A 461,373-nucleotide genomic window follows, 5' to 3' on the forward strand; every position below is an offset into this window, starting at 1 on the left:
AAAATACTATCGCACGAGTGTCGGACGATGGCACAGAGATCGCTCTCTCTATTTTAGGGAGCGGAGAGGCTGTTCTTACGATTTCGGTTGATACTGATGGTGAGTATCATTTTCAACAATTCAAACCTATAGAACAGAACAGTTCGGACACGATTGAATTTTCTCTTCCTGTAACCATTACGGACTTCGATCAAGACTCTGTGGTGAGCACACTGAATATCGCCATCTTGGATGGTGACCGTCCAACAATCAATTCTGTTGATCCAATTTCAGTGCAAGAGAGTGGTCTTGTAGGTGGATCTGAAGAGGGCATCGGTATCATAACGGGAACGGGTTCCGTTGATTCAGATACCTTTTCGAGCGACATTATTGACCACCATGAATTAGAGCCATTGCAGTTCAATACCGATAATAGCCTGTTGTCGAATGGTCAACCTGTTTCGCTGGAGTTAGTGGGTGAAGTAAATGGGGTAAGAACCTATGAAGGCTTCATTACTATTGAGGGTGTGAGAAACGTTGTTTTTGAAGTTATTGTCGATAGTCCAGCGTTAGGTTCTTATGAATTCACGCTATTTGATTCTTTAACTCACCAAGGTTCTCAAGATGCCGAGCTCAGTTTTGAGCTGCCTATTTATGCCGTCGATGCAGATGGCGACCGTTCCTCTTTAGCTGGTGGCAGCGGACAGGAGCAACCAGCATTGATCGTTGTCACTGTGGCCGATGATGTTGTCGAGTTGAAAGATAATACTGTGGCACTTGATGAACCAACGAAAGACGGAGACTCAGCGGTTTCTTACAACCTTTTCAACTTCACAGGTGGTGATGGAGCGACGGTACAATCGTTTGTTTATGACGGTACGGCATACAATTTAGATCCAGACCAGGATGAGGCCGTTCAACAGGCGTTTGTGTTTGATGAGGGCACACTCAATGTTGCATTAAACGGGGACGTGACTTTTGTTGTTGCCAGAGATATCGATCATTCTGTAAGTGAGACTATCACTCAAGATATTACATTTAATGCCGTTGATGGTGATGGCGATACAGACTCAGCTTTGTTGCAAATCTCAATTACCGACGGTCAAATTCCTACCATTAATGACATTCCGAGTGTTTCGCTTTCAGAGCCTGAATTGGCATCGGGCTCTTCACCAACAGGTTCTGATGTTAGTTCAACGCAAACTATTGATTTCACGCAGGGTAGTGATGACGTCGTTCGTTTTAGGCTTGAGAACGCTGAGTTTAATACCGACGGTGCGTTAACATCGAACGGCTTAGTCGTGAGCTTGAAAGAAGATCCAACGGACTCGGGAACTTACATTGGTTTCGTGACAGACAGTTCGAATACAGATATCCCAGTGTTTGCTCTTGCATTTTCAGATTCCAAATTGGGTGAATACACTTTTACGCTACTGGGTTCTCTAGATCATGCTGATGGTTTACAAAATAACGATCTATCATTTGAACTGCCCGTTTATGCGGTGGATTCAGATGGCGATGATTCGTTGGGAGCTCCGCTGACTGTAACCATAGGTGATGACCTACAAACCATGCAAAATGGTGCGTTGAGCATTAAAGAGCCAAGTCTAGAGGTATTGACTCAAAGTACTGTTACTACGGAGACGATTAATGTACTCCCAATTCAAGGAGCAGATGGTGCATCGATCACTCAGTTTACCTACGATGGGGCGATTCGCACTTTAGATCAGAATGTGATTGGAGAGCAGGAGTTTCAATTCTTAGAAGGCTCTCTGTTTGTTACGCTTGATGGTGATGTACGTTTTGAGCCAAATCGTAATCTTGATAACACTAGCGGGGATATTGTCAAAACTGTTGTGCTAACCTCCATCGATGGCGATGTAGACTTGGATACGGCAACCGTAGTCTTAACGATCACCGATGGTGATGATCCGACCATTGATAACGTACCAAGTATTACTCTTAATGAGTCGGAATTAATGGATGGTTCGGCGCCAAGCGGTGTGTCTGTCGACTCAAATAATACTATTTCATTTACTGAAGCGAGTGATGACGTCGCACGTATCGAAGTAGTCGTTGGCCAATTTAACCAAGATGACTCGCTAACTTCTAACGGGCTTATTGTTGAAATTCGTGAAGAGCCAACAGGATCGGGCAATTACTTAGGCTACACAACCGATGTATCAAACGCGGAAACGCCTGTTTTCACACTAACTTTTGATCAAACCAATATAGGTGAATTTACCTTCGTATTACTTGAAGCGTTCGATCATCGACCACTACAAGGTAATAACTCACTCTCATTCGATATCCCTATTTTGGCTGTTGATATGGATGGTGACAAAACCGCTGTCAGTCAGTTGGTAGTGAACATCAATGATGATGTTCAGGTAATGCAGGATGTTGATTTAACTGCTATTGAACCGAATCTAGCTGATGTAGGTACAGTGACGACTGCTGTAGTGGATGTTCTTACCGCTCCAAGTGCGGACGGCGCCAGTGTCACTCAGTTTACTTACGACGGCACGGTTTACACGCTCGACCAAACAGTCAGTGCTGAGCAAGTGTTTACCTTTACAGAAGGTTCACTGTATATCACCACTCAAGGCGATGTGCGCTTCGAACCAAATCGAGATTTAGACCATTCGGCTGGCGATATTGTGAAAAATATCGTGGTGACATCGAGTGATGGTGATGATGACGTCCTTACTTCGACAGTCACGTTAACCATTACTGATGGTGATATCCCGACCATAGATGTGGTTCCACCTGTCTCGCTTTCAGAGTCCAGTCTGGCTGATGGCTCTGCACCAAGCGGCGTGGCCGTGAGTCAAACGGAAACCATCTCTTTCACGAACCAGAGTGATGATGTTGAACGCTTTAGAATCGCGACCGATGAATTTAATCCATCAGGCACACTGACTTCGAATGGTTTAGCTGTTGAGCTTAGAGAGTTCCCGGCAGACTCTGGTCAATACACAGGTTTTACAACTAACGCACTAAATCAAGAAGTTGAAGTATTTACCATCAATTTTGATGATGTCGTGTTAGGTCGTTACACCTTCACGTTGCTAGAAGCGCTTGACCATGACGATGGCTTAGACAACAACACCTTAAGCTTTGATTTACCTGTTTACGCGGTTGATAGTGATGGCGATGATTCGGTAATTTCGCCACTCACCGTGACGATTGAAGATGATGTTCAAGGCATGAGTAACGGCATCTTGACCATCGAAGAGCCGACAGTCGCAGATCTGGCAGGTGGGGTGGTGACCACAACTACGATTGATGTGATGCCAGAGCAGAGTGCCGATGGCGCAACCATTACTCAGTTCACCTACGACAACACTGTTTATGCGCTTGACCAAACGGATACCGGCGAGCAAGAGTTTATCTTCACCGAAGGCTCGCTGTTTATCACTCTTGAGGGTGAGGTGCGTTTTGAACCAAATCGCAACCTCGACCATGAATCGGGCCCAATCGTCAAATCGATTGTGGTGACATCCAGCGATGGCGATGTGGACGTCGAAACCGCAACGGTTGTTCTGACCATCACCGATGGCGATATTCCAACCATTGAATCGGTGCCAAGCGTGTCGCTATCGGAAACACAGCTTGCCGATGGTTCAACGCCGAGTGGCAGTGCGGTCAGTCAAACCGAAACCATCTCATTCACTAACCAAAGTGATGATGTCGAGAAGTTCCGCCTTGAACCAACAGAGTTCAATACTGGTGGTGCATTAACTTCAAACAACATTGTGGTCGAGCTTAAAGAGGCCCCAGCAGACTCTGGCATTTACGTCGGCTTTATCAATGACGGCGGCACGGAAGTCCCGGTATTTACCTTGAGCTTCTCAGGCACAACCTTGGGTGAATACACCTTTACATTGCTTGAAGCACTAGACCACGCTGACGGCCTGAACAATAACGAACTCACCTTTGACTTGCCTGTCTACGCGGTCGATTCAGACGGTGATAATTCATTGATGTCACCACTGACGGTAACCATTGGTGATGACGTGCAAATCATGGCGAACGGCACGCTTGATATCACCGAGCCAACCGTCGCAGATTTAGCCGCTGGTACTGTTACCACCAACATTATTGATGTGATGACAGCACAAAGTGCTGATGGGGCGGTGATTACTCAGTTCACCTACGATGGTGGCAGTCCTCAAACTCTAGATCCTAGCCTTACAGGTGAGCAGAAGTTCACGTTCCCTGAAGGGGATTTGTACGTCACCATTGAAGGTAATGTGCGTTTCGAGCCAAACCGAGACCTCGACCATGAATCTGGCGATATCGTCAAATCACTGGTCTTCACCTCAAGCGATGGTGACGTTGATGTCGACACCGCGACGGTAACGCTAACGATTACCGATGGTGACATCCCAACCATTGAATCGGTGCCAAGTGTCACGCTTGCAGAGGCAGGGCTTGCGGATGGCTCTTCTCCAATCACAGGGTCGGTCAGCCAAACGGAAACCATCTCGTTTACTCACCAAAGTGATAATGTCGAGAAGTTCCGATTAGAGCCGGCGGAGTTTAATAGTGATGATTCACTGAAATCAGATGGGCTTCCAATTGATTTGAAAGAAGATCCTGTCGGCTCCGGTAATTACGTAGGCTTTACGACCAGCGCAACCAATGTTGAAACACCAATCTTTACGTTAAGCTTTAGTGCTGCGACTTTGGGTCAATATACGTTTACGTTGTTGGAGAATATCGACCACGAAGATGGTCGAGGTAATAACGATCTAACGTTTGAGCTACCTGTCTATGCCGTTGATAGCGACGGTGATGACTCATTGATGTCACCATTATCAGTGACGATTACGGATGATGTTCAAGCGATGGCTGGGGTTTCTATTAGTATCGAAGAGCCGACGGTCGCTGACCTTGTGGCGGGCACGCCAACGACGTCTGTTTTTGATGTGCTGACCAGCGGCAGTGCGGACGGTGCCAGTGTCACTCAATTTACTTACGACGGCACGGTTTACACGCTCGATCAAACAGACAGTGCTGAGCAAGTGTTTACCTTTACAGAAGGCTCACTGTATATCACCACTCAAGGTGATGTGCGCTTCGAACCAAACCGAGATCTCGACCATTCGGCTGGCGATATTGTGAAAAATATCGTGGTGACATCGAGTGATGGTGATGATGACGTCCTTACTTCGACAGTCACGTTAACCATTACTGATGGTGATATCCCGACCATAGATGTGGTTCCACCTGTCTCGCTTTCAGAGTCCAGTCTGGCTGATGGCTCTGCACCGAGCGGTGTGGCCGTGAGTCAAACGGAGACCATCTCTTTCACGAACCAAAGTGATGATGTTGATCACTTCAGAATTGCGACCGATGAATTTAATCCATCAGGCACACTGACTTCGAATGGTTTAGCTGTTGAGCTTAGAGAGTTCCCTGCAGATTCGGGTCAATACACAGGTTTTACAACTAACGCACTAAATCAAGAAGTTGAAGTATTTACCATCAATTTTGATGATGTCGTGTTAGGCCGTTACACCTTTACACTACTTGAAGCGCTTGACCATGCAGATGGCTTGGACAACAACACTCTAAGTTTTGATTTACCTGTTTATGCGGTTGATAGTGATGGCGATGATTCGGCAATGTCGCCACTGACGGTGACGATTGAAGATGATGTTCAAGGCATGAGTAACGGCATCTTGACTATCGAAGAGCCAACGGTCGCGGATCTGGCCGGTGGGGTGGTGACCACAACCACCATTGATGTGATGCCAGAGCAGAGTGCCGATGGTGCAACCATTACTCAATTCACCTATGACAACACTGTTTACACGCTTGACCAGACGGCCACTGGCGAGCAAGAGTTTATCTTCACCGAGGGCTCGCTGTTTATCACTATCGAGGGTGAGGTGCGTTTTGAGCCAAATCGCAACCTCGACCATCAATCGGGCCCAATCGTGAAATCGATTGTGGTGACATCCAGCGATGGCGATGTGGACGTTGAAACTGCTACGGTCACTCTGACGATTACCGATGGTGATATTCCAACCATTGAATCGGTGCCAAGCGTGTCGCTATCGGAAACACAGCTTGCCGATGGCTCAACGCCGAGTGGCAGTGCGGTGAGTCAAACCGAAACCATCTCGTTCACGAATCAAAGTGATGATGTCGAGAAGTTCCGCCTTGAACCAACAGAGTTCAATACTGGCGGCACATTAACTTCGAATAATATTGCGGTTGAGCTGAAAGAAGATCCAGTAAACTCAGGCAACTACACTGGCTTTATCAATGATGGCGGCACGGAAGTTCCTGTATTTACTCTGAATTTTTCTGGAACAACCCTTGGCGAATACACCTTCACGCTCCTGGAAGCGTTAGACCATGAGGATGGATTAGATAACAATGAGCTAACCTTCGATTTACCCGTGTACGCGGTCGACTCAGACGGTGATAATTCATTGATGTCGCCACTGACGGTCACCATTGGTGATGACGTGCAAATCATGGCGAACGGCACGCTTGATATCACTGAACCGAATCTAGCCGATGGGACGGTGACCACTAACACCATTGATGTGATGACGGCGCAAAGTGCTGATGGGGCAGTAATTACCCAGTTCACCTATGATGGTGGGGCTGCGCAAACTCTAGATCCAACGATCACTGGTGAGCAAGAGTTTACCTTCACGGAAGGTTCCGTGTTCGTGACCATTGAAGGTAATGTGCGTTTTGAGCCGAACCGAGATCTTGACCATGAGAATGGCGATATCGTCAAATCACTGGTCTTCACCTCAAGCGATGGTGACGTCGATGTCGAGACCGCGACGGTGACGTTAACGATTACCGATGGTGACATCCCAACCATTGAATCGGTGCCAAGCGTTACGCTTGCAGAGGCGGGGCTTGCGGATGGCTCTTCTCCAATCACAGGGTCGGTCAGTCAAACGGAGACCATCTCATTCACTCACCAAAGTGATAATGTCGAGAAGTTCCGACTAGAGCCGACCGAGTTCAATATAGATAACTCGTTGAAGTCGGATGGTTTGATCATTGAACTTCGCGAGGAGCCAACGGGCTCGGGTAACTATATTGGTTTCACCACTGATATTTTGAATGTGGAAACGACGGTCTTTACGTTGGATTTCAGCTCAACTACGTTAGGCGAATACACTTTCACGCTGCTTGAAGCCATTGATCATGCACCGATTCAAGGTAACAACGATCTCACGTTTGAACTACCTGTCTATGCCGTTGATAGCGACGGTGATGACTCGTTGATGTCGCCGTTATCAGTGACGATCACGGATGACGTTCAAGTGATGGAGAGCGGTGCGCTTAGTATCGAAGAGCCTACGGTCGCTGACCTAGTGGCGGGCACGCCAACGACGTCTGTTTTTGATGTGCTGACCAGCGGCAGTGCGGACGGCGCCAGTGTCACTCAGTTTACTTACGACGGTACGACTTACACGCTCGATCAAACAGACAGTGCTGAGCAAGTGTTTACCTTTACAGAAGGTTCACTGTATATCACCACTCAAGGCGATGTGCGCTTCGAACCAAACCGAGATTTAGACCATTCGGCTGGCGATATTGTGAAAAATATCGTGGTGACATCGAGTGATGGTGATGATGACGTTCTTACTTCGACCGTCACGTTAACCATTACTGATGGTGAGGTTCCAACCATAGATGTAGTTCCACCGGTCTCATTATCTGAGTCGAACCTAGTAAACGGATCAGATCCGACAGCCTCCGCGGTTAGTGACACCAAGGTTATTCAATTTACTGACCAAAGTGATGATGTGGTTTCTTTCCGTATCGAACCAACGCAGTTCAATACGCTTGGCGCTTTGACGTCAAATAACTTGGCGGTTCAGCTGAAAGAAGATCCGACGAGTCCTGGCGACTACATCGGTTTTGTTAAAGGTGCGTCGAATGTTGAAACCAACGTCTTTACTATCAGCTTCTCTGACACAAATCTAGGTCAATACACCTTCACACTACTTGAAGCGCTTGACCATGACGATGGCTTAGACAACAACACCTTAAGCTTTGATTTACCTGTTTACGCGGTTGATAGTGATGGCGATGATTCGGTAATTTCGCCACTCACCGTGACGATTGAAGATGATGTTCAAGGCATGAGTAACGGCATCTTGACCATCGAAGAGCCGACAGTCGCAGATCTGGCAGGTGGGGTGGTGACCACAACTACCATTGATGTGATGCCAGAGCAGAGTGCTGATGGTGCGACCATTACTCAGTTCACCTATGACAACACTGTTTATGCGCTTGACCAGACGGCCACTGGCGAGCAAGAGTTTATCTTCACCGAGGGCTCGCTGTTTATCACTCTCGAGGGTGACGTTCGTTTTGAACCAAACCGCAACCTCGACCATGAATCGGGCCCAATCGTCAAATCGATTGTGGTGACATCCAGCGATGGTGATGTGGACGTCGAAACCGCAACGGTTGTTCTGACCATCACCGATGGCGATATTCCAACCATTGAATCGGTACCAAGCGTATCACTGTCTGAAACGCAGCTTGCTGATGGCTCTGCGCCAAGTCTTAGTGCGGTGAGCCAAACTGAGACCATCTCATTCACTAACCAAAGTGATGATGTCGAGAAGTTCCGACTTGAGCCAACAGAGTTCAATACGGGTGGTGCATTAACTTCAAACAACATTGTGGTCGAGCTTAAAGAGGCCCCAGCAGACTCTGGCATTTACGTCGGCTTTATCAATGACGGCGGCACGGAAGTCCCTGTATTTACTCTGAATTTTTCTGGAACAACCCTTGGCGAATACACCTTCACGCTCCTGGAAGCGTTAGACCATGAGGATGGATTAGATAACAACGAGCTAACCTTCGATTTACCCGTGTACGCGGTTGACTCAGACGGTGATAATTCATTGATGTCACCACTGACGGTCACCATTGGTGATGATGTGCAAATCATGGCGAACGGCACGCTTGATATCACTGAACCGAATTTAGCCGATGGTACAGTGACCACCAACACCATTGATGTTATGACAGCGCAAAGTGCTGATGGGGCGGTAATTACCCAGTTCACCTATGATGGTGGGGCTGCGCAAACTCTAGATCCAACGATCACTGGTGAGCAAGAGTTTACCTTCACTGAAGGTTCCGTGTTCGTCACCATTGAAGGTAATGTGCGCTTCGAGCCGAACCGCGATCTTGATCATGAGAATGGCGATATTGTTAAATCACTTGTGTTTACTTCAAGTGACGGCGATGTCGATGTCGAAACCGCGACGGTGACGCTAACGATTACCGATGGCGACATTCCAACCATTGAATCGGTGCCAAGTGTGACGCTTGCAGAGGCAGGGCTTGCGGATGGCTCTTCTCCAATCACAGGGGCAGTCAGCCAAACTGAAACCATCTCGTTTACTCACCAAAGTGACAATGTCGAGAAGTTCCGACTAGAGCCGAGCGAGTTCAATACAGATAACTCGTTGAAGTCGGATGGTTTGAGTATTGAACTTCGCGAGGAGCCAACGGGCTCGGGTAACTATATTGGTTTCACCACTGATATTTCGAATGTGGAAACGACGGTCTTTACGTTGAATTTCAGCTCAACCACGTTAGGCGAATACACTTTCACGTTGCTCGAAGCCATTGATCATGCACCGATTCAAGGTAACAACGACCTGACATTCAACTTACCCGTTTATGCTGTCGATACTGACGGTGATGACTCGTTGATGTCACCGCTGTCAGTCACCATTACCGATGATGTTCAAGTCATAGCGAGCGGTGCACTCAGTATCGAAGAGCCTACGGTCGCTGACCTAACGGCGGGCACGCCAACGACGTCTGTTTTTGATGTGCTGACCAGCGGCAGTGCGGACGGTGCCAGTGTCACTCAATTTACTTACGACGGCACGGTTTACACGCTCGATCAAACAGACAGTGCTGAGCAAGTGTTTACCTTTACAGAAGGCTCACTGTATATCACCACTCAAGGTGATGTGCGCTTCGAACCAAACCGAGATTTAGACCATTCGGCTGGCGATATTGTGAAAAATATCGTGGTGACATCGAGTGATGGTGATGATGACGTTCTTACTTCGACAGTCACACTGACCATTACTGATGGTGATATCCCGACCATAGATGTAGTTCCACCTGTCTCGCTTTCAGAGTCCAGTCTGGCTGATGGCTCTGCACCAAGCGGTATGGCCGTGAGTCAAACGGAGACCATCTCTTTCACGAACCAAAGTGATGATGTTGATCATTTCAGAATCGCGACCGATGAATTTAATCCATCAGGCACACTGACTTCGAATGGTTTAGCTGTTGAGCTTAGAGAGTTCCCTGCAGATTCGGGTCAATACACAGGTTTTACAACTAACGCGCTAAATCAAGAAGTTGAAGTATTTACCATCAATTTTGATGATGTCGTGTTAGGTCGTTACACCTTCACGTTGCTAGAAGCGCTTGACCATGCAGATGGCTTAGACAACAACACTCTAAGTTTTGATTTACCTGTTTATGCCGTTGATAGTGACGGTGATGATTCGGTAATGTCGCCACTGACGGTGACGATAGAAGATGATGTGCAAGGCATGAGTAACGGCATCTTGACCATCGAAGAGCCAACGGTCGCGGATCTGGCCGGTGGAGTGGTGACCACAACCACCATTGATGTGATGCAGGAGCAGAGTGCTGATGGTGCGACCATTACTCAGTTCACCTATGAGAACACTGTTTATGCGCTTGACCAGACGGATAGCGGTGAGCAAGAGTTTGTCTTCACCGAAGGCTCGCTGTTTATCACTCTTGAAGGTGAGGTGCGTTTTGAACCAAACCGCAACCTCGACCATGAATCAGGCCCAATCGTGAAATCGATTGTAGTGACATCCAGCGATGGCGATGTGGACGTTGAAACTGCTACGGTCACTCTAACGATTACCGATGGTGATATCCCAACCATTGAATCGGTGCCAAGTGTGTCGCTATCGGAAACGCAACTTTCCGATGGTTCAACGCCGAGTGGTAGTGCAGTCAGTCAAACCGAAACCATCTCGTTCACAAATCAAAGTGATGATGTCGAGAAGTTCCGCCTTGAACCAACAGAGTTCAATACGGGTGGTGCATTAACTTCAAACAACATTGTGGTCGAGCTTAAAGAGGACCCAGCAGACTCAGGCTTTTACGTCGGGTTTATCAATGACGGTGGCACGGAAGTTCCGGTATTTACCTTGAGCTTCTCAGGCACAACCTTGGGTGAATACACCTTTACATTGCTTGAAGCACTAGACCACGCTGACGGCCTGAACAATAACGAACTCACCTTTGAACTGCCTGTCTACGCGGTCGACTCAGACGGTGATAATTCATTGATGTCACCACTGACGGTCACCATTGGTGATGACGTGCAAATCATGGCGAACGGCACGCTTGATATCACCGAGCCGAATCTAGCCGATGGGACGGTGACCACCAACACCGTTGATGTTATGACAGCGCAAAGTGCCGATGGGGCGGTGATTACCCAGTTCACCTACGATGGTGGTAGCCCTCAAACTCTAGATCCTAGCATTACCGGTGAGCAGAAGTTCACGTTCACTGAAGGGGATGTGTACGTCACCATTGAAGGTAATGTGCGTTTCGAGCCAAACCGAGACCTCGACCATGAATCTGGCGATATTGTTAAATCACTTGTGTTTACTTCAAGTGACGGTGATGTCGATATTGAGACGGCAACGGTAACTCTGACTATTACCGATGGTGATATCCCAACCATTGAATCGGTGCCAAGCCTCACGCTTGCAGAGGCAGGGCTTGCGGATGGCTCTTCTCCAATCACAGGGGCAGTCAGCCAAACTGAAACCATCTCGTTTACTCACCAAAGTGACAATGTCGAGAAGTTCCGACTAGAGCCGGCGGAGTTTAATAGTGATGATTCACTCAAATCAGATGGACTTCCAATCGATATTAAAGAAGATCCTGTCGGCTCCGGTAATTACGTAGGCTTTACGACCAGCGCAACCAATGTTGAAACACCAATCTTTACGTTAAGCTTTAGTGCTGCGACTTTGGGTCAATATACGTTTACGTTGTTGGAGAATATCGACCACGAAGATGGTCGAGGTAATAACGATCTAACGTTTGAGCTACCTGTCTATGCCGTTGATAGCGACGGTGATGATTCGTTAATGTCACCGTTATCAGTGACGATCACCGATGATGTTCAAGTGATGGCGAGCGGTGCACTTAGTATCGAAGAGCCTACGGTCGCTGACCTAGTGGCGGGCACGCCAACGACGTCTGTTTTCGATGTGCTGACCAGCGCCAGTGCGGACGGTGCCAGTGTCACTCAGTTTACTTACGACGGTGCGGTTTACACACTCGATCAAACAGACAGTGCTGAGCAAGAGTTCACCTTCACAGAGGGTTCCCTCTATATCACCACTCAAGGCGATGTGCGCTTCGAACCAAACCGAGATTTAGACCATTCGGCTGGCGATATTGTGAAAAATATCGTGGTGACATCGAGTGATGGTGATGATGACGTTCTTACTTCGACAGTCACACTGACCATTACTGATGGTGATATCCCGACCATAGATGTGGTTCCACCTATCTCGCTTTCAGAGTCGAATCTCGTAGACGGATCAGATCCGACAGCCTCTGCGGTTAGTGACACCAAGGTTATTCAATTTACTGACCAAAGTGATGATGTGGTGTCGTTCCGTATTGAGCCAACTGAGTTCAATACACTCGGCGCTTTGACGTCAAATAACTTGGCGGTTCAGCTGAAAGAAGATCCGACGAGTCCTGGCGACTACATCGGTTTTGTTAAAGGTGCGTCGAATGTTGAAACCAACGTCTTCACTATCAGCTTCTCTGACACAAATCTAGGTCAATACACCTTCACGTTGCTAGAACCGCTTGACCATGCAGATGGCTTAGACAACAACACCTTAAGCTTTGATTTACCTGTTTACGCGGTTGATAGTGATGGCGATGATTCGGTAATGTCGCCACTGACGGTGACGATTGAAGATGATGTTCAAGGCATGAGTAACGGCATCTTGACCATCGAAGAGCCAACGGTCGCGGATCTGGCCGGTGGGGTGGTGACCACAACTACGATTGATGTGATGCCAGAGCAGAGTGCCGATGGTGCAACCATTACTCAATTCACCTATGACAACACTGTTTACACGCTTGACCAGACGGCCACTGGCGAGCAAGAGTTTATCTTCACCGAGGGCTCACTGTTTATCACTATCGAGGGTGAGGTGCGTTTTGAGCCAAATCGCAACCTCGACCATCAATCGGGCCCAATCGTCAAATCGATTGTAGTGACATCCAGCGATGGCGATGTGGACGTTGAAACCGCTACGGTTGTGTTGACGATTAACGATGGTGATATCCCAACCATTGAATCGGTGCCAAGCGTGTCGCTATCGGAAACACAGCTTGCCGATGGTTCAACGCCGAGTGGCAGTGCGGTGAGTCAAACCGAAACCATTTCGTTCACGAATCAAAGTGATGATGTCGAGAAGTTCCGTCTTGAACCAACAGAGTTCAATACGGGTGGCACATTAACTTCGAATAACATCGTAGTTGAGCTAAAAGAAGATCCAGTCGATTCCGGTAATTATGTCGGCTTTATCAATGACGGCGGCACGGAAGTCCCGGTATTTACCTTGAGCTTCTCAGGTACAACTTTGGGTGAGTACACCTTTACGCTGCTTGAAGCTCTAGACCATGCTGACGGCCTGAATAATAACGAACTGACCTTTGACTTGCCTGTCTACGCGGTCGACTCAGACGGTGATAGCTCATTGATGTCACCACTGACGGTCACCATTGGTGATGATGTGCAAATCATGGCGAATGGCACGCTTGATATCACTGAACCGAATTTAGCCGATGGTACAGTGACCACCAACACCATTGATGTTATGACCGCGCAAAGTGCTGATGGGGCGGTGATTACCCAGTTCACCTATGATGGTGGGGCTGCGCAAACTCTAGATCCAACGATCACCGGTGAGCAAGAGTTTACCTTCACCGAAGGTTCCGTGTTCGTGACCATTGAAGGTAATGTGCGTTTTGAGCCGAACCGCGATCTCGACCATGAGAGTGGCGATATTGTTAAATCACTGGTCTTCACCTCAAGCGATGGTGACGTTGATGTCGACACCGCGACGGTAACGCTAACGATTACCGATGGCGACATTCCAACCATTGAATCGGTGCCAAGTGTGATGCTCGCAGAGGCAGGGCTTGCGGATGGCTCGTCACCAATTGTTGGTGCAGTAAGCCAAACCGAAACCATCTCATTTACAAACCAAAGTGACAATGTCGAGAAGTTCCGACTAGAGCCGACCGAGTTCAATACGGATAATTCGTTGAAGTCGGATGGACTTCCAATCGATCTTAAAGAAGATCCTGCAGGCTCTGGCATTTACGTAGGCTTCACGACCAGCGCTACCAATGTTGAAACACCCATTTTCACCTTAAGCTTCAGTGCGGGTACGTTGGGTCAATACACCTTTACGTTGTTGGAGAATATCGACCACGAAGATGGTCGAGGTAATAACGATCTAACGTTTGAGCTACCTGTCTATGCCATAGATAGCGACGGTGATGACTCATTGATGTCACCATTATCAGTGACGATCACGGATGATGTGCAAGTGATGGCGAGCGGTGCGCTTAGTATCGAAGAGCCGACGGTCGCTGACCTTGTGGCGGGCACGCCAACGACGTCTGTTTTCGATGTGCTGACCAGCGCCAGTGCGGACGGTGCCAGTGTCACTCAGTTTACTTACGACGGCACGGTTTACACACTTGACCAAACGAGCAGCTCAGAGCAAGAGTTTAATTTCACGGAGGGCTCACTGTTTATCACCACTCAAGGTGATGTGCGCTTCGAACCAAATCGAGATCTCGACCATTCGGCTGGCGATATTGTGAAAAATATCGTGGTGACATCGAGTGATGGCGATAGTGACGTTCTTACTTCGACAGTCACACTGACCATTACTGATGGTGATATTCCGACCATAGATGTGATTCCACCGGTCTCGCTTTCAGAGTCCAGTCTGGCTGATGGCTCTGCACCAAGCGGTATGGCCGTAAGTCAAACGGAGACCATCTCTTTCACGAACCAAAGTGATGATGTTGATCACTTCAGAATCGCGACCGATGAATTTAATCCATCAGGCACACTGACTTCGAATGGTTTAGCTGTTGAACTTAGAGAGTTCCCGGCAGATTCGGGTCAATACACAGGTTTTACAACTAACGCACTAAATCAAGAAGTTGAAGTATTTACCATCAATTTTGATGATGTCGTGTTAGGTCGTTACACCTTCACACTACTTGAAGCGCTTGACCATGCAGATGGCTTAGACAACAACTCCTTAAGCTTTGATTTACCAGTTTACGCGGTTGATAGTGATGGTGATGATTCGGCAATGTCGCCACTGACGGTGACAATAGAAGATGATGTTCAAGGCATGAGTAACGGCATCTTGACCATCGAAGAGCCGACGGTCGCGGATCTGGCCGGTGGGGTGGTGACCACAACCACTGTTGATGTGATGCCAGAGCAGAGTGCTGATGGCGCAACCATTACTCAGTTCACCTATGACAACACTGTTTATGCGCTTGACCAGACGGCCACTGGCGAGCAAGAGTTTATCTTCACCGAAGGCTCGCTGTTTATCACTATCGAGGGTGAGGTGCGTTTTGAGCCAAATCGCAACCTCGACCATCAATCGGGCCCAATCGTGAAATCGATTGTAGTGGCATCCAGCGATGGCGATGTGGACGTTGAAACTGCAACGGTCACTCTGACGATTACCGATGGTGATATTCCAACCATTGAGTCTGTGCCAAGCGTGTCGCTATCGGAAACACAGCTTACTGATGGTTCAACCCCAAGTGGCAGTGCAGTCAGTCAGACCGAAACCATCTCATTCACTAACCAAAGTGATGATGTCGAGAAGTTCCGACTTGAGCCTACCCAGTTCAATACTAGCGGCACATTAACTTCGAATAATATTGCGGTTGAGCTGAAAGAAGATCCAGTAAACTCTGGCAACTACACTGGCTTTATCAATGATGGCGGCACGGAAGTTCCTGTATTTACTCTGAATTTTTCTGGAACAACCCTTGGCGAATACACCTTCACGCTCCTGGAGGCGTTAGACCATGAGGATGGATTAGATAACAACGAGCTAACCTTCGATTTACCCGTGTACGCGGTCGACTCAGACGGTGATAGTTCATTGATGTCACCACTGACGGTCACCATTGGTGATGATGTGCAAATCATGGCGAACGGCACGCTTGATATCACTGAACCGAATTTAGCCGATGGTACAGTGACCACCAACACCATTGATGTTATGACAGCGCAAAGTGCTGATGGGGCGGTAATTACCCAGTTCACCTATGATGGTGGGGCTGCGCAAACTCTAGATCCAACGATCACTAGTGAGCAAGAGTTTACCTTCACTGAAGGTTCCGTGTTCGTGACCATTGAAGGTAATGTGCGTTTTGAGCCGAACCGAGATCTTGACCATGAGAATGGCGATATCGTCAAATCACTGGTCTTCACCTCAAGCGATGGTGACATCGATGTCGCCACCGCGACGGTGACGCTAACGATTACCGATGGTGATATCCCTACCATTGAATCGGTGCCAAGCGTCACGCTTGCAGAGGCAGGGCTTGCGGATGGCTCCTCTCCAACCACAGGGGCAGTCAGCCAAACGGAGACCATCTCATTTACCAACCAAAGTGACAATGTCGAGAAGTTCCGACTAGAGCCGAGCGAGTTCAATACAGATAACTCGTTGAAGTCGGATGGTTTGATCATTGAACTTCGCGAGGAGCCAACGGGCTCGGGTAACTATATTGGTTTCACCACTGATATTTCGAATGTGGAAGCGACGGTCTTTACGTTGGATTTCAGCTCAACCACGTTAGGCGAATACACTTTCACACTGCTTGAAGCCATTGATCATGCACCGATTCAAGGTAACAACGACCTGACATTCAATTTGCCTGTCTATGCCGTTGATAGCGACGGTGATGACTCATTGATGTCACCATTATCAGTGACGATTACCGATGACATCCAGTCATTGGTCGCAGGGTCTATGACCGTGAAAGAGCCAACTACAGGCGTAGAAACGTCGAATACTATAAATCTAATGCCTGACAGTAGTGCGGATGGAGGAACCCTGACGAGCTTTAGATACGACGGAGAACCACTACAAACACTCAATCAAAATGTGTCGGGTGAACAGTCGTTTACTTATAACGAGGGTACACTGTTTGTTTCTATTGACGGAAGTATGCGATTTGAGCCAGTGTCCGATTTGGATCATTCAAGTGGCGACATTGTAAAAACTATTACTGTCAATTCAGTGGATGGGGATGGAGATATTGTTAGCACTTCCGTATCGGTAACGATTGAAGATGGTGATGCTCCAGTTATCGACTTGATCCCTGATATTGACCTAAATGAAGCGAACTTGAGTGACGGATCTGCTTCAACAGGGGCGTCGGTGAGTGAAACCAAAGTTATCACTTTCACTGAGGGTAGTGATGATGTCACACACTTCAGAGTTGACACCGCAAACTTCAATCCATCAGGTACATTGAAATCAAACGGCCTCACGGTCGAAATTAAAGAGCAACCTACTGACTCAGGCAACTATGTTGGCTTTGTCACTGACGCTTCGAATGTGGAAACGAATGTATTCACACTTGAGTTTTCTGACAGCAACATAGGTCAATATACATTCACACTTTTGGAAGCACTGGATCATGCTGATGCCAGCCTTGCCAATACCCTAGACTTTGATATTCCAGTGATAGCGGTTGATGCTGACAACACGGACTCAGCTTCATCATCTTTGAACGTCACGATTACTGATGACTTGCAGCAGACTCAAGACCACACCCTAAGCATTGTTGAACCAGTCACAACGTCAGGTGCTGGCGGGCCTCCATCAACGGGTGTTGTCGACGTGATGCCAACACAAAGTGCTGATGGTGCTACTGTTACTCAGTTTATGTATGGCACTGACGGACCGTTTACCTTAGATCAAACGAACTTCACTGAGCAAGAGTTCGCGGTTGCAGACGGAAAGCTGTTTGTTAAGTCAGATGGTTCTCTACGTTTTGAGCCTGACAGAGACCTCGACCACTCTGCTGGTGACATTGTTCGCAGTATTGTTGTGACCACTAGCGATTTTGATAAAGACGTTCAAACCGCAACAGTGACTCTAACTATTGCTGACGGTGTTGACCCTGTTATCAATATTGTGCCAGATGTGTACTTGTCAGAAGTTAACTTGTCTGATGGTTCAATGCCAACAGCGGGAGCAGTGAGCTCTACTCACACCATTACTTATACCGAGGGGAGTGATGATCTTAGCCACTTCCGTATTGCAACCAATGAATTTAATTTTGGTGGTTTGCTGAAGTCGAATGGTCTCGTTGTCGCGCTGAAAGAAGAACCTGCGGACTCAGGGAATTACATTGGATTTACGACAGATGGTTTAGGTAATGAAACGAATGTCTTCACGATAAGCTTCGATAGCGTTAACAAAGGTCAATTTACGATTACCTTGCTGGAAGCTCTCGATCATCTCAATGGCCTGAATTACAACGACCTTAACTTCCGTCTGCCGATCTACGCTGTCGATACGGATAATTCTGAGTCAACTCGACGTGATATTGTGGTAACGATTGAAGATGACATTCAGCAAATGCAGGATGGCATTTTAACCATTACGGAGCCAAGCACGGGTACTCCGACAACAGCGACGGTTGATATCATGCCATTGCCAAGTGCCGATGGTGCAACCATTACTGAATTTACTTACGGTGGTGGACTTGCTATTTCACTCGATCAAACGGTTACAGGTGAACAAGAGTTTATCTTTACGGAAGGTTCACTGTTTGTCACGTTAGACGGTGATGTTCGATTTGAGCCCAATCGAAACCTTGATCACTCGGGTGGAAACATTGTTAAAGATATCGTGTTCACCTCATCAGATTTTGACAATGATGTCTTTATGTCGAGCGTACGATTGACCATCATTGATGGTGAAGGCCCTGAATTGAACGTAGTTCCTGGTGTTAACTTATCAGAAAGTAACTTAGCGGACGGTTCGACACCAGACTCCAGCTTAATCAGCGAAACCAATCTCATCACATCATTCGCCAGCAGCGATGACATCGCGAAGATTGTCGTCGATACCTCTCTGTTCAACACGGGCGGTTCGATTACATCGAATGGACTGGCAGTTGACCTAAGAGAAGACCCTGTCGGCTCTGGTGATTATCTGGCGTTCACAACGGTGTCACCGGGCGTTGAAGTGCCGATATTCACCTTAACGTTTGATAGCTCAAATCCTAGTCTTTACACGTTTACTCTATTGGAGCGCTTAGATCATGCCCCTGGTGATGGCAATAATGACATTACCTTTGATTTATCGGTTTATGCACAAGATACCGATGGTGATTTATCTGCTCCGAAGCCTCTACAAGTTGTGATAGGCGATGATGTTCAGGTTATGCAATCTGGGGATTTACTTGTCACAGAGCCTACTTCGGGAGTCGTGAGTAGTAATGTGTTTGAAACAATGCCAGGCCCGAGTGCAGACGGATCAACAATCACTGGGTTTATTTACGATGGAGGGCCCGAGCAGCCACTGAATCAAAACGATACAGATGAGCAAGCATTTGTGTATCCAGAAGGAACACTGTTTGTCAAAATCAATGGCGACATTCGCTTTGAGCCAAACAGAAACTTGGATCATGAAAACGGCGATATTGTTAAGAACATTGTTGTGAAATCTCAAGACCAAGATATCGATCTAGAACAAGCAACCGTTAGGTTAGTCATTAGTGATGGTGCTCCACCTACGATTGATATTATTCCGCCAGTGAGTTTGAGTGAAGTTAACTTAGCCGATGGTTCTTCACCAAGTCTGCCTGTAAGTCAAACTGAGCAGATCACCTTTACTGCTGGTAGTGATGATGTTAGCTACTTCCGAATTGAGCCGACCGAGTTTAATGTCGGTGGTGCTCTTAAATCGAACGGTTTAGCCATTCAGATAAAAGAAGATCCTGCTGACTCAGGGAATTATATCGGTTTTACCAAAGATGCCCTCGATGTAGAGGTTGATATCTTTACGATTAAATTCTCTACTACTGTATTAGGAGAGTACACCTTTACACTACTACAAGAGATCGATCATGACTCTGTACAGGGCAACAATGATCAGCTCTTTACTCTACCGGTTTATGCCGTTGATACTGATGAAACTGATTCGGCGAGCACACCACTCAATGTGACGATTACCGATGACGTACCAGAAATAACAGACACAGGCGTGGGAAGTACCTTTATCGTTGATGAAGAAGATATTGGTAACCCAACACAGGCAGCAGGATCTTTCGTTACTACAGAAGGTGCAGACCAAGTCGAAGCTTACGAACTGCGTAATATAGCGACAGTGGAAGCGATGCTTTCGTCTGGAAGTGAAGGTATTAAGATCACAGAAATTACAGGCGCTGCTAATACCACGACTTATCAAGGAGCCACAGATTCATCGGGTACTCCAATCTTTACTTTAGTACTGACCAATGACGGCGACTATACCTTTACTCTGTTAGGGCCTCTTAATCACGCGACCACTCCTGCCAATCTAGATACGCTGACCATACCTTTCGATGTGGTAGCGGTAGATGGTGATGGTGATGATTCAAATCAATACCGACTACCAATAGAAGTGTCGGATGATGGACCAACGATGACCGCACCAACAGGAGAAACCGTCGTCGATGAAGATGATTTGACCGGTATAGGCTCGGATCAATCGGAAGATACGGTTATTAACGGTTTGTTTACGATTGATGAGGGTGCCGACGGAGTCGTGCTTTATGAGTTGGTAAATCCAGATGCTGTATTAACTGGGCTAACCTCGGAAGGAGAAGGCTTAGAGTGGCTGCCGGTCGTTGAAAGTGGCACAACATTTACCTATACCGCACAAACGGAGACCAGCAACGAAGCTGTGTTCGAGATTGTGTTTGATACCAACGACAATAGCTACCAGTTTGAATTGTTTAAACCGCTTAAGCATCCAGATGCGGATACAGAAAACAGTATTCCTCTGAACTTCTCCGTGGTAGCAGAAGATTTTGATGGGGATCAGTCAAACGCAATAGCGCTTAACTTATCGGTGACGGATGATGTTCCTCTTGTGACGACTCAATCTATTACCCGCCTCGAGGGTCAGAACTATAACGGCTCTAAAGTAAACATGTTTGCCAATGCAACAGATACGGGTGCTGATGGGGCTGTACTTACCCAAATCGAAGGAGTATCTGATACCGATACGGGGATTGTATTCAGAAGAAACCCAAGCGACACAGAAAGTAATACCTATGATATTACTTCTGGTGTTCAACAGGTGCGTGTTTATGAACAGGAGTTTGATGCTGGCGGTAATGTTATCGACGAGAGAGAGTTAGGTCGCTTGCGCATCAACTCTAATGGTGAAATTGAATTCAGAGCCAATGGTTATCTCGATCATGATGGGGATGAGATTAACTTCTCAATCAACGTAGTAGCAACCGATGCGGATTTGGATACTTCTGAAACGCCGTTGAATATCACCATCGTCGACCAAGACTCAACTGCCGTTTCATTGAAAGTCACAACCACAGAAGATATTGGCCGCGATCCATCTATTAGCTACGCTGCGGGTAGCGAACCTGCAGAGCTAGAAAATACTTTTGATAATCAAGATGGTCTACCGGATGCTCCGGCACAAGTTGCGTTGCAGGTTAACTTGTACGACCAAGATAACGCTGAAGCGATCGGGCAACTGAAGATATTTGATAATACCGACCACAGAGGCACGTTTTACTACTTTAATGGTTCAGAATACGTGAAGTTGTCGACAGATAGTGACGGTAATTTCATTCTGGATGGTGCAGATATTGTTCAGAGCTTTATGCCAGACCCAGATGACACCACAGATCCTAAAGATGTCATTGCAACTATCGACAATCTCTACTTTGTACCTGACCGCAACTTTAGCACAAATGGAAATGGTGTAAGGATCAACTACGAATTGGAGATCGACAATAACGGTGCTCCTGACCATACCGTAAGTTCAAACTTTAGAATTGAAATCGAAGCGGTGGCTGATGAAGCTGAGTGGAACGATGCCAATAGCACATATACCTACCTACCAGATACCGACGGCATGGGGGCAAATATACCGGTAACGGAAGACGGAAATACCATCACGCTTAATCTTGAAGCGGACACTCAGGACGCTTCTCGACCAGAAACAATCACGTATCAACTGACAGTCGAAGCGGGGGCTGGGAAGTTCACTCTATTGGATAGCTCAGGAAGCCCGATAGGGCCGGATGGTGGTCCATATATTATTGATGCGGCGGACATCAATAGCACAGTTGTCGATCCGATTGATAATTTCTCGGGCACTATTAGCTTCAAAGTGGTGGCTTTGACGGAAGAAACCCGTAATCCATTCCTAGATTCTGACAATAGCGGAGCCAACAGTAAAAGGTTTGCGACTTCTGAAGAAAGAACGATAGTGATTGATGTACTTCCAGATGCGGACTTAGGAACCCTAAGTGTGAGTCGTAAAACCATCAATGAAGACAATATCTTAGACCCAGATGTTGTTGGTGATCCAAATAATAGAGTTGCGTTCACCCTTGATGACGTGATCACAATGAAGCCATCGGTTGATGCAGACGGCTCCGAATTGTTATACGTAAGAATCTACAATATCACTCAAGGTGCCGAACTTTACGAATTAGGAACCAACACCGTTATCCCGACTGTGACGATTAATGGCGTCGATTACCAAGAAATACTTTACTCCGAACTCGCCAATGTCGAAGTGATCCCGAAAGAGAACAGCAACGAAGATTTCAGCTTTGATGTTTTGGGTGTCGTAAAAGACACAGCCTCGCTCTCGACTGGGCCAGAAACTGATGAAGTAACGTTTGGGCCTAAGAGGGTCAATGTTGAAGTGATTGGTGTCGCGGATGTGCCATTTGGTGGAACCAACGGCACTGATTGGGAGACGTTTACCGATAGTAGTGGTGTGAGTGGGGTACAAACAACAATCCAAGAGAGCCAGAACGGAGACAGCTTCGCATTTCTTGACTTCACTGTATTGTCAGGTGAGCGAAGACCTGACGATCCTAATAGCGCACCGCTTGTAGGTGATGGCTCAGAAGCGATAACCGTTATTCTATCCGGTATCCCAGAGGGTGTGGTGATCGAAGATGGAGATGGCACGGTCATAGACCTTAACTTTGTTGGTTATGAAGAAGACAGCAGTGGTAATCCTGATCTTGATAAGCCTATCTATGAAGCGAACATCACAGAGGCTGGGAAAGCGTCGGGTATCATCATTCGTCCTGTCGACTCCTCTACTGAGAATATTCACATTCAAGGGCGTATCGTTGTTACAGAAAATGACGGTCATACCTTAACGTTCGACCAAGAAGTTCGAGTGCTTATCAAGCCAAGGATCGATACTTCTGCAACTTACAGTAACACTACTATTGGAGACGAAGACACCGCCATTAATATTGATTGGCACCCACAAGGAGCGAATTACATTGATGACGATGAGCACTTTACTTCCATCACGATCAATGGAATACCAACAGGTGTGACCGCGGTCGTTAATGGTGATGTTACTGTTGATGACAGCGTGGCTGGTACATTGGTTATTACCCCGAAAGATGCATCTCAAACTCCAGAGCAGTTTACTCAGATTGCGTTGGCCAATGATTTTATCCAACTAACACCTCCGGAACATTCCAGTGAAGATTTTACGATCACTACAATTCTGGAAGTTGAAGAGCGAGATTTTGAATACACACCAAGTGGCTTGCTGGGAGAAGATGGTGGCTTTATTGAAGCCAACCCACCGATTACAGGTACTATCACAGTGCAAGTGGTCCCAGTGGTCGAGCCAACAGATCCTGATAACTTGATTGTTTTCTCTAATGAAGACGGTACTGGGCAATTGACAACCATTGCCTCAAATGCCGCAGGGCAGATTAATTTCACAACGAATAGCAATAACCCTGCAACCAGTGGTGAGTACGTTATTCGTTACAAACAAGAAGATGTCTCACCGGAGTTTCCTGTCAATGAAGTCGTTAATGAGGCCATCATTGAATTGACGACCACGTCTGGCGGCGCTCTACCATACGAAGTGTTGAGTCAACTACTTGTGACTGGTGCGGTTTATGAAGCTAATGGTCGTTGGGTGATAATTGATGAAGATGCATTTACGATTAGTGCACCTCAAGGATTGGATCTAACTGCACCATATGATGATGGTGTATCGACTAACATCAGCAGTATAAAAATGACAGTCTTTACGCTAGTTGAAGACTTAGGCGATGAGCCGGGTGACCAACAATCTGCGATTGTTCAGAGACAGGGAGACGTGATATTAACCTTCCCTGAAGAGATAACTGGCAACGGAGAAATCGCTGCTGATATCGTTGTGACTCCGGACCAAACAATTGATGCCACTGAGGATACCCAACTCATGTTGGGTGATGCTCTTGAAAGCGTCATTAGTTTCACTGGTGGTGATGCATCTGATGACCAAATTACCATCGTGATTGATGAGACCGTCGTTATTAATCCAGGAAGCCCTGACGAAACAACCATTAATATCAGCGTTGGTGGCAGTGGTGCAATTGACTTTGTGAACGGGGAATACGTTTACCAGTCCACTTTGGTACAAGGTGTAGCGCCAGATTTCTCAGATTTGGTATTAAATCTCCCCGCGGATTACTCCGGAGACTTTGAGTTGCCATTTACGGTTATCACCAAAGATCTGACATCGGGTGATGAGAAAATGCTTGAAACCAGCGCCATCATCAAAGTTTCTGCGGTAACCGACGTAGCACCAAGTATTTCGGTCAATATCGCAGGCTCTTTGGACGATGCTTTGAATCCAGTCGATATCGATGGCAAGCCGGGAGCCGAAGCTGTTGGTTATGAAGATACTTATATTGTGCTCGACTTCTCTGGTTCTGTAGCGGACCAATTCAATGGTATTGAAGGTGGTAACGAACGCTTTACTGATGTGACCTTAACATTGGATGACACAACTAATGGTCAGTTTTACAGTGATACAGGAACCCCACTGGGCACATCTATATCGTTCACCGAAAGTGAAATTGAAAGTGGTGCTTTATCTGGAGTGCTGTTTAGACCGAAAGAAAACTTCCCAACTTACGATGATGTAAACGGTGTGGATGTCAGTACCGTTAGCGTTACCGTGAGCGGCAACGTTTTAGATACGGCGACGTTTAATGGAGGGGGCTCGAGCACAACGGAAGATGCAACAAGCGAGTCCTTCTCAACGTCGGTCAGTTTTGATGTTGTTCCTGTCGTTGATGATGTTCAAATTACAGGGCCGGGAAGTGATCCTGATGTCGTAGAAATCACAGGCAACGAAGATCAACAGATTTCACTTGCGGGTTCAAGTCCGATTTCTATCGCCTTGACTGATCTCGATGGTTCGGAAGAGTTTGTTTCTATCAAATTCACGGGTGTCCCTGATGGTTTCCAATTTAGAGTAGATAGCGGCTCTGATTTTACGGTTAAGAACAATGGTGGAGGTGTATGGAGTGTCCAACTGCCGTCCAGCGTCTCAAATTCATTTGATTTAAGTGAAATATCGGTGCTGCCACCGAAAAACTTCAGCGGTACATTTGATTTTGGTGTTGAGGTGTTCACGCAAGAGTCGCTATTAGGTATCCCAACTAACGCAGGCACTCTGCCAAAATTCCAAGTACATGTACTGCCAGTAGGGGATGATATTGATACGGATCCGACGGATTCTGTTTCAGGATTGGAAGGCCAAAATATTGATATCGAAATCAATGCAAGCATTCTCGATAAAGATGCTTCCGCGCCTGCGCTGACTACCGAGAATGAACCAGAGACTATCCGAGTGGTCGTTAGCAATGTTCCTTCTGATGCTTCAATTTTGTATCCAGATGGCACAACATTAGGTACCTATGATGCGAGCTCCGATACGTGGACGCTAGATGTCGATGCAACCGTACTCGATAAAATCGTCTTTAACTCTGGTGAACATAACTCCGATACTGGTAACGCTCTGGGTATTGATTCACCGTTGTCTATTTCTGTGCGCTCAGTCGATACGGATGCAGACAACACTGAGTATTTAGGTCCAGAAACAACCTTCAACGTGGACTTGATGATTGACCCAATTAATGACCAACCAACCTTTGTTAATATTGAAAACTTAGAGACACCGGAAGATACCTCGATTGCCTTGAGCGATGTGTCTGGTTTCAAAATAGAGGACCCAGATGCGGTTTATGATGATCCAAGTGCGATATACACGCTCAAGTTGTCGGTGGATAAAGGTGAGTTGACCTTTACCTCTTCTACAGGGGTAAGCGTAGATCCTGTATCCGGCAATGGCATTGAATTGACGCTTACGGGGACCTTGGCGGATATCAACAATGCGCTAGATTCAGGCAGCGTTAGGTTTGAATTAGGTGCTGATGAAAACTACTTGAATCAGGGTGGGGTCGCTACCGTGACCGCGGAGGTCAATGACGGTGGTAACAATGGTTCACCGGGCCCACTGACTAACCAAACGACCTTTGAGATTAAAGTTACTGAGGTTAATGATGCACCAAATGCCGCCGACGTTATCGATTTAGGAACGATTTCTGAAGATGATCAAATCGTGATTAAAGCTGAAGATTTGATTGCGGCATCGAGTGATCCTGAAGGAGATAACTTGACCGTTATCGATGTCAGCCTCACTACAGGGCAAGGTCAGTTGCAGTACTTTGAAAATAGTGGCGGAGCTGACGACCCATCGGTCACTGGACCTTATTGGGTATTTGATGCTAACGATGAATACGATGCGACCAGTGGAGATATCAGCTTCTCATACACCATTCAAGATAATGGGCAAACCAATGGGGTTGATGACTTCTTAACAGATAGCGGCATATTAACCTTAACCGTAAAAGGTGTTAACGATTCACCCGTGATTAACGGTGACAATGTCACGTCAGTTATTGATGAAGACGTCGACCAATTGATTAGTGGTATTACCGTTGCTGACCCAGATTACGTCGGTGCCCACGCTGGTGACTTTATGACGGTCACCTTGAGTGTCGACTTTGGTACCTTGTCAGTAATTCCGCCGGCAACTACCACTGTGACGGTTAGTGGGCAGGGCACTAACTCAATTATCCTAGAAGGGACACCGGCTGACATCAACGATATCATCAATACACCAGCCAATCCTGTCGGGTTGTTTGTGAACACTCAATACATTCCAACAAACAGTATTAATCTACAGGTGGTTGCGGAAGACAGTGGCAACCCGTCGGGTATTGTTATCACTACACCACCGGAGAACTACCCAATTCAGGTAACGCCGGTCGCTAATACGCCGAGCTTGTCGATTGATCCTGCTATGAACTATGTTCGCAACATTACTGCCAGTCAAACCGCAAGTGCGAGTGGTATTCCTTTGGTCGGTATTGTGGCGGCGTTGGCTGATATTAATGAGATCTTGACTCTGAATATCAAAGATGTGCCAGCGGGTGCCTCCGTGATAAGCAGTGCGGGTACGGTCGCTCTTAATAGTGGTGTTTGGGTCGCATCCGCTGATGCGATTGATAGCTTAAAGATTGTTGACCTTCCGCAAGATGCCACACCACATACGATTAAGTTGGAAGCGGTATCTTCGGAGTTAGACGATATGAATATGGTGATATCTCCAGGAGCAACCTCTTCAGAGATAGACCTCAACCTAACGATTGTGGCTGATGCAACAGACATTGATCTAAGTGCTACGGCGGATGATGTTCAGTTGTTTGGCGACGGAGGTAATACACAACTAGAGTCTGGCTCTGGTGATGACCGACTTGAAGGTGGTAGTGGAGATGATGAGCTAATTGGAGGTGACGGTAATGATACCTTAATCGGTGGCGATGGCGCTGACATCCTCACCGGCGGTGATGGGATGGACTCTTTCGTTTGGCTCAACATCCAACATGGTGTTGAAGATAAGATTACCGACTTTGATTTGTCAGAAGGGGATACTATCGATCTCAGGGAAGTGTTACCTGAACTACAAAACACGACGCTTGATATGGCAGTACTGTTACAACAGATAGATGCAAAAGTCGTGGACGGTAATGACATCGAGCTAACGATAAACCCAGATGGTATGGGAACCACCCAACAGGTGATAGTGGTAGAAGATCTTGCTCCGCAATTGACACTCGCTAGCAACATGTCTGATGACATCTTAGATGCGTTGGTGCAGCAGAATGTGATTATTCATGGCTAATGACTAACGTTTAATAAAGAGAGACGCCGACTCAATTGAGTCGGCGTTTTATTCGCTGCTTAGAAGTACTACGACACCAGAAAAGGAGCCTTCTGTCGCTGCTGGTTTTCAACAATCTTGATTTTCACTTCTTCATAAAGACGTTTATCGCTACTTGATAATAGCTTGTACTCTTACAAAGCGTGCTTGTTACGTTGCTTATCTGAAAACCTTTCTTTGGTTTCCAGAATCATGCTGAACCGAATTTTATTGCCAAAAGTAGATAATAGTCTGACTATTTACTGGCATATTGTCTGATTTATACCCCATTACAAGCCTAATACGTCTAGCTGATCACAGATTCTAACTCAAGGTCATTGCACAATAGGTTTTGCACCAATATAATATAATCATACAATAACACATTACTTGAGTTTAGGAGTTAGTTATGACAAAACCTGTCATTGGTTTCATTGGCCTTGGTCTTATGGGCGGCAACATGGTTGAGAACCTACAAAAACGTGGTTATGAGCTAAACGTTATGGATCTTAACAAAGACGCAGTTGCAGCTTGTGTAGCTCGTGGTGCAAAAGAAGCAACTTCTGGCAAAGAACTTGCGGAAAACAGCGACATCGTAATGCTTTGTCTTACAACGTCTGCTGTTGTAGAAAAAGTGGTATACGGTGATGACGGTATCCTAGCGGGTATCAAAGAAGGTGCAACACTGATTGACTTCGGTACTTCTATCCCAGCTTCAACTCGTAAGATTGGTGAAGACCTTGCAGCGAAAGGCGCTGGTATGATTGACGCACCTCTAGGTCGTACACCAGCTCACGCGAAAGATGGTCTACTAAACATCATGGCTGCAGGCGACATCGAAACATTCAACAAAGTTAAGCCAGTTCTTGACGATCAAGGTGAGAACGTATTCCACCTAGGCGCACTAGGTTCTGGTCACGTAACTAAGCTTGTTAATAACTTCATGGGCATGACGACAGTAGCAACAATGTCTCAAGCATTCGCAGTTGCAAAACTGGCTGGCGTTGATGGTCAACAGCTGTTCGACATCATGTCTGCAGGCCCATCTAACTCTCCGTTCATGCAGTTCTGTAAGTTCTACGCAGTAGACGGTGAAGAGAAGCTAGGTTTCTCTGTAGCAAACGCGAACAAAGACCTTGGTTACTTCCTAGAGATGGTTTCAGACCTAGGTACTGAGTCTCTAATCGCTGAAGGTACGTCTAAGAGCCTACAAGCTGCAGTGGATGCAGGTCTAGGTCAAAACGACGTACCAGTACTGTTTGATTACTTCACTAAGCTAGAGAAGTAATACAAATAAGCCCTGCTCATGAGAATTTTTCTTCCTTTTCTCTCATGAGTAGGGTTGCTTATTTGTCTGATTTATTTATCAGTAAGCACTCTCTTAAAGCACGCATATGCGTGCTTTTTTATGTTCTGCCTTCAATTGCTTCACCTCTTAGCACCAATTCGAGTGCTAACGTAATCTCATCACTCTTAAAAATCTTAAAAACCATCAATTTATCTGTGTCTGATCTACGGAGACGGAAACTCCATGTTACTCTTAAGCCATAATTGAGTTGGAAACAGTGAATTTTCACTTGTGAATATCGGTATTAAGAGAGGTAGGCATGAAAGTGTCTAAGAAGGAGCGCAGAATCATTGGCAGTGCGCTCGATGAGTGGCAATCTCAAGGTGTTTTGACACAAGAAGAGCATGACAAACTAGAGAGTACCTTCGAGGTATCGGCTTTTGATTGGACCCAGATTGCTCGTTACTCGTTCACCATTGCGGTGACATGTGTGGTTTTGGCAACCTTGTCCTTTGTGTTTGATGAATGGTTGATAGAGCTGTTCAAGAGCATCTTCACTGCACCAGAACTAGCAAAGAGTCTGTTCTTCTTCGCGGGAGCTATTGGCTTTTACGTGTTCGGTATTCGTAGAAGGAAACTTTACCCAAGTAAAGTCTTGGCTAATGAGGCGCTGTTCGTTCTCGGGATGATCAGTACTGCGCTGTCGATCTTTTTCCTTGGAAAGGTTATAGAGACAGAGAACCTAGCGCCGCTGATTCTACTAGCTTCAGCGATTTATGGTTTGATTGGGCTCTGGCTGCCTTCGCAAACAGTCTGGATATTCGCTCTGATAACGTTAGGCGCATGGTTTGGTTTTCATTCCTATCAAGTTCAGAGTGATGGTTACTATCTAGGCATGAATTACCCGTTACGGTTTGCATTGTTTGGTGGAGTATTGCTGCTGGCGAGTCTCTACGGTTTGCCAAGAATCAGAGCGGCGATGGAATTTGAGAGTGTGACTAAGTTTGTTGGCTTGCTCTATTTCTTCTTTTCTCTTTGGTTGCTTTCGATATTCGGCAACCATGCTGATTTCAGTATTTGGTTAGATATAGAGCAGATCTCGATTCTGTATTGGTCTGTGCTGCTTCTGGTGGCTTCGTTTGTGGCACTCTATCTTGGATTGAAACACCATGATGATATGACCAAAGGAGTCGCTTTGGTGTTCATCTTCTTGAATCTTTATAGCCGTTTCTTTGAGTACCTTTGGGAAGGTATGCACAAAGCCCTGTTCTTCGCGATTCTCGCGGTGAGTTTCTGGTTGCTAGGGACGAAAGCAGAGAAGATCTATCAGTTAAAGTTACCCAAGGCTTGATGTGTTAGGAAAACATGTCAGACAATATTAACAATTGATATTAATTATCATTAAACTTATCATCTGGGAGATTCTTGATTAAGGTGAATATTCACCCCTTTCGACTCTGTTCCCTTGATCAATGTGACTCTCTACGAGAGAAAGCAAGAGCCTCGAATCTACGGAGGCTCTTTTTTTGACTTCAATTCACCACTGTTCCGAGTTAAACCCTAATGAATCTGACTCATAAAGATTACTTTAAGATTGCTTTTCCCTTCATTGTCTCGACTGTTACGCAACCTTTGCTTGGAGCGGTAGATACTGCCGTTATTGGCAAACTCGGTGTCGCTGAGCTGATTGGTGGTGTTGCAATCGGCACCGTCATCATGAACACATTGTACTGGTTGTTTGGCTTTTTCCGTGTCAGTACAACGGGTCAGAGTGCTATTGCACTTGGCAGAAACAGTCACTCAGAGCAGGCGAGCAGTCTATTTCGTCCATTTGTATTGGCTTCGTGCGTTGGATTAATGTTCATAGCGCTGCAATCACTGATTTGGATGGGCGCAGAATGGATCATATCCCCAGATGCCGCTGTGGGTGCAAATGCCAAGATCTATTTTGACATCATGATTTATGGCGCTCCATTTGTACTCTTGAACTACACCATTATCGGCTGGTTAATGGGGCAGGCCAAAGCCAAAGAAACTTTGTTCACGCAAGTGTTTGGTAACGTACTTAACATCGTATTGGATATCGTGTTTGTTCTCTATTTTGATATGGGGATTGCAGGCGTTGCAGTTGCAACACTGATTGCACAAATTACAACGTTTGTTATTGGAGCTGGCTTTGTCCTTAAGACATGTCAATTCTCGCTGTTCGATCACTTAGGCACAGCAAAGATGTCCAATAAAGACTTGAAAGTGATCATGTCATCGAACATGGATCTGTTACTTCGTACCATTTGTATTTTGGTTTTCTTTAATATGATGGCGCGCGTAGGCTCTCAGCTTGGCTCTGACGTGTTGGCAACGAATGCGATATTGATGCAAGTAACTTTCATTGTTAGCTACATGTTCGATGGTGTTGCTAATGCTTCGAGTGTGTTTGCTGGTAAAGCGGTAGGGCAGAAAAATCCGAAGTTGCTTGACAGTGTGATTAAGTTAAACATTCAGTGGACGTCGGCATTTATTGCAGTACTGACTCTTCTGACTCTGGTGTTTAAAGAGCAAATCGTCACGCTATTCACCACGCTACCGGCACTGAACACTCTATATCTTGAAATGAGCCCTTGGTTACTTGTATTCCCACTGGTGGCGGGATTCGGGTTGACTTTCTATGGTATTTTCACCGGTACAGGAACAACGAAACCAGTCAGAAATTCAAGCTTTATCACGTTAGTCGTGTTCTTAGTAGTGCTGCTTATAACTGTGCCACAGTGGGGAAACCATGGCTTATGGCTAGCCTTTACGCTCTTTTATGTTGGACGTTTTGTTTTCTTATATCCATCTATCCATCAAGTGCGAGAAAAGTGTTTATAGTTGTATTTTGTAAACCATACGTATTTATCTCATAGTATTGAACCCCAGACCAATCAAGGGCAAGTGAGCTTGCCCTTTGTTCTTGAGCCCCAAAAAACAGGCAGATTTAACTCTTACGGGATGTTTTCTTAGCCAAGTAGTCATGATAATATTGTTACGTTATATTATTACAGACTAAGCTGTCGTGAATACACAACCAATACTCGCCGTAAACCAACTTCAAATCTCAGATTCTCATCAATCTTTTTTTCGCAACATCTCTTTTACTCTAGCTGAGGGTGAAGTGCTTGCGGTTATGGGACCATCAGGGATAGGTAAGTCTATGCTGTCTAAAGCCGTAGCTGGTTTTTTGCCAAAAGATGTCTTCGCCAATGGGGATATCTTGATTAATGGTAGGGAAGTCAGCACGCAAGCGATGCTGCAAAGAGAAGCAGCTCAGAGACCAGCGGTGATTTTTCAAGACGCGTTACAAGCTCTCAACCCATTGGCTTCAGTCGAGCAACAGCTTAGTTTAGCCTTAACGGGCAACAAAACGCGTCTCAACTCGAATCACAGATCAACCGTATCCACACTGCTTGACCAACTCGGTTTCACTGACGCTGACATGGCTTTAAAGCAGTATCCAAGTCAGTTATCTGGTGGTCAAAGACAACGTATATGTATTGCCATTGCTCTGCTTGGTCGAGCGAATCTACTTATTGCTGATGAACCAACCAGTGCGCTTGACCCAATTACCGAGTCAGAGATCCTTACTCTATTTAGAAACAGCATTCAGCAAAGAAATATTGGCGGAATGTTGATTACTCACGACTTATCTGCAGCGCTCGCTTGCGACAAGCTGCTGGTGATTGCTGAAGGTACTATGGTGGCTTACGGTACTCCCAAAGAGGCGATTACATCAAGCAACCACGAGTTCTGCCAACAACTGGCTCAACTGTTTCCGTAGTTCAGAGTCGGAGTCCCTTTATGCATAGTCATACTCAACCCATGTCCGCACAAGTTCGTTTTGAAAATGTGAATGTACATTATTACTCGAAGCCTACATGGCTTGGAGGTAAACCATTCAAAGCGCTCGATCAACTTGACCTGAGTATCGAAACTCAGAACTTGGCGATTGTCGGGCCATCAGGCGCCGGTAAGTCTACTTTGATTGAACTGCTTTTCAGTTTACGCCGACCTACGTCGGGTGAGGTGTATATCTGTGGGCAACCGCTCTCATCAAGTTCAGAAAAGCAGCGCAGAGCGTTGTGCCAACACATCCAGCTTATTCCACAAGAGCCGCAATCGAGCTTGAACCCTTACTACACGGTGGAGCAGTTGTTATTAGAGCCTCTTATCAGCATGGGGCTTACTGACAATAAAGAGCAAAAAATTGAAAAGGCACTCAGAGATGTTGGACTTAACGAATCACTGTTAACTCGCCCGTCAAGACAACTCTCCGTTGGACAAGCACAGAGAGTCGCCATTGCTCGCGCTCTGATTGTAGAGCCGTGTGTGCTGGTGGCCGACGAGCCAACCAGTAGCTTAGATCCAGTAAGCCGACAGCAGGTCCTAGACTTGTTTGTATCCATCCAGCAAAGACGCCAAATGCGACTGATCTTGGTGACTCACGACTTGAATGCAGCCGAAGCGTTGTGTGATGAGATCTTAGTGCTCGACAAAGGCAAAGTCGCTGAACACGGCGATGCTAAGCAAGTGATGAAACAACCCAAACATATGACCACTCGAGCTTTATTGAGTGCGCAAAAAACGAATCATGAATACACAAAAACCATTGGAGAGGTCTCGTATGCACCTTAATACGCCAAAGTTAGCAGTAGCGCTAGCTCTAAGCACATTACTAACAGGTTGTTTTGATTCCGAAGAGAAGAAACAAGACGCTGAACAGGCGGCGGCACCAGTTGCTGAATCATCAGAAATCCGTGTTGCGATGATGCAACCGCCAAGAACCGGCCTTTCACCTCTATCTGACGACGCATTCAAGCTGTCTCGTTGGAGCACGGCTGAAACATTGGTAAACCTAAGTGACCAATCGGTGGCGGAGCCTATGCTAGCGACCAAATGGGAACAAGTTGACCCAATGACTTGGACTTTCAATGTGCGTAAAGGCGTTAAGTTCCATGACGGCTCAGATCTCAACGCTGCGGTTGTCGTAAACTCACTTCAAAAAGCGTTAGATGCAGCGCCGAAACCACGTATCCTCGATGGTATTGAGTGGCAAGTTGAGGCGATTGGTGACTTTAAAGTTCAGATAAAAACAACGTTTAATGATCCACTGCTGCCAAGCCGTCTATCAAGCCCGCAGCTTTCTATTCTTTCTACAGCGGCTTACCAAGAAGATGGTCGCGTGAACTCAATTAAAGCGGGTACTGGTCCATTTATCCTAACCGAAATCAACGGCACAACGAGCGCGAGACTGACACGCTTTGATGGCTACTGGGGCGAGAAAGCGAAAGTTAAAAACATCTTGGCAGAATACGTGCCTAACGGCTTCGCGCGTGCAGCAGCTCTGCGTACTGGTGAAGCGGACGTAGTAGAAGCGGTTCCAGTCTCTCAAATTGCAATGATGGATAAATCTCAACTACATGAAGTTGCGATGCCACGTACAAACACACTATACCTAAATAATCAGTCTGAAGTGTTTAGCCAATTTGCTCTGCGTAAAGCGGCAGGTCAAGCGGTGAATCGCGAGCAAATCATTGAAACGGTTTACGAAAACCATGCAGATCTTGCTAAAGGTCTTTTAGGGCCAGCACTGGCTTGGGTACAACCAGTACGTGATAAGAATCCACGTATGGAAACCATGGAAATTCGTCAAGCTAACGGTGAGAAGATCACTATTGGTACCTTTACCGACCGCGCTGAACTGCCGGAAGTCGCAGTACTTCTAAAGCAGCAACTAGAAGCGGCAGGTTTTGTGGTTGAGCTAGACATTCGTGAATATGCTCAAATTGAAAACGACGCACTTGCAGGTAAGTTTGATGCCTTCATTCTATCGCGTGCGACGGTACTAGATTCGGGTGACCCAGTTGCTTACATGCAGAGTGACTTCAGCTGTGACGGTTCATTTAACTTAGGTCAGTTCTGTTCTGAAGAAGTGGATGCGGCACTAGACCATGCTGACCGTCAACCACTAGGTGAATTGCGTCAGCAAGCGATCATTGAAGCTGAGAACTTGATTCTGGGTCAATACGCAGCGATTCCTTTATTGCACGAACGTGTGATTCAAGGCGAAAGCGACAAAGTGAAAAACGCACAGCGTGATCCACGTGAACGTCGTCTTATCGACCAGTTTACTGAGGTGAACTAACGCAATGTCACTTGTTGCCAACATGCGCCTCAATTGGGGCGCTTGTATGCCATGGCTTTCACGCTTAGCTTCTCTGAGCGTGGTGGTGGTTTTAGTGGGGCTAATGCCCGATATAGCTGGGATTGACCCAAGTCAGGCGATCTTGCGTGCGCGAGCAGGTGCTCAGCAGTTAATGACGGCTGAAGCACTGCAAGCGATTCGTGCTGACTTGCAACTAGATCGTTCTGCCACAGAACGATTGTGGGACTGGCTGGTGTTGGCTGCGCAAGGTGATTTGGGTGTCTCTTGGGTAGATGGTGCACCTGTTATACAGAGTGTTCAATCTACGGCGAAAACGTCACTGTTCTTGATGGCTTGTGCGCTGTCTATGACGTTAGTGTTCTGCCTTATCAGTGTCTTGTTCACCATTCATCGTTGGCAACAAAACAAGCTTGATAATCAACACAACAGCTTAAGCTCTGTGTTGGTGTCGCTCCCTGAGTATGTAATTGCGTCACTCCTTATTTTGGTATTCGCAATTTGGCTAGGTTGGTTTCCACCTTACGGTTGGACCAGCACCCAAAACCTCTGGTTACCGACCCTAGCGCTCGCTTTACCTGCAAGCGGTCTATTTAGCCGACTATTGAATGACAGCTTGATTCGAGTTCTTGATGAACCTTGGGTTATCACTTGGCTTTCGGCTAACATCAGCAAATTCCAGATCTTGAGGTTTGCCTTGTGGCGAGCACTTAGCAACCTTATTCCACAACTGGCCATGATTGTGATTGGTTTGACTGGTGGTGCGGTGGCAGTTGAGCAGATCTTTTCGATTCCTGGTATTGGTCGCTTAATTCTGGGCGCGGCTAAGTCGCAAGACCTTCCATTGCTTCAAGGTGGTCTATTGGTATTGCTCGCATTCTCGATTCTGATCAGCAGCGTTAGCATCATGATCCAGCGTGCTTTGCTCGGACACAGCGCGACCAGCGGTAAGTTGATCAGCAGTCACAGCACGTTTCGTTTCACTCAGAGCCGCACAAAAAGAAATGCCAGCTTAACCATCTTCGTTCTGCTTATTGGTTGTGCCGGTTGGGCGCTGATCCGCGATCCTTACCTCATCCAATTTCCTCGATTAGCCTCCCCGAGTCTTGAAGCACCATTTGGCGCTGATGCGGTAGGTCGAGATTTACTTGCGAGAGTCGGAGGAGGGATGTTCTCGACCATGAAAATGGGAATACTCGCAACCTTCTTGAGCTTGGTTATTGGACTGTTGCTTGGATTTGTGACTCGTTACAGCCAAGGTCTTATTGAGATCACTAAGGCAGTACCTTATATCGTGGCAGGTCTCTTGGTGGCTGGTTTAACGGGGATGAACCCGAACAGTGCCCTGATTGCTATCGTGTTAGTGTCTTGGGCACCGTTAGCGGCGCACTGTTCAAGCTTGGTTTTAGAAGCAAAGGCTCAGCCGTATACGCATTTGGCTCCTGTTTGGGGAACCAGTCGTCTACGTGTTTTGCGCTATTACTTGCTCCCTTATGTTCTGCCGCCACTGATAAGGCATGCATTGTTAAGACTGCCCGTTATTACGTTGAGTTTAACGTCTTTGAGCTTTATCGGCTTGGGAGCGAAGCCACCAGAACCAGAATGGGGCTTACTGATTGCAGAGAACCTACCTTACATCGAGCGTTCTGCGATTGGTGTTATCGCGCCGATTGCTGGCCTTGTCATGCTCTCTGTTGCGATCAACTTGTTATTTGATGATTAGTTTTTGATAGCGACTTATTCGATGACGATCTGCCAACGGTAAACGCGACACAATGACGAAAGAAAAGCCTCTTGATTCTGTATGACAAGAGGCTTTTCTATTTGTGACGTATTTTAGAATGAGAAACTTGGTACTCGCTGTTTATTCTGCATTGACCAGTATTAGACCTTGGTATCCTCCAATTTGAACTTGGGTGACCGGATCTCCGAGTCTTCCTCTAGCATCTACAGGTCTCATCGGCTTACCCAACTGAATCGTAATCAAAGGTTCTGAAAAATAACTCATATTTCTTCCATGAAAGTTGGTTCGATACAGCACTAAACCTTTTTCAAACTGACGTGCGAGAACCATCTCTTCTGGTCCGCCATTGACGACTTGATTCTCCGATTGGTAAGCGAAGTAAGTATGGGTAGGCATGACATGGGTCATACCATTGGGTAAATCTTGATGAACTAACTCGGTCATCGCACTATCACCAACAATCGTGTAATCGGCAGCATAAGGCGTCGATGTTGATAGCATGAGTGGGATTGCATTGTGATTACTCGGGATCGCCCCTGAAGGCGCACCTATGTCCACCTTCAATAAAGAAGTAGGTTGGTAGGCAATGTTTTGAGCAATGCCACTGGTGTAGTAATTACCACTGGTGGTGTTATGACTCCCATACAGATAGCTGCTATTCCACTGATTAAAGTAGCTGCGATCCGTGTGATGATTGAGGTAGTAGATGGCAAGGGCAGAATACTGGTCTTGTTGCCAATTTTCTTGCGTATTCCCAAAATATTGAACTCGACCATATCGTGTCGTAGCTTGGAAAATGACGCTACTACCAGACTGAGCTAACGCTGAGTTATCCCAGAATTTAGATATTCCCGCATAACCACTGAAGCCAGTAGTAGGGAAGAGATAATGCTCGCGTAGATACAGAGAGCCTGAATCGGCGAGATGAGATTGCCCGTTTCGACCATAAAGATTTGCCGTCCCGATATTCAAACCAACAAGTGTTTCGGGTTGATCGGCTGCAAGTCTGTTTAGGAACGACGAGAAATGGGTCTTGTATAGAGAGTCTGCTTCGTCAGAGCCCGCTATCGCTTGTAACTCGGTAATGTTACCTCCGGAATATACGAAGAATTGATTACTGCCCAATAGTTTATTAGTGTCATCGTTGTAAGCCCCATTTAAGCCTTGTTCTACCCAATTTGTCGCGTAGTAAGTCGACATAGCCTCTTGATAGTCGTTGTTAGCCAAATTTGTTAATGCCCAAGATGAGGATTGGTTCCACATGCGGCCGAAAGGGATAACCCGAGATTCCCAGCGAAAACGCGCAGTTGCATTTTTGTTTGTACGAGCTTTGTATTCAGAGTTTGATAAATAGTTGTCGTTGTTGATGTCTGCTGATTGATCAAAGCCTCTGATCTTTCTCCATCTCTCGATTGTTCGACCATCTGGCGTCGTTTCAGTTGCGTTGGTGAGTTTCACCGTTGGGAAAGAGTTTTTGAGTTTTATTTCTTTTAGACGCGGTCTGTGCTCTGGTTCGTTCCATCGAATGCGCACCACATACAGTCGGCCACCATCACGAAGATATTCAGAACCAAAATATTGCCCTCCGCCATAACTGGCACCGCTGCCATCGTGCGTCGTTGCGCGCTTCCAATCATCCGGCATGTTCCAAATCACAGCTTGGTTTTTGGTCATGTTCAGGGTCTTATCTTTCTTGATCGAAATGGTTTGCCATTGGCTAGCTTGACCGTGCTGGTCGATAGCATTTGGATACTCAATGGAGAAGCTTCCGCCGGTCGCAAATTGAGAAAATTTCAGCGTTAAGCGATCAAATGGCTCGGAGTGATAAATGTAAAGAGCACCGTTGTTTGCAGTGTGCTCAAAGACATCGGCATCCCAAGGCGGTTGTTGGTATAACCAAAACCCTGCGTGTGATTGATCGACAGTGTATCCAACAATCATAGGCTTTCGGTTGAGGATGGTGTTTTCACCGTGCGTAGAATCTACCTCCGCAATCACGGTGTCTTCAGAAAAGTGTAGGAAGAAGTCCTCATAGTTTAGGTCGTTGGCTTCAGCGTAGTGTCTAAGTTCGTTTTCTACCCAACTTGAGTTGATCTCTAGTTTCTGGTTGTACATGTAACCCAACGTATTGCTGCGAGCGTTGTCAGAGGGCTCACCATAAGAGCCGAAAACAATATCACTATTGCTCAGCTCCCAATCAATGAGCTCTTGGGCTGTCAGATCAACACCATTGTGATTGGTTGTAGATTCGTGTTGGCCTGGAAGGATAAAAGCGGTGCCAGCAGAGGGAAATTCAGTTGAAACCGCACTGAGTGAAATCGCCATCAAAGTGGCTGCCAAAATAGTTTTAGTCATTCCCACACTTCCAAATCCAAAAATTACAGCAAAAAGCGATACGTCAAATTGACAATCAAATTAGGAAAAGTATTGGTGATTGAATCTGTGGGATCAAGGTAAAGCCAAGTACGAAAAGGTATGCAATCAGTTTAAATTTAAGTAAATCAGGTATCTAGAGTGGTGATTTTTTGGTGTTTTCTGTAGTTCTTATCGTCAATATTGGAGGGTAGTATCGGTTATGGATTCTCAATTTGAGAATTTTGTCGAGGTTGAAATCGCCCTAAAAATGAATGTCACTGTCGTAAGTGGTCATAACAAGGTGCGTTAACCTAACTGACGTTATGACCACGAAGATAAAAAATGCAGTGTTATTTCGCTTTGTATTTATGCAGTAGATCCCAAGGGATATGACACAAGTGGTGATTCTCTGGATGAAGTGACAAATGGTGCTGGTGGATATCGTCACTTGGAACAAAGTTTGTCAAAGGCAAAACCTCTAGAGCAATTCGATCGGCATCGTCTCGAGCTGTAATGATTTGCTTGGCTTGCTCAACATGGTTCGGCTGTTCACTATAAATACCAGTTCGATACTTCTCGCCAATGTCATTTCCCTGCTTGTTCACACTGTATGGATCGATAATCTCGAAAAGGTGATGTATTAGCGTTTCTAAAGCGACCTTTGTCGGATCGAAAGTCACTTCTACACATTCGGCGTAACCATCGTAATCGCCTTGAGTTGTCGTATTTGTACCATTAGCACGCCCAGCCTTGGTATCAATAACTCCGGGTACGTATTTAATAAACTCTTGGACTCCCCATAGGCAGCCACCAGCCAGGTAGATTTTTTCCATTACACTTTGCTCATATAACTAAACCAGGACCATGTTAATGGGTCATAGTTGTTGAATCCAGTCAGCAGGTGAGGGAGACCTCACTTGGTAGCATGAATTAACTATTGCCACATCACCAAAATAGCGGCAATCGCGATAAAGAATAGGGCAAGCATATCTTTGTGCTTAACCGGCTCTTTAAGCCAGAATATCGAAATCAACATGGTGAAAAACACTTCTATTTGCCCGAGTGTTTTTACATAAGGCACTGCCTGCAGCGACATTGCGCTAAACCAGCCAAGTGAACCCACAAAGCTCGCAATACTGGTCATGATCACCAATTTCGGCTTGGTGAACATGAGTCTTAATGTGTCGTGGTCTTTTAAAAGCAAATACGTTAATAGCAGTAGGGTTTGCGTCAGAATGACAATGAATAAAACCCACGCTGCACTGTGTGGAAATGGCAAGTTAAGGCTCAAGCTCGCCTCACGGACCCATAGCGATGTCAGAGCAAAAGCGGTACTACAAGCTAGACCGATTGAAGCGGTTTTTAGAGAGACACTGCGAACACCATTGGCACAACTAAGCAGAAATACCGCGACCATACCAAAAGCGACGCCAATCCAACCGAGTAGTGTTAATGAAGTGCCAAAAAATAGTATCCCCAATATTGCTGAAACGGGGGCTTCGCTCTTCGCCAGTCCAGCACCAATCGCAAAGTTACGTTGCTTAAACAACACCACCATTAAACCTGTGGCGACGATCTGCATAATAGAAGCGCCAGCCAAAAAGAAGTAAGAGTGCCCAGTAAACGTTGGCATTGGAGCATCTTGGTATTGGTACAGGCAGACCAAATAGAGTAGGGCGAGTGGGCTTGCCCAAAGAAAACGCGCAAGTGTTACGCCTGAAACGTTCAAGGTTTGACTTAAGCGGCTTTGAAAAGCATTTCTCCATGCTTGGCTCGAAGCCGCAAGCACAGTGAACAGGATCCATTCCATGGTTATCGTTCCTTGGGAAAGGGAAAAGGAGCAGCGTGGGATTCACGCTGCTTGGTACTGTTTTGAATACAGTCTTATAGGTAGCGAGCTTTCAAGTGCTCTTGGAAGAACTTGGCGTTCAGCGTTTCACCTGTCGCGCCTTTCACTAACTCATCCGTTGTGAGTAGGCTTCCTTTGCTCCAGATGTTGTTCTCCAACCAGCTAAAGATCGGCGTAAGATCACCAGATTGAATTACTTGGTCAACATCGACCGTTTGCTTCATCGCTGTAATAAACTGCGCTGCATACATTGCACCTAATGTGTAACTTGGGAAATAGCCAAATGCGCCGTCAGTCCAGTGAATGTCTTGCATACAACCGTTAGTGAAATTCCCTCGAGTGCTAAGCCCTAGGTAATCTTGCATCTTTTGATTCCATAGCTCAGGTACGTCGGTATGCTTGATGTTGCCGTTGATCAGGTCGCGTTCAATCTCATAGCGCAGGATAACGTGCGCTGGGTAGGTGAGTTCGTCGGCATCAACACGGATAAAGTCTTTCTTAACGCGGGTGTAGATCTTCTTGAAGTTCTCTTGTTCGAATTCTGGACCGTTGAAGTGGTTACCTGCCATATGAGCCAAATGTGCAATGAAAGCGTCGCTGCGGCCAATTTGCATTTCGAAGAACAGAGATTGAGACTCATGAATACCCATTGAGCGAGCTTCGCCTGCTGGTGTGCCCGCTAGTGCTTTTGGTAAACCTTGTTCGTAGCGTGCGTGGCCAGTTTCATGAACAATGCCCATTAGCGATTGTACAAACTCTGACTCATCGTAACGTGTGGTAATACGGACATCTGAAGGTACACCACCACAGAATGGGTGAACACTTTCATCCAGTCGGCCATGTTCAAAGTCGAACTTGAGTAGTTTCATGACTTCAAGGCCAAGTGCTTTTTGCTTGTCTGTTGGGTAGTGACCTGCAGGAGCAATCAGCTGTTCGGTCGATTGCTTTTCGATAACTTGATCGATCAAACTAGGAAGCCAAGTTTTTACATCGCTGAAAAGAGCATCAAGTGAGGCTGAACTCGTTCCTGGTTCGTAGATATCCAGCATTGCATCATAAGGTGTTAAGCCTGCAGCATCGGCTCTGATTTGTGCTTCTTCACGAGAAAGCTCGACAACTTCACGCCAGTTCTTTTCGAAACCAACCCAGTCGTTTTCACCACGTTGTGTTCGCCAAGCATGTTCACACTTCGAACCAGCTAAAGACTTTGCTTGCACTAGCTTTTCAGGAAGAAGGTTTGCTTGTTGCCATTGTCTTTTAATCTCACGCAGCGACGATTTTTGTTCTGTATTTAAGTTTTCATTCTCAGCATCCGCGATCCAATCAGCCAGTTGAGGTTGCGTCATAAGACCGTGAATATGAACGGACAACTCTGCCATTGCTTCACTACGAGCTTGATTACCACCTGCAGGCATCATAGATGCGGCGTCCCAGCCACAAATTGCAGATAAATGTTGGAAGCGTGAACATTTTTGAGAATGTTCAACCAGTTTTTTGAATGCGCTCATCATAATTCCCTGAGAATAAAAGAATGAGTTTAGCAACCAATGGCATAGCGACCAATAGGTTTGTTCTACAAAGCGACCTCGGTTGTAAATAATTTGTAAACCATAGAATAAGAATCAAGCTTAGTGGTCTATAAAAGAAGTCGGTGGGAGTAATACAAAGCTTAACAAACGAGGATGAATTGAGTTAATCTGCAGCATATTAATTGTGCTTGCCTCTGTGTTGTTCATTTTAGATATCAGTAGGCAAACTAAGCGTTTATTTTGCAAGGATGCGGTTATGATACTGAACTTTGAAGCCTTTGTTGTGGCGATCACCATTTTGACTTTGACCCCTGGGCTGGACACAGCTGTGGTGATTCGCAACACCACCCGTTCTGGAGTGAGAGATGGTGCGGTAACAAGTTTTGGCGTTTGTTTAGGTTTGTTTGTACATGCGACTTTCTCTGCGATCGGTATTTCCGCGATTCTTCTGCAATCAGCGGAACTATTCCAAACGGTAAAGCTAATTGGTGCTGCGTACCTAATTTGGTTGGGAGCTTCTAGTCTTTATGGTGTAGTCAAAGGTAATGCAGGTTTTGAGGTGTCGGATGCGAAACACGATCAATTGAGTGTATCGCGCTCTCTTAGAGAAGGTTTTCTTTCTAATGTGTTGAACCCAAAAACAGCGGTCTTTTATCTAGCATTCTTACCGCAGTTTATAGATCCTCAAGGTTCACCATTTATGCAATCTATGCTGATGGCTGGAATCCACTTTATGATCGCTATGGTGTGGCAGTGTGGCATCGCTGGTGCAGTAGGCTCAGCCAAACAACTCTTCAAGAGTCCTAAAGTGATCGGTTGGATGGAAGGCGTCACAGGGGCAGTACTGATCTCATTAGGCATCAAATTGATTCTGGAAGAGCCGCCAACGCCAACAGCTTAATTACTGAATTCTAAAGACAAAATGAAGCCGAAGTGTTCTACTTCGGCTTTTTTTGTATGTTTGAGATTATCAATCTGATCGCTTAAACCATCGATGGTTTATCTGTTCTGCTTGGGTCGCTTTTCATCGTCATTTGGTTAAAGAACTGTTTGGTTTCTTCAATCACGACTTGGCGTAACAATATCAAACCGATTAAGTTCGGTATCGCCATCAAACCATTGACGATGTCTGCCAGTAGCCAAATCACGTCAAGCTTTAAGAAGGCTCCTGAGGCAACTAATGCAATGAAGATAACCTTGTACGGTAGAACTGCTTTAGTGCCAAACAGGAAAACAACGCAGCGCTCGCCGTAATAGTTCCAACCTAAAATGGTCGTGAAAGCAAAGAAGATAAGACCAACAGACACCAGCATTGGACCAATTGTGTCGGCGTTAAGACCAATAGCAAAAGCGTGCGTCGTCATCGCTGCACCTGAAAGATCCGTTTGCCATGCACCGGTTAAGATAAGTGCCAAACCTGTCATAGTACAGATGATGATGGTGTCGAAGAAGGTACCCGTCATAGAGATAAGACCTTGCTTAACACATGAATCAGTCTTAGCTGCTGCAGCTGCCATAGGTGCACTACCTAGGCCAGATTCGTTCGAGAATACACCACGAGCAATACCCGATTGAATGGCTAGCATGATACTTGCCCCTAGGAAACCACCGGTTGCTGCCGTATTAGTAAACGCCGAAGTGATCACCAAACTAATAGCATCTAATAGTTGGCCTGCGTTCGATATCAGGACACTCAAACAGGCGACAATGTACATAACAGCCATCGTTGGAACGACTTTACCGGCTACTTTCGCGATTGACTGGATACCGCCTAGTGTTACAACAGCAACAAGTAGGGTTAATACGATCGCAGAGAGCTCACGAGAAGCCCCAAAAGAGATTTCAGTTGCGTCTAGAATCGCGTTCACTTGCGGGAAAGTACCGATACCAAAACAGGCTACGCCAAGTGCAAATACAGCGAATAGAACCGCTAAGATACGAGAACCAACACCGTATTGCAGGTAGTACATTGGTCCGCCGACCATCTCACCTTTACTATCGACTTTGCGATATTTAACGGCAAGAAGGCACTCTGCATACTTAGTCGCCATACCGAACAGAGCAGCGAGCCACATCCAAAAAAGCGCACCCGGTCCACCAAGTTTAATCGCAGTAGCAACACCAACGATGTTACCAGTACCGATAGTTGCGGAAAGGGCAGTACATAAAGCAGCAAAGCTAGAAACATCACCATGACCAGATTTGTCTTTGGTGAACACCATTTTCAGAGCGGTTGGTAGGTGTCTAAACTGGAGTAAGCCCAAGCGAAAAGTAAAGTAGATACCTGTACCAACGAGCAAAGCAAGCAGCGGTGGTCCCCAAACAAGTTGGTTGATGGTTTGTAATGTTTCTTGTAGATAGTTCATAGGTTCCCCTTAATAAATAAAAATTTAAGGAGAAGAGTGAAAGGGCAGTGCTGATCAATGAGATCGCACCACTTAATACATTATTACTGTAGTTAGTGTTCTGAATTAAGGTTGTTGCTTTCCACTCCTCTGTCCTTTTGCCTGAGAGTTTCACTTAGCGAAAAACTTACTGAGAAGTTTTAGTCTCTAAGCTTGCTCCTTCGGCGGCCGCTTGCTACAAAAATCGTAGTACGGCTCTCTCCAGAGGTTCCTCCAACGACAGTCCTCACTTTGCTGATTTTTTATCAGCATAAAGCACCTGAAAGATTTACTTCTTCGGCGGGTCAACCTAACTAAATGTTAATATTTAGTTAAAAACCACTCTCCTGCAGTCTTCATCGGAACAATTACCCACATGAATAGGTAATCTGTACGCGTATCCTAGATCAGAAAAAGTGTGATGTCAGTAGTAAAACATCTGTTTGCACAAATCTTGTTCAACTAAATGATCAAACAACGTGACTCTGACGTAACTTGCTTATTTAAATGGTATAAAATAGAGAAACAAGGAGGAGTTATGACTCGACTAATCGCAATTGTTTTTTTATTGGCGTTGGCGTTTGTGCTGTTTCGTTATCGGACCAACGAAAAAGTGCAGAAAAGCGTAGTGATTGTCATCGTAGGTGGCTTTTTGTTGTATACCGCAAGCTTAATGTTTTCTGAACTGACGCGCTGAAGCTGAGTAGCGACTTTTTTGATAGGAAGTACGCTGGACCAAGAGTAGTACTCGTTACTGATAACTTCCCAGTGACATTGTAACCTTTAATGAATTGGAGTAACCCTGTGAGCCAACAATCTGGGCAAAATGAACAAGACGAAGTGGTTGTCATTGAAGAGCGTGACAAACGCAGTCAGCTATACATTGGTATTGCCGCCGTTATGGGTTTAGCCCTTGGAGGTCTGATTGGTTCTTCGGTTACAGCATCGAAATGGGAGTCAACTTATCAAGTTTTAGAGTCTCGCTATCAAGAGCTGAACAACAGTAAGCAGCAGTTGGTCACACAAGTAGAAGCTAAGGTAGCTAAAGTCGACTCCGAAATTGGCAATCAAATTGAAGCGGCTCTGCAAAAACAAGCAGAGGCGCACCAGAAAGAGCTGGACGAGATAAAAAAACAGACCGCTGTTCTTGAAAAGGCTAATTACTCTTTAGAGCAACAACTGAACGATCAGAAAATAGCACTAGAGCAGTCAGAACAAAAAAATCAAAAACTTAACCGCCAAGCAGACATGCAATCGACCATGTTTGAGCGCTCACGTGAACTGTTCCGCAAAGAGCTTCAAATCACACAGGCTCTTGAAGCGTTAGAGGCGGAACGTGATAGGCTAGAGCCAAATTTAAAGCCGCTTAAGAAGCAGTGTGATACGTTCCTTGAGGGGACATCTTGGGACGCGAAATCAGACTCTTGCGACAAGCTTGATGCTGCTAATTCTCGCTTGAGCGATATCAGACAGATGATCGAAGTTCATAAAATGGACCTTCAGCAAATTAAAGACCTGACTGAAGAGATTGGTTTGTAGTCTTCTGATCTTTTCTAAATTCTATTAAAAAAGTCCATGTCATTGTTTGATATGGACTTTTTATTATTTTCTCAATAGGAACTTGGTGTTAAAACAAGCTTCTATTTTCCGTATGTTTTGATCTCGCCAGACTTTACTCGAGCTACGAATGAGTGAAGTTCTTTTTTCACCACAGGCATTAGGAAGTAAAGACCAAGGATGTTAAAGATAGACATCGCGAAGATAGCCGCATCTGAGAAGTCGATTACCGCACCAAACTGAATTGTCGCACCAATCACAACGAACACACAGAACATCACTTTGAACACAAGCTCAGTTGTTTTGCCTTCACCGAACAGGTAAGTCCACGCTTTTAGACCGTAGTAAGACCAAGAGATCATAGTCGAGAAAGCAAACATGATAACAGCAAGAGCAAGAGTGTATTTGAAGAAGCCGGCTGTTTCAGTAAACGAAGCGGCTGTTAGTGTTACACCTGTTAGACCTGAACCATCGAATGGGCCTGTGTTTAGACCAGCGATAGTGATAACAAGTGCTGTCATTGTACAGATTACAACGGTATCAACGAACGGTTCTAGTAGTGAAACAAGACCTTCTGTGATTGGCTCTTTAGTCTTAACCGCAGAGTGAGCAATCGCAGCAGAACCTACACCAGCTTCGTTCGAGAATGTCGCACGTTTCAAACCTTGGATTAGGGCACCAATGAAGCCACCTACAACACCTTCACCAGTAAATGCACCTGTAAAGATAGCGTTGAAAGCTGGGCCTACTTGATCAAGGTTAGAACCGATAACAATAAGAGCCATACCGATGTATAGCGCTGCCATCCAAGGCACAACACGCTCAGTTACAGAAGCAATCGAAGGCATACCACCAACAATTACAGAGAAAACCAAACCTGCTAGAACAAATCCTGTAATGATGCCGTATTCACTTGGGATGTCGAATGCGTAAGTTAGCATTGCGTGAGCTTGGTTGGCTTGGAACATGTTACCGCCACCCAGAGAACCCAGAATACACATTAGAGCGAAGCCGATAGCCAGCGCTTTACCTAGTCCGCCCATGCCACGTTCGCTTAGACCTTGGCTTAGGTAGTACATTGGACCACCAGATACGACACCTGAAGGTAAGATGGTGCGGTATTTAACACCTAAAGTACACTCACAGAACTTTGATGCCATACCAAGAAGGCCACACAAGATCATCCAGAATGTTGCACCTGGACCACCAATTGCTAGAGCAGCACCCACACCTGCAATGTTACCAAGACCGACGGTTCCGGAAAGGGCAGTAGCTAACGCTTGAAAGTGAGAAACCTCGCCGTCTTCTTTGGTATTAGGATCTGTGTATTTGCCTCGAATAATATCGATGGCCATGCCCACGCGCTTAAATTGAACGAAGCCAAAATAAACCGTAAAAATGAGTGCTGCAAGCAATAGCCAACCCACTATGATTGGAAAGTTAGCTTCGCCAACAGGCACACTTTTGAATATTAATCCAACGAACCAACCAGTATATTCGTTGAAAAAACCATCAATACTTTGGCTTAAATTACTGATTGTTTGATTAAATGACCCTTCTTCTGCAAATGCTGTGGAACTGAATAATAATATAAACCCTAAAAATAATGCTTTTATGTTTTTCATGGTTTTCCCTGTCTTCTACTAAATTTTGTTTACTGCTGTTGAGCTTGCTTTCTATTAACTTTTATTTTCAATAAGTTACCTATTTACTTGGTTGGCGACAAACGGCTTGTAGCCAACTCAATACTTCAAATAAATATAATTACTGAACAAGTTTTATATGGATATAGCGTCTCTGCGTGAATAAGGTCGCTCTATTTTTTATAACTGACCTTGTTGATAATCCTATACATAAAAATAATGTCATCAAAGAAATTTTTACAATTAATTTACATTTGTTTGGGGTTAGTCATCGTTTTTAGTAAGTCATTGTTTTAAAAATGCGACTCTTGGTCTTTTAGTATGTACATCAGTTTGCATGTTGACCAAAACGGATGAATTTGTATTGGGCATGTTGATAAAGAGAGTGTTTTGAGCTTTATGTTGGGCTCTTGGCGCGGCAAAAATCTGGTAGTAGTGGTGGGGAAGTATGAGTAAGTTGAATCTTATATTTTTTCTGAAACACAGTGATAACTTTTATATTTGTGTTACTTTATATTTAACCAATAAAAAGCCCTTTATCATAAAGGGCCATTCGAAAAGTAATCGTTAGTGTGCGTTATTTTTATAAATCACAAAGCCTATCGCTGGTCGTTATTCGCTATACCCTGAGGTTCGTCTCTGAGATTTGTGAAACAACTTAATTGCTAACAACGAAGACCAAAGCACGATTTGTCCCCAAAGGAGCGTCCATTGTGGCGCTATATCTTGCCAAGTAGCACCCATCTGATTTATCCCAAGAAAGCCTTGTATTGCTGGGGTACTAGGAAACAGTTGCGACAGTCCTACCAACCAAGTTGGCATCATCTCTACAGGCCATATAAAACCTGAGGAGAAAATCAAAGGCATCGAACTGATCAAAACAACGACAGTGACCCACTCTCTTCTTGGCACAAATTCACCAATCAAGATACCAACTAAGCAGCTACCGACTAAGAATGGGAGCAGCAGTGTAAGCAATTGACCATGAGTTGCCAGTGAGTTAATACCGTAGAATTCGAAGCTCGCCCCGAAGTAATACATGGCGAGTAGGTAATAGATGCTCACGAGTACACAGCAGCGAGCGACAATCAGTTTTAAACCTGATACCCGAGACCAATATCCTTGAGTTGCTTGGCTATTTTGGGTTGCTCCGATCAAGCCAGATGCCATAGCGAGGGTTTGCTGAAGTATTAAAACAAACACAGCTGGTACAACGTAATCGATGTAGCCCATACGACTGTTAAACGTTGGTTTAAGGTTAAGACTGAATGCATTATATCCATTGGCAGCACTCTCTAACGGCACGCCTTCAACGAGTAGGTGACTGACTTTAACCTGAGCGGCGAGTGTGCCACCTGCTTTAGCCAAGCCCTCGATGATAGTACCGTACACGAGAAAGAATGAAGCATCGCCCGCATACGATAGTGTTGGGCTTTTACCTAGCAGCAGATCTTTGTAGAAGTTCTCTGGAATCACCAAAAAGCCGCCGATTTCCTGATTCAGTAGCGCTTGCTTGGCGTCTGCAAGACTAAAATCACGACGAGTGATGTCAATTTGAGGTGTCGCATCGACCATACGCTCGAGTTGATAACTGCTCTGGCTTCGATCCAAATTGACCACTGATGCTTTTAATTGCTCAGGGGTTTGCTGCGCGTAAGGCAGAGGATAGAGAAAAGAGTATAAAATCACCCCACCAAAGACGGTTAATAAAACGACAGGGTTTCGAACGACAGATAAGATCTCGTGTTTAATGAGTTCGATGAAACTGATTGGTTTCATTATGCGGCTCCATTCACAGGTTGTGCGTTCAAATGCTTGCGAATCAGAAGCAGTGTTATGATAGCTGGTATCACGTAGCCGAGCATTGGCAGCAGCTGCATTATGGTTTGCGCGACATTGATACCATAACTCGACAATGCGGTTTGAACTTCAATATAGTGACTGATTGGCAATAGGCTACGCCATGCTTGTGCGGCTGTATTCATGTCTGTTACTGGAAAGGTAATGCCCATAAATGCAAAGCTTGGTGCGGTAAAAGCACCTGCAAAGCTCATGGCTCTCGCGGGATCAAGTGTCAAAAAGAAGAAGGCACTACCCATGATCATGCAACAAATTACGGTGATCAGTTGTGCGAACATCAGAGCTATGAAACTCCCGTGATAAGGCCAATCTAAAAACAGGTAAAACCAAGTCATAAAGCCAATACCAAACACGAAGAACAGCAGAGTGTAAGGCAGCAGTGCAGAGGCAAGCGCTTTGACCGGTGATTTGCCGAGCCACTGTTTAAACGCTCTTTCACGACAATTGGCTGCTAAAACCAATATGGTCCCAACGACAATCATAATTTGCCACAGAGCTGGGATGATTGCCGACACTAAGAACTGTGAATAGCTGGTGTTTTTATTAAATAGGGGAGTAATTTGGCTTTGAACTGTCACGGCTTGGCCAAGTGCTGATTTAATCGTTTTGTCGCCGTGAGATAACTGCTTGGCGACTTCCACTTGAGCATTAAACGTTCCTTGTACTTGTAACAGAGCGGAATTGACCAGTTTTCCAATCAGAATAAATTGACTGTTGTAAAACCCAGACACTTTAGGGTTCATCCCAAGGTAGATATCGCGCTCAAAATGTTTAGGAATGATCACGTAGCCATAGATATCACGTTTGATCATGGCTTGTTTAGCTTGGTTAATATCCGTGTATTTTTGCGTGACCGCCAAGGTCGGAGATGCATCAATGAAACGGACAAACTGTTGTGAAAGTTGACTATGGTTTAAGTTCACCACAGCAACTGGCAAATCGCGAGCAATACCCTGAGAGAATATCAACCAGATACTCGCCGTCAGAATCAGTGGAATCCAGGTGAGACTCGATAGCAACCATTTGTCTTTGCGCACGATTTGCCACTGGCGAGAAAATTCGTTGCCAGTGGTGTCAACATCGCTGTGTTGAGAAGAGTAAGACATAATTGCCCCTACAGCTCAACGACTAAACTCATACCCATGCGTAACGTATCTTTGTTATCGATAGGGCGAGCTTCAATTTCAAATGTTCTTAGGTCAAAGCCTTGTGCGGCATCCGTTGAGCGCCAAGTTGCAAAATCACCCATGACAGCAATATGGATAACTTCGAATGTCACTGTCTTATCAAGTGCAGGCAAGTAAGCGTCGAATTGAGTGCCTTTTTCAAAGTGCTTGAGGTGGTCTTCTCGAACATTGAGTACAGCCCAAGCGTCTTGCGTGTCGATCACTGTGACAACAGGGAAGCCTTGAGGTGCCAACTCACCACTGCTCAATAGCACTTGAGCAACTTCACCATTAAACCAGCTGTGGATTTGTGTATCTTTGGCGTAAGCTTCAACTTCAGCAACAGCGCCTGCAGCCATCAACGCTTTTTGAGCCGCTGCGACTTTGGTTTCATCACGAGCGCCTTCTTGAGCCAGTTTATACATTTGAAGAGCGGCACTTTCTGTGTATTTTGCTGCTTGCCATTGAGTTTCTGCTTCATCACGTTTCTGTTCTGCGACCACACCATCTTTGTAAAGGTTGTTTACTCGTTGGTAAGTCTTCTCCATTAAGTCAGCGGCAGCTTTTGCTTTTAGCCACTGATCTTTCGCTGCTTGGATTTGTTGCTCACGTGCGCCTTTCTCAGCTTCTTGTGCAAGCGCGCCTGCAGCTTTCTCTCCGGCTTTGGCTTGCTCTAGCTTCGCATCGATCTCAGGGCTCAATAATGAGAAGATCAACTGACCTTTTTCAACGATATCTCCTTTACGAACAAATACTTGGTCTATACGCCCTGGCACTTTGGAAGAGATGCTGTATTGCTGAGCTTCTATCTGACCTTGAATCCTAACAGGTTGCGGTAAATAAGCTTGATAGAAGCTGTACCCAACCCATCCGATAATGCCAATACCGATGATTGAAGCGATAAGTGGTTTAACAGATTTCATGAATCATCCTTTTGTATTGGTGTTGTGAGTCTTTGGGTAAACAGCAGATGTTGAATAGCTTGGGAATGCATTCATCTCACTGCTAAGCGCCAGTAGTTTGTTGAGAGAGACGAGATATTGGAAACGAGCAACCGATTGTTGGGTTTTAATGCTCGCTAAATAGAGTTCAGCATCTACCACCTCTAACGATGTAGAGAGGCCTTGGTTGAAGGCTTTTTTACGTAGCGATAGGTTTTCTTGTGCAAGAGATAAGCTTGAATTTAGGCCTTGTACTTCTTCTATGGCTTGTTGAGCCTCAAGATAGGTTTTTTGAACTAATACGGTGAGATCTTGTTTTGCTTGAGACTTTAGGTATTGAACTTGTGAAACTGCACTGTGCGCAGCGGCTACTTTATCAGAGCGGCCAGAAGTATCGACCAGTGGCACATTAACACCAATTCCCACTAACCAGTCTGGTTTCATTTCACTTGCAAGCGAGTCATCTTCATACAGGCTGTAGTCGCCATATAGGTAAACTTCTGGGTAATATTTGCCTTTCTCCGCTTTAATCAGGCTGCTCGCTTGTTTCTCTTTTGCATCTAAAATGCGAAGACCAGGGTATGTCGTTAGTGTCTGGTGAACAAAGGTATCCATGTTTGGCAGATTATTGTTGATGAACAGGGATTCTGATGGCTCAACTTTCTCTGAAAGACCGAGAATCTGAGTTAGCGCTAGCTGGGCTATTTTTAGATCATTTTGAGCTTTGGTTCTTTCGACGATTTCTTTATCAAGAGAGGCGTCCGCTTGCAGTCGTTCTACACGTGCGATCTGACCTTGCTCTTCAAGCTTAATCGCGAAATCTCGGTGTTGAGTTAAGCCCGCTTCAACGGCTAAACGGGTTTGGACTACGTCTTGCGCGAGGATTACCGAGAAGTAGTACTTGGTAAGGTCTTCGTAACGCGCTTGTTTCTCCATCAACAACTGACTTTGCGCTTCTTCACTTTGACCTTCAGCCGCCGTCTGAGCAGCCGTAATTCGACCACCTGTGAAGATCGGCCACACGGCACGAATGGAAGAACTAAAGATGTCTTGCTCTGTAATGGTTGAAGTAACGCCACTGAGTTGGCCTAACAAAGGAGCAAGAATGGGATTCACACCACTTAAACTATTACCAAACTGCTCTCCATTGATCGTCACATCACTATCGAGGTGGGTGTAGTTCGCGCCTAAAGTGATAGAGGGCAAGTTGAGGCTGCCCGTCGCATTTTGAAGGTGCTGATAGCGCTCGACATTTGCTTGCTGGGCGGCTAGAGAGTTATTGTTTTGCTGTAGCAGAACCCACGCTTCAGGAAAGGAGAGAGGCGCGGCAAAACTGACCGAACTTACACAACTGATTAGCAGTGCGGTCAGTGAAAATTTTGGTCTGAATTTTGGTGATGTCATCTTCATACTTACCAAATTAGAGTAATGACTCTAATGTTAACAGGCCGATCCGAATTTGTCTTTAACTGATTGATCAATTACCTTCTACGAGGTAAATGACTTCAGTCTAGATGCGGTGTTTCATTAGAAATAGAAAGAGCACGCTAGAACGTGCTCTTAAGTATAGAAGTGATTGTTTTAAAATGAAGAGTGTTCTAATCAAAGCCTGGGCAGTGGTGGTCTGCACGCCAAACTAGGTGACGCGAACCTTGCATTGTTTGAAGCAAATCTCTTCCGGACATTTGGGGGAACGCCAACAACACTTTTAGATCAAGAGGTGAAGTAGCATCTTTCTCATAAGCTCTGACGTGTGTAAATGTCGATTGTAAGTTTTTGAACAGCATAGCCTTAGTGAGGCAAATTCCAAAAGAATCGCGTTTCATTGCCTATTTTCCTTATCAACAATGTTGTTACGTTATGTTTTTAATCCGTTTCTGAAATCGACTGCGTCACTTTTGCCAATCAGCATTTGTTATTGGAGTGTCTGAGAACTAAAGACTGCCTCTTTTGTTATTGTGATTTCGGTGGAAAGCTTCTCTACATCACAAGATGATTTCCCACATTTACGTAGTTGAACACATTCGCTACGTGCTCGCGTGACACATACGATAATCGCCAATTGTTACCAGTTTGTTATCTGTTTCGTAGTGTCTGCTCTCAAGAGAAACGGTGTCTCTTAGTTGGTTGCTTTATGACCACCCTGGTCATGTGCAACTAGTATAATTGTATTTTTTATAACCAACCTAAAAAACAGCTAAAATCGGAGTGATCTAGGTCAACAATTAATCAGGAAACGGACTGCAAGAGTCCAGAATTTCTAAAAAATGATTTTTAGGTTTGTCTAAATCAGAAGTTAATCGGTTTTAGATGAAAATTTCTGTTAATAACACGCGCTTTAGTCACAAATCTGAACCTTTGAAGTCTTTCAGAATTAACTTGATGTTAACATTGTTGGATCGCATAGGGAGTAGGTGTCGATGAAGTGGAGCAGTATCAGCTTTAGGAAAAGATTGCTGATTATTATGACAGTGACAGGGTTAGTCGAGTTGTTGATTCTTAGCGCGGCTGGTTTTGCTTACATCAAACACTCCCAAGAAGAAGAGATGGGGCTTAAAGCCTTGGGTGTGGCAGAATTCCTTTCTGAATCGCCACGTGTTATCGACCTGATTCAACGTCATACAAGCCATCCCGATCTCTCGTCTCAGATAAATTCTGAACATCAACAACGTTTCCGTAACTTAACCCATTTGATTGGTGCAGCATTCATTGTGATTGGCGACCAGCAGGGGATTCGCCTTGTTCACCCCGTTGATGAAAGGTTAGGTAAGCCGATGCGAGGCGGGGATAACCAAAAAGCACTGGTTTTCGGTGAGTCCTATGTGTCTACTGCCAAAGGTTCTTTAGGACTTTCGGTTCGTGGTAAATCTGCGGTTAAAGACTCAAATGGCGAGATTATTGGCGTAGTCTCCGTTGGTTATCTGCTTGATTCTTTGCAAGATAGAATCGAACCGTATCTGGCGTTCTTGATCATCATGGCATTGTTGGTTGTCGCTGTTAATGCCTTGATTTCTAGTTATGTATCGAGACGTTTCCAGAGAGCAATTCTCGGTTTTGAACCTGAAGAGATCGGTCGTCTGTATGTCGAACTTGATGTCACTATGAGCACAGTGAAAGAGGGTATTTTGAGTATTGACCACCACGGCGTTCTTCGTTCAATCAACAAGAGTGCCTGCGATATTCTCTCTATTGATAGAGAATCGTCACTTAACAAACCGTTTTCTCAAGTTGTGCCAAGCAGTGATCTTGAGCAATTACTATCGAGTGGTCAAACGGATCACGACATTGAGCTTTATCTAAACAATAAGCGCATTATCGCAAACCGTAGCCCAATCGTGGTGGCGGGTGAGGTGGTTGGTGCGGTGTCGAGTTTTAGATTAAGGGATGAGATTAATGATCTCACCGAGCAGCTATCGCAAACCAAAGAGTATGCTGACCTGCTACGCTCTCAAACTCACGAACATCGTAATAAGCTCAACACTATTAGCGGCATGTTGCAAATGGGTGAGCTAGAAGCGGTGCAACATTTAATTGGCCAAGAAACAGCACACTATCAGAGCCTTATCGAGTTTTTGAGAGAGACCGTCAAAGAGCCTCTTGTGGCAGGTATGCTATTAGGTAAAACAGAACGTGCTCGCGAGATTGGATTAGAGCTGGTGGTAGAAGAGGGTTCTCGATTAGAGACTCTACCAAAATGGTTAAACGCAGATGATGTCGTGACTATCTTGGGGAATCTGATTGACAACGCCTTTGATGCGACTCGAATGGCAATTAGCCAAACGGAATCATTCCCGCCTGCGAGACGTATTATCGAAGTTTCAGTCAGTGATTATGGGAATGAAGTGATTCTTGAAGTTGATGACAAAGGGTGCGGTTTACCAGAGGGACTGGCAATTGAAGATCTCACGCGCAAAGGGGTTTCGAGTAAAGCTAAGCAGAACCGAGGTGTGGGTTTGTATTTGGTTAAGCAAATTGCCGATCGATATCAAGGCCAACTCGATATGGTTGAAAACAGAGATTTTGGTACACGGATGACCGTTTACCTACCAAAAGAAGAACAAATATCGTTTAAGGAAGAGCGTTAAATGAATGCCGTCACTAAAGTCATGGTCATTGAAGATGATATTGCGATTGCAGAGTTGCACCATCGCTATTTAGAGCAGATTGGCGGGTTCGATGTGGTTGGGATTGCTACCTCACAAACGGAAGCGATCATGCAGTTAGATATACTAAAGCCTGACCTTGTACTGCTTGATGTTTACTTACCAGACGGCTGTGGTTTGGATATTTTGAATCATGTGAGAGGCAACAACCAAGGCTGTGATGTCATCTTAATCACGGCGGCACGCGATGTTGATACGCTTCAGCAGGCAATGCGTGGTGGCGTTGTTGACTATTTGCTTAAGCCTGTGATGTTTCCACGTCTAGAGGCATCACTTAAAAAATATCGTTCGCAACAACAAGAACTCGAGAGTGTATCGGATCTCAACCAAGGCTTAGTTGATAAGATGTTGCAAGCGGCCAATCAAGCCGACTCTAAGCCATTAGCAACGCTGCCGAAAGGTATTGATGGCGTGACGCTTGATAAAATCCGAGCTCTATTTGAAAGTGCCGAAACGAAAGATCTGACAGCAGATGAGGCAGGGGAGCGTATTGGCGCGAGTCGTACTACTGCTCGTCGATACCTTGAATACTTGATCACGACTGGCGAACTGAACGCTGACCTTAACTATGGTTCAGTGGGTCGACCAGAACGTTGTTACAATAAAGCGACTCGGTAATCTCTTGAGAATGTTGCTTGAATCGACTTACTTTGTTGGCCTCCTTTCCCAGCTTGGCGTTCGCGAATGAACTCGGGCACTGATTCAGAACATTACAAATTATAAAACCAGTTTAATATTTCACTACTAAACAGAATTAAACTGGTTTTTCGTGCTACTCCACCGACCAGATCCCATTTATTTTTCACTACAATGATTTGGAATGCAGTTCCGTTGTCGTTTAATCATTTTTGTTCTAAGTAATGGCAAATTATTTGTATTAAATGAGTCAATATTTAATCGATTGCCCTCACAGTGGTTGATGTAAATCAAATAGTCATAGACAATACTGACCCGAATTGAGGTGATCTATATCACCCTCGTTTACCAAACGCATTCTCTAGTGTGATAGGCGCTCGCTATTTAACTAATAGCCAAGACCTATTATCTATTTTTGTATGTCGCTGATACCGTTGGCGAATACTGAAAACCTTGTTTTTATAGGAAAGATGATGGTAATACCTGAAAACAGCAGCATCGTTATTTTTGGTGCGTCGGGCGATCTCACGTATCGTAAGCTGATCCCCGCTTTATACCACTTGTATGCTAGCAATCAACTGCCGGAATCCTTTGCGATTCTTGGAGTGAGCCGTACTGAGTACAGCGATGAGTCTTACCGTGAAAAGCTGAAGAAATCCCTTCAGGAAATGGAAGAAACTGAGCCAGAAACGCTAGACGCGTTCATTAACCACTTGCACTACCAAGCGATTAATACCTCTGACACAGAAGATTATGCTCGTCTAGCACAGCGCCTAGACAAGCTAGAACAAGATTATCAATTCGAAAATCACAATACTCTATTCTACTTGGCAACACCACCAAGTCTATATGGTGTGATTCCAGCGAACTTAGCGGCACATGGTCTGAACGATGAGTCTAACGGCTGGCGTCGTCTAATCATCGAAAAACCATTTGGTTATGATTTAGCTTCTGCTCAAGCGCTAGATGAAGAAATCCATCATCACTTCCAAGAACACCAGATCTACCGTATCGACCATTACCTAGGTAAAGAGACGGTACAAAACCTTCTCGTACTTCGTTTCTCCAACGCAATGTTTGAACCACTGTGGAACCGTAACTTTATTGATTACGTTGAAATCACAGGTGCTGAGTTCCTTGGTGTTGAAGAGCGTGGCGGATACTACGATGGTTCTGGTGCTGTGCGCGATATGTTCCAAAACCATCTGCTACAAGTATTAGCAATGGTTGGTATGGAACCGCCTGCACAAATCAATGCAGATTCGATTCGTGACGAAGTGGTTAAAGTGTTGCAGTGTCTAAAACCTCTTGAAGAGGAAGATCTACGTAAAGACTTGGTACTTGGTCAATATACGGCGTCTGATGTACGTGGTCAGCACCTAGTTGGTTACCGTGAAGAGCCGGGGGTTGCGGATGATTCTCGTACTGAGACATACATTGGTCTTAAAGCTCACATCAATAACTGGCGTTGGAATGGGGTTCCTTTCTACGTGCGTACAGGTAAGCGACTACCAACGCGTGTGACGGAAATCGTGATTCACTTTAAGAACACGCCACACCCAGTATTTGGTCAAGATGCACCAGAGAACAAGCTGATTATCCGTATTCAGCCGGACGAAGGCATCCAAATGAGCTTTGGTTTGAAAGAACCAGGCGCAGGCTTTAAAGCAAAAGAAGTGAAAATGAACTTCTCTTACTCTGACTTGCCTGAGACTCAAATGCTAACGGCTTACGAGCGTCTACTTCTTGATGCTCTGAATGGCGACGCGACTCTGTTTGCACGTACTGATGCGGTAGAAGCGTGTTGGAAGTACGTTCAACCTATCTTAGATTTCAAACAAGATCCTCAAGCTCTATTTGGTTATGCTTGTGGTACTTGGGGTCCACAAGAAGCCGACGAGCTTCTTGAAAGAGACGGCCGCGCGTGGCGTTTCCCTTGTAAAAACCTAACAGACACGGATTATTGCGAATTATGATCAACCATAAGATCTTTGAAACGCCAGAGCTAGTTGTTGAAAACCTAGCAAACGAAATGAAAGCGTACAGCGAGCAGGGCACACCTGTTCATATTTCACTTTCAGGTGGCAGCACGCCAAAAATGCTATTCAAACTGTTGGCACAGGCGCCATACGCAGAAGGTATCCAATGGAAAAACCTTCATTTCTGGTGGGGCGACGAGCGTTGCGTGGCACCAGATGATGCCGAAAGCAACTACGGTGAAGCAAACACACTTCTATTCTCTCAAGTAAACCTTCCTGCTGAGAACATCCATCGCATCCGTGGTGAAGATGAGCCGAAAGCAGAAGCAGAACGCTTTGCTAAAGAGATGGCTGATGTGATTCCTTGTGAAAACGGCACACCTGTTTTCGATTGGATTCTGCTAGGTGTTGGCGCAGATGGCCACACGGCTTCACTATTCCCGGGTGCAACAAACTACCAAGACGAGAACCTGTCTGTACTGGCTTCTCACCCTGAGTCTGGTCAAATCCGTGTTTCTAAAACAGCTAAGGTTTTAGAAGCGTCAAAACGAATCAGCTATCTAGTACTGGGTGCTGGTAAAGTTGATATCGTTAAAGAAATTCATACAACTCCTGCTTCAGAACTGCCTTACCCGGCAGCGAAAATCCAGTCTAAAACTGGCGAAACAGAGTGGTTCCTAGATTCAAATGCAGCAAGTGCTATCGCATAATCGCGAATAGCCGCAAGGAGATATAAATAATGAAAGGTGATATCGGTGTAATTGGCCTAGCAGTAATGGGTCAAAACCTTATCCTAAACATGAATGACAACGGCTTTAAAGTTGTTGCTCACAACCGTACTGCTGCGAAAGTAGACGAGTTCCTAGAAGGTCCAGCGAAAGGTACAAACATCGTTGGTGCTTACTCTCTAGAAGAGCTTGTTGAGAAGCTAGAAGCACCACGTAAAGTGATGCTAATGGTTCGTGCTGGTGCAGTTGTTGATACTTTTATCGAAAACCTAATTCCACTTCTAGACGAAGGCGACATCATCATTGACGGTGGTAACACTAACTACCCAGACACAAACCGTCGTGTTGCTCACTGTCGTGAAAAAGGCATTCACTTCATCGGTACTGGTGTATCTGGTGGTGAAGAAGGTGCACGTTTCGGTCCTTCAATCATGCCAGGCGGCGCAGCTGAAGCTTGGGAAGCGGTTAAGCCAATCTTCCAAGGTATCTCTGCAAAAACTGACGCTGGCGAGCCTTGTTGTGACTGGGTTGGTAACGACGGTGCTGGTCACTTCGTTAAGATGGTACACAACGGTATCGAATACGGCGACATGCAGCTTATCACTGAAGCTTACCAGTTCATGAAAGATGGTCTTGGTATGTCTGCAGACGAGATGCAAGCAGTATTCGCTGATTGGAACAAGACTGAGCTAGACAGCTACCTTGTTGAAATCACTGCTGACATCCTTGGCTACAAAGATGAAGACGGTGAGCCTCTAGTTGAGAAGATTCTAGATACAGCTGGTCAGAAAGGTACTGGTAAATGGACTGGTATCAACGCACTAGACCTAGGCATTCCTCTAACGCTTATCTCTGAGTCTGTATTCTCGCGTTGTCTATCTGCGCTTAAAGATCAACGTGTTGAAGCTGAATCTCTATTCGGTAAGACAATCACCCCAGTTGAAGGCGACAAGCAAGAGTGGGTTGATGCACTACGTCAAGCTCTACTGGCTTCTAAGATCATCTCTTACGCTCAAGGCTTCATGCTAATGCGCGAAGCGTCTAACGAGAACGGCTGGGACCTAAACTACGGTAACGTAGCACTAATGTGGCGTGGTGGTTGTATCATCCGTTCTGCATTCCTAGGCAACATCCGTGATGCGTACGAAGCAAACCCAGACATCGCGTTCCTAGGTTCTGATGAGTACTTCAAGAACATCCTACAAGGCAGCCTAGCGGCATGGCGTAAAGTAGCAGCGAAATCTCTAGAGTCTGGTATCCCAATGCCATGTACGATTTCTGCGCTATCTTTCCTAGACGGCTACACAACTGCTCGTCTACCAGCGAACCTGCTTCAAGCTCAACGTGACTACTTCGGTGCTCACACTTACGAGCGTACAGACCGTCCACGTGGTGAGTTCTTCCACACTAACTGGACTGGTACGGGCGGTGACACTGCTTCAACAACTTACGACGTATAATCGTAATTAGTTGTTTTAAATTGAAAAAGACTGCTAACTGGCATAGTGCTTAATAGCAAAATATGGGTTTAGCGTTTTGTTAGAGGCCTTGTTACATTGTGACAAGGCCTCTTTTTTATTTTCTATTTTTTATTGACTGTTTTTTGAGAAAGTGCGTTGTCCTCACGTTACCAACACTGTGTCTGGTTATTCTTCATGAAGGGAGCAACTTAAACCCTTCATATCGAATCAGGTCTTGCTGTTTTAATATCTCTAGGGCGAGTTCCTTTGGCATTGGTTTGTAGTAGTAGAAACCTTGGATGTAGGTTACCCCCAGACCTTTTAGCGTATTGACTTGTGATTCGTTCTCTACCCCTTCAACGATAACCGCCATTCCAAGCGAGTCGGCCAATTGAAGCATCGACTCAAGAATAGGGACCCCTAAGCTTGTTGAATCTGAGATATTTTTAACAAACACTCGGTCAATTTTAAGAACACTAAAAGGGAATTGACGAACAAAGTCCAATCCTGCGTAGCCTGTACCGAAGTCATCTATCGCGATCTCTACACCAACCTCTGCCAGTTTGTTTAGATTTGTTCTGATGGTGACCATGTCTTTTTCAAGGCACTCACCGTCTTCGGTAACCTCAAAGACAATTTTGTTCAACACATCCGGATTCTTACGGAACATTCTTAGAGTACGGTCTGCGAAATCTGGATTAGAGATAACATTGCGACTGATATTGACGCTGATGTATCTATTCTCAAAGAGCGCTCCATTTGCTTTTAGGGTGCTTAACACCTGCTCAAGCACAAAGTAGGTGAGATCTTCGATTAACCCAAGACTCTCCGCGAGGGGAATGAAAATCGCGGGCGAAACGCTGCCTTCGATGGGATCGTTCCATCGTAGCAGTGACTCGCAACCGACAACTTGGGAAGTGCGCTGGTCAACGATAGGCTGAAGGTGAACATGTAAGTGTTTGTTTTTCAGGGCGTTAGACAGTGAATACTCCAATCCCCTTTGTCCCTGCCTTTTATGTTTGATGTTCAATGCAATGATAGTCGCGATACCAGCACCAAGAAAGCCAAACCAAGAGTATTTGAGAAAGAAATTGAGGTAATAGCCATAGCCTGCATAAGATATGACGGTTAACGGGTAGGTGTCAGACTCTATTTTTAGAGTTTTAATGTATGAGACTGGCTCTAGCTCAGAAATATCTCGGTGTATCACCTCAACTTTTGAATTTAATCCATATTGGGAAAGGTGGTCTTCAACTATGTCTGAAATGTAGTGAGGTGGAATCAATAGGCTAGCACCTTCTTGACTCACTTGATCTTTGAAGATCAGCATTATGGCTTTGGACTGGGAAATCGCAGAATTGGTATAGGAGAGTGTCGTTAAGTTTGGGTCTTTGTTTATTCGACGGCTGATGGTCTGATACAGAGGAAACCAAACGTCACCTTCGGTTGTTGAACAATAAAAGTAGTCTTGATTATTATATATCGCTGCCTCTTTCACCCAGTCCGTGTCAAATACCGTTTGTCTAAGCTCTCGTACAAAGGCTTTACACGGAAGATTGGCATTTTGTGTCGTTAGAAAAGAATCGAACTTTGCCTTTATCTCATCCAACTTTGTTTCTGCGATTACCATCGACTTTTCACTCACGTCTTTGTAGTGAAATGGAGTAATGGGAAGGAGCAAAGCCATAGAAAAACAAAAAGATGCAATAAAATGGAGTGAAGTCTTGGCAATGCTTATGTAATTGTTGGTCATATTCTAATGGGCGCTTAAGCGGCGGGTTGATTATGTATTTTAATTTATAAAATCAAAACCAATTGAAACAGTATGATCTATCAATAATGTGAATAAAACCATAACTTTAAGGGTTATCACTGAACAATGACGGTTGGCGCTTTACAGATTTAAAGCTCGCTGTCGCTTAGTTGTTTTACTATTGCGCAATTCTGAATAATGAGTATTCGTTATTTTCGTTTTTCAGTTTTTATTTCCTGATGCAACCTTTATCAGAGTTAGTTAATCATTGAAGGGGCGGCCTGCAGTACTTTATCAGGCGTTCCGAAAAACTTCTGTGAACCATCTTTTTCTAACAGCAGACATCGGTCTGAAACGGCAACCATGGCTTTGCTAGTGGTAGTAAAGATTACCGTGCTGTACGCTAATCTCTCTTTAAACAACAGCGTTATATAACGACTGTTTTCATTTTCGGCGCCAACGAAGGGTTCATCGAGAATGAGAATCTTTTTGTGACAGTCTCCCAGACCGATTGCCAGTACCAGTTTTCGATAGACGCCATCAGGAAGTCGGTCAAGGAAATCGGTCGTTAATAGGGTGTCCTTGCCTTGAGGTAAATAAGGAAGCAGATCAAAGAAGTTGAGCATTTCGTCAATGGTTTCCTCTTGTACATATCCGTTATATACCGTGTAGTTAGCGTGAACAGTAGACGGGTAAAGGTGCATATTAAATGGGATATAGGTCAGGCTGCTTCTCAGTCTGAAGTTGTTGAACTGAGCTACGTTATAGCCGTCGTACAGCAGTTGGCCCTGAAAACGGGTCTCTATCCCTGCAAGTATATTCATTAAGGTGGTTTTACCGGCACCAGACGGTGCGCATACCGCCACTTTTTGCCCTGGAGTGATCCCAATAGATAGGTTGGTTAAGCCACCTCCAACTCCTGGATAACGGTGAGACAACCCCTTGATGTTAACGCGACCACCTAATTCTTGTATGGGCGGGCTTTTCTCCATTTTATTCCTGTCATCGTCAAGCGACATTAAAGCATTGATTTGAGAAGAGGAAGCTTTAATCGTGTCGATTTTTGCGAGTGAATTGTAGATCCCCATGATGGGCGTTAGTGTCTTCCAAACTAGAATGATGATCGCAAGCATTGCACCTGGATTGGCTTCTCCGGCCATCACTGCAGATACCGCAGTGACGATGCTGGCGGTACCTATTACTTGAATCAGGCTACTGCCGAGTTGTTGAATTTTAGAGTTGGTGATTGATACTTTATGGGAGTCTTTCAAACGTTGGGTTAGTGCAGCGTTGAAGCGGGATTTGACGACGGACAGCAGCGGAAGCTTTTGTATTGAGCCAACATTATTTAATAGTTCGTTCCATTGATAAGAGACCATCGCATTGGCACGAGAACTTCGTGACGTCGCTTGTAGGTAGATGTAGCGGGCATAAATACAAAACACCACCATTATCGCAATACCAATTAGAACGGTAATCGCAGCACTGCCAGACATAACAAAAATCGCAACCAGAAAGATAAAAATAAAGGGCAGATCGAAGTAGCTTAGGCTCGACTCTGCTGTCACTAGCTGTCTAAATTGGTCGATGTCTTTCAATCGTGCTAACTGTGAAGAGGTGGTGGCACTGGAAGTCATCGCGTAGGGCAGCCACAATAATTTAGAGATGACATGGTAAGAGATATAATGGGCAAGCTCCTGTCCTGATGTATTGAGAATACTCATTCTCTGTCGCTTCAAGTAGTGCTCCATAAGAGCGACGGCAATTGCACCAGAGGCTAGCCAATACAAGGTTGAGGTTGAATCTGCGGTTAACGCAAAGGTATAAACGCCCATAATGAAGAACGGTTGTATGGTTCCAAATAGGGTGATGAAAAGACTCAATAGGGCGAGACTTTTGAACTCAGCACTGTGTTCATAGAAAATGTGTTTTACCCAATTACGTTTGTCTTGGGATTCAGGAGGCGGCTCTCGAAAGATCCGTGAGTAGCTTGATATGGCACAAACACGAGCCTTAAATTTTGCCGGCAGAGGACTCTCAATAGGGATATCATTTTCGTAGTCGTATAGATGCAGTACCTCTTTTTCGACACCCAGTAAAATGTAGTTCTGGCGATTAATGGATATAAACGCTGGGCAACTGAGTGTTTCTAGCTGTCTATGATGGGTGATCTTTTGGTGTAGACATTGATATCCAAGTCGTGAAAGTGTCGCATCAAAGGCTTTAAAGTGGTCTTTGTCGCTGATAAACGTATCTGATAGAAGCTCAGCAGTGCCTTCCCATTGAAGAGCGACCAGTGTGTAACTTAAACCGAGTAATAGTGGGTTCTCAGCATAACGTGTCGATAGGTGGCCTTCACGAAAGTGCAGTAGCCGCGCCTTTATCTCGTCAAAAGCAATCAATGTATCCATGCTAAGCCACCTCGCGAGCTTTGATGTGTTCTATGTTACGATCTTTGTGTTTTATCTTGTTACTAGCGATGACGAATAAATAAGAGTTGATCCTTGGACGTAAGCAAGAGAGCAAACTAGCTGAAAAGTCGACTTCATATGAGAGGTCGAAGTCATCGATGAGTACGATCTTCTTGTTGCTGAGTAGCGCACGGACAATAAGCAGTGCAAAGTTAACCTTGCGTGAGAATGGCTTGATGCCTGTGGTAGTGATCTCGGTATAAAAGCCTTGCTTAAGGTCGTCGATATCTCCTTTGATCCCTAACGTTTCGCATAAAGAGTAGGCAGCTTTGTGCAGCTCAGGTCGAAAGCAGGTGATATTATCGATGATCGTGCCATCAACAAAAGTGCTGTGTTTATTGACCATGATAATGTTATCGATGACATTGTCGTCGAGTTTTCCTTCCATCGTTGTCCTGTCAGAATGCTGGCTTAGACCTCGTAAAATAGAAGACTTACCGGAACCAGACTGACCTGAAAGAACAGTAATTTTATTGGCTTGAAACTGATAATGCTCCTGACCTTGGTAGCTGACAGATTTTGGCGGCATACCCACCAATTGGTTGGGTGTGTGCTCAGTGGCTATCTCTATGATTTCATTCAATCTCTTGATATAGCTCTTGTTAACCTTCCATTGGCTAATGGCTCGCATGGTTTGTTGGTAGGGGCCAAAAAAGCGATTGGTCAGAAGGATGATAGCTGCCATCACCCCTTGGCTGATATCGAGGTTAATCACCGCAACGGCACTGGTTACCACAGTTAAAATGACAGCCAGTTGCTGAATTAAGGTTAAGGTTAGGCTGAACTTTGATTCTTGTTTTTCAAATTCGCTAGTGTAGTACTCTCGCTCTTTGATCATGGTATTCATAAGGTTTTCTAGTCGATACTCCATCGAACGACCTTTGATATCGAGCGGGTTGGATATGATATCGATGATATTTGAGTTGGTGGTGCCATCGATATCGGATTTTTTCTGCATCAAAGCGACTTTACTATTTGATAAGTGGAGAGCTGTAGCCAGCAGAAAAACGGCACTGATCAGCAGGATAAGACCCGCTGGCGGGTTGATAACCGCAATGATCAGCAGAGTAACAAGACAAGTAAATGCGTTGATGACTGCACCGATTAGCTCACCACTGTAGTAGGAGCGAAGCCCGAGAATGGTAGTGAGCCTTTCCAAGTAAGACCCAGTATCCAGCTTTTTAAATTGAGCCGCGTCTGAGTGACATATCGCATTGAATATCTGATTGGTCGTAGATTGTTCAAATCGGTTGCCAATTCTTGATACCATCGACTCTTCAATATTTTTGATCTTATAGTCGAGCATGATTGCGACAAGGATAATCGCGAAGATGAAATAGAGAGAGGAACTGGATTCATTTGGAATGATTCGGTCAAAAATGATCAGTATCGAAAACGGCAGTACCAATCCGAGTATTGTGGTCAGTATGCTAGAAATCACCAAAAAACCAGTGTCGCTTGCACTCAGTTTAGGAAGGTAATTTAGTTTGTCCATTATCCTTCTCCTTGCGCAGACAAGCTGTCGATGATCGATAAGTCAAAAGTGTCCTCGATAGGTATCATCCGCTCAGAAATACGGTTGAGCTCTTCTAGGTCTATCGCTCCAAATAGTGCTCTCAGTTTGGTTACATTAATGACGTAGTCATACTGATTGGTATAGTACTCGCGGATGCTATCAAAAAGGTCAGATTCAGAGTTGAGCAGGTCGGTTAACGTTTTCGTTCCGAGTCGATAAGCTTTCTTATTGCCTTGGTAAACGCGATAGTTTGCGATTACAGCCGCACGTAGGTAGGACATGGCTTCGATATTGGCATTAATGGTTAGCACTGTATCGTCGAGAGCAAACTGCGCGTCATTCAACGCTTGGTCATATTGGGCTGAGAACTGCTGAATGCGGCCCTTGTTTTTTTGATATTCGTAATAGTCGCTACCGCCTTCAAAAATCGGCAAATTGACGGTTAAGCTGTAGGTTGTGGTGTCGGTTTTAGAGTTGTCACGGTTACTGTCTTCGTACTCGTAATTGGCAGAAGCTTGAAGAGTTGGATAGAAGTCAGAACGCGACTTGCTCAGAGTGCGTTTTGACTTATCCAATAGTGACTTTGCAATTGCAATGTCGAAATTCGCTTCAACCAGTCTCCCCTTAAGTTGCGCTTTTTCTGAATCTGAGATGGGCAGATATTGATTGTTGAGCGCTAGGTCAAAAGAGGGAACGACTTGAGTCTGTGACGTTGATTGCAACTGATTCAACGACAAGTTTATCTGTTTGTTAATATCTGAAATCTGTTTGCTGGTGGTGTTCTTTCTCGCTTGAGTTTCGTAAACATCGGTCTTAGGTAGATTACCTAGCTCATTATTACGAGTTACCTGCTTTAGACGAGATACCGACGAACGATACTGAGCATCGGTCGCTTTTCTTTGGGCATGAAACTTTAAATAAGAAAAGTAGTTATCGACAACTTCAACCACTGTATCGTTAACCAGTTTGTCGTGTTGCAGTTTGCTGATCTGAACATCTAGCTCAGATTCGCGGTAAGTGTTGTAGCGCGACACATCGAGCAAGGTTTGAGACAGTGACAGCGTATAACCATTGCTGTTGTAGTTTTGGTTACTTGGCTGTAAGGCACGTACGTCGGATTCGTTCCATGTGGTATTGGCGTTGGCATTGATAGTTGGATAGAAAAAGGCGGAACTGATGTCTTTATCAAACTCAGTACTTTGAATGTCATATCTTGAGTTGATGATACTGTAGTTATTTTCAATCGCTCCATTGATCACGACAGACAGCTCACCAGCATGGGAGTCGATACTACTTACAAGCGTGATTAAACCGATTAAGGGTAAACCTAAGGTCGGCTTTTTATACCTTCTTGAATCAAACGCTGATTTCATTAACCCACCTTCCTGATCGCCATGTATTTCTTGATGACTGAGTAAATCTCATCATTCTTGTATGGCTTACTGATGACGTAATCCATGCCTGCATCAACACAGCGTTTGTGTTCTTTATTACTGGTTAACGCTGTAGCACCGATAATGGTGGTGGGTGGTAAGTGGTTATCACGCTCGTATTGGCGAATATGAGTGGTTGCTTCGATACCGTCCATGTTTGGCATAATGCAGTCCATAAAGATGATATCGAACTGTTGCTCTTTGATAAGCGCGACGGCTTTGGCTCCGTCGTCGACCCCTTGGCACTGGAAGTCAAAATTAGAGAGAATTTTGTTAAGAATGATCTGTTGTACTCTATCATCCTCAACAATCAAGAACTGCTTATCAGACTGGCTCTCTTTCTCACTTTCACTGTCCAATGTCTTAACAATGTTGTCGATGAAGTCGATAGGGGTGAACGGGTGGTAGAACACATAATCAACGTGGTTGTAGGTATCGTCTAGATCGGCTGAACTCGACATAGAGAGCATCAGTTTGATCTCTTTTGCCGCTAATCGTGCTTTCAGCGTTTTACAGAAGGAGTCGAGAGTGATCCCCTTAATGTGGTCAGTTAAGAATATACCGTCGTGAGGTTTTAAATCCTTCATCATCTTAAAGATGTCGTTTGCGGTGCTTGCTAAAACAACATTAGCGCCTTCATTAACGAAGGTCTGTCTCAATATATCGAGCTGTAAGCTATCAATACCGCATAACAGGATCGTACGTCCTTCCAAGCGGTTGGTCAGAGGTGCGTACTGAGAGGCATTGACATCAAAGTTAATCACCATCTTTTCAGCTTCGTCTAATGTTTCTGTTATCGCGGAGTAGTTTTTAACCCCAGTAAGCAGGTTGTTGGCTAGTTCGACATTGGTGATGTCTTTAGTTACCGCATCACCCCAGTTGAGTTTGTCTAGCTGCTCTATTTGGGTATAGGCGTTACGATAAAAATAGAGCGACAGCGTAATTCGCAGTTTATCGACTTGTGATGAGCTACTACACCCAACATGAAGTAGTGCATTGGAGTGCGTAGGCGTCGCGATTTTGTTGGAAATCTGGAGCAACAATATCCAGAACAACCCAGTTTGACTGCCGTAAAGTTGGGCTGGGATAGCATTGTCAACGAAGCATTCGAGCGTTTTGGATTGTTGCTTTGATTTGGTGGCAGTAAGAACAATCAATTCGCTGATTAAGTCATAGAAATCGATGCTCTTGTCATCATTGAGTGCATCTACGTTCGATAGGCGGTTAAAGTTGTCTGCGAGGTTTTCTAACGTCCATGTAGCAGAGATGATCTCTTTAGCCAGCAGCGCACCGTTTTCATCACTGTCTTTAACCAATAATTTAATACCACCTTGAATGGTGTTGGTGATACCGCGCACCTCATAACCGAGTAGGTTGTAAAGGCGTTGATAAAGGTCGGTCTGTGACTTTTGTTCCTCTAACTGCTCATAACTTGACAGCAACTTGGCGTAGATGTTCTTTTCAATGCTCGAGGTTTCGACACTTGATATTCGCGCTTTTACTGCCTCGTGATCGATGCTTTTTAGATTGCTCGATATCTGTTTGAAGGTAGCATGCGCTTGATCTTTTTGTGCTCGGGTTCGACTTAAGAGTCGACTATTTTGGGTGAAATAAACAAACAGCGCTAAAAAGAGCACTAGATTGAAACTAGCGATGGTGTACAGCTGTAGGTGAGAGGTTTGTGCAGCTTGGTTGTGGTAGTTATTGATAAAGCTTTTCACCGTATTGATGCTTTTTTCGGATGCTACACGCAGCGAAAGGCTTAGTTGGTTTAAGTCACCTGTCTCTTGGTATTTTTGGAAGTGAAGCTCTAATAAGTCGAACCCCATAACCCCAGTTAAAAGGGCTAGTGATTTCTCTTCAGAGATCAGTTGTTGCAACTCTGATAGTTCGCCCTGAAGTTTGGTAATCAGTAGGTTAACTTGCTCTTGTTCACAGTTTTCAATATTGTTGCTACATAGGTCTAACGTTGAGTTCAGTGTTGAGATATCGCTGAGTACCTCATGAGATTTACCAAACATTAGCGACTGAGCGCTGCTCCGTTCATTGTTACTGTAGATGGTCTGAACGGTATAAACCGTACTCGTACCCAAAATGGCAACGATCACAATAAACAGTATGTGACTTAGTTTGTGAGTGTATCTATTTGACTGACTCATGGCCGCTACCTCTCATCAAATGATTCGTCGAGCGCGGTCATGATCGGCTTCAAGGCGTAATCGATCACTTTTCGGCTACCGGTTTTAATGTCTGCAGTAAACTCCATATAAGGAGCAATGTAATATTGGATTTGATTACGCGTTAGGTAATTCTCGGTAATCTTAATTTTGGCGATGTAATACTCTTGCTCTTTCTCTTCGTAAGAGCTGCGGGATATGGATTCGATGTTGCCGGATAAGATGCCGTACTTAGCAAAGTTATAAGTATCGAATTTGAGTTTGACCTCCTGTCCTTTTTCGATGAAGCCAACGTCTTTACGCGGGATTTTCACCTCTGCGTGCATCTCATTGTTGAGTGGTGTGATATCGGCAATGCTATCACCAGGAGGAATCACAGCTGATTGGTAATTAAAGTTGATTTTATCGACTTTGCCATCGACAGGAGAGAATACTAATAGCCTTTCCACTTTGTCGGTTAATGATGGGAGTTGCGTCTGTTTGATCTCAAGGTTGTTGTTCACCTCCGTTAGTTTGGCGTAGTAGTCGGTCCTGCGATTTTTTTGGTTATCACTTAACTGTTTTTCAAGCCGGGTGAGTTGGAACTTTTCGTTTAAGATGCCTTCATTGAGATTTTCTATTTCACGTAACATGTTTAGGTGCTGTACCTTCATGTTGAGCACATCGATATGCGATGCCATCTCTTCTTTATAGAGTTGATCTTTGATTTTTAGTTGTTGGTTAATCACTGCTAACTGTTGCTTTGATGATGCTACGCGGCGTTTCATTGACTCGATTAACCCTTTTTTATGCTGAATGTCGTGCAAGAACAGCTCATCATTGGATTGGTTTCGATTGTTCTCTTCAGTCCATGAGAGGGTTTGCGTTTCAACTAAAGCAGGGTAGTTTGCATAGCGCGAAAAATCCGGTTTTGTGTTGTTGATGAGCGCTTGGTATTTGAGTTTTTCTACTTGAAGCTGAGATATTTCATATCGAGTGGACTGCAATTCAGACACTCGGTCTTGAGAAGTTAATGTGGCGATCTTTTGACCTTTGTAAACAAGATCCCCAGGAGACACATAGAGCTCTTCTAGAATACCGCCTTCTAAATGCTGTACTTTTTCAACGTCTGAATCGAGTAAAACTTCGCCTCTTGTCGATACGGTAATATCAATAGTGGCTTGGGTTGCCCAGACCACAATGCCCAATATAAAAACAGCAATAATGACAAAGACTTTGTTTACTGTAACTCGGTCTTGGGAGTTGGACACATCGAGCGTTGATTGATGCTCTTGGTTGATTGAGCGCTCGATGATTTTATCTAATTCATTCATAAGTCAGTCATCCTTGCCCTTCGCATTGAATGGTCTGCAATTCCGCAACATAGCGGGTTGTATAAGGCATTAAGCGAGTTTAGTGACGTTGTATTTTTGTTGTTCGACTAGGTGCTCCATATGCAACTCAGTCTTGTTTTATTTTTACTGTAGTACAGTTTCGTTAAAAAGAACGTCTAACTTGTTAATTTTTAATATGTATTAAACAGAATAAGCGTCGGATCATCTTTTTGTTCAATACGACTTTGATCAACTTGTTTTATGTGCTTTGTATCCTATGCTACGTATAGCATAAAAGATAATTAGAGTCAGACAAGTCATTGACAAGGAGTGCGTATGCCAGTTGGTCAGAACCCAGAAAACAACGAATTGAATGATGCAGTTGAGCAAGTTAAGACAGATGACAAGTCGCCTGCTTCGTCATCTCATCCCGGCAATCAAAATAATCAGCAATCGACGGCTGCAAACACAGTCGCCACGGGTTCTGACTCGGTTGCACCGCTAGAAGAAAACAGCGAGCAGAAGTCAGAAGGCGGCGAACAAGCGACGGCCGAGCAACAAAAAGAGGGTGGAGAGCAAGGAGAACAAGCTGTTACCGAAGAGGGGCTTCAAACTGAAGATGGCGCAACGCTTTCTCAAGTGCAAGAGGGAACTCAAGAAAACGAGCAACCCCCAGAGCAAAGCGGTGGTGCGCAACCGAGTGTCGGTGCCCAACAGGTCGGTGGAAATACGCCCTCTGGCCGTGATGATGCAGGGCAACCTGCTCAACAGTCAGTCGCGTCTCAAGTGCAAGATGGCGAGGTTTCTAGCGGTAGCCGCTCCATCAACCCAAATGAGGTGAGTGACACCAAGCAGGATACTCAGAGCTTTGATGTCAATGTCACTCCTGAACGATCCATCTATTCTGACGAGCTTGAACACAGCGATACGACAACCGACACCTTATCCTTTGATGTGAATGTCGAAGCGGTGAACGATCTCCCTGATGCGGCGCCGACTAACCATGAAATCAATGAAGATGGCGTGTTAAATTTCACGGCGGATGATTTGCTTTCTAACTCTACCGATGTGGAAGGGCCTGTGAGCCTCCAGTCTGTCGAATATTCTGGTGATGATGGCGAGCTAGTAGAAAACCCTGATGGATCGTTTAGCTTCACGCCAAATGAGAACTTTCATGGTGATGTCGTGTTTGATGTTGTCATTGAAGACAATGAGGGCGCTACCGCTCAAACCACCGCCAATCTTCACGTAGTTTCTGTTAATGATCCGGTCATAGCTAATGATGACTCAGAGCTTGGTGCGGCAGAGCCAAGTATTCGCCTAGATGCTGAGCCTGAAAATGGCGTCCTACAATACCTTAATGAAGATGACGTATGGGAAAATATCGTCGTCGGTGAAATATACTCTGCGGATACTGAACTTCAATTTGTGCCAGATGTCGATGCCGTCGAGTCAGCGACGATTGATATCAAAGTAGGGAGCTTCGACAACGATACCAGTACGAATGTCTTCGATGGAACAGCACAAGCGTCTGACTGGGGAGTGGTTAATGGTGATACGGCTGTATTTACGCAAGACGACGTCACAATAACGACTCAAGTGACAGGCGGTGACTTGACCGCTTGGAATGGTGCAGGAACGTCAGTGGGTGCGGGGATTGGCGATCAATCGAATAATGGTTTGTCTCACAACGACACGCTCGTTGTCACGATTGATGGTGAGGATGTGAATCAAATTACCTTCCAGCTCGATGGGCTCGGCGGTTGGTTTGATGAATCGCACAGCAACGCGACGGAAGTCATTATCACTGCCTACGACGCAGAGGGTAATGTCATTGATTCTCAAGGTGGATATAGAGAATCAGGTGAGTTCCAAGATCAGTATGTCTTCACAACGGATCAGCCCGTGCATCACTTCGAACTTGGTACCACTGGCGGAACCGGTACATATGTTGTGCAGAATATGACGGTATCGCGCACCCTTACAGAAGAGTTGCAACTGGTCACTATTCAAGGTGATGGCAGTGAGGTGACAAGTGCTACAACCTTAGACCTAAACTACGATACCGCTAACCAACCCATCGATGTTACTGAACAATTGATAGATGTTGATAACACCATTACCACGACACCTATTCAGGTATTGGAAGATGGTGTGCTTGTCCTGAATGTCAGCGACCTGCTAGCCAATGACACCGACGCCGATGGTGACTTGTTATCGATAGTCGAAGTGAGCATGGTCGATGATAGCCAAGGCGAAGTGGTGCTAGGTGAAAACGGCGCGATTACCTTCACACCAGCACCCAACTACTTCGGTGAAGCTCAATTTGAATATACAGTAACAGATGGCAATGGTTCGTTTGATACGGCGACGGTGTCTGTGGATGTTATCCCTCAACAAGATGCGCCAGTTGTCGATGGCGTGTTGACGGATCAGGTTGATGAAGATGGTTTAATTACACTGACGCAAGCACAACTTCTGTCTAATGTTACGGAACTGGACGGAGACGCTTTAACAGCGCTGAACCTGAATATTGATGGGAATGGGGTACTTACGGATAACCAAGATGGAACCTTTACCATAGAGCCAACTGAGCACTTTAACGGTGCTATATCCATCACCTATGAGGTGACTGACGGTATTGATACAGTCAGCAACGAGCTGCAACTCAATGTTGAAGCCGTGGCAGATGCTCCTAATCTCAATGTTACACCGAGTTCTGACAACCTAGATGGTGAAGTGGTTCGCGATAATCAGAATATCGTCGAATTTGATATTGATGCCTCTTTGGTCGATCAAGACGGTTCTGAAACACTCAGTGTTACGGTTAATGGCGCGCCTGATGGTAGTGTCATTCGTTACGACAGCGATGCGATTCTTAATGATCAATCGAACGGCTTGACCAGTTTTACTGACTCTACTGTGACGGTGACTTTTGAAGGTGAGAATGCAGGTTACAAGAACTCGGTTGGTTACTATGTGGTGGAAGAGGATGGCTCCATCACCAATGTGAATATGGTGTATAGCGACGCCTCACAACAAGGCGCTGGTGGCTCTTTAATACCGGGAGAATCTTCTTTCTCGTTCGAACTTGAAGAAGGTCAAAGCTTCAACCTATTCGTCATTCCGAATGGTGGTCGCTACAACGATTTTGAATCACTGGAAGGCGGTGAATTTGTCTTTAGAAATGAGGATGGCTCTCCAGCAAGTATCACCTCGAATGATCCGCAATTAATCTACATCGCTGAAGATGGGACAGAAAGTGTCATTCGTGGTCAAAATGGTGATGCAGTATTCCATGGTGGCTCCAGCACAAACCTTAACCAAGATGGTGTAGAACATACCCGCGTCACGATGAACGACGACGGTGAATTAATCTATGGAATTGAAGATCTTTATGGCGGTGGGGACCGCGACTATGATGATTTCTCTTTCTCGATTGATTTGGGAGAAACCAACCAAGCGATCTATAGCGGCGAAATCTTAGTATCAGAAGGGGAGCCTGTCATTATCCCTTCTGTCATATTGGACCAAACATTGTCATTGGAAGTGCCAGAAGGCTTTAGCGACGATATCGATCTCGTGATTCAAGCGACCTCAACGGAGGGCTCGAATCAGGACTCAGCGATAGCAAGCCAAATCTTACATATTGATGCTAACGAGTATGCACCGCAAGTAACGCCGTTGTCTGACTCGGTCAGTGAAGACAATGCTATTACGTTTACTCAAGATGACCTTCTGGCGAATGCAACAGACATCAATGGCGATGACCTGACGGCATTGAATGTTTCAGTCGACCCTGCGGTTGGCTCTGTGATCACAAATCCAGACGGCTCGTTTACTGTGACCCCACTAGAAAACTACAGTGGCAATATTGAGGTGACTTATGATGTCACGGATGGGACACATACCGTACCTGCGTTACTCAATTTAGACGTGGAAGCGGTCGCTGACGCACCTAATGTTTCAGCCAGTTTGGGTGCGATGGTTGATACGGATTTTGATACTAGCGATCCCCTTGCAGAGTGGAACACGGACAATGCTCATGGCGGCTTGGAGATTCGTGGCGAACAAGTTTATACCGGCATCAGTGATAGCGACCGTGGTAACGTCATCGAGTTAGAAGTTCATAGAGGTGATGAATCTAATCTCTACCAAAATCTTGACCTTCAAGCCGGAGAAACCGTCACCCTTACCTTTGACTATTCAGCAAGACGCAACTGGGAAGATGATTCGGATATTGAGCTCTATTTTGATGGTGAGCTTATTGATACCATCAGCCAAGATACCGTGGGGTGGCACACTTACAACTACGAGCTAACAGCGACAACTGATAATCCGCGACTTGAGTTTAACGCGCCTGATGACAACAGCCTAGGAGGATTGTTAGACAACATTCGAGTGACTGAAGTAGCGACAGAAGATAATGATATCCGTATTGATATCAGTACAATGCTTACCGATCTCGACGGTTCGGAAAGTATGCAGTCTATAGTTTTGGATGCTTTGCCAGAAGGGAGCACTTTAACTGATGGTGTTAATACGTTTGACGCGACTGCGGAAAGCAACAGTGTCGATGTAGTGGGCTGGAATTTAGATAATCTGCAGTTTACACCGCCTCAAGACTTTAACGGTGAAGTCAGCTTGCAGTTGTCTGCGACGTCGGTGGAAAGCTCGAATGGTGACACCTCGACCACGACCACAGATTTGACGTTTAATGTGGAAGCGGTCAATGATGCACCAAATGCCCCAACTCTCTCAATGGAAGGTGTAGAGGATCAAGTTATTATCATTGATCCTGCTTTCATTCTCTCAAAAGTCACTGACGTGGATGACAGCGAGTTCACGCTAGAGAGTTTGTCTGTCAGAACGCCAATCCAAGCATCAATTACCCCTACTCAAGACGGCCTTTACCAAGTTGTAGTTCCGGAAAATTATAATGGCGCTATTGATCTTGCTTATGAGGTCAGTGATGGTGAAGCGACCACAGAGGGCACTGTAAACCTCAATATAATGGCGGTAGATGACGCCCCGTTCCAAAGTGGAAATGCGCACTTAGCTGTGGATGAAGATGGAGCCATTACCTTCAACAGTTCTGACTTGATTGACCTATTTGGTGACGTAGATAGTTCGTTGACTGTATCTCGCGTCGTTACCGCAACAGGTGAAGAGGCGGAAGGCACGGTTGTCGACAACGGTAATGGAACTTGGACGTTTACGCCAACCGAAGACTTTGCGGGCACTACGGGTCTTCAAGTGGTTGTTACTGACGGTAACACTGAAGCCAGTATGGATATGAATGTTTACATTCGTCCGGTTGCTGATGGTGTGGCAATTACCACAAGTTTTGATGGACCACTGGTTTTCAAAGAGGATACGACAGCCCACTTCGGTATTGATATCGAGCAGCTTGATACGTCAGAAATCATGACCAGCGTAACAATGACAGGTTATCCTGTTGGGTTTACCGTGAGTGATGGTTCGAATACAGTGGTGATTACTGAAGAAAATCAGGCGATTGATATTGGTAAATGGGACCTTGATACACTGACCATGACACCTCCAGAAAACTACAACGGTGAGTTCTCTGTGACGCTAGCCGTGGTTTCATTGGATGAAGTTGAAGATCCTGCTGATTATGAGGTAACAACAGAGTTAGGCCGAGGTGATTCACAGCCTTCTCCGTTCGTTCTTGGTGATGAAAGCTATGCGCTGATCGAAAGTGAAGATTTGCTTGAGTTGGTGCCAAATATTGATGAAACCATTACCATCAGTGAGGTTTCATACACTGGCGATGGTGGTACGCTTATCGATAATAACAATGGGACGTGGAGCTTCTGGGGAGACCCGAACTACCAAGGTGACATTGATATCGATTTTACTACCTCAGAAGGTAGTCAGCACCGAGTGACATTGTTAAACCAAGACCCACTTGATGAGCCACAACCTGTGGATGCGATGGCAATGAGGGAGTCTGCACCTCAAACAAGCTCAAACCAAGAGCCAGATTATACTGTGGCTCCGGGAGATACATTCGACGTTGATATTCCTACCAACATCACCGGAAATGGAGAGGTAGATCATCTGCTAATCACTGGGCTACCTGATGGAGTTGAACCTAACCAAGGTGTTTCAGATGGTGAGGGCGGCTACAGCGTGAGCAATCTCGATTCATCAATAGCACTCAAAGTGAGCGGGTTATTTGAAGGAGAGATTGAACTAGAAATGGTGGGCATGGATGTTAACGATGTGCCTGTAGAAGGTGCAGAAGCGAAAGTGTCTATACACATTGATGAAAGTTACGAAATGCAGGGAACCAGTGCCGATAGAGCGGTAAATCCAATGTCTGGCGATGACAGTTCGCAAGGTGATTGGACTACGCAAGACAACACCGATATGGGCGTCGATGTAATGGATGACAGCTCTAGCTACGATAACCAAAGCAACGAAAACTCAGTGGATGATGATTTGTCGATGTTGAGCGACTAACAACATAACACACTAAAATCACCTCAATCACAGCCGTACTTACAGTGCGGCTGTTCTATTTTTAGAGCGTGTGTATTTTTATGTTCTTGTCGTTTTCCGTAACCGTTGTCTTTGCTACAAACTGTTACATTTTACCTAGATAACAAGTGGGTAATGCCATTGTGTTCATAAAGAGTAAGCTGCATTATTCTAAAACTGAATTTCCTGTATCTAAGTATCTATTTTATGAATCTGGCTCAAGTCGACCTTAATCTATTAGTCATCCTTAAGCACCTGTTAGAAGAAAAGCATGTATCCAATACCGCATTGGCGCTAGATATGAGCCAACCAACAATCAGTCGATCGCTGCAAAAGCTTCGTACGGTTTTCAATGATGATCTGTTGGTTCGTGGGACTTATGGGTATGAGCTAACACCAAAAGCTGAGTCGATTAAACAAGACTTAACATCGGTATTAGGGCGATTAGAGAAGCTTGTAGCAGGAGATGTGTTTGAGCCAAGTGATAGCGATGCGACTGTTCGATTCTTTGGTTTGGTACCTCAGATTACTCATTTGATGCCCAAAGTGATGGCGGAGGTTCGTCGCCAGGCTCCGAACATGATTGTTGACATCGACTCAATTCCTAAACGCCACTTCGAGAGTTTGATCTCAGGAGACGTACATTTTGTTCTCTCGACTCATGAGCCGTCTAGCTCAGAGCAGAACTTGTATCGCACCTTTGTGACCAGTCGCGATTATCGCTTGTTGATGAGTAAAGATCACCCATTGGCAGAGAAAGAGATCACGGTTGATGACCTTTTAAATTGCCAACTAGGGCAGATCTCGCTTCAAGGCGATAAAAAGCTGTCGATTGAAAGTCGTTTCAAAGAACTTGGTTTAATTGATAAGCAACGTAAGTTATCGATTCCTGTCCAACTCTCTAATTTCAATGCCGCGCCTGACATTGCCGAAACGACAGATATCGTTTTTCATCTTCCGACTCCTTTTGCACAACAAGCCGCCACGCAGCGTAATCTCGTTTGTAAAAGAGTTCCAAAAGCACTTCGTCATCCGTCAGAAGATGTTTACCTATATTGGCATAAGCGTTTTCATAATGATCCTATGTGTCAATGGATCCGACGTACTTTCAAAGAGTTATACAGTTAAGTGTCATAATGATAATTAATACACATACGCCAACCAATAAATTTATTGAATATGAAAAGAAATCTTTATTTAAAATATAAATAGTCAGAATAACCAAAGGGGATGAAACTTTCATTGATGTAAATGGTAACCAAATGTCTAATGAAAACCATTATCATTTGCAACCAAAGACATCATATTATGACAGATCGTTCTCTTTTTTCTCCTAAGCCTCTAGCCATTGCAGTAGCCTTTGTCTGTTCTGCTATTTCATCAACTTCTTTTGCCAATGAAGCGCCAGTAAAAACTGACGAGCAGATGGTTATCACCGCAACTCGTACAGAAACTTCGCTCAAACAAGCGCCAGCATCTATGTCGGTGATCACGGCAGAAGATATTGAGAATAATCCGGGTATCACGTTGGCGGATATTGTGGCGGATTCCACCAGTGTTGAGTCCGATTTCGATAGTACGCGTGCAGGCCGTCAGATGATCTCAATTCGCGGTATGGATTCAGACTACACTTTGATCATGGTAAATGGTCGACGTCTCAGTTCTGCAAGTGCAATCATTCGTGGTAATGATTTCGATCTTTCAACCATCCCAGCAGATTCGATTGAGCGCGTTGAGATCATTCGCGGTCCAATGTCGGCACTGTATGGCTCCGATGGTATGGGCGGTACGATTAACATAATCACCAAAGCGCCTGAGAATGATTGGAGCTCGACATTGAGTATGGATACATCATCGCCAATGGATGGCAATGGTGGTCAAGAGCATTCTGTAGGGCTGACGACATCAGGTGCCTTGATTGAAGATGAGTTGTTTGCTCGTTTCTCCATAAACCAAACCAGCCGTGATGCGTGGCAGCCTTATTCTGGTACTCACAACGCAGGACACGATCGCGAAGATGTCACTGCTTTAGAAGGGCGCGATACACTGAGTTTGCTTGCTACATTGACATGGCATGCCACTGATAACCAGACTATCGATTTAGATCTCGGTTACAGCGATGACGAACGTGATACTGCGGCAGAGCATGCGACAGGCTTGAACGTTTCAAATTCTAATGTAAAACGTAATAGCCAAGCGATCACACACAATGGTTACTGGAGCTGGGGTGACACCAAAGTTCGCTACTCTAGAGAGAACGTGATTGATAAAAACTCAGCAGATGTCGGTAATTCAACACGTGATGTTGAAGAGCTAACACAGATCTTTGAAGCGTCGGCGACAAGCTATCTCGGTGATAGCCATATTCTGACGGTGGGTGTGGATTACCAGTTGAGTGAGCTAACAAACGAAGAAAATGTAACGGGAGCTCCTGCGGAGGCGTATCAAGGCGCTCTATTCATTCAAGATCAATGGAACGTTACTGAGCAGCTGACGGCAACCTTGGGTGGTCGTTTAGACAAACACGAGAAATATGGTGAAGAGTTCAGCCCCCGTGTGTATTTAGTTCATCAAACGACAGATGACCTCGTCATCAAAGGTGGTGTAGGTAAAGCGTTTAAAGCGCCAACACTGACGCAGAATCACTCAGGTTATACAGTTGTGAGTTGTAAAGGCTGGTGTGACATTGTCGGCAATGAAGATTTAAGCCCAGAAACGAGCTGGAACTATGAATTAGCGGCACTTTATACCCAACCGCGTTGGAACATTGAAGGCGCGTTGTTCCGAAATGAAATCCAAGACCTGATCGACCGTGGTGACACAGAGTGTCAAACAGACGCAATTTGGGGCGGTAACGGTGTCGGTTGTGTTGATAATGGTGGCAATTTCGTCGGTAACGGTACTCGCACTTATGTCAATGTATCTGAAGCGGTGATCCAAGGTGTTGAATTGGCCGGCGGCTTCCAGATTTCAGAGCAGTGGGATGTATCAGGTAACTACACGTACCTAGACACAGAAGACAAATCAACAGGCGAGCAGTTGTTGGAACGTTACAAGCATTCTGGTTTGGTGAAACTGAATTGGAACCCAACGTACGACCTCACCGCATTCGTAAGTGCGAGATATCGTGGCGAACGCCAGATTGAAACGGATTTGACTCAAGACGCTTACACCACGCTGAATATCGGTACTGTATACAACGTCAATGACTCGGTTCGCATTCGAGCTGGTATCACTAACTTAACTGATGAAGCAGTTTCTCAAGAACTTGAGAATATGGGTTATGTTGAAGAACCGCGTACTTACTACGTTGGCATGACGGCAGACTTCTAAGATCTAAAGTTACCTTCCAATAAAAACGCAGGTCAAAATGGCCTGCGTTTTTTCGTCTCATAAGAAAATGTTTTTGGCTTTAGTGGGCGGCTTTTTTGACACAAGTGATGATAGCGTTACCTGAGTACTGATCCCAAGGCGTCTTGACCTGTAATGATGTGGATAATGTTGGAGAAGTGGCGCATCGTAAGGAACGTACTTGAGAAAGATAAACAAAAAGGATTTATCGAGACGAGTAAATAGTTTTGCTATTGATTGGTAAGTCGCTGCTCTGAAAGGTTTACCTTCGAGCTTGAACTATAAATAAGGGTTCAGTTATGCTCTGAAGCTAGTTTTCTGTTCATCAATAAGAAGACAGTTAATATAAAGGCAGCATTAGAAACTCAGTAATACAAAGGAATGGATTCAATGGAAATCAGAAAGGATGATTTGTCGGGCGGCGATGTCATAGCGCTACTCGAGGAACACTTAGCCGACATGTACGCGACTTCACCACCTGAAAGCGTTCACGCTCTTGATGTCGGTGCACTAAAATCCTCAGACATTACGTTTTTCAGTGCATGGAAGGCTGGTGTTTTACTTGGTTGTGTAGCAATCAAAGAGCTTGAGCCACAGCACGCAGAGCTTAAATCGATGCGAACATCTCGTCATGCACGAAAGGGCGGGGTTGCCAGCAAATTGCTGCAGCATGTACTCGAGGTTTCCTCTTCTCGTCAATATCAAACACTGAGTTTAGAGACTGGTTCTGAAGAGTACTTTAAACCAGCTCGTAACCTCTACGAGAAATTTGGCTTTCGTTATTGTGAACCCTTTGCGGACTACAAGCTCGATCCTCATAGTCACTTTATGACGATAGACATTCAATCAGCATGACCACGTATTTATCAGGCTTCTCTCTTGGCTTGTCTCTGATTTTAGCGATTGGCTCCCAAAATGCTTTTGTACTGAAGCAAGGTTTGAAAAATCAGCATGTCTTCATTGTCTGTTTAGTCTGCGCTGTGTCAGACGCACTGTTGATCAGTTTTGGTGTGGCAGGTTTTGGTGCAATTGTTGAGAAGTTTCCACAAATAGAACAGATCGCTCGATTTGGTGGTGCGCTGTTTTTGGCGGTGTATTCAATATTGAGTTTTCGTTCTGCATTTACCGAAAACCACGCGCTTGAAACCCATTTTCAAACCAAAGGCTCTTTGCTTAAAGTGGTGTCGGTATGTTTGGCATTTACTTGGTTGAACCCACATGTGTATTTAGACACGGTCGTATTGCTTGGGTCTATCTCCACCCAGTACCAACCGAATGAGATGCAATTTGCCATTGGAGCGATCACTGCTTCATTCGTGTTCTTCTTTTCATTGGGGTTTGGGGCGAGATTTCTCTCTCCACTATTCAGTCGCCCTAAGTCATGGAAAATACTAGAGTTTATAGTTGGTGTTATGATGGCAACCATTGCAATCAGCCTAATTATCTAATAGCCCTTAAACGCTAAATCACAGAGCCCACTGAATCTTATGAACAGTGGGCTTTTTGTATCAATACACTGAACTTCTTCGATTATCTGAATACCTACTAGGTTGCTAATATTGATATGCCTATTGATGTCTATGGTTTTGTTTTTTGTTCTACACTTAAGCTATTGAATATCGTCAATTAGCTAGGAATTACAAAGTGATATTACACAATTATAAGGCTTTGTTAGGAGGCGTTGCTGTAAGCTTAGTTACTGCTCCTTGCGCGATTGCGGACCTTCCGATTGAAGTAAATGTAGTAAACGAAGAACAGAGGGTTACCACTCCCTATTATTCAGAATGGCCATCACTAGAGAGTGCGATTGTAAAAGATCCTCAGATTGAAGCTCGTATCGCAGATATCTTAAGTCGGATGACACTGGGTGAGAAAGTCGGGCAAATGATCATGCCTGAATATCGACAAGTGACGCCGGCAGAAGCTAAGCAATATAAGATCGGCTCAGTACTTAACGGTGGTGGTGGCTGGCCGAATGAAGATAAATACGCACCGGCGCAAGAGTGGGCGAAACAAGCGGACAGCTATTGGCTTGCGTTGGACGAAGCCTATGCCGGCCGAGGGTTCCGAATCCCATTTATGTGGGCAACCGATGCTGTTCATGGGCACAACAATGTTTATGGAGCGACACTGTTCCCGCACAATATTGGTCTTGGCGCGGCGAACAATCCAGACTTACTTCGACAGATTGGTGAAGTAACGGCAATAGAAGTCGCTGCGACCGGCATTGACTTAACTTTTGCTCCTACGGTGGCTGTGCCAAGAGATTACCGTTGGGGAAGAGTCTACGAAGGCTATTCAGAGTCTCCAGACATTACTTATCACTACGCGCCTGCGATCGTGGAAGGGCTACAAGGTAATCAACAACAACTGCAAACCGAGTCCAAAGTGATCGCCACCGTGAAGCATTGGCTCGGTGATGGTGGGACTAACAATGGTGTAGATCGAGGAATCAACCACTCCACAGAAGACCAACTGCGTAACCTCCATGCACTAGGCTATTTCTCCGCTATAGAGGCTGGTGCACAAGTGGTTATGACGTCGTTTAACTCTTGGCAGCAAGTTGAAGAAAATGGAAATATCGACTCTTCAAACCACAGTGGTAAACTACATGGTAGTCGTTACCTTGTCACGGATGTACTTAAAGGCAAACTAGGCTTTGACGGTATCGTGGTGACCGATTGGAATGGGCATGGTGAGGTAAAAGGGTGTACCAATGCCAACTGTCCGCAAGCTGTTCTGGCAGGTAATGACTTGTTTATGGTGACAGACAATAAAGATTGGAAAGGTTTTTATCGCAACGTCATAAAGCAGGTGCGAAGTGGCGAAATTCCAATGTCTCGAATCGATGATGCAGTGACTCGAATACTGCGAGTGAAAATGAGAGCAGGGCTATGGTTTAAACCGAGACCTTCCTATCGACTCTATGCGGGTGATGAATCTTTACTTGGTGCAGACAAACATCGGCTGGTGGCAAGGCAAGCAGTCAGCGAATCCTTGGTATTGCTCAAAAACAACAATCAAATTTTACCGCTCAACTCAAATAACCAAACTTATCTTGTTGTCGGCAGTGCTTCAAATGATCTGCAAAAGCAGAGCGGGGGCTGGACGTTAACTTGGCAGGGCAATGAAAATAGACGCTCTGACTATAGAAACGGTGAAACTGTCCTTGAGGCTTTCGTTGAGCAAGTTGGCGAGAAAAGAGTGTTTACCGACCCAGAGACCGCGCCGATGGATGCCATTGTTATTGTCGTAATGGGTGAAGATCCTTATGCGGAGATGTTTGGTGACATCAAGGAACATCAAAGCATCGCTTACTCAGAGCTTAAAACCAGTTATAAGCGCGATTTACGTTTACTGGAGCAACTAAAGCAACAAGGTTTTGAGATCGTTACTCTGTTTTTCTCTGGCAGACCTCTATACACCACGCCGGAACTCAATTTGTCTGATGCGTTCGTGGCAGCTTGGCTACCAGGAACCGAAGCGATGGGCATCACCGATGTGTTGTTTGGTGTGAATGGCAAAGATTTTACAGGGCGATTGTCGTTTAGTTGGCCACGTGATAAGTGTGTGAGCAATGTGAGCCGTTTTGAATTCCGTATTGCAAACTATGTGATACCAGAAAATGAGCGTTCTCCAGAAGAGAGTCCACCGTTGTTTGACTATGGTTACGGCTTGAGTTACCAAACGCCACAGCATTTGAGTGAAATAGAGTCAGATAAAGAGAGACTTGGCTGTGGTAAAGAGCTCCAAAAAACCAAAGCGATCCATAATTTGGAGATTTTTGGACGACTGGCCAGTGAGCAGTTTGTGCCTAAAGTGAGTGGTCAGGTGACGCAGTGGAAGGGTACGTTTATATCCCGTTCTAAAGTGACACAAATTGGTACCGCGCACACCACACCAATCAACTACAAACACCAACAAGACGCACTCTCAGTCAGTCTAGGACAATCGTTACCGATGCAATTTTACTTGCAAACACCGGATAAGAAAGGCGTTGATCTGACGGATTATTTATTTGCAGGCGCAGACTTGGAGTTAGACATTGCGGTTTATGGCTCAGTCCCTAAGTCTTTAAAACTCGCGAGTCATTGCGTTTACCCATGTGGTGCAATCGCGTCAATTGAGAAAGAGCTCTCACAAGCGTTGGCAAACAGTGATAAGCCTTGGTTAACCGTTAAAGTGCCTTTGAGTTGCTTGGCTGAGAATGGTTTAGATTTTTCCGATTTGAATACTCCGTTGCTTCTTTACTCCGATGAACCGTTCGATTTTGATATAGGTGAAGTTCGTTACGTACCTGAGAGTCAGCAAGTTGATGACAAACGAGCACTGTACTTGTCATGCGGTTTGTTTAACAAGATTAAGTAAGAAAGAGTAGTTTCTAACCCTACTAATCGATAATAATGAGAAAGCCGCTCTGTTGGGAGCGGCTTTCTGGTTTTAGTTGGGTAGAGTTTTAACTTAGAGGTTAAACCTTAAAACGACTCATCAAGGTGCTGATACTGTGGTTGAGCTGTTTGATCTCAACGGACTCATTCACTTGATTCACACTCAATTTATTGAGCTCCAGTACCATTTGGTCAATCTCATGGACACTCTTTGTGATGCTCTGTGTGACGGCGTTTTGCTCAGCGGATGCACTAGAGATATCACTGTTGAAGCGACTTACGACTTCCATCTTTTCACTCAATTTAGAGAGCATCTCTACGGCTTGAACCACTTGATTGCGTGTTTTTTCACAGTTCAATTTAGTGAGCTCAATCGATTTTACTAAACCTTCAGACTGGCCTTGGAGGTTAGAGAGTGCTTCCTCAATTTCTGACGTACTCTCTTGAGTGCGATTTGCTAATGCTCTCACTTCATCAGCGACCACAGCAAAGCCACGACCGTGTTCACCTGCACGTGCAGCTTCAATAGATGCGTTTAGAGCGAGTAGGTTGGTTTGTTCAGCGATACCACCGATGACAGTTACGATAGATTGAATACTTTGGGATTCATTGGCCATCGCAATAATGTCATGAGATGTGGTATCAACTTGCTCTTCCAAAGAGTTAATGTAGGACTCAGTTAGCACATTGATTTGCTTGGTCTCATCACTGAATGTGGCTGCGTTGTGAGCGGCTTCGGCTGCAGACTGCGAGTTTCTCTCTACTTCAATGGAGGCGTGAGATAGGCTATCAATCGCTGTGACAACTTGACTAGTCTCGTTGGTGTGAACTTGCAACACGCTGTTGGTTTCTTGGCAACAACTCTCGATGCTATCAACCTTACCTTCAAGCACCACGTTTTTCTGTTTAACTTCGGTGATCATGCTCTGAAGGCCACTGATGAAGATATTGATATCTCGTGCAATCTTACCAAGGTCATCATTGGTTCTTTCCTCCAAGCGCTGGGTTAGGTCACCATTGCCTTGAGATAAGTCATGAACAATGTTACGTAGCGAGATGATAGGGTGGTATAGCATGTTGAGTAGCAAAGTCATCACAGCAATTGAGCAGATGACAGCGGCCACTATCAACATTTGAGCATTGAAGACCACCTTGTCTAGAGTTCTCATAGCGATTTTAGGGTCGATAACCGAGATCATATGCCACTGGTTCGAATCACCGATATTGACGACTTTAGCCATTAGCATCATCTCTTTTTGGTCAATACTACCGCGAATAAACACTTCCGATTGACGTGTTGCCGCCGCTATCTGAGTTGTAGCTGGCAATGAACTAATCATGGTTTGAGGAGCGATACTTTCAATGGTAGAAGCGATGATCATGCCTTTGTCGTCAACGATTAAGCCGCGAGCTTGATAGATTTTTTCCAGTTCACCCAATTTATCCTCCAAATCATCAAAGCGAAGGTCGGCCATAAGTACGCTGTTTTCAAAAGAGTACATTACACCAACCATTGGCGTTTGCGTGCTTTTGGTAAAGAACAGGTCGCTAAAAGAGAGTCCAGAACGAGTTTTGGCCTGTTTGTACCAAGGGCGACTCGTTGGATTGTACTTCTCTGGAATACCAATGCCGTTTGGAAAAGATTCGGAAGGGCGTGATGTAAAAGAGCGACCATCATCGAAGCCAATGACCATCTTATCAATGCCGCCTAGTTTAGCCGAGTAGTGCATCAGCGCTTGATACTCGACCTCAAATTTTGCAGCGTTGAGCTCTGCTGCTGTTGAGTTCACGACGGCAATGGTGCGTTGTACATCTTGCTCAATCTCATTGATCTCTACAGAGAGAGAACGGTCGATCTCTTTGTAAATGGTCTCTTCAACCTGCTCTTTGGCTAGGTTGAACGAAAACCAGTTTGATGCAATTAGCGAAACGGTGGTGACAGCGGCCACCATAAGGATGAGTTTGCCTTTAAAACCTAGTGGAAATAACGTTTTTATGTTTTTCATAGTTGTTCACGCAAATAGACAAGTGAATTTAGACATTGATTGTGTCGCTCTAAAACGGTTCGTAATAATCAATTATGTTGTGTGATGTTATTGTATTATTTTTAGGTTATGCAATCTGTGAGAAAAATCCATCTGTCAAACCAAATAATCGCCAACTATGTGACTTAACTAGAATTTACAACTATCGTGATTTCCCTTCAAAACACCTCTTTTTATGCCACAAGTAGCAATACATTCACCGAATGGGTTATTACTCATTTATTGACATAGCTCTCTATTTCGCAATCAAAAACTAACCATTTTAAATTATTAATAATACAATAATGCTGATTGTGGCGTTTAAAGGCTTATTCGTTGTTGTTAAACACCGCAATCTATTGTTGCTTTTGAACTGACTTATGGTTGGTTCATAGAGGTTACAAATGAGTTATGTTCCCATTTTACTGAACACAGCAGTTAGCCGATTTTGGTGAAAAAGTTGAGTAACGCCAGCAACTATGAGGCGAACGTAGAATTCCGTGGGGGTATCGTTTGTCTTGCTGAACGTTCTCTTGCTGCTTTTGTTCAGGCGGTTTATCCGTTTTGCCCACGTCTTGTTCTCGGACGTGGGCTTTTTTATATGTATGACAAGAGCCTGGTTTTTATCTGTGGTGGAAAGAAGGATGATAAACAGACCACACAGGTGATTCATTAAACGCTCTAACCCTTTATCCAAAAGGGTTTAACACCTCAAGCGACACTAGAAACCCACTAGGATCGACCAATTCACAAAAATAATATTAATCTGCCATTAATCACACTTTTGACTTATTGTAGTACAATACATTAGGTTTATAGCTATGATGTACAGGTCGAAACTAATTATAGAAAAACAAAAGGTCTATTAGAATGGAACTCAATACAGCTATTGTAGGCATCTATTTCTTATTTCTTATCGCTATAGGATGGATGTTCAGAACGTTTACTAGTACCACCAGTGATTACTTCCGTGGGGGCGGTAACATGCTTTGGTGGATGGTAGGTGCTACGGCATTTATGACGCAATTCTCTGCTTGGACATTTACAGGTGCTGCAGGTAAGGCGTACAACGATGGTTTTGCCGTCGCCATCATCTTTTTGGCAAATGCGTTTGGCTACTTCATGAACTTTGCGTACTTTGCTCCTAAGTTCCGCCAACTTCGTGTTGTTACGGTAATCGAAGCTATCCGTATGCGTTTCGGTGCTGCGAATGAGCAAGTGTTTACTTGGTCTTCAATGCCGAACTCTGTTGTATCGGCTGGTGTTTGGTTGAATGCACTTGCAATCATTGCTTCAGGCATCTTCGGCTTTGACATGACAATGACAATCTGGATTACAGGTCTGGTCGTTCTGGCAATGTCGGTGACAGGGGGATCATGGGCAGTAATCGCATCTGACTTTATGCAGATGGTTATCATCATGGCAGTAACGGTTACTTGTGCGGTGGTCGCTGTTGTTCAAGGTGGCGGTGTTGGTGAGATCATCAATAACTTCCCGGTCGGTGATACTGGCTCTTTCGTAGCGGGTAACAATCTGAATTACCTAAGCATCTTTAGCATTTGGGCATTCTTCATCTTTGTTAAGCAGTTCTCTATTACTAACAACATGCTCAACTCTTACCGTTACCTAGCGGCAAAAGACTCCAAAAACGCTAAGAAAGCGGCGCTTCTTGCTTGTGTGCTAATGCTTGGCGGTGTGTTCATCTGGTTCATGCCTTCTTGGTACATTGCTGGTCAAGGCGTCGACCTATCTGCTGCCTATCCTGAAGCTGGTTCTAAAGCGGGTGATTTCGCTTACCTATACTTTGTACAAGAGTACATGCCAGCTGGTATGGTTGGTCTTCTGGTAGCGGCAATGTTTGCAGCAACCATGTCGTCTATGGACTCAGGTCTAAACCGTAACTCAGGTATTTTCGTTAAGAACTTCTACGAACCTGTTGTTCGTAAAGGTCAGGCTTCAGAGAAAGAGCTAGTTACTGTATCGAAGATTACTTCTACAGTGTTTGGTATCGCAATTATCCTTATCGCACAGTTCATCAACTCTCTAAAAGGTTTGAGTTTGTTCGATACTATGATGTACGTGGGGGCGCTAATCGGCTTCCCAATGACAATTCCAGCATTCCTTGGCTTCTTCATTAAGAAGACTCCTGATTGGGCAGGTTGGGGTACGCTAATTGTAGGTGGTCTGGTTTCTTACATTGTTGGCTTCGTTATCAATGCAGAGATGGTTTCATCACTATTTGGTCTTGAAGAGCTAACTAAGCGTGAATGGTCTGATGTTAAGGTTGCGATTGGTCTAATCGGTCACATCACACTAACAGGTGGTTTCTTCATCGCTTCGACTCTGTTCTACAAACCACTACGTGAAGATCGTCAAGCTGATGTCGATAAGTTCTTCAATAACTTAGATACACCTTTGGTTGCTGAGTCTACAGAGCAGAAGAAACTGGACAACAAACAGCGCCAAATGCTTGGTAAACTTATCGCAGTAGCGGGTGTGGGTGTGATGTTTATGGCACTTCTATCAAACCCGATGTGGGGACGTATGGTGTTCATCCTATGTGGCGCGATTGTCGGTGGTGTTGGTATGCTGCTTGTGAAAGCGGTGGATGAAACTGTTGAAGAGAAGGGCACGGTATCAGAACAAACCTCGTGATGGTTGATAGACCTTTAATCTCAAATAGATAACTTTAAAGCGGCTGATCGTTCAGCCGCTTCTGTCGTTTTTGTTGTATAGCTTTCGACCCAAGAAGCGACTTGTTGTTTTTCGATAAATAAAACCCCGATATGTCATCCATATCGGGGTTATTTTTATGGGGTAAGATCTATTTGTATTAACGGTTTTTACTTGTGACTCAAACTGTATAGCTTGGCGATGGGGACTGATGTCGTTGGTGAGAGACGTTTCTTTTGTGCCAAGAAGAGCTCGGCGGTTGAGACTGCATCGATCAGTGCGTTGTGATTGTTATACTCCGGCAACCCATAGCGTTCACGTGTCGAAGACAAAGAGTAGTCTAAGTCGTGTTCGTTGCGCGCTTTCGCCATGTTCTTATCGATCGCTAACGTATCGACCCATAAGATAGGCAAATCTACCACTTGATAATAGGTATCTAGGTAACGGTCGATAAACGCTTTCTCTACACCACAGGCATGAGCAATGAGCACTTTACCTGCAGCAGCTTCGAAAAATTGACTCATAGCGTTCGGTAGCGAGATACCATCTCTAAGCATTTGCGGAGTGATATGGTTAATCACCGCGGTTTCAGGTACTACAGAAGACTCTTCATTGATGTAAAGGTGTGATGCGGAGTTTAGATTGATTTTGTCTGCATTTATCTCAACCCAACCCATAGACAATATAAGGTCGCTTTCCGCTTGCAGTCCTGTCGTCTCTAGATCCAAAACAATATAGCTCAGCTCTTCAGCTTTGGTGTCGAGAGTACATTCTGGTTCAGACACCAAAGCGGTCAGTTCAGAAGCCTGATGGCGTTGCTCAATAAAGAGCTCTCTCTTTTTATTTAGACGCATCAATGGGTGAAAGCGTTTAAATAGCATGTATTAGCCTCCGAATTTCATTTTTGCAGCATCTTGCAATTCCGCTATGATCCTAAAGGCATCTTTGAGGTGTTTACGTTCAAAGCTACCAAAACTGTTTGGGTTGATATGGTTGTTGGGCTCATCACCTTGTTTAAGTGCTTCGAGTTGATGACTGAAACGGAAAGAAAGAATGAAACGATACGCGTTGATAATGTTCTTGTACGAATCTTCGCTGAGTGAACCTTTCTCGAATGCAGTTCTAAATCGTTCATCTGTCGCTGACAGGTCACAAGATACGGCCAGCCCATAGATGCGTGCGAGATCGATGATCAGGTTAATCGCGTACTTCTTAATATTGAGTGTCTTCTTGTTTTCGCCGGTCTTTTCAAGAACCAAGCTATTGAAAATTCCTAAAGGAGGGTTGGTATTCACCGCATCGTTAACCAGCATAGTAAGGAAGCTTCGATTGCTTTGAATATTTTGATGCAGTTCGTCCCTTAGAATCTTCTCAAACTCGCTGTTGCCATAAACTGAGCGAATTTCTAGAAAAACGCTAATGTTGAGTAGGCGCTCGTATTCAGGGTTATCCACCCATTTCTTGTAATACTGTTTCCAGACCGACAATGGCTGACACCATTTCGGTGTCGCAGCCATGTATTTCCCTGGGCAAAGTGGGTAATGGCAGCTCTCCAAGCCTTTAGTGACAATCATTGCTAAGTGTTTGAAATAAATACGGTCGTTATCGGTGGCATCGTCAGACAATACAATGGCACTGTCTTGGTCTGAAAGCATGTGTACTTCATTACGCGCATGTGAACCGGCAACAATCCACGCGAAATCACAGGGTGGAGGACCTAATTTATCAATAGCAATCTGAATAAGACGGCGAGTATAGGCATCCATGATCATTGTCATCACCTTACCGACAACTTCTGGACTGACTTTACCCTCAACTAAGGCTTCAAAAATGGCCTGACGTTCTGGAGTAAACTTAGCCAATGACGATACGCTGCCTGCATATTTAATTTTCTCGATAAGGAAGATAGCTTGAACACGGTGATTTTGAACGAGGTGGGTGGTCGTTAGAAGGCCAACCACCTTGTTATCTTGAACGACGGGTAAATTACGAATATTGAACTGCATCATCATCGATGCCGCTTGTAGAACAAGATCGTCTGGCGAAATGGTTAACGGTGACAGTGTCATAACTTCGGAAATTGGAAGAGATGTACTGACATCTTTCGCGATGACGCGCTTGGTCATGTCTCTGTCTGTAATCAAGCCGACAATTTCATCGTCTTCATAGACCACGGCACAAGGAGAGCGTTGAATAAGCATCTCTTTGGCAACGTCTTTAATCGGTTGTTCTGCGGTAACAACAGCCACTCGCCCGCTTGCGACATCACCGACTCTACGTATAAACAGACCTTTCTCTTTATTTGACCAAACCACATCCAATGCGGATTTTAGACGAACTTGCGCTTGAGACGCGAAGTGTTCAGCTGACTCTGGATGTTTGGTAAACAGTGTTTTGAGCGCAGAGTGGGGCACAGAGTAGATGAGTGAGTTCTCAATTGCGATAGCTTGATAGATTTCACTGCTGTCTTGCTGCTGACCCAGAAAGGTAAAGCCGAAGAGATCTTCAGGTCCTAACTTCGCTCTCAAAACACCATTTGACTTACGTTGCTCCAACGCGCCAGTTCGGACGATGTAGAGTGCTTTTTCACCTTTATTTGAGCAAAGATCGATGACTTCACCTTTGCCAACATAGCTTATCTGTATTTGAGAGGCGAGTTCCCTTAAGGCGTCTTTAGGTACCTTATCAAATGGGTCAATTTTATCGATAAACTGCAATATGTTGGGTAAAAGGGTATCAGACATAACGAATACTCATTGAGATATATTTGTATGATTATAGCGTTATTTTTTAGAATCTAAAACTAGAATAATGAGTCGAGGTGATAGTTGTTTAAAGTATTAACCATAAATGTAATGGTTGATAATTTTTGCGTCGCAATGAGTGTTAGATCTCGTTGTTACACTTCGTATATTGCTGCTTATATAGTGGTATTGTATTATAAATAAAATTGAGGCAACAAAAGGTGTTCACTGATGTTTGATGATTTAAAAGGCAAGCGTGTACTAATCACAGGTTCAACGTCGGGTATGGGATTAGCAACGGCGAAGTATTTTGCTCAATGTGGGGCATATATTGGTTTGAATGGCCGCAGCGAAAGAACCTCAGAAATCGAAGCGATCTTAAACGAATTAAGAGAATTAGGGGGAGAGGCTGAGTTTTTCCAAGCCAACCTAATGCAATCGTCAGGCTGTGAAAAACTTGTTGCCGATTTTACACACCACTTTGGTGGGCTAGACGTGTTGATAAACAACGCGGGTGGTCTAGGTGGCAGGGAAAACCTAGAGGATATTGATGATGCGTTTTTCGATCGTGTTATTGATCTAAACGCACGATCTGCGCTGATGGTCACCAAGTTTGCGATTCCACATCTAAGAGCGTCAGCTGCGGAGTCTGGTGAAACATCTTGCGTTGTCAGTACTGGCTCGATCGCAGCACGTGAGGGCGGGGGTGTTGGAGCTGGTTTATATGCAGCATCGAAAGCTTGGCTTCATGACATCCATCGAAACTGGGTTAAAGAATTTACCAAAGATCGTATTCGTTTCAATATCGTTTCTCCAGGCACCATTGATACCGCTTTTCACGAAGCAAAATCTGAAGAGGTCAAAGCCGGTATAGCCAATTCAATACCAATGGGACGTTTTGGGCGTGCAGAAGAGGTTGCTCCGAGTTTCGCTTTCTTATCATCTCATGCCTGTGCAGGTTATATAACCGGACAAATTCTCGACGTTAATGGAGGTCAAATGGCACCATAGTTTATCTCAATTCTTAATGTAAAAAATCTCAGAAGAGTCAGCGTCTTGCTGGCTTTTTTGATCAGATGACACCCAACATTAACATCAAATCGTATGCGCTAAAGAAAGAGGGTGACAGAAATCACATAATCATTGCTTATTTGTATGACAAGTTGAGTGTATCGACTAGAGTTCGCTTAATTAGTCATCACCTGATTAGATTTAGCGACAAGGACTGAACAATGAATCTCTTTTATGAAGCCGATAACCACCCTTGGGAAGATCTAGGTAATGGATTGAAGCGTAAAGTAGTGTCGTTAACCAAGGATTTGATGGCCGTCCACCTCTGTTTTGATAAAGGCGCCGTAGGTGCGGTCTACGATCACAAAGTACAAGAGCAGATTGGATATGTGGTCAAAGGAAGTTTTGAAGTTGAAGTTGACGGCAATAAACAAATCCTGAGTGCGGGAGATGCATTTATGGCTCACCATCATCTTGAAAATGGTGCGAAATCTCTCGAACACGGCAGTGTGTTGCTGGATTTAGTCAATCCCAGCTAATCGCCGATTCAAAGAAGTAAGACATCCCACTTTCAAATCGATTCTGTACCCTACGTTTTCCTTACGGGCTCGGTTCTGTTCGGAGGCACTGAGGCCGAGCGTCAATACCTGAACATTACAGACTCTCGGTTGGTGTCCACTCTTTTACCTTTCTATTGATTATCTCTTTATCTACTTATCCCTCTAAATTTACAATTTTCAGCTGAGTTAAGTCTTATTCCAAGGTTCTACCCATCAGCCAAAGTAGCGGTTATTGCCTTAGAATTAATGACCAGTACACGCAATTACATATTCCACATATGTCATATCTTATGCTTCAAATGTTCAGCCCGATGAGGTTGGAATCACATCATCTATAGTCGGTGTGTTGAAGTTAATTTGGCTATACCTTCCCAAATTCTATTTTCCCTGTTTATATTTGTATGCTTTATTTTTTCTGATTAATCCTTTTTAGAACTCATTTATCTTTATTGATTTTGTCTTTTGTCCTTTTATTCATTGGGTTCTTGTCAATTTCTCTCTGTTTTACTTCATTGGTTTTTATTTATTTGTATGAATAAATGTTTATGTTGACCCCAATATTGCTATCGCTTCTGTGACTTATGTTTTAGTTTCGAGTTAATCATCGCAGTTATTGTGAGAGAGCTCATTCTATCGGCAAGGAGCATTTGAAGCTGCGTTTTATTTGTCTAACAATAAGACTTAATCCAATTGCGTAACAAAGAAGAGAAGGGAATATGAAAAATTCTAAAGTGGCTATTGCAGTGGTTACAACACTTTTTGCGGGTATGGCATCAGCTGCGTCTATTGATTACCGTTATGAGTACCGTGCAGCTACCGATTACACCTACGAAAAAGATGGAACGAGTGAAACTCGCCACGTTGATGCGCGCCACCAGCATCGTGTGAAATTGGGCGACAGCTTTAAGTTAGACGACAAATGGAAGCATTCAACGAGCCTAGAAATCAAATTCCATACTGACGATTCTTACTACGATGCTGACTCTGGCAGTGTTAAGAGTGGTAACAGTAAAAGTTTCTACAATGGAAACTGGTACGTTTACGGTATGGAGATAGACAACACAGCGACTTACACCGTAAATAGTAACTGGTACCTACAAGTCGGTATGCCAATCGCGTGGGATTGGGATGAGCCAAATTTCAACGATGGTGACTGGAAAATGAAAAAGGTCACTTACAAACCTCAATTCCGTGTTGGTTATAAAGCGGATATGGGTCTGACCACAGCGATTCGTTACCGTCACGAGTACTCAGATTTCCGTAATCACACACTTTTTGGTGACACAGATAATGAAACTGGTGACAAACTAGAATCTGCACAGAAATCAAAAATCACTTTAACAGGTTCATACAAGATCGAATCTCTGCCTAAGCTTGGTCTTTCTTACGAAGCTAACTATGTGAAGTCTTTAGACAATGTTCTTCTTTACGATAACGAAGACTGGGAATGGGATGCAGGTATCAAGGTGAACTACAAATTCGGTTCATGGAAGCCATTTGCTGAACTTTGGTCTTCAGACATTAGCTCTCGTTCTAGTGACCGTGAAGCTAAGTACCGTGTAGGTGTTGCTTACTCATTTTAATACGTAAAGAGGCAATAGTTTAAGGTTAGCTCTGCGCTGAGTGGAGCTATGTTTCTCCGTCATATTCCTCAATACGGATGAGAAAACCTTTTGTCTAAGAATATATAAAAGTTATAACGAACAAGAGAGTTTATTATGCAGATTTCTAAAGTGGCAACAGCGGTCGCACTATCGACTGGCTTACTTTTTGGCTGTAATAGCGATGGCTTACCTGTACCAACAGACCCTGTAGCACCATCTCCAGAATTAAAAATTACCAGCGGTTATTGGCAACTAGGTACCGCGGCATCAGTAGCAAGTTTTTCAACGGCAGGCACAGATCTTCCAAATGTGTATGTATTTAGTGAAGATGGCAATCATAAGTACTACGACGATGATGCAACACCGGGTACGTACGTGATCAAAGACGCATCAGCATCTACTAACGATTACGATGAAGACGCCGGCACTATCTCATTTATGCTTTATGACGGTGGCACGACAATGGAAGTGTCAGGTGAGTTCACATTAACAGAGGCTTCAGGTGATACGCCTGCGTCGATGACATTCATTGACGAAGACCAAGGGGTTGATCTGTCTGGTTCAGATGAAGTTGATAACGACTCGGTTAAAGATGCTGTCACCAAAGCAAATGAAGACAATGGTATCAACAATGTCGTGCAAATCTTAGATACAAACTTTGGTGGCGCTAAAGAGGACGTCGGTGAACTGCGTCTAAAACTGTCTGAATCAGCAACAGTTTCTAGCATAGCTTCGGGTAAGTTATCCGTTGATCTGATCTACCAAGTAGATACAGACACGAGTGAAGAAGCGAACGACAACGGTAACAACGCTTACATCTCTTTGTATGGCTCAGGAACTTCAAACACTAACCTGCATGGTGAAATCATTTTCAATGCGGGTGAAATTTTCTATCGTTCTACAGCGACTGATTCTAGCGGTAAACCACAAATCTCGGATCAGCCTGTTGGTACTTATGAGCTAGGGGAAGACTTAGCAGTTGAAGTGAGCTGGGCAAATGGTTACTACACATTCACTATCAATGACACTGTATACGACAATAATGGCAACGGTTTTGAATCATTCGATAAGTCAGCGGTAACGGTCATTTCATTGAAGTTGGGCGATACATCGAACACCACTCATTACGAACTTATCGCAGATAACTTAGCGGTTTATTCGAACGATGTGACTGATAATCAAGTCGTTTTCGAAGACGATTTTGATAGCTATGTTAACGGTGCTGTTTTAGGTGGCTCGGACCCATACAATAGCAGCAGTGCGGAAGCGACAGTTGTTACTGAGGGTGAAGGCCCGACTGACCCTGTACCGGGTGAAGTGACGGATGACTTCGAGAGTTACACTACTGGCATTCGTATCGATGCAGCGAACAGTGCTTATGTTATTAAAGGTGACAAAGACGGTGATGATGAGACAACGATTGTTGCTGAAGTAAGTACTGAACAAGCGAGCTCAGGTGATAAGTCACTGCTGCTGAATGACAACTCAGGTTTAGGTAAACCAGTTGTGTCTCGAACTTTTGCTAAAGGTGCAGAATCAGGTTCAGTTTCAACGAAAGTTTATGTTCCCGCAGACGGCTATGTTAAATCAACGTACCTTTACTTAGGTGATTCGACTTCGGGCGCTTCGGGTAGCCGTTTCACAGAACTAATATTTGGTAGTTCAACTCTTAAATTTAGAAACGAAGATGGGGATCAGAAGGATTTAGCAAACTACGCGCAAGATACATGGGTAGATGTCACTCTTGCATGGGAACCTAATACTGTGAGCTCTGGCTATGATGTAACAATCACAGTTAATGGTCAGGAGTACACTTCGTATGAAGATGGCGGTCAATCTTACTCTCTAGTCGCTGAAAATGCCTCTGAATCTGCACCGACGTTGTTTGCTTTATACGTAGGTGATAACTCTAGCAGTGGCACATACAGCTACTTTGACGACTTAGATTCTGAATTATTCTAAATCATATAATTTAGTGTAAAAGAGGCCATTTTGGCCTCTTTTTTTTGCTTTCTATCGAGCAGAGTGACGTAGCCTACGCTTATCTTGAACGAAAAAATAGGGCATAAAACAGTGAGATCATGTTTGGTTCTTTGCTTCAATTAGACTCCGATCTCATTTATCTATGATTCGATGGCGCTGTATAAGAGCGCGATCTCATTTATGACTTTTTAAGGGTATTTGTATTACTTTATTATGTTTATACTTGTGTCATTAGCGTGAAGGACATAGGTAATACAACGCTTGGAGCGTGGCTTAATGGCTGGGTTTCATGCCGATAAGGTATCTTGTCTTCGTCTTATAATACAAATAATTCAAACTTAAGCATTAAAGGTAAAAGGTCTAATGAAAAGTATCTATCTAAAAAGCTTGCTTGCATCTTCTATCGTTCTAGCTGTTGGTTGCGCAAGTACCTCAGCGCCCGTAGCAGATCAGTTTCCAAATAACAAAGAGACAGGTGAGCCACTTCTAACGCCAGTCGCTGTTACAGCAAGTAGTCATGACGGTAACACTCCTGAACAGCTAATTGATGGCAACATCATGACTCGTTGGGCTGCGAACGGTAATGGCGAGTATGCAACATTGGATTACGGTTCAGTTCACGAGTTTGATGCGGTTCAAGCATCGTTCAGTAAAGGTAATGAGCGTGTCACTTCATTTGATATTCAAATGAGTGAAGATGGCGAGAACTGGGTTACAGTGCTTAAAGATCAGAAAAGTTCTGGCCGCGCTCTAGGTTTAGAGCGTTTTCAGTTTGAGCCGGCTGTAAAGGCGCGTTACGTACGTTACGTGGGTTATGGCAATACTAAGAACCAATGGAACTCAGTAACAGAGCTTGCTGCGGTGAACTGTGGCATTAACGCATGTCCTTCAAACCATATTATTTCTGATGCTGTAGTGGCGGCAGAGGTAGACATGATCGCGCAGATGAAAGCCGAACAAAAGGCACAGAAAGAGCTGTTGAAGAAGAACCGTAAGGGTGACTTTGGTGCGCCATTAGTACGCCCTTGTGAGACAACGGTAGAGTGTGATCTTTCTAAGCCAATGCCAACCCCGACGTTGCCAGCAACTCCACTTGCAACTAATGCTCCGGGTGAGAACTTTGATTTAACTCGTTGGAAGCTGACAACACCTTATGACCACAATCAAGATGGTCGTGCCGATGACGTTGATGAGTGGGATCTAGCACACGGCTTCCAGAACGAAGACATCTTCTTTACAGCTGAAGATGGCGGTATGGTATTTAAGAGTTACGTGAAAGGCGCACGTACTTCGAAGAACACAAAATACGCTCGTACTGAACTACGTTCAATGTTGCGTGCGGGTGAAAAGTCACACAAAACCAAAGGTGTGAACCCGAATAACTGGGTATTTAGCTCTGCTCCAATTGAAGATCAACAAGCGGCTGGTGGTGTAGATGGTACACTGAAAGCAACACTGAAGATCGACCATGCTACAACAACGGGTCAATCTCATGAGGTGGGTCGTTTCATTATCGGCCAAATCCACGACAAAGACGACGAGCCAATCCGTCTGTACTACCGTAAGCTACCAAACCAAGCGACAGGTACGGTTTACTTTGCTCACGAGAAAACCAAAACAGGTACAGAAGACTACTACGGCCTGGTTGGTGATATGACGGGTGAAATCGGTGATGACGGTATCGCACTGGGTGAGAAGTTCAGTTATGAAATTGATGTGAAAGGCAACATCATGACAGTAACGCTTATGCGTGAAGGCAAAGAAGATGCTGTTCAAGTCGTGGATATGAGTGACAGTGGTTACGACGAAGGTGGTCGCTACATGTACTTTAAAGCTGGTGTTTACAACCAGAACATGTACGGTGAGCCAGATGACTACGTGCAAGCAACATTCTACGAGCTAGATGCAACATACGGTGAGTTCCAAGGCTAAGCCAACTCTCTACATCGCAACTTACTCTATCTCATAGAAGAAAATGATAGAGACTAGCAAGCCAGCAACTTTTGTTGCTGGCTTTTTTATGTGCGTACAAAAAAGCCATAGAGTCTTTAACGGATTCTATGGCTTTGCTATTGGTTGTCTTGTGGAGAGCTTAGTGTGTCTAGCTCTCCACTGGTAACAGACGATTACTGTGTATGTTCGGTCGATACTTCACTAAAGCTAACGTCGAAGATCTCGCCTTGATACTTGTCATCAGGCTTGAACTGAGGGTAGATGCCAGCTTTAAAGTAAAAGGCGATGTCATCACTTGCCCAGTCGCTGCTTAGAGTGACGGTGTCACCATTCATGTCGGTATACTTCTCGCCCCAATTGATTTGATGAGAAACCTTATTGCTACCATCTGGATCTGTCGTCGCCAGGAAAAGCCCATCCTGTGTGGCACGGATAATGTAGCGCCACTCTTCATTGGCAGCGTATTGACCTAAAGTTACGCTAAATGGTTCACAGTTGGTGCAGTCTTGGTTATCACGAGAAAAATTATCATTAAGGATGACTCGTACTGGCCTGTCATGGCCTTCCCAAAGTAACTTGACCAGCGCTTGCTTGATTTTCCAGCCGTGGATTTGTCCCAATACCACTTTAGGGCGCTGTTTACTGAAGTCGAGATCTGGGTACTCATTGATTTGCAATTGTGCTTCAAGAGTATGATTTTTTGCTTTCGTTCGAAGATCGTTGAGATACCAACTGGTGCCTTCGTCACTGGTGCTGCAGTCTGGGTTATCTGAGCTGGTGTAAAGCTCTCTTAGCTCGGAGCGAATATAGCTAGAGTTGGCGGTTGATGTGCCGTATCCCATATCCGCTCGAAAGTGCATCTGACCATCCACCACATTGAAGTAAGAGACATCGATGTCATTGTCATAAATGTTGCTGTCGTTCGACAACACACCTTTACTTGAATTACAGCGTTCTGGCTCTAACTCAGCGGCACTCGTACCGCCACTCCCATACCAGTTATCCTTGCTGGGTGGGATGGTGATCTTCCAGTCTTCAATGTTCCATTTAGCCGAGGTATCAATAACCTCTTTGTTGTAGGTTAATTGGCTAAACTGAGCTTTTCCTTCGCCGTTTTCGAATTGGTTATAGATACCGGCTTTAAAGTAACTGAGTAGGTGCGACCAGTAAGAGATATCGATAGTCGCTTTGGATTCATCGTTTACTTCGATGGACAGCGTATTTTCGAAAACTGAAACTTCGAAACGGGTAAAGTCCTTCAAGTCGGCCTTGCCTAAATCATAACGGTCGTAAGAGTTACCACAGTTGCTCGCATTCGAAGCTTGGCTGCAATCCAATGCGTTATTTTTTATAACCGCCCAGTAGTGACCGGTTAAACCATCTCTCTCTTGCTCCCAAACAATACGAACCAATGGGTGAGGGATATAACCTGTTCCATCTGAATGGGTACCTTTATTGTGGATCTGTAGAAAAGTGACTTCATCATGATCAGCGGGTGAGTTAGCCATAGCGAGATCAATCTCAGGTAACTTGACTTCCGCATAGAAAGTGCGTTTCACGCCGCTTTCACTGACATCAAAATTCTCTAACTCGCGTACCTCTGAGCGCATCTTGTAATTCGACATTTTGAATACAAGATTATCAGTGTCTTCCTCAGCGTAAAAGTAGTCACTTTGGTAGTCATCGAACGCTCCGTCTTTAACCTCGGAAGTTTTATTACCTTCGCTGCCATTAGGGTCTGAAACCTGTAGATCAGAGTTGTCGAGAATGTTCTGATACTTTGCAATGCTATAAGGCGCGACGGTCTCGCGAACAGGGTCGGTTGGATCGATTGGTTGATCAGGCTCGCTTGAAGAAGAAGAGCTGCTACCACACCCTGCTAAGAGTATCGTCATCACTGCAGCTGAAATGGGTTTTATTTTCATTATGTTGATTACTTTGGTTTTTCGAAAGCAGTATAATGTCATTTGTATTATTTTAACTCAAATATGCAGTGTGAAATTTGTGACTCGATAGAGTGATAATTGTGTCAATGAGGGTTGAGCTGCTCAAATTGCGGTCGAATAGTCAAATACGCAGGAATAGTTGCTTTTCATAAGCTTATTAAAGAGATATGAAAGAACGATTTTGATAGATTAAGAACATTCGATCCTCTTAGCGAGACACCATGAAAATCCTTCACACGTCAGATTGGCATCTTGGTCAAAACTTTTACAACAAAAGCCGTAAAAATGAACATCAGCAATTTCTAGATTGGTTACTGCAACAAGTCGTTGAACAGAGTGTCGATGCCATTATCGTTGCTGGTGATATCTTTGATACCAGCACACCACCGAGCTATGCACGTGAGATGTATAACAAGTTTGTCGTAGACTGCAGCAAATTGAACTGCCAATTAGTTTTGCTTGGCGGAAACCATGACTCAGTTTCAGTACTTAAAGAGACACAGCAACTGCTCAAGTACATGGGAACCGATGTGATTCCAAACACCAATGAAGATTACTCAACACAGGTACTTCCTTTGAAAGGAAAGTCTGGCGAGGTTGAGGCCTTGGTGTGTGCGATTCCATTTATTCGTCCACGTGACGTGTTGACAAGTCAAGCTGGTGTCTCTGGTGTCGAGAGGCAGAAACAGCTGGGGGATGCGATTAAACAGCACTACGCTAGCGTGTATCAAGCAGCGGTGGCGCAGAGAAAACAGTATGGTGAGTCCACTCCTATCGTTGCGACCGGGCACTTAACCGCTATGGGTGTGCAACAGTCTGATTCAGTTCGCGACATCTATGTGGGCAATCTAGATGGATTTGCTGCGGATGGCTTCCCACCAGCCGATTACATCGCTCTGGGTCATATCCATCGACCACAGGTGGTAGCGAAGCAAGAGCATATTCGTTACTGCGGCTCTCCAATTCCACTCAGCTTTGATGAACTTAAATCAACCAAGCAAGTGTGTATTGTCGAGTTCGAACAAGGGCAACGCACTATTTCTCAACTGAACGTTCCCACCTTCCAACCACTCGCTGAAATTAAGGGCGATCTTGAAAGCATTGAGACACAGTTAAACCAATATATTGGTCTCGATGGTGAGCAGAGTGTGTGGTTGTCGATAGAAGTGCAAACCCAAGACTATTTGTCTGATCTTCAAGAGCGTGTCTCTCGATTAACACAAGATCTGAATGTAGAAGTATTGCAATTACGACGAGCACGGGAAAAGCGTAATCAGACATTGAATCAAGAGTCTGCAGAAACGCTGTCGGAGTTGAGCCCAATGGAAGTGTTTGAAAAACGTATCGCACTGGAAGAGTTTGAAACTGAATCAGAAAAAGCACGTTTAGAGCGTATGACTGTGACTTTCAAACAAGTGATGACAGAAGTGAGTGACGGAGAGGTTGAGTAAGCTGCTATGAAAATCTTATCGCTAGAATTTGAGAATCTAAACTCACTCAAAGGCCGTTGGAAGCTCGATTTTACCCAATCTCCGTTTGCTGAAAATGGATTGTTCGCCATTACTGGGCCGACGGGCGCAGGTAAAACTACGATTTTAGATGCAATCTGTTTGGCCTTGTTCCACCGAACGCCTCGTCTAAAGAGCATTGCGAAAGGCAATAATGAGATCATGACACGCGGTACGGGCGAGTGTTTTGCTGAGATTGAGTTTGAAGTGAAAGGGAAAACTTATCGTTCTAGTTTCCATCAGAAACGTGCTCGTAACAAGCATGATGGCGCACTCCAAACACCCACTTGCGAGTTTGCTGATGCCGACATCAATAAGGTATTAGAAACTCAGCTCAGTAAGAAGATTAAACTGGTTGAGTCGACGACAGGTCTCGATTTTTCCCGTTTCACTAAGTCTATTTTGCTTTCTCAAGGTGAGTTTGCAGCGTTCTTAAATGCCAATGCTAATGATCGCGCTGAATTGTTAGAAGAGCTGACGGGTACTGAGATCTACAGTCTGATCTCAGAGCGCATCTATGAGCACTACAAATCCAGTGAAGAAGGGCTAAACCAACTGAAAGCGAAAGCTGAAGGTGTAAATCTGTTAACCGCTGAGCAAGTCGAAGAGCTCTCTCAAAACAAATCGAGTTTAGATATCGCGTTAAAGCAGCTTAACCAAGAGCTGAAAGGTTGGTCAGAGCATTTGGCTTGGTGGCGAGAACTCAATAAAGCCAAGTTATCGCTGGTGAGCAGTGAAAGTGAGTTGAAATCTGCTCAAGCGGAGATGGAAGCCAATAAACATCAATTGGAACAGTTAGCGAAAAGTGAACCTGCTGAAAAGCTGCGCCCACTTCATAAAGAACTTCATCGTGTGCAGCGGGAAGTCGCGTCATTAAAGACTCAAATGGATGATGCGAATAAACAGCTTGAAACTGGCAATCAAGATAAGATCCAAACGGAAACAGCGCTCAGCGCGCAAACGGAAGCCACAAACCAACTTCGCAAAGAACAAACTGAGCTTGTGGCGACCATAGAAAAAGTGCGCCCACTTGATCAGCAAGTCGCTTTGCTCGATGAAAAGCTAACAACGCAGAAGCAAACTCAATCACTGCTTAAAGCGGAACAAGAGACCAAACAGTCTTTGATTCAAAACGTGGAAAAGTCACTTGAAGAGTTAAAACAGAAAGAGAAAACGCTGGCTGAGTACTTATCGACTCATGAAAGCAGTAAATCTCTTGACCGCTATTTAGGTCAGTGGCAAACCAATGTTGCTCAGATCCGAACGCTTGAACAGCAGCAAACCCAGCAGCAACAGCGAGTAGAGCGTCTCGCGAATGAAATCAGCACCCAAGAGCAGCAAGTAAAGAAACTGACACTAGACCAACAAAATAGTACTCAAGAGTTGTCTGCATTAACGACGGCTGAGCAAGCTGCGAAAGCGTTATGGGAGCAGTCACAGCAGGTACACGGCGAAGAGCAGTTAAATGGCTTGAAACACGTTTTAGAAGCGTGGAACCGACAAACCCACGCGTTAACGGACGTTCAACGTCGTTACTTGATGGCGACCGAACAAGCACAAGTTAAGCGTATCGAGTTGGAGCGTAAGACATCTGAAAACACAGAGCTGACAAAGCAACGTGAAGTCTTGGTTGAACGTTACAAAGAGAAAGAGCAGTCGCTAGAGCGTTTGCAGACCTTGATTGCTCAAGAGGATGAACTCGCTAAGTATCGCGCTATGTTAGAGCCGGGGTCTGAGTGTCCTCTGTGTGGTTCAACGGACCATTCGGTCGAACAATCTCAAGATGTGAACACGTTGCTCCAGCAGCAAAAACAAGAGTCGGAGGTTTTGGCGCTGGTTAAAAAAGAGGGACAGGATCTTCGTCAGAAGTTGGATTCACTCGCGCCAATCTTGAACCACCTTGAGGGTGAAATTCAAAACCTAACTTCGGATGCCGAGCAAGCCAAGCAATCTTGGGCGCTGTTGGTAGAGAAGTTCACTCAAACGGGTGCAAGTCGTTCATACGCGAATGCAGAGTTAGACAACCATACATCGTTGATGGAGTGGGTTGTTACTCAAGAGCAGATTGCAGATAAAGATGCCGTCGCAATGTTTGTTGATCGTTGTGAGCATGAACTGAATAAAGTCACTCAACTTCAACAGCAACAAATGCAAACCAAAGCAGATTACCAATCGGCGGAGAAGCAGCGTATCAATCTTGAGTTAGCGTTGAAAGATGCGTTTAACAAAATTGAGGCGATATCAGTTCGTATTGTGGATTTGCAGAACCAGCGTTTAGATGCCGAAGAGCAAGCTATTCAATTGAAACAAACTCAGTCATCACAGTGGCAGAGCCTTCAACAAAGCATTACTGAAACTGGAAATAGCGCTCCCGAATTAGATTGTATTGATCAATGGCTTGAGGAGAAAAACGCGGCGTCGCAAGAGTGGCAAGCAAGCTACCAACAGAAAGCGGAGCTGGATAAAGCGCTGATCGTTCACCAAGAGAAACAGCAGTCTTTGGCTTCATCCTTAGCTGAACAGGTCAATAAACTGGCGCAGCTTGAGAAAGATCTTATGTTGACCTCGGATGATCTTACTAAGGTTCAGCAGGAGCGTCAGGCGCTGTTTGGCGACAAGCAGATTCAACAACAAGAGCAGTTGATGAGTGCTCAGTTGGAAGAAGCGACTAAAGAGTTAGAAACTTTGAAAGCGGCATTTAACCGCTGTGAGTTGACACTGCGTGAGTGGCAAACCAAGCAAGCTTCACTCTTAAAAGAGCTTGCTACCAAACAGGACGATCTCACTCAGGCGAATGAATCATGGACTCAAGCGTTATCAGTCAGCCCATTTGAATCCGAGACTGAGTTTGAACAAGCTTTATTGGATGAGCAGCTTAGAGCCGATCTCGTTGCACTCAAGCAAAGGCTTGATAACGCGATAGTAAGTAGTTCAGCCAAGCTCAAAGCCGCTAAGCAAAGTGTTGACGAGTTGCTCGAACATACTAATGCAGCTAAATGGCAAGAGGTTGAAATTGCGCAAGTGGAGCAGCAAGTTTCCGATTGCCAACAGCAACAGCAAACTACAGCGAGTCAAATCGGTGCGATTAATGCAAACCTTGAGATGGACAAGAAGAATCGAGAGAATCAGCAACACTTGTTCAAAGAGATTGATGAGAAACAGCAAGCGTTTGATGATATTTCGCAGTTGAACTCACTGATTGGCTCAAAGAATGGCGACAAGTTTAGAAAGTTCGCGCAAGGGTTAACCCTCGAGAACCTGGTTTACCTTGCTAACAAGCAACTGCAGCGCCTACACGGTCGTTATGAGTTAAAACGCAAAGCGGAAGATGGACTAGAGTTGCAAGTGCTGGATACGTGGCAGGGCGATGTGGTTCGAGATACCAAAACGCTCTCTGGTGGTGAAAGCTTCTTGGTGAGTCTTGCTTTGGCATTAGCGCTGTCTGATTTGGTGAGCCACAAAACCAGTATTGATTCGCTGTTCCTCGATGAGGGTTTTGGTACTCTGGATAGCGACACGTTAGATATTGCTCTAAATGCTCTGGATAACTTGAATGCGTCTGGCAAGATGATCGGTGTGATTAGTCACGTCGAGGCGTTAAAAGAGCGAGTCCCCGTCCAGCTCAAAATCACTAAGCATTCTGGTTTGGGTGTTAGTGAGATGAGTAAAGAGTTTAAGGTCGCATAGGCGGTAAGTGATTTACAAACACAAAGGGGCAGTCAATCTGCCCCTTTTAGTTGTTTTCTTTTTTATTTCAACTGTATTTCAAACTCTTAGCAGCTGTTGACCGTATAGCTTCTAACAACCTCAAGTTAGAGAAATGCGATGCGAAAGAAACGCGACCTGCCCACTAAACTCTGTCCAGTGTGTTTGCGTCCATTTACGTGGCGCAAGAAGTGGCAAAAGTGTTGGGACCAAGTGCAATATTGCTCAGAACGTTGCCGCCGCAATAAAGGCAGCATCCACAAGTCGTAAATTACCAAGGTAGCTCTTCACCGTTGTATGCGAAAAAGCGACCACTCTCTTGTGGCGTTGATCTTTCAATAATATTCAATAACAGGCGCGCAACGTCATCAGCATCGAACAGTTTGCCTTCAGGAACATTGGTCTGAAACGGCTTGGAGAGTGGGGTATCGGTCGTTCCCGGATGTAGAGAGAGGATCGTTGCTCTCTTGGCAACACGACTCCACTCAATGGAGATCGACTTAATCAGCATGTTGAGTGCCGCCTTGGAGGAGCGATAGCTGTACCAACCACCCAAACGGTTATCACTGATGCTGCCAACCTTGGCTGAAATGGTTGCAAGCTTACCTGCAGGCGAATGTTTCAATAGAGAGGTAAAATGCTTTGCAAGCAGTAGAGTCGGAAGCGCATTGGTCGTCATATTCTCTAAGAAAAACGCTGGGTCGATGGTGTTTAGGCTCTTCTCTGGCTTATGTGTCGCTGTATGAAGTATCCCAACACAATTGATCACCCAGTCCAAGGAACTGAATTGCGAAGCGAGCTGCTGCACGTCTAACTCGTTGGTGATGTCGACTTTGTGCCAGGTGACATTTTTGATTGATGAGTCTAGCTTGCCGTTGCAGAAAGTTGTATGGATGTTGGCTGTGGGCTCGATTGTTTGCAACTGTTTCACTACGGCGTTGCCGATACCACCAGAGCCTCCAATCACAAGCACGGTTTTGTTGGCATTATCCATTACAAATCCTCCAAATGTTGGAGGTAATTTTCAGCACGTTGTAGTGTCTTATCTTGCTCTTGTTCGTCCATGTTGTCCCAAGAGCGGTAGATCATCCCCATCCTTGGATTACGAGTGAGTTGCTCTCGATGTTTAGCCATGAAGCGCCAGTAAAGGCTATTGAACGGGCAGGTATCTTCATCACTTCGTGACTTCACGTTGTAGTGACAACCCTTGCAGTAATCACTCATCTTATTGATGTAAGCGCCGCTCGCAGCATAGGGCTTGGTTCCGACAATTCCACCATCAGCAAACAGAGCCATACCGCGTGTATTTGGCATTTCAACCCACTCTATAGCGTCGATGTAGATACCTAGATACCACTCATCCACTTGGTCGGGATTGAGCTCTGCGATCAAACTGAAGTTACCTGTCACCATCAGTCTTTGAATATGGTGGGCATAAGCAAATTTGTGTGATTGCTCAATGGATTGTTTCATGCACTGCATTTTAGTGTCACTGTCCCAAAAATAGTGAGGCAGATTGCGATTTGCTTGGAAATGATTGATGGTTTTGTAGCGTGGCATGTTGGCCCAATACACCGCCCGAATATACTCGCGCCAACCGAGAATTTGACGCACGAATCCTTCGACCTGAGAAATGTCGATGTTTGCGTTACTGTGATAGGCAGCGAGCGCCGCATCAATGGTCTCTTGGGGGGTAATCAGTTTGCTGTTTAAGCTGAACGATAAACGGCTGTGGTACAGGCTCCATCGAGAACTATGTTCTTTGGTCATTGCATCCTGAAAACGACCGAATAGCGGAAGACAGGTATGGCAGAAGTGCGCAAGCAGAGACAAACTCTGGGCGCGATTAATCGGCCATAACAGTCTTGTTTGATCGATTTCGCCGATGGTTTGAACATTGTGTCTGTCCATTCGCTCTACAATGCTGCTCACGTCATTGGCAAACATCAAGGGTGAGGGCAGTGTTTCGATATCTTTTGGCTTGAGCTTATTTCTGTTGTTGCCGTCGTAGTTCCATTTGCCACCGATAGGCTTTCCGTCATCCATTAACACAGAGAAGCGCTTACGCATTCGACGATAGAAATGCTCCATCATGATGTGCTTACCTGCTGGAAACTGCGGCTCAATCTCGTCAAATGGCAGCAGGAAGTGCTCGGTGCAGGTGCAGCGTTTTACCGCTTTCGTCAGCTTGAGTTGAGCCAACTGGCTTAGAAGTCGGTACTCATCTGGGCGTTGATACTCGAACTTTTCAGCGTCAAACTCCGTTGTGTAGTGTTTAATCAGGTCATTCAGTGATGAGAACTGCTTGGTATCATCCAAGGTCAGGTGCATTACTTGATGCCCTTCATCTTTGAGTTCTGAAGCAAAAGCCGCCATTGCACTAAAAAATGCTGCAACTTTTTGGCGGTGATGATTGACGTAGCCCGTCTCCTGATGAAGCTCTGCAATGATGTATAAGACACTTGAGTCTCGGGCAGAGAACCAAGAGTGTTGGATGTTAAGTTGATCACCCAGTATTAGGCGTACAGTCTTGAATTTCATTCTCTATTCCTATTTGGCAATCTGGTGCAGTTCGTTAGTGGTCGCCCAACGTTGGATAAATTCGTGTTGCGGGTCGTACATTTGTGTCTGCTTTTCAAGATCAAAGTGACGAGTCTGTTGCCCATTCATGCCCGCAATGTAAGACCAGTTTCCCCAGTTGGACGCAACATCGTAATCGACCAATTGAGTTTCAAAATACGCTGCTCCCCAACGCCAATCGCAACCTAACTCGTAGATAAGGCAACTCGCCACTAATTGTCTACCCCGGTTAGACATATACCCAGTGGCATTTAGCTCTCGCATACAGGCATCGACGATAGGGTAGCCGGTATTACCCGTTTTCCATCGCTTGAAAGCTGATTCGTCCTTGGTACTTGCATCGTGGGCCTTGGTACCTAAAGCGTGGCTGTTTTGTGGGTTGGTAAACAGTGCATTTCCTGTAGCTCTGGCACGCCAATAGAAATATTCACGCCATAAAAGTTCAAACTGAATCCAGTACGTTGATTCGTTGGCGCCATACTGATCTTCGTATTGTCTTAGCATTCTGATAATCGTCTTTGGCGATAAACAACCCACAGCCAACCAGGGCGAGAATTTGGTTGAGTGGCTCATACCATCGAGCGCGTTTCGTGTCTGTTTATAGCGACTAGCATAGGAATGCTGGAAATAGTTTGTGATGTGCGCGACCCCAGCATTTTCGCCACCTTCAAAAAGTGCCACACTGGTTTGACTTGATGCGCGCGAAATCTGATTATTTTCTGAGGTGTTTATGGCAAAAATATTAAGCGCGATGTTTAGGTTATCTCTCAGCACAATTGGCATTTTAGGAAGCACGGGTGCCGGACTATGCTCTGTGATGTTTAACAGCTCGTTGTTTGCCTCAATCAATTTACGAAAACGGGTAAAAGATGTTGGAAGCTTGTTTAACTCGAACGGTAACTTTGCGTTGTGCAGCAGTGTGCTATTGCTGGTGGAGATAACTTTTGTATGGGGTAGGGAATCCTGTACCTCTCGTATAAGTTCGTATTCATCACTGCCGGGATGTTGATTGCAATAGATGTGGCTCACTTGGCACGTTTCTATCAACTGAATTAAGTCGTTTGCTTCGCTAGAGTGCATTGTAAACAAGCTTTGGTTTTGGGCTTCGAACTGTTTTGCGAGATCCTCAACTGATTGCTGCCAGAACAACAATCTCTGCCCACTAACTTGGTCTTCACCAGAGTGGTGTTGAACGAAAGGAGAGATCTGAATCGGCATAACAACACCGATCAGTTCATCAACTTGGTCACATGCAAATGATAAAAGCTCGTTGTGATTAAAGCGCAGGTCGTTAGTGAAATAGTAAAGGCCAATTTTTTTCATCACTGTGGTTCTCTTGATTGGAATCTCGTGAATAGATAACTAGCTGTAACTACGGTTTAGTATGACTGATCGATCAGGTTAGCACGTTAAAAGAGCTAGAAAAATCAAAGAGGAAGGGATATCTACCGAGCGTGACTTTGGCTAGACCAGAGGTCTTATACTCGGTAGTTTTTAAGTTGCGCCGTTTTTCGATTGGTAACTATTCGATAGGTACGACTAAGATATCGACCGGTGACTTATCAATAAGCTGTTTGGAGTGTGAGATGATTTTGCTCCAAAAATCATGGTGGTGACCACAAATCAAAAAGTCGACTTGGTTAGCAGCAACGGTCTCTTTCAACTTATCAGTCAAGTCACCAGTACCCATAAACAGGTGCTTAATGTTGTGCTTTGAATACGCTTCGAAATCTCTTAGCTGTTTGACGGCATCTGTATTAAATGGAAGCTCGCCAGTGTGCTGTTTGATATCCACCAGTTCAGGATATATTTCACCATGTGTTCCATCGATATAAACGAAAGACAGATCGGCATCGAGTTTGTCGGCAAAAAATGTCGCTCTATCAATCAATATGTTTGTGTCTTGTGATAGCTCAATTGCGACGAGTATATGTTTGTATTCCATAGCTCACCTCTCTTATCTAGGGTCTATAAATAGCATAGAATTTCGCCAACAAAATTCCTTCGAACGGATCTCATATTAAACAAAATGCTCATATCTATTTGTTCTAAGGGAAGAACTTTCTATTACATTGATAGTTCACTCAGCGTTATCTGAACATCAGTGAATTAAGAATTACACCGTTTTGTACAAGCGCTTAAATATCTTGTAAATATGAGAACAAAAACCGAGTGATTGCTGTTTTTTGTCATTGGCTCTCAATAAATATTCAACTGATGTCGTAAGCTATTAGGTAGATTTTGAAGACTAACGAGAGAGGAATGCATTATGAATAATGATCGCCATGGAATATCCGTTGGAGTAGAGCGAATCGACCATGAATATGTCCTGATGTTCAAAGCAACAGGACATCTGACCCACCAAGATTATCTCGCCTTAACCCCTAAACTAGAGTCGGCACTGAAAACCGTCGGTTCTGAAAACATTAAAATGGTTGCTGATATTAAAGAGCTAAACGGCTGGGATATCCGTGCCGCATGGGACGACTTAAAACTGGGTATCAAGCTAAGAACTAATTTAAGCAAAGTTGCAATATATGGTGATAAGGGCTGGCAAGAGCTCGCTTCCAAAGTTGGTAGCTTGTTTATCGCTGGTGAAGTCAAACAGTTCACTGAATATGACGATGCGATCAACTGGGTAACAGCGGCAACTTAAGTAATCTTTTATTTCTATCTTGATTTTCAATGCGTTGTCTCGATTTTCGGCATACAATTTAGGCAACGCATGCATTTGACCATGAGCTCAAGTGCGAATCTGTAACTGGATACGAAACCTTATTGAAACAATCAAGGGCAATATTTGTATCTTGCCGAGAATTACCATGAGAAAAATCTACGTGACTGAAGGCGATATCAACGCCAAGAAACAAAAAGATGCCTATCCTAAACGCGTGTTGTGTGAGCAGTGTGTATCCTCTTTTATCGTCATCAGTGAAGGCGACAGAACCTACCAAGCTTGTGACAGTTGTGGCGATGACTCGTAACGCCGAATTTGAATTTATCCTTCCTAGGAGTAGAAGTTACCGTTGAATAACTATTTTGAAAGTCCCTTTGCGGGCAAGTCTCTTAAAGACCAAGTGACTAATCCGAACATCATTGTTGGTGAACACAGCTACTATTCTGGTTACTACCACAACCACAGTTTCGACGATTGTGCCCGTTATCTTGCACCCGACAGAGACGATGTCGATAAATTAATCATTGGCAGCTACTGCTCGATTGGCTCTGGTGCCGTGTTTATGATGGCGGGCAATCAAGGGCATCAACGTAACTGGGTCAGTACATTTCCTTTCTTTTACCAAGACAATCCCAATTTCTCTGGAGCCAAAGATGGCTTTGAACGAGCAGGGGATACTGTGGTTGGAAATGATGTATGGATTGGCAGTGAAGCGATGATCATGAGCGGAGTGACTATTGGTGATGGTGCGATCATTGCGAGCCGCGCGGTAGTCACTAAAGATGTTGCGCCATACTCAGTAGTCGGATCGAACCCAGCTAAACACATTCGATTTCGATTCAAGCCAGATGAGATAGCGAAGCTACTTGAAATGCAATGGTGGCACTGGAGCGAAGAGCAGCTTAAAGACGCTATGGAATGGTTGTGCTCTTCAGATATTCAAGGCTTGTATCAATACTGGAAACGCATCACAAAATAGATATTCCACTGATTGCTTAGTATGGCGTCTGGCTTTAACTTTGAATCCAACATCTTGAAAGGTAAATATTATGATGAGTTGCAGCGATTATGATTACATCGAAATTGTCTGTATGTATCGCTACCCGATAGCTATTACTCTGGCGTCTGGTGTTCAACTTGAGTGTATTGCAAGGGACACGAAAAGAGACGAGCAGAAAAGAGAGTGCATACAGGTTGACAATCAAGGTGAGCTGCAACTCATTGTTCTGGATGAACTCAGAACCCTCGAAGTTTTGGTGGATAACCCGCACTTTACAAAAGTAACGTTTAACGGATAGCTAATGAGCAAGCAAGGTTACCAATAGACGAATACGTGACTGGGCAAGGAAGCGAACTGGTGAGCCTTTTGTGTTGATCCCAATGTTTTGCTAGGAGTTTACTATGCCAATGAGTCAAGAAGTCTGTTATTGCCCATCATGCCAAGCTCGTACGCAACATGTGGTGGTGCTAGTTAGAAAACCGAGCCCTTACGCAAGTTCACCTAATCAAACCCAAAAAGAGTTCCTTTCTGGATTTGTGAAGAGCATGTTCTTGGGAGCTTTCATCGCATCAATGGATGAGTTTTCTAGGCACGTTATTTGTGAGAAGTGCGGTAACAAAACCATTGAGGAATGATCAACTATCTACATAAAAGCGAATCAATAGGGAACGCAATGAAAGTTCAAATCATCGACGCAGTGGAGTTATCGGGTTTTAAAGTGAGAACCACTAATGAAAATGAGATGTCTTTAGAAACTGCAAATATTGCTGGACTGTGGCAGACGTTTTCGACGCAAGGTGGCCCACATTTGACTGAGAAGTCACAAGTGTTTGGTGTTTATACAAACTATCAATCTGACTATACCGGTGAATTCGATGTGCTCGCTTGCAGTGATGAGGCTGCGATAGCGGGTTTAGAGCAAACATCTCGTGTTCAAATTGAAGCGGGTAAATACCTCACCTTTGAAGCTGAGGGAGAAATGCCTCAAGCGGTTATCGATTTATGGGGTGAGGTTTGGGGCTATTTCACTCAGGCAGATTGCCCACATATTCGTCGCTACACGACTGACTTTGAACGATACATCGGTGAAGACAGAGTCGAAATTTCGATAGCGATTGAGTGATTCAATCATTAAGTAGTTGGTAAGTAGGTAGCTTTTTTGAAGAACCTAGTTAATCAAGAACTGGTGTTTATCAGAGACTAAAAGGCTCACTGCGATAGTGAGCCTTTTTAAAAGTTAACAAATTGAATTTTAACTGATTTGTTCTATTTTTCTTGATGGCTTAGAGCGTTTGAATGAGTAAATCATATATCCGATTATGCTTGTAGCAACAATAACAGAGCAAATTCGGATAAAGTTAATCAGCATTGGCGCATTGTCAATAAACTCGTTAATTCCCCACAGTAGTACGAGCGAGAATACAAACATGACCAACAGCCCCCAACAAGGTGCATCAATTTTGCCTGGAACAACATACCAACCATCTTCTTTGATCGGTTTGTTCAAACGCGCATATTCTGCTTGCTGACCTTTGATTGTGTAGAGGTGCATCTTTGTCTGTTTGCCGGTTAGCCACAAGCTTGCAGCGTATGCGACAATCGTATTAACCAAAACACCGATTACGCAGTACCAAGGCCAAGCAATATCTGTTGCAACAGCTACATACCAAATCGCTAAGAAGCTTGCAGCGACACCAAGTAATAGTCCCTTCTCAGTAATATGTTTAGAGTAGAAACCAAGCACGAACATACAGAAATTAGCGCCGACAAAATAGGAACCTGCTTTACTTAATATTTCTAAAACTGAACCACTGCTGGTTGCAAACATGAAGGCTGGAATGATGATACATAATGCCCACATAACCGTGAAGAAACGTGATGCTTTGAGGTAGTGTTCCTCTGACTCATTTTTCTTGTAGAAGCGTTTATAGAAGTCAGTAACCGATACGGTAGCCATAGAGTTAAATGCGGAATCCAGGCTGGACATACTCGCTGCTAGAATAGCCGCCGCGATGATCCCCATTAGCCCTGGCATACCGTATTCACTGGCATAGTGAAGGATAATAGTATTGCCATTCTCAAACTCTTTGCCATCGTAATAAGCGTTGAATAAAACCCCTAACAGAATGAAAACGAAGTAGATGAAGAAAGCAACATAACCCATCATTAGCATCGCTTTTTTTGCATCCCCCATACTTTTCGCCGCCATACAACGCTGAACCATCATTTGGTTACCGCCATATACAGTAGTATGGAACATCGTCATCGCGATAACACCAGCCCACACAGTGGTGACTTGGCTTAAATCTAAATTAGTTTGCAACGCATTGGTCATTCCTTGTGATTTAAGATCTTGCATTACCTCTGTCATGGGCTGAGGCATACCGTTCCAGACAGCTTCAATGATGATGAATGCCCCAACAAACAAAATGATCGCTTGAATAACATCTGTCCAAATAACGGCGGCAATTCCCCCCATTACGGTATAAATCAGTGCGATAACCGTAACAATGATGATGCAGTAAGTAACGTCAATACCTGTAATGAATTCAAGAATTAGTGAGGTCGCATACAAGACCGCCGCTGAGCTTATCGCCTGTTTAATTAAGAAAATCAGAGACAGAGTGATACGTGAAGCTTTACCAAAGCGTCGCTCTTGATATTCGTAAATTGAAGTGAGGCCGTTGTTGTAAAAAAACGGCATAAACACTGCGACGATAAAAAATATCACGAGAGGGTAGTTAAGATGGATTGCGATTACCGACAAGCCTTCTTTATATGACCAAGCCGGCCCTCCTAGAAAAGACATAGCACTGACATAGGTACAGACAACAGAAATACCAATGGCCCACCAAGGAATATTTTTGTCGCCCAACGCAAATTGGTTAGCGGAGGTGACACGTCTACCAACAACGGCACCCATAATTAACGTTAGGACGATGTAAGTACCAAGAATTGTCCAGTTTAAAGCGCCAAACTCATACATACTCACGTCCTTTTAATTGTTCTTCCATTTGCACAAACAGATCGTAGCCAAGCTGTTTTAATATGTGTGCTATATCGATAGCGACCCAGTTTTCCTTGAGTAATTCGCCTTCTCGCCGCCAAATATCCATAACGCGAAGTTCAATGTGCTTGCCGGTTGCTGCCAGTCCTAGCCAACCACTGCTGCCAGTATGTGTACCGTGCATGTGTGGCCAACCACCTGTGGATACGTAGTCATTTTTGGATAAAATATTGAGCTTAATATCAACACTTCTATCAGGGAAAGCGAATACAAATGGCCCTTGGTGGTGCTCTCGGAATCCTTGAATTCCACGTGTCGTACCGATCCCCGCAGGTCCATACCACATAAAATCACTGTGCCAATAATTTTCTAAATCCATTGAATCAAGGTGCTTTCCGTCAAATCGACCCAAGCAATCTAACATGTCTAGGACTAGCTTTTGGCTCTTTTCACTCGCTTCGATATCGATGTTACCTGCCTGTATTCCGTCTTGAGTCGCTGGGGCAGGGACTAACCCCATATGACCTAGGCTTTTTCGCAGTGGATTCACGCCAACTTGGTTCATGGCATCAATAAAATCAGGTATTAAGTAGGATTCCGTAATTTGCCCATCTTGTATGCAAACCATCTCTGTATAGCGCAAGTAGAGTGTTTTACCTGTTGCTGGAATTCCAAACAGTGGTCGTGCAAATGTACCAACAAAATAACCTGTAGAATTTACCCAAGTTCGGCCTTGGTATTCACCTTGCATGATGATCGATGGACGTCGTTCAATGTCAGGTAACGAGTTTATTAGCGGTAATAGAAATGCTTGCTCAGTTGCATCGACACCGAAGACATCGTTAATCGGATGTGCGACACACCATTTAACATCAGCATTTAGCATCTCTTGAGCTACTTGATTCCGCTCTGTGGATTGAGCGTTAAAATAGGTTTTGTAGAAATTCTCTATCAAGCTGTTCATCATAATACTTCCTTATATACTTAGCCGACTTGGATTAGAATCTGTTTCCAAACAGCACTTTCATCAAGTAGAGTAAACTCTCTGCGTAAACCCCAAGGTCCAAACTCTGCATGGCTGATTCCCATGATGTAAACGTCTTTTCCTGTTGGCTTTCCAAACATACCGTAGCCTTCATGTTTGCCTTGCAACGACCAGCGGATAGCTGCACGAGGTGACATCATTTCGTCATTGCGACCAATACGATGATGAATTTTAAACTCAGCGTTTGGAAATGAAGATCGCAGTGACATCCAAAATTGGTCTATTTCATTATGAGAGAGTGCAGTTTTCCCGCCTGTGTACTCACCGATACATGCTCGGTCATACTCTTTCGGTATCACTGAGAATTCAGCACTCATTAAACGTCGCAGTATGTCCTCATAGCGTTGACCGTATTCATTGTCGTTACCCACACCGAGGTAAGGGCCTTGGATATCCACTTGAGGAGTGAACGGGTATGAGCATTTTTCGACACCACCTTCTGCTTCAATTTGTTGTCGAGCGTACTCTTCAGACGTCATACCAAGTTGGTTTGAAATGGCAGCGATATCACGGATCATCCACTCGTCATTGATTTGATTGTTGATGGCATGGCAGTCTGCAATGATTCGAAACTTAAGTGTCTTATTCGTGGCTCTACCAAATACACCATCGTTAGTGTGAGTTGCCGTTGAAATGATTCGATGTGATGAAAGCAGGCCTTGCTCAGGAGTTCCTGACCAGATAACGTCTTCACCCAATAAGGTGCGGTTTGGGAACTCAGCCAATGTTCCCATTGTCGCGCTAATGACTTTTTCGTTACCGGTTGTGATTGCGAGTGGTGTGCGGACTATGATGTCAGGTGAATAATAATTATGTAGGGTACTCAGGCCTCGATCTTCCCAAATTTCTTTAGTGATACCTAATATGTAATCTGGAAAATCTTGCCATTTAGAATCAAAGCCAACCATAGCCATTAATCACCTCCTGATGCATTAAAAAAATAGTTTTTGAACTGTTTTGGTTACGTATCCAATATTGCTGTTTGTTACCAATGTGTCAACGAGTTGTTTTGGGTGTGTTCGTTTATTGTGGTTTAGATCTGTTTTTTAACAATTTTAATAATATGCTTGGTTAGTCGTAAATGGGTGAGAATGAACCATTGATTGCATTTCTGTATAGAGTAGGGCTAGGCGAATATACGAATATAATCATTATCAACTATCTGTATTTAAAGTATTTTTAATCTCAATGATAGTTATAGAATTAAATGAGCCGATAATCTGTGAAGATTCGTAGAAGTAAGGAAAGAAGAGTAAATACTCAAACTTCGGATGGTTGGTTAATACAACTGAAATTTAATTGTTAACCGCTTGTTTGATTTTGTTTTTCTCTTGTGGATTCGAATGCAAAACGAGTGCGCTTGAGGTTAAGCCAAAAAGCCACTAGAAACGAATATCTAGTGGCTTCTTTTAGGACAGCATCTAAGACAGCAACTTTGGAAGATAGAGTGATATGGCTGGAATGAATGTAATGATCATCAAGGCTACTCTATAGTGTATTTGTTGTCGGCTACCCAAGCTTCATCACAGAAAAAAGCCCCAATATGAAATTAGGGCTTATAGTCTAAATCTATTGGATAGATGTTGGAGGAGTATCAATTTGACGACTATTAATTTCAAAGTCGCTAATTAATTTGTTTTCGTACTGCCACGCTCAACGATAGTGCCTGATTGGAGAAGATATTCGCCTTTTGCATCGACATTTTCGTTGATACGTTGCATTAGATCTTCGACCGCGCTTTGCACGATTTTGTCAACTGGCTGGGCAATCGTTGTTAGATCGTAGCTTGGCCATGACGCCATTGGGATATCATCAACGCCCATAACTGCGAAGTCTTGTGGAATACTGCATCCAAGCTGTCTCAAGCCGTCAATCACGCCCATCGCTAAGATGTCATTGGCACAGAAAACAGCGTCGGGTCTTGATGTGTGTTCCAGTAACGCTTTAGCGGCCTCTAAACCTGCTTCAAAACTGTATTTTGCATTGATGAAGATAGGAGGGACAGCTTCATGCGCTTTCACGGTTTCGGAAAAACCAAGCCAACGTTTATCACTGGTCATTGAACCGGAATCACCACTGACATAGGCCAATTGCTTATAGCCTTTCTCAAGTAGGTATTCGGCTGCTTGTGTGCCTGCTCTTTGGTTATCAAGACCGGCGCTGTTAGCATTAATGCCTTCTGTGTAACGGTTGATTAAGCTTAAGTGAACCCCAAACTTTTCACACTGGGCAAAGGCTCGCGAAGTCAGACGACTGGTCGCGATGATTAATCCATCTACCTGGTACTCTATCGCCCTTGAAATCGCGAGATCCAAGTCATCTTTATCAATCGGGCAAAGAACAACCTGTCCGCCACGTTTTTGAATTTCTATAGCAAGAGCACGGGATTGCAAATCGTACATTGGGTTAGATTCACTATCCAAAGCAATAGCGACCAGCCCCGAGCGGTTTGAAATCAAGCTTCTCGCAATTGCGTTTGGCGTATACCCAAGCTTAGCGGCGGCGTCCATAACCATTTTTCGTTTCTTTTCACTGATACTGGCAGTCGGGCTAAATGCTCGAGAAACGGTTGATTGAGAAACGCCGAGCATTTTGGCGACATCAATAGAGGTAACTTTGGCTTTTATGGTGAAATCTCCTTAATTCGCAGTCTTTCCAAGTGTGAGGCAAGACGAAATGAGCGTGGTTTGATAATTACAATACGTATAACTTTTCAAATAACAAAGAAAATTTATGATTTCATGACGGCATGCTCATTTCGAAAGCCGTCAATGATCATTTTGTGCTCAGATCCTACACAGAAGAAGTTAACGCCTAACTCACCCCATTCGCGAGCTAATTCAGCATTGGCGACAAACATTCCCACAGGTTTGCCAACCTGTTGAGCTGCTTTGATTATTTTTATGCTCGCTTCACGTACGCATTCGTCATTTACACTTTCAGCACCGTAAGACACAGCTAGGTCGACTTGGCCAATGAATAGGGCATCAATCCCTTCTACCTCAGCAATCGACTCTGCGTTGATAACACCTTCGGGGTCCTCGATTTGAGCAATCACAACGGTATTGTTCTTGCTGTCTTTTAAGTGATTTGCCATAGGTTTAGTGGCGTATTTTGCTGCGCGACTTGAACCTGCGTAGCCTCGGCCACCTTCACCATAATGGGACATTTTTACTAGCTTCTCCGCTTGTTCAGCGCTGCATACGTGTGGGATCTGGATTCCTGTTGCTCCGCAGTCTAACGCATTCAAAATGGTTGATGGTTGGCTGTCTTGAACTCGCACTACGCATGGGAGTTGATTGGCGCGAGCTGCAAGAATACAGCTGTCTAATGATGTCCTATCGAAAGGGGCGTGTTCCGCGTCTAGCACAATGAAAGAAAGATCCGCGAGCGCAAGCACTTCAATGATATGTGGGTGAGGCGTTTTAACAAAAGTGCCTAGTAGTTCTGTATTGTTAAGTGTGTTCTTAAAGTTATTCATTACGTTTACTCTTTTTTGCAAAGGTATGCAAAACTTAACATGTGTTCATGTAAAAAAGAGTAAAAACAGTGTGACGAATGCAACATAAATGGATTGTTTTTCATTCCTTATATTTGGTTTTTTACCTTATAATTGTGTGCATTTTCAATAAAAACAGAAGTTTAAGTGAAAATTTAGGTCGTTGAAATATGATTTGCCAAGTGTTAATAAAATGTTTATGTTTGTTTTGCATTCGTATCCAAAATCATACATAAACTAATAATTCTGAGTTAATTGACCAATAAGCAAACACTAGGCATAGCGACAAGGAGAACTACGCATGGCTCGCATTCTAAAACACGGAATCACTGAAGAAGCATCAGCATCAAACAACGCGCAAGTACGTCAAACCGTTGAAAACATCCTTTCTGATATTGAAAAGAAAGGTGACAGTGCAGTTCGTGAGCTTTCAGAAAAATTTGATAACTGGTCTCCAGAGCAGTTTCGTTTAACAGAAGAACAAATTCAGGCATGTGTTGATGCTCTAGATGAGTCGACTAAACACGACATTGAGTTTGCTCAAACGCAAGTACGCAACTTTGCACAGATCCAACGTGACTCGATGCACGATGTAGAAGTTGAGACCATGCCGGGCGTTGTACTGGGGCACAAAAACGTACCAGTGAACAGTGTGGGTTGTTACATCCCAGGTGGTAAGTACCCGTTGGTCGCTTCTGCACACATGAGTGTCCTTACGGCTAAAGTGGCAGGCGTAAAACGTGTTATTGCATGTGCTCCACCTTTCAATGGTCAACCAAACGTTGCGATTGTTGCTGCGATGGCGATGGCAGGGGCAGATGAAATCTACTGTTTCGGTGGCGTTCAAGCGGTTGGTGCGATGGCTCTAGGTACGGAGTCGATTGCACCTGTTGACATGATAGTTGGTCCAGGTAACGCATTTGTGGCAGAGGCAAAACGTCAACTGTTTGGTCGTGTTGGTATCGATTTGTTTGCTGGTCCAACAGAAACCTTAGTCATTGCGGACGAAGAGGGTTGTGACCCTGAACTCGCTGCTGCGGATCTACTTGGCCAAGCTGAGCATGGTTATAACTCTCCAGCGGTACTACTCACGAACAGCGAATCGTTCGCTGAAGAGACAGTAAAAGAGATTGAACGTCAGTTGACTATTCTTCCTACAGCTGAGGTGGCGGGTAAAGCATGGGAAAATTACGGTCAGGTGATTGTGTGCGATAGCTACGAAGAGATGGTTGAAGTGGCAGATGAGATCGCTTCGGAACACGTGCAAGTTATGACCAAAGATCCTAAGTACTTCCTAGATAACATGACCAACTATGGTGCACTGTTCTTAGGTCGTGAGACCAATGTCTCTTACGGCGACAAATGTATCGGTACCAACCATACACTTCCAACAAACAAAGCGGCGCGTTACACCGGTGGCCTGTGGGTAGGTAAATTCATCAAGACTTGTACTTACCAACGAGTAACAGAAGCGGCCTCTTTGAAAGTGGGTGAATACTGCTCTCGTCTATGTGCATTAGAAGGGTTCGCTGGCCACAAAGAGCAAGCTGACATCCGTGTACGTCGCTATAAAGACAAATCAGTAGAGGCGTAACATGACAAAACTCGCCTTAGTTACAGGCGGCAGTGGCGGCATTGGAGCCGCCATATGTCACAAACTGGCCAAGTCTGGTTACCGCATTGTATTTACTTTTAATAGCAACCAGAGTGCAGCAGAGCAGGTTTTGAACAGTCTTGAAGGCAACGGTCATGCAATGTATCAGCTTAATGTTGAAGACAGTGTCGCGATCAGCGCATTGGCGGAACAAGTTAGCGAAAGTTCGCAATCGTTGGATCTGTTGGTGAACTGTGCGGGTATGACAAAGTTTGTCCCTCACCATGATTTGAACGCCTTAAGTGATGACCTGATCGACAAGATTTTCCGCGTCAATGTTCGAGCCCCCTTTGCGATGGTTAGAGCGTTCGAACCAGCACTTAGAAACGCGAAAGGCTGTGTCGTCAACATCACATCGATAGCGGCACAAACTGCGATGGGAAGTAACGTCGCTTACTGCGCGAGTAAATCTGCGGTTGAGAACATGACGCGCTCGTTAGCAAGAGCTTTGTCTCCAGACATTCGAGTTCTTGCGGTTGCTCCGGGTCTTGTTGATACCGAATTTGTCAAAGGGCTGGATGATGAGTGGCGTGATACGCAGGAACAATCGACTCCGCTTAAACGACTCGCTAATGACGAAGAGGTCGCAAATGCGGTGTTCGCGGCTGCAGAGCTGCTTACATTCTCAACGGGCAATACCATCGCAGTAGATGGTGGTAGACCTTTAAGTAATTAAAACTAACAACCTGACTGGTGGCTGAGCTATAAACTCGCCCCAACAGTTGGCGAAAGGAACGAATAATGACCCTACAAAATAAAATTAATAGTAACTTAGTTCGCTATATGGAACTGATCCCAGGTACCAGTGCATTCATTGATGCACGAACGCCTGGCAGTGACTTAAAAGATAACTTCTGCATTATCGGTGCGGGTGTTGCCGAAAGTAGCCGCCAGCACGTTCATATTCGTGAAACAGCCGGTTTCAATATTGGTGCTGCGGGCCAACCGCCAGGTATTAAGAACTCTCTCCACTCACACCACACTGCAGAACTGTTTGTTGTATTTAAAGGTCAATTCCGCTTCTATTGGGGCAATGAAGGAGAGCATGAAGCAGTACTGTCACACGGTGATGTGATCTCGATTCCTACTAATCTATTCCGAGGATTCGAGGTGGTAGGTAGAGACTATGGCTTTATGTACTCCGTGTTAGGTGGAGATAATTCCGGTGGTGGTGTGGTTTGGCATCCTAAGGTGATTAAGGATAGCCAAGGCCACGGGTTATACCTAAAAGCAGACGGCACGCTAGTCGATACCATTGATGGTGATGCTGTGCCAAATGAATCTGAATTGATGCCATTGCTAACCGAGCAAGAGTTGTCTCAATTCGATACTTACACAGCAGAACAGATGATGCCTTTTGTAGCGCTGAAAAAAGATTATCGCGAGATTAAAGGGGATTTTTCTAACCCGAACGTGAAACAATACGCACTGACTGGTCACCCCGAAGCAGAGTACGACTTCCAAGTGAAGAGCGTCGATGACGTAAGTATTATGGCGTATGAGTTGACTGAAGGGGCAAGTATTCCGGTTCATCAGCGTTGCGAAAAACAGGTGCTGATTAATTTTGAAGGGGATACGTTACTTAACCTAGTTCAAGATGGCGAGCAGGCTCAGTTGGTGTTAACAACGGGTGATGTGTTCAGTGTGCCAGTAGGGGCATCTTATAGCCTTGAAAACCTACGTGGTAACAGCTTTACCTATGTAGTTCTTGGTTCTGATCAGCCACAAACCTTACAGGGCGACTAATAATGAAACCAGAAGTACCACTATTATGGTTGCCTGGTCTGTTATGTGATGAAGCCTTGTTTCATGAGGTCAATAGTGAGCTGCCCAATTGGGTGGCTCCTTTTACGAGTGACTTAGCTGCAGAAACATCCATGCAAGCATTGGCGAGTAAAGTATTAAAGGATGCCCCAGACACCTTTATTCTGGGCGGCTTATCAATGGGTGGCATCTTGGCATTTGAAGTTTTACGTCAAGCACCAACAAGGGTAAAAGGGTTAATCCTTATGGATACCAACTCTGCTGACGAAAAGCCTGAAGTGTCGGAAAAGCGCTATGCATTGGTCGATAAGGCAAAAGCTGGGGAGTTTGAGTCAATCACTCCTAATGTATTGATGCCAGTGTTAATCCATCCCAAGCAATCGCACAACCAGCAACTTACAGCGCAAATCTCACAAATGGCGATTAATGTCGGTGTTAGTCGATTCGAAGCACATGCACATGCCTTAGCAACACGACCAGACTCTAGACCACTGCTAGCGGATATTAAAATTCCAACATTGGTGATTACTGGTAGAGACGATCTATTGTGTCCAATTGATAATCATCTACTGATGGCAAGGCATATCGAGAACGTGTCGCTACACGTCATTCCTGACTGTGGACACCTTTCAACAATGGAGCAGCCTCAGCGTGTTGCTGCGCACATTAACCATTGGTTAGACGTTCATCAAGCCATATTGGTTAAATGAACCTCAGTTAAAAAATGAAGGCCACTCAATCGAGTGGCCTTTCTTAATTCTATAAAGTGGATCTACTGTTGTTCAGCGACGGTTTCTTGCTTAAAGCACGGGGTTTTTAGCGTGCTCATGTTTTGAATTTCGTTTAGTAATCGGACAGACAGTAGCGCTTTTTGGTTGGATGCAAAGTCAAACATCACGATAGTGGCTGTACCAATAGTGGTGACTTTCTGTTGAGCCTTACTGACGATGGCATACTCCATGGTAAAGCGGTCGTCTTGAACCTCTGTTACTTTTGAACCTACTAGCAGTGTGTCAGGGTAGGTGACTGGGCGGAAGTACTTGCAGTAAGTATCACCGAGCACTGGACCAACCTTAGTGACTGCCATCTCTTCCATAAGCTCAACATGCTTGAAAAAGTCTAGGCGAGCGGTTTCAAAATAACGGAAGTAGACGGCATTGTTTACGTGATTGAGTGCGTCCATCTCTCCCCAAGCCACGGGGATTTCTGTGATTACAGGGTATTCAGATAATAGTGCTTCCATGCAGACTCTCTTATTGTGGTTAGAATGATCTTTGAGAAATCATGAGTTATTGGAATAAAAACACTATCGCCATTTTAACATCGCTGCAACATTGAAAATGGCGAGCTGTGACTTGTGACCAATGAGTAAAGACTCATCAACCGGCTTACCTATCCACGAACGTGTTTAAACTGCAACTCCACCAATCTTTGGTAAAGGTTGCAGCTTTTCATCAGCGACTCGTGATTTCCGAGATCTATCAGCTTACCTTGGTCAAGCACGGCAATTTGGTCGGCGTGTTTGATGGTAGAAAGTCGGTGAGCGATGATCAATGTCGTTCGGCCTTTCATAAGCTCTTCAAGGGCTTGCTGAACATGGTGTTCACTTTCACTATCGAGTGCGCTGGTCGCTTCGTCCAGTAATAGGATGTTTGGATCTTTTAAGATCGCACGAGCAATCGCGATACGTTGACGTTGTCCTCCCGATAAGCGAACACCTCGCTCACCCAAGAAGCTGTTGTAGCCTTCAGGTAGCGACATAATAAAGTCGTGAGCATGGGCTTTCTTCGCCGCTACAATGACTTCTTCATCGGTCGCACTTGGATTACCGTAGCGAATATTATGAAACACATCGTGGCTAAATAATGCGGGTTGTTGTGGTACTAACGCCATTTGCGAGCGTAGTTCCTTCGGGTCAAATTGGTGAAGCGGGACGCCGCCAAGTGTAACGCTGCCAACTTGTGGGTCGTAAAAACGTTGCAGTAGTTCGAACAAGGTTGTTTTACCGGCACCAGACGGCCCAACCAGAGCCAATACTTTCCCTTCTTCTGCTGTCATAGTGAGCGCCGTTGTTGCAGGATCATCTGGGCGTGAAGGGTAGCTAAAGGTCACATCATTGAAAGCGATTTCTGCCGCTAATCCCTCGGTCGTTTGAGGATGACTAACTGGCGCAATAATATGACTCTCAACATGCAAGATTTCAATCAGCCTTTCAGTCGCACCAGCAGCACGTTGAAGTTCACCCATGACTTCAGAGATGGTGCCAAGCGATGAAGCAACCATGATTGCGTAAAACACAAATGCGCCCAAATCACCTGCCGACATAGTGCCATTAATCACATCACTCCCACCAACCCAAAGCATTCCTGAGATAGCGCTGAATACAATCAGAATCACGCCAGAGATTAGAATCGCACGCTGTTTAACGCGTTGACGACCAATTTCGTACGCTTTCTCTACTTCCTTACCAAATGAAGCGATCTCTTGTTGCTCGTGACTATAGCTCTGAACGGTTTTGATGTGCTCAATTGCCTCACCAGCGTAAGAGCCGACGTCGGCCATTGAATCTTGACTCTTACGTGAAAGAGCTCTTACACGTCGGCCATAAACCAGAATCGGTACCAGAACAAAGGGAACGGAGGCCAATACGATTAGAGTGAGTTTGATATTGGTCGCAAACAGCATGATCACAGCGCCAATACACATCAACGCGCTGCGCATCGCCATTGAGAATGACGAACCAATAATGCTTTGTAGCAGGGTAGTGTCAGTGGTGATACGCGACATAATGTCACCACTGCCGTTGGTTTCAAAATAGCTCGGATGCAGCGAGACCACATGCTTGAATACTGCTAAGCGTATATCGGCACTGACACGCTCGCCAACCGATGACACCAGATAGAAACGGAAGAAAGTCCCGATGGAGATCAAACCAATGATCACCAACATAAATTGAATCGCATTTCCCAACTCATCGGTTGATCGTTGGGTAAAACCTTGGTCGATAAGAATGCGTACGCCGTGACCGACCGTTAGTGTGAGACTTGCAGTAAAAATCAGAGCTATCAGTGCAATAGCCACTTTGCCTCGGTATGGCTTAATGAACTGGAAGAGCTCTAGTAAGATCTTTAGGCTCTTTTTTGTTTGTTCCGGTGGCGGTGTGGTTTGATCTTCAAGTGTAGAAGCAGAGTCGGACATGAGACTACCTTAGTATAGATTGATAACCCATTAGAGCACGTTATCGCTGATTGTAATATGCGATACGAGCTGGTCTTGAAGATTACTACATCTCTAACTATATGACTCACCGCGTTTATTTTAAACCATCTCGCACCTGATTAAGTGATTACTCATAACTCTTTTCGAGTTGATTCCTACAATACTTATTCATCGAATATCTCTATTTTTCTTAACGTAAAGAGAATGTCATTATCGAAGCCTTGTTTTATAGAACTGCGTTCAAACGTTTGCTAATTTGAGCACCTTACTTTTAATTCAATGAGATAGATCTAAAACTTGTAAGACCAGATAGATAGCCTGCATTCTGTGCAATATTTGTTACAAAAATTCAACAACATAAATTTTTATACATTTTTCTTGCATAAAAATTGCCAATGAATAGAATAACCACTAAATGACAATTAATGCAGTATTTTGGCATGAGTATTCAAGTAAAGAGCATCAATAAATCGTATGGCGACACCCAGGTTCTTCACGATATTTCGTTCAATTGCGAAAGCGGTGAAACATTGGTTTTACTTGGCCCAAGTGGTGCGGGTAAAAGCTCATTGCTTCGCGTCCTAAACCTATTGGAAATTGCAGACGACGGCCAACTAGAGATTGCTAGTGAGTCGTTTGATTTTTCAAGCTCAATCCCAGAGAAACAGGGTCTGCAACTTCGTCGTAAAGTAGGCATGGTTTTCCAACAATACAACCTTTGGCCACACATGACGGTGATTGAAAACCTGATTGAAGCGCCAGTCAAAGTTGCAGGAATGGACAAGCAAGAGGCGATTGCTCAAGCGAAGAAAGTACTAGAAACACTGCAACTAGCGGACAAAGCCGACGCATGGCCGTTAAAACTTTCAGGTGGTCAACAACAACGTGTCGCGATTGCGCGTGCTTTGATGATGAAGCCAGATGTGTTGCTGTTTGATGAACCAACCGCAGCACTCGATCCTGAAATCACCAACCAAGTTGTCAGTATTATTAAAGAGTTAAGCGGAACCGGCATCACGCAAGTGGTTGTCACTCATGAAGTCGATTTCGCGAAAAAGATTGCTAGTCATGTTCTCTACCTAGAAAAAGGTTACATCGTAGAGCACGGCACGAGCGATGCGTTTATTAATCCGCAGACGCCTGAGTTTGCTGAATATCTCACTCACTAGATCTACCTACAGGATCAGATTTAGCTAAAACATAACATAGATTAAAACAATCCAATTATAAGAATGGCCGCAGGCTGCAACTACACATATTCGGAGTAACAACATGAAAAAGATTCTACTAGCTTCACTTATCGGTCTTGCTTCTTTCAACGCGGCAGCGCAACAAGAGATTAAATTCGCAATGGAAGCGACTTACGCACCATTCGAGTTCATGGATGAAAACAACCAAATCCAAGGTTTCGATGTTGACCTAGCAAACGCATTGTGTGAAGAGATGAAAGCGAAGTGTACTTTCCACAACCAAGCGTTCGATAGCTTAATCCCTGCACTTAAATTCAAGCGTTACGACGCAGCAATTTCGGCGATGGATATTACTGATGCTCGTCTAAAGCAGGTGAACTTCTCTAACGCTTATTACGATAACTCTGCTGCGTTCATTTCTATTGAAGGTAAAGTTGCTGATCAAGCAGCACTAGAAGGCAAGCGTGTTGGCGTTCAAAACGGTTCAACACACCAAAGCTACCTACTAGAGCAGATGACTGGCGTAACTGCAGTACCTTACTCAAGCTACCAAGATGCATTCATCGACATGAAAAACGGCCGTATCGATTCAGTATTTGGTGACACAGCAGTTGTGGCTGAATGGTTTAAAAAGCAAGACAACCTAACATACGTGGGTGATCAAGTTACGAACCAAGAGTACTTCGGTAATGGCTTTGGTATCGCAGTAAACAAGAGCAACCAAGAGCTCGTTGACCAACTAAACGTAGCGCTAGCAGCTGTGAAAGCGAACGGTGAATACGACGTGATCTTCAACAAGTACTTCGGTAAGTAATATGGAATTAACGGGTTACTCTCTAGGGCTCGTCGAAGCAAGCTGGATGACCATTCAGCTTGCATTTGTCAGCCTATTAGTCGGATTAGTTTTAGCAGTACTGTTTGCCAGTGGAGAGATGTCTCGACGTATCGCAATTAAATGGCCAACCACGGCGTTTGTAACCATGGTTCGTGGTTTGCCAGAGATCCTAGTGGTGTTGTTTATCTACTTTGGCTCGACTCAAGTACTGTTTATGATCACTGGCGATTTCATTGAGGTGAGCCCGTTTTTATCTGGTGTTGTTGCACTGTCACTTATTTTTGCATCGTACGCTTCGCAGACTTTGCGTGGCGCATTAAAAGCAGTGAGCAAAGGGCAAAGAGAAGCAGCAAGCGCACTGGGCATTCCTCAATCGCACGCTTTCTTCAAGATTGTTCTCCCACAAGCGGTAAGACACGCACTGCCGGGTTTAACCAACCAGTGGCTAGTTCTTCTGAAAGATACGGCTTTGGTATCGTTAATTGGTGTGACTGATCTATTAAAACAAGCACAGCTAACTTCAGCGGCAACACATGAAGCATTCACATGGTACGCAACCGCAGCAGCGATTTACCTAGTGATCACCTTGGTGACGCAAAGAGCAGTAAAAGTGATTGACGCGAAATACTCAATCCAAGGCTTAGGCGCTAAAGGAGCGATGGCATGAATGAACAGTACTTCTCCCAAATGCTTGAAGGCCTAGTGATCAGCATTCAACTGACAGGCGCATCGCTACTTGTCGGCTGCATCTTATCGCTTTTGATGACCGTGACTTTGGTGTTAAGGCTTTCAGCTATCCATTGGCTAACTCGTGGCATCATTACCTTATTTACTGGTACGCCTCTTTTAGTGCAGATTTTCTTGGTGTATTACGGCCCAGGTCAGTTTGATTGGATTCGTGAAAGCTTTATGTGGACTTGGCTCAGTCAGCCATGGTTCTGTGCAATGTTGGCTCTAGCCTTGAACACTGCAGCATACAGCACACTGCTATTTAAGGGCGCATTCAATGCGATTCCAGCGGGGCAATGGGAAGCTTGTCGAGCGTTAGGTATGGACAAAGTGGCAACGCTTAAAGTGTTACTTCCTTACGCACTACGCCGTGCGGTTCCAGCTTACTCAAACGAAGTGATTTTGGTATTTAAAGGTACCTCACTCGCGAGTACCATCACCATCATGGACTTAATGGGCTACGCACAGCGTATCAACGGCCAAACCTACGACACACTCACTGTGTTCGGCATCGCAGGCGCATTCTACTTAGGCGTAAATGGACTACTAACTCTGATATTCCGCCAAGTAGAAAAGAAGGCCCTCGCATTCGAAGCCGCTTAACTAGCGGCCACGACCGTCCACCATCACGATGATGGTTTTACTGATAATGGAAAGGTCGGCAATGATCCATGATTTCATTGAGCATAAGCTGAGTGCGTAGCTGTGATCGAAACCGACTTTGCGTCTTACGTCTTCAATACAAGTGTCATAACCTTGGTTAACTTGAGCTAAGCCAGTAATACCTGGCATCACACCATAGGTACGGTCTGCAAAGTACGGAATCTCAGTTTCAAGTTTGTTGTAGAAAGTAGGACGCTCTGGACGAGGGCCTATCAACGACATATCGCCTTTAATGACATTAAAAAGCTGTGGCAGTTCATCAAGGCGAGTCTTTCTCAAAAAACGACCAACAGGGGTAATACGAGGGTCGTTCTTGGTTGCCCAAACGGCACCAGATCGTTGTTCAGCATCTTCGTACATACTGCGGAACTTAAGAATTTCAAAAATCTCCATCTTTTCGGGTGTCGATTTTCCTACACGCAATTGGCGATAAAAGACGGGCCCTTTAGACGTCATCACAATCGCAAGAGCAATGATTGGGAAAACCGGAGAGAACAAAATAATCGCGAACATGGACGCAAAGAAGTCGAAGCTACGTTTAGCGCGAGAAATCTTGTTTTGGTAAAGCATGTGTTTATGGTCTTGAGTAAACATAGTTGATCCTTAACGATTGACTCGTGTCCAAGGGGTATTCTCTAATCCAATTAGGTAACGGATGCCGCCTACAAAGTTGGCGTAGTGTCCCACCACAAGATAAGAAATTAACGAAAGAGGTTTGATGCTCAGTTTCTTTGGTAATAAATACCCAACGATGCCAAGCGTATAAACGGCGATTTGTGCGCAGAATAAAAAGTTAAATAGAAAGTAATCACGTAGGAAGAATGAGCACACTAAGCTAACAATCATTAGGTACGGGGTGAGTAGTCTTAACCCTTTACCGGAGAAGAAAGCAAATGCTATCCCTTTGAATTTTGGGCTGAATAAACTAAACAGCTCAATGGCTTGCTGCATGTTCCCCGCCGAGATTCGTAACCTTCTTTTGAAATCAGCTTTGGTATTTGTCTCTTCTAGTTCCAGAGCCACCATGCGTGTTTCGTACTCAGCAGTGTAACCCTGTTTGACGATTTGCATTGGTAGAATGAAATCGTCGTTAATTGTGTTGCTAGGCAGTGGTGTGAACAGGGTTGTTCTAAATAGATAGAAGGCACCGTGTGAACCTAAACTTGAGCCGAATGATGCTTCACACTCTTTAACGGCTGTTTGGTATTTCCAATAAACATCTTCACCCTGATTACCTGTTGGGCAAAGTTGATAAGTCGCGTTGACCACACCTACTTCTGGCTTCTTAAAATGTTCTCCCGCGATCAATAACGCATCTAATGAAATTAATGCCGACACATCACTCAGGGCCGTAATATCCGAGTCTATATTCGCGATTTCTTGATTAACGGTCGCTACTTTGCCTCGGTTGACTTGGTGATCATGAATCTCGAAATAGATGTCACTGCAGATCGCTTCTTGAATTGCCATCTGCGCCTTCACAACGGTTTTGTCTGTACAACCATCGCAGGCAATCACGACTTTCAGTTTGTCCTTTGGGTAGTCGAGAGATGCGAGGTTACGAATCTTGTCCGCAATCCAAGCTTCCTCGTTATAAGCTGGAACCAAGATAGTCACGGTTGGCAGCGTACAGTCCTGTGCTTCTACTTTGTAAGCTCTTTGGTTTTCATGTACAGGTTGCTTAGGGTGACGCTTCGCATACCAACGAAGCAGAATTGGATAGCCTGCATGGTGATATACGATGAGCGTTCCAGCCAGTAGGCAAAGGGTAGCAAGTACCATATCGATCATACGTAACGCTCCTCTGACAGCTTGTTATAGGACTCAACCATGTCGCTGATGTTGAAGTTCTCAAGTACATAACGACGTGGATTCGAAAAGTTTTCTAAAATGTGGTTTTGTGATGTCTTGAATAACGAATAAGCCAAATGAGGAACGTTGTCCGGTTTTACTAAGTGCCCGGTCACAGGGCAAAGTGTCTCTTTTACCGCGCCTACATCCATCGCAACTGTCGGAATGTTACAAGCTTGAGCTTCTAGGGAAGAGAGTGGCAAGCCCTCTGAGCGTGATGGAAGACAAAATACATCTAATGAGTTGTAGAATGAGACCATGTCTTCGACCAAACCGAGGAACATCACGCGGTCTGCAACATTCAGTTTTTTAGCTAACTGTTCAAGGGCTTCTCTTTGTGAGCCGTCACCTGCGATAGCGACTTTAATACGTTTTGGAATCAGAGGGAGAGCTTGAATGAGTTGGTCTTGTCCTTTCACCTCTTCTAATCGCCCTGCGCAACCAACGATGAAGTCATTGGCGCTGAGGTTAAATAGACGACGCGAAGCTATTTTTGAAGTGGGGCGGAATTTTTCGCAATCAATTCCGTTGCGTATTGTTGTGATGTTTTTGTAGGAAAATGCTGAGCACAGCTGGTTATAAACTTTCGCTGCATCTGCGACTAGCATAGGTTTCGCAAATTGAAGAGCGATTGCTTGTAAACGTCTTCTCTTGGCATTTTTAAGATGCCAAGCATCGTGCTCTGTATGGATTCGATAAGGAACACTACAAAGGCGAGCAGCATAGCCCGCGTAAAGAAGAGGCCCGATATGGTGGGTGTGAACGACATCGGGTTTGATGTTGCTAAATGCCTTAATCAGAGAAAGCAGAACGTTGAATTGCACACCTGGCTGTTTATCTAGAAACACAATTTGTGAGCGGTACTGTTCGAGCTTTGGCCAATTGTTGATTGAAGAATCACATTGGCCTTCTAAACTGACGATCAGAACTTGATCTTTTGGGTCTGCAAGGCGAAGCAGATCAAGTGTTAATGTTTCCAGCCCACCAGGAGCGAGGTGCTGAACGACATGAATTATTTTCTTTCCTTGTACTTTCATGTGGTACTCCGCTTTCATTATTGTTAGTAAGTGGGTAAGTAAGGGATGTGATATTTCTTACTATTCTCAGCTTTTCATTTTCTACCGTTATATACATAGCAGGTCGCGTGCCAATAAAATTGTTAAATAAATACAGGTACTTAAGTGTTGATGGCTGGTCTTTGACTCTTATTCTCAATTTGAAAATCAAAACGCTTGTCAAGAAATGGCTTTGTGAGAAACCGATTGTTGAAAATGAAATAGCGGAAAATTGAATGGAGAAAGAAACCAAAAACCACCAGTTGAAGCTGGTGGTTTGGTTTAGTGATTTATCAAGGAAACTAGTTCATTTTGGGAATGACGGTAATCACAGGGATACCCAACACTTGTTCAACCTGAGCACTTCCTTTCACTGATGAGTCAAACAGTTCGAAGAGAATTGCTAAGCCTATCCCAAAACCAACCCCTGCGATCAAGCCAGCAATGGCAAAGATGAATGAAGGCATGTTGGATGGGATGCTCGGCGTGTAGGGCAGATCTATAATTTTGACTCGTTTGTTTTGTTCAAAGACACCCAAAGAGCCGGTAAGCTGGGCCATTTCGTAACGCTCAACTAGCTCATCGTAAAGCTGACGCTTGATTTGAACGTCACGCTGCAATCGGTACATCTCTTTGGCGCTTTGCCCAAAGTTGTTTGCTTTGTTCTCCAACTCAAAGATCATCGTTTTCAAGCTTTTAGTTTCTTCTTTTAACGATTCAAAACGCGCACGAACCAGTTGCAAGCTGTGTAATTGTGTTACCAACAGAGGCTGTAGCTCTGAGACGTCGTTAAAGGTGTTACTACTGGCAATGTCCCAAAGCTGGTCGCTGTTCATGTTAGGTTGCTTCATTTCAAGCAAGGTTTTGCGTTCACTCTCTAGTCTGTCTAACTCACGCAGTTTTGCTTGTACGGCGCTATGTTTGTTGGTGTACTTAGCTTGGAGTAAGGTGAGCTCGCTGCGGATATCAATGATCTGGTCCTCGATTTTGCCGATCACTGGATTGGTACGTGAAAGCTGTTGATCCATAGAACCTAAGCTTTTCTTAACACCAGCCATTTCCGCCTCTTTCTCAGACAGGCTCTGTTTGAGCGCCGCTAATCGGTTGAGGCTTTGGCTCTGAATCTCTGGGGTCGATTCGATATTGTTGTTGCGATAAAGCGCTAACGCTTGTTCCGCTTGGTCGAGTGCTTCACGACGTTTTTCAATATGAATAGCAAGAAAGTTACTTGAGTCCTCAATTGAAGAGCGCTCTGGAGCAAGTAATTGAGCGATAAAGTGCTCACTGACGGATTTCAAAGTCTCTTCCATTCTGTCAGGCGTGTGGCTAGTTAGACTTATTTTGAGAAAGTCTTTACCTAATTGAGTGACCATCAACCGTTGTGACAGGTCGTTAATGACCTCCTCTTGCTCAATATTCGACATACTTGAGTCTATTAGCTTGAGTTCTTCTGCTACTGAGTAGAGAACATGGCGACTGTGCAGCAGTGTTTTTAGAGCATTGATACGGTCTTTAAGCATGGTTGATACTGCGATGTCCTCAAGAAACGGATTCATTTTAGCGGTTTCTTGAATCAGCATACTGGTGTGTGAATCGTATTTTTTAGGCGTCAGATTTGCGACCAATAGACCCACAATGGGTAGTATCAACATTGGAATCACAATCACATAGCGTTGTCGCCATGCGCCATAAAGTATTTGTAGCAATCGGTTTTTTAGATTATTCATAACGACTCCAAAATAGAGTGAACAATCTCACCGCGAGTTTCCCAGCTCTCTTTTTCTACGAGCGTTGGAGAAACAGAGCACGATTGGCGAGCGTGAGTTAAGGCTTGTGATACCTGTTCAACGTTGTTCACGGTAGTCACATACTCTTTATAAGGTTTGAGTGCGGGGAAAGGGGTTGTCACAATCGGTGTGCCAACTGCCAGATACTCCATCAGTTTTAATGGGCTACAAGCTCTTATCTGCTCGTTATCAACAAATGGTAACCAACTCACATCCCAGTGCTGTGAATAACTTGGTAACTGATGATGCGCTCTTGGGCCAAGATAAAGCACGTTACTGAGTGCTGGTAGAGCAAGCTGCTCTAGTTCGTTAGGACCAATGAAGACGAAGTCCCAGTCAGGGCGTGCTAACGCCGTTTTCTCGATCAAATCGTAATCAAGCCATTGAGATAAACTGCCGTAAAAACCTGCGATTGGACGATGATGGCTCGGTAAATCTGTTGCGCGTTTCGCTGGATTTGAAAAGAGAGCGAAATCGACACCGTGTGGCAATAAGTGGGCTTTTACAGAAGGGAATTTATCCATTAGCTTCTGACTAGCTGCAAAAATCACGTCAGCTTTTTCTATTAGAGCCTGTTCATGTCGAGCGACACAGTTGTGATCAACGCCGGCGAGTGCAGAAAAGTCATCTCCGCAGTAATAGACGACGTGGGTTTCCCCTAGATGGCCGCATAAGTCGGCAGCCGTTGGTAGTGAGGTCCAAAGCACTGGGTTTCTCATTCCCAACTTCTTAATAACAGGTTTCAACTGAGCCAACATCAGCTCCTTGGCAAGAGTTCGAGCAACCAAAGAACGTGGTGCTGGAATAGTTTTAAGGTTAACCACAGTAATGTTGTCGAATGTTTGCGCGGGTAACATGTTTTGCGTTTGTGCGTTACTTCTTCCTACCAGTTTGTTCAGTGCGCGAGTAGTGTCTTTTAGGTTTAACTTTGGTTGTCTTAAACCTATCGAATTAACCCATAGAACTTTATGTTGTTTCGCTAAGTGACGAATTAAGTGCTGCGTCGATGAAGGTAATCCACCGAAGTCTTCCCCGAAAACAATCAAATCACGCATAACGACCTCCTTTGTGTTCTTCACTATCGAACACAGCTGGCTCGCTTGGAATACTGCCAACGATGCGTGCTGGGTTGCCCGCAACAATTGAAAGTGGCGGAACGGATTTGGTCACAACACTTCCCGCAGCAACCACACTACCTTCGCCGATGGTTACTCCACCTTTTACAGTGACATTGGTGCCCAGCCAAACGTCCCTCTCAAGAATGATATCGCCAATCTGTTGCGGATCGTCGCCTTCACCGAGAGCACGACGTCGTGCATCAAGAGGGTGACCAGAATAACCAAACAGGAACGCGCCACTTGCAATACGCACATTGTCAGAAAGAACAACGCGGCGTCCAACCGCAATGGTTGATTGCCAACCGACATCAACGTTATCGCCAATTTCTAAGCAAGGTTGGCTACCATCAGCAGTAGGTTGACTACATCCAGAAAAAGTGGTGTGCCCTGAAATACGACATTCACTGCCTACGTTAATAGTGAGAGGGCCACTTACAAACGGTAAACCGCCATAAAGGTATAGATGTTTACCACAGCGATTTAGACGACCTTTAAAAGCGGGTGTCCAATAGAAGAAGCGAGTAATACCTGAAATGACACCCGAGATACTGCGGTGAACATGGTATAGGCATTTACTAGCAAATTTAGGTACTGGAAGTTCGGCATTACGTATGTCTTTCAAAATGAAAAACAGATTACGAATATGAGAATTAGGATGAAACTTCAACCAAGTCTTAAATTGATGAACTGATACTGACGTCATTTTGAAATCTCCATTTTTTGTTTTAATGGAGTACTTTCATTATATGTGCCAAGTAAATAGTTTTTAATTTTCAATGAGTTAATCTTTGTTTTTGTTTGACTTCTCATTTTGACATTCAGTTTGGGATATATGAGAAACACAAACCGTCAGTGCAGAAAGGATATAAATAGGCCAGTTGAAGCCTTGAGTCAGGAAGGTTCCAGATACAATTGTTCCGATAAGCCCGGCATAAACGGCGAACGCCGAAGAGTAGAGGATAGGGGGGACGGAATTACTATTGTCTTTGATTTGTTTTAGGGTTTTGCGTGCAGTGATGAGCAAAGAGCCAATCAAAATGATAAATACGGTTAAACCAAGGAAGCCCGTTTCGGCGAGTACTCCAAACCAAGTACTATGTACAGCATGGTTGAGGCCATCCCAATGTGGGCTGTAGAAAAAGTAGTTTGAATAAAAGTTGTTTAATCCGACCCCTGTCAGTGGATTGTCGAGCGCCATTTTAAATGCTGCTTCCCAAGCGTAAAGTCTCCCCATTGCAGATGCATCTATACCGGCTTCTGCAGCACCGCCTGACGCTCGATCGGATATGCCAGCAGCGAAGTAGAGTCCAGCAGCAGCGATAGCGCCTAGAGTAATTAAAGTGACCTTTGAGCGAATGATGCTTAAAGCGAAGATTCCGAGAACAGCGATGGAACCCAAAAGACCGCCACGGCTTTGTGTTGCGATAACCGCATAAAGAAGGATGATACATGCGGCCGCTCCGATAAAGCGATGCATTTTTGGAATGCCTTTCGTCGTTGCTTGGCTGATCGCAAATGCCATAGGGAACATGAGCACTAGAGCGAGATCGTTTGGGTCTCCAAGCATTGAACCAATGTCTCGGCCAATGGTGACACGAGTACCTTCAACAAGGCCAATTCCGTTAATCGAGTTAGAAATCGCGATGATACCGATTAAGCAACCGGAAAAAATAATGATGGTTGACGTTTTTGCGAGCTTATCCATGCTATCTACCAGCCAAACAATCGCAAGTGTCATCACCATGATCTTCCAGTAAATGCCTTTAAATTCTTGGATAGCGACACCTCGGTTTGACGCAAATACGATCCCAATCGTAACTAGTACCCAAAAAAGCGCTAACCACGTTAGCGAGCGGTGCCAGTAGGTCTTAAGTTCTTTGCTAATCAGAGTGTGCCACATTAAAGCAGACAGAGCGCCGAGTGAGAGGAGTAGGGGTAACTTAAACGCGTAAAGCTGAGGAATCGCTTCGTGGATTCGAAAAAATGAAAAAACGACGAACAAAATCACTAGCCAATAGGTTTTATTGATAATAAACAGCGCGCCTAGTGGGATGAAAGCTAAGCCAATGACAACGATTGGGTGCGGGACGATGTACCAAACGCCACCCATCAACAGACACAGCACGGATACTGTGAAAATTGAAGGTAACTTGTGGGTGGCGCTAGTCATAATGAAAATCCTGTGTGCTGAATTACTTACCTAGCAAGGCTTGTGCCCAGATAACAATCCCAATTTGCAAATGAATTTCTGTCTCAACAACTGAGTTTGGTGCTTTATAACGTCAATTCGATAAGCGGGCAGACTACATATAACAGGCGCAATCACCGCCATCGCGAGGCAGAGCCAGATATTTTGTATAAAGAGTGCTAACAGCAAACACAGTACTAGCACAGTAAATTCAAAGAAGAACAGTCCAAGAGAATAAGGTAGATGAGTCAGCTTCTGGCTGTAGATAAACACAACGACGGTTTTAAATGCTTGAGCGATACACAGAGCGCCAATTACCCCCCAGACACCAAAGCCACTTAGTAACCACATCATGCTGAGACCAATGAGAGTGGCGCTCAGCGAAATCCATAGCTGTAATTTGGTGGCTTTTCGATGAAGAATACCGATATTGAGCAGCTCCGCGACCTCTTTGAACCAAGAAAACAGCAACGTTCCTAATACAAGTTGAGCCGACAATAGATAGGTTTCTGGCAGTGCTAACAAGATGAAAGCTTTGGCTGCGAATGCAACGCCTACAGTGAGTAGAGTGATGTAGACAACTCCAAGCTGGGTAACCTCGACGGTTGTACGGCGACCTTGATTTGCCAGCATATTGAAACGTTTCGGCATCCACCACATTCCAAAAGGCTGAACCAATATACACATGGCAAACGAGAATTTAATCGCAATCGCATATTGCCCAAGGGTATCTAGATTGGTGGAGTAGGCGACAAAGAATCTTTCTGCACCGTTTAAACCAAAACCTATTAAGCCAGTTAGCATCAGTGGCCAACCGTAGCGAAGATATTCTCGAAATGCTGAGATATTGGTGAATGTGAGCTTAAAGCGATTGATAATCAGCAGTGCGTTGATTTGGAAAAGGTAGGTAACCACGCCACACATTAGGATTTTCTCAACACTCGGGCTAGAAAATAACACGCCAAGAATTAAGCTGATTTGTAGCAGTGTTGAAGCGACACTGATTGCTAGAAACGTAAATGCTTTGTCCTGCATTCTCAGCCACGCGGTAGATAAACCGATAACACCTTCAAGAGAAGCACAAACTAAAATGAGATTGAGCTCAGTGCGGCTCGCAAAGGCAAATTGGTCGCCTAGGCCACTATTGAGATAGCCAAAAAGAACAGCAGCCAAAGTCAGAGAAACGATACAGGTGAGGGAGAAGATTTCACTCGCTTTCAAAAAACGTTTTTTTAAATCACTTTCTTCTCCAACAAAACGGTAGAGTGCCTCATGCAGAGCAAATGTCACGACAATACCCATTACCGCACCGATAGAGGATAACAGGTCTAAGCGACCAATTTGAGAAGGGGCGAGATAGTTGGCGATTATCGGCAACATAATCAGAGCCGCGCCTTTGCTTATGACCAACCCGATTCCGTAAGTCAGCATGTTTATCATCGGCGATGGCTGGCGTAGAGACTTAATCATGAGAGGTCTCCAACGAAGCTATTGCAGGTTTAGTTTGTGCCATTGCGCGCATTGCTATGCTAATTGAAGCGTAACAGTGGTCCGCGCGATACTGCTTTGCTATCTCTAAACTGGCATGTGATAAACGTTGACGAAGCTGAGGGTCGTTAATCAATGTTTGGACAGCTTCATACAATGATTGTGGATCTTGTGGGGCGAACTTTAGGCAATTGACATTATGTTCAAGGACTCGATCCCAATAAGCACCATCGCTTGGAATAACGACGCACAGCCCAGCGGCTAGGCTCTCCAAAACAGACAAGCCAAATGGCTCGTTGATACTGGTAGAGACAAAAATGCCCGAACTTGCACGGATTTGATCAAGATTGCTAGGCGCATGGAACAGCTTAGTGTGCACACTTTCTGTCGGTAAACTGCTCACACCTAAATGTGTATTTTGCGGCGTGATATAGCAGATATTGGTATTCCATGGCGTTGTCTGACTAGCCCTGTTTAATGCTTCATTGAGTGTCTCTAATCCTTTCCATTTAAGTAGCGAAGCTGCCCAAAAAACGTCATTTGATGTTCCTGTGCTTTGAGTTGGCCAATTCGCTTGGGTCAAACCATTAGTAAAAGATTCAAAACTCGCCCTCTCAAGAACAGCACGCGTCATGATCTCAGCTTGTTCAGAGTCACGAGCCTTAGAAAAGTAGCAGCCTAGTGCAGCGCGTATTGAATCGATGCTTGAAGATAAATAAAAGACCGAATCAGCGCGAGTAAAGCAATAACCGATAGAACGCGAAAGTCCAACAGGACCATGAACCAGTTGTATGATTGGCATTCTCCAAACCCATTTAACGATGTAGAGCGCCATATCGATCCCTGGGTTTGAGGCACCAACGGTATAATTGATACGTGGTAGGCGAATAAATGTCGCCATCAGGATCAAGGATAATACTAACTGAGCAACCCAGTAGCGAAGCCCTTGAGGTACCGTAAGAAAACCCCAGTTAGGTAGAGTAATAATTCTCGCGTTAAGCTTGCTTACTGCGGTTCTCCAAGAGTCAGGATCAGCGGTAACAATTGTAAAACTGACATTGTCCTCAGCTTGCTTTTCGATTGACTCGTGAGTGGTCATCAACATTTCGAGGGTTGCTATTTTAGATCCGCCAGCAAAAGGAATTGGGTCGTAAATCAAGCCATGTATTGATTTGTTGTTGGCATTTCGGGTCTTGGTATTCATCGTATGTCTCCAACCTGTTGATGTTAATGAAATGCCCAGCGGACAAGTGGCTTTAGACCATTGAGTAAGCAAGATGAATCGTTCTGGCGTATCACTTTGTGGTATAGGTTTTCAAATTGGCGAGTGTTGGCTTCGATCGTGAGTTTTGAGTGTACTAAGTGATGCAGTTGAGTTGCTAGGTCGTCTCGTAGCGCCCCATCTGACATTAAGCGAGTCATCTGGTGGCACATCTCATCAATAGGATTGCTCGGGTCGAATAAAAGACCGGTTCGATTGTGGTGGATAAACTCTGGTATACCACCAATGCGAGGGGCGATAACAGGTAGTCCTGCCAACCCCGCTTCCGCTAAAACCAAACCAAAGGCTTCATATCGCGCACCGCTAATGAACGCGTCAACGTCGCTACATAGCCAATCAGCTACGTCTTCCCTTTCGCCAACAAAATGGACTAAGTGAGACAAGCCTAAATCGTTCACAAGCGAGAGCAGACTGTCTCTATCTTCACCATCACCAATCACAATGAGATGTGCCTCTTGCGCTTCCTGAATACGATTCAATGATTGGACAATCAAATCGACACCTTTTCTATTGATCAGAGAACCAACGGTAATAAAGACGAAGCTCGTTTGTGGGATGTTGAGTTCTGTTCGTACATCTCTGTTGGTGGTTCGGTGCTGAACTACGCCATTGTGAATGACACAAAGTTGCTCTTGTGGGTATCCGTCATCAAGAAGGCCCTTGCTAATATCATGGCTCACACAGGCGATGTTTGGAGAAAGGTGTAAACCCAAAGTGAAGCGATCTCGAAGTTGATAGTCACTGTGAAGTTGGGTTACCACAGGGACGCCGCATAATTTGGCTGCGATACACATCCATTGACAAGGTGCGCCACTATTGATGTGAACAATGTCGATATCATGCTGCTTGATAAGAGAGACAGCTTGCTTTACTTGCGCACCCCATTGATACAGATCGAACCTTGGCGCGCTCCATCCGAGTAGCAGTTTAAAGGGGGTATAAACGGTAGGGACTGACTGCTTTTTAAAGTGTTTTGTTAACGGCTTGCAATTGCTCCAAACAATTGGTCGAAACTTCTCTTTATTCAAACTCGAAATCAAATTGATTAAACACGCCTCGCTGCCACGAATCCAGTTATCACCGTAATGTACAAAGAGTATGTTCTTGTAATTATTCATCGCTAAGCCTCACTCTCTACCAATTCAAATACGTTGCCCCTAGATGGGATAAATTGTTTGTATAGAGTGAACATAGCAAGCGGAATGCCAGTATGGCTATTGCTTTAAGTGGCTGATTTTTAGGTGTTTATTTCCGAGGTTATCAAGCAAATGTCAATTTGAGAATCAGATTGATGAGTGATTTATGGATAAGAGAGTCATGTTCTATTTTGAGAAACTATGTTGTTGAGTCGAGAATGGTAGTTTCATTTTGACAATCAGAGTCCGTAGCACTCAAGTAATTGCGGGATCACAGCTTGCGGTGAGTACGTCTTGTTAATGGTGTCTATTGCTTGTTGGCTGAGCGCTGTTTTTTCATTTTGAGAGAGTGATAGCCAACGATTTACGCATGCTTCGAGATCTTCTGGAACATGTGCTAAATAGCCATTCTCACTGTGATTTATGAGTTGAGGTAAGTTACCGACAGCGGTCGCAATCACTGGAATGCCGAGAGACATTGCTTCTAATGCTGCCATTGGCAAACCTTCATATCGTGATGGGATAATCAGTACGTCGATACTTCTCCATACTTTATCCATATTTTGCTGGTGACCATGAAAGTTACAGTTATTCGTTTTGAATGACTCTAGCTGTCCGCGCTCAGGCCCATCTCCAAACAGATGGAATTGGTGGTCAGGAAAGTGAATAGCTAAATCTAAGAATCGGTCGGCTGCTTTTTCGTGACTCAAGCGACCCACGAAACCAAATCGGCATGAGCTAGAGGTAAAATCAGAAGAAGGTTGGCGCTCTGGCATACTCACAAAGTTGTTGAGCATTGTCGTTGCGCTTGGGATCTTTTCTTTAATCTTATTGCTGACGACCAATGAATGGCTAGATAGGAAGCTAGTGTAGCGATCGAGAGCATCATAGAGCCAGACGCGACCCTTTGGCGTTTCCCCTGCGTGATAGGTAGATACTTGGTAAAGAGAAAGGTGAGGGTAGATAAGCTTTGTTACTTTGCCAATGATACTGGATTTGTAACCGTGACAATGTAGGAGCCTTGGTTGGTAAGTTTCGATGGCAAGACTAAGCTGAGTCACTGATGAACCTTGAGTCGTTGCTAAATCTTGTAAAAAGGAGAAATGCAGACCCGTTTGCTCAAGGCGTTCAATAATGGGAGGGGCTGGAAAATAGCGAGTGAGTAGGATGATGCGCGCCTTTTGTTGATGCGCTTTTAACCCTTTGGCAAGCTCTAAAACGTGAGTTTCAATACCTCCGAAGGTTTGGCTGTCGAGTAACAGCCAAATCTCATTTGGTTCAATCTCAAATTTTTGAATATGCTTAGGCTTGGTTGTACTCATCTTCAGCTTCCCATGCCTGCTTCTTACGATACACGGTAGAAGGGCTAAGCTCTAACAGCACTGCGGCATTCAACACATTACCATCACAGTGGTTGATCGCATTTTGAATCGCTTCTCGCTCAATCTTCCACATTGGGCGAATACTACCATCTCCATTGGTAAGAGCGGGGCCGTTGCTCTCAGATGCGGCCTCAATTTGATCTGGAGTCAATGGGGCAGGCTTGGAGACTGTTTCTACTACTGCTTCCTGAACAGGTTCGGCGCGCTTAGTAGGCGTTACGACTTTGCTCCGGCCACCCGCACCATTAATCGGAGCGGGTATCATCTCTTTGGTCACATTGGTTTCGTTATTAAGGACCACAATGTTTCGAATAATGTTCTGAAGTTGGCGAACATTACCTGGCCAAGGGTAGTTCTTTAATAAAACCTGAGCTTCTTTATCTATCGATTTGAATTTCTTGCCGTCTTGTTTAGCGTAGATTTTCAAAAAGTGCTTACATAGTGTGACAATGTCACTACCACGCTCTCGTAAAGGCGGCATTTCAATGGGCACAACGTGAACACGGTAGTAGAGATCTTCTCTAAAGCGACCTTCTTCAACCTCTAACAACGGGTCACGGTTAGTCGCACAGATGATTCGTACATCTACTTTAACTTCACGAGTTGCCCCCAGTGGGGTAAATGTACCTGTTTGTAAGAATCGCAGCAATTTCTTCTGCATCTCGAGCTCCATCTCACAGAGCTCGTCGAGAAATAGAGTGCCGCCATGCGCTTGCATCGCAGCGCCTTTTCTATCCGTCGTTGCACCCGTAAATGCGCCTTTAACGTGGCCGAAAATTTCACTTTCCATCAAATCACGAGGAATGGCACCACAGTTGATCGCAACGAACGGCTTGTCGCGGCGCTGGCTCTCTTTATGGATGGCTTCAGCACACACCTCTTTACCCGTACCGCTCTCACCATTAATGAACACACTGGCAGTGGTTGGTGCTACCGAGTCGATGGTTTTGTATACGGCTTGCATCGGTAGACATGAGCCAATGAAGCCTTGGAAGGATTCGCGGTCGAACTTACTTTTGATGTTCTCAACTAGATTCTCTAGCTTGGCGCGTTTAAGGTGCAGCTGAACTGAGGTTTTTAGGCGTTCAGCTTGAATCGGTTTTTCGAGAAAGTCTTCTGCACCACGCTGAATAAGGCTAACTGCAATGTCGACTGAGCCATGAGCGGTAGCAATAATCACAGCCGTCGGAACTTCATTTTCTGTTATCCAATCTAATACTTCTTCACCCGACATGTCAGGTAACTTCAGGTCAAGGATAACCAGTTGCGGCGTGTGGCGCTCAATGAAGGTTTTGGCTTCTGCTCCCGTTTCGACGTGAAAAATGTCGTAGGGTTCATCTTTTACATACTGTTTGTATAAAACAGCTAATGAAGTGGAGTCTTCAACTAACAATACTTTAGGGCGCATTGTGTTATTCCTTTTGAATCTTGTCCTAACCAAACGTCAATCTTTGCGTTCTGTGCTTTATGTCGTTATGTGTATTCTAATCCAGACATTGGTGTTTTTAGTCGAAGCCAAGCTCTTTGCGGGTGATAAGCGCTTCTATCGAATCGTCCGCCAAAGCAAGAAGCTCATCGACACGTGTGAATGCAAGCTCTGTCTGTTTCTCTAAGCATTGACGTTCAATGTCGCGAGCTAGTGTTGATAAAGCTCGGTTTCCCAAAGCGAGTGATGTGCTGCCTAGTGTGTGCACTTCAAACTCGAGAACCTCACCATCTTGGGATTGAGCGGCCTGTTTAATAGCTTCAATGCGCGTTTTAGACTCTTCCACATAGTGGTCGATTAGAATAGGAATGACCTCTGCACTGGTATCTACAATCATCTGTTGTAGAACCGATTCATCAACAAGGTCTTCGGCATAAGTGTTGGTCACTGTCATCGTACGTAGATCCATCCATGAAAGTTCGTAAAACGTGATCGTTACTAAGGGTAACATCTGTAACGCAATTGGATATTTAAGTATTAGACATTTTTTAGAATAATTTCAACCGCTTGAATATGGAAGATTGCAAAAATGCCAAGCGAGGTGGGTTCTAATAGGGAATGGATAATAATAGAGTATCAAAAAAGCGCCCACGCAAGTTCAAGAACCGAACAGTGGGCGCCAGTTAGCGTCTAAGACGCCTTATCAATCTCGGACTTTGGGACGGTATCGGTTTCTCCCGGTTCTGCAAAGATGTCCGCGACGGCACTTCGTTCTAACTCACCTTTTAAGTTGCCTTCTTCATCAACGACAGGCAACGAGTATTCGCATGACATGGTATCTTGCAGAACCTCTTCTATGACAGCATCAGGATTGACCGAAGGGACTTCTTCGTAAATATCCTCATTGAAGTCATTCACCGTATCAGATTCGACGGCGTCTTGAAGGCTCTCTTTAGTCACCAAACCTTGATACCCGTCATCTGTGACATGATAGGCGTAGTCGTGCTTCAACATCTTCATTTGAGCAAGCGCACCTTCAATTGTTTCTGAAGTGATGCGATATAGAGGTGGCTGCATCACCGTTTCTACCGTCAGTGCACGTGCGCGATTCACATCTTTAACGAATGCTTCCACGTAATCGTCTGCGGGTTGCAAAAGAATTTCATGGGGTGTTCCTTGCTGAACCAATTCACCATCTTTTAAGATTGCGATTCGATCACCAAGTCGCAGTGCTTCGTCAAGGTCGTGGGTGATGAAAATAATGGTTTTGTGCAGCTTCTCTTGCAGCTCAATCAGTTGGTCTTGCATTTCACTACGAATTAATGGGTCGAGCGCTGAGAATGCCTCATCCATCAACAGGATCTCAGCATCGGTACAGAGAGCGCGCGACAAGCCAACACGCTGTTGTTGGCCGCCAGACAACTGTGCTGGGTATTGGTGCTCATAACCTTTAAGACCAACCGTATCTAGCCATTCAGACGCTTTGGCTAAACGCTTTTCTTTTTTAATGCCCTGAACCTCAAGCCCGTAAGCCACATTCTCAACCACAGTTCGATGAGGCATTAAACCAAAACGCTGGAATACCATTGACATCTTGTGGCGACGAAACTCTTCCAGCTCTCTGGTGTTGAGACTCATAACATCGATCCCTTCAACGGTAATCTTACCCTCGGTCGGCTCTATCAGGCGGTTGAAGTGTCGGATTAATGTTGACTTCCCAGAGCCAGAAAGTCCCATGATTACGAATATTTCGCCACGATTGATCTCTAGGTTTATCTCTTTTAATCCAACGGTATGCCCCGTTTCTGCCAAAATTTGATCTTTGTTTTGACCACTATTAATACGATCAATCACCGACTTGGGCTTAGGGCCGAAGACTTTATACAACCCGCTAATTTCAATCAGAGGTTTAGTCATGCTTAAACCCTCCTAAGTGTGCGTTGGTTCTTTTCGCGTAAGCTTGTGAGGCTCGGTCAAACAGAATCGCTAATGCCACAATAGCGAAACCATTGAGAAGACCTAACGTGAAATATTGGTTAGTTATAGATTTCAACACCGGCTGGCCTAATCCTTTTACACCAATCATTGATGCGATGACCACCATAGACAAAGCCATCATGATGGTCTGGTTTATGCCTGCCATAATGGTTGGCATCGCTAGGGGTAACTGAACACCCCAAAGGCGTTGTTTTTTATTCGCTCCAAAAGCGGTTGCTGCTTCGAGCACTTCTTTGTCTACCAGACGAATGCCGAGGTTAGTCAAGCGAATGACTGGTGGGATAGCGTAGATAACAACAGCGATAAGCCCAGGGATCTTACCGATGCCAAGTAGCATTACGACTGGAATTAAATAAACAAATGCAGGCATGGTTTGCATGATGTCGAGTAGTGGAGTCACGATAGATTGAACTCGATTGGAACGTGCCATCGCAATCCCAATCGGTATGCCTAAACATATTGAAACCAAGGTACACACAGTAATGATACTGAGCGTGCGCATGGTGTCTTCCCACATGCCAAAGTAACCGATGAGCAGCAGTGAAACTACACAACCAAGCCCCAACTTCCACGAGCGACTAGCACCGTAAACTAGGGCACTACACACCACCAGAACAATAAGCCACGGAGTAGAGATGAGGAGTTTTTCAAACCAGACGAGAAACGAAAGTAAAGGGTCAAAGAAAGATTCGATCATTTCGCCGTATTCACGAGAAAAATCTCGGTAGGCTCCGTCTAGCGTTTTCTTAATTGCTCGTAAGTCTGAGCGTTCCATTTCAGGAAAACTGGAGAACCAGCTATTGTCAGCCATTTTATATCCTTATATTCCGAAGCGGTTGGTAAGCACAACCGCTTCGAATGCTGAATAACATCAATGATAGCGACGTTATAATGTATGATTTAATCCGAGATAAGTCATAAACCAATGAGGTTTACAGCTCGGCTTCTACTTTTTTCGCAACGTCTTGAGATACCCAAGGGTGCCAAATATCAGGATACTCACTTAGGAAATGCAACATCGCTTCTTCACCGTCGGCTTGATTGTCTTCCATCCAAGCTAATAGCGCGTTCATTTTGTCGTTAGTAAAACCACGTTTAGTGAAGTAGTCATAGGCGTCTGGCGCGCGACTCGCAAAGCTTTCTGTCGTGATGGTATGTACTGGAGAGGGCGGGTACATGGTCGCTTTGGGATCTTCACACCCTTCTTGAGTCGTACAGTTCACGAACTCGTCTTTATCAACACCACTGCCAAAGTCCACTTTAACCATGTCGTATTTACCTAGTACAGCCGTCGGTGCCCAGTAATACCCAAACCACGCTTCTTCACGCTCATAGGCTTTCGCGATAGCCCCAGAGAGACCCGCACTAGAGCCGGGATCGACAATGCTAAAGCCACTCTCTTCAAGTGCTAATGCATTGAAAAGATTACCTGCACTGATTTGACAGTTCCAACCAGCGGGGCAGCTGTAAAATGCGGATGTATCTGGATCTTCCGGATGTTTGAATAGTTTGGCGTGTTTACGAACACCTTCGATAGTCGCGATTTCAGGATACTGGCTCACAAGGTATTTCGGTACCCAAAAGCCTTCTTCACCGCCGTTTACGAGCGCTTTGCCCGCGTAACGCAGTCGTTTTTCTTCAACACCCTTATCGAGCGCAGCTTTCAAACTGTTACTCCAGAGCTCTGGGGCTACGTCTGGCTGGCCTTTCTCAATCATTGAGGTGCCCGTGGGCATGGTGTCGCCAGGAATCAGTTCTGCGTCGCAACCATACCCGTGTTCTAGGATAAACCTATCGATATTGGCGATGAGGGTTGCTGAGTTCCAGTTCATATCTGCGATTGTTACGCTGCCACATTCAGCAGCGTTGGCGTTACTGGCGGTGGCAACTAAAAAAAACATGGCGCTTAACTTGTATTTCATATTGAGGTTCCTTTCTCATTAAAGTTCACAACTTCTACAACAAGAACAGTGAAGATCATGTTTTGCGGTTGAGCTGTTCTAAGTGGTGTTGATGTGACGAGTCATATCCTTTGGTCGTCTCATGGGCTGGTTCCTTTCGATTTACCGAGGAACAGATTAGTAAGAGTGGTACCCAGTATTTATGACGAATCCACAAAAATTGACCACTTTTTAAAAGTTTAGGGAATATCTGGATAAATTCCATTTTTGATATAAATTGATTGCGCATTGCTAATCTAAGTCACACTACTGAGGATTAAAGCGGTGTTTTTGTTGGTATTTTTGTCTAAGTGCAGTGATTTTCTGCGAAAATAGTCGAATTAAAATGAAATCACTGCACTAGTTATGGCTAAATCGGCAAGTTTAAGAACTCATTTTGAGAAAGCTTATTGCTGATTGATGTGCGCAATTTAGAAGGGATAAATTTCATTCTATTTAACTGTCGCACTAACTCTTGAGTGAAACTTGGCGAGTGTTTCATGTTCATGATTGCACCAGACAATTGGATACCATCTGTCGCTAACAGCTGTTTGGCTTGTTCAAGCTGACTGGTCGTGGTCTCACCATAAGCGATGACTAATAAGGTCGAGTCGCACGCATTTGCAACGGACTGTGCGGGGATATTACCTTTGTTTATTTGAAGCAGTGGGGAGGTGTCTATCACTACGCGATCATATTGGGTTAACCACTGGTTGACCGTGTTTTTGAGCATCGTTGGATCTTTAAACGCCAACTGAGCAGATGCTTCTTTAGGAGCAGGCACGCCCACAAACAGTCTTTGAGACGCTTTATGCTCGATCAGTTGAACTTGTCGTTCAAGATTGACCAGCTCTAAATCATGGAACGCCGGATTGAACAAATTCAGGTCGACATACAGAGTGGAGTGTCCTGCTAGCATGCAACGTTCTGCAAATGCAGACGCAATTGAAGTGACGCCGTCACCGCTTTGGCAGGCAGTAATGCATATTGAACGGTAGCCATTAAGCTCAGATGTTAAGTAGAGCTTCTCGACTTCGGCTTGAGTGGCGGAAATAGTCATCATAATGCTCCAATTAATACGATAGTCGTGGTTAGGCGAAGAATGTCATCTAAGGTGACACGTGCTTTTTCCATAAAGCTTTCACTACGGTCTGGAATGTAAATCGTATCACCGGCACGTAGGACGGGTAGGTGATAGATATTCGCGGTCTTGCTGAACTTAATCAGGTCGAATGTACGTGCTTGTCCCTGACAACAAGACATGTTGACGACAGTAATCTTCTCTAAGTAAGCGTTCTCAGTTGGCCCTGCGGCTTCAGCTAATAAGTCAAGGATGGTCATATTGTCATTGAACACATAGCGACCCGGTTTGTTGACTGCACCAAGCACTCGTACCGTTGACTCTTTTGATGTATCCAGCCAGTTTTTGTCTTTTTCTGGGATATAAATCGTATCGCCAGTAGTTACTCGAGGTAGGATAGATTCATCACCAGTTTCAAAGTAAAGCGATAGGTTCAGTTTACTTACTTTCGCATAAGGCTTGTCTCTGTGTGTGACGCGGATATTGTGAATGTCAGCGTCTTTTGTTGGGCCATCTGCTGCAGACAAGATATCTAAGAAGTGCATATCTTTAGTGAAGCGGTAACGCCCCGGCGCATTTACCTGCCCAAATACGTAGATTGATGCATCCGAGCTTTGACGAACCCATTGTGATTTGTTGTCTGATGGGTCTTGCGGCAAATCGTGGATACGTACAATAGCACCAGCACGAATGAAAGGCAGGTCTTCACGTGGCGCGCCGTTTTTGATGTAAGCATCTAAATCGAAAACCGTAAGCTTGCGTCCGTTTACGACTTCAATTTTGGTGGTATCTGCACGAAGGGTCGGACCGCCAACGTGGGCAAGAAGATCCATAAGATCCATTTCGTCAGACCACTCGATGCGTCCTGGACGAACCACTTCACCAATGACATTGACAGCGCGGTCGGGTGAGATCTTGAGCCAAGATTTCTCATTCATATCGGTTTTTTCAGGGACAAAGATAGCATCACCCGGTTGGATTGCTGGTGGTTTCACGCCCCGCAAGCCTTCAGTGTAAGCGGTTAAGTCGAATTTAAGAACCTGGCCACTGGCTTTGATCACTCTTATCTGGCGAGATTCTGCAAATCGAGTCGGGCCACCAGCATTGGCCAAAATGTCCATAAAGGTAGCGCCTTTTTTGCCATCGTAAGCGCCCGGTTCAGCGACTTCACCCATCACGTACACCGTGTTCGCACCCGATTTGATCTCTACTTCTTGTTTTGGAACGAAGATTGTTGACCCCGGACGTAGCACTGGAAGCAGTGAATCATCACCTGTATCTAAATAACGTTTTAAATTGAAAAGCGTCGGTGTGTTATTCGAGATAACACGAATCTGTTCGACACCTGCGTAACGCGTTACGCCTCCTGAACGCATGATCACATCAACAAGGTCGGTATTTTCTTTGTAGGCAAAAGAGCCTGGCGCGTTAACTTCACCGAATACTTTGATTGCATTACGAGAGTCTGCACTGTCACCCGAGTTAGCAAGTTTGGCTGCGTCAAACTCTTGCTCGATATTACCGACCAGTGGAGATGCGGGTACGAAGATTGAGTCAAGGGATTGCAGTTCAGGTAGCTGAGAGTCATCACCAGTATCTAGAAAGCGTTTGTAGTTAAACTCTTTTCTATCAGCACCGCGTTTAAGAATCAGTTTATCTAATTGCGCGCCTGCTCTTAAGCCTCCAGCAGCATAAAGTGCCATTTGAACGCTTGAACCCAGTGAGAGTGTATACTCTCCAGGTTGTTCAACATAGCCTTGAACCGAAATGAGAATCTGCTGCTCTTTGATAAATACGGTAGCCGTCGATAAATCGCGGTAAGTCGTGCTCAACGCATCGATAACCACTTTCTGTAATTGTTCGCTGTCGTAACCGGCAACAAACACTGCACCCACCTCAGGTAGAGTAATACGGCCTCGTTTGTCGACTTGAAAACCACGATTTAAGGTCTCCTCGCCGGGCACGTTAACCTGGATGAGGTCACCAACTTGAACAGCATCACTGAATTCGTCTTCTGCATATGCAGGGACAATAACAAGAGCTAAAAAATATATTAGAGCGATGATTAGGGTTTTCATAGTGAACCTCCCATCATTTCTGCGTTGTCAGGAGAGACAATCTCAATACTCACTCGGCGATTAGTCAAACGAGTCCCAGCAGATTCGCCTTCGAAAAGAGGCACGGTTTCACCTACAGATACTGTTTTGATACGAGTTGGGCTTAAACCAAAAATAGTGAGGTAACGTTCCACTTGTTTTGCGCGGCCAAGGGCTAATTTGTCATTGTACTCTTCAGTACCCGTAGCATCAGCATGACCCGTAACGATCAAATCTAGCGTCGGGTGGTCCTTTAAAATGGTACTCGCTTCAGCTAAGTGTCCCATGTACTTCGGGTTTACTTCGGTAGAGTTATGGGCAAATTGATTGTCGACATTGAGTAGGTCGTAAAGCTGTTCAATGATCGAAAGCTGTAGCCTAAATTGGGATTCATTCTTAGGCGGTGCACAACGGGCTTGAGATGTAACGTAGTCTAAGCGGGTCTCTAGGTCGTTAAGACGTTTACGCTGAATCACGAGGTCATTAGCGGCATCGAGAAGAAGTCCGCCTTGAAGCTCACGTGCGATACGATTTTGTTTCTCTATTGCTTGAACAACAGCTGCGGGAAAACACCAACGGGCGCCTTCTTGAATAAGCGAGTCCAAGTGAAGTTTTGCTAGCTGCCAGTCAAATCTTAACCCATGTTCAGGGCCGAGAGGCTCATCAGGCATTACAGGTGAAAAATCATAATTCTGATAATTAATTGAATCATAGCTTTCTGCCAAGCCGCCTTTGCCATGTTCTGGATAGCTACTGCAACCCACAACAAGGGCAGACAGGGGAAGGGTTATGTAATGAGTCCATTTGTTCATGCCAACGTCCTTTGAGTTTTTATTATAATTATGTACATCTTTAGCTTAGCGGAACTTTATGAATTCGCTGCCTTTTTTGAATTAACCGGGATGGCATGAGCGATGCGAAGCAGGTTCATAATTTCCAGCGGTTGGCCGGATACATTTTCTAGACGCATATTACGCTCTCGTTCCGTCAGACGTTTGAACATGTAAACGATGGCACCAACACCTGAAGAATCTAAAAATTTCACGTGGCTAAAATCGATTTCTACCTCAGGGTGTAGGTCGTTGGTAATGACGTCATCAATACCAGGTTGTGCTTTGCGACTGCCGGAAGCGTCTAGGTCACCGAAGATTGATAGGGTTAGCGTTGAATTGTTTAGTTCGACTTTACGTAGTTCCATGATGTCTCTCCTTGAAGCTGTTACTTTTCTTTTTTGTTTCCCTATACTTAGCAGACTCTGTGCCAGTTTTATTATTGTTAATTTTCAATGGCTTATTTTGATTTTGTTGGGTTTCCCAGAATAGGAAACAGCGTTTTCTCAATATGAGAATGAAAAAGAGTGGGCTTTATGGGGGTTACAACACATACAAAATGAAAATGAGACAACGGTGACTATAGTTTTGGTGAGTGTGTCGCATCGAAGCCATACTAGTGGTGAAACTTTAGGCGGGGCGTTTTTAAATGAGGATATGACGCTTAATCTTGGAATTATGATGACACTAAACAAATTGACGATTGCCACGTTATTGCTTTTTTCAGCCCACAGTAGTGCAAACATCCAACCAACTTATCAAGTCATGTTAGCAAGCCATTATGATCAACACATCGATATCAATGAGTATTGGCAGAGTGAAAAGCTTGACGGTGTGCGTGCTATTTGGGATGGAGAACATCTATATACTCGCAACGGCAATCGTATTTATGCACCTGCTTGGTTTACAAATCCATTACCAAAGGTACGTTTAGAAGGGGAGTTATGGGCAGGAAGAGATCGTTTTCATATTGTTCAGTCGACCGTTCTCGATACCACCCCAGTAGACAAAGCTTGGAGCCAGATTAAGTTTATGTTGTTTGATATGCCCGGTGCTGCTGGTGACTATCAAAAACGTTATTACAACATTATTGACTGGGTGAAACGGATAAATCGAAAACATATTCACTATGTAGAGCACTATCCAATAGAGAGTGAAGCCACGCTCTACAAGCAGTTGGATAATATTGATAATCAAAAGGGTGAGGGGATCATGCTGCGAAAAATTACCAGTCGTTACCAAGCTGGACGCAGTAACGATCTGCTCAAACTGAAACGACACCACGATGCGGAGGCGATTGTTGTGGGTTACAAGAGTGGAACAGGGAAATATTCAGGAATGATGGGATCACTCTTAGTTCACACTGAGGAAGGCATTCAATTTTATATTGGCACTGGATTCACTGATGAGATGCGATTAGACCCGCCACCAATCGGTAGTCGAATTACGTTCCGCTACAATGGATATACACAAAATGGCAAACCTAAATTTGCCCGTTTCATCAGAGAGAAAGCTGAATACTAAAAGAGCCCTTGATACAGGGCTCTTTGTCTTTTGGAAGTAGAAAGTTTGGGAACTAGCGTTCGCTGAAAGCCAGTTGAATGGTGTCTTCTTGTTTATGCATCCAGCGCAATCTCATACCAAGCAATAGCGCGGCAGAAGAGAGGCCGATAATGAAGCCTATCCAGAAACCGTGTGCTCCCATTGGCTCAACGATCCAATCTGTCATGCCTAGAATGTAACCAAGTGGCAAGCCTAAAATCCAATACGCGATGAACGTGCGATTGAAAATAGAGCGCATATCTTTGTAGCCACGAAGTGCTCCAGCAGCGATAACTTGAATCGCATCGGTACATTGATAAACCGCAGCAAACACAAGCAGTTGCATCGCAATGGTAATAACCGCTTGGTTCTCTGTATAGAGAAGAGCGATTTGCTCTCTGAATAAAATGGTAATAAATGCCGTTCCAAGAGACATGACTAATCCAACTAAGATTCCCACATGGGTTGCGATTTTTGCGCCTTCAGTATTGTTCTCACCAAGCTTGTGGCCAACACGAATACTAACCGCTGCGCCCACACTCATTGGTAACATGAACACCAAAGACGAGAAGTTAATGGCAACTTGGTGAGCAGCAACAATCATTGGGCCTAATGGCGCAACCAATAGCGCAACAACGGCAAATAGCGTGACTTCAAAAAACAGCGCGGCTGCAACAGGGAATCCGAGTTTAAACAGGCGCACCTGAGCTTTTAACTGAGGCTTATGGAACTGACCGAATAAGTTAATCTTAGCTAGGCGATTTGATGTCATGACATAGCCAAGAAGTAGGGCGAACATCACCCAATAAACGATGGCTGTCGCAACACCACAACCCACACCACCCAGAGCTGGGGCACCTAACTTACCGTATACAAACATCCAGTTAAGAGGGATGTTGAGCAACAAACCGATAAATCCGATCACCATCGCAGGCTTTGTTAATGACATACCATCTGTGAAGCTACGAAGCGTCTGAAATAGCAAAAATGCAGGTACAGCATACATCACCGCATGCATGTAACCATTGGTCTTTGCTGCCATCAGCGGTTCGACGTCCATTAAACTGAGTATACCCTGAGTTTGAAATAGCACCCCAATTATGGGTACTGAGATAAGCAGAGCCATCACCGCGCCTTGCTGAATCTCGAACGAGATTTTTTGTTGGCGACCTGAACCATTCAGTTGTGCAACCACAGGAACCAGAGCCATTAACAGTCCGACACCGAACAGAATCGATGGTAACCAGATGCTGGCAGCGATAGATACCGCAGCCATATCAATAGCACTAACACCACCGGCCATGACGGTATCGACAAAACCCATACCAGTTTGGGCAACAGAGGCTATGAGTACCGGTGTCGCGAGTTTTATTAAGTTTGAGGCTTCTGTTTTGTAACGATGCACAAAGGGCTCCAGCTATAAGATAATAAGATTAGATACTTAGGGATGGACATTTAGATTGAATCAGAGATACTGACTGTAATGCGCCACTGGGCGAATGATAAAGAAATGTCACTACAACTGCTATGAAAAACTGTGATGTGACGACACAAAACGGAAATATTATGTTTACAGGTATCGTGCAAGGCATGGCGACCTTAGTTGCTATAGAAAAGAAAGAGATGTTCCAAACTCATGTTATTGAGCTGAGTGACGATATGGTCGAAGGTCTGACAATTGGTGCTTCTGTGGCTCATAACGGATGCTGTTTAACGGTAACGAAAATCAACGGAACTCAAGTCTCTTTTGATTTGATGCAAGCCACTTTAAGGCTGACAAATCTTGGTCGTCTGAAGAAAGGCGATTTGGTTAATGTTGAACGTGCGGCGAAGTTTGGTGATGAGATTGGCGGACACAGTATGTCAGGACATATCACGCTCGTAGCAGACATCGTTGATGTTATTAAGACCGAGAACAACCGCACAATTTGGTTTGAGTTGCCTCAAGAATCCATGAAATACGTATTGAGTAAGGGTTACATTGGTATTGATGGCTGCTCACTCACCATCGGGGAAGTAGAGGAGAATCGTTTCTCGGTACATCTTATTCCAGAAACACTCAGTCGCACCCTGTTTGGTAGGCGACAAGTGGGTGACCAAGTAAATATTGAGTTTGACCCGCAGACACAAGCCATTGTCGACACAGTCGAACGTGTATTGGCGAATCAAAACAGATAATTTAGTCAAACAAATTCAAGACAATAGAATTAGAAAGAGCACGTCATCACGTGCTCTTTGTTTTAATTAACTCATCAGCCTTGTCGCGCGCTAAAATACTTGTTCGTCGTCAGCATCAATAGATAAATTGATGGTATTCCTCACTTCATCGACTTGCATGTCTAAATGAATAGCGTGGCAACAAGCAGGGCAGTCATCATAAAAGTCTTGGCTTCCGTTTGAAGCGTCCAGGGTGATGCCAATAGAGTGCCCACAGTGAGGGCAAGAAACGTACTTTTCCGTGTAGTTATTCATGATCGATTCTCCTTACAGCAACTTAAACAGCCAGAATCTTCTGAACATGTGCTTCTGTTTGTTCTAGATAACTACCGCCAAACTGATTGCAATGATTGAGAAGATGGTACAAGTTATACAGGTCTTTTCGCATATTATAGTCAACGTCGAGCGGCGCGACGCTCTGATAGCCTTGGTAAAATTCTGGAGGGAAACCACCAAACAATTCCGACATCGCAATATCACACTCACGGTCCCCCCAGTAACACGCAGGGTCGTAGCAGATAGGACCAAACGCCGACGTTGCTACGTTGCCATGCCAAAGGTCGCCATGCAATAGAGAGGGCGTTGGATTATGACCAGCCAACTTGGTGTTTACGACATCCACGATCTCATCGATATCACCAAACTCAACCCCTTTCTCTTTGAGGAGTTGCAACTGAAACCCAATCCGTTGTTCAGAGAAAAAACGACCCCATTTTTTATGCCAAGGGTTGGGCTGAAGAGTGCTACCGATGTAGTTATCTTGATCGCAACCAAACTCTTTCTGTTCTCCCCAAAGGTGGAGCTTGGCGAGCGAAACACCAAAATCAAAGCCGTTGTTACCAGTATCTAACGGTTTGGTTGGCAAATAGTTGAGGATAATAAAAGCGCTCTCTTTGGTGGTGCCGATAAGTACCAGTTCTGGGACATAAACTGTGGAGGTATTTCGTAACAATCTTAGATTTTCGGCTTCAACTTCAAACTTATGAATAAACTCTTTTTGGTTTACTTTTACGAAGTAACGCTCGTTACCATCGGTGATCATGTAACAATCATTAATATTGCCACCAGAGACCTTAACGCGCTCGGTGATAGGGAAGTTAAAGAGAAGTGTGTCTGAAAGTTGTTGAGAAATGGCCTGCCACATAGGAAATCCTCAAAGAACATGGGTATATGCAATAGTCTAGGATAAATTTCGATGATTTATCGATGTATGCGTCAATGTTCTAAGCTGTTATTTGTTCTCAACTCGAACAATTACAAGAATTGTGACCTTTAGCCCCAATCTTAAACGTCGTCCTATAAACATCCAAAATGGAATCAGTCTCACAATTGAGGCGGTCTATAATCGAGAATGCTTTAAGAGCTCCTAATCATTTGCATAAATCAATATGTGACTTAAAAAACTGTGTTTTAATGAGTCAAGTCGCGATGATAGATGAAAGTTTGGTTTGATCTAAAGTGCACTGTACTTTCTCATTTCAAGAAGTATGGAATCTACTTCTGAGTTAATTTTGAGCATTTAGACCTAAGGTCGAACACTTTATTAGGAAATCAAACAATTAGTTAATGACAATGCTGAGAGTTCGCCTAGTATTGTAGATTATCGTAGTGATGAATTTACCATTGAGCTTAAACGGAGATGTATTGTGGTTGTAGAAACCGATGGTTATTTAGCTTTGATTGAACACTTGTCGTTTAATTTGGATGTATTTACAAGTGGCAAAGGTGATACAGGCACAGAGAGTGTTGAAGATATCGTTACAGACATGATCTCAACGAACATCATGGCGATTTTTGAACAGAATCCAGAATTGCATGCCAGTGTCAGGTTCCAGCTGCTCAAAGAAGCAGATGCTGTCGTTGCTGACCTAGGTGAGGTGTTGGCGGGTGTTTGGGCCAAGAGAGCAACCAATGAACAAATCGTTTTCCTTGACGAGTATATCGCTCTGGTGAAAAACCTGTTTGATACAGCGGTGGCTAAATACGATTAACGCGAAACTCAACTCACTTTGAGTGATTGGCGGATTGTTCAATTGACGTTCGCCGATACTCACTTCTTAAACCCTGATGTTCGATTAGAGTCTTCTAAAGTGCCAAAATGATGAAGCCCAGTAAGGGTTATCTAATCTAGAGATAATCACACCCTTAGACGTCGACGCATGTAAGAACTGTTTATTGCCCAGGTAAACGCCTACATGTCTTACCTTTGGTGACGTTTTGAAAAACACCAAATCACCACTCTTAGCTTGCTCGTAAGCTATCTCAACGCCTTGTTTACTTTGATCGAGCGTTGTTCTTGGTAACGCCTGCTGTGTCGCAGTGAGTACCGCTATCTGAACGAATGCCGAACAATCTACACCGTTATAAGACGAGCCACCAAAGCGATAGGGAACGCCTTGCCACTCTTTATACACGCTCATGTAAGCCTGAGTCGTTTGCTTCTCTTGTGGTGATAGCGTCTGGTTATTGAGTCTAGGAGCGTTGAAATCGGGCGATGATGAGCACCCTAGGACACCAAGTACGACGAAAATTAATATAACTCTTTGAATTAATAGCAATCTGTAACTCTTCTGAAAAATATATGAAATATAAGTGTCATAAATGAAACTTACTATACCGATCTTAGAAAGGATGCCACACACCGTACCTAAATCGGAATAACAATGCCTGATAAAAATGTAACTAATCAACCTGCTCGTTTCACTTTCTCTCTTATACAAACCGTAAGCAGTATTTTCTGTGTGATTTTATTGCTTGTTGTCTTTTTGTCGATGGTCAGCATCAAAGGAGTCGATCGAGTTGGCAGCTACTTTGATACGCTCTCAGAACAAGTATTACCGCTCGCACTCAATAATGCCAAGTTGACACAAAATGTCCTAGAGCAAGTTAAATTATTGGGTTATAGCACTCAATCTTCCGATCTCAATGATCTTAATTCGATGAAATCATCGATACAAAAGTTGGCTGATGAATCGAATAAGATGCTTCAGGACCTACTCGTTATAGCCGGTCATTTTCCTGATGCTATATCTGTTCAAGACAGAGAAACCTTAGTCAATGATATGGCAAAGCTGCAAGCTATGACGTCGAAGGTGTTGACGATGCAGATAGACATTCAAGCTAAGCAGAATGTTATCGATAAGCAGGTAGAGCCGTTTCGTTATGGTGTAAGCTCCGCAGGGCCAGAAATGAGCCGTATTAGCACATTTTTAGCAGAGGGTAACCCTGAGTCTACGGACGCTGCGAACCGCTTTGTGTCGAGTGTTAGCGCAATGGAAAGTGCGTTCTTGATGTTGATGATGTACGAAGAGATGGATAAAGCACAATCGGAGTACCGACAGTTACGTAACCGTTTGGCGGGCATGGAACTCGCTTATGATGACTTTGCTGAGTGGCACCCAGATGTGAAAGACTTCACAAGCCTCGTTGCCGCTTATCAGATGGTGTCTGACGGGTTTGAAGAGCAGGGGATCATTAAAAATATACTCGCCAGACTCACATTGGTAGAAGAACAAAAGCAAGAACTTGCCCAAGTCATGGTAACAGCAAACCGAGTGATACTGAGCCTCAATACTTTATCTGAAGAAGCATCACTCCTGATCGATGAAAGCGAGTCGGTAGTAAATAGCACGATCAGTAACATTGATAGAGTACTACTTATTAGCGGTACAGTAATTACTATGATTATATTGATTTCTGGATTGGTACTTCAACGTTGGGTCAACAATGGGCTTAAAAACATCAAGCAACACCTAGCGCTATTGGCTGAGCATGATTTTTCTAAGAAGTCGCAGCCTAGAGGCCCGTACGAGCTACAAGTTATTACCTCAAAACTCAACCTTGTGGTTGAGTCAACAGCAGAATCGGTCAGTTCAGTGACACGTAATTGTGAAACCCTCTATCAAACTGCCGAGGTAAGTCATGATGCAGCGGAGCAGACTAACCAAAGTTTGAATGCGCAAAATGAGTCGTTGCAAAACATGATTACGACGATTACTCAATTAGAGGCATCGATAAGCGAAATTGCACGCATCTCGAGTGCGTCAAATGACGATGCGCAATTAGCTGAGACCGAATCGGTGAATGGCAGCCAAGTGGTCGGTCTGAACCAACAGCGACTCCATGCGCTTGAGAAGACACTCAGTGTTAATGAAGAGTCGATGGATGAACTCGATGGTCGTGTAAAGCAGATCCGTGAGATGGTTGATATGATCAGCGGCATTGCTGAGAACACAAATTTGCTGGCACTCAACGCTGCGATTGAAGCTGCTAGAGCGGGTGAGCAAGGTCGAGGCTTTGCGGTAGTCGCAGATGAAGTCCGTAAACTGGCAAGTGGCACTTCCCAGCAAACGACCAACATCCGCAGCATGATGACGGAGCTAATCGCAGCCGCTGATCGTTCTAAGGAATCTGTGATTGAATCACGCAGTGAAATGGCCAACGCACTTCAAACGAGCAGTGACGTTAAGCAAGCATTCGAGAAGATTGAAGTGGCTGTTGCTCAAATCAAAGGACGTGTTGAGCAAATCATGGTGGCGACAGAAGAGCAGGCGCGTGCGACGGTTGATGTGACACAATCCATAACCCGAGTTTCTGAGCAGGGTGAAAACACCAAGATGCAATTGGAGTCGATGATCGAAAGTTCTGAGCAGGTCGCGGATATCGCAGGGCACCAACAAGCGATGCTACATAAGTATGTTTTGAGTTAAAGTTCATCAACAAAGTTAAATAGAAAAAGGGCCGACTATCTATAGGATAATCGGCCTTTTTACATTTGTACTCGTTGTGACTTAGTTCTGTTTGATGAAAGGTTGACGCAACATTTTATCGAGACGTTGCTCTTTACCATCTTGGATTTCAGGAACGCCTATTTGAACCTTATCGTGACCAAGTCGAGGCTGAGCGCGATAGGTTTTGAACCACCTGTCCCAGACGGAGAGAAAGAAACCGAAGTTAGAGTGGGTCTCTTTAACGATCACAGAGTGGTGAACGCGATGCATGTCTGGAGTTACTATCCATTTCCGCAAAACTCTATCTATTCTAAGAGGCAGTTTAGCATTGCTGTGGTTAAACATTGCGCTTACATTCAAAACGATTTCAAAGATAACAACAGCCAAAGCGGGGACGCCGAGTAGCATCACCAAGCCGATCTTAATCAGCATGGAGAGAATCATCTCAATAGGGTGGAAACGTGTTCCCGTGGTGACATCAATATCCAAATCAGCATGATGGACACGGTGCAAACGCCATAGTACTGGGATTCGATGAAATACCAGATGTTGCAGGTAAATAGCGCAGTCGAACAATAAAACGCAAAGTATCACGACCAGAGGTGTTGGAAGAGAAACTTGGTTGAACAGCCCCCACTGATTTTGTTCGGCAATAAGCGCAGATTGAAACGCAGCTATGGGTATCAAAGTGGCGAGTAACACACTATTGAGCGCCACTAGGGCAAAATTGTTACTCCAGCGGAACCATTTGCTCTGGGTAAGCTGCTTACGTGGAGAATACGCTTCCCATAAAGCACAGCCGACAAACGCGGTGACAAAGCAGGCAAGGCGAAGCAAAGAGGGGTCTTGCATAAGAATTCCTTCTATCATTATCCATTCACTCTAAGTACAATCGCACCACTTTTCTAGAGCTATCGTTAAACACCATGAGAATTCACGCTTTTCACCACCTTTATCAACATCGTTTGTCCCTCTCTACTCGACCTTTTAAAGCGCGAGGCTGTAAGGTGGTTCGCTGCGAATATTGTAAAATCGAACAAGGTCACTGTATCTGCGACCATCAACCTGATATTGAAACCAATGTCGCGACTATGTTGATCTTATCTGATAACGAAGTTCTTAAACCGAGTAATACGGGTCGACTCATTGTAGACACCGTCAAAGACAGCCATGTATACCTTTGGCATAGAACTGAGCCAAATCCAGAGATGCTTGCTGTCTTAAAAGACGAAAAATATCAACCCGTGGTCGTGTTTCCTGAGGACTATACGGACGATAAAAGTCGTGTGGTTAAAGATCTACCTGCGATGCGTGATTCAAACAAAACACTACTGCTGATCTTCATTGATGGTAGTTGGCGCGAAGCTCGTCGTATTTTCCGTCGCTCTGAGTATTTACAACATTTACCAGTCTTATCTATTGAACCAGAATCGGTATCGCAATACATGATGCGAAAATCGGATAATGAGCAGCACTTATCAACGGCAGAAGTGGCGAGTTTGGTATTGAAGCAAGCCGGTGAAGAGCAGGGGTCAAAAACACTAAAAATGTGGTTTGAAGCGTTTAGAGAGAGCTACATGCTAAGTAAAACCCGCTATAAGTCGGACCAAACAAAGCCTAGCTTAACGGCTTATATCGATTATTGTGAAAATGAGATGTCACTCTAAGCTTGACACCTTATGTGCTGACAACTTGTTCAAACGGACTCAATCACAGAATAAGTTTGTCATCTATCACGGTTTGTAGGGGGAGTGTTATGGATAATAACCCGCAGTGACTTTTATATTGTCCCAGATTTAGGGAAAAATTGGAGAGATTTGATGTATTACGGCTTTGATGTTGGCGGCACTAAAATTGAATTTGGTGCATTCAATGAGAAACTTGAACGTGTGGCAACTGAGCGTGTACCAACGCCTACAGATTCATACCAACAACTTATTGACACAATTGCTGGCTTAGTTGAGAAGTACGACAGTGAGTTCTCATGTGAAGGTAAGATCGGTCTAGGTCTACCAGGTATGGAAAACGCGGACGACGGCACAATGTTGGTTGTTAACGTTCCTGCTTCAACAGGTAAGCCACTGCGTAAAGACTTGGAAGCTCGTATTGGCCGTAGCGTTAAAATTGAAAACGACGCGAACTGTTTTGCACTTTCAGAAGCTTGGGATGAAGAACTTCAAGATGAGCCATCAGTTGCCGGTTTAATCCTAGGTACTGGCTTTGGTGGCGGCTTAATCTTTGATGGCAAAGTATTCTCAGGTCGTAACCATGTTGCTGGTGAACTTGGTCATATGCGTTTACCGCTAGATGCATGGCTTCACCTTGGTGAAAACGCGCCGCTACTAGGCTGTGGTTGTGGGAAGAAAGGTTGTTTGGATAGCTATCTATCTGGCCGTGGCTTCGAGCTAATTTACGAGCACTACTTCGGCGAGAAGAAGAAAGCCATCGACATCATCAAAGCACATGCGGAAGGTGAAGAGAAAGCGGTAGAACATGTAGAGCGCTTCATGGAGCTTCTGGCTATCTGTTTTGCTAACCTATTTACCGCACTGGACCCACACGTAGTTGCACTGGGTGGCGGCCTATCAAACTTCGAATTGATTTACGAAGAGATGCCAAAGCGTATTCCTAAGTACCTGCTTTCAGTTGCTAAATGTCCGAAGATCATTAAAGCGAAACACGGCGATTCAGGTGGTGTTCGTGGTGCAGCATTCCTTAACCTTAAGTAATTAACCCAAAGTAATTGACCTTAGGTTAAGTTGACGAAATAAAAATGCCGCAACCTCTGAAGAGGTTGCGGCATTGTTCATTGTTTGATGTTCAAAACGAGCATTCAGAACGAAGAAGCGAAGCGCTATTTGTTCTTTTTACCAACACCCAAGTTTTCTTTTTGCTTCAGTGTAAGCTTTGTGAAACCTAGCTTACGGAAATAGTTATCTTGGTAGTTACGAACCGCTTTAGTATCTGAAATCAACTCAAGCTGTTGCTCTGTTTTTAAATACTCAGTGATGTCGATGCCTTCAGCCGCAGCAACAGCTTCTTGGATCGTGCGGTGTTGTTGTTTTGAAAACAGCAACTCTTTGTCTTCATCTTTATAGGTATACAGAATAGTACGAGCCATGGTGCTCTCCAGTTGAATCTAGGATTTTCGCGAACTCTACAGAAAATCTTACACACTCTCAAGGTTAAGGCGGAATTAGTTGTTTAGTAAAGCAAACCTAAACCGAAAATAGTGGTGAAAGGTTATTATATGGACTGTTTAATGAGTCGAGATATAAAAGCGAAGCTATAAATAGCTTCGCTTTTGATGCCGTTAGATGCGTCCTTGAAGTGGAATAACCGTTACGGTTTCACCCACTTTAACCGTATCAACAGAAGGAGAGATCTCAATCAAGCAGTTTGCTTCGCTCATTGAACGAAGAATGCCAGAGCCTTGTTTGCCTGTCGTCCGGACTTCGAGTTGACCGTGCTCGTTCATGGAGAACACACCGCGGCTAAATTCAGTACGGCCTTGGCGAGAACGAAGTTGTTCTGTCGCAATCGCATTCGCTTTCACTGGTGTCCAGTTTGTCTGGCCTTGGAGTTTACGAATCGCTGGCTCAACAAAGTTGATAAAGGAGACCATTACCGCCACTGGGTTACCCGGTAACCCGAAGAAAGGTGTTTGCTCAATCTTACCGTAAGCAAGCGGGCGACCCGGGCGCATGTTGATACGCCAGAAGTTAATCTCACCCAACTCATCAAGAGCAAGCTTAATGTAATCAGCGTCACCAACGGACACGCCACCAGACGTTAGGACCATGTCTGTCTCTAACGCAGCAGAGTGCAGAACTTCCGTCATTTTTTGCTGGTCGTCTTCGATGATGCCGTAATCAACAATTTCACACCCTAGCTTCTGTAGCATGCCAATGATGGTGAAACGGTTTGAGTCGTAAATGGAATTCGCTTGCTGCGGTGTTCCGGGTGCTTGAACTTCGTCGCCGGTCGAGAAAATACCCACCTTCACTTTGCGAAGAACAGGGCAGGTTGCAAAACCTAGCGACGCCATCATGCCCATTTCAGGTGCTTCGATGCGTGTGCCTTGTGTGAATACCGCTTGACCAACAGACAAGTCTTCACCCGCCATACGAACGTTTTGGCCTACATCGATTTTAGCGTCAGGGAAACGAACAACATCACCTTCTTGAACCGCTTGCTCACGCATGATAACAGTATCGCCGCCGATTGGAGTGGGTGCGCCCGTCATGATCTTAACCGCTTGGCCTTTTTGAATCTCTTGGTCGTAACTGTGTCCTGCGAAAACTTCAGCGACAACATGATACTGTTCTTGGTTCAAATCATCGCCACGGATCGCGTAACCGTCCATTGCTGAGTTTGTGTTTTGCGGAACGTTAATTGGAGAGACAATATCTTCAGCCAAAACGCGACCATAAGCAGATTCAACCGCAACGCTTTCGCTGAGCGTTTCTGTAGTGATGCTCTCTAAAATCTTCTCTTGCCCTTGTGTGACACTCAAACCCGCTGGTGAGAAAGAGTCACAGCACACAGTTGGCGCTTTCGATGATTGTGGCTGGCAACTGACTGGGGTCGGATTGAATTCTTGCGCGTAGTTGATAATAAAGTCGCGAATCGCATCCAAATCATTGATCGACATTTGAGGAAGATCCGATTCAACTTGAGTATCCGCTGCAATGGCTATGATGTTGCTGTCGTTCGAGTACAGCCAAGGTTTACCAACTTCTTCGCGGTGCAGTTCAATCTTAGGAAAAGCGATGTTTTTACACCCTTCAACCAGAATCAGATCCAATTTCTCTGTATCAAAGCGAGTCAGTAAGTAATCAAAATCAGCCTCAGCTTCAGGGGTTTCAGTCATCAACACATGACGCTTTCTTGAAGAGATCAGCATTTGGCCTGCGCCGGCTTTGCGTAAGCGATAACTGTCTTTGCCTGGCTTATCAACATCGAAGTCGTGGTGCGCATGTTTGAGTACACCAATGCTTAGACCTGACTCGGTCAACATTGGCAGCAGAGCTTCAAGTAGAGTTGTTTTTCCAGTGCCACTGTAGGCAGCAAAACCTAGTAGTGGGAGGTTAGGGCGTTGTTTTGAATCATTCATTATTGAAGCGTACCAAATTGGGTGAGTTCTTCTGGTGTATTAAGGTTTACGAAGCAGTTTGGCGAGTCGCTAAAGTCGACAAACTCGGTAACACAATCTTTATAGAGCAGAATGATCTTGCGATCGCCACGCTCTAGGAATGCTTCTAACCTAGGTAATACGCGCTTATGGAATAGAGTAAATACCGGCTGTTTAAATTCACCGTCGTGAGCAACCAAAATATCGCTGTCGGGATTAACCGCCGCGCAGAAACGCTCGACTAAGTCTTCGTTGATTTGCGGGCTGTCACAAGGAACAAAGCCGACCCAGTCGGTGTCGGCATTTTTCAGTCCTGCATGGATGCCGCCTAGTGGTCCTGGATAATCAGGAAAGGAATCAGAAACCACAGGCGCGAAGTCTTGATAGCGCTCTTGGTTGCGATTGGCATTAATGGTGATAGAGACGTTTTGTTGCGACAATTTGTCGATAACGTATTGAATAAGTGGACGACCGTTTAACTCGACGAGACCTTTGTCGCGTCCACCCATTCTGCTCGCTTGTCCGCCAGCTAAGATAACCCAACTAGTTTGCGTTGGAAGCAGCATAAATATTCTCTTGTGCTTTGTCTTTTTTAATAATTTGCAGCAATGGTGATTCAGTCAAAGAGTTATCTTTAATCCACCACTGCTTTTTACATAGATCGGTCAGAGCGTTGGTTTGGTGGCTTGTTATCACCAAACTTGCGCCGCGCTGAAGAAGATCTTCGGCCATAATGACCAATCTTTCAATAGATTCTTTATCTAATGATGCGCTTGGTTCGTCCATAAGTAAGATGGAGGGTTTTAAAATCCAGGCCCTTGCCATCGCGACTCGTTGACGTTCCCCACCAGATAGAACAGAGATGTGTTCATCCGCTAGGGTCTCTAAACCTACCATTCTCAACGCATTGATTATTTGAGCTCGCTTATCTTTTTGTGACTCTTTGTTAAATCGAATGCCATAAGCGACATTTTGATACACAGTGCCATCAAACAAATAAGGTGTTTGATGTAGGTATATAATGTCTTTGAATTTAGAACGAGGGAGTAGGGTTCCTTTCCAGCTTTGATGTGCTGTCTGGATTTTTCCTGATGTTGGTTTGATCAAACCAGATAGGATTTTCAGTAGGGTGGTTTTACCGACACCATTGTCACCCTTAAGATAGATCGCATCGTTTGGGCCAATGGACAATTCAGGGATATGAAAAAGAACGCGCTCTTTGTAGCGCATTGAAACTTGCTGCGTTGTTATTTTTATACTCATGACAGCATTCCTATGTTCTTAAATAGCCTTTTCCTCTCACACTAGAAAGGAAAAAGTTCAAAATCAGCGCCAACGCCAACAACACCATACCCAAAGCAACCCCTTGTGCGAATGCACCTTTATGGCTTTCCATCGCGATGGCCGTCGGGATGTTTCTCGTCATGCCCATAATGTTACCGCCTACCATCATCGAGCAACCAACCTCTGTCACTATTCGTGAAAAGGCAGCAATGGTTGCAGCAAGAAGTGGGAAGCGAGTTTCCCAAATCAATGTAGATGCGATACGGAAAGTCGACACACCCAAAGTACGAGCTGTTTCAACGGCACGACGGTCACTAGCTTGAAGCGCACCATGCATCATAGAGACAAGTATGGGGAAGCAGATCAGCATCTGACCGAGAATCATAGCCTTTTGGGTAAAGAGCATTTGCCAATCACCCAAAGGGCCAGAACGAGATAACATCATGTACATTAATAGGCCGATCACGACTGTAGGGATCGCTTGAAGAGTATTAATGATAGAGAGCAACCCCCATTTACCGGGAAACTCTGTATAGGCGAGTAAAAAAGCCATGACAATTGCAGGTACGATAACCAGTGAAATTGCCGACAGAGAAACGCTGAATGACACTGCGACAATTTGCCACAACTCGTGGTCAAAGTTCACAAGTAAGTTCAGTGCATCCAGCGTTGTTTGCCATAGGGTCATGATGTATCTCTTTTGTGCGGAGGCCCCGCGTTTAGTTCCAGTATAGCTTTGTCTGTTATGGAAATGGTCAGTTACGAAAACGGTCAGTTGAGCACATTGCTCAGTTGCAAATTTTCCAGTGCCGATATGAGGGTTTTAAATTGCTCATACCGGCACCTTTGACCATTCGAGTGCTTTATTCCGCACTTGCGACAAATAGCTGCTTACCATGAAGCTTAAACTCATTGATCAGCTTTTGTCCTTTCGGATTTACCAGCCAATCACTGAACGTTTTTGCTGCTTGATAATTGATGCTTGGGTAGCGCTCTGGGTTAACAAGAATCACTTGGTACGGGTTGAAAAGGTTCTTGTCACCTTGGAATAGGATCTTAAGGTCTAGTTTGTTTTGGTATGCCAACCAAGTACCACGGTCAGTCATGGTGTAGCCTTGCATCTCAGACGCCATGTTTAGCGTTGGCCCCATACCTTGGCCTACGCTGCGGTAACCACCGAAGTTTGGTTCCATCTTGGTTTGAGCCCAGATGCCCATCTCTTTTTTGTGTGTACCTGAGTCATCACCACGAGAAACGAAAGTCACATTGTTCGTTGCGATAGATTTAAACACTTCAGCTACGTCGTTTTGAGAACTGATTTTTGCTGGGTCTTTTTGAGGGCCAACAATAACGAAATCGTTGTACATCAGTTTGCGTGGAAGAACGCCATAACCTTTCTCGACAAAGTTCGCTTCCGCTTTAGGTGCGTGTGTCATTACTAGATCGACATCACCGTTCTCACCCATGCGCAGAGATTTACCGGTACCCGCAGCAATGACGTCCACCTTGATACCAGAATCTTTCTCAAATTCTGGGAGTAGGAAATCAAGTAGACCAGAGTGGTAGGTACTGGTGGTTGTCGCGAGTTTGATATGTTGAGTATCTTCAGCACTGCTAGCTGAATAACTGACGAGGGAAAGTGCTGCAATAGTTAAAGGAATTGCTTTCATTATTATTATGTCCATGAGTTATGAATAGACCACCATAAGCAGGGTTAACCGACTTATGGCTCCTGGGCCAAATGGTATAAATGGATTATCCACACCCTTTAAGCAAACATAGTGCCAACAAGGATAGGTAACTAGGTTCATTAAATATCTGTTATTTAGGGTAAAATAGCACCATTTTCGACATTAAATTTAAAGAAAGTATGAGCTAGGACAAAATGTCGCATATTGAACCTGTTGTACTTAAGGCGAGTTGGTACACTCTGTCCCAAATTCTCTCACCGGTATGTTTTTATGTCTCTTACTAGCCCAAATGTCACAAACAAGACTCTGAACTCCTTAACTCAGTACCAAGCTTTCTCTGTTTTGGTGGTCGATGATGAGGTAGGGATGCAGGCGATTTTGAAAAAGGCACTGGGTAAACTGTTTGGTAAGGTGATGTGCGCAGGCTCGGTTGAAGAGGCGGAGCTACTCCGTAGCGCTGAGCATTTTGACCTGATCGTTTTGGACATCAATCTTCCTGGGCGTTCTGGCATCGAGTGGGAAGAAGCCTTCAACGATAGCGAAAAGCGATCTGACGTTATCTTCATGACGGGTTACGCCGACTTAGAGATGACGATTTCCGCTCTTAAGCTCGGTGCGTCCGACTTCATTTTAAAGCCGTTCAATCTTGAGCAGATGATTCAAGCCGTGCTTCGTTGCATGGATAAGCGACTCGCTCAACGTATGCAATATGCACTGAAACGTGACGTTAGCCGCCATATCAAGACCGAAATTATCGGTAATTCAGACAAGACTCGACTTCTAAAGCAACTGATCACGCAGTTTGCACCATCTCGAGCTTCGGTTCTGGTTGAGGGGGAATCAGGCACAGGTAAAGAGTTAGTGGCTCGAGGTGTTCATGAAGCAAGTAAGCGTTCTGGGCCTTTTGTACCGATTAATTGCGGGGCGATTGCTCCGGAGCTATTGGAAAGTGAGCTGTTTGGTCATACGTCTGGTGCGTTTACCGGCGCGAAAAAGAGTCGTGAAGGTCTGTTTCGCGTAGCCAATGGCGGTACTCTGTTTCTTGATGAAATAGGTGAGATGCCGCTTCCAATGCAAGCAGCACTGCTTCGCGTTTTGGAACAAAGAACAATTCGCCCTGTGGGTAGTGAAAAAGAGATAACGGTCGATGTACGTGTTGTTGCTGCAACTAACCGAAACCTCCAAGAAGAGGTAGAGAAAGGTAATTTCAGGCGTGACCTTTTCTATCGATTGAATGTATTGAAGATCGATGTGTCACCGCTTCGTGAGCGTATATCGGATTTGATGGATCTTGTTCCCTATTTCACACGTTTGCTGGCTCATGAACTGGGTATGCCAGAGCCAGCTTGGGCACATGAGGACATTTTAGCGATGAACGAGTACCAGTGGCCGGGCAATATCCGTGAGCTAAAGAACTTGATGGAACGTTGTATTTTGCTTGGTAAACCGCCAGCGCATTACTGGCGTGAGTTGAATGGCGAAAACAGTGTGCCAACTCGAATTTCTGTGACGGTGTCACACGGTTCAGAGCTGCCAAGTATGGACCCGAATGATATGGCAGAAGGTTACCCGAATAGCTGGACACTCAAAGAGGTGGAGAAAGCGCATATTGAACAAGTTGTCTCTTATCATGATGGCAACAAATCAGCCGCTGCCCGGGACTTAGGTGTTGCACGCAAAACCCTAGAGCGTAAATATAAAGATTGGAATGCAGAGGGATCAGAATATGCCGACTAGTCGCCACTGGTGGGCGAAGTGGAGTTTTCGATTTAAGACGATGGTTCGCTATCGACTTCTGTTTTTAACCTCAGCGCCGATCATTCTTACTCTCTGTGCCTTAATCGCAATCACACTGTATTGGTCTGTACATTACACTTGGCAAGGTGCTCTGATTGATGTTGACGAGCGTTTAGATGTTGCTGATAACAGTATTCACCTTATTCAGAACCAACAAGCTTACAACGTAAGAGCGTTCTCTGAATCATACCGCTTTCGTAACAAATTGCAGAGCAACCTAGATGAGGAGGATCTCATTCAATGGGTGTCGGACAACAAAAGCCGTTATGAACTGGACTTTTTACGTTGGCACAGCGCTCACTCAGTGCAAGATACCAGTCAACTGCTCGAACTCACCCGCAAGCAATCCTTTTTTAGCGTGCTAACACGTAGCCAACTTAATCAATTAGATCGAACCTTAGCCAAAAAGGCAGAAGTCCCCTTGTTAACTGGCTCTGAGGTCGAAACTCGAGGCTTGGTCAGTCGTACGGTTATTGCTATCTATGACGGAGATAACCGCGTTATTGGTTTTCTAGATGGCGGTATTCTTCTAAATAATAGTACTCAGCTTGTCGATCAGATCAGCAACCTTATTTACCCAAGGCGTGAAGGGTTCTCTCGTCGTATTGGCACCGTAACCGTCTTTTTAGATGATCTACGTGTGAGTACCAACGTCCCGCTCAATAGCGATGCAAGTGAGGGGCGTGCGATAGGTACGCGAGTTTCTCATGAGGTGCACTCCAAAGTACTAAATCAAGGAGAAGAATGGCTTGATCGCGCTTATGTTTACGATGCGTGGTACATCACCGCATATCAACCGATTCGTGATCACCATGAACAAGTTATCGGTATGCTTTATACCGGTTATTTGATCTGGCCCCTGGTTGAAACATACCTTACCAACCTGGGTGAGATAAGCGTAACCATCGTCGCATTGTTACTGTTGTCTGGTTTTATTGTTCACCGTGGCGCGCGCGATCTATTTAACCCGATTGAGCGCATTCACAAAGTGGTCAAATTAGTTCAGATGGGGCAAGACAAGCGCATCGGTACTCTGGGGCTGGATGATCAGCATGAGCTCACTCAGCTTGCGAAGCAGTTCGACAAGATGCTGGATCTTCTGCACGAGCGCAATCAAGAGATCCAACAAGCGGCGCTAGAACTCGAATGCAAGGTTCACTCTCGAACCGCTAGCCTCAAAGAGAAAACAGATCAACTAGAGCACCACATCGCCTTGCTCAACCAAGCGCGAGACAAACTGGTGGTCAATGAAAAACTTGCCGCGCTTGGTGAACTCACGGCAGGGATCGCTCATGAGATCAATAATCCAACAGCTGTGATTTTAGGTAACGTTGAGTTGATGAAATTTGAACTGGGTGAAGAGACTGAACGCGTCAATGAAGAGATTCAAGCGATCATGGAGCAGATCGACCGGATTCGAAACATCACTCGCAGCCTTCTTCAATACAGTCGTCATGGTGGTGTTCAAGATGAGGTGACTTGGCAACACATCAATCCAATTGTTGACGAGAGTATTACTCTGGTGAAAACAGGCGCAAAGAAGAAAGGCATTGTGTACCACTCATCACTTGAAGCTAAAACCTCTGTAGAAGTGAACCGAAATCAGCTGCTACAAATCTTAGTTAACCTGCAAATGAATGCGATTCACGCAATGGATGGGGAAGGTAACCTCACCATTTCTAGTGAAGATTGGATAGAAGAGGGTATCCTTCAAGGTGCTGTGATTCATGTTGAAGATGAAGGTTGCGGAATCAAAGAAGAGCAGTTGAAGCGTATCTTCTCACCGTTTTATACCACTAAGCGTGATGGTACTGGCTTAGGCTTATCAGTATCACAGAGTATTCTTTCTCAAACTGGTGGTGAAATTCGCGTGGCATCTGAATTTGGTAGAGGTAGCCGTTTCAGCGTCTATTTGCCTAAGAAAGCCGTACCGCAGTTACTTGTCTCGAACGTCAATTAAACCAATCTTCGCAAATAAGAGAACAGCCATTGCATGGGTACTGATAAAGCTGTTATTAGCTACGATGTATGGTTTGCAGTGAGCTATGCTCTATTTGTGTTTAGCAAATGAGGGTAGGCTTATGTTAGGTAATCCTGTCGGTTGGTTTGAAATTTACGTGAACGATATGGATAGAGCGAAACAGTTTTATCAAAAGGTGTTTCAAGTCAGCCTGTCAAAAATTGATAGTCCTGGTGGAATTCCAATTGATATGTGGGTTTTCTCTGATGATATGGGGAGCTATGGGGCAACCGGCGCATTAGTCAAGATGGATGATATGACAGCTGGTGGAAATAGCACCATTGTCTACTTCTCCTGTGAAGACTGTGCCATCGAAGAGAAACGCGCGTTAATGAACGGTGGTACACTTCACATGAGCAAAATGGCAATTGGAGAGTTTGGTTTTATTAGCTTAGTCATGGATACTGAGGGGAATGTGATCGGGTTGCACTCGATGAACTGAAAGTAACAAATAGATATAACGTCATGCATGGAGGCAGAATGGCAAAAACGTATCTCTTTGATTGGGGAGACACCTTGATGGTGAACTTCCCCGATCAATCTGGAAAAATGTGCGACTGGCCAACAGTTGAGCCGATCGACGGCGCGTTAGAAACCCTGGAATACCTTTCTCAATACCACCAAGTCTACATTGCTACTAATGCAGCAGACTCTTCGGAGCAAGATATCCAACAAGCATTTAGCCGAGTGGGTTTAGACAAGTTCATTGCCGGTTACTTCTGCAAAGCCAATCTTGGCGTTGATAAAGCGAGCCCAGACTTTTTCCCTACCATTATTTCTCGCCTCAACGTACCTACATCTAGCGTAACTATGGTTGGCGATACACTTGAGAAAGATATTGTTCCCGCTCTGAAATCTGGAATCAATGCCATTTGGTTTACACAGAAACCAGAACAAAACCTTGATGGTTTTCAATACGACAGCATTACACAGCTTTCGGAATTAAGACGCTAAATCGATATACATGTTATTCATTATGCTTTTGTGAAAATCAATTGGCCACAGGTGATAAGTGTCACCTTTTGCATGTGTAACTATATGAATATTTATTCTTCATGACACGCGTCATCGCGGTTGAATATAGTTTTGTTAAGTTGCTCCCAACTAATAACAAAAAAAGTCAGTCCGCTATGAAATTAAGCAACCTCTCTATCAAGTCTAAACTCTTCTTAATTGTCATCTTCTCAGTGGTCTCACTGATTATGGCGTGTACATACAATTTGCTTCAGCAGCGTGCCACTTCAATGGCTGAGCGTGAAAGTAAACTCAGTGCACAAGTTGAGTCCGCCGTATCACTAGCTAAGCATTACTACGAGCAACGTAATGTGTTGGGTGATCAACAAGCGCAACAGCAAGCCTTAGCAGCAATTCAAAACCTACGTTACGACGAAAACAACTACTTTTGGATTCTTAACCAACAATCACAGGTTGTGATGCACCCGCTAAAGCCAGAACTCAATGGTGAGAACACTCATAATTTTAAAGATGGTGCAGGCAAGTTCCACTGGCGTGAGATGGTCGCCATCTCACGCTCTCCTCAAGGTAAAGGTTTTCTCGATTACCAGTGGAAAAGTCCGCAAGGTGACCTAAAAGATAAAATCTCTTACGTTGAACTGTTCCCTGAATGGAATTGGATTGTAGGCTCGGGGATTTTAGTCGCAGATATTCAAGAAGCATTCTGGGCGCTAGCGATAAAAGAGGCGTTGGTAGCGCTTGTCCTATCGGGGTTACTGTTTGCGATGGGGTATGCCATTTCTAACAACATTCTGATTCCACTTGCCAAGTTGATTGACAACACTCATGCCATCGCTGATGGTGATTTGCGTGTGCGCATGAACATGACACGCAAAGATGAATTGGGTGAGATGTCTACGCAGATCGATAAGATGTTAGAGAAACTGCAAAGCACGCTTAAAACCGCCAATGAATCAGCAGGGCAATCTAGCTCAATGGCAAGTCACATTGCTCAAGCCAGTGAAGAAGCAGCGACTAGCGTTAATTCTCAACACGCACAACTTGAGTTGTTATCAACCGCTATGACAGAAATGAGCGCAACCATTTCTGATGTTGCGGTTAATGCTGAAAACACGGCAGTGAGTACAAATAAAGTGGTAGATCATGCGTATCGCAATGACGAGAACATGAAGGTGACGGCGACAAGTATCTCTCACGTGTCTGACAATATTTCGAATGCGAACAGCTTAGTTCAAGACCTACAAGCAGGGGTGACAGAAATCAGCCAAGTGGTAGGTGTTATCCGCGATGTATCCGAGCAAACGAACCTGTTGGCTTTGAGCGCGGCGATTGAAGCAGCACGAGCGGGTGAACAAGGGCGCGGGTTTGCGGTGGTTGCTGATGAAGTTCGTAACCTAGCCAGTCGTACTCAAAACTCGACCAATGAAGTGCAACACACCATTGAAAAGCTTACTCAGCAGGCTGAGCAAACTTTTGTCGCAATGAAGCAAAGTAATGAAGAGGTCGATCATAGTGTGAAAGCGTCAGACGATACTCGAGCTCAACTGGATGAAATTGTCGCTGAGCTGCAAAACGCGAACGATATGGTGGCACAAATTGCAGCCGCTTCAGAGCAACAAAGTTCAGTGGCGACAGAGATGAACCAGAACGTCTCAAGCATCCATTTGGCGGCGAACGAAGTGCTTCAAGCGTCTCAGTCACTCGCTGAAGATAGCCAACAAATGGCCAACACCGCAGAGCATCTAACTGAGCAACTGAAATACTTCAAAGTGTAGTTTTTTAAACGTTATAAACAGAAGCCCTCGTTTCCCATGAAACGAGGGCTTCTTTGTTTTTAGACTAGCCTTTTAGTCGTTAATCATTAATCAGAAGCTAACGCGATTTTCGGCGGTTTAATGCCGTGCTTCTTGAACTCTTTCATCACTCTTAAGGTAATGTCGGTTTCAAACAACTTCTCATACGCCGTATCAACAACATACGCCTTACAGGTCAATTGAATGGCTAAGTAGTTGTCAGTAATGGTTTGTTTAACAAGCACTGTCACGGGCTTTGGCAAGTGAATGTAACGACTCGACGATGCGGCCTCTTGGATCAAGTCACGGGCTAGGGTGATGTCTTCATTCATCCCAACATAGAATGGAATCACAACTTGCATATCGAGAGCACCGTAGTTTCCGCTTGTCGTCACTTCGTTTAGAAATTTGTTGTTAGGGATGGTAATGATGTCATCGTTGAGCGTTCTGATACGCACTGAACGTAAACCAATGGTAATGATGTCGCCGTAATTCCCTTCAAACGTCACACGGTCACCCACTTGGAACGGCCTGTCTATCATCACGGTTAAGCCAGCAATAAATGAAGCAGCGAGGTCTTTCAAAGCAAAACCGACCGACACAGCGAGCGTACCGCCGATCAGCGCCAAGATGTGATCGTTAATTCGAAAGCTCATCATAAAAACCACCAAACCAGCGGTCATATAGATGAAAAACTGCAGGAAAGACTGGACCTTTTGTAACACCATTCGATACTGAACAAACTGACTCCCAATACTCTCAACCATTGAGTTCATAAATTTGATCAGTAACCATGTTGCAGCGATGACTAAAATTGAAAAGAAAACACCACTCCAGCGAATCAGACTGGCAAATTGTTGGATGCTCTCAACATTAACCACTTCTTCTGCGGCAAATGCCTGTTGAAATGACAGCAGCAGTATCAGTAGGGCTATACCAAGTATGTTAGAAATTCTGTTCATATTACTTCACCAATAAATGCTGTCTGTCTAGTACATTGGTAATGTGTCTAAACCAGTGGTCTGAGAGTTTTGCTTTATCTTCTGTCCATTCGATATAGCCTCGGCTTTGGAAGTAGCGAAGTATCCCTGTCACTTCAGAAATCGTGAGTTGTGTGCATTCAGAGAGCTCTTCCGGTGTTGCAATTTCCAATTGAACAATTGAACGCAATACTGCCAACATGGGCTTTGGCATTTTCTCAAGCTCTTCTGATTCGGGAGCATGGAACAGCCTGACCATCACTTGGTCAGTCTCTTTGTTTCTATTTAGAGAGAAACGGAAGAATCTTAGTGCTACTGTCGGATTTCCATCAGAGTAGTGCCATAAGATTCGATAGAACCCTTGTTTCGCGCGCTCTTCTTCGCTGATCTCCTGCTGATCCCACTGTTTGGGTACCACTAATCCGTCAAAGCTCACAGAGTATTCGTCTGTTTGGTTGATACGTGTGTCGAGCAGTGAGGCGATTTGCAGTTCATTCCACTTAGGAAGAAAGGCAACCCAATCAAACAATAGTCTTTCACCTCGAGCTCTATCGACAAAGCGCCAACTCGCTTTCTCTATTGAGATGATCGCACGGTGATTCTTCTTGGAACGTCGAATAAGATTGGTTAAACGTATAAGCGCAGCCAGCCCACCAACCATAGGCTTGACTAACCTTTGCCCATTGTCTACGGCAATCAAGTAAGTAGTTTTGCTGCTTCGAAGGTGACTCAGAATCTGTATTTCAGTGGTGTTTTCATCCAGCCCGATACTCACCGCAAAGTGAGCGAGTAGCTCTTGATAGCCAGAATGAGGGCAGTTCAGGTAGATAGGTTCCGCATTTTTCACTCGGTGAAGCAGTTGTTTTAAAAAGGTTGTGGCGCCCACACCTCGCTCTCCAGAAACGACACATAAAGCAGGAGAGTCAGTCAGCAAGTATTTAGAGAGCTGCTTAATTTCGGCATCCGCATAGTCAATTAATTCGCTGTCATGATTGCCTGGTAACACATAGTCAAAGGCAGCATCGCCTTTCACACGAACTAACGCGTGCCCATCTGCTGTATTGTTTTTCTGCTTAGCAACCTCAATCCGAAAAAGATAGGCAAGCGCTTGGCTGAAAAAGGTAAAGTGTGATAGTTTTGAGATTAATCGATGCTTAGCGATATGGACCATGACCCATGTTGCAGCAATGGCAGTCGCAATGATACTAATGATCCAGACTCGCTTTTTACCGATCGCCCAATTGACCCACCAAGGACGGTCAGCGATGTTTTCTACCATCTCAAACACAGTGTCGCGCCACAATCTCAATACGGAAACGGTAATAAGAACAAACCAAAAGAAGAGCGCGCTGTATATCCAGTTATAGATAGTGCCTTTACCCAGTGTCATGATTGAGATTTGCAATATCACACCGGCAATAATTCCGCTCCAAACATAACGACGTATGGTCGACAATCGTAATTCAACAATCTCTTTGCTAGAAGAGCGACTATTGCGGTAAGTGAATTCTAAAATAAAGCTTATTGCGATAGATCCTCCGAGAATCCACCAGGTAAATATTTCAAGAAAGACAACATGTTGAAGACTTGGAATAGTTGATAAAACTTGCAGAGATAGGGTTATCGCTATTAGCCACGCGAGGGCTTTATGTGCGCGGCTCAAGTACCAAATGAGACGAATCCACAAAGGTGGAGTGGTGCTTTTCTCTAGAACTGTGTTTTTATACAGGTTTATAATTCTAGTGCTGTTGGCTAGCCACCACATTAATATGCTGTAGATGAAAAACACCTTAATACCAGCCCAAACCACTGGAACGGGTGAAACGAAGGTATCTTGTATCAATGAGCGAAAACTGCGTAGTTGAAAGTAAAACAGGTATTCGGCATTGAGCAACGTTAACTGCCACTCTTGCTTTAACTGTCTAACCCCTTGCGGACCAAAGCCGATAAGTTTGTCTCGAGTGGTACTGTCGGCAAGCTCTAATAACTGTTGCTTGCTGTTATTGATACTGCTTAGTGTTAGATAGTCTGACTGAACTTCGAACCAAATATCGTCACTTGTTTTTGATTTAATCTCTGATTCTTCATCGGATTTAAGGTTATCGATGAATTGGGAAAGGTGCAGCGCAAATAGCTCGCTCTGTTTTTGTTGTTCTGAGAGCACGACTCTGAGTAATTGAGACGCTTTACGTTGATCCTGAGCCGACATAAACAAAGGCTCGGGTAGGGTTTGAATCTCGCTACTGATGCTAACAGCGATTTCGCTGACGCGAGGGGTGGCTTCTTGTTCGTATTGCCATTGTGCTGCACTACTAAATGAAACCATTGCCACCCACAGTAACCCAATATACCGAACGTACATCAGTGATAATTGGCGCATAAACTTCACTTTAACTTCCTGATCAGGTTGAATAAGTGTAGTTCGTTTACCGCTAATGATCCTCTTTGATTGTTGTTGCTGCTAATAACTATGGCTTTCCGCTGAAATAATCGTCACCAAAGCTGGGCTTTTCAAGAATCCCTTCTACTTTTTAATAGGTCATGATTCGATGTGAAAGGTTAGATATGATTTTCTCCATTTCACGTGGCGAATATGCGGAATAAGGCAAACAACGCTTGCAGTTAACCGCCTGAACGAGTAACGTTGCGGCGTTTTTCACATTAAAAAGGTAAAGGCATTGATTTCCACAGCAAATATCACCCAACAATTCGGCGCAAAGCCACTTTTCGAAAATATTTCAGTGAAGTTCGGCGAAGGTAACCGTTACGGTCTAATCGGCGCGAATGGCTGTGGTAAGTCGACGTTCATGAAAATACTTTCAGGTGAACTAGAGCCAAGCGCAGGTAACGTAAGCTACGATCCAAACGAGCGCGTAGCTAAGCTAAACCAAGACCAATTCGCTTACGAAGAGTTCTCTGTAATTGACACGGTTATTATGGGCCATAAAGAGCTATGGGCTGTAAAGCAAGAGCGTGACCGCATCTACTCGCTACCAGAAATGAGCGAAGAAGACGGTATGAAAGTGGCTGACCTAGAAGTTCAGTTCGCAGAGATGGATGGCTACATGGCAGAAGCGAAAGCGGGTGAGCTCCTTCTGGCGGTAGGTATCGAAGAGTCTCTTCACTTTGGCCTAATGAGTGAAGTTGCTCCTGGTTGGAAACTTCGTGTTCTTCTAGCACAGGTTCTGTTCGCAGACCCGCATATCATGCTACTAGACGAACCAACGAACAACTTGGACATGGACACTATCCGCTGGTTGGAAGAGACACTAAACCAACGGAACTGCACAATGATCATCATTTCGCACGACCGTCACTTCCTAAACTCTGTATGTACTCACATGGCTGACCTTGATTACGGTGAGCTACGCGTTTACCCAGGTAACTACGATGAATACATGACGGCAGCGACACAAGCTCGTGAGCGTCTACTGTCTGACAATGCGAAGAAGAAAGCGCAAATCGCTGAACTTCAAACGTTCGTATCTCGTTTCTCTGCTAACGCATCTAAAGCTAAGCAAGCAACGTCTCGTGCTAAACAGATTGATAAGATTCAGCTAGAAGAAGTTAAAGCATCTAGCCGTCAAAACCCGTTCATCCGTTTCGAACAGTCTAAAGAACTATTCCGTAACGCGCTTGTGGTTGAAAACCTATCTCAAGGTTTTGAAGAAGACCTATACAACAAGTTCGATGCGATCTTCGAAGTAGGCGAACGTGTTGCAATCATCGGTGAAAATGGCGTTGGTAAAACAACCCTGCTAAACACACTTGCTGGTGTGCTAGAACCACGTACCGGCGAGTACAAGTGGTCTGAAAATTCGAATATCGGTTACTACGCCCAAGACCATGCTCATGACTTTGAAGAAGACATGAATCTGTTTGACTGGATGAGCCAATGGCGTCAAGAAGGCGAAGATGAGCAAGTAGTACGTAGCTTCCTAGGTCGTATGCTATTTGGTCAAGATGACATTAAGAAATCAGTTAAAGTTATTTCTGGTGGTGAACAAGGTCGTATGCTTCTAGGTAAAATCATGATGCATAAACCAAACATCCTGCTAATGGATGAACCAACGAACCACATGGATATGGAATCTATCGAAGCGCTTAACTTGGCTCTTGAAAATTACAAAGGCACGTTGTTCTTCGTTTCTCATGACCGAGTGTTCGTAGACTCACTAGCAACACGTATCCTAGAGATCAAAGATGGTCAGATCCATGACTTCCGTGGTACTTACGCCGAGTTCCTAAAAGCGCGTGGTATCGACGCTTAATTGAATAGTCAATGCTGTTTAAGCGATATTAAACTCATTAAAAAGCGCCTTTGTCATTGCGATAAAGGCGCTTTTGTTTGTACTGAATTGCTTGTTACAACAACACTAATATTTAAACTGGGCGACGATTTTATCCAGTTTAACGCTCACATTGGACACTTGTTCACTACAGCGCACAGACCCTGATACCACTTCATATGTATCCACGGATAAATGGGCGATCTCTGTGATATTTCGGTCAATCTCTGCGGATACAACAGATTGTTCCTCCGATGCGGTCGCGATTTGGCTGTTCAAATCAAACATCTCGCCAATCTGGAAATGAATACTTTCAATCGCATTGACTACACCCTTAGTTTGACGTTTAACATGCTCTGTTTGATCTAAGCTCTCCGACATCTTAGCAACTGTCTTATCAATGCCGCTAGTTAGCCCTTGAATGGTAGTCTCAATTTGTTGGGTAGAGTTATTGGTCATCAACGAAAGTTCTCGAACCTCAGATGCAACAACGGCAAAACCTCGACCGTGCTCACCTGCACGTGCAGCTTCGATCGCTGCGTTGAGGGCGAGTAGGTTAGTCTGCTCTGCGATGCCTTGGATTGTCGTCACTACTTGATTTATTTCTCGGCTCTGTTCTTCCAAATGATCAATCAGCGCTTGAGACTCTTCAATATTGTTGACCAGCACTTGAATGCTGTCATCGGTCGCGTGCGTTTCTTGCAGTGCATGATGCGCGTTGCCCTTAATTTTCTCGGCACTCAATGCTGCATTCTCAATATTCGCTGCCACCTCATTACTGGTCATAACCAGTTCATTGACCGCCGTGGCGACCGATTCTGATTGCTGCTTTTGCTTTTCGGCATTGCTCATACTTTTTTGTGCGGCTTGCTCTGAACTGCAAGAGCTGTCGGTGAGTATGGTCATTACACTAGAAAGGTCTTTGATGTTCGCATGCAGCTTACTGATGAAGGCATCAAAGGAGTGGGAGAGCTGTGCTAATTCGTCAGTGCCTTTGGCGTTCATTCTCACTGTTAAATCACCGTCACCGTTCGCGATTGACTCCATCATTTCGTTGATCGCTTTGATACGAGTTAACACACTTTTTCCGATCAGAGCCAACAACACAGAAAGAAGTATTATGATAGCAAAACCAAACAGATGCAGCGTATTTTTTGTATCTGCACTCGCTTGGCTAATCGCATTGTTGATTTCCAGTTGAACGCTATTGATCGCTTCTTCGGCTTGATGAACGGTTCGGCGAAGCTCACCTTTTAATCCCAAATCTTCGGTCAGTCCAAGGCGCGTATTCGCTATGAGCAGCTTTTCGACGGCACTTCGATAATTTAAGTACGCTTGTTTCGTCGCTTCGGTATTTTGTGCATAGGGTGTAAACACATCTAATGCGCCATCAAATGCGAGACTGGTTTGATCGTTGGTGTGGGCGAGATAATGAAAGTCTTTCTCTACTAACTCAAGCAATGCGAGTTCCAGTGCGAGATTCGCTTCTTTCTCTACCGCGTGTTTCAATTCGGTTCTTCTTTTTTCTAAGGCAGCAATCAAACCAACAGAAGGGTTAGGGTTTTCAATCGCATTGACTTGTTGAACAATCTGACGAAATTGGTATTCGTAGCTCTCGATTGCTTGGGTGATTTTGGAGGTGTTGTCAGAAAGGTTTAACTCATGGGAAATAAGCGTCTGATTTAAATCTAATAATCTTTGGTCCAGTGTTACAGCTGTAGTATCAAAACGCTCTGCGTATTTCTGTTCTTTCCTTGCTAGAAAGTCTTTCTCGTGCCTTCTGAGCATAAGTAGGTCAACTGAACTTCTTAGGTTCTCATTGGCGGCACGCTCAAGTGACTCCAGTCGGTCAAGGCTCATTTGTTCATATACGGCATAAACGAACACTGAGATAAATAAGGTGATGTTGATAAGAATAAATTTACTTCGTATAGACAATGACAGCGGAGATCGCTGATTGTCAGTTGGCCTATCCATAGGCAACTCCTTTTAGCCGATGACGTTTTATAACTATCCATTATTTATTTGAGTTATGTATTAATAAAAGATAGATATGTAACTAATAGCTTATTAGGGAGGTAACGCAAGGAATTGGATCAGTTTGGTGAATAATTTTACCCAAAGAAATGTCAAGACGACATTTCAATAACCGTTAAAATGATAGTTGCCCTCAACAACACACGATAAGACTCAGCTCTTGGAAACGACCGCGGTTATTGAGGGTGATGCAGAATACCTAATTAAGCACTCTTAGAAAGGAGAGAGGGTTGAATTAACCTTTGTTATTCTCAATCTTGGTTTCCCTTCACATCAAAGATGATCTTATCGGCACCTGTAAAAACTTGGAAACGTAACCCTTTTGCGCGAGCAATCGTCGTAATACCAAATTTTTGAGCGAGATCTAACCCCATTTGAGTCACACCAGAACGAGAGAGCAGCACAGGAATCCCCATTTGAGCCACCTTAATCACCATCTCAGAGGTCAAGCGGCCAGTAGTATAGAAAATTTTGTCTGAGCCATCTTCTTGATTCAGCCACATTTCACCTGCAAGTGTATCCACGGCATTGTGACGGCCGACATCTTCTACGAATGAGAGTACTTTGTCGTCTTTACACACGGCACAACCATGAACTGCCCCAGCTTTTTTGTAGGTGTCGTTGTAATGAGTCAGCGCTTCTAGAGCTGTGTAGATTTCAGATTGTTTAAGCTTGGTTTGAGGTACTTGGTAGTTTTCAAGCTGCTTCATGACATTGCCGTACATAGTGCCTTGACCGCAACCAGAGGTGACGGTTTTCTTTTTGAGCGCACTTTCTAACTGGCTTGTATCTTCTTTAGTGACAACCGCCGCTGAACTGGTTTCCCAGTCGATAATGATAGATTCAATGGCTTCTGGGTCAGAGAGGAAGCTTTGGTTTTTTAAATAACCTAAGACTAATGATTCAGGACGCGAGCCCAAAGTCATCAGAGTCACGATCTCTTTCCAGTTAAGCATAACGGTTAGGGGACGTTCGCAAGCAATCTGTTTTGTTAGCTTTTCGCCATACTCGTCGAACACTTCCACTTCAATGGTTTGGAGAGGGTTTTCACTGGTTTTAATAATGTTTGGTTTAACCACTTTAATATCCTAGTTGTGTATACGCTCATCACGCGTTTTGACGTTGACGATTTAGGCGTTATTTTTAAAACTCGCCAAAGGAGTCTGCTTCTTTGTTTTAATGCTTAAAGCAATTCTTATTCCAAAGCGCACTTTATCTCAAATTATTCGGGTGATTACCTTTACTTAGCGCAAAAACTGTCACATCGGTCTAACCTGAACAGAGACTTCACCTATTTTAATGGCGCTATGGCGTGGTTATTGCTTAGCTGTAGTAAACCAAAGATTTTGTAACGTAGTGAATAGAACAAAATGTCCTATTGGCAGCGGCTTCAAATAACAACGGGATGAGATATGTCGGAAACTAAAGAACGAGAACAACAATATGAGAAAACCGAGACATCTTGGTCGATAGGCGTCCATCGCATCGAAAAAGAGATCAAGACAGGCATGTGGACAACCACACAATGGGAACTGGTAGGATTTGAGTTGTCCCCGAACAGTGACTCGAAAGAGGTGTGCTTACTGCAGTTGCATAAAGATGAACGTACAGACTATCGATTCAACCTTAGCTCGCAACAACCGAAGCTTTTTCTGGTAATGGACAACGTTGATTCAGGTGTTCCGATTATCCAACTGCTAACAGCTTCCCAAACTGTCGCAGGCCAGTATATGGATGGAGACAATCAGGTGCTTTCGTTTGACATGCCTTTACCTGTTCAAGCCTGGATGGAAGCTTTCATTGGTCGACATGGCGAACTGTTAGAAAAACGTCGTAAGAAACGTAAAGGAGCAGGGCGCGCAAATGGCAACTAGTTTCTTTAGTCGTTGGTCACAGCGTAAGTTAGATGGAGACAAGGGTACTGACGTTGAAGTAGAAGAGACAGTTAACGTTACTACTGATGCTCAATCTTCTGAATTTACGAGCATTAACGACCCAGAACCTTCGGTTGCTTCAGAGCAAATACCCGCTGATATTTCAGTGGAAAGTCAGGGTGACTCAGTAGAGAACGTTGAAGGTGAATCTCCTTCTGTTGCTCAGCTGCTGGTATCTGAGGCATCGGAGAGCGTCAAAAAGGCAGCTCTGAGAAAGCTATTCTTATCTGAAGAGTTCAATGTTCGTGATGGCTTAGACGATTATGATGATGACTACAGCAACCTTAAGTCTCTTAGTGAAGGCGTTGCTGATACGTTAAGAGACTGGGTAAAAGAAACGGTTGAGGATAGTGAGCCTGTCACTGCTAATGCTAAAGATGAGTCAGCTACGACCAGTGATACCTTAGAACATGAGGTAGCAGAAGCAGAGCAAGAAGATGTTCAACAAGAAGGATTCGATGCTTCTGAAAATGAACCTCAAGATACCCTCAATTCAGACACTGAGAACGTTGAGAAGTCTCCAAAATAACATTAACTGTACATATATACAGTTATTCATAAAATAGGCATTTTATCTACAAAGATGAATCTGTAATTGAGACAAAATATACCACACAAAAAATAGGTACATTTTGACTAAATACTCAATGAACCGACTGAGACAAATTGTCCCAGTCGGTTTTTTTGTCCTTAAAATAGAGCGATAAACCCTATAAGTTATTGAAATTTAATTAAATTAAAATTGGCATATACATTGCTTTGAACAAACATAATCAACGGGTTAGTAGATTGTTTTACGATCAATGATGAGATACGAGACATCATTAGTTGAGCAATTAATCAGCATTCTATTAGAGGCTGACTACAATCAAGGTTGAGCAGATTATCCATGACGCTATATGGAACTGAGCAATGCTTAAAGAACTATTAAAAGAAGCAACAACCAATAATGGTAAAGCGCGACTCTATGCTTTTGAAAATACCGTAGAGTTAACCAACCTTATTCCACCAACGGTAAGTTATGAAAGTGGTGGTAATACCCTAATCATAGGGCCAACTGCAATCATTGAGAGCGCGGCTGCACAGCTTCCTCAATTGACCAGCCTTACTCTGCTATCAACGGATGGAGAGAAGGGTTCAAACAGTGAACTCTATTTCGCTAATTCGGTTCAGGTATCAGGTTTCCTAGGTACGTTTGAAGTGATTATTGAAAACCGTGGGACGACGAGTAATTTAGCGAAAGTTGCTATCAATCACGATTGCTTTGATGTTGTGTTAGACCTATGCCTAAACAGCTGCATGACTGAAGAAGTTCCAGTTCCGGGTTACTACCCAGTTGGACGTGGCTATCCGAAATTGGCTGAAGCACTAGAAGAGATCCCAACGCTAATGGGTACCTTCGATAAGCCAAAATTTTTCCGTTTAGATACTGATTTGTGTGCGCATAGCTCTCGTGGCGTTAAAGGCTGTGAGCGTTGTGTTGATGCTTGTCCAGCAGGCGCGCTATCCAGTGAAGGTACAGACAAAACCGGTCATCGCATCGAAATTAACCCGTACCTTTGTCAAGGCGTGGGTACTTGTGCAACGAGCTGTCCGACAGAAGCTATCAGTTACGCACTTCCTAATCCAGATGACACGCAAAAATTCATTGAGCGTACATTAGCCAACTATGAGAAAGCAGGGGGGCTAGACCCGATCGTTCTGATCTGTAGCTCTCGTCATGAAACATACAATGTAATGGCACTTAAAGCACTTCCAGAGAATGTGATTCCGGTTGTTGTTGAAGAGCTGCCTTCTGTTGGGATTGATACCTGGTTTGCAGCTTTAGTAAATGGTGCGACTCAGGTTCTGTTTGCAGCGTCTCGCTTTATGCCAGAAACCATTATTCGTGTCCTTAACAACGAAGTTGGTATTGCTCAAGAATTGTTGGATCAAATCGGTGTAGCAAAAGAGACAGTAGATATCCTTTACCTTGAATCTCTTCGCGAAGGTGCGCCGACACTCTGTACCGACTCTTTTGATTTGGCACTTGGTGACCTTCAAGGTAATAAGCGCCAGCGTCTATTTACTGCGCTAGACGCCCTGAGTACATCACGAATTCCTGTCGAAAATATTGTTGAACTTCCATCGAACGCACCTTACGGCAACGTTTCGTGTGAAAGCAAAGATTGTACGTTATGTATGAGTTGTGTGGCGGTATGTCCAACTCGTGCACTTCATACCGATGGCACATCTCCATCTCTAAAATTCATTGAGCAAGATTGTGTTCAGTGTGGCCTTTGTGAAAAAGCATGTCCTGAAAACGTTCTAACTCTAACACCTCGTATGAATTGGGTGAAAGAGGAGCGTCAGAAGGCGGTTGTGATCCATGAAGAGAAAGCTGCGGAGTGTATTCGTTGTCATAAGCCTTTTGCTCCTCAATCTATGATTGATATGTTGCAAAACAAGTTACGCGGTCACTCACATTTTTCAGACGAAGCAGCGATCAATCGTATTGCTATGTGTGAAGACTGCCGTGTCATCGATATGTTCGATTCAATGGCTCAAGACCCATTGAAACAACTGAAATACTAGGAGTTGGCTTTGGATACTCATTCAGAACAAGAACAAACATTAAGAACAGATATCTACCTAGTTCTATCCGCACTATTTCGTAGTGCTCCAACAGAAGAGATGATCGACTTTTTAAAATCTCTAGAAATTGAAGAGTCAGAAAGTGCCATGCAAAAAGCTTGGATTGCGCTTCAACAAGCCGCAATTGAATGTGAGCGTGAAGCGCTAGAGGACGAATACCAAGACCTTTTCATCGGTATTGGCCGTGGTGAAGTCATGCCTTTTGGTTCATGGCATATGACTGGCGCAATGATGGAAAAGCCACTTGCTGAGATCCGACACGATCTTGAGCTTCTTGGTATTGAGCGCGACGAAAACGTAAAAGAGCCAGAAGATCATATTTCAGCACTTTGTGAAGTGATGGCGATGCTAACCAGTGAAGAAGAAGAGCTTCAACAAGTTGTTTTCAATAAACATATTGCACCTTGGTTTGAATCATTCACTCGCCAGACGGAGAGTGCGGAACACGCCAACTTTTACAAGCCGGCTGCTCAACTATGCCAAGCATTCCTATCACTAGAACAAGTTCGTTTTAGTGTGAATACCAAAAGCAGTAAGCACAAATCAAAAATTGATGTGAAAAACGTCACTGATTACGAGTAATCGAGCAGTACTCGATCATATCGATAGAGGGGCAGCAAGCCTCCATAAAGATCTACCGTAAGGTAAGGAAGCAATGATGAAAGATAATAAAGAAGTAAATACAAGCCGTAGGGACTTACTCAAAGGCTTAACAACTGCAGCCGTAGCGGGTGCTGTTGTCGCTGGAACTTCAACAGTGGCATCAGCGGCTGAAACGCCTGACCTTTCCAAAAAAGACGTGAAGAAGACTGGCTACCGTGAAACGCAACATATTCGCGACTACTACGACACACTATAGGGGATAAAGGATGAAACTAGTCAAACGCTCCGATAGTGTGAGCAAGGAAACCAATCAGCTCGGCGTATCTCGTCGTGCATTCATGAAGAACACTTCATTGGCTGCTGGTGGCGCTGTAGTAGGTGCAAGCCTATTTGCTCCGGGCATGATGAAGAAAGCACAAGCGAAATCGGTTGATCCAGATGCGAAAACTGAGATCAAACGTACGATCTGTTCTCACTGTTCTGTGGGTTGTGGTATCTACGCTGAAGTTCAAAATGGCGTATGGACTGGCCAAGAGCCGGCATTTGACCACCCATTCAACGCTGGTGGACACTGTGCGAAAGGTGCAGCACTGCGTGAGCACGGCCACGGTGAACGTCGTCTTAAGTACCCAATGAAACTGGAAGGCGGTAAATGGAAGAAGCTTTCTTGGGACCAAGCAATCGAAGAGATCGGTAACAAGGCGCTCGAGCTGCGTAAAGAGTCTGGTCCTGATTCGGTTTACTTCCTTGGTAGTGCGAAACACAGCAACGAACAAGCTTACGCATTCCGTAAAATGGCGTCACTTTGGGGCACCAATAACGTCGACCACCAAGCGCGTATTTGTCACTCAACCACAGTAGCAGGTGTAGCGAACACTTGGGGCTACGGTGCAATGACAAACTCATTCAATGACATGCACAACTGTAAGTCGATGCTGTTCATTGGTTCAAACCCAGCAGAAGCGCACCCAGTTGCGATGCAGCACATCTTGATCGCGAAAGAGAAAAACAACTGTAAGATCGTAGTTGCAGATCCTCGCCGCACTCGTACAGCTGCGAAATCGGATCACTACGTATCACTTCGTCCAGGTTCTGACGTTGCGTTTATTTGGGGCGTGTTATGGCATGTCTTCGCAAACAAGTGGGAAGACAAAGAGTTCATTCGCCAACGTGTATTTGGTATGGATGAGATCCGTGAAGAAGTTGCAAAATGGACGCCGGCTGAGGTTGAGCGCGTAACTGGCGTATCTGAAGCTGACGTTTACCATACAGCGAAACTGCTTTCTGAAAACCGTCCTGGTTGTATTGTTTGGTGTATGGGTGGTACTCAACACACCACAGGTAACAACAACACTCGTGCTTACTGTGTACTTGAACTTGCACTAGGTAACATCGGCAAATCAGGCGGCGGTGCTAACATTTTCCGTGGTCACGATAACGTACAAGGCGCAACTGACCTAGGCGTACTATCAGATACGCTTCCTGGCTACTACGGTCTCTCTGAAGGTTCGTGGCGTCACTGGTCTAAAGTCTGGGATCTAGACTTCGATTGGGTGAAAGGGCGTTTCGACGACAACGCTTACGGTGGTCAGAAACCAATGAACAGTGCCGGTATTCCAGTATCTCGTTGGGTTGATGGTGTTTTAGAAAACAAAGACAACATCCGCCAACGAGAAAACATTCGCGCAATGTTCTACTGGGGGCACGCGGTCAACTCTCAGACTCGTGGCCCTGAAATGAAAAAGGCGATGCAGAAGTTGGATATGATGGTGATTGTTGACCCATACCCAACAGTTGCAGCGGTAATGAACGATCGCACCGACGGCGTTTACCTGCTACCAGCGACGACTCAGTTCGAAACTTATGGCAGTGTTACGGCATCAAACCGCTCACTACAGTGGCGTGACAAAGTGGTTGATCCGCTGTTCGACTCTAAGCCTGACCACGAAATCATGTACCTACTTTCTAAGAAATTAGGTTATGCGGACCAGTTGTTTAAAAACATCCGCGTAGAGAACAATCAACCACTGATTGAAGACCTTACACGTGAGTTCAACAAAGGGATGTGGACGATCGGTTACACGGGTCAAAGCCCAGAGCGTCTTAAAGAGCACCAGCAAAACTGGCATACATTCCATAAAACGACGCTGGAAGCGGAAGGTGGCCCAATCCACGGTGAAACCTACGGAATGCCTTGGCCATGTTGGGGCACCCCAGAGATGAAACACCCTGGTACACACATCCTTTACGATACATCTAAGCCGGTTGCTGAAGGTGGCGGTAACTTCCGTACCCGTTTCGGTGTTGAGTTTGAAGGCCAAAGCCTATTGGCAGAAGACAGCTACTCGAAAGGCAGTGAAATCAAAGACGGCTACCCAGAGTTTAGCGACAAGCTTTTGAAGCAACTGGGTTGGTGGGACGACCTAACAGCTGAAGAAAAAGCGGCTGCTGAAGGCAAGAACTGGAAAACCGATCTATCTGGTGGTATCCAACGCGTTGCGATTAAGCACGGTTGTATCCCATTTGGTAATGCGAAGGCGCGCGCGATTGTTTGGACATTCCCAGACCGCGTACCACTTCACCGTGAGCCGCTGTACACACCACGTCGTGACCTAGTTGCTGACTACCCAACGTGGGATGACAAAGAAGCGATCTTCCGTGTACCAACCTTGTACAAATCGATTCAAGAAGAAGATAAGTCTGGCGAGTACCCAATCATCCTAACTTCTGGCCGTCTGGTTGAATACGAAGGTGGTGGTGAAGAGACTCGTTCTAACCCTTGGCTTGCTGAACTTCAACAAGAGATGTTCGTTGAAGTGAACCCGAAAGACGCAAACGACATCGGCTTTAAAGATGGCGATGATGTTTGGGTCGAAGGTGCAGAAAAAGGCCGTATTAAGGTGAAAGCTCTTGTCACACGTCGTGTGAAGCCTGGTCTGGCATTTATTCCATTCCACTTCGGCGGTAAGTTCCAAGGTGAAGATCTACGTTCTAAGTATCCTGAAGGCACTGACCCGTATGTTATTGGTGAAGCCGCAAACACAGCGACCACTTACGGTTATGACCCTGTAACTTTGATGCAGGAAACGAAAGTAACCCTTTGTAACATTCGTAAGGCTTAAGGAGTCCAATAATGGCTAGAATGAAATTTCTTTGTGACACTAAGCGTTGTATCGAATGTAACGGCTGTGTCACTGCATGTAAAAACGAAAACGATGATGCTCTAGAGTGGGGTATCCAACGTCGCCGCGTTGTCACACTGAACGATGGCGAACCGGGTGAAAACTCTATCTCAGTTGCTTGTATGCACTGTACTGACGCACCTTGTATGGCGGTATGTCCTGCAGACTGTTTCGAGCACACTGAAGACGGCATCGTACTTCACAACAAAGATCTGTGTATCGGCTGTGGCTACTGTCTATTCGCTTGTCCATTTGGCGCACCACAATTCCCTAAACAGGAAGCGTTTGGTGAGCGCGGTAAGATGGACAAATGTACATTCTGTGCTGGCGGTCCTGAAACTGAAGCGGGCTCTGTTGAAGAGCGCCAGAAGTACGGTGCCAACCGTATTGCTGAAGGTAAGCTGCCAATGTGTGCATCACTATGTTCAACTAAAGCGCTACTTGCGGGTGATGCAGAGAAAGTCTCTGATGTATTCCGTCAGCGCGTTGTAGAGCGTGGTGCGAAAGGCGCAGGTTGGACTGACGGCAATGACCTTTCTTACGATGCGACTAAGAGCTAAGTAGGGAGAGACGTATGTTTTCATTGTTAAAACGTCTCTCACTTGTCGTGCTGCCACTACTGGCAGCACTGACAATGCTGGCTCCAATGAGTCACGCTGCTGAGACGAAAGCGAATACCGCAGAGCGTGAGATGACCCAACTGGCAGGTGCAGACTTTTGGCGACAAGTGCGTGAGGGTGAGACAGGATACACAACGTCTCAATCTGCTGAGCACGGTATGCTGATAAGTACTCCCGGACAAACGTGGTACATCTTAAAAGAGAAGTGGATGTCTCCGGCAGGCGCAGTTGCTATTTTCGGTAGTATTGCCTTTGTTACTCTGATGTACATTGTGATTGGTCCACTGATGTTAAGTGCGCCGAGAACAGGGCGTAAAATAAAACGTTGGTCTCGTTTAGACAGAGCACTCCACTGGAGCATGGCCTTTACCTTCCTAACTTTGGCCTTCAGCGGCTTAATGTTGGTTTATGGTAAGCATTTCTTAAAGCCGTATATCCCAACGGATTTGTGGGGCTTTATCATCATGCTCGCAAAGCAATACCACAACTACATCGGTCCAATTTTCTATGTACTGCTAATGTGCGTACTGGTGAAGTGGTGGCGTAAGTCTATCTTCAAGATGGTCGACCTTAAGTGGTTTATGAAGCTTGGTGGTATGGTTGGTAAGCATAAAGGCTCACACCCGTCAGCGGAGTTTTCAAACGCTGGTGAAAAAGCACTGTTTTGGTTACTTATCGTTGTAGGTACTGTCGTTGCGATCAGTGGTTTAGTTCTAGACTTCCCAATCTTTGGTCAAACACGTCGTGATATGGAGCTTTCTAACTTAGTTCACATGCTAGCGGCACTGATCCTTATCTGTGGCTTTGTGTTCCACATCTATATCGGCCTGTTTGGTATGGAAGGGGCGCTAGAAGGTATGGTAACGGGTGAAGTTGACGAAACTTGGGCAAAAGAGCACCACGACCTTTGGTACGAAGAAGTTATGGCGAAAGAGAAACAGGAAGCACGACAAGGGGATGTTACTGGTTCGAATACAGAGAATGTCTCGCAAACAGAAAAAGAGGTAAAGCCGAATGAACAAACCTCATAACGGTATTTGGGTTGCTTACATACTAAGTTGCTTTACACCATTTACCTGTCTGGTTTCGGGTGTAATCGCTATTGTCTATGCGGGGTATCGTCTAGACAAAGGGGAAGATGGGGAAATTGTCGATACCCATTACTACGGTCTGATCCGTACTTTCTTCCTGAATCTGACCTACTTTGTGGTATTGATCGTAACTGTTGCAACGTCAAATGGTGTTTTGAAAGGCGTAAATGACTACTGGTATAAGAGTCATTTCATCGATAAAGTTGCGTACTACATCCCTTACGTGGGTATGTTGTTTGGTGCTATTGCCATTGTGGTTTGGTTTATTCGTATGTACCAAGGAATGACCCGCCTGAAGCAAGGTTTGCCACAAAAAGCTTCGACAGGACCAAACCTATAACAACACTCTTAAGTTGTTCTATTTAAAACCCAGCTCTTTGCTGGGTTTTTTATTGTCTGCTTTCTAAATCCTCTAATCCATTCCCTTGATGTTGCACGCTTCTTTATGGTGCGCCTCACTATCTTGGTGCAAATAAAACTAGCAATTTACATCCTGTTGCTCACCAAAATCGTGCCACTACATATTCAAATCTTTATTAATCAATCATTTAAGAGATAGTTCAGGCTGCGCTTAATCGGTTCATATGGTTTGGAACGCATCTTGCCTAGCTATTGAGTCTTTAAATAATTACATCATTTAACACGCACACAATCAGTGCAAATGATAAAGCAAAAGGAGTTAGCTTTAATGAGCCAGTCAGTCGAGCAAGTTCATAGTGCAGTACAGAACTTGACGCAAAGTTCGGACACACTGTTTTTACTACTTGGTGCCATCATGGTTTTCTTGATGCACGCAGGTTTTGCCTTCCTAGAGGTAGGTACGGTACGAAAGAAAAACCAAGTAAACGCTTTGGTGAAAATTCTTGCGGATTTTGGCGTGTCCGCTATCGCGTATTTCTTTATCGGATATTGGGTTGCTTATGGCGCACACTTTTTCGCTGATGCCGATACCTTGGCTCAAGCAAATGGCTATGAGTTAGTGAAGTTCTTCTTCTTAATGACGTTTGCTGCGGCGATTCCAGCAATTGTATCGGGTGGTATCGCAGAGCGTGCACGTTTCTACCCAGTACTATTGGCGACCTTGTTTACGGTCGGTCTGGTTTATCCGTTCTTTGAAGGCATTATTTGGAATGGGAATTTTGGCCTACAAGATTGGTTCGAAGCGCAGTTTGGCTATGGCTTTCATGACTTCGCAGGTTCAATCGTCGTACATGGCGTAGGTGGTTGGATTGCATTGGTCGCAGTTTACTTTCTGGGAATGCGTAAAGGACGTATTCGTGCGGGTAAGCACACCAACTTCGCACCATCAAACATTCCTTTCTTAGCGTTAGGCGCATGGATTCTTTGTGTCGGTTGGTTTGGCTTTAACGTAATGTCAGCGCAGGCAATCAATGGCATTAGCGGCTTAGTTGCAATGAACTCTCTCATGGCGATGGTTGGCGGTATTCTAGCAGCACTGTTTGCTGGCAAGAACGACCCAGGCTTCATTCACAATGGTCCTTTGGCGGGCTTAGTCGCAGTTTGTGCAGGCTCAGACTTGATGCATCCACTCGGTGCACTTGTCACAGGTGGTGTCGCAGGCGCGCTATTTGTTTATCTGTTTACCTACATGCAAAACAAAACCAAAATTGATGACGTATTAGGTGTTTGGCCTCTACATGGCGTTTGCGGTGCGTGGGGCGGTATTGCGGCAGGCATTTTTGGTCAACAAGCATTCTGGGGACTCGGTGGGGTGAGCTTTGTGGTTCAGGTTCTGGGTACTGTCACAGGTATTGTAGTTGCGGTTGGCGGTGCATTCATTGTCTACGGCATCCTAAACAAAGTGACAGGTCTTCGTTTAAGCGAGGAAGATGAATTTAACGGCGCGGATCTAGCAATTCATAAGATCTCATCTGTGAGTGAAGATTAAGGTTTTATCAGAACAATCTTCGAGTCTCGAAACACTCAACTTAAAAGCGGCTTCGGTCGCTTTTTTGTTTTCTACAAAGAGCGAGAATCGATTTAACAGTCGTCTCTTCGCTATTTTTCCTCTTCAAAACTCAAGCTAGTTCACAAATGACCAATGAATACATGCGCATAAGACCATCGTCTAATCCCCAAAACTATTGTTGGAATTTGAACAGTGCTAAGCTGTTACAAAGTGACATATTGATAAGGACGTAATATGAATTTCCCATACAGAAATATCGTGATTCTCACAGGAGCTGGGATCTCGGCAGAGTCAGGAATACAAACTTTTCGTGCGCAAGACGGATTATGGGAAAACCACAAGATCGAAGATGTGGCGACCCCCGAAGGCTTTCAACGAGACCCTGATTTGGTTCAAGCATTTTACAATAAGCGCCGCAAGGGACTGCAAAGCCCCGACATTGAGCCTAATGTTGCACATAAAGCCCTGGGTGAGCTTGAGAAGCGTTTAGACGGGAAAGTCACCATCATCACACAGAATATCGATAACCTTCATGAGAGAGGCGGTAGCGACAATGTGATACACATGCACGGCGAACTCCTAAAAGCCCGTTGCAGTGAATCGAATCAGGTTATTGAGCACAAAAGTGACATTGTAACGGGTGAGTTATGCCATTGCTGCCAAATCCCGGCGCAGATGAGACCTCACATTGTTTGGTTTGGTGAAATGCCGCTGCGTATGGGCGACATTTACTCTGCGTTGGAAGATGCAGATCTATTTATTTCTATCGGTACTTCTGGCGTAGTGTACCCAGCTGCAGGCTTTGTCCACGATGCGAAAATGCATGGCGCTCATACTATTGAAATTAACCTAGAGCCAAGCGCTGTAGAAAGCGAGTTTGTTGAAAAGCGTTATGGTAAGGCAAGTATTGAAGTACCTAAATTAGTTTCAGAGCTTCTATATGAAGAGCCCAAAAGTTTGAGAGCTTGAAAGAGGTAATAACGTATTCGTTGAATCGAGTAGGAGGAGGCCTCACGGCCTCCGTCCTCTCACACCACCGTACAAGCGTGGGTCGCATACGGCGGTTCCGAATATACTTTCAGTGACTCATACCCATCTCGCAACGAGTATAACCCCAACTCATCGAACCATTTTATTGGCATGGCGTGATTCACCTGAGGCGTTCTAGCTAAGTGCCACCAACCCTTGTCTGACATCGCTAGCTTCCACGCATTGCGTTCTGTTACCCCTTGTCGTTGTAACCAACTCGCTATGCTATATCTGCGTTTGCGTTGCCTTAGGCGGTAACACCTTAACCGTCGCCTTATCCATTTATCTAAGTGCTGCATTGCACTTTTTCGTATGGCAAGTTTGAAGTAGTGTTGCCAGCCTCGTAGGTACTGAGTTAATTCCGTGATTGTCACTTGTAACTCTCGACCTCGATTTCGCTTCGTTATTTTCCGCACTCGCTTCTTCATTTGAACTTGTGCCGATTTCGATATCAGGATTGCTCCATCTATCTTGAAGCTATGCCCTAGGTAAGTTCGCTCCGTCACTCTTGTTGCTGCGCTTTTCTCACGGTTTACCGTCAGCTTTAACTTCTGCTCCAAGAACTCCGTTATCGACTCTTTGACTCGATTTGCGGCTTCCTTACTACCAACATAGATTTGGCAATCGTCTGCATATCGGCAGAACTTATGCCCTCTACGTTCTAACTCTTTATCCAGTTCATCTAATACGATATTGGAGAGCAACGGAGATAATGGCCCGCCCTGTGGCGTGCCTCTTTGTCTCTGTTCAACTAACCCATTTCGCATTATGCCTGCCTGTAGATATAACCTGATTAGCTTTAGGACTCGTTTGTCACTGACGTCCTGCGATAGTCTGTGCATCAGTCTATCGTGGTTCACCGTGTCGAAGTATTTTGCTAGATCAATATCCACTACATAGCCTCGACCCTCTCTGATGTAGTGACTTGCTGCCGCTAGTGCATGATGTGCGCTACGGTTGGGTCTGAACCCATAACTACTATTGGAGAACTTGGGCTCATAGATATCTGACAGCACCGATGTGATCGCCTGTTGGACTATCCTATCAAGCACCGTTGGGATACCTAATTGCCTTACGCCGCCATTAGGTTTGGGGATTTCTACACCGAGAACGGGGTGAGGTTGATAGCTCCCAACCAGAAGACTCTGGCGGAGCTCTTGCCCATTTGAAGCTTGACGAAGTTTTGAGATGGTTGCTGTGATTTCGAGCTTATCGACACCTGCACATCCCTTATTCTTCTTCACTCTTCTTAGAGCATGGTTCAAGTTCGCTGAAGAGCAGATTTGCTCCATCAGCGCAGTTGGGCTCACCAAGACTCGTCCTCCTTTCTACGCCGACCATGCTTGTCATTCTTCGTGACCATGAGCTTTACTTGCGGTATCGCCCATTGGAACGTAGAGATGTTATTCATCTTGCTATGACCCCACATGATTGAGTAAATAGTGACTGCTTCTTGATATATTCAGTTCAGGCCTTCCTTTGAGTTGTACTTCCTCAAAGTACTATGCCTTCTGCTGACTTCTTATAATCCATCACACAACATCGCTGCTGTATTAGTCTCGACTGAGACAGATCATAAGATCTCCCGAGGTAAGACGTTGCTCTTTCCCTTGGTCGTGCCTGATTTACCTATATACACTTCCCGTCGAGGCATTGGGCCATTCTATCTATCGCTAGGTTACCCAAGTTATATAGGCCTACTATCAGATTTCTGTTCGTCACCACCAAGTTTTGTCATTTGCTTCCTTCAGATTTCACCTCACGGTGAACACCCTTGCATAGACTAACGGTTCTCGCTCGACTGAGCCCGTAGAGGACTTTCACCTCCTAGATCAACGCCATGCTCGGCGCACGATAAAAAGAAAGCGGCCAACGCCGCTTTCATATTCAGTCAAAAATAAACTAGTTGTTTACTTTTAGTTTCTGGAAGTACTCGTCATAAATAACGCTCGCTTCGCCCACTTCGTCTTGCCATACACCGTTGTCCATTACAGATTGTGGTGGGAATACGTTCTGGTCTTCAGCAAATTCTTTCGGTAGAAGAGGGTATGCCGTTTTAACTGGCGTTGGGTAGCCGATTTCTAATGCGATTTTCGCAGCATTTTCAGGGCGTAATAGGAAATCGATCATCTTATGTGCCGCTTCAATATTTTTCGCGCCTGACGGAATCGCTAGACTGTCCATCCAGAAAATAGCACCTTTTTCCGGCCAGATGATGTCAATCGTTGCACCTTCCTGGCGAGCCATGTATGCAGAACCGTTCCAAAGCATACCCAGAGAAACTTCACCTGCAAGGTAAGGGTTTGCCGGGAAATCTGAGTTGAACACCAACACGTTTGGCATCAGCTTTTTCAGCTCTTCATAAGCCGCTTTAATTTCATCTGGATTAGTTGTGTTTGGAGAGTAACCCAGTTTAGTTAGAGCGATGTGGAACACCTCACGAGAGTCGTCCATCATCATCAGTTGACCTTCCCACTGCGTATCCCATAGGTCATCCCATGATTTAACAGAAGATTTGTCTAACATGTCTGAATTAATGCCAATACCCGTTGCGCCCCAAATGTATGGGATAGAGTAGCTGTTACTTGGGTCAAATGGTTTGTCCAAGTAGTTTGGATCCAAATCCGCAAAATGCGTAAGCTTAGACTTGTCTAGCTCTTGTAGCATACCTTCTTTGCGCATCTTAGATACGAAGTAAGTAGAAGGAACAACTAGGTCGTAACCTGACCCTTGAGTTTTTAACTTGGCGTACATGCTTTCGTTAGACTCGTAGGTAGAGTAGATAACTTTAATTCCAGTCTCTTCAGTAAAATCCTCTAACACTTCGTTAGGAATGTATTCAGACCAGTTGTAAAAGTACAGTTCTTGGTCTGCTGCGAAAGAGGGCGTTGAAAGTAAGGTAGCAGCACACAATGCGCCGGTATACAGTGCTTTTTTCATTACTGTTCCGTTCATTTGTTTGATTTGAATCTGGGTTGCGAACCCAATGTGAATCGATTAATAAAAATCGCGTCGGATTATAGCAGTCTAATACGAAAATAGGCAGCCTAAGCTGCCTATTGCATTGAATTTATTATAGACCTTATTGGCCGGCTTTCAACTTCATGAAATACTCTTCATATTTCACGGTTTTGTCGCCAACGGCAGCTTGCCATTCAACGCGATCTAGATCTTCTTGAGAAGGGAACAGCGCAGGGCTATTTTTGAATTTCTCGTTTGATGCTTTTACTGCGGTTAAGTAGCCCGTATCGCGAGAGATCTGCTCTGCAATCTCAGGGCGCAGTAAGAAGTCGATCATCTTATGTGCCGCTTCTACGTTCACAGCACCAGAGCTGATAGCGAAGTTATCTACCCAGCCGATCCCGCCTTCTTTCGGAAATACCAGTTTAATTGGCAAACCTTCATTTTGAGCCGCAGCAGCAGAGCCGTTCCAAAGCATACCTAGACCAACTTCACCAGACATGTACGGAGCACCTGGGTTATCAGAGTTAAACACAAGTACGTTTGGCATCAGCTTTTGTAGTTCAGCGTAAGCTTCGTCGATCTGCTTCTCGTCTGTTGTGTTACCTGAGTAACCAAGCTTGCGAAGAGCAATGTGGAACACTTCACGAGTGTCATCCATCATCATTAATTGACCTTCAAGCTCAGGTTTCCACAAGTCTGCCCAGCTTTGGAACTCTTCTGGATCATACATATCTGTGTTAACGGCAAGACCTGTGATCGCAACAACGTGAGGAATAGAGTAGTCGTTATTTGGATCGTACGGCTTATCTAGGTAATTAGTATCTAAGTTATTAAAATTACTTAACTTAGACTTATCAATTTTTTGTAGCATACCTTCATCGCGCATCTTAGAGACGAAGTAGGTAGATGGCACAACAAGGTCGTAACCTTTGTTATGCGTTTTTAGCTTTGCGTATAAGGTTTCGTTCGACTCATAAGTAGAGTAGATCACCTTAATACCTGTTTCGTTTGTGAATTTTTCTAAGATCTCACTGTTGATGTAAGGACCCCAGTTCATAAACACTAATTCTTTGTTCTCTTCTGCAGATACAGACGCAGAAAACATAGAAAGCGCACATGCACTACCAGCTAATAAAGTAGCCCATTTTTTCATTGACGTTAGCTCCAAACTAAACGTTGCCTAAAGGCAGTAGATAGAAAAACAGAATGGCGATTTCACCATTCTGCTTATGAATAACACGTGAGGTTTACTTGATTTTCTCTCTTGCTAGCAGTTGAGAAGCAACAACTAGTATCAACGAGACCACAAGCATAACCGTTGCGAGGGCATTAACCTCTGGTGATATTCCCACTTTCACCATTGAATAAATCTTCAATGGTAAGATTTCATATGTTGGACCAGTCACAAAAGAGCTGATGATCACGTCATCAAGCGATAGTGTGAAGCTCAGTAACCAACCCGCAGCAACCGCAGGTTTCGCTAGCGGAAGAATGATCTGTTTCAAGATCGTCCACTCACTGGCGCCCAAGTCTTTTGCTGCTTCCAGCATTTTGACATCAAAGCCGTTCAAGCGACTGTAGACTGTCACCACAACAAACGGTAGACAGAAGGTAATGTGAGCTGCGAGTAGGGTGAAGAACCCAAGCTGAACACCCATTACCAAAAACAGTGCCAATAACGAGATTGCCATAACTATATCAGGTGACATCATCACCACAAACAGCATTGTGTTTACAACGCCTTTACCTTTGAACTGGTATCTGAACAATGCCACAGCCGTCAAGCTACCGACGATTGTCGCCGCGGTTGCAGAGAACACAGCCACATTGAGAGAGTGCCATGCTGCCTGCATAAGGCTGTCATTATTTATGAGTGCGTCATACCACTTGGTGGTGAAGCCGCCCCATTTCATACCAAATTTGTTCGCATTAAATGAGTTTGCGATTAGTACGATGATTGGTAAGTATAGAAAACCATATACCAATGTCATAAAGCTGAACTTAACTGTGCGACCCATTAGTCTAGCTCCACTTTCTTATTCAATAGCTTACCTGCACGATAGTAGGCATAAAGCATCACAGCCATTGCTGCCGTTAGCGCAATACTGGTTGCCGCACCAAACGGCCAATCTCGGGCGTTCAGTACCTGGCTCTTAATCACGTTACCAATCAGTAGGTTCTTCGCACCGCCTAAAAGGTCGGAAATGTAGAACATGCCTAACGCAGGTAACAAGACAAGTAAACAGCCGCCAATAATACCTGGCATTGTTAGTGGTAAAATGACTTTAAGTAACGTCTGTAATTTATTCGCACCCAAATCTTTTGCAGCTTCAATGTAGGTATCGTCCAACTTCTCAATTGCAGAGTAGAGTGGCAGAATCATAAACGGCAGTAGGATGTATACGAGACCAATCATTACAGCTGTTTCTGTGTACATAATACGCATCGGCTTATCGATGATTTCTAATGCCATCAAGCTTTTGTTCAATATACCTTGAGTACCCAGTACAATCTTCAAGCCGTAGGTACGAATCAATGAGTTTGTCCAAAAAGGAACAATCACCAAGAACAGCATGAATGGGCGCCATTTAGCTGGCATTTTCGCAATAATATAAGCGAATGGATAACCAATCACTAAACAAAGTAGAGTTGCTACAATCGCCATGTAGAACGAATGCGCTAACACTTTGAAGTATAATGGATCAGCCAGACGAACATAATTATCGAGAGTGAACGTCATATCGATAAGGTTCGCTTCATCTCTAGTTAAAAAGCTTGTACCAATAATCATGATGTTTGGAATCATCACGAAAATAACAAGCCAACCAGTGATTAAAGCGATAATGGCGTTTTGTAAATTAAACTTCTTGCTCATCTTCTAGCACCACTTCCCAGCTCTCAACCCAAGTTACAGCAACTTTTTGGCCCAGTGAGTGATCAACATCTGGGTCATCTTCGTTGAAGAATTCGCTAACCATTACGCGCATACCAGATTCCAGTTCAACAACTGAATCCAGCGTCATGCCTTTATAGGTACGCTCGATAATATGGCCAACAATGCCACGCTGCTCAGACTCTTTGATCTCTTCGATTCGAAGATCTTCAGGTCTTAATAGAACTTGCAGCTTTTGTCCTTCAGTGATCTCTTTATCGTGATAGATAATAGAGTCTTCACCTTCAATCTTTGCCACAATACGCTTTTCGTCTTGACGAGAAATTGCGGTTGCTTCGAACACGTTGATCTCGCCAATGAAACGCGCAACGAATAGGTTTTTAGGCTCTTCGTAGATTTCACGTGGCGTACCATCTTGTTCGATAACACCGTCTCGCATAACGATAATACGGTCTGACATCGATAGCGCTTCTTCTTGGTCATGCGTTACAAAGATGAACGTAATACCAAGTTGACGCTGAAGCTGCTTAAGCTCAATCTGCATCTGTTTACGAAGTTTGTAATCCAGCGCCGATAGAGATTCATCCAGCAGTAGAACTTTAGGCTTATTAACAACCGCACGCGCGATCGCGATACGTTGCTGCTGACCACCAGAGAGTTGGTGTGGTTTTCGTTGCGCCATCTGTTCTAGGCGTACCATTTTCAAAGCATCCGTTACACGAGGCTCAATCTCAGCGCTTGGAACTTTCTGCATACGTAGACCAAATGCCACATTGTCGAAGACAGTCATATGTGGGAATAGGGCGTAGCTCTGGAAAACCGTGTTTACATGCCTTTGTTCAGCAGGAACTTGGGTAACATTCTGATCAGCTAATAGGATTTGACCATTATCTGCCGTTTCAAACCCCGCAATCATTCTTAGTACTGTGGTTTTACCACAACCGGATGGGCCTAAGATGGTGAGGAACTCACCGTGATTGACATTTAGATCAAGATTGCCGATGACTTCCTTACCATCGAAACTTTTACTAATACCAGTGAGTTGTACTACTGGTTTTCCTACTGATTGTTTAGCGTTCAACGTCTGTTTTTCTCCACCTTGGTCCTTTTCAAGACCTGTTGCTACACACTTTTAAGGCGCGCATCATAATCACCAAAATCGTGAATTCAAAGCATTTTTTGCCATTGATTGATAAAAAATTTCGCAGGTAAAAGTAAACATCTTTTACCATAATGATAATTGAGGCATTTACGATTAAATAAGTGTCTAATTATTAACCATTAACTCACAAAAGCAAGCCTTGTTACAGAATCAAGTTTTAGTTTGCACTCGACATGTGAGTATAATGAAGCCAATTTTTTATCAATAAGTTAGGTGGCTTCGAATTTGTGGCACACCTAGGTATCACTATGAACAATGACATCGAAAAAGACTTTAATTTAGGCGGCAGTATCGACAGAGCACTTTCTGGAGATTACGAACTTAAAGCGACAGCTGTTTTTCAAGAAGCGTGGAAGCACACGATTAGTCACTTCTTAAACTTCTCGCCGGCCATTATTGCTTTAATGTTTGTCCAACTTGCTATCTTTTATATCGCTCTCAAGTTACAACTTGGTGACCCGAGTATCATCCTTGATGCAGTCATTGATCCTGAAGCTTTTACGCCACAGATTGTTGAGTCGATTTTCATTGCTAACTTTAGCTATGAAGTTATCAGTGCTCCGGTATACGCAGGTATCAGCCTAATGGCGATGAGTCACGCTGCAGGGTTAAATACAAAACTGCGTCATATCGGGAAAGGTCTGCAATTTACTGTACCAGTGATCTTGGCAACGCTATTTAGTTTAATGCTGCAGGGGATAGCAGGTATGATTCTGCCGTTCTTGTCGATTTATTTCTCTTTGGCTTTCACTCATTCAATCCTGCTTATCTGTGATAAGAAAGTACCGCCGATGCAATCTTTGTTACTTTCATTACGTGCAGTAAACAAGAAGATACTCACTGTTGCCGCTATTTACTTGATGGTGATGCTAATGTTTATCGCTGCTGCGATGTTGTACGGCATTGGCTTGATTTTCGTTTTACCATTCTTCTTCCATGTGAAAGGTATCTTGTATCGTGAAATGTTCGGTATCAAGCTGAAACTTATCGCTTCAGATAAACCTAAAGGTGATGACGACAACAATAATGACTCACAGGTTTTCAATGCATAACTCAGATTTAGAACAAAAAGGCCGTACTCTTGCTCTCAAGGCCACGGCTCTCGTATTATTAGGCTCGGTCTCTTTGGTCGGCCCTTACCTTTATAATGAGGAAGTCGAGCGCAGAAAGGCATCCACCGAAAAAACTCAAGCGGGGAGCAGCAATATTCCCAAATTAAAGCTGCCATCAGGGAAACCTAACTTCGCTGAGATTGAAGATACTAATGCAAAGAAAAAAGCCTTCTTCGACTATCTACGCCCGAGTATCAATCTTGAAAACCGCCGCATTTCCAAAGAACGATTTTTCTTAGAAAAGCTTGCCGATAAGGGAGTCTCAAATGCTGACGCAGAAGACGAAGCATACGCGGAAAGATTAGCTAAGCTATACAGCTTACCGCTTTCAACCGCAGGTATCGATGAAAAGTGGGTGAAAGAGATGCTGAGCCGTATAAACGTGATTCCGGAAGCTTTAGTTCTGACACAAGCGGCTAATGAATCTGCTTGGGGTACGTCTCGATTTGCGACTAAAGCAAACAACTACTTTGGGCATTGGTGTTACAGCAAAGGATGTGGGCTTGTTCCATTACAACGTAATGAAGGAAGCACACATGAAGTAGCGAAATTTTCTTCTAGCCAAGAATCCGTACACCGCTATTTCATGAACTTAAATCGAAATAATGCCTATCAAGACCTACGTAATATCAGAGCTGAGTTGGCTAGTAAAGGCGACGATCTGTTAACGATGGAAGCGGCTACTAAACTGACGGAAGGTTTGTTGAAATATTCTGAACGTGGTGCTGACTATGTGACTGATTTACAAGCCATGATACGCCACAACAAGGTATACTGGGTCAAATAACCACTTGAATGAATAAAGAGCAGCGGGTTAACGCTGCTCTTTTTCGTTTCCTAGCTCAACAATGATAAGAAGTACCATGAAAAAGACGACGCTTGCTATTCTGGCCTCATTGAGTCTTGGGCTTTCTCTGCCCGCTGCTGCCCAAGAGTACATGTTCACCTATTCAAAACTATACACGCAACTAAAGAACAATCTTAAAGAAGGTCACGAAGACGTAAAAGTTGCTGTATTTTTTGTAGACCAAGCCAACAATACGACTTGTCACATTCGTAAGTCTTGGATGGAAAAAGAAGAGCACTACGAAGATCTAGAGGTTTCTTCAGGTAATGAGCTTCTGATTCCTATCGACAAAAACTTGCGATCAGCGAATCCTTTAATCTTCGTTCATACAACAGAAGAAGAATGCGCATACTCACTCGTAGTCATGACCAAAGAGCCACTACAAGGCGAAGTACAGGTTAGCGATATAGAAACACTACTACCGCAAATGCAAACTATGTTAGAAGACCTCAGCGGTATGTTTTCTAGTTGGTTCACACCTGATATTGAGGGCGTAACACTGGAATTCCCAAATCAACTCGATAGTGAAATCAGCTTTTCAAATGGTAAAAAGATAGCAATTGAGCAGGGTCGTGCTCGCTTTACCATTGCAGAACTTGACGGCGCGAGCAGCTTTACACTGCCAGAACCAACATTACGAGTATTGCCATATATTCCAGCTGACAAATAAAACGGGCACTAACGTTTAGACAAAACAGCAAGCACATCGCTTGCTGTTTTTGTTTGAATCGGATTGATATAGAACAGTATTGTCAATAAGAGGTAAGGTTATCTCGCGTTGACTATTTCAACCTTAAATAAAAATCCGTATAATCCACGCCCTAAAACATACCACCTAGCAATCGACAGTCGGTGTTCCCGGCAGTATGAGAATAGCAATGAACCAAAACGATAACAGAAAAGAAATCCACGAATTCAACAAGCTTCAAAAGCGCCTAAGAAGAAATGTTGGAAATGCCATCATCGACTACAACATGATCGAAGAAAATGACGTAGTAATGGCCTGTATTAGTGGCGGTAAAGACTCATTCGCTATGTTAGACATCCTGCTACGTTTACGTGAAGCAGCACCAATCAAATTTGATGTTGTTGCAGTAAACCTAGACCAAAAACAACCTGGCTTTCCTGAGCATATTCTTCCTGAATACTTTGAAACGCTGAACATTCCTTACTACATCGTAGATAAAGATACGTACTCAGTGGTTAAAGAGAAGATCCCAGAAGGTAAAACAACGTGTGGCCTATGTTCTCGTCTGCGTCGTGGTACTTTGTACTCATTCGCAGAGAAGATTGGCGCGACTAAAATTGCCCTTGGTCACCACATGGATGACATCGTTGAAACTATGTTCCTTAACATGTTCCACGGTGCTCGCCTAAAAGCTATGCCACCTAAACTGCGTTCTGATGATGGCCGTAACGTTGTTATTCGCCCACTGACTTACTGTCGTGAAACGGATCTTATCAAGTACGCTGAACACAAAGAGTTCCCAATCATTCCTTGTAATCTATGTGGCTCGCAAGAGAACCTACAACGTCAATCTATCAAAGCGATGCTTATTGACTGGGATAAGAAAACTCCAGGTCGTGTAGAGAAGATCTTCAAGTCAATTCAAAACGTTAGCCCAAGCCAACTGGCTGACCGTGAACTGTTTGATTTCGTGAACCTTCCATTAGATCGTAGCGGCGAGCGTGAAGAGTACGAATTCCAAGAAGCTGAAATCTCATCTTCTAACATCGATGAGTCAATGTTCATCGACGTGACTAACATCTAGCATCTAAGTTAGAGACAACAGACAAATAGAAAAGCGCCTCTAGTCAAACTAGAGGCGCTTTTCTAATACGTGATGAAACTTAGCTAGAAGTGTTTGGGTCGAGTGGGCTAATAAACCCGGCTGGTTTCAATGCTAAGACGTCACAGTTGATTTTATCAATCACATGCTCAGCGGTATTACCAATAAATACCGCTGATAGACCTGTACGACCTGTTGTGCCAAGAATAACCATTGCAGCGTTGTTCTCTGCTGCCACCTTAGGAATAACGTCTTCAGGTAAGCCTTGCTCTACAATTGTTTGTTCTTCACACATACCGTGCTTCTGACGAAGCGCTTTCATGGCAGTTAGATGATGACCACGGACAGCGTCGGTATAGGATGTCGGATCAAACTCCGGCAACTCAATGGTAATGTTAGCTGGAGTCACAGGGTAGGCGTTAACCAAGTAAGGCTGAGCGTCTAGTCGGCCTGTGATTTCTAATAATCGTTCGACCATCGCATCGTTAAGCTCTAAGTGAGATTCCGTTTCGGAACCGACATGGACAGATGCAAAGATCTTCGCGTCTTCTGGCCAATACTCATTTTTAACCAATAAAACAGGGCTTGGACATTTACGCAATAAGTGCCAATCGGTCGGGGTGAAAATGACCGACTCTAAAGTATCGTGCTTACGAGTGCCCTTTATCAGGATATCGTGCTCACCGCTAAAAACTTCAGCAATGATGGCCTCATAAGGGCGGTTATGCCAGACAACCTTAACATTGAACTCAATTGAGTCATCCAAATATGGCTCTGCCACTTTATTCATCCAGATCTCACGTTGGTGTATAACACCTTTACGCATCGCGTCACGCTCATCAGCAGAAAGCATCGATGTCATGTCGTAGGAAAAATCGTAGATAGAATGACCCGTCCTGATATGGGTTGACACTTTTTAGTCAAAACGCTCGATGTACTTCATCGGGCGTTTTGTATTTTAAGGCCGTATGTGGCCTCATCTGATTATAGATTTCTACTGACTCGGCGACCATTTTTCTCGCCTGAGCAACATCTTTAGGTTTCTTCAACAAGTATTCCATTTTCAAAATACCATTTACTCTCTCTGCCAAGGCATTTTGATAGCAGTCATATCCATCAGTCATGGAACACACGATCTTGTGCCTAGAGTGTAAGTCTTGGTACTCCTTTGAACAGTACTGTGAGCCTCTATCTGAGTGATGGATTAAGCTTTCCTGATTTCGACGTTCTCTCAAAGCTCTTATAAAAGCTTGTTTTACGGCCTTCGTCTGCATGTTGTCATCCACGCTGTATCCGACGATCTTTCTGGAATAGGCATCAGTGATAAGACTGACGTAACTGTTTCCCTCATAGGTTGGAAGGTAAGTAATATCAGCAACCCACAACTGTTCCGGTCTTTCGGGCTTAAAGCCATCCTTTATTTTATTTGGGTGGCAGTAAAACCTATGATGGCTATCCGTTGTTCGATGGTAAGCACGTTTAACCTTCACAAGCAGCCGATGATGTTTAAGCAGAGAAAATAGATAATCCCGACCTACTTTCATTCCAGCTTTTTCCATCATGTACTTAAGCTTTCTCGTTCCTATTCGAGCCTGTTTGATGCGAGTTTCACGAACAAAGCTCAGAAGAGCTTTGTCACGCTGCCTGTTACGATCGTCAATAAGACACTGTTTATAATATGCTTGCCTAGATATATTGATGATTTGGCAAAATCTAGTCACCGTGAGCTGAGCTATGTTTTGCTCTTGGACGACGCACCTTTGTGCTTTTTTACGACGCGGACACCATGGTCTCGTTCCATAACTTTTACTACTTCTTCAAAGAAGTCGGCCCTCAGTTTGGTATCCTCGAGTTTCTTTTCTAACTCTTTGATACGTTGCTCTGGTGTAGGTGGTGAATTGAATTCAGACATAGGTAAACCTTTCTTCATGAATCGAGGTGTGCCCCCAGACCAATCAAGTCGACCGTGCTTTCGGAGCCACACTAATACTGTAGAACAACCTTGTATGCCGTACTTGTCTTGTGCTTGTTTGTAAGTCAGTTCACCTCGCTCGACTTGATCAACAACATCCAATTTAAAAGCGAGGGAGTAATCACATTGAGTTCGTCTAGTTATTGATTTCATAACACTCTCCAATTTTCTGCTTGGGGAGTGTCAACCTTATTTAGGACGGGTCAGAAAGAAAGAAAGTAACGCGGCTCTTTGACGTGCTTTTTTTAGCAAGTTGAATAGCGCGAACTAGGGCAGGTTGCTCATCGTGATTGATGTCAGCGACCACTAAGATTTTGTTATAGATACTCATAACTAAGCCTACTTTTCAGACTGGACATATAAACAATGTAGCGTAGTTATAAGAAGATTAAGAGAAATATAGAAGGTTTTTGGAGAGAAACATGATGTAGCTCATTATTGAACTACATCATTGATATTTAGAACTATTCTTTTGAAACACCAGCCAGTTCCATCAGCGCATCATGATCTTCGATGGTGATGTATTTACCTTTAACGCTTAGAATGTCCGCTTTTTGGAAACGACCTAGTAAACGACTGATGGTTTCAACCGTTAGGCCGAGATAGTTGCCGATGTCACCACGAGTCATCGTTAAACGAAATTCGCGAGGGCTGAAGCCGCGCTGAGAGAAACGAGTCGACAAGTTGTAAAGGAATGCTGCAAGACGCTCTTCTGCGTTCTTTTTCGAAAGCAGTAGTATCATCTCTTGGTCACCTTTGATCTCGTTACTCATCAAACGCATGATCTGCTGACGAAGCTTAGGCATTTTACCTGACAAGTCATCAAGGATTTCGTATGGAATCTCACATACCATCGATGTCTCGAGCGCTTGTGCAAAGCTTGGATGTGAATCACCAGTAATTGCATCAAAACCGACTAGATCACCCGCTAAATGGAATGCTGTGATTTGCTCATCACCTTGTTCGGTAATCGTATAGCTTTTGATAGTGCCAGAGCGTATTGCGTAAAGAGACTTAAGCTCGTCACCCGCTTTAAACAGCTCTTGGCCCTTTTGAATAGGCTTCTTTCTTTCAATGATCTGGTCAAGTTGGTCAAGCTCAGACTCATTCAAAGTAAATGGGATACACAGCTGGCTAATACTGCAATCCTGACAATGGATTGCACAGCCACCAGACTGAACACGTTTCGTCACAGGCTTTTCAGAAATCATAACAATCTTTCACTATTTGATATACGTCAATATTTTAGCATCCCTTCACATTAAAGGATAGAAAAAAAACCGCATTTAAAGCGTTGCTATACGGTATAAATAATGAGCTGAATGGCTTGGTAAGCAGTAAATAGACCGTACAAAAGGATCAAAATTGCACCACACTGCCTGAATAAATCAGCTTGTTGCAGCTTCTTGAGAAAGCCTGCGCCAAAGCCAACGGTAAGCATGGCGGGCAATGTTCCTAGGCCAAAAGCTAACATGATTCCAGCCCCATTGACCCAGCTACCGGACACCGCTGCCCATGTCAACATAGAGTAAACCAAGCCACAAGGAAGCCAGCCCCATATAAAACCAAAAGGTAGAGCATGGGTTGGATGCTTGAGAGGGAGCAGAGACTGTCCCATTGGTGACACATAACGCCATAAACGCTGGCCGACTTTCTCAAATGCAAGCAGTCCAAACCACCATTTGCCGATATACAACGCCAAAACAACCATGAATAGTGCAGCAATGAGTCTTAGCCATGCCAATGCAGCATTAAAGTCACTAAGCTGTCCTAATGACGAAACGGCTCCGCCAATCAAACCACCAATCACCATATAACTTAATAAACGTCCGAAGTTATATAGAACAGGCGTAATAGGGGAAGGCTTTTGAGTACCAATAGAGAGTATCGACGCAATGCCACCACACATTCCCATGCAATGGCCTGCGCCAATCAAACCAACAACAAAGGCACCAATCCAATCAGGTGTCATTTTTTGCTACTTGCTTGTTTCTTTGGAGAAGAGTCATTTGTGTCTTCATCAAACAAAATATTGTGACCTTGGCGTTCAAGATCTTCAAATTGTTCACTTTTCACCGCCCACAAAAAAATACCGACGGCAACACACACTAAGACGATAGCGATAGGAATGAGTATGTATAAGCTTTCCATTATTTACCTTGCTCTTTTAAAAGTCTTAATGAGTTAGACACAACAATAATAGAGCTTGCTGACATGCCAACTACAGCGATATACGGAGCTACGAGGCCAGCAACGGCAAGCGGCAGTATAAGTAGATTGTATCCCAATGACCACGCCAAGTTCTCGCGGATGATTTTACGCGTTTTCAATGCTAACTTACGTGATTGAAGTAGTCTATCTAGCTTGTCACCCAATAAAACCATATCAGCGGATGCTTTCGCTACATCCGTACCACCACCCATAGCGACAGATAAATGAGCGCCAGCCAAGATAGGAGCGTCGTTGATGCCATCACCAACCATCATGGTAATATCTTTATCATCACGCGAGTTAAGGTACGCAAGCTTATCTTCCGGTTTCGCATTCGCCACGATATCAGTAATACCGATCTCTTCCGCGACAGGTTTAGCGTTCACCAAAGAATCACCCGTTAACAGAGTAGTCTTAATACCCGCTTCTTTAAACTTCTGGATGAACTCGATGCTCTCTTTACGAATTGGGTCTTCGTATACAAAGGTAGCGATATGCTTTTCATCCAGAGAAAGATAGATACCGTTGCTCTGAGCGTTCTGCGCCTGACCAAGAATAAACTCGCTGCTGCCGATAGCCACTTTGTGACCATTCCACTCACCAGTAATACCAGAACCAATCACGTTATTCACTGACTCTACTTTTACATCATCAGATTCGAATGCCTTAAACGCCTTAGCAATAGGGTGATTAGCGTGCTGCTCAAGGCTCGCAGCAATTTGTAGACAAGTATCTTTGTCTAACTCAGCGTGTGTTTCCGTTTGGCTTATACGAATATCGCCTTCGGTCAGTGTGCCTGTTTTATCGATAATCAGGTGGTTTACTTTGCACAGCGTCTCAAAAACATGTCCTTTACGTAGCAGGATACCAAAGTTACCCATACGCGAAGTGGAACAAGTAATGGCCGTTGGCGTAGCAAGAGACAGGGCACAAGGACAAGTTGCTACCAGCACCGACAACATGATCCAGAACGCATCTTCAGGTCTAGTTTGGTGCCAATACAACCATGTACCAAACGAGATAACTAGAATCACAGCTACAAAATAACGCGCGACAATATCTGCAATTTCCGCAATGCGTGGCTTAGAAAGCTGCGCTTCATCTTGCAAACGTACAATATTAGAGATAACCGAATCGGCTTTAGAGCTTTTAACCTCTAGCTCAAAAGACTCATCGCCATTCAAAGTACCCGCGAAAACAGAATCGCCTTGGTTTTTAACCACGTGGATTGATTCACCCGTCAACATTGATTCGTCAATGTGAACGCGGCCAGAAAGTACGATACCGTCTGCAGGAATATGTTCGCCTGGTAATACGCGGATTTTGTCACCGACTTTTAGCGTCTTAACAGGAATCTGTTCGCCGTCTAATGTCGTCGCCATCGCGGGTACGAGTTTAAGCAGGTTACCACTCGCCGCCGCAGCTTTTCGACGTGCTCGCATCTCTAGGAATCGTCCTAACAGCAAGAAGAACGTAAACATAGAGATAGATTCGAAGAAGACTTCACCTTGCTCTGTGACGGTCGCAACTAAGCTCGCAACATAAGCAAACAATAAAGCGATCGACACCGGTACGTCCATGCCTAATGTTCTGCCCTTAATACTACGCCAAGCGTTAATATAGAAAGGTAGAGCAGAGTAGAGAAGAACCGGAGTAGCGAAGATCAAACTCACCCAACGGAAGTAGTGTTTGAATTCAGGCTCAAGATTGCCGAACACTTCAAGATAGAGTGCGACCGCAAGCATCATCACTTGCATTGTTGCCAAACCCGCAACACCTAAACGATACAAGTAATTCTTCATCGAACGATGATAGGCAGCTTCTTGCTTGTCCGCCTCAAAAGGCGCCGCTTTGTAGCCCAAAGTATGAATTGCCGATAGCAGCTCACTCAATTTCGTTTTGGTATTGTCCCAGCTTAGGAGAGCACGGTTGGTAGTGGTGTTAACACGAATACCATAGACACCGTCTTGAGAAGAAACTTGCTTCTCAATCAGCCATGCACAAGCCGCACAAGAGACGCCCTCAAGTGACAATGTCACTTCGGAGGTGTTTTCAGAGTTACGAACAAACTCAAGTTGTACGTCTTCATTGTCGTAATGACTGAGCGCAAGCAACTGTTCAGGAACAAGGTCAGCTTTTTCAGCTGGAGCGGTACGATACTGGTAGTAGGAGACCAAGCCACTATCAACAATGGTTTGGGCTACGGTTTCGCAGCCCGGGCAACACATTGGGCGTATAGAGCCTAATATTTCTACTTTAAAATCCGTTTCCGCTGGTACATCTTCACCGCAGTGATAACAGGATTCACTCATACTTTAGTTCTCTAGCTTGGTTTTGTTTTCTAGAGGGAAGGTAATACGGCCTTGAATCAACCACTCTTCATTGTGTGGTGTCAACTCAATGAACCAAGGGCCTTCGATTTCATGTTGCGTATTAAGGACGTAATCACCTTGAGCGTTCGCTGTAAGCAATTGCGTAAAATCGCGGTCAGGGAGGGTACGATGGACAAACATGGCACTGATCGCAGGGAAGTGCTGGAGTTTACCCTTGTCTAAAGAGATGATGATTGACTCACCGCGCTCAGAAATGTCAGCGGACAAGCCCAACTCTTTTGCTACGTTGACCTTAGAGATATCGACATTAATGCCTTTCCCTTTTTTGTAGTAATCCTCAGTGACCAAGTCAACAGAGTTCTGTGTAAATACAATAACCGTTAAGATCGTCCAGACCACAACTGTTGCAGGCAACGCGATTAAGAACCACGGCCAAAACTGTTTATACCAAGGCTTTACCATAAAAAAGATCTCGAAAAAGAATGAAAAGAAGTGCTTATAAAATAAAGGAAAGACAGCCCCTAAGAAAGGGGCTGTTATTGAAATGTTACTTATTATCTGAGTTGCTTAAGCTCCACACATATGCAGAAACTAGCTGAACTTTTTCTTCACCTAGAATGTCTTTCCATGCTGGCATCACACCAGAACGGCCATACATTACAGTTTCTGTTACATCTGCGCGAGAATCGCCGAACAACCAGTCGCGGTCAGTCAGGTCAGGGGCACCGACAGCAGGGTTACCTTTACCATCTGTACCGTGACACGCTGCACACACTACAAAACGAGCTTTACCGGCTTCAGCTTCACGAGCGTTAACGCTACGACCAGAAAGGCTAAGAGTGTAGCTAACCACTTCTTTTACGCCTTCTTCGCCAAGAGCGTCTTTCCAACCTGGCATTTGACCAACACGACCGTGTAGTACTGTCGTCAGGATCGCTTCCGGCTCACCGCCGTAGAGCCAAGCATCATCAGTTAGGTTAGGGAAACCTTTCTGACCACGCGCATCTGAACCGTGACACTGAGAACAGTTTTGTAGGAACAGACGTTGACCCACTTTAATTGCTTCAGAGTCTGATGCGATATCAGGGATTGAACGAAGACCGTTATCATCGTATGCAAGTTGGTTGAACGCTTCACCAAAGTAGTTATTGGCGTCGTCTAGCTCTTTCGCATATTGGTCTAGTCGCTTGTTCTGTTGAGCGTCTACGACAGAAGCACGAGACTGTGCTACTGAAGTAACGGTTTGGTCGGAACTCGTCCAACCTAGAACACCTTTAAAGTTGCCTAGACCTGGATAAAGGATGAAGTAGATTACCGCGAACACAAGTGTGCCGATGAATAGGTAAGTCCACCACTTCGGAAGAGGGTTGTTAAGTTCACGAATACCATCGTATTCGTGACCCATGTCATCACCTTCTTCAATACCCGTTTTGTTTGAGAAGCATGAGCGAAGTAAAACCGCACAACCAATGAGTGTACCGATAGTAATTACGGTAACCCAGATACTCCAGAATGTACTCATTACTTAGTCACTCCTTGTTCTTTTGAACTCGTTTCAGCTTCATCCGCAAAAACTAGGTTTGCATCGTCTTCGAAACGAGATTTACGATTCTTGCCAAATGCCCACCAAACGATGCCGATAAAACAAGCAAAAACGGTCACAGTCCAAACGCTTTGAAATGTAATAATGTCCATAGTCATTCCTTATTTCATTGCGTGGCCAAGAGATTGAAGGTAAGCAATGATTGCATCCATCTCTGTTTTGCCTTCAACATCTTGCTTCGCGTTAGCAATCTGTTCGTCTGTGTAAGGAACACCAAATTGATTGCGGAAGAGTTCAAGCTTCTGCTGAGTCAATTTGCCATCAAGTACATTGTCTTCAAGCCACGGGAAACCAGGCATGTTTGATTCTGGAACAAGTTCACGAGGATCAATAAGGTGAACACGGTGCCACTCATCAGAGTAACGCTCACCAACACGCGCTAGATCCGGACCTGTACGCTTAGAGCCCCATAGGAATGGGTGTTCCCAAACGCTTTCACCCGCTACTGAGTAGTGGCCGTAACGCTCAGTCTCAGAACGGAATGGACGAATCATTTGGCTGTGACATACGTTACAACCCTCACGGATATAGATGTCACGACCTTCCATTTCCAGAGCAGAGTACACGCGTAGATTATCTACAGGTTCAGTTGTCTGCTTTTGGAAAATAAGAGGGGTAATCTCTACAAGAGCACCGAAGCTGATTGCGATAACGATCAGGATTGCTAGCAAGCCGACGTTTTTTTCTACCAACTCATGGCGATTATTTGAATTTGAGCTCATTCTTAAATCTCCTTAAGCCGGTTGCGCGATAGCTTTTAAGCTAGCTTTTGGTGCTGTAACAGTTTTGTACGTGTTGTATGCCATTAAGATCATACCGCTTAGGAAGATGAAACCACCTAGGAAACGTACAAAGTAGAATGGGTAAGACGCTTCTACAGATTCAACGAAGCTGTAAGTCAAGGTACCGTCAGAGTTAACTGCACGCCACATCAGACCTTGCATCACACCTGAGATCCACATTGCTACGATGTAGAAAACAGTACCGATTGTTGCCAACCAGAAGTGAACGTTGATTAGAGATACAGAGTACATACGCTCTTGACCAAATAGTCTTGGAACTAAGTGGTAAACAGAACCGATAGAAACCATTGCAACCCAACCTAATGCTCCAGAGTGTACATGACCGATAGTCCAGTCAGTGTAGTGAGATAGTGCGTTAACCGTCTTAATCGCCATCATAGGACCTTCGAAAGTCGACATGCCGTAGAAAGATAGAGAAACGATTAGGAAACGTAGGATAGGGTCGTAACGTAGCTTATGCCACGCACCAGATAGAGTCATGATACCGTTGATCATACCACCCCAAGAAGGAGCGAATAGAACAAGAGACATAACCATACCTAGAGATTGAGTCCAGTCTGGTAGTGCTGTGTAGTGTAGGTGGTGAGGACCAGCCCAGATATACAGAGACACTAGAGCCCAGAAGTGAACAATCGATAGACGGTAAGAGTAAACAGGACGTTCAGCCTGCTTAGGTACGAAGTAATACATCATACCTAGGAAACCAGCTGTTAACAGGAAGCCTACCGCGTTGTGACCGTACCACCATTGTACCATTGCATCTACAGCACCTGAGTAAATCGAGTACGATTTAAACGCAGATACAGGAACAGCTAAGCTGTTAACGATGTGCAACACGGCAACCGTGATAATGAAGGCTCCAAAGAACCAGTTAGCTACGTAGATGTGCGATGTCTTACGCTTAATCATTGTTCCGAAGAACACGATTGCATAAGCTACCCACACAAGCGTGATAGCGATATCGATTGGCCATTCAAGTTCTGCGTATTCTTTACCAGAGGTTAGACCTAACGGTAAAGTAATTGCAGCGGACAGAATAATCGCTTGCCAACCCCAGAAGGTGAAGGCTACGAGAGGGCCACCAAAGAGACGCGTCTGACAGGTGCGTTGTACAACATAATATGATGTTGCAAACAGGGCACTTGTACCGAACGCAAAAATAACCGCATTAGTATGCAGGGGACGTAAACGACTGTACGTCAGCCACGGCGTATCAAAGTTTAGCTGTGGCCAAACTAATTGAGCGGCAATCAAAACACCAACGCCCATACCGACAATACCCCAAAGAATAGTTACTAAGGTGAACTGACGGACGACCGTATAGTTGTAGTTTTGTTCAAGCTGCTTTTCTTGGCTCATTTGCATGCTTCCAATTTCTTATTTACTACACTTTACTTCCAACACGACTCACGTCGTAATGCCACCCAAATCAGAAAAAGAAACTCAGACTATTCAGAACTTTATTTCCGCTTGCTGATTTTAAAAAAAAGTGGCATTTTCAACGCGACACTATACTTGAATTAACAAATCAATGACAGAGTAGTAACCTTACGGTTGGTCAGGAAATGTATTTTTATTTAAAAACTTTGAACTTTGTAACAAGGAGTAAAGGATAAAATGGCAGCACAAAAGCTCACAAAAGGAAGGCTTGTACAAATTGTCATCATGTTGTCTATTTTATTAGCTGCATTTACTTGGAGAACAGTGACATACGAAAATAACGAAACGGTTGACTGTATTCTTTCGACACCGTGTGAAATCACTATTGACAAATATAATGTTAGTGTTTCAAGTGATAATCACGCCTATTTAATCGAAACATCTGAAAGTAACAAAGTTGATGTTAGCTATAGTGGAAACGGATCTTTAGTCGCGAAAAGCTCATCTTCTTGGCTACTTACAACCGATGAACCGACATCACAAATAATCATCACAACCACGCAACAAGATCACAGTGTTTCGGTCATCCTCTCAAAATAGTCATTATCAGGTCGGAGGTGGGAATAACTTGTACTAAATCAGTAAAAACTCCCATCTGAAAATGTTATAACTAAGCGATTAATCCATTGATCGAGCGTTATGAAGTTTCTCTCTAAAGTTTCCTACTCACACGACGACGTCATCGCTGTACAAGAGATCCTCGCTGGTTTAGAGCGAACTCATGAGATTACATGTCTTATTTGCTACTGCACGGAAGAATATTCTACGTTTGCAGTCCAGGCGTTGCTTAAACAACACCTATCAAACATACCTATTCATGGTTGTACAACCTGTCACGGGATAATGACAGAAACAGGGTTTCACTCAGGCCCAGTTGTCGGTGTACTGGCAATTTATGACTCAGGAATCAATGCATATGGTACGGGGATCAAGAGTTTTGAAGGAGATGTGATCTCGAGTACCTATGATGCGATAGACATGGCATTGAGCAAAGCGGAACGGGAAGGGGAAGTACCCGATCTAATTCTTCTGCATTCAACGCCGGGCAATGAAGAAACCATCATGGACGCGATTGACTCAAAATTTGGTACCGAAGTTCCCGTCATTGGAGGTAGTGCAGCAGACAATAAAGTATCCGGAAACTGGAGCATATTTACTGAAGATCTCGTTTCTATTAATGGTGTCTCTCTTACCGTATTTTTCTCATCTCAATCTGTATACAGCTCGCTCAATGCCGGACACACGCCAACTGAATATTCAGGCGTGGTAACTAAAGCACGCGATCGCGTACTCCAAGAAATTGATAATAAACCCGCAGTAGATGTCTATAATGAATGGACCAATTATCACTTAGGTAGCTCAGATGATGGCTTTATTTTTGAACAGTCATCTGTATATCCACTCGGGAGAAAAGTGGGGACTTCATATAAAACCCCTTATTTTAAATTGTCTCACTCAATTAGACAAACCGAGTGCAGAGGCATTGAATTATTTACCGATATTAATGAAGGTGATGTGATTCATTTAATGCAGGGTTCAAAAAAGCATATCATTAGCCGAGCAGCAAATATCATACATTCCTCTTACTTTAACGACTTGGATCATGAAGAAAAACTGGGCGCAATCAACATCTTCTGTGCGGGTCCAATGCTCAGTCTTAAACAAGATATGAGTGAAGTCTGCACCCAAATAAATCAAGCACTTAATGGGCTGCCATACATTTGTCCATTCACCTTTGGAGAACAAGGTCGCCTATGTGGTAGAGAGAGCGCACATGGTAACTTGATGGTGTCGTCGGCCACATTTTATAGGTTAAAAAAATAATGGGTACAGACAACCAAGAAGCGTTGCAAGAAGCGCTGGTACAGTTAGAGAGAGCCAGGTCTCGGGAGCGTAGTTTAGCCGAAGAGAATAGAGTGATCTTGTCGACGATATCAGAAATTAGCAAAGCGGAATCTATTTCAGACATATTTTCCAGTTTAGAACTCGTACTTAAGAAGTATATAAAATTTGACGACTTCATCGTTATTTCACGTCTAAATAACAAAGATTGTTTTAAAACACTTTTAACTAACAACCGAGTTTATGAGGATATTCTATGGAAAGACTCAGGTAAGTTGTCACGTATCATTAATGGTGAGTGCGCAATTTTATTTGAGCCACGAAATCTTCCTGAATTTAGTTCGCTCAACTCAATAGTACTTGATCAAATCAACTCTGTATTGATGACGGGCATCGACACAGGCTTGACTCAATCTGTTATCGTTTTTATTCACTCCAATACCAAGTACTTCAGTGTTGAAACCAAAGCAACATTGAATCGTTTTCGACCTCTGATCGAACGAGCAGTATTCGACATCGAAAACAAAGAGAAATTAGAAGCGACTGTTCGGGAACGTACAGCCGAGCTTATCTCTGCACGTAAAGAAGAGGAGCGAGCAAATAAAGCCAAATCAGAATTTTTGGCAATGATGAGTCACGAACTTCGAACGCCACTCAATGCCATTATCGGGCTGATAGATACATTAAAGTGCTCACAATTGACTTGTGAACAACGTTCGATCATTCAAAGTATGGGCACATCTTCTGAGTTACTACTGGCTATAATTAGTGACGTGTTGGATTTCTCTAAAATTGAGTCAGGATGTTTTTCACTGGCTCCTCAATGGAATAGTGTAAGAGACACTGTAACTTTTGTATTATCTGAGCAAAAGAAGATAGCAGATGCCAAAGGATTAACGTTAAATCTGACATGTGAAATACCTGAAAACGAACTATATTACATAGATCAAACGAGACTAGCTCAAATTCTGTTTAATCTAGTAGGTAACGCGATTAAGTTCACGGAGCAAGGTGAAGTCAACATTGCTATCCATTACCAGAAAAACACATTCCACATCTCGGTTGAAGACACGGGAATCGGAATGAACCCACAGCAATTGGCATCGTTATTCAGTCCGTTTGTTCAAGCAGACAGCACCATTACTCGTAGATTTGGAGGAACAGGCCTAGGTTTAGCGATCACTAAACGTCTGGTTGAGTTAATGGGTGGAAAGATTGAAGTTTCGAGTGAACTCAACAAAGGTTCATGTTTCCAGGTTAAATTACCGGTGTTAAGTCAGTCACGTCAGAACACAGAGCCGAAAGAAGTGTGCCATCCAACAAACCCATTTCTTAGGACTCAATATTCAGTGCTAATCGTTGAAGACAACCCAACCAACCAAATGGTAATCCAGCTGATTTTGTCACGACAAGGACATAAAGTTTTCATCACAAGCAATGGTCAAGAGGCGATTGATTTTATTCAATCTGAAGAAGCACCTATAGACATTATTCTTATGGACGTTTCAATGCCAGTAATGGATGGGCTAACAACAACCAAACTGATGAGACAAAAAGGCATCGACATTCCAATTGTCGCACTCACAGCCCATACATCTAACGAAGATAAATGTTCTTGCTTAGATGTTGGCATGAATGATTTCGTTACCAAACCAGTAAGAACCAAAGAGATCACAGAAGCGATCGATCGTTTATTAGTAGAGTCCTAATAAACGTATTCTGAATCGAAGATTATGAATATGATTATTAGGTATTTTATGGTAAATAGATTTTCGGTTAAATTGAACTGGTTTGTCTATTGCAAAATGATAGTGGGGTGCAGATATAAGAAGTTATATCTCGCTCAGGTACACTTTATTTAACATAATACACATAATACGCAGTCAATTTGTAGGCGCAAAGTTGTAATGTCACTATTTACCAAAGTTAAAATGTCTCTTTAGCTCGTAGTCACTAAGCTTTGCTTACAACCAGCTAAGGATGCGTTTAAGATGCTAGTGACTATGAATGATTCTGATATCAATCGTTTTAAAGTAATCCAAGATGTTTGCGATCGTAGGATCCGACGAGTCGACGCGGCAGACATTCTTGGTTTGAGTGTTCGCCAAGTTCAAAGGCTTATGAATCGCCTGAGAGAATTCGGTGCTGTAGGATTGACTCACCAAGCTCGAGGTAAGCCAAGTAATAACCGCTATCCCAGTGACTACCGAGACACAGTTTTAAAACTGATTCGTGATCACTATTCTGATTTTTCTCCAACGCTTGCTAGAGAAAAACTGTTTGAGTTACATAGCCTTCCAGTATCTAACGAGACCTTACGAAGTTGGATGATTGCAGATGGTTTATGGACGCCTCATTCGCAACGCAAGCCTAAAGTTTACCAACCTCGCTACCGACGTGATTGTTTAGGCGAGCTCGTTCAAATTGATGGCTCTCACCATGATTGGTTTGAAGGACGCGCTGACAAATGTTGTTTACTGGTCTTCATCGATGATGCGACTGGCCGCCTGATGAACTTAAGGTTCAGCGAAACCGAATCGGCCTTTGATTACATGCTAACAACGAGAGAATATCTTAATGAACACGGCAAACCCGTAGCGTTCTACAGTGATAAGCATTCGATTTTTCGGGTGAATCAGGAAAAGCAAAAACAAGTCGGTCAAACTCAGTATGCCCGAGTATTAAAAGAGTTAGGTATTGAACTGATATGTGCGAACAGCTCTCAAGCTAAAGGTCGTGTTGAGCGAGTAAACTTGACGCTACAAGACCGACTCGTCAAAGAGATGCGCTTACAAGGAATCAACACTATCGAAGAAGCGAATGCTTGGCTTCCCTACTTCATTGCTGATTTCAATCGACGCTTTGCTAAGCCGGCAATGTATCCGAAAAACATGCATCGAAAAGTGCGCGAAACCCCGCAGGAACTCGATGATATTTTCAGTTGGCAGGAAATACGTAAGCTCTCTAAATCTCTGACATTTCAATATGACAAAGTGGTTTATCTCATTGAACCAAATGAAGAAAATACTCGCTTAGTTCACGAGCATGTCAAAGTCTTAGACTATCCCAACGGAGACATTGCGATTGTGTATGGCCACAGAAAGTTGGCATTCAAAATTTTCGATAAGCTTGAGCATGTTCAACAAACCCAAATTGTCGACAACAAGCGATTAGGCCAAGTCCTAAAGTTTGCTCAACAGCAGCAAGAAGAATTCGAGCGACAACAGAAACGCACCAGGAGCAAAAAAGCCCCTCAACGCAGAGCTCAACAAAGAGCGCTTCAGGAACAACTAAGGGCGATAAACCCAGTTCTCATCACACCAGAAACCTTCAAAGCTTCTAGGAGTAAAACCTAACTCACCTACTCTATTTAGCTCATAAAGGGACATTTCTACTTGGGAGAAAAGAAGACATTTTAAAATGGGATTGACACAATTTGTTATTACCAAGCGAAAATGTCCTAATATTACCAAGTGAAAATGTCCTACATTTCCTTGGAGGTTTGAGGATGCTAATTACTATGAACGACCGTGAATTACAAAGACTGACGGTAATCCAAGATGTCTTACACCATAACCTAAGCCGACGCGATGCTTTAAAGTTATTGGATTTAAGTTATCGACAACTCCAACGGCTCATTACTCGTTTCATTCAACAAGGCGCAGCTTCTCTGGCACATGGAAATCGAGGCAAGCCGTCTTCAAATCGTGTCAATGAAAGCGTCAAGCTGCAGGCATTAGAACTCATTCATCAGTACTATTCTGATTTTGGACCAACGCTAGCCCACGAAAAACTTCAAGAGCTCCATAACGTCTCGGTATCACTTGAGACTCTGCGACAATGGATGATCGCTGACGGTTTATGGGTACCTCATAGCAAGCGTAAACCTCGAGTATATCAGCCTCGTTATCGACGGGACTGTCTCGGTGAACTCATTCAGATTGATGGTTCACAGTATGATTGGTTCGAAGGCCGCAGCGATAAATGTTGCCTACTGGTCTTCATCGATGACGCGACTGGCCGTCTGATGAACTTAAGATTCAGCGAGACCGAATCGGCATTTGATTACATGCTAGCAACCCGAGAGTATCTTAATGCACACGGCAAACCCGTAGCGTTTTATAGCGATAAGCATTCGATTTTTCGGGTGAATCAAGAACAACACAAACAAGTTGGCCATACGGAACACTCTGGGATTTGGCAAGCTAAAAAAAGTTACACTGCAACTTAACGCAAAAAAGGCCAAATAAGTACAGTCGTTCTAATAACTTGTATATAAGCTAGCTTCGTAGGTCGAAGTTGATTGTTTAACCGAAAACAAGGAGTGAGCTCATTAGGCTCCCTGCTCTTTCTGAAAAAGCAAATCAGCGGGTAAACAAATTGCGTAGAGTGCAAGTTTAGATGACTCTAGCTCTAGCTTTGAAGGTACACACCAACTACATTACATTGCATAGTCGGTGCTAAACATATTTTTAGTGACAAGGTAACTACATACTGTCCGTCAACTGTCCAGGAACTCTCGACTTCATCTGCGCTATTGCTAAGCCTGACATTTGAACTTGAGAGAACCAGTAAGGGCGATGTTTAAGGTTAAACAATTCGCTGTTGTTCAAGGCTTCGAAAATAGAAAATGCATGGGCCTGAGCAAGTGCGGCACCATAAACACTTCTCTCTGAAACATCGACGCCATCGACCTCCTCCACTAATGCTTGCTTAATGTAAGCGGTATTAGGGCTCCAATCAATATGTTCGATAAGCTTACTAAGCAGTCTCTTCTCCATACTCGAAAAGATTTTTTCAAGGAAACTGGTATCGGGTAGCACTTCTGCACAGGCATAATATTCGTTGTGTCTATCACTTGCTTCACGATAACTTAGCATCGTTTGAACAAGTGCATCTTCAAACGTTTGAGAAAAATGATTGCACACCAGAAACATCGGTATGACACGCAGTGTACCCAATAACACACCAACATCAGGCTCTCGAACTGAGGTGTCTTGCAGTCGTATACGTGTCGCGTTGGCGGTCACCACTAAGTGTTGCCATAGTTTTGGTGAAATATCTTTCGTATTTTCGTCTGACCATTTAAGCAACGACTGGCTCATTAAAATAGGAAAAAGTAACCGGCAATTGTCGATCCCTATCAACCCCACTGCTACTTTGGGATCTAAAATCACCTTCGGCTTACGACCATACTTCTCACAAAACTGCCTATTCGAAACAAAGTCAGTGAGGCTTGACGATAAACCACGGTTCTCTAGCGCTATTTGATTCAATTTATTGAAATTCAATGAAGGAGAATAAGCAATGCTAGCGAAGTGATTATAGTCCGGGAGCTGAGAAAAGAGTGAACTGATAAGTGTAGTTTCAAGCTTCTTCTCTAGCATTACTGAAGCTGTCTCGCATATATCTTCTAAGACATATCGTAATGTATTTTGCTTCGCTGCGATTTTTTCTCGTTTTGCGGCCACCCTATCTTGTTCGCACCTCAATAAAATGCGTTGGTTATTGGTGATACGTTCTGATTCTTTAAAGATAACATCATCACAATAGCGATTTTCCAAGCTAAGCAATGAATCGACGAGATCGTGATTAATTTTGTAACTGGAGTTAACAAGCCAGTTGTTAAAACACTGTGATACGTTCGACGATATCTTTCTTGAGAGTTCTACTACTTCAGGAGTGTAATTTTTATTTGCTAGCAACAACCTACAAATCCCTTGAACACATTCTGTTATCTGGCTGTTATGACAGCCTATTTAAATTATAGACAGCACATATTAGATGAAGTTGAATGATTTTTCACGAGTTAGTTACTAGTTGCTCAATACATTTAGTTATAGTGCACTACCATACAGATTTATGTTCAAAAAACGATCTGAATACGAATCAACTTTTCATAGTTTTTGTATCGATATTGTTTCTTAGGTACTGCTTTTTTAGCGACTTTACACAGTTTAGGATCGCCATGAGTACGAACTCGGTGAACTTTTGTGAATGCTTTATTATGCCTCATTTCCAACATCAAATCACAAAAACCATCGAGTTCATTGTACCCTTTAGCATTGAGTGTTTTGATAATTTGAGATTTGATCTTCTTCGCCACCGGTTTAACCAATGCATCATCAGCAATCGAACTTTGGCAGAAAAGAAAGAGAATCAGTAGTCTTTTCATAATATCTCCTTACTAGAAGATATTATGCACATCAATTATGAATAAATTGGATGGATATAGAATGGCAAAGTACTAGTCAGTTAGCGTTAACAGAGTTTATGCTCTCTTAGACCCTTTCGATTTAAAGCCGTTATGAGGAAACACGTTACGGATACGTTGTTGAGTACTTTTAGGAACCTGTTTGGAGAATTTTAAGTTGTAGCCCGAGCGTTTTGCATAAACCTTCAGCTCACCATCAAAGCTCTGATTACGGCCAATTTCTTGCAAATTGTGTTTGAAACTTGGTGGCATATGCCCTTTAAACTGAGCTATTTGTCCTTTTTCAAAAGTCACTTTGAGCACAGGCCTGTCAACGGCAACCAGCCAAAATACGAGTGCTGCCCCAATAAGAATCACATACATCATAACAGCCTCCTTGAATTACTATTTATCGTCAGATAGCAAGGCGCTCAAATCTTCTTTGAGACTTGTTACCGTTTTGCTTGCTTGTTCACTTCTTGAGGCTTCACTGACTAAATACTCGATTGCGTCAGAAAGCGTACAACCTAATTCATTTGCCCTTTGTGATAGTTTTTCCCAAACTCGATAATCCAGATCAATCGACTTTTTCTTGGTATGTACTTGTTCCGCGTTAAAGTGGCGTTTACGTTTCGCTCGAATAGCTTGCTTTAGCTTGTTGTCGAGCTCTAAAGACATGTGCTCTTCTATCCACTCTAAAACACCTGTTGGTTGGTGTTCGAGCTTAAGAAGGTTCTGTACCGCAACCTCTGCTTCACTTGAATCGATATGACGGGTAATGGATTCACCTTCCTTCCATTTCTTTACTAGGTAGTTCCATTTCCAACCACATTCTAAGTTTTCAAGTTGCTGATATTTCATGTCAAATCCCAAACGTTAATCCTAGTGACAGCGTAACCCAAATTACATAATTAGACAATTGTTCAATTAAAAGAATAGACCAAGATCATACTTATATTGCTTGGTTTATCGCGATTAAACAGATACTTCTATTAGGCATTGTCGTTTTTCTATATACTCCCTGTCTATTTCCCATTTTTAGTAGATTCAATGACTCAAGTAGACTGGCGACATGTGACGCCACAATATGATGAATACACACATCAGTTAGAGCAATACCCTAACCTAACGCCCTTTTCATTTACTCAGATTCAGCATAGATTCCGTGATGCCTTAACTCGCTTTGTACGCTTGTCTAGCCTATCACGAGTGTTACTCGTCAATGCGCCTGATAATGCTATCTATCGCCAACTCATCATAGAATCACTAAGCCACTCTACTTCTTTAGACAACCCTGTTGTAATCCGAACTGAATCATTAAACGCCGAAGCCCTATTTGATCAAGTGGAATCAAAAGATGGGCAAGTGATTGCGACCAAACAAGGATTACTTTCTAAAGCCGACAATGGATTTCTTATTGTATCTGCGAATCTTATCCTTGCGAATCCAGGTAGCTGGCTATTACTTAAGTCAGCGTTACTTGGAGATGAGATTGAACCAATCAGAAGTAACCCAGATCATCTATGTGCACCGCAGTTGCCTCGAGCGTATAACATCAAGCTCATCATAGTTGGTGATCGTGGTCAAATGGGCGATCTTGACTATTTAGATAGCGATATACGCAACGGTTTTTGTCTGTTTAGTGAGATTGAACAAGATCTTAAATTAGACCAAGAGAGTTTAGTTGAATATTTAGGCTACCTAAAATGGCTACAGCAACGCTATCAGTTACCGGAACTTAATGTAGACGCCGTTACCGCCTTACTTTGTGCTGGTGCCAGAGAAACTGAAGACCAAACATATACCCCCTTGTGTCCAATTTGGCACAACACTTTGCTTAGTGAAGCAGCGATTGAGTCAAATAACACTGAAATCAATAGCATCCACGTTGAGCAAGCGTTATCACACAAATACCAACGTGAATCTTATCTACCACAGAGAGCTCTAGACGATATCCTTGATGGACAAGTGATCATCGAGACTAATGGTGAGCAAGTAGGTCAAGTCAATGGCTTGACCGTTATTGACGTCCCGGGACATCCTATCTCTTATGGTGAGCCTGCTCGTATTTCATGTGTCATTCACTTTGGTGACGGCGATATTTCTGACGTAGAACGCAAAGCAGAACTTGGTGGTAACCTTCATGCTAAAGGTATGATGATCATGCAAGCGTTTGTGAGTGCCTCGCTAAACCTTGAAGATCCGTTACCATATTCTGCATCCGTTGTATTCGAGCAATCTTACTGTGAAGTTGATGGCGACAGCGCATCGTTGGCAGAACTATGCTCACTTGTCAGTGCTCTTTCAGAGTACCCAATCAATCAACAGATTGCCGTAACCGGTGCAGTTGACCAATTTGGCCGCGTACAAGCTGTCGGAGGCTTAAACGAGAAGATCGAAGGCTTCTATCACGTCTGTAAACATCAAGGTCTAACAGGCGAGCAAGGTGTCATTCTACCGCATACAAATTTGAAGCATTTGGCTCTTCAACCCGATGTCGTAGAAAGCATCAAAAATGGAGAGTTTCATATCTGGTCTGTATCAAATGTAGATGAAGCAATTCCTCTTATTATGAACAAACCATTTAGAGACGAAGAGCAAGAAAGCGTTCTTAGCAAAATCGCGGAACGTATTGAAAACTTTGAAAGACATGAACATCCGCCAGGAATTGTGGAACGCATCAAAAACTGGTTTGTCTAGTACTGATCGGACTTGTTTAGCGTACACCTGTTCACTAATATGCACCTATCAAAAATTGGAGTAAATTGATAATGCAAAACAAACGTGATTCTTACACTCGCGAAGAGCTTCTAGCATCAAGCCAAGGCGAACTATGGCCACAAGGCCCTCAACTTCCAGCACCAAACATGTTGATGATGGATCGCATCACTAAGATGTCTGAAACTGAGGGTGATTTTGGTAAAGGTTTAATCCTTGCTGAATTAGATATTACTCCAGACTTATGGTTCTTTGATTGTCACTTCCCGGGTGACCCTGTAATGCCAGGTTGTCTAGGCTTAGACGCAATGTGGCAACTTGTTGGTTTCTTCCTAGGTTGGGTTGGCGGCGAAGGTAAAGGTCGTGCCCTAGGTGTCGGTGAAGTGAAATTTACTGGTCAAATCCTACCAACAGCGAAAAAAGTAACGTACGAAATCCACATGAAACGTGTTGTAAACCGTAAGCTGGTAATGGGCCTAGCAGACGGTCGCGTTCTTGTAGATGGCAAAGAAATCTACGTTGCAAAAGACCTGAAAGTTGGCCTTTTCCAAGATACGTCTTCTTTCTAATAGAATTCTCAAGACAAAGCTGCATATTTGCAGCTTTTCTTTTGTGCTTAAACATTTAGTTATAGTGCATCAAGTATAAGTACTACTATTGCAATTTACTAAACTTTCCCCTCCACCAGCTTTCACTCTCATAACAAATAACAAGGCTCCGATTTCGGAGCCTTTGAAATTCTTGACGTTTGTCCTATTACTTATAGAGACCTGCTTGTTTATCATCTTTGGCATCACGCCAACCACCTAGCCAATGCGACCGAGAATCCATTTGACTATATGGGCAAGCTTCTTGCGACCTTCCATTTAAACCAGCTTTGTAGCCTTGAGATTGTGCTCGTTCTAGGCGATCACGCTTTTGTCTCTTCATAGTGCAGTCCTCATACGGGTGTCCATTTCTAAACATATAATGATTACAACATCATGGAGTTTTTGTGACTCCAACTTTAAGAATTAACCAAGATCCTACTTTTCTCAAGGCGAAAAAAAGCCCAAGTTCAGAACTGTGAACTTGGGCTCAAGAACTAAAATTATTTAAGTTTTCTGCGGAACCCCAGGAAACCAAGCAGTGTCAAAGCGAAAATACCAAGGCTAGCACCTTGACGTTCTACGCTCTGAGAATCAGTACCACGCGGCTGAATGTCTTCAGCTTTTGCACCTTGAATAGGCACCAACTTAACCGCGACGACCTCCTCTACTGCGTCAGACGAAGCATCACCACAGTATGAGTTATGTGAAGTGGTGTCGTACTGTTGTGCGACCCCATTGACTGTACATTTGATCGCAGTTGCAGAAATAACACCAGCATCATTAATGTCTGACGCATCGATGATGCGGAAAAAGTTATTCTCGTCAGAGAAATCTTTGCCATCAGCATTAGCACCATTAGTCAGATCATCCAACCACCAAGCTTTGCTCTGAAACAATGCGATTCTTGAAGGCTCAGTACCGTTTGCTTGATACGGATAGATAAAACCTCTATGGCGACGTTCACTTCCGTCCACTTCACGAATAGTATCCGCATCAACTTGGCCAACAAATTCGTTGTACTTGTTAACCGACTTCGCTTCGCTGCCTGCGCCACTAAAGAAAATTCCACCAGATAAGAATTTAGCAGTAGGTGTAGTGCTTGAGACATCTTCGACGATAAAGGCTTTATTCGCGGCGCTACCATTCTCTGGAACATAACCATTACGTTTAGCGTGTCCTACCGCCAACAAATTGTCGTTGATATCAGAGAGAACCGAATTACTATAAATAGCGTCGTCATTTGATGAACCAGAGTTTACTAGCGCACCTGAAACTTGCTTGGTTTCCCAAGTTGCTGAAGATAAATCAAGGCCGTCGCTAATAAATACGCTCGCGTTCATATCTTGAAGATCGCCACTACCATTAGCCGTTCCGAATCCAACGCCATAAAGCTTACCATTGTCTTCAGCCAGGCCACGCATACTACCTTGCGCGAAATAATCACCTGTTTGCGGAATCTCTCCTTGAATCCAAGTAATCTGCTCTACATGTCCTGCACTCCAAATAGCCGCTTTAGAGCTGAAAGTAATGTTTGAGGTATCTGTTACAGGTTGATCTTCAGAGATACTACCGTAATTAACAACCGTCCCATTACTCAGGGTCTTCGCTCCCCAAGCTCGTGACTCGGAAGAAGCAATCACAGGAACGGTAGTAACTGCATTATGCCGAATGTCATTACCATTAGATTCGATACCTAGCGGCGAGCCAGATGAATCTAGTGCATTAATAACGACGTTATAATTGCTAATCGATGCTGCACCACCTTCTAAGAAAGCTTGGGCATTAACATGAGTAAGATCGCCAATTTCCTTACTCCACGTATTCCAACGTTGTAAAGCCCAGCTTTCACAAGTCGAATATCTTAACTCACGAAAACAGTAGCTTTCAAAGTCATCAAATTCTTGGATGTACTGAAACGCTGCATCCATTGCAAAAGGCACTTCTTCACGATAGCTAACGCCTTCGACCGTGTTGCGCGTTTCACCCGCTAATTTAAATGAATCTTTCGTACAGTTTGTCGCGCTAGAATCGAAACACCCCATAGCAAGTTCATTAGAGCCATCTGTCGCACTACCAGGCTGAATAGCAACACCGAAAGTCTCAGTTGCGTTCGTAATCGCTGCAGGTTTCTCTACCTCAACGATCTGGTACAAGGCAGCATTAGCGTTAGTTGCAGCCAATACTAAGGCTGCAATCGTAGTTAACTTAAAATTCGTACTACTCATTATTACTTCTTAACTTTCCTGTTGTAGTGCCTCGAGCTCTTCCCAACGCTCAAAAGCAACTTCTAGCTCCTGCTCTGCCGCAGATAGCTTATCTAAAACTGGTTGTGTCTGCTCTACAGGATTTGAGAAAAAGTTAGGTTCATTCACTTCTTCCTGAAGAGTTTCAATTTGGGCTTCCAATTCCTCTAAACGCATAGGTAACGCTTCAAGCTCTCGCTGTAGCTTATACGATAACTTCTTAGGTTTAGCCTTAGCAGGTGCAGTTTTGGGAGTTTCCTCAACTACTTTTGCTTTCTTTGATGGCTTTTCAGCCTGACGTGACTGAAGAACTTGAGCGCGTTGCTGTTGAGCGTCGTGATAACCACCAACAAACTCTTCAATAACGCCGTTTCCTTCAAAGATCCAGCTAGTCATAACCGTGTTGTCTACGAACTGACGATCGTGACTTACCAAAAGAAGCGTACCCTGATAGTTGGCAAGCAAATCCTCTAAAAGTTCCAAAGTTTCGATATCTAAATCGTTAGTTGGTTCATCAAGAATCAATAAGTTGTTCGATTTGAGGAAAATACGAGCAAGTAACAAGCGGTTCTTCTCACCACCAGAGAGCGCTTTAACCGGCGTGCGTGCACGTTTAGGTGAAAATAAGAAGTCTTGTAAGTAACTTAGTGCATGCCTTTCTCGGCCACCAACCATGACTTCCTGTTTACCATCAGCCAGGTTATCAATAACCGATTTCTCTGGGTCTAAGATCTCGCGGTATTGGTCAAAGTAAGCCACTTCAAGCTTAGTACCACAGTGTAAACGACCAGAGTCTGGTTTAAGCTGATCCAGTAGCAGTTTAAGTACTGTACTCTTACCACAACCGTTAGGGCCGATCAGAGCAATACGGTCACCACGCATAATGTTGAAGCTGAAATCTTTAACGATCTCTTTGCCTTCAAAACCAAAGTTCAGGTTCTCTGCTTCGAAGACAATCTTACCTGAACGCTGCGCATCATCGATTTGAATGACGGCTTTGCCCTGCACTTCACGGCGATTTTGACGCTCTTCACGAAGCTTTTTCAGTGCACGCACGCGACCTTCGTTGCGAGTACGACGAGCTTTGATCCCTTGACGAATCCATACTTCTTCTTGAGCAAGCTTTTTATCAAATTCAGCGTTTTGCATCTCTTCGACACGAAGCGCTTCTTCTTTCTCTACAAGGTAATTGTCATAATCACCTGGGAACGAGCTCAGTTGCCCGCGATCTAGGTCGACGATACGAGTCGCCATAGACTTAATGAAGGCACGGTCATGAGAAATAAAGATGATAGAACCGCGGAAGTCTTTTAAGAAACCTTCTAGCCACTCGATCGTTGTTACGTCTAGGTGGTTAGTCGGTTCATCAAGAAGCAATACGTCAGGGTCACATACAAGCGCACGAGCCAAAGCCGCTTTACGCTGCCAACCACCGGACAAATCGGTTAACTTGGTGTTTGGAGACAGTTTAAGAGCCCCAAGAACATTGTTAACGCGATCATCAAAGCGCCATGCATTGGCATGATCCAGCTCTTCTTGAACTCTGGCTAAACGGTTAATGTTCTTCTCACTTGGGTCTTCTGCGATAAGATCCAATAGATCGTGGTAGATCTTTAGCTTCTTACCGATTTCCGCTAAGCCGCCGGACACATACTCATAAACCGTTCCCTCTTCATTACGAGGAGGATCTTGTTCTAAGCGCGATACAACAACATCTTGTGTCACTTGCATCTTACCGTCATCCATAATGATCTCACCAGCAAGAACCTTCATTAAGGTTGACTTACCAGCACCATTACGGCCTACCAAACAAACACGCTCGTTTTCCTGCAGCGCGAAGTCTGCGCGGTCTAATAATGGGTGATCACCAAATGCAAGCTGACCATTATGAATTGTAAGTAATGCCATTCTTTCTTAACCAATCGTTTAATTCTAACAAGCCAAAAGGCCAGTTCAGTTCTGTACTAATATTGCCATCAGAGCTTTCGTATTTGAGTACGGGAATAGTGACCCCGTAACGGGAAAATAGCTCATCATCAAATGCAATATCAACCACTTGAACGTGCTGGCTAATGTTTAACTGTTCCGTAAGTTCAAATGCCATCTCACATAGATGGCATCCTTCAGTACTGTATAGTGTCAGCACTTATCTATCCTTATTCGTGCACTATCCGTTACTTATGAGTGATAACCCAGCAGTTATGAATATGCTTATTACGAGCGAAATCTAGAGGCAGTGTTTTAGCAGAGATGTTCTGAGCTTTAAGCCCTAGCGTCTCTAAACCTTCTAGATCCATTTTAAAGTGACGTTTATTGTTCGAGAACACGATCGTACCTTCTTCGCGAAGAATACGTTTTAGATTCTCCATCAACTGAAGGTGATCACGTTGTACATCGAATGTCTGTTCCATACGCTTAGAGTTAGAGAAGGTTGGTGGATCGATAAAGATAAGATCGTAGTTACCATTCTCTTTTGCTAGCCATTGTAGACAGTCAGCTTGAACAAATTGGTGCTGGCGGCCTACTCGACCGTTAAGCTCCATGTTCTCTTTTGCCCACTCTAGGTAGGTATTTGACATATCGACTGTCTTAGTCGTACGAGCACCACCAACCGCAGCATGTACTGTTGCAGAGCCGGTGTATGCAAATAGGTTCAAGAAATCTTTACCCGCTGCCATCTCACCAATGCGTCGACGCGTTAATTTGTGGTCCAAGAACAGACCCGTGTCTAGGTAATCATGAAGATTTACGATCAGCTTCACGCCGTATTCGTTCACTTTTAGATTCGATGAATCCTGAGATAATTTCTGGTATTGAGAAGAGCCTTTCTGCTTCTGACGCACTTTAAGAACGACATTATTCGCTTCTACGCCTGTCACCTGAATCGATGCACGAATGATGTCTGTTAGACGGCGCTTCGCCTTCTCTTCAGGAACGTTCTTCGGCGCTGCATACTCTTGAATCACAAGATGGCCCGGGTAAACGTCGATAGCAACGTTGTATTCAGGAAGGTCGGCATCATAAATGCGGTAGCAATCTAGCTGCTCTTTCTTCGCCCATTTACCAATTTTGCCAATGTTCTTTTTCAAACGGTTAGCGAAATCTGGTGCAATTTGTTGTTCTTGCTGCTCAGAAGGACGCTCTGACATAGGACGATCAGAGATTGAGTAGTTCTTTTGGTGACACGGTAACGCACCATTGTTCAATTTGAACTGTTTATCCGCACGCATACGTAGACAGCTCAGCAGTTCATCAGAGCTAGAGAAGATTGACGCATTGCAACCACCAAACTCAGATTTCAGTTGCGCACCAAATGCTGTGTACAGTGCGATAAGGCCCGGCTCTGTACCAAGACGCTCACCATATGGCGGGTTCGATACAATAACACCGTTATCAAACTCAGCTGGACGCTTGACTAGCGCCGCATCACCCAATTCGAATTCGATCAAATCTTCAACACCAGCACGACGCGCATTATCACGTGCTGTTTTTAGAACGCGAGCATCGTTATCGTAACCGTAGAACTTACACTCTACTTTTTTCAGACCACGACGAGCTTGAACATTCGCTTCTGATTTAATTTCTGCCCATAGCTCCGCATCAAAGTCTTCAAGAGCTTGGAAGCCCCACTTCTGACGTTTAACGCCAGGCGCCATGTTCGCTGCCATCATTGCGGCTTCGATAACTAACGTACCCGAACCACACATTGGATCTAAGAATGGTTTTGTCGCATCCCAACCACTACGTAGCAGGATTGCTGCAGCTAACGTCTCACGTAGAGGTGCACGACCAGACTCTGGACGATAGCCGCGTTGGTGAAGGCCACTACCAACCATATCAACACCCAAAATCGCTTTATCACGATGCAGACGAACGTGGATACGGATATCTGGATTCTCTTTACTGATATTTGGACGAGGTAACGATTTCTTTTCGAAGCAGTCTACAACCGCATCTTTCACCTTCATCGCACCATACTGGCTATTGCGAATCTCACGGTTAGTACCGTTGAAATCAACCACAAATCGCTTAGAGCTATGGAATTGATTTACCCAGTTTACTGCCGTCGTAGAGAGGTACAGGTCCATGTCATCTTGACAAGTGAACTCAGAAAGGACACGTACAAATCTTGAAGCCAAACGACTCCACAAACAACAACGATAAATCTGCTCATTCGTCGCTTTGAATTTAACACCTGCTTGTACAGGTTTTGCGTTTGTAATCCCTAGTTGGGTTAGTTCTTCAACTAATAAATTCTCAAGGCCGTTTGAGGTAACCGCTAGATATTGATTCATAGTGTTCTTTTATTGATAAAAATGAGTTCGATTATACCTTATTTGAGTCAATAAGCGTCACTCTAAACACATCTTTTCACTGATTCTTCCTCTTAATCGTTCAGCAATTGTTCATTGAGCTAAGCACTCGCTAACTCTCTAAGCCAACATACATCTTGCGCTCAAAAAACAACCTTATAACAGACTCTATTCACTAAATATTCACTCGACCTTCCACTTGTGAATCATTATTCAGCTTAGATTTGGTATATACCAGATGGGATTTAAGGGTGTAATTTGGTTACAAAACCACTTAAACAGGGAATTTTATAGACCTATTTCCAGAAATCGGCTTATCGATATGTTGAAATTAAGTTTAAAAAACAGGCTTTGACTGTGTAAAAAAGCACCTCATAGACAAATTATCTATGGGTGATTTGGTAGGGTTTCTAATTTTCAGGTATAAAAAAATCGACCCTGAGGTCGATTTTCTTGAGTGTGAGGGCGTTATTTTTGACTAGCCAACCATGGCTATATGACGGTGATGATGCAATATGGCGTTTGCGTCCACCATTCTATCGTGCATCACTTTAATACAATCGCCGAATTGAAGTGCTTTTGACGAGGTTAAGTTAAATTCATCTAAGTCTACCGAAGCACACAAACTCGCGTTCTCTCCAACCTCTAGTACAATGAAGTAACCTACACTATATTGATTGTTCATTCGGACAATATCGCCCTCTTCCGGGCATTCATGGCCTTGTGGCTGAGACTCAAAAAACCAACTTTTCGGCTGAACAGGCTTGTGGAAGCGTTTTGCAGCAACACAGTATAGTGCTAACTCTGCTTGACGAGGTTCAGAAAGGTCTAATCCGGAGATCTGTTCTTTGAAGGTCTGGAAGGAAGAAGCATCATCAACCGTGAATTCATTCTCCTTGAATGCACAATCCACCAGCTTATTACGGACGAGGTTAGTCTTGAAAATCATATCCTCTCCGAGGTTTAGCATTAATGAACATTGCTGTTCATCGTAGTACCAACTCCATGTATCACTAGGTTTAAGCATCGTTTCGTCTCACACTGTTGAAGCAATCCATTAGGTAAAACGCAAAATTACCCTTCGATGCAGTAATTCTACTGAGCAATAGGCAAAAAAAAAGAGGAAATGAAATTCCTCTTTTCTCTAAAACTCAGCGAGTTACAGTGTATCTTTTAGTGATATCTATCAACTTATAACGTGACGTTCAAGATCACCTCTAGCGTTATAGGTTTTTAACAATGTCACTCACTAGGCTTGGGCCTTTGTAGATAAAGCCAGAGTAAACTTGAACAAGCTTAGCTCCCGCCATCATTTTCTCTTTTGCCGCTACATAAGAGTCAACACCACCTACCCCAATGATTGGAAGCTTGTCACCCAACTCTTCATGTAGTTTACGAACAACTTCAGTACTGCGGGATTGAACTGGACGGCCACTCAAACCACCCGCTTCATCCGCATGCTTCATACCTTCAACAATTGAACGATCTAGCGTCGTGTTGGTCGCGATCACGCCGTCGATCTTATTTTTGATCAACGATTCACAGATTTGGCTAATTTCATCATCACTTAGATCCGGTGCGATCTTAAGCGCAAGTGGGACATACTTACCGTGTTTCTGTTCGAGCTCTGCTTGCTTAGTTTTTAGTTCAGCTAGAAGTTCATCTAGTGCTTCACCGTATTGAAGAGAACGAAGTCCCGGTGTATTTGGTGAGGAGATGTTTACAGCAATGTAGCCTGCGTATTGATAAACCTTTTCCATACAGATTAGGTAATCTTCAGCGCCCTTCTCAATTGGAGTATCTTTGTTCTTACCGATGTTGATACCAAGAATGCCATCGTAGTTTGATCGCTTAACATTCTCGATTAGGTTATCAACACCCAAGTTGTTGAAACCCATACGGTTGATAATACCTTCCGCTTCAACAAGACGGAAAAGACGAGGTTTATCATTACCCGCTTGAGGGCGTGGCGTAACAGTACCGACTTCTACAAAGCCAAAGCCCATTGCACCGAATGCATCAATACACTCGCCGTTCTTATCTAAGCCGGCAGCAAGACCTACTGGGTTTTTAAACGTAAGTCCCATCACCTCTACTGGACGATGCGGTAACTGTTGACGGTAAAGCAGATCGACAGGAGTGCCAGTGAAACGCTTGAAGTTTTGAATTGCAAGATCATGTGCCTTTTCGGCATCAAGTTGGAAAAAGCCAGTTCTGGCTAGACGGTAAAGCATTGTGCCTCCGATAGAAAAAAGCCCCGAGTAAACGGGGCGATATTATTTACTTATTTACTCAACAATTCAATCTATTACTACGAGCAAGGATAAGATAATTCGAATTTTTAACAAAGTGCATCAAGAATTAGGCAAACGTTATCGTCTATCTACTTAGAAGCGATAATAATTAATACCAATCACAGTAAGTAAGTGATCAAAAATAGCGCAGAAAAAAGGCTTGAGAACAAGGCAGAATTTTTGAATAGTAGTTATTCTACAATCAAAAATTTTAACGCAGTTATCGAGCGTTTTAACAAGCTAGGGTGAGCAATTATTTACTACGATTGGTATAACAGTATCGGCCTATCCCCCCGGTATAAAAATGGCAGCCCCACTCGGCTGCCATTTCGTATCGGTATTTATCTAGCCTAAATTTTATTAGTCTTTCGACATGCAATTTAGATTAAGAAGCATAAGTTCACGTAACGCGACCGAGAATTTAGCAAACTCATGAACAGAGCCGACTTTAAACTCGTTTAGGATGCTTTCCCAGCGATGCAGTGATACGGCATTGCTTTCCATCCAATCATCCAGTGCTTTAATCACATCAAGGTCTGCCGCACAACCACACGTTAGAACTTGGCCGGTAAGTTGACGTTGTTGCCAGTCAAGATCTTCACGGAATGCAGCACGAGCTAGAGCTTGCCAGTTGTTATCTACCGCTTGGCTGTTGATCTGTTTCAAGAACCAGTGCAGTGACAGGCGATCACCAAGGTTAAAGTACAGTTTTGATGCTTGCTCAACTGTTTTACCTGTTTCACGAGCCACTGTGGATATATCCAGTGCTGAATACAGGCTAGACAAACGCGCGACTGAGTTTGCCAGCTCTTCTTCTACACCTTGCTCTACCCAGACTTTAGCAACCGAGTTGTGCTCTTCTACTTCCGCAGCGACTAGCGTTTCATCCAGAACCTTAGTAATCGCATTCACATCATCTCGATATAGTTCAACTAGTGCAGTCACAGACTGTTTACCTGAACGATTTCTTAGCAACCAACGGCTGATACGGCGCATGGCACGGCGAACATGGAATATAAGGTCGTACTGGGCTTCAGACGATGCTACGTTGTCTAGTGCACGAATACGTTTAAGCACGTCACCAAAACCATAGATCTCACGTGATGCTGTGTATGCATTCGCGATATCAACGATGTCTGCACCGGTCTCTTCTTGAAGACGAGTTACAAAGTTGCAACCCATTTCGTTAACCATTTGGTTAGCCAACGCTGTGGCTATGATTTCAGCTCGAAGTGGATGGTTATCCATATGCTGCACATAGTTACGGCGTAACTCGGTTGGGAAGTATTGAATCAATTGTTGAGCATGGAATTCATCGTTTGCAATTTCGTCACAAACAAGGTCTTCTTTCAATACCATCTTCGCGTAAGCAATAAGAACAGATAATTCAGGACGCGTAAGTGCATTGCCCTGCTTCTCACGCTCTAATAGCGTTTCATCATCTGGGATGTACTCAAGGCCACGATCTAGGTAACCCGCTTTCTCCATTGTGTGAATAAAGCGAATTTGCTCTTTCACTAAACCAACACCTTGGTGCTCAGTTACAGAGATAGATTCAGCTTGGCAGTACGCATCATCCAATACAATTTCGCCGACTTCATCTTCCATCGACTCAAGTACTTGGTTTCGCTGCTTAATGGTTAAATCACCATTAGAAACTAGACCATTCAAGAAGATCTTGATGTTTACTTCATTATCCGAACAGTCAACACCGCCAACGTTATCCACAAAGTCAGTATTTACACGACCACCAGCTAGAGCATATTCGATACGCCCCAGTTGAGTCATACCTAAGTTACCACCTTCACCAACAACTTTCGCTCGTAAGTCACGGCCATCGATACGCAATACATCATTTGCACGGTCACCGACGTCAGTATGAGTCTCATTTGAAGACTTCACATAAGTACCGATACCGCCATTCCAAAGCAGATCCACCTTCATAGACAAGATCATTTTGATCAAATCATTAGGTGCTAGAGATGCTTTCTTAGTACCAAGCATCTTTTGGATTTCTGGTGTCAACGCGATCGACTTAGAACGACGTGAGAACACACCGCCACCTTTAGAGATCAGCTCCTTGTTGTAATCTTCCCAGCTAGAACGTGGCAGATTGAACAAGCGATTACGCTCTTCCCAGCTGCTCGCTGATTCTGGATTCGGATCGATGAAAATGTGCATGTGGTTAAACGCAGCTTGCAGGCGAATGTGCTTAGATAGCAGCATACCGTTACCAAATACGTCACCCGCCATATCACCTACACCAATTGCAGTAAAGTCTGTAGTTTGACAGTCGATACCCATTTCACGGAAGTGACGTTTAACCGACTCCCAACCACCTTTGGCAGTGATGCCCATTGCTTTGTGGTCGTAACCATTAGAGCCACCCGATGCAAATGCATCACCTAGCCAGAAGTTGTATTCCGCAGATACCGAGTTCGCTAAATCTGAGAAGGTCGCAGTACCTTTATCTGCTGCAACAACCAAGTACGGATCATCTTCGTCATGACGTACAACATTCTTAGGTGGAATAACTTCACCTTCAATGATGTTATCGGATACATCCAGTAGCGCGCGAATAAAGCGTTTGTAACAACGTTGACCTTCAGCAAAGATCTCGTCACGGCCAGTCATTGTGTGTTGACGCTTACATACGAAACCACCTTTCGCGCCAACTGGAACAATTACCGTGTTCTTAACCTGTTGCGCTTTAACTAGGCCAAGAATTTCGGTACGGAAGTCTTCTTGACGATCTGACCAACGAAGACCACCACGAGCCACTTTACCACCACGTAGGTGCACACCTTCAATGTCTGGTGCGTAAACGAAGATCTCAAACACCGGCACCGGAGCTGGAATGTCTGGAATCTCGCTTGGCTTCATCTTAAGTGCTAGCCATGGTTTCGCCTGCTTGTTCTCGTCTACTTGATAGTAGTTGGTACGAAGCGTAGCACTGATCATCTCCATGTAACGACGAATGATACGGTCATCATCCAAGCTCTCTACATGATCTAATTGTTCAGTGATTGTATTGATCAGATCTTGTTGGCCTTTCGCGCTGCCTTTGTGTTTAGGATCAAAACGCTTAGCAAACAGTTTAACCAAACCTTTCGCAAGCTCTGGGTAATGAGACAGCGTTTCTTCAATATATTGTTGACTGAATGGGAAGCCGACTTGACGCATGTATCGAGCGTACGCACGCAGAATAGAGATTTCACGACCTGACAGACCCGCGCCGAGTACTAGACGGTTGAAACCATCACTCTCTAACTCACCTGCCCAAATTGCCGCAAATGCTTGTTGGAAAAGATCACGCGCTTCTCGAAGATCAATCGTCTCTTCGCTCTTGTGCAGCATTGAGAAATCAAGGATCCAATAAGTCACACCATTGGTCTTGCGCACTTCATAAGGAGATTCACCAATCACGCGAAGACCTAAGTTTTCCAACATTGGCATTACGTCTGAAAGGTGAATTGGCTCATCACTTTGGTAGAAAAGCTTGAGTCGAACCGCTTTCGAGTCCGAGGCTTCTTCTTGCGGGCGATAGAACAGCATGCCCAGCTTATTCTCTTCAGACAAAGCTTCTAAGCGCTCAATGTCTGCAACCGCAGAACCTGGCATCATGTCTTCTTTGTATGAACGTGGGAATGCACGCATGTACTCTTTCGACAGAGGAAGTCCTTTGCTCTCACCAAAGTTTGCAATGATTGACTCCGATAGGCGGTCATCCCAAGTCGATGATACTTCCATTAAATTCTGCTCGATTGTCTTAACGTCAACGTCCATGTTGTTATTATCAACACGAACAATGTAGTGCGTTCTAGCCAGTGGGCTCTCTGAGAAATAAGTCGTGAATTCTACTTCTTGTTCACAACCAAAGTACTGTTTAAGAATGCGTTGAGTTTGACGACGCAATTCAGTGTTGTATCTATCTTTCGTCACATACACCATACAGCTAAAGAAGCGGCCAAATGGGTCTTTGCGAACAAACAGACGCAGCAGATCGCGATCTTGCATTTGTACTACACCAGTACCGACTTCTAACAACTCTTCTTCACGAGCTTGAAGCAGTTCATCGCGTGGGTAGTTTTCAAGAATATTATGCAGAGCCTTATAAGAGTATGAACCTTCACGGTAACCGCTCGCTTCAAGAATACGCTCTACCTTCTCGCGTACGAGTGGGATCGTTTCTACTGTGTGGTTATAAACTGCAGAGGTGTATAGACCTGTAAAACGGTGCTCACCGATCACTTTACCATTCTCATCAAACTTCTTGATGCCGATATAATCGGTATACGCTGGACGGTGAATGCGTGACGCGGTATTGCCTTTCGTTAGGATGAGAACGTAAGGCTTCTTCGCTTCTAGTCTTGCCGAATCAGAGAATTCAGACAGTTTTACGTCACGAACACGGTTCGAATTCGCGAACAAACCAAGGCCTTGCTCTTGCGTTGGTTTTAAAACAGTATCGCCATCCACAGAAACTAAGTCGTACTCTTTGTATCCCATGAATGTGAAGTTGTGCTCACCTAGCCAACGCAAAAATGCAACGGTCTCTTCAAAACGTTTTTCATCTACTGGAATAGATGCTTTTTGTGCTTCGACTTGATCGGTGACGGTTTGTAGTCGCTCAACCATTTTCATCCAGTCGTTAACAACCAGACCAGTATCACGGAAGATCGCCACTAGCTCTTCTTTCAGCTGAGTCATCTCGGCTTTGCTACTTAAGCGGTCAACCTCAATATGAAATAGTGACTGGAAAACACCCTCGTTAGCGCTAACACCGACGACATCGCCTTTGTCTGAACGAAGAATTTGAGTTGGGTTGTGGAGCATTAAGTGAGAAGAGAGATCAAGGCGCGTGAGTGCCATTTTTACTGAGTCGACAAGAAACGGGCTATCAGGCACCACAATTTCAACAATCGTGTGCGTTGACTGCCAACCCTGGCGACTTACCGTCGGGTTGAATACTCGTACAGAGATATCGTCGGCTTTCTTCTCATTGATGTGATGCCATAAGCTAACTACAGCACCATATAAATCGGATTCGTTTCTCTGGATAAGGTCGTCTTGAGAAACATTACTAAACATGTGTTGAGCAAGTTGAGTTACTAGAGGTCGATGAGCAAGGTCTAGTTTGTCTTGAATCAGCTTGTATACTTTTTCAAGCAAAACTGGAACCACAGTTTCACGTGCGGTCATAGTCACACTCCACAATTAGAATTGTATTTTATTATTAGGGGGATTACTCACTCACTTAAAAACTGGGCGCTACACCTCTGGTTTTACAAGTGAATTGAGCAAAGGTAATGCACCCGTTTATTGTAAAAGCAATATTGAAAAATAGTTAATAATTTTCAGGCTGGTAGGAGGTGAAATGTTTGATTATGTGATTAAGATTCCTTTTAACTCTCTAGTTATAGCAAGCCTTACAGAGCTTCTAACTTAATAAACTTATTATTTTGGTCAGTTGTTAGTCTAAACAGCCCTTTCACCCCCATTTGTGTAAGAAATGGTCTGAATCGAGTTGCAGGCAATTGAAGCCTTAAACCTGTGGTCGTCGTAACATGTACGTTACTTGCGGCTCCCGAATAATTCGCCAAAAATTGCTGATAAGTAATGTTGAGTCTGAAATGGTAGCTGTTCACATGACACCTGTATAAATAAACAGTATTCCGATAATTCGGCATTTTTGATTAAAAAGCCAGCAATACAAATGCATTGCTGGCTTAAATTTAAACGTTATCTGACTATATCGCTTTTCGCTGTATAGTTAGAAGAGAATCTCGCTAGAGTTAGAAGAGAATCTCAAGAGAATCATGACCTAGATTACGCCTCAAGCGCTTTCGTCACTTTCTCAAATAAGTCTTTTGCTAGATTGTCCATCGATTTTATTGTCTCAAGTTCTGCTTTGATCAACGCTTGGCGCTCGTCGTCGTACTTGCGGAATTTTAGTAGTGGATCAATCAATCGAGAAGCAACTTGCGGGTTAGTGCTGTTTAGCTCTCGTAAGATTTCGCCAGCAAACTGGTACCCTTTACCCGATTTGTCATGAAACTGAACTGGATTCATATTCAGGAATGAGCCAATCAAATTTCGGGTACGGTTAGGGTTCTTCAAACTAAATGCTTGATGAGACATGGACGCCTTGATTACTTCGAGTGCATCACTACTTGGGTTAATGCCTTGAAGCGCAAACCATTTGTCCATGACCAAACCGTCGTGTTTCCACTTATCACTGTAGTCCGCCATTAGCGTTTCACGACACGCAAGTTGTGCACTGTTTGCTGCACCCATTGCCGCCATCGTATCTGTCATATTGTTTGCAGATTCGTACATATCAACAACCAGGCCGTTACCAAGCTCAGTGTGTGCTAGGTAGCTCAAGCAAACTTTACGTAATGTACGCTTACCAATCGAATCATGATCGATGGTGTACTCTTTTAGTGCATGGCTATGGTATACCGCAGCCAACTCGTCTTGCAGTTCTGCAGCTAGCGTGACTTTCATTGATTTCAGTACAGACGCGATTGCATCGATATCGACAAGTTCGTACCAACCGGATACTTCATTGTGGCTTGGTAGCGATAGCATCTCAGCAATAAACGCTGGCTCAAGAGTTTCACTCAACAGCACCCCACGGAACGCATCGACTACCGAAGAAGACAGTTCAAAATCTTTACCTTGCTGCACATTCGCTACATTACTGCGGATGTATTTAGCAAGTAGCATCTGGCCTGCATCCCAACGAGAGAATTCATTTCGAGCATGAACCATCAAGAAGATAAGCTCTTCGTCTGAATAATCATACTCCAGTTTCACAGGTGCAGAGAATTCACGCAATAGCGAAGGAATAGGTTGCTCTTGGACGTTATCAAAAACGAAGGTTTGCTCCGCTTCTTTTACATCTAACACATTGCCTACTCGCTCACCGTTACATTGTAACTCAATCACATCACCTTTCGATGTGTAGAGTTCGATATCGAAAGGAATGTGTAGAGCTTGTTTTTCAGACTGCTCGTGTGTTGGCTCAGTGCGTTGGCGTGTCGTCAGTGTGAACTGTTTAGCTTCTGCATCGTAATGACTTTCTACAGATAAAGTCGGTGTACCCGATTGGCTGTACCATAAACGGAACTGAGTCAGGTCGACACCGGATGCATCTTCCATTGCTGTCACGAAATCTTCACAAGTCGCGGCTGTACCATCATGGCGCTCAAAGTAGAGCTTCATACCTTTTTGGAAGCCCTCTTCACCCAGCAAAGTGTGGATCATACGAATCACTTCGCTGCCCTTCTCGTAAACCGTCAACGTGTAGAAGTTGTTCATTTCGATCACTTTCTCAGGACGGATTGGGTGAGACATTGGGCTCGCATCTTCTGCAAACTGAGGACCGCGAATAATACGAACATTGTTGATACGGTTAACCGCTCTTGAACCTAGATCAGAAGAGAACTCTTGGTCACGGAATACGGTTAGACCTTCCTTCAGACTTAATTGGAACCAGTCGCGACAAGTAACGCGGTTACCGGTCCAGTTATGGAAGTACTCGTGGCCAATCACTGCTTCGATACCTAGATAATCTGTATCTGTTGCCGTTTGATCATTTGCCAGAACAAACTTAGAGTTGAATACGTTGAGACCTTTATTCTCCATCGCACCCATGTTGAAGAAATCAACCGCGACGATCATGTAGATATCTAGGTCATATTCTAAATCAAAGCGCTCTTCGTCCCACTTCATTGAGTTAATCAGTGACACCATTGCATGGTTTGCGCGGTCTAGGTTGCCCTTATCAACAAAGATTTCTAAATCAACGTTGCGGCCAGATTGAGTCGTGTATTTGTCACGCAGTACATCAAAGTCGCCGGCAACTAGTGCAAACAGGTACGCCGGTTTTGGATGTGGGTCTTCCCATTTAACCCAATGACGACCATTTTCAGCTTCACCTTGGTCGATGCGGTTACCATTACTCAGTAGGTATGGATTTTCCGCCTTGTCAGCGATGACTGTCGTAGTGAACTTAGCCAATACATCAGGGCGATCCATGTAATAAGTAATACGACGGAAACCTTCCGCTTCACACTGAGTACAGAAAGCGCCACCAGACTTGTATAAGCCTTCTAACGCGCTGTTACCTTCTGGGTTTACTTCTGTCACAATCGTTAACTCAAACTCTTGTGGAAGTTCTGTCAGTGTTAGTTGAGTTTCAGATTGCTGGTACTGAGTCCACTCTGCGCCATTGACCGAGACCGATACCAACTTCAAGCCTTCACCATCCAGTACCAGTGTTGAGCTTTCCTTTTCTTGCTTTACCTTGGAGACAGCAGTCACAATAGAAGCCGCGTCGTATAAGTCAAATGTTAGGTCTATCTCTGAGATGCTGTGAGACGGTGATTGATAATCTTTACGATACTTGGCTTGAGGGGTATGCGCCATGACTTGTTCCTTTTGATCGTTATGCGTAAATTTGAAATAACTGTATATATCTAAAGGCAGTTTAGTCAGAACACAAGGGCTAGATGAACAAAAAGAGGCATTTGGTATAAATGCCTCTTATATTTGCTAGTTTTTTGACCAGATATGTTATTTATCACTGTGATTAGGGGCTCGGTTACTATTTTCCATAAACCCTGTGGGTAGACAGTAACGCGGTTTATTTTGCAAAAAGTACATTAGCGAATCCGATTTAGGACTGCATACATGTCACTCTCTTCCCCTTCAAGAGTCAAAACGTCACTGTTCAGTGTGTAACGCGTACCGTGTTCACCATCTTCATAAAGCAAGACTAATTGGTCTCCTTCGGTGTAGTAGACGCCACGTTGTACAATTTCACCACCGGTTTCATCAGAGACTCTAAACATGAAAACGAAATCTGGCTGTAAGACTAAGTCCATTTTCTGGATGTTACTTGCTCTCAAATCACTTCCAGACAACTCTGCACTCGACCAGATCCCTGCCAGTTCGTTAGGCAGCGCTTTTGTAAACAGAACGCCATTAAGGTTTAACATGTTGTGGTTACTGCTGTAGGAGTATACCTGCGGCTCGGAGGTGTTGAGACCAAGAATAATTGTGTCACCATTAGCGTTGTACATGCCTTCCCAATGATCAACGCTAAAGTCTCTCTTTTGAATATCAATACTGAAGGTGTAATTTGAATCAAGCGTAAGTTTAATGGCTCGAAAATCTTCGGTTCCACCTTCTGGGTTTGGGTTGAGTAAATACCAGTCCCCTAACAAGAGTGGAAGGTCGAAGTGCGACAGATTACTGTCACTCTTTATAGACTGGGTTGGCTCAGTTGGTTTCGGTGCAGCTCCTTCACCAGCTGTAGCGATAAATGATAGACAAGATAATGTCAGAAGTATCCATTTCATACGCGCCCCCTTATGTTTCTTTAAGCTTAGGCACGTTATTCATATAAAGCGAAAAATATGATCCAAATCACTAAATTTTACTTACAAAGTAACTTTTTTGTCATCTTTGAAGAAAAAATCGCTAATCAATCACAATCAACAGATAATAAAAAAGCGAGCTCAAAGCTCGCTTTTGATTACTGATTAAGAACTACTTCTTTAGCATATCTAGCATGATAGCAACAGATTCGTCGAGATAGGCATCAGGCGCTTCATAGTCTTTAGGCACATCATCGAGTGTCTTGAAGACTTCTTCACCGTTAGCTTTTTGACGCAGGTTGATACGCTCCAAACGAAGCGCTTCCGCTGTGTCTGTCTCTTCTTGTCTTATCTTCTCGTTTAGAGAAAGTGTGTTATCGTCTTTATCTGCTTTGTATTTTTCAATATCTTGAGCGATAAATCCGAATTCCATATTCTTATCAATACGAGCTTGATGTTGCGTCGTCAACTTTGCGATTAGCTCATCGTTACGCTGTAACACTGAGTATTTTGCTTTGTCGATACTATCCCACGGTAGTGCATTATCTTCTACACTCTCACCCGTTTCAGCAGGATCGATTGGCGTTGGGTAAGCGATATCTGGTACAACACCCTTGTTCTGGGTACTACCACCATTGATTCGGTAGAACTTTTGAATGGTATATTGAACATAACCTAACTCTTTATCGAATAAATCGTAGATATGATTCAATGAACGGTGTTGTTGTACAGTACCCTTACCAAACGAGTTCTCACCCAAAATGATAGCTCGACCGTAATCTTGCATTGCTGCAGCGAAGATTTCTGATGCGGATGCGCTGTATCGATTAATCAAAACTGTCAGCGGACCTTGGTAGCTGATTTCACCATCGGTATCACTGTTCACTTTGACACGACCATAACTGTCACGAACTTGAACGACCGGGCCTTCTTTAATGAACAGACCAGAAAGTGCCGTTGCTTCTGTCAGTGCGCCGCCTCCGTTATTACGAAGATCAACAATAATACCGTCGACACCTTGCTTGTTAAGGTCAGTAATCAGTTTATCGGTATCTTTTGAAAGGCCAACGTAAAAGCTTGGTACTTCAAGTACACCAATCTTCTTGCCGTCTTTCTCAATCACTTCAGATTTAACCGCTCGGTCTTCTAGACGAATCTTATCACGGACAATTGTGACAACGTGACTTTTTGCATCTTTACCATCAGGCAGGATCTGAAGCTTAACCTTAGTTCCTTTTGGCCCTTTGATTAGTTGAACTACGTCATCAAGACGCCAGCCAATTACATCAACGATCTCTTCGCCATCTTGACCAACACCAACAATACGATCTCCTTCACCCAACTGTTTGCTGTTAGATGCAGGGCCACCAGCGACTAATGAACGAATAACTGTATAGTCATCAGTCATTTGTAACACCGCACCAATCCCTTCCAATGAAAGATTCATTTCAGATTGGAACTGTTCAGCATTGCGCGGTGACAAGTAACTCGTATGCGGGTCAACTTCACGAGCGAATGCATTCATGTAGATCTGGAAAGCATCTTCGTTATGCGATTGCGTGATTCGCTTCATCGCATTGTTGTAGCGCTTTTCTAAAACTTCTTGAATTTCAGGCCACTCTTTGCCTGTCAGCTTAAGATTTAACGCATCGTATTTTACTCGTTTGCGCCAAAGTTCGTTTACTTCTGCCGTACCTTTTGGCCATGCCGCTTCACTTCGGTCGAGTTCAATACTCTCATCGACATCAAACTTGATCTCATCATCAAGCAGAGACAAGGCATATTGGAAACGTTCAAAGCGTTTTTGAATCGAAAGATTGTACACGTCAAAAGCTATCTGGTTATTACCGGCTTTTAGCTGGTCATCAAGTTGAATGGCTTTAGAAGTGAAAGAGTCGATATCCGCTTGAGTGAAGATATTGCGGTTATAATCAAGCATCTCTAAATAACGATTAAAAATAGCTTGAGAAAAATCGTCGTTGAGATTGAAGTGTTTGTAATGAGAACGCGTGAAACGAGAAGTAACGCGTTTGCTCGCGGTTTCATGTTGGGCTTCAGGAGCGAGTAGAGGCAAATCATCCTGATCGAGTTTGGCTTCGAGAGCCTGAGCTGAAGCTGCTAGCCAAAAGCTAGCAGCAATCAGTGTCAATTTTGAACGGCATTTCATGCGTAGGAGTATCTCCTTTAAGCGCGCAAGTGCTCCGCTTTAACAACCATTTGTAGGCCGTTTGCTAACTGAACACGTACATCTTCCTTATTGATTTCAACAATGGTCGCAGCCATGTTTCCTTTACCCATGTTCACATTCACTTCTTTGCCAGTAACAAATTCATCAGCATTTAGAGCGCGTGTTTCAACAGGCTTTTCTACTTTTGGAGCTTTTGGTGCTTGACGACGAGGCTGTTGAGCTTTCTTCGCCTTTGGTTTTGCTTTGTTCTCTTCGCGAGCTTTTTGTGCTTGCTCTTTACGACGAGCTTGAACTTTCGCTTTGCTTTCTGCAAGCGTCGCTTTCGCGTGCTCTACGTGCTCTTCTTCTAGAACACCACATGCATTGCCATCTAGGTCAACACGTTCTGCACCCGCTTTTACGCCGTGCAGGTAACGCCATGATGAAGTGTACTGTCTTAACGCTGCACGTAGCTGAGTCTTGCTTACTTTCTCGTCTTCACTTAGACGTTCAGCAAGATCTTGAAAAATACCAATTTTAAGTGGTTTTGCTTCACCTTCTAGAGTAAAGCATTTAGGGAAACATTCAGCAATATATGCGATAACTTCTTTGCTGTTTTTTAACTTTTCAGTGTTTTCCATGAGGGTTCCTGGTTTTTGCGGTTTTCCGCGAGCATTAAGAAAATATTTTTACGTATTATAGAGAGATGCTTGGGAAAAACCACAGTAAGAGAATAATTTATGCCTTGTTCGTATGCGAATTAAGCAGCTTTTCCACTTCTGCCATGAAAAATACCAATCCTTCCTCATCAATTTCGCTAAATCGGCCAACATTTGGGCTATCGATATCAAGGACACCAGCAATTTCACCATCGATTGAGAACGGAATCACGATCTCTGAGTTACTGGCTGCATCGCAAGCGATGTGACCTTCGAACTCATGTACGTCGTATATACGTTGTACAGAGTTTGTAGCCACTGCCGTACCACACACACCACGACCAACCGGTATACGAACACAAGCAGGTTTACCTTGAAAAGGACCGAGCACCAACTCATCGCCCTTCATTAAGTAAAAGCCTGCCCAGTTGAGATCGTCAAGTTCCATCGACAGTAATGCACTGATATTTGACAAATTTGCGATCATATCGGTTTCTGATTCGATTAATGCAACGGCTTGTTTGGTTAAGCGACGGTAATGTTCTATTTTCATATTAACTTCCGATTAAATTGAGACTTCCATTATTAAGAGAACGCAGTAGAATGCGGCCATCAACACAAATAGGACTTATTCTCATTAAAATGACCAATCCAGATGACACGATCAACCGCTCTTGGTTGACGACTCAAGTAAAAAAACACAAGTCCAAACTGGTGTTTGCCAACATTATTGCCATTCTAGCGACGCTTATCAGTGTTCCAATTCCTCTGCTCATGCCATTAATGGTTGATGAGGTACTACTAGACAAACCCGCTTCTGGCTTAGAGATGATGAATCATCTCCTACCCGCTTCAATGCAGAATCCTACCGGCTACATCACGCTGACACTGCTGTTGGTGATTGTAATGCGTACTTTCAGCCAAGGGCTTAACATCCTGCAAGGACGCCAATTTACCCTAGTTTCTAAAACCATCACCTACCAGATGCGCAGCAAGATGATCGATAAACTCGGGCGCATTAGTATCAGACAATACGAAACCAAAGGGAGCGGCGGAATCAATGCTCACTTAATTACTGACATAGAGACCATCGACAAATTTATTGGTTCAACCCTGTCTAAATTTCTGATCAGCTTTCTTACCGTACTCGGCACTTCAATTGTCTTGCTCTGGCTAGAGTGGCGTCTGGGTTTATTCATCTTATTAGTGAATCCTGTCGTCATTTATTTCTCTCGGAAACTCGGTAACAAGGTTAAACACCTTAAAAAACATGAAAACCAGTCTTTTGAGCGCTTCCAGAATCGTCTTGTCGAGACACTGGATGGTATTTATCAACTAAGAGCGGCCAACAAAGAACGTATCTTCTTAGACGAACTCAAACAGCAAGCGAACCAAGTTCGTATCGACGCTGATAAATACGCTTGGCAATCAGAAGCTGCTGGTCGCCTATCATTCCTTCTATTCTTGCTCGGTTTCGAACTGTTTAGAGCGGTGGCAATGTTAATGGTGCTATTTAGCGACTTGACCATTGGTCAAATCTTTGCGGTATTTGGCTACCTTTGGTTTATGTTAGGCCCAGTGCAAGAGCTACTCGGTATCCAATTTTCTTGGTATAGCGCCAAGGCAGCATTGAAAAGAATCAACGAGTTACTGACTCTCGAGGAAGAACACCGCCCTGTTAGCAAAGTCAACCCATTCTCTGAAAATAAAGAAGTGTCAGTCGACATTGAAAATGTTACATTCTCTTACACTTTAGAAAACACTGTTTTAAACCAACTTTCGCTCTCTATTCCAGCGGGTAAGAAAGTCGCACTGGTGGGCGCAAGCGGTGGTGGTAAATCCACGTTAATCCAATTGTTAATTGGGGTTTATCGCGCTGACTCAGGGCACATTAGATATAACGGTGAGACCACCGACGACATCAGCTTCGATGTCATTCGGAATCAAATAGCCGTTGTTTTACAACAACCTATACTTTTCAACGATACATTAAGGCATAATCTAACCCTTGGCGCAGATTACGATGAGATGTCGCTGTGGCGTGCTCTAGATATTGCTCAAATGCAAGACGTCATTTCGCAGTTAAGTGATGGTCTAGATACACAAATTGGTAAGAACGGTGTTCGACTATCTGGCGGTCAACGACAACGTTTAGCTATCGCTCGAATGGTGTTGAGTAACCCTAAGTTTGTTATCCTCGACGAAGCAACGTCTGCCCTAGATACTGCAACGGAAGCCGCGCTACACAAAGCGTTAAGTGAATTTTTGAAAGATCGCACAACATTGATTGTTGCGCACCGACTTTCAGCGGTAAAACAAGCTGATCTAATCTATGTATTAGAAGATGGGCAAGTAACACAAACAGGTACACATGGTGAATTGGTTGAACAACAAGGACTGTATCAAACACTCTATGGTAGTGTGCAATCTCACGCCTAACGTTTGTTCCCCATCTAAGGGCGAAACTAGGGGTCGCCCCTTGAACCACGACCAGTTTTATCTGCTCAACAATCAGGTCATCATTGGGAGGTCAAATGGCCTCCACTTCTAAAACGTCAAGTCCATCAATTCCTATACCTGAAAGGCATCACAATAAGGCGCAAAATGTGCGCCTTTGCCAAGGGTGCGAGTTGCCGGTTGATAAAACCAACGTCCCTACTGGAAAGTCAGCATATTGTCCTCGCTGTGGCACTCAGCTTTATCGAGGTGGCTCTCCTAGCTTGTCGGGTAACCTAGCTATAGCGGTTACCTGCCTGTTGTTATTCATTCCATCGCACTTTTTCGATTACATCAGTATTCGTCTAATTGGTGTGATGATACCAGCGACACTTCCTTCTGGCGTATTCACGCTGATGGCCGAAGGTTTCCCGTTGCTCGGACTGCTCATTCTATTTTGTAGTTCGATTGCACCATTTCTTGTGTGCGCCTCAGTTTTAACTGCTCATCTGTCGTTGGACATGAAATGGTTTACGCCATTTCGTTATTCGCTCACCATCATTCAAACTCTCAAACACTGGATGATGCTCGATGTATTCCTTGTCAGTGTTGCGGTCTCTTGTTTTAAGCTACAAGACTATTCAGACATTTTTGTCGGTCCAGGACTTATCGGCTTGCTGTTTCTGCAGCTGTTTAGTGTACTGTTGGTGAGCCGAATTAGTGTTCGCCGTTATTGGGAAGCGTGGAAAGAAGAAACCAGCTTCGAATTTTCAGAAGCTAAAAGCGTGCACTGCCACAACTGTCACCTTTCTCAGCCAGAAGGTGAGCGCTGCGTGCGCTGTCACCACCAGCTTTATCATCGCAAGCCTTACTCCATTCAAAAGACATGGTGTCTCCTTTTGGCCGCAGCTGTTGCCGTCATACCCGCTAACGTGATTCCTATTTCGATACTCATTACCAACGGTCAACGCCTTGAAGACACGATAATCTCCGGTGTTGCCTCACTCATCAATAGTGAGATGTACGGCATTGCAGCAATCATTTTTATTGCCAGCATCATCGTGCCTGTCGCCAAGATTCTTGGGCTTGCCTACATTCTTATCTGTATTCAAGTAAAAAGGACACTCTACCGTCGTCAGCGCATGACGGTCTATTTTGTCGTTAAGTGGATTGGGAAATGGTCTGTGATGGATCTATTTGTTATCTCAATCATGATGACGCTGGTTGACCGCGGTCAAATACTGAATTTTACACCAGGATATGGTGCTGTGGCTTTTGGCATTGTGGTGGTACTTACCATGCTCGCTGCTGATAGCTTAGATCCAAGGCTTATTTGGGATAACTACACCTCTAATGATGGGTCAGTGAATGAACAACAATAACCAATCACAAACGTCGTACTCACCTGAGATAAGAAAAAACAAAGGTATATCGCCTTTGTGGATTCTTCCAATATTGACCGTCGCTCTCGCCGGTTGGTTGGTGATGAAATCTATTCATGATGCAGGGCAGCGCGTTCAGATCTACTTCTCTGACGCCGCAGGCTTAGTCGCGGGTCGTACAACCATTCGTTATCAAGGTCTTGAAGTCGGTATGGTGCGAGACATCACCCTCTCTGAAGATCTTGAAAGTATCTATGTTGATGCAGACATCTACCCTGAAGCGAAAAAGCTTCTCAGCAAAGGGACTCGTTTTTGGTTAGTAAAACCGACCGCGAGTCTTTCTGGAATCTCTGGTCTAGATGCTCTGGTGTCGGGTAACTATATTGCGATTCATCCAAGTGAGACCGAGAAAGAACCTGAAACAGTTTTCAGAGCGTTAGAGTCTTCCCCTTCTGACTTGCTAGCTTCTGAAGGTTTGAACATTCAACTAACGGCAAAAGACCTTGGTGGTGTATCGGTGGGTTCACAAATCGTCTACCGAAAAATCCCAATCGGCGAAGTATACAACTATCAGCTCAACGAGAGTGGCAAATCCGTTACCATTCAAGCAGCTATTAAAGATGAATACAGTCATATCATCACTGACCAGAGCCGTTTTTGGAACGTGAGTGGTTTAGGTGCAAGCATTGGCTTCTCTGGTGTCGACGTACGGTTAGAGAGTCTTAGTGCCCTGCTAGGTGGCTCGATTGCGGTTGACTCGCCAGGAGAAGGTCAACCTGTCGAAATGAATACCAAGTTTAAGCTGTATCCAGATTTAAAAACGGCAGGCCGTGGTATTTCAGTCAAGATTTCCGTTCCCGACGACAATAATATCAGCGCGACGGGTGCACCAATCATGTACCGAGGGATAGAGATCGGCCAGATTACCGACCTATCATTGAGTAAAGGGCGTGAGCACGTGGTTGCTTCAGCTGCAATACAGCCCGCATTTAGTGACTTCCTCAATTCTGGTAGTAAATTCATTCTAGAAGAAGCCAAGCTCTCATTTAGCGGTGTTGAAAACATCAGCAACCTCGTAAAAGGAAACTTCTTAACGTTAGTGCCGGGCGAAGGTGACAAAGCTCGTCAATTTACCGCTATCCGTAAGCATGAATACAACCAACAACAAGAGAAGTCTGTAGCGATTCGTCTGAAGTCAAACAACTCATTTGGTCTAGATGTAGGAACGAATATTCTCTACAAAGGTATTGCTGTTGGCTCGATCATCGAAGTGGGTTTGGTCGATAACGTTGGCACCGGAAGTGATCAGCACGAAGTCTACATGGATGCCTTAATCGACAACCAGTACGCCCATCTTATTAAAAGCAATAACCGTTTCTTTGTGACAGGCAGCGCCTCAGCGGAGCTCACTGAGTCTGGTTTGAGCATCACAGTACCACCGGCTAAACAGTTATTAACAGGCTCAATTAGCTTCGTAAGCGAAGGAAAGGCCAAAGCACAACCGACGTATCAACTGTTCCAAAGCAAGTCATTAGCTGAGTTGGCTAAACTCGATCACACTGGTTCGAAATCAATCACTCTATTTGCAAACGAGCTACCTCCTATTTCGAAAGGTAGCCCTATCCTTTATAGAAATCTTGAGGTTGGCACTGTGTCCGATTTCGAGCTATCTGATGGCGGCGTGAAGATTAAAGCCAAGATTGAGAACCGTTATGCACACCTAATTACCGACCAAACTGTATTCTGGAATCGCTCAGGCGTTGAAGTGGATGCGTCTCTTGCCGGGGTCAATATTACTGCAGCACCAGTAAAAACACTGATTCAAGGTGGTATCTCATTTGACTCCTTACCAGGAATAGACAATAAAATTGGCGCTTCTTGGAAGCTTTACGACAATGCAAAAACAGCTCGTAAGTTTGGACGCGCGATCCAGTTAACCGCTGGTGGCGATGTTGAAGTAACTAAAGGTACGGCAATTAAATATCAAGGGGTGAAGGTTGGTGAAGTAACGCTGGTTGTTCCTAACTTTAATCGCAAAGGTATTGAGATCACAGCGCGAATTCTTCCGGAGTACGTGGATAAAGTGGCGGTTCAGAATAGTCATTTCTGGCTGGCAAGCCCTGAGATCGGACTCAAAGGTATCAAAAACGTTTCAGCACTGTTGTCTAAACACATCAACGTTGAGCCGGGTTCAGGAAAACACACGAATCAATTCGTATTATCTGACGCGCCTGTGGCCTCTCAAGGAAAAGTGTTCGTACTTCAGAGTGAATCTCGTGGCTCAGTAACGAAAGGCACGCCTATTCTATTCCGCGAATTGGAGATAGGTACTGTAATTGATGTTCGCTTAGGTGAATTTTCTGACCGTATCATCTCGACGATTCGTATCAATTCTGAGTACGCCTATCTGGTACGTGCAAACAGTGTGTTCTGGAACGTCTCAGGTGTCGATGTTTCTATCGGTTTGTCTGGCGCCAATATTAAAGCTGGCACAGTGGAAAGCTTGTTACGAGGCGGAATCACGTTTGCTACTCCGCCAACAGATGTACTCCAACCCCTAGCTGACGAAGATCAATCTTTCTATCTTTACCCACAAGCGGAAGATGAGTGGAAAATGTGGCGTACCGCAATTCCCAAGCCTTAGTTCTAAAACAGGCACTAGATAGAACAATAATTAAACGTAAATGCAGCCAATGTGCTGCATTTTTGCGATCTAGCTCAATTGTGGTTTAGCGCTCAACCTTTTTGCTTTAAACTTGTGGTATTCATGTCACAGCTGAGATTTCCCCTTGCACGCTAACGTCTATATTCCAGATGAATTTCTTACTCACATCGAAACCTTTATGCCTAGTCATCTAGACATGGCTTCATTTATCGAGTCTTGCCAAAAACCACTGCGCAAAAGTATTCGCGTTAATACACTTAAGATCAGTGTCGATGACTTCCTCGTACGAGCAAAAGACAAAGGTTGGGAATTGGAAGCTGTACCGTGGTGCGATACTGGTTTTTGGATCACTGCAGACGAGAGTGTTGTCCCACTTGGAAACACGTCTGAGCACATGTCTGGCCTATTCTACATCCAAGAAGCCAGCTCAATGATGCCTCCTTCCGCACTATTTTTTGGCAATGAAAAATACGATTCAGTCCTTGATACTGCAGCGGCACCAGGCTCTAAAACGACCCAAATCGCCGCTCTGATGAATAATGAGGGTGTCTTGGTTGCCAATGAATACGCAGCAAGCCGTGTAAAAGTCCTACACGCTAACATTGAGCGTTGCGGTGTTCGCAATGCAGCACTGAGTAACTTTGACGGACGTGTTTTTGGTGGCTGGCTACCAGAGACATTTGACGCTGTTCTGCTTGATGCTCCATGTTCCGGCGAAGGCACCGTTCGTAAAGATGCAGACGCTATGAAAAACTGGACTTACGATTCAGTTGTTGATATCGCGAATACGCAAAAAGATCTGATTGAGAGTGCTTTCCACGCATTAAAGACTGATGGTGTTCTCGTTTATTCAACTTGTACACTGAGCACAGAAGAGAACCAACAAGTTTGTCACCATTTGAAAGAGACGTTTGGTGATGCCGTTGAGTTTGAATCTCTGGAAGGTTTATTCGAAGATGCAAAAGCGACCTTAACTGAAGAAGGATTCCTGCATATCTTCCCGCAAGTTTATGATTCAGAGGGTTTCTTCGTCGCTCGTATACGTAAGGTCGCTTCAGTTACACCACCGAAAGTTAAAAAGCGAATGGGTAAATTCCCATTTGAAAAGGCATCAAACAAAGTACACCAGGAAGTTGAAACTCACTTAAATACCGCTTTAGATATTTATCTACCCAAAGATGCGCAAGTTTGGCTGCGAGATAAAGATGTTTGGCTATTCCCTGCGGCGCTTGAGCCAATGATTGGTGAGCTACGTTTCTCGCGTATGGGCATCAAGATCGCCGAGACTCATAAGAAAGGATATCGTTGGCAACATCAAGTCGCGACGTCCTTAGCGACAGGAAGTGAGTCAAAAATTGTTGAGTTGACGATCGAGGATGCTCGAGAGTGGTTTATGGGGCGTGACGTGCGTCCTGACAGCCTATCAGGAAAAGGTGAAGTTTTAGTTAAATTTGAAGGTGCGATTATCGGGCTTGGGAAATGGGTCGGCAATCGAATTAAAAATGGCCTACCTCGTGAGTTAGTCCGAGACAAGAACTTGTTTTAAGCTTACCTTCCAAACAATAAAAAGCCCGATAACACACCAGTGATTGCTGTGTTATCGGGCTTTTCTATCTCTTCGATATCAGACGAATTATTACACGCAAAGTTGCATAGCAATTAATTTCATTAATATTAAAATTATTAATAAATATATTTGCTTTTAAAGGAAATTAATCGATATTTACCAAAAATAGTCTAAACTTGACCTATCAGACAGATAAATAGCGCTGTAAGCGTCGGCTCCTTGGAGCCCTTTCCCCTAAGCCCGGACAGGAACGTTTGGGCTTTTTTTTCGTTTCCAATGCCCACAACAAGAGAGTGATGAATGAAAAAAGGAGCTCATAAAAAGCTCCTCTACAGACGCGGACTGAGGCGCAATATAGTTCTTTACTTAACTAAGGTGATGCCTTCTTTATCAATCGAGATTTTACCTGCTTTGTAGAGCCCACCGATCGTTTTCTTAAATGTACCCTTACTGGTACGGAAAGCAGAGAAGATAGCATCAGGTGAAGACTTATCATTCAGCGGCAAGAAACCACCTTTTTTCTCGAGTAAATCTAGGATCTTAACGCTCAAGTCGTCCATCTTCGCCACACCAACTTTCTGTAAAGAGAGGTCAATCTTACCGTCTTCTTCACGAATGTTCTTGATGTAACCTTTCAATGTTTTACCAATGAAAAGCTTGCCGATTACGTCTGACGGGAAAATCATACCCCAGTGCTCGCCGTTGACGATCGCTTTATAACCCAATTGGCTACGCTCAGCAATAATAAGGTCTACTTGCTGATTACGCTTGTAGTTCGCTGGGGTATTATCCAATAATTTGTTGAATTTCGTTGTACCTACGATACGACTAGACGCTTTATCAATATAAACATACACAAGGATAGATTGACCTTCATGCAGACGGCCGCGCTGTTCACTAAATGGTACTAGTAGGTCTTTACCTTTGATGCCCCAGTTAACGAATGCACCCGTGCTGTTCACACCCTCGACTTGCATTAGACCCCACTCGCCCACTTGTGCGATGGGTGTTTCTGTCGTTGCTGCAACTTGATTGTCTGAATCGATGTAAAGCAGAACATCTAATTTTTGACCAATTTCAACGCCTTCAGGAGTAAATTTCTTTGGTAGCAACACGGTTCCATAGTCGCTTGCGTCAAGGAATACACCGAAATCTGCCTGTTTTACCACTTCTAAGCTGTTTATTTGACCAATATTAATCATCAAAATTGTCTCTACATTAAATTTGTCAGAGATTATACGTGATCTCTGTTATGCTTTCGCTAACTTCATTCATATTTTTACACTGGAGGAACTTTCGTTGATCACCGTTGATAAACAAGACGCGATTACACTAAAAATAAACCATGCAATGGCCAAGACAAAAAAACTCGACATGGATGTGTATCTCTTTGTTCCCGGTGAGCTCGGCCTAACGCCAGAAGTTCTCTCTGAGAGCGCATTTTTCTACAGTTCCATCACTCAAAAACGTGCTTATTACAGTGATAAAACACTACTGCCTCTCGTGCACAGTCGCCTTGCTAAGCGAGGGCGCCTCTCTACTACTCAATACCGTGTCAGCCTAAGCTTATTTGCTTATCAATATGTGATTGCTTTAGATAAAGCGGTGTCGAGCTTAAATAAAAATGATAGTTTGCATAAAAACGATAGTGACACGGTCACTTCAGATGAAGTAGACGAAGTGATTGAGCTAGCACTGGATATCCTTAAAAAGCTTCGTCGAAGCATTCCTTATGAAGAGAACTTAAAGCGCTACTATGCCAATATCGATAACTACCTATCTTGGTATACGGAGCAGAAGTTCTTGTCACTGATTTCTCATATGCCCAGAGGTAGTGAGTACTCGACGATTAAAGAACGCTTGATCGCTTTATGTGAAAAAGAAACCGCTCACCGTAAGCTCAATCGATACAACTCGACGAAAGTTCGCGACGACGTCACTCGTTTGAGTAATAAAATGCGCTTGTTACGCCGTCTAATTGAACACCCTATCGTCCTTCAAGAAAAAGCAGTATCTATGGGTAACAACGTGAAACGTGCAGTGAAAGGGATCGCAACAGGTCTTGTGATGGTGTTCGTAACCACGACAGTTATCTTGGCTCGTGATTTTCTCGGAGAGATTACCGCTTCTTTTATTGTCGCTATGTCATTCATCTACGCGTTACGTGAAATATTTAAAGATGACCTACGTGATATCCTTTGGCGTTGGATTCGTAAAGGTAAACCAAAGTGGAAACGCCGTTATCTCGATCCGACAACGAAGAAGGTCGTTGGGCACAAATTAGAGTGGTTAGATTACACTAGCTATTCAAAGTTAGCAGATCGCATTCAAGCAATACGCAAAAAGCGCGTAGTGCAACGCGAAGAACAAATCCTTCATTATCGTTCTCATACAGAAATGTCGACCTCCACTTTTATGAGTGGTTACGAAGAGACTCGCGAGACACTATCCATCAGCTTAAGAGCGTTAACCCGTTTGATGGATAAAGGTTCAAATAAAGTCTACCGTTTGAATGACGGTCAAGTCAGCCGAGAATCAGTCGAGAAGCGCCATCTGCTTAACTTGATTATCAAAGAGAACAATCATGATGGTGAACCAACTTACTATCGTTGGAAAATCGTTATGAACCGTTCGAAAATCGTGGATATTGAAGAGATCACACAAGTCTAACTTTTGCGTGAATCGGTTGCTTAGAGTAGGCGATACAGAGAGTTAGGATTATATGAGGGTCAGCTTAGCGGCTGACCTTTTTGATCGAAAGCGTTAAGGTAAACTCAGCCATCGGCTCATCACCGTGTAGTGTTGGACATGTCGCGACAATCGAAACAGGCTGGTTTACCCTCTCTCCTGTTTTCATCGTCTCTGCCAACATATCATTAATCAGAGCCCCGTCGCGGCATATGAAATGCACATCACCTTCCGGTCTCTTTAAAAACTGGCCACTCACTCCCTTAAAAGCCAATGAGATCTTTTCACCCTGTTGCTGAGACTTGCTCATCGCAAGGAAACCGCCAGCTACGTCAGCCCCTACCGCGAGCACACCAAAATACATGCTATTGAGATGATTTTTAGTTCTTCTTTTTAGAGGGATTTTGACTTCTACATGGGTATCATCTAGCGCCAACAGTTTTGGTCGACATAACCAAATCAAGGGCACTTTAAAAAAGCCAAACATGTTGAGATAAAGGTTTGCTTTCTGAAGCGGTGATAACATTGCTGCGTCCTAGCTTGTGAGTTGTCAGACCAGTTAACCTAACGCGCGTTTGAATGTCAAAAAAATGTTACAAAAAAGAGAGATGGCCTTACACATCCAGTAATTCAACTCGTTTCAATGAACCTCACCTTGAAGCACGCCCTAAGCAAACTGATAAATCTAAGAATATTGCCAATATCCGAGCTAACTTTGACCTAAGGGAGTTTATTCCTCCGTTTAATTCCGTTATCTTTACTGCTTCGCAATAGAATAAAAAGCTATCACATGCCATTAAAAACTGATGAGTTGAGAACCCAAGCACTTGGGCCAATGCCAACTCCTGCCGAATTAGGCAACGCACACCCAATCACTGACGACGTTGCTGAGCGCATTGCAAACTCTCGCCGCCAAATCGAAGACATCCTCACTGGACGAGACAACCGTCTACTGGTCATCGTTGGCCCTTGTTCTGTGCACGATACTGATGCTGCTTTGGATTACGCTGAACGACTCAGCAAAATTCAAGAGCAATATAAAGACGAACTGTTCGTCGTAATGAGAACTTACTTCGAGAAACCACGTACTGTTGTAGGTTGGAAAGGTCTGATTACCGATCCAAACCTAGATGGTTCTTACGCTTTGGAAGCCGGTCTTAACAAAGCTCGTAAGCTTCTGCTTGATATCAATAAGCTGGGTCTAGCAACGGCGACTGAGTTCTTAGATATGATCACAGGCCAGTACATTGCCGACCTCATTACTTGGGGCGCAATTGGTGCACGTACCACTGAATCACAAATTCACCGTGAGATGGCGTCTGCTCTGTCTTGCCCTGTTGGCTTTAAGAATGCAACTAACGGCAACATCAAAATCGCTATCGATGCTATTCGTGCTTCACAAGCTTCTCACTACTTCTATTCTCCAGATAAAAATGGTCGTATGACTGTTTACCGCACTTCTGGTAACCCGTACGGCCACGTTATTTTACGTGGTGGCGATAAAGGCCCTAACTTCGATGCAGAGTCGGTTGATCAAGCTTGCCAACAACTGGCTGAGTTCGACCTGCCTCAACGTCTTGTTGTCGACTTTAGCCACGCTAACTGTCAGAAACAACACCGCAAACAACTTGATGTTGCAAAAAACATCTGTGAGCAGATCAAATCTGGTAAGAATCAAATCGCAGGTATCATGGCTGAAAGCTTCATTGAAGAAGGCAATCAGTCGATGAAAGACCTCAACAACTTAGAGTATGGCAAGTCAATCACAGATCCATGCCTAAGCTGGGACGATACTGCGATCATGCTTGAACTGCTTGCAACTGCCATTAAAGATAGAAACTTAGCTTAAGGAATTAACCATGCCTTCATTTGATATTATTTCTGAAATCGAAACCGTTGAGCTGCGCCACGCGGTCGACAATGCAAACCGTGAACTTGCGACACGTTTCGACTTCCGTGGTGTTGAAGCAAGCTTCGAATTCAAAGATGAGACTGTAAAACTGTCTGCAGAGCACGATTTTCAACTAAACCAGCTTCGAGACATCCTTCGTGGCAACTTGACGAAACGTGGCATTGATGTCTCAGCAATGGAATCTCAGAAACCCGATCAATCTGGTAAATACTGGCACCAAAACGTTATTTTCAAGCAAGGAATTGAAAACACTGTTGCTAAGAAAATCGTCAAGCTGATTAAAGACAACAAGATTAAGGTTCAGGCTGCTATCCAAGGTGAGAAAGTTCGCGTGACAGGTAAGAAGCGTGACGATCTTCAAGCTGTTATGGCGCTAGTTCGCAATGGTGAGCTAGGTCAACCATTCCAGTTCGATAACTTCCGCGACTAATCTTTACGAGCCGTATTAAGAAAGCCTCAATGTTGAATAGCATTGAGGCTTTTTGTATTTAAATGACTGTTATTTCAGTCAAGTCATGAAACTCAAAGGCTACGCCCTGAAGCTAATTTGATATCACTACCAATCAGCAAGTTAAATTCAACGCTATTTGGCGATACAAACACACACACTCGCAAGTTTTCGTTGCGGGCCTTCATTAATTTTGTGGAGAGCTCACCACTGTCTTTAAACTGCTCACGTTCAGCGTCACGACGACACAAATCCACATATTCAAATGGACAGTCTGCTGGATGTAAAACAAGTTCCGCTTCCTGCATCAGACGTAAAGCTTTAATAGAGAGTAGCTCGACGTCTGAGTCAAACTCGATCCAGGTCACCTGCCCTTGCGAGTCTACCTCTTCCTTTAACGACTCTTGATAGAATGCTTCCAGCTCTTCTCGCTCTGTAATACGTTCTATACGGGATGAAGATAAAAAACGCTCCCAAAACTTACGACGTTCATCTACCGTTGGAAACGTTTCTTTAATTGAGTTACGTTTCGAAGCACCAAAGTCGGCGAGTAGACCCAAGTTTTGTGGTAATAAGCTCTCAAACTTTTCACGAATATTACGAACTAAAACAGGTGACGCACCACCACTGGATATCGCGATCTGAATTCTTCCTCGGTTGATCATCGAAGGAGTAATAAAGTCACAATATGGCTGGTCGTCGACCACATTTACCAAAATACCCATTTTTTTTGCATCACTATGCACCTGGTGATTTAGCTCTGGGTTGTCAGTAGTTGCCCATACTTGCAAGTAACGACTCGACAGCATTTGTGACGAATAAAAATTTTTCACCCAGTGCAGTTTATTTTCATCTATTAATTGCTGTAAATAAGGTTCAACCTTCGGTGATATAAGGGTTACATCGCCACCGGCTCGAAGCAAACTATCGACTTTTCGACAGGCTACTTCGCCACCACCCACAACCAGAATCGGTTTGTTTTCGATGTCTAAAAACATTGGAAAGTAACGCATTTTCTTCCTTGAGACCTCTTTAATAACTATTCATGCATGCTACCAAATTTGGGGCATAATCCTAGGTGCATTTGCATAATTAAAATAATATTTCACCAAATTTCAGATTTTCTTAAGGTTAAAGTTTCGATAGAAAATCACCTAAACAATATATTCAGCTAGGCTATTGAGAAATTAGAAACCTAAATCTCGTTGCACCAACAGTGTAAGCCCTTGCACTATTTACATTCACGTAACATTTGGTCATTCTAAATGTGTCCGGATTTGTGATTTCACTCAAAAATCTTTTTAAATTATACATTTGAGAAACTGCAAATCCTTTCCTAACCTTATAAACAGTTGTTCAAATCGCACACAATGTTATTTGCAAAATGCAAATCATGATTTGAGCAGCCACGCTTAAAGGTAACAAAAACAAGCAACACAGCAAGCACAACACAAATCGAGCACGTGTATCAGGTGTCACCTGGTTTAACAAGGAAGGATACAAATGACAAATAAACTAACACTTCTTGCTTCAGTAGTAGCTGCATCAACTGCAATGATGGCAACATCTGCATCAGCGGCAGAAAGCACTCTGGACAAAGTCACATCTCAAGGCTTTCTAACTTGTGGTGTAAGTACAGGTCTTCCAGGGTTCTCTAACCCTAACTCAAAAGGTGAATGGGAAGGAATTGATGTTGAGTATTGTCAAGCTCTTGCAGCGGCTGTACTCGGTGATAAGACTAAAGTTAAATACGTACCTCTAACGGCTAAAGAGCGTTTTACGGCTCTACAATCGGGTGAGATCGATGTTCTGTCACGTAACACGACATGGACGCTGCACCGTGATACGGCACTTGGTCTGAACTTCGTAGGCGTTAACTACTACGATGGTCAAGGCTTTATGGTTAAGAAAGATCTTGGCCTAACGAGTGCTAAAGAACTAGACGGCGCATCTGTATGTGTTCAGTCTGGTACAACAACAGAGCTTAACCTTGCTGACTACTTCCGTAACAACGGTATGTCTTACAAGCCAGTGGTATTTGATACGGCTGCGCAAACTTCTAAAGGTTTCGATGCAGGTCGTTGTGACGTTCTTACAACAGACCAATCTGGTCTTTACGCACTTCGTCTAAACCTAGCCGATCCTAATTCTGCTGAAGTACTTCCAGAGATCATCTCTAAAGAACCTCTAGGTCCAGTAGTTCGTCAAGATGACGACAAATGGTTCAACGTTGCTAAATGGACACTGTCTGCAATGGTCAACGCAGAAGAGTACGGCATTACATCTAAAAATGCAGACGAAATGCTGAAATCTAAAGATCCAAACATCAAGCGTATCCTTGGCGTTGATGGTCCTAAAGGTAAAGGCCTAGGTATCCGTGATGACTGGGGCTACCAAGTTATCAAGCAAGTGGGTAACTATGGTGAGAGTTTCGAGCGTACTGTAGGTACAGGTTCTCCTCTTCAGATCTCTCGTGGTGTAAACGCGCTATGGAATGCGGGCGGCTTTATGTACGCTCCACCAATCCGTTAATAGCCACTACGTGATTACTTTACACAGCGGCTTCTGACCAATCCTACATATAGTTGATTGACCTAAAGTCGCTGAATTTACAACTGAGTAACACGAAATTAGGGCGGATTTCCGCCCTAACTGTTAAATGGATTTGAGGTTATTGCAGTATGAAACCTAATAACACTTCTATTCCTTCCCAGGAAAAGCCCCAAGCGAAAAGCGCAAACCTTCTTTATAACCCAACTTTCAGATCGGTCGTCTTTCAGATCATCGCTCTTGGTGCTCTCGCCGCTTTCTTCCATACCATTGTCAGCAATGCGTTGACGAACTTGGATGCACGCGGCATCGCTACCGGTTTCGATTTTCTTAGCCAAGAAGCTGGCTTTGGCATTGGTTTAACACTCGTCGAATATGACGAAACCTTCTCTTATGGTCGAACGTTCATCGTTGGCCTACTTAATACCGCACTCGTTTCTGTTCTAGGTATCATTCTAGCGACAGTTCTTGGTTTTACTATGGGTGTTGCACGTCTATCGTCAAACTGGCTAGTTAGCCGACTTGCTGCGGTTTATATCGAAATTTTCCGTAATGTTCCTCTTTTACTCCAAATTTTCTTTTGGTACTTCGCTGTTCTACAAGCGCTACCATCTGCTCGCCAAAGCTTAAGTCTTGGTGAAGCTATCTTCCTTAATGTTCGAGGTCTTTACTTCCCTGCGCCTATTTTTGAGGCAGGAAGTAGTATCGTTATTGCCGCTTTCATCGCGGGCATCGTTGCAACCATCATCATTAATATTTGGGCTAAGAATAAACAGCGCTTAACCGGTCAACAGACACCTATGGGTCGTATTGCTCTTGGTTTAATTGTTGTTCTACCAATCGTTGTTTACTTCATCATGGGTATGCCAATTTCAGCTGAATATCCTGCGCTTAAAGGTTTTAACTTTAAAGGCGGTATTAGCATTATTCCAGAACTTGCAGCTCTTATGCTTGCCCTAAGTATCTATACGGCGTCATTTATTGCTGAGATCGTTCGTTCAGGTATTAACGCGGTAAGTCATGGCCAAACTGAAGCAGCAATGTCTCTAGGTTTACCACGTTCTCGTACTTTGAAGCTGGTTATCATTCCGCAAGCGTTGAGAATTATTATCCCTCCGCTAACAAGCCAATACTTAAACCTAACTAAAAACTCATCATTAGCAATGGCGATTGGTTATCCCGATTTGGTTTCTGTATTCGCAGGTACAACGCTGAACCAAACAGGGCAAGCGATTGAGATTATCGCGATGACGATGGCCGTTTACCTTACATTGAGCTTATTAACCTCTGCGTTAATGAATATCTATAACCGTAAAGTTGCATTGGTGGAGAGATAAAATGAGCACACATCAATTTCAGCCTGATTTACCACCTCCAGCGAATACGGTCGGTGTTGTAGGTTGGCTTCGAAAAAACCTATTTAACGGTCCTATGAATAGTGTGGTAACTGTAATTCTAGGTTATTTCGCATTCTCGTTAATTTGGACAGTTTTTGACTGGGGTATCCTAAACGCAGACTGGGTAGGGACGACACGTGACGCTTGTACTAGCGATGGTGCGTGCTGGGTATTCATCAGTGTACGTTGGGAGCAGTTTATGTACGGCTTCTATCCTGAAGCTGAACTGTGGCGCCCTCGCCTATTCTACTTTACGCTTGCTGTCTTCGTTGGCTTATTAGCCTATGAAGGAACTCCGAAGCGTACGTGGATCTGGCTATTTTTCGTTAATATCTACCCATTCATCATCGCAGGTCTCTTGTATGGCGGTGTATTTGGTCTTGAGGTTGTAGAGACACACAAATGGGGCGGATTACTCGTTACACTAATCATCGCACTCGTTGGTATTGTGGTGTCACTTCCTATCGGTGTCGCACTTGCACTTGGGCGACGCTCGGAAATGCCGATTATTCGCAGCATCTGTACTGTATATATCGAAATCTGGCGTGGTGTACCTCTGATTACGGTTCTGTTCATGGCATCTGTAATGCTTCCACTGTTCTTGTCTGCGGGTTCAGAAACAGACAAACTGCTTCGTGCACTAGTCGGCGTGGTGCTGTTCAGTGCAGCTTACATGGCAGAGGTTATTCGTGGTGGCTTACAAGCGATTCCTAAAGGTCAATATGAGGCCGCAGATGCGCTTGGCTTAACTTACTGGAAGAAAATGGGACTTATCATTCTTCCTCAAGCTCTAAAGATTACGATTCCATCTATCGTAAACACCTTTATCGGCCTGTTTAAAGATACCAGTCTAGTTCTCATCATAGGCATGTTCGATGTACTGGGTATCGGTCAAGCTGCTAATACCGACCCTGAGTGGTTAGGCTTTGCAACAGAAAGTTATGTATTTGTCGCGTTAGTGTTCTGGGTGTTCTGTTTTGGTATGTCGAGATACTCGATATGGCTAGAAAACAGACTTCACACCGGTCACAAACGATAGTTAAAGAGATCAAGGACGTATTATGACGCAACAACAAAACAACGAATCTCAAGAATTGATGATTGAACTGAAAGATATGAACAAGTGGTACGGAGAGTTCCACGTTCTTAAGAACATCAATCTAGAAGTTAAGAAAGGCGAGAAAATCGTAATCTGTGGCCCTTCTGGGTCGGGTAAATCAACGATGATTCGCTGTATCAACCGATTAGAAGAGCACCAAAAAGGACACATCTTTGTTTCAGGTAATGAGCTGACTGAAGATCTAAAAAACATTGAAGCCGTACGTAAAGACGTAGGCATGTGTTTTCAGCACTTCAACCTGTTCCCTCACCTTACGGTATTAGAAAACTGTACCCTAGCCCCAATTTGGGTAAAGAAAATGCCGAAGGAAGAAGCTGAAGCAATCGCAATGAAATACCTAGAACGTGTAAAAATACCAGAGCAAGCGGATAAGTTCCCAGGTCAGCTTTCTGGTGGTCAGCAGCAACGTGTAGCGATTGCACGCTCTCTATGTATGAACCCACAAGTCATGTTGTTCGATGAACCCACGTCAGCACTCGACCCAGAGATGGTTCGTGAGGTTCTAGACGTTATGGTTGAATTGGCGGAAGAAGGCATGACCATGCTTTGTGTAACGCACGAAATGGGCTTTGCGAAAGAGGTAGCCGACCGAGTGATCTTTATGGATGCCGGCGAAATCATCGAAGAAAACAATCCTGTCGACTTCTTCGAAAATCCGCAGTCCGATCGAACTCAAAACTTCTTGAGTCAGATTCTACACCATTAGAATCCTTATCTACCTAACAGGGCAGCTATTTTTGCTGCCCTTTTTACTTTATGAAGTAACACCCCATGAAGTAGTTAACATTATGTTACACCTTGAAAAATACTTAACTCTCTATTTTGATTATCATTTTAAGTAGACAAATTGAATGAAAGGCTTGATTTTTCGAACTTTCAGCCCCATAAATGTACTAACAACTATTGATATCACCTTACGAGGAAGATTATGAACAGCCCTATGTTTTCTCGCACAGCTTCTCAAGAGAGCGCTCTGCAAACCAATAAAGTGCTGCGTAACACCTACGCGCTACTTTCAATGACACTACTTTGGTCTGCTGTTGTGGCAGGCATTTCAATGGCGATGAACCTGCCTCGTCCTGGCCTAATCATCATGCTGGTTGGTTTCTATGGTCTACTTTTCCTAACAGAGAAGAACCGTGATAACAGCATGGGTCTCGTATTTACATTCCTATTCACTGGCTTCCTAGGCTACACCATCGGCCCTCTTCTTAACGCGTACATCGGTGCTGGCATGGGTGACGTGGTTCTGACTGCTCTTGGCGGTACTGCGCTATCATTTATGGCAGCTTCAGCTTATGCATTAACCACTAAGCGCGATCTATCCATGATGGGCGGCCTAATGCTGTCACTATTCGTAGTTCTAGTTGTTGGTATGATCGCAAGCTTTTTCATCCAATCAACAATTCTACACCTAGCGCTTAGCAGCCTATTTATTGTGTTCTCCACAATGGCTATCTTGATGACAACTCAAGGTATTATCCGTGGCGGCGAGACTAACTACATTTCAGCGACAGTGACGCTGTATGTATCTATCTACAACATCTTCATCAGCCTACTTAGCATTCTAGGTATTATGGGTAACGACGATTAATACTATCGTCAACTTATTAATTCTACAGAGCCCAAGATTCGTCTTGGGCTTTTTGTTTTCTATTCGTTATTATTTGTTGGGAAACATCGCTGAGTAATGTACCCTACGCAGCTGATTGGTATGAATCTGGATTAAACATGTTTGAATACAACGGAAAACAAATCGAAACCGACGCTCAAGGCTATCTTTTAGACCACACGCAATGGGAAGAAGGTATGATTGAGATCCTAGCCGATGACGAAGGTATTGAGCTTACTGAAGCCCACCTAGAAGTCATTCATTTCGTACGTGATTTCTATGAGGAGTTCAATACATCTCCTGCTGTCCGTATGCTTGTAAAAGCAATGGAAAAAGCTCATGGCCCTGAAAAAGGGAACAGTAAATACCTCTTTAAACTATTTAAAAAGGGGCCGGCAAAGCAAGCAACTAAGCTAGCGGGTCTGCCTAAACCAGCGAAATGCCTATAGAGCGTTTGGCTAACAATTCAAAGCAATTACGCTGAATAACAATTTCATGCTTTAAAGAACTTGAAAGTATCTGCTGTTGGTGTCATCAACCTTTGTGCCAGCAGCATCTTTCTCCACTACCCGTTCTACCCTCGCAGTGTCCGGACCTTGATAGAGCCAGATATGCAACTTTTCTATATTAGCACTGTTACCAACAGCGAGAACCTCTACGTCACCATTGTCTAGGTTCTTTGCATAGCCAGTTAGCCCTAAGTCCATTGCTCTTATTCGTGTTGAATATCTAAAGCCAACACATTGGACATGACCTGTTACCAGAAATATACGATGGGAACGATCCATAACATTGCCTCATAATTTACTTGAGTGATATAGTTGATAATTCTATTCATCCGCCCTAGCAGGGTGGAATTATTTGAGCATTATTAATATGAAAGAAATCCCCTTTCGCTGGATTGACAAATATCTTATCCATCTGAAAATCCAAGAGAAATTCTACCTTCTTTTTCTACTCCCTGTGCTGGCTCTTGTTATCTTAACTCTAGTCCTAGATAGCGCTGCGGACGCACTTTTGGTCCATCTTTATCAAGATGAATTGATGTTAATGAAAGGCCTTATTGAAGCAGGCCAACTGTCTCGTGACCAAGTAGCTCAGCTTGTCAGCCAATCAGACACCATCTCTTTGGGTTTTGGTGAAGGCGCGGTGTCTGTTATGAATGGCGCATTCAGTTTAGTAGCGACACACGACCAAAACCTATGGTCCTCACTTTCGACAACTCAAATCACTATCATCGGCATCACCCTCACTCTAATCGCTCTAGGTGTTTATTACATCATGACCTTTATTGGCGGTGCGATGTTCTCCGTGAATAAAGCACTCAATACACTCGCGGAAGGCGATCTAACGGGGCGTATGAACTACTTCTTAGTGCGCGATGAGTTCAGTGAAATTGCTATCACTATTGATAAGGTAGCAGAACGTGAGCAAAAGATGGTGCTTTCAATTCAAGAGTCTGTCGCTTTGATGCAGCAAATCAGCTCAGATCTAAACCAATCAACTCAGCAAAGCTCAAATATTTCAGGCGTTCAGCAAGAGCACCTAAACAGTCTTGCAAGCGCAACTGAAGAGATGGCTTCAACCATACGTGAAGTTGCTAACCTAGCACATGAATCAAGTTCTCAAACAATGGACGCTCATGGTGTCGCTGAAAACGGCCAGCACAAAGTGTCGAATACGCTTGCATCGATTTCTAACCTTTCTCAAGAGATTCAGTCTGCCTCACAAGCCGTTGAAGAGCTCGATGCAAACGCAGCACAAATTGATGAAGTGGTAACGACCATCAATGCAATTTCAGAGCAGACAAACCTGCTTGCATTGAACGCGGCGATTGAAGCGGCTCGTGCTGGAGAGCAAGGCCGTGGCTTTGCTGTCGTTGCAGACGAGGTTCGCGCCCTAGCTGGCCGTACGCAGCAAGCAACGGTTGAGATCCAAACCATGATTGAAGCGCTACAACGTAACAGCCAATCGCTTACCAAGTTAATGGAAGTCACTGTTATTAACGCGAACGAAGGTCAAACACTGATGTCTGAAGTTAACGTTGAAATTGGTTCATTAGCAGAAAAGAACCAATCTATTTCAGATAGTAGCACTCAAATAGCTACGGCTGCAGAAGAACAAGGCGTGGTTGCTGACAACATTGCACAGAGTGTTGAAGAGATTCGCAACCAGTCAAACAACATCTGCGACATGATTAGCAAGAGTAACGCGAACGTTGACCAACTTCGTCAACAAAGCGATTCAATGGAAGGTCTACTAACAGGCCTCAAAGCTTAAAGTAGTAATTCCGATGATTAGGGCCGCTTTTGTGGCCCTTTTTTGTATCTAACGTCTTTGGCGTTTGATTTTGCCTAACGCTTCCCTGACAATACACCTCCTTCGAATTCAAACAATCAGAGTAAACTATGACTCCATCGATTCAACTAGCAAAAGGCCGTGATAAATCGCTACGCCGCAAACACCCATGGGTATTCTCTCGTGGCATTGACAAAGTAACGGGTGAGCCACAACTCGGTGAAACGGTCGACGTTTTCGCAAGCAACGGTCAATGGCTAGCAAAAGCAGCCTACTCTCCTGCTTCCCAAATTCGAGCTCGTGTTTGGACGTTTGAAAAAGAAGATATCAATAAAGCATTCTTTGTTAAACGCATCAAAGACGCACAAATGCTTCGCGAAGAGATCATTGCTCGTGATGGTCTTACTGGCTACCGTTTAATCGCTGCTGAATCTGATGGTTTACCTGGTATCACTATCGACAAATATCAGAACTTCCTAGTATGCCAACTGCTAAGTGCTGGTGCGGAGTATCATAAGTCTGCTCTTGTAGAAGCTCTAGTGGAGTGTTTCCCTGACTGCAACGTATACGAGCGATCGGATGTTGCAGTACGTAAGAAAGAGGGACTAGAACAAACTGTCGGCGTTCTTCACGGTGAAGAGCCACCTAAATCTGTTGTCATCGAAGAGAACGGCGTAAAAATCAGCGTAAATATCGTTGAAGGCCACAAGACAGGTTTCTATCTAGACCAACGTGATAGCCGTAAAGAGTCAATGAAGTACGTAAAAGACAAAGAAGTCTTGAACTGCTTCTCTTACACTGGTGGCTTTGGTCTATACGCACTCAAAGGCGAAGCAAAGCGTGTTATCAATGCTGACGTTTCACAGCTTGCACTAGACACGGCTAAGCACAACGCAGAATTAAACGAATTCGATATTTCAAAAAGACGCGCGGTGTTCTTAAATGCAGACGTATTTAAGCTTCTTCGTGAATACCGTGACCAAGGCACCAAGTTCGATGTTGTGATCATGGACCCACCAAAGTTCGTTTCTAGTAAAAACAACCTAACATCAGGTGCGAACGGCTATAAAGATGTCAACATGCTAGCAATGCAGATTCTTAAACCGGGTGGCACGCTGCTTACTTATTCATGTTCCGGTCTAATGGGCACCGATCTGTTCCAAAAGATCATTGCCGATGCTGCAATCGATGCTGGTCGCACGGTTAAATTTGTCGAGCGTTTTGAGCAAGCTGCAGACCATCTGACAGACACAGCCTACCCTGAAGGTTTCTACCTAAAAGGTTTTGCGTGTAAGGTTCTTTAGTTCTTTAAACGTTACATATCTCGTTAAAGATTAAGAAGTAAAAAGGGTCACCATTTGATGACCCTTTTGTTATCTAATGAACTTCAGTGAACGGTTAGCTATCGGTGTATTTCAAACCATCTTGGTTAAATAGATAATCCGTTAACTCTGAAGAAGTGACGTTGTTGAACTCAATTGTCATAGACTCACCACCCTTTTCAATAGTAAGAGTAGAACCGCCACTATTGTTATCAGTGATCGAATCTTCAATATTGTTAAGCAGAGCATTAATATCATCTGCCTCAAGGTCAGCCAACAGTTCAGATAGATCAAGTTTGTCTCCATCTGCCACACTGAAATCAGTAATGGTGTCGGAAGATCCATCGTCCATGTCTACCCACTTAAAGATATCCTCTCCTTCACCACCAGTTAATATATCGTCACCTAACCCGCCTATCAATAGATCATCACCCTCTCCACCATCAAGAAGATCATTACCATTATCCGCAACTAACACATCATCGCCATCAAAACCATAGAGTTCACTATCGTAATTTTGGACTACTGCTATCGCACCACCGTTGTTATCTGACTGATAAGTACCAGAAATAACGGACCCATCACTCAAAGTTACGTCAAAAGATGCACCTATAAAACTGCTGCCTTGATCTCCGCCAAAGTTGTCAGTATCGAATGTAAACCAAAACTCGTCACCGCTTTTGAAATCACCATCAACAAAATTAGCAATTAGTACTGAAGAATCCGAGTTCATTGAACTCCAAATATTATCAGTTTGTTCTATTCCTTTTGAATATGTTTGGCTCATTGGGTTGGAGCTGTCGCTTATATCCCAATACGCATTATTATCGATACTACTCAAATCAATACTAATTTGCATTACTGACAAACCGGCAGCCACACTAGAAAATACAAATCCGTATTGATTAGGGTTATTGTAAGTATTACCTGAACGAACGGTAGCCGTAATTGTTGCCAACTCAACCACTTTATCAGTTGGCTTACCTATAATAATATCGTCAGCTTGCGTTCCCGATAAAACAGAACTATCTACAAAGTTTACTTCAACATTAGCGCTATCTGAAACACCATTTCCATCAATAACATAATTAAATTCATCGCCACTTTCAGCGTTTTCTAAAATAACAGCACTCCCATTAAGAACAACTGTAGCATCAGAACTCTCGACATTAGCAACAATGGTATCCGACGTTATCGCGTCTGAGTGAGTAAGATAATCAGTATCAATAGACAATGGAGAGTCGCTACTAAAGTTAGTAATAATATTATTCACGTTTGCATCGATAGTCGCGTAATAGTCTATATTAAGCGTTAATTTCAAAGAGTCTTGGTCTCCATCACCATCTTCAACTTGTACTTGAATAACTTCACTCTCATTTAATACATTTCGGTCAACAACAATATTGTAATAATATTCACCAGAATCGAAGTTTATCCTAAACTCCCCACCTAGCACGGTTGAAACCGTAATTTCAGGTGAATTAACATCATATTCATAAGTTATATCATCGATGATGACCGATGTTATTGATACCCCGTCAGCTCCTTCTAAAATACCGCCTTCAGCGTCAAACAACTTAACGTCACCGCTAATACTATTGTTATCAAAATACTCTAAAACCGTATTAGTCAAATCATCAGCATCATCAACCACAACGGCATAATTGCTATCATCATCAGCAGGGTCAGGAGAATATGCAATTGGTGAAAGTTCATCTAAAGGTGCATTACCAATACCTATCGCAAAAGAAATATCATAGTTTGCTGAGTCTAAATAACTATTCCAATCGTCTTGGAGGTCCTGGTCAACTTCCGAGCCAAAATTAGGAGCTCCATCTGAAATGAAGTACACAAAACTCTGATCAGAAATTGGTAGGTCACCACTATCCATTACCTTCTCTAGCGCATCGCTATAAAGCGTACCACCTCGAGCTTGCAAAGATTCTAGGTACGTAATCACGTCAGCAACATCGTCTGATAACCAGCCAGAATTGACTATATTACTGCCTGAAAAAGTAATTATTTGAACATTTGCATCGCCGGTATCGTCAACCTCACTAACGAGAGCCGTCAAGGCTTCAATAGCCGTCTCTAAATAGCTTTTCCCATTACCTGCTGAATAGGCCATACTACCAGACAAATCGAGAACAAAAGTCAAATTGGTTGTTATAGGGTCTGATGTCGTCGTTAAGTTGCGTTCAACGTCACTGACAATTGGCACATCATCAACGATATTAATATCAAGTTGTGCACTGTCCGTAACACCAACACTATTTGTTATCTCGTAATTAAAACTATCTACAACATCATCACCGATTGATGTGTTAGTTAATTCATATTCAAAGTCCCCTGAACGGAAGCCATTAGAATCATCAGTATATACAGTCAACGTACCGTAAGATGTATTAACGACAACGATTCCATTTACTGGTGCCTGGCCATTAACTGCGCTAATTAACGTGGAACTACTAACGCCACTATCATTGTCAAGGATATTGCCGGTCACAATACTTGCGCCACTATTAGCATCAGTACCCGATTCAAGACCAGATTCATAGACCTCTTCGCTATTATCTTTAGCTACTGGTAATGAGTCTTGTGTAACAGTCAATTGAGCAGAAGACTCACTACCATCAGCATCGGTCAACTCGTATTGGAACGTATCTTGATTAGCGGTACCTACGCGGTATTGAACCTCAACACTCTCTACCATAAAGTTATTGGTAGAACCAGTATAAAGCACCACAGTTTCAAAACCACTATCAGACACAATAGTTAAATCGTTACTACTTATAGTACCACTATCAATTAGAGAGCCTTGTTTATCGTATGCTTCCCAGAAAACTTCTTCACTATCAGTAACACCATTTAAAGTAAAGTTAGCGACAGAAACCTCACCGCTAAACTTAGTAACCAATGCTTCATCGTAACGTATTTGACTGCCATTTCCCTCTGAATTGTCATAGTAGATACCGACCTTACTGCTGATCTCGACTACACTGGCAGAGTTACTGTTTAGGTTCGTAACATCAATTTCTTGATAATCGCTATAAGCATACAGCTCGATACCATTATTATTAAGCATATCGTTTGTTGTAAACGACTCTACTTGACCTTCCGCTTGAGTTGATTGGTAGCTATAGCTACCGTCTTGATTAAACGTAGCAATAGCAGTACCTGTATTAATGATGATCTCACCGTTACTGTTCCATTCATGGTATCTCTGGCCATCGAAAGTAATACTGGTTACTTTAGTAATATCACTACCTATGTCATCCTTACCTGAACCATCGTTTTCGCCAGAGATCAAGTTACCGAAACCTAAACCGCCAAAACCAACACTATCAAAGTCGTCAACTGCAGTCGGTCCACTATCCGTGATCGCAATTTCGATCTCAGTCCAATTGGAGTTTCCTTTGCCATCAGTAACTAAATAATAAATGGAATCAGTTATTGCAACGCCTTGAGCATGATCCTGGCCTTGAGGAGCTTGATAACTAAATGAGCCATTATCATTTACAGTTACCGTACCACCTAAACGCGTTGAGAATACTGAATCTGGAGAGGACATATCAACCTGATTTGTACCAGAAGAGTCACTTGCTAGCGAGAGAACAACCAAATTCGTATCATCGCTATCAACGTCGTTAACTAACAACTGATCAGACGTAAAGGTAACGGTACTACCTTCTTTGAGAGTTGCAGTATCTGGATTTCCGTTAGGTACGTCATTGCTACCAATAATATTAATAGTTGCTGTAGCAGTATCTGTTGCGCCATGTTCATCTGTAATTGTATATGTGAAACTCTCAGTAGCTAGCTCTCCAGCCTGTAAGTAATCATAAACGTCGTTAGTGTCATAATCGTAAGTCCCATCTGCATAAATGGTTAGTAATGCGCCACTTGGAAGAGTAACGACTGAACCACTAGTAATCGCCTGGCCGTTGACTGCTGTCAATGAAAAAGTATCATTTTGGTCATCAATATCGTTTGCAAGAAGCCCTACATTAGCGTCTGTAACAGATACGCCGTCGTCTTCATCGGCAATGATGGCATCATCACCTAGCTCTAGCCCGGTAAAGGTAATTGAAGATAATACATAATCAGAAGAATCCCCAAACCGTACTCCATTTGAACCCGCTTCAAAGACTAACGTATCAAATACAATATCACCGGTGTCGATGCTAAAGTCGCCCGTAGAAGCACCAGAATCGGTTTTGAATACCCCTGAAGCTACAAGCTCTCCATTATAAAATGCAGACCATGCACCTTGTTCTCCTTCATTTTCGCTACCAAAAAGTCGTGAAACACTAAAATCGACACTATTAGCTAACTCACTAAATTCAAATTTAATTTTTTCAGACCTGTCGAATTCGGGAGCATACTCAATCTGATCAGCGACTTGTCCTCTATCTCTAATAGAACCTGCAACACCAATTCCAAAGCCAGTTAATTCAGCTATAGTGCCTAATACTTCATTACCATTGGAGTCATAGGTAATAGCTTCAATCGAGAATAGAGGTTGACCATCACTACCAGTGGGGATCGTAATACCGTCAGTAAAATCGGCAGAAGCAGTGTATTCCTGACGTAACGAGCCGTCATCTTTAGCCTCAACAGAGTTATAAGTTGGTGTATCGCTGTCAACCGCCGTCGCATTGTCGCTATCGGTCGCCGTTAGGCTCACCGCTGGCAGTGTCTCGCCTGCATTCACCGCGTCAACACCCGCTTGCGTCAGTACCACATCGGTGCCGCTGATCGCGTAGTAACCATCGGTGTTTGTGCCCGGCGTGAAGGCCACACTTGGTGTGCCGTCTTCTTCATCCGACGCCGTGAACGTCGCCACCACGGTATCTACCGCCGCGTCGTTTTCATTGAACGCTGCCTCTGCCACCACATCGATGGTTGGGCCGTCATTTTGAGCGTTATAAGTTGGTGTATCGCTGTCAACCGCCGTCGCATTGTCGCTATCGGTCGCCGTTAGGCTCACCGCTGGCAGTGTCTCGCCTGCATTCACCGCGTCAACACCCGCTTGCGTCAGTACCACATCGGTGCCGCTGATCGCGTAGTAACCATCGGTGTTTGTGCCCGGCGTGAAGGCCACACTTGGTGTGCCGTCTTCTTCATCCGACGCCGTGAACGTCGCCACCACGGTATCTACCGCCGCGTCGTTTTCATTGAACGCTGCCTCTGCCACCACATCGATGGTTGGGCCGTCATTTTGAGCGTTATAAGTTGGTGTATCGCTGTCAACCGCCGTCGCATTGTCGCTATCGGTCGCCGTTAGGCTCACCGCTGGCAGTGTCTCGCCTGCATTCACCGCGTCAACACCCGCTTGCGTCAGTACCACATCGGTGCCGCTGATCGCGTAGTAACCATCGGTGTTTGTGCCCGGCGTGAAGGCCACACTTGGTGTGCCGTCTTCTTCATCCGACGCCGTGAACGTCGCCACCACGGTATCTACCGCCGCGTCGTTTTCATTGAACGCTGCCTCTGCCACCACATCGATGGTTGGGCCGTCATTTTGAGCGTTATAAGTTGGTGTATCGCTGTCAACCGCCGTCGCATTGTCGCTATCGGTCGCCGTTAGGCTCACCGCTGGCAGTGTCTCGCCTGCATTCACCGCGTCAACACCCGCTTGCGTCAGTACCACATCGGTGCCGCTGATCGCGTAGTAACCATCGGTGTTTGTGCCCGGCGTGAAGGCCACACTTGGTGTGCCGTCTTCTTCATCCGACGCCGTGAACGTCGCCACCACGGTATCTACCGCCGCGTCGTTTTCATTGAACGCTGCCTCTGCCACCACATCGATGGTTGGGCCGTCATTTTGAGCGTTATAAGTTGGTGTATCGCTGTCAACCGCCGTCGCATTGTCGCTATCGGTCGCCGTTAGGCTCACCGCTGGCAGTGTCTCGCCTGCATTCACCGCGTCAACACCCGCTTGCGTCAGTACCACATCGGTGCCGCTGATCGCGTAGTAACCATCGGTGTTTGTGCCCGGCGTGAAGGCCACACTTGGTGTGCCGTCTTCTTCATCCGACGCCGTGAACGTCGCCACCACGGTATCTACCGCCGCGTCGTTTTCATTGAACGCTGCCTCTGCCACCACATCGATGGTTGGGCCGTCATTTTGAGCGTTATAAGTTGGTGTATCGCTGTCAACCGCCGTCGCATTGTCGCTATCGGTCGCCGTTAGGCTCACCGCTGGCAGTGTCTCGCCTGCATTCACCGCGTCAACACCCGCTTGCGTCAGTACCACATCGGTGCCGCTGATCGCGTAGTAACCATCGGTGTTTGTGCCCGGCGTGAAGGCCACACTTGGTGTGCCGTCTTCTTCATCCGACGCCGTGAACGTCGCCACCACGGTATCTACCGCCGCGTCGTTTTCATTGAACGCTGCCTCTGCCACCACATCGATGGTTGGGCCGTCATTTTGAGCGTTATAAGTTGGTGTATCGCTGTCAACCGCCGTCGCATTGTCGCTATCGGTCGCCGTTAGGCTCACCGCTGGCAGTGTCTCGCCTGCATTCACCGCGTCAACACCCGCTTGCGTCAGTACCACATCGGTGCCGCTGATCGCGTAGTAACCATCGGTGTTTGTGCCCGGCGTGAAGGCCACACTTGGTGTGCCGTCTTCTTCATCCGACGCCGTGAACGTCGCCACCACGGTATCTACCGCCGCGTCGTTTTCATTGAACGCTGCCTCTGCCACCACATCGATGGTTGGGCCGTCATTTTGAGCGTTATAAGTTGGTGTATCGCTGTCAACCGCCGTCGCATTGTCGCTATCGGTCGCCGTTAGGCTCACCGCTGGCAGTGTCTCGCCTGCATTCACCGCGTCAACACCCGCTTGCGTCAGTACCACATCGGTGCCGCTGATCGCGTAGTAACCATCGGTGTTTGTGCCCGGCGTGAAGGCCACACTTGGTGTGCCGTCTTCTTCATCCGACGCCGTGAACGTCGCCACCACGGTATCTACCGCCGCGTCGTTTTCATTGAACGCTGCCTCTGCCACCACATCGATGGTTGGGCCGTCATTTTGAGCGTTATAAGTTGGTGTATCGCTGTCAACCGCCGTCGCATTGTCGCTATCGGTCGCCGTTAGGCTCACCGCTGGCAGTGTCTCGCCTGCATTCACCGCGTCAACACCCGCTTGCGTCAGTACCACATCGGTGCCGCTGATCGCGTAGTAACCATCGGTGTTTGTGCCCGGCGTGAAGGCCACACTTGGTGTGCCGTCTTCTTCATCCGACGCCGTGAACGTCGCCACCACGGTATCTACCGCCGCGTCGTTTTCATTGAACGCTGCCTCTGCCACCACATCGATGGTTGGGCCGTCATTTTGAGCGTTATAAGTTGGTGTATCGCTGTCAACCGCCGTCGCATTGTCGCTATCGGTCGCCGTTAGGCTCACCGCTGGCAGTGTCTCGCCTGCATTCACCGCGTCAACACCCGCTTGCGTCAGTACCACATCGGTGCCGCTGATCGCGTAGTAACCATCGGTGTTTGTGCCCGGCGTGAAGGCCACACTTGGTGTGCCGTCTTCTTCATCCGACGCCGTGAACGTCGCCACCACGGTATCTACCGCCGCGTCGTTTTCATTGAACGCTGCCTCTGCCACCACATCGATGGTTGGGCCGTCATTTTGAGCGTTATAAGTTGGTGTATCGCTGTCAACCGCCGTCGCATTGTCGCTATCGGTCGCCGTTAGGCTCACCGCTGGCAGTGTCTCGCCTGCATTCACCGCGTCAACACCCGCTTGCGTCAGTACCACATCGGTGCCGCTGATCGCGTAGTAACCATCGGTGTTTGTGCCCGGCGTGAAGGCCACACTTGGTGTGCCGTCTTCTTCATCCGACGCCGTGAACGTCGCCACCACGGTATCTACCGCCGCGTCGTTTTCATTGAACGCTGCCTCTGCCACCACATCGATGGTTGGGCCGTCATTTTGAGCGTTATAAGTTGGTGTATCGCTGTCAACCGCCGTCGCATTGTCGCTATCGGTCGCCGTTAGGCTCACCGCTGGCAGTGTCTCGCCTGCATTCACCGCGTCAACACCCGCTTGCGTCAGTACCACATCGGTGCCGCTGATCGCGTAGTAACCATCGGTGTTTGTGCCCGGCGTGAAGGCCACACTTGGTGTGCCGTCTTCTTCATCCGACGCCGTGAACGTCGCCACCACGGTATCTACCGCCGCGTCGTTTTCATTGAACGCTGCCTCTGCCACCACATCGATGGTTGGGCCGTCATTTTGAGCGTTATAAGTTGGTGTATCGCTGTCAACCGCCGTCGCATTGTCGCTATCGGTCGCCGTTAGGCTCACCGCTGGCAGTGTCTCGCCTGCATTCACCGCGTCAACACCCGCTTGCGTCAGTACCACATCGGTGCCGCTGATCGCGTAGTAACCATCGGTGTTTGTGCCCGGCGTGAAGGCCACACTTGGTGTGCCGTCTTCTTCATCCGACGCCGTGAACGTCGCCACCACGGTATCTACCGCCGCGTCGTTTTCATTGAACGCTGCCTCTGCCACCACATCGATGGTTGGGCCGTCATTTTGAGCGTTATAAGTTGGTGTATCGCTGTCAACCGCCGTCGCATTGTCGCTATCGGTCGCCGTTAGGCTCACCGCTGGCAGTGTCTCGCCTGCATTCACCGCGTCAACACCCGCTTGCGTCAGTACCACATCGGTGCCGCTGATCGCGTAGTAACCATCGGTGTTTGTGCCCGGCGTGAAGGCCACACTTGGTGTGCCGTCTTCTTCATCCGACGCCGTGAACGTCGCCACCACGGTATCTACCGCCGCGTCGTTTTCATTGAACGCTGCCTCTGCCACCACATCGATGGTTGGGCCGTCATTTTGAGCGTTATAAGTTGGTGTATCGCTGTCAACCGCCGTCGCATTGTCGCTATCGGTCGCCGTTAGGCTCACCGCTGGCAGTGTCTCGCCTGCATTCACCGCGTCAACACCCGCTTGCGTCAGTACCACATCGGTGCCGCTGATCGCGTAGTAACCATCGGTGTTTGTGCCCGGCGTGAAGGCCACACTTGGTGTGCCGTCTTCTTCATCCGACGCCGTGAACGTCGCCACCACGGTATCTACCGCCGCGTCGTTTTCATTGAACGCTGCCTCTGCCACCACATCGATGGTTGGGCCGTCATTTTGAGCGTTATAAGTTGGTGTATCGCTGTCAACCGCCGTCGCATTGTCGCTATCGGTCGCCGTTAGGCTCACCGCTGGCAGTGTCTCGCCTGCATTCACCGCGTCAACACCCGCTTGCGTCAGTACCACATCGGTGCCGCTGATCGCGTAGTAACCATCGGTGTTTGTGCCCGGCGTGAAGGCCACACTTGGTGTGCCGTCTTCTTCATCCGACGCCGTGAACGTCGCCACCACGGTATCTACCGCCGCGTCGTTTTCATTGAACGCTGCCTCTGCCACCACATCGATGGTTGGGCCGTCATTTTGAGCGTTATAAGTTGGTGTATCGCTGTCAACCGCCGTCGCATTGTCGCTATCGGTCGCCGTTAGGCTCACCGCTGGCAGTGTCTCGCCTGCATTCACCGCGTCAACACCCGCTTGCGTCAGTACCACATCGGTGCCGCTGATCGCGTAGTAACCATCGGTGTTTGTGCCCGGCGTGAAGGCCACACTTGGTGTGCCGTCTTCTTCATCCGACGCCGTGAACGTCGCCACCACGGTATCTACCGCCGCGTCGTTTTCATTGAACGCTGCCTCTGCCACCACATCGATGGTTGGGCCGTCATTTTGAGCGTTATAAGTTGGTGTATCGCTGTCAACCGCCGTCGCATTGTCGCTATCGGTCGCCGTTAGGCTCACCGCTGGCAGTGTCTCGCCTGCATTCACCGCGTCAACACCCGCTTGCGTCAGTACCACATCGGTGCCGCTGATCGCGTAGTAACCATCGGTGTTTGTGCCCGGCGTGAAGGCCACACTTGGTGTGCCGTCTTCTTCATCCGACGCCGTGAACGTCGCCACCACGGTATCTACCGCCGCGTCGTTTTCATTGAACGCTGCCTCTGCCACCACATCGATGGTTGGGCCGTCATTTTGAGCGTTATAAGTTGGTGTATCGCTGTCAACCGCCGTCGCATTGTCGCTATCGGTCGCCGTTAGGCTCACCGCTGGCAGTGTCTCGCCTGCATTCACCGCGTCAACACCCGCTTGCGTCAGTACCACATCGGTGCCGCTGATCGCGTAGTAACCATCGGTGTTTGTGCCCGGCGTGAAGGCCACACTTGGTGTGCCGTCTTCTTCATCCGACGCCGTGAACGTCGCCACCACGGTATCTACCGCCGCGTCGTTTTCATTGAACGCTGCCTCTGCCACCACATCGATGGTTGGGCCGTCATTTTGAGCGTTATAAGTTGGTGTATCGCTGTCAACCGCCGTCGCATTGTCGCTATCGGTCGCCGTTAGGCTCACCGCTGGCAGTGTCTCGCCTGCATTCACCGCGTCAACACCCGCTTGCGTCAGTACCACATCGGTGCCGCTGATCGCGTAGTAACCATCGGTGTTTGTGCCCGGCGTGAAGGCCACACTTGGTGTGCCGTCTTCTTCATCCGACGCCGTGAACGTCGCCACCACGGTATCTACCGCCGCGTCGTTTTCATTGAACGCTGCCTCTGCCACCACATCGATGGTTGGGCCGTCATTTTGAGCGTTATAAGTTGGTGTATCGCTGTCAACCGCCGTCGCATTGTCGCTATCGGTCGCCGTTAGGCTCACCGCTGGCAGTGTCTCGCCTGCATTCACCGCGTCAACACCCGCTTGCGTCAGTACCACATCGGTGCCGCTGATCGCGTAGTAACCATCGGTGTTTGTGCCCGGCGTGAAGGCCACACTTGGTGTGCCGTCTTCTTCATCCGACGCCGTGAACGTCGCCACCACGGTATCTACCGCCGCGTCGTTTTCATTGAACGCTGCCTCTGCCACCACATCGATGGTTGGGCCGTCATTTTGAGCGTTATAAGTTGGTGTATCGCTGTCAACCGCCGTCGCATTGTCGCTATCGGTCGCCGTTAGGCTCACCGCTGGCAGTGTCTCGCCTGCATTCACCGCGTCAACACCCGCTTGCGTCAGTACCACATCGGTGCCGCTGATCGCGTAGTAACCATCGGTGTTTGTGCCCGGCGTGAAGGCCACACTTGGTGTGCCGTCTTCTTCATCCGACGCCGTGAACGTCGCCACCACGGTATCTACCGCCGCGTCGTTTTCATTGAACGCTGCCTCTGCCACCACATCGATGGTTGGGCCGTCATTTTGAGCGTTATAAGTTGGTGTATCGCTGTCAACCGCCGTCGCATTGTCGCTATCGGTCGCCGTTAGGCTCACCGCTGGCAGTGTCTCGCCTGCATTCACCGCGTCAACACCCGCTTGCGTCAGTACCACATCGGTGCCGCTGATCGCGTAGTAACCATCGGTGTTTGTGCCCGGCGTGAAGGCCACACTTGGTGTGCCGTCTTCTTCATCCGACGCCGTGAACGTCGCCACCACGGTATCTACCGCCGCGTCGTTTTCATTGAACGCTGCCTCTGCCACCACATCGATGGTTGGGCCGTCATTTTGAGCGTTATAAGTTGGTGTATCGCTGTCAACCGCCGTCGCATTGTCGCTATCGGTCGCCGTTAGGCTCACCGCTGGCAGTGTCTCGCCTGCATTCACCGCGTCAACACCCGCTTGCGTCAGTACCACATCGGTGCCGCTGATCGCGTAGTAACCATCGGTGTTTGTGCCCGGCGTGAAGGCCACACTTGGTGTGCCGTCTTCTTCATCCGACGCCGTGAACGTCGCCACCACGGTATCTACCGCCGCGTCGTTTTCATTGAACGCTGCCTCTGCCACCACATCGATGGTTGGGCCGTCATTTTGAGCGTTATAAGTTGGTGTATCGCTGTCAACCGCCGTCGCATTGTCGCTATCGGTCGCCGTTAGGCTCACCGCTGGCAGTGTCTCGCCTGCATTCACCGCGTCAACACCCGCTTGCGTCAGTACCACATCGGTGCCGCTGATCGCGTAGTAACCATCGGTGTTTGTGCCCGGCGTGAAGGCCACACTTGGTGTGCCGTCTTCTTCATCCGACGCCGTGAACGTCGCCACCACGGTATCTACCGCCGCGTCGTTTTCATTGAACGCTGCCTCTGCCACCACATCGATGGTTGGGCCGTCATTTTGAGCGTTATAAGTTGGTGTATCGCTGTCAACCGCCGTCGCATTGTCGCTATCGGTCGCCGTTAGGCTCACCGCTGGCAGTGTCTCGCCTGCATTCACCGCGTCAACACCCGCTTGCGTCAGTACCACATCGGTGCCGCTGATCGCGTAGTAACCATCGGTGTTTGTGCCCGGCGTGAAGGCCACACTTGGTGTGCCGTCTTCTTCATCCGACGCCGTGAACGTCGCCACCACGGTATCTACCGCCGCGTCGTTTTCATTGAACGCTGCCTCTGCCACCACATCGATGGTTGGGCCGTCATTTTGAGCGTTATAAGTTGGTGTATCGCTGTCAACCGCCGTCGCATTGTCGCTATCGGTCGCCGTTAGGCTCACCGCTGGCAGTGTCTCGCCTGCATTCACCGCGTCAACACCCGCTTGCGTCAGTACCACATCGGTGCCGCTGATCGCGTAGTAACCATCGGTGTTTGTGCCCGGCGTGAAGGCCACACTTGGTGTGCCGTCTTCTTCATCCGACGCCGTGAACGTCGCCACCACGGTATCTACCGCCGCGTCGTTTTCATTGAACGCTGCCTCTGCCACCACATCGATGGTTGGGCCGTCATTTTGAGCGTTATAAGTTGGTGTATCGCTGTCAACCGCCGTCGCATTGTCGCTATCGGTCGCCGTTAGGCTCACCGCTGGCAGTGTCTCGCCTGCATTCACCGCGTCAACACCCGCTTGCGTCAGTACCACATCGGTGCCGCTGATCGCGTAGTAACCATCGGTGTTTGTGCCCGGCGTGAAGGCCACACTTGGTGTGCCGTCTTCTTCATCCGACGCCGTGAACGTCGCCACCACGGTATCTACCGCCGCGTCGTTTTCATTGAACGCTGCCTCTGCCACCACATCGATGGTTGGGCCGTCATTTTGAGCGTTATAAGTTGGTGTATCGCTGTCAACCGCCGTCGCATTGTCGCTATCGGTCGCCGTTAGGCTCACCGCTGGCAGTGTCTCGCCTGCATTCACCGCGTCAACACCCGCTTGCGTCAGTACCACATCGGTGCCGCTGATCGCGTAGTAACCATCGGTGTTTGTGCCCGGCGTGAAGGCCACACTTGGTGTGCCGTCTTCTTCATCCGACGCCGTGAACGTCGCCACCACGGTATCTACCGCCGCGTCGTTTTCATTGAACGCTGCCTCTGCCACCACATCGATGGTTGGGCCGTCATTTTGAGCGTTATAAGTTGGTGTATCGCTGTCAACCGCCGTCGCATTGTCGCTATCGGTCGCCGTTAGGCTCACCGCTGGCAGTGTCTCGCCTGCATTCACCGCGTCAACACCCGCTTGCGTCAGTACCACATCGGTGCCGCTGATCGCGTAGTAACCATCGGTGTTTGTGCCCGGCGTGAAGGCCACACTTGGTGTGCCGTCTTCTTCATCCGACGCCGTGAACGTCGCCACCACGGTATCTACCGCCGCGTCGTTTTCATTGAACGCTGCCTCTGCCACCACATCGATGGTTGGGCCGTCATTTTGAGCGTTATAAGTTGGTGTATCGCTGTCAACCGCCGTCGCATTGTCGCTATCGGTCGCCGTTAGGCTCACCGCTGGCAGTGTCTCGCCTGCATTCACCGCGTCAACACCCGCTTGCGTCAGTACCACATCGGTGCCGCTGATCGCGTAGTAACCATCGGTGTTTGTGCCCGGCGTGAAGGCCACACTTGGTGTGCCGTCTTCTTCATCCGACGCCGTGAACGTCGCCACCACGGTATCTACCGCCGCGTCGTTTTCATTGAACGCTGCCTCTGCCACCACATCGATGGTTGGGCCGTCATTTTGAGCGTTATAAGTTGGTGTATCGCTGTCAACCGCCGTCGCATTGTCGCTATCGGTCGCCGTTAGGCTCACCGCTGGCAGTGTCTCGCCTGCATTCACCGCGTCAACACCCGCTTGCGTCAGTACCACATCGGTGCCGCTGATCGCGTAGTAACCATCGGTGTTTGTGCCCGGCGTGAAGGCCACACTTGGTGTGCCGTCTTCTTCATCCGACGCCGTGAACGTCGCCACCACGGTATCTACCGCCGCGTCGTTTTCATTGAACGCTGCCTCTGCCACCACATCGATGGTTGGGCCGTCATTTTGAGCGTTATAAGTTGGTGTATCGCTGTCAACCGCCGTCGCATTGTCGCTATCGGTCGCCGTTAGGCTCACCGCTGGCAGTGTCTCGCCTGCATTCACCGCGTCAACACCCGCTTGCGTCAGTACCACATCGGTGCCGCTGATCGCGTAGTAACCATCGGTGTTTGTGCCCGGCGTGAAGGCCACACTTGGTGTGCCGTCTTCTTCATCCGACGCCGTGAACGTCGCCACCACGGTATCTACCGCCGCGTCGTTTTCATTGAACGCTGCCTCTGCCACCACATCGATGGTTGGGCCGTCATTTTGAGCGTTATAAGTTGGTGTATCGCTGTCAACCGCCGTCGCATTGTCGCTATCGGTCGCCGTTAGGCTCACCGCTGGCAGTGTCTCGCCTGCATTCACCGCGTCAACACCCGCTTGCGTCAGTACCACATCGGTGCCGCTGATCGCGTAGTAACCATCGGTGTTTGTGCCCGGCGTGAAGGCCACACTTGGTGTGCCGTCTTCTTCATCCGACGCCGTGAACGTCGCCACCACGGTATCTACCGCCGCGTCGTTTTCATTGAACGCTGCCTCTGCCACCACATCGATGGTTGGGCCGTCATTTTGAGCGTTATAAGTTGGTGTATCGCTGTCAACCGCCGTCGCATTGTCGCTATCGGTCGCCGTTAGGCTCACCGCTGGCAGTGTCTCGCCTGCATTCACCGCGTCAACACCCGCTTGCGTCAGTACCACATCGGTGCCGCTGATCGCGTAGTAACCATCGGTGTTTGTGCCCGGCGTGAAGGCCACACTTGGTGTGCCGTCTTCTTCATCCGACGCCGTGAACGTCGCCACCACGGTATCTACCGCCGCGTCGTTTTCATTGAACGCTGCCTCTGCCACCACATCGATGGTTGGGCCGTCATTTTGAGCGTTATAAGTTGGTGTATCGCTGTCAACCGCCGTCGCATTGTCGCTATCGGTCGCCGTTAGGCTCACCGCTGGCAGTGTCTCGCCTGCATTCACCGCGTCAACACCCGCTTGCGTCAGTACCACATCGGTGCCGCTGATCGCGTAGTAACCATCGGTGTTTGTGCCCGGCGTGAAGGCCACACTTGGTGTGCCGTCTTCTTCATCCGACGCCGTGAACGTCGCCACCACGGTATCTACCGCCGCGTCGTTTTCATTGAACGCTGCCTCTGCCACCACATCGATGGTTGGGCCGTCATTTTGAGCGTTATAAGTTGGTGTATCGCTGTCAACCGCCGTCGCATTGTCGCTATCGGTCGCCGTTAGGCTCACCGCTGGCAGTGTCTCGCCTGCATTCACCGCGTCAACACCCGCTTGCGTCAGTACCACATCGGTGCCGCTGATCGCGTAGTAACCATCGGTGTTTGTGCCCGGCGTGAAGGCCACACTTGGTGTGCCGTCTTCTTCATCCGACGCCGTGAACGTCGCCACCACGGTATCTACCGCCGCGTCGTTTTCATTGAACGCTGCCTCTGCCACCACATCGATGGTTGGGCCGTCATTTTGAGCGTTATAAGTTGGTGTATCGCTGTCAACCGCCGTCGCATTGTCGCTATCGGTCGCCGTTAGGCTCACCGCTGGCAGTGTCTCGCCTGCATTCACCGCGTCAACACCCGCTTGCGTCAGTACCACATCGGTGCCGCTGATCGCGTAGTAACCATCGGTGTTTGTGCCCGGCGTGAAGGCCACACTTGGTGTGCCGTCTTCTTCATCCGACGCCGTGAACGTCGCCACCACGGTATCTACCGCCGCGTCGTTTTCATTGAACGCTGCCTCTGCCACCACATCGATGGTTGGGCCGTCATTTTGAGCGTTATAAGTTGGTGTATCGCTGTCAACCGCCGTCGCATTGTCGCTATCGGTCGCCGTTAGGCTCACCGCTGGCAGTGTCTCGCCTGCATTCACCGCGTCAACACCCGCTTGCGTCAGTACCACATCGGTGCCGCTGATCGCGTAGTAACCATCGGTGTTTGTGCCCGGCGTGAAGGCCACACTTGGTGTGCCGTCTTCTTCATCCGACGCCGTGAACGTCGCCACCACGGTATCTACCGCCGCGTCGTTTTCATTGAACGCTGCCTCTGCCACCACATCGATGGTTGGGCCGTCATTTTGAGCGTTATAAGTTGGTGTATCGCTGTCAACCGCCGTCGCATTGTCGCTATCGGTCGCCGTTAGGCTCACCGCTGGCAGTGTCTCGCCTGCATTCACCGCGTCAACACCCGCTTGCGTCAGTACCACATCGGTGCCGCTGATCGCGTAGTAACCATCGGTGTTTGTGCCCGGCGTGAAGGCCACACTTGGTGTGCCGTCTTCTTCATCCGACGCCGTGAACGTCGCCACCACGGTATCTACCGCCGCGTCGTTTTCATTGAACGCTGCCTCTGCCACCACATCGATGGTTGGGCCGTCATTTTGAGCGTTATAAGTTGGTGTATCGCTGTCAACCGCCGTCGCATTGTCGCTATCGGTCGCCGTTAGGCTCACCGCTGGCAGTGTCTCGCCTGCATTCACCGCGTCAACACCCGCTTGCGTCAGTACCACATCGGTGCCGCTGATCGCGTAGTAACCATCGGTGTTTGTGCCCGGCGTGAAGGCCACACTTGGTGTGCCGTCTTCTTCATCCGACGCCGTGAACGTCGCCACCACGGTATCTACCGCCGCGTCGTTTTCATTGAACGCTGCCTCTGCCACCACATCGATGGTTGGGCCGTCATTTTGAGCGTTATAAGTTGGTGTATCGCTGTCAACCGCCGTCGCATTGTCGCTATCGGTCGCCGTTAGGCTCACCGCTGGCAGTGTCTCGCCTGCATTCACCGCGTCAACACCCGCTTGCGTCAGTACCACATCGGTGCCGCTGATCGCGTAGTAACCATCGGTGTTTGTGCCCGGCGTGAAGGCCACACTTGGTGTGCCGTCTTCTTCATCCGACGCCGTGAACGTCGCCACCACGGTATCTACCGCCGCGTCGTTTTCATTGAACGCTGCCTCTGCCACCACATCGATGGTTGGGCCGTCATTTTGAGCGTTATAAGTTGGTGTATCGCTGTCAACCGCCGTCGCATTGTCGCTATCGGTCGCCGTTAGGCTCACCGCTGGCAGTGTCTCGCCTGCATTCACCGCGTCAACACCCGCTTGCGTCAGTACCACATCGGTGCCGCTGATCGCGTAGTAACCATCGGTGTTTGTGCCCGGCGTGAAGGCCACACTTGGTGTGCCGTCTTCTTCATCCGACGCCGTGAACGTCGCCACCACGGTATCTACCGCCGCGTCGTTTTCATTGAACGCTGCCTCTGCCACCACATCGATGGTTGGGCCGTCATTTTGAGCGTTATAAGTTGGTGTATCGCTGTCAACCGCCGTCGCATTGTCGCTATCGGTCGCCGTTAGGCTCACCGCTGGCAGTGTCTCGCCTGCATTCACCGCGTCAACACCCGCTTGCGTCAGTACCACATCGGTGCCGCTGATCGCGTAGTAACCATCGGTGTTTGTGCCCGGCGTGAAGGCCACACTTGGTGTGCCGTCTTCTTCATCCGACGCCGTGAACGTCGCCACCACGGTATCTACCGCCGCGTCGTTTTCATTGAACGCTGCCTCTGCCACCACATCGATGGTTGGGCCGTCATTTTGAGCGTTATAAGTTGGTGTATCGCTGTCAACCGCCGTCGCATTGTCGCTATCGGTCGCCGTTAGGCTCACCGCTGGCAGTGTCTCGCCTGCATTCACCGCGTCAACACCCGCTTGCGTCAGTACCACATCGGTGCCGCTGATCGCGTAGTAACCATCGGTGTTTGTGCCCGGCGTGAAGGCCACACTTGGTGTGCCGTCTTCTTCATCCGACGCCGTGAACGTCGCCACCACGGTATCTACCGCCGCGTCGTTTTCATTGAACGCTGCCTCTGCCACCACATCGATGGTTGGGCCGTCATTTTGAGCGTTATAAGTTGGTGTATCGCTGTCAACCGCCGTCGCATTGTCGCTATCGGTCGCCGTTAGGCTCACCGCTGGCAGTGTCTCGCCTGCATTCACCGCGTCAACACCCGCTTGCGTCAGTACCACATCGGTGCCGCTGATCGCGTAGTAACCATCGGTGTTTGTGCCCGGCGTGAAGGCCACACTTGGTGTGCCGTCTTCTTCATCCGACGCCGTGAACGTCGCCACCACGGTATCTACCGCCGCGTCGTTTTCATTGAACGCTGCCTCTGCCACCACATCGATGGTTGGGCCGTCATTTTGAGCGTTATAAGTTGGTGTATCGCTGTCAACCGCCGTCGCATTGTCGCTATCGGTCGCCGTTAGGCTCACCGCTGGCAGTGTCTCGCCTGCATTCACCGCGTCAACACCCGCTTGCGTCAGTACCACATCGGTGCCGCTGATCGCGTAGTAACCATCGGTGTTTGTGCCCGGCGTGAAGGCCACACTTGGTGTGCCGTCTTCTTCATCCGACGCCGTGAACGTCGCCACCACGGTATCTACCGCCGCGTCGTTTTCATTGAACGCTGCCTCTGCCACCACATCGATGGTTGGGCCGTCATTTTGAGCGTTATAAGTTGGTGTATCGCTGTCAACCGCCGTCGCATTGTCGCTATCGGTCGCCGTTAGGCTCACCGCTGGCAGTGTCTCGCCTGCATTCACCGCGTCAACACCCGCTTGCGTCAGTACCACATCGGTGCCGCTGATCGCGTAGTAACCATCGGTGTTTGTGCCCGGCGTGAAGGCCACACTTGGTGTGCCGTCTTCTTCATCCGACGCCGTGAACGTCGCCACCACGGTATCTACCGCCGCGTCGTTTTCATTGAACGCTGCCTCTGCCACCACATCGATGGTTGGGCCGTCATTTTGAGCGTTATAAGTTGGTGTATCGCTGTCAACCGCCGTCGCATTGTCGCTATCGGTCGCCGTTAGGCTCACCGCTGGCAGTGTCTCGCCTGCATTCACCGCGTCAACACCCGCTTGCGTCAGTACCACATCGGTGCCGCTGATCGCGTAGTAACCATCGGTGTTTGTGCCCGGCGTGAAGGCCACACTTGGTGTGCCGTCTTCTTCATCCGACGCCGTGAACGTCGCCACCACGGTATCTACCGCCGCGTCGTTTTCATTGAACGCTGCCTCTGCCACCACATCGATGGTTGGGCCGTCATTTTGAGCGTTATAAGTTGGTGTATCGCTGTCAACCGCCGTCGCATTGTCGCTATCGGTCGCCGTTAGGCTCACCGCTGGCAGTGTCTCGCCTGCATTCACCGCGTCAACACCCGCTTGCGTCAGTACCACATCGGTGCCGCTGATCGCGTAGTAACCATCGGTGTTTGTGCCCGGCGTGAAGGCCACACTTGGTGTGCCGTCTTCTTCATCCGACGCCGTGAACGTCGCCACCACGGTATCTACCGCCGCGTCGTTTTCATTGAACGCTGCCTCTGCCACCACATCGATGGTTGGGCCGTCATTTTGAGCGTTATAAGTTGGTGTATCGCTGTCAACCGCCGTCGCATTGTCGCTATCGGTCGCCGTTAGGCTCACCGCTGGCAGTGTCTCGCCTGCATTCACCGCGTCAACACCCGCTTGCGTCAGTACCACATCGGTGCCGCTGATCGCGTAGTAACCATCGGTGTTTGTGCCCGGCGTGAAGGCCACACTTGGTGTGCCGTCTTCTTCATCCGACGCCGTGAACGTCGCCACCACGGTATCTACCGCCGCGTCGTTTTCATTGAACGCTGCCTCTGCCACCACATCGATGGTTGGGCCGTCATTTTGAGCGTTATAAGTTGGTGTATCGCTGTCAACCGCCGTCGCATTGTCGCTATCGGTCGCCGTTAGGCTCACCGCTGGCAGTGTCTCGCCTGCATTCACCGCGTCAACACCCGCTTGCGTCAGTACCACATCGGTGCCGCTGATCGCGTAGTAACCATCGGTGTTTGTGCCCGGCGTGAAGGCCACACTTGGTGTGCCGTCTTCTTCATCCGACGCCGTGAACGTCGCCACCACGGTATCTACCGCCGCGTCGTTTTCATTGAACGCTGCCTCTGCCACCACATCGATGGTTGGGCCGTCATTTTGAGCGTTATAAGTTGGTGTATCGCTGTCAACCGCCGTCGCATTGTCGCTATCGGTCGCCGTTAGGCTCACCGCTGGCAGTGTCTCGCCTGCATTCACCGCGTCAACACCCGCTTGCGTCAGTACCACATCGGTGCCGCTGATCGCGTAGTAACCATCGGTGTTTGTGCCCGGCGTGAAGGCCACACTTGGTGTGCCGTCTTCTTCATCCGACGCCGTGAACGTCGCCACCACGGTATCTACCGCCGCGTCGTTTTCATTGAACGCTGCCTCTGCCACCACATCGATGGTTGGGCCGTCATTTTGAGCGTTATAAGTTGGTGTATCGCTGTCAACCGCCGTCGCATTGTCGCTATCGGTCGCCGTTAGGCTCACCGCTGGCAGTGTCTCGCCTGCATTCACCGCGTCAACACCCGCTTGCGTCAGTACCACATCGGTGCCGCTGATCGCGTAGTAACCATCGGTGTTTGTGCCCGGCGTGAAGGCCACACTTGGTGTGCCGTCTTCTTCATCCGACGCCGTGAACGTCGCCACCACGGTATCTACCGCCGCGTCGTTTTCATTGAACGCTGCCTCTGCCACCACATCGATGGTTGGGCCGTCATTTTGAGCGTTATAAGTTGGTGTATCGCTGTCAACCGCCGTCGCATTGTCGCTATCGGTCGCCGTTAGGCTCACCGCTGGCAGTGTCTCGCCTGCATTCACCGCGTCAACACCCGCTTGCGTCAGTACCACATCGGTGCCGCTGATCGCGTAGTAACCATCGGTGTTTGTGCCCGGCGTGAAGGCCACACTTGGTGTGCCGTCTTCTTCATCCGACGCCGTGAACGTCGCCACCACGGTATCTACCGCCGCGTCGTTTTCATTGAACGCTGCCTCTGCCACCACATCGATGGTTGGGCCGTCATTTTGAGCGTTATAAGTTGGTGTATCGCTGTCAACCGCCGTCGCATTGTCGCTATCGGTCGCCGTTAGGCTCACCGCTGGCAGTGTCTCGCCTGCATTCACCGCGTCAACACCCGCTTGCGTCAGTACCACATCGGTGCCGCTGATCGCGTAGTAACCATCGGTGTTTGTGCCCGGCGTGAAGGCCACACTTGGTGTGCCGTCTTCTTCATCCGACGCCGTGAACGTCGCCACCACGGTATCTACCGCCGCGTCGTTTTCATTGAACGCTGCCTCTGCCACCACATCGATGGTTGGGCCGTCATTTTGAGCGTTATAAGTTGGTGTATCGCTGTCAACCGCCGTCGCATTGTCGCTATCGGTCGCCGTTAGGCTCACCGCTGGCAGTGTCTCGCCTGCATTCACCGCGTCAACACCCGCTTGCGTCAGTACCACATCGGTGCCGCTGATCGCGTAGTAACCATCGGTGTTTGTGCCCGGCGTGAAGGCCACACTTGGTGTGCCGTCTTCTTCATCCGACGCCGTGAACGTCGCCACCACGGTATCTACCGCCGCGTCGTTTTCATTGAACGCTGCCTCTGCCACCACATCGATGGTTGGGCCGTCATTTTGAGCGTTATAAGTTGGTGTATCGCTGTCAACCGCCGTCGCATTGTCGCTATCGGTCGCCGTTAGGCTCACCGCTGGCAGTGTCTCGCCTGCATTCACCGCGTCAACACCCGCTTGCGTCAGTACCACATCGGTGCCGCTGATCGCGTAGTAACCATCGGTGTTTGTGCCCGGCGTGAAGGCCACACTTGGTGTGCCGTCTTCTTCATCCGACGCCGTGAACGTCGCCACCACGGTATCTACCGCCGCGTCGTTTTCATTGAACGCTGCCTCTGCCACCACATCGATGGTTGGGCCGTCATTTTGAGCGTTATAAGTTGGTGTATCGCTGTCAACCGCCGTCGCATTGTCGCTATCGGTCGCCGTTAGGCTCACCGCTGGCAGTGTCTCGCCTGCATTCACCGCGTCAACACCCGCTTGCGTCAGTACCACATCGGTGCCGCTGATCGCGTAGTAACCATCGGTGTTTGTGCCCGGCGTGAAGGCCACACTTGGTGTGCCGTCTTCTTCATCCGACGCCGTGAACGTCGCCACCACGGTATCTACCGCCGCGTCGTTTTCATTGAACGCTGCCTCTGCCACCACATCGATGGTTGGGCCGTCATTTTGAGCGTTATAAGTTGGTGTATCGCTGTCAACCGCCGTCGCATTGTCGCTATCGGTCGCCGTTAGGCTCACCGCTGGCAGTGTCTCGCCTGCATTCACCGCGTCAACACCCGCTTGCGTCAGTACCACATCGGTGCCGCTGATCGCGTAGTAACCATCGGTGTTTGTGCCCGGCGTGAAGGCCACACTTGGTGTGCCGTCTTCTTCATCCGACGCCGTGAACGTCGCCACCACGGTATCTACCGCCGCGTCGTTTTCATTGAACGCTGCCTCTGCCACCACATCGATGGTTGGGCCGTCATTTTGAGCGTTATAAGTTGGTGTATCGCTGTCAACCGCCGTCGCATTGTCGCTATCGGTCGCCGTTAGGCTCACCGCTGGCAGTGTCTCGCCTGCATTCACCGCGTCAACACCCGCTTGCGTCAGTACCACATCGGTGCCGCTGATCGCGTAGTAACCATCGGTGTTTGTGCCCGGCGTGAAGGCCACACTTGGTGTGCCGTCTTCTTCATCCGACGCCGTGAACGTCGCCACCACGGTATCTACCGCCGCGTCGTTTTCATTGAACGCTGCCTCTGCCACCACATCGATGGTTGGGCCGTCATTTTGAGCGTTATAAGTTGGTGTATCGCTGTCAACCGCCGTCGCATTGTCGCTATCGGTCGCCGTTAGGCTCACCGCTGGCAGTGTCTCGCCTGCATTCACCGCGTCAACACCCGCTTGCGTCAGTACCACATCGGTGCCGCTGATCGCGTAGTAACCATCGGTGTTTGTGCCCGGCGTGAAGGCCACACTTGGTGTGCCGTCTTCTTCATCCGACGCCGTGAACGTCGCCACCACGGTATCTACCGCCGCGTCGTTTTCATTGAACGCTGCCTCTGCCACCACATCGATGGTTGGGCCGTCATTTTGAGCGTTATAAGTTGGTGTATCGCTGTCAACCGCCGTCGCATTGTCGCTATCGGTCGCCGTTAGGCTCACCGCTGGCAGTGTCTCGCCTGCATTCACCGCGTCAACACCCGCTTGCGTCAGTACCACATCGGTGCCGCTGATCGCGTAGTAACCATCGGTGTTTGTGCCCGGCGTGAAGGCCACACTTGGTGTGCCGTCTTCTTCATCCGACGCCGTGAACGTCGCCACCACGGTATCTACCGCCGCGTCGTTTTCATTGAACGCTGCCTCTGCCACCACATCGATGGTTGGGCCGTCATTTTGAGCGTTATAAGTTGGTGTATCGCTGTCAACCGCCGTCGCATTGTCGCTATCGGTCGCCGTTAGGCTCACCGCTGGCAGTGTCTCGCCTGCATTCACCGCGTCAACACCCGCTTGCGTCAGTACCACATCGGTGCCGCTGATCGCGTAGTAACCATCGGTGTTTGTGCCCGGCGTGAAGGCCACACTTGGTGTGCCGTCTTCTTCATCCGACGCCGTGAACGTCGCCACCACGGTATCTACCGCCGCGTCGTTTTCATTGAACGCTGCCTCTGCCACCACATCGATGGTTGGGCCGTCATTTTGAGCGTTATAAGTTGGTGTATCGCTGTCAACCGCCGTCGCATTGTCGCTATCGGTCGCCGTTAGGCTCACCGCTGGCAGTGTCTCGCCTGCATTCACCGCGTCAACACCCGCTTGCGTCAGTACCACATCGGTGCCGCTGATCGCGTAGTAACCATCGGTGTTTGTGCCCGGCGTGAAGGCCACACTTGGTGTGCCGTCTTCTTCATCCGACGCCGTGAACGTCGCCACCACGGTATCTACCGCCGCGTCGTTTTCATTGAACGCTGCCTCTGCCACCACATCGATGGTTGGGCCGTCATTTTGAGCGTTATAAGTTGGTGTATCGCTGTCAACCGCCGTCGCATTGTCGCTATCGGTCGCCGTTAGGCTCACCGCTGGCAGTGTCTCGCCTGCATTCACCGCGTCAACACCCGCTTGCGTCAGTACCACATCGGTGCCGCTGATCGCGTAGTAACCATCGGTGTTTGTGCCCGGCGTGAAGGCCACACTTGGTGTGCCGTCTTCTTCATCCGACGCCGTGAACGTCGCCACCACGGTATCTACCGCCGCGTCGTTTTCATTGAACGCTGCCTCTGCCACCACATCGATGGTTGGGCCGTCATTTTGAGCGTTATAAGTTGGTGTATCGCTGTCAACCGCCGTCGCATTGTCGCTATCGGTCGCCGTTAGGCTCACCGCTGGCAGTGTCTCGCCTGCATTCACCGCGTCAACACCCGCTTGCGTCAGTACCACATCGGTGCCGCTGATCGCGTAGTAACCATCGGTGTTTGTGCCCGGCGTGAAGGCCACACTTGGTGTGCCGTCTTCTTCATCCGACGCCGTGAACGTCGCCACCACGGTATCTACCGCCGCGTCGTTTTCATTGAACGCTGCCTCTGCCACCACATCGATGGTTGGGCCGTCATTTTGAGCGTTATAAGTTGGTGTATCGCTGTCAACCGCCGTCGCATTGTCGCTATCGGTCGCCGTTAGGCTCACCGCTGGCAGTGTCTCGCCTGCATTCACCGCGTCAACACCCGCTTGCGTCAGTACCACATCGGTGCCGCTGATCGCGTAGTAACCATCGGTGTTTGTGCCCGGCGTGAAGGCCACACTTGGTGTGCCGTCTTCTTCATCCGACGCCGTGAACGTCGCCACCACGGTATCTACCGCCGCGTCGTTTTCATTGAACGCTGCCTCTGCCACCACATCGATGGTTGGGCCGTCATTTTGAGCGTTATAAGTTGGTGTATCGCTGTCAACCGCCGTCGCATTGTCGCTATCGGTCGCCGTTAGGCTCACCGCTGGCAGTGTCTCGCCTGCATTCACCGCGTCAACACCCGCTTGCGTCAGTACCACATCGGTGCCGCTGATCGCGTAGTAACCATCGGTGTTTGTGCCCGGCGTGAAGGCCACACTTGGTGTGCCGTCTTCTTCATCCGACGCCGTGAACGTCGCCACCACGGTATCTACCGCCGCGTCGTTTTCATTGAACGCTGCCTCTGCCACCACATCGATGGTTGGGCCGTCATTTTGAGCGTTATAAGTTGGTGTATCGCTGTCAACCGCCGTCGCATTGTCGCTATCGGTCGCCGTTAGGCTCACCGCTGGCAGTGTCTCGCCTGCATTCACCGCGTCAACACCCGCTTGCGTCAGTACCACATCGGTGCCGCTGATCGCGTAGTAACCATCGGTGTTTGTGCCCGGCGTGAAGGCCACACTTGGTGTGCCGTCTTCTTCATCCGACGCCGTGAACGTCGCCACCACGGTATCTACCGCCGCGTCGTTTTCATTGAACGCTGCCTCTGCCACCACATCGATGGTTGGGCCGTCATTAACCGGAGTCACACCAACATTCACTGTCAGTGTGTCTGTGCCACCTTGGCCGTCAGAGACGATAACAGTAAAGCTGTCACTGCCGTTGTAGTCTTCGTTTGGTGTATAAGTCCAGTTGCCGTTTTCGTCGACAGTCACTGAGCCATTAGTTGGATCGCTGCCTTTGGAAAAGCTTAATGAGTCGTTGTCTCCGTCAGATGCAGAAAGTGAGCCGCTGACTGGAGTGTCTTCGTCTGTGGTTACTGCTACGCTGTCGCCTAATGGATCGCCATTGCTATCAACAAGCGTCGGAGCATCGTTTACTGGAGTCACACCAACATTCACTGTCAGTGTATCCGTGCCACCTTGGCCGTCAGAGACGATGACTGTGAAGCTGTCACTGCCGTTGTAGTCTGAGTTTGGTGTGTAGATCCAGTTACCGTTCTCATCAACCGTCACTGAGCCGTTAGATGGATCGCTGCCTTTTGAGAAACTAAGAGAATCATTATCACCGTCTGAGGCAGAAAGAGAGCCGCTGACTGGCGTATCTTCATCGGTCGTGACTGAAACACTGTCGCCTAGAGGGTTGCCATTGCTATCAACAAGCGTCGGGGCATCGTTCACCGGAGTCACACCAACATTCACCGTCAGTGTATCAGTACCACCTTGGCCGTCAGAGACAATAACCGTAAAGCTATCGCTGCCGTTGTAGTCTTCGTTTGGTGTATAAGTCCAGTTGCCGTTTTCATCGACAGTCACTGAACCATTAGATGGATCGCTGCCTTTGGAGAAGCTTAATGAGTCATTATCGCTATCAGATGCAGAGAGAGAGCCACTGACTGGGGTATCCTCATCGGTCGTGACTGAAACACTGTCGCCTAATGGATCGCCATTGCTATCAACAAGCGTTGGGGCATCGTTGACAGGGGTAACGTCAATATTAACTGTGATTGTATCTGTGCCACCTTGGCCGTCAGCGACGATAACGGTGAAGCTATCACTGCCGTTGTAGTCTGCGTTTGGGGTGTAGGTCCAGCTGCCATCTTCCGAAAGAGCTAACTGACCATTTGATGGGGATTGACCCTCTGAAAATGTGACCGAGTCACCATTTGCATCTGTTGCTTCTAGTTGACCACTAACTGACGTATCTTCGTCTGTTGAAATTGACAGCGTATCTCCAGATAGAGAACCATCAGGGTTAGTAAAATTGGGCGTGCTATTTTCCGAGGTAAATGAACGGAATGCTTCTAAAAGAGTCAGGCTTTGAGTTTCTGACAAACCGATTGACTGAAACCCACTGGTTACAAACTCAGTTTCGGGAATAGTCTCTTCACCGTCACGCTCGATAGTGCCGCTATTAACTAAGCTTGAGCCACTTTCACCGGCAGCAGTAGCGAATTCATCGCCGAGTTGCGTCGGGTCCGCTCCCTCTTCTAATGCAGCGAAAATATTTGCGATGTCTTCATCAAGTTCTATCTCGACATCATCTTCAAATCTCTTCACAGACAAGTTAGGGTTGACCGCCTCATCATTTTGACTTTCCAAAATGAGGTCACCAGCTCTTAATGCTTCTCCGGCTTCCAAAACTCGCACGTTGCCATCAAGGCCTATAACAATACGTTGTCCAGCACCTAGTACGCCTACTAGGCTTAAAATTGTCATATCCATATTCACCCCTAAGTCCACTTTTGAAGTGGCGTGTCAAAAATGCGACACATAAAAAATGCTAATTAAATAAAATATAACACCTATTTATAGCTATTTCATAGTCAGCGCTCATTCATTTAACAAAAATAGATACAGAGTAATGACAAAGATCACATCAAATGATAGTCTGAGTGCTAGAAAAATCGATATAACTTATTGTGTTTTCTAACATTAAAGAAGATGACAACTGGTAAGTTCTGTTAAAATCTCAGGAGATTTAACAGTCTCAATAGACCCGTAAAAACCTTCTCTTTTTTATCAATACAATCCAAAGATCGTTACTTTTTTGGCGCATGAATTAGTGACCTATTTCAGTTTGATTTTTGTTTGTAATTAGTACAATACGGAGATGTCAGTGAATACGATTAAAACCGCAACGTTTGGGCTTGCAGTTATCTTTAGTATGCCCTCATATAGCCAAACTTTAGAGCAGGCGGTTGCGTTTACTCTTGAAAACAACCCAGATATAAAAAGCGCTTATAACGAGTACATCAGCAAACGTTATCTCAATGACGCTTCTGGAGGCGCATACAGACCAAGTATCGACCTTGACGCAGGTATTGGCTATGAGCACACCGATCTTGTAACAAACGCAAATACAACAGATCTCACTCGTAAAGAAGCGACGATAACTCTCACGCAGTTGATATGGGATGGTTCCAATACTTTCAATGATATCGACCGGACTGCCGCAGATGCTGAATCAGTCCGTTATCAACTGCTGGCAACGGCACAAGATACAGCGTTGGAAGTAACAAAAATTTATCTCGATGCGGTAAAGGCATACGAGGTACTTTCCCTTTCCGAAAGTAACCTAGCAACCCATAAAGATATCTACCGCGATATCAAAAAACGGGTAGATTCAGGTATTGGATCCACTGCTGACATGTCACAAGTTGAGGCTCGTATAGCTAAAGCACACGGTAATTTACTTGCCGCTCAAAACAACCTCCTTGATACACACACTCAATTCAAGCGCCTCACTGGTCAAAAGCCACTTGGATTGACTTTCCCAAGAGCAGACTCTACTGCGATTCCATATACCATCGACAATGCACTTGAGCTTGCGTTTCAAACTCACCCTGTTATTCAAATTGCTCGTGCCGATGTCGATTCTGCAAAATTTCAGTACCAACAATCAAAAAGCACGAACTACCCAACCATATCTGTTGAAGCCGCACAAACTTGGCGAGACGATGCCGGCGGTACAGAAGGCAGTAGCGACGAATTTTCAGCGATGTTGCGACTTAGGTACAATCTTTATAATGGAGGGGCAGATCAAGATAAAGCAGAAAGCGCGGCTTACCAGCTTAACAAAGCGAAAGATCTAAGAGAAAGAAGCTATCGAAATGTTGAAGAGAGCTTAAGACTATCTTGGAGCGCACTTGATTTAACTGTTCAACAGAAAGAATTTCTGTCTGACCACGTTGATTCAGCGTCTGATACTGTCATTTCTTATGAAAAACAATACCGTATAGGCAAACGTACTCTCCTTGATTTACTCAACACCGAGAATGAGCTTTTTGAAGCACGAAAAGATTACCTAGATGCTAAATATGATGAACAATATGCAAAGTACAGAGTCATGAACGCGACAGGCAACCTACTCACGGCACTGCGAGTACAAACGCCCGAAGAGTGGCACGAAGAAGTGGAGTACTAAGCAATGAAAAAAATTAGCATCTTATCTACTTTGATCATGGTGACGTCATCATCAGCCATAGCTCAGCAGTTCCACGATGAATATGCCTACTTACCGACACCAAAACCAGTGCAAATCTATGACTTGCAAGACGATGACAACGACGGTGTCATTAATGCTCGTGACCTCTGCCCGGGGACGCCTGTTGGTGCTGAAATAGATAATGATGGTTGCGGATCATATTTTGAATCTTCTGAGCAGAAGCAGCTTCATATTTTGTTTGCGAATAACTCAACGGAAATCAACCCTGCCTTCTTGAGTCAGATCCGTCAAATGGCTGCTTTTTTAAAACGCTATGAAACCACGACTATTCAACTGCAAGGTTATGCCAGCAAAACGGGTAACGCACAGCATAATTTAATACTTTCGAAAGAGCGGGCAGCGAATGTGCGTCGCGCTCTGATCAGCAACGGTATTGCGCCATCACGAATCAATATTATTGGCTACGGTGATTCGGCTTCAGGAGGAGTCAATCAAGACAACATTAGTCATGCACTCAATCGTAAAGTAGTGGCATCTGTGGCTGGGTTTAAGGGACACATCAAAGAAGAATGGCATATCTTTACTAAAATACCCAAGTAGCTGAAAACTTAATGGTCGCAAATAACCAGTAAAGGTATAGGTTACCCCACTTCAGCCATGTACCTAAGGCTGTGTTAGTGGTAACCTTGCTCCGTTATCAATATAGAGAACTATTTCATGAGCAAACTAACAGCTGATACTCAAGCAAACCTTGATCTATTCGTTTCTGAATCAAAAGAAACCAAACTTGTATGGGGCCTTCGTAACGAAGAAGGTTGGCTAGCATGTGACTCTACTGAATTTGAAAATAGCGAAGTTATGCCTTTCTGGTCTTCGAAGGAAGATGCTCAAACGCACAACGTTGAAGAGTGGGCTGATTTCGAAGTACTTGAAATCCCTCTTGATATCTTCGTTGAAGATTGGCTACTAACACTTGCTGAAGATGGCGTATTAGTGGGCGTTAACTGGAACGCTTCTTTAGAAGGCAAAGAGCTTGAGCCTTCAGACCTAGCTAAGCTATACATCTAAATCATAAGAAATGGTCGCTCAACAGCGGCCATTTTTTTATCTGTTGTTTAACATTCGATGCTATCCCCGGCAAAGACAGAGATTTCACTCACACATTTCTGAACACTTTCCACTGATAATTTGAACCAAGATCAAACTAAATTTAGAATGGCGTTCTTTATCTGGTTCAGACGTTCATTTGTGATTCGCCTAATTTATTTATTCTTATTTATCTTCATAAGCTTACCTGTCAAATCTGAGATTGATAGGACGGAGGCTGATGTTAAAATTCACCTGGGCGAAACCCCTAATTCAGACTGGAATACTCTTTATCTATCAACACTCAACACAGATTCAGTTAGAGCACTCAACATGCTCAAATCTCGATACACCAGCGCTGAATCTAACGGTGAAAAGCTTTATATCGCTGCCCTCCTCTATCACTATATGAAACGCCATGATCAACCCTTTTATGGAGGAAGCTCAGGCAATGAAAATTACCAAGCGTTAGAAGTCAAGTTCATTGAGTCGTTGTCCTTAGATAGTCAGGGGCAATATCAAGCAGCCCAACAAGGATTAATGCAGCTGCTCAAACAGATGAAAGCTCAAAATGACCAAACTGGTAAATTGTTATTGAAATATCACCTTTGCCGTTCTTTCAATGAACAGTCTCGCTATCATCAAGCCAATTACTACTGTTCGATACTTGAGGCAGACATCAACGATATTGCAGACCCTGTAGTGCCCAAATCTATCGCTTACCGCGTTATCGCCAATAATCAGTACTTCAGAAGCGATTACCAAGCAGCGCTGAATACCTATATGACTTTGATTGAGTTATTTCCTCAAGGGCAAGACATATCTGGGATCTATAACGATTTAGGTAACCTTTTCAAAGAGATGAAACAGTTTGATAAGTCAGAACAATACTTGAAAGCAGCCCTCAACTTACGCCTCAATGCTTCTGATCTTATGAAAGCACAGGTTCGCCACAGTCTCGCTAAACTCTATATGGCTCAGTCTAGCTACGACCTAGCTATCTCACAGTTCCTTCAAGCTAAGACATTGCTCTATTCTTCTGGTCACAACTACGGCACGGCCATGACGACACTAGGTTTAGGAAAAGCATATACCGCAACCCAACAATACCCTTTAGCACGAGCATACCTCACTGAGTCTTTGAGCCTTGCTACCGAACTCAATAATGACGTGATGCGGATCCAAGCCTACCTCGCCATTAGTGAAATGTTCGAAAAGCAGGAGCTATTGAGTGAAGCATTTGATTACGCCGAGCGCGCTTTGATACTTGCGAGACAAGTTGAACGAGAGAGCTATATAGCTGACGTGTATATGCAGTTATCGAAGCTTTACCGGACTCAAGAAGATTACCAACAAGCACTCTTCTACTATGAGCAATATGCGCAATCTCAAATCGCGACTCGCAATACAGATAACCGCTTAGCACTAGAGGCATTGAGCTTAGCGCACAATCAATATGAACAAGAGCTAGAGAGCTCTCAGCTACGTAATCAACATGACCTTAACCAACTTCAAATAGAGAAAATGCAACAGCAAAAGCTGATGTATAACGCCATCGTTCTATTACTGGTTGTCACAGCTAGCCTCACTTTTTACTCGAATAAGAAAATACGCCGTAAAGCTTCCATTGATTCAATGACAAAGGCGTACAGTCGTGCGGAAATCATTAAACGAGTGAAAGAGACCAAAGCGTCTTCAAAAGCGAATAAACAACACGTACTTGTTCTATTAGATCTAGACAGGTTCAAGACGATTAATGATCAATTTGGCCACCCTACCGGCGATCGCGCATTGGTTCATGTTAGCCATCAGATCGTTAAGCATCTAAACAAAGGAGAGTTATTGGGGCGTCTTGGCGGAGAAGAGTTTCTCATTCTGCTAAAAGATACCAATATCGAAGATGTGCGTGAACGCGTTGAAGAGATCCACTACGCTATTTCCACTAGTGAATTTCTATCAGAATCAAAAAAGCCACTCACGATTACTGCAAGTTTCGCCTATTTGGCGACGCAGAAATCACTGAGTGACTTTGATATTCTTTATTCAGTGCTTGACCAAGCACTCTACCAAGCAAAAGCGAATGGAAGAAACTGCATCATTGATGCGTATAACGACCCCATCGCTGCTAATAGCTTTAGCGATTCACCGATTGCTTACGAACCAATTCAGCCATGATTTGCTCGCGATTGTCTAGATAGTCGTTGAGCCCTACTTTACGTAGCTCACATGCTGGACAATCACCACAACCATCGCCAATCACACCGTTGTAGCAAGTCAGAGTTTTACTACGAACCAGCTCAAGCGCCGAGTACTGGTCTGCAAGCGCCCAAGTTTCCGCTTTGTTCAGCCACATAAGCGGAGTCTTGATATCCAGCTCTCTGTCCATACCTTGTACAAGCGCAGAGTTCATTGCCTTTACAAAATCATTACGGCAATCAGGGTAGCCAGAAAAGTCTGTTTCACAAACACCTGTGATCACCACTTGAGCACCGATTTGGTACGCATAGATACCTGCCAACGTTAGAAACAGGATATTACGGCCTGGTACGAATGAATTTGGCAAGCCATTCTCTTGCAGTTCATGAGATACAGGGATGTCGTCACGCGTCAGTGAGCTAATCGCAAGTTCGTTCAATAACGTTACGTCCATAACCTTGTGTGCTTTTACTCCTAGCTCTTTTGCTAATTTCTGCGCAACTTCGATTTCTAATCGATGACGCTGGCCATAATCAAAAGTAATCGCATGAACTTCATCATATTCTTTAAGAGCTTGAACCAAACACGTGGTCGAATCTTGTCCACCACTGAATACAACAACTGCTTTTTTCATTTTTATTCCTTTTCAACAATGCTGCTAAGTTACGCAATGCTCAAATATTTGTGCGTTTGAATAGATAGGCGCCAATTTCGCTCGATACACGTGTCAATACATAGCTGTGTCGCACGATCTTTTTGGCTAATCGGCTGCAGTGCAATAACCGTGTCTGAAGAGACCTTTGCACGCTCTAATAGGTGATCAAGTTGGTCGACATCTTTAGACGTACCCACTGGGTGCTTAATTTCATCAGCACGCTGGAGAGCACTGTCTAAGATTTCTAGCTTCGCTTTCATCGCCACTTTAGGTGACACCGTCACCCAAGTGTTCGCCGTCGCTTTCACTTCTGATGTTCCACTGGTCTCAATTTGGCAGCGGCACCCCATCTTTTCAAAGGCTTCAGTTAAAGGTACAAGATCGTAAATACAAGGTTCACCACCGGTAATCACAATATGTTTAGCATTGAAGCCTTGTTTAACATATTGGTCAACTATGCCTTGAGCATCAACTGAGGACCAAGTTGGCGAGTCTTCTGTTTTCACCACAATATCGCCAAGGGATGTTTCATCTTCAGCCAATGCTTCCCATGTCTGTTTCGTGTCGCACCAAGAGCAACCGACCGGACAGATTTGCAGGCGCACGAACACCGCTGGAACACCAGTAAAGACACCTTCACCCTGGATGGTTTCAAACATTTCATTAATCTTGTACAACTTTCCCTCAGCTCGCATCATTTCGTAAAACAAATTAGGCGGAGACGATAAAGCACTTAAAGGCTTGGGTCAAACAAATGAGTATTACAAAATCCGTTGATCAAAGCCCTAGCTTGCAGTTTCCACTTGGCTTATCCTTGCCAACATTCATTTTTGTTAGCTTTTTATTTTTAGTAAGTAAGGATCCACATGTACAAACTGATTGCTCTGGATATGGATGGCACACTATTAAACAGTGATAAAGTCATCTCTGCAGAGAACAAAGATGCGATTGCCCGAGCTCGTGCTGCAGGCGTTAAAGTTGTATTAGCATCGGGACGCCCACTTGAAGGGATGCAGAGCAAACTCGACGAGTTAAACATCAATGGCGAAGATGACTTCGTCCTTTTCTACAACGGCTCGATGGTACAAAACGTATCAACCAAAGAGGTGATTCATAGCGAAATCAGCCACGGTAAAGCGGCTAAGGAGATTGCTAAACTTGCTCATGAATTGGGTGGATATGTTCATGCATTCAGTAAGGTTCATGGTCTAATCACGCCAGAGAACAACGAATACACCGGCATTGAAGCGCGCATCAACGGCCTAGAAATTACTGAATTCGATTTTTCTCAACTAGAAGACGATCACGAGATCATCAAAACCATGATTGTCGCAGAGCCGGGCAAACTGACAGAAATCATTGGGAAATTACCTGAACAACTTAAATCTCAATTCACAATTGTTCAAAGTGCGCCATTCTTCCTTGAGTTTTTAAACCCTAAATCAAACAAAGGTGTCGGTATCGAAGCCATTGCGAACCATCTTGGCATTCACTCTGATGAGGTGATTTGTATGGGTGACGCTGAAAATGACCATCATATGCTGGAATACGCAGGCCTCGGTATTGCAATGGAAAACGCGATGGAAGAGACGAAACAAATTGCCAACTACATTACCGCAAGTAATGACGACCACGGTGTAGCGAAAGCTATTGATAAGTTTATCTTCGACAAGTAATCGCTAATTGGGCTCTCGCCCTTCCGGGTAAAAACACAAAAGGCTGTCTTCACAGCCTTTTTTATTACGCGATATCGATTCTAAACTCTTTTCCAAGGTAAGCGGAAAGCAACTACACCAAGCAGAATCAACAGCGGAAAACGAAGTGTTTCGACAATCAAGGAACCAATACCGCTAAACGAAACAAAGCTTCCTACCCAGCTAATTACTCCATTGGTTGCTAAAAGCAGCACGATCACGCCCAGTACAATGTTAAATGAGAACTGACCTACTAGGGGATTAGCGTGAGTCAAAGTCACCAAGCAGGCAATAGTCATTAGAATCGCGACCCAAAATGTGAACGTTGGAAGTGGCCATATGACGGTTAAAACAATAGAAATAATCGCAAGTCCCCACCAAACCGACTTGGAACTCAATAACTCACTAATGTTTACATCTGGCTTTGTATCTAATCGAACAATGTGCCAAGTCGCTAGGCCACCTAACACCGCCCCCATTAAGACATCACTGAAGAACGCACTTCCTGAATATGCTTTAAATAGTATAATCCACAACAAACCAATACCGATCCAAGACCACGCTTTTTGATCGTCGAGTTTGTTCAGCTTCCAAACGACCAGACTGGTGAGGCTTACCCAGATAGCCGCTAACATGCTTGGAAAACTATAACCGCTGCTATCCACCAGCTTAAGCGTTGGGAGGTATGCGTGTGGACGAGGCAAACCAAAGCCCTGATGAGCAATCAAAGTCAGTAGAGTCACGGAGATAAGCGTAAAACCAAACTTGAGCGCAAAATTGCGGCCAAAATGCCAAGCTATCAAAGGCAAAACAACAATAAAAATCCAAGGTTGCGCAAGAAGATCGGTCACTAGAATAGTATGACGAATAGTACTTGGCAGTGAGTTTATGGCAGTTTGAAGCATTGCGATGACACCAAGCTCCCCTTGATGGATTTGAGGCGCTGCGGCGACTAACTCAGAGACATAAGTAGCGGGTTGATCCGACGCGCGACCAAACATCTCGACAATGGTGTTCCACTGCTCTGGGTAGCGGTATTCTTTGGCATCTAGCGCTTCAGGAGTTAGAAGCATAGCGCGGCTTACCTCTACACCATAGTGCGGAGCAAACCAGATTGGCAGCTCAAACCCACCGATCTCGTTTTTCGTGTCGTAGCTGATGATTTCCGAATCAGAAACACAATCAAACACCACTGCACCATCGGTATACCCCAGAACATCACCAACGGTAACGGCTAGGCCAGCCTCTTCCCATGTCTCCCTTTGAGCGGCGACATAAGCAGGCTCGCCAGGCACTATAGTGCCACCTGGTAAAGACAATTGACCTGTAATGATCTCATCGACCAAAACAATTTGGTCATCAGCTCGAACTAAACAGAGCGCCCCCGCTAGGTTATCGGGCAGTTGTTCTTGAGCCGATACATTTGAGATGCCTAAAATAGAAACCAATATTATGAGGAAGAAACGATGTAACAACGAAAGTACCTACAAACAAATAAGAAAATATGAACGAAAACAACGCAGTGTAATGGAGTCACTCACCACGCGCAGCCTAGCTTTTCACCAAAGACTTTCTCCACCATTGAATGTGCGGTATGAACCCCATTTTTTGATAGAACTGCTTGGCATTGTCATTAAAGTCCCATACTTCAACGAACACCTGCTTCACTCCATAATCATCAAATGTTTTCTCTAATTTACTGAATAACTTCTTGGCAATCGCTTGATTTCGGTAATCGGGCAAAACAAACAATTCATCAATACTGCCCATTTGAACCGGTTTACTCACTGTGGACACCAATTCACAAAAATGTCCGGTGACAAAACCCACTATCAGCTGTCCTTTCAAAGCCACATAAACCAAGCATTGAGGATCATCAAGGTATCGAGCGATACTCTTTTCCTGTTCAATCTCCTCAGCAGTTTTAAAGTGCTCCGGGCTAGCGAGATGGTGATAATGATGTAGATCGAACATCATCTCGTTCAGCTGCTCAAGGTCTGAGCTTTGTGCAGCTCTCAATGTTAGGCTCATAGCGTAGAGTCTTCTTTTATTTCACAAAATAACACTATAGCTTAGTTTACTTACCCATAGCGACGATACAAGCACAGATACTTGTAACAGCCTGTTTAGCCGCTACGATTATTCCAATTGAATAAAGAAGAAAGCCGCTTAGTAGTCATCACTAAGCGGCTTATTAAACGTCTTTATTTTATTAACTGTACTAATTGTATTAACAATACTAGCTAAACCTCTTTAGATAGACGACTTTCGATTTCTTTTAGGCTAGACGGGTCATCAATCGTTGAAGGAACAACGTACTGCTCTCCGTCCGCGATTTGCCGTATCGTCTTACGGAGAATTTTTCCAGAACGAGTTTTAGGCAGACGATCAACCACCAGCGCTTGTTTAAAACAGGCAACCGCCCCAATTTCATTACGAACCTTGCCTACCAATTCACCTTGAAGCTCAACGTCATCGACTTTTACGCCATCTTTGAGCACCACTAATCCAAGCGGAAGCTGCCCTTTTAAGTCATCGTGAATTCCCACAACCGCACATTCAGCAATAGCAGGGTGGCCACCAACTATCTCTTCCATTTCACCGGTCGACAATCTATGGCCGGCAACGTTAATCACATCGTCGATACGTCCCATAATGAATAGATAGCCCTCTTCATCTAGATATCCACCATCACCCGATACGTAGTAACCGGGGAACTGACTCAAGTAGCCAGATTCGAAACGATCGTGATTGCGCCACACGGTAGGGAGACAACCCGGAGGCAGAGGCCGCTTAATCGCAACGAAGCCTTGCTGATTTGGCTGAGCCGTTTCTCCCAACTCATCCAAGATCTCGACTTGATAGCCCGGAACAGGTTTAGTGGCTGAACCAGCTTTCACCGGCATCAGTTCTAAGCCGGTTGGGTTACCCGCTATCGCCCAACCTGTCTCGGTCTGCCACCAATGATCGACAACCGGTTTAGCTGTTTTACTTTCAACCCACTCTAGGGTTGGTGGGTCCAAACGCTCACCCGCCATAAAGATAGTGTCGAGCTTTGATAGATCATACTGCTTGAGACATTCGCCCTCTGGGTCTTCTTTCTTAATAGCGCGGAACGCTGTAGGAGCTGAGAATAAAACGTTCACAGAGTACTCTTCACAAACTCGCCAAAATGCACCCGGATCGGGAGTTCGAACTGGCTTACCTTCAAACAGAATGGTCGTACAACCGTGAATTAAAGGGGCATAGACAATGTAAGAGTGACCAACAACCCATCCAACGTCAGAGGCAGCCCAGAAAACACCATCTTGAGGCATGTTGTAGATGGTACTCATCGAATACTTCATCGCGACCGCATGACCGCCATTGTCGCGCACAACCCCTTTAGGCTTACCTGTGGTGCCTGAGGTATACAAGATATAAAGAGGATCGGTCGCAAGCACAGGCACACAACCGTGAGGCAGTGCGTTCTCCATCTCCTGCTGCCAATCCAAATCTCGCTCATTTTGTAGCTCAGCTTCACATTCAGGACGTTGAAACACCAGTACGTTTTGTGGCTTCCAGCGGCTATCCATGATCGCTCTATCAACTAAAGGCTTGTAAGGGATAACTTTGTTGATTTCGATACCACATGACGCTGTGATCAGCACCTTGGGCTCAGCGTCTTCAATGCGTACCGCAAGCTCATGAGGGGCAAAACCTCCAAATACCACTGAGTGAATCGCACCAAGTCTCGCACAGGCAAGCATCGCCATCACCGCTTCGGGAATCATCGGCATATAGATAACTACTCGGTCACCCTTCTTGACTCCTTGAGCCGCTAGCAAACCAGCGACTTTCGCTACTTGATCGCGTAACTCCACATAGCTGTAGTGCTTCTTAACGCCGGTTACGGGAGAGTCATAGACAAGCGCAGTGGTATCGCCTCGTCCCTGATCACAATGATAATCAAGTGCGAGCCAACAAGTATTCATCACGCCATCCGAAAACCAGCGCTCAATACCATTATCATCTTTCTCTAAAATTCGGGTAGGTTCTTCAAACCAATCAATACATTGGGCTTGGCTTTGCCAGTATTGCTCAGGGTTACGCGTCGCAAAATCATAGGCAGCTTGGTAAGCACCTATTTGCATGGTAGCTTCGTTTGAAGTTTCAGTTGATTGCTCTTTTTGCTCTAGTGTAGAAGACATAACGCCTCCTCCTTGAATTCGTCAGAAAACGATCAGCCGTATACTCGGCCTGTTGATCTTTTGTCTTTACGTTTTATTTCCCGTATTGAACAGCTTATTCAGGGCTTCGCACAACCAATGTCGTAATAGACAGACCATGCCATGACCCAAGCATTTACAATGGGCAAGGTACGCGCACCAACCCTTCCATTAGGATCCGAGCGCTTCTGCTCATCATGGCTTTCTCTACCGCCCAACCTTGAGGGGTTAACGAAGCACCGGCTCCCACTTTCAACGTTCCAGAAGGGTGTCCAAAGGTCGTAAAATCTCGTTCGCCACCACCCGCTGCGCGATTAACCAGTGTTCCGGATATGGCGGCGGCCGACGCGATGGCAACGGCTGCTGTTCCCATCATGGCGTGGTGCAGTTTGCCCATGGACAGCGCTCGAACCAAGACGTCAATCTCAGCCTCTTCGACCATCTTCCCACTAGATGCTTTATACGGTTTCGGTGGCGATACAAACGCTACCTTCGGCGTGTGCTGACGCATTTGCGCCTCACTAATATCGTCAATCAACCCCATAGCAACAGCGCCGTGTGCTCGAATCGACTCAAACAGCGCTAAGGCTTTCTCGTCAGAGTTGATGTCTTCTTGCAGTTCGGTTCCTTGATATCCAAGAACGGAGGCATCAACAAAGATGGTTGGTATCCCTGCGTTAACCAAACTCACCTCAATACAACCCAATTCAGGAACATCGAGTAGATCAACCGCTTGTCCGGTTGGAAGCACACTCCCCACCTCACCTGCGGGTTCCATAAAGTCGACCTGAATTTCAGCCGCAGGAAAAGTCACGCCATCCAACTCAAAATCACCGACCTCTTGAACTTGACCATTAATCATCGGTACATGGACAATAATCGTCTTCTCGATATTGGCTTGCCAAACCCGAACTTTAACTACACCATTCATTGGGACTCGTTCTGGATCAACTAAACCCGCATGAATGGCATAAGGCCCGATAGCCGCTGATAAGTTGCCACAGTTACCGCTCCAATCGACAAACGGTTTATCAATCGCTACCTGACCAAATAGATAATCGACATCGTGCCCAGGTTGCTCACTCTTAGATGCAATCACCACTTTACTGGTACTGGATGTCGCTCCTCCCATACCGTCTGTCTGTTTGCCGTAAGGGTCTGGACTACCAATCACGCGCATCAGCAACTTGTCTCGATACTCGCCGGGCGTTTGCGCTCGCTCTGGCAGGTCGACGAGATTGAAGAAAACACCTTTACTAGTGCCACCTCGCATGTAGGTGGCCGCAATTTTCAATTGATGAATACTCATAATGCCTCCCTACTGCGCCAAAAAGTCTTTGGCAAAGCGTTGAAGTACGCCACCAGCTTGATAGACATGCACTTCGTCTTCGGTATCGAGACGACAAGTCACTGCCACATCCAATCGGCTACCATCCTGACGTGTAATAACCAGCGCGAGATCAGCGCCCGGTGTGATATCCCCATGGACATCAAACAGTTCTGTGCCATCTAGCTTGAGCGTATTGCGATTTTCCCCTGCTTTAAATTGCAGTGGCAGCACGCCCATGCCGACAAGGTTGGTACGGTGGATACGCTCGAAGCCTTCAGCAACAATCGCTTCTACACCTGCCAAGCGAACACCTTTGGCAGCCCAATCTCGAGATGAGCCTTGGCCGTAGTCTGCACCCGCGATCACGATCAGAGGTTGCTTTCTATCCATATAGGTTTCAATGGCTTCCCACATGCGTGTTACCTTGCCCTCAGGTTCGATACGAGCGAGGGAGCCCTGTACCACTTTGCCATTTTCTTGGACCATCTCATTAAAGAGCTTAGGGTTAGCAAAAGTGGCACGTTGCGCCGTTAAGTGGTCGCCTCGGTGAGTCGCATAAGAGTTAAAGTCCTCTTCTGGCACACCCATTTTGGCTAAGTACTCACCGGCCGCACTGCTCGCGAGAATCGCATTAGACGGAGAAAGGTGATCCGTGGTGATGTTGTCACCCAGAATTGCCAGCGGTCGCATTCCTTTCAACGAACGCTCGCCCGCCAATGCCCCTTCCCAATATGGAGGACGACGGATGTAGGTGCTCTTCGGACGCCAATCGTAGAGAGGCTCGCTGGCAGACTGCTCTTCATCCAACTTAAACATTTGAATGTAGATATCGTTAAACTGTTGTGGTTTTACGTGCTGCGCGACAACTGCATCAATCTCTTCATCACTTGGCCATAAGTCGCTCAAATAGATCGGATTGCCCGATGCGTCATTGCCGAGGCTGTGCTTCTCAATATCAAAGCGCATTGTCCCTGCAAGCGCATAAGCGACAACCAGTGGAGGGGAGGCCAAAAACGCTTGCTTGGCATAAGGGTGAATACGACCATCGAAGTTTCGGTTTCCAGATAACACCGCGGTGGTGTACAGATCTCTGTCTATGATTTCTTGTTGAATCTTAGGATCTAGCGCGCCACTCATGCCGTTACAGGTGGTACAGGCATAGCCGACAATACCGAAGCCCAGCGTTTCAAGCTCATCCAATAAGCCGGCTGATTCAAGGTAAAGCTTGGCCACTTTTGACCCCGGAGCAAACGAGGTTTTCACCCACGGTTTGCGGACAAGCCCCAATTGATTGGCTTTTTTAGCGACTAAGCCTGCTGCAACCACATTTCTTGGGTTACTGGTATTAGTACAAGACGTGATAGCAGCAATGATAACCGCACCATCTGGCATTTGACTGTCGTCGCTCTCAGTCAGCTCTTCATGGCTGATCCCTTGCTGCTGTAATTCAGAAGTTGGTAGTCGACGATGAGGGTTAGACGGGCCAGCAAGATTTCGCTCAACCTGCGACAAATCAAACTCAAGCACACGCTCATATTTCGCTGAAGTCATATCATCAGCCCAAAGCCCAACTTGCTTAGCATAACGCTCTACCAAATCGACCTGCTCTGGCTTACGCCCCGTTAGCTTGAGATACTGAATGGTCTGCTCATCGATGTAGAACATACCCGCAGTCGCGCCATATTCCGGTGTCATGTTAGAGATCGTCGCACGGTCACCAATCGACAAGGCTCTCGCCCCTTCCCCAAAAAACTCCAGGTAGCTAGAGACAACACGCTCTTTACGCAAGAACTCAGTAATCGCGAGCACGATATCTGTTGCAGTAATACCTTCTTGACGTTTCCCAGTGAGCTTAACACCCACGATATCAGGCAAACGCATCATTGATGGTCGTCCAAGCATCACAGTTTCAGCTTCTAGTCCGCCAACACCAATCGCGATAACGCCTAGTGCATCAACGTGAGGAGTATGGCTATCGGTACCGACACAAGTGTCTGGATATGCTAGGCCGTTTTTGTTTTGAATCACTGGCGACATCTTCTCAAGGTTGATCTGATGCATGATCCCGTTACCCGCAGGGATAACATTCACGTTCTTAAACGCCGTTTTACACCATTCAATAAAATGGAAGCGGTCTTCATTGCGACGCTCTTCAATGGCGCGGTTTTTATCAAAAGCGTCGTCTTCAAAGCCGGCGTGTTCAACAGCCAATGAGTGATCAACAATCAGTTGCGTCTCAACCACAGGGTTTACTTTGGCTGGTTCGCCGCCTTGATCCGCAATGGCATCTCTTAAACCTGCGAGATCAACCAATGCGGTTTGCCCAAGGATGTCGTGACAAACAACGCGAGCAGGATACCAAGGGAAATCACGCTCTCGTTTTCTTTCGATGATCTGTTCTAGGCTGGCTTGTAGCGAGTCGATATCACAACGTCTTAGAATCTGCTCAGCCAGCACTTTAGAGGTGTAAGGTAAGGTGTCGTAACTACCGGGAGCGAGTTGCTCAACCGCTTCACGTACGTCATAAAATTCAAGGTTAGTTCCCGGCAACACTTTTCGAAACTGATTTCGATACTGCTCACGGTCTTGGGTATATTCGGTCATAATCGCCCCTCCATATTGGGCGTAACTTCACTGTTTGATAAAGGTGGATGACGTCTAAATAGAGTCAGACGACATCCATTGCCGACAGAGCAATCCACTCTGTCTATCGTTACAGTTAACGCAAATGGATAGGCAACCACTCTTGGTGCTCAGGCCCCGTGTAGTCCGCACTTGGGCGAATGATACGGTTGTTGGCTCTCTGCTCGAACACGTGCGCAGCCCAACCAGTCAAACGGCTCATCACAAAGATCGGAGTGAACAGCTTAGTTGGGATATCCATGAAGTGATACGCCGAGGCATGGAAGAAGTCAGCGTTACAGAACAAGCCTTTCTCGCGCTTCATTACCGACTCAACACGCTCTGAAACTGCATACAGTTTAGTGTCACCCACTTCTTCAGAAAGCGCCTTAGACCATTGCTTAATCAGAGCGTTACGTGGATCGCTTTCACGGTAGATAGCGTGACCGAAGCCCATGATTTTGTCTTTGTTAGCAAGCATCTGCATGATATTGGATTCAGCTTCTTCTGGTGTCTGCCAATCTTGAATCATCTCCATCGCAGCTTCATTCGCACCACCATGCAGAGGGCCTCGCAGCGTACCAATCGCCGCAGTCACACATGAGTGAATATCGGACAGTGTCGAAGCACACACACGTGCCGCAAACGTTGAAGCATTAAACTCATGCTCAGCGTAAAGGATAAGTGAACAGTGCATCACCTGCTTATGTAGCTCAGATGGCGTTTCGTCGGTTAGCATTTTCAAGAAGTAGCCGCCGATACATGCTTCACTGTGATCCTCAGTATCTACTCTCACGCCGTCGTGACTAAAGCGATACCAGTAACAGATAATGGCAGGAAACAGCGCAAGCATTCGCTCAGTCGCATTAAGTTGCTGAGTAAAATCTGTCTCTTGCTCAATGTTGCCCAACATGGAACAACCCGTGCGCATCACATCCATTGGGTGCGCATCAGCAGGAATTAACTCAAGCGCTGCTTTTAATGAATCAGGTAAGCCACGTAAGCCAACAAGCTTAGTCTTGTAATCATCAAGCTCTTTCGCATTGGGTAGATGGCCTCTGAGCAGTAGGTACGCCACTTCCTCAAACTGGGCATTATTAGCAAGGTCGGTAATGTCGTAGCCGCGGTACGTCAAACCAGTACCTGATTTACCCACGGTACACAAAGCAGTCTCGCCTGCACTTTGGCCTCGAAGACCCGCGCCGCCGATAGGTGCTTTAGCAGATGCTTTCTCTTCGACACTTGCTTTGTTGCTCACTGTAGTGGTCATGATGAACTCCTTTTCTGTGTTAGCCGCCTGCACTCTCTGGTGCGTTTTTGATTCAGTCCCAAGCGCATATTTCATCCAAAATATAGAGTCACTTGGCTGTTGTAGGTCGAGCTAACCGTTTCACGTTATTGGATTAGGTATTCTTAATGTTTCTTTAAATTCGTTATTTTTGACTACGTTACTGAACCGCTCTATTCGCTCTCGTCACTCGCAAACAGCTGATCGAGCTTATTCTCGTAATCATGGTAATTGAGGTGCTGGTAAAGCTCTTTACGTGTCTGCATTGAATCAAGCAGCGCCTCTTGATTTCCTTCTGTTAACAGATGTTTGTAGACATTTTCCGCTGCTTTGTTCATCGCTCTAAAGGCGCTCAACGGGTAAAGAACCATGTCGACATGAGCCTCTGCCAGTTCTTTGCAGTTGTATAATGGTGTCTGACCAAACTCAGTAATATTGGCCAAAATAGGAATATGACGGCCTGTGGCAGATTGCAGCGCTGTTGAGAACTTCACGTATTGATCAAGCTGATTCATTGCTTCAGGGAAGATCATATCTGCGCCTGCTTCTACACATGCAATTGCACGTTCAATAGCACTATCGATGCCTTCAACGGCCAAAGCGTCTGTTCTCGCCATGATCACAAAGTCGATGTCTACCCTTGCATCTGCTGCCGCTTTTACTCGGTCGACCATCTCAGCTTGGCTTACAATGGCCTTATTTGGACGGTGACCGCATCGTTTCTGCGCCACTTGGTCTTCCATATGAATCGCCGCGGCTCCAGCTTTTTCCATCGCTTTGATAGTACGAGCAATATTGAATGCCCCACCAAAACCAGTATCAATGTCGACCAAAAGTGGCAAATCACACGCATTAGTAATGCGCTCTACATCCACCAGCACGTCGTTTAATGTGGTGATGCCTAAATCGGGTAGTCCATAAGACGCATTGGCAATACCACCACCTGACAAATAGATAGCCTGATGCCCTAGGTTTTTCGCCATCATGGCGCAATAAGGGTTAATGGTTCCGACGATCTGCAGCGGATGGTTATTTGCAACCGCTTCACGAAACTTAGCTCCTGGCGATAGATTCATGATTTCTCTCCCTGATGTATTCGATTTCTGTTGGTGTGACTGCGAACAGGTGCAGTCACCACGCTTTATGTGCTTTAAGTAAGAATTTCAGATTCACTCGATTTATTGAGCGTCCTGTTTAACTTGCAATCGCTGCTCAATAAGGCGGCGACTGCCTGATATATGTCTTCTCATCAACATTTCTGCTAACTCTTCATCTCGCTGACTGATTGCTTGCAGAATAAACTTGTGTTCGTTGAGAGCTTCGATTGGGCGTGATTGAGCTCGAGGAGATTGGTAGCGGTACATACGAAGCAAGTGATAAAGCTCATCGCACAAAAGCGCCTCTAACTTGCTATTACGACTCGCTTTGATGATTCGGTAATGGAAGTCAAAGTCACCGTGCTGATGGAAGTAAGAAGCGCCATCTACTTGGTCAATGTGCTTTGAGTGAGTCAGTAGCAACCCTTCTAAACTCATCAACTCTTCGGCTGTGATGTAACGAGCCGCCAATCTCGCCGCCATGCCTTCAAGTGCTTCTCGTACCGAATAGAGCTCGATCAGCTTCTCTTCGCAAAGGGTAATTACGCGAGCACCAACATGAGGAATACGCTCAATCAGCCCAAGCCCTTCGACTCTCATCATGGCTTCTCGTAGCGGGCCACGGCTCACTTCAAATCGTTTAGCCAGTTCTGGCTCAGAGATTTTTGCGCCCGGCTCAAGTTCACCACTAACAATGGCTTCAATCAGATACTCAGTCAGACTCGCTGACTTAGTATGCTCTTTGTCGCCCCCTTTTAACTTAGGGTCATCATTAAGCAAGGTATTTACTGCGGTTGTCGCCATCTTCTTTTCACCCTAATCCTACGTATTCATCTCTAATGATTGTTTTTAGAATCACAACAATTGTTAACAATCACTCGTCTTTGATAACAAAATAGCGTACCAACCTGTCAACAATCAAGCATATTGTCGACAATTTAGACTAAGGTATAGTGATTGAGTGCCATAATAGATTGTTAGCAACTTACTAAAACGTTCACACCAACCCGACGATTTATCATCCAATTTACGAGCCGTGAACTTTATGAACTTTATTAATTCAATGCTCTTTATCCTCAATATCACCACATTAAAGACAATTCATTAACACAACATTAACCTTTGAGCATCGACTGGTTATTTGAACTTCGCTCAATACCCAGTAGTTAATACATCAATAAGTTTCTCGCTTAACTAAGAGAACAATACATAAGGAACGTGAAACATGTTCAAGGCAATGAAACCCTCTATCGCAGCGACTGTGATCGCCGCTACCTTCTCATTCAACACTTTTGCGGCAGACGTAGAGAAAATCCACTTCTTAATTCCTGGCGGCGCAGGCGGCGGTTGGGACATGACTGCTCGTGGTACTGGCGATGTATTGGTAAAGTCTGACATCGTAGAAAATGTCTCTTTTCAAAACCTGTCTGGTGGCGGCGGCGGTAAAGCGATTGCACACCTTATTGAAACGGCTAAGCGTCAAGAAGACACGCTAATGGTCAACTCCACACCGATTGTTGTTCGTTCACTGACAGGGATATTCCCTCAATCTTTCCGTGACCTAACTCCAGTTGCTGCAACCATTGCGGACTATGGCGCGATCGTAACGTCTGCAGACTCTAAGTACGACACCTGGGAAGATGTGGTTAAAGAGTTCGAATCTAACCCTCGTAAAGTCAAAATTGCTGGTGGCTCAGCTCGTGGTAGCATGGACCATCTAGTCGTAGCGGCAGCATTTAAAGGTGAAGGTTTTGACGCTAAGAAAGTGCGTTACATTGCCTACGATGCAGGCGGCAAAGCGATGGCAGCTCTACTCTCGGGTGAGACACAACTGCTTTCAACAGGTCTTGGCGAAGTACTAGAAATGTCGAAATCTGGCCAAGTAAAGGTACTGGCGGTTACAGCACCTAAACGACTCGATGCAGCGCCGAATATCCCGACTCTAACTGAGTACGGTAACGAAACTGTTTTTGCTAACTGGCGTGGTTTCTTCGCAGCTCCGGGGACAAGCCAAGCGAAAATTGATGAGTGGAACCAAGCACTGACGAAAATGTACACCACCGATGAGTGGAAGGTGGTTCGCGACCGTAACGGTTGGATCGACAACTACAAAGCCGATAAAGAGTTCTACACCTTCCTAGAAGATCAAGAGAAGCAAATGGGTGACCTAATGCGCGAACTTGGTTTCCTTAAGTAATCACAATATTCAGGAGGGAATTACCAGCTCCCTCCTTCCTTATTCTCTGTTTTGCCATGCATGAGTTCACTCAATCTCCTTTGTAATTTGTGGGCAGTTGAGCACTACTCTCTTCCTACATTCCGTTAGTGATCCCAGACATTTTTCATTAACCCGCTCATGCATGGCTTTTTTATTTTTATGGAGTTGGATATGTCGGAACAATCGAACACGTTCTTATCCAAAGAGAACCTACTCACTCGCGATCGCATCGGTGCCCTCGTTTTCTTACTGGTTTGCTTGTGCTATGGCTACCAAACAACCCTTATTCCTCTGTTTCCTGGGGATGAATACGAACCTTTTACAGCGCGAACACTCCCAACCCTACTCACCTTTGCGGGTATTGGGCTGGCGCTGATCTTACTCGTAACCGGAAAACAAGAACCGAAGAATTCCTGCGATACCACACCGCTTAACTGGAAGCTGTTGATCGGTTTCTTGGTTCTAATGGCACTGTATGGTGTTGGGCTTACCTATCTCGGCTTTGTTTTAGCAACCGGCTTCTTCTTGTTGGCAGGTTTTTATCTACTGGGTGAACGCAGAAAGCCAATCCTGATTGGTGCTTCATTTCCGTTCGTCATCGTTTTTTATCTTCTATTAACTCAGGGATTGGATATCTATCTAGAACCTGGTCTTATCTACACTCTTTGGTAGGAACCGCATTATGTTAGATGGAATTTTACAAGGACTTTCGACCGCGGTAATGCCGATGAACATCATGATGGTGATCGTGGGCTGCTTCGTTGGTACTTTTATCGGGATGCTACCGGGCTTAGGGCCTATTTCTGCGATCGCGCTAATGATCCCAATTACTTACGGTTTAGAACCTTCTTCAGGTCTAATCCTAATGGCAGGTGTTTATTATGGTGCGGTATTTGGCGGCTCCACTTCTTCGATTCTCATTAATGCTCCGGGATGTTCATCAACCGTAGTGACTGCATTTGATGGCTACCCAATGGCCCAAAAAGGTCAAGCGGGTAAAGCACTTGCGTTAGCGGCTTACTCTTCATTTACTGGAGGCACGTTATCAGCGATCATGCTCCTTATCGCAGCGCCGGCGCTTGCAAGCGTATCGCTAAGTTTCCAATCGTCAGATTACTTTGCACTGATGTTACTTGGCCTATCGGCCGTCGCAGCTTTCGCTGGCCCAGGACAAGTGATCAAAGCGTGGATGATGACCGTTCTAGGTTTGATGCTTTCAACGGTAGGTATCGATAAAGGTGTCGGTGTTGAACGATTCACTTTCGGCTTAACCGATTTGATGGACGGCTTTAGCTTCTTACTGCTCGCGATGGCAACATTCGCGCTGGGTGAAACCCTGATGGGTGTGCTTAAACCTCAAAAAGACACCAGCGAAGAAGAAAGCCGTAAGATGTCTGATATCGGCAGCATGAAAGTGACTAAAGAAGAAGTGAAAGACGTCGCCCCTGTATCGATTCGCTCGTCTATTCTTGGTTTCTTTACAGGCGTACTACCGGGTGCTGGTGCAACTATCGCAGCCTTCCTAAGCTATGGTATGGAACGTAGTCTCGCGCCAAAAGAGAAGCAGAAAGAGTTTGGTAAAGGCAGTATTCGCGGTCTTGTTGCACCAGAATCAGCAAACAACGCAGCTTCTAGTGGTTCGTTTGTTCCTCTATTAACACTTGGTATCCCAGGTTCAGGTACGACGGCGATTATGCTTGGTGCTTTGATTGCCTACGGTATTCAACCAGGTCCGCGTCTGTTCGTTGAGCACCCAGATGTATTCTGGTCAGTTATTATCTCTATGTACTTCGGTAACATTGTACTGGTGATTTTAAATCTACCGCTGATCCCATATATCTCGAAACTGCTTGCCGTACCAAGAACCGTTTTACTACCTATGATTCTGTTCTTCTCAATTACTGGCGTTTACTTGGTGTCATTTAACACTATGGATGTCTTTATCATGTTGCTTATAGCAATGGCTGCCATAGGATTGAGATTAGCTGACTTCCCACTGGCACCACTGCTGTTAGGTTTCATCTTAGGCGGGTTGATGGAAGAGAACTTAAGACGTGCACTTATGATTAGTGATGGCGAATTGAGTTTCCTTTGGGAGCGCCCAATTACTATGAGCTTTACCATCCTTGCAGTGTTGGTTCTATTCAGCCCTCTATTCATGAAGCTGTTTAAGAGCCTTAAAGCCAAACCTGTAGAAGCTTAATCAAATCTTACTTTATCTAGGGAGCCTTCGGCTCCCTTTTCTATTAATGGAGCAAGCATCCGTTGCAACAAATCACAAACTTACCCATAACATCTTGATAAAGCTGGTTTTAGATTCAAAATTCAGTAAGTTAGTTATTCATCTCTCAATTAGGAACTATCGTCATGGAATGGCTGATACTTTTTCTCGCTGGTGTGCTTGGTGGCATATTGAACTCCATTGCAGGTGGCGGCAGTTTTGTTACGTTCCCTGCTTTACTTTTTGTGGGCGTACCTCCGGTCGCTGCCAACGCAACCAATACCTTTGCTTCTTGTGCCGGTTACATAAGTGGGGCTTATGCATTAAAACAAGAGATTCTATCGGGCACAAAACAGCTTAAGTTGACTTTGATTCTGAGTGTCTTGGGCGGTGCCATCGGTGCTTTCTTACTGCTACATACACCTGAGGCACTCTTTACCCAATCTGTTCCTTGGCTACTGCTATTCGCAGCACTACTGTTTACCTTTGGCGGCCACATCAACAGCTTCATTAAAAAAGCGGCAAAAAAGCACAAACACGCAGGGAAAGCAGGCGCCTTCTTCTCTGCCCTATTGCTGCTTTTGGTATGTGTTTACGGCGGTTACTTCAATGCTGGTCTTGGTATTGTCACGCTAAGCTATCTTGCCTTAGCTGGTTATACCAACATCAATGTCATGAATGGGATTAAATTGTTGGTCTCAGCAAGCGCTTCAATGGCGGCCATTGTCTTGTTTATTGTTGATGGTTCAATTGATTGGAGTTCAGGACTTGTAGTCTTACTCGGTACACTGGTTGGTGGCTACTACTCTGCTCAGATATCACGCAACATTCCACAAAACTATGTTCGTAATAGCGTTATCGTTGCCAGTTTCTTGATCACCGCATACTTTTTCTACGCCAATTAACCGGTTATTAAAAACCGCCAGATATGTCCTTTGCCTATAGGAGTTCGTTTTACTTTTGAGCGTTATACCAATCATGAAAATAGCATTCGCTGAATTTGTGAAGAGAATCTGATAATCACCTTGTTTGATATTAATTTAGATTAATTTTTATCCAGAGGTGCGATACTGACTGCGTAAAAGAAGCAAGCATATTAGGGGGCATTATGAACATCAAACTCGGTCATGTTATGTCATCAAGCAGACTGATCTGCTTCATTGCATTCTTAGCAGCAACCTTTGCGTGGATACTAAAAATGCCCGCTCTTTTTTCGGTTTCTGCTCTGTTTCTCGTCTTCAGCGCTGCAATCTACTTAAGTGATTTTATTAAGAATCAAAAGAAAAACCGCGAAGCCTGAGCAATCTCATTTCAACGCCACTGTTATGAGTCAACCTTATTTAGGACAGTTCAGTAGATAGTAAAGAAAAAGGAGCATGATGCTCCTTTTTTGTATCTTGTTCAGTCCACCATAGCGATTAACGGCGGAAATTACGTCCTTTACCACCAGAACGACGCGCTTTAAATGAAGACGCGGCCTTAGCTTGAGATGCTAAGATAGACTCTACCGTCAGCTCCATCGGTTCTTTAGGCTCAAGCCCATGACGGAAAGTACGCGAACGCGGTGGCATTTGATACTCAAGATCAGACGCTTTAGGCATACGTTTGAAGCGGTACAAGTAAAAGTTCTCTACTTTCTCACGCGCCCACTGTGTTTTCTTTAAGTACTTCACCGCACTCGCAACAGACGGCTTCGTGTTAAAACAGTTCATGCGCATTGCTGCATCAAGTATTTCCCAACCGTAATGATCGACCAGCTCAGTGATCATGGTTTCTAACTTTAAGCCATGCAGTGGGTTGTTTTTCTGCAGCTCAATTCTTTCTTCATCTGTCATCGTCGTACCTTAAACAGAGCAAGTACTCTGCGTTAGTTCACCATCATCATAACGGTTGTTTACTTAGGTCAGCTTCCTGCATGCCTGTTACTGAAGGTAATGATGGCACAAAGCCTGTCACTCTCCTAATTATCATCGATGGATATGTTTATTTATGGTCTGATCGCGTGAGAACTAACCGACACATCACTCAATAAGTCCGTTTTCTAATCCAAACATCCAACAATTCTGACTTCAGTACGTGGTTAGAACACATCTATTTCCGATACTGTCCACCCAACCTATTAATAATCATCGCATTTATTGAGCGTACTTTATGGAACCAACGTCGCTGTAAATACCCCTAATGGATTGGAAATCTAGATCGACATAACAAAAAAGCGAACCCAGTTAACAAAATAGATGATGCTCAAATGTAATAACCACATTTTTAGTGATGTATTTAGAATTTATAAGATGATGAGATTACAATTCATTAACAGGACTGGTATGTTCATATTCTTAAATATGAGAAATCAATAAGTCAAAGAAAAACAATTATATAATTATAAATAAAGGTCAGCCCCGCTCATGTTTGACTACTCCCAACTCAGTAAAATCGCAGCTAAAGATCAAGATATTACCTCCACATTAGACGATCTTTTCCAGCTTGTGCGTTCGTTCTACCCGACGCTCTCGCGCCTTTCTATAGCTTTAACCAATGAAAACAAAGCTACCAATTACTTTGTTTCCGATGCCTTGTGCCAAGAAGCGAATGATAACTACATCGAATACAACATCAGACCAGAATCTTCCCTGAGAAAGATGTCTGAACTGCCTTCAATACGAGTTATCAATGACTTATCGACAATGAACCCCACACGACAAATTTGTCGCTTAATCGATATTGGACATCAAAGTAGCTACACCTCCCCAATCTACTATCGCGACCAAAACCTTGGTTTTATCTTTATTAATGCCACCGCGATCGGTTTCTTCAATCAGAAAAGCATTCAAGCGGACATCGCGTACCTATCTCAACTTATCGCGAACCTGTTTACTCGACTGCATGAGAGTCAAAAACACTTTCAAACTTCTCTCGCAATCGCCCTCAATATGGGCCATGCAAGAGATCCTGAAACCAAGGAGCATTTGATTCGCATGGGACGTTACAGCGAAATACTGGCGCGCGCTATGTCAGAGCAAAAACCGGAAATCACCTATCAGTTCATTCATCGAATCCGTGTTTATGCGCCTTTTCATGATATCGGTAAGTATCGTATCCCCGATCATGTACTTTTTAGTACCAAACGATTTACCGATGAAGACAGAGCCATAATGAATCAGCACACGATTTTCGGTGAGGCTATGATTGACGATGTCGTCTCAATTTCAGATAACCACTCAATCTCACATGATGAAATACAGTTTCTGAAAAACATTATTCGACATCACCACGAACGCTACGACGGAACGGGCTTACCTGACAGGCTATGTGGGACTCAGATTCCTCTAGAAGCGCGTATCGTTACTCTGGCAGATGTATTTGATGCCTTGCTCAGCAAAAGAGCCTATAAATCGGAATGGGAACTTGATGATGTATTGGAGTACATCGAAGAAAACGTTGGCATAATGTTCGATCCAAACTGTGTTGATGCCCTTAAACAGAATCTCGATACCTGTATGGCAGTAAGGGAGCAGTTTTCGGACAAAGAAGAAGTCACTAGCTTTCAAGCATAGTTTTCCACCCAGTAGACACTAAGAAGTCGCACTGGAAAGCGACTCTTGTCGATATGGCGTTTCGATAGCAACGATTCTCGAATCCAAAGCTGTTATCGGGCGCTTTATCCAGTTAAGAATCGTCATTATCTATTTAAGCTGTTATCGCTAATGGAAGCGAGGTAACTTCCCATACTCCAAAAACAACAAAGCCCCGCATAATGCGAGGCTTTGTTTTGATATATGGTGGATCCGGGCGAACTCGAATCGCCGACCCCCGCCATGTCAAGGCGGTACTCTAACCAACTGAGCTACGGATCCAAAATGTTCTACGTTGCATTGTAATGCAGTAAGGGATGGTGGGTCCGGGCGAACTCGAATCGCCGACCCCTACCATGTCAAGACACCTAATTAATGGTTATAGAAAATATAAGTCACTGCAAACACTATAAATCAACACTTTAGCTTGAAAATGACCTCTACCTGTAATAGGTTAATATCTAACCAGCTGATATATGGGCACAACATGGTCACATATTTCAAAGTTCCTATATCGGACATATTCTGACCTGCTTTTTTTCAATAAAGCAATTTGAGTGGACGTGTAGTATGGACATGCAAGAGAAGTTTCACCGTGATTTATTTAAGCAAACAACATGGCAAGAGGTCAGCGTCAAGCAGCTTGTTACTGACGAAATTCTTGCTAGCTTCTACGAAAAAGCCAATCCAATTTCTTTGCTTCGCAATCAACCAAACCATCAGCATCATCCGACATATTTATTCAACTTACTCGCACTACAATCACCCATAATTTGCTACTCATTTCGTCGGCACTATCGCTACCTTGCAGGCTCGTTCACTATCGAAAAACTGCGTGATGCCATCGCCAAAAATGAACTCCCTGCCGATAAAGAAATACCTGTTTTTGTTCTCCATAAAAAACCAAATAGCGAGCTACGAAAGCAAATTATTCAGTTCGATTTAACCAATAATCTCATCGATAAATGCTTCATCAGTGACACGAAAAAAATCAGTATTTTGTTACGAAATTGGTTTCAAAAAGACGAAGGTAAGCGGAGCATTTTTCAGTCGCAGGAATGGCTAAATCTCTATCCCAATTTGAATACTGCAGAGAAAACCGCAGCGTATTTATCTATATCCAAAAAAGACCTATGAGGTGACCAATGGATGAGTTAACCGAAGGCAAAATTGCACAACTTTTTCCAAGGGCGCCTATAGAAATCGTAAGGTTATGGCTGCCGGTTTTGGAAGCCATAGAATGCCCTTCCAATTTTCGCTCTCTTCGGTTTGTCATTCACACTCTCGATATCAGTGCTCAACTTGAACCTCAGCTCTTTAGCCAAACATTCGGTGTTCCCTACGACTTAATTGACGCGTTGTTCTCCATTACCTCCGAGCCCAACACAAAACAATTTGAAGAATACTCCAACACAACGCTAGCGCATGGGTCGAAAGGCGATAAGCCCATCTACTCACTATTATTTGAGTTTCATCGAATCATCGATGCTCAACTTGCCGAAACTTTGCTCGTTTTTCTCGACCACTACGCGCACCATGAAGCAGAAATTACTTCGCGAAATAAAGCCGAGCCCACATTGAGTTCGCTCCGCCTCCTGTATCCAGATCAGAAATTCACCCCATCTTATCTTGCAGGTCGAAACCCTAACGAAATTGCAAATCAACTTCTGCATTTTAAGAATGAACTGTTATCCGGTGATAGACATGAAGAAAACTGGAACAAGAACATGCGTGGGCGTATTTGGAACCTCATTCATTTTTACCAAGTCAATTGGTCTGACCGACATAAGCGGTCCAGAAAGTCCAAGCAAGCACTCCGAGGCTCCTATCGTCGCAATAAGCCTGAGAGACTAATTGGAAGTGATCATTTAACTACCTACTCGTTAAAAAAACTCTCATTTTCCGAAGAGTATCTGAACAACGGCGTCTCACCGTTTGAAGACCTCCCTCCTCTCTCAGTTGTCAATAACGAGATACTTGATACGCCTAGGCCTGCCCATGAAATACCGGATATATCAGTAATAAGGGACGGTCAGAAAAACAAAGACAAAAATCGAAGCATTAACAAGTCGGTTACGCAGTCTCACAACATCACCGTATTATCACGAAATGTCTTACAACCGCATGAACTCAACTACCTTCTTAACGAGCTGGTCTCTTCTAGAGCTGGTAATATCGACGGTATAGATAAAAATAAGTTGCGTTGTATTGCACTAATCTGTCTATTGTTTTCTCGAGAGCTCGAAGACGTACTAAACCTTCAGGTATCAACGAAGGGTGCCGCACCAAAAACCGGCTTTCACCTTCGCTCCCTGAAAACTGGGGCATTTAATACCTCATTCAAGTCAACAACACTTCGCACTGAACACAGTGAAAGCCCCAACCTGCGTAAAGCCCGATCTCTGCTAGCCGTTTCGCTTCCTCCTGAACTAGTACAAAGACTTAAATCAGCGGTCCTACAAGACGGCACTATTCGAGACAATTCAGGCACGAAAGAAAAAGTGTTAAAGGCACTACAAAAACTCATTGAAACACTTAACCGAAAACATCACTGCCAAATCAGCTTGAAGCGCATTGAAAATCATCTTAAGAACTATGTAATTGCCACCGAGCGGTTTGACCCAGTCTTATTAGAGCCACTGATCGGCAAAGAGATCTATTACACTCGCTCCCCGCGTCACTACGCGTGGTACGACCACGTAGAATTGAATCAGTTTGTTCAGCAGCTTTGGCAACAAGCATTTCCGACATTGCCATTCCAATACCAAGCTGAGTTCGTGTCTACAGATGTGAGCGATGACGATATCACCGGCTTTGGGTCAGAATTTACACCTAAACTAGCAGTGCTAAAGCAATTAGCCTCAACCCTTAGACTAGAACTTAGCAAGTGGAAGTCCTTCGATGCGTCTAGCTCACTCAATAGCATCATTGACTACCACAACGCCTACACCTTACATACCATCTATATGCTTCTGTGTGGGACTGGTTACCGAGCTGTATCTAATCCTTTACCCAGCTTTAGCTTTGCACTGATGCGCTACAACGCTATTTGTATTTCAGACAAAGACAGCGCGCTCACCTTCTCTCATATGCGCGTTATCGCCTGTCCGGCAACATTAAAAGCCCAGCTTAAACATTATCAACACCACCTAGACGCAGTCGCACGTTTGCTCTCGCACAATCGCACTTATGATTCGAATCAACTCCGCTGGCACCGCTCAGCCTTGCGTTTTATCGAAATGACTTCAAAAAATGCGAGGTTAGACTGGCACTTTTCAGCCAAAAACTCTCAGAAGAATGACGGGCTCTTCTTGTTTTTTGAACACAATGAGAATGGAGAGCTAAAGTCCGTCAATGCTTATCCCACGACAATACGCCGACAGTCTAGTCAATTACCCCAACTTCCACTGAATTTTGGGCGTCATTATCTTCGACGATATCTGCAGATAAATGATGTACCCCAAGAGCTTATAAAGCTTCAAATGGGCCACTGGGTCACAGGTGAAAACCCGCTTGAAGGTTTCTCTTCGCTTTGCATGACTGAGGCCATTAATGACCTACTTCCCAAACTTGATAAGATGATGAATGAGATTGGCTGGGAGTCTATACCATCGGCATTGACAAGGAAGCGCCAATGACAACATCTCGCACAGCAAAATTACGAATGGACGGAATGAAAGCCGAGTTCAAAGCTCAAGCTTTGCAAGAGTTCAACCATTATGTCGAACGACACCCACTGACAAAAGACAGTGAAGCAGAAAGAATCAAGATAATCGACAAAGTGTATAACCACACCGTCTCACTAGCTCGGCACAAAGACAACTGCATAACGCAAGAATCCCTAGCTAGCATTCAGAAGAAACTACCCAATGAAGAACCCTATTTATCCCTATTTCATTCGGTTCTCAATCTTCTGATTTTCTACATAGAACGCAAAACAGGCATACGCGCGCCGGAACTGGCGATGACCACGACGCTCAAGCAAGAGGTACCTGTATTAACACCCGACACCTTTCTGAATTCAGAGCTTGCCGCGTCAATCTATGACCTCATCGAGTCCAAAAGTGCACTGAAAGCCTATATCAGTGAACCCACGCGAAACTCAGGGTTCCTTATTCTGTGGCTGATACTCAAAGAGGGTATAAGCAAAGAAAAAGATATTTTACCCATACTACGCAGTCATGAACCGCTATATCGTATTGAAAGTCATTGTTTTTACAAGACGACTAAAGCACGTCGATTCTTGCTATCTAAAAAAGCGGAATTTTTACTCCAGGTTTGGTATCAATCAGACTACCCCGCCTCTCATAACGCTACAAAAATAGTTCAAAAGTACTTGGTGGCTCACCACCTACTCTCTGCTCACCACTCTCTGGGTATCGTTTCGCTACGACAGATGCTCAAACTCGAGTATGTGATGACACGAAGCAACATCGAGTTTAAGCTCTACAATCAGCGCCTCCCCAATTCGTTATTGAGTGACCATACCCTTGCCCGCTTATTCACCGGTCGCCGGATACATCATTCCCAAGAAGATACCACCGAATTAAAAACGACTGTGCGTCAGCAAAGACATTGGTTATCTGGCTTCAGTGCTGGAGAAGGTAAGATTCGAAAACGAGTCGATCAAGACATTGCCCAGCTGACAGCAAAAGAGCAAATCGACATAGTGTCCTATTTTACTGGCAAGTTAGCTAGCGCCTCGCCAAAAGATGCCAGTAAGGTATCGACTAAGGTACTCGCCACTCTACAAATACGGTTAGAAGACAAACATAAAATCCGCGCCATGCCATTTTGTTGGCTTGTGCTTTCATGGTTGTATCACTTGCTTAAAAATGGCGGAAAATTTAAATCCACACTGAGGCTAAACACCATCAAGGATTACGTTTCAGCCGTGTCTTCGTCCTTTATTTCTGAGTTCTATGGCTGCGATCCGGAAAAGATGAACGAAATCGATTGGGCAGAAAAGTTCAATATTGTCATTGAGTCTATCGCCTCACCACAGCGTAAAGCGTATGTTGCCTATTTTGCAGAGTTTCTGATTGACAGTAATTTGGTACCCAACCTATGTTTATCCGACATCGATGTGCCAGCTTCGGAACACAATGTCGACGCGAATATTATTTCCCATTTTGAAGCAGACAACATCATCTCAGCACTGGAAAAGTCCAAGCATCGGAGAGCTGAGCTTGCCCAAACGTTATTTGTCTTTGGTTTCTTCCTCGGATTGCGCCGGAATGAAATCAAAGGGTTACAGTTCAAAGATTTTCACCACGAAAGCAATGAACACCATACCTTGCATATCCGGCCCAACAAATATCGACTGCTCAAGACCACCGATGGTTCTAGAAACTTGCCAGTCGAAAGTCTCCTTCCTGCGGCACACCTAGAGAAACTGCTTAGTTTAGTTGAAAGATCAAAATTAAAGCACATGTCGTTTGATAACCTGATTTTCCATCACTACACAGATAAAGACTTAAACGATGCGTTTAAACTCCTTACGGATGTTATGAGGGGTGTGACCGGTGATGAGACTCTGCGCTTTCACCATTGCCGCCACTCCTTTGCGAATTGGGTCCTGTGCCTACTTTATAATTTGAAGCAAACGCACTCTTGGCCGTTTCTTGAACACAATTATTTTTCTTCGGAGCGAGCTGAACAACTTCGTTGCCGGCTCCAGATAAGACAAAATACTCGTAAACAGTTTTGGGCAGTGGCACAACTATTAGGGCATGCAAGCCCCGGCGCGACGACGTCGTCTTACTTTCATCTCTCTGATATATTTCATCGCACATACTATGCCAGCTACTTGACTGAGCTCTACGCGATACGTCAATTCTGGGGACAAGGCACCGTTCTAGACAGTGATGGCAATATTAAACTAAAGCCAAACCAACAGAGCGTTGCTAAGCGATACCAACCAGAAGTTAAGTTGCTCTCAGCGCCTCAATCACCATTTGATAGCAGCGAATTCGACCCACCAAAAGTTGACCATGTTAAAGTTGACCATGTTAACAAAGAATTATCGCTAGAAGTCATTTGGCGAGTTATTCGCAGGAATGCAGAAGGCCAAAGTACACGCACCATTTCTAATGAAATGAACATCTCCGTTGAATTGGTCAAGCATATCCTGCAAACAGATAAGGAACTAACGCTTCGAACTCAACGTCGGTCGAAGCATAATGCGAAGCCGTACGTTAACTACCATTCAATGCTGAAGCCAAACACAATAGAAACCTCGAAATGGGTCACGGCCTTCGATAGCAAACGAGATGAACTCAGCTCCACGCTTAAGTTAGATTTACTTTTGCAGGGGATTAACGCCTTGGTTGGCTCAAAAGACGCGAAAGTTAGAACTTCGGATAAAGACTTTGCGCTTACACTCATCAAGCTCGTTGAGACTCTTTCTGTTCCCAGTCAAATCGTCGAGATAAAGTGGTATATGGAAAACGCTCCTCTCGCTGATTTAAGTCAAATCGAAGTTTACTTCCCACATATAGCCTTTTGGTTACGTGTGTTAGAAGACAAGATAGGGCTCGATAAAAGCTGCTTTTCTATTATCCTTCCCAAGCAACTAAGCACGTTTAAAGCTGATTTCGAAAAATACGCCAAAACTATCATCAGCGAAGACAGTAAGTACTTTAACTACATAGCACCTGGGCACGTGACCATAGAGGTGAAGCAAACTCACTTTTATTCTGACCGACGGAAAGAAGCAGAGGCTCTACCAAGCCGTCCGAGACGGAGGAAGTCCTTTGTGAGCTTTTTGAGGTTAGTAGCGATTTATTTGGAACTCAACAGAAAAACCGATTGATTTAAAAAGAGGTTATGTCGCATTAAGTTTCATTCCATGCGACAAAACCTACTGAAGAATTTAACGAAAACAGTATGTTAAGTCATCAGCAACAGTTGCTGGGAACACAGCTAATTTCAGTAACATCAAATCGAAACTAAATGCTTGCCTTTGCAGTTAAATTTAGTGTGTTTGGGCAAAATTGGTTCCAAACGGATGAGACAGCTGAAGTATCTTTCAGTCTGAAGATAGAGCAAAACCACCTGCCGCCAACCGCTTTTTTCGAGGTGTCTGCTGATGACTATCCACCGGTAGTGCAGGCTCGGCAAATAATGCCTCTAAGCTTGGGTAGCACTTCATGCCATCAACCTGCAACTCACCTGACATGACTCCGCTCTCCCAGTCCTTCTGGTTACCCAAAACAAACAGGTGATGCTTGGCACGAGTGACGGCAACATTGATAAGATTTGGTTTACTATTCACCCATTGTACACCACCCATGTTCTTGCGCACCGAAGACGCAGCCGTACAGATAATTACGGTAGAGGCTTCTTTACCTTGAAAGGTATGCACAGTACCGATATTCTCAAAGGCAAACGCTTTAAGATCATCGTCTGCACGCCCCATAGCTGCCTTCATCCAATCATGCTGTGCGGGGTCCTTGACCATCCTGTTCCACGTGGTTTGCAATGTCTTACGCATCTTGGAGAACGGAGTAATGATGTATACGCCACCCTCTACCATCTCAGGTTGGGTCTGGCACAAATGCTTGGTCAGTGCTAAAGCCGCTTCAGCTTCGGTGCCATTGTAATAACTGCCACCTCGAGTTTGTCCTTCAGGCTCAGTAATGTTAACCCAACCACTTTGCACTGCCTGCCACTTATAAGGCATTGATGCTAAAACCATCTTATTATCGTAAGCGATACGGTTGGCAATACCAAACATCGGTTCAGTACAACGACGGTGCACCAGTAATGGAATGCCTACCGTTCTATCACCAATCCTCGAGAAATAGTTACCGCTTTTGTCGGCAATTGACTGAGCTGAAGAAGCGCTCACTAGGTAATCATCGCCCCAGCCTTTTTGGCCATCCTGCTGTCCGAGCAACACAAAATCATCCGCCAAATTTCGGTCAACATTCGGCGGCATAGTGACAACGGGTTCGAGCTGGATCGGGTCCCCGACAAAAATCGCTTGCTTACAGCGTTGTAAAAGCCCAGCAACATGGTAGTTAACCGCCTGCCCAGATTCATCAAACATCACCAAACCAAAGCCTTGTGGCTTTTGCATCAGCTTAAATTGCGCCTCAGCAGACGCCAGTGATGAGCTGACAACAGGGAAGAATAAGAACAGCAACGCCCAAGTGCGCTGATGGTAAGGCACTTTTTCATTGGTCTCCAGTCGACCATCAACCAGAAATTGTAGGTCTTTCCAATCTTGCTCAGTAATAGCCTCGGCACCCAGTTCAATAATTGCCTCGTTTAATACCAAGGAGCGAATAAATAGCTCAGTACGAAGATGGTTGACCCCTTTGCTGCCCAGCGGCGATTGTTGCTGGATCCGTGCCTCTGCCGTTTTGGCATCCTCACCAGCATTCGCCTGATAGCTGAAACTAAACGGAGAATACTGCGGCTGATCAAGCTCCCATTTTCGACAGTGCTCAGCGGCATTACTACCCGTGATGTCGCGACGGAAGGTCTCCCAGCGAGCAAGAGCATCTTCATAGGCTGATTTGGCATTCTTATAGCGATCCTTTCGACGCTGACTTGCCATCTTCATGCCAAACCACTGCCGACGGACGCGATCAAGGGCATCAATCGCAGCATCCCAATACTCAGTCTCGTAACCACACCAAGCCTCCGCCAACGCATCAACCGTTAGTTCACCTTCATCAATCTTGAGGAGCGATTGACAGAGTGCCTCAAGGAAATCTTTATACTGCGCATTCTTAAAGGCATGCGTAGCCTGAATGTCCTCAACCACCTGCTGCAACTGACCGCTACGGTGCCAGCGGTCAACAAAGCGGTCGATCACCGGCTGTGCCTCACCCTGCTCAGCTTTTTTCAATGAGTTAACAAAATAGCGCAACTGAAAGTGGTCACCTAAGCCCTTGAGGTGCTGGCTTAATTTTTTAACCGTGTCCTTAAAGTCTTTACGATTACTGCTATTGCCCAATACCGCACAGAATATGCCCCAGTCACCTTTTGGAGCAATGGACTTAAAATAGTGGGTATGCTCCTGGTAGTCACCCGCCAACTTGGCTAACGATGGAAGTTCTTTGGAGATATTTTCTACCGCCTTGTTGTTGCTCGAAGCAACCAGCATGCTGTGATCAAGCACGGCATTACACAATGACGCATCAAGCCACGACTTGGCTTTGTCAGGATCAAAGGCTTTATCAAGGTCTCGTGTTCGGCTTACAAATCGCTCAGCAATCACGTCTTTTAATAAGGTGGTCTTTCCGGTGCCGGGTGGACCATTGACCGCAACAACTGGATTGTCTTTACGCTGTAGGGCCACATTCACCGCCACGGTTTGTAACAAACTCAAGCCGTAAGCCGGATTCTCAGGCCAACGCCCCCGAATCAAACGATTAGTGAGCGGAAAGTACTGCTCTGCGGCATCCAGTGCTGGGGTCAGCTCTTGCTGATTTTTAGCCCCCAAAAGATACGCACTGAGCGGCGCCGACAGCCCCTCAGCTCCCTCTAAATCTAGGGTTTGAATGATATGTTCAAGATCCTGCACAAAGAAAGGGCCAAGCTGGCTGTTATCATTACCCTCTGGATAGTAGCAGTGACGCCAACGGAAAGTCATCGCGCCACTGGGATGGCGATGAGGGCGGTCGGTATCGTCCTCAGCAAACTGGCTATCAATCGGCTTACAACGTTGCTCCATGTAATCGCGTGAAGCGGCATCTGGCCAAAACTCGCTTGCCAAGTCTCGGTTGATCTTGACGATCTGCTGTTGCAGCTCACGGGTGGTGAGTGCTGGTTTTCCATCCTCAGGGCTCAGGCTGTGGGCAAGGCGATTGGTAATCGTCTCATACCGCGACTCTACCCACTGTGAAAGTGACATATTTTTCGGTACAGATGAAGAACACTTACGGTAAAGCGTCCGAATGGTTGCCATGTTGATGGACACGTCCTGATCTTCTTCCGAACGTGTCCAGCGGATGGTCCCGGTGCTTTGATCCCAACTCGGGATCATCGCTTGAGCGACAAGAAAGGTACGCGGCACCTGATAGTTAGGATGCTCTTCGCCCGGCTCAATCAGATATCCGGCTAGATGACACTGGAACATAATCAACAAGCGGCTTTTGTCATCAAATTCAAGCTCACCCGTTAGACAACGTTGATTGGCACTATCGCCCCAATCTTCAATAAACGACTCCGCCTCTTTACTTGCAATCCCTTTTTCTCTATCCATCGGACACTCGGGTAAATCAAAAAGCTCAGCATCCAGCCAATAGTTCATGATCCGTTTACAACGCTCGGTGTCCGTCACTACATTCAGCGTGGTGATGTTATGACTATGTTCATCACGCAACTGCAAACGGCTTTTTAACTTATCGAAGATTCGACTCATATCTTTCTCATTACTAATGCATATAGAGTATGCATTTTTCCATTTATTCTCTAGCAAACGGGGAGGAGCTTGCCCGATTATTAATCTCACTATAATTTATAAAATAGCAATTTGAACATACCCGCAATTTCACTATCCCAGAGTGTTTCAGCACCGTTAGCCTTACTAGCCCATCATTACAGGTAGCGTTCATCAAGAACCAACTCTGCTCAAAATAGCGCTTTCGGAGCGGTATAATCGACACCTTGACCAAAATCAGCGTGATGACTGATAAGCCCAAAATCCATAAAATCAGGACATAGCCTGTTCGATAATATACATCATTAAAACTATCCTGACACCCTTTCAGTGTCAGGATATTAAGAGCTAACTGATTATTAAATAATGAAATTTAGATAGAAAAGGCCCCATTTATAATTAAATAATCGTCGTTAATCAAACCAATAGATAATCACCCACTAGGCACTCATCGAAAAATTGAATCATAGTCGTCGCCAACGTAACAGCACCCAGACAACTCTGGACGCTTTGAGGATTAGTGATGATTTCGAGGATGTTCGGTCTGATTAAAGCTGAACTGAAGCTTTTCTATAACTTCATCTGGTTCATACTTGAATTTTTTACTTCGGCAAAAAATGAGAATCTGCATCATCGAGTTCACCAATTGCCGAATATACAAACAGTCCGTCGAGCGATTCATTCGAAGTAAGTGATACCTAACTCTCTTGGTGCAAGGCTCACGCAGGTCAAACAGCTCGTCTAGCGTAAGGTTAAAGAACCCTTTTTGATGAATAATCGATAAGCACACGCTGGCGCAGTGCACGGTTAACACATCCACTTTCATTGTCATGCTTGACCTCCTTTGTGCTCGTTTTGAGCTTTTGATAGAAGCTTTTCAAACGCACTGCCATCTTGGCGGGTTAAGTTCGGAACGAAACGGCTGTAGATTTCAAACAACATCTTGGTGGTGCTGTGACCCATCTGCTTAGCTATCCATTCTGGCGCCTCCCCTGCCGCTAGCCATAAGGTTGCTGCCGTATGCCTTGTTTCGTAGGGACGGCGGTATTCCATTCCAATGGCTTCTAAAGTCGGCTTCCAGATACGCTCTCGAAGATTCGTCTTGTCGACTGGGTTACCCTGCGCATTGGTAAACACATACTCTCCACGACCAGTCACCTCATATTGCTCGCGCAAAGCTTTCAGCACCATACTTGACATATCGATATCTCGTGCCGAGCCAATGGTTTTTACCGTTTGGGTTCGACGATGCACATATGTCTCTCGAATACTGATTTTCTCAAGGTCAAAATCAACGTACTTCCATTTGAGGCCATCGATTTCAGAGGTTCTCATGCCTGTAAAGAATCGGACGATGAAATAGTTTCGATACTCTTCACGCACGGCATCGATGAATGTCATCACCTCTTGTAGACTAAAAGGATGAACATCGCGTTTTTCAATGCGAAGCTGCTTGATGTTTTCAAAGCTCGAACGAAAGCCATATCGGTCAGCGGCTTCATTTAAAATCATGCGGAGCGGTGTCATCACATGGTTCACAAAGTCAGCCGACAACTGCTTACCCTCTTTGGGCTGCATCAAGCGTGCACGGTATTTCAAAATGTCGGGGCGAGTGATTTTATCTACCTCGACCTCGCCAAACTCAGGTATCAAGTAGTTGTGAAGATAAATCTTCATACTGTCTTTGTAGCTTTCTTTCCAACGCACTTCGTTTTCGTGGTACCACTCAATGGCGAACTCAGAAAAAGGGATAGTGCTAATACCCTGTATCTCGTGGCTCGCTGATTTATAGCTCCCTAGCATCGCCTCTTTCTTCTGCTGGGCAGCGATGTCGTCCTTAATGAATTTTTTCGCACGAGGTGAATCAGGAAAGTACTCACCATATACAAAGCAGCCTAAGCGAATATCGGTATCGATTTGTTTTAGTAGTCGATTGAGCTTGCGTTCATTAGCTGGCGTGTCAGCTAACAACGTCTGCTCTCGGCAACGAACACCTTTGTAACGAAAGTCCATAAATAGCTTTCCAGATCTACTTCTTACACTAGCCATGACAAATTCTCCCCGAAGCCATTGGGATATAGTGCATATTTCTTGTAGCGGATTGATACAAATCCGCTTCTATGGCTTCCCAAATGTAAAGAATTTTTCTACCATTGAAGGGTCGAATGTAGTGCTTACCTTCGATGAATATAGAGTCTCGCAGTGACGAATTAATGTAGTTGGCGCTAAATTTGATACGCTCTGCGAGTTCTCTAGCCGTTAAGAGGGTTTGGTCCATGCGACCTCCTTTTTGTCCCCTGACAAGATACATTATTCACTTTAGCTCATTAATGTCCCCTGTCAAGATACAAAATGGTACATAATTTTGACTATCCGTTATAAGCTTAAAGAACTCATTGAATTAAAAGAAAAAATTGAAGGAAAAAAAATCTCTCAGGCAGCAATTGCTAGAGAGATTGGAGTTCAAAGGTCTGCAATAAACAAGCTGGTTACAAGCAAGGATTATGTAACAACGACAACTACGTTGAATGCTTTGTGTGCCTATTTTAATTGTAAAATTGAAGATTTAGTCGAGTATGTGCCTGACTAGAGTATGACCTATTCTGAAAAACTACTCATCAGAGCATCGTCCTACCTAAATTTACACGCGTTATGCCATAGATAAAATGTTAGAGAATCGCTTGATGATCACAATACTCAACGTGCCTTTAAAACTCATTTTTGGACATTTCTGAGTTAGCACTTTTGCTAAATTAGGGAAAGACGAATTAACTGAAGTATGGCAAACGTTAGTTTAACTTGTCCCCAGAACCATTATTAGCGATCACGGCTAGTTATCCAGCGGCCATTCATGTGTTTCTATCAACCCTTTTGCAAGCAATTCATGACGAAGTTGATGAATCTTGGCTTTGAGTTCATCACGTATCAATCGAATCGCTGGAGAGATTAGCTGACGACTTGGCAAGACGAGCCACATTTCGGTCAGTGGTATCTCACAATCGGCCAATATCCTTTCTAATCGGCCCGCGAGTAGGTCCTTTCCAACATCAATAACTGATTTCTTCGCTATCCCTGCTCCATCAATGCACCACCTACGCACGATATCACCATCATTCACCGCTCTATCGCTGTTCATTTTGATTCTGTATTTTTGATCATCGTGATAAAGCTCCCAACCGTCGTGTAAGACCTCATAGAGCTTGTAGAGTAGGGCATTGTGTTGATACAAATCGCCAGGAACCATAGGTCGACCATGATTTTCAATATAATCAGGAGAAGCACATAAAACGTGCGGGATATTGCAGATCTTAAATCCATACAAGTTGGATTCCTGCGCCGCCCCTTTGGTCATTGCTCGCAACGCTACATCAACTCCATCTCGGTAAAAATCGATTCGGCTATCACTTACGTGAAGCCTCAGAGATACGTATGGATGTTTATCCATCACACCATTTAGCAAAACGCGCATCAGGTTGCGCCCCATCTCAGAAGACACCGCGATACGAACTTCCCCACTGATGGATTGCTGCTCTTCCTTGACCAACACCTGTCCTTGTTGCAATAAATCCAATGCTTGTTGGCACAAAGGCAAGTAGCGTTCACCTTCTGGAGTTATGCGCATCTTTCGGGTCGTTCGAACAAATAATTCGGCGCCTAATACTTGCTCTATTCGTTTTAATGACACGCTTGCCGCAGACGAGCTAATATCCAGTTGATTCGCCGCTGCTGTAATAGATTGAAGCTCGGCAACTTTCAGCAATACCTGTAAATCAGAAATTTTCATAACCATCCTTCTTCATCACCCACTCGCAATGGTTCAATCTTTATTATCCACGATTTAAGGAAAGTTTATTAAAGATTAGTACGTTTATCGAATGAATAACTTTGAATATTATTCATCTCAAGCAAACACAGCAGAGACATTTCTATGAAATCACTAATTAAAGCATCGACATTAGCACTTGCGACAGCTCTACTTACTACTCCTTCTTTTGCCGATGAAGGTGCTTCAAAAGTTGTCGCTGCAAACGACATTGAGTGGGGTTATCTGAACCCGCTGCGCGGCGTACTTAGCCCAGGAGCAGCCGACCTTTGGGGTGACCGTACAACCGATACCGCAACAGGTATGTTAGTACGCTTTAAGAAAGGCTTTGAATCACCACCGCACATTCATAACATCACGTATCGCGGTATCGTGATTGAAGGTCAGATGCATAACGACGACCCAACATCAGAAAAAATGTGGATGCCACCCGGTTCATTCTGGACGCAGCCAGCAGGTGAAGACCACACAACGGCAGCGAACGGCGAAACTAACCTAATCTATCTTGAGATTGATGCGGGGCCATATCTAGTTAAACCGTCTGCGGAAAAATTCGATAATGGCGAACGCCCTCTGAACCTGCATAAAGACAACATTGTGTGGCTAAACAGCAGCGATCTTCACGACATCAGTGCAGAAGGTGTTCAATCCACATACGTTTGGGGTAGTACCTCTGATATGGGTGGCTCAATGATTAAACTGCCTGCCGGTTTTGAAGGCAAAATCACTACAGACTCAAGTGAGTTCCGCGCCGTTGTTATTGCAGGCTCGATTGAGTACAACTCAAAAGAACAAAGCAGCAATCTTACTTTAAACCCGGGAAGCTACGTGGAATCTGAGGGCAAGTTCTCTCATAACATCACCAACACGGGGGACTCTGAGGCAACAATCTACATCCGTACTAACAGCAAGTACCAAGTGAAATAAGCCCTAGCTCGCTTTGTCCCTCGCCATCGGCTTAATCCCCCTTAAACCGGTGGCAATTTCCATCGACGCGCAAATCTGTGCAGCACAAGGGTTATGTACAATACAAAGGTTAATATATGAAACACATATTATTCATCGCTTCTTTAATCATGGTGACATTCAGCTCTGCCTCTTTTGCAGCAAACCAAGTGCGCGATGAAAATACGGTAGAAATTGAGTGGCTTGATCTGATCCCAGAAAGCGAACGTGCACGCGTCAGCGATGAAACCCTCGCTGCCCTTGACCATAGTGCGAATGTTGCTCAGCAGGCTCTAGTGGGAAGTGTTCGTCCAGAACTGAATGGCAGCAACGTCAAAATACCGGGTTTCGTGATTCCATTAGAAGGGGACTCAGAGTCAATCTCTGAGTTTCTTTTGGTTCCCTTTTATGGTGCGTGTATTCACGTTCCACCACCACCTCCAAACCAGATTATTTACGTCAAGTTTGAAGAAGGAACTCCAACTAAAGACCTTTGGGATATCGTTTACATCACAGGAACCTTGAAAACAGAAACAGTAATTTCTGATGACATAGGGGTCGAGTCAGGCTATTCCATTGAAGGTGCGAGCTTAGAGATATATAACAAAGCGTGATCTAGTAAAACTAGAGACTCTACAGGGCTGCGGGTGACCCAAACCAATGATCTGGTAGTGAACAACTAAGGAAAGATCCATTTGGTTAGCTCGCACTTCACTAAACACTGCACTGGTTAGAAAATGTAGGCCAAATGGCTAGCCTTGAAGTGTGACAGACATGCATCTCGAATTGGAATGGGGCACTTGCGAGTTACGAAGTGCCACCTGTGAACGTTCTGGACACAGGCCTCTCAGAGAGATGAAAAGCCTGAAAAGCCTGTATTCTAGCAATCTGTTTGCTCTGAGAGCCTCAGAGCGTCTTCTAGCTCAACCCAAAGGTATCTAATAGTGTTATCTAGCTTCGAATGGCCTAGTAGGAGCTGGACCGCCCTGATGTTTTTTGTTCTAGCATAGATCAGAGTAGCTTTAGTCCGGCGCATGGAATGCGTGCCGTAATAATCCGCATTCAAACCAAGCTTTGCGGCCCAGCTTCTGATAATCGTACGATAAAATGAGTAGCTGATGGGTTGGCCTTTGCGACGACAGCTTGGAAATAGAAAACTATTTGCCTCTAAGTGCGCAGAGTAGACCCACCGACTGATACTCTGTTGTGTTCTCGGAGTAATCTCATAATGAACATCAGTACCTGTTTTTTGCTGGATGCATTGAACCCTCTCATAGATCACCCCTTGCGAGGAAACATCATATACGTGCAGCTTTGGCAGATCACTCGCCCTTAATTTGCGATCAATAGCTAGGTTTAATAATGCAAGCTGCATTAGGTCGTTCTCAAGCTCAAGCCTAGTTCTGATTCGCCAAATCTCTTCCAGCTTGAATGGTCTTTTAATGCCGCTACATTTTCCCGAAGATAACTTTCTCATATTGACCCCCTCCTCAAAGTTGTTGGTCAACATAGAGTCTGGCGATCAACTAGAACCGTTCCAGTCACGATAACATTCCATGAACATGAGCCGAAACATCCGTGGACAATTGTGAGTCAGTGACTTTGCTAAATTAGCACTAAACGGCTTACCTTGGATCTAGCAAAGCCTCTAGTAGAAAGGCCAGAATCAGTCAGCCACTACACTCTACAGTATTCACGGCCATACTCAGTTAAGGTTTGCAGTTTTGATCGCTCATCGTCTGCGAAAATGGTAGAGGCTTGTCATTAAACATATCCGCTGCGGTGATTAGCGTATTGTTGCGTAGAGCTTAGCGTAAGCAGCTTTTGTATATTTAGAGGAGCTGGCTCCTCCTCTAAAAAAGCTAAGAACAGAAGAATGTCTAACATTATTATTCATATATCTTCGCATTAGGGAATTCATTTGAACTACCCCAACCGCGATACATGCCCTCGGTGTTAAACTGAAGTGTCACGCGTCCTTGGCTGTCGACCGCAATCACTCCACCACTCCCGCCCGTAGACGGCAAGTCATCAAATACAACATGTTTAGCCGCTTGCACTAATGTCTCATTGGCCAGTGACATGCGTGAGGAAATATTGTGGCCTACCACATGTCGTAGAAAATGCTCACCATGCCCTGTCGCAGACACAGCACACGTCGTGTTGTTTGCGTACGTACCGGAGCCTATGACAGGTGAATCTCCTATTCGACCGTACTGTTTATTTGTAATACCGCCTGTCGACGTGGCCGCCGCTAAGTTACCATGCTTGTCTTTTGCCACTGCGCCAACGGTACCATATTTGTAATCATTATCAGTTGGCTCAAGGATAACTTCTTGCGCACTTTTCGCTGATTGAAGCTGCTGGAAACGCATCTCCGTCGAAAAATAATTATTTTCGACCTGAGCTAACCCTAAGTCTCTAACGAACTGCTCTGCCCCTTCTCCCCCCAAATAAACATGCGGAGAGCGATCCATGACTGCGCGTGCAACATCTATTGGATTTGGGCTAAAACGTATCCCTGATACGGCCCCGGCATCCAGTGTTTTTCCACACATAATTGATGCATCTAACTCGTGCTTGCCTTGATGGTTAAATACCGACCCTTTACCTGCATTAAACCACGGACAATCTTCAAGTTGGTTAACTGCCGCTTGTACGACATCTAGTGCATTCGCCCCATCTTTTAGGCAAGCTAAACCTACTTCAATTATGCCTTTTAGGATACTTTCAATTTCTTGCTCTTGCTCAGTGGTTAATTTTCCTTTAGACATAGCACCGGCACCACCGTGGATGGCGATGGAATATTCATTAAACATATATTTCCTTAGTGGTGAATCAGCTGATTTAAAAACTCGCGAGTACGAGGAGATTTTGGATCTGAGAAAAACGCTTCTGGATTGTTTTCTTCTACAATCTGTCCTTGATCCATGAAGATAACTCTATCTGCAACTTTACGAGCAAAGCCCATTTCGTGCGTTACACAAAGCATCGTCATACCTTCACTGGCTAGATCAGTCATAACATCCAACACTTCAGAGATCATCTCAGGATCAAGTGCAGAAGTAGGCTCATCAAACAACATTACTTCAGGGTTCATACATAAAGCACGAGCAATGGCGACCCTTTGTTGTTGACCTCCAGAAAGTTGGTTAGGATACTTGTTCGCTTGTTCAACTATCTTAACTTTGTTAAGTAGTTCTAAAGCTTTTTCGATGGCGACATCTTCATTCGTTCCTAAGTTGGACGTCTGTGGTAAAACACAGTTTTCCAATACCGTAAGGTGGGGAAATAAATTAAAAGACTGGAAACACATACCGACTTGTTTACGCAGTTCGATCAAATCTTTAGGTGTATCACTTACCTCTTGTCCAAAGATATTAAGTGAGCCAGACTGATGTTTTTCAAGTTGGTTGATACAGCGGATCAGTGTCGACTTCCCTGAGCCAGAAGGCCCACAGATTACAATGCGCTCACCCTTTTTAACGCTAAGGTTGATGTCTCGTAAAGCGTGGTATGAGTCATACCACTTGTTTAGGTTATTGGTGTTGATAACTTCCATGTGATTAAATTCTCCTAATAATCGTTATTTCAAACGGCGCTCTAAATGCGTAGCGTATTGAGAAAGAGAAAAACAGCAGATAAAGAAAAAGACAGCCAGAAACGCATACATTTCGTTTTCTAACCCTACCCATTTCGCATTTGATAATGTACTTGAAGCGATACCAACAATATCCAACACACCCACAATCATCACCAGAGTGGTCTCTTTTAAAATGCCAACAAAGTGATTTAGTAAAGATGGAATCGAATTTTTTAGCACTTGAGGCAGAATAATTTGGCCCATCATTTTCCAATAGCCAAAACCTAGTGCCTCTGCCGCTTCAAATTGTCCCTGTGGAATGGATTGCAACCCTCCACGAATAGTTTCAGCCATATAAGCTGCAGTAAATAGAACCAAAACTGCAACTACACGCAGTAGGACATCAAATTCTTGACCTGGAGGTAAGAAAAGCTGAATCATCAAAGATGCCATAAATAGCAAAGTGATGACGGGGACAGAACGAACCAACTCAATGTACCCAACACTCAGCCAATGAATAACTGGTCGCTTAGAACGTCTCCCCAGAGCCAGAAGAATCCCTAAAGGTAATGCAAACACCATACCAAAAATAGCCAAAAACAAAGTCAGCATTATCCCGGCAAATTTAGTGGTAGAAATGGATTCCAAGCCAAATGTGCCACCTTTAAGCAACATCCACATTGCAAAAGGTAAAACTGCGATATAACAAATCATCACCAACTTGTTAAAACGCTTGATATATAGCATAGGAATTGCGATGGCGGCCAAGCCAAAAGCGACGTCGACTCGCCACTGTTGATCATCCGGATACATACCATAAGTGAATAACTCAATGCGGTTAACCACGGGTAGCCAGCAAGCACCGGATGATGTGCAATCCTCCTGTGACGAACCAACAAACGTTGCATCAAAGATAAACCAATTGAGTAAAGTCGGTACCAACCACAATACAAATAACATTCCACTAATCGTCAGAACTGTATTAAGCGCTGAAGAAAATAAATTTTGACGACACCAAGTTTGCCTGCTTGAGTTGATAGCGATTGCAGGTCTTGGCTCTATATATTCCATGATATTTTCACTTTGCATCATCACTTCCCTATCGCTACTTGTGAGTTATACCAGTTCATCAGCAAACTCGTGATCAAACTAAATACACAATATGTGCCCATAACAATAAGAATGCATTCAATTGCCTGACCAGTATTGTTGAGCGTCGTTCCTCCAGTAGAAGACACCAGCTCCATAAACCCGATAACCACTCCCAAAGAGGAGTTCTTAATGATATTAAGATACACACTCGTTATCTGTGGAATCATCGGATAAACCGCTTGAGGAACAATTAGCTTCCACATCACAGCAGGCTCACTAAAACCAAGTGCTTTACCTGCTTCATGTTGTCCGTTTGATACCGACTGAATACATCCGCGTACGATCTCAGCAATGTAACTTGCGCTATACACAGACAGTGCAATCCATAAGGCAACTAACTCTGGAATGACAATCATGCCGCCTTGGAAGTTAAAGCCTCTAAGTGTTGGTGTGCTATAGTCTAAATTGCCAGAGACAAACGCAGAGAAAATCACCAAACAAGGAGGAATAACAACAATCGCAAGTAAACGTGGCCATAAAACAGGATGAAAACCAGTCCACTGAACTTTACTAATGGCAGAACGTCGATAAGAAAATGCTGCTATACAGGATGCTAACAGCGCTAAAAATACGTAGCTTCCCAACCCTTGTAGAGACAATTGCGGGATCGCTAACCCTCGATTAGAAAGGTAAACATTTTCGGCTATTTGAATACTGTTCCGCACTGCTGGCAAGCTCAAGAACAACGCATACCACCAAACTAACTGTACGACTAGTGGTACATTTCGAATGAATTCTACGTATGCCCTGCTTAATCGGCTAATGACCCAGTTGTTGGAGACTCGACCGACACCAATAACAAAGCCCAAAATGGTCGCTAACAAAATGCTCAAAAATGACACAAGCAACGTATTAGCCACACCCACATAATACGCTTTCAAATAGGTATCATTCTGATCGTAATCGAGGAGGCTGAAAGTGATATCGTACCCAGCTCGTTCACCGAGAAAGTCGAACCCCGTTGTAATACCCAGTTTGTCAATGTTCTCGGAGGCGTTTGTACCAAGGTACAAAAATAAAATAGTGACTGTAATTAGGAGTACAGCTTGTTGCCCCCAATCAATCAAAGTCCCTTTGGTTAATTTCATGATGTGATTCCTTCCTATCCATGGATAGTCAACCTACCGAGTAAGTAGGTTGACGTGTACTAGCAATTAACGGAAAGGAGGTGAATACAATAAACCACCATCGGTATACAAGGCGTTTGCACCACGCTCAAATTTAAGCGGTGAATTAGATCCAACGTGATGAGCAAAAATTTCACCGTAGTTGCCCGTCGCCTCAATAGCTTTAAGTGCCCAATCCTGATTAAGCCCGAGATCAGTACCAAGGCTGCCTTCTGTGCCCAATAGCCGCTTAACACCAGGCTTTTCCGATGTTTTCGCTAATTCAGCAGCATTGGCTTGAGTAACATTAAACTCTTCAGCTTCGATCAACGCATTACCGACCATTGTTACAATATCACGCCATTCATTGTCGCCCTGTTTAACATACGCTCCCAGTGGTTCTTTAGAAATAACCTCAGGAAGGATCATATGTTCATTAGGATCTTTAAAGAGAGTTCGTCTCGCGGCGAGGCCTGTCACATCGTTAGTCAAAGCATCACAACGACCTTTTTGATACGCCGCATACAACTCTTCTGTTTTTTCAAAAACAACCGAGCGATAGCTCAATCCTTTAGCACCAAAGTAATCGGCTAAGTTATGTTCTGATGTTGTTCCTGGGGACAAACAGAATGTGGCACCATCGAGCTCAGAGGCAGATTTTACGCCCAATGATTTTCTTGTCATAAACCCTTGACCGTCATAAAACCAAATTGTTGTAAAGTCCGCTCCTAGTTTAGCGTCACGCGAAACAGTCCAGGTAGTTGAGCGAGAGAGGATATCAATCTCACCTGATGCAAGAGAAGTAAAACGGTTTTTAGACGTAGTAGTAATATATTCAACTTTGTCTGCAGATCCTAAAACAGCAGCGGCTACTGCACGACAATAGTCGACATCCATACCAGACCATTTACCCTGATCATTGATGTATGAAAAACCCATTTTGTCACTAGAGATACCACACTTTAACGTGCCACGCTTAATAATATCATCCTTAAGATTTGCATAAGCCTGAGTGGCCACACTACTGGCTAATAAGCCTGTGACTAATAGCCCGACGGTTTTCAGCTTCATAATAACTCCTTTTTACACTTAACTTTCCTAGACATTCAACGCAAACACCTTGTTTACATTTCTACAACATATACGTTTACAACGGGAGATGGAAAGAGTTTAATGTCTTGTATTTTGCAACCGTTATGCAAAAATTCGATAACACTTCCAAATGGAGTACCGAAATGAATATTAGGTGGTTGAAAGATTTTATTACATTGGCCGACTGTCAGAAATTCTCATTAGCTGCGAAGTTAAATGCATCATCCCAGGCTGCATTTAGTAGACGAATTCAACAATTAGAACAACACCTTAACGTCGTTTTATTTGACCGAAGCCAAACGCCCATCAAGCTGACACCAGAGGGAAAACGGCTATATCCAATCGCATCTGAAATGGTTCAAATGGCAGAGAGATGTGAGGAAATGGTGGCCAACAAACCTAATCCACTAACGATTGCATCTTTGCATACTCTAGCGTGCAACTTTTTTCCACAATGGTTTACTCAGATCTTAAGTCGAATGGATAGCCCAATCGTGACCAACATTGATTCTGGTGTTCGCTCTGTTACTGGTTATCAAGCAGCACTTCAGTCTCAAAGAGCGGACTGTTTGCTGTTTTACCGCGATCCCGCAAACGCTAAATATTTTGAATCAGAAGAATTTGATGTTGTGAAACTAGACGATGAAACGCTTATCTGGGTTTGTGGGATAAATTTTCCTTTAGACAAATTGGAAGACAACCTCATACCTCACCTTACTTACGCACCATCGTCTCAACTATTAGAACTATCACTCCCATTGCTCAACACAACCCCCCAAGCACAGAGACTCTCGGTCATATTTCAGTCTACAATTTCAGAATCTTTGCTACCAATGGCAATCCAGGGAAATGGCGTCACTTGTATTCCTTACTCCGTTGCCAAGAATCACATTGAAGAAGGTCGCCTAGTCCACATTTGGCAAGAACATTACCAATCACTCGAAATAGTGCTAATTCGTCTTCTTAACTCTAATAACCCCCACCCTTTTATTTGCGAGTTGTTTGAAGTCGCAAAACAGACTCCCCCCAAAGGCTCATAGATAACTATCAAGATGGCAAATATAGTCACAACAGAAAGTACGAGGTCTTTCGGCTTTACCAGGCCAAAGTAAATGCTGAAGACCATGTAAGCTTCCCCAACAAGCTGCTCGCTAGCAATTAAAGTTTTTGCGTTTACACTGGAAACAAACGGAAAACGCATGATAAAAAATCACGCTACACAGACACACAAATCCTAAAGATTATGAAGGAAGTGGAAATAGGCAGAAAGGCCAACTGCATTTCACTGCTTTTCAAACAGGCTCCACGTTAGATCTAATCCAAAAAGTTTTAACATTATTTAAATCCCCCTCAAATCAGTAGACATGAAACATGTTCACATTTTGAGCTAGTAAGAGCCAGATTGGATTATTGGAAAACTTGGTTAAATATTGATACCAAGAATTGCTATGAATAATTACTCTAAGTGGGAAAGGGGCACTTGCGAGTTACGAAGTGCCACCTGTGAAGGTTCTGGACAAAAGTGAGTTACGAATTTCAGCCGATATTTGGATTGTGGATAACCTCGGCTACTGCAAATCATTTAGAACACCACAAAATAACGCCCAATAGTAAAGTGTTGCTATCGAAGAGCCTACTCAAAGCCTATAAAAAGCACAAAACTGCTACTTTTAGTTTGCGCATCTAAACCGTCCAGCATAATTAGAAAAAAGGCTCCTTTAGGAGCCTTAATCGTTATTAGAAAAGGAATCATCTGATTGATTATGGAGCTTTGATTGCAGCCTTCAAGCCGTTGTAGAGTTCCGGTTGACTCATACTTACGGCTGAAACTAGAGCGCGAAAAGACGAAATAGCTTTCTCAATGTCTGTTGTGTTTTTTAAACCACCTGCTAACGCGTCATTCAGATGTATACATAGTGGTAAGGTTGTTTCTACAACAGAACTCCAAGTTTGTTTTGCTTCAGACGGTGACATGTTCCCAAATGCAATTCTAAACCTGTTTGGTACTTGTCTACCTAAAAATACCTCAGTACAGGCAGCTATCGCTGATGTGAAGAGGTATATAGAACCACGTTGTCGGAAAAATGCTAAGATGTCCTCATCAACTTTTGTTAGTGAAGCTTTTGTTGAAATTTGTTGTTTTTTCTCTGTGATCGCTTTTACAAGACTGTATGCGCACACTATATGCGTCGCTTTCGTATTTTCATTGAAATATTTGGAGTAATATCTGTCGTTAACCCAGATACCTGATTTCTGGTTATAGGCCACAATTGGATCCCCATGAAAAGCTGCCAACGCTTGACCCACAGCATATGATGCTAAAAGATTAGGCCGTCTTTTTATCGCGTCACCAGCTCCACCACGCCTTCCTCCTTCGTATTCTGCTTCTGGGATATAATTCATTTCATCTTTGAGGCGCTTCTGTATTTTGTCTGTGCTCCTAAAATCCGCAGCTTCAACTTTGTTTTGGCTATTGTTGAACTGGATTATACGTTGTACAAGGTCTGCATCACCGTTGTCTATTGCAATAAAACGAGCTTGAACCATTGCATGCTTTGAAGGCAACCTCCTCGCACTACCTATTGCGCCAGTCGTTTGTGCTCCATTTACAATGGATAAACCCTCCAGCATCAATTGGTCATTTTCGTAGGAAAAACCATGAGTCAAAATTGTAAGACCGTTGTTATAAGCCCAAAAATTTTGTGGGTCGTTATCCGCAGTGTTCTTTATTCCATTATTTATGTTGGAATTGCTCGAACGAGAACCCAAGTAATCACGAATATTCGCAGAGAATACTTTCGTTTTATACTTTTTGTATAATCGATATAAATCTTGTAGAGAAATTGCTGTGTTAAATGCTTCCCAATGGGGCCCTTTAACCGTATAGCCATCGTTACATTGTATCGTGACTGTTTCGCTTACTAAAATTGGGGTCTGACATTCTTCATACCAGTCAGACAGCATTGTTTGACCAACTTCATAGGCATGGACATCTAATTTAGTTTCTGGGAAGGCTGCGTTGAGTGCCGTTATGGCAGTCTGCTGTACAGATACAAGCTCATCATGTACGTTTTGAGACTCGGGCAAGTTATGGACATACCAGATGTAAACCGTCTTTATTTGCTTTTCACTTAAAGCTGTTCGGAAGTTAATAGCTGCTGATTTAATTCGATCCGGTACATCAGCAATGTCACGTTGGATAAGCCATGCAAGACCTGTATTGAGATCTGACGCCTTATTGGCAGGGGCTGTAGGACGCTCTTTTGTCGAGTAGTAACACTGACAAATTACAGCGTATTCGTCTTCGGTATTTATATATACGAGATCTAATTTTTTATCATCATACCCATCAGTAATTGCGTCAGCAGCTATGTTTTGAAGATCGTCTACACCAAACTTTAGGGCAAGAGAAAACAGTGCTAGTCCATTATCTCCATATTCAGTTAAATCTGAATTTGACTCGTAAGCATTCTTCCAACTACTCATATGTTCCCTTTTAGCTAACTTTAGTTGCACTGCAACCAATGTATGTTGCATTAGTAACAGAATCAACGACGCAATCCAAATAGATGCTTATGACTACATAGCTTTTCAACTTGGTGTGAAGACGATCATCTTATTAAAGTGTCCATACGATGGTAGTCCATCGAATTTACCCTCGTAATACATCGCAGGAAGTCACAGCAAACAGCTTTGCCAATTTGGATAACTTTTCATAGGGCTTTTGCTCGTCAGTAACTTGTGAATGAGTTTTTACCTAAACAGTTTTAGGGCAAAGACGTGTTACTCCTACCATCGGTAACACGTCCCTGGACAGAAATGTTTTAGGTATATTACTAAATTAGGACGTAACGGATTAGTACAAGTATGTAAAAGTAACGCCCTGTGAAGGTGTGCGATGCAGCCACAGACCACCTAAAACACTAAAATCAACGCATACTGAAAATGCCACGCGTAGCGAATCACTCTTAAACAGATCGTTAAGGCTCAGTACTTAAAGGGGATCCGACTGTAATGACGTCACGCAGCTGAGGAAAGTTGTAAGCAGATAAAGGCTTCGTAATGCCATTCGCGTTGGGAGATATATTGGTAGAGATATTGTCTCCGAACAATTTCATCAAAATCTTTCTATTGCTCTCACTTTCAGACTCCCACCACTTCGGTGATACAAAGACATTTTCGAAATTTTTGAACATGTACTGAATTATTATCGGAACGTAGTCCTCTCGATCTTTATGAAGAAGCGATGACATTACTTTGCAGCATGTTTCATCACTGTTTTCTAACCACGAAAATGCGATAATTCCCTTTTCACCGTCATAATAAGACGTAACAGAGAAGTTATCAGTCCTTTTCATAAGATCCATTAAGTCCTGAACAGGGTTCCCATCAAAATCAAAGTCTGGATTAGTTCCACCACAGACCATGACAGGAGGAGCTTCGTCGAATGTAAATATTACCGCCCTTGCTGTAGAAAAGTCGTCACTTTCCAAGGCACGATCAAAATAACTTTTATGATAGTTAAGGTCTTCAATGGCCGCTCTGTTTCCCAGCTCGTAAAGGAAGTTGTTCATCTGAATATCAAATTGAGCCTCAATGTGTTTGCCTTTATCTGTACCATGCCTCAATGTGGAAAGGTCTTGAGCACCTTCTTTAGCGTAGTACTCCCGAGCAAAAGCTCGATATGCAAGTAGAAAACACTGTTTCTGACTCGCCACAAATGACTCTTTTTCTAAAGGAGCGAAAATCACGTCATCATGATATTTACAAAAGCCATTGAATGTAGATGCATGATTGATACCGATTTTCTCTAATAAGGGTCTACCTCTATTCTTTCGGATCGCCTCATAACTCATTTTAAGTCCAAGGACATGCCCTGCGTCAGATATTGCTTTCAAACTGGAAGTCTTGGGGACAGTATGAGCTCGTATAATATTTCCCGCGCAATTCTCATTAAATGAGTCAGGACATGAACACTTTTTACGTGAGTTTACATTGTTAAATTCTCTGTTTATTTCCCAATGTTTCATTGGCTCTTGCTTATCACGAAACAAGTGACATTTTTTGTATTTTATCTGAGAACCACACCAACAAGGGTCATTTCTACCAATCTTTTTATCGTACAAGCTAAACTCCTTCGTGAGCCTTAACGATTTATAGACGGACTTTTTCCGTCCTTGCATTCCGTCTATGTTGCTGTTATTTATTATGAAACTCAACTGGTATCAACCTGTTGTGTGAATCGGCATATAGTTGTAGGGGGGCGAATTACGGAAAGTTCCAAATAAGAGAACAAACTACGGATTAGATTAACTTAGTCTATTGGTGTACTGCTCAGGCGTTCCCTTTACAGGATATGAGAAGTTTCGGGGCAATTTCGTGCCAGCGTAGCTCTCGTTAGCACATTGATAGACAAAAAAGAGACAGGGAGAACAAGAGTTGCGGCAACGAAAAAGCTAATCCCATTAATCATTAGTGAGTGAGCTTTGATCTTGCTCGCGCGATACATGGACACTTGAGAGCAAGCATTAAAGAAACCGGCAAAGAGTCCGGGTACCATTCCCCATTGAAAATGGATATCGTCAGAGATCCCCGATTGGATAATCAGTCCCGTAAATGACATGGTAAGTGTCAATATCACTGACAAGGATAACTTCACGCCATAAAGAACACGTTCGATTACAGGAATAAATAGCGGTCCAGTGCCGAACAACACGGCGAGCTCAATCAGGCTCAGATTCACCAGAGCGGAAAAAAGCAGAATTGTGTAAGCGCGATAAACACAGAGCGACGGCTGATGACTAAAGTCTCTCTAAACGAAGGAACGGACGCTTTCACCCATAAAGCCACCACAAGCATAATCGCAGCAGGGATGAATAACCTCACGATCAACAATACATTAATGGGAACGATTCCTTCGAGACACTTGGCGACAAAACCACTCAAAGATAGGCACAGTGTCGATAGAATCATTAACAACAAGGGAGACATATTGTACAAATGTCAAAAAAGAGGCGGTATGACACCGCCCCATAGAAGTTAAACACCTTTATTTCTGAGTATGGAAATATTTTCCTCTGATAAGTAAGACACACTGCTCGATTTGAGGAGAAAATAAAGCTTGGCGGTTTCTTCAAGCTCTTCAGAATTATCTACCGCATCTAACAAATCTTTTCCAGTAACCACCGGGCCATGATTTGCAAGTAAATAAGCGCGGTGGTACGGCGCGAGTCTTGCCAACTCTTCGCCAATACTCTTATCACCCGGGTTTAAATACTTAACAACCGGCAAACTACCGACCCGCATGACAAAGTAAGGAGTGAACGGTCTGATTGCACTATCGCTATTTAAGCCTTCCTGGCATGACAGCGCCGTCAGGTACGTTGAGTGTAAATGGACTATCGCATTCGCTTCTGGACGATGCTTGTACACTTCAATATGAAATGAAACTTCTTTAGACGGTTTGTCCCCTGAGAGGTGCTCGCCATCCAATGTCACAACAGAAAGTCGCTCTGGGTCCAGGCGACCAAACGAAGAGCCTGTAGGTGTCGCCAATATTTTATTCTGGTCTATCTTCACTGAAATATTGCCAGCACCACCCGTTGCGTATCCGCGCTCAAACATTGACTTTGCGAGTGCTACGAGTTGTAAACGTTGTTCATGTTCCGTCATAGTAAAATATCCTGTGCTTCCTTAAAGAAGTTTTCATTGCCAAAATTGCCTGATTTCAAGGCAAGGTTGATATTGTCGTCTAAACTAGATACCCACGGGACTCCCGGGGCAATCTCCACTCCGACCTTAAACTGATTGATCTCTAAGGCCTGAGTCACCGTGCCTGAGGTTTCACCGCCAGCACTGATGAAGTTCTGATAACCTTGCTTATGAAGCCGCACAACCAGTTGGTGAAACAATGCCTCGACCTTGTCTGATGCCCCTGCGCCATGACGACACTGAATGTCCCTCAATTCCTCGCTACCAACAGTCGCGTAAATCATCGGGTAATATCGTTGTCTAGTTTGACTTAGAACCCATTCCTCAATCACATCAGCATAATCTTCATCTTGAACACAGCGGTCGACATCGACTTTATAACTTGCTGCAAGTTTCTGATAAGTAGCCACTTGTTGATTAGTCATCACAGAGCATGAACCAGACAGCACAACACCTGTATTTTTGCTTTTTGGAGCACGCCAACCTGTATCTTTCTCTAAAAGATCCCTTCCCTGCAACCCCGCCAAGGCTCCAGCGAGACCAGAGCCGCCAGTCACCAAATGATGATCCTTACAAAGCTGAGCGATGACGTCCAAATCGTTGTCATTCAGAGCGTCACTAACGATAAATGTGTACCCTTGCGTAGACAGAGACTCAAGGACAGACGATGCATGTTTTTCACCTTCCTGTATGCTTTGCCAACTGAGCAACCCCGTCTTTTGACCCGTTTGCAGAGTCATTAAACGCATGAGATTTGAATCAGTCATGGGCGTAATAGGGTGATTCTTCATCCCAGATTCATTCAAGAGATCTTGATAAACGAACAGATTTCCCTGATAAACGGTTCGCCCGTTTATTGGTAAGGCAGGGCAAAGGATGGTGCTTTTCACACCTAATCTCTTCATCAATGCTTGTGTGACAGGGCCGATATTACCTTCTGCTGTACTGTCAAATGTCGAACAATATTTAAAGTAGATTTGCTTACAGCCCTGATTCAAAAGCCAATCACATGCCTGCAATGACTGTGATATAGCCAATGCTTTATCGCATGAACGTGTTTTCAAACTGACTACAATTGCTTCTGTTTTAGGAAGCGGCTGACTAATGGCCTCTACTCCCGATACTTGTATAACAGACAAACCACTTTTAACCATGAAACTTGCGGCATCTGTGGCACCAGTAAAATCATCGGCAATTAATCCGATTTTCATTGTTCTCTCCTGGTTCATGTTTTGAGTAGTGATAGGCAGTGAGCTACCCCACGGCCTATAAATGCATTACTTAGTAGCAGGTTCACAATGTGCTGAGGCGGCTTTCTTTGCCTTCGCACGCTTGTATGCTTTTAACCCCATAGAAATAGCCACAGATATAAACATGACAAGAGTTAAAACAAGAGATATCGGACGCTCAACAAAAATCGATAAACTGCCCTGACTAATAATGAGAGACTGCAAGAAATTACTTTCAGCCATCCCACCTAATACCAAAGCAAGTACTGTAGCAGCAGGCGAATAGCCATAGACTTTCATTCCAAAGCCAATAATCCCCATAATCAACAACATGGATGTTTCAATAATGCTGTTGTTCATTGCATATGCGCCAACGACACATAAAATCACAATGACAGGTACGACTAGGCGATAAGGTACATCTAGAAACTTCACGAAGATAGGAATAGCAACAATACTCAAGGCTACCAAGATCATATTGCCCATATACATGCTAGCCACTAATCCCCAAACAAGATCTGGATTAGTATCTATCAACATCGGTCCAGGTTGTAATCCCCACATCATTAGAGCACCAAGAAGTACGGCCGTTGCTCCAGAGCCAGGAATCCCTAGTGAAATCAATGGAACCATAGCCCCAGCGGATGCCGCGTTATTAGCGGTTTCAGGAGCAACTAAGCCACGCATTTCGCCTTTACCAAATTTCTCTGGTTCTTTAGCGACTTTCTTTTCAACCGAATAAGCAAGAATGGAACCTATTGTTGCACCTGAACCAGGAAGGACACCCGCAACAAAACCTATCACAGAGCCTCGGAGGAATGTCCATTTTGACTCGATATAGTCTTTTGCTGTTGGCCAGAAATCTTTTGAACGGAAGCTAAACTCTAGTCTTTCATTTGAACGTTTGTGCTGCCCAGTGTAAATACAATGAAGTAATTCACCAATCCCAAAGAGACCAATAGCTACTGGGACAAAATAAATACCTCCAATCAACTCTGGAGAACCAAACGTATACCTTTGAGCGCCACTAACAGAATCAACACCAATGACAGAAATGACAAAACCAAACAATGCAGAGATAACACCATTTAATCGATTTTCGCCCATCATCGTCGTCAGAAGCAGCATACCCAACATAATGATGAGAAAATATTCCGACGGCCCAAACTGGGACGCAAAATCGGCAAGGATCGGTGCGAAGCCACAAATTAATATGACCCCAAGCGTGCCGCCTATAAAAGATGCAATGGCTTGCATTACAAGTGCAGGCCCAGCACGCCCATTTTGCGCCAGTGGATAACCATCGAGCGTGGATGCCACGGTAGCCGACTCTCCGGGTGTATTAATCAAAATAGAGGTAATCGTTCCACCATACATAGAGCCATAATAGATCCCCGATAACATGATAATGGCTGTCGTTGGATCTAAGCCAAAAGTCATTGGAATTAGGATGGCAATTCCTGCGGCAGGACCAAATCCAGGAAAGAGTCCAACCACCATACCAACTAAAGCACCGATAAGTAGGAACAATATATTGGTTGTGGTAAATGCTACCGATAATCCATAAGAAAGGTTACTGAATAATTCGCTAATAAACATAATGATACATCTCCATCGATTAATTGAATGCTCTTAGCAAGCCATCAGGCAACCCTGCTTGTAACCAAACATCAAAAAGTAGGTAAACCGATGCAGGAAAAACAATCGAATAAACAATATTCTGTAAAATCTTCCCTTGATTGAAAAAACTTAGAAAAGCTAGACAGAACAAAACCATAGATAAAATTGCACCTAAACTATTCAAGGTAAAAATAAGCAGACTTAAACAAACGACCGCTACCATTGCATCTTTTGCATAGTGCGAGTTGTGACCTTTACGCACAATCTCATTTAATTCTCGATCTGCCTTCAGCTTTTGTACAATTTTGAAGTCTTTAACAACATTAATAGAAGTTGCAATGATTAACATGACACCAATAATTAGCGGGAAATAACCTGGCCCCGGCCTATCACTAATGTCATATAAATCAAGCGTTGCCATTCCATATGCAACGAAGGCAACAGAAAATACTAGCGTTGCAACAGAAAATAAAAATCGCATAATCATTCCTATACAAGCGATAACTCTCGTTACCGCTTTGCCCATAGCTTTTACTTAATAGCACCAATCTGGGTTAGCACTCGTTTAAAATCCGAGTTGGTATGAGCTAGATTTTTTTCAAAGTCATCGCCCCAAACGGTATTTCCAGAAAGACTGTTCGTTGTTAAATAAGTTTTCCACTCTTCAGTAGCGACTACTTTCTTTAACGTCTCCACCCACCAATTCTGAATATCGGAATGCACACCTTTTGGCATCACAACCCCTCTAGGCAAGGCAAACGCAAAATCGTAACCTTGTTCTTTAAAAGTGGGTACATCGATATAAACCGTACTACGTTGCTCTTCTGAGTATGCTAGAGGGCGGAAGTTACCTGCTTTAATTTGTCCAGACACTTCAGATGGGTTAGCAACAATAGCATCAACACTATGTGATGTAAGAGAAGTAACCATCCCGCCACCATCCTGAGATGGTACATAGTCAAATGTAAAACCTGCCTTTTCAGCGAACAAACTAGCGACAACACGCTCAGGTCCAGCTGCTCCAGTTCCGCCCATAACTACACGATTTTTCTTAGCATATTCGACAAAGTCTTGTGCTGTTTCAAACTCTGAGTCAGCTCTTACAACCAAAAACATTGCATCCTGAGCCAATAGACCGATCGGTGTAAAATCTTCGTACGTCCAACCTGTGTTTGAAATCAACGGCGTGCCTAAAAAGTTTCCGCTGGTTGATGTAAGGTGGTAAGGGTTCCCTTGTTGCTGCGCAACGTAATTAAAACCAACCGCACCACTACCGCCAGCTAAGTTATCAACACGAATATTTTTAGGGTAGAAATCATATTTCTTCAAAATTTCAACAACCGTTCGTGACATAAGATCGTTACCACCGCCGGGACCAAAGGCGATGGTGTAATTCAGACGTTCTTTTGGATAATCCAGATCTTCAGCAAAGCTTGGTGCCGTTGCCAGAACGGATAGAGTCAATGGCAGAATCGTTAAGCGTTTAAGTAATGACATGTTATATTCCTTATAATGTAGGGTAAGTCGCTATACTTCTTTGATGTCCTAAGTCCTTGTTTTTTTAGTTTGTCTTGATAATTTCAGCAACAATATTACTGAATGCTTGGCATCCCAGCGAACCACCAAGATCAGGTGTTCGATAAGATGGATTTTCTAGGGCTGCATCAACCGCAGAGATGATGGCTTGAGACGCAGATACAAAATCAGAGCGTTCATGTTTTTGTCCCATCCAGTCAATGAGCATCGCAACCGATAGAATCATCGAAACCGGGTTGGCAATATCTTTCCCTGCAATATCAGGCGCTGAGCCATGTTGAGCCTGAGCACAACAAATTTCATCATTAGCCATTACTGAGCCTGCAAGCCCGAGGCTTCCGGATAACTCACTAGCAAGATCACTGATGATGTCACCATAGAAGTTGGTCGCAACCAGTACATCAAAGCGCTCCGGGCTACGGACTAAATGCGCGGTGGACGCATCAACCAGTAGATCGTCCAACTCGACTTCTGGGTACTCTTTGGCTACATCACGAACAGCTTCTAAAAACAGACCATCTGTCATGTGGAAACTGTTCGCTTTGTGAATAGCGGTCACTTTTTTACGGCGGGTCATCGCTAGATCAAACGCTTTACGTGCAATACGTTCACTACAATGGCGAGTAATTTTACGAATAGACAGAGCCATATCAGGTGAAGGTTTTACTTCGCCCCAACCTTCTGTCATGTTGCGATCTGGGTAGAAGCCTTCGGTCGCTTCTCGCATGATGACTAAGTCGATAGATTTCCCTTCACTCATGTTGGTAGGAAGAAACGAACGTGAACGAGCTGGACGAACGTTTGCATAGAGATCCAAACCGATTCTAAAACCAGCAGATACGTTGCGTCCCCCCTGTTCTGGTTTAGGATAATCTGCATGTGACTGTGTACCTAAAATAATGCCGTCATACGATTTGGCTTTTTCTAGTACTTCTTGTCGCAACGTTGTTCCATATTTATTCAGGCTTTCAAAGCCAACATGTTCATAGTCTAACGTCAGATCTAACCCAAACTTTTGGTCGACTGCGTTAAGCACATTGATAGATGCGTTGACGATTTCTGGGCCGATACCATCCCCTGGTAAAACGATAAATTTCATAGTGTTCCTCTATTCGATCGTGGGTTGTTATTAAAAAAATGGAGCATTAGCCTTCCAGTAAAGATTTCAAATGAAGCACCGCACAGTGCGGGCTAGATAAGACTGGCTTTCCTGTTGCTTTTTCCAATTCAGTTTTGGCATACGAAGATGAGAAGTGCGCCAGCATATAGGCAGGCTCATTCGGCAGTGCTTTAGCCGCTTCAACCACTAATTGGTTGTGCGTACCAACATCTCCATGACTTAGTGCTATGCGTGATTCTGGTACGCAGACACAGGTTAATTCAGCAGCAATACCTTGGGCTTGGGCCTCTAGGTAGTACTCTCTTTCCATACCTTCCATCGCTGGAGCAAAAGAGCCGATCATAGATATGGGAGATTTCAAGCTTAGGGCCTGCTTAAACATCGCTTCGTTTGGCTTCAGAACAGGAGTTGAGGTTTTCAATGCGACTTGTTCTATTGCGTCACCAAATGCAGAGCACGTGAACATGATTGCATCAGTACCTGTTTGCTCGGCCATCTCGGTAAGAGCAGCGATCCGACGATATAACGCTGGTGTAATGTGTTCAGATTTAGCACGTTCAATACTTAACGACTGATCCCACAAATGTACCAGCTGAGCTTCAGGCCACAGTTCTACGAAGGCTTTCTTTATCGGCTCAATTGCGATGTCTACAGCGTGAATTAGGGTAATTGTTTTCATATTTCATAATTGTATTTTGTAATCACTAAAAACATTCTTATTTTAAACACTAAATTTGTCAACAAGATGTTAAAAACAAAAAACAAACCCTAAATGAACAGGATACATAGCCAGCAATCAATAATAATTCTTATTTATCAATAATTTAAATCAAAATTTCATGTGACAAACCAATGTGTTAAACCAAAAGAACTGTAAGATTGTTTTTTGTAGTTGTTAAATACATCACAATTTCCCCCACAGTTCATATCAACCCATCATTGGCATTCACAAAATACAATTTATGAAGGATAATGATTAGGACTTGTATAAAAAGAGTGATCTGGATGACTACGTCAACAAAAGATAAAAAGAAGGATTCAGCACTTTTGTTAGCCAACAAAGTGCTTAGCGAAATAGCAAAAGAAGGCTTAGCTATTGGCACACATGTAAAAGAAGTCGAATTTTCAAATAGACTTAAAGTTTCAAGAACACCAATCAGGAATGCATTTTCGCATTTAGAAAAAGAGGGTTTTCTAGTAAAGAGGCCTAATCAAGGATATTTTCTCGCAGAATCTGCTGATGCCAAGTCATTGCCAGACTTAGAGATTTTTACCCCAGAGGCATCACCTCTCAGCCCACTTTGTTACCAGATAGGTCAGGATTATCTAAGTGGAAAGTTGACAAAAAGTTTTACTGAAAATGAATTGATGGCCCGTTATGAACACAGTCGGAAGATCATTCAAGAAGCCCTAATTACCATGGAAAAAGAAGGCTGGATGAGCCGCAATCTTGGCTATGGCTGGGAGTTTAACGAGTTTATCTCCTCGCCAAAAGCATATGCACAGAGCTACCGATTCCGTCAGTTAATCGAAACACAGGCATTAAGAGAGACTGATTTCTTTGTCAATGCCACTAAAATACAAATGTTACGTATGTCACAAATTGAAATCCTCAATAACAATAACAAACTGGTTTCCGCTGGCGACATGTTTAATGCAGGAGTCTTATTCCATGAAACTTTAGTCTCAATGTCTGGCAATATTTTTCTGCTTGATTCATTAAAACGAATAAACCGATTACGTCGTTTGATTGAATATAACGTCAATACAAAAAGAGCGATCCCTAGGAAAGAATGCGAAGAGCACTTAACGCTATTGACGTTGGTTGAAAATGGTCAGATGGAGGAAGCTGCAGCATTCTTAGAAAAACATTTAGGTCGTACTGCGGCGGAGAAAGAAAGTATTGCAGCCGAGTTGTTTGGATGAATCTATATTTGGACGTTGTTAGGCACATCTTGGCTACCTCCGATAACAACCGCTACTTTTTAAACTTCTATGTTTACCTTTTGGTTGTCGCACCTAATTTCGGATAACTTTGGGTAGGGCAAACTCGTATTGAATAGATATAAACAATTTTCAGCACTGAATCACAATGGGGCAAAGGCGAGTTACGACAGTCACTGAAACGGGAAACGTCTTTGGGCATTTCTGTTTTAGCGAAAAGGCTCATTTAGAAAAGGATGAATTATTAAAAGTATGGAAAAGTCACTTACGTGAGTGTGCAGTATCATTGGATCAGGTCACTATAGGAACTTACTTATACCGTAAGCCAAGAACTTAGTAAGATTACAGGGTTAACCTAACCCTGTAATCTTACTAAGTGGAAATCCTACCCAAAAAGAAATTGTGGTAATGCCAGTGTAAGTGATGGAAATACATTCACTAGCACTAGTACAATGAGCAATGGGGGAACGAAGAACGCTGTATATTTAGCCACGTCAGTGACACTGGTGTTTGATACCCCACTTAGAACATACAATACCGTACCAAATGGCGGAGTGAGGGTGCCGATAATGAGGTTAAGAACGATGATAATGCCCAACTGAACAGGATCCATACCAAAACCTAGCACCATGATTGGGTAGATGATAGGGACTAACAAATTTATCGCTGCTACGGTTTCCAAGAACAAGCCAACTGTCAGAAGCAGAATGTTCAAAAACAGAAGTACCATCCAAAATGAGTCCACACCTCCCAGAACAAATTCAGACATTGTTTGAGGGATCTGCTTTGTCGTTAATATCCAGGCAAACAGCGTGGCAGAAGCAATAATCAACAAAACTTGACCGGATGTTTTTGTTGAAACGACAATACATTCAACAAATGATTTGAATGAAAACTCTCCGTAGAAAATAGTTAAGCACAGCGCATAAATACAAGCGATTGCTGCCGATTCCGTTGGACTGAACGCGCCGGTAAATATCCCTCCAAGAATAATAAAAGGGGTCATTAATGAAGGAAACGCTCTTTTTAAGGCTTCCCAAATCTCACTTCTACTTGCCCTTCTTTCACTCGGACACTTCAAGCTGTCTGAAAAGACATAAATCATAATCATCAATGACAAAGCCATCATAAGCCCTGGAACGACACCCGCGGCAAACAATTTCTCAATTGATTGCGACGCAACTATCGCGTAGATGATTATCGACATGCTAGGTGGAATTATCGGACCTATGATAGATGATGCAGCAGTTACTCCAATACTAACTTTTTCACCATATCCACTAGAACGCATCGCCTTGATTGTGGTCGCTCCAAGTCCACCCGCATCAGCAACAGCGGCCCCTGACATGCCAGAAAAAATTACGCTAGAAAAGACATTCACATGTGCAAGACCGCCCTTAATGTGACGAACACAAACAGAGGCAAACTCAAATATTCGAACAGTTATGCCCCCTGTGTTCATTAAATTCCCAGCTAGGATAAAAAATGGTATTGCGATAAATGTAAACGAATTAACCCCTGAAACCATTCGCTGAAGTGCGGTAGTTTCCGATAACATTGGATCGATAAGCACGATAGCCAAACTTGCGAAGGTAACACTGAACGCAACCGGCACACCCAATACAACCAAGATCAATAAGGTAATGAACCCAATCAACATGCGTCTTTTTCCTTATATAAGTTTATCAATGAACTAACAACAATGAGGGCTCCGGTAATCGGCATCACCGCATATAGGTATGATTGACTTACCTCCAATGATGGGCTTGAGAAAAATCTCATTTTATAAGCAAATTCATACCCATAGTACGTAAGGAACACTCCCACGCTTATCGTCGAGAGGTAACGAATACCATTTAGTACTAGATAGACTCGGCGATTACCACTCCTTACAACCTTTTTCCACACATTATCAATGGCAATGTGCTGCCCACGAAGGAAAAGAGAAACTCCTGTCATGAAGGTCACCCACACTAGCAGATAACGACAAAGCTCAATTGCCCACTCCAGAGAAACTTGAAAAACCTCCCTCGCTACAATATTCACCGACATAACCATAAACAGTATCAGGAATAAGGAAGCACAAAAGTACTCGTCAAATCTATTTAGTAAATGCATCATTTACCCTCACTGGCCAATTAAAGTTGCTGGATAATGGTGTACAAGTCGCCGTACTTCTTCCAATAACCTGCATAATCATCAGACATTGACTTTGTCTTAACTTGGAATGCTTCACGATCTGTCTCAGTAATATTCACACCTTGGCTTTTCATGAACGTTAAAGCCTCATTGTCAGCATCAACCACTTTGCGAGCAGTTTCTTGCGCGGAGCGTTCAAACTCATTTAACACAACCTGACGGTCATCACCACTCAACATAGAAAGAGATGAATCGTTAACTGCAAAGTGAACCGCAGTAATAACATGACCTGTGAGACTCAGTTCATTCCCAACTTCATAGAATTTCATTGTCTGTATCGAACCAAGCGGGTTTTCTAAACCATCAACCATATTTTGGCGCATAGCAAGGTACGCCTCCGTGTAGGGTACTGGTGTCGGCTTGCTTCCCATCGCTTTGGCGTAAGCAACAGTTATAGATTGCTCTGGTACTCGTAATTTAAACGATCCCATATCTTCAGGAGATTGAACCGGTTTACTACCAATTACATGACGTACACCCCATGAACTAGATCCCAACAAGTGAACATTAAACTGCTCTTTGAAATCATCAAACATCTGTTTTGCAACGTCACTCGCGAAGAAGCGCATTAGGTGGTCAGTATCTTTGAAGATGTATGGCATCTCGGTAATCACCATCGGCTTAAATACATTTCCCAACTGACCCGAACTTATTTCGGCGATGTCGACCCCCCCAGTAATTACCTGCTCTAACAACTCTTGCTCTGATCCTAAAGTGCCATTCGAGAAAATCTCAATCTTCACCCGCCCCTGAGTTTCACTATTCACTCTTTCAGCTATCTCTACCGCACTGTCATGCCAAGGATGCGATGAGTCATAGATATGACCTAGCTTAAGAACTGTCTGTGCAGCGCTCGTGAATGGAAACGCCAGTATGAGGGTTAAACCCATTGTTTTTATTTTTTTAAGGTGACGCATATCTTCTTCTCCTTGTTAAAATTTTCTTTCAAGTCCTAACTTCACATCAGAGCTTCTCGCTGATGGCCGCAAAAGCCAAACTCTCATTCACTGAATACATATTCAGCGGAACCGATAACTTAGTAAATAACTTAAATCACAACTGTGATCACCTTCAAATTACAATTAATCAACATTCCTGCAACGATTTTAACTCGATCAGATCACACTTTTGCGAATGAAAGGTATAATTTTCACTCAACAACTGGTTAATTACTGAATACGTATACAGCACGGTGATTTTCATCATTGTGCTTGGTTTAGATATTCAAAAAAGATGAACAGGCAGGACAATATGATCAATTATGTAAAGAATGGCATTGACGTTGAAGTAGCGAAAAATAACGATGAGAGTGTAAGAACTACGGTTGAAAACATTCTTTCACGAATAGAGAGTGAAGGAGACGCAGTTGTCAAAGAGCTGTCTGAGAAATTCGATAACTGGAGCCCAGAGCAGTTCAGACTGACTGATGAGCAAATTCAAGCATGTGTAGATGACCTAACCGAGCAAGAAAAAGAAGACATAGAATTTGCACAAGCTCAGGTTCGTCGCTTTGCAGAAATTCAAAAAGACTCCCTAAAAGATGTCGAAGAAGAAACATTGCCGGGAGTGTTTCTTGGACATAAACACATCCCCGTTAACAGTGCTGGATGCTACATTCCTGGCGGGAAGTATCCACTAGTCGCGTCTGCGCACATGAGTGTACTTACTGCTAAGGTCGCAGGAGTTAAACGTGTGATTGCGTGCGCCCCCCCTTTCAATGGAAAGCCGAACACTTACGTAGTAGCAGCAATGGCAATGGCAGGAGCTGATGAAATATATTGTATGGGCGGGGTTCAAGCCGTGGGTGCGATGGCCATTGGTACAGAAACCATTGATCCCGTCGACATCATTGTCGGTCCTGGCAACGCCTTTGTAGCGGAGGCCAAACGACAACTCTTTGGTCGCGTAGGTATCGACCTATTTGCTGGCCCAACAGAGACCGTGGTCATAGCCGATGAAATTGGTTGCGACCCTGAACTTGCAGCTGCGGACTTACTCGGTCAAGCGGAACACGGTTACAACTCTCCGTCTGTATTGTTAACCAACTCTCAGAAATTTGCAGAGGAAACCATTAAAGAGATTGAGAGGCAACTCAAGATTTTACCGACAGCCGAAGTCGCATCGAAGGCATGGGCGGATTATGGTCAAGTTATTGTCTGCGATACCTATGATGAAATGGTACAGGTCGCCGATGAACTTGCTTTTGAACACGTACAAGTAATGACGAAAGATCCGAAGTATTTCCTAGACAATATGACCAACTTTGGCGCTCTATTCCTAGGCAAAGAGACGAACGTATCTTATGGCGACAAAGTTATTGGTACTAACCACACACTTCCGACGAATAAAGCAGCTCGTTACACTGGTGGTCTTTGGGTCGGTAAATTCATTAAAACGTGTACATATCAACGTGTGAGCGAAGCAGCCTCATTGAGAATTGGAGAATACTGTTCGCGTCTTTGTGCGCTTGAAGGGTTTGCGGGACACAAAGAACAAGCAGATATTCGCGTTCGCCGATATAAGGTAACCGAAGAGCAAGCGTAGACGATACATTCAAAACTCGTCTTTACATGAGCCTCCCCTAAAAAGGAGGCTTAAATGACTACGGAGTTATCAAATAAGAATGTTGTGCATTGTTGCTGACTCTGTGCCGCGCTTATACTATTGTAGAGAAAATTAAAAATAGAAAATCAATGATGGAAAGAAATAGGAAAGCAAACTCCAAGGATGTAGCGAAGCTAGCAGGAGTATCTCAAGCCTCCGTATCTCGAGCTTTCACTCCAGGTAGTCAAATATCCAAAGCTAACAAAGAAAAAATTCTACAGGCAGCTAAACAGCTTAATTACGTTCCAAATGCAATGGCTCGAGCATTAATCTCCAGTCACTCTAATTGTATTGCCATTGTTCAGCCTATATCTAAGAACCCATACTTCTACGCCAAAGTACTACAGAAGTTGCTTGAACTTCTACAAGCAGAAAACCAACGTGTTGTTATTTTCAGCCAAGATGATAAAAATGTGGACGAAATCCTACCTCTAATAGATCAGTATCAGATAGACGGCGTAATTATGGCAAGCGCAACTGTGGATGCAAAACTCATCAATCAGTATGTCAATCGTGGTATCGAGTTTAGTTTTATAAATCGTTCTGTTCCCAATGTATATGCAAGCTCAGTATGTACAGATAATTTTCAATCAACAAAAGAACTAATTACCTATCTTGAATCCAAAGGGCACAAACGATTCGCATGCATAGCTGGCGATAGGAATGCCTCAACAACGATCAGCCGTGTAGAGGGATATCTATCGCAACTATCAGAGCTAGAGCTTAAGAACATCGGCGTGATATACGATGACTTTTCAGTGGAAGCAGGTTACCGCGGTTTGTTAGAGCTTATTGAGACTCAACGAGAAAGACCAGACGTAGTGATATGCGGTAATGACGAACTTGCCATTGGGGCAATCAATGCTATCAAAGAATGTACGGAACTCAACATCCCAAACGATATTGCGGTTACGGGATTTGATGATATCGAGGCAGCTAAATGGCCTCCATACAGCCTCACCACCGTCGAACAACCGATAGATCAGTTGTGTGAAGTCACTGTGTCGGACCTGCTTGAACGAATTCGAACTCCAGACAAACAACCTATCAACAAATCTATAAGAGGGACGCTAATTAAACGAGAGTCTGCCTAAATCGGGTGAGTTATGGGTGTACTAATTCAGACCTGATCTGACAAATTCTCCCCGAAGCCATTGGGATATAGTGCATATTTCTTGTAGCGGATTGATACAAATCCGCTTCTATGGCTTCCCAAATGTAAAGAATTTTTCTACCATTGAAGGGTCGAATGTAGTGCTTACCTTCGATGAATATAGAGTCTCGCAGTGACGAATTAATGTAGTTGGCGCTAAATTTGATACGCTCTGCGAGTTCTCTAGCCGTTAAGAGGGTTTGGTTCATGCGACCTCCTTCTTGTCCCCTGAAAAGATACATCATTCACTTTAGCTTATTAGCATCCCCTATCAAGATACAAATGGTGCATAATTTTGACTATCCGTTATAAGCTTAAAGAACTCATTGAATTAAAAGAAAAAATTGAAGGAAAAAAATCTCTCAGGCAGCAATTGCTAGAGAGATTGGAGTTCAAAGGTCTGCGATATACAAGCTGGTTACAAGCAAGGACTATGTAACAACGACAACTACGTTGAATGCTTTGTGTGCCTATTTTAACTGTAAAATTGAAGATATAGTTGAATATGTGCCTGATTAAGTATAACCCGTTAAAAAATAACAGTGGTCAGAGTATGACCCGGTGTGTGTTTGCATCGTATGATGCCGCGACTTAAATTGACTGGAATGCACAAAAGTCGCGGGAGGAAGAGTATAGCGATTCTTTTTAATAAGACCCTTATACAGAGCAACCATTTAACTTAGAGAAATATAGATAACATTTTGCATGATAAAATCACGCTATTAAGCTCCTAACCTAAGTAATGAAGCTCGACACATACTGCATAAAAATCACTCTACAACAATAGTTTGTACCTTAATAACTAACTCAACTTGTGCTTCCAAACTTAGATATCATGCTCTTTAGCTCTCCATTCATTTTCGTCAATTTACAAGTTTCATTGGTTAGTTCCGAGCTTGATTCCTTAACTTTTATCAACATATTCTCTATGCCATTGACCTGCTCTTCAATATCAAATGCCAATGCCTCTTGCTTTTGACTGGCTAGGGCTGTTTTGCTGCTTGCTGCTTGCTGCTTTTATCTTAGCTACAAGCTCAACAATATTTAATAGACTATTTTGAACATTCTCCGCATTCTCGACACTGTTTTTACTTTTGTCGTTTGTAGTCTTCATTGATTGGTACATTTTACGATTACCATCAATTAGAGACTGCATAGCGTGCTCGATTTCTATGGTGCTAGCCTTAGTCCGGGTAGCTAAATCTCTTACTTCGCCAGCAACAACAGAAAACCCACGCCCATGCTCTCCTGCTCTAGCCGCTTCAATAGCGGCATTAAGTGCTAATAAGTTGGTTTGATCTGCTATCTCATTAATTACATACAATATATTAACAACATTTTCAGATTCGCTTTTTATCTTTTCAGATATACTCATCGATGTTTCTACTTCATGGATTAGTTCAGTAATACTACCAGCAGAAACATGGATCAATTTAGACGCTTCCTCTCCTTGATGATCAGCTATTGAAATTAAATCAGAAGTGCCACTCATATTCTCTGAAACCTCTTTTGAAGATATTGTTATATCTTCTATGTGTACTTTGATCTTGTCGCTTTCAAGTATATAACCATCAATCAAAACCTCAATATTCTCTATCTGCGCTTTGTAGTGATCAACCTTGTTACTTAGCTCAGTTGAAAACTCATCTAGGTTATATATCATTAATGAAAGATTGCTTATGAATAAATTAAAAGATTCAGCAATACTACCTACTTCATCGTTACTCTTAATGTCAATCCTATACTCTAGATCAGGATTATCAGATGCCAGAGATGAAAAATTATCCTTTAGATCAATTAGAGACTTGAGAGTTCTTGACATAATTAAGAAAATGGTAATAGCGACAATAACCGCACATATCATCGTCAAAGCAATTGAAATTTTTGTTTTATAGATTAGCTCTTCTCGACGCATAGATGAATATCTCAGTACTGCTTCTTCTATATCGTCGACATATACACCAGTGCTAACAATCCAATCGAATTTTTCCACATATTTAGAAAATGCTATTTTCTCGAACTCTTGGTTATGACCAGGCTTATGCCAGTAGAAATAACTAAAACCATCTCCATATAAAGTAGAATCTATTATATCTTTAACTACAAAATTACCTTTTACATCTTTAAACTCTATAATATCACTACCAACTAATTCTTTGTTATTGCCATTAAAAACACTGACTCCGGTCGTATCCACTCCAAAGAAGTAATTGTCACCTTCATATTTTATTGATTCAAGATATTTTCTCACTGTGTTAATGTCACTTTCATTTTCTATAGAAGATATAGCAACATCTAAAATATCTACTAGCTCTTTCTTTCTTATTTCTATAAGCTCATCCCTATAGCTATCAACAAACTTATCCAAATTATCTTCGGAAAGATAAAATTCAATCACCATTATAATAGCAGAGACTAATATCAATGATAATGTACTTATACAAACTACTTTACTTTTTATTTTCATACAAGATCCTATTAATCATATAGAGTAAAACTAACTTTAGCTAAGCTTATATAGACAATATCAATATAAAACCACATCGAACACAAAAAACAATCAAACAACTTCATAAATGAAAATATATAGCTTGACAATTAGACTATATGTTTAATATAGCTATAAATAAAAAGAACATGGACTAAAAAACAGTAAATTAACTATTTACTATCTAGTTATAGAAATTAAAACAAGAGTGTTGTAAATTCAGCACGCTCCCCAAGAACCTGTTACTAAAAGCCAAAAGCTCTCCGCTTACAGTTAACTATGCGGAGAATGCACTATGGTAAATTGCACAACACTGAGATACAAATGGTATAATCTCTTGAAGAGGCTGAAATAGAAAGAAAGCTCACTTTAAACGTGACCCAACACACCCATTTGCTCTCGTCACTCTAAGGCATTCATCTCTAGCCATGCTTGCGGTGAGCAAGGCCTATGCAAGAAATACCCCTGAAGATACGATACGCCAACCTCTGTTAGTGTCTTAAACATTTCCGACGTCTCTATTCCCTCTGCGACAAGCGTTATGTTGTATGTATTCCCAAATTCGTACAAATGCGCAATGAGTTTTAAACATGCTTCACGCCTCATCGCTTCGTTAATTAATACTTTATCTAGTTTGACTTGATACAAAGGAAGTCGGAATAAACTAGTAATCGCGCTCATTCCGGCACCAAAATCATCGAGTGATAATTTAAAACCATGAGTGTGAAGTACATCGAGAGTCTTTATGATCATCGGATTTTCATCAAGCAAATAGGACTCGGTAACCTCGAGCACAATACGAGTTGAATCAATACCAAAGCGAGCAACAACCTCACAGACATCCTCGATAAAGCCAGTAGTAAGCAATTGATGCGCCGACACATTTACATTAACCAAAGGTCTCACATGGTGCTTAGCATCGAACATGACCAGATATTGGCAAGCGTGCTCTAGAACTAGCAAACCCAATGCATGTATATGCCCTAACCGCTCGGCGATGGGAATAAATTCTGCGGGTGAAATCGAGCCCAGCTCAGGGTGCTCCCACCGAGCTAACGCCTCAAAACTTATCAGTTCTCCAGTTGATGCTTCGACAATAGGTTGCAGTGCTATAGTAATTTGGCGCATTTTAACAGCGGATTCTAAAGCGTCATGAATTGCAAAGTATCTATCAATACTGCGCTGCGACTCTCCAGTGTAGGTAATAGGCGAACTGATAGCTCGGGAATACTCAGACAAGTCAAATATATGCTGCAAAGGAGCTGTGACGCTTAGGGCACAAACTGGGATCGCACCAAGACCTAATCTACTTGTAAGTATCGAGTTACTCTTGCGAACTTGATGAAATACCGATTCAATTTTGTTCAACAACTGAAGAGACTCCTCTGAGTTAATTTCTTGCTCCATCGTGACAACAAACACATCCGCACTAATTCGATACAAACCGTACTTCATTTGCAGAACGTCATCTAATGTCGATACAAGTGCCGAGGAAAGGTGTCCAATTGCTTCATATCCAACTTGCCGTTGAAGCTGTTGCAGTTGAGCTAGACAACATACTAGAACCCAACTTTTCTCATTCAGACTTGGAAATTTTTCTAAGAACTTGTGCCGGTTAAACAATCCAGTTTCACTGTCGTGAGTAGCCATATGAGTCAGGTACTGGTTCAGCAATACCTCTTCAGATACATTTTTATGTGACCCCACCATGGCAAGTCCACCTTGGTATCTTACTCTCACACCAGTCGCTTCAACCCATAGGTAACGTCCAGATATATTTTTAACTCGATACCGCGTGGTCACTCGTGCAAACGATAATTCTTGTTGATGACTGTCCACTTCTTGCTGTAACCTTTCCCTATCTTCAGGGTGAACCAACCCTAACCAATCATCTAACGTTGAATCTTCCATTAATAGTGGAAACTGCTGGTAGAATGAGTGGTTGTAAAACTGAACCACATTGTCATCACTCATAAACCAAAGCCCTTCGCCTGCAGTATCAAAAAGGCTGAGCAATACCTTTGGTAAAGTCTGCTTATTCATATCATTCCCTATATTGCAAAGTGTGCTCCATCACGCCTCTAAAAATTACGCCCCACAATTCAAGTCGACCAAGCTCAGTACTGCTTACGAACAAAATGCGATACAGTCGTTCTAACATCCCAAGAGCTATTCTTTAACTCGCTTATAAAGATCTCTTTCGGATGAGGATAACAATCAGCTACGACCGAATTTGAACATGAGGTTCAATAAACTAATTCTTTAAGTAATAATATTTTCTAATATTTAGGTAAACCCACTTAGATATATTCAGAGTTCAATAAATATAGAGAGCTCCCAAATCGTGAACTCTCTATTTAAAAACATAACAGAAAAAAATTTATATTTTCTACTTTAATATATCATCACATACTTTTAGTTCTCTTAACACTGAAGAACTAACTAGGTATTTTTTCATTTCTAGCAATGTACTTGGCTGTAAGTCACGAAATAACTCTGTAGTCTCAGCCCAAAGATCTCTATCAGGCCATTGAGCGTAAGCTACGTACGTATTCGCCACCCCAGTTGTATGTAGCCTTGAACCAAGGCTTCCCCTCGTTTGGTACACATACTCTGTATGCTCAATCCAAGCTTCCCTGAATTTTTTATCCGTACCTTCGTCGATCACGAACTCATAGACAACGGTAAACATACTACCTCCTAATATACTTTTTGATTCAAATAAGAAATCTAAAATTTTAAGGTTTTATTTAGCAGCACAGGAACATCACTTGTAAAGTCGATCCAAGGGTTTCCATTTAGCGTTCCTGGCCAACTGATGCTCGGTTCTTCATATCGCATGATAAACTGCTCTGGGCCATGCGCATGAGCCACTACAAGGCCATAATCAGCATCGAAAAAGCCACCATGTGATACAAGTCCAGGGTAAGAAATTCGCCAAGCTTTGCTATCCAAATCGACGTAGCCAAGGGTTAGCTTACCAACAACCCCATCATCAAGTACAAAAAACCAAGTCCAATGTCCTCCTGAAATAATTGTCATAACCTCATCAATACCCTCACCTTTCTCTGAACTATTTACATGGAGCTTTCCAAATTTATGCTGGAGATAATGCTTAATGTCTTCTGACATAGACATCATGTCGTAGACCTTTGGGTAAGGGGCTACATCTGGCTCTGAGGTAGACAAGTATCCACCTCTATGAACAGCTGGTTTCCTGCCGGCCAATTCAATTTGTTCAAGTAATTGAGCTCGATTCAGTGAAAAAGCTTGAATTAGAAGTTTCTTTTCATCTGAATTGAGTTCCTTTCCCTTAGACTTTTCAATAATTGGTTGTACTTTTTTGGGAATACTCACTTGTGTGACTTTGACACCAACGCGCTCTAAGTAACTATTGACATTCTTTACTCCTTGAACAGACGATCTCCCGTCACTAAAAGATAGTTCCAGCATACCTTTTGTTTCGGGCGAGCCCGCTAGAGAACTAGTCGAAAGAATAACTAATGACAATGAAACAATGATTTTTCTAAATAGCATAATCAGCCTCCAATTTTATTTACATTTCTATCTTAATTCATCATTTCAAAAAAAATAATAACACTTTAGTAAACTATCAATTCACTATTTTTATATTGAAATAGATAGATAGCTATCAATAATAACTTAGTAAATTTTTACTTTTAGAGGCTAGCTATGTTTACATTAATATTTACAACCGCTTTAGCTCCAATTATTTGGGGCACTACTTACTATTTAACTACCGAGTTCCTCCCACCAAACCAACCCTTTTTGGCATCGGCTATTAGGTGTTTACCTGCTGGGTTAGTACTACTCATTTTATTTCGAGAAAAAGTCGATATGGTAACGCTAAAAAGACTATTCATACTATCAATGTTGAATATAGCTCTATTCCAGAGCATGCTTTTTATTTCAGCTTACACTCTGCCAGGAGGTGTCGCCTCCCTAATTACTTCTCTACAACCTGCAATAATAATCTTTCTAGCATTTATATTTAAAGGCGAGACTCTTGAGAGCAGAAAAAAACTCATGCTCATAACTGCTTTTATAGGAATGTGCTGTATTTTCTTAACACCTCAAACGCAACTAAATACCATAGGCGTTTTAGCAGCGTTTATAGGTGCATTATCTATGTCATTTGGTACATTTTTCTCAAGAGAGTGGCCAACTCAAATCAACATTTATGCATTTACAGGCTATCAGTTGACGTTTGGGGGTATTGTTCTACTTTTAGCCTCCCCATTCTTTGATATATACCCCGACAGCGTTGAACTAAAAAACATATATGGGTATGGATATTTAGTAGTATTTGGTGCAATTATTTCTTATTCATTATGGTTTAATGGAATAAAAAAATTACCCTTAGAAATTGTCACCCCATTAGGTTTTTTAAGTCCAATTACAGCAATAATTCTCGGTTGGTTGGCACTAGAACAGTCTATGAGTTTAGCTCAAGGCTTTGGTATATTGTTAGTCTTAATCTCACTTTATGGACTAGTCTCATCAGGTAAAAATAAACTCAAGATAAACGCTCAACAAGAAAATCAATAAAACTGCGAACTAATTTTGATTTTGCTCTACTACTCGGATAAACAGCATATAAATAATGTTCTTCAGGGTACCAATCAGGAAGCACCTCTATTAATTGACCATTTTTTAACATTGACCGAACATAGAGCTCTGGAGTTAGAATAATCCCTTTACCGAGCTGGCAGGCTTTTACTAAAGCTAAACTGTTGTTAACCATATAGTGTGAACTTGCCAGCTCAACTTCTTCCGTTTCATCTCCCCGACTAAATTTCCATTTGTTAACTGTAGCTAAGCTATATATTAGGCATTGGTGGCTCTTGACATCCAATGGGCTCAATATCGGTGCATGACTTTGAATATACTTAGGGGAGGCACATAAAACACGCTTCAACTTCAATAGCTTTCTTGACCTAAGTGTAGAGTCAGTTAGTGTACCACTACCTCTAATTGCAACATCTGCTCCTTGAGCGATTAGGTCTTGCTGTTGGTCATCCATGATAACCTCGATCGCCACCGATGGATAAAGCTCAGAGAACTCACATATAAGTTCATTCAACAGGACTAAACTTAAAGATAAAGGAGCGCCGATTTTTAACTTTCCTACAATGTGATCTCGATTAAAAAAAAGCGACTGTTCAGCATTTGAGATAGTGTCTAAAGCCAAACAGACCTCTTTGTAATACTCTAAGCCGGCCTCTGTAACAAACAGTTTTCTAGTCGTACGATTTATCAGTGGAGTATCTAGAAACACCTCTAACTCATTCATATTTTTCGTCACTGCTGCTTTCGAAAGCTTTAAGTCAGTAGCAGCGGCTTGAAAGCTACCAAGTTCAACTATGCGCCTAAAGACAGTAAGAGCTCTAACTTTATCCATACCCACCCCCTTAGTCATTTAATACTTATATACCAAGAACTCTCCTTTACCTACATTTAGCGTGAAAGAAAGTAGCCTTTTATCTTCTTCCACCATGCAAGTAAATGGCTTAAGCTCCTCCTCATGAGATATCGCATTGTCACAAACCAACAATCCACCACACCTCAAACTCGCTATCAAGCTATCGTAGTAATCTGGATACTCCAATCTATTGGCGTCCAAAAATATCATGTCGAACAATTCATTATTGGACTCTAGATAGTTTTGGACAGTACCGACAACACTAGTTACTTTATTCTCAAATCCAACTTTTCTTATATGAGACATTGACTCTTTGGCTTTGCTAGACTGCTTTTCGATCGTTATCAACTTACCTTTTTCAGGTAAATTTTTGGCCAACCATAATGTAGAATACCCGTTAGATGTACCAATTTCTAAAACTTTACTAGGCTTAATAATACAAACCATCATATCGAGAAATACTCCTGTATCTTTAGTTATGTTAAGATATTTATTCTCTTTAACAGTTTCATAGCCATCATTCTCTAAACCTATACGCTCCAAAAGTTCCATATAACTGTAGAAGTTCATAGCACCTCCAAGTCAGATAACATTTTCATTAATACAGGTAATTTAGTCGTCGATCGAATGACATGTTCATTATTTACAACCAATGTCGGGATAGACTTCACCCCGTAATTAAATGCCATTAAAGCATCTTTACTTAGTTCGTTATTTACTTGTTCAGAGTTCATCAACTCAATGAAATTTTTCTCGTCATATTTTTGGCTATTAATGGCTTCTTTTATAACATTTATATCACTTACGTTTTTAGAATCTTGGAGATGAAATCTTTGCAAGGTATCGAACATATCCCAATGAGCCGTTTGTCCACCTAATATTTCAGCAGTCTTAGTCGCTTTCGCGGCCAACATACCATTGGGATAATTGAAACTTGATTCACGCATACCATCAATATTAAACCTTTCTGGTTTTCCTTCAAATGCCATGCAGGATTCCCAATGTTGTAATACTTGCTCTTTTGCAGCTTCTAACGAACCCCATCTTGCGATCATTTCTTGATCGTTTTTTTGCAAGATAAAATTCCTATGAACCACTTCTACATTATATTTCAGGTTCAACTCTCTTAGAATTGGAGATTGTATATAACACCACCCACACACTACGTCATGGAAGAATTCAACTTTCATTTATGTTACCTCTCAAAATTAAAACAAAAACACTATATAACAGAAATCTGTATCCATTTATGAATTGACAGTTAACTAACAGTGAACAATCTATTTGATATGCTTTAGATGCGGAATAAAGCAACTAACTTACAGGTGAAGAAAATGAAAGACGCACTAGAATTGATTGTTGATCGTAAGACAACCGGAATATACGATCCAGATGTTGTGATATCAAACTCAGACGTCAAAGAGATTGCCAACTATGCATTTCAAAGCCCATCAGCTTTCAACTTGCAAAATTGGTATATCCTTGCCGTACACTCTCAATCCGCTAAAGAGAAATTATGTGAAGCAGCATATGGGCAACCGCAGACTAAAGATGCTGCAGTAACATATGTCGTTTGTGGTGATAGCGAAGGGTATAAAAATTTAGAAAGAATTCTGCAAAGTGATGTCAATGAACAAATCATACCAGATTCTATCAAAGACGCATGGGTTGGCATGGCTGCACAAAGCCACGAAAACAGTGAAATACTACGTAGAGACGAAGCGATCCGCTCTGCATCTCTACTAGCAATGAGTTTGATTTATGCAGCTGAAGCCAAGGGGTACGATACGGGTAGTGTCGGAGGCTTCGATCCTGAAATGGTTAAGCGCTCATTCAATCTAAGTGATTCACTAATCCCAACCATTTTAATTACTGTAGGAAAAGCGGCAGAGGGTAACTGGCAGAAGAAGACCAGAAGACCCACTGAAGAAGTTCTTACAATTGCATAAACTTTGGGGGATGACTTTTCATCCCCGTTTTGGAAAAGGATATTTACATGAACACTAGGCAAAAGCAACAAACGGAGTTCGAAGCAAGTGGGGCCAACATCGAAGTAGGAACTCCTGAAAACTGTCCTCTAGCTCCTTCAGTCTTAACAAGCATTACCGAAACTTCAGCTTATGTCACAAAATCAATAGATTCAGGCCTGACCGCTGAAGTTTATCAACTCACCGTTAATGGTAAAAAATATACTTTAAAGAAAAAGAGAGCTTCGGCACTCGTTTCTAACTTGGATGGCAAATTCTCATTTTTGAATGAAGTTCAACGTAGAGCTGATTTTTACAAATTAAAATCCACCCACAATGATGGTGAAGTCTTACCCAACATTGTAGATACGACTTACGCTAACTATCGATTGGGTATAATACTATCCCCGTGGATCGAAGGTGAGCCGCTAGAAAATTTAAACAAAGATATTTTTAAGCAAATACTAGAAACCACATCGCTATGTGAGCAATACGGGCTAATGGAATGGGACCTTTGCGAAGGTAACATTTTGATTAATAAAGACGGTAAAGTTTTTCTATTCGACTTTGGTTATATGTATCCTTTTAACCCTCTAGTCGATATAAATAGTAATGGTACGTCTGACCCCATTTTTCATAGCGTTGAACGATTCGAAACCCGATTTTTCTTTGGATGGCTCTTAGGTAGAGATAATCTAAGTGAAGATGAAAAAATAGCTTTGTTTGCCGACCTAAAATCTGTAGCGATAGATGTCTTTAACAAAAAAATCTCATGGTTGAATGCAAATAATGCCTCACCTGAGGTTATTCAACACTTTCAAAATATTGTCAATAAATGGTCTCAAGCTTTGAAAAGCAGTAACGCATTAAAGAAGCTATATAGAGCTGAATCATTCAGGTCCCATGTTCTAGATATAGAAGACGACTTGCATGGAAAAAGTTGTACAAAAAAAACCTTAGCAAGAATTGATCATGTTTTGGACTCAATAGCCAATCACTACGAGTTCTTGAATTCAAACAACTGTCTTTTTTACGAAAACACCGGTAAGTCTCAGCAGAACCTACTCGAAACATACCAAAATAAGTATAAGCTTGCACAACAGCATTTGATTATCTAGCTATACAAGCTTTAAAAACTAGATTTGTATGTAAACATAATCAACAGTTAATCGTTAGTTGTGTACATGTAATCTGGAGTCATCCCGTCAAGGGCAACATCAAATTATGATTCATAGACATCCTTTTTGACGCTCTGGATGTCTATAGACAGAGAAACGCTACAAAAGCCTCAGTGGGTAAATGTTTATAGTCTAATGAGGCTTAATTTTCGTTGTTCACACTTACTTCTTAAATGTAAAGTAAGCGCGTCATACCCCCATTATAATCGTCGCAATTTTTGAAGCTATCTGGCCTAAAAGGTCTACACGCATAAATAAACCACCTAAATCACCAAACCCTATCAAACAAAAAATGCTAAAGGTTAGCCGTCATTCTTAATTATTTTTAGGCGACTTAAACAACCATAGCTAAAAAGCTCTCTAATGCGAACAAAGGACTTACCAGTCTCTACAGCGCGACGTAGAAACCATAATCACTAATGTAAAGCCCCCTAGCCCATCAAGCTTTTTTCTGAAACCTTTGATTAAAAGAACGTCGCTCTGCGGCATCAATAGGTTTACTGGCCCACTTAGCTTCTAAAAGATAAGTTTCATCTGACATTTCAAAACTGCCATCGATATGTTGCCCATCAACCGAAATGAAGATCTACCGCCCACATCATTGTCATAAAATATTTTTCGAATACACAGCCTCTAGCTTGCGACTCCAAGCTATTAAGAGTAACTAGCTTGTTTAGATTTCACCAGCTACGTAACTCGTTATATTTGACAAGCTTGTTCTCTTTGTTTTTTGGTTAACATTTACAGAGGCCTTTTCTCCTACCTTTTCAATCAACAGATAGAACACAGATTTTACCATATCCACTGTATCTTCGTGACCTGAAAGATAACGTATAGCCTCATGGTATCCCATAATGCGAGCAATATTTTTACAACGTCATTGGTATTTGTTTGTCGTAAATGGCTTTACTGCCACCATCTACGACATAGTTGGGATTGTCGACATTAATACCTAGTTTCTGAATAAAGCATTCTAAGAATGTTCGATTTGAAAAATCAAGGACATATCCAGCCCCCATCTCTAATATTTCATCAAGTAACTTAACATCAACTGACTTTAGTTTTTTTGCACTTCCCTACTGATGACTCTGTAGAAAATTTGATTATATCGATGTATCAAATGCTTATTAGACGGTTAAAAGCCACGGTTCCAACCTCCTGTAACGCATTCTTTCTCTTAGATCTTCACCTTTAAGAAAGGCTTAGTACTCGAATGAGATGTTAGATTGCTCTGTGAGTGAGAATTTCTGGATGTGCTGAATTCGAATAACTTTTAGCATGGCAAACGCACATTAACGAGGTGTGAATCGTTAAAAGCACTAACTAGAAATGAGGCAATTTCGAGCTTGAGAATGCCACAACTTCAGATTGTGACGTATTGGGAAACACCCGCTAACAATCACCTTTACATTGTGGAATTAAGAGTTAGAAGCTCTTATCATTTACACTAGGCAAGTAACCCCTATCACAACCTAGCTCTACAACACATCCAGAAATGCCAGCAACTGACTAAGCTCACTTTCATCCACTCTAATCCAGCGTAGCATGTCACTGCGTCGGTCCAGCGATTCATTATTATCGAAAATCATTTGATCGGAGACTGTCGGATCCCGATAGTAGAAAATGGGACTGATATGATGCTTAACCACCCCTTTCAATGTAGGAAAAATACCATTATGTCCATATGGAGCCGTTTTAGATACCGCTACCAATGAAGGCGTTCTAAACGCATATCTATCACTGTTGTCCAGAGTCACCAGTGCTCGACCAAAATCTTGTCCAAACATGTGGGGGCCTTGATTTCCCTGAGGAACACCAATTGAATGAAACGACATATCACTCATTAAGTCCCCAGAATGACAAGAAGCACAACGCGCCTTACCATAAAAAAGTATGGCACCGCGTTTTTGCACTTCTGACAATGCAGACGTATCGCCATTTATGTATTGTTCCCAAGCTGAAGGCGTACACTCCTCACTGACCTTCTGCCTTATGAAACTTGCCAATGCATTACCAACCAAAGGTAACGTCAGGTCTGCCTGAGGTATGTTGGCAGATTCCATTGCGGCCAGCAGCATTCGAACATCAGGATCATTTTTTTCGAGTAGCCTTTCTTGAATGAAGGTATTTTGAGCAGGCACCTTGTCAGCATAGTATTGTGACTCAACGAGGTCGACATGGCGATTGGTGTTGAATAGTTTACTGGTGCCGAGAAACTCGTCACGAGCCAACAGTGGTAAAACTGCCGCAACAGCGAGCGCAGAATCAAAGCCCAACGAGCTCCCCTCGCCAACGGGTGAAAAAATCTTTCCGTCAATAGCTTGAACCTTACCATCCCAAAAGAACGTATTGAATCGGCTATCACCCCGAGCAAAAAGAGTAAAAGCGTTACGCGGCACAACTGCGCCATCACTAGCTAACCTCTCCTCACCTTCACCTATCCCTCCAACACCAATCGCTAAAGGTAGTCCATCAGTGAGTGCCTTGTTATCAAGATGGCAATTAGCACAAGCAGTGTCCTTATCCCCACTCAACACAGGGCGTTCAAAAACCACTTTGCCCACATCTGCCAAATACGAAGGTTCTTTCACCAACGGCTTTGAACAAACATTCCCTTCAAGCTCAAACGCTTGAATAGCCACCCTTAATGTCTCATCCAGAGACATGGCGCTAACCTGGAATGACGCAAACATAACAAGAAGCCAGGCTTTCACATTTACCTCTCCCTAAACCTATGTTGCTCTATCAATGGTTCAATAGAGCGTTGGTGCAGCTCTATTGCCTCCAGTCCAAGGTAACCAAGTACAGACTCTGGTACTCGCATTGCAAGCATGATCTTCCGAGTTTTGTCATATTCGTGGCACGCCAATAAATGTACTTTTGCTGTTTGGTTCAATGTGTTTGATTCCAATTGCTCAATATACCAAGTCTCATCCATCGCCAGAGAACACTCAGCGGTTTGCTCCATAAACTGATTTTTATAATAGAAGTATGCAAACACGGGTGAAACCACATAGATTCCTATCCAGGCGATACAACACAGTGAAATAATGAAGTAAAAAAAACGCTTCATCGCGCAATAATCCCTAGTGAATTCAATGTCACCGTATCAAGGGTTTGCGAAACAGGTATATTGTTGTCCACTCGATAGGCATTTAATGCTTTACGAGTTTGCTTGCCCATAATCCCATCGATGATTCCCTTGTAGTAACCACTTGTATAGAGTGCGAACTGAACTCGGATGATAAGATCCTTACGTTTTTCTAACTCCTCTACTGTAGATATTGGTGGTTTGGTTGCAGGCGCTGTATAACTCGGGGTAGAAGGTTGTGTAAGGGGTTGGGATTTTTGCTTTTTAACTGGGGCACTATAGGTCGACCCCGCGGACGACCGATGAGAACTATGACTTCTGTGGCTACTGTGGCTCCGATGCGCTGCGATGTATAGAGGAATAGCCTCATTTAGAGGCGCTAACACCACCTTGTCGAGTAACAATTCATCTTTAACATCGTGCTCCTCCGACGCTGCAGTGCCTGCGTCGGCACCTGAGTTTAAAGCGAAGAAACCTGGTAGTAAGGCCGCTAGATTGAAATTCCTTTTCATATTATTCTCCTTGGTAATGCATGATACTTTCCACGAGACGATGAGAAATAACCTCCACAACTGTCTTTTAACTGACAATCCGAACACTCACTAGGATAGTAGTTCTTCCAGTCTGATATAGATTTGACAGCGTAGGATCTGATTGACGAAGGTAAATGACAAAGTGGAAAATTAAACAGCGTCGGATTTAACCCGGCAATTTCAGCAGTCAACAGGCCCTTTATCAGGGCGTCTTCATAGTCTTCTGGAGCACACTCTAGCGCTGACCAGTTTCTTTTAGCCCAACCAGTCGCTTCCAAGTTCATTATCGACAACTGTACAACACCAGAAAAAACACGAGCAATGTATTCGGCGACTTGTGGTAACTCACTAGCGTTGTGTTGAGTCGGAATGAAGCGCACTTCCATCTTAATGCCTGAGTTTCCAGCATTGATCATCCCAACGACCGTTTGTGAAAACGCACCATCTCTTCCAACTAAATGATCATGAGTTCGGCCTCTCACCGAATAGAGAGGAATACCAAAGGTGATATCGAGGCGACTAGCCATCAAAGCCAGCTGTCCAGTAAATTCTAAATCTGAAAATGCCCGCCCATTGGTCAGGACATGTAAACGAGTGTTGGGAGCATGGTCTGAGACAAACTCCAGAAATTTGATAAAAGCATCACCGTACAATAGTGGCTCCCCACCACTAATACCGACATCACCATCAAACCCAAATGCGGCTAGAGCGAGCGCTCCGTATGACAACAACCAGTCATCCCTTTCCTCTCGTGGAGGTTGCGAACAAAATAAGCAAAGGTTATTGCAGCGCTCGGTTACAAGCAGTGTGTTGTGATTGGCTCTTCGCGACAAAATAACCCGCAACTGTCCAAACTGGTTTATGTTAACCACATCGCCATCATCTACAGAATTATGTAATGTCGCATGAGTGATAACACCAACAAAATCGTCACTAGCAGAATTCGGGGGCGCTTGTTGCTCCTTTGCAAGGAAGACCTGTTCTAAGTAACGACTGTCGCTCGTTCCTTTATCTTTGCGGATTTGATAAAACCCTGGGGTCGAAAATCCGTCTTCTTCCAACGAGAATGTATCGGGTCGAATGACGTTACTCATGTAACCACTCCTTAAGCATCTCACCAATGCCGTCTTCTGCGTATAGATGCTTAAGAATTAATGTGAACATTGCTTTGTGATACTGACAAAATCGAGAAAGGCTCTTATCGCCAAGTGGCTCTCCAAAAACACTAATGTTTTGACAAGGGTCTGAGCCACAAAACGGTTGGTATGCACAGGAGGCACATCCCGGATGAACAGAAATAAAAGACTGAGACAATATTGATTTGTACAGACTGTTTGACTCGATGACTGGCTCTTGAATGGTTCCAAGTGAAAAATCGATATCGGGGTTGGTCTTTTGAAGCATCCGAGCCTCATCGCTTCCATATATACGACCATCATAATTGAACATGATACAGTTTAGGATTAGGCCGCTCGGGGATTTTAGGTCTGCGTATCCACTGTAATCCGCATTAAATATTCTTCTAAGGTGAATCAATGCAGAATGTTCGATGATTCTTTCCCCCGCGAGTCGCTTTCGGTTTAAGACCTTCAAGAGTTGTTCATAAAAAGCCATGAACGCCTTAATATCGTACGTCTTTGCATTCCCTTTATTGGCAAAACCGTAAGGGCTTATCGGGCGAACAAACATGTCGGAAAATCCAAGATCACTATGCGCATCGACGATATCTTCAGGCTTTTGCAACAACGCCTCGGTTACGGTGGTAACGGTAGCAACTCTATCCGGACCTAACCTACGTCTAATTTTTTCAACGCCTTGTTTCACCAGTTCAAAGGAATTTCCACCCTTTAATACTCGATTGGAGTTATGTGTGAACGCCCCTCCATCGAGTGAAGTTGAGAAATTAATAGGTTTGTCTTCACTCCATGTCAAAACGTCATCGCTCAGTAGAGAAAGGCTCGTTGCAATTACTATCTCAAACTGGTCGACACCCAGGTTAGAAACCGCCTCCTGATAGATCTTTTGAACGAGATCAAACCTTAAAAGAGGCTCGCCCCCCTGAATTTCCAGCTTGTATGGAGCATTTCCGAGGGAACGGATTCTTTGGAGCAAAAGGGGAATCAAGTCTGGATCTAGATCGTAGTTACTTGCTTTGACAGAGGCTCGGCTCACCTGGCAATAATGGCATGTGTGATCACATCTTAGCGTTGGCACAATCATAAATATGGGATTGAAGTTGAGCGCCGACATTAAGCGTTTTGACATACCCGAAGCGAGAGAGCCAACCGAAGCAGATTTGTATTCGTCATCACAAATAAAGAGCTTTCTTTCAAGCAACTCATCGATAACAGCATCATCGGTGGAGTTTTTATCTATCAGCGAATTGAGTTCCATTCTGTTCAAGTACGCATGAAACCCGGCCAGATTCGTTAATAACGCAATATCAGAGTCAAGAAACTCGAAGTTAAAAGGCAATACGTTCATTTCAATAGCTTCTTCTCAACGGAGCTAAGAACAGCTGCGGATATCCCTTCCAAATAACTACTGGTTTTCTCTGATAGTTTTTCTCGAAGAAGATAGTCATTCAACAGACGTTCGAATTCCAGAATGACACCCTCATCTTGGGAAAAAAAATGAACGGTCCACAGTATGTCTTCATCTGTCAGCTTCCAGGTAGTTATAGGAGACATCCAATACAAAGCCTGCCGGACAACCAACTCTGAGAAACTACTTTTTTCTAATTGATGAACTAACATGCACACACCTATTAATTGGATGAGTTCCCACAAAAGACACGTTAAGTGTGTCGCTAAAGGAGAGCATAACAACTATGTAAAGTGTAAATATACCACCATACGCATACTGGTGATTATGATAAGAGTCGCATTTGAGAAGGTTGTTGGCTATTTAGTTTTGAGGCATAAGTGCATTGGTTTAAGATAATAATTGCAGTGCTTTATGTGAGAAAAGCAACAACTCTCTACTCATTACCTTACTTCGCCACGGTTTAGATATCTGATTTAAAGTCATCCCCTAGCCTTAAGTTCTAAAGATAGCTCCCAAGATGAAGGTCAAAAACACTGTCAACAAAACGCTTGTCGACATTAAGAGCCGCCAATGTTCTGAGCTTATCACCCCATCGAATGAAAACGTATGTCTTTCTGATCCCTTCCTTGACATTCCTCATATCCCCTATCCTGTACTTACAACATGTTAATCATTAAAAAATAGGTCAATCTGTCGACGAGACTTTACTGATGGTCTCGGCTCAAAATCATTTTGGGCACAAATGGGCACAACCGTGCCCAGTCGCGCCCTACAGTATAGGATTCACCAACTAGCCAATGAATAAAGCATACCTATTTATTCATTTTTGTATATTGACACAAAGGGCTTAGCAGAGAAGGTCCTGCTTGTTGGCAGTAGATAGAAATCATTAAACTCAAGAAACAACAAAGCCCCGCATAATGCGAGGCTTTGTCTTTAAATTTGGTGGATCCGGGCGAACTCGAATCGCCGACCCCCGCCATGTCAAGGCGGTACTCTAACCAACTGAGCTACGGATCCAAAATGTTGTTCGTTGCATTATTATGCAGTAAGGGATGGTGGGTCCGGGCGAACTCGAATCGCCGACCCCTACCATGTCAAGGTAGTACTCTAACCAACTGAGCTACGGACCCATTCCTTAAGAACGAGAGAGATATTAGCGACACAGCCGAAATGGTGCAAGTAGAAATTTACTTTAAATCAACCGTTTGCTCTATATATCGACAAAGCGTCTTTTTTTTAGACTCTACGAGCTCGTTTTATTGAGTTGGGTCACTAAAATTTCTACTCTTCATCACTTTCGAAAACGACGTTGTAGTTTTCAGTGTAGGTGCAATTGGGTTGGCGGCTACATGTAAAGAAGCGACGACCTTTGTGCTCGCCTTGACTTGCAAGCTTGATGATCATCGGTGAACCACACTTTTTACAAAAGCGAACTTCTTTAGAAGGCTCAATCAAATCAATGTGCGCAGCCAGTAACCTCTTCAAACGGCTTACTTGATAACTGTGCTTAATTGACGCACCGATCAAAGGTAAATTCGCCGATTTACACACGTGAATCAGCAACTTTTCACGGTCTACTTTGCCCTTATTCAGTTCCTTACCGTTATCAAGTTCAATAATGACTCGCGGTTCTAACGTCCTTGGGTCGCAGACAACAAAATCGAAATAGCTACGAGATATCTTATTGTTGGCAATAAACCAATTCTTTTTAGAGTTTGACTTAGCTGGGGTTAACACGCTAGTCATGCTAACTTTGGCGAAGACAGCGCCGTGATTACCAACTGCAGATTTCAAAGCGTTATAAAAAGCGGCTTGCTGCATGTTCAGTAGCGCACCTCTCTTTTGGTAAGCATGATCCTTTGTATCATCATGTTTAACCACATATTTTTGTATGAAGTAAAAGAACACAACCAGAAGAATTACAACAATAAAAATATTCGTCATTTTGCCATTGCTTAACTATGAACTAGAAACGTTAGCGTATGTATAAAAACCTTCGTAGGCAAGTAAAAGCCTCAAAGATATCACTATATAGCTAGCCACATACGTCGGTTCAGCAACAATTGTCGTTCAGATTTTGGGAAATTTAGACGATTCAGAGCATTTTCTTGATTTAACTCAGACAATGGCGCGTCAAGTTGGCGTTATATTGAATTTCCTGTTCCTACAGACCACTATTTCGCAAGAAAAAGTGATCATCATAGTGAGAGTTAAAAATGACTAAAGTTAATGAGCAACGTCTGGTTGAGCACTTTTGCGATCTAGTAAAAATTGACAGCGAATCACGTAACGAAAAAGCGATAGCAGAGGCACTAGCAGAGCAATTAGGTGAGCTTGGTTTCACCGTTCACAAACTGCCTGTACCAGAAGAAGTCTCGAACGGTTTCAATATCTACGCACGCCTAGAGGGTTCACTGGAAGGTAGCACTGTATTTAGCTGTCATATGGATACCGTAACGCCGGGAATTGGTATCGAGCCGATTATCGAAGACGGCATCATTCGTTCCAAAGGCAATACCATCTTAGGTGGTGACGACAAATCAGGCATCGCTGCGATCATGGAAGCAGTACGTTGTATTAAGGCCGAAGGTCTCGAGCACCAAACTATTGAGATTGCGTTTACCGTTTATGAAGAAGGTGGCCTGTTTGGTTCGTTGAACTTTGATATGTCTTTCATCCAATCAGACAACGCTATTGTACTGGATACTGGCGGCCCTATCGGTACTATCGTTAATGCTGCACCAGGCCAGCAAAAAATTGTGGCTAAAATCAAAGGTCGTCCTGCCCACGCAGGTCTAGCACCAGAAGAAGGCATTAGTGCGATTCAAGTTGCGGCTGACGCTATCACTAAGATGAACTTGCTGCGTATCGATGAAGAGACCACAGCTAACGTAGGTATTGTTGAGGGCGGACAAGCGACGAACATCGTAATGCCTGAACTAAAAGTTGTTGCTGAAGCACGCTCATTGAATGGTGATAAATTGACTAACCAAGTCAACCACATGATCTCGACTTTTGAAGAGAGTGCTAGGCAGTTTGGTGCTGAAGTGGAAATCGAATCAACTCGCGCATACGACGCCTTTGTTATTGCCGATGATCACCCGCACATCCTGTCAATTAAATCAGCATTCGAAAAGTTAGGCGTTACTGCTGCAACCAAAGGTACTGGTGGTGGTAGTGATGCAAACAACTTTAACGCGAAAGGTTTAACCACCGTTAATCTGTCAACAGGTATGGCGAAAGTACATACAACTGAAGAGTACATCGCAGTTAAAGATATGGTTGCAATCACTGAGTTTGTTGTTACCTACGTAACACAGTAGCCCAGAATTGTTTAAAGGACCGAAAAGTCGGAAAAGCCAAGCGTTACAGCTTGGCTTTGTTGTTTCAATGGAGCTTCGCGAATCTACAGCAATAGCTTAGAACCCTCGCCTTTTCCAAAATTGACCTTCATCTTTCGCAACTAAATCAAAGGTCTTGTCAGCTATCACTCTCCCCTTAAGCTCGACGGTCATTCTCCATTTACCAATCTTATTGTCGATAGGCGCCCAAATCGTATCACCGAGATAAAAGTCCCAGTCATTGCTTCCGACATACTCTTCACCATCGAATGGCTCAAGCACTTCTCCTTTGTCGGTGGTGATATTGGGGTGATAGATGCAGTATCGGATCTTTTCACCTTTGGCCTTTTTGATGTTGATGATATACCCAAACTCTACATCGATTTCTGCTTCGACTCGATGAGTGAACTCCTGAATCTTAGGTAGATCTTTAGATTTTGAATCCCAAGTCGAGTAGATACCATAGGAAGTCATATCCACGACAACAGAACGTTTTGCCATTGTTCAATTAACCTTTAACTGTTTTCTTCATTTGTCTTCATACAAAAAGACACTTTGGGTCATCGAGTTCGTTCGATGGTAAAGATTTTATTACTCTTGCCAATCTTTCTTCATGCGTGCAACCACTGACTCAGGCACTTCGTGGATATTGCCATACTGTTCACGGCACACCTCAATAACCAGTTCAGCACCATGTTTGCGTGCCATGTTTCGATACGCTTTCATCTCCCATCGCTTAACGAACGTGTTCGAAACCACCACATCGAGCCCTTGTTTTAGGGCATCCTCCGCACGTTTTTGGCACCACTCGTGTGCTTTGGGTAGTAAAGCCGGATCAAAGCAGTAATCACCATCACGACTTACAAAGTACATATCGGCTTCTACATGGAAGGCATCAAGAGATTTTGCTTTTGTCGACTTACCCGAACCAGGTAAGCCTCGAATTAAGATAAGTTTCAAACTTTTGCTCAACGGCTATCAAAATAATAGAAAACAGGATGTTAACGCATCTGAGTTCAGAATCATAAACCTAGATCACCAAGAATCGGTTCGCGCAGAAAAGGCACCCTTGGTGCATTCACCTGCTCCAACATAGTTTCCGTCGCTACATAGGTGAAGTGAATACTTAGCAAGCTCAATAACGAAATATATACAAAGGTGCGTTTTGTATGTCGACAAGCGTCACAATATATTATAGATTTAGAAGTATAGACGTCTAAATATCTAGCTTAGGGAGAAAGCTGTGCCTATTCGCATTCCAGACCAATTGCCAGCGAGCGATGTACTTCGTCAAGAAAACATCTTTGTTATGCCGCTATCAAGAGCATCGACACAGGAAATTCGTCCACTTCGAGTCTTGATCCTCAACCTAATGCCAAAGAAGATTGAAACCGAAACTCAATTTTTACGCCTACTTTCGAATAGCCCACTGCAAGTGGATGTAGAGCTCTTGCGCATTGACGACAGGCCAAGCAAAAACACACCGACTGAACACCTTGATAACTTTTATCGTCAATTTGAGATGGTAAAAAATCGTAACTTTGATGGACTGATCATCACAGGCGCACCACTAGGTTTGGTTCAGTTTGAAGATGTGATCTACTGGGACCACCTAAAAACCATCATGGAGTGGGCTAATAAACACGTAACCTCGACCCTTTATGTTTGTTGGGCGGCGCAGGCAGGTTTAAAACTGCTTTATGATTTACCAAAACGAACTCGCAAAGAGAAGCTATCTGGAGTTTATCACCATGAAATTCATAACCCCTATCACCCGATACTACGAGGCTTTGACGACACCTTCTTAGCACCACATTCTCGTTATGCAGACTTCTCACCAGAATACTTATCAGACCATACGGATCTCGATATTCTGGCGACATCTGACATCGCAGGTGTCTACTTAGCGGCCACCAAAGACAAGCGAAATGTGTTCGTTACTGGGCATCCAGAATACGACGCTCATACACTTCACAATGAATACGTTAGAGACCTTGGCGAAGGGATGGAGCCGGTTATTCCGATCAACTACTATCCTAACAACAACCCGGATAACAAGCCTATTGCGAGCTGGCGCAGTCACGGACACCTTCTATTTTCAAACTGGCTAAACTATTGCGTTTATCAACAAACGCCATACGATCTGGATCATTTCAGCGAAGAAAACTTCACCAAAGACGACTGATTTATCTTGGCTGTGTTTTCATACTGGCACATTGATTCGAGCCGTTTGTCACCACTCTATTTTTAGTCAGTAACAAACGGCCTTTTTATGGTGAGTGGATCGCATTACCTCGCCTTTTTACCAATCAGCGGCTCGAGTTCTCCTATGATGTTTTAGTATTTAAAAGGAGCCTTTCAATGCCTTCACTCAAGCTAGCTAACCTATCCTCTTTCCTAGTTTTATTTGCGCTTACCGGCTGTGTATCAGTGACCGAAGGTGAGTCAAAAAAAGTTGAAGCCAATCCAATCGCAATGTCCGAGTCTAGAATCGCTCTTGGCCTAGGTTACATGGAACAAGAGAATATGGTTAGAGCACGAGAGAATCTCGAACTGGCAATTCAACATGCTCCGAGCTATTACCGCGCTCGTCTCTCGATGGCGCATTACTATGAAAAAGTAGGCGAAGTCGATGAAGCAATGAAAGAATATAAGAGCGCACTGCGACTGGATTCGAACAACGGTAACGTTCTTAACAACTACGGTACTTTTCTGTGTAAACAAGGTAACTACGACCAAGCCGACCGCTACTTCAATAAAGCCATTGACCAGCCTTTCTATTATCTGGTTTCGGCAAGCTATGAGAACGCAGGGTTTTGCGCGCTAAAGTCAGGTGATAGGGAACAGGCCAAATACTACTTCACTCGCGCTCTTGACCATGAGCCCAACCGCATCAAGTCGACGCTCCAACTAGCAAAAATTGAGGTGTCACAACGAGAGTTTCGAGATGCAAGATTACGCTTGTTTAAGTTCCACCAGCGTTATGGATATCAAATCCCCTCTTTGCAGATCTTAGTGGAGCTGGAATCAAAAGCAGGTAACCACGCGTTGCGTGATAAATACCAATCGATGCTTGATGAGATGAAAGTTTCCTAAAAAGCGATATCTATTAAAAAGCCGATGATTGAGTCTCATCAACCATCGGCTTTAATCCTTCAATCAGCTACAGCTAAAACATAACCTACTATTCAATGAGTTCAGCGAGTTACTTCAGTGAAATCCAAGTCTGACGCTGCGGCTTATCCATAAAGCTCCAGGCGACAAAACGACTGATTTTTTGTCCTTGCGCCATCTCAACAACTTTAACCTCTTTCGCATTAAGCTTAGCCAGTTGATCCTTTAATACGGAGACGTTTTCTTTCTTAGAAATCAAAGTGGTGAACCATAGAACTTGCATAGCAAACTCCAAGCTCTCCTTGGCTAAACCAGTGACGAATTTAGCTTCACCGCCAGGACACCATAGCTCCGCTTTTTGACCGCCAAAGTTAAGATCCGGTTTACTTTGCTTATTCGCCATTGCACTCGGACGCGAAACCTTTTTATCGAATTTGCCCTGCTTTTTTGCACGATTCGCTGCAAGGTTATCTAATTTTCGCTGAGTCCCTTTCTGTGCTTCTTCTAGAGAACTGTGGAATGGTGGGTTACACGTTGTGACATCGTAACGTTCATTATCCTTAATGATCCCTTTAAAGAAGGCAGCCGAATCGTGTTGTAATCGACAATGAATCTTATCTTTCAAGTTGCGGTTACTTTCAGCAATGAAGTTTGCCGCTTTCACTGAGACAGGGTCCACGTCACTTGCGTTGTAACGCCACCCGTACTCAGTCGTTCCAATGATTGGGTAGATACAGTTTGCTCCTACGCCAATATCAAGGGCTTTAACCTTGTCATGTGAATACGGCTTACCCTGACTCTCACTATTAAGTAGGTCGGCAACTCGATGAATGTAATCAGCTCGCCCCGGGATCGGTGGACACAAGTACCCCGCAGGAATATCCCAGTGTTGAACACCATAGTGGTGGGCTAGCAAAGCTTTATTTAATAACTTTACAGAGAGTGGATCAGAAAAGTTAATCGTTGAATCACCAACAGGATTTTTCACCAAGTGGTCTTGTAGTTCAGGCAGAGCTTTCACCAAAGCACTAAAGTCATACCGCCCTCGGTGTTGATTTCGTGGATGCAAGCCGCTTTTGACCTGTGGTTTCTTTACCGTAGTTTGACCAGATCTCTTTATAACTTTGCTTTGCTTGCTAGACGTAGAGCCTTTCTTTGACGAAACAGGCTTTTGCCCCTTAGACATCTTAGCTGATGTATTTTTTCTATCATTTCGACTTTTCGAGGCAAAATTGCGTTTAGATTTTTGATTCATCATTTATTTCTTTAGGTCTAAATAGATCATAAACAGACGAGCATCCAATTCTAACTGGTGATACTCAGGCTCCATATGACAACATAGCTGATAAAAGGCTTTATCGTGCTCTTTCTCTTTGATATGAGCGAGTTCATGAATCACGAGCATTCTTAAAAGTGGCTCTGGTGCATTCTTAAACACGCTGGCGATACGAATTTCGTTCTTAGATTTGATTTTACCGCCATGGTTCTTAGCCACATATGAATGCAGACCCAATGCGTTGTTGATGAGGTGGATTTTACTGTCGTACACCACTTTACTGATTGGTGGCGTTTTCTTCATGTAACGGTTTTTGATCGCTATCGCATAATCAAACAGCGCTTTCTCGCTCTTGATGGTATGGTTTTCCGGATAGCGCGACTCGAACCATTTCACCAATCGACCGGACTCAACCATTTGAGTCACAGGATCAATAATGTGTTGCGGGTAACCTTGAATGTAACGTAGTGATGGATGCATTAAGCTACACCTTAAATGAGCTCTTAAGAGAGGGCACAAACCAAAGCGGTATAGTGTAACTGATCACACTTTTCTAATCACCTTAGATTCGATACACTTTGCTTAGAACCATTAAGAGAGAACCGAAATGAAACGTGTTGTATTGTACGTAGCGGATAAATGTCCTCATTGCAAAGATGCTCAACGCTACCTAGATTCAAAGAACATCACCTACCGCCTGACCAACGCAAAAATGCAGCGTGGCCGCAAAGAGCTACAAGCAATGGGTGCTCGCTCAATACCAGTACTTAAAATTGGTGATCAAATTATGGTGGGATGGAATCAGAAAAACTTCGACAAGATGTATAACGCCAACTACAACTAATACTCAGTCGGTCTAAATTACGCTATAAATTAAGCCCGTATAATGCGGGTTTATTTATACCCGTAACAAAAATAAATATAAAAATGGTACGATGAAATCAACCTTTAATTTTAAAGACAGCATTACATTTAACGCATTTGTATTTCGCTTTGATCCCCAGAATTTTATCAAATAAATTTCTGTGTACTCTTACAACTTGCTGTTCTTTACATTTACATTTCATAATATCAGAATGGGAAACCGTCAATAATCTGAATTATACGTAACCATTATTTAAAGTAAAATTAATTTACATTTAATCGTAAAAAATCAAGAGTTACTCGATAAAATCGCGAGTATTGACCACACTAATAATGTGACCTTTAGCCAATAATACTCAGAAAGACAGAGTTTTATGATCATTACTCTCAAGACACTCACTTTTGTAAAGTGGCGATAGCGACTATTTATTGACGCTCACCATCTCCTAAACATACTGCTTAACGAATTCAATGAATGTTCTATCTGCTTTCGATAAATATCCTTCTTTTCGCCAAGCTAACGATAAATTGAGCTTGACTGGTTCACTAAATGGAATACCCACAACATCCGATTCATACTCTGTCACCAAACTTAATAAAGCGGTTATTGCAAATTCCTGTTTTACAATTGACAGAATCATAGGTAATAGATTCGTTTCAAAGGCAATACTCATGTCAAGATTATGCTTAACACACATTTGGTCTATAAAATCCCGATGAAAGTATCCCGATTTAAACATGATCAAGTCTTGCTCAAAGAACTGCTCAAAGGTCAGGCTTTTTTGTGTCGCGAATGGGTGATCTTTACCGACAACAGCCAACATTTCTGAAGCTAGCAGGTGGTCTGTTTCTAAATCTTCGGGCACCTTCTCATGATTTATCACACCGATATCGAGATCGCCATTAAGGAGCATTTCTCTAATTGATGCAGTACCAGCATCTATCAGAGTGATCTTGAGGTTTGGGTACCGGCTTTTAAACGCCATAACGACTCTTGGAAAAAAGTAGCTTCCCATCATGCTTGGAGCACCTAACCGCACCTCCCCTTTTTCCAAGCCCTTGAGCTCATTCATCGCTAGTTGCGCATCTTCAAACTGCTGTCCGATGCGTTTGGCGTGCTCATAAAGCACCTTCCCTTCCTCCGTTAAACTCACCTTCTTATCCCCGCGTCGGAATAGCGTGAGTTCAAGGGCTTGTTCAAGCTTTTTTATCGAAATACTTAGGGCAGGTTGTGCAATGTGAAGCGACTTGGCGGCTTGCGTAAAGTTGCCAGAATCGGCAACCGCTAAGAAGTGACGGAGTGATTTGGATTCAAGCATGGTGATATAAAAAATATATTGAGGTTATATGTTTAATATATTTCTTTTATCCTTGATGAGTTGTTACTTTGTTCACAAGTCAGTAAATAAATAACACAAGGCTCACTTCATGTTTGACGCAGGCACGCCACAATACAAAAACATCACCCGTTCATTGGCGATTGGCTCGTTTATTATTTTTTGTAACCTCTATGTGTTTCAACCCATTCTTCCGCATATGGCTGAAGTATTTTCAGTTAGCGAGACCCAAGTAAACTGGTTGTTTGCGGCTACCACATTGGGTTTATCACTCAGCCTCGTCCCGTGGGCAATCGCATCTGAGAGCTTTGGCCGGAAACCTATCATTCTCCTGAGTTTGTTTTTAATCCCGCTTGTTGGCACTTCCATGCTATTTACATCCACTCTGTGGCAACTGGTTGCGGCTCGAGCAATCATGGGAGTTGCGGTTGCTGCCTTTGCTGGCGTTGCCGTTGCGTACATGGTTGAAGAGCTAACACCAAAAGCATTCGCCATCGCTATTGGCGGTTACATCGCAGCCAACTCTTTAGGAGGGATTTTTGGTCGTGTTTTAGGTGGACTCATTACTGATTACTTTGATTGGCATGCTGCCGTTATATTCTTTGTTGTAGGTTCCTTTATCGGTGCTGTTTACATCTCTTGGAAGCTGCCTAACCAACATGGATTTAAACCACAGAAAGGGCTGTTCTTTCACCACAACCGCGCGGTGATCACCCACCTTAAAAACCCTACACTTTGGACAGCAATGCTAATTGGTGGTGCTAACTTTGCCCTATTCGTCAACTTATATTCTGTAATGGGCTTTAGGCTTGTTGCGGCTCCTCACTCACTTGCGGTCAGCTTAGCATCACTGATCTTTCTGTGTTATTTAGCAGGCACCTTTAGCTCTAAATTTTCCAGCCGCTGGACACAAAAGTTTGACCCACTCAAAGGAATTGCCCTTGGTGTAAGTATCAGTTTACTTGGTATGCTTGTTTCAGCGCTCGAACAGATTCCGTTCATGATTGTAGGTTTACTGCTGATAAGTTTTGGCGCTTTCTTTGCCCATACGCTGGCTTACGCTTGGGTGAGTCAAAAGGCGACAAAGGCAAAAGCGACGGCAACCGCACTTTACCTCGTTCACTACTATATTGGTGGTAGTCTAGGCGGATTCTTGCTGCTGTATTGCTGGCAACATTTTGGTTGGAACGGTGTTATGGCGGGAGGTTCGTTGTTATACGGCTTGATCTTCATCTGGCTCTATCAACTGCACCATCATCGCGCAACCAAACCTGCGATGACTCAAGCTCAAGCCTGACAAGCACTCCATTGAGCATTTGAAACAGCGGATTATCTCGGTAACCGCAAATTAGGGTTTTGATTACGACCGATTTTGTTATGCTACGCAAAAATTATTCGGAGCAAGTCATGTCAAACCCACCCTCGAACGATCTTCAGGTTATTCACGACCAAGTTCAACAATGGCTAAATGATGTTGTAATTGGACTAAACCTATGTCCTTTTGCAGCCAAACCACAGCGTAACAAGCAGATTAAGATCTTCGTTAGTGAAGCAACAACTGAAGAGATGTTGTTGGAAGACATTATGGCGCACTTTGTGGAACTCGATAACACGTCGCCTCAGGAGCTGGAGACAACGCTGGTTGTTGTTCCAAACATGCTTCAAGATTTCTTTGACTACAACATGTTTATCGATTGGATCGAGGCGCTTATTAAGCAGCAAGATTGGGAAGGCATCTACCAAGTGGCGACGTTTCACCCTGATTACTGCTTCGGTGGCGCAGATCCAGAAGACGATGAGAACCTGACCAACCGTTCACCTTATCCTGTTTATCACTTGATTCGCGAAGAGAGCATGGAAAAAGTGCTGAAGCACTACCCGAACCCAGAAGCGATTCCAGATACCAATATCGCTCGTGTGGAATCTTTGACGCCCGAAGAACGACGCAAACTCTTCCCTTATTTGTTTGGTGCTAGCTAGTACAAACTTTCTGTGAAGTCATCCTATATGGGCAGGCCAAAAATTGTGTCCCGCCCATTTTTTTAGAGAGATACAGACACTCATCAGCGATCAATCTCAATCACAGACCAATCTCAATCACAGACGTTGGCACAAAGAATTCATTTCCGACCGCTTATCTTGTGAATAGCGCCAAACTTCGAGCTTTGCTAAAATGCTCACCTACCAAAGACAAATGGATAGGAATATGACCCTTTCTCAACTAAACCAAACCATCTTCGATCACCTGTACCGCGACATCAAAGAGTTCCGTAGCACTTTTGATCTTCCTGTTGCTGCACCAGAAACTATGGACGACAAAGGTGACACTCTTCACACCTCTTTAGCGATCGAAGAGCTGACTGAACTTGCAGAAGCCGATTCAAAAATTGAGCAAGCCGACGCAATTGTCGACAGCGTCTATGTGCTGATGGGGCGTTTAGTCCACATGGGGCAAGACAAAGTTGAAGACAACTTAGCGATCAGCTACCTAATTGACTTGTTGCTTAATGTTGCGAAGAATCGCGCTATCGACTTCCTACCATGCTGGGACGAAGTACACTCAAGCAACATGAGCAAAGTGTGCCGCAACGAGAAAGAGTACGCAGAAACTGAAGCGTTCTACGCCAAGCAAAACATCAAACTGATGGCTGTACAGAAAGGTGATTACATCATCGCGAAATGTGCAGAAGATTTCGTGTCAGAAGAGAAAACCATTCGCCAAGGAAAAGTGCTTAAGTCGGTTTACTACCGCCCAGCAGATCTTGCGCCGCTAACGGTTTAAAACCATCTTCTTATGCGGGAATTAAAAAGCTCCTCATACGTGGGATTAAAAAAGCGTCTCAAATTCTGAGGCGCTTTTTGTTGATTTCTACAGACCAAGGTGGCTGACTAAGTTAGCTTGGTTGGATTCTCGCCATGTGGTAAGCCGCCACATATTCGCCATCACGAAATGCAAACGCCGCAGACTCCCCTTCAATCTGAAAACCAAACTTCTTATAGAGGTTGATGGCCTGCTCGTTGTCTGTGTAAACCGTCAGTTCAAGACGCTTAATATTGATCCAGTTATCACAAAGGTCGACCGCAGTCTGCAATAACGCACTACCCACACCTTTGCCCGTAAAGCTATCTTTAACACCCATACCCAACGAGGCAACGTGTCGACGTCTTGGGTTAACACAAACCTCTAAACCAAGATTGCCAATCACTTCACCTTGATACAGCGCGACGTAAGAATAGACATGCTCTGGAACATGGGTGAGACGCTTCTCCCAGAGATCGAGCGAAGGGTGTGGGAGCTGTAAGGTACCGCGAAACGCGTTTGGGCACTCATAGATCTCTTTAACACTTCTGGCATCACTCGGTTCTGTGCGTCTTACTTGTATTTCCATTTCATTTCCTTCTTAGTTCATGTTGTTGTATCACTCTAATTCCTGTTCCTTTCACAGTAACAAAACAGCGTTAAATAACAACAGAGCAGAAAAAAATAATGAAATTAACAAGTTACATAGTAAAAGAAGCTAAATAATATTTCGACTTAAGGCGACAAGCCATTAGTGGTCAGGTTTAGCCCTCAATCGAGGCTCCGGGAAGACACGACTACACGTACCTAAGACTCAGGCTGTGAATCATTTATTCAAAAAGTAGATAGGTGGCGTCGTCTACCGTAATACTTTTAATTCGAGTATTAAAGACCTGCTCAAGCCGTTCTGGAACCATCACTTTTTCAGCTGAGCCAACGATTTGCAACACTCCTTTATCAAGCAGAAGTACTTGGTCGGCATGTCTTAAGGTACGATTCAAATCATGGTTCGCCATCAAGACTGAGATCCCCTGCTTAGCAACATGGTCTATCAGCTTGTAGAGTAAAGCTTCTTGACCGATGTCCAGCGGTGCAGCAGGTTCGTCCAAAATCAGTAACTTTGAATAGGGATTTAACGACGGCCAAATTTGCAGACACATACCCGCCAAACGCACACGTTGCCACTCCCCACCAGAAAGGGTCTGTATTGAACGGTGCAGCTTATCGCTTATCTCGAGCATCTCGCTAACCTCTGTCAGAACCTCTGACACGATTGCGCTGTTTAGATTGACTGAGCTTGGCAATGACAAAGCAAGAAACTGGAACACCTCAAGATTAAATGCTGGTCGCGCGCTCTGACTTAGATAAGCACGCTGTAGAGAGAGGTCTTGCAATGAAAAACTCGAGAGGGTTCTATCAGCCCACATCACTTCACCAGCATAACCCTCTCCAATACCGGAGATCGCCTCGAGCAAGGTACTCTTGCCGCTGCCGTTTGGCCCGATAACATGAGCAACCTGCCCCGGTTTCAGGTTGAATGAGAGTGGCAATAACCTTGAGCCTACGCTTAGACTTTTAATTTGAATCATGATTTTTCACCAACATCCAAATAAAGATTGGCGCGCCAATCGTGGTTGTCATAACACCCAGCGGCAGTTCAGCAGAATCCAGCAGTGTACGAGCGCAGATATCGGCAAACACCAACAGTGCTGCGCCTGATACCGCAGACAATGGCAGCAGATATCGGTTATCAGTACCGATTGCCAAGCGCAATAGATGTGGCACTACTAAGCCCACAAAGCTGATCACCCCTCCAAGAGCAACAGCACAACCGACAAGTATTGAGACGGCGAAAATCAAACGCCAACGCAGCGCTGGAACGTTAATCCCTAATTGAGCAGCGTGCACTTCCCCAATCATCAATTTATCAAGCTTGCTGCCCTGCAAACACAGCCAGGTGATGACGGGAATCATAACTAGAGTCAGTGTATGTTGATACCAAGCGACACCGCCTAAACTGCCCATCAGCCAGTACATCAATTGGCGAAGGCTTAGGTCATCACTAAAATAGAATGCCCAAGTGACCATCGCCCCAGACAAAATGCCGAGAGCAACGCCAATCAACAAGAGTTTTGCTGTGGTCAAACGCATCGCTCTCACCATGCCCACCAGCAGGAGTGTAAAACAGAGCGAGCCAATCACGGCTGCGATCATAAACAGTTCGGGCGTTGGAGCGAAGGGTAAGAAAAACAGAACAACGACCATTGCGAGGCTGGCGCCACCGGAAATTCCGAGTACACCGGGCTCGGCTAACACATTTCCTAACAAGACTTGTAAGCTTGCACCAGAGACAGCGAGCGCAGCCCCTATTGCAATCGCAGCAAGCAAGCGTGGAAGTCGTAAATCGACAAGTAACTTTTCTTCAAGTGGAGAGAGTGCATTCAACGGAGAGATAAAAAGGTCGCCGACCATTAAATAGAGGCCGCTAAGAACAATCAACGCTGTAAGCATTAGATAGATGGCACGAGTCCAGCGTCGCTGTTTTTGTTGAATAAGGTGTTGGAAATCCATATCAAGCTACTTTAACTAAGTTGGCGTAACCTTACCTGTATCCCCAAATAAACACAAGGTTCGCCATAACGTGCGAACCTTGTGATATCAATCGTTTGAGATGAATTACTGGTGTTGATTAATCGTAGACCAGTTGGCCATGATCAAATCGCGTTTCCACTTCACACACCATCAGCGCAGCACGTTGTCCAATAGCAATATTGCGATTGGGGAACACCACCGCTTCGTTCTCATTTTTAGCCATCAGCGGTTTATCACCGTCATGGCCAAACACTTCACCATGTTTAAATGCGGTGAAGTTCTCGACAGAATCCGAGAACATAAAATCAAAATCTTCATGCAGACGAACGATAGTACGGCTGACACGATAAGTAATGGTTTTCTTTGGAAGATGCTCTGGTTCTGTTTCAGCGATAAGATTGCGCATCGCCAAATCAAATGCCGTTAGCCTTTCAAGTTGGTTCTCACCAATGCGTGCAACCTGCCCAAGCTCCATAGTTAGTGCTTGTGCACCAAAGTTCTCCGCACTGTACCAGCTGAATGTACTGGTTGGAGAGTTCGAGAGTAACAAAGCCTCTACGTGCCCACTATTAATAAAATCAATGAGTTCTTTACTTCGAACGGGATGACGAACTTTAGGACTCACGGCAAATGAATAGTGCTTCGATAGACGAATTGCACAGTGAAGGTCTAAATGCCAGCGCGTCTCAGGTTGAGTATCTCTATAAAACTCAGTAACTAAGTGTTTTAATTGCTTCGCAATCTTGCTTTCGCGGTTTACTTCATACGCTTTATCGTCAAAAAGACGGTTCATGTTTACATCAAGAAAACGGGTATGAGCATTAGTCGCTTCTGGGTGAGCGATAATAAACAAACAGCGAGCTTTTACTGATTGGAAACCTGTTTCAATGTCTTCAATAATCTTATCAACCAATTCCATTGGTGCGGTTTCATCACCATGAACGCCGGTTGAAAAAATGATGTTCTTGGTCTGTTGATCGTAATCCGCTGGAATCACTTCAAAGACACCACGTTGATGAACTTTTAGCTGTACTCCATTACCTAGTACGGTTTGTCCTGCAAGCACTTCTTGTTCAAGATCTAGGCTGTCCAAAAGAAATGATTGGCGAAAGAGAGATTTCGTCATGCGCTACTCCTTAATTGCACGGCCGTATGTTAATAAATTGTACAAAGAAATTGTGTTGCTAGGATCGCACTTATCAACAGAAACTCCGTTGTCACTCACAAATACTGCCCATAAATCGTTGTATTGGCCCTGTTCACAGCAGGGAGAATCAAACCTTGCGAGGTTTTTAAGCTATATCAATCAGATAAGAGCCGTGTAAACTACCACAGCTCTTATTGAGTATGAACCTATTAAGACCAATTAATTTTCCTGATTGAGCAGTCTTTCAAATTCGTCGATTTGGGCAGAGACCATATCGATACTCTGTTGCCAGAATTCCGCTTCAGTGAGATCCATACCTAAGTGCTTCGCCACCACATCTTCAGCCATCATGCTGCCTGTATCTCTAAGAAGAGCAACGTAGTCACTGTAAAAGTGTTCACCTTTCACTTCACGCTGTGCATATACGCCCTTACTGAATAGGTAACCGAACAGGTATGGATAGTTGTAGAAACTGACTTGCGAGATACTAAAGTGCAGTTTACTTGCCCAAAAGTATGGATCAGCCTCACTCATGGCGTCGCCGTACCACGCTTTCCATGTTTTCTCCATTAAATCACACAGCTGCTTAGCGGTAAGCTCGCCTTTTTCACGCTGTTCATAGAACGCTTTTTCAAACTCAAATCGTACTGGAATATTGATCATCAATACCAAGGATGAAGAGAGCTCTTCCCACAGCATTTCTAGCTTCTCATCACGCGTTTCTGCTTGTTTTAGCAAGTAGTCACGAACAATGTTTTCCGCAAAGATTGAAGCAGTTTCCGCCAACGTCATCGGGTAACGAGTTTGACACAGTGGCATGTCACGCATAACCCAGTTATGGAAGGCATGACCAAGCTCATGAGCAAGCGTCATCAGATCAGAACGACTGCCACTCCAAGTCATGAAGACCAGTGGCGAACGTGTCGCGGCGAATTTAGTGCAGTAAGCTCCCAAGCGTTTGTTTGGCGCTGGCGCTGCATCAATCCAACCGTTTTCAACCATAAGATCAACAAACTGTGCCATTTCTGGATTCACTTCAGCAAAAGCCGTTTTGATGACATCGATCGCTTCATCAAATGGGTAAACCTTAGATTGTGCATCACCAAGCGGTGGCATCGCAGCAAGATGATTCCACGGTTTCATCTCATCCAAACCATGTACTTTCGCCATCAGCAATCCCGCTTTTTGGCCTACCGAACGATTAGCTTTTGCCGTCGCCATCATGGTGTCGAGTGTTTCAGGTACAATACGGCTGCCATGCAGACTTGGCGCTAAGAAGTGCACATCACAGATCTTGGAGCGTTTTTTGTTTTCAGTTAAGCGCCAGCCTGCCAATGCGTTAAGAATGGAAGCGAACGATTCTTGATGCGTCGCCATTGCTTGTTGAACAGCGCGCCAAGCAGGTTCTTGTTTTTCAAACTCGCTGCCATAAAGAAGGCTTGCTGCTTGTGAGAAGCCAAGCACTTCCTCTTCGCCTTCGAGCTGCAGAGACAGTTTTAATGAACCCGTTAAGTTGTCGTATAAACGACCCCACGCATCACGACCATCAACTTCCATTGCCGCAAGCAGTTGCTCTTCAGCAACGCTTAAACGAGTTGCCGCGAGCTTACGAGAACTCTCGATAGCAAAGCCTTGGCCTGCGACATCTGGGCTGGCATGGTCTAGTACTTTTGTAATAAATTCCACGTCAGCGTGAATTAAAGTGTCTTCATATGGACTAAAAGCTTGAGACATTTCAGAGTTGAGTTTTGCCACTCGACCCAAAAGCTGCTTCGCTTCGGTATGCGTGGCATCCACTGACGCATGGCAATTTGCGAAGGTATGAATGGTTCCTAGCAGCGTGCCTGCCGCTTCTGAGGTTTGAATCGCATTCTGCATCGCGATCACGGTATCGCGCTTTTCAACATGAAGATAAAGCAGTTCGATACACTGCTCGATCAATTCAATATCTTGATCAATTTTTGAATCGTCTAATCCACGATATGCAATGCTCAAATCCCAACTTGGCGTTGTCATGAGTTCTGTCCTTATTCTGTGCGATGTTACATCGATAAATTGGTATATTAAAAAACCAGCTCTCACTGGCTGGTGCTTAAGGCGTCAATAATGGCTGCCCTATCACCTTCACACTGATATAGTTATTGTCTGTTTGTGTGATTTGAATGTGTGTCAGAGACGCATTGCCAATGGCAAGGTTGGAGTAAAGCGTTGGCTTCTTCCAATCAATATCCAAACAGTGCGCCAAAATCATTCGAATGACGCCACCATGCGTAACCAATAATGTATTGTCATTGGTGTAACTAATAAGTTGCGACCAACCTTGAATTACTCGTTGATGGAATGCCTGTAAACTTTCCGCTCCAGCAAGTTGGTTATTTGCTGGATCTTGCCAGAACGACTCTAAACTCTCCCATTGCCCGCTTAGAAGGTCGAAAGGCACGCCATCTACATCACCGAAATTCATCTCTTGCAGCTCGTCGATGCTCTGCAAAGGTATTGATTTGGCTTGCGCCGCTCTCTCTGCCAAATCATAACAACGGCGCAGTGGTGATGTTGCTACTGCATCAAATTTAATCGAAAGTGCTGTTATTGCTGCGCAAATCTCATCTTGGAGTGACGCGTCAACGAGCACGTCTGTCTTGCCATTGAGTGCAGCCTCTCCAAGTACTTTGCCATGACGAACGAGGTAAATATGTTTGGTACGTATCTTGTTCAATATGAGCCCGTTAGCCTTCGTTTTTTAGAACCATAGGTAACCCTGCTGCAATGAAAGTGACCCGCTTCACCACTTTCGCTAAGGCTTGGTTCATTCTGCCAGCATTGTCTACAAATAAACGAGACACTTGCCCCATAGGAACAACACCAAGCCCCACTTCATTCGAAACCAAAATGATAGTTGCAGGACTCGCTTCAACGGCATCGACTAACTCTTCTATCCAACTTTCGACTTGCGCGTTCGTCGCTTGCTCACCAAGCTGAAAAATCACATTGTTGAGCCAAAGTGTTAAGCAATCTACCAAAACCACATCTGATGCATTTAAATCACGCAGTGTTTTTGCAAGCTCAAGTGGTACTTCATGTTCTTGCCAACGTGCATCGCGTCGTTGTTGGTGATGAAGAATACGAGCCTCCATCTCTGCATCAAAACTGGTTGCAGTTGCTATGTAGTGCAGTTGAAGCCCTTCGTTGCTAGATTTCTCAATGGCTTGTTTTTCAGCGAAGCTCGACTTTCCTGAGCGTGCTCCACCAAGAATTAAATGCGTAGATTTTTGATGGTTCATGATTCGTGTTTACCCAATAAGCCCATTATAAAACGCAGCGATAAACAGTAAGTAAGTTGAAAGTTCGACCAGTTGCTGCGCGGCACCTAAGCAGTCTCCAGTAAAGCCACCAATACGAAGCGTTAACCAACGTTTAAGCAGTGTACGAACGGTATAACCAATGACCAACAACAAAGCGCTAAATTCAATACCAAACCATAAGCTCGGTATTAATCCAATGGTAATCAAAAATAGAGTTTCAGAGCGTGTCTGCTTATTGGCTAATGGCTTACTCTTGCTGGTATCGGGATCGCTTACATAAGGCATGTCATAAATCAGCGATGCGGCGATCGCTCGACTAAATGCGTAGCTAGAAACCAATATCATGAAAAGATCCGCGGTACTTGTTTGCCCAATGAGTTCACTCAGAAACACCCATTTACCCAATAGCGCCATGATCAAGGCAGAGGCACCATAAGTCCCAATACGACTGTCTTTCATAATGGTTAGGCGTCGCTCAAGGGTCATGCCTCCACCAATACCATCGGCCATATCTGTCAGGCCATCTTCGTGGAATGCACCTGTCAGCATTAAGCTGAATACCATCATAAGGATTAATGCGACGTCAGTAGGTAAGAACAAACTTAGCAAAACATAAACGCTGGCACACAGTAGACCGAGCATAATGCCGACCATTGAAAAATATCGCCCAGCTCGATTCATACGCTCTTCGGAATAAGGCGTATCGTGTGGCACCGGTAGACGAGAGAAGAAGCCCAACGCCAACAAAAACAGTTGCCACTGATATTTAAAGCCGCTGTTTGTCTCAGACTGGTCCATTACACCGTCACTCCAGCACTTTCAAAGCTTGCCATGTTGTTGTAAAACTCAGCGGCGGCCTTAATCAAAGGCAGTGCCAATGCAGCACCCGTGCCCTCACCCAACCTGAGTCCCAAGTCCAACATAGGGTCGGCATCTAACTCTCTCAACACATATTGATGCGCGTGTTCTTGAGATTTGTGTGCAAACAGCATGTAATCGCGACATCTTGGTTCAATTAAGTTCGCTACATATGCCGCCACCGAAACAATAAAACCATCAACTAAAATCGGTGTTTGCGCCTTTGCTGCGCCGATAAATCCACCAACCATTTGTACAATTTCAAATCCGCCCACTTCAGCAAGTACTTGCTCTACGTTTTTTCCTTTACAGCGTTCAACACCGTTGGCAACCACTTGCTGCTTTCGCTTAAGTTGTTCGTCATCTATTCCAGTACCAAGGCCAACACACTCTTTTGCATCTAACCCCGTTAAGGCGCTCAGTATTGCCGAAGCACTGCTGGTATTACCAATACCCATTTCACCAAACATAACGAGATTGCAGCCGTGCGCAATTTTACTTTCAATCAAAGACTGACCATAGCCGATCCCTTTCTCGACTTGCTCAAGTGACATCGCTGCTTGCTGATTAAAATTGTGAGTGCCGTTACCCAATCTTTGAGCGACCAATAACTCGGTATGACTACCCGAAATATCACTGGTATCTATGGCTTGTAAAATACCTGCGTCCACAACGGTTAAGTCAATATCGTTTAACCGACAGAAACAGTTGATCGCGGCGCCACCATGAACAAAGTTCAATACCATTTGCTGAGTCACGGCACTTGGGGCAATACTCACCCCTTCATCCGCAACTCCGTGATCACCAGCAAAAACAAACATTGAAGGCTTGGTGATTTGAATGTTCTCAATCGGTGTTTGACTTTGCTGGCTTTGAATAAGCGCCAGTTGAAAAGCGGTCTTCTCTAAAAGGCCAAGGGCGCCCAATGGTTTGGTTTTTTGATCGATTCGATTTTGTATAAACGCAGAGTGTTGAGTATCTAGCATGAAGATGACTTACCAATGTGATGATTTGAGACTTTTAATCGTTAAATGACGTTTTTTGCTGAGAGCGCAGTAGTTTCTTACGTAGAAAAATAGTTTCTTACATAGAAAAATCAGAAAGCTAAGCCCATCGTTGGCTCAGCTTTCGATTATTTTGGTCGTGCTACCGAAAAAACATTAGAGAGAGTTGCGTATTCACCGCCACCAAGACGTGACAACGGGTTTAACGCTAAAGCATCTATTTTCAATCGCTCACTGGTTTGATCGATAATCTCTTCAGCAATGTACACCGCTTCAACCTTTGCAAACACTAAGCTTTGGGGAACCTCTCCTACTTCTTTAACTTCAAAAAGCGTGCACCCAAACGCCACAGAGCAAGACTTAACTCGAGGCAAAGAGAAGCCTTCAAACTCGACCAACTCTATATCGTTCGCTTGTATTTCCGAATGATCATGATCCAGTGTTGCAGCTGTAGAGGTCATCACCTCCGCAGAGGATTCAGACGCGATATGAATAACTAACTTACCGGTTTCTATCGCATTTTTTGCAGTGTCTTTGATTTCACCTGTCGGCTTTTTACCCACAGAAAGCATCAACAATGGAGGCTGGCTCGATACTGGAGTGAAGTAGGAAAATGGAGCAAGATTAAATACATCACCACTTGATTTGGTCAGCGCCCACGCTATGGGACGAGGGACAACTGTTTGAGTCATCAGGTGGTAGATTTCATTTGCAGAGAGAGAATCGAACTGGAGGTTCATCGCGCTTCCTTGGCTGTGACAAAGTAACAATCAGTGTACTTGCTATCGTCTGATCTATCTATCGATAACTCGCCTTTCAAACTGCGATTGTTGTTGGATTGAACAAAATTCGCTCGAGTTAGAGTCGACTGCCGATGCGATGCTGTTTAGATTATTCGACAACAATTCAAAAAAATGTCCAAATCTTTCTCCGAGTGAGGTGTTCAATTTTTTGTCGAAATATCGTTAGATTGATGCCAGAACCATCACTCTGTTGAATATGCGAACAACTGTTCTTTTGGATATGACTAATTGTTCTATCAAATTACTTTTCCTTATTTTACGTTTTGTTACAGAACGTTATTTTAGCTAGCTGTGCTCACGCCTATACCCCTAGGCTCTTATTGTTCTGAAGTAATTCATAAGGAAATTCAATGTCACTCCCTGCTATCGCTGCCTTGGCGGTATTCACTGGTATTCTATTTTTTCTCTACGGGCAGCAGAAAAAAGAACACACACTTTCCCGCTTAGTGCTGCTTGGTCTTGTCTTTGGTAGTGGTTTTGGTCTTGCTCTACAACTGCTATTTGGCGAAGGCAACCCAATCATCAAAGAGACATTGGACTGGGTCAACATCGTTGGCCGTGGTTACGTTGGTTTACTCAAAATGGTGATCATGCCACTGGTGCTTGTTTCCATGATCGCAGCGGTTGTGAAACTTGAGAAAGGCGGCTCCCTAGGAAAGATTTCAGGCATCACCATTTCAATCTTATTGGCGACGACCGCAATCTCAGCAATCATCGGTATCATGGTAACGCAGGCATTTGGTCTGACTGCAGAGGGGCTTACAGAAGGTGCTCGTGAAACAGCACGTCTAGCAGCACTTGAAACTCGCGCAGACCGTGTCTCTGACCTGACTATCCCTCAAATGCTGGTTAGCTTTATTCCGACTAACCCATTTGCAGACCTAACTGGTGCTCGCTCTACTTCTATTATTGCCGTTGTTATTTTTGGTGTATTAACCGGTATTGCAGCACGTAAAGTGATGGCAGAAAAAGAAGAACTAGAGTCTCCGATTCGCACTTTTGTGGAAGCGGCTCAATCTATCGTTATGCGCCTAGTTAAGATGATCATGGCTCTAACGCCATACGGCATCGCTGCACTAATGGCGAAAGTTGTCGCAACATCAAGTGCTTCCGACATTCTTAGCCTACTCGGTTTCATCGTTGCTTCTTACGTGGCAATTTTACTGATGTTTGTGGTTCACGGCGTATTAGTTTCATTTTTTGGTGTGAACCCGAAAGAATACTTCAAGAAGATCTGGCCAGTACTGACCTTTGCATTCACATCGCGCAGTTCTGCAGCAACGATTCCTCTTAACGTTGAAGCACAAATCACTAAGCTCAATGTGCCACCAGCGATTGCAAACTTATCTGCGTCATTCGGTGCAACAATCGGTCAAAATGGCTGTGCGGGTATCTACCCTGCAATGCTAGCGGTAATGGTTGCGCCAACCATGGGTATCAATCCAATGGACATCAACTTCATCTTATCGCTGATCGCTATCATTACAGTAAGCTCATTTGGTATTGCTGGCGTAGGTGGCGGTGCAACGTTTGCAGCGTTAATCGTACTGCCTGCTATGGGGTTACCTGTGACTATCGCAGCACTGCTTATCTCTATCGAACCGCTTATCGATATGGCTCGTACTGCGCTAAACGTATCGGGTTCAATGACTGCAGGTACTATCACGAGTCGTATTTTGGGCAACAAAGAAGAGAAGAACGATCTTCAACAAGCTCAAGCATAACGTGCTAGTAAGCGTCGACTCAAGGCGAGCAACGTATACTCATTTAAGCTAAAGAAAACCGATGCGCTTGCATCGGTTTTTGTTTCTTGCGTAAGAATATTAAAGCTGAAGATCAGAGATACTTGACTGAGCAAGCAATTCATCTTCTTCCTCGCTCAAGCCACTGATACCAATAGCTCCAATAATACGGCCAGAGGAAACAATAGGTACGCCACCTTTAAAGCCAGTGATATTCGAGTCATTCCAATAACCCATATCTTTGCCTGTCGCACGCGCCCACTCACCTAAGTTACCACTTGGTTGACGATCACGCGCCGACGTATACGCTTTGCTTTTTGCGAGCAAACCAGCCTGGACACTAACGTCGTCCATTTTAGCGAATGCGATCAATTCACCGTGCGTATCACAAACAGCAACGGCAATTTGCTGCTGATTCTGAGCTGCTATTTCAATCGCCGTCGCAACCGCTTGTTGAGCTTTATTTAAAGTCAGCATGATTATTTACCTATGGTAGTGCTTGACCACGAGAGTAAACAAATAAGTTGTACCACTCTTCGCGAGTTAACTTAATCTGAGTCGCAGCAGCACTTGCGCGAATTCGGTCGAGATTAGTTGTGCCGATCACAGGTTGAATACCGGCTGGGTGGCGTAGAAGAAACGCTAATACAATCGCTTCGCTCGTCACACCGTATTTCTCAGAAAGTTGTTGAACGTATTTCGAAGTCGCTCGTACACTTTCGTCCTCTGAATTTAAACCCTGCTCAGAGAAGCGTCCTTGTGCCAAACAACCCCATGCTTGAAGTTGCACGCCATGAGCTCGGCAGTACTCTAGTGTGCCCGGAGCCCAATCAGACTCATTCAACCCTTGAGAATTAACTAGAACAACATCGTTAAGCCAATCCAGTTTCGCTAGGCTCATTTCCATCTGGTTAACCACTAAAGGTTGGTCAAGAGCAGATTGCAGATACTCAATCTGATGACCACTCATGTTAGACACACCAAAATGTTCGACCTTACCCGCTGCATGCAGGTCTTGAAGCGTACGAGCTAACTCATCAAGCTCCATCAATGGATCAGGGCGGTGTAATAAGAGTACGTCTAGCTTCTCCGTATTTAAGCGTTCAAGAATGCCTTCCACAGAGCTCTGCACCCATTGCGCAGAGAAATCATAGCGTCCAACATTACCTTCGCCTTGAAAACGAATGCCACATTTCGATTGCAGAAACATTTGATCGCGCAATTCAGGCTGGCTCTTTAGTACTTGGCCAAAGGCCTGCTCTGCTTTAGAAAATGTATAAATGTCTGCATGATCAAAAAGATTGATACCTGAAGCCATTGCCGTTTCGATAATACCTTGTGTTTGGTAAACATCATCTTGAGAAACAGGGTTGTCGTTCCAACCACCGCCTAGCCCCATACAGCCGTAAGCAATCTCACTGACGTTGGTTAAATGTTTTGATAAAGGAAGTACGTTTTTCATTGTTCATTCTCGTATTCATGAAATCAGCCTCAATCATATTGTTCTACAAGAAAAACAGAATAGCCTGAATCCGAAATAATTGTTCGTTATAATGAACAAATGAAAACTGGAGATAAGATATGAATGAGCACAAACGAATAGAAAGGTTGATGTTGTTTGTTGAGCTTGCTCAACAGCTCAACTTCACCAAAGCAGCAGAACAACTGGGGATTTCAAAAAGTTACTTGTCGGAACAGATAAAACGTTTAGAAAGCGACTTAGAGTGTCCGTTGTTAGTCCGGACCACACGCAGTGTTCGACTCACGCTTCAAGGTGAACGAGCACTTGCTCAAGGATTGGTAATTCGATCTCAAGTCCTCGACCTAGAGCGAAGCGTGTCGGATGAACATGAAGCGATTAAAGGGGTTTTAAGGATCACAGCACCAAAAATGTTCACAGAGATCTTTCTGTCTGATCTGTGCCAACGCTTCCAAGCGATCTATCCAGACATCTATTTCGAAATTAATAGCAGCTACACGACCTATGACCTCAATCGTGAAGATATCGACATTGCGTTTCGAGCGACCAATACTCCACCAGAGAATATGGTGGCTAAAAAGTTATTTTCGTATCAACATGACCTCGTTGCGGCGCCAAGCTATCTAGAAAAGTGTGGTGAACCTAAGTCACTCGACGATCTGCAAGATCATCAGTGTCTTGCGACCCTACACCAACATGAATGGCCATTTAACAGTGGTAGCGTGCATGTATCTGGCTGGTTATCAAGCAACGAGAACCACCTTTTAAAACAGCAAGCTGTACACGGCAGCGGTATAATCCGTATCGCGAGTTATTACGTTGCTGAAGAGGTAAAGCAAGGTCGTTTAACACCACTGCTTACCCATGAATGCATCGCTAATGGGAATTCCATCTACCTGTTTTATCCTCAAATGGTCTACCCAGCTAGAAAACACAAAGCGTTTGTGCAATTCGTTCAAGACTACTTCAAAGAGCTTCAACTCAAAAACTCATTCTCTATTCATCAATAACTGATACCGATTTACCAAAAACATACACCAAAACAGGCAACACAATTTGTTACCTTTTCATACAGGTTCAAGTGATCGTCTTTCGCGCCGTATCCGAATAACCTTAACATTGTCGGTGTATGTTTATACGCTTTGGCATACATATCGCTCATTTAGAAAATGACTTAAAAATGCCATCAAATCGAAACATGAATTTGCGTTACTGAAAATGCCCATTGAGACAATGAGTACAATCAGGAGGATGTATGAAATACTGCCCGTTCTGCTCGACCGAATTAATCGAAAGACACCATGCACAGGTGTGCCCACGAAATGAGATCGGTGAATGCCGCTTTGATGGCTATGAACATTACGAACAACGTATGTTGGCCGACCTTTCGCCAGACAACCTTGATGCGAATAGCAACGTCTATCGTCGAATCCCAGAAAGGTGATCCACTTCTGACGCTCTTCGAATTACGATTCATAAAAAACGCCCTTGCAAAAACAAGGGCGTAAAGTCATTACCTAAGTTCACAACACGTTATTGTTTCGCGGTATCAGTCGCCACTTTTGGTTGTTCAACTTCAGTCATAAGACCTTTAATCAGGCTTACACAACCTAGTATTAGGATGATGGTAAACGGCAATGCAGCGATGATTGTAATTGATTGCAGTGCTTGAATAGATTGCGTGCCACCAATCCACAGCATAACCATTGCAATTGCACCTGAAATGATTGCCCAGACAACTTTTTGGCGAACAGGCACTTCTAACTTACCGCCTGCAGTCATACCATCGATAACGATAGAACCAGAGTCCAGAGTGGTCACGAAGAATACAATAATAAGCGCAACCGCAATCACAGATAGAATGTTACCTAGCGGGTAGGCGTCTAACATGTAGAACAAGCTTAGAGAAACATCAGCGATACCCTGATCAATACCCAGTTGTCCAACCTTGTCCATCACTTGCTCAATCGCCACTCCACCAAAGATAGACATCCAAGCCGTAGTAACAAGCGTAGGGATGATCAGAACGCATAATAGGAACTCACGAACCGTACGGCCTTTAGAGATACGAGCCACGAACATACCGAAGAACGGTGCGTAGGCTACCCACCATGCCCAGTAAAATACTGTCCAACCATGTAACCAAGTGGTGTCTTCACGACCTGTTGTTTGACTTAGCGGGATAATGTTCTTCACGTAACCAGTTACCGCTGTCGCAAGCGAGTCTAGAACCGTAGTGAAGTTAAGCACTGCGATAAAACCTAGGAAAACAAACGCGATAACCATGTTTAGGTTACTCAGTAGTTTTACACCACCGTCCATACCACGTAGTACAGAAACGATTGCCAGCACCATAATTAACGCAATGATTAACTGTTGTAGGAATAGATTGTTCTCTAAACCAAATACATGGCTAATACCACTCGCGGCTTGCGTGCCACCTAAACCAAGTGAAGTCGCTAGACCAAATAGTGTTACTAGTACCGTCATCACGTCGATAACGTCGCCTGTTTTACCCCAAACTTTGTCTCCAAGAATTGGGTAGAAAACTGAACGCATCGATAGTGGTAAACCTTTGTTATAAACAAAGTAAGCAAGGCACAGTGCTGCCATACCGTAAATTGCCCAAGCATGCAGACCCCAGTGGAATACCGTGGCGCCAAGTGCCGCTTCGCGGCCAGCTTCAGTGTAAGCTTCCGCATTTAATGGTGTGCCGTACCAGTCAGTAAAGAACGCAGTGGGTTCAGCCACACCCCAGAAGATAAGACCAATACCCATGCCTGCAGCAAACAGCATCGCAATCCAAGATGTCGTGGTGTAGTCCGCTGTCGCATTTTCGCCACCAAGTCGAATTTTACCCAATGGAGAGAATGCTAAACCGATAGCGAAAATGAGTAGAAGGTTCGCGCCCCACATAAATAGGAAATCGAAGTTCGCGAGAACGGCGGCTTTTACCGTGTCAATTGCAGCTTTTGCATCGCCGGGTGCCATTGCGAGAAGTGTAACAATGAAGAGAATTGAAAGGCCTACCGAAGCCGTGAAAACCGTGTTGTGGACATCCATGCCCCACTTATTAATGTTGTCTTGACCGACTTGATAATCTGTTGAATCTATACTGTATTTTTTTGACTTAAAACTCATAAATTAAGGTGTACACATATTCGACAATTCGAATATAAGGACCAACTCCATATCCAATTAAAATTTGATCAGCGCGCCGTACCATATAAAAGGGTGAAAATAAGTGAATTTAATCAATCACTTACGGCGTCTTGCTCAATCCCGATGGCGCTATTATAACACAGAATAAAACATTTTTTTGGTAACCCCTGCGTATTAGCCCACCAAGGTCAGTATAAATATCTGATTATAAAGGTTTTATTAGTGGTAACTTTTTTCAAAAAATAATTAGAGTACAAATTAATTTTTGTCTTGAATGAGTGAATTATTGACGTTAGCAAACGACGACTGATGTGTTCGTGTTATCTACGGCATAAAAAAATGCAGTTGACTCATACGAGCACAACTGCATTTTTAATTCGTTAAGGCTTAGTGCCTAATTACCACATCAAATCATCCGGTACGACGAAATCTTTGTACGGGTCATCTTCATCAACCACTTCTTCTGAAGTAGTCTGAGTATCAACGATAGACTCTTCGTCACGCATCGCAATCTTGTTCGCAACGCTGGTCGGGATAATCACGTATCCTTCGCCATCACGAGCAATACTTAAAATACCTTTACTTAGCTGCTTTTGAGTCAACTCTTCAACGTAAAGGTGTTTAACTAACGTACCGTCAGTAAAGTTGTATTTGATCTCGCCATCTTTTTGCTCGATCTTATTCATCGCAATCAACTGTTTCACCTGAGCTTTTATTTCTTTGCTCAGTTGTTTCTCTTTCATTTGTTGATTCAGCTCTTTGTCTTTCGCTTGTTGTGCCAAACGGTTCTCTTCTGCGGCAGCTTTCGCCTCGCGCGCTTGAACGCGTGACTTCTTAGAGCCTTTCTTTGCTTTTTTCAGCTTTTTCTCATTAACCAAGCCAGCTTTCAGCATCTGCTCTTGGAGTGTTAACTTTGCCATGACTTTCCCAGTTCAGGATTAAAAACGGCACTATCATACCTGTTTTTTGTCATTCTGTTTATATCCCCTACTCGGTTTATGACAAGGATAAAGAGTCAAATTGCTAAACTTGCTGTTATTCACACCCTAAAATCTATTCACGCCCTAGAAACTAGGACAAACGTTGGCGAAATTGTACGGGCGTCTGTTTCATCCACCCCTTAAATGCGCGTCTGAAGTTAGCTGAATCACTGTATCCAAGGCGCTCACCGATATCTTCTACACTGATGTCGGTATTTAGTAGCAACTCTTTCGCCAGTTCTCGACGCACTTCGGCAAGTAAATCATGGTAGCTCGTCGCCTCTTTTGAGAGCTCCCGTCGCAATGTTCGTGAGGAGCAACCAAATTCCTCCGCTAATTGCTCAATCGTCGGAAACTGACCAGGTTCTTGATAAAGCATAGATCTCACTTGATTACTCAAAATAGAAGGGGAGCCCAGACTCGACATAATGCTATGGCAAGATGCCAAATAACGCTCGAGAGTCGCAGCATCATGATTCGGCAGTGGTTTGTGGAGTAAATCACGATCAAAGCGGAGTTCACACAACATGTGGTTAAATTCAACCTGACAACCAAACCGATGCCGGTATTTATTACCATGCCCAGACAATGAATACATAGGCTCAGGATAAGAGAGACGCAACGCATTGAGCTTGAGAGGCTGGCGAGTTAGTTGATAAAACAGAGAAACAAGAGAACTGAAAAAGTACTCGCAGCAAAAAGGTAACATTTCACCGATATCCAAAGAGTTCTCGATTCGAATGATTGCTTCATCGGCGTCTTGAATCAATGCTACGGAGAATATCGGACCGTTGAGCCTAAGATATTTGAAACCACTTTTAACGGCTTGCAACACGTTTTCACTCGTCGCTAGCACGTAACCTAGCACGCCAAAATGGTTCAACCTCGCCTGCTGCCCAAGCCACAAACCCAGCCCCTCTTGAGGCAGTAGACGATTCACCGCCTTGAACACAATCAACTTGTCGGCAAAGCTAAGTTGAATATTCGGATCTTGCCAATCAATGTTAACTAGACCAAGAGAAGACAGTAGCGCTTTGCCATTGATACCACGAGTTTCTAAGCTATCAAACAGCAATGCAATATCTAAGCTTCCCAACGGTTGATAAGCACTACTTGGCTGATATGCCGCCAATATTTTCTCTTCTGTCATGACTGTTCCATCATCCGTCGTCGGCTTCCCTTCTAATTAATAATTGAGTTGGCCTCTCTATTGGAACTTTACCATCTCCAAATCCCACAGCGTGAGAGCAAACCCAATGGTGTCCGATAATGACCTAACTTTTCGCTAAGTGGCTAGCTAGAATAGCCATTATGTTAATGCCATGTAAACTTTAATCATGATTAAACCTGAAACCATCCACAAAGCGCCGAGAAGTATTATTGATTCTCAGGGCAAGCCTGTTTTTGGTCAGTTCGATACTATCCCCCATGAGCTCGATATAGAGAGGTTCGATTATCGTAACGTCATGGATAATCCAGCCAGTCGATGGCAACGCTACTTTCATTACAAGCAGTTCCAATTTGTCAGCGTGGTTACCGCAGACTATGTGATTGGAGTAGCAATCGCCGATATCAGGTATCTTGGCTCTGCATTCTGTTATGTATACAACATCAACGAAAATAGTCTCGAAGAGCAATCTTGGCTTCGCCCACTCTCTTTCGACAAAGTGGTGACCTCTTCTCCACATCAAGGGGTTACCCACATTGCTCGCGGCCAGATCCAATTCAAGATCAATCAAGGCGACTGGACAGTAGAAATCAATACTAAGCTCGTACAAGCCAACCTTAAACTCAAAGTTAGAGAAGACAGTCAGCCGCTTTCTATGACGACACCCACTGGATATTCAGGGTGGACCTACACCCAAAAACACAACGCACTTTCAGTCAGTGGGAAGTTGACCGTTAACAACCATGAAGTTGAGCTCGACTACGCCTTAGGAGGCTACGACTTTTCAGCGGGTTATATGCGTCGTGAAACGAGCTGGCGCTGGGCAAGCATTAACACTCATCTGTTAGGAGAATCATCAAAGCGGATTCAATTGGGGATGAATCTAGCAGCGGGCGTTAACGAAACTGGAACCTGTGAGAACGCGCTTTGGATAGACGGTAAAAAACATCTACTTCCTGCCGTCCATTTTGAATTTAACCGTGATGACACCGCTCAACCTTGGCAAATTTACTCTGAAGATCGACGGATTGATCTCACTTTTACTCCTCGTAATAAACGCAGTGAAAAGCTCAATTTTATCGTACTCAAGAGCAATTTCCGTCAGTTCATCGGTCATTTTTCGGGCTCGATAAAGGATAACAATGGGGTCACCCACCAGCTTGAGCATGTACTTGGATTAACCGAAGATCATTTCGCGTGCTGGTAAGAGAAGTTACATCCAATCACATAGATCTCCCCTAACACTGTTATAAATACACACCGAGGCATTAGATGAACATAGAGTCGCTCATCAATAACCCAGAATGGTTACTTGTGGTACTAGCACCGCTTTTTATTGCTTGTATGCTCGCAGAGTATTTGATTGGACAAAAGCAGGGACAGCTTCCTGAAAATTCGCGCTATACGATTACGGAAGTCGCTTGTAATTTTACCTTGGCGGGGATGCATCAACTTTCCGATTTAGTGACGGGGCTATTCGTGGCTTACCTGTACCTTTGGCTTTTTGATTGGCGGCTCATAGATGTTGAAATGGGGCTAGCCAGCTTCCTATGCCTAATGATTTTGCAAGATTTCTGTTACTACTGGTTTCACCGTGCCAGCCACAGAACACGTTGGATGTGGGCATCGCATGTTGCTCACCATAGTTCTGAACGAATGAATTTTAGTACCGCATTCCGTCAAAGCTTAATGTATCCAGTATCAGGTATGTGGATCTTCTGGCTGCCATTGGTGATCATCGGTTTTGAACCTAAATGGGTGGTCTTTGTCGTGCTTCTCAACCTTGGTCTACAGTTCTTCGTTCATACTCAATGGATACGGACACTAGGCCCCTTAGAGTGGGTGTTCAACACACCTTCTCATCATCGTGTTCATCATGGCCGTAACCCACAATACATCGACAAAAACTACGCAGGCGTACTCATCATTTGGGACAAGTTGTTTGGCACTTTTGAGCCGGAAGTGGAAACCGTTCGCTATGGAACGACTAAGCCAGTCAACAGCGACAATCCTATCACCGTCACCTTCCAAGAGTGGAAACTCATATTCCGAGATTTAACAAACAGAGAATACAGCTGGCGAACAAAGCTAAAAATGATGTTCGTACCACCAACAGACTGAGAGAGATACATCTTCTTAATTTAGCTGAATTAATACGTTTTGATACGCTGAGCCATGGCATCGTGCTTAATTGAATAGTAATGCATCGATTTGATGAAATTTATTTACAATGCCGCTTGCACCCTCACCGCCTCCTGTCAGATACTGAAGAAAAGTTAACTTCAGTCACAGTAGACCCTATCTACTGTCAGGATATTCCATGAGCTCAGATAATCAGCCAACCTACTTCTTCTTCGATTACGAAACTTGGGGAACGAGCCCAGCCAAAGATCGACCAAGTCAATTTGCGGGTGTTCGCACCGACCAAGATTTCAACATCATTGGAGATCCACTGGTTATCTATTGCCAACCACCCGCTGATTATCTACCAGCACCTGAAGCTGCATTGATTACGCGAATCACCCCACAGAAAGCAATGTCACAAGGCCTACCAGAGCCTGAGTTCATCGCTAAAATTCATGCAGAGTTATCTAAGCCAAACACAACTAGTCTTGGGTATAACAGTATTCGATTCGACGATGAAGTGACTCGTTATACCTGTTACCGCAACTTTATCGATCCATATGCATGGAGCTGGCAAAACGGTAACTCTCGTTGGGATCTATTAGATGTGATGCGCGCCGTGCACGCGTTGCGTCCCGACGGCATCGTTTGGCCGGAGAATGAAGAAGGGTTCCCAAGCTTTAAACTAGAGCACTTGTCTGTTGCTAACGGTATTGAACACGAAAATGCGCATGACGCGATGGCTGACGTTATCGCAACCATTGAGCTGGCAAAGAAAATTAAAGCCGCTCAACCGAAAATGTTCGACTACCTATACAACATGCGCCACAAGCGTAAACTGAATGAGCTGATCGACATTGTAAACATGACACCACTGATGCACGTGTCTGGCATGTTGGGGAAAGAGTGCAACTACACCAGTTGGATTGTTCCAATGGCTTGGCACCCGACCAATCAAAACGCGGTTATCGTTGTTGATCTAGCGAAAGACCCAGCACCACTGCTTGAATTAGACGCAGATGAATTGCGTGAACGACTCTACACCAAACACAGCGAATTGGGCCCAGATGAGCGACCTGTACCGATTAAACTCGTGCAACTGAATAAGTGCCCTATTCTTGCTCCTGCGAAAACACTAACAGCCGAAAATGCTGAAACCATTGGCATTGATCGTCAGCAATGTCTCGCAAACTTAGCGATTCTTCGTGAACACCCAGAGATTCGCGAAAAACTGATTGGTCTTTACTCTGTTGAGCGCGAATACGAGAAAGACGACGATGTTGATACTCAGCTTTACGATGGTTTCTTCTCTCCGTCAGATAAAGCCGCAATGGATATTATTCGCCAAACCGAACCAAACAACCTTGCAGCACTCGACATCAGCTTTGCCGACGAACGTATAGAACCCCTTCTGTTCCGTTACAAAGCGCGTCACTACCCTTGGACGTTAGATGAATCAGAACAGCAAAAATGGGCTAATCACTGTCGTGAGTTTTACGAAAGTCGACTTGAAGAGTACATGCTCAACCTTGAGAATCTTGCTCATGAGCATGAAAACGACGAAAAGAAGATGGCGATACTCAAAGCGGTATATCAATACGTTGAGAAATTAGCGAGTTAAATTAAAAGTGTCGTCATTCTAAAGCCTTAAATAACGGCTACTCGTTAGCCGTTATCCATTAACTCAGAAAGAGACCCCCTTTGAAAGAAAGATTGATCCAACTCGTGTATCTAATGATCTCTTTTACATTGATCATCGGTGCACTGACAGCAGGCAATGCCATTCAAAGCCTTCTCGATACTGCAATTCCCGGAAGTATCTTTGGGATGCTGCTGCTTTTCTTCGCGATGGTGATCGGAATTATTCCATCTCATTGGGTTCAACCTGGTGCTAGCCTGATCATCCGTTTCATGATCTTACTGTTTGTGCCTATCAGTGTTGGCCTAATGGAACACTTCGACATGCTCATTGCCAACGCCCTTCCTATTTTAGCCAGTGCGGTTGGTGGCACACTGATCGTTCTTGTTTCTCTGTCTTGGTTCCTAGACCGAGTGATTGCGAAGGGGAAATAATATGTGGATTCTTTTGACTATTGTTGTGTTTCTTTTTGCTCGTTGGGTAAGTCAAAAAGTAAACTCGCCATTATGTAACCCTCTATTGATTAGCTTAGCGATCATTATTCCTGTACTCACCTATTGGCGAATCCCATTCGAAGAGTATTACGCAGACAACACTTGGATTACCTACATGCTCCAACCAGCCGTTGTTGCGCTCGCTTACCCACTGTATGAACAACTCCCACAGATAAGAGCTAACTGGCGCATTATCACCTTTGCGAGTTTGCTAGGTAGCGTGATGTCGATGCTAAGCGCCGTATTAATCGCTGCAGCTTTTCATGCAGACCTTGGCTTAATTGCCAGTTTACTCGGTAAATCGGTGACGACTCCTATCGCAATGGAAGTGTCTAGTCATCTTGGTGGTGAAGCTGCCATAGCCGCGATCTTAGTGCTTTTGGTTGGACTTTTCGGGGCAATTTTCGCCTATCCAATCTACAACCTGATCGGTATTAAGAGCCCTATCGCTCGTGGACTTACGATGGGAACCGTATCACACGCATTAGGTACAGCGACTAGCGCCGAGAAAGATCCACGAGATGCAGCATTTAGCTCTCTGGCATTAGTTCTGTGCGGTGTTATCACCTCGATATTAGCCCCTTCAATGTTCTCATTGGTGCTATGGATATACTCCTAATAGCAAAATACTTAACTTGAAGTCGCTGATAGTCAATCTATGTCATTGCTAATTCCCGAACAAAATCAGAGCGCTTTTCCAACAAATCTTTAGGAAATGCGCTCTTTTTTTCAGCTAAACTATTTATTCATGCAATGTGATGCACCCGTCAATTTGTGACTTTAATTACACTTTGCTGGCTGCAAACGATTTCATTTGTGACCTCACTCTAATTGTGCAACACAATGTAACAAGCAGCATACATTAGTGACTTTGATCACAGAAAGTTTCTGGGTATTGCATAAACTTAAAGCCTAAGGTCAATTAAGGATTCAACATGAACAGTCGTATTACCCTGGCGCTGGAAAGTGCTCCAGCTTCATTGAAAGCACTTTTAAGTGACATCGTATTAGCAGACAACTTTGACGCCACCATCTCTAAAGAGCAGTTTCAAAGCTTGCTGGATGCAAGCGGTCTTTCTGACAAAGAAGTTCGTCTAGCTTTACTGCCAATCGCAGCTGCGTTCTCTTACGCACCACTTTCTGATTTCTACGTTGGCGCAGTAGTGCGCGGCCTATCTGGTCACATCTACTTCGGTGCAAACATGGAAATTGCAGGTGCACAGCTAGGTCAAACGGTACACGCAGAACAAGCGGCAATCAGTCACGCTTGGATGAAAGGTGAAAAAGGACTTTCTGATATCACCATCAACTACAGCCCTTGTGGTCACTGTCGTCAATTTATGAACGAATTGACTACGGCTAATGAGTTGAAAATCCAGTTACCAGAACGTGAAGAGCGTTCACTCCAAGATTATCTGCCCGACTCTTTCGGCCCTTCTGATCTTGGTATCACCGAAGGCCTGATGACAGAACTTGACCACAAGTACACGACTGAAGAGACAACACCTATTGTTGTTAAAGCTCTAGAAGCCATGAACCGCAGCCATGCCCCTTACACCAAAAACCTAAGCGGTGTTTCACTTCAACTTGCGTCTGGTGAGATCTTCTCAGGTGCATACGCAGAAAACGCGGCATTTAACCCGAGCTTGCCTCCACTTCAAGTAGCGATGATTCAAGTGATGCTGGCAGGTAATAACTTCGACCAAATCGAGAGTGCAGCTCTGGTTGAAAACGCACAAGGCAACATCAGTCACTTGGCAGAGACTCAATCAACGCTAGAAGCAATTAACCCAGATATCCCAGTCACTTACTTAGCAATATAACTGCATTAAGTTAACATGCGATTTACATAAGCAGCCCTCTTTTAGTCGGCTGCTTTTTTTATGCTTAAAATTCACTAAAACCATCACGCAAACGTTTGCTTTTGAGGTTGGAATGAGTATGATCTCCCCGTTCTCAAATACTCGTTCAACATGTTCGGAAGGAATAACTATGTTTGGTACCGCCACTCGTGACAATGCTACTCGTGTACTTCTATTGGGCTCTGGAGAGCTAGGCAAAGAAGTTGCTATTGAGTGTCAACGTTTAGGTTTAGAAGTGATCGCTTGTGATCGCTACCCAGATGCCCCTGCAATGCAAGTTGCTCATCGTAGTCATGTCCTAGACATGCTGGATGGCGATGCGCTTGAAGCTATCATTAAGCTAGAAAAGCCGGATTACGTAGTACCTGAAATTGAAGCCATCGCGACCAGCAAACTGGTTGAATTAGAAGAAAAAGGCTTAAACGTTGTTCCTACTGCAAATGCGACCAAGCTGACAATGAACCGTGAAGGGATTCGTCGCCTCGCAGCAGAAGAGCTGGAACTAATGACTTCACCTTATCGCTTCGCCGATAGTTTTGAAGATTTCTCTGCCGCGGTAGAATTTGTCGGTATCCCTTGTGTCGTCAAACCCGTAATGAGTTCTTCTGGCAAAGGTCAAAGTGTTATCAAGAGTGAAGGCGATATCCAAAAAGCGTGGGACTACGCTCAAGAAGGAGGTCGTACTGGCGCTGGACGAGTCATCGTAGAGGGCTTTATCGACTTTGATTACGAAATCACCTTGCTGACAGTTCGAGCGGTGGACGGTATTCATTTCTGTGCGCCAATCGGCCACCGACAAGAAGACGGAGACTATCGCGAGTCATGGCAACCACAGGTGATGTCTGACAATGCACTTAAGGCTGCGCAATACACCGCAGGTAAAGTGGTTGACGCTCTAGGTGGATACGGCATCTTTGGTGTAGAACTGTTCGTCAGAGGTGATCACGTGATCTTCAATGAGGTCTCACCTCGTCCACACGATACCGGCCTAGTTACATTGCTGTCTCAGGACTCCTCTGAGTTTGCTCTGCACGTCCGCGCATTTACAGGCATGCCAATCAAGAATATCACTCAGTACGGCCCTTGTGCGTCTGCCGTTGTTCTTGGTCAGGGTACGTCGACAAATATTCGTTTCGAAGGTTTGGAAAACGCATTAAATGCTCCTCAAACTCAGGTTCGATTATTTGGTAAGCCAGACATCAATGGCCGCCGCCGCTTAGGTGTCGCCCTTACTCGCCGTGATAGTGTTGAGTCAGCGATTGAAGACGCCGTAGAAACCGCTTCTAAGATTAAAGTTATCTACTAGGGCGTGTTGACCTTTCGTGGTTAAATTTTGTTCGAGATAAAAGCGTTTTAATCGCGGCGAGGGAGAAGTAGCCTAGTCATTCTAAGCAAATCTCCCTCAACAAAGAGTAAAACGCTTTTAGCCGAACCCTTCGGGCAGCGTTTGCTGGTCATTTCTACTGCGTTATCGGCTTCTCATGTAGGCTAGCTACACATCAAAGCCTCTGCCTTGTATAAATACCCAGCAACTCGCTGCAAAAACCAGCTCGAAAGATCAACGCGCCCTAGAGCCTGTAACCTTTATCGGTGACATTTGTTCGCGTACTCTCCAGCGGAAGAAAACCAAAGACGGGCCTCAATGCCCGTCTTTGTCGTTGCTAAATTGTATGCAGGTTTTATTAAGCCTGACACTCAATCAAGTAGACCTCTTCGGAAAAGCGAGATAAACCTTTCTTGGCGATCTTAGGATGATCGTCATCAGCAATATCTTGATTTAACTGTGTAATCTTGTATCCAGAGAATAGCTGCTCTACTTCATCTCTAGGTACGCTGAATGGAGGCCCACTCATCTCTTCTTGATCGTAATCCAGAGTCACCAATAAGATCTTACCACCCGGTTTTAGTAACTGCTTCAGCCTAGCCACATACTGTACTCGCATCTCTTCAGGCAGTGCCACTAAAGAAGCACGGTCGTAAATTGTATCAACCGCTTGAATCGGCGCTGTGAAGTAATCACCAGTGTAGATACTGAGTTCATCAAACTGGTACAACTCATGTTGACCATTAATCTGCGTCACCATCGGCGTATAAAAATGTTCCGAGAAAAATGCACGAACTGCGATTTGGCTTAGCTCAACACCCTGAACGTCTTGATGCTTAGACGCCAACCAAACCAAATCTTCGCTCTTACCACATAATGGAACAAAAACGCTCTTCTCGTGGCTCGGTTCAGTGTGCTTCCAAAACTCAATCAGCAGCGGATTCACATCTTCTAGGTGGAAACCAATTTGGTTTGCGGCCCATTTATTGTGCCAAAATTCAGGATTATTCATCTTTCGTTCATCTTGTTGATTCAATAATGCAAGGGTACAGGATAGACAGGTAAGAGCAACCTTGGCAGGCGTCAAAGTTCTTGAAAATGTGGAACTCACATTGGTTTAATTTGTCTATATGTTCACATATTAAGGCACGAAAAAACGTTAAGGTTGGTTTCTGTTCAAACGGCCCCATATCGTATTTAGAGACACTGCTATTTGAACAATAATTTGCTCTTAGCGTTACTGGTTACCCCTTTTAGTTTCACCGTTTTGTAACCTAGTATATTGGAGTTTGAATGAGTGTATTTCTCCGTACCACGGCACTAATGCTTCTTGTATTGAGCCGCGCGCCTGCATTCGCAGCAACTGTATCAACTAACTCAGCAGAACCAACTCGCACACCAGCACAAAACCAAGTGTCATCAAAAGTATTCCGTCACAGCCTAAGCGGTCTGTACGGCATCAAAGCCTTTGACTCAAAGCCAACTCAACCCTACACCGACTTCGACGTGCTTTACAGCAAATCACACCAAGCTCAAGCAGAGCTAGAAACCATCTGTAAAAGTACTGCTCTACTCACTAACTCCGAAGCGCTGTTTACGGGCGTAAAATCGCAAGCTCGTGCACAAGAAAAGATTGCATTAGAGCTTGACGGCGACGTTACCCGAATCACTGATCTTGCTCGTGCGACTATTATCGCTAATGATGTAGAGAGCTTAGTGGAAGTGTATGAAGCGGTCAGCAGAGAGGCCGATGTTGTTAAAGTAAAAAACAAGTTTAAGTCTCCTGCAGACTCGGGTTACCGTGACCTTAACTTGTTGGTTCGCTTACCTAAAACGAATATCATTGCAGAAGTCCAGCTTCACCTTAAAGCGATCGCTGATGTGAAAAGTGGTCCAGAACATGAGCTGTACGAAATCATCCAAGGTATTGAGCGTAATGCAATGGCACAAAATCGCTCACTCAACGATATCGAAGCGGCGCAAATCAACAACCTAAGACGCCAATCCTTAGAGCTTTATCAACAGGCTTGGCAGCCTTACATTACCACTCATATTAAAGCAGCCTAGTCACTTAGCACTCAATGATGACAGATTGTTAACTTCACATGGATAGATAGAAAAAGACCACGCTGTGCGTGGTCTATTGCTTGGCTACTTCTCGATTTTAATATTTTCTACGCGGGCTTTTAGTTTTTGACCCGGTCTGAAAGTAACAACACGTCGAGCAGAGATTGGAATGTCTTCACCAGTTTTAGGGTTACGACCCGGACGCTCATTTTTCTCGCGAAGATCAAAATTACCAAAACCTGACAGTTTTACCTGTTCGCCATTTTCAAGTGCTTTACGAACTTCTTCGAAAAACACTTCCACCGTTTCCTTGGCATCCCGTTTGCTGTACCCGAGTGTCTCAAACAGGTTCTCAGCCAAATCGGCCTTCGTGAGTGCCATAAAACTTTCCTCAAAGCTATGTTAAACCTTGCTACTATCGTCAGTAGCGCCGAAGCATTTACCCTATTCAATCAATGAGATAAGGCTGTTTACAAGGAAAGTGTATGCCAAGCTTCTGATTTTCGCCAACTTTTTTGTCTCAACTCTTTAATTATTTATGCAAATCAAGAACATAACTCTCTTGATTAAGTGGATATTAAACTAAAAAACATCCAACCATAGAACATCCATTAGAATTAAAAACCAAACAAACGCACATAATAAGAATATAAAGCCAAATTGATACTTTTGCAGAAAATCGAGAATTTAGGCTTACCTTCAATAAAATCAGCCACTTGGTTTAACATTAATCTCAACAAAGATTATAATTCGAACACAGTATTTCATTCCATTTATTGTTCTACAGAATTTAATTCGAATACTTGCATCGAAAAATTCGATCTCAGTGATGTTTAGTTCTCCTCTATAAAAACCCTCTTCCCAGCTAAAACTAGCTGCGTAAATGGGATAGCAGTTTGCATATTTGGCAACAACCGTGAGAGTGACTTGTCCTAAACAGTGACTTGTCCTAAACTTTGTTTTCTTTTTCAATTAGATAAGTGCGATCCATAACGCATTCATCAAAAATCAAATGTGAAACGCCACGTATTTGTTTTTAATATGCATTGAATCCAAATGAAACAACATGATTATAATAATCCAATTTATACCAATCACAGTAAATAAGTGATCAAAAATAGCGCAGGAAAAAGGCTTGAGAACAAGGCAGCATTTTTCGATAAGTAGTTATTCTACAATCAAAAATTCTAACGCAGTTATCAAGCATTTTAACAAGCTAGGGTGAGCAATTATTTACTACGATTGGTATTAGTTAAGATCTATAAATTGGAAGTAATTATATGATTAGGAATGGTTTTCATTGCCTCCTCCCCGCTGTTCTATTGACTACCCTTACAGGGTGTGGCGGTAGCGGCGGAGACAGTTCACCAAGCAGTTCGCTTTCCGTCCCGCAAACCAGATTTGATCTCAAATCAACAGCATTCGAAGAGGTCAGTATCGATATCCCTTTTAGTGTTCGACACGTTGCGGGAGATAACCTTTACTATGGTGTTTTCGGCGACAGTGAGGTGGTTGAGAGGATCGATATCTACGCTAACGACGATAAAACTGGTTATGCGACCGTGCTATTTAAGCCTGGCTACCAATTGGGCAATGGTACGAAATCAACCAATATAGAGTTCAATATTTGTCACGACTACTACTGTAACAAGCACTATTCTGGTTCACCAAAATCTGTCGTTCTGACTAACGAAGTAACATTGGATCAACAAATCAGCCTAGCTGAAGCCAAAATCACAGTGACTGCAAATTACAACGATGTAAACATAGGTCATAATGTTGCTGAGGTTATCCAATTTTCTGGTTCTGACCCTTACCAGCTTCACATAGAAGCGCAAGCTAGCAATCCAATGGTAACATCTGTTAACCCTTTCCCTGCTCTCGCTAGCATCGGGCTTAATATGACATTTGAAACGCCTTCTGTGGTAGGGGGTGGGACATACAGCTCGGCTGTCACCGTTAAGGCTTGTTACGATCCTAGCTGTGTTTATCCAATTGAAGGCAGCCCAATTACCGTTCCAGTTGATTACGTGATTACAGGGGCAACAACAACGCCAGACCCAGACACAGGAACACCAACGACGCCTCCAACTAACAATGCAAAGGTCTATTTTGATAATCAACCAAGTCACAACACAATAGATGCCGTCTACTCTGACGCATTAAATGTGATAGCTATCGTTTCTGATTCACCAAAGAACGCGATCTATTTCTACAGCCTGTCTGATGCCCGTTCTTATGAAATCGAGCTTACCAGCGCTCCCACTTCTGTCGCAGTCGATAATATCAACGGGACGAATCGCTTCATCGTTGGTCACAACATGATGCTCACGACGTTAAACTACAATAACGTCGCACCACAAAGTAGCCAAACCAATCAGATATTCAATTCTCATGATGTCTTTGATTTGTCTACCGATGGTACATACGCATGGACATTACCCAATACCGATCAGTGGGAAGAGCTACAAATCATCAACCTCAATGACGGTTCAGTCAAACTCGGCGATGAATGGAGCTATTATGAAAAGACCAAGTTGAAGATTAACCCAACAAGCTCTGGCCTTTACAGCCTAACCACTACATTAAGCCCAGGTAATATTTCTAGAGCCGACCTCACCGATCCGGCTTCACCTGCATACCCTGTAAGCTCGATTTATCATGGCAACTACCAATTCTGTAATGACTTTTGGTTCAACCACACTGGCACAGCGATCTTTACCCAGTGTGGTGTGAAGTTAAATGCATCAGACAACGCCAATGAAGATATGCGTTATGCTGGTCAAATTACGCTACCACCAACACAGGGTTGGCCATATTATTCAGCAATTGAAACTTTGGACGAATCACACGATAGCACGAAGCTCGCGTACGCTATGCAGGGAGAAGGCAGTACAATAAGAGTCTTATCATCGTCTGATTTGAGCTTGCAAGAGAGCTTTAGTTTAGCGGATTCTACCATCGATAATATCGACCACCCTACTGTACCTAAATTCGTTTTCTACGGCGCAGACGGTAAGCTCAACATCGTTGGTACAGCCTCGACCGACACCGAGACTCATACACTCATCTTCCAGCACTAGTTGGCGTTTCTAGACTTGTGTTTATTCAGAGTAAGTATCTGCTTTAAATACAAACGCTAGCGCTCACATCGGCATTACTCCGATATGAGCGCTTTTCGAATGTTGACCTTGATATTCTCAATAACGTTATGCCGTCGTTGTGTGCAACTGTTGCGACTGTTTCTTGGTCATAGAGATACGTCGTACAAGTGCAACGATAAACACTAGGCTTTGAATCAAAACAATAGTTGGCGCTGGTGCGCTATCGATATGGAAACTTAAATACGCACCCAACACCATAGTCGAGAGGTTTACCACGCACGCAATCCATAGCATGCTTGAAAAACGCTTTACTAACAAAAACGCTATTGCACCGGGGGCGATAAGCAAGCTAATCGCTAAGATAAGGCCGATCGCGCTCAGCGTGGCAACAATCGTCAGCGAGAGAAAGGTTAGCAAGGTGTAGTGCAACACCGTCACATTCAATCCACTAACTTTAGCTTGAACTTCATCAAAAGAGTGCAAGAGGAAGTCTTTCCAGAACAATACAATACCTGTAACAACCACCACTGAGATAATCGCTGCGGTCGTTAGCTCTTGTGCATCCACACCCAACATGTTGCCAAACAGGATGTGATCTAGATGCGCCTGAGTATCTAACGCTACATAAAGCACAATCCCTAGTGCAAACATGCCTGAGAACACCACTCCCATCACCGTATCTTGTTTTATTCGAGAATTTTCGGCTAAGAAACCGGTCAAGAAACTACACAACATCCCAGCCAAAAATGCGCCTAACAATAAAGGCAAACCCGTCACATACGCCAGAACAATCCCCGGCAGTACAGCATGGCTGACGGCATCCCCCATAAGGGCCCACCCTTTCATCACTAAAAAACAAGACAATAGTGCCGTTGGCAACGCAACAATCAAACAGATCAGGAAAGCGTTCTGCATAAAGGGAAATTGGAATGGCAACAATAAATCCATACTAATACTCCTTTGCCAAAGATGAGTGCTCAAGTGGTGAATGAGAAGTGGCACGCTTGTCAGATCTTAGTCTCTTTGCTAGTGCCTTTTTCGCCCTCAAACGCGCAGCCAGATAACCATGCTTGGGAGCAAAGAAAAACGCCAAAAGGAAGATAATGGTTTGCAGACAAATGATAATGCCCCCTGTCGCTCCATCTAAGAAGAAACTGATGTAAGCGCCGGCAAAACTCGTTGTGCTGCCAATAACGACTGACACCAAAATCAATCGAGGAAAACGATCACAAAGCAGATATGCCGTGGCACCCGGCGTCACCACCATAGCAATCACCAACAGCGCTCCTACTGTTTGCATAGCAGCAACAATCGACGCTGATAAAAGAGTGAAGAAGATCGCCTTTAGAATACCCGGATTCAGACCTATGGATCTCGCATGGTTCTCATCAAAAAATGTCACCATAAGATCTTTCCACTTCGCCAATAAAACCACCAGCGTGACGACACCAATCACGACTAACTGAAGCGTATCTTCAGGTGTAATCGCAAGAATGTTACCCATGGTGATGGTTTGAACGCTGACAGAGATGGGGTTGATTGAAATAAGGAAAAGCCCAAGTGCGAAAAATGAAGTGAAGACTAAACCGATAATCACATCGATTTTTAAGCCAGATCGCTCAGACAAAAACAACATTGTGCCTGCCGCTATTCCTCCTGAGATAAAAGCACCGAAAGCAAAAGGAAGGCCAATTATATAAGCCAATGCGACACCCGGTACAACGGCATGCCCCAGAGCATCACCGATTAAGGACCACCCTTTTAACATCAAATACGCAGACAGAAACGCACAAACACCACCTACTAACGCAGACACCCACATAGCATTAGTCATATAGCCATAGCCAAATGGTTGTAACAACAGATCCATCATAATTGAGGCTCCGTCTTTTTGGTTGTTAACGCCTTACCGTCATACTGAATGAATGGTCGCTCATCGTCCGTAAGAATGGTCAGTTCCCTCGTATCTTCATCGTGATGAAGTGTATTGCCACCTAACTTGAAGTGTCTTAATGAGCCACCAAAAACGCGCTGTAGATTTTCCTCTGTGTACGTCGTTTCAATTGGTCCTGAAGCCAAAACTGTTTTGTTGACCATAATGGTTCTATCGCAGAACTCAGGCACAGAGCCAAGATTATGTGTCGACACCAACATTACATGTCCTTCATCACGAAGTGATTTGAGAAGGTCGATAATTTGATGTTCAGTTTTTACATCAACCCCAGTAAAAGGTTCATCCAGCAGAATCACCTTGGCTTCTTGTGCCAATGCTCTCGCCAAAAACACGCGTTTCTTCTGACCTCCAGATAGCTCACCGATTTGACGCTTTCTAAATTCCAGCATATTGACTCGTTCAAGAGCCAGGTCGACCGCAAGATGATCAACATCTTTAGGCCTACGTAGCCAATTCATGTGACCGTAGCGTCCCATCATGACCACTTCTTCAACCAAAACAGGGAAGCTCCAATCAATCTCTTCGGACTGAGGTACGTAAGACACCATGTTACTCTTGAGCGCTTTTTTAACGCTCTCACCCAGTATTTGGATCTGCCCTTTAGACATAGGTACAAAGCCCATAATGGCTTTAAAAAGAGTCGACTTCCCTGCTCCATTTACACCAACTAGTGCCGTCACCGATCCTTGTGGAACGGTAAAGTCCGCATCATAAAGGGCCGTGTAACCATTACGATAAGTCACCGTTACATCACTCACTGAAATGCCAAGGCGTTCCTCATTTTTAACATCATTCATAACAGGTGCTCTACTCCCAATATCTGTTTGATTGTGTCTAATGTTATTGGACATGTGTCTTAGTTGGTCGCCGTAAGACCATTCACTACGGTAGTCGAGGTCACTTTTAACAGATCTAAATAAGTAGGAACCGGACCATCAGCCGTTGATAACGAATCGACAAACAATTCGCCGCCATACTGAGCACCAGTATCTCTTGCCACTTGTTTTGCTGGAGAGGTATTGACGGTTGATTCACAAAAGACAACCGGGATCTGGTTCTTTTTCACGCCATCAATCACCGAGCGTACCTGTTGTGGAGTACCGACTTGATCTGCATTCATCGGCCATAGGTACAGCTCTCTCAAGCCAAAATCTTTCGCAAGATAGCTAAACGCACCTTCGCACGTGACTAACCAACGATTGCTGTCAGGGATCTGAGCGATTTGGTCTTTTAGAGGTTCGATTGTTGCTCTAAGTTTGGCTTTATAAGCAGCTGCGTTCTTTACATAAATCGCCGCATTATTTGGATCGTGCTCAGCAAATGCTTCTACGATGTTATCGATATAGATAAGCGCATTATCTAAGCCCATCCACGCATGCGGGTTTGGTTTACCTTGATAAGAGCCCGAAGCGATAGGAATTGGGTTAATACCTTTAGTCAGCGTTACCGCCGGCACGTCTTTCATGTTTGATAGAAATTGCTCAAACCACAATTCCAAATTCATCCCGTTCCACAGAATAAGATCAGCATCAGAAGCACGAACAATGTCTTTCGGTGTAGGTTCGTAACCATGAATCTCGGCACCCGGTTTTGTGACAGACACAACTTCAGCAGCGTCCCCTGCAACATTTGAAGCTATATCAGCTAAAACAGTAAAAGTAGTAACGACCTTCATCTTATCTTCTGCAGCATTAACTAATGGCGCCATGGCCAAAAGCAGCGCCGAAGCAGCCACCGCGAGTTTTTTCATACCTGTCTCCTCGAGGGTAGGAATCTTTAACATTCGGTACAAACACATCCACGCTTGTGCGATTTGTTCGTATTTTTAATACATACTAATGCGAACAATTCTCATTATCAACGTTAATTTTTGACAAACATTCAGAGATACCTCGCCCGTTTTTCGTTAAACAAGCACTATCGAACGTGTATCATTTGGTAGTATCGACTTACAAAACAGACTTAAAAGAACTAAAGAAAGGCACTAAGAAGCGATACAATGCTGATACCACACACCAGTGGCACAAGCTTCCTATTTACAAGAACCAAAAAGTAACGATACATGTCCAAAGAACCAGGCTTCACCACAGAGTACACCCTAGACAAAACTTTCTTTGCAGAATGCTACGACCAAACTAGCATGCCTACGCAGTTTCCTAAGGCCTACATAAAGGCTTTCCTGTTCCTTATTTTTGGTTGGGTTTTACTCGAATTTGAGCTGTTACCTGGCGGTTATGTAGGCTGGTTCTTTATTGTGTTGAGTGTGATTGAAGCGTTCAGTGTTTACTGTAAAAGAACATGGTGGTTGTGGCGTCAAAGAATCAGCTCTGGTTCGGGCAGCAAGGTAGTGTTTAAAGGCGACTTAAATGGAGTAAGTTACAAAAACTATAAAACGACGAACACTATCAAGTGGAGCCAAATCGACAAGCTTGAGCAGACTGAACTGGGTCTTATCATCCATATTGGTAAACAGCGCCAATACGTGAGCAAGTCATGTTTGAATGATGATGCAATAGCGTTCATGGTTGAACAGCACGAAGCAGCTAAAACAAACTAATTTCTATCAATGCCCGCCCTTTTGGGTGGGCATTTTTCTTTGTGCTGAATACAGTTATCCCCTACCTATTATTCCGTTGGGCTTGATTGGCCTTGTAGATGCTCGATAAACGCAGGGACCTTCTTTGCTATATGTTTTCTTGATGAATAGAAAGCATATAGCACTAAGTCTTCAGGTTTGTATTCAAGTTCAACAACCTCTAACTCACCAGCGCTAATTTGCTCTCGACATAATTCGCTCGGAAGTATCGCAAAGCCCAAACCTGCTAATGCTCCGGCTAACGCCAGTTGTCCACTATTCACCTTAAATACCGACTTTACTCGCTGTGTCACCAGTTCATCTTCGTTGCTCTTAAATACCCAAGGCGTCCCGTTGAGTGCCGTAAAGCTGGTAATACAAGGTACATGCTTTAAGTCAGTCACCTGATTTGGTTTAGCGCAGCTTTGTAGGAGCTTCGGAGATGCAACTACAATACTCGGCCAACGCTTGATCTCGCGCGCAATCCAGTTGTTGTCTTCAAGCTTTCCACGGTGGAAACTCAAAATCACATCGAAACCATCCAAGAAATCCTCTTTAGGGCTGATGCTAGTATCACAACACAACGAAACCGCAGGATGCTTAGTACAAAAGGATACGACTGCTTGGGCGAGTTGTGGTGAATCAGGCATCAGAACATTGAGCTGGCCGATCACCTCCCGTGAGTGTTGCGTCACTTCTTCAAGTGCGTCGTTCAGCTTGTCCAGTAGCGGCTGAGTTCGTAAATAAAGTTGCTCCCCTACTTCAGTTGGGGCAATACGGCGAGTGGTTCGTTCAAACAACCGAGTATCCAGCTGACTCTCCAATAACGCAATGTGACGGCTCACATTTGAAGTTGGTAAACATAAGAACTCCGCGGCTCGCTTAAAACTATTGTTCTCATAAACGCAGTGAAATGTCTTAAGCCATAGTTGATCAATTTTTTCCAGCATCTCGTAGTCTCACATATAGATATAATCCCGAATTATTGGATTATTAGACCAATAATTGACACTTTATTACCAAAAGCTGGCTTATACAATATCAAGCATTCAAAGTAGCAAAAACGAGATTTTATTGTGAGTTGGTTAGAAAAACTATTAGATAAGAATAACTTAATCAGTAACCGCAGGGCCTCAGTCCCTGAAGGCGTTTGGACTAAGTGCCCTTGCTGCGACCAAATTTTGTATCGCATCGCGCTGACAGAGAATTTAGAGGTGTGCCCCAAATGTAACCATCACATGCGAATGTCAGCACGCAGCAGATTAGACAGCTTTTTAGATCAGGGAGTGCGAACGGAGCTCGGAAAACAAATGCAGCCACAAGATCTACTCAAATTCAAAGATAAAAAGCGCTATTCAGAGCGTATAGCTCTAGCCCAAAAGATCACCGGTGAGAATGACGCATTGGTTGCAATGCAAGGCGAGCTGTTAGGAGTTCCTATTGTCGCATGCGCTTTCGAGTTTTCGTTTATGGCAGGTTCAATGGGTTCAGTAGTTGGTGCGCGTTTTGTTGAAGCAGTTGACACGGCAATTAAAGCCAATTGCGGTTTAGTTTGTTTTTCCGCTTGTGGTGGCGCGCGGATGCAAGAGTCATTGATCGCGTTAATGCAGATGGCAAAAACCAGCGCTGCGCTAAAACGACTATCTACAGCAAGACTTCCCTACATTTCAGTACTCACCGACCAAACCTTCGGTGGTGTTTCGGCAAGCTTGGCAATGCTTGGTGACATTAACATCGGAGAGCCCAAAGCTCGAATTGGGTTTGCTGGCCGCAGAGTGATTGAACAAACAGTGCGTGAAAAATTACCCGAAGGCTTTCAACAGAGCGAATTCTTATTAGATCACGGCGCACTCGACATGATTGTCGAAAGACATGACATGCGAGAACGCGTAGCCAAACTCATAGCGATGATGACCAATACACAAGTTCGAAGATAGGTATTCTAAACAGTGGACCCAATCCTTATTCGGAAAAAGTACCGCTTTCAAAAACACTTATGGCAGCTCAATACTTGTGATACTGGGGCGCTCTCAGCAGACCCAGTACACTCTTGAAGTTCTTTTTTGTGTCACAATCACGCCTTCAGTGAAGGAAAGTCTTCCGTATCACCGTTTTGACCATGCTAAGTGTTGGTGAGGCACAAGTGCAGATCGACCCGCCGTTTTATCTGACTGTCATCAACTTTATGTACTTTGGTATAACAAATAACACAAAATATTTGAGCGAACGTTCAGGTACTATCTGAATTTCTACTATAGTTGACAGGTAAAAGAACTCACAACAAGGAAAAGTTATGAATCAAAATGCCGAATCGCAATCAGTACAAACTCGATCTATCCCACAAGAAGCCTTTGACTGGTATGACGAATACGCGCACGGGCTGATTGATCGTCGAGAGTTTATGGCTCGTCTATCAGGGTTAGCTGTTGTTGGTTTAACCATGACAACATTAACTTCTGCACTGATTCCCAATTACGCTAAGGCAGAGCAAGTCTCGTTCAATGATCCATCCATCAAAGCCACCTATGAAACCTTCCCTTCCCCAAAAGGACATGGAGAAGGCCGTGGTTACTTGGTCGTACCTACAGAGTTAAAAGATAACGCACCTGTGGTATTAGTTGTCCATGAAAATAGAGGCTTAAATCCATATATAAAGGATGTAGCAAGACGTCTTGCAACGGCAGGATTCATTGCCTTTGCTCCTGATGCGCTCCATTCACTTGGCGGGTATCCAGGTAATGACGATGAAGGTCGAGCGATGCAGAAATCCCTGTCGAGAGACAAAATTGAAGAGGATTTTATTGCAGCAGCGAACTTTTTAAAGTCTCATGAAAAAAGTAACGGAAAGCTTGGTGCTGTCGGCTTCTGCTTTGGTGGTTACATCGTGAATATGTTGGCAGCCGTCATACCAGATCAACTCAATGCTGGTGTTCCATTTTATGGTACTCCTGCAGCCCCAGACTTAAGAAAAAACGTTAAAGGGCCACTACTCATACAGTTTGCCGGAATCGATAAACGAGTTAATGCGACATGGCCAGACTATGAAGCTGAACTGAAAAAGATTGGGGCAGAATACACCGCTTACATCTATGAAGGTGTGAACCACGGTTTTCACAACGATTCAACAGGTCGATACGCGAAAGAAGAAGCAGAGTTAGCATGGGCTCGGACACTCGAGTTTTTCAGCAATAAACTCTCTTAATTTGGTTATGAATTAGCTTGTTTCTGTTCAGTTAACCGCGAGCTAATTCACCCGGCTTCAAAGCAACAAGACCTCACATCTGCGAGGTCTTGTATTGATTCATTAAATCACAAATGATTAACGAATTACCGGCTCGCTTTCTACCGAATACGTTAGCTTGTAAAAATGAGCTTCACTTTCTCCGTTCTTAAACTGGTTATAAACACCGGCTTTGAAATAGCTTTTCTTCTCATTCCAATATGTGATGTCGTGGTTGATGGCCGTTTTATCGTTATGATTAATGATCAACTTGTTACCACCAACATAGATATCAAACTTGTCTGTACCTTCTTTGGCGATTGGTGCAATTGGTAGCTTAAAATACGCATTTTTACACTCTTCTGTGCCCTTATTGCCACTCTTCGAACCACAGTTCACAGCATTGTTCTTAATTACAGCCCAGTACCAATCGTTCTTGCCACTACGTTCAGCTTCATAAACTACGCGCACTAGTGGGTGTGGAATATAACCTTCTCCAGACACACCGTCAGGGAAATCAGCAGAGACACTACCCGCATTATGTACTTGAAGGTATGTGATCGCATCATTCTTCGCTTTGTCCGTGTTAGCTACTGACGCGCGTGGGTTGATTGGCTTAATTTCTGCGCCCAAATGATAGTATTTATCGGCCTCACCGACATTAAAGTTTTTGTAGATGCGTACTTCACTACGATTTTTGTAACCAGGCATTTTAAACACAAGCGCTTCCGATGCTTTGTCTACGTAAAAGCTATCAAGCACCAAACCATCGAACTCTCCGTTTAAAGCATACTCCGACTTATTTCCCGATTTTCCTTCGGGATCAGACGCCTGAAGCTTAGACACTTTTAATACATCTTGAAATTGTTCGTAGTCTGCTGGAGCAGCCTTATCTGAAGCATTTGCGCCAAACGCTAAAGATACCGCAGCTGCCAAGAAACAAGTTTTGAATATGTTTTTCATGTTTTTAACTACCCTATTAATCGACACTCTCTGATAAAAAGCTTCAATCAGAAAGAGTCACATCGTTGTGAACTCCTATAGTTTGAATTGTATTCACACAATCACTCACTTACTGTGATCTAGCACTATTGTATTACTTAAAAAGAGATAAAACGTTCAGGCAGTGAGATAAATCACATTAGAATTGTGAATAGAGTATTGCCCAATATTTGAAATGGCGCGTATACCTCTAACTTAATGTGAAATATGTGATGTTTACGTTCTCTAGCTTTTAAGTCGGAAAACCTATCACTTAACGATTGAAAACTGTTCAAGGTTAAAAGCGTGTTGTGATTGGGCAAGTCACAATAGCTTCAACAGTTCATTAGGATTATTAAAATACAATAATATTTTTCTGTTAAGTTGGCTACGAAAGCCTATCTAACCCTATTCCTGAGAAACATATTGACCCGATCGCATAATTAGATAATATAGACGTCCAGACACCTAAATGTCTTTTGGTTAATTAAATGGAGTTATCATGATCAGCTACAAAAAAATCACCGCATCCCTGCTAACATTAGCATTCATATTCGGCGTAACAGGATGTGGAAACAAAGACGAGGCTGTCATCAAGATTGGGGCGACAGTTGGCCCACATGCGCAAGTGGTGCAGGCAGTGGCGAAAGAAGCGGCGAAGCAAGGGATCAACATTGAACTGGTCGAATTCTCAGACTACATCACACCCAATGCCGCATTAGAGGATGGTAGTATCCAGCTGAACAGTTACCAACACCAGCCATTTCTCGACAACTATAACAACAATCACGATAGTAAACTGGTCTCCATCGGACGTTCAATTTTGATGCGAATGGGTATCTACTCTAACAAGTACACTTCGCTTGATTCTATCCCAGACAACGCGCGAATCGCGATTCCAAACGACCCAACGAACGGTGGGCGCGGGCTATTACTGCTTGAAGATGCTGGGCTGATTTCATTAAAAGAAAACGTTGGTTTCAAAGCATCGTTAAGCGATATTGTTAGCAACCCAAAGAACATTCGATTTGTTGAGGTGGATGCAGCTCAGTTACCTCGCTCGCTTGATGATGTAGATGCAGCAGCAATCACTATGAACTACGTTATGTCTGCTGGACTCGACCCTAAGAAACAAGGGATTTACTTAGAGAACAAAGACGCACCTCTAGCCGTGATGGTGGTGGCAACGCGAGAAGAAGATAAAAATAATGAGACGTATAAAAAGATCATCTCAATTTATCACTCGCAAGAGATCAACGATTTTCTAGCCAGTACTTTCAAAGGCACCATAGAAGCCGCCAATTAAGCTAAAGCGTTCATCTTAACTTTGGCGTTGTCTGCTACTCAGTAGACAACGCCAGACCAAAGGACAGTGGCTCAAACTCTAAGAACAGTGGCGCGAGCCCAGTTTCAATAGACACTCTCTTTTTCTCTGTATTTTAAAGTCGATTACCCAATTTTGCCTGTGCTAAATGGTAGCCTCTATCTATCATCTCTTTTGACCGTTCAAACTGCAACGTGCCACAGGCATTACGCGGAACCTCAAGTGTAATATCAGCAGGATAAGCGGCCAATTTTTGGCGAGCGATGGTCGATTGCATTGCATCAAACGCTTGGTTGGCAATATCGTAAGCAGCAAAATTAAAGCTCATTTTACTTTTCACATTAGTGCCTAAGTTATCGATAAAATGAACAACCTTGTCGTGCAAGTTACTCTCTTTGGTGGGCAATGAAACGGGCGTGACTTTTTGTTCCAGAGGCTCCGGTTCCCCTCCTAAGTTCACCGCCAATGTCACGTCTGTATGATCACCAAATGTAGGCGCAATCGGAACAGGGTTAAGCACTCCGCCATCAATAAGCTCTTGACCATTAATGACATGAGGTGTGAAGAAGAGTGGCAGAGAAATAGACGCACGAATCGCGTCAAACAGAGAACCAGATTGCAGCCAAACCTCTTTCTCATAAGCGACATTTGCAGCAACGGCAGTGTAAGGAATAGATAGCTCTTCGATAGAAATCTCACCGATCAGTTGGCGCAGTGAATCTATGATCTTATCCCCTTTGAACATACCACTCGATTGCCATGAGAAGTCCAACAGCATAGTCATATTCGATTGATCAATACTGGTGATCCACTCTTCAAATTCATCCAACTTCCCAGCAGCATACACACCACCGATAAGCGCACCAATTGAGCAGCCAGAAATAGATCTTATCTCATAACCATGTTCGATTAGCCAACGAATAACACCAACATGCACCAAGCCTCTCGCGCCGCCACTGCCAAGTACCAATGAGATCGTTTTTGCCATCGTGCTAACCCTTTAATTCATGCGATTAGTCAAAATCATACCACTTCGTCTAACAGCACGCAGTGTCATGCGATGAAAATTCCGCCCACCAGCCCCCCCAAATGCATAGGCAAATCAAGTTCAAACAGCTTAAAGTGCTTGCCGAGAACAATAAACACTCTACTACTAATGTCTAACTGACTGAGTCTATTTGTTTTTTTTGGTTTGGTATAAGGTACTAACAATCAAATGTTAATAATTCTTTAATTACAAGTTGATGTATTGTTTTTATATCTAGGTAGGTCAGTTTCACTGACAAATAACAGGTCTACTTATAAAGAAAATAGAGTCAGCAAGTTCAATGTAACAAAACAACAGAGCCAATTACTCTGTTAAATCTTCGTGCCGTGAGTCACTTACGTTTGTTGGAATAACACGCCTTAGAGTGTGAAAGAAAGGAATCAAAATGAGCAGTACTTTAGAGTCCCTAAATATACGAACAGAGAAGCCTCAAACCAATGAGGACGAACTCTCTTATGAACAACAACACAAACCAAGTTCGGAATTTGATTCGCGAGAGCAGTATCTCGAGCACGAATTGCAAATCATGTCGCCTAAACGCTGGCGCCCAAACTTACCGTTTAAAGATTACCGATTTGAGATAGAAGACACTATCCCGGCCATGGCCGCGACCATTGGTAAAGTGGTGATGGTGGGCGCGATTGCAGCCACCTTTGCTGGGGCTCTTGGGCTAAACGAAGGCTTCATCTTAGAAAACGTTCGTTATGAACTTCTTATCGCCTCTGTTTTCATCATCCTTTTCTCTGGTTTTCTATTGCCGACGGCTAACCTTGCAGGTACACACGGCCCTCTTATCCCATTAATCCCTATCGTGGTTGCCGCTGGTGGACACCCTATGGCGTTTGGCTTACTGATTGGCGCATTTGGCTTGCTGTTAGCCATCAGTAAAGGGGGCAGTATGTTAGCCAACCTCACCAGTAAAGGCGTGTGCGGCGGTTTACTGCTCTACCTTGGCTTTGTGGGTACCGTTTCTCAAGTGAAGAAGCTGTTCGCTTGGGCCGAAGGAATCGATATGAGCCACATCGCTTTTGTCGTGATCTTCTGTACCATTATCCTGTACGCGCTATTGGAGCATTTCCGCAAACGTTGGTTAGCTGTGCCTCTTAGCTGCTTGTTGGGCGGTACGATTGCATTTGCTATGGGCGCACCATTCTCGTTCCAAACCGAGCCAGGTCTACCGAACATGAACCCTATGTATTGGTGGGGAGAAGATACCGGCTGGATGCTAGGCCTACCGACGATTGAACACTTCATGGTAGTTCTACCGTTCGCGATTCTAGCGGTAGCGATGTGGTCACCCGATTTCTTGGGGCATCAAGTATTCCAAAAGATCAGCTACCCAAATCGTACTGAAAAAGTACACATGAACATTGATGACACCATGACCACAGCGTCTATTCGTCAAACTTTTGGTTCTCTACTTGGTGGGACTAACTTTACCTCTTCATGGGGTACTTACATCGTACCTGCAGCGATTGCGAAACGCCCTATTCCGGCAGGAGCTTTGCTGACGGCTCTGTTCTGTATCATCGCCGCTGTTTGGGGCTACCCGATGGATTTAGCTATCTGGCAACCTGTACTTTGTGTAGCTCTGATTGTGGGTGTATTCGTTCCACTGCTAGAGGCAGGCATGGAGATGACGCGTGAGGGTAAAACCACTCAATCAGCCGCGATTGTTGTGTTCTCATCAGCGCTTGTGAACCCAGCATTTGGTTGGTCTATCACTATGCTATTAGACAACTTAGGCTTAGTTGGCTGTAAAGAACGCAGTGGTGAGCTGAGTAAAATGAGTCGTTGGGTGCTACCGGGCATTATGTTTGTTGTTCTAACAAGCGTGATGGCATTGGTTGGCCTTCTACCGGGGATTCCAGCAATTATCCCAAGCTTCCGCTAAACTAATTAAAGCGGCTTAGTGCATCTGTATTAAGCCGTTTTTCATTCCTAATAAATCCGCCTGGCCTTTGTATATGAACTTCGAGCCTTTCAATTTCCTCCCTTAAACACCTTTCTATTGCTGTCGCCGTTCGTAGTCAATCTCCTAAGCACAATAGACTTTGAGGTGTTTAGGCTCATCACTAATTTTCCATTACTCAACAATGACTTAAATTCGCTGACCAAGCTAAAAATACTCATATATTGATGACACTCCTGTTGATTTTGATTATCATTCGCAGCCAATAAGATAAATACAATGAATAACAATATATGAATATATCTAAACCCGCGATTTCAACTCCTGTTTTGATCAGTACTACTTTTACTGAAGTAAGTTTAACGACTGATCATAGGAGTGATGAAAATAAACAGTATATCGTCACGAGAACGCCTGAGAGCTACCTATAGATGACGCTACTTTATACTTACCCAGTCGACTTCCGTGCTGGCCTGTTACTTGTAATTGCATCAGTCGCAATCTTCTATTTCATCTACGAGCAAAACAAGTCCCCTAATACCAAGTTCTTTTATGGGTTCGCGGTAGCGTTTTTCTTGTTCGCGACCTCTTCGCTATACAGTGATTGGCGCATTTCACAAGCGCTTGAAGATGGATGTAGCAGCTCAGGGTGTAAAGTAATTGAAGGTGAAGTTCGTCGATTCCGAAGCCACAAAATCAACGCAAAATTTCGAACTAATGAGTTCTATATCGATGGTAGACGATTCACGTTTCTTGGCAGCCCTAGCAACTCCAGTGGCACGAAAGGATATGAATTAATTGTTGAGAAAGGCGGTGCGATAACGCCAAACAGCTATGTAAAACTGCACGTTTACAATGAAATGATCATACGACTATACAAAGACGAGCGCTGATTGCGTTCCATACGTGAACTGTTTTCTATCAACAAAAGGCCTCGTACACGCGAGGCCTTCATGTATTTGTTGTTCAACTAAGTATTGTTAATAACCAATCAACTCAAGAGCCATTCATCCAGTACTGTAATGAATTCAGGGTGGATAAGATAACCTATTGACGCGTGCGGGTTACTTTTTCCATTGCGGATATTGAGGTTATAAATTGGGTAGATGTCTGTCATTCCACCGGGTACTAAACCCAGCTCAAGCATCTCTTGATAATCGTTTTTGATTCTACTGTCGTGAGAGATAAAATCATCTTCTGCCGATAGGTTTATCCACCGTTGAATGTTTAAAGGGTACTTCTTCTCACCTTTTAGGCAGCTACCTTTAAGCCTATCTTTCACGTTTTCATCACCCAGCGGTGAACCGAGCGTAACCAATAGGTCGACCTTCTTGTCGGCACCATAATCGTGCCTGTACTCTCCGTAGTGAGATAACTTCCATAACACGTCGTAACTGATCATCGAACCAAGGCTGTGCGATACGATCATTACGTCATCTTGATTATCAAGTGCTTCCTTCAGTTCGAGCATTAATCTATGCCGAACATCGCTACCAAAGTAGGTATCTTCATTCCAATAGTGCGCCATATCCGGTGCGACCATAGTAATGAGTGTTTCTGCTGCACCCATCCGCCCCAATATCGCAGAAAAGGTATCGGCTAAGGACTCTTTTAGAAAGCCCACTTTAGATACTTCGCTATACGTTGTTTCGTCGAACTGGTTGGTTTGGTACGCTTTGAGATCAGATAGGGCTTGTTGTCGACTTACAAGGTCTTCCGCTGGTTCTCTTAACAATGAGTTTGAAAGCTCACCGTAATAGACAAACCGTTTATCGACATTTCTAAAAGCTTGCAATGAACCTGACTCCCCATAGTCTCTCAGCAAGCCATGTTCTATCGCATCGTACCAGAGTGCTTGAAGTGGCGCTTTGTCAGGCTTTTGAGCGCGACCATGAATGAAAATGATTTTCTTAGCCATAGCAGGCGTCCTAAGTTACAGAGTTAAAGTGATTATTTTCAATAACCAACACCCGCTGGGTACGTTCAGCTTTGGTCAATATAAACAAAGCGAATTACCTATAGAGTGGGCGGTTGATGAGTCATTTATATAACTATGAGACACCCGTTTTAGGACGGTTAATGGATGAAAGATTCCGTCACGACTCGCAAATTGATATCAATGTACCGAGAGAACCTCCGCTCATAAAAAAGCCCCGCAAACGCGAGGCCTTGGTTTCTATTTAGGGTTTCAACTGCCCTACTTTACTGGAGTTAGTTCATTCGAGTAATGAAGGTTTGCTCATCATCGACAAAAGCCACGTAGTCGCCGTGGTAGATGAACACACGGCCACGCCCTTCAACAATACAAGCGAGCTGCGGGTTCAAGTCTTCTTCAAGATCTTTACTTTGGTACGTGCCAGTATCAGTGATAACGCCGCGAAGTGACGGCAAAAAACCATAGCTGCGCTTGGCTTGGTCAATCAGGCTCAATTCGCTGTTGATAGAGAAGTACGATGGGATTGGGCCAGCATCTTCGATAAACATCGGTTTCAATTCTTCAAAGGCGGTAATTACCAGCCAGTCGATGCCGTTTACATGATGGATAAACATAATGGTTCTCGATATTTCTAATGCGGGGATTCTATCACTATCGAGCAGTGAGCGTGGGAGAAATTGAGAGGGTATTAGCAAGAGCTGACTTGGTTTAACTTCCTGTGTGAGCTCCAGCCACGTATGACAATAAGCGCCGCATACCAACTCCCACTTTTGCCATACGCAACTTGCTCATCATCGTGAGATATCGCAATGCCGTACTTAACCGTTGAATCATGAGCCATGGCATTAAAGCTACCAAGTGCCATGAATACCAAGAGTGTGATGTTTAAAATTATACGTTTGATAGTGCATCTCTGCTTAGTTTAGAAGGCAGGCATTCACTAATGACCGACAATCGAATAATAGCCATAGCTTTTTTAATGTAATTGTGTGTCGACACTCACTTTTTCCCATATGCGCAACTCGTAATACAATTGATAGGCATATAAAATATCACACATAAAAATCAACTAGTTGCATTAGTTGTATGTAAGTAGCACCCGGCATTCAATAACAAATGTAATTGCATAACAGAGCATTCACACAAATGACCTTAGAAGTAAGAAACAGTACGCCAGACCCGTCTTGGGGATGTGAATACGATGAGTTATTTAGTCAAATAGACATGGGTAAAGTACAAGTTTGTCTAGTAAGAGTGGCCGACTTAAGCAAAGTAGCAACGGAACTAATTACCAAAGTCCAAGATACATCATGGATGACGAATCTGGATCCTGGTGCTAAGCGAAGCTATGACCGTACAGTTGCTGATACAGCCCAAGCATTGATCGAAATCTTCAATGACACCCTAACAACAAGTACTGTTGGCAAAGAATTTGGTGAAATAATGGTTTCAATTGGGTCAACCAAAGCTTTAGAAGTTATCTTTGATCACAATGTATTGCCAATTTCCGAACTTTGGAAGCCGCAAGTCAAGCAAAATGAAGGTTTTGACTTTCATACTGTGTGTTCAAGTGAACTAATAAACTTCGGAGAGGCCAAGTTTTCTTCAAAAAAAAGCCCTCATGGTAATGCAATCGATCAAGCAAAAGGTTTTATAGAAAATGAAAAACACCTCCGAGATAGAGTTCACTTACGTGATCTCGTTTCTGCCAATGCTATACATAATCTAGATGATGACAACTACGGTGTAGTCGCTTCCTTTTCAATAAATGCTGATAACCCTCTGCTGGTTCTCAAAAATGCTATTGATTCAGCTACACAATCACTCTCCTCTGAGAAAATAAAATCCGTTTATTTAGTCGGGGTCACCCATTGAATATAAAAAATATTATTGAAACTTCAGACCCTCGAGTAGGCTTGCAGGCATTATTAGATCACCTACACGAAATTGGTCCTGAAAGTTCCGAAATACTTGAACATTTGAGTTATTACAAGGTGTTTCATGAAGACTTGTTTAGTGAGTTTGAAGAAAAGATCATTTCGACTCTTGGTTTATTCTACAAAGTACCGGAACCGACAAACTTTTATTCATTTGTCCTGAGCGGAGTAGGCAAACAGCATCATCAAGATTATGGGGAGTATTTAACGCCGGTACCTTACGAATCCCCTCATAATTTCTATATAAAACAATGAGTAGACGCACATCGCTCATTCTGATCTAATGAATTTCGCCAAAAACACACCTGAACAAATGGATTTAATAGGGAGCCCTAACGATGCGCGACATTCAAATTCTACAGCAAACGATTGAGAATCAATGCCCCGAAATTCACAAAAAACGACTTAGTTCTCTGATACTTGCAACCAAAACGGTTCTTGATGGCTCTGAACTAACACTCACCAAAATTGGAAGAGCTCTCGACACTGATACCACAGTGAAACATGCTATCAAACGTATCGACCGATTACTTGGTAATAGCAATCTACACCGTGAAAAAGAGTCCATATATAAATGGCATGCCTCCTTCATTACCCGTGCCAATCCTTTTCCCGTGGTTCTGGTTGATTGGTCGGATGTTCGAGAGCAACTGCGCTATATGACATTACGCGCTTCAGTGTCTGTTAAAGGTCGTGCCGTCACGCTTTATGAGCAGGCATTTGAGTACAAAAACTATAACTCACCCAATAGCCACCAACACTTTCTCGATAAGCTGCAGTCTTTACTCCCAGAAGGTTGCACACCTATCATTGTTTCCGACGCAGGCTTTAGAAATACTTGGTTTCGACAAGTCACCAACAAAGGTTGGTTCTGGGTTGGACGTGTACGTGGTGAAGTCTCGATTAAGTGTGGCGAAGACTCATGGCAATGGAATAAAACGTTTTACCCTCAAGCAACAGATAAGCCGCAGTTTTTAGGGGAAAGCCAACTGGCTAAACGCTCACCGCTTAAGTGCTTTGCTTACTTATATAAGAGTCATCCCAAAGGCAGAAAGGCCCATCGGCACAGCCGAACGTGCCAAAAACACTCGGCAGGAAAAGTGTTCCATAAAGGAACAAAAGAGCCCTGGCTTCTGGTCACTAATATCCCCAACCATGTGCTTAACGGCATTAAAGTAACCCGTTTATACGCCAAAAGAATGCAAATTGAAGAGTCATTCCGAGATCTAAAAAGCCCAGCCTACGGATTGGCGCTCCGCCATAATCGAACACGTTGCACCAAGCGCATTGATATCTTATTGCTTATGGCATTGATGGCCGAAATCATCATGTGGTGGAATGGCTTAATCGCCATGCAAGCGAAATGGCATTATGACTTTCAAGCCAACACCATCAAGCATCGTCGGGTACTCTCCATTCCAAGGCTTGGTAAGGAAGTTCGTTGTCATAGAAGATACCGAATACAAGAGTCCCAATATCAATGGGCAATGGTGGAATATCAGCGCCTAACGCATACTTGTGGGTTGGGAGAATTATGAGGGGATCCGCCAGCGCCGGTACAAGCTAGTGTAAGAAGAGCTGTAAATGATAATCAGATCATTTCTATCTCTGCACCTACGAGCGCAGGAAAGTCTTATTCAATTAGAGATTTCATAGCTGAAAGTTCTGGTGATGCCGTCATAGTCGTACCATCTCGAGCCCTGATAGCTGAATATATAAACACCATGAAACAAAAGTTTGCTGGTGATAAAAGAGTAATGATATCTGCTTTTGTCGATACAGTATTTAACTCACGAGATCTTCGCAGAATCTTCATACTAACTCCAGAAAGAGCCAGAGAACTATTTAATACAAATTCCAATCTTAATATCAGTGTATTCTTTTTTGACGAGGCGCAAGTGTCAGAAGAAAAAGAGCGCGGTGTCATTTTCGATGTATTAGTGAGACGAGTCAAAAAGAAATACCCTACCGCAAAGATAATATTTGCCCATCCATTTGTTGAAAATCCAGAAGCTCAGTTAACAAAACATGACTTCCCTGCCGATCAGGGATACTCACGTTCTTATACACACGGAACGGTTGGAAAAATTTGTATTTACCAACACCCGAGTAACAAGAAGTACTATTACTTTTCTCCGTTTGTCGATAAGGGCCATCAAATAAAAAACTGTATCCCATACGAAAAAAAATTTGTCGACTTTGCTTTCAATGGTCATAACACGATTTTGATTTATGTATCAAAATCATCAATTTACAACGGGAAGTACCTAGAAAATTACAACAAATATATTGAATCTTTTGATGACGTTACATCGGAAGAAGCACTAAGTTTAATAGACACCATTGAACATCTGTTAGGCGCAAATGCTAATGAGCACAAATCAGACATGGTTAATTTACTTCGAAAAGGTGTAGTGATACACCACGGCTCCGTTCCCTTAGAAGTAAGGTTTCTTGTCGAAGAGTTGATTCGGAAAGGCTTCGCAAAGCTTTGTTTTGCGACCAGCACACTAGCTCAAGGTGTAAATATGCCGTTTGATATCGTCTGGTTAGATAACATGAGAATAATGGGTGAAAGTGAGCAAGAGCGAGCACTAGCTTTTAAGAACCTGATAGGTCGAGCAGGCAGGCTATCAAGTGATAGAAAATTTGATTATGGTTATGTCTTCACAAAAAACCCACAACTTCTAACCGCAAGAGTTAATGAAAAATTTGTTCTAAAAAAAGAGTCGTTAATCGATACATCCGGAGAGGAGTGGGATCCAGACTTAGCGGAGCTCATCGATTCAATCAAAAACAATACATTCGATGATGTCCTGCAAGCCCCACCAACTAAAATCGAGCGTTTAAGCACAAACGAAAATTTAAAATATTGCCAAGCGATATTAGACTTGTTGTACGGTCAAAAAGAATTTAAAGACGTATTGAGAGGAAAGAAAAACGCTCAAAATAGAGAGAGGATAAAAGCTTACTTCCAGTTTTTATTCGAATCATCGCTTGGCCGCGTACTCTATGACGGAGAGAATGCAGTATTCTCTCAAGCAATTTCTATTTTCCTACAAATCATTCAAGGGAGAACATTTAGAGAAATCGTTGGTCTTAGGTTCGCGATGGTATCGAACAAAGAAGAAGGAAGGAGTGGCTTCGCTAAGTTTTCTCAACCAGCGGAAAAGCTACCAAAAAGTACTCTAATAAACACATTTTCTTTATTTGAGAAAGGAACAAAAGCAAAAGATGTTAGCTACGATGCTATTGTGTTCGACACATATGATTATGTTGATCAGGTTATTTCATTCTCATTAACCGAAACATTTATAACCGCATTTAAGGTTTATAGAGAAAACACTCTAGATTACAGGGCAGATAAGATTATTGAGCTATTAAGGTATGGTACAAATGATGTAGTTCACACTATGCTTATGCGATACGGTTTTGCTCCTGAAGACGTCGCCGATTTATCACCGTACATACAATTGATTAATGAAGAAGATATTATCTTTAAGCCAACGATAAATGATGCACCTCAATATATTCAGGACATGGTCGATTGGTACTTACCGTAAATGTGAAGACTTAAGCAACATCTCTTCTACATGCTTAAAAATCAAATATTTTGTTCTAAGAACAAAAAGGCCTCGCAATGCGAGGCCTTTGGTTTTTCTATCCATCAGAAGAGATTAGTCGCGAAGTGCTGCGCCGAATTTCTCTGAGATTGAAGCTACGATAGCATCTACTGAACCAGCGATGTCTGCATCTTCTAGTGTGCGCTCTACAGACTGTAGAGTCAGTGCGATAGCTAGGCTCTTCTTGCCTTCTTCTACGCCCTTACCTACGTAAACGTCGAACAGTTTAGCGTCTGTTAGGAATTCGCCACCAGCTGCGATACACGCTTCTACGATGTCGCCAGAAGCTACTGCTTCGTCAACAACAACCGCGATATCACGACGGTTTGCAGGGAACTTAGATACTGCTACTGCTTCTGGAAGCACGCGAGTGTTGATCGCTGCCCATTCGATTTCGAATACGATAGTACGGCCGTTAAGACCAAACTTGCGCTCAAGTTCTGGGTGAACAGTACCAATGATACCCACTTCTTTACCGTCTACTACGATAGCCGCAGTTTGACCTGGGTGAAGTGCTGGGTGCTTAGCGGCTTTGAAGCTGTAAGCTTTCTCGTTCGCTGTTAGCTCTAGAACTGCTTCTAGGTCGCCTTTCAGGTCGAAGAAGTCAACAGTGTTTGTTGCAACGTCCCAGTGCTCTTCACCGCGAGTACCAGAGATAACGCCTGCTAGCATCACTTCTTGACGCATGCCGTTTTCAGCTGATGCTTCTGGGATGAAACGTAGGCCAGATTCGAATAGACGAACGCGTGGTTGTTGACGCTTCTGGTTGTGAACAACCGTGTTTAGAAGACCTTGGATTAGGCCAAGACGCATTGCTGACATGTCCGCAGAGATTGGGAATGGCAGGATTAGCGGCTCAACATCAGGAACGATCAGTTTTTGCTGCTCTGGCTCAACGAAGCTGTAAGTGATTGCTTCGTGGTAGCCACGGTCAACTAGAAGATCACGAACGCGCTTAAGCGGTTGGTCAGCTTCTTTGTGATCGTTCATCTTAAGTGCCGCTTTAGGCGCTTGGTTTGGAATGTTATCGTAACCGTAGATACGACCTACTTCTTCAATTAGGTCTTGCTCGATTGCGATATCGAAACGCCAAGATGGAGACGTCGCCATCCAACCAGCTTCAGTTGTTTCTACTTCACAACCTAGACGAGTTAGGATTTCTACCACGTCTTCAGATGGGATTTCGTGACCTAGTAGGCTGTCTAGCTTAGCGCGACGTAGAGATACTACGTTTGCTTTTGGTAGATCAGCTTCAGATTCGCTGCCGTTTACTGGCGCAACTTCACCACCACAGATTTCTACTAGAAGCTGTGTTGCACGCTCCATAGCAGCTAGCTGAAGTGTTGAATCAACACCACGCTCGAAACGTAGAGAAGAATCAGTGTGTAGGCCGTAAGCACGTGCGCGACCACGGATGTGATCCGGTGCGAAGAATGCTGCTTCTAGAAGAACGTCTGTAGTTTCAGTTGTTACACCAGACTCTTCACCACCAAAGATACCAGCGATTGCTAGTGCTTTGTTGTGGTCAGCGATAACAAGCGTGTTGCTGTTTAGTTCAGCTTCGTTGCCATCTAGAAGTGTTAGTTTTTCGCCCTGCTCTGCTAGACGAACCACGATGCCACCTTCGATCTTAGCGAGATCAAATGCGTGCATTGGCTGGCCTTGCTCTAACATCACGTAGTTTGTGATGTCTACAACTGGGTCGATTGAACGGATACCACAACGACGCAGTTTTTCTTGCATCCAGATTGGCGTTTCCGCTTTCACGTTTACGTTCTTAACCACACGGCCAAGGTAACGTGGACAAGCATCCTTTGCTTTGATTTCAACAGATACTGTGTCTTCAATGCTTGTTGCAACAGCTTCAACTGCTGGCTCTGTAACGTCTGCGCGGTTTAGTACACCAACTTCACGAGCAAGACCACGGATGCTGAAACAGTCTGCGCGGTTTGCTGTTAGGTCTACGTCGATCGCTACGTCTTCTAGGTCTAGAAGTTCACGAACGTCCATACCTAGAGTTGTACCTTCTGGTAGCTCAAGGATGCCGTCCGACTCTACGTCGATACCTAGCTCAGAGAAAGAACAAAGCATGCCGTGCGATGGAACACCACGTAGTTTTGCTTTCTTGATTTTGAAGTTACCAGGAAGTACTGCGCCAACTGTCGCTACTGCTACAGTTAAGCCAAGACGACAGTTAGATGCACCACATACGATGTCTAACAGCTCTTCTTCACCGATATCAATTTTTGTAACTTGTAGTTTGTCTGCGTCTGGGTGCTGACCGCACTCAACCACTTTACCTACTTTAACGCCGGTGAATTCACCAGCAACAGGTTCTACATCGTCAACTTCCAAACCAGCCATAGTGATTTGGTGAGCTAGCTCTTCGCTGTTAATTGCAGGTTTGACCCACTCGCGTAGCCAAGATTCACTGAATTTCATAGTTTTGACTGCCCCGGATTACTTGAATTGTTTTAGGAAACGAAGGTCGTTCTCGAAGAACGCACGAAGGTCATTTACGCCGTAACGAAGCATTGTTAGACGCTCAACACCCATACCGAATGCGAAACCAGAGTATTTCTCAGGGTCGATGCCTACAGAGCGAAGTACGTTAGGGTGAACCATGCCACAACCTAGAACTTCTAGCCATTTGCCATCTTTACGTTTCACATCAACTTCTGCTGAAGGCTCTGTGAATGGGAAGAATGAAGGACGGAAACGCACTTCTACTTCTTCTTCAAAGAAGTTACATAGGAAGTCGTTCAGAATACCTTTCAGTTGAGCGAAGTTTACGTTCTCATCGACCAGCATACCTTCCACTTGGTGGAACATTGGCGTGTGAGTTTGGTCGTAGTCGTTACGGTAAACACGGCCCGGAGCGATGAAACGGAAAGGAGGCTTGCCGTTTTCCATTGTACGGATTTGAACACCAGACGTGTGCGTACGTAGCATTAGGTCTGGGTTAAAGAAGAAGGTATCGTGGTCAGTACGAGCTGGGTGATCTTCTGCGATGTTTAGTGCATCAAAGTTGTGGAATGCATCTTCAATCTCAGGACCAGACTCAGTGTTAAAGCCTAGCTCACCAAAGAACTGTTCAATACGCTCAACTGTGCGTGTTACTGGGTGTAGACCACCGTTCTCAATGCGACGACCTGGTAGGCTCACATCGATTGTCTCTTCAGCCAGTTTCGCTTCTAGCTCTGCACGTTGTAGTGCGTCTTTGCGAGCAGCGATCGCTTGTTGAACAGCACCTTTCGCTTTGTTGATCTCTTGACCAGCAGTGCGACGCTCTTCAGGTGGTAGTTTACCTAGGCTTTGAAGCTGTGAAGTTAGTTCACCTTTCTTACCTAAATACTGAACTCGCACTTCATCAAGTGCGACTAACGAATCAGCGCTTTCAATCGCTGTCGTTGCATTAGCAATGATCTCTTCTAGATGTTGCATCGTTTCCTCATCTACCTTCTGGTAGTGTCCGTATCGGATGATTAGTTTTTTCGATAGCTACACATAGTAATCAAACCAGCTACTAATGCCAAATTGAATTGCCAAAAGAACAAGTTATTGACTAAAAACACGACAAATTTAGCCTTCTTTAATGTCATTGAAACCAAATACCGCTGAGCCTTCCCCAGAAACAGGCAAAAGTTGTCGTTTTCAAACATAGCTATGCTGTACAACTTGATGCTAATCAGGCTTGATGAACAGTAGATGACACTTCTAAATACAAAAATGGGCCCTATGTCAGAGCCCATTGTTTAACTGTTTCACAGCTTAACTGTTTAAGTGATTAATTTGTTTAATAACCAAAAGGCTTAAGTGTCTATTTTTGATGTCAGTTTCTAGAAATAATATTCGATTGCCACTTCGACAAAGTCATCCTTTCTCGCGAAGAAGAGCAAATCTTCCGGCGTTGCGTTCTCGAACAACCAGCCATTCAATCGCCATTTGAAATGGTTATTGATTCGCGCTGAGGCTTCTAGACGGGCGCTGTAAACATCACTGTTGTCTAAGTCTTGTGTCATGCCGACCAGAACTTCAGTACCATCTTCATCGTTGAGTGCAAATCGTGTCCCAACAAACAGATCGTTTTGCCCTACGTTTTGCGCATTGTTGCCTCGGCTGTCATACAGATATTCTGCCAGAAAGCCAATGTCCCAATACGAATCCAACGCCCCGACCCAAGTGTATTCAAAGCCTGTCACTAGCCCTGTATGATTATCGAAACTGTCGCGATAAACACTTTCTAGCTTGAGTAGCCAGTCGCCAACAATGCCTTGAACATCTAACCCGACATGCTGCATTTGCGCGTAGTAAGGTTTGAGCTTGTTCCCTTCAAAGCGAAAATATGGGTCGCGGTTGGTGCCCGCTAAGTAGCTCAAGCCAACGTCCCAATCACCGTACATTTGGCTATAGCGCAGCGCGACATCGACGTGCTTTTCTTCTCTCGAGGATTCATACAGGGCATCGTCAGAAACAGGAATGGTTGGACGTAGCCTTCCATCTTCTCCCGCAAAGGTGCGCTCTCTGAAATATGGCAGGAGCATGGCATTCACCGTACCCCACTCTTTGACAGAGGTGAAGTGCACCATAGGTTGACCAAGTTTGGCTTCGCCATCGACCGATTCAATGGCGTCGGTTTGGTTAACCACATCGACTAAGTGCGCCGATTCCGTCACGCCCCAAAACACTTTGCCAACACCGGCACGCAGTTCATAGTCATCCCAATAAGTGAGATAAAGCGCCTCACGAACATCACCGTGTGTTCGTTCGTCGTCTTGGCTATCGAAGCGATAAAACGGGATAAAGGTAAAGCTGCCGTTGCCCTCTTCTTGCTCCCAATAGAGTTCAGGTTGTAGCACTAATGAGGTTTGCTCTTTGCTTTGCCCCTGTAAGCCCTCACTGAAAAACTGACGATGCTCTACATTGACTTGTCCTGCTAACTCTACCGAATGACACATTGCAGAGACACTCATTAAACCGAGTGTTGCAGCGATGGTCACCGCTAACTGCGAGCCGAGTAACATATTCCTTTTCATATCAATGCCCTACTTCGCTCGCTTAAGGGTGTTCTTTTGGAAGTCACGATCTTCTAACCCGTTCTGGAACACCAAATCCGTTGTGGTAAGAACAGTACTTTTACCCGTTTGGTGGTTCTGCATCGCCATAGTATGAGCACGCCAATACTGGTTCAGGTACTGTTTGTAATCTTGGAATGACAAGGTTTTTAGCAGTGCACCTTTACGGTCGTAAAATTCGACTTTCATTGGGCGATAGTGCTCTTGGTCGAGCCACACTTTCTGTTTGGTGTAGCCGGAGTTTTTATCGGTTGGCACTTGCTCCAATACAAAGGTATCTAATCCATCGAGTTTGGCATCTTCCACGTAGTTAAAGGTGTACTTTTCTAGCTCGAATGAACTCAAGTCTTCGTAAGCAAACTCGCTGCCCATGAATGGACCCGACTTGTTACGTGAAGAGATGCGTTTCACACGTTTCAGAGCAGGAAGATACAACCATTGGTCGTCTGGCTCGGTGATGTGCGAATGGTTAAGGAAAGCGGTGCCTTTTACATCGCGCGGCTCATCAAAAATGGTCAAGCCTTTGTCGCCATCGTTTTCCACCTCTAATGATTTCAATCGCATTAAGCGGGTGCTGCTCTCCCCTTGTTTGTTTTTAAGCAGCATCTCCATCGTTGCCACTGAATCCCCCCAACCAGTGTCTAGGTTTTTGCGTTTTTCCGCGATTTCTAGCCCTTTTGCAGGATCAGCCAACGCAGGTAGAGTCGCAAATGTACCTATGGTCAGCGCCCCTACTGTTATGATTGACGTCAACATTGTTTTCTTTTTGATCGAGTATTTGGTGTTTTTCATCATGATCTCCTTGGTCAGCCCACATCCGCAGGCTGACATTTCCTTATTTGGTCGAAGTGGATAGTTGAGCAGCTAGGTTGGGCTGTGTTTGATTCGCTGAGGTGGTTCGTGTCTCTGGCGTTTGCTTTTTTGCGTCGCTCACGTAGTGGTTCTCTTTGTCGAAAATCATCAGCAAGATTGGTAGCAAAATGAAATCCACAACCAGTGCGATGAAGATAACAATTGCACTCAGCAAGCCCATGTCAGCGTTGAGTCTGAAACCAGATAGCGCGAGTACACTAAAGCCAGCCACAAGTACCACTGTGGTGATCCACAATGCGCGGCCTACTGTGTGGAAGGCGTAACGTACCGCCTGTTCAGCTGACTGACCCTCTTTACGTGCACGCTGGTACTTACTTAGGAAGTGGACTGCATCATCCACCACTATACCTAAGGTAAGCGTGACAACGACCGATAATCCAAGGTTGATTTCGCCCGAGATAAGCGCCCACAAACCGAAGCCAATGATCGCTGGTGCAATGTTTGGTACTAGGCTAATTACACCCAAGCGAACGGAACGCAGAGCGAAGATCATCAGCGCAGAGATAAGCACGAGCGTGATTGGCAAGGTAGAGAGCATACTCGCCATGTTAGTTTCACCGATGTGAGCGAACATCAGTGATGGGCTGGATGCGACCACTTCATATTGAGGCGCATTGGCTGCGAACCATGCGTAGATGCGCTCTTCAAGTTCCACTAGCTCCACACTGCCAAGGTTATCGACGGTGAGTACCATTTTGATTGAGGACTTATCGACGTTGATCTGGTTGTTCAAGTCCAATCCGTAAGGCAGAGACATCTCGTACAGCAGCAGATATTGCGCCGCGAGTTCACGATCGAGCGGCAATTGATAATAGCTAGGATCATCGCTATGCATGTTTTTATTCAAACGCTTATAAACATCTGACAGTGTCGCGACATGGTCGGTTTCTGGTTGAACGCGTAACCACTCAGTAAAGTCGCCTATCGCTTGCAAGAACACAGGATCAGCAATGCCTTGAGACTCGTTGGTTTTTATCGCGATACTCAGGTTGGTCATGCCACTGATCGTCTGCTCCATAAAGTCAGCGGCTTGGCGAAACTCGTTTGAGGTATCAAAGTACTTCACCGATTCGTCGTTGACTTTATTAAGTGGAATCAAGGCCGCAGCAATCACGATCACTAGCGCAGAACCAGGCAATAAGGTTTTGCGATTGTTCACTACAAAATCACCCAACTTGTCCATAAAGGTTACTTTTTCAGACTCAGTAGTGGATGGCGCAAGGCGCTTCACAGGCAACAGGTTAAGCAGTGCAGGCAGCAGAGAGACTGATAGTAAACATGCGATCATCACACCCAGTGCAGACAAGTTACCGAAGTCGCGCAGCACGGGAGAGTCCGACATGTTCATCATCAAGAAACCAATCGCCGTGGTCACTGACGTGATTAGAATCGGGATGAAGTTAAGCTTGATGCTGTATTGAATTGCTTCGGCTTTGGTCATTCCGCGCTGCATGGCTTGGCGCATGGTCACAATCACGTGAACACAGTCAGCGACCGCTAGGGTTAACACCAATGTAGGTACATTCACGGTTGCAGTGCTTAAAAACATGCCTGCCCAACCAGATAAACCCATTGTTGCTAGGATAGAAGAGATAATCACCACAAGGGTTGCTACAACGCTAAAGAAGGAGCGCAGCATCAAGGTGAGAAATACCAACACCACTAACAGCATTAAAGGCACTAGCGTTGAGCTATCCTCTTGAGCTGAAGTCATAAAAGCGTCATTCATGGCTATGATGCCCGCTTTGTAGAAATCTACATTTGGGTAGTCAGCTTGGTATTTGCCAATCATAGCGTTAATGGCTGTGATGACCTCTTGAACTTCCGCGGTTTTGTCCACTTCTGGTAATTGCACCGTCACGTTAACAATCGTCACATCACCAGACTCAGACACCAATGCATTCTTAAGTAGTGGTTCGTTTAACGCGATCTGTTTTACTTTTGCAATACGCTCAGGGGTATGTTCGTACTCTTCATACAAGAGATCTTCTACCAAGAGGTCATCTTCGAGTGCTTCGGTATGTTGATAGTTAGCGATGGAGTCAACACGGCTAGAGTATGGAATTTGCCATGAATCGACGGTAAGGCTCTGGATCAGAGTCAAAGTCTCTGGCGTGAAAACATTGCCATCGTCTGGGGCGATCACAATGGAAAGGTTGTCTGTTTTAGCGAAGGTGGTTTGAATCTCGTCAAACGCCATCAACTGTTTGTTGGTTCCTTCAAAGAAGATATTGTAATCACCTCTAAAATAGAGGTTTTTGGCGCCGAACGTAGCAACGGCGATCACCGCTAACATTACGAATAAGGTTATAAACGAGTGTTGGGTGGGTAACGTATACCAAGCGCTCTGTGTTTCTGATGGTTGATTTTGGGGTTCCATCACAGTCTCCATATGTGACGATTCGTCATAAATGTACATTTAAAAACCAGCAATTCGCTGGCAAACATACAAAATGAGGTCAAAATTAAGAACTGACTCGATACAACCTAAATCAATTCATCTTTTTGACGATTCGTCACTAATGGCGCTAAAATAACCCATTAACTTGCGCAATGGGCTACCTAAACTTAACGACCAACAGATTCTAGATAAGCAACTTCTTCACTGAACAACTCTTGCTCTACTCGGCGCCAGGTCTTTTTATAATCCCATTCCGAAGAGAGCGGCTGCCAGTTCAAGCCATCTAAAAGCATATTAGCGTTGTGAAGCACAGAGTATGGGTCTTGGATTCGTTTAATACAGTGACTGTTAGATGCATTTTGATTCAAGGCGTTTGAACCAAAAGCGATAGACCAGTTAGCAAAGACAATCGCATCAGACCCAATCCCAGAAGAGAATTTCAAATCTCCAGCCTCAACCGCACGATTAACCAAATCATCCGCATGCTGAATCACCATCTCTTCGAGTTGATTAAGCTCTTGTACTCTTGTTGGCGAAGCCTTCTCTAGTATCCAAGGGCTCTTGGCCATAATTGC

337 protein-coding genes, 3 tRNA genes, 6 pseudogenes and 1 riboswitch (2 of these 347 running past the window's edge) are annotated in these 461,373 nt (G+C 44.7%); of the genes and pseudogenes, 149 read left to right on the plus strand and 197 right to left on the minus strand.

Translation table 11 applies throughout. The features are described 5' to 3' along the window. The 8 genes from vsple_RS06200 to vsple_RS06235 form a co-directional block, all read left to right on the plus strand. A protein-coding gene (locus tag vsple_RS06200; RefSeq protein WP_261882986.1) for a retention module-containing protein crosses the window boundary here: on the plus strand, nt 1-28,427 show its 3' portion. Its footprint begins 1,162 nt before the window's first position; 28,427 of the gene's 29,589 nt are visible here — the last part of the coding sequence; its start codon lies off the left edge, out of view; its stop codon occupies nt 28,425-28,427. A 427-nt stretch (nt 28,428-28,854) separates the two neighbouring features. Continuing rightward, on the plus strand, nt 28,855-29,733 hold the full coding sequence (locus vsple_RS06205) for an NAD(P)-dependent oxidoreductase (protein WP_255230853.1): 879 nt from the start codon (nt 28,855-28,857) through the stop codon (nt 29,731-29,733). A 319-nt stretch (nt 29,734-30,052) separates the two neighbouring features. Beyond that, a complete protein-coding gene (locus tag vsple_RS06210) occupies nt 30,053-31,084 on the plus strand; it encodes a hypothetical protein (protein ID WP_261882987.1) in 1,032 nt (343 codons plus the stop codon). Nucleotides 31,085-31,296: 212 nt separating this feature from the next. Then, complete coding sequence (locus vsple_RS06215) at nt 31,297-32,601, plus strand: MATE family efflux transporter (RefSeq protein ID WP_261882988.1); 1,305 nt, start codon at nt 31,297-31,299, stop codon at nt 32,599-32,601. Nucleotides 32,602-32,785: 184 nt separating this feature from the next. Beyond that, a complete protein-coding gene (locus vsple_RS06220; protein ID WP_261882989.1) occupies nt 32,786-33,547 on the plus strand; it encodes an ABC transporter ATP-binding protein in 762 nt (253 codons plus the stop codon). Between the two features lie 20 nt (nt 33,548-33,567). Next, nucleotides 33,568-34,401 carry an ABC transporter ATP-binding protein gene (locus vsple_RS06225; protein ID WP_261882990.1) on the plus strand — a complete coding sequence of 278 codons (834 nt, stop codon included), beginning with the start codon at nt 33,568-33,570 and terminating at the stop codon, nt 34,399-34,401. Next, complete coding sequence (locus vsple_RS06230) at nt 34,391-35,911, plus strand: ABC transporter substrate-binding protein (RefSeq protein WP_261883133.1); 1,521 nt, start codon at nt 34,391-34,393, stop codon at nt 35,909-35,911. The genes vsple_RS06225 and vsple_RS06230 overlap by 11 nt, the downstream gene beginning before the upstream one ends. Nucleotides 35,912-35,915: 4 nt before the next feature. After that, nucleotides 35,916-37,652, plus strand: coding sequence for an ABC transporter permease subunit (locus vsple_RS06235; protein WP_261882991.1), 1,737 nt, complete (start codon nt 35,916-35,918; stop codon nt 37,650-37,652). Between the two features lie 141 nt (nt 37,653-37,793). Here the strand turns inward: vsple_RS06235 and vsple_RS06240 are convergent, their stop codons facing one another. From vsple_RS06240 to vsple_RS06255, 4 genes are all read right to left on the minus strand, one after another. Further along, the gene (locus vsple_RS06240) at nt 37,794-40,028 is read right to left on the minus strand and encodes a hypothetical protein (protein WP_420833790.1); all 2,235 of its coding nucleotides are present in this window, start codon (nt 40,026-40,028) and stop codon (nt 37,794-37,796) included. Nucleotides 40,029-40,378: 350 nt separating this feature from the next. Beyond that, a complete protein-coding gene (locus vsple_RS06245; RefSeq protein WP_255230850.1) occupies nt 40,379-40,861 on the minus strand; it encodes a peptide-methionine (S)-S-oxide reductase in 483 nt (160 codons plus the stop codon). A gap of 101 nt (nt 40,862-40,962) precedes the next feature. Continuing rightward, complete coding sequence (locus vsple_RS06250; protein WP_261882992.1) at nt 40,963-41,838, minus strand: DMT family transporter; 876 nt, start codon at nt 41,836-41,838, stop codon at nt 40,963-40,965. Between the two features lie 74 nt (nt 41,839-41,912). Further along, nucleotides 41,913-43,385 (minus strand): carboxypeptidase M32, encoded by a 1,473-nt coding sequence (locus vsple_RS06255; RefSeq protein ID WP_261882993.1) that lies wholly within the window; start codon nt 43,383-43,385, stop codon nt 41,913-41,915. Nucleotides 43,386-43,662: 277 nt separating this feature from the next. On the opposite strand from vsple_RS06255, the gene vsple_RS06260 reads away from it, so the two are divergent. Beyond that, on the plus strand, nt 43,663-44,307 hold the full coding sequence (locus vsple_RS06260; RefSeq protein WP_261882994.1) for a LysE family translocator: 645 nt from the start codon (nt 43,663-43,665) through the stop codon (nt 44,305-44,307). Between the two features lie 82 nt (nt 44,308-44,389). Here the strand turns inward: vsple_RS06260 and vsple_RS06265 are convergent, their stop codons facing one another. Beyond that, a complete protein-coding gene (locus vsple_RS06265) occupies nt 44,390-45,772 on the minus strand; it encodes an alanine/glycine:cation symporter family protein (protein WP_261882995.1) in 1,383 nt (460 codons plus the stop codon). Nucleotides 45,773-45,891: 119 nt separating this feature from the next. Next, a riboswitch (glycine riboswitch) is annotated at nt 45,892-46,026 on the minus strand. A gap of 302 nt (nt 46,027-46,328) precedes the next feature. On the opposite strand from vsple_RS06265, the gene vsple_RS06270 reads away from it, so the two are divergent. Further along, on the plus strand, nt 46,329-46,487 hold the full coding sequence (locus vsple_RS06270; RefSeq protein ID WP_032549183.1) for a hypothetical protein: 159 nt from the start codon (nt 46,329-46,331) through the stop codon (nt 46,485-46,487). 107 nt (nt 46,488-46,594) lie between these two features. Then, nucleotides 46,595-47,329, plus strand: coding sequence for a chromosome partitioning protein ParA (locus tag vsple_RS06275; protein ID WP_261882996.1), 735 nt, complete (start codon nt 46,595-46,597; stop codon nt 47,327-47,329). A 101-nt stretch (nt 47,330-47,430) separates the two neighbouring features. Here the strand turns inward: vsple_RS06275 and vsple_RS06280 are convergent, their stop codons facing one another. The 6 genes from vsple_RS06280 to vsple_RS06305 all read right to left on the minus strand — a co-directional run bounded on the left by vsple_RS06280 (nt 47,431) and on the right by vsple_RS06305 (nt 54,783). Then, a complete protein-coding gene (locus tag vsple_RS06280) occupies nt 47,431-48,972 on the minus strand; it encodes an alanine/glycine:cation symporter family protein (protein ID WP_255230844.1) in 1,542 nt (513 codons plus the stop codon). A gap of 630 nt (nt 48,973-49,602) precedes the next feature. Then, nucleotides 49,603-50,760, minus strand: a complete 1,158-nt coding sequence (locus vsple_RS06285; protein WP_261883135.1) for an ABC transporter permease — start codon at nt 50,758-50,760, stop codon at nt 49,603-49,605. 8 nt (nt 50,761-50,768) lie between these two features. After that, the gene (locus vsple_RS06290; protein WP_261882997.1) at nt 50,769-51,956 is read right to left on the minus strand and encodes an ABC transporter permease; all 1,188 of its coding nucleotides are present in this window, start codon (nt 51,954-51,956) and stop codon (nt 50,769-50,771) included. An 8-nt stretch (nt 51,957-51,964) separates the two neighbouring features. Then, nucleotides 51,965-52,939 carry an HlyD family secretion protein gene (locus vsple_RS06295; RefSeq protein WP_261882998.1) on the minus strand — a complete coding sequence of 325 codons (975 nt, stop codon included), beginning with the start codon at nt 52,937-52,939 and terminating at the stop codon, nt 51,965-51,967. 3 nt (nt 52,940-52,942) lie between these two features. After that, nucleotides 52,943-54,367 carry a TolC family protein gene (locus tag vsple_RS06300; RefSeq protein ID WP_261882999.1) on the minus strand — a complete coding sequence of 475 codons (1,425 nt, stop codon included), beginning with the start codon at nt 54,365-54,367 and terminating at the stop codon, nt 52,943-52,945. A 188-nt stretch (nt 54,368-54,555) separates the two neighbouring features. Next, on the minus strand, nt 54,556-54,783 hold the full coding sequence (locus tag vsple_RS06305; RefSeq protein ID WP_032549176.1) for a hypothetical protein: 228 nt from the start codon (nt 54,781-54,783) through the stop codon (nt 54,556-54,558). 594 nt (nt 54,784-55,377) lie between these two features. Between vsple_RS06305 and vsple_RS06310 the strand changes: the two genes are divergently transcribed. The 5 genes from vsple_RS06310 to gnd all read left to right on the plus strand — a co-directional run bounded on the left by vsple_RS06310 (nt 55,378) and on the right by gnd (nt 61,923). Continuing rightward, nucleotides 55,378-57,042, plus strand: a complete 1,665-nt coding sequence (locus tag vsple_RS06310) for an ATP-binding protein (RefSeq protein WP_261883000.1) — start codon at nt 55,378-55,380, stop codon at nt 57,040-57,042. After that, nucleotides 57,043-57,738: a response regulator gene (locus vsple_RS06315; RefSeq protein WP_261883001.1), complete on the plus strand. Its 696-nt coding sequence runs from the start codon at nt 57,043-57,045 to the stop codon at nt 57,736-57,738. It begins immediately after the preceding gene. Nucleotides 57,739-58,229: 491 nt separating this feature from the next. Further along, nucleotides 58,230-59,732 carry a glucose-6-phosphate dehydrogenase gene (zwf, locus tag vsple_RS06320; RefSeq protein WP_261883136.1) on the plus strand — a complete coding sequence of 501 codons (1,503 nt, stop codon included), beginning with the start codon at nt 58,230-58,232 and terminating at the stop codon, nt 59,730-59,732. Continuing rightward, entirely contained in the window at nt 59,729-60,445 is a 717-nt protein-coding gene (gene pgl, locus vsple_RS06325; protein ID WP_261883002.1) for a 6-phosphogluconolactonase, read from the plus strand. The genes zwf and pgl overlap by 4 nt, the downstream gene beginning before the upstream one ends. Before the next feature lie 29 nt (nt 60,446-60,474). Next, nucleotides 60,475-61,923: a decarboxylating NADP(+)-dependent phosphogluconate dehydrogenase gene (gnd, locus tag vsple_RS06330; RefSeq protein WP_261883003.1), complete on the plus strand. Its 1,449-nt coding sequence runs from the start codon at nt 60,475-60,477 to the stop codon at nt 61,921-61,923. Between the two features lie 193 nt (nt 61,924-62,116). On the opposite strand, the gene vsple_RS06335 is transcribed toward gnd, so the two are convergent. From vsple_RS06335 to vsple_RS06360, 6 genes are all read right to left on the minus strand, one after another. After that, nucleotides 62,117-63,676, minus strand: a complete 1,560-nt coding sequence (locus tag vsple_RS06335; protein ID WP_261883004.1) for an EAL domain-containing protein — start codon at nt 63,674-63,676, stop codon at nt 62,117-62,119. Between the two features lie 257 nt (nt 63,677-63,933). Next, nucleotides 63,934-66,087 (minus strand): ATP-binding cassette domain-containing protein, encoded by a 2,154-nt coding sequence (locus tag vsple_RS06340; RefSeq protein WP_261883005.1) that lies wholly within the window; start codon nt 66,085-66,087, stop codon nt 63,934-63,936. A 1-nt stretch (nt 66,088) separates the two neighbouring features. Beyond that, a complete protein-coding gene (locus vsple_RS06345; protein ID WP_261883006.1) occupies nt 66,089-67,642 on the minus strand; it encodes an ABC transporter transmembrane domain-containing protein in 1,554 nt (517 codons plus the stop codon). Then, on the minus strand, nt 67,642-69,036 hold the full coding sequence (locus vsple_RS06350) for a TolC family protein (RefSeq protein ID WP_261883007.1): 1,395 nt from the start codon (nt 69,034-69,036) through the stop codon (nt 67,642-67,644). Before vsple_RS06350 ends, vsple_RS06345 begins: the two co-directional genes overlap by 1 nt. Next, the gene (locus vsple_RS06355) at nt 69,036-71,255 is read right to left on the minus strand and encodes a response regulator (RefSeq protein ID WP_261883008.1); all 2,220 of its coding nucleotides are present in this window, start codon (nt 71,253-71,255) and stop codon (nt 69,036-69,038) included. Before vsple_RS06355 ends, vsple_RS06350 begins: the two co-directional genes overlap by 1 nt. 5 nt (nt 71,256-71,260) lie before the next feature. Continuing rightward, complete coding sequence (locus vsple_RS06360; RefSeq protein WP_261883009.1) at nt 71,261-72,586, minus strand: HlyD family type I secretion periplasmic adaptor subunit; 1,326 nt, start codon at nt 72,584-72,586, stop codon at nt 71,261-71,263. Nucleotides 72,587-72,922: 336 nt separating this feature from the next. Between vsple_RS06360 and vsple_RS06365 the strand changes: the two genes are divergently transcribed. The 6 genes from vsple_RS06365 to vsple_RS06390 all read left to right on the plus strand — a co-directional run bounded on the left by vsple_RS06365 (nt 72,923) and on the right by vsple_RS06390 (nt 86,812). Continuing rightward, the gene (locus tag vsple_RS06365; RefSeq protein ID WP_261883010.1) at nt 72,923-79,075 is read left to right on the plus strand and encodes a tandem-95 repeat protein; all 6,153 of its coding nucleotides are present in this window, start codon (nt 72,923-72,925) and stop codon (nt 79,073-79,075) included. Between the two features lie 225 nt (nt 79,076-79,300). Then, the gene (locus vsple_RS06370; RefSeq protein ID WP_261883011.1) at nt 79,301-80,221 is read left to right on the plus strand and encodes a LysR family transcriptional regulator; all 921 of its coding nucleotides are present in this window, start codon (nt 79,301-79,303) and stop codon (nt 80,219-80,221) included. A gap of 141 nt (nt 80,222-80,362) precedes the next feature. After that, a complete protein-coding gene (locus tag vsple_RS06375; RefSeq protein WP_420833791.1) occupies nt 80,363-82,426 on the plus strand; it encodes a TonB-dependent receptor domain-containing protein in 2,064 nt (687 codons plus the stop codon). Between the two features lie 408 nt (nt 82,427-82,834). Beyond that, complete coding sequence (locus tag vsple_RS06380; RefSeq protein WP_261883013.1) at nt 82,835-83,299, plus strand: GNAT family N-acetyltransferase; 465 nt, start codon at nt 82,835-82,837, stop codon at nt 83,297-83,299. After that, entirely contained in the window at nt 83,296-83,892 is a 597-nt protein-coding gene (locus vsple_RS06385; protein WP_261883014.1) for a LysE/ArgO family amino acid transporter, read from the plus strand. Before vsple_RS06380 ends, vsple_RS06385 begins: the two co-directional genes overlap by 4 nt. Nucleotides 83,893-84,088: 196 nt before the next feature. Beyond that, entirely contained in the window at nt 84,089-86,812 is a 2,724-nt protein-coding gene (locus vsple_RS06390; protein ID WP_261883015.1) for a glycoside hydrolase family 3 protein, read from the plus strand. 100 nt (nt 86,813-86,912) lie between these two features. Here vsple_RS06390 and vsple_RS06395 read toward each other — a convergent pair whose 3' ends face one another. Beyond that, entirely contained in the window at nt 86,913-88,784 is a 1,872-nt protein-coding gene (locus vsple_RS06395; RefSeq protein ID WP_338116315.1) for a methyl-accepting chemotaxis protein, read from the minus strand. A 532-nt stretch (nt 88,785-89,316) separates the two neighbouring features. Here vsple_RS06395 and vsple_RS06400 point away from each other — a divergent pair. Beyond that, nucleotides 89,317-89,532 carry a hypothetical protein gene (locus vsple_RS06400; RefSeq protein ID WP_261883017.1) on the plus strand — a complete coding sequence of 72 codons (216 nt, stop codon included), beginning with the start codon at nt 89,317-89,319 and terminating at the stop codon, nt 89,530-89,532. A gap of 194 nt (nt 89,533-89,726) precedes the next feature. After that, on the plus strand, nt 89,727-91,511 hold the full coding sequence (locus tag vsple_RS06405) for a sodium:solute symporter family transporter (RefSeq protein ID WP_261883018.1): 1,785 nt from the start codon (nt 89,727-89,729) through the stop codon (nt 91,509-91,511). Between the two features lie 188 nt (nt 91,512-91,699). Here vsple_RS06405 and vsple_RS06410 read toward each other — a convergent pair whose 3' ends face one another. Further along, nucleotides 91,700-92,410, minus strand: a complete 711-nt coding sequence (locus vsple_RS06410; protein ID WP_261883019.1) for a 3'-5' exonuclease — start codon at nt 92,408-92,410, stop codon at nt 91,700-91,702. Between the two features lie 3 nt (nt 92,411-92,413). Next, nucleotides 92,414-94,273, minus strand: a complete 1,860-nt coding sequence (locus tag vsple_RS06415) for a DUF294 nucleotidyltransferase-like domain-containing protein (RefSeq protein WP_261883020.1) — start codon at nt 94,271-94,273, stop codon at nt 92,414-92,416. A 231-nt stretch (nt 94,274-94,504) separates the two neighbouring features. On the opposite strand from vsple_RS06415, the gene vsple_RS06420 reads away from it, so the two are divergent. The 5 genes from vsple_RS06420 (at nt 94,505) to vsple_RS06440 (ending at nt 101,363) form a co-directional block, all read left to right on the plus strand. Continuing rightward, nucleotides 94,505-95,284 (plus strand): SDR family NAD(P)-dependent oxidoreductase, encoded by a 780-nt coding sequence (locus vsple_RS06420; RefSeq protein ID WP_261883021.1) that lies wholly within the window; start codon nt 94,505-94,507, stop codon nt 95,282-95,284. 221 nt (nt 95,285-95,505) lie between these two features. After that, on the plus strand, nt 95,506-95,823 hold the full coding sequence (locus tag vsple_RS06425) for a cupin domain-containing protein (RefSeq protein ID WP_261883022.1): 318 nt from the start codon (nt 95,506-95,508) through the stop codon (nt 95,821-95,823). 737 nt (nt 95,824-96,560) lie between these two features. Continuing rightward, nucleotides 96,561-97,427 (plus strand): oligogalacturonate-specific porin KdgM family protein, encoded by an 867-nt coding sequence (locus tag vsple_RS06430; RefSeq protein ID WP_261883023.1) that lies wholly within the window; start codon nt 96,561-96,563, stop codon nt 97,425-97,427. Between the two features lie 135 nt (nt 97,428-97,562). Continuing rightward, on the plus strand, nt 97,563-99,410 hold the full coding sequence (locus tag vsple_RS06435; RefSeq protein WP_261883024.1) for a hypothetical protein: 1,848 nt from the start codon (nt 97,563-97,565) through the stop codon (nt 99,408-99,410). A gap of 384 nt (nt 99,411-99,794) precedes the next feature. Then, a complete protein-coding gene (locus vsple_RS06440) occupies nt 99,795-101,363 on the plus strand; it encodes a polysaccharide lyase family 7 protein (RefSeq protein WP_261883025.1) in 1,569 nt (522 codons plus the stop codon). Nucleotides 101,364-101,557: 194 nt separating this feature from the next. On the opposite strand, the gene vsple_RS06445 is transcribed toward vsple_RS06440, so the two are convergent. Beyond that, nucleotides 101,558-103,309, minus strand: coding sequence for a polysaccharide lyase family 7 protein (locus tag vsple_RS06445; RefSeq protein ID WP_261883026.1), 1,752 nt, complete (start codon nt 103,307-103,309; stop codon nt 101,558-101,560). A 242-nt stretch (nt 103,310-103,551) separates the two neighbouring features. Here vsple_RS06445 and sbcD point away from each other — a divergent pair, with 242 nt between their 5' ends. The 3 genes from sbcD (at nt 103,552) to vsple_RS06460 (ending at nt 108,813) form a co-directional block, all read left to right on the plus strand. Then, on the plus strand, nt 103,552-104,781 hold the full coding sequence (sbcD, locus tag vsple_RS06450) for an exonuclease subunit SbcD (RefSeq protein WP_261883027.1): 1,230 nt from the start codon (nt 103,552-103,554) through the stop codon (nt 104,779-104,781). 6 nt (nt 104,782-104,787) lie between these two features. Next, complete coding sequence (locus vsple_RS06455; RefSeq protein ID WP_261883028.1) at nt 104,788-108,525, plus strand: SbcC/MukB-like Walker B domain-containing protein; 3,738 nt, start codon at nt 104,788-104,790, stop codon at nt 108,523-108,525. 138 nt (nt 108,526-108,663) lie between these two features. Next, a complete protein-coding gene (locus vsple_RS06460; RefSeq protein WP_261883029.1) occupies nt 108,664-108,813 on the plus strand; it encodes a DUF2256 domain-containing protein in 150 nt (49 codons plus the stop codon). Nucleotide 108,814: 1 nt separating this feature from the next. Here the strand turns inward: vsple_RS06460 and vsple_RS06465 are convergent, their stop codons facing one another. The 4 genes from vsple_RS06465 to vsple_RS06480 form a co-directional block, all read right to left on the minus strand. After that, entirely contained in the window at nt 108,815-109,537 is a 723-nt protein-coding gene (locus vsple_RS06465; RefSeq protein ID WP_261883030.1) for an SDR family oxidoreductase, read from the minus strand. Next, nucleotides 109,537-111,084, minus strand: a complete 1,548-nt coding sequence (locus tag vsple_RS06470) for a cryptochrome/photolyase family protein (RefSeq protein WP_261883031.1) — start codon at nt 111,082-111,084, stop codon at nt 109,537-109,539. Before vsple_RS06470 ends, vsple_RS06465 begins: the two co-directional genes overlap by 1 nt. Nucleotides 111,085-111,093: 9 nt before the next feature. After that, nucleotides 111,094-112,446, minus strand: coding sequence for a DASH family cryptochrome (locus vsple_RS06475; protein ID WP_261883032.1), 1,353 nt, complete (start codon nt 112,444-112,446; stop codon nt 111,094-111,096). A gap of 199 nt (nt 112,447-112,645) precedes the next feature. After that, nucleotides 112,646-113,068, minus strand: a complete 423-nt coding sequence (locus vsple_RS06480) for a universal stress protein (RefSeq protein ID WP_261883033.1) — start codon at nt 113,066-113,068, stop codon at nt 112,646-112,648. A 324-nt stretch (nt 113,069-113,392) separates the two neighbouring features. Here vsple_RS06480 and vsple_RS06485 point away from each other — a divergent pair, with 324 nt between their 5' ends. The 6 genes from vsple_RS06485 (at nt 113,393) to vsple_RS06510 (ending at nt 115,923) form a co-directional block, all read left to right on the plus strand. After that, nucleotides 113,393-113,779, plus strand: coding sequence for a SpoIIAA family protein (locus vsple_RS06485; RefSeq protein ID WP_261883034.1), 387 nt, complete (start codon nt 113,393-113,395; stop codon nt 113,777-113,779). Nucleotides 113,780-113,945: 166 nt separating this feature from the next. Continuing rightward, complete coding sequence (locus tag vsple_RS06490) at nt 113,946-114,107, plus strand: hypothetical protein (protein ID WP_032548941.1); 162 nt, start codon at nt 113,946-113,948, stop codon at nt 114,105-114,107. A gap of 42 nt (nt 114,108-114,149) precedes the next feature. Then, on the plus strand, nt 114,150-114,779 hold the full coding sequence (gene catB, locus vsple_RS06495; RefSeq protein ID WP_261883035.1) for a type B chloramphenicol O-acetyltransferase: 630 nt from the start codon (nt 114,150-114,152) through the stop codon (nt 114,777-114,779). Between the two features lie 70 nt (nt 114,780-114,849). Next, nucleotides 114,850-115,098, plus strand: coding sequence for a Rho-binding antiterminator (locus vsple_RS06500; RefSeq protein ID WP_032548944.1), 249 nt, complete (start codon nt 114,850-114,852; stop codon nt 115,096-115,098). Nucleotides 115,099-115,201: 103 nt separating this feature from the next. Continuing rightward, on the plus strand, nt 115,202-115,435 hold the full coding sequence (locus vsple_RS06505; RefSeq protein WP_255230806.1) for a hypothetical protein: 234 nt from the start codon (nt 115,202-115,204) through the stop codon (nt 115,433-115,435). Nucleotides 115,436-115,473: 38 nt separating this feature from the next. After that, entirely contained in the window at nt 115,474-115,923 is a 450-nt protein-coding gene (locus vsple_RS06510) for a GyrI-like domain-containing protein (RefSeq protein WP_261883036.1), read from the plus strand. Nucleotides 115,924-116,052: 129 nt separating this feature from the next. Here vsple_RS06510 and vsple_RS06515 read toward each other — a convergent pair whose 3' ends face one another. From vsple_RS06515 to vsple_RS06535, 5 genes are all read right to left on the minus strand, one after another. Beyond that, nucleotides 116,053-117,786, minus strand: coding sequence for a sodium:solute symporter family transporter (locus vsple_RS06515; protein ID WP_261883037.1), 1,734 nt, complete (start codon nt 117,784-117,786; stop codon nt 116,053-116,055). Further along, nucleotides 117,779-118,774, minus strand: a complete 996-nt coding sequence (locus tag vsple_RS06520) for a nuclear transport factor 2 family protein (RefSeq protein ID WP_261883038.1) — start codon at nt 118,772-118,774, stop codon at nt 117,779-117,781. Before vsple_RS06520 ends, vsple_RS06515 begins: the two co-directional genes overlap by 8 nt. Before the next feature lie 17 nt (nt 118,775-118,791). Continuing rightward, nucleotides 118,792-119,766 carry a nuclear transport factor 2 family protein gene (locus tag vsple_RS06525; RefSeq protein ID WP_261883039.1) on the minus strand — a complete coding sequence of 325 codons (975 nt, stop codon included), beginning with the start codon at nt 119,764-119,766 and terminating at the stop codon, nt 118,792-118,794. A gap of 714 nt (nt 119,767-120,480) precedes the next feature. Next, complete coding sequence (locus tag vsple_RS06530) at nt 120,481-121,443, minus strand: LacI family DNA-binding transcriptional regulator (RefSeq protein WP_261883040.1); 963 nt, start codon at nt 121,441-121,443, stop codon at nt 120,481-120,483. Between the two features lie 140 nt (nt 121,444-121,583). Continuing rightward, nucleotides 121,584-122,333 (minus strand): HpcH/HpaI aldolase family protein, encoded by a 750-nt coding sequence (locus tag vsple_RS06535; protein ID WP_255230798.1) that lies wholly within the window; start codon nt 122,331-122,333, stop codon nt 121,584-121,586. 319 nt (nt 122,334-122,652) lie between these two features. On the opposite strand from vsple_RS06535, the gene hisD (vsple_RS06540) reads away from it, so the two are divergent. From hisD (vsple_RS06540) to vsple_RS06555, 4 genes are all read left to right on the plus strand, one after another. Next, entirely contained in the window at nt 122,653-123,945 is a 1,293-nt protein-coding gene (gene hisD / locus vsple_RS06540) for a histidinol dehydrogenase (RefSeq protein WP_255230797.1), read from the plus strand. Between the two features lies 1 nt (nt 123,946). Further along, on the plus strand, nt 123,947-124,681 hold the full coding sequence (locus vsple_RS06545) for an SDR family NAD(P)-dependent oxidoreductase (RefSeq protein ID WP_261883041.1): 735 nt from the start codon (nt 123,947-123,949) through the stop codon (nt 124,679-124,681). Nucleotides 124,682-124,746: 65 nt separating this feature from the next. Then, nucleotides 124,747-125,751: a cupin domain-containing protein gene (locus vsple_RS06550; protein WP_261883042.1), complete on the plus strand. Its 1,005-nt coding sequence runs from the start codon at nt 124,747-124,749 to the stop codon at nt 125,749-125,751. Between the two features lie 2 nt (nt 125,752-125,753). Then, a complete protein-coding gene (locus vsple_RS06555; protein ID WP_261883043.1) occupies nt 125,754-126,479 on the plus strand; it encodes an alpha/beta fold hydrolase in 726 nt (241 codons plus the stop codon). A gap of 62 nt (nt 126,480-126,541) precedes the next feature. On the opposite strand, the gene vsple_RS06560 is transcribed toward vsple_RS06555, so the two are convergent. Continuing rightward, the gene (locus vsple_RS06560) at nt 126,542-127,012 is read right to left on the minus strand and encodes an acyl-CoA thioesterase (protein WP_255230793.1); all 471 of its coding nucleotides are present in this window, start codon (nt 127,010-127,012) and stop codon (nt 126,542-126,544) included. Nucleotides 127,013-127,161: 149 nt separating this feature from the next. Then, nucleotides 127,162-128,967, minus strand: a complete 1,806-nt coding sequence (locus vsple_RS06565) for an ABC transporter ATP-binding protein/permease (RefSeq protein ID WP_261883044.1) — start codon at nt 128,965-128,967, stop codon at nt 127,162-127,164. Between the two features lie 461 nt (nt 128,968-129,428). Here vsple_RS06565 and artP point away from each other — a divergent pair, with 461 nt between their 5' ends. From artP to artM, 4 genes are all read left to right on the plus strand, one after another. Beyond that, a complete protein-coding gene (gene artP / locus vsple_RS06570; protein WP_150872530.1) occupies nt 129,429-130,157 on the plus strand; it encodes an arginine ABC transporter ATP-binding protein ArtP in 729 nt (242 codons plus the stop codon). A 103-nt stretch (nt 130,158-130,260) separates the two neighbouring features. Then, nucleotides 130,261-130,992 carry a lysine/arginine/ornithine ABC transporter substrate-binding protein gene (locus vsple_RS06575; RefSeq protein ID WP_255230790.1) on the plus strand — a complete coding sequence of 244 codons (732 nt, stop codon included), beginning with the start codon at nt 130,261-130,263 and terminating at the stop codon, nt 130,990-130,992. Between the two features lies 1 nt (nt 130,993). After that, a complete protein-coding gene (gene artQ, locus vsple_RS06580) occupies nt 130,994-131,680 on the plus strand; it encodes an arginine ABC transporter permease ArtQ (protein WP_255230789.1) in 687 nt (228 codons plus the stop codon). Beyond that, nucleotides 131,677-132,345: an arginine ABC transporter permease ArtM gene (artM, locus tag vsple_RS06585; RefSeq protein WP_261883045.1), complete on the plus strand. Its 669-nt coding sequence runs from the start codon at nt 131,677-131,679 to the stop codon at nt 132,343-132,345. The genes artQ and artM overlap by 4 nt, the downstream gene beginning before the upstream one ends. Here the strand turns inward: artM and vsple_RS06590 are convergent, their stop codons facing one another. The 20 genes and pseudogenes from vsple_RS06590 to vsple_RS06685 all read right to left on the minus strand — a co-directional run bounded on the left by vsple_RS06590 (nt 132,346) and on the right by vsple_RS06685 (nt 155,431). Further along, complete coding sequence (locus tag vsple_RS06590) at nt 132,346-132,999, minus strand: sugar transferase (protein WP_255230787.1); 654 nt, start codon at nt 132,997-132,999, stop codon at nt 132,346-132,348. It abuts the gene before it with no gap. Between the two features lie 9 nt (nt 133,000-133,008). Beyond that, the gene (locus vsple_RS06595; protein WP_261883046.1) at nt 133,009-134,196 is read right to left on the minus strand and encodes a glycosyltransferase family 2 protein; all 1,188 of its coding nucleotides are present in this window, start codon (nt 134,194-134,196) and stop codon (nt 133,009-133,011) included. Then, complete coding sequence (locus vsple_RS06600; protein WP_261883047.1) at nt 134,193-135,293, minus strand: glycosyltransferase; 1,101 nt, start codon at nt 135,291-135,293, stop codon at nt 134,193-134,195. Before vsple_RS06600 ends, vsple_RS06595 begins: the two co-directional genes overlap by 4 nt. A gap of 320 nt (nt 135,294-135,613) precedes the next feature. Next, nucleotides 135,614-137,038, minus strand: a complete 1,425-nt coding sequence (locus vsple_RS06605; protein WP_261883048.1) for a GumC family protein — start codon at nt 137,036-137,038, stop codon at nt 135,614-135,616. Beyond that, nucleotides 137,035-138,153: a glycosyltransferase gene (locus vsple_RS06610; RefSeq protein WP_261883049.1), complete on the minus strand. Its 1,119-nt coding sequence runs from the start codon at nt 138,151-138,153 to the stop codon at nt 137,035-137,037. The genes vsple_RS06605 and vsple_RS06610 overlap by 4 nt, the downstream gene beginning before the upstream one ends. Continuing rightward, entirely contained in the window at nt 138,146-138,919 is a 774-nt protein-coding gene (locus vsple_RS06615) for an acyltransferase (RefSeq protein WP_261883050.1), read from the minus strand. The genes vsple_RS06610 and vsple_RS06615 overlap by 8 nt, the downstream gene beginning before the upstream one ends. Nucleotides 138,920-138,997: 78 nt before the next feature. Continuing rightward, a complete protein-coding gene (locus tag vsple_RS06620) occupies nt 138,998-140,386 on the minus strand; it encodes an O-antigen ligase family protein (protein ID WP_261883051.1) in 1,389 nt (462 codons plus the stop codon). Nucleotides 140,387-140,965: 579 nt separating this feature from the next. Beyond that, nucleotides 140,966-141,874 (minus strand): annotated as a pseudogene (locus vsple_RS22005) (lipopolysaccharide biosynthesis protein); the annotation flags it as partial. Then, on the minus strand, nt 141,867-143,096 hold the full coding sequence (locus vsple_RS06630; protein WP_261883053.1) for a glycosyltransferase family 4 protein: 1,230 nt from the start codon (nt 143,094-143,096) through the stop codon (nt 141,867-141,869). The pseudogene vsple_RS22005 and the gene vsple_RS06630, both read right to left, overlap by 8 nt. A 23-nt stretch (nt 143,097-143,119) precedes the next feature. Then, nucleotides 143,120-144,292 carry a glycosyltransferase gene (locus vsple_RS06635; RefSeq protein WP_261883054.1) on the minus strand — a complete coding sequence of 391 codons (1,173 nt, stop codon included), beginning with the start codon at nt 144,290-144,292 and terminating at the stop codon, nt 143,120-143,122. 257 nt (nt 144,293-144,549) lie between these two features. Continuing rightward, nucleotides 144,550-145,632 (minus strand): glycosyltransferase family 4 protein, encoded by a 1,083-nt coding sequence (locus tag vsple_RS06640; protein WP_261883055.1) that lies wholly within the window; start codon nt 145,630-145,632, stop codon nt 144,550-144,552. Further along, complete coding sequence (locus tag vsple_RS06645) at nt 145,613-147,100, minus strand: sigma-54-dependent transcriptional regulator (RefSeq protein WP_261883056.1); 1,488 nt, start codon at nt 147,098-147,100, stop codon at nt 145,613-145,615. The genes vsple_RS06640 and vsple_RS06645 overlap by 20 nt, the downstream gene beginning before the upstream one ends. A gap of 97 nt (nt 147,101-147,197) precedes the next feature. Beyond that, nucleotides 147,198-147,572: an Hpt domain-containing protein gene (locus vsple_RS06650; RefSeq protein WP_261883057.1), complete on the minus strand. Its 375-nt coding sequence runs from the start codon at nt 147,570-147,572 to the stop codon at nt 147,198-147,200. 236 nt (nt 147,573-147,808) lie between these two features. Continuing rightward, nucleotides 147,809-149,035 carry a quaternary amine ABC transporter ATP-binding protein gene (locus tag vsple_RS06655; RefSeq protein ID WP_261883058.1) on the minus strand — a complete coding sequence of 409 codons (1,227 nt, stop codon included), beginning with the start codon at nt 149,033-149,035 and terminating at the stop codon, nt 147,809-147,811. After that, nucleotides 149,028-149,927, minus strand: a complete 900-nt coding sequence (locus vsple_RS06660; RefSeq protein ID WP_261883059.1) for an ABC transporter permease — start codon at nt 149,925-149,927, stop codon at nt 149,028-149,030. The genes vsple_RS06655 and vsple_RS06660 overlap by 8 nt, the downstream gene beginning before the upstream one ends. A 121-nt stretch (nt 149,928-150,048) precedes the next feature. Further along, on the minus strand, nt 150,049-151,038 hold the full coding sequence (locus vsple_RS06665; protein ID WP_255230772.1) for an ABC transporter substrate-binding protein: 990 nt from the start codon (nt 151,036-151,038) through the stop codon (nt 150,049-150,051). Between the two features lie 388 nt (nt 151,039-151,426). Beyond that, nucleotides 151,427-152,116: a P-loop NTPase family protein gene (locus vsple_RS06670; protein WP_261883137.1), complete on the minus strand. Its 690-nt coding sequence runs from the start codon at nt 152,114-152,116 to the stop codon at nt 151,427-151,429. Continuing rightward, a pseudogene (locus vsple_RS06675) lies at nt 152,116-154,134 on the minus strand (polysaccharide biosynthesis/export family protein); the annotation flags it as partial. The pseudogene vsple_RS06675 and the gene vsple_RS06670, both read right to left, overlap by 1 nt. Before the next feature lie 77 nt (nt 154,135-154,211). After that, nucleotides 154,212-155,045 carry an OmpA family protein gene (locus vsple_RS06680; RefSeq protein ID WP_261883061.1) on the minus strand — a complete coding sequence of 278 codons (834 nt, stop codon included), beginning with the start codon at nt 155,043-155,045 and terminating at the stop codon, nt 154,212-154,214. 56 nt (nt 155,046-155,101) lie between these two features. After that, entirely contained in the window at nt 155,102-155,431 is a 330-nt protein-coding gene (locus vsple_RS06685; RefSeq protein WP_261883062.1) for an STAS domain-containing protein, read from the minus strand. 313 nt (nt 155,432-155,744) lie between these two features. Between vsple_RS06685 and vsple_RS06690 the strand changes: the two genes are divergently transcribed. After that, nucleotides 155,745-156,587: a DNA ligase gene (locus vsple_RS06690; RefSeq protein WP_261883138.1), complete on the plus strand. Its 843-nt coding sequence runs from the start codon at nt 155,745-155,747 to the stop codon at nt 156,585-156,587. Nucleotides 156,588-156,639: 52 nt separating this feature from the next. Here vsple_RS06690 and vsple_RS06695 read toward each other — a convergent pair whose 3' ends face one another. Beyond that, nucleotides 156,640-158,010, minus strand: coding sequence for an MATE family efflux transporter (locus tag vsple_RS06695; protein WP_255230768.1), 1,371 nt, complete (start codon nt 158,008-158,010; stop codon nt 156,640-156,642). Between the two features lie 161 nt (nt 158,011-158,171). Between vsple_RS06695 and vsple_RS06700 the strand changes: the two genes are divergently transcribed. Next, nucleotides 158,172-158,783, plus strand: a complete 612-nt coding sequence (locus vsple_RS06700; RefSeq protein ID WP_261883063.1) for a riboflavin synthase subunit alpha — start codon at nt 158,172-158,174, stop codon at nt 158,781-158,783. A gap of 90 nt (nt 158,784-158,873) precedes the next feature. Here the strand turns inward: vsple_RS06700 and vsple_RS06705 are convergent, their stop codons facing one another. Both vsple_RS06705 and vsple_RS06710 read right to left on the minus strand, forming a co-directional pair. Then, a complete protein-coding gene (locus vsple_RS06705) occupies nt 158,874-159,077 on the minus strand; it encodes a CPXCG motif-containing cysteine-rich protein (RefSeq protein WP_255230766.1) in 204 nt (67 codons plus the stop codon). A 22-nt stretch (nt 159,078-159,099) separates the two neighbouring features. Beyond that, nucleotides 159,100-159,966 carry a fructosamine kinase family protein gene (locus vsple_RS06710; RefSeq protein WP_255230765.1) on the minus strand — a complete coding sequence of 289 codons (867 nt, stop codon included), beginning with the start codon at nt 159,964-159,966 and terminating at the stop codon, nt 159,100-159,102. 502 nt (nt 159,967-160,468) lie between these two features. On the opposite strand from vsple_RS06710, the gene vsple_RS06715 reads away from it, so the two are divergent. Further along, entirely contained in the window at nt 160,469-160,813 is a 345-nt protein-coding gene (locus vsple_RS06715) for a DUF3802 family protein (protein ID WP_261883064.1), read from the plus strand. An 84-nt stretch (nt 160,814-160,897) separates the two neighbouring features. On the opposite strand, the gene vsple_RS06720 is transcribed toward vsple_RS06715, so the two are convergent. Next, nucleotides 160,898-161,371, minus strand: a complete 474-nt coding sequence (locus tag vsple_RS06720) for a C40 family peptidase (RefSeq protein WP_420833799.1) — start codon at nt 161,369-161,371, stop codon at nt 160,898-160,900. Between the two features lie 114 nt (nt 161,372-161,485). Here vsple_RS06720 and vsple_RS06725 point away from each other — a divergent pair, with 114 nt between their 5' ends. Further along, entirely contained in the window at nt 161,486-163,531 is a 2,046-nt protein-coding gene (locus vsple_RS06725; protein WP_261883066.1) for a methyl-accepting chemotaxis protein, read from the plus strand. A gap of 81 nt (nt 163,532-163,612) precedes the next feature. Here vsple_RS06725 and vsple_RS06730 read toward each other — a convergent pair whose 3' ends face one another. Further along, a complete protein-coding gene (locus vsple_RS06730) occupies nt 163,613-164,404 on the minus strand; it encodes a sterol desaturase family protein (RefSeq protein ID WP_261883067.1) in 792 nt (263 codons plus the stop codon). A gap of 74 nt (nt 164,405-164,478) precedes the next feature. Here vsple_RS06730 and vsple_RS06735 point away from each other — a divergent pair, with 74 nt between their 5' ends. Further along, nucleotides 164,479-165,219, plus strand: coding sequence for a tRNA-uridine aminocarboxypropyltransferase (locus vsple_RS06735; RefSeq protein ID WP_261883068.1), 741 nt, complete (start codon nt 164,479-164,481; stop codon nt 165,217-165,219). Nucleotides 165,220-165,372: 153 nt separating this feature from the next. Then, entirely contained in the window at nt 165,373-166,281 is a 909-nt protein-coding gene (nagK, locus tag vsple_RS06740; RefSeq protein WP_150872456.1) for an N-acetylglucosamine kinase, read from the plus strand. 125 nt (nt 166,282-166,406) lie between these two features. On the opposite strand, the gene vsple_RS06745 is transcribed toward nagK, so the two are convergent. The 6 genes from vsple_RS06745 to vsple_RS06770 all read right to left on the minus strand — a co-directional run bounded on the left by vsple_RS06745 (nt 166,407) and on the right by vsple_RS06770 (nt 171,640). Beyond that, nucleotides 166,407-166,673 carry a DUF2960 domain-containing protein gene (locus vsple_RS06745; RefSeq protein WP_032549019.1) on the minus strand — a complete coding sequence of 89 codons (267 nt, stop codon included), beginning with the start codon at nt 166,671-166,673 and terminating at the stop codon, nt 166,407-166,409. Nucleotides 166,674-166,865: 192 nt separating this feature from the next. Then, nucleotides 166,866-168,668 (minus strand): bifunctional molybdopterin-guanine dinucleotide biosynthesis adaptor protein MobB/molybdopterin molybdotransferase MoeA, encoded by a 1,803-nt coding sequence (locus tag vsple_RS06750; RefSeq protein WP_261883069.1) that lies wholly within the window; start codon nt 168,666-168,668, stop codon nt 166,866-166,868. Then, entirely contained in the window at nt 168,668-169,252 is a 585-nt protein-coding gene (gene mobA, locus vsple_RS06755; protein WP_261883070.1) for a molybdenum cofactor guanylyltransferase MobA, read from the minus strand. The genes vsple_RS06750 and mobA overlap by 1 nt, the downstream gene beginning before the upstream one ends. After that, nucleotides 169,230-169,949: an energy-coupling factor ABC transporter ATP-binding protein gene (locus vsple_RS06760; RefSeq protein ID WP_255230756.1), complete on the minus strand. Its 720-nt coding sequence runs from the start codon at nt 169,947-169,949 to the stop codon at nt 169,230-169,232. The genes mobA and vsple_RS06760 overlap by 23 nt, the downstream gene beginning before the upstream one ends. Before the next feature lie 10 nt (nt 169,950-169,959). Continuing rightward, nucleotides 169,960-170,658 (minus strand): ABC transporter permease, encoded by a 699-nt coding sequence (locus vsple_RS06765; RefSeq protein WP_261883071.1) that lies wholly within the window; start codon nt 170,656-170,658, stop codon nt 169,960-169,962. A gap of 175 nt (nt 170,659-170,833) precedes the next feature. Further along, complete coding sequence (locus tag vsple_RS06770) at nt 170,834-171,640, minus strand: ABC transporter substrate-binding protein (RefSeq protein WP_255230754.1); 807 nt, start codon at nt 171,638-171,640, stop codon at nt 170,834-170,836. A 291-nt stretch (nt 171,641-171,931) separates the two neighbouring features. Here vsple_RS06770 and vsple_RS06775 point away from each other — a divergent pair, with 291 nt between their 5' ends. The 5 genes from vsple_RS06775 (at nt 171,932) to vsple_RS06795 (ending at nt 178,228) form a co-directional block, all read left to right on the plus strand. Beyond that, nucleotides 171,932-173,398, plus strand: coding sequence for a sigma-54-dependent transcriptional regulator (locus vsple_RS06775; RefSeq protein WP_261883072.1), 1,467 nt, complete (start codon nt 171,932-171,934; stop codon nt 173,396-173,398). Continuing rightward, entirely contained in the window at nt 173,388-175,418 is a 2,031-nt protein-coding gene (locus vsple_RS06780) for a sensor histidine kinase (RefSeq protein ID WP_261883073.1), read from the plus strand. The genes vsple_RS06775 and vsple_RS06780 overlap by 11 nt, the downstream gene beginning before the upstream one ends. Before the next feature lie 121 nt (nt 175,419-175,539). After that, a complete protein-coding gene (locus vsple_RS06785; protein WP_261883074.1) occupies nt 175,540-175,920 on the plus strand; it encodes a VOC family protein in 381 nt (126 codons plus the stop codon). Between the two features lie 38 nt (nt 175,921-175,958). Continuing rightward, complete coding sequence (locus tag vsple_RS06790) at nt 175,959-176,432, plus strand: HAD family hydrolase (RefSeq protein ID WP_261883075.1); 474 nt, start codon at nt 175,959-175,961, stop codon at nt 176,430-176,432. A 176-nt stretch (nt 176,433-176,608) separates the two neighbouring features. Beyond that, nucleotides 176,609-178,228, plus strand: coding sequence for a methyl-accepting chemotaxis protein (locus tag vsple_RS06795; RefSeq protein ID WP_261883076.1), 1,620 nt, complete (start codon nt 176,609-176,611; stop codon nt 178,226-178,228). Between the two features lie 86 nt (nt 178,229-178,314). On the opposite strand, the gene vsple_RS06800 is transcribed toward vsple_RS06795, so the two are convergent. Beyond that, nucleotides 178,315-179,208: a mechanosensitive ion channel family protein gene (locus vsple_RS06800; RefSeq protein ID WP_261883077.1), complete on the minus strand. Its 894-nt coding sequence runs from the start codon at nt 179,206-179,208 to the stop codon at nt 178,315-178,317. 1 nt (nt 179,209) lies between these two features. Further along, nucleotides 179,210-181,588: an ATP-binding protein gene (locus vsple_RS06805; RefSeq protein WP_420833800.1), complete on the minus strand. Its 2,379-nt coding sequence runs from the start codon at nt 181,586-181,588 to the stop codon at nt 179,210-179,212. Nucleotides 181,589-181,904: 316 nt separating this feature from the next. Here vsple_RS06805 and vsple_RS06810 point away from each other — a divergent pair, with 316 nt between their 5' ends. Continuing rightward, the gene (locus tag vsple_RS06810; protein WP_255230746.1) at nt 181,905-183,497 is read left to right on the plus strand and encodes an ABC-F family ATPase; all 1,593 of its coding nucleotides are present in this window, start codon (nt 181,905-181,907) and stop codon (nt 183,495-183,497) included. Nucleotides 183,498-183,602: 105 nt separating this feature from the next. Here vsple_RS06810 and vsple_RS06815 read toward each other — a convergent pair whose 3' ends face one another. Together vsple_RS06815 and fdhD are read right to left on the minus strand one after the other, a co-directional pair. Beyond that, nucleotides 183,603-185,492, minus strand: coding sequence for a methyl-accepting chemotaxis protein (locus vsple_RS06815; RefSeq protein WP_261883079.1), 1,890 nt, complete (start codon nt 185,490-185,492; stop codon nt 183,603-183,605). Between the two features lie 311 nt (nt 185,493-185,803). Then, entirely contained in the window at nt 185,804-186,631 is an 828-nt protein-coding gene (gene fdhD / locus vsple_RS06820) for a formate dehydrogenase accessory sulfurtransferase FdhD (RefSeq protein ID WP_255230744.1), read from the minus strand. Between the two features lie 333 nt (nt 186,632-186,964). Here fdhD and vsple_RS06825 point away from each other — a divergent pair, with 333 nt between their 5' ends. The 11 genes from vsple_RS06825 (at nt 186,965) to cobB (ending at nt 198,515) form a co-directional block, all read left to right on the plus strand. Further along, on the plus strand, nt 186,965-187,426 hold the full coding sequence (locus tag vsple_RS06825; RefSeq protein ID WP_261883080.1) for a DUF3305 domain-containing protein: 462 nt from the start codon (nt 186,965-186,967) through the stop codon (nt 187,424-187,426). After that, entirely contained in the window at nt 187,416-188,015 is a 600-nt protein-coding gene (locus vsple_RS06830) for a DUF3306 domain-containing protein (RefSeq protein WP_261883081.1), read from the plus strand. Before vsple_RS06825 ends, vsple_RS06830 begins: the two co-directional genes overlap by 11 nt. Before the next feature lie 383 nt (nt 188,016-188,398). Beyond that, nucleotides 188,399-190,060: a 4Fe-4S binding protein gene (locus vsple_RS06835; protein WP_261883082.1), complete on the plus strand. Its 1,662-nt coding sequence runs from the start codon at nt 188,399-188,401 to the stop codon at nt 190,058-190,060. A 9-nt stretch (nt 190,061-190,069) separates the two neighbouring features. Next, a complete protein-coding gene (locus vsple_RS06840) occupies nt 190,070-190,702 on the plus strand; it encodes a TorD/DmsD family molecular chaperone (protein WP_261883083.1) in 633 nt (210 codons plus the stop codon). A 76-nt stretch (nt 190,703-190,778) separates the two neighbouring features. Further along, on the plus strand, nt 190,779-190,979 hold the full coding sequence (locus vsple_RS06845) for a twin-arginine translocation signal domain-containing protein (protein WP_032549042.1): 201 nt from the start codon (nt 190,779-190,781) through the stop codon (nt 190,977-190,979). Between the two features lie 10 nt (nt 190,980-190,989). Then, a complete protein-coding gene (locus tag vsple_RS06850) occupies nt 190,990-193,845 on the plus strand; it encodes a formate dehydrogenase subunit alpha (protein WP_261883084.1) in 2,856 nt (951 codons plus the stop codon). Between the two features lie 11 nt (nt 193,846-193,856). Then, nucleotides 193,857-194,465, plus strand: coding sequence for a formate dehydrogenase FDH3 subunit beta (fdh3B, locus tag vsple_RS06855; RefSeq protein WP_255230738.1), 609 nt, complete (start codon nt 193,857-193,859; stop codon nt 194,463-194,465). A 14-nt stretch (nt 194,466-194,479) separates the two neighbouring features. After that, nucleotides 194,480-195,556: a formate dehydrogenase subunit gamma gene (locus vsple_RS06860; RefSeq protein ID WP_255230737.1), complete on the plus strand. Its 1,077-nt coding sequence runs from the start codon at nt 194,480-194,482 to the stop codon at nt 195,554-195,556. After that, nucleotides 195,540-195,956 (plus strand): hypothetical protein, encoded by a 417-nt coding sequence (locus tag vsple_RS06865; protein WP_261883085.1) that lies wholly within the window; start codon nt 195,540-195,542, stop codon nt 195,954-195,956. The genes vsple_RS06860 and vsple_RS06865 overlap by 17 nt, the downstream gene beginning before the upstream one ends. Before the next feature lie 348 nt (nt 195,957-196,304). Beyond that, on the plus strand, nt 196,305-197,525 hold the full coding sequence (locus vsple_RS06870; RefSeq protein ID WP_261883086.1) for an ammonium transporter: 1,221 nt from the start codon (nt 196,305-196,307) through the stop codon (nt 197,523-197,525). 255 nt (nt 197,526-197,780) lie between these two features. Continuing rightward, the gene (gene cobB, locus vsple_RS06875) at nt 197,781-198,515 is read left to right on the plus strand and encodes a Sir2 family NAD+-dependent deacetylase (RefSeq protein ID WP_261883087.1); all 735 of its coding nucleotides are present in this window, start codon (nt 197,781-197,783) and stop codon (nt 198,513-198,515) included. Nucleotides 198,516-198,574: 59 nt separating this feature from the next. Here the strand turns inward: cobB and ltrA are convergent, their stop codons facing one another. From ltrA to potA, 6 genes are all read right to left on the minus strand, one after another. Further along, a complete protein-coding gene (gene ltrA, locus vsple_RS06880) occupies nt 198,575-199,867 on the minus strand; it encodes a group II intron reverse transcriptase/maturase (RefSeq protein WP_338116316.1) in 1,293 nt (430 codons plus the stop codon). Nucleotides 199,868-200,477: 610 nt separating this feature from the next. Beyond that, a complete protein-coding gene (locus tag vsple_RS06885; RefSeq protein WP_261883088.1) occupies nt 200,478-201,515 on the minus strand; it encodes an extracellular solute-binding protein in 1,038 nt (345 codons plus the stop codon). A 142-nt stretch (nt 201,516-201,657) separates the two neighbouring features. Next, nucleotides 201,658-202,692, minus strand: coding sequence for an extracellular solute-binding protein (locus vsple_RS06890; RefSeq protein WP_261883089.1), 1,035 nt, complete (start codon nt 202,690-202,692; stop codon nt 201,658-201,660). Nucleotides 202,693-202,786: 94 nt separating this feature from the next. Then, nucleotides 202,787-203,557 (minus strand): spermidine/putrescine ABC transporter permease PotC, encoded by a 771-nt coding sequence (gene potC / locus vsple_RS06895; protein WP_032549054.1) that lies wholly within the window; start codon nt 203,555-203,557, stop codon nt 202,787-202,789. Further along, entirely contained in the window at nt 203,557-204,414 is an 858-nt protein-coding gene (gene potB, locus vsple_RS06900; RefSeq protein ID WP_261883090.1) for a spermidine/putrescine ABC transporter permease PotB, read from the minus strand. Before potB ends, potC begins: the two co-directional genes overlap by 1 nt. Further along, on the minus strand, nt 204,398-205,513 hold the full coding sequence (gene potA / locus vsple_RS06905; RefSeq protein ID WP_261883091.1) for a spermidine/putrescine ABC transporter ATP-binding protein PotA: 1,116 nt from the start codon (nt 205,511-205,513) through the stop codon (nt 204,398-204,400). The genes potB and potA overlap by 17 nt, the downstream gene beginning before the upstream one ends. Nucleotides 205,514-205,842: 329 nt before the next feature. Here potA and vsple_RS06910 point away from each other — a divergent pair, with 329 nt between their 5' ends. The 4 genes from vsple_RS06910 to ttcA all read left to right on the plus strand — a co-directional run bounded on the left by vsple_RS06910 (nt 205,843) and on the right by ttcA (nt 209,325). Further along, nucleotides 205,843-206,646, plus strand: coding sequence for a DUF2189 domain-containing protein (locus tag vsple_RS06910; RefSeq protein ID WP_261883092.1), 804 nt, complete (start codon nt 205,843-205,845; stop codon nt 206,644-206,646). After that, on the plus strand, nt 206,639-207,493 hold the full coding sequence (locus tag vsple_RS06915) for a glucosaminidase domain-containing protein (RefSeq protein ID WP_261883093.1): 855 nt from the start codon (nt 206,639-206,641) through the stop codon (nt 207,491-207,493). The genes vsple_RS06910 and vsple_RS06915 overlap by 8 nt, the downstream gene beginning before the upstream one ends. 76 nt (nt 207,494-207,569) lie before the next feature. Further along, a complete protein-coding gene (locus tag vsple_RS06920) occupies nt 207,570-208,223 on the plus strand; it encodes a DUF2987 domain-containing protein (protein WP_261883094.1) in 654 nt (217 codons plus the stop codon). 208 nt (nt 208,224-208,431) lie between these two features. Next, nucleotides 208,432-209,325, plus strand: coding sequence for a tRNA 2-thiocytidine(32) synthetase TtcA (gene ttcA / locus vsple_RS06925; RefSeq protein WP_150872417.1), 894 nt, complete (start codon nt 208,432-208,434; stop codon nt 209,323-209,325). 79 nt (nt 209,326-209,404) lie between these two features. Here ttcA and uspE read toward each other — a convergent pair. The 12 genes and pseudogenes from uspE to ccoN form a co-directional block, all read right to left on the minus strand. Continuing rightward, nucleotides 209,405-210,238 (minus strand): annotated as a pseudogene (gene uspE / locus vsple_RS06930) (universal stress protein UspE); the annotation flags it as partial. 25 nt (nt 210,239-210,263) lie between these two features. Next, nucleotides 210,264-211,468 (minus strand): IS3 family transposase gene (locus vsple_RS06935; RefSeq protein WP_261881532.1). Its coding sequence is split into 2 segments (ribosomal slippage): nt 210,264-211,099 and nt 211,099-211,468, totalling 1,206 coding nucleotides; the frame shifts between segments, so codons are not numbered across the junction. A gap of 52 nt (nt 211,469-211,520) precedes the next feature. Continuing rightward, nucleotides 211,521-211,646: pseudogene (locus vsple_RS06940) on the minus strand (universal stress protein UspE); the annotation flags it as partial. 133 nt (nt 211,647-211,779) lie between these two features. Then, nucleotides 211,780-212,526, minus strand: a complete 747-nt coding sequence (locus vsple_RS06945) for an FNR family transcription factor (protein ID WP_255230723.1) — start codon at nt 212,524-212,526, stop codon at nt 211,780-211,782. An 86-nt stretch (nt 212,527-212,612) separates the two neighbouring features. After that, complete coding sequence (locus vsple_RS06950) at nt 212,613-213,287, minus strand: sulfite exporter TauE/SafE family protein (RefSeq protein ID WP_261881533.1); 675 nt, start codon at nt 213,285-213,287, stop codon at nt 212,613-212,615. Continuing rightward, on the minus strand, nt 213,284-213,466 hold the full coding sequence (gene ccoS / locus vsple_RS06955) for a cbb3-type cytochrome oxidase assembly protein CcoS (protein WP_261881534.1): 183 nt from the start codon (nt 213,464-213,466) through the stop codon (nt 213,284-213,286). Before ccoS ends, vsple_RS06950 begins: the two co-directional genes overlap by 4 nt. After that, nucleotides 213,466-215,838: a heavy metal translocating P-type ATPase gene (locus vsple_RS06960; protein WP_261881535.1), complete on the minus strand. Its 2,373-nt coding sequence runs from the start codon at nt 215,836-215,838 to the stop codon at nt 213,466-213,468. The genes ccoS and vsple_RS06960 overlap by 1 nt, the downstream gene beginning before the upstream one ends. Before the next feature lie 3 nt (nt 215,839-215,841). Continuing rightward, nucleotides 215,842-216,321 (minus strand): FixH family protein, encoded by a 480-nt coding sequence (locus vsple_RS06965; RefSeq protein ID WP_261881536.1) that lies wholly within the window; start codon nt 216,319-216,321, stop codon nt 215,842-215,844. A gap of 85 nt (nt 216,322-216,406) precedes the next feature. Further along, on the minus strand, nt 216,407-217,381 hold the full coding sequence (gene ccoP, locus vsple_RS06970; protein ID WP_261881537.1) for a cytochrome-c oxidase, cbb3-type subunit III: 975 nt from the start codon (nt 217,379-217,381) through the stop codon (nt 216,407-216,409). Further along, nucleotides 217,381-217,554, minus strand: a complete 174-nt coding sequence (locus vsple_RS06975) for a CcoQ/FixQ family Cbb3-type cytochrome c oxidase assembly chaperone (protein WP_032549071.1) — start codon at nt 217,552-217,554, stop codon at nt 217,381-217,383. Before vsple_RS06975 ends, ccoP begins: the two co-directional genes overlap by 1 nt. Nucleotides 217,555-217,563: 9 nt before the next feature. Then, a complete protein-coding gene (ccoO, locus tag vsple_RS06980) occupies nt 217,564-218,184 on the minus strand; it encodes a cytochrome-c oxidase, cbb3-type subunit II (RefSeq protein ID WP_255230717.1) in 621 nt (206 codons plus the stop codon). A gap of 12 nt (nt 218,185-218,196) precedes the next feature. Further along, nucleotides 218,197-219,624, minus strand: a complete 1,428-nt coding sequence (gene ccoN / locus vsple_RS06985) for a cytochrome-c oxidase, cbb3-type subunit I (RefSeq protein ID WP_261881538.1) — start codon at nt 219,622-219,624, stop codon at nt 218,197-218,199. Nucleotides 219,625-219,882: 258 nt separating this feature from the next. Between ccoN and vsple_RS06990 the strand changes: the two genes are divergently transcribed. From vsple_RS06990 to vsple_RS07010, 5 genes and pseudogenes are all read left to right on the plus strand, one after another. Further along, nucleotides 219,883-220,245, plus strand: a complete 363-nt coding sequence (locus vsple_RS06990) for a hypothetical protein (protein WP_261881539.1) — start codon at nt 219,883-219,885, stop codon at nt 220,243-220,245. Nucleotides 220,246-220,344: 99 nt separating this feature from the next. Then, the gene (locus vsple_RS06995; protein WP_261881540.1) at nt 220,345-221,529 is read left to right on the plus strand and encodes an FIST signal transduction protein; all 1,185 of its coding nucleotides are present in this window, start codon (nt 220,345-220,347) and stop codon (nt 221,527-221,529) included. Beyond that, nucleotides 221,529-223,256: an ATP-binding protein gene (locus vsple_RS07000; RefSeq protein ID WP_261881541.1), complete on the plus strand. Its 1,728-nt coding sequence runs from the start codon at nt 221,529-221,531 to the stop codon at nt 223,254-223,256. The genes vsple_RS06995 and vsple_RS07000 overlap by 1 nt, the downstream gene beginning before the upstream one ends. 294 nt (nt 223,257-223,550) lie before the next feature. Continuing rightward, on the plus strand, nt 223,551-224,903 hold the full coding sequence (locus tag vsple_RS07005) for an ISNCY family transposase (protein ID WP_261883140.1): 1,353 nt from the start codon (nt 223,551-223,553) through the stop codon (nt 224,901-224,903). A 164-nt stretch (nt 224,904-225,067) separates the two neighbouring features. Beyond that, a pseudogene (locus tag vsple_RS07010) lies at nt 225,068-225,733 on the plus strand (ISNCY family transposase); the annotation flags it as partial. A 301-nt stretch (nt 225,734-226,034) separates the two neighbouring features. Here vsple_RS07010 and vsple_RS07015 read toward each other — a convergent pair. From vsple_RS07015 to matP, 4 genes are all read right to left on the minus strand, one after another. Continuing rightward, nucleotides 226,035-227,255 carry a hypothetical protein gene (locus vsple_RS07015; RefSeq protein ID WP_255230711.1) on the minus strand — a complete coding sequence of 407 codons (1,221 nt, stop codon included), beginning with the start codon at nt 227,253-227,255 and terminating at the stop codon, nt 226,035-226,037. A 158-nt stretch (nt 227,256-227,413) separates the two neighbouring features. Further along, entirely contained in the window at nt 227,414-227,722 is a 309-nt protein-coding gene (locus tag vsple_RS07020; protein WP_261881542.1) for a hypothetical protein, read from the minus strand. Between the two features lie 96 nt (nt 227,723-227,818). Continuing rightward, nucleotides 227,819-228,127, minus strand: a complete 309-nt coding sequence (locus vsple_RS07025) for a DUF3634 family protein (RefSeq protein ID WP_255230709.1) — start codon at nt 228,125-228,127, stop codon at nt 227,819-227,821. 18 nt (nt 228,128-228,145) lie between these two features. Next, the gene (gene matP, locus vsple_RS07030; protein ID WP_255230708.1) at nt 228,146-228,601 is read right to left on the minus strand and encodes a macrodomain Ter protein MatP; all 456 of its coding nucleotides are present in this window, start codon (nt 228,599-228,601) and stop codon (nt 228,146-228,148) included. A 189-nt stretch (nt 228,602-228,790) separates the two neighbouring features. On the opposite strand from matP, the gene vsple_RS07035 reads away from it, so the two are divergent. Further along, entirely contained in the window at nt 228,791-230,440 is a 1,650-nt protein-coding gene (locus vsple_RS07035) for a Lon protease family protein (protein WP_261881543.1), read from the plus strand. A 71-nt stretch (nt 230,441-230,511) separates the two neighbouring features. Further along, entirely contained in the window at nt 230,512-231,027 is a 516-nt protein-coding gene (gene fabA, locus vsple_RS07040) for a bifunctional 3-hydroxydecanoyl-ACP dehydratase/trans-2-decenoyl-ACP isomerase (RefSeq protein ID WP_032549106.1), read from the plus strand. Nucleotides 231,028-231,214: 187 nt separating this feature from the next. Here the strand turns inward: fabA and rmf are convergent, their stop codons facing one another. The 14 genes from rmf to vsple_RS07110 form a co-directional block, all read right to left on the minus strand. Further along, a complete protein-coding gene (rmf, locus tag vsple_RS07045) occupies nt 231,215-231,388 on the minus strand; it encodes a ribosome modulation factor (RefSeq protein ID WP_255230706.1) in 174 nt (57 codons plus the stop codon). A gap of 160 nt (nt 231,389-231,548) precedes the next feature. Then, entirely contained in the window at nt 231,549-233,273 is a 1,725-nt protein-coding gene (locus tag vsple_RS07050; protein WP_261881544.1) for a DUF3466 family protein, read from the minus strand. Between the two features lie 9 nt (nt 233,274-233,282). Next, complete coding sequence (locus vsple_RS07055; protein WP_255230704.1) at nt 233,283-235,199, minus strand: ABC transporter ATP-binding protein; 1,917 nt, start codon at nt 235,197-235,199, stop codon at nt 233,283-233,285. Beyond that, on the minus strand, nt 235,177-235,395 hold the full coding sequence (locus vsple_RS07060) for a glutaredoxin family protein (RefSeq protein WP_032549112.1): 219 nt from the start codon (nt 235,393-235,395) through the stop codon (nt 235,177-235,179). The genes vsple_RS07055 and vsple_RS07060 overlap by 23 nt, the downstream gene beginning before the upstream one ends. Nucleotides 235,396-235,465: 70 nt before the next feature. Continuing rightward, a complete protein-coding gene (gene rlmKL / locus vsple_RS07065; protein ID WP_261881545.1) occupies nt 235,466-237,586 on the minus strand; it encodes a bifunctional 23S rRNA (guanine(2069)-N(7))-methyltransferase RlmK/23S rRNA (guanine(2445)-N(2))-methyltransferase RlmL in 2,121 nt (706 codons plus the stop codon). A 496-nt stretch (nt 237,587-238,082) separates the two neighbouring features. Beyond that, the gene (locus vsple_RS07070) at nt 238,083-238,631 is read right to left on the minus strand and encodes a cell division protein ZapC (RefSeq protein ID WP_255230701.1); all 549 of its coding nucleotides are present in this window, start codon (nt 238,629-238,631) and stop codon (nt 238,083-238,085) included. Between the two features lie 196 nt (nt 238,632-238,827). Next, on the minus strand, nt 238,828-239,838 hold the full coding sequence (gene pyrD, locus vsple_RS07075; protein WP_032549116.1) for a quinone-dependent dihydroorotate dehydrogenase: 1,011 nt from the start codon (nt 239,836-239,838) through the stop codon (nt 238,828-238,830). A 420-nt stretch (nt 239,839-240,258) separates the two neighbouring features. Continuing rightward, complete coding sequence (locus tag vsple_RS07080; protein ID WP_261881546.1) at nt 240,259-245,100, minus strand: NAD-glutamate dehydrogenase; 4,842 nt, start codon at nt 245,098-245,100, stop codon at nt 240,259-240,261. A gap of 227 nt (nt 245,101-245,327) precedes the next feature. After that, entirely contained in the window at nt 245,328-245,546 is a 219-nt protein-coding gene (locus tag vsple_RS07085) for a DUF2835 domain-containing protein (protein ID WP_255230699.1), read from the minus strand. A 181-nt stretch (nt 245,547-245,727) separates the two neighbouring features. Then, complete coding sequence (pepN, locus tag vsple_RS07090; protein ID WP_261881547.1) at nt 245,728-248,334, minus strand: aminopeptidase N; 2,607 nt, start codon at nt 248,332-248,334, stop codon at nt 245,728-245,730. A gap of 236 nt (nt 248,335-248,570) precedes the next feature. Next, a complete protein-coding gene (locus vsple_RS07095; protein ID WP_255230697.1) occupies nt 248,571-249,269 on the minus strand; it encodes a hypothetical protein in 699 nt (232 codons plus the stop codon). 190 nt (nt 249,270-249,459) lie between these two features. Next, a complete protein-coding gene (gene prc, locus vsple_RS07100; protein ID WP_261881548.1) occupies nt 249,460-251,454 on the minus strand; it encodes a carboxy terminal-processing peptidase in 1,995 nt (664 codons plus the stop codon). Nucleotides 251,455-251,471: 17 nt separating this feature from the next. After that, nucleotides 251,472-252,095, minus strand: a complete 624-nt coding sequence (gene proQ / locus vsple_RS07105) for an RNA chaperone ProQ (RefSeq protein ID WP_032549122.1) — start codon at nt 252,093-252,095, stop codon at nt 251,472-251,474. Between the two features lie 97 nt (nt 252,096-252,192). After that, nucleotides 252,193-252,666: a GAF domain-containing protein gene (locus tag vsple_RS07110; RefSeq protein WP_261881549.1), complete on the minus strand. Its 474-nt coding sequence runs from the start codon at nt 252,664-252,666 to the stop codon at nt 252,193-252,195. An 89-nt stretch (nt 252,667-252,755) separates the two neighbouring features. On the opposite strand from vsple_RS07110, the gene vsple_RS07115 reads away from it, so the two are divergent. From vsple_RS07115 to rsmF, 4 genes are all read left to right on the plus strand, one after another. Beyond that, nucleotides 252,756-254,552, plus strand: coding sequence for an ABC transporter ATP-binding protein (locus vsple_RS07115; RefSeq protein WP_261881550.1), 1,797 nt, complete (start codon nt 252,756-252,758; stop codon nt 254,550-254,552). A gap of 83 nt (nt 254,553-254,635) precedes the next feature. Continuing rightward, nucleotides 254,636-255,931: a paraquat-inducible protein A gene (locus vsple_RS07120; RefSeq protein ID WP_261881551.1), complete on the plus strand. Its 1,296-nt coding sequence runs from the start codon at nt 254,636-254,638 to the stop codon at nt 255,929-255,931. Continuing rightward, entirely contained in the window at nt 255,918-258,575 is a 2,658-nt protein-coding gene (locus vsple_RS07125) for an MlaD family protein (protein WP_261881552.1), read from the plus strand. The genes vsple_RS07120 and vsple_RS07125 overlap by 14 nt, the downstream gene beginning before the upstream one ends. A 145-nt stretch (nt 258,576-258,720) precedes the next feature. Then, nucleotides 258,721-260,142 (plus strand): 16S rRNA (cytosine(1407)-C(5))-methyltransferase RsmF, encoded by a 1,422-nt coding sequence (gene rsmF / locus vsple_RS07130; protein ID WP_261881553.1) that lies wholly within the window; start codon nt 258,721-258,723, stop codon nt 260,140-260,142. Between the two features lie 383 nt (nt 260,143-260,525). Here rsmF and vsple_RS07135 read toward each other — a convergent pair whose 3' ends face one another. Then, nucleotides 260,526-261,365 (minus strand): CvfB family protein, encoded by an 840-nt coding sequence (locus tag vsple_RS07135; protein ID WP_338116317.1) that lies wholly within the window; start codon nt 261,363-261,365, stop codon nt 260,526-260,528. 97 nt (nt 261,366-261,462) lie between these two features. Between vsple_RS07135 and vsple_RS07140 the strand changes: the two genes are divergently transcribed. Next, on the plus strand, nt 261,463-262,833 hold the full coding sequence (locus vsple_RS07140) for a hypothetical protein (protein WP_255230690.1): 1,371 nt from the start codon (nt 261,463-261,465) through the stop codon (nt 262,831-262,833). Nucleotides 262,834-262,897: 64 nt separating this feature from the next. Here the strand turns inward: vsple_RS07140 and vsple_RS07145 are convergent, their stop codons facing one another. Then, a complete protein-coding gene (locus vsple_RS07145) occupies nt 262,898-263,377 on the minus strand; it encodes a PaaI family thioesterase (protein ID WP_255230689.1) in 480 nt (159 codons plus the stop codon). 264 nt (nt 263,378-263,641) lie between these two features. Between vsple_RS07145 and vsple_RS07150 the strand changes: the two genes are divergently transcribed. Further along, nucleotides 263,642-264,700 (plus strand): 3-deoxy-7-phosphoheptulonate synthase, encoded by a 1,059-nt coding sequence (locus vsple_RS07150; RefSeq protein WP_255230688.1) that lies wholly within the window; start codon nt 263,642-263,644, stop codon nt 264,698-264,700. Nucleotides 264,701-264,710: 10 nt separating this feature from the next. Continuing rightward, nucleotides 264,711-265,193: a YajQ family cyclic di-GMP-binding protein gene (locus tag vsple_RS07155; RefSeq protein WP_261881554.1), complete on the plus strand. Its 483-nt coding sequence runs from the start codon at nt 264,711-264,713 to the stop codon at nt 265,191-265,193. A 92-nt stretch (nt 265,194-265,285) separates the two neighbouring features. Here vsple_RS07155 and vsple_RS07160 read toward each other — a convergent pair whose 3' ends face one another. Next, on the minus strand, nt 265,286-266,224 hold the full coding sequence (locus vsple_RS07160; RefSeq protein WP_261881555.1) for a precorrin-2 dehydrogenase/sirohydrochlorin ferrochelatase family protein: 939 nt from the start codon (nt 266,222-266,224) through the stop codon (nt 265,286-265,288). A gap of 490 nt (nt 266,225-266,714) precedes the next feature. Between vsple_RS07160 and vsple_RS07165 the strand changes: the two genes are divergently transcribed. The 6 genes from vsple_RS07165 to vsple_RS07190 all read left to right on the plus strand — a co-directional run bounded on the left by vsple_RS07165 (nt 266,715) and on the right by vsple_RS07190 (nt 272,339). Further along, entirely contained in the window at nt 266,715-267,743 is a 1,029-nt protein-coding gene (locus vsple_RS07165; RefSeq protein WP_261881556.1) for an amino acid ABC transporter substrate-binding protein, read from the plus strand. Between the two features lie 149 nt (nt 267,744-267,892). Next, complete coding sequence (locus vsple_RS07170) at nt 267,893-269,098, plus strand: amino acid ABC transporter permease (RefSeq protein WP_261881557.1); 1,206 nt, start codon at nt 267,893-267,895, stop codon at nt 269,096-269,098. A gap of 1 nt (nt 269,099) precedes the next feature. After that, nucleotides 269,100-270,197, plus strand: a complete 1,098-nt coding sequence (locus vsple_RS07175; protein ID WP_261881558.1) for an amino acid ABC transporter permease — start codon at nt 269,100-269,102, stop codon at nt 270,195-270,197. A 22-nt stretch (nt 270,198-270,219) separates the two neighbouring features. Continuing rightward, nucleotides 270,220-270,984 (plus strand): amino acid ABC transporter ATP-binding protein, encoded by a 765-nt coding sequence (locus tag vsple_RS07180; protein WP_032549136.1) that lies wholly within the window; start codon nt 270,220-270,222, stop codon nt 270,982-270,984. 222 nt (nt 270,985-271,206) lie between these two features. After that, nucleotides 271,207-271,872: a Bax inhibitor-1/YccA family protein gene (locus vsple_RS07185; protein ID WP_150872326.1), complete on the plus strand. Its 666-nt coding sequence runs from the start codon at nt 271,207-271,209 to the stop codon at nt 271,870-271,872. A 137-nt stretch (nt 271,873-272,009) separates the two neighbouring features. Beyond that, nucleotides 272,010-272,339, plus strand: a complete 330-nt coding sequence (locus tag vsple_RS07190; protein WP_255230682.1) for a TusE/DsrC/DsvC family sulfur relay protein — start codon at nt 272,010-272,012, stop codon at nt 272,337-272,339. A gap of 51 nt (nt 272,340-272,390) precedes the next feature. On the opposite strand, the gene yccX is transcribed toward vsple_RS07190, so the two are convergent. Next, complete coding sequence (yccX, locus tag vsple_RS07195; protein ID WP_255230681.1) at nt 272,391-272,678, minus strand: acylphosphatase; 288 nt, start codon at nt 272,676-272,678, stop codon at nt 272,391-272,393. Between the two features lie 88 nt (nt 272,679-272,766). Here yccX and vsple_RS07200 point away from each other — a divergent pair, with 88 nt between their 5' ends. Next, a complete protein-coding gene (locus vsple_RS07200; protein ID WP_261881559.1) occupies nt 272,767-274,170 on the plus strand; it encodes a methyl-accepting chemotaxis protein in 1,404 nt (467 codons plus the stop codon). Between the two features lie 128 nt (nt 274,171-274,298). Next, complete coding sequence (locus vsple_RS07205) at nt 274,299-275,492, plus strand: class I SAM-dependent methyltransferase (RefSeq protein ID WP_261881560.1); 1,194 nt, start codon at nt 274,299-274,301, stop codon at nt 275,490-275,492. 94 nt (nt 275,493-275,586) lie between these two features. Here the strand turns inward: vsple_RS07205 and vsple_RS07210 are convergent, their stop codons facing one another. Next, complete coding sequence (locus tag vsple_RS07210; protein ID WP_261881561.1) at nt 275,587-302,982, minus strand: Ig-like domain-containing protein; 27,396 nt, start codon at nt 302,980-302,982, stop codon at nt 275,587-275,589. Between the two features lie 388 nt (nt 302,983-303,370). Between vsple_RS07210 and vsple_RS07215 the strand changes: the two genes are divergently transcribed. The 4 genes from vsple_RS07215 to vsple_RS07230 all read left to right on the plus strand — a co-directional run bounded on the left by vsple_RS07215 (nt 303,371) and on the right by vsple_RS07230 (nt 307,966). Further along, nucleotides 303,371-304,684 (plus strand): TolC family outer membrane protein, encoded by a 1,314-nt coding sequence (locus vsple_RS07215; protein ID WP_261881562.1) that lies wholly within the window; start codon nt 303,371-303,373, stop codon nt 304,682-304,684. A 3-nt stretch (nt 304,685-304,687) separates the two neighbouring features. Next, nucleotides 304,688-305,305, plus strand: coding sequence for an OmpA family protein (locus vsple_RS07220; protein WP_261881563.1), 618 nt, complete (start codon nt 304,688-304,690; stop codon nt 305,303-305,305). Nucleotides 305,306-305,422: 117 nt separating this feature from the next. Continuing rightward, nucleotides 305,423-305,773 carry a DUF2750 domain-containing protein gene (locus tag vsple_RS07225; RefSeq protein ID WP_032549144.1) on the plus strand — a complete coding sequence of 117 codons (351 nt, stop codon included), beginning with the start codon at nt 305,423-305,425 and terminating at the stop codon, nt 305,771-305,773. 351 nt (nt 305,774-306,124) lie between these two features. Further along, on the plus strand, nt 306,125-307,966 hold the full coding sequence (locus tag vsple_RS07230) for a tetratricopeptide repeat-containing diguanylate cyclase (RefSeq protein WP_338116297.1): 1,842 nt from the start codon (nt 306,125-306,127) through the stop codon (nt 307,964-307,966). On the opposite strand, the gene queC is transcribed toward vsple_RS07230, so the two are convergent. Beyond that, nucleotides 307,926-308,621: a 7-cyano-7-deazaguanine synthase QueC gene (gene queC, locus vsple_RS07235; protein WP_261881564.1), complete on the minus strand. Its 696-nt coding sequence runs from the start codon at nt 308,619-308,621 to the stop codon at nt 307,926-307,928. The genes vsple_RS07230 and queC overlap by 41 nt on opposite strands. A gap of 29 nt (nt 308,622-308,650) precedes the next feature. Continuing rightward, nucleotides 308,651-309,319 carry a 7-carboxy-7-deazaguanine synthase QueE gene (queE, locus tag vsple_RS07240; protein WP_338116298.1) on the minus strand — a complete coding sequence of 223 codons (669 nt, stop codon included), beginning with the start codon at nt 309,317-309,319 and terminating at the stop codon, nt 308,651-308,653. Between the two features lie 189 nt (nt 309,320-309,508). Between queE and vsple_RS07245 the strand changes: the two genes are divergently transcribed. Further along, nucleotides 309,509-310,318: a Cof-type HAD-IIB family hydrolase gene (locus vsple_RS07245; protein ID WP_261881566.1), complete on the plus strand. Its 810-nt coding sequence runs from the start codon at nt 309,509-309,511 to the stop codon at nt 310,316-310,318. An 80-nt stretch (nt 310,319-310,398) separates the two neighbouring features. On the opposite strand, the gene vsple_RS07250 is transcribed toward vsple_RS07245, so the two are convergent. The 8 genes from vsple_RS07250 to vsple_RS07285 form a co-directional block, all read right to left on the minus strand. Beyond that, nucleotides 310,399-311,790, minus strand: coding sequence for an NUDIX domain-containing protein (locus vsple_RS07250; RefSeq protein WP_420833802.1), 1,392 nt, complete (start codon nt 311,788-311,790; stop codon nt 310,399-310,401). Between the two features lie 97 nt (nt 311,791-311,887). Next, entirely contained in the window at nt 311,888-312,367 is a 480-nt protein-coding gene (locus vsple_RS07255) for a GNAT family N-acetyltransferase (RefSeq protein WP_261881568.1), read from the minus strand. A 212-nt stretch (nt 312,368-312,579) separates the two neighbouring features. Continuing rightward, nucleotides 312,580-314,469: a propionyl-CoA synthetase gene (locus vsple_RS07260; RefSeq protein WP_261883143.1), complete on the minus strand. Its 1,890-nt coding sequence runs from the start codon at nt 314,467-314,469 to the stop codon at nt 312,580-312,582. A 211-nt stretch (nt 314,470-314,680) separates the two neighbouring features. Next, nucleotides 314,681-315,853, minus strand: coding sequence for a 2-methylaconitate cis-trans isomerase PrpF (gene prpF / locus vsple_RS07265; protein WP_261881569.1), 1,173 nt, complete (start codon nt 315,851-315,853; stop codon nt 314,681-314,683). Nucleotides 315,854-315,862: 9 nt separating this feature from the next. Then, a complete protein-coding gene (acnD, locus tag vsple_RS07270; RefSeq protein WP_261881570.1) occupies nt 315,863-318,478 on the minus strand; it encodes a Fe/S-dependent 2-methylisocitrate dehydratase AcnD in 2,616 nt (871 codons plus the stop codon). Nucleotides 318,479-318,593: 115 nt separating this feature from the next. Beyond that, entirely contained in the window at nt 318,594-319,766 is a 1,173-nt protein-coding gene (gene prpC / locus vsple_RS07275; RefSeq protein ID WP_261881571.1) for a bifunctional 2-methylcitrate synthase/citrate synthase, read from the minus strand. 191 nt (nt 319,767-319,957) lie between these two features. Continuing rightward, on the minus strand, nt 319,958-320,860 hold the full coding sequence (gene prpB / locus vsple_RS07280; RefSeq protein WP_261881572.1) for a methylisocitrate lyase: 903 nt from the start codon (nt 320,858-320,860) through the stop codon (nt 319,958-319,960). 102 nt (nt 320,861-320,962) lie between these two features. Beyond that, on the minus strand, nt 320,963-321,685 hold the full coding sequence (locus vsple_RS07285; protein WP_261881573.1) for a GntR family transcriptional regulator: 723 nt from the start codon (nt 321,683-321,685) through the stop codon (nt 320,963-320,965). Between the two features lie 421 nt (nt 321,686-322,106). On the opposite strand from vsple_RS07285, the gene vsple_RS07290 reads away from it, so the two are divergent. From vsple_RS07290 to vsple_RS07310, 5 genes are all read left to right on the plus strand, one after another. Further along, nucleotides 322,107-323,078 (plus strand): tripartite tricarboxylate transporter substrate binding protein, encoded by a 972-nt coding sequence (locus vsple_RS07290; RefSeq protein ID WP_261881574.1) that lies wholly within the window; start codon nt 322,107-322,109, stop codon nt 323,076-323,078. Nucleotides 323,079-323,270: 192 nt separating this feature from the next. Then, on the plus strand, nt 323,271-323,771 hold the full coding sequence (locus vsple_RS07295) for a tripartite tricarboxylate transporter TctB family protein (RefSeq protein WP_261881575.1): 501 nt from the start codon (nt 323,271-323,273) through the stop codon (nt 323,769-323,771). Between the two features lie 10 nt (nt 323,772-323,781). Then, nucleotides 323,782-325,302 (plus strand): tripartite tricarboxylate transporter permease, encoded by a 1,521-nt coding sequence (locus vsple_RS07300; RefSeq protein WP_255230662.1) that lies wholly within the window; start codon nt 323,782-323,784, stop codon nt 325,300-325,302. A 164-nt stretch (nt 325,303-325,466) separates the two neighbouring features. Continuing rightward, on the plus strand, nt 325,467-326,225 hold the full coding sequence (locus vsple_RS07305) for a sulfite exporter TauE/SafE family protein (protein ID WP_261881576.1): 759 nt from the start codon (nt 325,467-325,469) through the stop codon (nt 326,223-326,225). 203 nt (nt 326,226-326,428) lie between these two features. After that, nucleotides 326,429-326,620, plus strand: a complete 192-nt coding sequence (locus vsple_RS07310) for a hypothetical protein (protein WP_255230658.1) — start codon at nt 326,429-326,431, stop codon at nt 326,618-326,620. 118 nt (nt 326,621-326,738) lie between these two features. Here vsple_RS07310 and vsple_RS07315 read toward each other — a convergent pair whose 3' ends face one another. Then, nucleotides 326,739-327,155 (minus strand): VF530 family protein, encoded by a 417-nt coding sequence (locus tag vsple_RS07315; protein WP_032549168.1) that lies wholly within the window; start codon nt 327,153-327,155, stop codon nt 326,739-326,741. Nucleotides 327,156-327,725: 570 nt separating this feature from the next. Between vsple_RS07315 and vsple_RS07320 the strand changes: the two genes are divergently transcribed. Then, complete coding sequence (locus tag vsple_RS07320; protein WP_261881577.1) at nt 327,726-328,874, plus strand: HD-GYP domain-containing protein; 1,149 nt, start codon at nt 327,726-327,728, stop codon at nt 328,872-328,874. A 223-nt stretch (nt 328,875-329,097) separates the two neighbouring features. Here vsple_RS07320 and vsple_RS07325 read toward each other — a convergent pair. Further along, nucleotides 329,098-329,174, minus strand: a tRNA-Val gene (locus vsple_RS07325). A 288-nt stretch (nt 329,175-329,462) separates the two neighbouring features. Between vsple_RS07325 and vsple_RS07330 the strand changes: the two genes are divergently transcribed. Genes vsple_RS07330 through vsple_RS07340 form a run of 3 tightly spaced genes read left to right on the plus strand, consistent with a single transcriptional unit; the run spans nt 329,463 to nt 335,706 of the window. Continuing rightward, nucleotides 329,463-330,029 carry a hypothetical protein gene (locus vsple_RS07330; protein WP_261881578.1) on the plus strand — a complete coding sequence of 189 codons (567 nt, stop codon included), beginning with the start codon at nt 329,463-329,465 and terminating at the stop codon, nt 330,027-330,029. A gap of 8 nt (nt 330,030-330,037) precedes the next feature. Further along, nucleotides 330,038-332,530, plus strand: a complete 2,493-nt coding sequence (locus tag vsple_RS07335) for a hypothetical protein (RefSeq protein ID WP_261881579.1) — start codon at nt 330,038-330,040, stop codon at nt 332,528-332,530. After that, nucleotides 332,527-335,706, plus strand: coding sequence for a site-specific integrase (locus vsple_RS07340; RefSeq protein ID WP_261881580.1), 3,180 nt, complete (start codon nt 332,527-332,529; stop codon nt 335,704-335,706). Before vsple_RS07335 ends, vsple_RS07340 begins: the two co-directional genes overlap by 4 nt. Before the next feature lie 216 nt (nt 335,707-335,922). Here vsple_RS07340 and vsple_RS07345 read toward each other — a convergent pair whose 3' ends face one another. The 3 genes from vsple_RS07345 to vsple_RS07355 form a co-directional block, all read right to left on the minus strand. Beyond that, on the minus strand, nt 335,923-339,270 hold the full coding sequence (locus vsple_RS07345; RefSeq protein WP_261881581.1) for a DEAD/DEAH box helicase: 3,348 nt from the start codon (nt 339,268-339,270) through the stop codon (nt 335,923-335,925). Nucleotides 339,271-340,116: 846 nt separating this feature from the next. Further along, nucleotides 340,117-341,301 carry a site-specific integrase gene (locus tag vsple_RS07350; RefSeq protein WP_261881582.1) on the minus strand — a complete coding sequence of 395 codons (1,185 nt, stop codon included), beginning with the start codon at nt 341,299-341,301 and terminating at the stop codon, nt 340,117-340,119. 28 nt (nt 341,302-341,329) lie between these two features. After that, entirely contained in the window at nt 341,330-341,566 is a 237-nt protein-coding gene (locus vsple_RS07355) for a hypothetical protein (RefSeq protein WP_047044104.1), read from the minus strand. A gap of 87 nt (nt 341,567-341,653) precedes the next feature. Here vsple_RS07355 and vsple_RS07360 point away from each other — a divergent pair, with 87 nt between their 5' ends. Next, the gene (locus vsple_RS07360) at nt 341,654-341,878 is read left to right on the plus strand and encodes a helix-turn-helix domain-containing protein (RefSeq protein ID WP_261881583.1); all 225 of its coding nucleotides are present in this window, start codon (nt 341,654-341,656) and stop codon (nt 341,876-341,878) included. A gap of 240 nt (nt 341,879-342,118) precedes the next feature. On the opposite strand, the gene vsple_RS07365 is transcribed toward vsple_RS07360, so the two are convergent. Beyond that, entirely contained in the window at nt 342,119-343,072 is a 954-nt protein-coding gene (locus tag vsple_RS07365; RefSeq protein WP_261881584.1) for a LysR family transcriptional regulator, read from the minus strand. 144 nt (nt 343,073-343,216) lie between these two features. On the opposite strand from vsple_RS07365, the gene vsple_RS07370 reads away from it, so the two are divergent. Beyond that, on the plus strand, nt 343,217-344,038 hold the full coding sequence (locus vsple_RS07370; protein WP_261881585.1) for a DUF4437 domain-containing protein: 822 nt from the start codon (nt 343,217-343,219) through the stop codon (nt 344,036-344,038). A 116-nt stretch (nt 344,039-344,154) separates the two neighbouring features. After that, nucleotides 344,155-344,670 (plus strand): DUF3299 domain-containing protein, encoded by a 516-nt coding sequence (locus vsple_RS07375; protein WP_261881586.1) that lies wholly within the window; start codon nt 344,155-344,157, stop codon nt 344,668-344,670. Nucleotides 344,671-344,936: 266 nt separating this feature from the next. Here vsple_RS07375 and vsple_RS07380 read toward each other — a convergent pair whose 3' ends face one another. The 6 genes from vsple_RS07380 to vsple_RS07405 all read right to left on the minus strand — a co-directional run bounded on the left by vsple_RS07380 (nt 344,937) and on the right by vsple_RS07405 (nt 350,968). Beyond that, nucleotides 344,937-345,533, minus strand: a complete 597-nt coding sequence (locus vsple_RS07380; protein ID WP_261881587.1) for a tyrosine-type recombinase/integrase — start codon at nt 345,531-345,533, stop codon at nt 344,937-344,939. Nucleotides 345,534-345,945: 412 nt separating this feature from the next. Further along, nucleotides 345,946-346,875 (minus strand): isoaspartyl peptidase/L-asparaginase family protein, encoded by a 930-nt coding sequence (locus vsple_RS07385; protein ID WP_261881588.1) that lies wholly within the window; start codon nt 346,873-346,875, stop codon nt 345,946-345,948. An 8-nt stretch (nt 346,876-346,883) separates the two neighbouring features. Next, entirely contained in the window at nt 346,884-347,618 is a 735-nt protein-coding gene (locus vsple_RS07390) for an amino acid ABC transporter ATP-binding protein (RefSeq protein WP_261881589.1), read from the minus strand. Between the two features lie 24 nt (nt 347,619-347,642). Beyond that, complete coding sequence (locus vsple_RS07395; RefSeq protein WP_261881590.1) at nt 347,643-348,731, minus strand: amino acid ABC transporter permease; 1,089 nt, start codon at nt 348,729-348,731, stop codon at nt 347,643-347,645. Next, nucleotides 348,731-349,879, minus strand: a complete 1,149-nt coding sequence (locus tag vsple_RS07400; protein WP_261881591.1) for an amino acid ABC transporter permease — start codon at nt 349,877-349,879, stop codon at nt 348,731-348,733. The genes vsple_RS07395 and vsple_RS07400 overlap by 1 nt, the downstream gene beginning before the upstream one ends. Nucleotides 349,880-349,945: 66 nt before the next feature. Further along, nucleotides 349,946-350,968 carry an amino acid ABC transporter substrate-binding protein gene (locus tag vsple_RS07405; RefSeq protein WP_261881592.1) on the minus strand — a complete coding sequence of 341 codons (1,023 nt, stop codon included), beginning with the start codon at nt 350,966-350,968 and terminating at the stop codon, nt 349,946-349,948. A gap of 164 nt (nt 350,969-351,132) precedes the next feature. Here vsple_RS07405 and vsple_RS07410 point away from each other — a divergent pair, with 164 nt between their 5' ends. Beyond that, nucleotides 351,133-352,029, plus strand: a complete 897-nt coding sequence (locus vsple_RS07410; RefSeq protein WP_261881593.1) for a LysR family transcriptional regulator — start codon at nt 351,133-351,135, stop codon at nt 352,027-352,029. 721 nt (nt 352,030-352,750) lie between these two features. Here vsple_RS07410 and vsple_RS07415 read toward each other — a convergent pair. From vsple_RS07415 to vsple_RS07455, 9 genes are all read right to left on the minus strand, one after another. After that, on the minus strand, nt 352,751-354,475 hold the full coding sequence (locus tag vsple_RS07415; protein WP_054575349.1) for an AIPR family protein: 1,725 nt from the start codon (nt 354,473-354,475) through the stop codon (nt 352,751-352,753). Between the two features lie 494 nt (nt 354,476-354,969). Further along, nucleotides 354,970-356,115: a YecA family protein gene (locus vsple_RS07420; protein ID WP_261881594.1), complete on the minus strand. Its 1,146-nt coding sequence runs from the start codon at nt 356,113-356,115 to the stop codon at nt 354,970-354,972. A 913-nt stretch (nt 356,116-357,028) separates the two neighbouring features. Beyond that, nucleotides 357,029-357,661 carry a 3-oxo-tetronate 4-phosphate decarboxylase gene (otnC, locus tag vsple_RS07425; protein ID WP_261881595.1) on the minus strand — a complete coding sequence of 211 codons (633 nt, stop codon included), beginning with the start codon at nt 357,659-357,661 and terminating at the stop codon, nt 357,029-357,031. Then, a complete protein-coding gene (gene otnK, locus vsple_RS07430) occupies nt 357,658-358,911 on the minus strand; it encodes a 3-oxo-tetronate kinase (protein ID WP_261881596.1) in 1,254 nt (417 codons plus the stop codon). The genes otnC and otnK overlap by 4 nt, the downstream gene beginning before the upstream one ends. A 66-nt stretch (nt 358,912-358,977) precedes the next feature. Continuing rightward, on the minus strand, nt 358,978-360,528 hold the full coding sequence (locus tag vsple_RS07435) for a tripartite tricarboxylate transporter permease (protein ID WP_261881597.1): 1,551 nt from the start codon (nt 360,526-360,528) through the stop codon (nt 358,978-358,980). A gap of 19 nt (nt 360,529-360,547) precedes the next feature. Beyond that, a complete protein-coding gene (locus vsple_RS07440) occupies nt 360,548-361,075 on the minus strand; it encodes a tripartite tricarboxylate transporter TctB family protein (RefSeq protein WP_261881598.1) in 528 nt (175 codons plus the stop codon). 5 nt (nt 361,076-361,080) lie between these two features. Further along, the gene (locus tag vsple_RS07445; RefSeq protein ID WP_261881599.1) at nt 361,081-362,046 is read right to left on the minus strand and encodes a Bug family tripartite tricarboxylate transporter substrate binding protein; all 966 of its coding nucleotides are present in this window, start codon (nt 362,044-362,046) and stop codon (nt 361,081-361,083) included. Nucleotides 362,047-362,110: 64 nt separating this feature from the next. After that, the gene (locus vsple_RS07450) at nt 362,111-363,184 is read right to left on the minus strand and encodes an isocitrate/isopropylmalate dehydrogenase family protein (protein ID WP_261881600.1); all 1,074 of its coding nucleotides are present in this window, start codon (nt 363,182-363,184) and stop codon (nt 362,111-362,113) included. Nucleotides 363,185-363,230: 46 nt separating this feature from the next. Beyond that, a complete protein-coding gene (locus vsple_RS07455) occupies nt 363,231-363,884 on the minus strand; it encodes an aspartate/glutamate racemase family protein (RefSeq protein WP_261881601.1) in 654 nt (217 codons plus the stop codon). A 326-nt stretch (nt 363,885-364,210) separates the two neighbouring features. Here vsple_RS07455 and vsple_RS07460 point away from each other — a divergent pair, with 326 nt between their 5' ends. Continuing rightward, nucleotides 364,211-365,131, plus strand: a complete 921-nt coding sequence (locus vsple_RS07460; protein WP_261881602.1) for a GntR family transcriptional regulator — start codon at nt 364,211-364,213, stop codon at nt 365,129-365,131. Nucleotides 365,132-365,534: 403 nt separating this feature from the next. On the opposite strand, the gene vsple_RS07465 is transcribed toward vsple_RS07460, so the two are convergent. The 3 genes from vsple_RS07465 to dctP are packed head-to-tail and all read right to left on the minus strand — an operon-like array spanning nt 365,535 to nt 368,265. Next, a complete protein-coding gene (locus vsple_RS07465) occupies nt 365,535-366,809 on the minus strand; it encodes a TRAP transporter large permease (protein WP_261881603.1) in 1,275 nt (424 codons plus the stop codon). Continuing rightward, nucleotides 366,803-367,270: a TRAP transporter small permease gene (locus vsple_RS22010; protein WP_420833776.1), complete on the minus strand. Its 468-nt coding sequence runs from the start codon at nt 367,268-367,270 to the stop codon at nt 366,803-366,805. Before vsple_RS22010 ends, vsple_RS07465 begins: the two co-directional genes overlap by 7 nt. Nucleotides 367,271-367,287: 17 nt before the next feature. Continuing rightward, nucleotides 367,288-368,265 (minus strand): TRAP transporter substrate-binding protein DctP, encoded by a 978-nt coding sequence (gene dctP / locus vsple_RS07470; protein WP_261881604.1) that lies wholly within the window; start codon nt 368,263-368,265, stop codon nt 367,288-367,290. 334 nt (nt 368,266-368,599) lie between these two features. On the opposite strand from dctP, the gene hisD (vsple_RS07475) reads away from it, so the two are divergent. Then, a complete protein-coding gene (hisD, locus tag vsple_RS07475) occupies nt 368,600-369,892 on the plus strand; it encodes a histidinol dehydrogenase (RefSeq protein WP_261881605.1) in 1,293 nt (430 codons plus the stop codon). A gap of 149 nt (nt 369,893-370,041) precedes the next feature. Further along, nucleotides 370,042-371,046, plus strand: coding sequence for a LacI family DNA-binding transcriptional regulator (locus vsple_RS07480; RefSeq protein ID WP_261881606.1), 1,005 nt, complete (start codon nt 370,042-370,044; stop codon nt 371,044-371,046). 10 nt (nt 371,047-371,056) lie between these two features. On the opposite strand, the gene vsple_RS07485 is transcribed toward vsple_RS07480, so the two are convergent. Further along, nucleotides 371,057-371,314: a hypothetical protein gene (locus vsple_RS07485; RefSeq protein WP_261881607.1), complete on the minus strand. Its 258-nt coding sequence runs from the start codon at nt 371,312-371,314 to the stop codon at nt 371,057-371,059. A 196-nt stretch (nt 371,315-371,510) separates the two neighbouring features. Here vsple_RS07485 and vsple_RS07490 point away from each other — a divergent pair, with 196 nt between their 5' ends. After that, a complete protein-coding gene (locus vsple_RS07490; RefSeq protein WP_261883144.1) occupies nt 371,511-371,624 on the plus strand; it encodes a helix-turn-helix domain-containing protein in 114 nt (37 codons plus the stop codon). 433 nt (nt 371,625-372,057) lie between these two features. On the opposite strand, the gene vsple_RS07495 is transcribed toward vsple_RS07490, so the two are convergent. From vsple_RS07495 to vsple_RS07510, 4 genes are all read right to left on the minus strand, one after another. After that, the gene (locus vsple_RS07495; RefSeq protein WP_261881608.1) at nt 372,058-373,572 is read right to left on the minus strand and encodes a methyl-accepting chemotaxis protein; all 1,515 of its coding nucleotides are present in this window, start codon (nt 373,570-373,572) and stop codon (nt 372,058-372,060) included. 423 nt (nt 373,573-373,995) lie between these two features. Next, a complete protein-coding gene (locus tag vsple_RS07500) occupies nt 373,996-375,636 on the minus strand; it encodes a GGDEF domain-containing phosphodiesterase (RefSeq protein WP_261881609.1) in 1,641 nt (546 codons plus the stop codon). A gap of 346 nt (nt 375,637-375,982) precedes the next feature. Beyond that, nucleotides 375,983-376,285: an antibiotic biosynthesis monooxygenase gene (locus vsple_RS07505; RefSeq protein WP_261881610.1), complete on the minus strand. Its 303-nt coding sequence runs from the start codon at nt 376,283-376,285 to the stop codon at nt 375,983-375,985. A gap of 38 nt (nt 376,286-376,323) precedes the next feature. After that, the gene (locus tag vsple_RS07510) at nt 376,324-377,130 is read right to left on the minus strand and encodes a hypothetical protein (RefSeq protein WP_261881611.1); all 807 of its coding nucleotides are present in this window, start codon (nt 377,128-377,130) and stop codon (nt 376,324-376,326) included. 156 nt (nt 377,131-377,286) lie between these two features. On the opposite strand from vsple_RS07510, the gene vsple_RS07515 reads away from it, so the two are divergent. Continuing rightward, the gene (locus tag vsple_RS07515) at nt 377,287-378,162 is read left to right on the plus strand and encodes an EamA family transporter (protein ID WP_261881612.1); all 876 of its coding nucleotides are present in this window, start codon (nt 377,287-377,289) and stop codon (nt 378,160-378,162) included. Here the strand turns inward: vsple_RS07515 and vsple_RS07520 are convergent. The 3 genes from vsple_RS07520 to vsple_RS07530 are packed head-to-tail and all read right to left on the minus strand — an operon-like array spanning nt 378,131 to nt 380,226. After that, nucleotides 378,131-379,015 carry a LysR family transcriptional regulator gene (locus tag vsple_RS07520; RefSeq protein ID WP_261881613.1) on the minus strand — a complete coding sequence of 295 codons (885 nt, stop codon included), beginning with the start codon at nt 379,013-379,015 and terminating at the stop codon, nt 378,131-378,133. The two genes, vsple_RS07515 and vsple_RS07520, sit on opposite strands and share 32 nt — an antisense overlap. A gap of 18 nt (nt 379,016-379,033) precedes the next feature. Then, on the minus strand, nt 379,034-379,606 hold the full coding sequence (locus vsple_RS07525; RefSeq protein WP_261881614.1) for an O-methyltransferase: 573 nt from the start codon (nt 379,604-379,606) through the stop codon (nt 379,034-379,036). Beyond that, nucleotides 379,603-380,226 carry a DsbA family oxidoreductase gene (locus tag vsple_RS07530; RefSeq protein WP_261881615.1) on the minus strand — a complete coding sequence of 208 codons (624 nt, stop codon included), beginning with the start codon at nt 380,224-380,226 and terminating at the stop codon, nt 379,603-379,605. The genes vsple_RS07525 and vsple_RS07530 overlap by 4 nt, the downstream gene beginning before the upstream one ends. 144 nt (nt 380,227-380,370) lie before the next feature. On the opposite strand from vsple_RS07530, the gene vsple_RS07535 reads away from it, so the two are divergent. Continuing rightward, entirely contained in the window at nt 380,371-380,985 is a 615-nt protein-coding gene (locus vsple_RS07535) for a nitroreductase family protein (protein WP_261881616.1), read from the plus strand. A gap of 47 nt (nt 380,986-381,032) precedes the next feature. Continuing rightward, nucleotides 381,033-382,121, plus strand: coding sequence for a phosphotransferase (locus tag vsple_RS07540; protein WP_261881617.1), 1,089 nt, complete (start codon nt 381,033-381,035; stop codon nt 382,119-382,121). Nucleotides 382,122-383,659: 1,538 nt separating this feature from the next. Here vsple_RS07540 and vsple_RS07545 read toward each other — a convergent pair. From vsple_RS07545 to vsple_RS07585, 9 genes are all read right to left on the minus strand, one after another. After that, the gene (locus vsple_RS07545) at nt 383,660-384,895 is read right to left on the minus strand and encodes a His-Xaa-Ser system-associated MauG-like protein (protein ID WP_261881618.1); all 1,236 of its coding nucleotides are present in this window, start codon (nt 384,893-384,895) and stop codon (nt 383,660-383,662) included. A 2-nt stretch (nt 384,896-384,897) separates the two neighbouring features. Next, a complete protein-coding gene (locus vsple_RS07550) occupies nt 384,898-385,254 on the minus strand; it encodes a TIGR03982 family His-Xaa-Ser system protein (protein ID WP_261881619.1) in 357 nt (118 codons plus the stop codon). Continuing rightward, on the minus strand, nt 385,251-385,784 hold the full coding sequence (hxsA, locus tag vsple_RS07555) for a His-Xaa-Ser repeat protein HxsA (RefSeq protein WP_261881620.1): 534 nt from the start codon (nt 385,782-385,784) through the stop codon (nt 385,251-385,253). The genes vsple_RS07550 and hxsA overlap by 4 nt, the downstream gene beginning before the upstream one ends. Beyond that, entirely contained in the window at nt 385,781-386,899 is a 1,119-nt protein-coding gene (hxsC, locus tag vsple_RS07560) for a His-Xaa-Ser system radical SAM maturase HxsC (RefSeq protein WP_261881621.1), read from the minus strand. Before hxsC ends, hxsA begins: the two co-directional genes overlap by 4 nt. Next, on the minus strand, nt 386,892-388,289 hold the full coding sequence (gene hxsB, locus vsple_RS07565; RefSeq protein ID WP_261881622.1) for a His-Xaa-Ser system radical SAM maturase HxsB: 1,398 nt from the start codon (nt 388,287-388,289) through the stop codon (nt 386,892-386,894). The genes hxsC and hxsB overlap by 8 nt, the downstream gene beginning before the upstream one ends. Beyond that, on the minus strand, nt 388,286-388,561 hold the full coding sequence (hxsD, locus tag vsple_RS07570) for a His-Xaa-Ser system protein HxsD (RefSeq protein WP_261881623.1): 276 nt from the start codon (nt 388,559-388,561) through the stop codon (nt 388,286-388,288). The genes hxsB and hxsD overlap by 4 nt, the downstream gene beginning before the upstream one ends. A 734-nt stretch (nt 388,562-389,295) precedes the next feature. Continuing rightward, nucleotides 389,296-389,372, minus strand: a tRNA-Val gene (locus tag vsple_RS07575). 36 nt (nt 389,373-389,408) lie between these two features. Beyond that, nucleotides 389,409-389,485, minus strand: a tRNA-Val gene (locus tag vsple_RS07580). A 151-nt stretch (nt 389,486-389,636) separates the two neighbouring features. After that, entirely contained in the window at nt 389,637-390,299 is a 663-nt protein-coding gene (locus vsple_RS07585) for a DUF2726 domain-containing protein (RefSeq protein WP_255230645.1), read from the minus strand. Between the two features lie 272 nt (nt 390,300-390,571). On the opposite strand from vsple_RS07585, the gene vsple_RS07590 reads away from it, so the two are divergent. Beyond that, nucleotides 390,572-391,678 (plus strand): M20/M25/M40 family metallo-hydrolase, encoded by a 1,107-nt coding sequence (locus vsple_RS07590; protein ID WP_255230644.1) that lies wholly within the window; start codon nt 390,572-390,574, stop codon nt 391,676-391,678. Between the two features lie 96 nt (nt 391,679-391,774). Here the strand turns inward: vsple_RS07590 and vsple_RS07595 are convergent, their stop codons facing one another. Together vsple_RS07595 and vsple_RS07600 are read right to left on the minus strand one after the other, a co-directional pair. Next, nucleotides 391,775-392,197, minus strand: coding sequence for a DUF3859 domain-containing protein (locus tag vsple_RS07595; protein WP_239842003.1), 423 nt, complete (start codon nt 392,195-392,197; stop codon nt 391,775-391,777). 90 nt (nt 392,198-392,287) lie between these two features. Next, nucleotides 392,288-392,656 (minus strand): ATP-binding protein, encoded by a 369-nt coding sequence (locus vsple_RS07600; protein ID WP_261881624.1) that lies wholly within the window; start codon nt 392,654-392,656, stop codon nt 392,288-392,290. Between the two features lie 283 nt (nt 392,657-392,939). On the opposite strand from vsple_RS07600, the gene metA reads away from it, so the two are divergent. Together metA and pilW are read left to right on the plus strand one after the other, a co-directional pair. Beyond that, entirely contained in the window at nt 392,940-393,881 is a 942-nt protein-coding gene (metA, locus tag vsple_RS07605) for a homoserine O-acetyltransferase MetA (protein ID WP_255230641.1), read from the plus strand. A gap of 176 nt (nt 393,882-394,057) precedes the next feature. Next, the gene (pilW, locus tag vsple_RS07610; protein WP_261881625.1) at nt 394,058-394,792 is read left to right on the plus strand and encodes a type IV pilus biogenesis/stability protein PilW; all 735 of its coding nucleotides are present in this window, start codon (nt 394,058-394,060) and stop codon (nt 394,790-394,792) included. Nucleotides 394,793-394,901: 109 nt separating this feature from the next. On the opposite strand, the pseudogene rlmF reads toward pilW, so the two are convergent. Together rlmF and vsple_RS07620 are read right to left on the minus strand one after the other, a co-directional pair. Then, nucleotides 394,902-396,062, minus strand: a pseudogene (gene rlmF, locus vsple_RS07615) (23S rRNA (adenine(1618)-N(6))-methyltransferase RlmF); the annotation flags it as partial. A 6-nt stretch (nt 396,063-396,068) separates the two neighbouring features. Beyond that, nucleotides 396,069-396,566 (minus strand): YgjP-like metallopeptidase domain-containing protein, encoded by a 498-nt coding sequence (locus vsple_RS07620; RefSeq protein WP_255230639.1) that lies wholly within the window; start codon nt 396,564-396,566, stop codon nt 396,069-396,071. Between the two features lie 127 nt (nt 396,567-396,693). Between vsple_RS07620 and vsple_RS07625 the strand changes: the two genes are divergently transcribed. After that, a complete protein-coding gene (locus vsple_RS07625; protein ID WP_032549688.1) occupies nt 396,694-396,930 on the plus strand; it encodes a glutaredoxin family protein in 237 nt (78 codons plus the stop codon). Between the two features lie 466 nt (nt 396,931-397,396). Here vsple_RS07625 and vsple_RS07630 read toward each other — a convergent pair whose 3' ends face one another. Then, nucleotides 397,397-398,269 (minus strand): LysR family transcriptional regulator, encoded by an 873-nt coding sequence (locus vsple_RS07630; protein WP_261881626.1) that lies wholly within the window; start codon nt 398,267-398,269, stop codon nt 397,397-397,399. Between the two features lie 109 nt (nt 398,270-398,378). On the opposite strand from vsple_RS07630, the gene vsple_RS07635 reads away from it, so the two are divergent. The 3 genes from vsple_RS07635 (at nt 398,379) to vsple_RS07645 (ending at nt 401,069) form a co-directional block, all read left to right on the plus strand. Continuing rightward, a complete protein-coding gene (locus tag vsple_RS07635; protein ID WP_261881627.1) occupies nt 398,379-399,584 on the plus strand; it encodes an MFS transporter in 1,206 nt (401 codons plus the stop codon). A 110-nt stretch (nt 399,585-399,694) separates the two neighbouring features. Continuing rightward, the gene (locus vsple_RS07640) at nt 399,695-400,267 is read left to right on the plus strand and encodes a DUF1415 domain-containing protein (protein ID WP_261881628.1); all 573 of its coding nucleotides are present in this window, start codon (nt 399,695-399,697) and stop codon (nt 400,265-400,267) included. 226 nt (nt 400,268-400,493) lie between these two features. Further along, on the plus strand, nt 400,494-401,069 hold the full coding sequence (locus vsple_RS07645; protein WP_255230635.1) for a nucleoside triphosphate pyrophosphohydrolase family protein: 576 nt from the start codon (nt 400,494-400,496) through the stop codon (nt 401,067-401,069). Nucleotides 401,070-401,181: 112 nt separating this feature from the next. Here vsple_RS07645 and vsple_RS07650 read toward each other — a convergent pair whose 3' ends face one another. The 10 genes from vsple_RS07650 to vsple_RS07695 all read right to left on the minus strand — a co-directional run bounded on the left by vsple_RS07650 (nt 401,182) and on the right by vsple_RS07695 (nt 410,730). Continuing rightward, complete coding sequence (locus tag vsple_RS07650; protein ID WP_261881629.1) at nt 401,182-401,676, minus strand: GNAT family N-acetyltransferase; 495 nt, start codon at nt 401,674-401,676, stop codon at nt 401,182-401,184. 241 nt (nt 401,677-401,917) lie between these two features. Then, nucleotides 401,918-402,676, minus strand: a complete 759-nt coding sequence (gene btuD / locus vsple_RS07655) for a vitamin B12 ABC transporter ATP-binding protein BtuD (protein ID WP_261881630.1) — start codon at nt 402,674-402,676, stop codon at nt 401,918-401,920. After that, entirely contained in the window at nt 402,663-403,658 is a 996-nt protein-coding gene (gene btuC / locus vsple_RS07660; protein WP_261881631.1) for a vitamin B12 ABC transporter permease BtuC, read from the minus strand. Before btuC ends, btuD begins: the two co-directional genes overlap by 14 nt. Nucleotides 403,659-403,776: 118 nt before the next feature. After that, nucleotides 403,777-404,805 carry a succinylglutamate desuccinylase gene (locus tag vsple_RS07665; protein ID WP_261881632.1) on the minus strand — a complete coding sequence of 343 codons (1,029 nt, stop codon included), beginning with the start codon at nt 404,803-404,805 and terminating at the stop codon, nt 403,777-403,779. A gap of 240 nt (nt 404,806-405,045) precedes the next feature. Next, the gene (locus vsple_RS07670; protein ID WP_261881633.1) at nt 405,046-406,842 is read right to left on the minus strand and encodes a M3 family oligoendopeptidase; all 1,797 of its coding nucleotides are present in this window, start codon (nt 406,840-406,842) and stop codon (nt 405,046-405,048) included. Between the two features lie 76 nt (nt 406,843-406,918). Beyond that, the gene (locus vsple_RS07675; protein ID WP_261881634.1) at nt 406,919-407,542 is read right to left on the minus strand and encodes a histidine phosphatase family protein; all 624 of its coding nucleotides are present in this window, start codon (nt 407,540-407,542) and stop codon (nt 406,919-406,921) included. A gap of 10 nt (nt 407,543-407,552) precedes the next feature. Then, nucleotides 407,553-408,107, minus strand: coding sequence for a bifunctional adenosylcobinamide kinase/adenosylcobinamide-phosphate guanylyltransferase (gene cobU / locus vsple_RS07680; RefSeq protein ID WP_261881635.1), 555 nt, complete (start codon nt 408,105-408,107; stop codon nt 407,553-407,555). A 9-nt stretch (nt 408,108-408,116) separates the two neighbouring features. After that, complete coding sequence (locus vsple_RS07685) at nt 408,117-408,926, minus strand: adenosylcobinamide-GDP ribazoletransferase (RefSeq protein ID WP_261881636.1); 810 nt, start codon at nt 408,924-408,926, stop codon at nt 408,117-408,119. Further along, nucleotides 408,926-409,972 (minus strand): nicotinate-nucleotide--dimethylbenzimidazole phosphoribosyltransferase, encoded by a 1,047-nt coding sequence (gene cobT / locus vsple_RS07690; protein WP_261881637.1) that lies wholly within the window; start codon nt 409,970-409,972, stop codon nt 408,926-408,928. Before cobT ends, vsple_RS07685 begins: the two co-directional genes overlap by 1 nt. Nucleotides 409,973-410,118: 146 nt before the next feature. Further along, nucleotides 410,119-410,730 carry a flavin reductase family protein gene (locus tag vsple_RS07695; RefSeq protein WP_261881638.1) on the minus strand — a complete coding sequence of 204 codons (612 nt, stop codon included), beginning with the start codon at nt 410,728-410,730 and terminating at the stop codon, nt 410,119-410,121. Nucleotides 410,731-411,143: 413 nt separating this feature from the next. Between vsple_RS07695 and vsple_RS07700 the strand changes: the two genes are divergently transcribed. Further along, nucleotides 411,144-412,517: an L-cystine transporter gene (locus vsple_RS07700; protein ID WP_255230624.1), complete on the plus strand. Its 1,374-nt coding sequence runs from the start codon at nt 411,144-411,146 to the stop codon at nt 412,515-412,517. Nucleotides 412,518-412,616: 99 nt separating this feature from the next. Here the strand turns inward: vsple_RS07700 and vsple_RS07705 are convergent, their stop codons facing one another. Next, nucleotides 412,617-413,012: a GlcG/HbpS family heme-binding protein gene (locus tag vsple_RS07705; protein ID WP_261881639.1), complete on the minus strand. Its 396-nt coding sequence runs from the start codon at nt 413,010-413,012 to the stop codon at nt 412,617-412,619. A gap of 10 nt (nt 413,013-413,022) precedes the next feature. Beyond that, entirely contained in the window at nt 413,023-413,997 is a 975-nt protein-coding gene (locus vsple_RS07710; protein ID WP_261881640.1) for an aldo/keto reductase, read from the minus strand. A 119-nt stretch (nt 413,998-414,116) separates the two neighbouring features. Between vsple_RS07710 and vsple_RS07715 the strand changes: the two genes are divergently transcribed. Both vsple_RS07715 and vsple_RS07720 read left to right on the plus strand, forming a co-directional pair. Next, on the plus strand, nt 414,117-415,025 hold the full coding sequence (locus vsple_RS07715; RefSeq protein ID WP_261881641.1) for a LysR family transcriptional regulator: 909 nt from the start codon (nt 414,117-414,119) through the stop codon (nt 415,023-415,025). Between the two features lie 245 nt (nt 415,026-415,270). After that, a complete protein-coding gene (locus vsple_RS07720) occupies nt 415,271-415,459 on the plus strand; it encodes a hypothetical protein (protein ID WP_261881642.1) in 189 nt (62 codons plus the stop codon). Nucleotides 415,460-415,548: 89 nt separating this feature from the next. Here vsple_RS07720 and vsple_RS07725 read toward each other — a convergent pair whose 3' ends face one another. The 3 genes from vsple_RS07725 to vsple_RS07735 all read right to left on the minus strand — a co-directional run bounded on the left by vsple_RS07725 (nt 415,549) and on the right by vsple_RS07735 (nt 419,307). Then, nucleotides 415,549-417,156, minus strand: coding sequence for a BCCT family transporter (locus vsple_RS07725; RefSeq protein ID WP_261881643.1), 1,608 nt, complete (start codon nt 417,154-417,156; stop codon nt 415,549-415,551). Nucleotides 417,157-417,575: 419 nt separating this feature from the next. After that, nucleotides 417,576-418,097, minus strand: a complete 522-nt coding sequence (locus tag vsple_RS07730) for a DUF2058 domain-containing protein (RefSeq protein ID WP_261881644.1) — start codon at nt 418,095-418,097, stop codon at nt 417,576-417,578. Nucleotides 418,098-418,248: 151 nt separating this feature from the next. Then, a complete protein-coding gene (locus vsple_RS07735) occupies nt 418,249-419,307 on the minus strand; it encodes an AraC family transcriptional regulator (RefSeq protein WP_261881645.1) in 1,059 nt (352 codons plus the stop codon). Between the two features lie 187 nt (nt 419,308-419,494). Between vsple_RS07735 and vsple_RS07740 the strand changes: the two genes are divergently transcribed. From vsple_RS07740 to purT, 7 genes are all read left to right on the plus strand, one after another. Continuing rightward, a complete protein-coding gene (locus vsple_RS07740) occupies nt 419,495-420,532 on the plus strand; it encodes a DUF2804 domain-containing protein (protein WP_261881646.1) in 1,038 nt (345 codons plus the stop codon). Between the two features lie 65 nt (nt 420,533-420,597). Beyond that, nucleotides 420,598-421,446 carry a sterol desaturase family protein gene (locus vsple_RS07745; RefSeq protein WP_261881647.1) on the plus strand — a complete coding sequence of 283 codons (849 nt, stop codon included), beginning with the start codon at nt 420,598-420,600 and terminating at the stop codon, nt 421,444-421,446. A 199-nt stretch (nt 421,447-421,645) separates the two neighbouring features. Then, the gene (sbcB, locus tag vsple_RS07750; RefSeq protein ID WP_261881648.1) at nt 421,646-423,070 is read left to right on the plus strand and encodes an exodeoxyribonuclease I; all 1,425 of its coding nucleotides are present in this window, start codon (nt 421,646-421,648) and stop codon (nt 423,068-423,070) included. An 80-nt stretch (nt 423,071-423,150) separates the two neighbouring features. After that, a complete protein-coding gene (locus vsple_RS07755) occupies nt 423,151-423,522 on the plus strand; it encodes a CidA/LrgA family protein (protein WP_255230613.1) in 372 nt (123 codons plus the stop codon). A 1-nt stretch (nt 423,523) separates the two neighbouring features. After that, entirely contained in the window at nt 423,524-424,201 is a 678-nt protein-coding gene (locus tag vsple_RS07760; RefSeq protein WP_255230612.1) for an LrgB family protein, read from the plus strand. A 316-nt stretch (nt 424,202-424,517) separates the two neighbouring features. After that, a complete protein-coding gene (gene cdd / locus vsple_RS07765) occupies nt 424,518-425,405 on the plus strand; it encodes a cytidine deaminase (RefSeq protein ID WP_255230611.1) in 888 nt (295 codons plus the stop codon). A 169-nt stretch (nt 425,406-425,574) separates the two neighbouring features. After that, nucleotides 425,575-426,750, plus strand: a complete 1,176-nt coding sequence (gene purT, locus vsple_RS07770) for a formate-dependent phosphoribosylglycinamide formyltransferase (RefSeq protein ID WP_261881649.1) — start codon at nt 425,575-425,577, stop codon at nt 426,748-426,750. Between the two features lie 376 nt (nt 426,751-427,126). Here the strand turns inward: purT and vsple_RS07775 are convergent, their stop codons facing one another. Next, nucleotides 427,127-427,780, minus strand: a complete 654-nt coding sequence (locus vsple_RS07775; protein ID WP_261881650.1) for a thiopurine S-methyltransferase — start codon at nt 427,778-427,780, stop codon at nt 427,127-427,129. Nucleotides 427,781-428,061: 281 nt separating this feature from the next. On the opposite strand from vsple_RS07775, the gene vsple_RS07780 reads away from it, so the two are divergent. Beyond that, the gene (locus vsple_RS07780; protein WP_261881651.1) at nt 428,062-428,835 is read left to right on the plus strand and encodes a RelA/SpoT domain-containing protein; all 774 of its coding nucleotides are present in this window, start codon (nt 428,062-428,064) and stop codon (nt 428,833-428,835) included. Nucleotides 428,836-428,919: 84 nt separating this feature from the next. Here the strand turns inward: vsple_RS07780 and ihfA are convergent, their stop codons facing one another. Further along, complete coding sequence (gene ihfA / locus vsple_RS07785) at nt 428,920-429,216, minus strand: integration host factor subunit alpha (RefSeq protein WP_004734853.1); 297 nt, start codon at nt 429,214-429,216, stop codon at nt 428,920-428,922. 899 nt (nt 429,217-430,115) lie between these two features. On the opposite strand from ihfA, the gene vsple_RS07790 reads away from it, so the two are divergent. Further along, nucleotides 430,116-431,918 (plus strand): hypothetical protein, encoded by a 1,803-nt coding sequence (locus vsple_RS07790; RefSeq protein WP_261881652.1) that lies wholly within the window; start codon nt 430,116-430,118, stop codon nt 431,916-431,918. Between the two features lie 126 nt (nt 431,919-432,044). Here vsple_RS07790 and vsple_RS07795 read toward each other — a convergent pair whose 3' ends face one another. The 4 genes from vsple_RS07795 to vsple_RS07810 are packed head-to-tail and all read right to left on the minus strand — an operon-like array spanning nt 432,045 to nt 435,643. After that, the gene (locus vsple_RS07795; RefSeq protein ID WP_261881653.1) at nt 432,045-432,887 is read right to left on the minus strand and encodes a metal ABC transporter permease; all 843 of its coding nucleotides are present in this window, start codon (nt 432,885-432,887) and stop codon (nt 432,045-432,047) included. 1 nt (nt 432,888) lies between these two features. After that, on the minus strand, nt 432,889-433,809 hold the full coding sequence (locus vsple_RS07800) for a metal ABC transporter permease (RefSeq protein WP_255231819.1): 921 nt from the start codon (nt 433,807-433,809) through the stop codon (nt 432,889-432,891). Beyond that, on the minus strand, nt 433,809-434,690 hold the full coding sequence (locus vsple_RS07805) for a manganese/iron ABC transporter ATP-binding protein (protein WP_261881654.1): 882 nt from the start codon (nt 434,688-434,690) through the stop codon (nt 433,809-433,811). Before vsple_RS07805 ends, vsple_RS07800 begins: the two co-directional genes overlap by 1 nt. Nucleotides 434,691-434,749: 59 nt before the next feature. Beyond that, nucleotides 434,750-435,643: a metal ABC transporter substrate-binding protein gene (locus vsple_RS07810; RefSeq protein WP_261881655.1), complete on the minus strand. Its 894-nt coding sequence runs from the start codon at nt 435,641-435,643 to the stop codon at nt 434,750-434,752. Nucleotides 435,644-435,955: 312 nt separating this feature from the next. Here vsple_RS07810 and vsple_RS07815 point away from each other — a divergent pair, with 312 nt between their 5' ends. Beyond that, the gene (locus vsple_RS07815) at nt 435,956-436,450 is read left to right on the plus strand and encodes a YcxB family protein (RefSeq protein WP_261881656.1); all 495 of its coding nucleotides are present in this window, start codon (nt 435,956-435,958) and stop codon (nt 436,448-436,450) included. Nucleotides 436,451-436,518: 68 nt separating this feature from the next. On the opposite strand, the gene vsple_RS07820 is transcribed toward vsple_RS07815, so the two are convergent. Then, entirely contained in the window at nt 436,519-437,418 is a 900-nt protein-coding gene (locus vsple_RS07820; RefSeq protein WP_261881657.1) for a LysR family transcriptional regulator, read from the minus strand. 126 nt (nt 437,419-437,544) lie between these two features. Between vsple_RS07820 and accD the strand changes: the two genes are divergently transcribed. Both accD and vsple_RS07830 read left to right on the plus strand, forming a co-directional pair. Further along, nucleotides 437,545-438,405: an acetyl-CoA carboxylase, carboxyltransferase subunit beta gene (gene accD, locus vsple_RS07825; RefSeq protein WP_261881658.1), complete on the plus strand. Its 861-nt coding sequence runs from the start codon at nt 437,545-437,547 to the stop codon at nt 438,403-438,405. A 356-nt stretch (nt 438,406-438,761) separates the two neighbouring features. Continuing rightward, nucleotides 438,762-439,670 (plus strand): dienelactone hydrolase family protein, encoded by a 909-nt coding sequence (locus tag vsple_RS07830; RefSeq protein ID WP_261881659.1) that lies wholly within the window; start codon nt 438,762-438,764, stop codon nt 439,668-439,670. A gap of 117 nt (nt 439,671-439,787) precedes the next feature. Here vsple_RS07830 and vsple_RS07835 read toward each other — a convergent pair whose 3' ends face one another. Then, on the minus strand, nt 439,788-440,651 hold the full coding sequence (locus tag vsple_RS07835) for a polysaccharide lyase family 7 protein (protein ID WP_261881660.1): 864 nt from the start codon (nt 440,649-440,651) through the stop codon (nt 439,788-439,790). Nucleotides 440,652-441,171: 520 nt separating this feature from the next. Between vsple_RS07835 and vsple_RS07840 the strand changes: the two genes are divergently transcribed. Continuing rightward, nucleotides 441,172-441,975 carry a MetQ/NlpA family ABC transporter substrate-binding protein gene (locus vsple_RS07840; protein WP_255230596.1) on the plus strand — a complete coding sequence of 268 codons (804 nt, stop codon included), beginning with the start codon at nt 441,172-441,174 and terminating at the stop codon, nt 441,973-441,975. Nucleotides 441,976-442,108: 133 nt separating this feature from the next. Here the strand turns inward: vsple_RS07840 and vsple_RS07845 are convergent, their stop codons facing one another. Next, entirely contained in the window at nt 442,109-442,981 is an 873-nt protein-coding gene (locus tag vsple_RS07845) for a patatin-like phospholipase family protein (RefSeq protein ID WP_255230595.1), read from the minus strand. 445 nt (nt 442,982-443,426) lie between these two features. Here vsple_RS07845 and vsple_RS07850 point away from each other — a divergent pair, with 445 nt between their 5' ends. Next, nucleotides 443,427-444,935 carry a DUF3360 domain-containing protein gene (locus vsple_RS07850; RefSeq protein WP_261881661.1) on the plus strand — a complete coding sequence of 503 codons (1,509 nt, stop codon included), beginning with the start codon at nt 443,427-443,429 and terminating at the stop codon, nt 444,933-444,935. Between the two features lie 449 nt (nt 444,936-445,384). Continuing rightward, the gene (locus vsple_RS07855; RefSeq protein WP_261881662.1) at nt 445,385-445,846 is read left to right on the plus strand and encodes a hypothetical protein; all 462 of its coding nucleotides are present in this window, start codon (nt 445,385-445,387) and stop codon (nt 445,844-445,846) included. Between the two features lie 98 nt (nt 445,847-445,944). Here vsple_RS07855 and vsple_RS07860 read toward each other — a convergent pair whose 3' ends face one another. The 3 genes from vsple_RS07860 to vsple_RS07870 all read right to left on the minus strand — a co-directional run bounded on the left by vsple_RS07860 (nt 445,945) and on the right by vsple_RS07870 (nt 447,754). Next, on the minus strand, nt 445,945-446,871 hold the full coding sequence (locus vsple_RS07860) for a hypothetical protein (protein WP_261881663.1): 927 nt from the start codon (nt 446,869-446,871) through the stop codon (nt 445,945-445,947). A 293-nt stretch (nt 446,872-447,164) separates the two neighbouring features. Continuing rightward, complete coding sequence (locus tag vsple_RS07865) at nt 447,165-447,503, minus strand: cytosolic protein (RefSeq protein ID WP_261881664.1); 339 nt, start codon at nt 447,501-447,503, stop codon at nt 447,165-447,167. A 74-nt stretch (nt 447,504-447,577) separates the two neighbouring features. Next, nucleotides 447,578-447,754, minus strand: a complete 177-nt coding sequence (locus vsple_RS07870; RefSeq protein ID WP_261881665.1) for a hypothetical protein — start codon at nt 447,752-447,754, stop codon at nt 447,578-447,580. Nucleotides 447,755-448,035: 281 nt separating this feature from the next. Between vsple_RS07870 and vsple_RS07875 the strand changes: the two genes are divergently transcribed. From vsple_RS07875 to vsple_RS07890, 4 genes are all read left to right on the plus strand, one after another. Beyond that, nucleotides 448,036-448,764, plus strand: coding sequence for a hypothetical protein (locus vsple_RS07875; RefSeq protein WP_261881666.1), 729 nt, complete (start codon nt 448,036-448,038; stop codon nt 448,762-448,764). Further along, nucleotides 448,761-449,081, plus strand: a complete 321-nt coding sequence (locus vsple_RS07880; RefSeq protein ID WP_261881667.1) for a hypothetical protein — start codon at nt 448,761-448,763, stop codon at nt 449,079-449,081. The genes vsple_RS07875 and vsple_RS07880 overlap by 4 nt, the downstream gene beginning before the upstream one ends. Before the next feature lie 83 nt (nt 449,082-449,164). Beyond that, complete coding sequence (locus vsple_RS07885) at nt 449,165-450,364, plus strand: IS4 family transposase (RefSeq protein ID WP_261881668.1); 1,200 nt, start codon at nt 449,165-449,167, stop codon at nt 450,362-450,364. Nucleotides 450,365-450,430: 66 nt separating this feature from the next. Then, the gene (locus vsple_RS07890; protein WP_261883146.1) at nt 450,431-452,389 is read left to right on the plus strand and encodes a DEAD/DEAH box helicase; all 1,959 of its coding nucleotides are present in this window, start codon (nt 450,431-450,433) and stop codon (nt 452,387-452,389) included. Nucleotides 452,390-452,503: 114 nt separating this feature from the next. On the opposite strand, the gene pheT is transcribed toward vsple_RS07890, so the two are convergent. The 6 genes from pheT to vsple_RS07920 form a co-directional block, all read right to left on the minus strand. Then, nucleotides 452,504-454,891, minus strand: a complete 2,388-nt coding sequence (gene pheT, locus vsple_RS07895) for a phenylalanine--tRNA ligase subunit beta (protein WP_261881669.1) — start codon at nt 454,889-454,891, stop codon at nt 452,504-452,506. A gap of 18 nt (nt 454,892-454,909) precedes the next feature. Further along, entirely contained in the window at nt 454,910-455,893 is a 984-nt protein-coding gene (pheS, locus tag vsple_RS07900) for a phenylalanine--tRNA ligase subunit alpha (protein WP_032548794.1), read from the minus strand. 395 nt (nt 455,894-456,288) lie between these two features. After that, entirely contained in the window at nt 456,289-457,485 is a 1,197-nt protein-coding gene (locus vsple_RS07905; RefSeq protein ID WP_261881670.1) for a hypothetical protein, read from the minus strand. Nucleotides 457,486-457,494: 9 nt separating this feature from the next. Beyond that, a complete protein-coding gene (locus vsple_RS07910; RefSeq protein ID WP_261883147.1) occupies nt 457,495-458,280 on the minus strand; it encodes an outer membrane lipoprotein-sorting protein in 786 nt (261 codons plus the stop codon). Nucleotides 458,281-458,359: 79 nt separating this feature from the next. Continuing rightward, the gene (locus tag vsple_RS07915; RefSeq protein ID WP_420833777.1) at nt 458,360-460,777 is read right to left on the minus strand and encodes an efflux RND transporter permease subunit; all 2,418 of its coding nucleotides are present in this window, start codon (nt 460,775-460,777) and stop codon (nt 458,360-458,362) included. 188 nt (nt 460,778-460,965) lie between these two features. Beyond that, nucleotides 460,966-461,373, minus strand: partial view of a TetR/AcrR family transcriptional regulator gene (locus tag vsple_RS07920; RefSeq protein WP_255230587.1) — the 3' portion only. It continues 381 nt past the right edge of the window; 408 of the gene's 789 nt are visible here — the last part of the coding sequence; its start codon lies beyond the right edge, outside the window; its stop codon occupies nt 460,966-460,968.

It is taken from the genome of Vibrio pelagius, assembly GCF_024347575.1.
In the GTDB taxonomy this organism is placed as follows: domain Bacteria; phylum Pseudomonadota; class Gammaproteobacteria; order Enterobacterales; family Vibrionaceae; genus Vibrio; species Vibrio pelagius.

Excerpts from the sequence above, each read along its gene's own strand:
- vsple_RS06205 (WP_255230853.1), top strand. The coding sequence starts at position 28,855 with ATGACAAAACCTGTCATTGGTTTCATTGGCCTTGGTCTTATGGGCGGC.
- vsple_RS06210 (WP_261882987.1), top strand. The coding sequence starts at position 30,053 with ATGAAAGTGTCTAAGAAGGAGCGCAGAATCATTGGCAGTGCGCTCGAT.
- vsple_RS06215 (WP_261882988.1), top strand. The coding sequence starts at position 31,297 with ATGAATCTGACTCATAAAGATTACTTTAAGATTGCTTTTCCCTTCATT.
- vsple_RS06225 (WP_261882990.1), top strand. The coding sequence starts at position 33,568 with ATGCATAGTCATACTCAACCCATGTCCGCACAAGTTCGTTTTGAAAAT.
- vsple_RS06230 (WP_261883133.1), top strand. The coding sequence starts at position 34,391 with ATGCACCTTAATACGCCAAAGTTAGCAGTAGCGCTAGCTCTAAGCACA.
- vsple_RS06235 (WP_261882991.1), top strand. The coding sequence starts at position 35,916 with ATGTCACTTGTTGCCAACATGCGCCTCAATTGGGGCGCTTGTATGCCA.
- vsple_RS06240 (WP_420833790.1), bottom strand. The coding sequence starts at position 40,028 with ATGACTAAAACTATTTTGGCAGCCACTTTGATGGCGATTTCACTCAGT.
- vsple_RS06245 (WP_255230850.1), bottom strand. The coding sequence starts at position 40,861 with ATGGAAAAAATCTACCTGGCTGGTGGCTGCCTATGGGGAGTCCAAGAG.
- vsple_RS06250 (WP_261882992.1), bottom strand. The coding sequence starts at position 41,838 with ATGGAATGGATCCTGTTCACTGTGCTTGCGGCTTCGAGCCAAGCATGG.
- vsple_RS06255 (WP_261882993.1), bottom strand. The coding sequence starts at position 43,385 with ATGAGCGCATTCAAAAAACTGGTTGAACATTCTCAAAAATGTTCACGC.
- vsple_RS06260 (WP_261882994.1), top strand. The coding sequence starts at position 43,663 with ATGATACTGAACTTTGAAGCCTTTGTTGTGGCGATCACCATTTTGACT.
- vsple_RS06265 (WP_261882995.1), bottom strand. The coding sequence starts at position 45,772 with ATGAACTATCTACAAGAAACATTACAAACCATCAACCAACTTGTTTGG.
- vsple_RS06270 (WP_032549183.1), top strand. The coding sequence starts at position 46,329 with ATGACTCGACTAATCGCAATTGTTTTTTTATTGGCGTTGGCGTTTGTG.
- vsple_RS06280 (WP_255230844.1), bottom strand. The coding sequence starts at position 48,972 with ATGAAAAACATAAAAGCATTATTTTTAGGGTTTATATTATTATTCAGT.
- vsple_RS06290 (WP_261882997.1), bottom strand. The coding sequence starts at position 51,956 with ATGTCTTACTCTTCTCAACACAGCGATGTTGACACCACTGGCAACGAA.
- vsple_RS06295 (WP_261882998.1), bottom strand. The coding sequence starts at position 52,939 with ATGAAATCTGTTAAACCACTTATCGCTTCAATCATCGGTATTGGCATT.
- vsple_RS06300 (WP_261882999.1), bottom strand. The coding sequence starts at position 54,367 with ATGAAGATGACATCACCAAAATTCAGACCAAAATTTTCACTGACCGCA.
- vsple_RS06305 (WP_032549176.1), bottom strand. The coding sequence starts at position 54,783 with ATGAAACGCGATTCTTTTGGAATTTGCCTCACTAAGGCTATGCTGTTC.
- vsple_RS06310 (WP_261883000.1), top strand. The coding sequence starts at position 55,378 with ATGAAGTGGAGCAGTATCAGCTTTAGGAAAAGATTGCTGATTATTATG.
- vsple_RS06315 (WP_261883001.1), top strand. The coding sequence starts at position 57,043 with ATGAATGCCGTCACTAAAGTCATGGTCATTGAAGATGATATTGCGATT.
- zwf (WP_261883136.1), top strand. The coding sequence starts at position 58,230 with ATGGTAATACCTGAAAACAGCAGCATCGTTATTTTTGGTGCGTCGGGC.
- pgl (WP_261883002.1), top strand. The coding sequence starts at position 59,729 with ATGATCAACCATAAGATCTTTGAAACGCCAGAGCTAGTTGTTGAAAAC.
- gnd (WP_261883003.1), top strand. The coding sequence starts at position 60,475 with ATGAAAGGTGATATCGGTGTAATTGGCCTAGCAGTAATGGGTCAAAAC.
- vsple_RS06335 (WP_261883004.1), bottom strand. The coding sequence starts at position 63,676 with ATGACCAACAATTACATAAGCATTGCCAAGACTTCACTCCATTTTATT.
- vsple_RS06340 (WP_261883005.1), bottom strand. The coding sequence starts at position 66,087 with ATGGATACATTGATTGCTTTTGACGAGATAAAGGCGCGGCTACTGCAC.
- vsple_RS06345 (WP_261883006.1), bottom strand. The coding sequence starts at position 67,642 with ATGGACAAACTAAATTACCTTCCTAAACTGAGTGCAAGCGACACTGGT.
- vsple_RS06350 (WP_261883007.1), bottom strand. The coding sequence starts at position 69,036 with ATGAAATCAGCGTTTGATTCAAGAAGGTATAAAAAGCCGACCTTAGGT.
- vsple_RS06355 (WP_261883008.1), bottom strand. The coding sequence starts at position 71,255 with ATGAGTCAGTCAAATAGATACACTCACAAACTAAGTCACATACTGTTT.
- vsple_RS06360 (WP_261883009.1), bottom strand. The coding sequence starts at position 72,586 with ATGAATGAATTAGATAAAATCATCGAGCGCTCAATCAACCAAGAGCAT.
- vsple_RS06365 (WP_261883010.1), top strand. The coding sequence starts at position 72,923 with ATGCCAGTTGGTCAGAACCCAGAAAACAACGAATTGAATGATGCAGTT.
- vsple_RS06370 (WP_261883011.1), top strand. The coding sequence starts at position 79,301 with ATGAATCTGGCTCAAGTCGACCTTAATCTATTAGTCATCCTTAAGCAC.
- vsple_RS06375 (WP_420833791.1), top strand. The coding sequence starts at position 80,363 with ATGAAAACCATTATCATTTGCAACCAAAGACATCATATTATGACAGAT.
- vsple_RS06380 (WP_261883013.1), top strand. The coding sequence starts at position 82,835 with ATGGAAATCAGAAAGGATGATTTGTCGGGCGGCGATGTCATAGCGCTA.
- vsple_RS06385 (WP_261883014.1), top strand. The coding sequence starts at position 83,296 with ATGACCACGTATTTATCAGGCTTCTCTCTTGGCTTGTCTCTGATTTTA.
- vsple_RS06395 (WP_338116315.1), bottom strand. The coding sequence starts at position 88,784 with ATGGTGGCCGCTGTCACCACCGTTTCGCTAATTGCATCAAACTGGTTT.
- vsple_RS06405 (WP_261883018.1), top strand. The coding sequence starts at position 89,727 with ATGGAACTCAATACAGCTATTGTAGGCATCTATTTCTTATTTCTTATC.
- vsple_RS06410 (WP_261883019.1), bottom strand. The coding sequence starts at position 92,410 with ATGCTATTTAAACGCTTTCACCCATTGATGCGTCTAAATAAAAAGAGA.
- vsple_RS06415 (WP_261883020.1), bottom strand. The coding sequence starts at position 94,273 with ATGTCTGATACCCTTTTACCCAACATATTGCAGTTTATCGATAAAATT.
- vsple_RS06420 (WP_261883021.1), top strand. The coding sequence starts at position 94,505 with ATGTTTGATGATTTAAAAGGCAAGCGTGTACTAATCACAGGTTCAACG.
- vsple_RS06425 (WP_261883022.1), top strand. The coding sequence starts at position 95,506 with ATGAATCTCTTTTATGAAGCCGATAACCACCCTTGGGAAGATCTAGGT.
- vsple_RS06430 (WP_261883023.1), top strand. The coding sequence starts at position 96,561 with ATGAAAAATTCTAAAGTGGCTATTGCAGTGGTTACAACACTTTTTGCG.
- vsple_RS06435 (WP_261883024.1), top strand. The coding sequence starts at position 97,563 with ATGCAGATTTCTAAAGTGGCAACAGCGGTCGCACTATCGACTGGCTTA.
- vsple_RS06440 (WP_261883025.1), top strand. The coding sequence starts at position 99,795 with ATGAAAAGTATCTATCTAAAAAGCTTGCTTGCATCTTCTATCGTTCTA.
- vsple_RS06445 (WP_261883026.1), bottom strand. The coding sequence starts at position 103,309 with ATGAAAATAAAACCCATTTCAGCTGCAGTGATGACGATACTCTTAGCA.
- sbcD (WP_261883027.1), top strand. The coding sequence starts at position 103,552 with ATGAAAATCCTTCACACGTCAGATTGGCATCTTGGTCAAAACTTTTAC.
- vsple_RS06455 (WP_261883028.1), top strand. The coding sequence starts at position 104,788 with ATGAAAATCTTATCGCTAGAATTTGAGAATCTAAACTCACTCAAAGGC.
- vsple_RS06460 (WP_261883029.1), top strand. The coding sequence starts at position 108,664 with ATGCGAAAGAAACGCGACCTGCCCACTAAACTCTGTCCAGTGTGTTTG.
- vsple_RS06465 (WP_261883030.1), bottom strand. The coding sequence starts at position 109,537 with ATGGATAATGCCAACAAAACCGTGCTTGTGATTGGAGGCTCTGGTGGT.
- vsple_RS06470 (WP_261883031.1), bottom strand. The coding sequence starts at position 111,084 with ATGAAATTCAAGACTGTACGCCTAATACTGGGTGATCAACTTAACATC.
- vsple_RS06475 (WP_261883032.1), bottom strand. The coding sequence starts at position 112,446 with ATGAAAAAAATTGGCCTTTACTATTTCACTAACGACCTGCGCTTTAAT.
- vsple_RS06480 (WP_261883033.1), bottom strand. The coding sequence starts at position 113,068 with ATGGAATACAAACATATACTCGTCGCAATTGAGCTATCACAAGACACA.
- vsple_RS06485 (WP_261883034.1), top strand. The coding sequence starts at position 113,393 with ATGAATAATGATCGCCATGGAATATCCGTTGGAGTAGAGCGAATCGAC.
- vsple_RS06490 (WP_032548941.1), top strand. The coding sequence starts at position 113,946 with ATGAGAAAAATCTACGTGACTGAAGGCGATATCAACGCCAAGAAACAA.
- vsple_RS06500 (WP_032548944.1), top strand. The coding sequence starts at position 114,850 with ATGATGAGTTGCAGCGATTATGATTACATCGAAATTGTCTGTATGTAT.
- vsple_RS06505 (WP_255230806.1), top strand. The coding sequence starts at position 115,202 with ATGCCAATGAGTCAAGAAGTCTGTTATTGCCCATCATGCCAAGCTCGT.
- vsple_RS06510 (WP_261883036.1), top strand. The coding sequence starts at position 115,474 with ATGAAAGTTCAAATCATCGACGCAGTGGAGTTATCGGGTTTTAAAGTG.
- vsple_RS06515 (WP_261883037.1), bottom strand. The coding sequence starts at position 117,786 with ATGTATGAGTTTGGCGCTTTAAACTGGACAATTCTTGGTACTTACATC.
- vsple_RS06520 (WP_261883038.1), bottom strand. The coding sequence starts at position 118,774 with ATGATGAACAGCTTGATAGAGAATTTCTACAAAACCTATTTTAACGCT.
- vsple_RS06525 (WP_261883039.1), bottom strand. The coding sequence starts at position 119,766 with ATGGCTATGGTTGGCTTTGATTCTAAATGGCAAGATTTTCCAGATTAC.
- vsple_RS06530 (WP_261883040.1), bottom strand. The coding sequence starts at position 121,443 with ATGCTCGGCGTTTCTCAATCAACCGTTTCTCGAGCATTTAGCCCGACT.
- vsple_RS06535 (WP_255230798.1), bottom strand. The coding sequence starts at position 122,333 with ATGAATAACTTTAAGAACACACTTAACAATACAGAACTACTAGGCACT.
- hisD (WP_255230797.1), top strand. The coding sequence starts at position 122,653 with ATGGCTCGCATTCTAAAACACGGAATCACTGAAGAAGCATCAGCATCA.
- vsple_RS06545 (WP_261883041.1), top strand. The coding sequence starts at position 123,947 with ATGACAAAACTCGCCTTAGTTACAGGCGGCAGTGGCGGCATTGGAGCC.
- vsple_RS06550 (WP_261883042.1), top strand. The coding sequence starts at position 124,747 with ATGACCCTACAAAATAAAATTAATAGTAACTTAGTTCGCTATATGGAA.
- vsple_RS06555 (WP_261883043.1), top strand. The coding sequence starts at position 125,754 with ATGAAACCAGAAGTACCACTATTATGGTTGCCTGGTCTGTTATGTGAT.
- vsple_RS06560 (WP_255230793.1), bottom strand. The coding sequence starts at position 127,012 with ATGGAAGCACTATTATCTGAATACCCTGTAATCACAGAAATCCCCGTG.
- vsple_RS06565 (WP_261883044.1), bottom strand. The coding sequence starts at position 128,967 with ATGTCCGACTCTGCTTCTACACTTGAAGATCAAACCACACCGCCACCG.
- artP (WP_150872530.1), top strand. The coding sequence starts at position 129,429 with ATGAGTATTCAAGTAAAGAGCATCAATAAATCGTATGGCGACACCCAG.
- vsple_RS06575 (WP_255230790.1), top strand. The coding sequence starts at position 130,261 with ATGAAAAAGATTCTACTAGCTTCACTTATCGGTCTTGCTTCTTTCAAC.
- artQ (WP_255230789.1), top strand. The coding sequence starts at position 130,994 with ATGGAATTAACGGGTTACTCTCTAGGGCTCGTCGAAGCAAGCTGGATG.
- artM (WP_261883045.1), top strand. The coding sequence starts at position 131,677 with ATGAATGAACAGTACTTCTCCCAAATGCTTGAAGGCCTAGTGATCAGC.
- vsple_RS06590 (WP_255230787.1), bottom strand. The coding sequence starts at position 132,999 with ATGTTTACTCAAGACCATAAACACATGCTTTACCAAAACAAGATTTCT.
- vsple_RS06595 (WP_261883046.1), bottom strand. The coding sequence starts at position 134,196 with ATGATCGATATGGTACTTGCTACCCTTTGCCTACTGGCTGGAACGCTC.
- vsple_RS06600 (WP_261883047.1), bottom strand. The coding sequence starts at position 135,293 with ATGAAAGTACAAGGAAAGAAAATAATTCATGTCGTTCAGCACCTCGCT.
- vsple_RS06605 (WP_261883048.1), bottom strand. The coding sequence starts at position 137,038 with ATGAATAATCTAAAAAACCGATTGCTACAAATACTTTATGGCGCATGG.
- vsple_RS06610 (WP_261883049.1), bottom strand. The coding sequence starts at position 138,153 with ATGCGTGATTTGATTGTTTTCGGGGAAGACTTCGGTGGATTACCTTCA.
- vsple_RS06615 (WP_261883050.1), bottom strand. The coding sequence starts at position 138,919 with ATGACGTCAGTATCAGTTCATCAATTTAAGACTTGGTTGAAGTTTCAT.
- vsple_RS06620 (WP_261883051.1), bottom strand. The coding sequence starts at position 140,386 with ATGACTAGCGCCACCCACAAGTTACCTTCAATTTTCACAGTATCCGTG.
- vsple_RS06630 (WP_261883053.1), bottom strand. The coding sequence starts at position 143,096 with ATGAATACCAAGACCCGAAATGCCAACAACAAATCAATACATGGCTTG.
- vsple_RS06635 (WP_261883054.1), bottom strand. The coding sequence starts at position 144,292 with ATGAATAATTACAAGAACATACTCTTTGTACATTACGGTGATAACTGG.
- vsple_RS06640 (WP_261883055.1), bottom strand. The coding sequence starts at position 145,632 with ATGAGTACAACCAAGCCTAAGCATATTCAAAAATTTGAGATTGAACCA.
- vsple_RS06645 (WP_261883056.1), bottom strand. The coding sequence starts at position 147,100 with ATGCGCCCTAAAGTATTGTTAGTTGAAGACTCCACTTCATTAGCTGTT.
- vsple_RS06650 (WP_261883057.1), bottom strand. The coding sequence starts at position 147,572 with ATGACAGTGACCAACACTTATGCCGAAGACCTTGTTGATGAATCGGTT.
- vsple_RS06655 (WP_261883058.1), bottom strand. The coding sequence starts at position 149,035 with ATGACTAAACCTCTGATTGAAATTAGCGGGTTGTATAAAGTCTTCGGC.
- vsple_RS06660 (WP_261883059.1), bottom strand. The coding sequence starts at position 149,927 with ATGGCTGACAATAGCTGGTTCTCCAGTTTTCCTGAAATGGAACGCTCA.
- vsple_RS06665 (WP_255230772.1), bottom strand. The coding sequence starts at position 151,038 with ATGAAATACAAGTTAAGCGCCATGTTTTTTTTAGTTGCCACCGCCAGT.
- vsple_RS06670 (WP_261883137.1), bottom strand. The coding sequence starts at position 152,116 with ATGACTATTTCCGCCACTCAAGCCGAAGTCGAGAAGCTCTACTTAACA.
- vsple_RS06680 (WP_261883061.1), bottom strand. The coding sequence starts at position 155,045 with ATGAACAAATGGACTCATTACATAACCCTTCCCCTGTCTGCCCTTGTT.
- vsple_RS06685 (WP_261883062.1), bottom strand. The coding sequence starts at position 155,431 with ATGGAACTACGTAAAGTCGAACTAAACAATTCAACGCTAACCCTATCA.
- vsple_RS06690 (WP_261883138.1), top strand. The coding sequence starts at position 155,745 with ATGACACTAAACAAATTGACGATTGCCACGTTATTGCTTTTTTCAGCC.
- vsple_RS06700 (WP_261883063.1), top strand. The coding sequence starts at position 158,172 with ATGTTTACAGGTATCGTGCAAGGCATGGCGACCTTAGTTGCTATAGAA.
- vsple_RS06705 (WP_255230766.1), bottom strand. The coding sequence starts at position 159,077 with ATGAATAACTACACGGAAAAGTACGTTTCTTGCCCTCACTGTGGGCAC.
- vsple_RS06710 (WP_255230765.1), bottom strand. The coding sequence starts at position 159,966 with ATGTGGCAGGCCATTTCTCAACAACTTTCAGACACACTTCTCTTTAAC.
- vsple_RS06725 (WP_261883066.1), top strand. The coding sequence starts at position 161,486 with ATGCCTGATAAAAATGTAACTAATCAACCTGCTCGTTTCACTTTCTCT.
- vsple_RS06730 (WP_261883067.1), bottom strand. The coding sequence starts at position 164,404 with ATGCAAGACCCCTCTTTGCTTCGCCTTGCCTGCTTTGTCACCGCGTTT.
- vsple_RS06735 (WP_261883068.1), top strand. The coding sequence starts at position 164,479 with ATGAGAATTCACGCTTTTCACCACCTTTATCAACATCGTTTGTCCCTC.
- nagK (WP_150872456.1), top strand. The coding sequence starts at position 165,373 with ATGTATTACGGCTTTGATGTTGGCGGCACTAAAATTGAATTTGGTGCA.
- vsple_RS06745 (WP_032549019.1), bottom strand. The coding sequence starts at position 166,673 with ATGGCTCGTACTATTCTGTATACCTATAAAGATGAAGACAAAGAGTTG.
- vsple_RS06750 (WP_261883069.1), bottom strand. The coding sequence starts at position 168,668 with ATGAATGATTCAAAACAACGCCCTAACCTCCCACTACTAGGTTTTGCT.
- mobA (WP_261883070.1), bottom strand. The coding sequence starts at position 169,252 with ATGCTGCTTCCAACGCAAACTAGTTGGGTTATCTTAGCTGGCGGACAA.
- vsple_RS06760 (WP_255230756.1), bottom strand. The coding sequence starts at position 169,949 with ATGAGTATAAAAATAACAACGCAGCAAGTTTCAATGCGCTACAAAGAG.
- vsple_RS06765 (WP_261883071.1), bottom strand. The coding sequence starts at position 170,658 with ATGACCCTATGGCAAACAACGCTGGATGCACTGAACTTACTTGTGAAC.
- vsple_RS06770 (WP_255230754.1), bottom strand. The coding sequence starts at position 171,640 with ATGAAAGCAATTCCTTTAACTATTGCAGCACTTTCCCTCGTCAGTTAT.
- vsple_RS06775 (WP_261883072.1), top strand. The coding sequence starts at position 171,932 with ATGTCTCTTACTAGCCCAAATGTCACAAACAAGACTCTGAACTCCTTA.
- vsple_RS06780 (WP_261883073.1), top strand. The coding sequence starts at position 173,388 with ATGCCGACTAGTCGCCACTGGTGGGCGAAGTGGAGTTTTCGATTTAAG.
- vsple_RS06785 (WP_261883074.1), top strand. The coding sequence starts at position 175,540 with ATGTTAGGTAATCCTGTCGGTTGGTTTGAAATTTACGTGAACGATATG.
- vsple_RS06790 (WP_261883075.1), top strand. The coding sequence starts at position 175,959 with ATGGCAAAAACGTATCTCTTTGATTGGGGAGACACCTTGATGGTGAAC.
- vsple_RS06795 (WP_261883076.1), top strand. The coding sequence starts at position 176,609 with ATGAAATTAAGCAACCTCTCTATCAAGTCTAAACTCTTCTTAATTGTC.
- vsple_RS06800 (WP_261883077.1), bottom strand. The coding sequence starts at position 179,208 with ATGAACAGAATTTCTAACATACTTGGTATAGCCCTACTGATACTGCTG.
- vsple_RS06805 (WP_420833800.1), bottom strand. The coding sequence starts at position 181,588 with ATGTACGTTCGGTATATTGGGTTACTGTGGGTGGCAATGGTTTCATTT.
- vsple_RS06815 (WP_261883079.1), bottom strand. The coding sequence starts at position 185,492 with ATGGATAGGCCAACTGACAATCAGCGATCTCCGCTGTCATTGTCTATA.
- vsple_RS06825 (WP_261883080.1), top strand. The coding sequence starts at position 186,965 with ATGTCGGAAACTAAAGAACGAGAACAACAATATGAGAAAACCGAGACA.
- vsple_RS06830 (WP_261883081.1), top strand. The coding sequence starts at position 187,416 with ATGGCAACTAGTTTCTTTAGTCGTTGGTCACAGCGTAAGTTAGATGGA.
- vsple_RS06835 (WP_261883082.1), top strand. The coding sequence starts at position 188,399 with ATGCTTAAAGAACTATTAAAAGAAGCAACAACCAATAATGGTAAAGCG.
- vsple_RS06845 (WP_032549042.1), top strand. The coding sequence starts at position 190,779 with ATGAAAGATAATAAAGAAGTAAATACAAGCCGTAGGGACTTACTCAAA.
- vsple_RS06850 (WP_261883084.1), top strand. The coding sequence starts at position 190,990 with ATGAAACTAGTCAAACGCTCCGATAGTGTGAGCAAGGAAACCAATCAG.
- fdh3B (WP_255230738.1), top strand. The coding sequence starts at position 193,857 with ATGGCTAGAATGAAATTTCTTTGTGACACTAAGCGTTGTATCGAATGT.
- vsple_RS06860 (WP_255230737.1), top strand. The coding sequence starts at position 194,480 with ATGTTTTCATTGTTAAAACGTCTCTCACTTGTCGTGCTGCCACTACTG.
- vsple_RS06865 (WP_261883085.1), top strand. The coding sequence starts at position 195,540 with ATGAACAAACCTCATAACGGTATTTGGGTTGCTTACATACTAAGTTGC.
- vsple_RS06870 (WP_261883086.1), top strand. The coding sequence starts at position 196,305 with ATGAGCCAGTCAGTCGAGCAAGTTCATAGTGCAGTACAGAACTTGACG.
- cobB (WP_261883087.1), top strand. The coding sequence starts at position 197,781 with ATGAATTTCCCATACAGAAATATCGTGATTCTCACAGGAGCTGGGATC.
- ltrA (WP_338116316.1), bottom strand. The coding sequence starts at position 199,867 with ATGGAGCAAATCTGCTCTTCAGCGAACTTGAACCATGCTCTAAGAAGA.
- vsple_RS06885 (WP_261883088.1), bottom strand. The coding sequence starts at position 201,515 with ATGAAAAAAGCACTGTATACCGGCGCATTGTGTGCTGCTACCTTACTT.
- vsple_RS06890 (WP_261883089.1), bottom strand. The coding sequence starts at position 202,692 with ATGAAAAAATGGGCTACTTTATTAGCTGGTAGTGCATGTGCGCTTTCT.
- potC (WP_032549054.1), bottom strand. The coding sequence starts at position 203,557 with ATGGGTCGCACAGTTAAGTTCAGCTTTATGACATTGGTATATGGTTTT.
- potB (WP_261883090.1), bottom strand. The coding sequence starts at position 204,414 with ATGAGCAAGAAGTTTAATTTACAAAACGCCATTATCGCTTTAATCACT.
- vsple_RS06910 (WP_261883092.1), top strand. The coding sequence starts at position 205,843 with ATGAACAATGACATCGAAAAAGACTTTAATTTAGGCGGCAGTATCGAC.
- vsple_RS06915 (WP_261883093.1), top strand. The coding sequence starts at position 206,639 with ATGCATAACTCAGATTTAGAACAAAAAGGCCGTACTCTTGCTCTCAAG.
- vsple_RS06920 (WP_261883094.1), top strand. The coding sequence starts at position 207,570 with ATGAAAAAGACGACGCTTGCTATTCTGGCCTCATTGAGTCTTGGGCTT.
- ttcA (WP_150872417.1), top strand. The coding sequence starts at position 208,432 with ATGAACCAAAACGATAACAGAAAAGAAATCCACGAATTCAACAAGCTT.
- vsple_RS06945 (WP_255230723.1), bottom strand. The coding sequence starts at position 212,526 with ATGATTTCTGAAAAGCCTGTGACGAAACGTGTTCAGTCTGGTGGCTGT.
- vsple_RS06950 (WP_261881533.1), bottom strand. The coding sequence starts at position 213,287 with ATGACACCTGATTGGATTGGTGCCTTTGTTGTTGGTTTGATTGGCGCA.
- ccoS (WP_261881534.1), bottom strand. The coding sequence starts at position 213,466 with ATGGAAAGCTTATACATACTCATTCCTATCGCTATCGTCTTAGTGTGT.
- vsple_RS06960 (WP_261881535.1), bottom strand. The coding sequence starts at position 215,838 with ATGAGTGAATCCTGTTATCACTGCGGTGAAGATGTACCAGCGGAAACG.
- vsple_RS06965 (WP_261881536.1), bottom strand. The coding sequence starts at position 216,321 with ATGGTAAAGCCTTGGTATAAACAGTTTTGGCCGTGGTTCTTAATCGCG.
- ccoP (WP_261881537.1), bottom strand. The coding sequence starts at position 217,381 with ATGAGTACATTCTGGAGTATCTGGGTTACCGTAATTACTATCGGTACA.
- vsple_RS06975 (WP_032549071.1), bottom strand. The coding sequence starts at position 217,554 with ATGGACATTATTACATTTCAAAGCGTTTGGACTGTGACCGTTTTTGCT.
- ccoO (WP_255230717.1), bottom strand. The coding sequence starts at position 218,184 with ATGAGCTCAAATTCAAATAATCGCCATGAGTTGGTAGAAAAAAACGTC.
- ccoN (WP_261881538.1), bottom strand. The coding sequence starts at position 219,624 with ATGAGCCAAGAAAAGCAGCTTGAACAAAACTACAACTATACGGTCGTC.
- vsple_RS06990 (WP_261881539.1), top strand. The coding sequence starts at position 219,883 with ATGGCAGCACAAAAGCTCACAAAAGGAAGGCTTGTACAAATTGTCATC.
- vsple_RS06995 (WP_261881540.1), top strand. The coding sequence starts at position 220,345 with ATGAAGTTTCTCTCTAAAGTTTCCTACTCACACGACGACGTCATCGCT.
- vsple_RS07000 (WP_261881541.1), top strand. The coding sequence starts at position 221,529 with ATGGGTACAGACAACCAAGAAGCGTTGCAAGAAGCGCTGGTACAGTTA.
- vsple_RS07005 (WP_261883140.1), top strand. The coding sequence starts at position 223,551 with ATGAATGATTCTGATATCAATCGTTTTAAAGTAATCCAAGATGTTTGC.
- vsple_RS07020 (WP_261881542.1), bottom strand. The coding sequence starts at position 227,722 with ATGAAAAGACTACTGATTCTCTTTCTTTTCTGCCAAAGTTCGATTGCT.
- vsple_RS07025 (WP_255230709.1), bottom strand. The coding sequence starts at position 228,127 with ATGATGTATGTGATTCTTATTGGGGCAGCACTCGTATTTTGGCTGGTT.
- matP (WP_255230708.1), bottom strand. The coding sequence starts at position 228,601 with ATGAAATATCAGCAACTTGAAAACTTAGAATGTGGTTGGAAATGGAAC.
- vsple_RS07035 (WP_261881543.1), top strand. The coding sequence starts at position 228,791 with ATGACTCAAGTAGACTGGCGACATGTGACGCCACAATATGATGAATAC.
- fabA (WP_032549106.1), top strand. The coding sequence starts at position 230,512 with ATGCAAAACAAACGTGATTCTTACACTCGCGAAGAGCTTCTAGCATCA.
- rmf (WP_255230706.1), bottom strand. The coding sequence starts at position 231,388 with ATGAAGAGACAAAAGCGTGATCGCCTAGAACGAGCACAATCTCAAGGC.
- vsple_RS07050 (WP_261881544.1), bottom strand. The coding sequence starts at position 233,273 with ATGAGTAGTACGAATTTTAAGTTAACTACGATTGCAGCCTTAGTATTG.
- vsple_RS07055 (WP_255230704.1), bottom strand. The coding sequence starts at position 235,199 with ATGGCATTACTTACAATTCATAATGGTCAGCTTGCATTTGGTGATCAC.
- vsple_RS07060 (WP_032549112.1), bottom strand. The coding sequence starts at position 235,395 with ATGGCATTTGAACTTACGGAACAGTTAAACATTAGCCAGCACGTTCAA.
- rlmKL (WP_261881545.1), bottom strand. The coding sequence starts at position 237,586 with ATGAATCAATATCTAGCGGTTACCTCAAACGGCCTTGAGAATTTATTA.
- vsple_RS07070 (WP_255230701.1), bottom strand. The coding sequence starts at position 238,631 with ATGCTTAAACCTAGTGATACATGGAGTTGGTACTACGATGAACAGCAA.
- pyrD (WP_032549116.1), bottom strand. The coding sequence starts at position 239,838 with ATGCTTTACCGTCTAGCCAGAACTGGCTTTTTCCAACTTGATGCCGAA.
- vsple_RS07080 (WP_261881546.1), bottom strand. The coding sequence starts at position 245,100 with ATGACCGCACGTGAAACTGTGGTTCCAGTTTTGCTTGAAAAAGTATAC.
- pepN (WP_261881547.1), bottom strand. The coding sequence starts at position 248,334 with ATGGCGCATACCCCTCAAGCCAAGTATCGTAAAGATTATCAATCACCG.
- vsple_RS07095 (WP_255230697.1), bottom strand. The coding sequence starts at position 249,269 with ATGAAATGGATACTTCTGACATTATCTTGTCTATCATTTATCGCTACA.
- prc (WP_261881548.1), bottom strand. The coding sequence starts at position 251,454 with ATGAAATGCCGTTCAAAATTGACACTGATTGCTGCTAGCTTTTGGCTA.
- proQ (WP_032549122.1), bottom strand. The coding sequence starts at position 252,095 with ATGGAAAACACTGAAAAGTTAAAAAACAGCAAAGAAGTTATCGCATAT.
- vsple_RS07110 (WP_261881549.1), bottom strand. The coding sequence starts at position 252,666 with ATGAAAATAGAACATTACCGTCGCTTAACCAAACAAGCCGTTGCATTA.
- vsple_RS07115 (WP_261881550.1), top strand. The coding sequence starts at position 252,756 with ATGACCAATCCAGATGACACGATCAACCGCTCTTGGTTGACGACTCAA.
- vsple_RS07125 (WP_261881552.1), top strand. The coding sequence starts at position 255,918 with ATGAACAACAATAACCAATCACAAACGTCGTACTCACCTGAGATAAGA.
- vsple_RS07135 (WP_338116317.1), bottom strand. The coding sequence starts at position 261,365 with ATGATTAATATTGGTCAAATAAACAGCTTAGAAGTGGTAAAACAGGCA.
- vsple_RS07145 (WP_255230689.1), bottom strand. The coding sequence starts at position 263,377 with ATGTTATCACCGCTTCAGAAAGCAAACCTTTATCTCAACATGTTTGGC.
- vsple_RS07150 (WP_255230688.1), top strand. The coding sequence starts at position 263,642 with ATGCCATTAAAAACTGATGAGTTGAGAACCCAAGCACTTGGGCCAATG.
- vsple_RS07155 (WP_261881554.1), top strand. The coding sequence starts at position 264,711 with ATGCCTTCATTTGATATTATTTCTGAAATCGAAACCGTTGAGCTGCGC.
- vsple_RS07160 (WP_261881555.1), bottom strand. The coding sequence starts at position 266,224 with ATGCGTTACTTTCCAATGTTTTTAGACATCGAAAACAAACCGATTCTG.
- vsple_RS07165 (WP_261881556.1), top strand. The coding sequence starts at position 266,715 with ATGACAAATAAACTAACACTTCTTGCTTCAGTAGTAGCTGCATCAACT.
- vsple_RS07170 (WP_261881557.1), top strand. The coding sequence starts at position 267,893 with ATGAAACCTAATAACACTTCTATTCCTTCCCAGGAAAAGCCCCAAGCG.
- vsple_RS07175 (WP_261881558.1), top strand. The coding sequence starts at position 269,100 with ATGAGCACACATCAATTTCAGCCTGATTTACCACCTCCAGCGAATACG.
- vsple_RS07180 (WP_032549136.1), top strand. The coding sequence starts at position 270,220 with ATGACGCAACAACAAAACAACGAATCTCAAGAATTGATGATTGAACTG.
- vsple_RS07185 (WP_150872326.1), top strand. The coding sequence starts at position 271,207 with ATGAACAGCCCTATGTTTTCTCGCACAGCTTCTCAAGAGAGCGCTCTG.
- vsple_RS07190 (WP_255230682.1), top strand. The coding sequence starts at position 272,010 with ATGTTTGAATACAACGGAAAACAAATCGAAACCGACGCTCAAGGCTAT.
- yccX (WP_255230681.1), bottom strand. The coding sequence starts at position 272,678 with ATGGATCGTTCCCATCGTATATTTCTGGTAACAGGTCATGTCCAATGT.
- vsple_RS07200 (WP_261881559.1), top strand. The coding sequence starts at position 272,767 with ATGAAAGAAATCCCCTTTCGCTGGATTGACAAATATCTTATCCATCTG.
- vsple_RS07205 (WP_261881560.1), top strand. The coding sequence starts at position 274,299 with ATGACTCCATCGATTCAACTAGCAAAAGGCCGTGATAAATCGCTACGC.
- vsple_RS07210 (WP_261881561.1), bottom strand. The coding sequence starts at position 302,982 with ATGGATATGACAATTTTAAGCCTAGTAGGCGTACTAGGTGCTGGACAA.
- vsple_RS07215 (WP_261881562.1), top strand. The coding sequence starts at position 303,371 with ATGTCAGTGAATACGATTAAAACCGCAACGTTTGGGCTTGCAGTTATC.
- vsple_RS07220 (WP_261881563.1), top strand. The coding sequence starts at position 304,688 with ATGAAAAAAATTAGCATCTTATCTACTTTGATCATGGTGACGTCATCA.
- vsple_RS07225 (WP_032549144.1), top strand. The coding sequence starts at position 305,423 with ATGAGCAAACTAACAGCTGATACTCAAGCAAACCTTGATCTATTCGTT.
- vsple_RS07230 (WP_338116297.1), top strand. The coding sequence starts at position 306,125 with ATGCTCAAATCTCGATACACCAGCGCTGAATCTAACGGTGAAAAGCTT.
- queC (WP_261881564.1), bottom strand. The coding sequence starts at position 308,621 with ATGAAAAAAGCAGTTGTTGTATTCAGTGGTGGACAAGATTCGACCACG.
- vsple_RS07245 (WP_261881566.1), top strand. The coding sequence starts at position 309,509 with ATGTACAAACTGATTGCTCTGGATATGGATGGCACACTATTAAACAGT.
- vsple_RS07255 (WP_261881568.1), bottom strand. The coding sequence starts at position 312,367 with ATGAGCCTAACATTGAGAGCTGCACAAAGCTCAGACCTTGAGCAGCTG.
- vsple_RS07260 (WP_261883143.1), bottom strand. The coding sequence starts at position 314,469 with ATGCAAATAGGTGCTTACCAAGCTGCCTATGATTTTGCGACGCGTAAC.
- prpF (WP_261881569.1), bottom strand. The coding sequence starts at position 315,853 with ATGAGTATTCATCAATTGAAAATTGCGGCCACCTACATGCGAGGTGGC.
- acnD (WP_261881570.1), bottom strand. The coding sequence starts at position 318,478 with ATGACCGAATATACCCAAGACCGTGAGCAGTATCGAAATCAGTTTCGA.
- prpC (WP_261881571.1), bottom strand. The coding sequence starts at position 319,766 with ATGACCACTACAGTGAGCAACAAAGCAAGTGTCGAAGAGAAAGCATCT.
- prpB (WP_261881572.1), bottom strand. The coding sequence starts at position 320,860 with ATGAATCTATCGCCAGGAGCTAAGTTTCGTGAAGCGGTTGCAAATAAC.
- vsple_RS07285 (WP_261881573.1), bottom strand. The coding sequence starts at position 321,685 with ATGGCGACAACCGCAGTAAATACCTTGCTTAATGATGACCCTAAGTTA.
- vsple_RS07290 (WP_261881574.1), top strand. The coding sequence starts at position 322,107 with ATGTTCAAGGCAATGAAACCCTCTATCGCAGCGACTGTGATCGCCGCT.
- vsple_RS07295 (WP_261881575.1), top strand. The coding sequence starts at position 323,271 with ATGTCGGAACAATCGAACACGTTCTTATCCAAAGAGAACCTACTCACT.
- vsple_RS07300 (WP_255230662.1), top strand. The coding sequence starts at position 323,782 with ATGTTAGATGGAATTTTACAAGGACTTTCGACCGCGGTAATGCCGATG.
- vsple_RS07305 (WP_261881576.1), top strand. The coding sequence starts at position 325,467 with ATGGAATGGCTGATACTTTTTCTCGCTGGTGTGCTTGGTGGCATATTG.
- vsple_RS07310 (WP_255230658.1), top strand. The coding sequence starts at position 326,429 with ATGAACATCAAACTCGGTCATGTTATGTCATCAAGCAGACTGATCTGC.
- vsple_RS07315 (WP_032549168.1), bottom strand. The coding sequence starts at position 327,155 with ATGACAGATGAAGAAAGAATTGAGCTGCAGAAAAACAACCCACTGCAT.
- vsple_RS07320 (WP_261881577.1), top strand. The coding sequence starts at position 327,726 with ATGTTTGACTACTCCCAACTCAGTAAAATCGCAGCTAAAGATCAAGAT.
- vsple_RS07330 (WP_261881578.1), top strand. The coding sequence starts at position 329,463 with ATGGACATGCAAGAGAAGTTTCACCGTGATTTATTTAAGCAAACAACA.
- vsple_RS07335 (WP_261881579.1), top strand. The coding sequence starts at position 330,038 with ATGGATGAGTTAACCGAAGGCAAAATTGCACAACTTTTTCCAAGGGCG.
- vsple_RS07340 (WP_261881580.1), top strand. The coding sequence starts at position 332,527 with ATGACAACATCTCGCACAGCAAAATTACGAATGGACGGAATGAAAGCC.
- vsple_RS07345 (WP_261881581.1), bottom strand. The coding sequence starts at position 339,270 with ATGAGTCGAATCTTCGATAAGTTAAAAAGCCGTTTGCAGTTGCGTGAT.
- vsple_RS07350 (WP_261881582.1), bottom strand. The coding sequence starts at position 341,301 with ATGGACTTTCGTTACAAAGGTGTTCGTTGCCGAGAGCAGACGTTGTTA.
- vsple_RS07355 (WP_047044104.1), bottom strand. The coding sequence starts at position 341,566 with ATGGACCAAACCCTCTTAACGGCTAGAGAACTCGCAGAGCGTATCAAA.
- vsple_RS07365 (WP_261881584.1), bottom strand. The coding sequence starts at position 343,072 with ATGAAAATTTCTGATTTACAGGTATTGCTGAAAGTTGCCGAGCTTCAA.
- vsple_RS07370 (WP_261881585.1), top strand. The coding sequence starts at position 343,217 with ATGAAATCACTAATTAAAGCATCGACATTAGCACTTGCGACAGCTCTA.
- vsple_RS07375 (WP_261881586.1), top strand. The coding sequence starts at position 344,155 with ATGAAACACATATTATTCATCGCTTCTTTAATCATGGTGACATTCAGC.
- vsple_RS07380 (WP_261881587.1), bottom strand. The coding sequence starts at position 345,533 with ATGAGAAAGTTATCTTCGGGAAAATGTAGCGGCATTAAAAGACCATTC.
- vsple_RS07385 (WP_261881588.1), bottom strand. The coding sequence starts at position 346,875 with ATGTTTAATGAATATTCCATCGCCATCCACGGTGGTGCCGGTGCTATG.
- vsple_RS07390 (WP_261881589.1), bottom strand. The coding sequence starts at position 347,618 with ATGGAAGTTATCAACACCAATAACCTAAACAAGTGGTATGACTCATAC.
- vsple_RS07395 (WP_261881590.1), bottom strand. The coding sequence starts at position 348,731 with ATGATGCAAAGTGAAAATATCATGGAATATATAGAGCCAAGACCTGCA.
- vsple_RS07400 (WP_261881591.1), bottom strand. The coding sequence starts at position 349,879 with ATGAAATTAACCAAAGGGACTTTGATTGATTGGGGGCAACAAGCTGTA.
- vsple_RS07405 (WP_261881592.1), bottom strand. The coding sequence starts at position 350,968 with ATGAAGCTGAAAACCGTCGGGCTATTAGTCACAGGCTTATTAGCCAGT.
- vsple_RS07410 (WP_261881593.1), top strand. The coding sequence starts at position 351,133 with ATGAATATTAGGTGGTTGAAAGATTTTATTACATTGGCCGACTGTCAG.
- vsple_RS07415 (WP_054575349.1), bottom strand. The coding sequence starts at position 354,475 with ATGAGTAGTTGGAAGAATGCTTACGAGTCAAATTCAGATTTAACTGAA.
- otnC (WP_261881595.1), bottom strand. The coding sequence starts at position 357,661 with ATGACGGAACATGAACAACGTTTACAACTCGTAGCACTCGCAAAGTCA.
- otnK (WP_261881596.1), bottom strand. The coding sequence starts at position 358,911 with ATGAAAATCGGATTAATTGCCGATGATTTTACTGGTGCCACAGATGCC.
- vsple_RS07435 (WP_261881597.1), bottom strand. The coding sequence starts at position 360,528 with ATGTTTATTAGCGAATTATTCAGTAACCTTTCTTATGGATTATCGGTA.
- vsple_RS07440 (WP_261881598.1), bottom strand. The coding sequence starts at position 361,075 with ATGGGCAAAGCGGTAACGAGAGTTATCGCTTGTATAGGAATGATTATG.
- vsple_RS07445 (WP_261881599.1), bottom strand. The coding sequence starts at position 362,046 with ATGTCATTACTTAAACGCTTAACGATTCTGCCATTGACTCTATCCGTT.
- vsple_RS07450 (WP_261881600.1), bottom strand. The coding sequence starts at position 363,184 with ATGAAATTTATCGTTTTACCAGGGGATGGTATCGGCCCAGAAATCGTC.
- vsple_RS07455 (WP_261881601.1), bottom strand. The coding sequence starts at position 363,884 with ATGAAAACAATTACCCTAATTCACGCTGTAGACATCGCAATTGAGCCG.
- vsple_RS07460 (WP_261881602.1), top strand. The coding sequence starts at position 364,211 with ATGACTACGTCAACAAAAGATAAAAAGAAGGATTCAGCACTTTTGTTA.
- vsple_RS07465 (WP_261881603.1), bottom strand. The coding sequence starts at position 366,809 with ATGTTGATTGGGTTCATTACCTTATTGATCTTGGTTGTATTGGGTGTG.
- vsple_RS22010 (WP_420833776.1), bottom strand. The coding sequence starts at position 367,270 with ATGATGCATTTACTAAATAGATTTGACGAGTACTTTTGTGCTTCCTTA.
- dctP (WP_261881604.1), bottom strand. The coding sequence starts at position 368,265 with ATGCGTCACCTTAAAAAAATAAAAACAATGGGTTTAACCCTCATACTG.
- hisD (WP_261881605.1), top strand. The coding sequence starts at position 368,600 with ATGATCAATTATGTAAAGAATGGCATTGACGTTGAAGTAGCGAAAAAT.
- vsple_RS07480 (WP_261881606.1), top strand. The coding sequence starts at position 370,042 with ATGATGGAAAGAAATAGGAAAGCAAACTCCAAGGATGTAGCGAAGCTA.
- vsple_RS07485 (WP_261881607.1), bottom strand. The coding sequence starts at position 371,314 with ATGAACCAAACCCTCTTAACGGCTAGAGAACTCGCAGAGCGTATCAAA.
- vsple_RS07495 (WP_261881608.1), bottom strand. The coding sequence starts at position 373,572 with ATGAAAATAAAAAGTAAAGTAGTTTGTATAAGTACATTATCATTGATA.
- vsple_RS07500 (WP_261881609.1), bottom strand. The coding sequence starts at position 375,636 with ATGAATAAGCAGACTTTACCAAAGGTATTGCTCAGCCTTTTTGATACT.
- vsple_RS07505 (WP_261881610.1), bottom strand. The coding sequence starts at position 376,285 with ATGTTTACCGTTGTCTATGAGTTCGTGATCGACGAAGGTACGGATAAA.
- vsple_RS07510 (WP_261881611.1), bottom strand. The coding sequence starts at position 377,130 with ATGCTATTTAGAAAAATCATTGTTTCATTGTCATTAGTTATTCTTTCG.
- vsple_RS07515 (WP_261881612.1), top strand. The coding sequence starts at position 377,287 with ATGTTTACATTAATATTTACAACCGCTTTAGCTCCAATTATTTGGGGC.
- vsple_RS07520 (WP_261881613.1), bottom strand. The coding sequence starts at position 379,015 with ATGGATAAAGTTAGAGCTCTTACTGTCTTTAGGCGCATAGTTGAACTT.
- vsple_RS07525 (WP_261881614.1), bottom strand. The coding sequence starts at position 379,606 with ATGAACTTCTACAGTTATATGGAACTTTTGGAGCGTATAGGTTTAGAG.
- vsple_RS07530 (WP_261881615.1), bottom strand. The coding sequence starts at position 380,226 with ATGAAAGTTGAATTCTTCCATGACGTAGTGTGTGGGTGGTGTTATATA.
- vsple_RS07535 (WP_261881616.1), top strand. The coding sequence starts at position 380,371 with ATGAAAGACGCACTAGAATTGATTGTTGATCGTAAGACAACCGGAATA.
- vsple_RS07540 (WP_261881617.1), top strand. The coding sequence starts at position 381,033 with ATGAACACTAGGCAAAAGCAACAAACGGAGTTCGAAGCAAGTGGGGCC.
- vsple_RS07550 (WP_261881619.1), bottom strand. The coding sequence starts at position 385,254 with ATGAAGCGTTTTTTTTACTTCATTATTTCACTGTGTTGTATCGCCTGG.
- hxsA (WP_261881620.1), bottom strand. The coding sequence starts at position 385,784 with ATGAAAAGGAATTTCAATCTAGCGGCCTTACTACCAGGTTTCTTCGCT.
- hxsC (WP_261881621.1), bottom strand. The coding sequence starts at position 386,899 with ATGAGTAACGTCATTCGACCCGATACATTCTCGTTGGAAGAAGACGGA.
- hxsB (WP_261881622.1), bottom strand. The coding sequence starts at position 388,289 with ATGAACGTATTGCCTTTTAACTTCGAGTTTCTTGACTCTGATATTGCG.
- hxsD (WP_261881623.1), bottom strand. The coding sequence starts at position 388,561 with ATGTTAGTTCATCAATTAGAAAAAAGTAGTTTCTCAGAGTTGGTTGTC.
- vsple_RS07585 (WP_255230645.1), bottom strand. The coding sequence starts at position 390,299 with ATGACGAATATTTTTATTGTTGTAATTCTTCTGGTTGTGTTCTTTTAC.
- vsple_RS07590 (WP_255230644.1), top strand. The coding sequence starts at position 390,572 with ATGACTAAAGTTAATGAGCAACGTCTGGTTGAGCACTTTTGCGATCTA.
- vsple_RS07595 (WP_239842003.1), bottom strand. The coding sequence starts at position 392,197 with ATGGCAAAACGTTCTGTTGTCGTGGATATGACTTCCTATGGTATCTAC.
- pilW (WP_261881625.1), top strand. The coding sequence starts at position 394,058 with ATGCCTTCACTCAAGCTAGCTAACCTATCCTCTTTCCTAGTTTTATTT.
- vsple_RS07620 (WP_255230639.1), bottom strand. The coding sequence starts at position 396,566 with ATGCATCCATCACTACGTTACATTCAAGGTTACCCGCAACACATTATT.
- vsple_RS07625 (WP_032549688.1), top strand. The coding sequence starts at position 396,694 with ATGAAACGTGTTGTATTGTACGTAGCGGATAAATGTCCTCATTGCAAA.
- vsple_RS07630 (WP_261881626.1), bottom strand. The coding sequence starts at position 398,269 with ATGCTTGAATCCAAATCACTCCGTCACTTCTTAGCGGTTGCCGATTCT.
- vsple_RS07635 (WP_261881627.1), top strand. The coding sequence starts at position 398,379 with ATGTTTGACGCAGGCACGCCACAATACAAAAACATCACCCGTTCATTG.
- vsple_RS07640 (WP_261881628.1), top strand. The coding sequence starts at position 399,695 with ATGTCAAACCCACCCTCGAACGATCTTCAGGTTATTCACGACCAAGTT.
- vsple_RS07645 (WP_255230635.1), top strand. The coding sequence starts at position 400,494 with ATGACCCTTTCTCAACTAAACCAAACCATCTTCGATCACCTGTACCGC.
- vsple_RS07650 (WP_261881629.1), bottom strand. The coding sequence starts at position 401,676 with ATGGAAATACAAGTAAGACGCACAGAACCGAGTGATGCCAGAAGTGTT.
- btuD (WP_261881630.1), bottom strand. The coding sequence starts at position 402,676 with ATGATTCAAATTAAAAGTCTAAGCGTAGGCTCAAGGTTATTGCCACTC.
- btuC (WP_261881631.1), bottom strand. The coding sequence starts at position 403,658 with ATGGATTTCCAACACCTTATTCAACAAAAACAGCGACGCTGGACTCGT.
- vsple_RS07665 (WP_261881632.1), bottom strand. The coding sequence starts at position 404,805 with ATGACGAAATCTCTCTTTCGCCAATCATTTCTTTTGGACAGCCTAGAT.
- vsple_RS07670 (WP_261881633.1), bottom strand. The coding sequence starts at position 406,842 with ATGACAACGCCAAGTTGGGATTTGAGCATTGCATATCGTGGATTAGAC.
- cobU (WP_261881635.1), bottom strand. The coding sequence starts at position 408,107 with ATGAACCATCAAAAATCTACGCATTTAATTCTTGGTGGAGCACGCTCA.
- vsple_RS07685 (WP_261881636.1), bottom strand. The coding sequence starts at position 408,926 with ATGGACCAGTCTGAGACAAACAGCGGCTTTAAATATCAGTGGCAACTG.
- cobT (WP_261881637.1), bottom strand. The coding sequence starts at position 409,972 with ATGCTAGATACTCAACACTCTGCGTTTATACAAAATCGAATCGATCAA.
- vsple_RS07695 (WP_261881638.1), bottom strand. The coding sequence starts at position 410,730 with ATGAACCTCCAGTTCGATTCTCTCTCTGCAAATGAAATCTACCACCTG.
- vsple_RS07700 (WP_255230624.1), top strand. The coding sequence starts at position 411,144 with ATGTCACTCCCTGCTATCGCTGCCTTGGCGGTATTCACTGGTATTCTA.
- vsple_RS07705 (WP_261881639.1), bottom strand. The coding sequence starts at position 413,012 with ATGCTGACTTTAAATAAAGCTCAACAAGCGGTTGCGACGGCGATTGAA.
- vsple_RS07710 (WP_261881640.1), bottom strand. The coding sequence starts at position 413,997 with ATGAAAAACGTACTTCCTTTATCAAAACATTTAACCAACGTCAGTGAG.
- vsple_RS07715 (WP_261881641.1), top strand. The coding sequence starts at position 414,117 with ATGAATGAGCACAAACGAATAGAAAGGTTGATGTTGTTTGTTGAGCTT.
- vsple_RS07720 (WP_261881642.1), top strand. The coding sequence starts at position 415,271 with ATGAAATACTGCCCGTTCTGCTCGACCGAATTAATCGAAAGACACCAT.
- vsple_RS07725 (WP_261881643.1), bottom strand. The coding sequence starts at position 417,156 with ATGAGTTTTAAGTCAAAAAAATACAGTATAGATTCAACAGATTATCAA.
- vsple_RS07730 (WP_261881644.1), bottom strand. The coding sequence starts at position 418,097 with ATGGCAAAGTTAACACTCCAAGAGCAGATGCTGAAAGCTGGCTTGGTT.
- vsple_RS07735 (WP_261881645.1), bottom strand. The coding sequence starts at position 419,307 with ATGACAGAAGAGAAAATATTGGCGGCATATCAGCCAAGTAGTGCTTAT.
- vsple_RS07740 (WP_261881646.1), top strand. The coding sequence starts at position 419,495 with ATGATTAAACCTGAAACCATCCACAAAGCGCCGAGAAGTATTATTGAT.
- vsple_RS07745 (WP_261881647.1), top strand. The coding sequence starts at position 420,598 with ATGAACATAGAGTCGCTCATCAATAACCCAGAATGGTTACTTGTGGTA.
- sbcB (WP_261881648.1), top strand. The coding sequence starts at position 421,646 with ATGAGCTCAGATAATCAGCCAACCTACTTCTTCTTCGATTACGAAACT.
- vsple_RS07760 (WP_255230612.1), top strand. The coding sequence starts at position 423,524 with ATGTGGATTCTTTTGACTATTGTTGTGTTTCTTTTTGCTCGTTGGGTA.
- cdd (WP_255230611.1), top strand. The coding sequence starts at position 424,518 with ATGAACAGTCGTATTACCCTGGCGCTGGAAAGTGCTCCAGCTTCATTG.
- purT (WP_261881649.1), top strand. The coding sequence starts at position 425,575 with ATGTTTGGTACCGCCACTCGTGACAATGCTACTCGTGTACTTCTATTG.
- vsple_RS07775 (WP_261881650.1), bottom strand. The coding sequence starts at position 427,780 with ATGAATAATCCTGAATTTTGGCACAATAAATGGGCCGCAAACCAAATT.
- vsple_RS07780 (WP_261881651.1), top strand. The coding sequence starts at position 428,062 with ATGAGTGTATTTCTCCGTACCACGGCACTAATGCTTCTTGTATTGAGC.
- ihfA (WP_004734853.1), bottom strand. The coding sequence starts at position 429,216 with ATGGCACTCACGAAGGCCGATTTGGCTGAGAACCTGTTTGAGACACTC.
- vsple_RS07790 (WP_261881652.1), top strand. The coding sequence starts at position 430,116 with ATGATTAGGAATGGTTTTCATTGCCTCCTCCCCGCTGTTCTATTGACT.
- vsple_RS07795 (WP_261881653.1), bottom strand. The coding sequence starts at position 432,887 with ATGGATTTATTGTTGCCATTCCAATTTCCCTTTATGCAGAACGCTTTC.
- vsple_RS07800 (WP_255231819.1), bottom strand. The coding sequence starts at position 433,809 with ATGGATCTGTTGTTACAACCATTTGGCTATGGCTATATGACTAATGCT.
- vsple_RS07805 (WP_261881654.1), bottom strand. The coding sequence starts at position 434,690 with ATGAATGATGTTAAAAATGAGGAACGCCTTGGCATTTCAGTGAGTGAT.
- vsple_RS07810 (WP_261881655.1), bottom strand. The coding sequence starts at position 435,643 with ATGAAAAAACTCGCGGTGGCTGCTTCGGCGCTGCTTTTGGCCATGGCG.
- vsple_RS07815 (WP_261881656.1), top strand. The coding sequence starts at position 435,956 with ATGTCCAAAGAACCAGGCTTCACCACAGAGTACACCCTAGACAAAACT.
- vsple_RS07820 (WP_261881657.1), bottom strand. The coding sequence starts at position 437,418 with ATGCTGGAAAAAATTGATCAACTATGGCTTAAGACATTTCACTGCGTT.
- vsple_RS07830 (WP_261881659.1), top strand. The coding sequence starts at position 438,762 with ATGAATCAAAATGCCGAATCGCAATCAGTACAAACTCGATCTATCCCA.
- vsple_RS07835 (WP_261881660.1), bottom strand. The coding sequence starts at position 440,651 with ATGAAAAACATATTCAAAACTTGTTTCTTGGCAGCTGCGGTATCTTTA.
- vsple_RS07840 (WP_255230596.1), top strand. The coding sequence starts at position 441,172 with ATGATCAGCTACAAAAAAATCACCGCATCCCTGCTAACATTAGCATTC.
- vsple_RS07845 (WP_255230595.1), bottom strand. The coding sequence starts at position 442,981 with ATGGCAAAAACGATCTCATTGGTACTTGGCAGTGGCGGCGCGAGAGGC.
- vsple_RS07850 (WP_261881661.1), top strand. The coding sequence starts at position 443,427 with ATGAGCAGTACTTTAGAGTCCCTAAATATACGAACAGAGAAGCCTCAA.
- vsple_RS07855 (WP_261881662.1), top strand. The coding sequence starts at position 445,385 with ATGACGCTACTTTATACTTACCCAGTCGACTTCCGTGCTGGCCTGTTA.
- vsple_RS07860 (WP_261881663.1), bottom strand. The coding sequence starts at position 446,871 with ATGGCTAAGAAAATCATTTTCATTCATGGTCGCGCTCAAAAGCCTGAC.
- vsple_RS07865 (WP_261881664.1), bottom strand. The coding sequence starts at position 447,503 with ATGTTTATCCATCATGTAAACGGCATCGACTGGCTGGTAATTACCGCC.
- vsple_RS07870 (WP_261881665.1), bottom strand. The coding sequence starts at position 447,754 with ATGGCACTTGGTAGCTTTAATGCCATGGCTCATGATTCAACGGTTAAG.
- vsple_RS07875 (WP_261881666.1), top strand. The coding sequence starts at position 448,036 with ATGACCTTAGAAGTAAGAAACAGTACGCCAGACCCGTCTTGGGGATGT.
- vsple_RS07885 (WP_261881668.1), top strand. The coding sequence starts at position 449,165 with ATGCGCGACATTCAAATTCTACAGCAAACGATTGAGAATCAATGCCCC.
- pheT (WP_261881669.1), bottom strand. The coding sequence starts at position 454,891 with ATGAAATTCAGTGAATCTTGGCTACGCGAGTGGGTCAAACCTGCAATT.
- pheS (WP_032548794.1), bottom strand. The coding sequence starts at position 455,893 with ATGCAACATCTAGAAGAGATCATTGCTAATGCAACGACAGCGATTGAA.
- vsple_RS07905 (WP_261881670.1), bottom strand. The coding sequence starts at position 457,485 with ATGAAAAGGAATATGTTACTCGGCTCGCAGTTAGCGGTGACCATCGCT.
- vsple_RS07910 (WP_261883147.1), bottom strand. The coding sequence starts at position 458,280 with ATGTTGACGTCAATCATAACAGTAGGGGCGCTGACCATAGGTACATTT.
- vsple_RS07915 (WP_420833777.1), bottom strand. The coding sequence starts at position 460,777 with ATGGAACCCCAAAATCAACCATCAGAAACACAGAGCGCTTGGTATACG.